402 protein-coding genes, 15 tRNA genes, 1 other RNA gene and 1 pseudogene (2 of these 419 running past the window's edge) are annotated in these 461,373 nt (G+C 65.6%); 269 read left to right on the top strand and 150 right to left on the bottom strand.

Annotation, left to right across the window (positions count from 1 at the left end; all coding sequences use genetic code 11):
- On the bottom strand, nt 1-716 hold the 5' portion of the coding sequence (locus tag D9X30_RS27645; RefSeq protein WP_153945503.1) for a formylglycine-generating enzyme family protein. It extends 574 nt beyond the left edge of the window; only the first 716 of its 1,290 coding nucleotides appear in the window; it begins with the start codon at nt 714-716; its stop codon lies off the left edge, out of view.
- Between the two features lie 225 nt (nt 717-941).
- Between D9X30_RS27645 and D9X30_RS27640 the strand changes: the two genes are divergently transcribed.
- The 9 genes from D9X30_RS27640 to D9X30_RS27600 all read left to right on the top strand — a co-directional run bounded on the left by D9X30_RS27640 (nt 942) and on the right by D9X30_RS27600 (nt 13,715).
- The gene (locus D9X30_RS27640; RefSeq protein WP_153945502.1) at nt 942-1,382 is read left to right on the top strand and encodes a DUF4399 domain-containing protein; all 441 of its coding nucleotides are present in this window, start codon (nt 942-944) and stop codon (nt 1,380-1,382) included.
- A 59-nt stretch (nt 1,383-1,441) separates the two neighbouring features.
- The gene (locus D9X30_RS27635) at nt 1,442-1,933 is read left to right on the top strand and encodes a DUF4399 domain-containing protein (protein WP_153945716.1); all 492 of its coding nucleotides are present in this window, start codon (nt 1,442-1,444) and stop codon (nt 1,931-1,933) included.
- Between the two features lie 366 nt (nt 1,934-2,299).
- Entirely contained in the window at nt 2,300-2,566 is a 267-nt protein-coding gene (locus D9X30_RS27630) for a hypothetical protein (protein ID WP_153945501.1), read from the top strand.
- Between the two features lie 294 nt (nt 2,567-2,860).
- Nucleotides 2,861-4,312 carry an efflux transporter outer membrane subunit gene (locus tag D9X30_RS27625; RefSeq protein WP_153945715.1) on the top strand — a complete coding sequence of 484 codons (1,452 nt, stop codon included), beginning with the start codon at nt 2,861-2,863 and terminating at the stop codon, nt 4,310-4,312.
- Nucleotides 4,313-4,522: 210 nt separating this feature from the next.
- The gene (locus D9X30_RS27620) at nt 4,523-7,159 is read left to right on the top strand and encodes an FHA domain-containing protein (protein ID WP_153945500.1); all 2,637 of its coding nucleotides are present in this window, start codon (nt 4,523-4,525) and stop codon (nt 7,157-7,159) included.
- A complete protein-coding gene (locus D9X30_RS27615) occupies nt 7,156-8,538 on the top strand; it encodes an HlyD family secretion protein (protein ID WP_153945499.1) in 1,383 nt (460 codons plus the stop codon). The genes D9X30_RS27620 and D9X30_RS27615 overlap by 4 nt, the downstream gene beginning before the upstream one ends.
- A gap of 17 nt (nt 8,539-8,555) precedes the next feature.
- Complete coding sequence (locus tag D9X30_RS27610; RefSeq protein ID WP_153945498.1) at nt 8,556-9,308, top strand: peptidylprolyl isomerase; 753 nt, start codon at nt 8,556-8,558, stop codon at nt 9,306-9,308.
- On the top strand, nt 9,289-12,396 hold the full coding sequence (locus tag D9X30_RS27605) for a peptidase domain-containing ABC transporter (RefSeq protein WP_153945497.1): 3,108 nt from the start codon (nt 9,289-9,291) through the stop codon (nt 12,394-12,396). Before D9X30_RS27610 ends, D9X30_RS27605 begins: the two co-directional genes overlap by 20 nt.
- On the top strand, nt 12,393-13,715 hold the full coding sequence (locus D9X30_RS27600; protein WP_153945496.1) for a sigma-54 interaction domain-containing protein: 1,323 nt from the start codon (nt 12,393-12,395) through the stop codon (nt 13,713-13,715). Before D9X30_RS27605 ends, D9X30_RS27600 begins: the two co-directional genes overlap by 4 nt.
- A gap of 127 nt (nt 13,716-13,842) precedes the next feature.
- On the opposite strand, the gene D9X30_RS27595 is transcribed toward D9X30_RS27600, so the two are convergent.
- The 4 genes from D9X30_RS27595 to D9X30_RS27580 all read right to left on the bottom strand — a co-directional run bounded on the left by D9X30_RS27595 (nt 13,843) and on the right by D9X30_RS27580 (nt 18,074).
- Nucleotides 13,843-14,091 carry a hypothetical protein gene (locus tag D9X30_RS27595; RefSeq protein WP_153945495.1) on the bottom strand — a complete coding sequence of 83 codons (249 nt, stop codon included), beginning with the start codon at nt 14,089-14,091 and terminating at the stop codon, nt 13,843-13,845.
- A 9-nt stretch (nt 14,092-14,100) separates the two neighbouring features.
- Nucleotides 14,101-16,815 carry a DUF6531 domain-containing protein gene (locus D9X30_RS27590; RefSeq protein WP_153945494.1) on the bottom strand — a complete coding sequence of 905 codons (2,715 nt, stop codon included), beginning with the start codon at nt 16,813-16,815 and terminating at the stop codon, nt 14,101-14,103.
- 86 nt (nt 16,816-16,901) lie between these two features.
- On the bottom strand, nt 16,902-17,681 hold the full coding sequence (locus D9X30_RS27585) for a PP2C family protein-serine/threonine phosphatase (protein WP_249641101.1): 780 nt from the start codon (nt 17,679-17,681) through the stop codon (nt 16,902-16,904).
- A gap of 102 nt (nt 17,682-17,783) precedes the next feature.
- Nucleotides 17,784-18,074 carry a hypothetical protein gene (locus tag D9X30_RS27580; RefSeq protein ID WP_153945492.1) on the bottom strand — a complete coding sequence of 97 codons (291 nt, stop codon included), beginning with the start codon at nt 18,072-18,074 and terminating at the stop codon, nt 17,784-17,786.
- Between the two features lie 437 nt (nt 18,075-18,511).
- Between D9X30_RS27580 and D9X30_RS27575 the strand changes: the two genes are divergently transcribed.
- The 3 genes from D9X30_RS27575 to D9X30_RS27565 all read left to right on the top strand — a co-directional run bounded on the left by D9X30_RS27575 (nt 18,512) and on the right by D9X30_RS27565 (nt 19,942).
- Nucleotides 18,512-18,979 (top strand): lecithin retinol acyltransferase family protein, encoded by a 468-nt coding sequence (locus D9X30_RS27575; protein ID WP_153945491.1) that lies wholly within the window; start codon nt 18,512-18,514, stop codon nt 18,977-18,979.
- A gap of 274 nt (nt 18,980-19,253) precedes the next feature.
- Nucleotides 19,254-19,328 (top strand) — tRNA-Arg (locus D9X30_RS27570).
- Nucleotides 19,329-19,615: 287 nt separating this feature from the next.
- Complete coding sequence (locus D9X30_RS27565) at nt 19,616-19,942, top strand: hypothetical protein (RefSeq protein WP_153945490.1); 327 nt, start codon at nt 19,616-19,618, stop codon at nt 19,940-19,942.
- 21 nt (nt 19,943-19,963) lie between these two features.
- Here D9X30_RS27565 and D9X30_RS27560 read toward each other — a convergent pair whose 3' ends face one another.
- Nucleotides 19,964-20,293 carry a DMT family transporter gene (locus D9X30_RS27560; protein ID WP_153945489.1) on the bottom strand — a complete coding sequence of 110 codons (330 nt, stop codon included), beginning with the start codon at nt 20,291-20,293 and terminating at the stop codon, nt 19,964-19,966.
- A gap of 364 nt (nt 20,294-20,657) precedes the next feature.
- Between D9X30_RS27560 and D9X30_RS27555 the strand changes: the two genes are divergently transcribed.
- Nucleotides 20,658-21,185 (top strand): hypothetical protein, encoded by a 528-nt coding sequence (locus tag D9X30_RS27555; RefSeq protein ID WP_153945488.1) that lies wholly within the window; start codon nt 20,658-20,660, stop codon nt 21,183-21,185.
- A 45-nt stretch (nt 21,186-21,230) separates the two neighbouring features.
- On the opposite strand, the gene D9X30_RS27550 is transcribed toward D9X30_RS27555, so the two are convergent.
- Both D9X30_RS27550 and D9X30_RS27545 read right to left on the bottom strand, forming a co-directional pair.
- Nucleotides 21,231-22,421 carry a benzoate/H(+) symporter BenE family transporter gene (locus D9X30_RS27550; RefSeq protein ID WP_153945487.1) on the bottom strand — a complete coding sequence of 397 codons (1,191 nt, stop codon included), beginning with the start codon at nt 22,419-22,421 and terminating at the stop codon, nt 21,231-21,233.
- A 169-nt stretch (nt 22,422-22,590) separates the two neighbouring features.
- Nucleotides 22,591-23,526, bottom strand: coding sequence for an amino acid ABC transporter substrate-binding protein (locus D9X30_RS27545; RefSeq protein WP_153945486.1), 936 nt, complete (start codon nt 23,524-23,526; stop codon nt 22,591-22,593).
- A gap of 518 nt (nt 23,527-24,044) precedes the next feature.
- Here D9X30_RS27545 and D9X30_RS27540 point away from each other — a divergent pair.
- Nucleotides 24,045-25,967 carry an ATP-binding cassette domain-containing protein gene (locus tag D9X30_RS27540; protein ID WP_153945485.1) on the top strand — a complete coding sequence of 641 codons (1,923 nt, stop codon included), beginning with the start codon at nt 24,045-24,047 and terminating at the stop codon, nt 25,965-25,967.
- Between the two features lie 164 nt (nt 25,968-26,131).
- On the opposite strand, the gene D9X30_RS29755 is transcribed toward D9X30_RS27540, so the two are convergent.
- Nucleotides 26,132-26,257 (bottom strand): hypothetical protein, encoded by a 126-nt coding sequence (locus D9X30_RS29755; RefSeq protein ID WP_283780978.1) that lies wholly within the window; start codon nt 26,255-26,257, stop codon nt 26,132-26,134.
- A 1-nt stretch (nt 26,258) separates the two neighbouring features.
- Complete coding sequence (locus D9X30_RS27535; RefSeq protein ID WP_153945484.1) at nt 26,259-27,470, bottom strand: MFS transporter; 1,212 nt, start codon at nt 27,468-27,470, stop codon at nt 26,259-26,261.
- Between the two features lie 249 nt (nt 27,471-27,719).
- Here D9X30_RS27535 and D9X30_RS27530 point away from each other — a divergent pair, with 249 nt between their 5' ends.
- The 5 genes from D9X30_RS27530 to D9X30_RS27510 all read left to right on the top strand — a co-directional run bounded on the left by D9X30_RS27530 (nt 27,720) and on the right by D9X30_RS27510 (nt 34,337).
- Nucleotides 27,720-29,714: a DNA topoisomerase IV subunit B gene (locus D9X30_RS27530; protein WP_153945483.1), complete on the top strand. Its 1,995-nt coding sequence runs from the start codon at nt 27,720-27,722 to the stop codon at nt 29,712-29,714.
- Nucleotides 29,715-29,823: 109 nt separating this feature from the next.
- Nucleotides 29,824-30,549: a lytic transglycosylase domain-containing protein gene (locus D9X30_RS27525; RefSeq protein ID WP_228770733.1), complete on the top strand. Its 726-nt coding sequence runs from the start codon at nt 29,824-29,826 to the stop codon at nt 30,547-30,549.
- 129 nt (nt 30,550-30,678) lie between these two features.
- Nucleotides 30,679-33,009, top strand: coding sequence for a DNA topoisomerase IV subunit A (parC, locus tag D9X30_RS27520; RefSeq protein ID WP_153945481.1), 2,331 nt, complete (start codon nt 30,679-30,681; stop codon nt 33,007-33,009).
- Between the two features lie 219 nt (nt 33,010-33,228).
- On the top strand, nt 33,229-33,807 hold the full coding sequence (locus D9X30_RS27515; RefSeq protein WP_153945480.1) for a chromate transporter: 579 nt from the start codon (nt 33,229-33,231) through the stop codon (nt 33,805-33,807).
- The gene (locus D9X30_RS27510; RefSeq protein WP_092594577.1) at nt 33,807-34,337 is read left to right on the top strand and encodes a chromate transporter; all 531 of its coding nucleotides are present in this window, start codon (nt 33,807-33,809) and stop codon (nt 34,335-34,337) included. The genes D9X30_RS27515 and D9X30_RS27510 overlap by 1 nt, the downstream gene beginning before the upstream one ends.
- Before the next feature lie 72 nt (nt 34,338-34,409).
- Here the strand turns inward: D9X30_RS27510 and D9X30_RS27505 are convergent, their stop codons facing one another.
- The 7 genes from D9X30_RS27505 to D9X30_RS27475 form a co-directional block, all read right to left on the bottom strand.
- The gene (locus D9X30_RS27505; protein ID WP_153945714.1) at nt 34,410-35,054 is read right to left on the bottom strand and encodes a glutathione S-transferase family protein; all 645 of its coding nucleotides are present in this window, start codon (nt 35,052-35,054) and stop codon (nt 34,410-34,412) included.
- 38 nt (nt 35,055-35,092) lie between these two features.
- The gene (locus D9X30_RS27500) at nt 35,093-36,280 is read right to left on the bottom strand and encodes an aminotransferase-like domain-containing protein (protein ID WP_153945479.1); all 1,188 of its coding nucleotides are present in this window, start codon (nt 36,278-36,280) and stop codon (nt 35,093-35,095) included.
- A gap of 113 nt (nt 36,281-36,393) precedes the next feature.
- Nucleotides 36,394-36,846: a RidA family protein gene (locus D9X30_RS27495; RefSeq protein ID WP_153945478.1), complete on the bottom strand. Its 453-nt coding sequence runs from the start codon at nt 36,844-36,846 to the stop codon at nt 36,394-36,396.
- A 13-nt stretch (nt 36,847-36,859) separates the two neighbouring features.
- On the bottom strand, nt 36,860-37,831 hold the full coding sequence (locus D9X30_RS27490; protein ID WP_228770716.1) for a DMT family transporter: 972 nt from the start codon (nt 37,829-37,831) through the stop codon (nt 36,860-36,862).
- Between the two features lie 17 nt (nt 37,832-37,848).
- Nucleotides 37,849-38,490, bottom strand: coding sequence for a LysE family translocator (locus tag D9X30_RS27485; protein ID WP_153945476.1), 642 nt, complete (start codon nt 38,488-38,490; stop codon nt 37,849-37,851).
- Nucleotides 38,487-39,203: an alanyl-tRNA editing protein gene (locus D9X30_RS27480; protein ID WP_153945475.1), complete on the bottom strand. Its 717-nt coding sequence runs from the start codon at nt 39,201-39,203 to the stop codon at nt 38,487-38,489. Before D9X30_RS27480 ends, D9X30_RS27485 begins: the two co-directional genes overlap by 4 nt.
- Before the next feature lie 33 nt (nt 39,204-39,236).
- A complete protein-coding gene (locus D9X30_RS27475; RefSeq protein WP_153945474.1) occupies nt 39,237-39,914 on the bottom strand; it encodes a VOC family protein in 678 nt (225 codons plus the stop codon).
- 171 nt (nt 39,915-40,085) lie between these two features.
- On the opposite strand from D9X30_RS27475, the gene D9X30_RS27470 reads away from it, so the two are divergent.
- From D9X30_RS27470 to D9X30_RS27460, 3 genes are all read left to right on the top strand, one after another.
- Complete coding sequence (locus D9X30_RS27470; protein WP_228770732.1) at nt 40,086-41,537, top strand: aminotransferase-like domain-containing protein; 1,452 nt, start codon at nt 40,086-40,088, stop codon at nt 41,535-41,537.
- A 118-nt stretch (nt 41,538-41,655) separates the two neighbouring features.
- Nucleotides 41,656-43,557, top strand: a complete 1,902-nt coding sequence (gene htpG / locus D9X30_RS27465) for a molecular chaperone HtpG (protein ID WP_153945472.1) — start codon at nt 41,656-41,658, stop codon at nt 43,555-43,557.
- A gap of 180 nt (nt 43,558-43,737) precedes the next feature.
- A complete protein-coding gene (locus D9X30_RS27460; RefSeq protein ID WP_153945713.1) occupies nt 43,738-44,232 on the top strand; it encodes a DNA-deoxyinosine glycosylase in 495 nt (164 codons plus the stop codon).
- 12 nt (nt 44,233-44,244) lie between these two features.
- Here D9X30_RS27460 and D9X30_RS27455 read toward each other — a convergent pair whose 3' ends face one another.
- From D9X30_RS27455 to D9X30_RS27445, 3 genes are all read right to left on the bottom strand, one after another.
- A complete protein-coding gene (locus D9X30_RS27455; RefSeq protein WP_153945471.1) occupies nt 44,245-45,330 on the bottom strand; it encodes an SRPBCC domain-containing protein in 1,086 nt (361 codons plus the stop codon).
- The gene (locus tag D9X30_RS27450; protein ID WP_153945470.1) at nt 45,327-45,692 is read right to left on the bottom strand and encodes an ArsR/SmtB family transcription factor; all 366 of its coding nucleotides are present in this window, start codon (nt 45,690-45,692) and stop codon (nt 45,327-45,329) included. Before D9X30_RS27450 ends, D9X30_RS27455 begins: the two co-directional genes overlap by 4 nt.
- 202 nt (nt 45,693-45,894) lie before the next feature.
- Entirely contained in the window at nt 45,895-46,404 is a 510-nt protein-coding gene (locus tag D9X30_RS27445; protein ID WP_153945469.1) for a hypothetical protein, read from the bottom strand.
- Between the two features lie 147 nt (nt 46,405-46,551).
- Between D9X30_RS27445 and D9X30_RS27440 the strand changes: the two genes are divergently transcribed.
- Entirely contained in the window at nt 46,552-47,325 is a 774-nt protein-coding gene (locus D9X30_RS27440) for a tetratricopeptide repeat protein (protein ID WP_153945468.1), read from the top strand.
- A 29-nt stretch (nt 47,326-47,354) separates the two neighbouring features.
- Nucleotides 47,355-48,236 carry a class I SAM-dependent methyltransferase gene (locus D9X30_RS27435; RefSeq protein WP_153945467.1) on the top strand — a complete coding sequence of 294 codons (882 nt, stop codon included), beginning with the start codon at nt 47,355-47,357 and terminating at the stop codon, nt 48,234-48,236.
- 63 nt (nt 48,237-48,299) lie between these two features.
- Here the strand turns inward: D9X30_RS27435 and D9X30_RS27430 are convergent, their stop codons facing one another.
- Complete coding sequence (locus D9X30_RS27430; protein ID WP_153945466.1) at nt 48,300-49,886, bottom strand: ABC transporter substrate-binding protein; 1,587 nt, start codon at nt 49,884-49,886, stop codon at nt 48,300-48,302.
- Between the two features lie 123 nt (nt 49,887-50,009).
- On the opposite strand from D9X30_RS27430, the gene trmB reads away from it, so the two are divergent.
- Complete coding sequence (gene trmB / locus D9X30_RS27425; protein ID WP_153945465.1) at nt 50,010-50,681, top strand: tRNA (guanine(46)-N(7))-methyltransferase TrmB; 672 nt, start codon at nt 50,010-50,012, stop codon at nt 50,679-50,681.
- A 46-nt stretch (nt 50,682-50,727) separates the two neighbouring features.
- On the opposite strand, the gene D9X30_RS27420 is transcribed toward trmB, so the two are convergent.
- The 6 genes from D9X30_RS27420 to D9X30_RS27400 all read right to left on the bottom strand — a co-directional run bounded on the left by D9X30_RS27420 (nt 50,728) and on the right by D9X30_RS27400 (nt 58,171).
- Nucleotides 50,728-51,930, bottom strand: coding sequence for a DUF2863 family protein (locus D9X30_RS27420; protein WP_153945464.1), 1,203 nt, complete (start codon nt 51,928-51,930; stop codon nt 50,728-50,730).
- 86 nt (nt 51,931-52,016) lie between these two features.
- Entirely contained in the window at nt 52,017-52,151 is a 135-nt protein-coding gene (locus tag D9X30_RS29750; protein WP_283780968.1) for a hypothetical protein, read from the bottom strand.
- A 230-nt stretch (nt 52,152-52,381) separates the two neighbouring features.
- Nucleotides 52,382-55,087, bottom strand: coding sequence for an aconitate hydratase AcnA (acnA, locus tag D9X30_RS27415; protein WP_153945463.1), 2,706 nt, complete (start codon nt 55,085-55,087; stop codon nt 52,382-52,384).
- A gap of 201 nt (nt 55,088-55,288) precedes the next feature.
- Complete coding sequence (locus D9X30_RS27410) at nt 55,289-55,840, bottom strand: hypothetical protein (RefSeq protein WP_092594312.1); 552 nt, start codon at nt 55,838-55,840, stop codon at nt 55,289-55,291.
- 237 nt (nt 55,841-56,077) lie between these two features.
- Nucleotides 56,078-57,058 carry an HpcH/HpaI aldolase/citrate lyase family protein gene (locus D9X30_RS27405; protein WP_249641100.1) on the bottom strand — a complete coding sequence of 327 codons (981 nt, stop codon included), beginning with the start codon at nt 57,056-57,058 and terminating at the stop codon, nt 56,078-56,080.
- Nucleotides 57,059-57,187: 129 nt separating this feature from the next.
- Complete coding sequence (locus D9X30_RS27400) at nt 57,188-58,171, bottom strand: malate dehydrogenase (RefSeq protein WP_061959458.1); 984 nt, start codon at nt 58,169-58,171, stop codon at nt 57,188-57,190.
- 413 nt (nt 58,172-58,584) lie between these two features.
- Here D9X30_RS27400 and D9X30_RS27395 point away from each other — a divergent pair, with 413 nt between their 5' ends.
- The 28 genes from D9X30_RS27395 (at nt 58,585) to purF (ending at nt 89,150) form a co-directional block, all read left to right on the top strand.
- On the top strand, nt 58,585-59,430 hold the full coding sequence (locus D9X30_RS27395; RefSeq protein ID WP_153945462.1) for a GntR family transcriptional regulator: 846 nt from the start codon (nt 58,585-58,587) through the stop codon (nt 59,428-59,430).
- 372 nt (nt 59,431-59,802) lie between these two features.
- Entirely contained in the window at nt 59,803-60,213 is a 411-nt protein-coding gene (gene sdhC, locus D9X30_RS27390) for a succinate dehydrogenase, cytochrome b556 subunit (protein ID WP_153945461.1), read from the top strand.
- Between the two features lie 10 nt (nt 60,214-60,223).
- A complete protein-coding gene (gene sdhD, locus D9X30_RS27385; protein ID WP_066733321.1) occupies nt 60,224-60,589 on the top strand; it encodes a succinate dehydrogenase, hydrophobic membrane anchor protein in 366 nt (121 codons plus the stop codon).
- 3 nt (nt 60,590-60,592) lie between these two features.
- Nucleotides 60,593-62,371, top strand: coding sequence for a succinate dehydrogenase flavoprotein subunit (gene sdhA / locus D9X30_RS27380; protein ID WP_092594308.1), 1,779 nt, complete (start codon nt 60,593-60,595; stop codon nt 62,369-62,371).
- 34 nt (nt 62,372-62,405) lie between these two features.
- The gene (locus tag D9X30_RS27375; protein ID WP_092594307.1) at nt 62,406-63,107 is read left to right on the top strand and encodes a succinate dehydrogenase iron-sulfur subunit; all 702 of its coding nucleotides are present in this window, start codon (nt 62,406-62,408) and stop codon (nt 63,105-63,107) included.
- Between the two features lie 142 nt (nt 63,108-63,249).
- Nucleotides 63,250-63,531 carry an FAD assembly factor SdhE gene (locus D9X30_RS27370; RefSeq protein WP_400391615.1) on the top strand — a complete coding sequence of 94 codons (282 nt, stop codon included), beginning with the start codon at nt 63,250-63,252 and terminating at the stop codon, nt 63,529-63,531.
- 42 nt (nt 63,532-63,573) lie between these two features.
- On the top strand, nt 63,574-64,875 hold the full coding sequence (gltA, locus tag D9X30_RS27365; protein ID WP_153945460.1) for a citrate synthase: 1,302 nt from the start codon (nt 63,574-63,576) through the stop codon (nt 64,873-64,875).
- A 590-nt stretch (nt 64,876-65,465) separates the two neighbouring features.
- A complete protein-coding gene (locus tag D9X30_RS27360; RefSeq protein WP_153945459.1) occupies nt 65,466-66,593 on the top strand; it encodes a branched-chain amino acid ABC transporter substrate-binding protein in 1,128 nt (375 codons plus the stop codon).
- A gap of 138 nt (nt 66,594-66,731) precedes the next feature.
- The gene (gene livH / locus D9X30_RS27355) at nt 66,732-67,658 is read left to right on the top strand and encodes a high-affinity branched-chain amino acid ABC transporter permease LivH (protein ID WP_092594303.1); all 927 of its coding nucleotides are present in this window, start codon (nt 66,732-66,734) and stop codon (nt 67,656-67,658) included.
- Between the two features lie 12 nt (nt 67,659-67,670).
- Nucleotides 67,671-68,945 carry a high-affinity branched-chain amino acid ABC transporter permease LivM gene (locus D9X30_RS27350; RefSeq protein ID WP_153945458.1) on the top strand — a complete coding sequence of 425 codons (1,275 nt, stop codon included), beginning with the start codon at nt 67,671-67,673 and terminating at the stop codon, nt 68,943-68,945.
- A complete protein-coding gene (gene livG / locus D9X30_RS27345) occupies nt 68,942-69,709 on the top strand; it encodes a high-affinity branched-chain amino acid ABC transporter ATP-binding protein LivG (protein ID WP_153945457.1) in 768 nt (255 codons plus the stop codon). The genes D9X30_RS27350 and livG overlap by 4 nt, the downstream gene beginning before the upstream one ends.
- Nucleotides 69,709-70,410, top strand: coding sequence for an ABC transporter ATP-binding protein (locus D9X30_RS27340; RefSeq protein WP_066733338.1), 702 nt, complete (start codon nt 69,709-69,711; stop codon nt 70,408-70,410). The genes livG and D9X30_RS27340 overlap by 1 nt, the downstream gene beginning before the upstream one ends.
- Before the next feature lie 403 nt (nt 70,411-70,813).
- On the top strand, nt 70,814-72,223 hold the full coding sequence (gene leuC, locus D9X30_RS27335) for a 3-isopropylmalate dehydratase large subunit (protein WP_153945456.1): 1,410 nt from the start codon (nt 70,814-70,816) through the stop codon (nt 72,221-72,223).
- Nucleotides 72,224-72,273: 50 nt separating this feature from the next.
- Nucleotides 72,274-72,405, top strand: coding sequence for an entericidin A/B family lipoprotein (locus tag D9X30_RS27330; RefSeq protein ID WP_153945455.1), 132 nt, complete (start codon nt 72,274-72,276; stop codon nt 72,403-72,405).
- Between the two features lie 9 nt (nt 72,406-72,414).
- Nucleotides 72,415-73,065 (top strand): 3-isopropylmalate dehydratase small subunit, encoded by a 651-nt coding sequence (leuD, locus tag D9X30_RS27325; protein ID WP_153945454.1) that lies wholly within the window; start codon nt 72,415-72,417, stop codon nt 73,063-73,065.
- A gap of 36 nt (nt 73,066-73,101) precedes the next feature.
- On the top strand, nt 73,102-74,169 hold the full coding sequence (gene leuB, locus D9X30_RS27320) for a 3-isopropylmalate dehydrogenase (RefSeq protein WP_153945453.1): 1,068 nt from the start codon (nt 73,102-73,104) through the stop codon (nt 74,167-74,169).
- 443 nt (nt 74,170-74,612) lie between these two features.
- Nucleotides 74,613-75,749, top strand: a complete 1,137-nt coding sequence (gene asd, locus D9X30_RS27315; RefSeq protein ID WP_153945452.1) for an aspartate-semialdehyde dehydrogenase — start codon at nt 74,613-74,615, stop codon at nt 75,747-75,749.
- 292 nt (nt 75,750-76,041) lie between these two features.
- A complete protein-coding gene (locus tag D9X30_RS27310; RefSeq protein WP_153945451.1) occupies nt 76,042-78,876 on the top strand; it encodes a motility hub landmark protein FimV in 2,835 nt (944 codons plus the stop codon).
- A 143-nt stretch (nt 78,877-79,019) separates the two neighbouring features.
- Nucleotides 79,020-79,850 carry a tRNA pseudouridine(38-40) synthase TruA gene (truA, locus tag D9X30_RS27305; RefSeq protein WP_153945450.1) on the top strand — a complete coding sequence of 277 codons (831 nt, stop codon included), beginning with the start codon at nt 79,020-79,022 and terminating at the stop codon, nt 79,848-79,850.
- Nucleotides 79,840-80,550 (top strand): phosphoribosylanthranilate isomerase, encoded by a 711-nt coding sequence (locus D9X30_RS27300; RefSeq protein WP_153945449.1) that lies wholly within the window; start codon nt 79,840-79,842, stop codon nt 80,548-80,550. The genes truA and D9X30_RS27300 overlap by 11 nt, the downstream gene beginning before the upstream one ends.
- Before the next feature lie 119 nt (nt 80,551-80,669).
- On the top strand, nt 80,670-81,863 hold the full coding sequence (trpB, locus tag D9X30_RS27295; protein WP_153945448.1) for a tryptophan synthase subunit beta: 1,194 nt from the start codon (nt 80,670-80,672) through the stop codon (nt 81,861-81,863).
- On the top strand, nt 81,863-82,810 hold the full coding sequence (locus D9X30_RS27290) for a DNA-methyltransferase (protein WP_153945447.1): 948 nt from the start codon (nt 81,863-81,865) through the stop codon (nt 82,808-82,810). The genes trpB and D9X30_RS27290 overlap by 1 nt, the downstream gene beginning before the upstream one ends.
- Nucleotides 82,811-82,827: 17 nt before the next feature.
- A complete protein-coding gene (gene trpA / locus D9X30_RS27285; RefSeq protein WP_153945446.1) occupies nt 82,828-83,625 on the top strand; it encodes a tryptophan synthase subunit alpha in 798 nt (265 codons plus the stop codon).
- 215 nt (nt 83,626-83,840) lie between these two features.
- A complete protein-coding gene (accD, locus tag D9X30_RS27280; protein WP_153945445.1) occupies nt 83,841-84,713 on the top strand; it encodes an acetyl-CoA carboxylase, carboxyltransferase subunit beta in 873 nt (290 codons plus the stop codon).
- A 78-nt stretch (nt 84,714-84,791) separates the two neighbouring features.
- Complete coding sequence (gene folC, locus D9X30_RS27275) at nt 84,792-86,102, top strand: bifunctional tetrahydrofolate synthase/dihydrofolate synthase (RefSeq protein ID WP_153945444.1); 1,311 nt, start codon at nt 84,792-84,794, stop codon at nt 86,100-86,102.
- 73 nt (nt 86,103-86,175) lie between these two features.
- Nucleotides 86,176-86,907: an SPOR domain-containing protein gene (locus tag D9X30_RS27270; protein ID WP_153945443.1), complete on the top strand. Its 732-nt coding sequence runs from the start codon at nt 86,176-86,178 to the stop codon at nt 86,905-86,907.
- 95 nt (nt 86,908-87,002) lie between these two features.
- A complete protein-coding gene (locus D9X30_RS27265) occupies nt 87,003-87,500 on the top strand; it encodes a CvpA family protein (protein WP_153945442.1) in 498 nt (165 codons plus the stop codon).
- 117 nt (nt 87,501-87,617) lie between these two features.
- A complete protein-coding gene (gene purF / locus D9X30_RS27260; protein WP_153945441.1) occupies nt 87,618-89,150 on the top strand; it encodes an amidophosphoribosyltransferase in 1,533 nt (510 codons plus the stop codon).
- Between the two features lie 138 nt (nt 89,151-89,288).
- Here purF and D9X30_RS27255 read toward each other — a convergent pair whose 3' ends face one another.
- Both D9X30_RS27255 and nodI read right to left on the bottom strand, forming a co-directional pair.
- Nucleotides 89,289-90,143 (bottom strand): ABC transporter permease, encoded by an 855-nt coding sequence (locus D9X30_RS27255; RefSeq protein ID WP_153945711.1) that lies wholly within the window; start codon nt 90,141-90,143, stop codon nt 89,289-89,291.
- A gap of 16 nt (nt 90,144-90,159) precedes the next feature.
- The gene (gene nodI / locus D9X30_RS27250; protein ID WP_400392644.1) at nt 90,160-91,053 is read right to left on the bottom strand and encodes a nodulation factor ABC transporter ATP-binding protein NodI; all 894 of its coding nucleotides are present in this window, start codon (nt 91,051-91,053) and stop codon (nt 90,160-90,162) included.
- A 195-nt stretch (nt 91,054-91,248) separates the two neighbouring features.
- On the opposite strand from nodI, the gene D9X30_RS27245 reads away from it, so the two are divergent.
- Nucleotides 91,249-91,866, top strand: coding sequence for a LysE family translocator (locus D9X30_RS27245; RefSeq protein WP_153945439.1), 618 nt, complete (start codon nt 91,249-91,251; stop codon nt 91,864-91,866).
- 90 nt (nt 91,867-91,956) lie between these two features.
- On the opposite strand, the gene rpsU is transcribed toward D9X30_RS27245, so the two are convergent.
- The 6 genes from rpsU to fdxA form a co-directional block, all read right to left on the bottom strand.
- Entirely contained in the window at nt 91,957-92,169 is a 213-nt protein-coding gene (gene rpsU, locus D9X30_RS27240; protein ID WP_066731027.1) for a 30S ribosomal protein S21, read from the bottom strand.
- Between the two features lie 351 nt (nt 92,170-92,520).
- Nucleotides 92,521-93,135: a LysE family translocator gene (locus D9X30_RS27235; protein ID WP_153945438.1), complete on the bottom strand. Its 615-nt coding sequence runs from the start codon at nt 93,133-93,135 to the stop codon at nt 92,521-92,523.
- 25 nt (nt 93,136-93,160) lie between these two features.
- On the bottom strand, nt 93,161-94,000 hold the full coding sequence (locus tag D9X30_RS27230; RefSeq protein ID WP_249641098.1) for an AraC family transcriptional regulator: 840 nt from the start codon (nt 93,998-94,000) through the stop codon (nt 93,161-93,163).
- Between the two features lie 172 nt (nt 94,001-94,172).
- Nucleotides 94,173-94,248 (bottom strand) — tRNA-Asn (locus D9X30_RS27225).
- Nucleotides 94,249-94,491: 243 nt separating this feature from the next.
- Nucleotides 94,492-95,595, bottom strand: a complete 1,104-nt coding sequence (locus D9X30_RS27220) for an NAD(P)/FAD-dependent oxidoreductase (protein ID WP_092594285.1) — start codon at nt 95,593-95,595, stop codon at nt 94,492-94,494.
- 138 nt (nt 95,596-95,733) lie between these two features.
- Nucleotides 95,734-96,057: a ferredoxin FdxA gene (fdxA, locus tag D9X30_RS27215; RefSeq protein WP_153945437.1), complete on the bottom strand. Its 324-nt coding sequence runs from the start codon at nt 96,055-96,057 to the stop codon at nt 95,734-95,736.
- A 440-nt stretch (nt 96,058-96,497) separates the two neighbouring features.
- Here fdxA and D9X30_RS27210 point away from each other — a divergent pair, with 440 nt between their 5' ends.
- The 6 genes from D9X30_RS27210 to D9X30_RS27185 all read left to right on the top strand — a co-directional run bounded on the left by D9X30_RS27210 (nt 96,498) and on the right by D9X30_RS27185 (nt 103,109).
- Entirely contained in the window at nt 96,498-97,046 is a 549-nt protein-coding gene (locus tag D9X30_RS27210; RefSeq protein ID WP_502799694.1) for a hypothetical protein, read from the top strand.
- Nucleotides 97,047-97,138: 92 nt separating this feature from the next.
- Nucleotides 97,139-98,317: a nicotinate phosphoribosyltransferase gene (gene pncB, locus D9X30_RS27205; protein ID WP_153945436.1), complete on the top strand. Its 1,179-nt coding sequence runs from the start codon at nt 97,139-97,141 to the stop codon at nt 98,315-98,317.
- 69 nt (nt 98,318-98,386) lie between these two features.
- A complete protein-coding gene (locus tag D9X30_RS27200) occupies nt 98,387-99,073 on the top strand; it encodes a LutC/YkgG family protein (protein WP_153945435.1) in 687 nt (228 codons plus the stop codon).
- 206 nt (nt 99,074-99,279) lie between these two features.
- Complete coding sequence (locus tag D9X30_RS27195) at nt 99,280-100,710, top strand: sodium:proton antiporter (protein WP_153945434.1); 1,431 nt, start codon at nt 99,280-99,282, stop codon at nt 100,708-100,710.
- 5 nt (nt 100,711-100,715) lie between these two features.
- Complete coding sequence (locus D9X30_RS27190) at nt 100,716-101,711, top strand: 2-hydroxyacid dehydrogenase (protein WP_153945433.1); 996 nt, start codon at nt 100,716-100,718, stop codon at nt 101,709-101,711.
- Between the two features lie 30 nt (nt 101,712-101,741).
- A complete protein-coding gene (locus D9X30_RS27185; RefSeq protein ID WP_153945432.1) occupies nt 101,742-103,109 on the top strand; it encodes a DNA recombination protein RmuC in 1,368 nt (455 codons plus the stop codon).
- A gap of 35 nt (nt 103,110-103,144) precedes the next feature.
- Here the strand turns inward: D9X30_RS27185 and D9X30_RS27180 are convergent, their stop codons facing one another.
- The 5 genes from D9X30_RS27180 to D9X30_RS27160 form a co-directional block, all read right to left on the bottom strand.
- Nucleotides 103,145-103,426 carry a hypothetical protein gene (locus tag D9X30_RS27180; RefSeq protein WP_092594280.1) on the bottom strand — a complete coding sequence of 94 codons (282 nt, stop codon included), beginning with the start codon at nt 103,424-103,426 and terminating at the stop codon, nt 103,145-103,147.
- 274 nt (nt 103,427-103,700) lie between these two features.
- Nucleotides 103,701-104,987: a molybdopterin molybdotransferase MoeA gene (moeA, locus tag D9X30_RS27175; protein WP_153945431.1), complete on the bottom strand. Its 1,287-nt coding sequence runs from the start codon at nt 104,985-104,987 to the stop codon at nt 103,701-103,703.
- 54 nt (nt 104,988-105,041) lie between these two features.
- The gene (mobA, locus tag D9X30_RS27170; RefSeq protein WP_153945430.1) at nt 105,042-105,653 is read right to left on the bottom strand and encodes a molybdenum cofactor guanylyltransferase MobA; all 612 of its coding nucleotides are present in this window, start codon (nt 105,651-105,653) and stop codon (nt 105,042-105,044) included.
- Nucleotides 105,653-106,777, bottom strand: coding sequence for a GTP 3',8-cyclase MoaA (gene moaA, locus D9X30_RS27165; RefSeq protein WP_153945429.1), 1,125 nt, complete (start codon nt 106,775-106,777; stop codon nt 105,653-105,655). The genes mobA and moaA overlap by 1 nt, the downstream gene beginning before the upstream one ends.
- A 250-nt stretch (nt 106,778-107,027) precedes the next feature.
- On the bottom strand, nt 107,028-110,180 hold the full coding sequence (locus D9X30_RS27160) for an Rne/Rng family ribonuclease (protein ID WP_153945428.1): 3,153 nt from the start codon (nt 110,178-110,180) through the stop codon (nt 107,028-107,030).
- A 988-nt stretch (nt 110,181-111,168) separates the two neighbouring features.
- Here D9X30_RS27160 and D9X30_RS27155 point away from each other — a divergent pair.
- From D9X30_RS27155 to D9X30_RS27140, 4 genes are all read left to right on the top strand, one after another.
- The gene (locus tag D9X30_RS27155) at nt 111,169-112,167 is read left to right on the top strand and encodes an RluA family pseudouridine synthase (protein WP_153945709.1); all 999 of its coding nucleotides are present in this window, start codon (nt 111,169-111,171) and stop codon (nt 112,165-112,167) included.
- A gap of 61 nt (nt 112,168-112,228) precedes the next feature.
- Complete coding sequence (locus D9X30_RS27150) at nt 112,229-112,888, top strand: HAD-IA family hydrolase (protein WP_153945427.1); 660 nt, start codon at nt 112,229-112,231, stop codon at nt 112,886-112,888.
- On the top strand, nt 112,881-113,264 hold the full coding sequence (locus D9X30_RS27145; RefSeq protein WP_153945426.1) for a Rieske (2Fe-2S) protein: 384 nt from the start codon (nt 112,881-112,883) through the stop codon (nt 113,262-113,264). The genes D9X30_RS27150 and D9X30_RS27145 overlap by 8 nt, the downstream gene beginning before the upstream one ends.
- Nucleotides 113,265-113,303: 39 nt before the next feature.
- Entirely contained in the window at nt 113,304-114,464 is a 1,161-nt protein-coding gene (locus D9X30_RS27140) for a S49 family peptidase (protein ID WP_153945425.1), read from the top strand.
- A gap of 116 nt (nt 114,465-114,580) precedes the next feature.
- Here the strand turns inward: D9X30_RS27140 and D9X30_RS27135 are convergent, their stop codons facing one another.
- Both D9X30_RS27135 and D9X30_RS27130 read right to left on the bottom strand, forming a co-directional pair.
- Entirely contained in the window at nt 114,581-115,312 is a 732-nt protein-coding gene (locus tag D9X30_RS27135; protein WP_153945424.1) for an SAM-dependent methyltransferase, read from the bottom strand.
- Between the two features lie 3 nt (nt 115,313-115,315).
- On the bottom strand, nt 115,316-115,915 hold the full coding sequence (locus tag D9X30_RS27130; RefSeq protein WP_153945423.1) for a Maf-like protein: 600 nt from the start codon (nt 115,913-115,915) through the stop codon (nt 115,316-115,318).
- Nucleotides 115,916-116,072: 157 nt separating this feature from the next.
- Here D9X30_RS27130 and D9X30_RS27125 point away from each other — a divergent pair, with 157 nt between their 5' ends.
- The 21 genes from D9X30_RS27125 (at nt 116,073) to nagZ (ending at nt 135,673) form a co-directional block, all read left to right on the top strand.
- Nucleotides 116,073-116,690, top strand: a complete 618-nt coding sequence (locus D9X30_RS27125; RefSeq protein ID WP_153945422.1) for a DUF177 domain-containing protein — start codon at nt 116,073-116,075, stop codon at nt 116,688-116,690.
- Between the two features lie 121 nt (nt 116,691-116,811).
- Complete coding sequence (gene rpmF / locus D9X30_RS27120; protein ID WP_008644820.1) at nt 116,812-116,991, top strand: 50S ribosomal protein L32; 180 nt, start codon at nt 116,812-116,814, stop codon at nt 116,989-116,991.
- 192 nt (nt 116,992-117,183) lie between these two features.
- Nucleotides 117,184-118,263 (top strand): phosphate acyltransferase PlsX, encoded by a 1,080-nt coding sequence (gene plsX / locus D9X30_RS27115; protein ID WP_153945421.1) that lies wholly within the window; start codon nt 117,184-117,186, stop codon nt 118,261-118,263.
- A gap of 91 nt (nt 118,264-118,354) precedes the next feature.
- Nucleotides 118,355-119,335, top strand: coding sequence for a beta-ketoacyl-ACP synthase III (locus D9X30_RS27110; protein ID WP_153945420.1), 981 nt, complete (start codon nt 118,355-118,357; stop codon nt 119,333-119,335).
- Between the two features lie 69 nt (nt 119,336-119,404).
- The gene (gene fabD / locus D9X30_RS27105; RefSeq protein WP_153945419.1) at nt 119,405-120,340 is read left to right on the top strand and encodes an ACP S-malonyltransferase; all 936 of its coding nucleotides are present in this window, start codon (nt 119,405-119,407) and stop codon (nt 120,338-120,340) included.
- Between the two features lie 20 nt (nt 120,341-120,360).
- Nucleotides 120,361-121,110 (top strand): 3-oxoacyl-ACP reductase FabG, encoded by a 750-nt coding sequence (gene fabG, locus D9X30_RS27100; RefSeq protein ID WP_066730987.1) that lies wholly within the window; start codon nt 120,361-120,363, stop codon nt 121,108-121,110.
- A 170-nt stretch (nt 121,111-121,280) separates the two neighbouring features.
- Nucleotides 121,281-121,520, top strand: coding sequence for an acyl carrier protein (acpP, locus tag D9X30_RS27095; RefSeq protein ID WP_008644813.1), 240 nt, complete (start codon nt 121,281-121,283; stop codon nt 121,518-121,520).
- Between the two features lie 206 nt (nt 121,521-121,726).
- Nucleotides 121,727-122,959, top strand: a complete 1,233-nt coding sequence (gene fabF, locus D9X30_RS27090) for a beta-ketoacyl-ACP synthase II (protein ID WP_249641097.1) — start codon at nt 121,727-121,729, stop codon at nt 122,957-122,959.
- A gap of 273 nt (nt 122,960-123,232) precedes the next feature.
- On the top strand, nt 123,233-123,832 hold the full coding sequence (gene rpoE / locus D9X30_RS27085) for an RNA polymerase sigma factor RpoE (protein ID WP_092594264.1): 600 nt from the start codon (nt 123,233-123,235) through the stop codon (nt 123,830-123,832).
- 106 nt (nt 123,833-123,938) lie between these two features.
- Nucleotides 123,939-124,595: a sigma-E factor negative regulatory protein gene (locus D9X30_RS27080; RefSeq protein WP_153945708.1), complete on the top strand. Its 657-nt coding sequence runs from the start codon at nt 123,939-123,941 to the stop codon at nt 124,593-124,595.
- Nucleotides 124,596-124,603: 8 nt separating this feature from the next.
- On the top strand, nt 124,604-125,683 hold the full coding sequence (locus D9X30_RS27075; protein ID WP_153945418.1) for a MucB/RseB C-terminal domain-containing protein: 1,080 nt from the start codon (nt 124,604-124,606) through the stop codon (nt 125,681-125,683).
- A gap of 133 nt (nt 125,684-125,816) precedes the next feature.
- Nucleotides 125,817-127,310 carry a DegQ family serine endoprotease gene (locus D9X30_RS27070; RefSeq protein ID WP_153945417.1) on the top strand — a complete coding sequence of 498 codons (1,494 nt, stop codon included), beginning with the start codon at nt 125,817-125,819 and terminating at the stop codon, nt 127,308-127,310.
- A 277-nt stretch (nt 127,311-127,587) separates the two neighbouring features.
- Nucleotides 127,588-129,381, top strand: coding sequence for a translation elongation factor 4 (gene lepA, locus D9X30_RS27065; protein ID WP_153945416.1), 1,794 nt, complete (start codon nt 127,588-127,590; stop codon nt 129,379-129,381).
- A gap of 63 nt (nt 129,382-129,444) precedes the next feature.
- Complete coding sequence (gene lepB / locus D9X30_RS27060) at nt 129,445-130,344, top strand: signal peptidase I (protein WP_153945415.1); 900 nt, start codon at nt 129,445-129,447, stop codon at nt 130,342-130,344.
- A gap of 51 nt (nt 130,345-130,395) precedes the next feature.
- Nucleotides 130,396-130,788: a DUF4845 domain-containing protein gene (locus D9X30_RS27055; RefSeq protein WP_153945414.1), complete on the top strand. Its 393-nt coding sequence runs from the start codon at nt 130,396-130,398 to the stop codon at nt 130,786-130,788.
- A 4-nt stretch (nt 130,789-130,792) separates the two neighbouring features.
- On the top strand, nt 130,793-131,563 hold the full coding sequence (gene rnc, locus D9X30_RS27050) for a ribonuclease III (RefSeq protein ID WP_092594258.1): 771 nt from the start codon (nt 130,793-130,795) through the stop codon (nt 131,561-131,563).
- Nucleotides 131,560-132,498 carry a GTPase Era gene (gene era, locus D9X30_RS27045; RefSeq protein WP_153945413.1) on the top strand — a complete coding sequence of 313 codons (939 nt, stop codon included), beginning with the start codon at nt 131,560-131,562 and terminating at the stop codon, nt 132,496-132,498. Before rnc ends, era begins: the two co-directional genes overlap by 4 nt.
- 5 nt (nt 132,499-132,503) lie before the next feature.
- Nucleotides 132,504-133,382, top strand: a complete 879-nt coding sequence (gene recO / locus D9X30_RS27040) for a DNA repair protein RecO (RefSeq protein WP_153945412.1) — start codon at nt 132,504-132,506, stop codon at nt 133,380-133,382.
- A 27-nt stretch (nt 133,383-133,409) separates the two neighbouring features.
- Complete coding sequence (pdxJ, locus tag D9X30_RS27035; protein WP_153945411.1) at nt 133,410-134,192, top strand: pyridoxine 5'-phosphate synthase; 783 nt, start codon at nt 133,410-133,412, stop codon at nt 134,190-134,192.
- Entirely contained in the window at nt 134,189-134,617 is a 429-nt protein-coding gene (gene acpS / locus D9X30_RS27030; RefSeq protein WP_249641096.1) for a holo-ACP synthase, read from the top strand. The genes pdxJ and acpS overlap by 4 nt, the downstream gene beginning before the upstream one ends.
- Before the next feature lie 6 nt (nt 134,618-134,623).
- Nucleotides 134,624-135,673 (top strand): beta-N-acetylhexosaminidase, encoded by a 1,050-nt coding sequence (gene nagZ / locus D9X30_RS27025; protein WP_153945410.1) that lies wholly within the window; start codon nt 134,624-134,626, stop codon nt 135,671-135,673.
- Nucleotides 135,674-135,757: 84 nt separating this feature from the next.
- Here nagZ and efp read toward each other — a convergent pair whose 3' ends face one another.
- Together efp and earP are read right to left on the bottom strand one after the other, a co-directional pair.
- Nucleotides 135,758-136,318 carry an elongation factor P gene (efp, locus tag D9X30_RS27020; RefSeq protein ID WP_153945409.1) on the bottom strand — a complete coding sequence of 187 codons (561 nt, stop codon included), beginning with the start codon at nt 136,316-136,318 and terminating at the stop codon, nt 135,758-135,760.
- Nucleotides 136,319-136,452: 134 nt separating this feature from the next.
- The gene (earP, locus tag D9X30_RS27015) at nt 136,453-137,604 is read right to left on the bottom strand and encodes an elongation factor P maturation arginine rhamnosyltransferase EarP (protein ID WP_153945408.1); all 1,152 of its coding nucleotides are present in this window, start codon (nt 137,602-137,604) and stop codon (nt 136,453-136,455) included.
- Nucleotides 137,605-137,782: 178 nt separating this feature from the next.
- Here earP and uvrC point away from each other — a divergent pair, with 178 nt between their 5' ends.
- From uvrC to D9X30_RS26985, 6 genes are all read left to right on the top strand, one after another.
- Entirely contained in the window at nt 137,783-139,861 is a 2,079-nt protein-coding gene (gene uvrC, locus D9X30_RS27010; protein WP_153945707.1) for an excinuclease ABC subunit UvrC, read from the top strand.
- A 137-nt stretch (nt 139,862-139,998) separates the two neighbouring features.
- On the top strand, nt 139,999-140,598 hold the full coding sequence (pgsA, locus tag D9X30_RS27005; protein WP_066730959.1) for a CDP-diacylglycerol--glycerol-3-phosphate 3-phosphatidyltransferase: 600 nt from the start codon (nt 139,999-140,001) through the stop codon (nt 140,596-140,598).
- A 180-nt stretch (nt 140,599-140,778) separates the two neighbouring features.
- A tRNA-Gly gene (locus D9X30_RS27000) sits at nt 140,779-140,854 on the top strand.
- A gap of 90 nt (nt 140,855-140,944) precedes the next feature.
- Nucleotides 140,945-141,020 (top strand) — tRNA-Gly (locus D9X30_RS26995).
- 113 nt (nt 141,021-141,133) lie between these two features.
- Nucleotides 141,134-141,207: transfer RNA gene (locus D9X30_RS26990), tRNA-Cys, on the top strand.
- A 388-nt stretch (nt 141,208-141,595) separates the two neighbouring features.
- Nucleotides 141,596-142,840, top strand: coding sequence for a cation:proton antiporter domain-containing protein (locus D9X30_RS26985; RefSeq protein ID WP_153945407.1), 1,245 nt, complete (start codon nt 141,596-141,598; stop codon nt 142,838-142,840).
- On the opposite strand, the gene D9X30_RS26980 is transcribed toward D9X30_RS26985, so the two are convergent.
- Entirely contained in the window at nt 142,828-143,757 is a 930-nt protein-coding gene (locus D9X30_RS26980) for a LysR family transcriptional regulator (protein ID WP_153945406.1), read from the bottom strand. The genes D9X30_RS26985 and D9X30_RS26980 overlap by 13 nt on opposite strands.
- A 104-nt stretch (nt 143,758-143,861) precedes the next feature.
- Here D9X30_RS26980 and D9X30_RS26975 point away from each other — a divergent pair, with 104 nt between their 5' ends.
- Nucleotides 143,862-144,953, top strand: coding sequence for a YeiH family protein (locus tag D9X30_RS26975; protein WP_153945405.1), 1,092 nt, complete (start codon nt 143,862-143,864; stop codon nt 144,951-144,953).
- 42 nt (nt 144,954-144,995) lie between these two features.
- Here the strand turns inward: D9X30_RS26975 and D9X30_RS26970 are convergent.
- A tRNA-Leu gene (locus tag D9X30_RS26970) sits at nt 144,996-145,082 on the bottom strand.
- Nucleotides 145,083-145,263: 181 nt separating this feature from the next.
- Between D9X30_RS26970 and D9X30_RS26965 the strand changes: the two genes are divergently transcribed.
- The 3 genes from D9X30_RS26965 (at nt 145,264) to D9X30_RS26955 (ending at nt 146,819) form a co-directional block, all read left to right on the top strand.
- Nucleotides 145,264-145,608, top strand: a complete 345-nt coding sequence (locus D9X30_RS26965) for a hypothetical protein (RefSeq protein ID WP_101683109.1) — start codon at nt 145,264-145,266, stop codon at nt 145,606-145,608.
- A 317-nt stretch (nt 145,609-145,925) separates the two neighbouring features.
- Nucleotides 145,926-146,192, top strand: coding sequence for a hypothetical protein (locus D9X30_RS26960; RefSeq protein ID WP_153945404.1), 267 nt, complete (start codon nt 145,926-145,928; stop codon nt 146,190-146,192).
- Nucleotides 146,193-146,411: 219 nt separating this feature from the next.
- Nucleotides 146,412-146,819, top strand: a complete 408-nt coding sequence (locus tag D9X30_RS26955) for a heme-binding protein (protein ID WP_066730950.1) — start codon at nt 146,412-146,414, stop codon at nt 146,817-146,819.
- 246 nt (nt 146,820-147,065) lie between these two features.
- On the opposite strand, the gene D9X30_RS26950 is transcribed toward D9X30_RS26955, so the two are convergent.
- From D9X30_RS26950 to D9X30_RS26935, 4 genes are all read right to left on the bottom strand, one after another.
- A complete protein-coding gene (locus tag D9X30_RS26950; RefSeq protein WP_153945403.1) occupies nt 147,066-147,413 on the bottom strand; it encodes a hemin uptake protein HemP in 348 nt (115 codons plus the stop codon).
- Nucleotides 147,414-147,696: 283 nt separating this feature from the next.
- Nucleotides 147,697-148,110, bottom strand: coding sequence for an ExbD/TolR family protein (locus D9X30_RS26945; protein WP_153945402.1), 414 nt, complete (start codon nt 148,108-148,110; stop codon nt 147,697-147,699).
- A 31-nt stretch (nt 148,111-148,141) separates the two neighbouring features.
- The gene (locus D9X30_RS26940) at nt 148,142-148,873 is read right to left on the bottom strand and encodes a MotA/TolQ/ExbB proton channel family protein (RefSeq protein ID WP_153945401.1); all 732 of its coding nucleotides are present in this window, start codon (nt 148,871-148,873) and stop codon (nt 148,142-148,144) included.
- A gap of 50 nt (nt 148,874-148,923) precedes the next feature.
- A complete protein-coding gene (locus tag D9X30_RS26935; protein WP_153945400.1) occupies nt 148,924-149,580 on the bottom strand; it encodes an energy transducer TonB in 657 nt (218 codons plus the stop codon).
- A gap of 455 nt (nt 149,581-150,035) precedes the next feature.
- Between D9X30_RS26935 and D9X30_RS26930 the strand changes: the two genes are divergently transcribed.
- Nucleotides 150,036-152,351 (top strand): AAA family ATPase, encoded by a 2,316-nt coding sequence (locus D9X30_RS26930; protein WP_153945399.1) that lies wholly within the window; start codon nt 150,036-150,038, stop codon nt 152,349-152,351.
- Here D9X30_RS26930 and murI read toward each other — a convergent pair.
- The 3 genes from murI to D9X30_RS26915 all read right to left on the bottom strand — a co-directional run bounded on the left by murI (nt 152,345) and on the right by D9X30_RS26915 (nt 155,496).
- Nucleotides 152,345-153,169, bottom strand: a complete 825-nt coding sequence (murI, locus tag D9X30_RS26925) for a glutamate racemase (protein WP_249641095.1) — start codon at nt 153,167-153,169, stop codon at nt 152,345-152,347. The two genes, D9X30_RS26930 and murI, sit on opposite strands and share 7 nt — an antisense overlap.
- A gap of 73 nt (nt 153,170-153,242) precedes the next feature.
- The gene (locus D9X30_RS26920) at nt 153,243-154,766 is read right to left on the bottom strand and encodes a fumarate hydratase (RefSeq protein WP_153945398.1); all 1,524 of its coding nucleotides are present in this window, start codon (nt 154,764-154,766) and stop codon (nt 153,243-153,245) included.
- 142 nt (nt 154,767-154,908) lie between these two features.
- Entirely contained in the window at nt 154,909-155,496 is a 588-nt protein-coding gene (locus D9X30_RS26915) for a TIGR00645 family protein (RefSeq protein WP_153945397.1), read from the bottom strand.
- Nucleotides 155,497-155,870: 374 nt separating this feature from the next.
- Between D9X30_RS26915 and acs the strand changes: the two genes are divergently transcribed.
- The 3 genes and pseudogenes from acs to D9X30_RS26900 all read left to right on the top strand — a co-directional run bounded on the left by acs (nt 155,871) and on the right by D9X30_RS26900 (nt 160,211).
- Nucleotides 155,871-157,853, top strand: coding sequence for an acetate--CoA ligase (gene acs / locus D9X30_RS26910; protein WP_153945396.1), 1,983 nt, complete (start codon nt 155,871-155,873; stop codon nt 157,851-157,853).
- Between the two features lie 117 nt (nt 157,854-157,970).
- Nucleotides 157,971-160,021, top strand: a pseudogene (locus D9X30_RS26905) (sodium:solute symporter family protein).
- Nucleotides 160,022-160,120: 99 nt separating this feature from the next.
- A tRNA-Ser gene (locus tag D9X30_RS26900) sits at nt 160,121-160,211 on the top strand.
- A gap of 300 nt (nt 160,212-160,511) precedes the next feature.
- Here D9X30_RS26900 and D9X30_RS26895 read toward each other — a convergent pair.
- The gene (locus tag D9X30_RS26895) at nt 160,512-161,555 is read right to left on the bottom strand and encodes a hypothetical protein (protein ID WP_153945395.1); all 1,044 of its coding nucleotides are present in this window, start codon (nt 161,553-161,555) and stop codon (nt 160,512-160,514) included.
- A 100-nt stretch (nt 161,556-161,655) separates the two neighbouring features.
- On the opposite strand from D9X30_RS26895, the gene D9X30_RS26890 reads away from it, so the two are divergent.
- Nucleotides 161,656-161,811 (top strand): hypothetical protein, encoded by a 156-nt coding sequence (locus D9X30_RS26890; RefSeq protein WP_153945394.1) that lies wholly within the window; start codon nt 161,656-161,658, stop codon nt 161,809-161,811.
- 50 nt (nt 161,812-161,861) lie between these two features.
- Here D9X30_RS26890 and D9X30_RS26885 read toward each other — a convergent pair whose 3' ends face one another.
- From D9X30_RS26885 to bcsB, 13 genes are all read right to left on the bottom strand, one after another.
- Nucleotides 161,862-162,578 (bottom strand): GGDEF domain-containing protein, encoded by a 717-nt coding sequence (locus D9X30_RS26885; RefSeq protein WP_153945704.1) that lies wholly within the window; start codon nt 162,576-162,578, stop codon nt 161,862-161,864.
- A 32-nt stretch (nt 162,579-162,610) separates the two neighbouring features.
- Nucleotides 162,611-163,000 (bottom strand): DUF1987 domain-containing protein, encoded by a 390-nt coding sequence (locus D9X30_RS26880; protein ID WP_153945393.1) that lies wholly within the window; start codon nt 162,998-163,000, stop codon nt 162,611-162,613.
- A gap of 25 nt (nt 163,001-163,025) precedes the next feature.
- Nucleotides 163,026-163,598 (bottom strand): SiaB family protein kinase, encoded by a 573-nt coding sequence (locus tag D9X30_RS26875; protein WP_153945392.1) that lies wholly within the window; start codon nt 163,596-163,598, stop codon nt 163,026-163,028.
- A gap of 30 nt (nt 163,599-163,628) precedes the next feature.
- Entirely contained in the window at nt 163,629-164,876 is a 1,248-nt protein-coding gene (locus tag D9X30_RS26870; protein WP_153945391.1) for a SpoIIE family protein phosphatase, read from the bottom strand.
- Between the two features lie 149 nt (nt 164,877-165,025).
- Nucleotides 165,026-165,274 carry a BcsR/BcsP family cellulose biosynthesis protein gene (gene bcsR, locus D9X30_RS26865; protein WP_153945390.1) on the bottom strand — a complete coding sequence of 83 codons (249 nt, stop codon included), beginning with the start codon at nt 165,272-165,274 and terminating at the stop codon, nt 165,026-165,028.
- Nucleotides 165,271-166,827 (bottom strand): cellulose biosynthesis protein BcsG, encoded by a 1,557-nt coding sequence (gene bcsG / locus D9X30_RS26860; protein ID WP_153945389.1) that lies wholly within the window; start codon nt 166,825-166,827, stop codon nt 165,271-165,273. Before bcsG ends, bcsR begins: the two co-directional genes overlap by 4 nt.
- A 10-nt stretch (nt 166,828-166,837) precedes the next feature.
- Nucleotides 166,838-169,423 (bottom strand): UDP-forming cellulose synthase catalytic subunit, encoded by a 2,586-nt coding sequence (gene bcsA / locus D9X30_RS26855; RefSeq protein ID WP_153945388.1) that lies wholly within the window; start codon nt 169,421-169,423, stop codon nt 166,838-166,840.
- The gene (bcsQ, locus tag D9X30_RS26850; RefSeq protein WP_153945387.1) at nt 169,420-170,202 is read right to left on the bottom strand and encodes a cellulose biosynthesis protein BcsQ; all 783 of its coding nucleotides are present in this window, start codon (nt 170,200-170,202) and stop codon (nt 169,420-169,422) included. The genes bcsA and bcsQ overlap by 4 nt, the downstream gene beginning before the upstream one ends.
- On the bottom strand, nt 170,199-170,396 hold the full coding sequence (locus D9X30_RS26845; RefSeq protein WP_153945386.1) for a hypothetical protein: 198 nt from the start codon (nt 170,394-170,396) through the stop codon (nt 170,199-170,201). The genes bcsQ and D9X30_RS26845 overlap by 4 nt, the downstream gene beginning before the upstream one ends.
- 2 nt (nt 170,397-170,398) lie before the next feature.
- A complete protein-coding gene (gene bcsE / locus D9X30_RS26840) occupies nt 170,399-172,234 on the bottom strand; it encodes a cellulose biosynthesis protein BcsE (RefSeq protein ID WP_228770715.1) in 1,836 nt (611 codons plus the stop codon).
- Nucleotides 172,235-172,242: 8 nt separating this feature from the next.
- Nucleotides 172,243-176,037 (bottom strand): cellulose synthase subunit BcsC-related outer membrane protein, encoded by a 3,795-nt coding sequence (locus D9X30_RS26835; RefSeq protein WP_153945385.1) that lies wholly within the window; start codon nt 176,035-176,037, stop codon nt 172,243-172,245.
- Complete coding sequence (gene bcsZ / locus D9X30_RS26830; RefSeq protein ID WP_153945698.1) at nt 176,019-177,137, bottom strand: cellulose synthase complex periplasmic endoglucanase BcsZ; 1,119 nt, start codon at nt 177,135-177,137, stop codon at nt 176,019-176,021. Before bcsZ ends, D9X30_RS26835 begins: the two co-directional genes overlap by 19 nt.
- Before the next feature lie 61 nt (nt 177,138-177,198).
- Nucleotides 177,199-179,472, bottom strand: coding sequence for a cellulose biosynthesis cyclic di-GMP-binding regulatory protein BcsB (gene bcsB, locus D9X30_RS26825; protein ID WP_228770714.1), 2,274 nt, complete (start codon nt 179,470-179,472; stop codon nt 177,199-177,201).
- A gap of 330 nt (nt 179,473-179,802) precedes the next feature.
- On the opposite strand from bcsB, the gene D9X30_RS26820 reads away from it, so the two are divergent.
- Together D9X30_RS26820 and D9X30_RS26815 are read left to right on the top strand one after the other, a co-directional pair.
- The gene (locus D9X30_RS26820; RefSeq protein WP_153945384.1) at nt 179,803-180,651 is read left to right on the top strand and encodes a D-amino acid aminotransferase; all 849 of its coding nucleotides are present in this window, start codon (nt 179,803-179,805) and stop codon (nt 180,649-180,651) included.
- Nucleotides 180,652-180,722: 71 nt separating this feature from the next.
- Nucleotides 180,723-180,998, top strand: coding sequence for a hypothetical protein (locus D9X30_RS26815; RefSeq protein ID WP_153945383.1), 276 nt, complete (start codon nt 180,723-180,725; stop codon nt 180,996-180,998).
- An 18-nt stretch (nt 180,999-181,016) separates the two neighbouring features.
- On the opposite strand, the gene D9X30_RS26810 is transcribed toward D9X30_RS26815, so the two are convergent.
- The 4 genes from D9X30_RS26810 to yfiR all read right to left on the bottom strand — a co-directional run bounded on the left by D9X30_RS26810 (nt 181,017) and on the right by yfiR (nt 186,143).
- A complete protein-coding gene (locus D9X30_RS26810) occupies nt 181,017-183,563 on the bottom strand; it encodes an EAL domain-containing protein (protein WP_153945382.1) in 2,547 nt (848 codons plus the stop codon).
- A gap of 268 nt (nt 183,564-183,831) precedes the next feature.
- A complete protein-coding gene (gene yfiB / locus D9X30_RS26805; RefSeq protein WP_153945381.1) occupies nt 183,832-184,353 on the bottom strand; it encodes an outer membrane lipoprotein YfiB in 522 nt (173 codons plus the stop codon).
- A gap of 15 nt (nt 184,354-184,368) precedes the next feature.
- Nucleotides 184,369-185,688, bottom strand: coding sequence for a diguanylate cyclase DgcN/YfiN (dgcN, locus tag D9X30_RS26800; protein ID WP_153945380.1), 1,320 nt, complete (start codon nt 185,686-185,688; stop codon nt 184,369-184,371).
- Nucleotides 185,685-186,143 carry a regulatory sequestration protein YfiR gene (yfiR, locus tag D9X30_RS26795; RefSeq protein WP_487523637.1) on the bottom strand — a complete coding sequence of 153 codons (459 nt, stop codon included), beginning with the start codon at nt 186,141-186,143 and terminating at the stop codon, nt 185,685-185,687. Before yfiR ends, dgcN begins: the two co-directional genes overlap by 4 nt.
- A 429-nt stretch (nt 186,144-186,572) precedes the next feature.
- Here yfiR and D9X30_RS26790 point away from each other — a divergent pair, with 429 nt between their 5' ends.
- From D9X30_RS26790 to D9X30_RS26780, 3 genes are all read left to right on the top strand, one after another.
- On the top strand, nt 186,573-186,776 hold the full coding sequence (locus tag D9X30_RS26790; RefSeq protein WP_092594216.1) for a hypothetical protein: 204 nt from the start codon (nt 186,573-186,575) through the stop codon (nt 186,774-186,776).
- A gap of 168 nt (nt 186,777-186,944) precedes the next feature.
- Nucleotides 186,945-187,388, top strand: coding sequence for a YXWGXW repeat-containing protein (locus D9X30_RS26785; RefSeq protein WP_153945379.1), 444 nt, complete (start codon nt 186,945-186,947; stop codon nt 187,386-187,388).
- 106 nt (nt 187,389-187,494) lie between these two features.
- Nucleotides 187,495-187,719, top strand: a complete 225-nt coding sequence (locus D9X30_RS26780; protein WP_153945378.1) for a hypothetical protein — start codon at nt 187,495-187,497, stop codon at nt 187,717-187,719.
- Between the two features lie 58 nt (nt 187,720-187,777).
- Here the strand turns inward: D9X30_RS26780 and D9X30_RS26775 are convergent, their stop codons facing one another.
- From D9X30_RS26775 to glpK, 3 genes are all read right to left on the bottom strand, one after another.
- A complete protein-coding gene (locus D9X30_RS26775) occupies nt 187,778-188,161 on the bottom strand; it encodes a hypothetical protein (protein ID WP_194946436.1) in 384 nt (127 codons plus the stop codon).
- A gap of 110 nt (nt 188,162-188,271) precedes the next feature.
- A complete protein-coding gene (locus D9X30_RS26770) occupies nt 188,272-189,876 on the bottom strand; it encodes a glycerol-3-phosphate dehydrogenase/oxidase (RefSeq protein WP_153945377.1) in 1,605 nt (534 codons plus the stop codon).
- 20 nt (nt 189,877-189,896) lie between these two features.
- Nucleotides 189,897-191,432 (bottom strand): glycerol kinase GlpK, encoded by a 1,536-nt coding sequence (glpK, locus tag D9X30_RS26765; protein WP_228770713.1) that lies wholly within the window; start codon nt 191,430-191,432, stop codon nt 189,897-189,899.
- Nucleotides 191,433-191,465: 33 nt separating this feature from the next.
- Between glpK and D9X30_RS26760 the strand changes: the two genes are divergently transcribed.
- The gene (locus tag D9X30_RS26760) at nt 191,466-192,287 is read left to right on the top strand and encodes an NUDIX hydrolase (RefSeq protein ID WP_153945375.1); all 822 of its coding nucleotides are present in this window, start codon (nt 191,466-191,468) and stop codon (nt 192,285-192,287) included.
- A gap of 47 nt (nt 192,288-192,334) precedes the next feature.
- Entirely contained in the window at nt 192,335-193,201 is an 867-nt protein-coding gene (purU, locus tag D9X30_RS26755; protein ID WP_153945374.1) for a formyltetrahydrofolate deformylase, read from the top strand.
- Between the two features lie 84 nt (nt 193,202-193,285).
- Here the strand turns inward: purU and D9X30_RS26750 are convergent, their stop codons facing one another.
- Nucleotides 193,286-194,056: a DeoR/GlpR family DNA-binding transcription regulator gene (locus tag D9X30_RS26750; RefSeq protein WP_194946428.1), complete on the bottom strand. Its 771-nt coding sequence runs from the start codon at nt 194,054-194,056 to the stop codon at nt 193,286-193,288.
- Nucleotides 194,057-194,214: 158 nt separating this feature from the next.
- Here D9X30_RS26750 and D9X30_RS26745 point away from each other — a divergent pair, with 158 nt between their 5' ends.
- The 8 genes from D9X30_RS26745 to D9X30_RS26710 all read left to right on the top strand — a co-directional run bounded on the left by D9X30_RS26745 (nt 194,215) and on the right by D9X30_RS26710 (nt 201,799).
- Complete coding sequence (locus D9X30_RS26745; RefSeq protein WP_153945372.1) at nt 194,215-195,333, top strand: ABC transporter ATP-binding protein; 1,119 nt, start codon at nt 194,215-194,217, stop codon at nt 195,331-195,333.
- Nucleotide 195,334: 1 nt separating this feature from the next.
- The gene (locus D9X30_RS26740) at nt 195,335-196,435 is read left to right on the top strand and encodes an ABC transporter ATP-binding protein (protein ID WP_153945371.1); all 1,101 of its coding nucleotides are present in this window, start codon (nt 195,335-195,337) and stop codon (nt 196,433-196,435) included.
- Entirely contained in the window at nt 196,432-197,316 is an 885-nt protein-coding gene (locus D9X30_RS26735) for a carbohydrate ABC transporter permease (RefSeq protein WP_153945370.1), read from the top strand. The genes D9X30_RS26740 and D9X30_RS26735 overlap by 4 nt, the downstream gene beginning before the upstream one ends.
- Nucleotides 197,309-198,139: a carbohydrate ABC transporter permease gene (locus D9X30_RS26730; RefSeq protein WP_153945369.1), complete on the top strand. Its 831-nt coding sequence runs from the start codon at nt 197,309-197,311 to the stop codon at nt 198,137-198,139. The genes D9X30_RS26735 and D9X30_RS26730 overlap by 8 nt, the downstream gene beginning before the upstream one ends.
- Nucleotides 198,140-198,149: 10 nt before the next feature.
- Nucleotides 198,150-198,458 (top strand): DUF2160 domain-containing protein, encoded by a 309-nt coding sequence (locus tag D9X30_RS26725; protein WP_153945368.1) that lies wholly within the window; start codon nt 198,150-198,152, stop codon nt 198,456-198,458.
- Nucleotides 198,459-198,598: 140 nt separating this feature from the next.
- Complete coding sequence (locus D9X30_RS26720; RefSeq protein ID WP_249641110.1) at nt 198,599-200,329, top strand: ABC transporter substrate-binding protein; 1,731 nt, start codon at nt 198,599-198,601, stop codon at nt 200,327-200,329.
- 182 nt (nt 200,330-200,511) lie between these two features.
- Nucleotides 200,512-201,258, top strand: a complete 747-nt coding sequence (locus tag D9X30_RS26715; RefSeq protein ID WP_153945366.1) for an AAA family ATPase — start codon at nt 200,512-200,514, stop codon at nt 201,256-201,258.
- Entirely contained in the window at nt 201,182-201,799 is a 618-nt protein-coding gene (locus D9X30_RS26710) for a hypothetical protein (RefSeq protein ID WP_153945365.1), read from the top strand. Before D9X30_RS26715 ends, D9X30_RS26710 begins: the two co-directional genes overlap by 77 nt.
- Here the strand turns inward: D9X30_RS26710 and D9X30_RS26705 are convergent.
- Both D9X30_RS26705 and D9X30_RS26700 read right to left on the bottom strand, forming a co-directional pair.
- Nucleotides 201,748-203,712: a sensor domain-containing diguanylate cyclase gene (locus tag D9X30_RS26705; protein ID WP_153945364.1), complete on the bottom strand. Its 1,965-nt coding sequence runs from the start codon at nt 203,710-203,712 to the stop codon at nt 201,748-201,750. The two genes, D9X30_RS26710 and D9X30_RS26705, sit on opposite strands and share 52 nt — an antisense overlap.
- Before the next feature lie 264 nt (nt 203,713-203,976).
- Nucleotides 203,977-204,837: a LysR family transcriptional regulator gene (locus D9X30_RS26700; protein ID WP_249641094.1), complete on the bottom strand. Its 861-nt coding sequence runs from the start codon at nt 204,835-204,837 to the stop codon at nt 203,977-203,979.
- A gap of 88 nt (nt 204,838-204,925) precedes the next feature.
- On the opposite strand from D9X30_RS26700, the gene D9X30_RS26695 reads away from it, so the two are divergent.
- The gene (locus D9X30_RS26695; protein ID WP_153945363.1) at nt 204,926-205,543 is read left to right on the top strand and encodes a cysteine hydrolase family protein; all 618 of its coding nucleotides are present in this window, start codon (nt 204,926-204,928) and stop codon (nt 205,541-205,543) included.
- A 163-nt stretch (nt 205,544-205,706) separates the two neighbouring features.
- A complete protein-coding gene (gene waaC / locus D9X30_RS26690) occupies nt 205,707-206,723 on the top strand; it encodes a lipopolysaccharide heptosyltransferase I (protein ID WP_153945362.1) in 1,017 nt (338 codons plus the stop codon).
- Here the strand turns inward: waaC and D9X30_RS26685 are convergent.
- From D9X30_RS26685 to D9X30_RS26660, 6 genes are all read right to left on the bottom strand, one after another.
- Nucleotides 206,696-207,373 carry a hypothetical protein gene (locus tag D9X30_RS26685; protein WP_153945690.1) on the bottom strand — a complete coding sequence of 226 codons (678 nt, stop codon included), beginning with the start codon at nt 207,371-207,373 and terminating at the stop codon, nt 206,696-206,698. The genes waaC and D9X30_RS26685 overlap by 28 nt on opposite strands.
- 146 nt (nt 207,374-207,519) lie before the next feature.
- Complete coding sequence (locus D9X30_RS26680; protein WP_249641093.1) at nt 207,520-208,722, bottom strand: c-type cytochrome; 1,203 nt, start codon at nt 208,720-208,722, stop codon at nt 207,520-207,522.
- A gap of 21 nt (nt 208,723-208,743) precedes the next feature.
- On the bottom strand, nt 208,744-209,526 hold the full coding sequence (locus D9X30_RS26675) for an ABC transporter ATP-binding protein (protein WP_153945361.1): 783 nt from the start codon (nt 209,524-209,526) through the stop codon (nt 208,744-208,746).
- On the bottom strand, nt 209,520-210,575 hold the full coding sequence (locus D9X30_RS26670) for an ABC transporter permease (RefSeq protein ID WP_153945360.1): 1,056 nt from the start codon (nt 210,573-210,575) through the stop codon (nt 209,520-209,522). The genes D9X30_RS26675 and D9X30_RS26670 overlap by 7 nt, the downstream gene beginning before the upstream one ends.
- A 15-nt stretch (nt 210,576-210,590) precedes the next feature.
- Nucleotides 210,591-211,604, bottom strand: a complete 1,014-nt coding sequence (locus tag D9X30_RS26665) for an ABC transporter substrate-binding protein (protein ID WP_153945359.1) — start codon at nt 211,602-211,604, stop codon at nt 210,591-210,593.
- Between the two features lie 35 nt (nt 211,605-211,639).
- Nucleotides 211,640-212,731, bottom strand: a complete 1,092-nt coding sequence (locus tag D9X30_RS26660; RefSeq protein ID WP_153945358.1) for an LLM class flavin-dependent oxidoreductase — start codon at nt 212,729-212,731, stop codon at nt 211,640-211,642.
- Between the two features lie 211 nt (nt 212,732-212,942).
- On the opposite strand from D9X30_RS26660, the gene D9X30_RS26655 reads away from it, so the two are divergent.
- The 5 genes from D9X30_RS26655 to D9X30_RS26635 all read left to right on the top strand — a co-directional run bounded on the left by D9X30_RS26655 (nt 212,943) and on the right by D9X30_RS26635 (nt 217,451).
- Nucleotides 212,943-214,151 carry an acyl-CoA dehydrogenase family protein gene (locus D9X30_RS26655; protein WP_153945357.1) on the top strand — a complete coding sequence of 403 codons (1,209 nt, stop codon included), beginning with the start codon at nt 212,943-212,945 and terminating at the stop codon, nt 214,149-214,151.
- Nucleotides 214,152-214,237: 86 nt separating this feature from the next.
- Nucleotides 214,238-214,858, top strand: a complete 621-nt coding sequence (locus D9X30_RS26650; RefSeq protein ID WP_153945356.1) for a cysteine dioxygenase family protein — start codon at nt 214,238-214,240, stop codon at nt 214,856-214,858.
- Nucleotides 214,855-216,456 (top strand): rhodanese-related sulfurtransferase, encoded by a 1,602-nt coding sequence (locus D9X30_RS26645; protein WP_153945355.1) that lies wholly within the window; start codon nt 214,855-214,857, stop codon nt 216,454-216,456. Before D9X30_RS26650 ends, D9X30_RS26645 begins: the two co-directional genes overlap by 4 nt.
- Before the next feature lie 181 nt (nt 216,457-216,637).
- The gene (locus D9X30_RS26640) at nt 216,638-217,252 is read left to right on the top strand and encodes a DUF6932 family protein (protein ID WP_194946427.1); all 615 of its coding nucleotides are present in this window, start codon (nt 216,638-216,640) and stop codon (nt 217,250-217,252) included.
- Nucleotides 217,245-217,451, top strand: coding sequence for a hypothetical protein (locus D9X30_RS26635; protein ID WP_153945354.1), 207 nt, complete (start codon nt 217,245-217,247; stop codon nt 217,449-217,451). Before D9X30_RS26640 ends, D9X30_RS26635 begins: the two co-directional genes overlap by 8 nt.
- A 77-nt stretch (nt 217,452-217,528) precedes the next feature.
- Here D9X30_RS26635 and D9X30_RS26630 read toward each other — a convergent pair whose 3' ends face one another.
- Nucleotides 217,529-217,759, bottom strand: a complete 231-nt coding sequence (locus D9X30_RS26630) for a hypothetical protein (RefSeq protein ID WP_349632243.1) — start codon at nt 217,757-217,759, stop codon at nt 217,529-217,531.
- 304 nt (nt 217,760-218,063) lie between these two features.
- On the opposite strand from D9X30_RS26630, the gene D9X30_RS26625 reads away from it, so the two are divergent.
- The gene (locus tag D9X30_RS26625; RefSeq protein WP_153945687.1) at nt 218,064-218,858 is read left to right on the top strand and encodes an AadA family aminoglycoside 3''-O-nucleotidyltransferase; all 795 of its coding nucleotides are present in this window, start codon (nt 218,064-218,066) and stop codon (nt 218,856-218,858) included.
- A gap of 67 nt (nt 218,859-218,925) precedes the next feature.
- Here the strand turns inward: D9X30_RS26625 and D9X30_RS26620 are convergent.
- From D9X30_RS26620 to D9X30_RS26605, 4 genes are all read right to left on the bottom strand, one after another.
- Nucleotides 218,926-219,000 (bottom strand) — tRNA-Val (locus D9X30_RS26620).
- A 116-nt stretch (nt 219,001-219,116) separates the two neighbouring features.
- Nucleotides 219,117-219,854 carry a DNA polymerase III subunit epsilon gene (gene dnaQ, locus D9X30_RS26615; RefSeq protein WP_153945352.1) on the bottom strand — a complete coding sequence of 246 codons (738 nt, stop codon included), beginning with the start codon at nt 219,852-219,854 and terminating at the stop codon, nt 219,117-219,119.
- 49 nt (nt 219,855-219,903) lie between these two features.
- The gene (rnhA, locus tag D9X30_RS26610) at nt 219,904-220,341 is read right to left on the bottom strand and encodes a ribonuclease HI (RefSeq protein ID WP_153945351.1); all 438 of its coding nucleotides are present in this window, start codon (nt 220,339-220,341) and stop codon (nt 219,904-219,906) included.
- A gap of 23 nt (nt 220,342-220,364) precedes the next feature.
- Nucleotides 220,365-221,165, bottom strand: coding sequence for a class I SAM-dependent methyltransferase (locus D9X30_RS26605; RefSeq protein ID WP_153945350.1), 801 nt, complete (start codon nt 221,163-221,165; stop codon nt 220,365-220,367).
- Nucleotides 221,166-221,175: 10 nt separating this feature from the next.
- On the opposite strand from D9X30_RS26605, the gene gloB reads away from it, so the two are divergent.
- The 15 genes from gloB to D9X30_RS26530 all read left to right on the top strand — a co-directional run bounded on the left by gloB (nt 221,176) and on the right by D9X30_RS26530 (nt 240,912).
- On the top strand, nt 221,176-221,976 hold the full coding sequence (gloB, locus tag D9X30_RS26600) for a hydroxyacylglutathione hydrolase (RefSeq protein WP_153945349.1): 801 nt from the start codon (nt 221,176-221,178) through the stop codon (nt 221,974-221,976).
- Nucleotides 221,977-222,155: 179 nt separating this feature from the next.
- A complete protein-coding gene (locus D9X30_RS26595) occupies nt 222,156-223,868 on the top strand; it encodes a transglycosylase SLT domain-containing protein (RefSeq protein ID WP_153945348.1) in 1,713 nt (570 codons plus the stop codon).
- Nucleotides 223,869-224,142: 274 nt separating this feature from the next.
- The gene (locus tag D9X30_RS26590) at nt 224,143-226,032 is read left to right on the top strand and encodes a propionate--CoA ligase (RefSeq protein ID WP_153945347.1); all 1,890 of its coding nucleotides are present in this window, start codon (nt 224,143-224,145) and stop codon (nt 226,030-226,032) included.
- A 182-nt stretch (nt 226,033-226,214) separates the two neighbouring features.
- Nucleotides 226,215-228,590, top strand: coding sequence for a bifunctional salicylyl-CoA 5-hydroxylase/oxidoreductase (locus D9X30_RS26585; RefSeq protein ID WP_153945346.1), 2,376 nt, complete (start codon nt 226,215-226,217; stop codon nt 228,588-228,590).
- Between the two features lie 2 nt (nt 228,591-228,592).
- Entirely contained in the window at nt 228,593-229,387 is a 795-nt protein-coding gene (locus D9X30_RS26580; protein WP_153945345.1) for an SDR family NAD(P)-dependent oxidoreductase, read from the top strand.
- A 98-nt stretch (nt 229,388-229,485) separates the two neighbouring features.
- Nucleotides 229,486-230,337 carry an enoyl-CoA hydratase family protein gene (locus D9X30_RS26575; protein ID WP_153945344.1) on the top strand — a complete coding sequence of 284 codons (852 nt, stop codon included), beginning with the start codon at nt 229,486-229,488 and terminating at the stop codon, nt 230,335-230,337.
- 9 nt (nt 230,338-230,346) lie between these two features.
- Nucleotides 230,347-231,519 (top strand): acyl-CoA dehydrogenase family protein, encoded by a 1,173-nt coding sequence (locus D9X30_RS26570; RefSeq protein WP_153945343.1) that lies wholly within the window; start codon nt 230,347-230,349, stop codon nt 231,517-231,519.
- A 32-nt stretch (nt 231,520-231,551) separates the two neighbouring features.
- Nucleotides 231,552-233,231, top strand: a complete 1,680-nt coding sequence (locus D9X30_RS26565; RefSeq protein ID WP_153945342.1) for an AMP-binding protein — start codon at nt 231,552-231,554, stop codon at nt 233,229-233,231.
- A gap of 38 nt (nt 233,232-233,269) precedes the next feature.
- Complete coding sequence (locus tag D9X30_RS26560) at nt 233,270-233,695, top strand: acyl-CoA thioesterase (RefSeq protein ID WP_153945341.1); 426 nt, start codon at nt 233,270-233,272, stop codon at nt 233,693-233,695.
- Nucleotides 233,696-233,737: 42 nt separating this feature from the next.
- Nucleotides 233,738-234,151: a RidA family protein gene (locus tag D9X30_RS26555; protein ID WP_153945340.1), complete on the top strand. Its 414-nt coding sequence runs from the start codon at nt 233,738-233,740 to the stop codon at nt 234,149-234,151.
- Nucleotides 234,152-234,479: 328 nt separating this feature from the next.
- Nucleotides 234,480-235,628, top strand: coding sequence for a glutamine-hydrolyzing carbamoyl-phosphate synthase small subunit (gene carA, locus D9X30_RS26550; RefSeq protein ID WP_092594165.1), 1,149 nt, complete (start codon nt 234,480-234,482; stop codon nt 235,626-235,628).
- A gap of 47 nt (nt 235,629-235,675) precedes the next feature.
- A complete protein-coding gene (leuE, locus tag D9X30_RS26545; RefSeq protein WP_153945339.1) occupies nt 235,676-236,353 on the top strand; it encodes a leucine efflux protein LeuE in 678 nt (225 codons plus the stop codon).
- A 68-nt stretch (nt 236,354-236,421) separates the two neighbouring features.
- Nucleotides 236,422-239,670 carry a carbamoyl-phosphate synthase large subunit gene (gene carB, locus D9X30_RS26540; RefSeq protein WP_153945338.1) on the top strand — a complete coding sequence of 1,083 codons (3,249 nt, stop codon included), beginning with the start codon at nt 236,422-236,424 and terminating at the stop codon, nt 239,668-239,670.
- A 246-nt stretch (nt 239,671-239,916) separates the two neighbouring features.
- Nucleotides 239,917-240,393, top strand: coding sequence for a transcription elongation factor GreA (greA, locus tag D9X30_RS26535; protein WP_092594162.1), 477 nt, complete (start codon nt 239,917-239,919; stop codon nt 240,391-240,393).
- Nucleotides 240,394-240,408: 15 nt separating this feature from the next.
- Nucleotides 240,409-240,912 carry a DUF4149 domain-containing protein gene (locus D9X30_RS26530; protein ID WP_249641092.1) on the top strand — a complete coding sequence of 168 codons (504 nt, stop codon included), beginning with the start codon at nt 240,409-240,411 and terminating at the stop codon, nt 240,910-240,912.
- 107 nt (nt 240,913-241,019) lie between these two features.
- On the opposite strand, the gene D9X30_RS26525 is transcribed toward D9X30_RS26530, so the two are convergent.
- Nucleotides 241,020-241,523, bottom strand: coding sequence for a YhbY family RNA-binding protein (locus tag D9X30_RS26525; RefSeq protein ID WP_092594160.1), 504 nt, complete (start codon nt 241,521-241,523; stop codon nt 241,020-241,022).
- A gap of 160 nt (nt 241,524-241,683) precedes the next feature.
- On the opposite strand from D9X30_RS26525, the gene D9X30_RS26520 reads away from it, so the two are divergent.
- The 11 genes from D9X30_RS26520 (at nt 241,684) to phoR (ending at nt 253,968) form a co-directional block, all read left to right on the top strand.
- Nucleotides 241,684-242,355 carry an RlmE family RNA methyltransferase gene (locus D9X30_RS26520; RefSeq protein WP_153945337.1) on the top strand — a complete coding sequence of 224 codons (672 nt, stop codon included), beginning with the start codon at nt 241,684-241,686 and terminating at the stop codon, nt 242,353-242,355.
- 198 nt (nt 242,356-242,553) lie between these two features.
- Nucleotides 242,554-244,455 carry an ATP-dependent zinc metalloprotease FtsH gene (gene ftsH, locus D9X30_RS26515; protein ID WP_092594158.1) on the top strand — a complete coding sequence of 634 codons (1,902 nt, stop codon included), beginning with the start codon at nt 242,554-242,556 and terminating at the stop codon, nt 244,453-244,455.
- A gap of 115 nt (nt 244,456-244,570) precedes the next feature.
- On the top strand, nt 244,571-245,440 hold the full coding sequence (gene folP / locus D9X30_RS26510; protein WP_153945336.1) for a dihydropteroate synthase: 870 nt from the start codon (nt 244,571-244,573) through the stop codon (nt 245,438-245,440).
- Between the two features lie 4 nt (nt 245,441-245,444).
- Nucleotides 245,445-246,791 (top strand): phosphoglucosamine mutase, encoded by a 1,347-nt coding sequence (gene glmM / locus D9X30_RS26505; protein WP_153945335.1) that lies wholly within the window; start codon nt 245,445-245,447, stop codon nt 246,789-246,791.
- A gap of 311 nt (nt 246,792-247,102) precedes the next feature.
- Nucleotides 247,103-248,134 carry a phosphate ABC transporter substrate-binding protein PstS gene (gene pstS / locus D9X30_RS26500; RefSeq protein ID WP_153945334.1) on the top strand — a complete coding sequence of 344 codons (1,032 nt, stop codon included), beginning with the start codon at nt 247,103-247,105 and terminating at the stop codon, nt 248,132-248,134.
- A 130-nt stretch (nt 248,135-248,264) separates the two neighbouring features.
- Nucleotides 248,265-249,230 (top strand): phosphate ABC transporter permease PstC, encoded by a 966-nt coding sequence (gene pstC / locus D9X30_RS26495; RefSeq protein WP_153945333.1) that lies wholly within the window; start codon nt 248,265-248,267, stop codon nt 249,228-249,230.
- Nucleotides 249,227-250,129 carry a phosphate ABC transporter permease PstA gene (gene pstA / locus D9X30_RS26490; protein WP_153945332.1) on the top strand — a complete coding sequence of 301 codons (903 nt, stop codon included), beginning with the start codon at nt 249,227-249,229 and terminating at the stop codon, nt 250,127-250,129. The genes pstC and pstA overlap by 4 nt, the downstream gene beginning before the upstream one ends.
- Nucleotides 250,130-250,183: 54 nt before the next feature.
- The gene (gene pstB / locus D9X30_RS26485; RefSeq protein ID WP_061959259.1) at nt 250,184-250,972 is read left to right on the top strand and encodes a phosphate ABC transporter ATP-binding protein PstB; all 789 of its coding nucleotides are present in this window, start codon (nt 250,184-250,186) and stop codon (nt 250,970-250,972) included.
- A 56-nt stretch (nt 250,973-251,028) separates the two neighbouring features.
- Complete coding sequence (phoU, locus tag D9X30_RS26480) at nt 251,029-251,733, top strand: phosphate signaling complex protein PhoU (RefSeq protein ID WP_153945331.1); 705 nt, start codon at nt 251,029-251,031, stop codon at nt 251,731-251,733.
- 36 nt (nt 251,734-251,769) lie between these two features.
- Complete coding sequence (gene phoB / locus D9X30_RS26475; RefSeq protein WP_066735924.1) at nt 251,770-252,477, top strand: phosphate regulon transcriptional regulator PhoB; 708 nt, start codon at nt 251,770-251,772, stop codon at nt 252,475-252,477.
- A 138-nt stretch (nt 252,478-252,615) separates the two neighbouring features.
- Nucleotides 252,616-253,968: a phosphate regulon sensor histidine kinase PhoR gene (phoR, locus tag D9X30_RS26470; RefSeq protein ID WP_153945330.1), complete on the top strand. Its 1,353-nt coding sequence runs from the start codon at nt 252,616-252,618 to the stop codon at nt 253,966-253,968.
- Nucleotides 253,969-254,049: 81 nt separating this feature from the next.
- Here phoR and ppk1 read toward each other — a convergent pair whose 3' ends face one another.
- A complete protein-coding gene (ppk1, locus tag D9X30_RS26465; protein ID WP_153945329.1) occupies nt 254,050-256,170 on the bottom strand; it encodes a polyphosphate kinase 1 in 2,121 nt (706 codons plus the stop codon).
- Between the two features lie 111 nt (nt 256,171-256,281).
- On the opposite strand from ppk1, the gene ppx reads away from it, so the two are divergent.
- Nucleotides 256,282-257,814 carry an exopolyphosphatase gene (gene ppx / locus D9X30_RS26460; RefSeq protein WP_153945328.1) on the top strand — a complete coding sequence of 511 codons (1,533 nt, stop codon included), beginning with the start codon at nt 256,282-256,284 and terminating at the stop codon, nt 257,812-257,814.
- Nucleotides 257,815-257,940: 126 nt separating this feature from the next.
- Here ppx and D9X30_RS26455 read toward each other — a convergent pair whose 3' ends face one another.
- The 5 genes from D9X30_RS26455 to D9X30_RS26435 all read right to left on the bottom strand — a co-directional run bounded on the left by D9X30_RS26455 (nt 257,941) and on the right by D9X30_RS26435 (nt 260,672).
- Complete coding sequence (locus tag D9X30_RS26455) at nt 257,941-258,792, bottom strand: GNAT family N-acetyltransferase (RefSeq protein ID WP_153945327.1); 852 nt, start codon at nt 258,790-258,792, stop codon at nt 257,941-257,943.
- 234 nt (nt 258,793-259,026) lie between these two features.
- Nucleotides 259,027-259,503 carry a SixA phosphatase family protein gene (locus D9X30_RS26450; protein WP_153945326.1) on the bottom strand — a complete coding sequence of 159 codons (477 nt, stop codon included), beginning with the start codon at nt 259,501-259,503 and terminating at the stop codon, nt 259,027-259,029.
- A gap of 182 nt (nt 259,504-259,685) precedes the next feature.
- Entirely contained in the window at nt 259,686-259,907 is a 222-nt protein-coding gene (gene infA, locus D9X30_RS26445) for a translation initiation factor IF-1 (protein WP_008641674.1), read from the bottom strand.
- 367 nt (nt 259,908-260,274) lie between these two features.
- Nucleotides 260,275-260,553, bottom strand: a complete 279-nt coding sequence (locus tag D9X30_RS26440) for a hypothetical protein (RefSeq protein WP_153945325.1) — start codon at nt 260,551-260,553, stop codon at nt 260,275-260,277.
- A 42-nt stretch (nt 260,554-260,595) separates the two neighbouring features.
- Nucleotides 260,596-260,672 (bottom strand) — tRNA-Pro (locus D9X30_RS26435).
- Between the two features lie 416 nt (nt 260,673-261,088).
- On the opposite strand from D9X30_RS26435, the gene D9X30_RS26430 reads away from it, so the two are divergent.
- From D9X30_RS26430 to D9X30_RS26420, 3 genes are all read left to right on the top strand, one after another.
- Entirely contained in the window at nt 261,089-262,363 is a 1,275-nt protein-coding gene (locus D9X30_RS26430) for a GGDEF domain-containing protein (protein ID WP_502799693.1), read from the top strand.
- A 133-nt stretch (nt 262,364-262,496) separates the two neighbouring features.
- Nucleotides 262,497-263,150, top strand: coding sequence for a class I SAM-dependent methyltransferase (locus D9X30_RS26425; protein ID WP_153945324.1), 654 nt, complete (start codon nt 262,497-262,499; stop codon nt 263,148-263,150).
- Nucleotides 263,151-263,241: 91 nt separating this feature from the next.
- Nucleotides 263,242-263,318, top strand: a tRNA-Arg gene (locus D9X30_RS26420).
- Here the strand turns inward: D9X30_RS26420 and arsB are convergent.
- The 4 genes from arsB to D9X30_RS26400 form a co-directional block, all read right to left on the bottom strand.
- Nucleotides 263,289-264,383: an ACR3 family arsenite efflux transporter gene (gene arsB, locus D9X30_RS26415; RefSeq protein WP_153945323.1), complete on the bottom strand. Its 1,095-nt coding sequence runs from the start codon at nt 264,381-264,383 to the stop codon at nt 263,289-263,291. The two genes, D9X30_RS26420 and arsB, sit on opposite strands and share 30 nt — an antisense overlap.
- Nucleotides 264,380-264,892, bottom strand: coding sequence for an arsenate reductase ArsC (locus tag D9X30_RS26410; RefSeq protein WP_153945322.1), 513 nt, complete (start codon nt 264,890-264,892; stop codon nt 264,380-264,382). Before D9X30_RS26410 ends, arsB begins: the two co-directional genes overlap by 4 nt.
- A gap of 63 nt (nt 264,893-264,955) precedes the next feature.
- Complete coding sequence (locus D9X30_RS26405) at nt 264,956-265,285, bottom strand: ArsR/SmtB family transcription factor (protein WP_153945321.1); 330 nt, start codon at nt 265,283-265,285, stop codon at nt 264,956-264,958.
- A gap of 92 nt (nt 265,286-265,377) precedes the next feature.
- Entirely contained in the window at nt 265,378-266,136 is a 759-nt protein-coding gene (locus D9X30_RS26400) for a sulfite exporter TauE/SafE family protein (protein ID WP_153945320.1), read from the bottom strand.
- Between the two features lie 189 nt (nt 266,137-266,325).
- On the opposite strand from D9X30_RS26400, the gene D9X30_RS26395 reads away from it, so the two are divergent.
- A complete protein-coding gene (locus tag D9X30_RS26395) occupies nt 266,326-266,790 on the top strand; it encodes a MarR family winged helix-turn-helix transcriptional regulator (protein ID WP_153945319.1) in 465 nt (154 codons plus the stop codon).
- Nucleotides 266,791-266,832: 42 nt separating this feature from the next.
- Here the strand turns inward: D9X30_RS26395 and D9X30_RS26390 are convergent, their stop codons facing one another.
- Entirely contained in the window at nt 266,833-267,609 is a 777-nt protein-coding gene (locus tag D9X30_RS26390) for an enoyl-CoA hydratase (protein WP_153945318.1), read from the bottom strand.
- A 162-nt stretch (nt 267,610-267,771) separates the two neighbouring features.
- On the opposite strand from D9X30_RS26390, the gene D9X30_RS26385 reads away from it, so the two are divergent.
- From D9X30_RS26385 to D9X30_RS26370, 4 genes are all read left to right on the top strand, one after another.
- On the top strand, nt 267,772-269,106 hold the full coding sequence (locus D9X30_RS26385) for an aminotransferase-like domain-containing protein (RefSeq protein ID WP_153945680.1): 1,335 nt from the start codon (nt 267,772-267,774) through the stop codon (nt 269,104-269,106).
- A gap of 105 nt (nt 269,107-269,211) precedes the next feature.
- Nucleotides 269,212-269,766, top strand: coding sequence for a type 1 glutamine amidotransferase domain-containing protein (locus D9X30_RS26380; RefSeq protein WP_153945317.1), 555 nt, complete (start codon nt 269,212-269,214; stop codon nt 269,764-269,766).
- Nucleotides 269,767-270,016: 250 nt separating this feature from the next.
- Nucleotides 270,017-270,874, top strand: coding sequence for an SDR family NAD(P)-dependent oxidoreductase (locus D9X30_RS26375; protein ID WP_502799692.1), 858 nt, complete (start codon nt 270,017-270,019; stop codon nt 270,872-270,874).
- 22 nt (nt 270,875-270,896) lie between these two features.
- The gene (locus D9X30_RS26370; protein WP_153945316.1) at nt 270,897-271,160 is read left to right on the top strand and encodes a DUF2795 domain-containing protein; all 264 of its coding nucleotides are present in this window, start codon (nt 270,897-270,899) and stop codon (nt 271,158-271,160) included.
- A 294-nt stretch (nt 271,161-271,454) separates the two neighbouring features.
- On the opposite strand, the gene D9X30_RS26365 is transcribed toward D9X30_RS26370, so the two are convergent.
- Nucleotides 271,455-273,104 (bottom strand): GMC family oxidoreductase, encoded by a 1,650-nt coding sequence (locus tag D9X30_RS26365; protein ID WP_153945315.1) that lies wholly within the window; start codon nt 273,102-273,104, stop codon nt 271,455-271,457.
- A gap of 36 nt (nt 273,105-273,140) precedes the next feature.
- Nucleotides 273,141-275,132, bottom strand: a complete 1,992-nt coding sequence (locus tag D9X30_RS26360; RefSeq protein WP_153945314.1) for an alkyl/aryl-sulfatase — start codon at nt 275,130-275,132, stop codon at nt 273,141-273,143.
- A 101-nt stretch (nt 275,133-275,233) separates the two neighbouring features.
- Between D9X30_RS26360 and D9X30_RS26355 the strand changes: the two genes are divergently transcribed.
- Nucleotides 275,234-276,133, top strand: coding sequence for a LysR family transcriptional regulator (locus D9X30_RS26355; protein WP_153945313.1), 900 nt, complete (start codon nt 275,234-275,236; stop codon nt 276,131-276,133).
- 88 nt (nt 276,134-276,221) lie between these two features.
- Here D9X30_RS26355 and fabI read toward each other — a convergent pair whose 3' ends face one another.
- Nucleotides 276,222-277,004, bottom strand: a complete 783-nt coding sequence (gene fabI / locus D9X30_RS26350; RefSeq protein ID WP_153945312.1) for an enoyl-ACP reductase FabI — start codon at nt 277,002-277,004, stop codon at nt 276,222-276,224.
- A 216-nt stretch (nt 277,005-277,220) separates the two neighbouring features.
- Here fabI and D9X30_RS26345 point away from each other — a divergent pair, with 216 nt between their 5' ends.
- The 5 genes from D9X30_RS26345 to D9X30_RS26325 all read left to right on the top strand — a co-directional run bounded on the left by D9X30_RS26345 (nt 277,221) and on the right by D9X30_RS26325 (nt 283,997).
- Nucleotides 277,221-279,107, top strand: coding sequence for an extracellular solute-binding protein (locus D9X30_RS26345; RefSeq protein WP_153945311.1), 1,887 nt, complete (start codon nt 277,221-277,223; stop codon nt 279,105-279,107).
- Nucleotides 279,108-279,143: 36 nt separating this feature from the next.
- Nucleotides 279,144-280,193, top strand: coding sequence for a microcin C ABC transporter permease YejB (locus D9X30_RS26340; RefSeq protein ID WP_153945310.1), 1,050 nt, complete (start codon nt 279,144-279,146; stop codon nt 280,191-280,193).
- The gene (locus D9X30_RS26335) at nt 280,190-281,308 is read left to right on the top strand and encodes an ABC transporter permease (protein WP_153945309.1); all 1,119 of its coding nucleotides are present in this window, start codon (nt 280,190-280,192) and stop codon (nt 281,306-281,308) included. The genes D9X30_RS26340 and D9X30_RS26335 overlap by 4 nt, the downstream gene beginning before the upstream one ends.
- Nucleotides 281,309-281,385: 77 nt before the next feature.
- Nucleotides 281,386-282,975: an ABC transporter ATP-binding protein gene (locus tag D9X30_RS26330; protein WP_502799697.1), complete on the top strand. Its 1,590-nt coding sequence runs from the start codon at nt 281,386-281,388 to the stop codon at nt 282,973-282,975.
- Nucleotides 282,976-283,322: 347 nt separating this feature from the next.
- Entirely contained in the window at nt 283,323-283,997 is a 675-nt protein-coding gene (locus tag D9X30_RS26325; RefSeq protein ID WP_066734394.1) for a C40 family peptidase, read from the top strand.
- Between the two features lie 182 nt (nt 283,998-284,179).
- Here the strand turns inward: D9X30_RS26325 and D9X30_RS26320 are convergent, their stop codons facing one another.
- Nucleotides 284,180-285,139 carry a patatin-like phospholipase family protein gene (locus tag D9X30_RS26320; RefSeq protein ID WP_153945308.1) on the bottom strand — a complete coding sequence of 320 codons (960 nt, stop codon included), beginning with the start codon at nt 285,137-285,139 and terminating at the stop codon, nt 284,180-284,182.
- Between the two features lie 216 nt (nt 285,140-285,355).
- Between D9X30_RS26320 and gltX the strand changes: the two genes are divergently transcribed.
- The 4 genes from gltX to D9X30_RS26300 all read left to right on the top strand — a co-directional run bounded on the left by gltX (nt 285,356) and on the right by D9X30_RS26300 (nt 287,259).
- Nucleotides 285,356-286,753, top strand: coding sequence for a glutamate--tRNA ligase (gene gltX / locus D9X30_RS26315; RefSeq protein ID WP_153945307.1), 1,398 nt, complete (start codon nt 285,356-285,358; stop codon nt 286,751-286,753).
- A 207-nt stretch (nt 286,754-286,960) separates the two neighbouring features.
- Nucleotides 286,961-287,036: transfer RNA gene (locus D9X30_RS26310), tRNA-Ala, on the top strand.
- A gap of 8 nt (nt 287,037-287,044) precedes the next feature.
- Nucleotides 287,045-287,120: transfer RNA gene (locus tag D9X30_RS26305), tRNA-Glu, on the top strand.
- 62 nt (nt 287,121-287,182) lie between these two features.
- Nucleotides 287,183-287,259, top strand: a tRNA-Asp gene (locus D9X30_RS26300).
- 3 nt (nt 287,260-287,262) lie between these two features.
- On the opposite strand, the gene D9X30_RS26295 is transcribed toward D9X30_RS26300, so the two are convergent.
- The 7 genes from D9X30_RS26295 to trxA all read right to left on the bottom strand — a co-directional run bounded on the left by D9X30_RS26295 (nt 287,263) and on the right by trxA (nt 294,157).
- A complete protein-coding gene (locus D9X30_RS26295; RefSeq protein ID WP_153945306.1) occupies nt 287,263-287,613 on the bottom strand; it encodes a hypothetical protein in 351 nt (116 codons plus the stop codon).
- A complete protein-coding gene (locus D9X30_RS26290) occupies nt 287,613-288,995 on the bottom strand; it encodes an MATE family efflux transporter (RefSeq protein ID WP_153945305.1) in 1,383 nt (460 codons plus the stop codon). The genes D9X30_RS26295 and D9X30_RS26290 overlap by 1 nt, the downstream gene beginning before the upstream one ends.
- An 81-nt stretch (nt 288,996-289,076) precedes the next feature.
- Nucleotides 289,077-290,861, bottom strand: coding sequence for an ArnT family glycosyltransferase (locus D9X30_RS26285; protein WP_153945304.1), 1,785 nt, complete (start codon nt 290,859-290,861; stop codon nt 289,077-289,079).
- 156 nt (nt 290,862-291,017) lie between these two features.
- A complete protein-coding gene (locus D9X30_RS26280) occupies nt 291,018-291,275 on the bottom strand; it encodes a type B 50S ribosomal protein L31 (RefSeq protein WP_061959698.1) in 258 nt (85 codons plus the stop codon).
- A 169-nt stretch (nt 291,276-291,444) separates the two neighbouring features.
- Nucleotides 291,445-292,290, bottom strand: a complete 846-nt coding sequence (locus tag D9X30_RS26275) for a M90 family metallopeptidase (protein ID WP_153945303.1) — start codon at nt 292,288-292,290, stop codon at nt 291,445-291,447.
- A gap of 96 nt (nt 292,291-292,386) precedes the next feature.
- Entirely contained in the window at nt 292,387-293,649 is a 1,263-nt protein-coding gene (gene rho, locus D9X30_RS26270) for a transcription termination factor Rho (RefSeq protein WP_066734373.1), read from the bottom strand.
- A gap of 181 nt (nt 293,650-293,830) precedes the next feature.
- Nucleotides 293,831-294,157: a thioredoxin TrxA gene (gene trxA / locus D9X30_RS26265; RefSeq protein WP_066734371.1), complete on the bottom strand. Its 327-nt coding sequence runs from the start codon at nt 294,155-294,157 to the stop codon at nt 293,831-293,833.
- Nucleotides 294,158-294,620: 463 nt separating this feature from the next.
- Between trxA and D9X30_RS26260 the strand changes: the two genes are divergently transcribed.
- The 3 genes from D9X30_RS26260 to D9X30_RS26250 all read left to right on the top strand — a co-directional run bounded on the left by D9X30_RS26260 (nt 294,621) and on the right by D9X30_RS26250 (nt 301,516).
- Nucleotides 294,621-294,890 (top strand): hypothetical protein, encoded by a 270-nt coding sequence (locus D9X30_RS26260; RefSeq protein ID WP_153945302.1) that lies wholly within the window; start codon nt 294,621-294,623, stop codon nt 294,888-294,890.
- A 66-nt stretch (nt 294,891-294,956) separates the two neighbouring features.
- On the top strand, nt 294,957-297,899 hold the full coding sequence (locus tag D9X30_RS26255; protein ID WP_153945301.1) for a PD-(D/E)XK nuclease family protein: 2,943 nt from the start codon (nt 294,957-294,959) through the stop codon (nt 297,897-297,899).
- Nucleotides 297,896-301,516 (top strand): UvrD-helicase domain-containing protein, encoded by a 3,621-nt coding sequence (locus tag D9X30_RS26250; RefSeq protein ID WP_153945300.1) that lies wholly within the window; start codon nt 297,896-297,898, stop codon nt 301,514-301,516. Before D9X30_RS26255 ends, D9X30_RS26250 begins: the two co-directional genes overlap by 4 nt.
- Before the next feature lie 132 nt (nt 301,517-301,648).
- Here the strand turns inward: D9X30_RS26250 and ffs are convergent.
- Nucleotides 301,649-301,747, bottom strand: an RNA gene (gene ffs / locus D9X30_RS26245) — signal recognition particle sRNA small type.
- A gap of 161 nt (nt 301,748-301,908) precedes the next feature.
- Here ffs and D9X30_RS26240 point away from each other — a divergent pair.
- The 6 genes from D9X30_RS26240 to D9X30_RS26215 all read left to right on the top strand — a co-directional run bounded on the left by D9X30_RS26240 (nt 301,909) and on the right by D9X30_RS26215 (nt 311,016).
- Nucleotides 301,909-304,416, top strand: a complete 2,508-nt coding sequence (locus D9X30_RS26240) for an adenosylcobalamin-dependent ribonucleoside-diphosphate reductase (RefSeq protein WP_153945299.1) — start codon at nt 301,909-301,911, stop codon at nt 304,414-304,416.
- A 331-nt stretch (nt 304,417-304,747) separates the two neighbouring features.
- On the top strand, nt 304,748-306,424 hold the full coding sequence (locus tag D9X30_RS26235) for an L-lactate permease (RefSeq protein ID WP_249641091.1): 1,677 nt from the start codon (nt 304,748-304,750) through the stop codon (nt 306,422-306,424).
- A gap of 128 nt (nt 306,425-306,552) precedes the next feature.
- A complete protein-coding gene (locus tag D9X30_RS26230) occupies nt 306,553-309,051 on the top strand; it encodes a DNA polymerase III subunit gamma/tau (protein WP_153945297.1) in 2,499 nt (832 codons plus the stop codon).
- Nucleotides 309,052-309,129: 78 nt separating this feature from the next.
- Complete coding sequence (locus tag D9X30_RS26225; protein WP_092594129.1) at nt 309,130-309,456, top strand: YbaB/EbfC family nucleoid-associated protein; 327 nt, start codon at nt 309,130-309,132, stop codon at nt 309,454-309,456.
- 37 nt (nt 309,457-309,493) lie between these two features.
- Nucleotides 309,494-310,108, top strand: coding sequence for a recombination mediator RecR (gene recR, locus D9X30_RS26220; RefSeq protein WP_153945296.1), 615 nt, complete (start codon nt 309,494-309,496; stop codon nt 310,106-310,108).
- A gap of 2 nt (nt 310,109-310,110) precedes the next feature.
- Nucleotides 310,111-311,016 carry a LysR family transcriptional regulator gene (locus D9X30_RS26215; RefSeq protein WP_153945295.1) on the top strand — a complete coding sequence of 302 codons (906 nt, stop codon included), beginning with the start codon at nt 310,111-310,113 and terminating at the stop codon, nt 311,014-311,016.
- 16 nt (nt 311,017-311,032) lie between these two features.
- On the opposite strand, the gene D9X30_RS26210 is transcribed toward D9X30_RS26215, so the two are convergent.
- Both D9X30_RS26210 and D9X30_RS26205 read right to left on the bottom strand, forming a co-directional pair.
- A complete protein-coding gene (locus D9X30_RS26210; RefSeq protein WP_153945294.1) occupies nt 311,033-312,367 on the bottom strand; it encodes a GGDEF domain-containing protein in 1,335 nt (444 codons plus the stop codon).
- Between the two features lie 35 nt (nt 312,368-312,402).
- Nucleotides 312,403-313,170: a substrate-binding periplasmic protein gene (locus D9X30_RS26205; RefSeq protein ID WP_194946425.1), complete on the bottom strand. Its 768-nt coding sequence runs from the start codon at nt 313,168-313,170 to the stop codon at nt 312,403-312,405.
- Between the two features lie 264 nt (nt 313,171-313,434).
- Here D9X30_RS26205 and D9X30_RS26200 point away from each other — a divergent pair, with 264 nt between their 5' ends.
- The 6 genes from D9X30_RS26200 to D9X30_RS26175 all read left to right on the top strand — a co-directional run bounded on the left by D9X30_RS26200 (nt 313,435) and on the right by D9X30_RS26175 (nt 319,622).
- The gene (locus tag D9X30_RS26200; RefSeq protein ID WP_194946424.1) at nt 313,435-314,631 is read left to right on the top strand and encodes a CaiB/BaiF CoA transferase family protein; all 1,197 of its coding nucleotides are present in this window, start codon (nt 313,435-313,437) and stop codon (nt 314,629-314,631) included.
- Entirely contained in the window at nt 314,628-315,605 is a 978-nt protein-coding gene (locus D9X30_RS26195; RefSeq protein ID WP_153945292.1) for a hydroxymethylglutaryl-CoA lyase, read from the top strand. Before D9X30_RS26200 ends, D9X30_RS26195 begins: the two co-directional genes overlap by 4 nt.
- A 62-nt stretch (nt 315,606-315,667) precedes the next feature.
- Nucleotides 315,668-316,648 (top strand): Bug family tripartite tricarboxylate transporter substrate binding protein, encoded by a 981-nt coding sequence (locus D9X30_RS26190; RefSeq protein ID WP_153945291.1) that lies wholly within the window; start codon nt 315,668-315,670, stop codon nt 316,646-316,648.
- 204 nt (nt 316,649-316,852) lie between these two features.
- The gene (locus D9X30_RS26185; protein WP_153945290.1) at nt 316,853-317,896 is read left to right on the top strand and encodes an ABC transporter substrate-binding protein; all 1,044 of its coding nucleotides are present in this window, start codon (nt 316,853-316,855) and stop codon (nt 317,894-317,896) included.
- A gap of 94 nt (nt 317,897-317,990) precedes the next feature.
- Nucleotides 317,991-318,803: an ABC transporter ATP-binding protein gene (locus D9X30_RS26180; RefSeq protein WP_153945289.1), complete on the top strand. Its 813-nt coding sequence runs from the start codon at nt 317,991-317,993 to the stop codon at nt 318,801-318,803.
- 27 nt (nt 318,804-318,830) lie between these two features.
- A complete protein-coding gene (locus tag D9X30_RS26175) occupies nt 318,831-319,622 on the top strand; it encodes an ABC transporter permease (protein WP_153945288.1) in 792 nt (263 codons plus the stop codon).
- A 76-nt stretch (nt 319,623-319,698) separates the two neighbouring features.
- Here the strand turns inward: D9X30_RS26175 and D9X30_RS26170 are convergent, their stop codons facing one another.
- The gene (locus tag D9X30_RS26170) at nt 319,699-320,673 is read right to left on the bottom strand and encodes an NADPH:quinone oxidoreductase family protein (RefSeq protein ID WP_153945287.1); all 975 of its coding nucleotides are present in this window, start codon (nt 320,671-320,673) and stop codon (nt 319,699-319,701) included.
- A 249-nt stretch (nt 320,674-320,922) separates the two neighbouring features.
- Here D9X30_RS26170 and surE point away from each other — a divergent pair, with 249 nt between their 5' ends.
- The 5 genes from surE (at nt 320,923) to D9X30_RS26145 (ending at nt 325,604) form a co-directional block, all read left to right on the top strand.
- Nucleotides 320,923-321,675 (top strand): 5'/3'-nucleotidase SurE, encoded by a 753-nt coding sequence (gene surE, locus D9X30_RS26165; protein WP_153945286.1) that lies wholly within the window; start codon nt 320,923-320,925, stop codon nt 321,673-321,675.
- 109 nt (nt 321,676-321,784) lie between these two features.
- Complete coding sequence (locus D9X30_RS26160; protein WP_092594117.1) at nt 321,785-322,687, top strand: protein-L-isoaspartate(D-aspartate) O-methyltransferase; 903 nt, start codon at nt 321,785-321,787, stop codon at nt 322,685-322,687.
- Nucleotides 322,688-322,695: 8 nt separating this feature from the next.
- Nucleotides 322,696-323,583 (top strand): peptidoglycan DD-metalloendopeptidase family protein, encoded by an 888-nt coding sequence (locus D9X30_RS26155; RefSeq protein WP_153945285.1) that lies wholly within the window; start codon nt 322,696-322,698, stop codon nt 323,581-323,583.
- Between the two features lie 6 nt (nt 323,584-323,589).
- Nucleotides 323,590-324,771 (top strand): RNA polymerase sigma factor RpoS, encoded by a 1,182-nt coding sequence (rpoS, locus tag D9X30_RS26150; protein WP_153945284.1) that lies wholly within the window; start codon nt 323,590-323,592, stop codon nt 324,769-324,771.
- A complete protein-coding gene (locus D9X30_RS26145) occupies nt 324,768-325,604 on the top strand; it encodes a 3'-5' exonuclease (RefSeq protein WP_153945283.1) in 837 nt (278 codons plus the stop codon). Before rpoS ends, D9X30_RS26145 begins: the two co-directional genes overlap by 4 nt.
- A gap of 42 nt (nt 325,605-325,646) precedes the next feature.
- Here the strand turns inward: D9X30_RS26145 and D9X30_RS26140 are convergent, their stop codons facing one another.
- The gene (locus D9X30_RS26140; RefSeq protein WP_153945282.1) at nt 325,647-326,501 is read right to left on the bottom strand and encodes an endonuclease/exonuclease/phosphatase family protein; all 855 of its coding nucleotides are present in this window, start codon (nt 326,499-326,501) and stop codon (nt 325,647-325,649) included.
- 123 nt (nt 326,502-326,624) lie between these two features.
- Between D9X30_RS26140 and rlmD the strand changes: the two genes are divergently transcribed.
- Nucleotides 326,625-328,010 carry a 23S rRNA (uracil(1939)-C(5))-methyltransferase RlmD gene (gene rlmD, locus D9X30_RS26135; protein WP_153945672.1) on the top strand — a complete coding sequence of 462 codons (1,386 nt, stop codon included), beginning with the start codon at nt 326,625-326,627 and terminating at the stop codon, nt 328,008-328,010.
- 84 nt (nt 328,011-328,094) lie between these two features.
- On the opposite strand, the gene D9X30_RS26130 is transcribed toward rlmD, so the two are convergent.
- On the bottom strand, nt 328,095-328,802 hold the full coding sequence (locus D9X30_RS26130; RefSeq protein ID WP_153945281.1) for a Bax inhibitor-1/YccA family protein: 708 nt from the start codon (nt 328,800-328,802) through the stop codon (nt 328,095-328,097).
- Nucleotides 328,803-329,140: 338 nt separating this feature from the next.
- On the opposite strand from D9X30_RS26130, the gene ndk reads away from it, so the two are divergent.
- From ndk to D9X30_RS26050, 16 genes are all read left to right on the top strand, one after another.
- Nucleotides 329,141-329,566, top strand: a complete 426-nt coding sequence (gene ndk, locus D9X30_RS26125; RefSeq protein WP_092594111.1) for a nucleoside-diphosphate kinase — start codon at nt 329,141-329,143, stop codon at nt 329,564-329,566.
- Nucleotides 329,567-329,618: 52 nt separating this feature from the next.
- Nucleotides 329,619-330,770 (top strand): dual-specificity RNA methyltransferase RlmN, encoded by a 1,152-nt coding sequence (gene rlmN, locus D9X30_RS26120; protein WP_153945280.1) that lies wholly within the window; start codon nt 329,619-329,621, stop codon nt 330,768-330,770.
- Nucleotides 330,767-331,546 carry a type IV pilus biogenesis/stability protein PilW gene (gene pilW / locus D9X30_RS26115; RefSeq protein WP_153945279.1) on the top strand — a complete coding sequence of 260 codons (780 nt, stop codon included), beginning with the start codon at nt 330,767-330,769 and terminating at the stop codon, nt 331,544-331,546. The genes rlmN and pilW overlap by 4 nt, the downstream gene beginning before the upstream one ends.
- Nucleotides 331,539-332,684: a RodZ domain-containing protein gene (locus D9X30_RS26110; RefSeq protein WP_153945278.1), complete on the top strand. Its 1,146-nt coding sequence runs from the start codon at nt 331,539-331,541 to the stop codon at nt 332,682-332,684. The genes pilW and D9X30_RS26110 overlap by 8 nt, the downstream gene beginning before the upstream one ends.
- A gap of 48 nt (nt 332,685-332,732) precedes the next feature.
- Nucleotides 332,733-334,025, top strand: a complete 1,293-nt coding sequence (gene ispG / locus D9X30_RS26105) for a flavodoxin-dependent (E)-4-hydroxy-3-methylbut-2-enyl-diphosphate synthase (RefSeq protein WP_153945277.1) — start codon at nt 332,733-332,735, stop codon at nt 334,023-334,025.
- A 42-nt stretch (nt 334,026-334,067) separates the two neighbouring features.
- A complete protein-coding gene (gene hisS, locus D9X30_RS26100; RefSeq protein ID WP_153945276.1) occupies nt 334,068-335,420 on the top strand; it encodes a histidine--tRNA ligase in 1,353 nt (450 codons plus the stop codon).
- A gap of 85 nt (nt 335,421-335,505) precedes the next feature.
- Entirely contained in the window at nt 335,506-336,135 is a 630-nt protein-coding gene (locus tag D9X30_RS26095; protein ID WP_066733811.1) for a YfgM family protein, read from the top strand.
- Nucleotides 336,136-336,176: 41 nt separating this feature from the next.
- The gene (gene bamB / locus D9X30_RS26090) at nt 336,177-337,328 is read left to right on the top strand and encodes an outer membrane protein assembly factor BamB (protein ID WP_153945275.1); all 1,152 of its coding nucleotides are present in this window, start codon (nt 336,177-336,179) and stop codon (nt 337,326-337,328) included.
- 268 nt (nt 337,329-337,596) lie between these two features.
- Nucleotides 337,597-338,940, top strand: a complete 1,344-nt coding sequence (gene der, locus D9X30_RS26085) for a ribosome biogenesis GTPase Der (protein WP_092594104.1) — start codon at nt 337,597-337,599, stop codon at nt 338,938-338,940.
- Nucleotides 338,941-339,151: 211 nt separating this feature from the next.
- Nucleotides 339,152-339,391, top strand: coding sequence for an RNA chaperone Hfq (gene hfq, locus D9X30_RS26080; protein ID WP_153945274.1), 240 nt, complete (start codon nt 339,152-339,154; stop codon nt 339,389-339,391).
- Nucleotides 339,392-339,656: 265 nt separating this feature from the next.
- A complete protein-coding gene (gene hflX, locus D9X30_RS26075; RefSeq protein ID WP_153945273.1) occupies nt 339,657-340,913 on the top strand; it encodes a GTPase HflX in 1,257 nt (418 codons plus the stop codon).
- Between the two features lie 107 nt (nt 340,914-341,020).
- On the top strand, nt 341,021-342,361 hold the full coding sequence (hflK, locus tag D9X30_RS26070) for an FtsH protease activity modulator HflK (RefSeq protein WP_153945272.1): 1,341 nt from the start codon (nt 341,021-341,023) through the stop codon (nt 342,359-342,361).
- A gap of 11 nt (nt 342,362-342,372) precedes the next feature.
- Nucleotides 342,373-343,278, top strand: a complete 906-nt coding sequence (gene hflC, locus D9X30_RS26065) for a protease modulator HflC (RefSeq protein WP_153945271.1) — start codon at nt 342,373-342,375, stop codon at nt 343,276-343,278.
- Nucleotides 343,279-343,419: 141 nt separating this feature from the next.
- Nucleotides 343,420-344,571 (top strand): ATP phosphoribosyltransferase regulatory subunit, encoded by a 1,152-nt coding sequence (locus D9X30_RS26060; protein ID WP_153945270.1) that lies wholly within the window; start codon nt 343,420-343,422, stop codon nt 344,569-344,571.
- 189 nt (nt 344,572-344,760) lie between these two features.
- The gene (locus tag D9X30_RS26055) at nt 344,761-346,104 is read left to right on the top strand and encodes an adenylosuccinate synthase (protein WP_153945269.1); all 1,344 of its coding nucleotides are present in this window, start codon (nt 344,761-344,763) and stop codon (nt 346,102-346,104) included.
- 134 nt (nt 346,105-346,238) lie between these two features.
- The gene (locus D9X30_RS26050) at nt 346,239-346,808 is read left to right on the top strand and encodes a phosphoribosyltransferase (protein WP_153945268.1); all 570 of its coding nucleotides are present in this window, start codon (nt 346,239-346,241) and stop codon (nt 346,806-346,808) included.
- Nucleotides 346,809-346,868: 60 nt separating this feature from the next.
- On the opposite strand, the gene D9X30_RS26045 is transcribed toward D9X30_RS26050, so the two are convergent.
- The 3 genes from D9X30_RS26045 to D9X30_RS26035 form a co-directional block, all read right to left on the bottom strand.
- A complete protein-coding gene (locus tag D9X30_RS26045; RefSeq protein ID WP_153945267.1) occupies nt 346,869-347,480 on the bottom strand; it encodes an NAD(P)-dependent oxidoreductase in 612 nt (203 codons plus the stop codon).
- A 63-nt stretch (nt 347,481-347,543) separates the two neighbouring features.
- Nucleotides 347,544-347,978, bottom strand: a complete 435-nt coding sequence (locus D9X30_RS26040; RefSeq protein ID WP_153945266.1) for an Rrf2 family transcriptional regulator — start codon at nt 347,976-347,978, stop codon at nt 347,544-347,546.
- Nucleotides 347,979-348,269: 291 nt separating this feature from the next.
- A tRNA-Leu gene (locus D9X30_RS26035) sits at nt 348,270-348,356 on the bottom strand.
- Between the two features lie 69 nt (nt 348,357-348,425).
- Between D9X30_RS26035 and rnr the strand changes: the two genes are divergently transcribed.
- Genes rnr through D9X30_RS26020 form a run of 3 tightly spaced genes read left to right on the top strand, consistent with a single transcriptional unit; the run spans nt 348,426 to nt 352,575 of the window.
- Entirely contained in the window at nt 348,426-351,047 is a 2,622-nt protein-coding gene (gene rnr / locus D9X30_RS26030) for a ribonuclease R (protein ID WP_153945265.1), read from the top strand.
- Between the two features lie 45 nt (nt 351,048-351,092).
- Nucleotides 351,093-351,830, top strand: coding sequence for a 23S rRNA (guanosine(2251)-2'-O)-methyltransferase RlmB (gene rlmB, locus D9X30_RS26025; protein ID WP_092594522.1), 738 nt, complete (start codon nt 351,093-351,095; stop codon nt 351,828-351,830).
- A gap of 1 nt (nt 351,831) precedes the next feature.
- A complete protein-coding gene (locus tag D9X30_RS26020; RefSeq protein WP_153945264.1) occupies nt 351,832-352,575 on the top strand; it encodes an SIR2 family NAD-dependent protein deacylase in 744 nt (247 codons plus the stop codon).
- A gap of 105 nt (nt 352,576-352,680) precedes the next feature.
- On the opposite strand, the gene tal is transcribed toward D9X30_RS26020, so the two are convergent.
- Nucleotides 352,681-353,637, bottom strand: coding sequence for a transaldolase (gene tal, locus D9X30_RS26015; RefSeq protein ID WP_153945263.1), 957 nt, complete (start codon nt 353,635-353,637; stop codon nt 352,681-352,683).
- 191 nt (nt 353,638-353,828) lie between these two features.
- On the opposite strand from tal, the gene rpiA reads away from it, so the two are divergent.
- Nucleotides 353,829-354,515 carry a ribose-5-phosphate isomerase RpiA gene (rpiA, locus tag D9X30_RS26010; RefSeq protein WP_153945262.1) on the top strand — a complete coding sequence of 229 codons (687 nt, stop codon included), beginning with the start codon at nt 353,829-353,831 and terminating at the stop codon, nt 354,513-354,515.
- An 18-nt stretch (nt 354,516-354,533) separates the two neighbouring features.
- Here rpiA and D9X30_RS26005 read toward each other — a convergent pair whose 3' ends face one another.
- From D9X30_RS26005 to argA, 12 genes are all read right to left on the bottom strand, one after another.
- Nucleotides 354,534-355,199: a response regulator gene (locus tag D9X30_RS26005; protein WP_153945261.1), complete on the bottom strand. Its 666-nt coding sequence runs from the start codon at nt 355,197-355,199 to the stop codon at nt 354,534-354,536.
- Nucleotides 355,200-355,210: 11 nt separating this feature from the next.
- On the bottom strand, nt 355,211-357,295 hold the full coding sequence (locus D9X30_RS26000) for a type IV pili methyl-accepting chemotaxis transducer N-terminal domain-containing protein (protein WP_153945260.1): 2,085 nt from the start codon (nt 357,293-357,295) through the stop codon (nt 355,211-355,213).
- A 350-nt stretch (nt 357,296-357,645) separates the two neighbouring features.
- On the bottom strand, nt 357,646-358,824 hold the full coding sequence (locus tag D9X30_RS25995; protein ID WP_153945259.1) for an NAD(P)H-dependent flavin oxidoreductase: 1,179 nt from the start codon (nt 358,822-358,824) through the stop codon (nt 357,646-357,648).
- Nucleotides 358,825-358,858: 34 nt separating this feature from the next.
- Nucleotides 358,859-359,578 (bottom strand): carbonic anhydrase, encoded by a 720-nt coding sequence (locus D9X30_RS25990; RefSeq protein WP_153945258.1) that lies wholly within the window; start codon nt 359,576-359,578, stop codon nt 358,859-358,861.
- 9 nt (nt 359,579-359,587) lie between these two features.
- Nucleotides 359,588-360,271 (bottom strand): respiratory nitrate reductase subunit gamma, encoded by a 684-nt coding sequence (gene narI, locus D9X30_RS25985; RefSeq protein ID WP_153945257.1) that lies wholly within the window; start codon nt 360,269-360,271, stop codon nt 359,588-359,590.
- A 15-nt stretch (nt 360,272-360,286) separates the two neighbouring features.
- A complete protein-coding gene (gene narJ / locus D9X30_RS25980; protein ID WP_153945256.1) occupies nt 360,287-360,973 on the bottom strand; it encodes a nitrate reductase molybdenum cofactor assembly chaperone in 687 nt (228 codons plus the stop codon).
- An 18-nt stretch (nt 360,974-360,991) separates the two neighbouring features.
- A complete protein-coding gene (gene narH / locus D9X30_RS25975) occupies nt 360,992-362,542 on the bottom strand; it encodes a nitrate reductase subunit beta (RefSeq protein WP_153945255.1) in 1,551 nt (516 codons plus the stop codon).
- Nucleotides 362,539-366,300 (bottom strand): nitrate reductase subunit alpha, encoded by a 3,762-nt coding sequence (locus tag D9X30_RS25970; protein ID WP_153945254.1) that lies wholly within the window; start codon nt 366,298-366,300, stop codon nt 362,539-362,541. The genes narH and D9X30_RS25970 overlap by 4 nt, the downstream gene beginning before the upstream one ends.
- Nucleotides 366,301-366,340: 40 nt before the next feature.
- On the bottom strand, nt 366,341-367,726 hold the full coding sequence (locus D9X30_RS25965) for a NarK family nitrate/nitrite MFS transporter (protein ID WP_153945253.1): 1,386 nt from the start codon (nt 367,724-367,726) through the stop codon (nt 366,341-366,343).
- 34 nt (nt 367,727-367,760) lie between these two features.
- Entirely contained in the window at nt 367,761-369,071 is a 1,311-nt protein-coding gene (locus tag D9X30_RS25960; protein ID WP_153945252.1) for an MFS transporter, read from the bottom strand.
- Between the two features lie 592 nt (nt 369,072-369,663).
- Complete coding sequence (locus D9X30_RS25955) at nt 369,664-369,939, bottom strand: oxidative damage protection protein (RefSeq protein WP_066733742.1); 276 nt, start codon at nt 369,937-369,939, stop codon at nt 369,664-369,666.
- Between the two features lie 109 nt (nt 369,940-370,048).
- Nucleotides 370,049-371,428, bottom strand: coding sequence for an amino-acid N-acetyltransferase (gene argA / locus D9X30_RS25950; protein ID WP_502799696.1), 1,380 nt, complete (start codon nt 371,426-371,428; stop codon nt 370,049-370,051).
- Nucleotides 371,429-371,532: 104 nt separating this feature from the next.
- On the opposite strand from argA, the gene hrpA reads away from it, so the two are divergent.
- From hrpA to D9X30_RS25920, 6 genes are all read left to right on the top strand, one after another.
- The gene (hrpA, locus tag D9X30_RS25945) at nt 371,533-375,666 is read left to right on the top strand and encodes an ATP-dependent RNA helicase HrpA (protein ID WP_153945250.1); all 4,134 of its coding nucleotides are present in this window, start codon (nt 371,533-371,535) and stop codon (nt 375,664-375,666) included.
- 152 nt (nt 375,667-375,818) lie between these two features.
- A complete protein-coding gene (locus D9X30_RS25940; RefSeq protein WP_153945249.1) occupies nt 375,819-376,805 on the top strand; it encodes a YVTN family beta-propeller repeat protein in 987 nt (328 codons plus the stop codon).
- 36 nt (nt 376,806-376,841) lie between these two features.
- Nucleotides 376,842-377,690, top strand: a complete 849-nt coding sequence (locus D9X30_RS25935; protein WP_228770724.1) for a polysaccharide deacetylase family protein — start codon at nt 376,842-376,844, stop codon at nt 377,688-377,690.
- Entirely contained in the window at nt 377,690-378,685 is a 996-nt protein-coding gene (locus tag D9X30_RS25930) for a sterol desaturase family protein (protein ID WP_153945247.1), read from the top strand. The genes D9X30_RS25935 and D9X30_RS25930 overlap by 1 nt, the downstream gene beginning before the upstream one ends.
- A gap of 69 nt (nt 378,686-378,754) precedes the next feature.
- Nucleotides 378,755-379,630 (top strand): EI24 domain-containing protein, encoded by an 876-nt coding sequence (locus D9X30_RS25925; protein WP_153945246.1) that lies wholly within the window; start codon nt 378,755-378,757, stop codon nt 379,628-379,630.
- Between the two features lie 59 nt (nt 379,631-379,689).
- A complete protein-coding gene (locus D9X30_RS25920; RefSeq protein WP_153945245.1) occupies nt 379,690-380,490 on the top strand; it encodes a competence/damage-inducible protein A in 801 nt (266 codons plus the stop codon).
- A 117-nt stretch (nt 380,491-380,607) separates the two neighbouring features.
- Here the strand turns inward: D9X30_RS25920 and D9X30_RS25915 are convergent, their stop codons facing one another.
- Nucleotides 380,608-381,072 carry a rhodanese-like domain-containing protein gene (locus D9X30_RS25915; RefSeq protein WP_153945244.1) on the bottom strand — a complete coding sequence of 155 codons (465 nt, stop codon included), beginning with the start codon at nt 381,070-381,072 and terminating at the stop codon, nt 380,608-380,610.
- Nucleotides 381,073-381,603: 531 nt separating this feature from the next.
- On the opposite strand from D9X30_RS25915, the gene D9X30_RS25910 reads away from it, so the two are divergent.
- The 4 genes from D9X30_RS25910 to ntrC all read left to right on the top strand — a co-directional run bounded on the left by D9X30_RS25910 (nt 381,604) and on the right by ntrC (nt 386,558).
- Nucleotides 381,604-383,019 (top strand): 3-hydroxylaminophenol mutase, encoded by a 1,416-nt coding sequence (locus D9X30_RS25910; protein ID WP_092594071.1) that lies wholly within the window; start codon nt 381,604-381,606, stop codon nt 383,017-383,019.
- 137 nt (nt 383,020-383,156) lie between these two features.
- Nucleotides 383,157-383,729 (top strand): DUF4124 domain-containing protein, encoded by a 573-nt coding sequence (locus D9X30_RS25905; RefSeq protein ID WP_502799691.1) that lies wholly within the window; start codon nt 383,157-383,159, stop codon nt 383,727-383,729.
- Nucleotides 383,730-383,734: 5 nt separating this feature from the next.
- Nucleotides 383,735-384,907, top strand: a complete 1,173-nt coding sequence (gene glnL / locus D9X30_RS25900; protein WP_153945243.1) for a nitrogen regulation protein NR(II) — start codon at nt 383,735-383,737, stop codon at nt 384,905-384,907.
- A gap of 88 nt (nt 384,908-384,995) precedes the next feature.
- Nucleotides 384,996-386,558, top strand: a complete 1,563-nt coding sequence (ntrC, locus tag D9X30_RS25895; RefSeq protein ID WP_153945668.1) for a nitrogen regulation protein NR(I) — start codon at nt 384,996-384,998, stop codon at nt 386,556-386,558.
- Nucleotides 386,559-386,644: 86 nt separating this feature from the next.
- Here the strand turns inward: ntrC and D9X30_RS25890 are convergent, their stop codons facing one another.
- From D9X30_RS25890 to D9X30_RS25880, 3 genes are all read right to left on the bottom strand, one after another.
- The gene (locus tag D9X30_RS25890) at nt 386,645-386,986 is read right to left on the bottom strand and encodes a hypothetical protein (RefSeq protein WP_249641090.1); all 342 of its coding nucleotides are present in this window, start codon (nt 386,984-386,986) and stop codon (nt 386,645-386,647) included.
- Nucleotides 386,987-387,032: 46 nt separating this feature from the next.
- Entirely contained in the window at nt 387,033-388,742 is a 1,710-nt protein-coding gene (locus D9X30_RS25885; protein WP_153945242.1) for a M30 family zinc metallopeptidase, read from the bottom strand.
- Nucleotides 388,743-388,866: 124 nt separating this feature from the next.
- The gene (locus tag D9X30_RS25880) at nt 388,867-389,673 is read right to left on the bottom strand and encodes an HAD-IIB family hydrolase (protein ID WP_153945241.1); all 807 of its coding nucleotides are present in this window, start codon (nt 389,671-389,673) and stop codon (nt 388,867-388,869) included.
- Between the two features lie 204 nt (nt 389,674-389,877).
- On the opposite strand from D9X30_RS25880, the gene ugpB reads away from it, so the two are divergent.
- The 18 genes from ugpB (at nt 389,878) to D9X30_RS25790 (ending at nt 410,616) form a co-directional block, all read left to right on the top strand.
- Nucleotides 389,878-391,188 (top strand): sn-glycerol-3-phosphate ABC transporter substrate-binding protein UgpB, encoded by a 1,311-nt coding sequence (gene ugpB / locus D9X30_RS25875; RefSeq protein ID WP_153945240.1) that lies wholly within the window; start codon nt 389,878-389,880, stop codon nt 391,186-391,188.
- Nucleotides 391,189-391,313: 125 nt separating this feature from the next.
- Nucleotides 391,314-392,195, top strand: coding sequence for a sn-glycerol-3-phosphate ABC transporter permease UgpA (gene ugpA, locus D9X30_RS25870; RefSeq protein WP_153945239.1), 882 nt, complete (start codon nt 391,314-391,316; stop codon nt 392,193-392,195).
- A 14-nt stretch (nt 392,196-392,209) separates the two neighbouring features.
- Nucleotides 392,210-393,058 carry a sn-glycerol-3-phosphate ABC transporter permease UgpE gene (gene ugpE, locus D9X30_RS25865; RefSeq protein WP_092594063.1) on the top strand — a complete coding sequence of 283 codons (849 nt, stop codon included), beginning with the start codon at nt 392,210-392,212 and terminating at the stop codon, nt 393,056-393,058.
- Between the two features lie 8 nt (nt 393,059-393,066).
- Nucleotides 393,067-394,185: a sn-glycerol-3-phosphate import ATP-binding protein UgpC gene (locus D9X30_RS25860; protein WP_153945238.1), complete on the top strand. Its 1,119-nt coding sequence runs from the start codon at nt 393,067-393,069 to the stop codon at nt 394,183-394,185.
- Entirely contained in the window at nt 394,182-394,931 is a 750-nt protein-coding gene (ugpQ, locus tag D9X30_RS25855; protein WP_153945237.1) for a glycerophosphodiester phosphodiesterase, read from the top strand. Before D9X30_RS25860 ends, ugpQ begins: the two co-directional genes overlap by 4 nt.
- A 286-nt stretch (nt 394,932-395,217) precedes the next feature.
- Complete coding sequence (locus D9X30_RS25850; RefSeq protein ID WP_153945236.1) at nt 395,218-398,070, top strand: 2-oxoglutarate dehydrogenase E1 component; 2,853 nt, start codon at nt 395,218-395,220, stop codon at nt 398,068-398,070.
- A 96-nt stretch (nt 398,071-398,166) separates the two neighbouring features.
- A complete protein-coding gene (gene odhB / locus D9X30_RS25845) occupies nt 398,167-399,420 on the top strand; it encodes a 2-oxoglutarate dehydrogenase complex dihydrolipoyllysine-residue succinyltransferase (protein ID WP_153945235.1) in 1,254 nt (417 codons plus the stop codon).
- Between the two features lie 146 nt (nt 399,421-399,566).
- Complete coding sequence (gene lpdA / locus D9X30_RS25840; protein WP_153945234.1) at nt 399,567-400,991, top strand: dihydrolipoyl dehydrogenase; 1,425 nt, start codon at nt 399,567-399,569, stop codon at nt 400,989-400,991.
- 92 nt (nt 400,992-401,083) lie between these two features.
- Nucleotides 401,084-402,181, top strand: coding sequence for a cell division protein ZapE (zapE, locus tag D9X30_RS25835; protein ID WP_153945233.1), 1,098 nt, complete (start codon nt 401,084-401,086; stop codon nt 402,179-402,181).
- A 157-nt stretch (nt 402,182-402,338) separates the two neighbouring features.
- On the top strand, nt 402,339-404,969 hold the full coding sequence (locus D9X30_RS25830) for a heavy metal translocating P-type ATPase (RefSeq protein WP_153945232.1): 2,631 nt from the start codon (nt 402,339-402,341) through the stop codon (nt 404,967-404,969).
- Nucleotides 404,969-405,136 (top strand): cbb3-type cytochrome oxidase assembly protein CcoS, encoded by a 168-nt coding sequence (ccoS, locus tag D9X30_RS25825; protein WP_153945231.1) that lies wholly within the window; start codon nt 404,969-404,971, stop codon nt 405,134-405,136. The genes D9X30_RS25830 and ccoS overlap by 1 nt, the downstream gene beginning before the upstream one ends.
- Before the next feature lie 168 nt (nt 405,137-405,304).
- Nucleotides 405,305-406,753 carry a cytochrome-c oxidase, cbb3-type subunit I gene (gene ccoN, locus D9X30_RS25820; RefSeq protein ID WP_153945230.1) on the top strand — a complete coding sequence of 483 codons (1,449 nt, stop codon included), beginning with the start codon at nt 405,305-405,307 and terminating at the stop codon, nt 406,751-406,753.
- Nucleotides 406,754-406,774: 21 nt separating this feature from the next.
- Nucleotides 406,775-407,470 carry a cytochrome-c oxidase, cbb3-type subunit II gene (ccoO, locus tag D9X30_RS25815; RefSeq protein WP_153945229.1) on the top strand — a complete coding sequence of 232 codons (696 nt, stop codon included), beginning with the start codon at nt 406,775-406,777 and terminating at the stop codon, nt 407,468-407,470.
- Nucleotides 407,471-407,474: 4 nt separating this feature from the next.
- Entirely contained in the window at nt 407,475-407,633 is a 159-nt protein-coding gene (locus D9X30_RS25810) for a cbb3-type cytochrome oxidase subunit 3 (protein WP_153945228.1), read from the top strand.
- Nucleotides 407,634-407,638: 5 nt separating this feature from the next.
- Entirely contained in the window at nt 407,639-408,565 is a 927-nt protein-coding gene (gene ccoP / locus D9X30_RS25805; RefSeq protein WP_153945227.1) for a cytochrome-c oxidase, cbb3-type subunit III, read from the top strand.
- A 61-nt stretch (nt 408,566-408,626) separates the two neighbouring features.
- Nucleotides 408,627-410,117 (top strand): cytochrome c oxidase accessory protein CcoG, encoded by a 1,491-nt coding sequence (ccoG, locus tag D9X30_RS25800; RefSeq protein ID WP_153945226.1) that lies wholly within the window; start codon nt 408,627-408,629, stop codon nt 410,115-410,117.
- Between the two features lie 47 nt (nt 410,118-410,164).
- A complete protein-coding gene (locus D9X30_RS25795) occupies nt 410,165-410,374 on the top strand; it encodes a FixH family protein (protein WP_153945225.1) in 210 nt (69 codons plus the stop codon).
- Nucleotides 410,371-410,616, top strand: coding sequence for a hypothetical protein (locus tag D9X30_RS25790; RefSeq protein ID WP_066733653.1), 246 nt, complete (start codon nt 410,371-410,373; stop codon nt 410,614-410,616). The genes D9X30_RS25795 and D9X30_RS25790 overlap by 4 nt, the downstream gene beginning before the upstream one ends.
- An 83-nt stretch (nt 410,617-410,699) precedes the next feature.
- Here the strand turns inward: D9X30_RS25790 and fnr are convergent, their stop codons facing one another.
- Nucleotides 410,700-411,425 (bottom strand): fumarate/nitrate reduction transcriptional regulator Fnr, encoded by a 726-nt coding sequence (gene fnr / locus D9X30_RS25785; protein WP_153945224.1) that lies wholly within the window; start codon nt 411,423-411,425, stop codon nt 410,700-410,702.
- A gap of 85 nt (nt 411,426-411,510) precedes the next feature.
- On the opposite strand from fnr, the gene D9X30_RS25780 reads away from it, so the two are divergent.
- The 8 genes from D9X30_RS25780 (at nt 411,511) to truB (ending at nt 422,454) form a co-directional block, all read left to right on the top strand.
- The gene (locus D9X30_RS25780) at nt 411,511-412,278 is read left to right on the top strand and encodes a sulfite exporter TauE/SafE family protein (protein WP_502799690.1); all 768 of its coding nucleotides are present in this window, start codon (nt 411,511-411,513) and stop codon (nt 412,276-412,278) included.
- 552 nt (nt 412,279-412,830) lie between these two features.
- Nucleotides 412,831-413,751, top strand: a complete 921-nt coding sequence (gene scpB / locus D9X30_RS25775; RefSeq protein ID WP_153945222.1) for an SMC-Scp complex subunit ScpB — start codon at nt 412,831-412,833, stop codon at nt 413,749-413,751.
- A 28-nt stretch (nt 413,752-413,779) separates the two neighbouring features.
- On the top strand, nt 413,780-415,690 hold the full coding sequence (gene rluB / locus D9X30_RS25770) for a 23S rRNA pseudouridine(2605) synthase RluB (RefSeq protein ID WP_153945221.1): 1,911 nt from the start codon (nt 413,780-413,782) through the stop codon (nt 415,688-415,690).
- Between the two features lie 331 nt (nt 415,691-416,021).
- Nucleotides 416,022-416,510: a ribosome maturation factor RimP gene (gene rimP / locus D9X30_RS25765; RefSeq protein ID WP_029051042.1), complete on the top strand. Its 489-nt coding sequence runs from the start codon at nt 416,022-416,024 to the stop codon at nt 416,508-416,510.
- Nucleotides 416,507-417,982 carry a transcription termination factor NusA gene (nusA, locus tag D9X30_RS25760; protein WP_153945219.1) on the top strand — a complete coding sequence of 492 codons (1,476 nt, stop codon included), beginning with the start codon at nt 416,507-416,509 and terminating at the stop codon, nt 417,980-417,982. Before rimP ends, nusA begins: the two co-directional genes overlap by 4 nt.
- An 84-nt stretch (nt 417,983-418,066) precedes the next feature.
- Nucleotides 418,067-421,003 (top strand): translation initiation factor IF-2, encoded by a 2,937-nt coding sequence (infB, locus tag D9X30_RS25755; protein ID WP_153945218.1) that lies wholly within the window; start codon nt 418,067-418,069, stop codon nt 421,001-421,003.
- Between the two features lie 68 nt (nt 421,004-421,071).
- Complete coding sequence (rbfA, locus tag D9X30_RS25750) at nt 421,072-421,443, top strand: 30S ribosome-binding factor RbfA (protein ID WP_092289589.1); 372 nt, start codon at nt 421,072-421,074, stop codon at nt 421,441-421,443.
- A gap of 72 nt (nt 421,444-421,515) precedes the next feature.
- On the top strand, nt 421,516-422,454 hold the full coding sequence (gene truB, locus D9X30_RS25745; protein WP_153945217.1) for a tRNA pseudouridine(55) synthase TruB: 939 nt from the start codon (nt 421,516-421,518) through the stop codon (nt 422,452-422,454).
- Nucleotides 422,455-422,576: 122 nt separating this feature from the next.
- Here the strand turns inward: truB and D9X30_RS25740 are convergent, their stop codons facing one another.
- From D9X30_RS25740 to D9X30_RS25725, 4 genes are all read right to left on the bottom strand, one after another.
- A complete protein-coding gene (locus D9X30_RS25740; RefSeq protein ID WP_153945216.1) occupies nt 422,577-424,184 on the bottom strand; it encodes a DHA2 family efflux MFS transporter permease subunit in 1,608 nt (535 codons plus the stop codon).
- 38 nt (nt 424,185-424,222) lie between these two features.
- The gene (locus D9X30_RS25735) at nt 424,223-425,470 is read right to left on the bottom strand and encodes an HlyD family secretion protein (protein ID WP_153945215.1); all 1,248 of its coding nucleotides are present in this window, start codon (nt 425,468-425,470) and stop codon (nt 424,223-424,225) included.
- A 70-nt stretch (nt 425,471-425,540) separates the two neighbouring features.
- Nucleotides 425,541-427,067 carry an AdeC/AdeK/OprM family multidrug efflux complex outer membrane factor gene (locus D9X30_RS25730; RefSeq protein WP_153945214.1) on the bottom strand — a complete coding sequence of 509 codons (1,527 nt, stop codon included), beginning with the start codon at nt 427,065-427,067 and terminating at the stop codon, nt 425,541-425,543.
- Nucleotides 427,068-427,154: 87 nt separating this feature from the next.
- Nucleotides 427,155-427,670: a MarR family winged helix-turn-helix transcriptional regulator gene (locus D9X30_RS25725; protein ID WP_153945213.1), complete on the bottom strand. Its 516-nt coding sequence runs from the start codon at nt 427,668-427,670 to the stop codon at nt 427,155-427,157.
- Nucleotides 427,671-427,865: 195 nt separating this feature from the next.
- On the opposite strand from D9X30_RS25725, the gene typA reads away from it, so the two are divergent.
- Nucleotides 427,866-429,686: a translational GTPase TypA gene (gene typA / locus D9X30_RS25720; protein ID WP_153945212.1), complete on the top strand. Its 1,821-nt coding sequence runs from the start codon at nt 427,866-427,868 to the stop codon at nt 429,684-429,686.
- Between the two features lie 79 nt (nt 429,687-429,765).
- Here the strand turns inward: typA and D9X30_RS25715 are convergent, their stop codons facing one another.
- The gene (locus tag D9X30_RS25715) at nt 429,766-430,698 is read right to left on the bottom strand and encodes a sterol desaturase family protein (protein ID WP_153945211.1); all 933 of its coding nucleotides are present in this window, start codon (nt 430,696-430,698) and stop codon (nt 429,766-429,768) included.
- Nucleotides 430,699-430,908: 210 nt separating this feature from the next.
- On the opposite strand from D9X30_RS25715, the gene D9X30_RS25710 reads away from it, so the two are divergent.
- The 6 genes from D9X30_RS25710 (at nt 430,909) to D9X30_RS25685 (ending at nt 437,083) form a co-directional block, all read left to right on the top strand.
- Nucleotides 430,909-432,477 carry a methyl-accepting chemotaxis protein gene (locus tag D9X30_RS25710; RefSeq protein WP_153945210.1) on the top strand — a complete coding sequence of 523 codons (1,569 nt, stop codon included), beginning with the start codon at nt 430,909-430,911 and terminating at the stop codon, nt 432,475-432,477.
- 114 nt (nt 432,478-432,591) lie between these two features.
- The gene (locus tag D9X30_RS25705; protein ID WP_153945209.1) at nt 432,592-433,671 is read left to right on the top strand and encodes an enoyl-CoA hydratase/isomerase family protein; all 1,080 of its coding nucleotides are present in this window, start codon (nt 432,592-432,594) and stop codon (nt 433,669-433,671) included.
- Between the two features lie 159 nt (nt 433,672-433,830).
- The gene (locus D9X30_RS25700) at nt 433,831-434,394 is read left to right on the top strand and encodes an NADPH-dependent FMN reductase (RefSeq protein WP_153945208.1); all 564 of its coding nucleotides are present in this window, start codon (nt 433,831-433,833) and stop codon (nt 434,392-434,394) included.
- 401 nt (nt 434,395-434,795) lie between these two features.
- The gene (gene dusA / locus D9X30_RS25695; RefSeq protein WP_153945207.1) at nt 434,796-435,800 is read left to right on the top strand and encodes a tRNA dihydrouridine(20/20a) synthase DusA; all 1,005 of its coding nucleotides are present in this window, start codon (nt 434,796-434,798) and stop codon (nt 435,798-435,800) included.
- Nucleotides 435,801-436,621: 821 nt separating this feature from the next.
- Nucleotides 436,622-436,882 carry a hypothetical protein gene (locus D9X30_RS25690; protein ID WP_153945206.1) on the top strand — a complete coding sequence of 87 codons (261 nt, stop codon included), beginning with the start codon at nt 436,622-436,624 and terminating at the stop codon, nt 436,880-436,882.
- 125 nt (nt 436,883-437,007) lie between these two features.
- Nucleotides 437,008-437,083, top strand: a tRNA-His gene (locus tag D9X30_RS25685).
- Nucleotides 437,084-437,444: 361 nt separating this feature from the next.
- Here D9X30_RS25685 and D9X30_RS25680 read toward each other — a convergent pair.
- A complete protein-coding gene (locus tag D9X30_RS25680) occupies nt 437,445-437,618 on the bottom strand; it encodes a hypothetical protein (RefSeq protein ID WP_194946421.1) in 174 nt (57 codons plus the stop codon).
- A 153-nt stretch (nt 437,619-437,771) separates the two neighbouring features.
- Entirely contained in the window at nt 437,772-438,428 is a 657-nt protein-coding gene (gene lexA / locus D9X30_RS25675) for a transcriptional repressor LexA (RefSeq protein ID WP_153945205.1), read from the bottom strand.
- A gap of 234 nt (nt 438,429-438,662) precedes the next feature.
- On the opposite strand from lexA, the gene D9X30_RS25670 reads away from it, so the two are divergent.
- The 8 genes from D9X30_RS25670 (at nt 438,663) to D9X30_RS25635 (ending at nt 444,566) form a co-directional block, all read left to right on the top strand.
- Nucleotides 438,663-439,673: an asparaginase gene (locus D9X30_RS25670; RefSeq protein ID WP_228770711.1), complete on the top strand. Its 1,011-nt coding sequence runs from the start codon at nt 438,663-438,665 to the stop codon at nt 439,671-439,673.
- Nucleotides 439,674-439,788: 115 nt separating this feature from the next.
- Nucleotides 439,789-440,163, top strand: a complete 375-nt coding sequence (gene rpsF / locus D9X30_RS25665) for a 30S ribosomal protein S6 (RefSeq protein WP_029051059.1) — start codon at nt 439,789-439,791, stop codon at nt 440,161-440,163.
- Nucleotides 440,164-440,183: 20 nt separating this feature from the next.
- On the top strand, nt 440,184-440,483 hold the full coding sequence (priB, locus tag D9X30_RS25660) for a primosomal replication protein N (RefSeq protein WP_029051060.1): 300 nt from the start codon (nt 440,184-440,186) through the stop codon (nt 440,481-440,483).
- A gap of 3 nt (nt 440,484-440,486) precedes the next feature.
- Nucleotides 440,487-440,765, top strand: a complete 279-nt coding sequence (gene rpsR / locus D9X30_RS25655; RefSeq protein ID WP_006163606.1) for a 30S ribosomal protein S18 — start codon at nt 440,487-440,489, stop codon at nt 440,763-440,765.
- A 30-nt stretch (nt 440,766-440,795) separates the two neighbouring features.
- A complete protein-coding gene (rplI, locus tag D9X30_RS25650; RefSeq protein ID WP_153945203.1) occupies nt 440,796-441,248 on the top strand; it encodes a 50S ribosomal protein L9 in 453 nt (150 codons plus the stop codon).
- Between the two features lie 123 nt (nt 441,249-441,371).
- Nucleotides 441,372-442,763 (top strand): replicative DNA helicase, encoded by a 1,392-nt coding sequence (locus D9X30_RS25645; protein WP_029051062.1) that lies wholly within the window; start codon nt 441,372-441,374, stop codon nt 442,761-442,763.
- A 152-nt stretch (nt 442,764-442,915) separates the two neighbouring features.
- Nucleotides 442,916-443,542: a DUF47 domain-containing protein gene (locus tag D9X30_RS25640; protein ID WP_029051063.1), complete on the top strand. Its 627-nt coding sequence runs from the start codon at nt 442,916-442,918 to the stop codon at nt 443,540-443,542.
- 13 nt (nt 443,543-443,555) lie between these two features.
- Nucleotides 443,556-444,566 (top strand): inorganic phosphate transporter, encoded by a 1,011-nt coding sequence (locus D9X30_RS25635; protein WP_092594047.1) that lies wholly within the window; start codon nt 443,556-443,558, stop codon nt 444,564-444,566.
- A 57-nt stretch (nt 444,567-444,623) separates the two neighbouring features.
- On the opposite strand, the gene D9X30_RS25630 is transcribed toward D9X30_RS25635, so the two are convergent.
- The 5 genes from D9X30_RS25630 to D9X30_RS25610 form a co-directional block, all read right to left on the bottom strand.
- On the bottom strand, nt 444,624-445,301 hold the full coding sequence (locus D9X30_RS25630; protein ID WP_153945202.1) for a C40 family peptidase: 678 nt from the start codon (nt 445,299-445,301) through the stop codon (nt 444,624-444,626).
- Nucleotides 445,302-445,447: 146 nt separating this feature from the next.
- On the bottom strand, nt 445,448-445,978 hold the full coding sequence (locus D9X30_RS25625) for a hypothetical protein (protein WP_194946420.1): 531 nt from the start codon (nt 445,976-445,978) through the stop codon (nt 445,448-445,450).
- Between the two features lie 168 nt (nt 445,979-446,146).
- Complete coding sequence (locus D9X30_RS25620; RefSeq protein ID WP_153945201.1) at nt 446,147-447,844, bottom strand: PhoH family protein; 1,698 nt, start codon at nt 447,842-447,844, stop codon at nt 446,147-446,149.
- Between the two features lie 395 nt (nt 447,845-448,239).
- Nucleotides 448,240-448,701 carry a peroxiredoxin gene (locus tag D9X30_RS25615; RefSeq protein WP_153945200.1) on the bottom strand — a complete coding sequence of 154 codons (462 nt, stop codon included), beginning with the start codon at nt 448,699-448,701 and terminating at the stop codon, nt 448,240-448,242.
- Nucleotides 448,702-448,899: 198 nt separating this feature from the next.
- A complete protein-coding gene (locus tag D9X30_RS25610; RefSeq protein WP_153945199.1) occupies nt 448,900-449,286 on the bottom strand; it encodes an Mth938-like domain-containing protein in 387 nt (128 codons plus the stop codon).
- Between the two features lie 317 nt (nt 449,287-449,603).
- On the opposite strand from D9X30_RS25610, the gene D9X30_RS25605 reads away from it, so the two are divergent.
- The 9 genes from D9X30_RS25605 to clpB all read left to right on the top strand — a co-directional run.
- Entirely contained in the window at nt 449,604-450,833 is a 1,230-nt protein-coding gene (locus D9X30_RS25605) for a pyridoxal phosphate-dependent aminotransferase (RefSeq protein ID WP_249641089.1), read from the top strand.
- Between the two features lie 50 nt (nt 450,834-450,883).
- Nucleotides 450,884-452,194: a homoserine dehydrogenase gene (locus tag D9X30_RS25600; protein WP_153945198.1), complete on the top strand. Its 1,311-nt coding sequence runs from the start codon at nt 450,884-450,886 to the stop codon at nt 452,192-452,194.
- Nucleotides 452,195-452,218: 24 nt separating this feature from the next.
- Nucleotides 452,219-453,664 carry a threonine synthase gene (thrC, locus tag D9X30_RS25595; RefSeq protein WP_153945197.1) on the top strand — a complete coding sequence of 482 codons (1,446 nt, stop codon included), beginning with the start codon at nt 452,219-452,221 and terminating at the stop codon, nt 453,662-453,664.
- Between the two features lie 143 nt (nt 453,665-453,807).
- Nucleotides 453,808-455,043 carry a molybdopterin molybdotransferase MoeA gene (locus D9X30_RS25590; RefSeq protein WP_153945196.1) on the top strand — a complete coding sequence of 412 codons (1,236 nt, stop codon included), beginning with the start codon at nt 453,808-453,810 and terminating at the stop codon, nt 455,041-455,043.
- Nucleotides 455,044-455,053: 10 nt separating this feature from the next.
- On the top strand, nt 455,054-455,311 hold the full coding sequence (gene moaD / locus D9X30_RS25585) for a molybdopterin converting factor subunit 1 (RefSeq protein ID WP_153945195.1): 258 nt from the start codon (nt 455,054-455,056) through the stop codon (nt 455,309-455,311).
- 1 nt (nt 455,312) lies between these two features.
- Nucleotides 455,313-455,810 (top strand): molybdopterin synthase catalytic subunit MoaE, encoded by a 498-nt coding sequence (gene moaE / locus D9X30_RS25580; RefSeq protein ID WP_153945194.1) that lies wholly within the window; start codon nt 455,313-455,315, stop codon nt 455,808-455,810.
- A 36-nt stretch (nt 455,811-455,846) separates the two neighbouring features.
- Nucleotides 455,847-456,227 carry a fluoride efflux transporter CrcB gene (crcB, locus tag D9X30_RS25575; protein ID WP_153945193.1) on the top strand — a complete coding sequence of 127 codons (381 nt, stop codon included), beginning with the start codon at nt 455,847-455,849 and terminating at the stop codon, nt 456,225-456,227.
- A 313-nt stretch (nt 456,228-456,540) separates the two neighbouring features.
- Nucleotides 456,541-458,727: a D-(-)-3-hydroxybutyrate oligomer hydrolase gene (locus D9X30_RS25570; RefSeq protein WP_153945192.1), complete on the top strand. Its 2,187-nt coding sequence runs from the start codon at nt 456,541-456,543 to the stop codon at nt 458,725-458,727.
- A gap of 208 nt (nt 458,728-458,935) precedes the next feature.
- Nucleotides 458,936-461,373, top strand: the 5' portion of a protein-coding gene (clpB, locus tag D9X30_RS25565) for an ATP-dependent chaperone ClpB (protein ID WP_153945191.1). It continues 151 nt past the right edge of the window; the window shows 2,438 of its 2,589 coding nt (coding positions 1-2,438); it begins with the start codon at nt 458,936-458,938; its stop codon lies beyond the right edge, outside the window.

Here is a 461,373-nt window from a genome sequence, read left to right as displayed (position 1 = left end):
TTGCCGATGGCAAACGCGTGGCCCACGTTCACGTGATGCGGCGGTTTCTCGGCGGGGTCGCTGGTGTTGCTGCCCATCGTGAAGGCGCCGGGATTCAGCCCGATCATCAGCGGACACTGCGGACAGTCGCGCGATTCGCCACCCTTGGTCTCGGCCGGCTTTGCCGCGCCGGACGCGGGGGTTTCCTTGCCTTCGGCCGGAAAGGTGACGGTGCCCTGCGCGATGGTGCCGCCGGCGCGTGTGCGGGTCTGGCCCGGGGCAGCGGCCGGCGGCGTGGGGGCAGGGGGCGGCCGGGTGGCGGCAGGCGGCGTGGATTCGGCCTTCGCCTGGGCCTTGGGCTCGGGCTTGGGCGGGGCCGATGACGTTGCCGGTGCCGGTGCTGGTGCCGATGCAGCCTGCGCGGGCGCACTGGCCTTGATGCGATCGAGCCGCGACCTGGCCAGCGCGGCGAAGCGTCCGTTCGGATACTGCTTCAGGTAGGCCTCGTAGTCGGCGGCGTAGTTGCTGTTCTTGATCGAATCCCAGAACGACAGTTCGTACTGTTCATCGCTGTTCTTCGGCAGGATGCCGGCCGTTGCCGATGGCAACAGCGCGTTGCCGGCCTGGACGATCCGGTCCCGCACGCTGCCCGAGGGCGGCCCGTGCGACGCGCCATCGATTCCTGCGCCGGTTTCCAGCAGCGCCAGCAGTGACGCGACGATTGCTTTCCGCCACATATTCACCCCCCCCTCAGAGTCGCCGCGCTGCGCGGTGTGGAGTTGCCGTGACGCGGTACCGGCCGTTTCAAGATAGCACAGCGTTTGTGGCGTGAAAGTTCGCTTTTTGGAGCCGGCCGACCTACGCTGTAGGACACATCGCCGAGCGCATCAAGAACATCGACCAAGAATCCGCTCCCGCGCGGGGTACCGTGTGCAGCGGACTGTTCTCCGGGAGGAGCCGCCATGTCCAGACGATCCCTGCTGCACGCGCTCGCGGCCGCATCCCTGGCCACGTGTCTGGCCAGCTGGATGACGCTGGCGATACCCGTGACGCCGGCCCCCAAGGGCGCCGAGGTCTACATCATCTGGCCCGGCGACGGCGCGGTCATCGATGGCGGCAAGCTCTGGGTGCGCATGGGGCTCAAGGGCATGGGCGTGTGCCCCAAGGGCATCGACCGGCCCAACTGCGGACATCACCATCTGCTGATCGACGTCGACCTGCCGCCGATGGACAAGGAAATCCCGAACGATCGCAACCACCTGCACTTTGGCGCGGGAGAGACCGACGCGCGCATCGAACTGACCCCGGGCAAGCACACGCTGCAACTGCTGCTGGGCGACAGCAAGCATGTGCCGTTCGATCCGCCGATTTACTCGAAGAAGATCACGATCACGGTGCGCTAGGCACACAGGCGCGAACGGGGGGAGCCATGACCCATTTCAGACCGATGCTTCTCGCGGGCATGACGTTGCTGTCCGCCGCTGCCTGGCTGCCGGCGGGCGTGGCAGGTGCTGCCGATGCGTCGGCGCCGGCCGCGCATGCCGGCCATGCCTCGGCACCCGCCGCGGGCGCGGGCGCCACCCCGGCGTCGGGCCCCACGCCGGCCCCCAGGAACGCCTATCTCTATATCGGCTATCCCAACAACAACCAGACGCTGCCGGCCGGCAAGCCGATCAAGGTCTGGTTCGGGCTGCGCAACATGGGCGTGGCGCCCAAGGACGTCAAGTATCCGAACACGGGGCACCATCACCTGCTGATCGACGTCGACCTGCCGCCGCTGGACAAGGAAATTCCGAACGACCGCAACCACCTGCACTTCGGCGCGGGCGAAACGGAAACCACGATCGACCTGCCGCCGGGCAAGCACACGCTGCAACTGCTGATGGGCGACGAGCGGCACATCCCGACCAATCCGCCGGTCTACTCGAAGAAGATCACGATCTATGTGAAATGACCGACACCAGTCTCGGAGCGAAATGGCGGGGCGGTCCGCCTGTCTCCGGCGCGGCGCACAGCGATGTGCGCCGTTTTTTTGCCCGGCCCCAACGGCGGCAAGCTGGCTGTTGCCGCGGCGCCAACATGCTGCGCCGGATTGGTGGGACGCGGCCCAACACAATCCGGGGCGCCGGCAGGCTGCCAGGCCAGGGCCGGTCCGGTGAGGTCGCCCGCCAGCCCTTGTCCTGCAACGATCTCCGGTTTTTTTTTTGGGTCCATGGCACGCGCTGGCACGCTTGCTGCGATATCTGGTCCGAGCGCGACACCAACCCGATGCTCATCACCCAGACCCAACGCAGCACCTTCCTTATCCAGGAGAACCATCATGACCACGCTGACCATCAAGGACCTGTCCTCGACCGAAACCCTCGACGCCAAGGCGCTGAATGCCGTACGCGGCGGTATCGCGGTGTTTGCCCCGCGTACTTCGATCTTCACGCCGGTGAGCCTGTCGTTCGATTCGCACAAGACGATCACGCAATCGAACCAGCAGCTGCAGGACGTGGCCAACTACTTCGGCAACGGCTCGGCCTTCCAGGAACATATGCGCAACAACGTGACGACGAACCAGTACGCCCAGAACAACGCCTGATATTCGTACGGTTCAGGCGGCAGCGGCGCGCAGGCCGGCCAACCGGCCGGCGCCGCAACAGCCGCACGGGGAGCTTGCGCCGGGGACACCTCCGCCCCGGCGCTTTTTTGCCCGTTGCCTGCTTTGTCCGCCGATTGCCTTTGCCCGCCGATTCCACCGGGCATGCATACCGAGGTTGGCGTCTGCCGCATGCCGACCCACAATACAGATCGAACGCCAGGACGCCCTGCCACGGTCCGGTGGCGTTTCAAGCAGGAAGCCATCGTGAACGCATTCGCCCTTGCTCCGCGCCGCATGTCCCAGCTGTCGGGCGTGGCCCTGTCCGTGGCGCTGCTGGCCGGCTGTGCCGATTTCCGGCCCCCCGAGTACCACCGGCCCGAAACGCCGGCCAAGGCGGCCTGGACCCGCAACGAGTCAGTCACCGTATCGCCGGCCGAGACGATCCTGCCGAACTGGTGGCAGGGCTTTGGCGATCCCTACCTGGACCAGCTCGTGGCCAGGGCGCTATCGGGCAACTACGACATCAAGGTGCTGGCCGCCCGCATCCGCGTGGCCAATGCGCAGATTGCCGAGGCCCGCGCGGGGGCGCTGCCGGTGTTCGATATCGGCGCCGGCGTGGACATCAGCAAGACCACCGGGCAGCCCGTGTCGCGCACCTATAACCTCGGTGGCACCGTGAACTGGGACATCGACGTCTGGGGCAAGGTGGAAAAGGGCGTGCAGGCCCAGAGCGCCGAGTTTCGCGCCACCGAGGCCGACTGGCGCGCCGGCTATCTGTCGCTGGTCTCCGATGTGTCGATCACGTACTTCACGATCCTGCTGCTTGACGAGCAGGTGGCGCAGCAGCGCCATACGCTGTCGCGCAACAACGACATCCTGGGCACCTACAAGGCCATGCTGGCCAACGGCCTGCTGCCGCAGATCCGCGTGATGCAGCAGCAGGCCGAAATCAATCGCCTGACCAAGGACCTGCTGGAACTGAAGCGGTCGCGCGACGTGGCCGAAAACGCGCTGGCCACGCTGGTCGGCGTGCCGGCCGGCGAACTCAAGGTGCCGCCCGGCAAGCTGCAGGAGCGCATCAAGGTGCCCGTGGTGCCGGCCGGGTTGCCTTCGCAACTGCTGGCGCGGCGCCCCGATATCGTCGCCGCCGAGTATCGCGTGCTGGCCGCCTACGACCTGGTCGGCCAGGCGCGGCTGGCGCAGTTGCCCAGCATCAGCCTGACCGCGCGCGGCGGCACCGCCAGCTTCGCGCTGTCCGACCTGATGAAGTCCTTCACCTTCGGCTTCATGCCCAGCATCAACCTGCCGATGCTGGACCCCAACGTGCGGGCCCGGGTGAAGACGACCGAGGCCAACGTGGGCGTGGTCGAGAACGAATACGGCCGCACCGTCATGACCGCGTTCGAGGAAGTGGAAAGTGCGCTGGTCAATGTCGATGCGCACAAGAAGCAGCGCGTGGAGCTGCAGCAGCAGGTGAGCCAGCTGCGCGTGGTGGGCGCGCAGATCGACGCCCAGGCGCGCGAGGGCATCGCGTCGCAACTCGACGTTTTCGAGTCCGAGCGTTCGCTGCTGACCGCCGAGCAATCCTTGTTGGGGGCGTACCAACAAATCCTGGCCGATACCGTCACGCTGTACAAGGCACTGGGCGGCGGCTGGCCCGACGTGGATGTGCGCAACAACCGTGTGGACACCGCCGCCGAGGCGGCGCCGCCGGCCGGTGCGGCGGCGTCCAAGGCGGCGCGTTAGCCGCAGCGGCGCACAAACCGTTTCAAGCCTGAAACCCGCATGGCGCTGGCGTTTGCGCAACGCTGCGCCGCAGCGCATTGACTCCCCCCAAGCGTGGCCTACTATGTTCTTACCCGTGACCTGCCGCCCCTTTGCCGACGCATGCCGACCCCGTCGCCGCGTTGGCGCGCGGTTGCGCGCCACAGGCTGCACTGTTGGCTCAGTTGAAACATGACGCGCGACGAAGCTCCCTTCATGGATGTGCCGGTCATGACGCCCCACGCTGGCCAGGCATTCGATGTCCTGCTGATGCCCGTGTCGCGCCCGGAGCTCGGCGAGATCCGCATCGACGAGGACCTGTTCGCGATCGGGCGCGGTGAGGCGCCGTTTGCCGCGTATCCGACCGAAGCCGTGTCGGTGCTGTCCCGGCGGCACGCGCGCATCTTCTCGGAAGACGGCGCAGTGTATGTGGCCGACCTGGGCAGCAAGAACGGCACACGCGTCAACGGGGACAGCGTGGCGCAGCAGCCGGCGCGGCTCAGCGATGGCGACGAGGTCAGCTTCGGTGCGGACCTGGCCTACCGCGTGCGGCTCTATCCGCGTCCGGCAGAGCCAGAGCCGCCCCGCGTGGCGGTCACGCTGACCCCGATGCGCGAGGACCTGGGCCTGCAGCCCGTGGTCATCACCGGCTTCCCCTTCATGGTCAACAAGGCGGACGACACCTTTGCCCGCTATCGCGACCAGTATCCGCACCAGGTGAACTATCTGTCGCGCCGCCATGCACACGTGTACCTGAAGCACGGCGTGCCGTGGATCGAAGACCTGGGCAGCACCAACGGCACCTTCGTCAATGGTGTGCGGCTGCGCGACCAGTCGGTGCGGCTGGAGCCCGACGACGTGGTGGCGTTTGGCGGCAGCCACTTTGTCTACCGCGTGGGGATCGAACGCGAGACCGATGCCGATGCCACGGCCACCCGGACATCGCTGGCAGCGCCCGCCGCGTCCGCCGCATCCGTCCCGTCCAATGCGTCCGACATGCCGCGCCAGGCCGCGCCGTGCGATGTCGATCCCGACAAGACCACCTTCGTGGGCGCGGCCGACTCCTTCCTGGACATCTTCTGCATGGACTATCGCGCCGCGCAGGAGGACGAGGTCAACCCAGAAGCCATGCCGGACGCGGCGGGCCCGGCCCATGCGTCGGCGCCGCGCGGGCGGATGACGATGATGGCGCTGGAGGCCATGCGCAGCTTCGGCATCCGCGACCGCCATCAACTGGAGCGTGCCGCGCGCGTGGCGATCCTGGTCATTGCCGTGCTGGTGATCGGCGGCGGCTATGTCTGGTGGCGCGGCGCGCCCGACAGGTCACTGCAGGCGCTGGTCGACGAAGGCAAGTACGTGCGCGCCGCGGAAGTGGCCGACAAGGTGCTGTCGCGCCACCCCGGCGAGGCACGCTACCAGGCGCTTGGCGCCGAGGCCCTGATGCGCGGCTACGTGCCGCAATGGTCGGCGCGGCTGCAGGCCAGCGACGCCGACGGCGCCAACGCGGTGCTTGGCGAGATGCGGGCTCGCAGCCAGCACAATGCCGACGGCCAGGCGCTGACCGGGCAGCTGGCCTGGGTAGCCGACCTGGAGCGTTACGTGGCCCAGCGCGGCGGCATCGACGGCCCGATCCGCATGTACGCGGACGAAGCGAAGATCCGCGACCTGCTGCGGCGCTGGGAGGACGACACGGCGTCGCACCAGCGGCTGCTCGGGCGCATCGCCAACGACGTGCCGTCGTTCCGCGACACCTACGCGCGCGCGCTGAGCGATCTGCGCCGGCTGCAGAACGACGAATCGGTGCTGCTGGCCGCCATCGACCGGCTCAACGTGGCCATCGCCACGGAACTGGGCCGCGACCAGCCCGAGGCGTTGCAGCCGATGCTGGCCGAATACAAGGACAAGTACCCGCGGCTGGTGGGGCTGGACAGCGTGGAGCGCGACCTGCACCAGTACACGGCGATGATCGAGGCGCTGCGCGTGCGGGCGCCCGGGCCGCTGGTGGCGCTGATGCAGAAGGCCAGCTTTGCCACGCCGCCGTTCCAGGCCGCCTATCAGAAACTCAAGGCCACGCGCCTGCCCGGCGACGACGTGCAGAAGCAGTATCTGGCGGCCAGCAAGGCATGGGAGCAGGGCGACGGCGCGGCTGCGCTGGCCGCGCTGAAGGCCGTCACGGCGGGGCCCTGGGCGGCCGATGTGGCGAAGGATGTTGCCCACAAGGAGCAGGTGCTGGCGCAGTACGGCGCCATCAAGGCCGCACGCGGATCGCCCGGCTATGAAGAACAGCTGCTGGCGTTCTACGAGTCGCTGGACCCGAAGACCGATGGCTACTTCGCCAGCAGCATCGACGCCGATGTGAACAGCATCCGCGACGCAGCGCTGCGGCGCGCCAACCAGCTGCTGAACCGCGCGGCCACGGCATGGCGCCAGTATCGCAACAGCGGCCTGATTGCCGGCGAACAACGGCTGGAATCGGGTATTTCGGCCAAGTTCCGCTCGCAGGCCCGGCTGCTGGCCGATGCCCAGGACGATGCGCGCAAGGGGCTGCGCATCTATGCCCAGCTGAAGATCGAGGATTCGGCGCAGTGGAGCAAGATCCGTGACGACATCCAGGCCGAAGTCGACACCCAGCGCCGGTCGCTCAATGACCTGCGCATGGTGCTGGACCCGGCGGTGCTCAAGGCCAAGCTGGCGCTGGTGGGCGAGGGCAGCAAGGAGGGCGGCAAGGACGAAGGCAAGGACGGCGGGGGCAAGGACGGCAAGGCCGCGCCGGCCGGGACCGCGGCCACCGCCGCCGCCGTGAAGCCCGAAGCGGGGAGTACGCCATGAAGGACGAGAACCGCGACAACAGGCTGCGGCCGCTGACCGAGGCGCTGGAAGACCATAGCGCCGAAGGCATCGCGCTGCTCAGCGCCGAGCCGCGCCGGCTGACGCTGCTGGCCGTGGTGACCACGGGCGTGCTGGTGCTGTGCGCGCTGCTGTGGTCGTTCTTCGGCCACGCCGACGTGATCGTGACTGCGCAGGGCACGCTGGCGCCGGAGTCCGAGGTGCGGCGCTTCTATGCGCCGGTCGATGGGGAGCTGGTCGATCTCTACGTGGCCGAGGGCCAGCCGGTGTCGAAGGACGACGTGGTGGCGCGGCTCAACGCGCGCGGCGCCATCGAGGCGGCGGCCAATGCGCTGCAGGCCCAGCTCAAGCTCGAAGACGCCGAACGCGAGTGGAAGCAGTTTCCCGAGCGCAAGGCCTTGCTGGAGCGCCGCGCGCTGGCGCTGAAGCAGCAGATCGAACTCAATTCGCGCCAGCACGAGAACCGCCTGGCCGAAGGCACGACGCGGCTGGCCGAGCAGCAGCGCGCGCAGTTGGCCGAGGCGCGCAGCAATCTGGAAAACGCGCGCCGCGCACGGGAATTCGCACGCCAGGAGCAGGACCGCTATGCGCGGCTGTTCGCGTTGCCCGCCGGCGGCGGGGTGTCGCAATCGCAGGTCGAGGCCAAGCGCGCGGCCACGCAGGAGGCCGAGAACACCCTGCGCGTGGCGCAGTCGCGGCTGGCCGAACTGGACGCGCGGCTGGCGCAGGAATTCACGCAGGCCAGCGCGCAGCTGGAAGGCAGCGGCCAGGAACTGGCCAGCCTGCGCGTGCAGTACGACGCCGCCGTGCGCGAGATCACCAGCACCGAGGACAAGCTGCGGCTGCAGGTGCAGACGGCCCGGCTGGTGGCCGATGCCGCCGCACGCATCAAGTTCGAGAACATCGACAAGGACAACTTCCTGCTGATCCTGGCGCCGGTGTCGGGCGTGATTACCGATGTGACGTCCACCCAGCGTGGCGACAAGGTGCAGGCCAATACGCCGCTGGGCGGCATCGCGCCCAAGGATGCCCGGCCGATGCTGCGCATCGAGATTGCCGAACGCGACCGTGCCTTCCTGCGCGAGGGGCTGCCGGTCAAGCTCAAGTTCAGCGCGTTTCCGTACCAGCGGTACGGCCTGATCGCGGGCACGCTCGAATACATCTCGCCGGCCACCAAGCCGTCGGGCCCCGACAAGCAGCCGGTGTACGAGGGCCGCGTGCGGCTGGCGCAGGACTACTACAGCGTGGCCAGCAACAAGTATCCGTTGCGCTACGGCATGACCGCCACGGCGGAGATCGTGGTGCGGGAAAGGCGCCTGATCGACCTGGGGCTCGATCCATTCAGGCAGGTCGCGGGTTGAACGTGGAGGAGAGGGCGATGACAGCCATCGTACGCATCGACGAAGAAGTGATCGGCGTCGACGAATTCGTGAGGGTCCTGAAGCTGACCGGCCAGTTCGAAGGCCTGGTGGAGCAACTGGTGCGGGACAAGCTGACCGCCCACGCGGCGCGGCGCCAGGGCCTGAAGCTGACGCCTGAGGAAGTGCAGGAGCGCGCCGACCAGTTCCGCCGCGTGCATGGCCTGCACCGGGCGGCAGACATGAACCACTACCTCGACGCGCTGAACATCACGCTGGACGAGTTCGAGAACTTCATCACCGACAGCCTGTACCAGGAAAAGATGATGGAGCAGGTGTGCACGGACCAGGCGGTGGAGTCGTACTTCCAGCTCAATTCACCGAAGTTCGACAGCATCGAGGTCAGCCATATCGTGGTGGACACCGAGGGCAAGGCGAAGGAACTGGTGTCGTACCTGCAGGACGATCCCGACGCGTTTGCCGAGATGGCGCGCGAGCATTCGATCGCCGATACGCGCGAGCAGGGGGGCGACATCGGCAAGGTGCTGCGCGGATCGCTCAAGGGCGACATCGAGGCCAAGGTGTTCAACGCCGAAGCCGGTGACCTGCTGGGGCCGTTTCCGGCGCCGGACAAGTCGTTCTTCGAGGTCTTCCTGGTGCGCGCCAAGCATCCGGCCCGGCTGGACCCCGACGTGACCGTGGAGATCCGCCGGCTGCTCCGCGAGGAATGGCTGATGGCCAGGGCGCAGGAACATGTCATCGAAGCCCGCTAGCGAGGTGGCGGCGCCGGCCGCTGCCGCCGCCCCCGCGCCGCCCGCCGGACAGTCGCTGGCCGACTTCCTGGCCACGGTGGAGATCCTGTCGCCGTTGTCGCGCGACGAGATCGAGCGGCTGGCCGCCAGCGCCCGCACGCTGCATTTCGGCTTTGGCGACACGGTCTGCAATGCGGGCGAGCCGGCGGACGGCATTTTCATCGTGCGCAGCGGCTCCGTGCGCGTGTTCAACGAGGAGCATGGCAAGGAAATCAGCATGGGCGTGCGCAAGACCGGCGAAGTGTTTGCCGATATTGCGCTGCTGCGCGAGTACCGGCACGAGTCGTCGGTGCGGGCATCGGGCAAGACCGAGCTGATCACGATACCGCGCGCCGTTGCCGAGCCGACGGTGGGCGGCAACCCGGCCGCGCTGGCCTTTATCACCAGCTACGTGGCCATCAGTTCGGCGGGGGGCTTCGTGGCGCGGCTGTTCGACCTGCGCGGCAAGCTCGACAAGCTGGAGCTGGAAGACGCCGTGCGCAGCGTGGGCGTCAAGCGGGTGGCGGCAGGCAAGGAAATCCTGCAGCAGGACGGGCGCGAGGACCGGCGTCTGTATGTGGTGCGCCAGGGCACGGTGCGCATCGTGCGCGAGGAGGACGGCGACACGTTCCAGCTTGCCACGCTGGGACAGGGCGAAATCTTCGGCGAGCGCGCCTGCGTGATGCGCCAGGAGCAGATTGCCTCGGCCATTGCCGAGACCGACACGCGGCTGCTGGTGATCCCGGAGAAGACGGTGCAGTTGATCCTGGAGCGCAACGCGCGGCTGCGCGAGGTGCTGGAAGAGCGCATCCGCACCGTGGATCGGGAATTGCACCGGCAGAAGAAGCTCGCCGAGCGCCGCAAGCGGCCGGTGCTGCTGGACCTGCATTCGAAGCCCGCGCTGGGCGAACGGCTGATCCGTCGCTTCGCGCTGGTCGAGCAGGCCGAGGAGATGGATTGCGGTGCCGCCTGCCTGGCGATGATCTGCCGCCACTATGGCATCCCCATGACGCTGGGCAAGTTGCGCGAACTGGCCAATGTGACCACCGCCGGCGCCACGCTCGACAGCCTGGCGCGGGCGGGCGAATCGCTGGGCTTCACCACGCGCGGCGTGCAATGCACGCGCGATGCGCTGACCGGCTTCGAACTGCCGTTCATCATCCACTGGGAGGGCTACCACTACGTGGTGGTCTACGGCGTGTCGTCGCAGTACGTGTGGGTGGCGGACCCGGCCATCGGCTTCCGCAAGATGAGCGCCGAGGAGTTCGAGCGCGGCTGGAGCGGCACCTGCCTGCTGTTCTCGCCCGGTACGCAGATGAACGAACTGGCGGTGTCGCGCTCGCCGTGGCTGCGCTTCATCGGCTACCTGTCGCCGTACAAGCGCATCCTGGCGCATCTGTTCCTGGCCACGTTCGTGATCCAGGTGCTGGGCGTGGTGCCGCCGCTGATCATCCAGAACATCCTCGACGGCGTGGTGGTGCACCAGAACATCGGGCTGCTTCACCTGCTGATCCTGGGGCTGGTGATCTCGAACGTGTTCACGCAGCTGATGGTCACCATCCGCGCGTACCTGGCGAACTTCATGGTCCGCAACATGGATTTCGCGATGATGTCGCACTTCTTCAAGCACACGCTGTCGCTGCCGCTGTCGTTCTTTGCCAAGCGCAAGACCGGCGACATCTTCGCGCGCTTCCAGGAAAACCAGACCATCCGCGCGTTCCTGACGGAGTCCACGGTCACCACGGCGCTGAACCTGCTGATGGTGTTCATCTACTTCAGCATCATGTTCCTCTACAACGTGAAGCTGACGCTGCTGCTGATTGCGTTCGTGATCCCGATTGCCGCGCTGACCGTGGTGGTCACGCCCAAGGTGAAGGGCTACGCGCGCGAGGTGTTCGCGGCGTCGACCGATGCCAAGGCCTACCTGATGGAAACGCTGGGCGGCGCGGAGACCGTGAAGGGCATGGGGATCGAACGCCCGGTGCGGCTGCGCTGGGAGCGCAAGTACGCCAAGGCGCTGGACAAGCAGTACCAGGCGCAATCGTTCCATATCCTGGTGGGGCTGGTCAGCCAGGTGCTGAACGCGGCCACCACCATCACGATCCTCTGGGTGGGCGCCACGCTGGTGCTGGAGCGCGAGCTGACGATCGGGCAGCTGATCGCGTTCAACGCCTTCATGGGCAGCGTGCTGGCGCCGCTGATGGGGCTGGTGGCGCTGTGGGGCCAGCTCAACGATGCCGGCGTGGCGATGGAGCGGCTCGGCGACGTGCTGGACCTGGACCCGGAGCAGAAGCCGCAGGACGTGATGTCGCGCGTGTCGCTGCCCGACCTGCAGGGCGAGATCCAGTTCGACGGCGTGTACTTCCGCTATGGCGGCGAGGACACCGCCTACGTGCTGGAGAACATCAGCTTCCATATGCGGCCGGGCGAGATGGTTGCCATCGTCGGGCGCAGCGGGTCAGGCAAGACCACGCTGGCCAAGCTGCTGGTGGGCTTCTACAAGCCAACCGACGGCACCATGAAGGTGGACGGCTATGACATGAACGTGATCGACACCGAGTTCTTCCGTGCCCAGGTGGGGTATGTGATGCAGACCAACCTGCTGTTCTCGGGCACGGTGGCCGAGAACATTGCCTGCGGGGACGACAGCCCGGACCGGCGCCGCATCGAGGAAGTGGCCAAGATGGCCGACGCCCACGCGTTCATCTCGAAGCTGCCGCTCGGCTACGAGCAGGTGGTTGGCGAGCGCGGCATCGGGCTGTCGGGCGGGCAGATCCAGCGGCTGTGCATCGCCCGGGCGCTGTATCACGACCCGCGGCTGCTGGTGTTCGACGAGGCCACGTCGGCGCTGGACACGCAGTCGGAGAGCAACATCCTGGCCAATATGCAGGAGATCCTGAAGGGCCGCACGGCCGTGATCATCGCGCACCGGCTCAGCACCATCATGCAGGCCGACAAGATCCTGGTGCTGTACGAAGGCGGCATCGTGGAGCAGGGGCGGCACGAGGAACTGCTGGAACGGCGCGGCATGTACTACCAGTTGGTCCAGAAGCAGTTGAGCGCGGCATGAAGCTATACAACCCCACCCCCGTCACTTCGGCCGTATCGTTCGCCGGCCTGATCGAGCGGATCGAGATCCTGCGCTCCACGCTGCGCTGGTCGTCGCGGCTGGAGCGGCCCGACATCGAGAAGCTGCTCAAGCAGGCCACCACACTGCGCGACGAGGTCATGGGCCTGTCGCACAAGGAACGCTTTGTGGCGGCGGCGTCGGCCACGGGCGAGGCGGGGGCCGACGAGGCAGTGGTCGAGCCGGTGGAGATGTCGTCCCGCGAGCGGCGGCAGGCGCTGATGGAGCGAAGCTTTATCTTCGAGGGCACGTTCGGCGACAACCCCAGGCTGCTCGAATCGCTGGAAATCGCCGAGAAGGCTGCGCCGACCGACCTGCCCGTGCTGATCGACGGCGAAAGCGGCACCGGCAAGGAGCTGATGGCCAAGGTGATCCATGCCAACGGCCTGCGCAACGACAAGCCGTTCATCTCGGTCAACTGCGGCGCGATTCCTGACAGCCTGCTCGAATCGGAACTGTTCGGCCACAAGAAGGGCGCGTTCACCGGCGCGGCCAACGACCGGCGCGGCAAGTTCGAGAGCGCGCATACGGGCACCATCTTCCTGGACGAGATCGGGGAATTGCCGCTGACCGGGCAGGTGAAGCTGCTGCGCGTGCTGGAGGCGCACGAGATCCAGCGGGTGGGCTCGGACGAGGTGATCGCCGTCGATACGCGCATCGTCGCGGCCACCAACAAGGACCTGCGCCGGATGAGCCAGGAGGGCACGTTCCGCGAAGACCTGTTCTACCGGCTCAGCGTGATCCACGTGACGCTGCCGGCCCTGCGCGAACGGCGCGACGAAATCCCGCTGCTGGTGGCCTACTTCGGCGACGAGGCGGCCGGCCAGCTCAAGCGGCGGCCGCTGAAGCTGACGCCCCGGCTGCGCGACTTCCTGCTGCACTACGAGTATCCGGGCAATATCCGCGAACTGCGCAACCTGATGTACCGGCTGTCATGCCTGGCCGGCGACACGGCCGATTTCGCCCATCTGCCCCAGGACATCCGCCCCAGGCCGACCGGGCTGCAGGCCGTGGCAGCCGCGGGCGGCAAGGCAACGGTAACCGACCTGAGCACGGCCACATCGCTCAGCGAGGCCAAGCGCGCCGCCAGCGACGAGGCCGAAAGGGCCTTCCTGGAACGCGGGCTGCAGGAAGTCGGGGGAACCGTGGCCGAATTGGCGCGCCGCTTCGACATGAACCGGTCGCACATCCAGATGCTGCTGAAGAAGCACGGCATCCACTCGAAGGATTTCCGGAACAACCGGCAGGCGGATGGGAAGTAGGGCGGGGCGATCAGACGATCGGCGAGGGAGGGATTTGCGGATGCCGGGCTTTTTCAGTCATTGCCCCCCTCCAGATCCTCCTTCATCGGATGGTATTTTTTCCCCGCTCAGGAAGTCGTCCCGGATTTCATAGATTTTCGTCACCATTGCAGTCTCCCAGATCGTCATCCATCGGGTGATATTTCCCCCAGCCGAAGAAGTCGTTATAGGCTTGGCAAGCCTCGTTGTAGCTGTTGGCTTCGAATGTCTTGAGCAATCGCGGCTTCCCTTCGAAAAGCAAGGCCTCCTTCTCTATCTCGCCCTTTCGGAGTAACGCAATCTGACTACAACCATCGCTCTCGGCGATGGCTTCCCAGATCTCATAGATAGTGCGCATGCCGGTAACCTATGGTATGAATGCCCGTCCGGATAGAACGTCTATGTCGACGCGCTCTGAGCCGCCGGCGTTTCTGATTTTGTCATTGTGAAAGGTCCGTTTTCTTTGACCTATCCCGCCCGCGTTCGCTGAGTCAATCATATATTTGCGCGCTCGATCAATTGCCTGGGTACGGTTGTGATATTGCCTTTTTGTCATTCGGGCTACGACCGCGTCCAACTTCACCAGGCCGGCCACTACAGGCAAGGGATGAGCCTGAGCCCAAGCTTCCGCATCGCCAATCCCTGCGTTTGGATAGTCGACACCCTGTGCGTGAATACGGCCTCGGTGCTCTTCCCGCTTACTTTTTCCGGTACAAATATTGACTATCCGTTGTGTCCAGATAACAAGCCACTCCCAAGGACGCCTGGATCCCGTCCCGTACGCCAGGTTGTCCCAAGGCGATGGCGTGTAGGTGTCTGGCACCGATGTGGCGGCGCCCAGCACGTGCGGCTGGGGTGGCACGGGGACTGCCTGAGCCTGCGCCGGGCTGAACAGCCATGTGAAGATCCTGGTCAGCCACCCGAACCAACGATCAAACGGATTTGCGCCCACATTGTCCGCGGCTGGATCGGTATGATCTACCGCGCCGGGTTCAATGAAGGGATCGCTGCCGACCAAGCTCGAGCCGTTCTCCTGAACATCCACCAGCCGGTGCGCCGCGTCGTACTTGTAGTGGGTCTCACGGCCATGTGGGCCGGTCTGCCGCGTCAATTGGCCAATGGCGTCGTACGCGTACGTTGTGAGATTGGCTCCGTAGTGATACGCCACAGGGCGGGCGCGCGCGTCATAGACGTATTTCAGTCGGATCCCGTTCAGGTCGATGGCCTCAAGCAACCGTCCCGCGCCATCGTACGCCAAGGCGCGGGAGGTGCGGCGGTTGACGTCGGTTGCCGTCGCGAGGTTGCCCTGTGCGTCGTACGAGAAAGTCCACCGGTCCACGATTCGAGTGTCTTCCCGTCCAGTCAGGCTGGTCAGCAAGCCGTTGTGATCGTAGGTCCACGCAACGCTCGCTATGGCGTCAACCCGTGGTGCCCCGTAGCCCATTTCGCCAGTTGCGTCTGCGGTTGCGAACCAGGTATGCAGAATGGGTTGTCCAACGCTGTCGTACTCGATGGTGTCCACGCGATTCGGCCTGGCGATTCGCGTCGGCAAATTCCAGCCGGTATGCCATTCCGTTGAGGTCACTTGTTTATCCGGTAGACCCGGGTTTTCGATACGCTGCGTCTCGCGACCTTGCTGGTCATACGTGTACTGCGTTTCCCGGTCTTCGAAATCTACGGTGCGTGCAACGTTTCCCGTCGCGTCGTACACGATAAATTTCGTACCGCCTGCTTCCGGGGGTGGGCCCTCGATCGACGCGGGGCGCAGTCGATTTCCAATACGAATCTGTCGGTATAACGTGGCTGGAGAGCCGTAGGGGAAAGTCCGTGCAGTCTCCAGTTCGCTGAGATATACCAACGTGACCCGGTCAACGCCGCCCGCCCGCTCGGTGCTCTTGATGCGTCCTTGGGCGTCGTACTCATAGGTGGAATAGCGGACCCCGGCTTCGTCAGTAATGCCGGTCAGCTGATGAGTCCATATCGATCGGTATGGCGAATTCTCGTAATGGTACGTGCGCCGCGTGCCATCGGGATGCACCACGACGGCGAGCATGCCCCATGGGTTGTACTCATATCGCGTCGTGCGGTTCGTTGGATCGGTGATCGAAGCGATACGTCCGGCTGTGTCGTACTGGAAGGTGTAGCTTTGTTTGAAGTGATTTTCCACGCGTGAAAGCTGTCCGCCTTCGCCATAAGTCAGCGTGATAGTTCTGCCGTTGCGTGCCACGATATGTAGCAGGCGACCCCGGGCGTCGTAGGTTTCGAAGGAATGGTCAGTGGCATTGAAGTATCGCCAACCAATACTTCCATTCGTTCCTGATGTCAGCGTTATCGCGTCGCGTCCACTCACCGCGATCCAGCCGGTTTCGGATTTCTGAAAAGTTCGGGCAGAGCCATCACCACGCAGTACCGAGATCGAATCGGGTGACACTCCGGGATTCTGAATCTGCCGGTTCCATTGGTGCGTCCAATTCGGACCGAAGCCGTCGGCCGCCGCGAAACGGACCTCGGACCGGTACGTCCGTTCGAGCGCCGGCACGTGCTCCGTACCCGGAATGTCAAGTTCTTTCTGGGTTTTGACTCCGGTGCCGACGGCGACGGGATTGCCCAGCGGGCAGCTTTCGTCTTCGATGTCGCGAACGGGTGTGCTGCCGGCCCAGAAGAACGGCCCTCCACATCTTTGGTCTTCGGGGCCGATATCGAGCCCGGGCTCGGATGCATCGGGAGCGCAACGAAGGCGCCCACCAACATGAAAGGAGCCTGTAGCGTGGATGCACTGACGGTCAGCGTCGTCGTATCTCCAGAAATCTGAGGCGTAGAGGTGGTTGTTCAGGTTGTCGCAGGCTTCTTGCGGTGTGTCGAAATATACGCCGATCGGGTACGCGGAGTAGTACATGCGCGGTGGCGCGGCATGCGTGAAGGCTGTCGCGATGAGCGTGCATAGCGCCGTTGCGACAATACATGCTCGGGTGACGCGACGTGGCTGACTGGCGGGCAGGTGCATTGCAGGGTTTCCGGGCATCGAGGGGCAAGCGCTGCGCGCCGTGTGTGCGAAACACATGCCGCGGCGCTTGTCGCTCATCTTGCCCACGTGGCGCAATAACACAAACAGACGATTCTCGAATCGCCATGCGAAACGTCCGCAATGTGTGCTGCGTTTGCCTTGCCTCAAACCTCCGGATTCAGCAGCGTCATGTCCGATCCGCCGCCGATGTCCTCGGCGCGGATGACCACTACCGACACGTTGTCGCGGCCGCCATTGTCGAGCGCCTGCTTGACCAATGCATCGGCGGCAGCCGCCGGATCGGCGATGCCCGGGGCCAGCAGGGCAGCGATCTGGTCGTCCTCGACTTCGTTGCTGAGCCCGTCGCTGCAGAGCAGGAACACGTCGCCATCGCCGATCTCCAGCGTCAGCCGTTCCAGATCCAGCGTGGCTGCCGCACCCACGGCGCGCGTGATGGTGTTGTGGGCGGGATGGTGTTTGGCCTCGTCGGCGGTGATCAGCCCGCGCGCCTTGAGCCGTTCCACCTGGCTGTGATCGCGCGACAGCTGTTTCAGGTGGCCGTCGCGGAGCAGGTAGAGCCGGCTGTCCCCGGCCCACAGGCAACTGCAGCGGCGCTCGCAGGCCAGCAGCATCACCACGGTGCTGCCGATCACGCGCACCTTCATCCGCAGCGCTTCCTCGATCAGCAACTGGTTGACGGTCTGCATGGCCAGTCGCGCGCTCTCTGCGGCGCCATCGAGGCTGTCGGGCTCGGGCAGCGCCGATAGCGCCTGGATGATCGCGCGGCTGGCGAAGTCGCCCACCGCGTGGCCGCCCATGCCATCGGCCACGGCCCAGATGCCGCGCTCGGGCATGGCCAGGCAGGCGTCTTCATTGCGTGCCCGCACCCGTCCGACGTCTGTGCAGGCGGCCGAAGTCCAGCGGAATTGCGATACGCAGGTCACGGCATGCTCCAGCGCGGGCCGATACCGGCTTGCGCGTATGGCGCCCCCGGGGCGCCGGGAATTTGGAAGTCACCGCGAAAGCCCTGCCGGATGCTGCAGGGCTCAGACCAGCCGTCCCTTGTTGCGGGCGTCCATGCCGGCATCGACCGTGATATTCGAATTCGGCGCCGTGTTCTGGACGTTCACGTTCTGGAACTGGTTGTTCATCTGATCAGCATAGAAGCTGTAGTTGATCTCGTAAAAGTTCACGACGGGTAACGCGCTGGGGCGCGCCGCCACATAAGGCTGGATCCAGCCGAACACCCACGGCGCGCCGCCGCCCCGCACGGCCGACATGGCCCGGAAATCCAGTGCGCGTTGGGTGTTCAGGTCGCGGATGGTGAGCGTAGCCATGATGGTCTCCTGAGGCTGGCATCGAAAGGGTCTGCCGGTAAGGAGCAAACGGTGTGCCACGGCGCCGTTGTGATGATTGGGGCGCATGCCGTACCCATTGTGCGAGCCATGTGAGGCATTGGCCTGATTGCGCGTTGGGCACGCGCCAACAGCCGGCCGGAACTGGTGGGGCGGCGCCGTCAGCATGCGGCCGCCAGGCGTTGGCCCTGCGCTGACGTCCTGCTGCTCGCGGGCCTCACCCCAATGCCGGTCGCGCGCCAACACAATCCGGCCAACGCTGTTGGGCATACGCCGACGAATTCGCGCGATTCGAATTTGCCGATTCCCCGCCAGCCGTTGTCCCGCCGTCGATACGGTGGTCTGGCACGCTTGATGCGGTTGGGTAGGCACCGACGCAGCCCTGGCTGCCAGCCACCGACACCGAACCGAGACCTGCCATGAACGCCCAAGACCAACAACAAGTCAGCCGCCTGGAAGATGCCTACCTGCCCGGCGCCCATCTCGTGACGGAACGCAATGGCTACGCGCACCATGGCATCTACGTCGGCCAGGGCCGCGTCATCCACTACGCCGGCTTCTGCCACGCGCTGCACGCTGGTCCCGTGGAAGAAACCACGCTCGAACAGTTTGCCGACGGCCACGGCGTGACGGCCAAGTCCGAACCCTGCGCCCGCTACCTGGGCGCCGAAGCCGTGTCGCGCGCCCGCAGCCGCCTGGGCGAGAACCGTTACCACCTGCTGACCAACAACTGCGAGCACTTCTGCACGTGGTGCCTGCTGGGCCAGCCCCGCAGCGAACAGGTGGAAACCTGCCTGCGCAACCCCGGCACCGCAATGGTCATCGTCCTGCAGATGGCGCTGGCCCTGCTGTCGAGCCTCCACCTCGCCAGCCTGCACGCCGCCTGATCCATCGCAAGCACGCCACTGCCAAAGGGGCCCGCCATGTCCGGACTGATCGATTGGGAAAACTGTACCGCCCGCAGCGGCCGCGCCTGCCACCGCGCGTGCGGCCAGCAGCGGGACGCCGCCCAGGCCCGCCGGCCAAGGCGCCACGAAATGCGCCACGAAATGCGCCACGACAGGGATCGCCAACATCCCGCACTGGCGGAGTTTGCTATACTGCGCCCCGTCTTCCGGTCCGCCCGCCCCAGCGCGGCGCAGGCACCGTGCAGACGGTCCGCTCGCCGTAGTTCAATGGATAGAACGAGCGCCTCCTAAGCGCTAGATACAGGTTCGATTCCTGTCGGCGGGACCACCCACCCTGAGCATGAGCGGACCCACTGGGGACCATGACCGGGGGTCACAAGGGTGAGGATACTGGCACCCCGGGCCGCGCTACCAGGCAGTGTGCGCTGGCACCCGTAACGGCGCACGTTGCGCCGTGCCGCCCATCCAGCGACAGGCCACAATGTGGCCTGTTTCTTTGCCGCGCGACCCTGTGCGCGAAGCTGCCGATTTCTGCGGGCCAGTTTCCACAAACGGCTATCATGTAGCCCGCACGCCGCAGCCGCGGTGGCGTTGTCTGTCCAAATCTGTCGATCCATGCCTCTATTCCGGACGTCTCTGCGCTGGTTTTCCGCGCTGGCCGTGATGGCTGCCACCCCCGCGGTGGCGGTGCAGCCTGCGTCCGATCCGGCATTGAACGACACGTCCGGCTGTTCGGCGCTGATCGATATCGTCCAGGAAAGCCTGCGCGGCGAGATCGACGTGGTGTGCCCGAAGGACGGCAACGAAGCGTGCGAGGCCAAGAATGGCCAAATCCGGGCGCTGCTGGACATCGTGGACGAGCGTCGCAAGCGCAAGGCCGACGAGTGCGAGACGCTGGTTCAGGTCAACCGCCTGCTGCGCACGCTGCCGCCAAAGACCTGAGCGCCGGAGGGCGCCCAGCGGCTAGTGGCTCATCTTCGAGAACAACTGGATGACCGCCACCCCGGCGATGATCAGCGCGATGCCAACCACGGCCGCCAGATCGGGTACCTGGCGGTACAGCACCACGGCGATCAGCGTCACCAGGACAATGCCCGCGCCCGACCAGATCGCGTAGGCCACCCCCACCGGCACGGTCTTCATGACCTGCATCAGCAGCCAGAACGCGGCCACATAGCCCGCCACGACCAGCACGCTGGGCCAGAGGCGCGTGAAATTCTCCGCGGCCTTGAGGCTGCTGGTGGCAATCACTTCGGCGACGATGGCCAGGGCAAGTAGCAGATCTCCGTTCATGGCAAGGGGCGGAATGCAGGGAAACAGCGTTTGAGCACGCAAAAGCGACCATTAAGGCGCCTGTGCGCACCATTATGCAAGATGCACTCAAACAGGGGGCTGCAAAACGGTGCCGAAAATGCCCACAATCCAGTCTCCATGCGGGTTTCAGGCGGTTGGATTACCCTCCCTCGCGGTGGTTGTGCCAAAGCCAATACCCGTCTTGAATGCTACGCGTACGCCATAGCCGCCCGGGGGGAAGAAAATCGAGGCGGCCAACCATAAAAGTCGCGGCGACAAAAAAACCAGTGGCCTGACCATGCCGGCACCCAATAATGAGGCGCCGGTGGCGGGACGCGGGTAAACGGGATAAATGGGGAGCAGTATGACAACCGATCTGGATGCGGCCACCGCATGGCCTGTCATCACGCGGCTGGCCGACGTCGAGGGAACGTCCGACCACCGTACCGAAGCGGCCGAGGGCGTGTGGCAAAACACGATCGCCGCTGCCGACCAGGCGCTGGAGGAAGCGGCCCGCATCCAGCGGGGCGTTCAGCACAATCTCAGGCTGCAGCAGGAATCGCGGGCCTTGCGCGAGGAACTGCGCCGCGCGCACGCCGAGATCGACCGCTACCGCGGCATGCACGCGCGCGTGGTGGTCAGCATGCGCCAGCTCGAGGAAGACCACACCAGCGAAATGACGCGGCTGCAGGCCGACAACGAGATGCTGCTGGTCCGGCATCGCGTCTACAAGCTGCTGGCCGAGCACTACGGCACGGCAGCGCTGCGGTTAGCGCCGGCTGTGTTCGCCGAGCATCGCGACCGCGTGCTGGAACACGTGCTGTTCCAGCGGCGCAAGGGCGTGCCGGTGACCGCGATCAGCGCGGCCGAGGTGGCGTTCCTGCTGCTCTGAGCCGGGCCGGCGGCAGCGGCAGGCAGGCCCGGGGCATGCCCCGGATCAGGCGGCCTTCGGCGCGCGCGGCTTGAGCACCAGCAGCGCGAGCATGCCCCCGACCACGCCCCAGAAGGCCGAACCCACGCCGGCCAGGGTCATGCCCGATGCCGTGATCATGAACGTCAGCAGCGCCGATTCGCGCTCGGCTGGCGTCTGCATGGCCACGGTCAGCCCGTTGGCGATCGATCCGAGCAGGGCGAAGGCCGCCACGGCCACCACCAGCGCCTTTGGGAAGGCCGCGAACAGCGCCGCGATGCTGGCGGCCATCACGCCCATCACCAGATAGCCTACGCCGCACACCACGGCTGCCATGTACCGGCGGCGCGGGTCCGCATCGGCCTGCGGGCCGGTGCAGATGGCGGCGGTGATGGCCGCCAGGTTGATGCCATGGGAGCCAAACGGGGCCAGGAGAGCCGATGCGATGCCGGTCGCGGCGATCAGCGGGCTGGCCGGCACGTGGTAGCCGTCGGCGCGCAGCACGGCCAGCCCCGGAATGTTCTGCGACGCCAGCGCGACGATGAACAGCGGCACGGCGATGCTGACGAAGGCCGCCAGCGAGAACGCCGGTGTGGTCCACACCGGCAGCGCCACGGTGAAATGAAACTGCTCGAAGTGCAACTGGCCCATCGCGCCAGCCAGCGCCACGCCCACGGCCAGCACGCCCGGCACCGCATAGCGCGGCCACCAGCGCCGCCCGACCAGGTAGGTGGCAAACATCGCCAGCAACAGCACCGTCTGGTACTGGGCCTGCACGAACACATCCACACTGATGCGGAACAGGATGCCGGCCAGCAGGGCTGACGCGATGCTGGCAGGCAGCGCCTTCATGAGCTTGTCGAACCAGCCGGTCAGACCGGCCGCGGTCATCAGCAGCGCAGCCATCAGAAAGGCGCCGATCGCTTCGGCATAGGGCACGCCGGGCAGGCTGGCAATCAGCAGCGCCGCGCCCGGTGTGGACCAGGCCACCACGACCGGCACACGCATGGCCAGCGACAGCCCCAGCGTGGTCACGCCCATGCCGATCGACAACGCCCAGATCCATGACGAAATCTGCGGGTCGGTCATGTGCGCCGCCTGGCCGGCCTGGATCATCAGCACCAGCGAACTGGTGTAGCCGGTCAGCAGGGCGATCAGCCCGGCCACCAGCGTGGAAACGGAAAGGTCGGACAGCTTCGGGGCGAGGGCGCGGTTCATCGAAGGGGCATGCGAAGGACGGAATGGGCCGGTATCTTCGCACGGCAGCGCCGGGCAGGGTGGTTTTGTCGCCGCTCGCGCGGGCCGTTCAGGCGATCGGGGGCAGGGGGGCGGGGGGCGGCCGATCCGATGATCGGCCTCAGCGGGCCTCAGCGGGCCTCAGCGGGCCTCAGTCGGCCACCTTGTCGCTCGGGAACTTGAACGAATCGCGCAGCAGGTAGCTCATCGGGATATCCAGCGTGATGCCGTTCGGCGGGATCGGCTGCAGGAACCACTTGCGGTACAGCTTCTGGGTTTCCTGGTCGTAGATTGACGTGACCATCGCCTTGTCCACGATCTTCTTGAACTCGGCGTCGTGCTTGGACAGCATGACCGCGTACGGCTCGATCGTCAGCAGGTCGCCGGTCACGGCCAGCGATGCGGGGTTCTTCGCGTTGGCGCGCAGGCCGAACAGCAGCACGTCGTCCATCACGAAGGCGTCGGCCTTGCCCGATTCGACCATGGCAAAGGCCTCGGCATGGTCCTTGGCCTCCACCACCTTCCAGCCCATGGCACCCGCCTCGTCCATCTTGCGGATCATTTCCAGCGGCGTGGTCTTGGTGGTGGACACCACGATCTTGCCGCGCAGGTCGCCCCACTTGCGGATGCCCGAGTCGGTTTTCACCAGCATGCGGCTGCCGGCGATGTAGTGCGGAATGGTGAACGCCACCTGGTCGCGGCGCTCGCGGTTGTTGGTGGTCGATCCGCATTCCAGGTCGGCCTTGCCCTCGACGATGGCCGGGATGCGCGAGGCCGGCGTCACCGGCACCCATTCCACGCGCAACTGCGGCAGCTTGAGCTGCGTGCGCACGGCATCGGCCACCTTCAGGCACAGGTCCACGGCGTAGCCCATCGGCTTGCCGTCCACCACGAACGAAAACGGCACCGAGCTTTCGCGGTGGGCGATGCGGATGGCCCCGGTCTGCTGGATGCGCAGTACCACGGAGTTGGGCATGGCCGCCTGCGCCGCCGGTGCGGCAGGCAGGCAGAGCAACGCGGCTAGGGAAAGTACGACAGGCGCCATGCCTCGTAGCGAGGCACGGCGCGGCAGGCCCGAATTGGTCATGAATGACACCCGTCGAAAATAAAATTTCTAGGAACAACCCCGGCGGCGCGTTGCGCCGCGACTGGCCGGATGGGTCCGGCTCTATGACTGCTGCTGGGTACTGCTGTCGTTGTGCTTGTTCTGCGGTTCCGGAATTTAGGAGAATTCCGATGCTCCGGATTGTTCCACGGGCGCCCATCTCGGCACAACAGCCGCCGTTAGTGCGCGGGCTCAACGTCCCCGGCACGCAACGCTTCGGGACGGGGCAGGTTGACGAGGATTTTCCCTTACGGATTTGTCCGACTTCTGGTGTGCGGCGCCGCTGGCTATGCTTCAGTCGTGCCTTGCGAGCAGGGCACCGAGGAGAGACTCTTGGGGCCCGTTCAGGCGAACGGGCCTTTTCTTTTTGTCCGGCCGCCTGTGCCGGCCGGTCAGGCCCGGCATGGGCGGCAACGGCAGCGCGGGCCGCGTCGTCTACAATTCGGGCCTGCCTTCGCGCCAGACTTCCGGTCGGGCGCCGCTTACCCTTCCTCGCAATCATGGCCCTGTTCTCCATTACCGATGCCCAACTGGCCTTTGGCCACGTGGCGCTGCTCGACCATACCGATTTCTCGCTCGAAGCCGGCGAACGCGTTGGCCTGATCGGCCGCAACGGCACGGGCAAGTCCTCGCTGCTGCGGATCGTGTCGGGCGCGTCCGCGCCCGACGACGGCCTGATTGCGCGCCAGAGCGGCGTGACATCGGCCTATGTTGCGCAAGAACCACAATTCGAGCCCGGCCTGACCGTGTTCGATGCGGTCAGCCAGGGCATGGGCGCCGCCCACGACCTGTTGCTGCGCTATGACGCGGCGCTGGCCAGACTGGAATCGCACCACGACGAGGCCACGCTGGCCGAACTGCACCGCGTGCAGGCCGAACTCGATGCCGCCGATGCCTGGCAATTGCGCACCCGCGTGGAAACCACGCTGGCCAGGCTGGGCCTGGACCCGCATGTACGCGTGGACGCGCTGTCCGGCGGCTTGCAGAAGCGCGTGGCGCTGGCGCAGGGCCTGGTGGCCGAGCCCGATATCCTGCTGCTCGACGAACCGACCAACCACCTCGACGTCGAAGCCATCCGCTGGCTCGAAGACCTGCTGCTGGGCTTCCGCGGCAGCGTGCTGCTGATTACCCACGACCGCGCCTTCCTGGACCGCGTGGCCACGCGCATCGTCGAACTCGATCGGGGCAAGCTGTTGTCGTTCCCCGGCAACTTTGCCGCCTACCAGACCCGCAAGGCCGAACTGCTGGCCAACGAGGCCGTGGAGCAGGCCAAGTTCGACAAGCTGCTGGCGCAGGAGGAAGTGTGGATCCGCAAGGGCGTGGAGGCACGCCGCACGCGCAGCGTGGCGCGGGTGCAGCGGCTGCATGCCATGCGGGACGAACGCGCCCAGCGCCGCGAGGTGCAGGGCAACGTCAGGCTGGAAGTGTCCCAGGGCGACCGCTCGGGCAAGATCGTGGCCGAACTGGTCGATGTGTCGAAGTCGTACGGCAACAAGACGGTGGTGCGCGATTTCTCGGCCACCATCATGCGCGGCGACAAGGTGGGCCTGATCGGCCCGAACGGCGCCGGCAAGACCACGCTGCTGCGGCTGATCCTGGGCGATCTGGCGCCCGACGCCGGCACGGTGCGCAATGGCAGCAACCTGCAAGTGGCGTACTTCGACCAGATGCGTTCCGCGCTGGACCTGGAAAAATCGCTGGCCGACACCATCAGCCCCGGCAGCGACTGGGTGGAAGTCAACGGCCAGCGCAAGCACGTGATGAGTTACCTGGGCGACTTCCTGTTCGCGCCGGAACGCGCGCGGTCGCCGGTCAAGTCGCTGTCCGGCGGCGAGCGCAACCGCCTGTTGCTGGCGCGCCTGTTCGCCCGGCCGGCTAACGTGCTGGTGCTGGACGAACCGACCAACGACCTCGACATCGACACGCTGGAACTGCTGGAAGAACTGCTGCAGGACTACAGCGGCACGGTGTTCCTGGTATCGCACGACCGCGCGTTCCTGGACAACGTGGTCACGTCCACGATCGCCGCCGAAGGCGATGGACTGTGGCGCGAATCGGTGGGCGGCTATTCGGACTGGGAGCAGCAGTCGGCACGCGCCCAGGCGCTGCAGTCCGCCCGGGCCGAGCCCAGGGCCGCCGACGCTCCCAAGGCCAGCACCCGCGAGGCACGGGGTGCCAACCGCACGGTCAAGCTGTCGTACAAGGAACAGCGCGAGCTGGATGGATTGCCGGAGCGGATGTCGAGCCTGGAGGCCGAGCAGAAGACCATCGGCGCGCAACTGGAGGACGGTTCGCTGTACGCCACCGACCCGGCGCGCGCCGCCGCACTGGCCTCGCGCCACGACGAGATCGAGATGGAACTGCTGGAGGCGCTGGAACGCTGGGAAATGCTGGAAAAGAAGACGAAAGGCGAGGCGGTGTAATGCCGCTGGTTTCTCCCCTCTCCCGCACAGCGGGAGAGGGGCCGGGGGAGAGGGCCTCGAGGTTCAAATTGCGACAAGGCAGCAAGCCAAGCCGCCTTACCCGCTCCCCCAACCCGTCTCCCACGATGTGGGAGACGGCAGCCGGTCAACGATACCTCATACCCTCACCCGCACCACGCCAGCACCATGTTGGTCAGGTCGACCATGAACGCCGGGCGCAGGTAGGCCAGGAACCCCAGCGTCAGCACCACCGCCAGGGCCAGGTAGCCCACACCGCGCGCCCAGCGCATCTCAGACTCCAACCGGCTGCGGGCGCGACAGTGCCTGCTCCCGGATCGGCAGGTTGACCAGCGCGGCCAGCACGCCGAGCCCGATCGCCAGCAGCCACACCGTGTTGTAGCTGCCGGTGCGGTCGAACAGGAAGCCGCCCAGCCAGGCGCCCAGGAAGCTGCCGATCTGGTGCGAGAAGAACACCACACCCGACAGCATCGACAGGTACTTCACGCCGAACACCTGCGCGATGATGCCGTTGGTCAGCGGCACGGTGGACAGCCACAGGAAACCCATCAGCGCGGCAAAGATCCAGGTGCTCCAGGCCGTCAGCGGCAGCATCAGGTAACCGGCGATCACGACCGACCGCGCGATATAGATGGCCGACAGCAGGTAGCGTTTGGGCATGCGCTGGCCCATCGCGCCGGCCGTGTAGGTGCCGAATACATTGAACAGGCCGATCAGCGCCAGCGCCACCGTGGCAATCTTCACGTCCACCAGGCCCCGGTCCTTCAGGTAGGGCGCCAGGTGCACGCCAATGAACACCACCTGGAACCCGCACACGAAATAACCGAGCGTCAGCAACTGGAAGTTGCGGTTGCCGAAGGCCTCGCGCGTGGCTTCGCCAATGGTCTGCTGGTGGCCGCCGGTGCCGGCGGCCATGTTGGGCTCGCGCAGCGTCAGGGCCAGCGGCAGCATGAAGCAGGCCAGGAAGGCCAGGATGAACAGCGCGTTCTGCCAGCCCGCGGTCGAAATCAGCGTCTGCTCCACCGGAATCATCAGGAACTGGCCGAACGACCCGGCCGCGGCGGCAATGCCCATGGCCCAGACGCGCTTTTCGGCGCTGGCCACGCGGCCGATCACGCCGTAGACCACGCTATAGGTGGTGCCGGACTGCGCAATGCCGATCAGCACGCCGGCGCCGGTGGCGAACGCGGTGCCGCTGGTGGCCAGCGCCATCACGACCAGGCCGGCCACGTACAGCGCCACGCCGACGATCATGATGCGCACCGCGCCGAACTTGTCGGCCAGCGCGCCCGTGATCGGCTGGCTGGCGCCCCACATCAGGTTCTGCAGCGCCAGCGCAAAGGCGAAGGTCTCGCGGTTCCAGCCGTGCGTCTGCGTGATGGGCAGGTTGAACAGGCCAAAGCCATGCCGGATGCCCATGGAAAGGGTGACGAGCAGGCCGCCGCACACGAGCACGGTGGTCAGGGATAGTTTGCGATCGGTCATGTCGGGCTCGGTATTGTCTCTATTGTTTTGTCTTGTTGTCTTGTGAATCGCCGCCGGCGTGCTGCCGGTGATCGGGTAACGCCGGGGGGCGCCGTGGGGGTCGGCGCCTAGTGTAAGCCGGGCACCGGAATTGTGCCGGACTACGAATTTCTGGGGTTTTTCAAAAAGGATGGCTGCCACGGCCATCCATTACAATGCAGCGCATCCCGGCCGCCGACGGCCGGCAAGTCCAATATCCGTATCGACTCCATGGCGAGCAAAACCAGTCAGTACAGCGAATCTTCCATCCGGGTCCTGAAGGGCCTGGAGCCGGTCAAGCAGCGCCCCGGCATGTACACCCGTACCGACAACCCCCTGCATATCGTGCAGGAGGTGATCGACAACGCGTCAGACGAGGCGCTGGGTGGCCACGGCACAGAGATCCTGGTCACGCTCCACAAGGACGGCAGCATCAGCGTGGAGGACGATGGCCGCGGCATTCCGGTGGGGATTCACCCGGAAGAAGGCGTGCCCGTGGTGGAGATCGTCTTCACGCGCCTGCACGCGGGCGGCAAGTTCGACAAGGGCAAGGGCGGCGCCTACGCGTTCTCGGGCGGCCTGCACGGCGTGGGCGTGTCTGTCACCAACGCGCTGGCCACGCGCCTGGACGTCACCGTCTGGCGCGACGGCCTGCAGTCCACGCTGACCTTCGAGCACGGCGGCGAAGTCACCAGGCCGCTGGCATCGCGCAAGATCGAGCGCGGCGAAAAAAAGAACGGCACGCGCGTCCAGGTGTGGCCGGACGCGAAGTATTTCGATTCGGCTGCCATTCCGATGGCCGAACTGCAGCGCCTGCTACGTTCCAAGGCGGTGCTGCTGCCCGGCGTTAAGGTCACGCTGGTGCTGGAAAAGACCGGCGAGCAGACTGTCTGGCAATACGAGCAGGGACTGAAGGGCTATCTGGTGGAAGCCCTGGCCCAGGGCAGCGGCGCCGAGCTGGTGATCCCGATGTTCGAGGGCGAGCATTTTGCCGACCCGGACAAGAACGCCGGCGAGGAAGGGTTTGCCGAGGGCGAGGGCGCCTCGTGGGTGGTCGCCTGGACCGAGGAAGGCGCGCCGGTGCGCGAGTCGTACGTGAACCTGATTCCCACGCCGGCCGGCGGCACGCATGAGTCCGGCCTGCGCGAAGGCCTGTTCCTGGCCGTGAAGAGCTTCATCGAGATGCACTCGCTGCAGCCCAAGGGCGTCAAGCTGATGAGCGAGGACGTGTTCGCCCGCGCGTCGTTCGTGCTGTCGGCCAAGGTGCTGGACCCGCAATTCCAGGGCCAGATCAAGGAACGGCTGAACAGCCGCGACGCCGTGCGCCTGGTGTCCACCTTCAGCCGCCCGGCGCTGGAGCTGTGGCTGAATCACCATGTCGAATACGGCAAGAAGCTGGCCGAGCTGGTGATCCGCCAGGCCCAGGCCCGCACGCGGGCCGCGCAGAAGGTGGAAAAGAAGAAGGGCTCCGGCGTGGCCGTGCTGCCCGGCAAGCTGACCGATTGCGAATCGACCGACGTCACCCGCAACGAAATCTTCCTGGTGGAGGGCGACTCGGCTGGCGGTTCGGCCAAGATGGGCCGCGACAAGGAATTCCAGGCCATCCTGCCGCTGCGCGGCAAGGTGCTAAACACCTGGGAAACCGAGCGCGACCGCCTGTTCGCCAACAACGAGGTGCACGACATCGCCGTGGCCATCGGCGTGGACCCGCACGGGGTGGACGACGAGCCCGACCTGTCGAACCTGCGCTACGGCAAGATCTGCATCCTGTCCGACGCGGACGTGGACGGCGCCCACATCCAGGTGCTGCTGCTGACGCTGTTCTTCCGCCACTTCCCGAAGCTGATCGACCTGGGCCATGTCTGCGTGGCGCGTCCGCCGCTGTTCCGGGTCGATGCACCGGCTCGCGGCAAGAAGCCCGCGCAGAAGCTCTACGCGCTGGACGAGGGCGAACTGGAGGCCATCCAGGACAAGCTGCTCAAGGACGGCGTCAAGGACGGCGCGTGGCAGATCTCGCGCTTCAAGGGCTTGGGCGAGATGAGCGCCGAGCAGCTCTGGGAAACGACCATGAATCCGGACACCCGCCGGCTGCTGCCGGTGGCGCTGGGCGAATTTGATCTGCCGCAGACCGTCACCATGATGAACATGCTGATGGGCAAGGGCGAGGCGTCGCAGCGCCGGACCTGGCTCGAAGAGAAGGGCAACGAGGTGGTGGCCGACATCTGACGGCGCCAGATCTGGAGGAACGGCGATGCAGGAACGAGCAGGGCAACAGCGGATCAGGCGGATCCAGGCACAGGCGAAGCGCCTGGCCGGCACGCTGGCCGTGCTCGGCATGTTCGGCATCGCCGCGCCGGCCCATGCGGCGCTGTGGGGCTATATCGACGGCGAGGGCGTGGCCCATTTCGCCGATACGAAGCTCGACGACCGCTACAAGCTGTTCATGAAGGACGGCGGCCAGTTCGATTCGGGCAACCTGGGCCACCGGGGCGTGATCACGCTGCCGGACAAGACTGGCCCGTCGCGCGACAAGCTGTTCCAGTACCTGCTCAACCACCCGAACCTGCGCACGGTCGATCCGATCATCGCGCAGGTGGCCGGGGCCCAGAACGTGGACCCGGCGCTGGTCAAGGCCGTGATGGCCGTGGAAAGCGGCTTCAACCCGTCGGCCGTATCGCCCAAGGGCGCCATCGGGCTGATGCAGGTCATTCCCGATACCGGCACGCGCTTCGGCATTGCCGCGGACGGCCGCCGGACGGTGGAGCAGAAGCTGGCCGACCCCAGGCTCAATATCTCGGCGGGCGTGCGTTACCTGCGCTTCCTGATGGAGCTGTTCCCGAACAACCTGGAACTGGTGCTGGCCGCGTACAACGCCGGCGAAGGCGCGGTGCAGCGTTACAACAACCAGATCCCGCCTTACCCCGAGACCCGCCAGTACGTGAGCACGGTGCTGGAGTTCTACCGTCTGTACCAGCCGGCGGCGGGCGGCGTGATCCGTACCGGCGTGGCGGCAGACCGCGTGCGCATGGTGATCGGCGGCGGTCGCCGGCCGATGCCCTGATGCCGTCTGTCCGGTTTCCGGGCGCTATTTCCGGCGGCATCGTCATCCACTTCCTTTAGAATCCCACGCTGACCGCAAACAAGCGGGATGTCCGGCGCCCGCGCCCGGCATGCCGAACCCTTGCCAACCATGGATCAAGCAGATACTACTTTTCGGCCCGAAGAGCCGGCCGATTCGCTGACGCTCGCGCGGTACGCCGAGCGCGCCTACCTGGATTACGCCGTGAGCGTGGTCAAGGGGCGCGCCCTGCCCGAAGTGGCGGACGGCCAGAAGCCCGTGCAGCGCCGCATTCTCTATGCGATGGCGGCCATGGGGCTGCGCGCCGACGCCAAGCCCGTGAAGTCGGCCCGCGTGGTCGGCGAGGTGCTCGGTAAATTCCACCCCCACGGCGACCAGTCGGCCTATGACGCGCTGGTGCGCCTGGCGCAGGATTTCTCGCTGCGCTATCCGCTGATCGACGGCCAGGGCAACTTTGGCTCGCGCGACGGCGACGGCGCGGCAGCCATGCGCTACACCGAAGCCCGCCTGACCCCGATCTCGCGCCTGCTGCTCGACGAGATCGACATGGGCACGGTGGACTTCCTGCCCAACTACGACGGTTCGGAAGAAGAGCCCAAGCTGCTGCCGGCGCGCCTGCCGTTCGTGCTGCTGAACGGCGCATCGGGCATTGCCGTGGGCATGGCCACCGAAATCCCGCCGCACAACCTGCGCGAGGTGGCTGGCGCGGCCGTGGCGATGATCCGCAACCCGAACATCTCGCTGGCCGAACTGCTGGCGATCATGCCGGGCCCCGACTATCCGGGCGGCGGCCAGATCATCTCGCCCGCGTCGGAAATCGCCCAGATCTACGAGAACGGCCGCGGCAGCCTGAAGGTGCGCGCGCGCTGGACCATCGAGGAGATGGCGCGCGGCCAGTGGCAACTGGTGGTGACCGAACTGCCGCCGAACACGTCGGCGCAGAAGGTGCTCGAGGAAATCGAGGAAATCACCAACCCGAAGATCCGCGCCGGCAAGAAGGCGCTGACGCCCGAGCAGACCCAGCTCAAGACCACGATGCTGGCCGTGCTGGACGCCGTGCGCGACGAATCGGGCAAGGACGCGCCGGTGCGCCTGGTGTTCGAGCCCAAGAGCAAGAACACCGACCAGCAGGAATTCATCCAGACGCTGCTGGCGCATACCAGCCTGGAATCGGGCGCGCCGATCAACCTGGTGATGATCGGCACCGACGGGCGTCCGCGCCAGAAGGGCCTGCAGGAAATCCTGCGCGAGTGGATCGAGTTCCGCTTCGCCACCGTTACGCGCCGCACGCGCTTCCAGCTGAACAAGGTGGAAGACCGCATCCATATCCTGGAAGGGCGGATGCTGGTGCTGCTGAACATCGACGAGGTGATCCGCATCATCCGCGAAAGCGACGACCCCAAGCCGGCGCTGATCGAGGCATTCCGCCTGAGCGACCGGCAGGCCGAGGACATCCTGGAAATCCGCCTGCGCCAGCTGGCACGGCTGGAAGCGATCAAGATCGAACAGGAACTGGCGAAACTGCGAGATGAGCAGGCTGAGCTGGACGTGCTGCTGAAGTCCGAGACCATGATGCGTCGCAAGATCATCAAGGAGATCGAACAGGACGCCAGGCAGTACAGCCCCGAGGACAAGGACCCGCGCCGCACGCTGATCCAGGAAGCCACCCGCGCCGCCGCCGAGGTGAAGGTCATCGACGAGCCGGTGACGGTGATCATGTCGGGCAAGGGCTGGGTGCGCACGCGCCAGGGCCACGGCCACGATCCGTCGCAGTTCACGTTCAAGGCGGGCGACAGCCTCTACGCCACGTTCGAGTGCCGCACGGTCGATACCATGCTGGCGTTCGGCAGCAATGGCCGGGTCTACTCGGTGGCCGTCTCCAGCCTGCCGGGCGGGCGGGGCGATGGCGTGCCGGTGACCACGCTGATCGACCTGGCCGCAGGGTCGCAGATCGCCCACACGTTCGCGGGCGGCGCCGAGCAGCGCATGCTGATCGCCACGGCCGGCGGCAATGGCTTTGTCACGAAGGTCGGCGACATGATCAGCCGCCAGAAGGGCGGCAAGGCGTTCATCACGCTCGACGACGGCGACGCCATCCTGCAGCCGGCGCCGGTTGGCGACGAAGCCACGCATGTGGCGTGCTTCTCGGCCAATGGCCGCCTGCTGCTGGTGGGGCTCGACGAGGTCAAGGTGCTGTCGGCCGGCGGCCGCGGCGTGATCCTCATGGAACTGGAACCGAAGGAAGCACTGGAACAGGCCGTGCCGGTGGGCGCGCCTGGCCTGATGATCTCGGGCACCGGCGTGCGCGGCGGCAAGCTGCCGCCGCAGAAGCTGGCCGGCAAGACGCTGCTGCCGTACGTGGGCAAGCGCGCCCGCAAGGGCAAGGCCATTGAGCCGCGCCTGAAGGATGTGAAGCTGGAGCCGGTGAAGGCGCCGGAGTAAGCGGACGCGCAAGGACTATCCCAGTCCGAACCCCGCGGGTTCGCTCCCCTCTCCCGCACGCGGGAGAGGGAGCCGGTCACCGGTCATCCAGCCAGCCATCGCCAACCGCGACCCCCTCTTGCCGTTTCGTGATGCCTCGCGCCAGCCAGGCGGCCACTATCTGCCGTACCATGTCGGCACCCTGCCCATTCCGCACGGCAGGCGATCACCGTCACGGTCATGTCCTCCACGCCCCTGCTTGTCGAGCCGACGCTCGCCCCGCCTCCCAGCGCCCGTACCCTGTTTTTCGAGTTTGCCCGCATGGGGCTGTCCGGCTTCGGTGGCGTGCTGCCGTTCGTGCGGCGCTCGGTGGTGGAGCGCAACCGCTGGCTCAACGATCGTGATTTCGTCGAAATACTCAGTCTGGGACAGGTGCTGCCGGGGCCGAACGTCATCAATCTGGCGTTGATGCTAGGTCTGCGCTTCGCCGGCCTGCGCGGCGCCCTGGCGGCGTTCAGCGGGCTGGTGTTCGTGCCGATGGTGGTGGTGCTGTGCGCGATGGGCCTGTACCTGCGCTACCAGGACGTGCCGCAGGTACGGCAGATGCTGGCCGGCATGACGGCCGTCGCGGCCGGGCTGGTGTTGTCGACGGGCGTGAAGCTGGCGCAGAGCCAGTCGCGTTCGGTGCGCGCCCTCGTCGTGGGCGTGGCGGCGTTCCTGGCCATCGGCTGGCTGCGCTGGCCGCTGCTGCCGGTCATGGCCGTGCTGGTGCCCGTGGCGCTGGTGCTGGAATACCGCGCCATGCGCAAGGGGGCATGATGGCATCGCCCGACATCCTGCGCGACCTGCTGGGCCACTTCGGCATGCTGTCATTGCTGGCCGTGGGCGGCGGCGGCACGGTGATCCCGGACATGCACCGGTATCTGGTGGAGGCCAACCACTGGATGACCGACGAGCAGTTCGCCGCGCTCTACGCCATCTCGCAGGCATCGCCGGGGCCGAACATCCTGTTCGTGGCGCTGTTCGGCTGGCAGGTGGCCGGCGCGGGTGGCGCGTTCGCGTCGATGCTCGGCATTTGCGGCCCGTCCAGCGTGATCGCGCTGGGCTTCGAATACTTCGCCGGACGCGCGCCACACGCGGTCTGGCCGGTGCTGATCAAGCGCGGCCTGTCGGCGCTGACCATCGGCCTGCTGATGTCCACGGGATGGGTGCTGGCCACCAGCGTCGACCATACCTGGACGGCCGTGGCGGTGACGCTGCTGACAGTGGGCTTGATGCTGAAGACGAAGATCCACCCGCTGCTGCTGGTGGCCCTCGGTGCGGGGGCGGGGTTGCTGGGGCTGGTGTAGTGGTATTGCTACCCTCTCCCGCCTGGCGAAAGAGGGAAGCGCATTACCACGGCCACAAGCAGACGCGATGATCTACTTGAGCGGCAGCACCAGGATGCTCAGGGCGGCCGGGCGGGCACGCATGGCGGCAAGCCAGCGTTCCAGGTTGGGCCGTGGCGCATGCGGGACGGGCGTGCCCATCCAGCGATGCGCGGCGCAGGCCAGCGAGATGTCGGCCATCGTGAAACGGTCGCCGCCGATGAACTCCCGGTCTGCCAGCGCGGCGTCCAGCATCTGCGCCAGCGGCTCGGTGCGCTCGCACGACTTGTCGATCACGGCCTGGTCGCGCTGGTCTTCGGGGATGCGGACCATCTGCAGGAAAGCCTGCACCATGGCCGGGCTGAAGGTGGTGGTCTGCCAGTCCATCCAGCGGTCGGCCGATGCGCGCGCCTTGACGTCCGATGGCCACAGCGTGTCTTCGCCATAGCGCGCGCACAGGTAGCGCACGATCGCATTCGACTCCCACAGCACGAACGGCTCGCCGGCCACGTCGGTGTCGCGAAAATCCTCGATCACCGGAATCAGCCGGTTCGGATTCAGGCGGACGTATGCCTCGGCATCAAGTTCGCCCTTGTGGTTGCCGATGTCGATACGTTCGTGGTCCAGGTGCAGCTCGCGCGCGCACCAGACCACCTTCTGCACGTTGATCGACGACAGGCGGCCCCAGATGCGCAGCATGGTTTGCGGCTCTTCCAGATCCATGTCGGCCATCATCCTCAGGCAGCGCGCGGCTGCGGGGCAGCCTTGGCGATGGCTTCGCGGAACAGCTCGCCCAGGATCGACACGCCCTGTTCGATGCGCTCCGGCGGCACCGTCACGAAGGCCAGGCGCAGCGTGTTCATGCGCGGGTTGCCGGCGTAGAACGGCGCGCCCGGCACGTAGGCCACGTTGCGGCGCACGGCTTCTTCGAGGATGGTCATGCTGTTCAGGCCTTCCGGCAGTTCCACCCAGATGAACATGCCGCCTTCGGGGGCATTCCAGGTCACGCCGGCCGGCATGTGGCGCTTGAGCGCGTCCAGCATGCAGGCGCACTGCTTGCCGTAGAGTTCGCGGATGGTCGGGATGTGGGTGTCCAGCAGCCCGTCCTTGACCGTCTCGTAAGCGATGCGCTGCGTGAAGGTCGGCGTGTGCAGGTCAGAGGCCTGCTTGGCCTGGCACAGCTTGAAATGCAGCTCGGGCGGGGCGATCACGAAGCCCAGGCGCATGCCCGGCGCCAGGATCTTCGAGAACGAGCCCATGTAGATCACGCCGTCCGGGTTCATCGACAGCAGCGTCGGCAGCGTGTTGCCGGTGTAGCTCAGTTCACCGTACGGATCGTCTTCCACCAGCAGGATGCCCAGTTCCTGCGCGCGCTTGACCAGCGCCTGGCGGCGCTCCAGCGGCAGGCGTCGGCCCGTGGGGTTCTGGAAGTTCGGCAGCGCGTACAGGAAGCGCGCGTTGGCGGTCAGTTCGGCCGTCAGCGCCTCGGGGATCAGGCCGCGGTCGTCGGACGGGATCGACACGAATTCCGGCTCGAACAGCGAGAACGCCTGCAGCGCGCCCAGGTAGCTGGGCGTTTCCACCAGCACCGGGCTGCCCGGGTCGATCATGATCTTGGCGATCAGGTCCAGCGCCTGCTGCGAACCGGTGGTGATCAGCACGCGCTCGACCCCCACGTTATAGCGCCTGGCCACGAATTCGCGCAGCGGCAGGTAGCCTTCGGTGGCCGCGTACTGCAAGGCAGCCTGGGGGTTATCGGCGAATACACGGGCCACCGCCGCTTCCATGGCCGCTACCGGGAACGACGCCGGCGAGGGCAGGCCGCCGGCGAACGAAATGACTTCCGGACGCTCGGTGACTTTCAGGATTTCGCGGATGGCCGAGCTGGTCAGTTGCTGCGCCCGGCGGGAGATGGCCCATTTCATGATTGATCTCGTGGTGGGGGAATTCAGGCGCCGGGCCCGTGGGCCCGGCCATGTCTCTGGTCGTTCTGGTCAGTCTGGTCGGTCTGGTACGTCAGGTCAGGCAGGGGGCTGCCTCAGATCTCCACGATCATCTCGATCTCGACGCAGGCGCCCAGCGGAATCTGCGCCACGCCAAAGGCGCTGCGGGCGTGCTTGCCTTTCTCGCCGAACACTTCGACCAGGAATTCGGAGCAGCCGTTGGTCACCAGGTGCTGTTCGGTGAATTCCGGCGTGGAGTTCACCAGGCTCATCACCTTGACGACGCGCTTCACCTTGTTCAGGTCGCCGATATGGCCGTGCAGCGTGGCCAGCAGGTCGATGGCGATGCTGCGCGCGGCCTGCTGGCCGGCGGCGGTATCGATATCCTTGCCAAGCTTGCCAGCCCAGGGCTTGCCGTCGCGGCGGGCGATATGGCCCGACAGGAAGACGGTGTTGCCGGTGGTCGCGGCCATCACATAGGCAGCGGCCGGGGCGCCGGCGGTGGGCAGTTCCACGCCGAGTTTGGCAAGGGTGTCGTAGACGGACATGCGGTGACTCCTGTCAGTGAATGCGTCCTGGAAGAACGGGGGGCGTTTCTCCGGCCACGGCGGCCGGTGGCGTGGCGGGTGCGGTGTTGCGCACGGCGGCGCGTCGGCCCAGGGCCACCACGGCGATCACCGCGACTGCAAAAGCGACGGTGGCGGCATCGAGGGGCTCGGCCAGGATCACGGCGCCGCCCGCCAGCGTGAGGAACGGCTGGAGCAATTGTATCTGGCCTACGCGGGCCACGCCGCCTTTTGCAAGCCCGGCGTACCAGAACAGAAATCCGATGAACATCGAGAACACCGACACATAGGCCATGCCGGCCCACGCGCGCGGCGACGCGGCGGCAATGTCGTCCGCGTGCCCAACTGTCAGCCACGCCACCACCGGTACCAGCACCGGCAGCGACACCACCAGCGCCCAGGAAATCGTCTCCAGCCCGCCCAGTTCGCGCGACAGCTTGCCGCCTTCGGCATAGCCGAGTGCGCCCAGCACCACAGCCAGGAACAGGAACCAGTCGGCATGCTGCAGGCCACCCGCGCCTTGCCACAGCGCAAAACCGACCACTAGCGCGCTGCCGGCCAGCGCCGACAGCCAGAAGCCGGCGGACGGGCGCTCGTTGCCGAACCATGCCGCGAACACGGCCGTGGCCAGCGGTAGCAGGCCGATCACGATGGCGCCGTGCGCGGCTGGCACTTCGCGCATGGCCAGCGACGAAAACACCGGAAAGCCGACCACCACGCCCAGCGCGGTCACCGCCAGCCGCAGCCACTGGCGCCCGCGCGGGCGCTTCGACGGAGCCAGCGCGCCGCGCGCCGCCAGCAAGGCCAGGGCCAGCGCGGCCGCGACCACGGCCCGGGCCAGCGCCACGAACGTGGCATCCAGCTCGGCCACGGCCATGCGCGTGAAGGGCAGCGTCTGGCTGAAGATGGCCACGCCGATAAAGCCCAGCAGCATGCCGCCGGTATGAGGGGAGGGGTTCTGGTTCATGGCAATCCGGGGGACCATCAGTGCGGGTGTGCGGCGGCCACGGCCATCCACAGGGCGGTCAGCGCCAGTGCGAGCCCCATCGCACCGTTGAACCAGCGCACGCGGTTGCCCTGCATCAGCCATTGCCGCAGGGACGCGCCCAGCACGCCATAGGCGCCGTTGCTGAAGAAGCCGAACGTGGCAAACAGCGTGCTGACCAGCAGCACGCGCTGGCCCAGCGACGGGGCGTTATCCATATAGGACGCGGCCACGGCCAGCGCCATCATCCACGCCTTGATGTTGGCGAACTGCATGGCGATCGATTGCCAGACGTTCATCGGCTTGAGCACGTTCTTTTCGGCCAGCGACGTGCTGCGCGCGATGCGCAGCGCCAGCCAGAGCAGGTACAGCACGCCCACCACGCGGATGGCCGCCGCCAGCATCGGGCTGGCCAGGATCAGCGCGCCCACGCCGGTGGCGCATAGCGCGATGATGCTGGCGAAGCCCACCGACACGCCGATGCAATGGGGCAACGTGGCGCGCAGGCCGAAATTGGCGCCGGTCACGGCCGCCACGGTGGTGTTCGGGCCGGGCGTGAAGGCGCCCACGGCCAGCAACGTCACCAATGCCAGGAACTGGGCCATCGACAGGCCCGTGAGCCAGGTTTCCACGCCGGTCATGCGAAATTGACGACCACGCGCCGGTTGGTGCGGCTCTTCTTCTCGATCCTGGTCACCACCATCGCGCCAATCTCGCCGGTGTTGGCCACGTGCGTGCCGCCGCAGGGCTGGCGGTCCACGCCGGGGATGTCGACGATGCGGATGGTCGACGTGCCGGCCGGCGGCGCGGCACCGATGGTGCGCACCAGGTCGGGCTGGGCGGCCAGTTGCGCGGGCGTGATGCGGTCGATGTTGACCGGCGTCTTCGCGTCGATCAGCGCGTTGAGCTGTGTGGTCAGCACGGCCTTGTCGAGCGTCGATTCAGGCAGGTCGAAGTCGATGCGTGCCGAATCGGGCGAGATGCTGCAGCCGGTGACCTGCACCGGGATCAGCGACCCCAGCAGGTGCAGGCAGGTATGCAGGCGCATGAGCCGGTGGCGGCGCGCCCAGTCGATCCTGACCTCCACGCGGTCACCCACGGCCAGCGCGGGCGCATCCGGGGCGGGCACATGCAGGATGCGGGTGCGGTCGTCGGCGTAGACCGTATCGGCCAGCGCCACCACACGGCCGTCGGCGGTATGCAGCGTGCCGGTGTCGCCAGCCTGCCCGCCGCTGCGCGCGTAGCACACGGTCTGGTCCAGTTCGATGCCCGCATCGCTCACCGCCACCACGGTGGCCTGGCAGTGATCGAGATACGCGTCGTCGTCGAAACGCTTGGCGGTGGTGGCGGACATCGGGGGCTCCTTGGGTGGGTCTTGTCTTGGGGATCAGCGCAGGGTCTTGACGCCCGCTGGGGTGTCGATGTCGGCCGTCAGCAGCGGCGGCCCATCGGTCTGGTCGATCTCGATCAGGTGCGCGGCGCCAATCCACGCCAGCCCCTGCCGCAGCAGTTCCGCATGCGGATGCTGGCCGCGCAGCCGGCGCAGGGCCAGGTCCTGGCGCGGCAGGCTGACGCCGGGGTGGTTGGCCACGTCCCACTGGATCAGCGTCGGAAACAGGCCATCGCCGGCGCTGGCGGCCTCGCCATGCCACGCGGGCAGGCTGCCGTCGTCGGGCACGGTCAGGCGCCAGTGCAGCGCGCCGCGATCCATCGGGATGGCCGGGGCGATGCGGTCCGGGTACTGCGATTGCCAGCGCGACAGGTCGGCCGGGCGCTCCACGCGGGCCGCCCAGTGCGCCAGGAAAGGACCGTCGCGCAGCCGTTGCTGGATCAGGTCGCTGTCCAGCCCGAACCAGCGCGGGCGATCCGGGGCCGGCGCGGCCGGGTCGATCGCGATCACTTCGAGGTACATCCCGCCAAACAGCCCCAGCACGCGGTTGTGCGTGCCCATGCGCGGATGGGCGCCGCCGCCTTGCGGGGCGATGCCAAGCAGGTTGGCGACATGCTCGGCGCCCGACTCCAGGTCGGGGGCGGCAATCACGAGATGGTCAAGGGCGAGTTTCATCGTTGGTTGATGGTAGTCAAGCTTGTCGGTACAGTACCGATACAGTTCAGCAAATCGTCTTCAGTACAGTTGCGGGAGCGCCACATGGAAGGCAGCCAGAAGAATCGCCAGGGCGGAAATGATAGTGCCTCGAATGTCACTTCGGGCGGTACGCGCCCGTTGCGGCTGGTGATGCCGGCCGCCGGCCATCCCCACCTGCCCGATCCCATACCGTCCGCCCAGATGACGCTGGTGGAGCAACTGACCGAATGGGCGCGGCTGCGCATCGACGAGCGGGTGTTCCGGGCGGGCATGCGGATGCCGTCGATCCGCCAGCTGGCGTCGGAAAAAGGCATCTCGCGCTTTACCGTGGTGGAAGCCTACGAGCGCCTGGTGGCCCTGGGCTACCTGGAATCGCGCCGGGGGTCGGGGTTCTACGTGCGCGACCGCGTGCCGCATCCGGCAGCGGCGCCGCTGGCGTCCCCGTCCATCCGCAATGTGGACGTCACCTGGCTGCTGCGCAGCATGTTCCACTCCGCCGAGAGCCACAAGGCACCGGGCTGGGGGTTCCTGCCCACCGAATGGCTCGATGGCGAGCTGCTGTCCGGCGCCATGCGCAGCCTGGGGCGCCAGCCGGGCGGCCATTTCCTGTCCAGCGGCACGCCGATGGGCTTCCTGCCGCTGCGGCAGCAACTGCGCACCCGGCTGGAGGAACTCGAAATCGGCGTCACGCCGGACCAGATCGTGATGACATCGGGCATCACGCAGGCCTTCGACCTGATCGCGCGTCAGTTCCTGCATCCGGGCGATACCGTGGTGGTGGGCGACCCGGCCTGGTTCGTGATGTTTGCCCGTTTTGCCACGCAGGGCGCCAATGTGATCGGCGTGCCCTACACGGCCGATGGCCCCGACCTGGAGGCGCTGGAGCGTATCGCCCAGGCGCACCAGCCCAAGCTGGTGGTGGTCAATTCGGTCCTGCACAACCCGACGGGCACGTCGCTGTCTGCCGCCCGGGCGTTCCGGCTGCTGCAACTGGCCGAGCAATATGGCTTCACGATCGTCGAGGACGACATCTATTGCGACCTGTGCCCGCCCGGCCATGCAGCCACGCGGCTGGCCAGCCTGGACCAGCTCAGGCGGGTGATCTACCTGGGCAGTTTTTCCAAGACGCTGGCCGCCAACCTGCGTGTGGGCTTTATCGCCGCCAGCCCGGACCTGGCCGTGACCCTGACCGACAGCAAGCTGGTGACGGGCATGGCGACCCCCGAAATCAACGAGCGCGTGGTCTACAAGGTGCTGACCGAGGGGCACTACCGCAAGCACACCGAGCGCGTGCGGGTGCGGCTGGACCGTGCCCGCGACGCGACGCGCGAGCAGCTCGAGCGGCTGGGCCTGCGCATCTTCCCGGGGCAGGTGGCTGGCATGTACCTGTGGGCCGATACCGGCGTGGATACCAATGTCATTGCGACGGCCGGGCACGAGGAAGGCTACCTGTTCGCGCCGGGCAGCCTGTTCTCGCCGTCGCAGATGCCGTCCACCTGGACCCGCTTCAATGTGGCCAGCAGCACCGATCCGGGCATGCTGCGCTTCCTGGCCGGCCAGATGGAGCGTCTGTCGGGCCTGCCGGCGGGCGCCGGCACCTGATCCACCGGGCGGGGGCTTGAAATCGCCCCGTCCCGTCCCTATTTCCTGCGCCATCGACCCGCTCCGGATACACGGGGCCGGGCACCTTGCGCATAGATCCGTTTTCAAGAGGAGAACCATGACCGCACCGCACGAGACGATGAGCTTCCAGGCGGAAGTGAAGCAGTTGCTGCACCTGATGATCCACTCGCTGTACAGCAACAAGGAAATCTTCCTGCGCGAGCTGATATCGAACGCTTCGGACGCCACCGACAAGCTGCGCTTCGAGGCGATTGCGAATCCGGCCCTGCTGGAAAACGACGCCGACCTGGCGATCCGCATCGAAGCCGACCCGGCCGCCCGCACGCTGAAGATCACCGACAACGGCATCGGCATGAGCCGTGACGAGGCGATCCGCAACCTGGGCACCATCGCCCGTTCGGGCACCAAGGAATTCTTCCAGCAACTGTCGGGCGACCAGCAGAAGGACGCCGCGCTGATCGGCCAGTTCGGCGTGGGCTTCTACTCGGCCTTTATCGTCGCGGACAAGGTCACCGTGGAAACGCGCCGCGCCGGCCTGGCTGGCAACGAAGCCGTGCGCTGGGAAAGCGCCGGCGATGGCGAGTTTACGATCGATGCGATCGACCGGGCCGAGCGCGGCACCACGATCACGCTGCATCTGCGCGAAGGCGAGGACGATTTCCTGTCGTCGTACCGCCTGCAACACATCATCCGCAAATATTCGGACCACATCTCGCTGCCGATCCGCATGCCCAAGGAACAGTGGGATGCCGAGGCCCAGCAGCAGAAGCCCACGGGCGAGTGGGAAAGCGTGAACCAGGCCAGCGCGCTGTGGACCCGCAACAAGTCCGATATTTCCGACGAGCAGTACCAGGCGTTCTACCAGCACATTGCGCACGACCACGAGGCGCCGCTGGCCTGGACGCACAACCGCGTGGAAGGCCGCAGCGAGTACACCCAGCTGCTGTACATCCCGGCCCGCGCGCCGTTCGACCTGTGGGACCGCAACCGCAAGGCCGGCCTCAAGCTGTACGTGAAGCGCGTGTTCATCATGGACGACGCCGACCAGCTGCTGCCGTCGTACCTGCGCTGGGTCAAGGGTGTGGTGGATTCGGCCGACCTGCCGCTGAACGTGTCGCGCGAACTGCTGCAGGAAAGCCGCGACGTGAAGGCCATCCGCGAAGGCTGCACCAAGCGCGTGCTGTCGATGCTGGAGGCGCTGGCCGACAGCGAGGACGAAGCCGATCGCGCCAAGTACAAGACGTTCTGGGAGCAGTTCGGCCAGGTGCTCAAGGAGGGCATGGGCGAGGACTACGCCAACGCCGAGCGCATCGCCCGCCTGCTGCGCTTTGCCACGACCCACAACGGCACGGCCGAGCAGTCGGTGTCGCTGGGTGACTACGTGGGCCGCATGAAGGAAGGCCAGGACAAGATCTACTACGTCACGGCCGATACGTGGGCCGCGGCCAAGTCGAGCCCGCATCTGGAAGTGTTCCGCAAGAAGGGCATCGAGGTCGTGCTGCTGACCGAACGCGTGGACGAATGGATGCTGTCGTACCTGCACGAGTTCGACGGCAAGGAACTGGTGTCCGTGGCCCGCGGCGACCTGGATCTGGGCGCGCTGGCTGACGAGGCCGAGAAGGCCGAGCAGGAAAAGGCGGCCACCGAATGGAAGGACGTGGTGGAACGCGCTAAGGCCGTGCTGAAAGGCAAGGCCAAGGACGTGCGCGTGACGCTGCGCCTGACCGATTCGGCGTCGTGCCTGGTGTCCGACGAGGGCGACATGAGCGGCTATCTGCAACGCCTGCTGAAGCAGGCCGGCCAGAAGGCACCCGATGCGCAACCGATCCTGGAACTGAACCCCGAGCACGCGCTGGTGAAGAAGCTGCGCGACCTGCCCGAAGGCGATGGCTTCACCGACCGCGTGTTCGTGCTGTTCGACCAGGCCCTGCTGGCCGAGGGCGGCATGCTCGACGACGCGGCGGCCTATGTGCAGCGGGTGAACCGCCTGCTGGCCTGATCCCTGCGCTGTCGTGGTTATGACGCGCTGGCCCTCTCCCCCGGCCCCTCTCCCGCAGGCGGGCGAGGGGAGCAAACCACCGTGAGCACTTGAGGATGCCTTGGGTGTTCTCCCCTCTCCCGCGAGCGGGAGAGGGGCGGGGGAGAGGGCGGGCCGCTCCATGTCTCACCACGCTGAATGATGACCACCAAACGCTGCTTCCCTCCGGTTGTCGACCCGCACACCCGCGTGCTGGTGCTCGGCAGCCTGCCGGGCGAAGTGTCCCTGGCTCAATCCCAGTACTACGCCCACAAGCAGAACCGTTTCTGGCACCTGATGGGCGACGTGCTGGGCGTGGACCTGGTCAGCCTGGACTACGACAGCCGACTGGCCACGTTACGCCGGCACCGCGTGGGCCTGTGGGACGTGGTGGCCGAAGCGCGCCGCGAAGGCAGCCTCGACAGCAGCATCCGCGATCACCAGGGCAACGACCTGATCGGCCTGATTGCCACCCTGCCGAAGCTGCGGGCGATTGCCTTCAACGGCGGCACGGCGGCAAAGATTGGCGAAAAGGCGCTGGCCGGACATGGCGACCCGCACGCCATCGTCAAACTGCCATCCAGCAGCCCCGCCTACACGCTGGCGTATGCGCAGAAGCTGATTGCGTGGCAGGCGCTGCGCGAGTGGCTGGCCTAGTGCGCCACGCTGTTATTCAAACTTTGGCTGCGTCGCCGCGTAGCTGGGCCGCGCACGCATGACGGCGTGGCCGCGCCGGATATTCGGTCGCGTCTCCAGCAGCGCCTGGCTTTCCGGGAACATCCCCAGATACTCGACGATCGGCGCGAAGAACAGGTCGGCCATCGACAGCGCATTGCCTACCAGGAAATCCCGGCCACCGTACGCCTGTTCCAGCGCATCTAGCTGTTTGGCCATTTCCGGCACGGCGGCGTCGATGATCTGGCGGTCGGGCTGGCCGTTTTCACCCTTCGGAAACACGTATTGCAGCACGTAGCGGCGCACCATCGTGTCGTAGGCGTGGCAGTTGATCAGGCTGATCCATTGCTCGCAGCGTGCGCGGGCGGTGGGGCCGGTCTGCGGAATCAGGTTGATGCCGCCGAAAATGTCGTTGATATAGCTCAGGATGGCCCGGGTTTCGTAGAACTCGATTGGGCCGTCGGCGAAAGCCGGAATGCGGCCGAACGGGTTATGGGCCAGCAACGCCTCGTCGCGCGGCGTGACCGGGTCCAGCTTGTAACGCAGCCCCTTCTCTTCCAGCGCCAGGCGCACGGTGCGCACATAGGTGCTGCGGGCGTCGCCGTAGACGGTCAGTGTGCCGGCGCTGCCCTCCGGGTCCAGGTAATCGACGAGGTTGTTGAACACCGATTGCCAGCCGCTGACATGGGCATCGCGCATCGCCGTATCGGGGAAGCCGCTGTGCCGCATATGCATGTGGGTGCCGCCGTCCCTGTCGGTCAGTGTCACCTCGATCAGCGTGCGCATGCCGGCCGGCAGTTCGGCGCCGCCTTCCCATTCCCACGTATACGCCAGGAAGTTGGCCCGGTCGAGCGTCTGGTACTGGCCGTTGACGATGTGCTGCTCGCCGTCCCGGGCGCCGATCACCAGCCGGTATGCCCCGCCTACCCGGGCATCGGCACGCGCTTCGAGCACGGTCATGCCGCGCGGGCAATGCCAGGTGGCCAGCGCGGCCTGGTCGGTGAAGGCATCGAACACGCGCTCGCGCGGGGCGCGGATCTGACGGGTCATTTCCAGATGAAAGGTCGCGGCTTCGCTCATGACTTGTTCCCCTGCTTCGATGTGACATCGGTGTCGGATTGCGCCTGCTCGACAAAAGCCACCAGCCTGTCGAGGTTGTCTTCCCAGTGCCGCCGGTAGGTCTCCAGCCAGCCGTGCGCATCGCGCAGCGCGCCCGGCCGCAGATGGCAGATGCGCCAGCGCGCATTGACCTCACGCTCGATCAGCCCGGCATCGGCCAGCACGCGCAGATGCCGGGAAATGGCTGGCGCCGACATGTCGAACGGCCGCGCCAGTTCGCTGACAGGCGCCTCGCCTTGCGCCAGCCGCGCCAGAATCGCGCGCCGCGTGGGATCGGCCAGCGCGGCAAACACGGACGAAAGTGGATCGGTAACATTGGGCATGTGGTCATTTAACGCATTGGTTAAATGAAGATCAAGCGGTGTTACAACTCGGTTTGCCGGGAAAGCGGCCCTGCGGCGGGCGGCCGGAACGGCGGGGGAGCGGGGAGGAGCGGGGCGGGAGGCGGAGGGAAAAGCGTCCGGCCGGAAAAACCAGTTCCGGCCGGAACGTCGGGCCTCTCGAAGAGAGAAAAGATGCGGCCGTTCAGGCCGTCGTATTGACGTTGTTGCCGGTGCTGGTGCCCGTGGCCTGCTTGTAGGCCTCCGTCAGCTTGGCCATGGCTTCGGACAGTGCGGCCTGGGTGGCCGTCACGCCGGCTTGCAGCGTGGCCACCGTGGTGGCCTTGGTCTGGTCGTCGGTCGGGGCGGCCTGGGCGGCCTGAATTTGGGCCATCTGGGCGGCCAGTTGCTTCTGCAGGGCTTCGATCTGCTGCTTCAGGGCCTTGATCACGGCCGATTCGCTGTCGTCGCTGCTGCTTTGCGCGTCGGCTGCGCCGGCGGGCTTGCCCGCGCCAGCCGGGCCAGCGATGCGGCCGCCGGCGTTGGACGACGAGGCCGAGCCCGAAGCCGAAGCGCCCTGGGAGGCGCCGGTGGCCTGGCCGTCGCCGGTCTGCGCGGCGGCGTCTTCGGTGGGTTGCGTGAAGCGGCGGGTGTTGGTGACCGTCGCGTCACTGGCCACCATGACCTGAGGGGTAACGCTGCTGATGGTTGTCATTGTTGGAGTCCGATCGAAGAGAGAGCCCACATGCTTCTTCGGCCATTCATCGTGAAAACTTTAGCGATGCGGGCGCGGTCTGATCGGCATCTGTCACAATCGCGGCTGTCCGGCGTATCGGACGCCCCCGCACCTTACTGGATTCCCATGTTGTCTTCCCTCGGTTTCGGCGGTATTGGCGGCATCGGCCTGCATGTCATCGTGGCGATCTTCTTTGCCGTGCATGCCGTCCGCACCCACCAGAACATGTACTGGCTGCTGTTGCTGTTCCTCTTCCCGGGGCTCGGCAGCGTGGTCTATTTCTTTGCGATCTACCTGCCGGGCCTGCGCCAGACCCGCGGTGCGCAGGTGGCCAAGCGCGCCATCGGCCAGATCGTCGACCCGGGCCGCGCCGTGCGCGAGGCGCGCCAGGCGTTCGACCGCGCGCCGACTGTCGACCATCGCATGCGCCTGGGGGCTGCCCTGCTCGATGCAGGCAATCCGGCCGAGGCGCTGGAGCACTACGAAGCCGCGGCCAACGGCCCGTTTGCCTCGGACCCGGCGCTGCTGGAAGGGCTGGCCCGCGCGCAACTGGCCACGGGCCGTCATGCCGAGGCCCAGGTCACGCTGGAAAAGCTGTTCGCGGGCAATCCCCGTGCGCGCGAACAAGCCGATCCGTCGCTGCTCTACGCCAGGGCACTGGCCGCGCAGGGGGCGCCCGGCACGCGCGAAGCCTTCGAGCGGGCGCTGACCAACGCCAGCGACGTGGCCGCGCGCTGCCTGTTCGCCGACTGGCTGGCGCAGCAGCCCGATGCGGCCGACCGTGAGCGCGCGAAGTCGCTGTATTCCGAAATCGTCCATGACGCCCGCCACTGGCCGCGTCATGCCCGCGAACACAATCGCGAATGGCTGCAGCGCGCGCAAGCCGCGCTGGGCCAATGATCCGCGCCCTGGGCGCACTTCTTTCTTCCATGACGCTTCTGAAACGCAAATCGATCGAGGCGGTGGCCTCGCGCCGCCCCGCACGCGGCAACCGTGAGTCCTCGCGCAAGAACCTTTCCAAGGACGCCGAAGAAAAGCGCATGACGCCGCGCTTTGCGCCGGTGACGTTTTCCGAAATGGACGGCGTGCGCTACCTGCATTTCGGTACCGAGTGGGTGCAGGGCGCGATGCGCCTGCGCAAGCCCGAAGCCATCGAACTGGAATACGCGCAGCAGATGATGGCCTGGCTGCTGTTCCAGTCGCCGTCGTCGGCCGATTTCCATGTGGCGCAGCTGGGCCTGGGCGCGGCCGCGCTGACCAAGTTCTGCCATCGCCATTTCGCCAAGGCAAAGGTTACGGCTGTCGAACTGAACCCGGCCGTGATCGTGGCAGGCCGCAGCATGTTCGGCCTGCGCGAGGACGATGCGCGGCTGACCGTGCGCGAGCAGGACGCCTGGGATTACGTGATGGATGCCGCCAATACCGCCGCCATCGACGCGCTGCAGGTGGACCTGTACGACGCCACGGCACGTGGGCCGGTGCTGGACACCACGGCGTTCTATCGTGCCTGCCGCCGTGTGCTGAAGGCGCCCGGCGTGATGACCATCAACCTGTTCGGCGACCACGACAGCTTCCCGAAGAACATCGAGCGCATTTGCGACGCCTTCGACAATCGCGTGCTGGTGTTCCCGGAGGTGCACGACGGCAACATCATCGCGCTGGCGTTCAACGGCCCGGCGATCGATGTGTCGTGGCAAACGCTGGAAGCCCGGGCCGATGTGGTCGAGGCTGCGACCGGGCTGCCGGCCCGCGATTGGGTCAGGAAACTGCGCGCGGCGAATGCGCGGCAGGAAGACCGGCTGGTGATCTGAGGGAAGGCTCCCCGCTCCCGCCGGGCGGGAGCGGGGAGCGCAAACAGTCGGCAGCCAGATCTCTCACTCCTTGTGGAAGAACTGGGCCAGCGACCATTCGTCGGTGCGCGCCTCGTACTTCAGGCCCTTGCGCATGGCCCACATCGCCAGCTGGCTGTGCGACGGGATGATGGCGTGGTCTTCCAGCGCGAATTTCGCGGCCGTGCGGGCGTTCTGCTCGCGGTCCTTGTCACTCGACACCGTGGTCAGCGATTTCTCGATCAACTGATCCAGCTTCGGATTGCTGTACTTGCCCCAGTTCCACGTGCCATAGCCGGTCTTCGGGTTTGGCGTGCCGGTGATCGAGCGTAGCGCGACGTCGGCGGCGGCCGAGCCCCAGCCCAGCATCTCGAACGCAAAATCCCCCTGGCGGGCGCGCGTGAAGTAGGCGGCCACGGGCAGCGTTTCGACCTTGGTCTGGATGCCGATGCGCGTCAGCATGCCGGCGGTGGCCTGCGCCACCTGGGCGTCGTTCAGGTAGCGATTGTTGGTGGCGTGCAGCGTCAGCGCAAAGCCGTCCGGATAGCCGGCCTGGGCCAGCAGCTTCTTCGCGCCTTCCACGTCATAGGCGTCGGGCTTCGTGCCCGGATGGCCGAAGATCTGCGGCGAGACGATCGACGACGCCGGCACCGCCAGGCCTTCCATGATGCGGCTGACGATGGCATCGCGGTTCAGCGCCTTGCTGATCGCGGCGCGCACACGGACATCCTTGAACGGGTTCTTGCCCAGCGGCTTGCCGGCCTTGTCGGTGACGAACGGCGGGTTGTCGCGGGACTGGTCCATCTGCCAGAAGATGGTGCGCCACGACGTGGTCTGCTCGATCTTGAACTTCGGATTTTGCTTAAGTTTGGCGACGTCCGCGGCCGGAATGCTCTCGATGACATCGACATCGCCCGCCAGCAGCGCGGCGGTGCGCGCGCCGTTGTCGGTCAGGATGCGGAAGATGGCGCGGTCGAATTCCGGCTTCGGGCCCCAGTAGTCGGGGTTGCGCTGCATCACGATTTCCTGGCCTCGCGCGAAGCGCACGAACTTGTACGGCCCGGTGCCGATCATGGCCTTGCCCGAGTCGAAATCGGCCTGGCTCAGGTCCGCCGCGATCTTCTTCGGCATGATGGGCACGCTGTTCAGATCGTTGGCCAGATTGGCGTAATTCGGCACATTCATCGTCAGGCGCACCGTCAGCGCGTCGGGCGTGTCGATGCGGGCGATCGGCTTGGTGTAGCTGGTGAACGAGCCCGGGGCGTTGGTCAGCTTCTCCGGGCGTTCCAGCGACGCCTTGACGTCTTCGCTCGTGAACGGCGAACCGTCGTGCCACTTCACGTTGGGACGCAGCTTGATTTCCCAGGTGATGGCGTTGACCGGCTTCCAGGACAACGCCAGGCCGGGAATGTAGCGGGCGTTCTTGTCCATGAACACCAGCGACTCGAAGATGTGGAGCGCAATGGCGTTGTTGGGGCCCGCGTTGTTCCAGTGGGGGTCCATCGACGTGACGTCGGCGGCCAGGCCGATACGCAGGTCTTCCGCGTGAGCGGCGTGGACGGGGATCAGCGTCAGCGCGGCGGCGCTCAGCGCCATCGATAGGGATGCTTGCAGCAGCGTGCGGCGGATCATGAGTGGGCTCCTCGTACGGTGTTGGCCGCTATTGTGCCGTCAAATGTACTTCCATGTCCGACACCTCCGCGACGGGTGCGGCGCGGATGCCGGGCGGGGCAGGGCGCCGGTACAATCGCGCCCATGTTTGCCAATTCCCGCACCATTTCGTCGGCGCAGACCGATATTCACGAGCATCTGGCGGCGCGCGTCCAGCGTCATCTGGCCGAGCCGTTCCGCAAGCCCATCGGCGCACCGAGCCAACAGGCGTTTGATGCGGCCATGGAAGCCTGGCAGCATGCCGGCGGCAAGCCGCTGATCATCGATGCCGGCTGCGGCATCGGCGAGAGCACGCTGCGGCTGGCCACGGCGTTTCCCGACCACTACGTGATCGGCATCGATCAGTCGGAAAAGCGATTAACCGCAGGGAAGGACTGGTGGGATGCCGAGATGCCGGTGAATTATCACTGGGCGCGCGCCGATCTGGTCGATTTCTGGCGCCTGCTGCAGCAGGGCGGGGTGCATGTGGTGCGGCACTATGTGCTGTATCCGAACCCGTGGCCGAAGATTGGCCACCTGGGCCGGCGCTGGCAGGGGCACGCGGTGTTTCCCGCGCTGGCCGCCTGCGGCGACTACCTGGAGTGCCGCAGCAACTGGAAGATCTATATCGACGAATTCGCGGCGGCGCTGACGCTGGTCGGACGTCCGGCACAGACTGAAGCCTGGCAGCCGGAAACCCCGATGACGCCGTTCGAGCGAAAGTATGGTGCGTCCGGGCATGGGCTCTGGCGCTGCACCAGCGTGCGGCCGGCATGAAAAAACCCGCCGTGACTGGCGGGTTTTTTCATGGAAGTGCGATGCCTTAGTGGAACAGCGGCTGCTGGGTCGGGGCATCCTCCGGCAGTTCGGCGTGGACGATTTCGCCGGAACGGTCCGCATAGAGCGGCGTACCGCAATCCTCGCAGTATTCCGGATCGAACAGCGCGGCATGGCGGAAGATGTCTTCGACGCCGGCGTTGCGCAATTCCTCGCAGATCTGCTCGACCGGGTTGCCTTTCTCCTCGGCGTCGATCTCGCCAGACTCCCGGCCGTACACCGGCCAGACAATGCCGTAGATCACGTCCTTCTCGCCGCGCATCGTGAAGCCCACGCGGTATTCCTCGACCACTTCCTCGCCAAAGCCGGCCACCACGGCGGCCAGCTGGCCGGCCGGAATGTCGAGCGTGCCGCACAGGTAGTTGACGGCGGCGCGCACGGTCAGCGGACGGATGCTCTTGTCCGATTCCCGGCACGACAGGAAGAAGGCGTCGGGCAGCAGCAGTTCGAACTCGCAGCCCGGCAGCAGCACGGCCACGGTCGGCTGCACCTGGTTGCGCCATTGCTCCAGGCAGACCGAACGCTCGGCGTGGTGCTCCTTGGCGTCTTCCTGCCAGCGGAACAGCGCGCCTTCGTGCGGTGCCACCACCACGGCCAGCAGGTAGCGCGGATCGGCCAGTATCGGGGCGGTCTCGGGCAGGTCCTTCAGGTCCACCTTGGGCATCGATCCGGCCAGCGCGGCCGACGCCAGCTTGTGCGTCAGCGCGAACGTGTCGCTATGGCTGCGCGGCAGCTGGTCGATGCTGTAGAGGTAAGGCGACAGGGCCACCTTGGTACTGGTGGCCAGCACGTGCGCCTGCAGGTGTACCGCCAGCGTCTGCGCCAGTTCGGGCTTCAGCGCGCCGGACGGGATGGCATAGCGCGTATGGGCCAGGATCGGGGCGGCGATCAGCAGGGCGTCATGCTTGACGCCGTCGATCTCGATCGTTGCCGATTCGGCCAGCGTCTCGGCCTGTTCGGCCAGCACGTCGGACGCGTCGGCATTGTGCTTGAACAGGTGTTCGAGCGCCGCGTCGAGGGCGGTCTGGCTGCCGTTCTTCAGCAGGCGATAGAGCCGCTGGGACAGCCGCCGCTCCCAGTATCCGTCCTCCATGCGGCTGCCCGAGGCGTCCAGGGCCAGTGCATCGGCCACCAGTCGCTCGGCGTCGGGCGAGAGTCGGGTAGAAGACTTGGGGCGAAAACCTGCCATAGATAGAAAGCGTCCGTTTTTTCGTAAAACGGTATTCTACCCGCTGCGTTGACAGCCGCAGTTGTCGCGAACCCTTGTTTGGCCGCTTACTTCTGCGCGGCCGGCGCGTGCGATTCGGTGCTGTGCGATTCGCCGCCCATCGACACGTCGCCGCCGCCCTTGGTCAGCAGGTACAGGGCCGCGCCGGCAATGACGACGAATGCGATCAGGATCTTGACCATCTGTTGTCTCCGAGTCTGTAGGTATAGGTTACGCCGCAAGGCATGCCGACCAGTCTGGCAGCGCAGGCTTGCGCGGAACTTACGCGCCGGGGTGGGGATTACCCCAAAGCCCCGCCCCCTTGCCCACGACTTTCCCCGCGACATCCCCGGAGCTGCCGGACAACAAAAAACCGCCGCCCCGCGTGAGCGGAAGCGGCGGTTCGGGCCGCCGGCGGCGCCGGCAGCGCAGGTTACGCCACCAGCAGTTGACGCAGCACAAACGGCAGGATGCCGCCGTGGTTGTAGTAGTCGACTTCGATCGGCGTATCGATGCGCAGCAGTACCGGCACGCGCTGGGTGTCGCCGTTGGCGCGGTGGATCACCAGCACCACATCCTGCTGCGGCTTCAGTTCACCCTCGATGCCTTCGACGTCGAAGGTCTCGTTGCCGATGATGCCCAGCGACTGCACGCTGTCGCTGCCCTTGAACTGCAGCGGCAGCACGCCCATGCCGACCAGGTTCGACCGGTGGATCCGCTCGAAGCTGCGCGCGATCACGGCCTTCACGCCCAGCAGCTGGGTGCCCTTGGCCGCCCAGTCGCGCGACGAGCCGGTGCCGTATTCCTCGCCGCCGAACACCACGGTGGGCGTGCCTTCGGCGATGTACTTCATCGCGGCGTCGTAGATCGACATCTCGTCGCCGGTCGGCTGGTGCAGCGTGATGCCGCCTTCCACGCGCGACCCGTCGGCCTTCGGCGGAATCATCAGGTTCTTGATGCGCACGTTGGCGAACGTGCCACGCATCATCACCTCATGGTTGCCGCGGCGCGAACCGTAGCTGTTGAAGTCGGCCTTGAGCACACCATGCGACAGCAGGTACTTGCCCGCCGGCGAAGTGTCCTTGATCGAGCCGGCCGGCGAGATATGGTCGGTCGTCACCGAATCGCCAAAAACGCCCAGTGCGCGGGCGCCACGGATCGTCACGGCCTCGTTGCCCGGCTCCAGCGTGAAGTCCTGGAAGAACGGGGGTTCGGCGATGTACGTCGAGGTCGGCCAGTCGTACACCTGGCCCTTGGTGCCCTTGATGTTCGCCCAGAGCTTGCTCGGCTTCTTCACCTGCTCGTAGTTGCCCTTGAACGTCTTGGCGTCCATCGCGTACTTCAGCAGCGCGTGGATTTCTTCCGAGGTCGGCCAGATATCGCCCAGCCAGATGTCGCGGCCATCGCGGCCCTTGCCGACCGGCTCGGTCATCAGGTCGCGCGTGACCGTGCCGGCGATGGCGTAAGCCACCACCAGCGGCGGCGAGGCCAGGAAGTTGGCGCGGATGTTCGGGTGGATGCGGGCTTCGAAGTTGCGGTTGCCCGACAGCACGGCGGCGGCCACGATGTCGTTCTGGACGATGGTCTCGTTCAGGGCCGGCGTCAGGTCGCCCGCGTTGCCGATACAGGTCGTGCAGCCATAGGCGGTCACGCCGAAGCCCAGCTTTTCCAGGTAGGGCAGCAGGCCGGTGGCGGTCAGATATTCGGTCACCACGCGGCTGCCCGGCGCCAGCGACGTCTTGATGTGCGGCGCCACGTTCAGGCCGGCTTCCACGGCCTTCCTGGCCAGCAGGCCGGCGGCCAGCAGCACGCTCGGGTTCGACGTGTTCGTGCACGACGTGATGGCCGCGATCAGCACATCGCCGTTCTTGACCTTGACGCCGTCGGCGTTGACGAATTCGCGGCCCAGGTCGGCGGCATCCTTGTTGAAGCCGTTTTCGGCCACCGGCTTCGAGAACAGCGACGCGAAGGTGCTCTTCACGTTACCAATCTCGATGCGGTCCTGCGGACGCTTCGGGCCGGCCAGCGACGGTGCCACGGTGCCCAGGTCCAGCGTCAGGGTCTTGGTGTAGTCGATGTCGCCGGCGCGCGGCACGCCGAACATTTCCTGGGCGCGGAAGTAGCCTTCGAACGCGGCGATTTCCTCTTCGGTGCGGGCCGTACCCCGGAAGTACTCGATGGTCTTTTCATCGACCGGGAAGAAGCCCATCGTGGCGCCGTATTCGGGGGCCATGTTGCCGATGGTGGCGCGGTCCGGCGTCGACAGGCTGGCCGTGCCTTCGCCGAAGAATTCCACGAACTTGCCTACGACTTTTTCGCGGCGCAGCATCTCGGTGATCGTCAGCACCAGGTCGGTGGCGGTCACGCCTTCGCGCAGGCGGCCCTTCAGTTCCACGCCCACCACGTCGGGCGTCAGGAAGTACACGGGCTGGCCCAGCATGCCGGCTTCGGCCTCGATGCCGCCCACGCCCCAGCCCACCACGCCGATGCCGTTGATCATCGTGGTGTGCGAATCCGTGCCGACGAGCGTGTCCGGATAGTAGACGCCGTCCTTGTTGTGGACGCCACGCGCCAGGTATTCCAGGTTCACCTGGTGGACGATGCCGAAGCCCGGCTGCACCACGCCGAACGTGTCGAACGCCTGCATGCCCCACTTCATGAACTGGTAGCGTTCGTTGTTGCGCTGGAATTCCAGCTGCATGTTCAGGTCCAGCGCCTTTTTCTCGCGGAAGTGGTCGATCTGCACCGAGTGGTCGACCACCAGGTCCACCGGCACCAGCGGCTCGATCTTCTTGGGGTTCTTGCCCATCTTCTCGGCCACGTTGCGCATGGCGGCCAGGTCGGCCAGCAGCGGCACGCCCGTGAAGTCCTGCAGTACCACGCGCGCCACCACGAACGGGATCTCGTCCACGCGCTCGGCGGTGGGCTTCCAGTTGGCGAGCTGCCTGACGTGTTCCTCGGTGACCTTCTTGCCGTCGCAGTTGCGCAGCACCGATTCGAGCACCAGGCGGATCGAGACCGGCAGACGCTCGATCTTCACGCCCAGCGCGCGACCAAGCTGGGGCAGCGAGTAATACTGACCCGAGCCGCCCGTGGCGAGTTTGAATTCCTGGAGGGTGTTATTGAGATTGTGGGGCATTGCCTGACTCCAATCGAGGGATGACGCGGGACTCTGCTTGTGGATGCTTATTCTTCAGACCCCGGTGCGCGGAAGGGTTCCGCCGCCATGCATGCGGCGCGGCCGGCAAGGACCCGGACGCGCACCGTTACAACGATTCAGTGCAGCTGATACCCGCGCGGCGCCAGAGCGGCGCCGCGCAGGGTAAGGCAAGGTGAGACTTTACTGCTTCGGCGCGGCTTGTGCAGCAGGCTGGGCGGCGTCGGCCGGCTGGGCAGCCGGTTGGGCCGGCGCCATCAGCAGCGGCGTGGACACCGGGGCGCGCAGTGCGCCGGCCTGCGTCGGGGCTGCGCCGCCGGCCTGCATGTCGGCGTTCTGGCATTCGTCGGCCAGGCGCTGGCCCAGGTTCTTGTTGAACAGCATGGCCTTGCTCGGGATCACGACCAGATCCAGACCCGAGGCCTGATCGAAGTAGCGATCGGCGCCGGTGACGGTGCTCTGGCGCGGCAGGCGGTAGTTGCGGCCGTCCCAATGCACGGTGATCACTTCATCGCGCTGCATGTTGCCGCTGATCCAGATGGCATGGCCCAGTTCGCACTGCCACTTTTCGCCCGTGGGCTGCACGGCGGCGGGTGCGGCGGCAGCGGCCTTCGTCGACTTCTTGGCGGGCGCCTTCTTGGTGGCGGCCGGCTTCTTGGCCGGTTCCTGGGCCATTGCGGCGCCGGTGGTCAGGGTCAGGGCGCCAATGCAGGCTGCCAGCACGAGTTGTTTCATGTGGGTTCCTTCCGGATTGCTTGGGTAGTCAAAGGGGCTCGTTGTGGTGAACAGTCCGGGGGGCGCCACGCAGTGTCACGCGGCGCCCCGGCAACTTTCCGCCGCTATTCTCTACGATTTGTCTGACGGGGCGAAGCCCGTCGGACATTGGTTACACAATCGCACGCGGATGGTTTGTCATCGGCCACTTGCAGGCGGAAATGAGCAGTTTTCGTGTGTGATCGCGTGGTGTTGCGCTCAATCAAAGAACAGATCGCTCACGGGCGGCGGCAGTCGCGTGCCCGTGGCGTGGGCCCGCTGCAACAGTGACCAGTAGTAGCGGTAGCTGGCGCGGTCGTGCAACTGCCCGTCGTGGCGGATCGGTGCCCAGTTGTTCTCATGCGCGGCCAGCAGGATCTGGCTGGCCGCCCCGATCTCGCGGTCGCTGGGCCGGAACGCAGCCACGATCGGCGCGATCTGGCCGGGGTGAATGCTCCACTTGCGCAGGTAGCCGAATTCGGCGCGGGCACGCAGCGCGTCGTCGCCGGCGCGCTCCGGCTGCTGCACGTCGGTGCTGACGTTGTGCGACGGCACCTTGCCGTGGCGGTGGCAGGCGGCAGAGATCTCCAGCATGGCGCGCCGGATCAGCGGATGTTCGAACTGCCCCGGCGATCGCATCGCGTCGCCCGGAATGGCGCCGTGGTGCGCCGAGACGAAATCCATCAGCCCGAAGCTCAGGCATTCCACCTGGACCAGCGATGCAATGTCGAAGGCCTGTTCCAGTGCTGAATGTGTCTCAATGAGCACATGAATCGGAATGTGGCGGGCGATACCGGCCGCGCGGGCCACCTGGTTCACGTGGTCGGTCACGCGTGCCACTTCGACCACGTCGGTGACCTTGGGCACCACCACATAGGCCAGGCGCGCGCCGGCGGCGCCCACCAGGATATCCACGTCTTCGCGCCAGCCCGGGTGCGCCGGGTCGTGGATGCGCACGCCCACGCGGTTGTGCACGTTCTCCGCGCTATTGACCAGCTGTGCGCAGAGCAGGGCGTGCTCGCGCTCCAGCCCGACGGCGGCGCCGTCCTCGCAATCGAACGTAATGTCGAACACGGGGCCAAGCGCCTGCTGCAGGGCAAGCGATTTGCGCATGAGCTTTTCGCTGCCCGCATAGTGGTCGCAGACCGGCAGCTGCACCGGAATGGCTTCGCCCTGGAACAAGACCTCGGATGGATGCACGTTGATATACGTATGGAGCGGGGGGGTATTGTGAAGACAAAACGGCTGCCCAAATGAAAAACCGGGGTCCGCGCCGATTTTCAGATCGATGCGGACCCCGGTTTCATGAGCGGGAGGCTCTGGAGAAGATCAGCCCAGCAGATGCTGCACGCCGGCACGCTCTTCTTCCAGTTCCTTGAGCGTGATGTTGATCTTTTCCTGGCTGTAGGCGTCGATTTCCAGGCCTTGCACGATTTCGTACTTGCCGTTGGCCGTGGTCACCGGGTAGCCGAACATGACGTCCTTCGGAATGCCGTATTCGCCGTTCGACGGGATGCCCATCGTGACGACCTTGCCGTTCGAGCCCAGCACCCAGTCGTGCACGTGGTCGATGGCGGCGTTGGCGGCCGAGGCAGCCGACGACAGGCCACGGGCCTCGATGATGGCGGCGCCGCGCTTGCCCACGGTCGGCAGGAACACGTCGTTGTTCCACACCGGATCGTTGATCAGGTCCTTGACGCTCTTGCCGTCGACGGTGGCGTAGCGGTAGTCGGCGTACATCGTCGGGCTGTGGTTGCCCCAGACGAACATCTTCTCGATCGACGACACCGGCTTGCCGGTCTTGGCGGCGATTTGCGACAGGGCGCGGTTGTGGTCCAGGCGCAGCATGGCCGTGAAGTTCTCGCGCTTCAGGTTCGGCGCCGACTTCATGGCGATGTAGGCGTTGGTGTTGGCCGGGTTGCCGACCACCAGCACCTTGACGTCACGGCTCGCCACTTCGTCCAGGGCCTTGCCCTGCACCGTGAAGATCTGGGCGTTGGCTTCGAGCAGGTCCTTGCGCTCCATGCCCTTGCTACGGGGACGGGCACCCACCAGCAGGGCGACGTCGGCGTCCTTGAAGGCAACCTTGGGGTCGTCGGTGATGACCACGCCGGCCAGCAGCGGGAACGCGCAGTCTTCCAGCTCCATCACCACGCCCTTGACGGCGGCCTGGGCTTGCGGGAGGTCGAGCAGTTGGAGGATGACCGGCTGGTCTTTGCCGAGCATGTCGCCGTTGGCGATGCGGAACAGCAGGGAATAGCCGATCTGGCCAGCGGCGCCGGTGACTGCGACGCGCATTGGGGCTTTAGCCATGAGTAAGTCTCCAAACGAAAAGAGGGGGTAACCGGTCGGTGGCAACGGGCCATCCAGGGTATGGAGCGGGCCGGCGCATCACCGGAAGCTGGTTCGCGTGTCGCCACGGGGCAGGCGGGCGTCCGCCGGGAGCCCGCGGCCGGCCGTGCGGCCGCGACGTGGAGCGCGCGGGCCGTGGGCAGGCGTCGAGGGCGACAAGGCGTAAGTCTACTACTGCTGTGTGGTGCGCCGCATCCGTAAGGCTTCAAAAGGTGGGCAGGTAGCCCGGAAGAGACCTGGCGGAGGCGGTGGCGCGGACCTGCGCGAGTGTAGGGGGAGCCCTCATTGATGTCAATTCATATGTCTTATATAAGACATAAGACATTTCATAGTGCGCTGGACGCGATTCTCGCTTTTGTGGTTGAATCCGGGCTATGTCTTCCCTGCCTACGTCCCCGCTCGCCGCCGCCGCCAATGGTGCGCCGGAATCTGGCGCCCCACAGAGCGGTGCCGGGACGCAGCCGTCCACGCCCGCATCGGCCAATACGCCGGCCGCGGCGCCGTCCCCAACGTTCAGCCCACTCTACCAGCAGATCAAGGCCCTGATCATGCAGAGCCTGCAGACCGGCGAGTGGAAGCCTGGCGAAATGATCCCGAGCGAGATGGATCTGGCGGCCCGCTACAAGGTCAGCCAGGGCACGGTGCGCAAGGCCATCGACGAGCTCGCCGCGGACAACCTGGTTGCACGCCGCCAGGGCAAGGGCACGTTTGTGACGACCCATCACGAGGATGTGGTCAAGTTCCGCTTCCTCCGCCTGGTACCCGACGAGGGTGAACCCCATTACGGCGCCAGCCGCGTGCTCGAATGCAAGCGGCTGCGCGCGCCGGCCGAAATCGCCCGGCTGCTCGATATTCGCACCGGCGACAGCGTTGTGCAGATCCGCCGCGTGCTGACCTTTTCCAACGAAGCCACGGTGCTGGACGAAATCTGGCTGCTCGGCGCCAACTTCAAGGGCCTCACGGCCGAGAAGCTCAACGAGTGGAAGGGCCCGATGTACGCGCTCTTCGAGGCCGAGTTCGGCACGCGGATGATTCGCGCCACCGAAAAGATCCGGGCCGTTGCTGCCGATAACACGGCTGCCGAGCTGTTGTCCGTGGCACCCGGTTCGCCGCTGCTGTCGGTGGAACGTGTGTCGTTCACCTACGGTGACCGCCCGGTGGAAGTTCGCCGTGGGCTTTATGTCACGACGCGCCACTATTATCAGAACGACCTGAGCTGAAGGGCCATGACCATGGAAAGTCTGTTCCGCACGCTGACTATTGTCACGCGTGTATGGGACGTGCGCCGACCATTGTCATTCGTGAATGCAATGCTCGGACAAAGCGTGTCTGGAGTGGTGCGCACCTTGTTGCGTGCGATTGTCGGGCACGCCGCGCTGGTGCGTGATAGGCGAAAATTATTGGTGCGGCGCGCAACAAAGGCGCTAAAATCACGTGGATTTGCTCCCCTGCATCCATTTGCATCCAGCGGACCCACACGCTTGATGCAATCCGGTGCATTCACGGTAACCGCTGTGTGGCGCCAATGCAATCGGGGGTAATGGCAGTGTCGTTCTTTTGCAGTTTTCTTTTCATCGCAAATGGGGTCTCGCATGGCTGAAGCCGCCAAACAAGCCAGGCCGGAGTTCCGGAACATCGGTATCGCGCAAATCTCGCGCTACCGGTTGCCCTGGGCCGGCAAGGTATCCATCCTGCATCGCGTAAGCGGTGGCTTGATGTTCCTCCTCCTCCCTTTCATTCTGTACCTGTTCGAACAGAGCGTCACCTCCGAACTGAGCTTCGCCAGGTTCTCGGCCCTGCTGTCCAACGGCTTCGTCAAGCTGGTGATCCTGGCCCTGATCTGGGGTTACCTGCATCACTTCTGCGCCGGTATCCGCTTCCTGCTGCTGGACGTTCACGTCGGCGTCTCGAAGCCCGCCTCGGCCACGTCGGCCAAGGCCGTGCTGGTGGTCAGCCTGCTGCTCACCCTGGTTTTCGGGCTGAAGCTTTTCGGCCTGTTCTGAGGAGAGTCACGTGGCAAATAACAATATCGGTCCCAAGCGTCTTGTCGTCGGTGCGCATTACGGCCTGAAAGACTGGCTCGCGCAACGCGTTACCGCAGTCATCATGGTGGTCTTCACCGTGGTGCTCGCCGTGGTGTATCTCGCCTTCGGCAACCCTTCTTACGAAGGCTGGTCGGGTCTCTTCGCCAACCAATGGATGAAGCTCCTGACGTTCCTGACCATCCTGTCGCTGCTGTTCCATGCATGGATCGGCATTCGTGACATCTGGATGGACTATGTGAAGCCGATGGCCGTGCGCCTCGTGCTGCAAGTTCTAACGATTCTGTGGCTCGTCGGTTGCGCGGGCTACGCTGCTCAGATTCTCTGGAGGGTGTAATAAATGGTCGCAGTCAAGACTGGATTGCCGCGTCGTAAATTTGACGTGGTCATCGTCGGGGCGGGCGGCGCCGGGATGCGCGCATCCCTCCAGCTCGCGGAAGCCGGCCTGAGCGTGGCCGTGCTGTCGAAGGTTTTCCCGACCCGCTCGCACACCGTGGCGGCGCAGGGCGGTATCGGTGCCTCGCTTGGCAACATGAGCGAGGACAACTGGCACTATCACTTCTACGACACCATCAAGGGCTCGGACTGGCTGGGTGACCAGGACGCCATCGAGTTCATGTGCCGTGAAGCCCCGAAGGTCGTGTACGAGCTCGAACACTTCGGCATGCCGTTCGACCGTAACGCCGATGGCACGATTTACCAGCGTCCGTTCGGCGGCCACACCGCCAACTACGGCGAGAAGCCCGTGCAGCGCGCTTGCGCCGCCGCCGACCGTACCGGCCACGCGCTGCTGCACACGCTGTATCAGCGCAATGTGCGCGCCAAGACGCATTTCTTCGTCGAATGGATGGCACTGGACCTGATCCGCGACGAAGAAGGCGACGTGCTGGGCGTGACCGCGCTGGAAATGGAAACCGGCGAAGTCTATATCCTCGAAGCCAAGACCACGCTGTTCGCGACCGGCGGTGCCGGCCGGATCTACGCGGCTTCCACCAACGCCTTCATCAATACCGGTGATGGCCTGGGCATGGCGGCGCGTGCCGGCATCCCGCTGGAAGACATGGAATTCTGGCAGTTCCACCCGACCGGCGTGGCCGGCGCGGGCGTGCTGATCACGGAAGGCGTGCGTGGCGAGGGCGGCATCCTGCGTAACAAGGATGGCGAGCGTTTCATGGAACGCTATGCCCCGACGCTGAAGGATCTGGCGCCGCGTGACTTCGTGTCGCGCTCGATGGACCAGGAAATCAAGGAAGGCCGTGGTTGCGGCCCGAACGGCGACTACGTGCTGCTCGACCTGACCCACGTCGGCGCCGAGACCATCATGAAGCGCCTGCCGTCGATCCGCGAAATCGGCATGAAGTTCGCCAACGTCGACGCGATCAAGGAACCGATCCCCGTCGTGCCGACCATCCACTACCAGATGGGTGGTATTCCGACGAATTTCCACGGTCAGGTCGTGGTGCCGAAGAACGGCAACCCGAACGAAGTGGTCAACGGTTTCTACGCGATCGGCGAATGCTCGTGCGTGTCGGTGCACGGCGCCAACCGCCTGGGTACCAACTCGCTGCTCGATCTGGTGGTGTTCGGCCGTGCCGCCGGCAACCACATCGTGGCCAACGCCAGCAAGCAGAAGGAACACAAGCCGCTGCCGGCCGATGCCGCCGACCGCGCCATGGCCCGTCTGGCCAAGCTGCAGGCAACGACCTCGGGCGAATACACCCAGGACGTGGCCAACGACATCCGCCGCAACATGCAGTCGCATGCCGGCGTGTTCCGTACGCAGAAGCTGATGGACGAAGGCGTCGAGCGCATTCTGGAAGTGGCCGAGCGTGCCGACAACATCCACCTGAAGGACAAGTCCAAGGTCTTCAACACCGCGCTGGTGGAAGCCCTGGAAGTGGCCAACCTGGTGGAAGTGGCCAAGGCCACGATGATCTCGGCCGCGGCCCGCAAGGAATCGCGTGGCGCCCACGCCCACAGCGACTTCCCGAACCGCGACGACGACAACTGGCTCAAGCACACGCTGTTCTACAGCGAAGGCAACCGCCTCGACTACAAGCCGGTGAAGATGCAGCCGCTGACGGTGGAATCGGTTCCGCCCAAGGCTCGTACGTTCTGATACCCGCCTCGTAGAGAAAACAGGACCCCCAGAAATGAAGCGTATTTTCGAAGTCTACCGCTACGATCCGGACAAGGACGCCGCCCCCCGCATGCAGACCTACGAGGTCGAGCTGGACGGTCACGAGCGCATGCTGCTGGACGCACTGGTCAAGCTGAAGAAGCTGGACGAAACCATCTCGTTCCGCCGTTCGTGCCGTGAAGGCGTGTGCGGCTCGGACGCGATGAACATCAACGGCAAGAACGGCCTGGCCTGCCTGACGAACATGCGCGAGCTGCCGGACCGCATCGTGCTGCGTCCGCTGCCCGGCCTGCCGGTGGTGCGCGACCTGATCGTCGACATGACGAACTTCTTCAAGCAGTACCACTCGATCAAGCCGTTCCTGATCAACGACGAGCCGCCGCCCGAGAAGGAACGTCTGCAGTCGCCGCAGGAACGCGACGAGCTGGATGGCCTGTACGAGTGCATTCTGTGCGCCAGCTGCTCCACGTCGTGCCCGTCGTTCTGGTGGAACCCGGACAAGTTCGTCGGCCCGGCCGGCCTGCTGCAAGCCTACCGCTTCATCGCGGACAGCCGCGACCAGGCCACCAGCGAGCGTCTGGACAACCTGAACGACCCGTACCGGCTGTTCCGTTGCCACAGCATCATGAACTGCGTCGACGTGTGCCCGAAGGGCCTCAATCCGACCAAGGCGATTGGCAAGATCAAGGAACTGATGGTTCGCCGCGCTGTTTAATTGCCCGGTATAAACTGCCTTCTGCGCCCCCGCCGTTCGCGGTGCAGACAGGCAGTCTGCAGTAATGCAAGTTGATGTAAGCGGCGCGTCAGCCCGATGCGGTATCAAGTCGGGCTGGAGCGCCGGTCAATGAAGGCTGACCATGAGTCATTCCACCACTTTCTCCCATCAGGCCGACCCGCACAAACGTGCCCGTCTTCGCTGGCGCGCCCGCCGCGGCCTCCTGGAGAACGACATCATCGTCGAACGTTTCTTCAACCGTTACGAGGAGAGCCTGTCCGATCAGGACGTGGCTTCGCTGGGCGAGCTGTTCGAGCTTAGCGACAACGAGTTGATGGACCTGCTGCTTGTCCGCAAGGAGCTTGACGGTGAGCTCGACACGCCCCCGATGCAACGGGTACTCAGCCTGCTGCGTTCGGTCTGAGTTTGGTCAACACTATTATTCACAGTATTTGAAGGAACCGACATGACGCCGTCCGATGTGAAAGCCACGCTATCGTTTTCCGATGGTTCCCCCAGCGTTGAGCTGCCGATCTACAAGGGCACCGTTGGCCCGGATGTGATCGACATTCGCAAGCTGTACGGTCAAACCGGCAAGTTCACCTATGACCCGGGGTTCATGTCGACCGCTTCGTGCAACTCGAAGATCACGTACATCGACGGCGACAAGGGCGAGCTGCTGTACCGCGGCTACCCGATCGAGCAACTCGCCGAGAAGTGCGATCACCTCGAAACCTGCTACCTGCTGCTGAAGGGCGAGCTGCCCAACGCCAAGCAGAAGGAAGATTTCGTGAACTCGGTGATGAACCACACGATGGTTCACGAGCAACTGCAGTTCTTCCTGCGCGGTTTCCGCCGCGACGCTCACCCGATGGCCGTGCTGACGGGCCTGGTGGGCGCGATGAGCGCGTTCTACCATGACGCGATGGACATCGACGATCCGCACCAGCGCGAGATCTCGGCCATCCGCCTGATCGCCAAGATGCCGACCCTGGTCGCCATGGCGTACAAGTACAACATCGGCCAGCCGTACATCTATCCGCAGAACGACTTGTCCTACTCGGGCAATTTCATGCGCATGATGTTCGGTACGCCGTGCGCACCGTACACCGTGAACCCGGTGCTGGAGCGCGCGCTGGACCGCATCTTCATCCTGCACGCCGACCACGAGCAGAACGCATCGACCTCGACCGTGCGCCTGGCCGGCTCGTCAGGCACGAACCCGTTCGCAGCCATTGCCGCTGGCGTGGCCTGCCTGTGGGGTCCGGCCCACGGCGGCGCGAACGAAGCCGCGCTGAAGATGCTGGAAGAAATCGGCAGCGTCGACCACATCGGCGAGTTCATCAAGCAGGTTAAGGACAAGAATTCGGGCGTGCGCCTGATGGGCTTTGGCCACCGCGTGTACAAGAACTACGATCCGCGCGCCAAGCTGATGCGCGAAACCTGCCATGAAGTGCTGAACGAACTGGGTCTGCACAACGACCCGCTGTTCAAGCTGGCCATGGAACTGGAAAAGATCGCGCTGGAAGACGAATATTTCGTGAGCCGCAAGCTGTACCCGAACGTGGACTTCTACTCGGGTATCGTGCAGCGCGCGCTGGGCATCCCGACCTCGCTGTTCACCTGCATCTTCGCCCTGGCACGTACGCCGGGCTGGATCTCGCAGTGGGAAGAGATGATCACCGATCCGGAATACAAGATCGGCCGTCCGCGTCAGCTGTTCAACGGCAACGCCGCCCGCAACGTGCCGGACATGGCAAAGCGCTAAGCCGCCTCCCGTGCTGCATGAAACGCCCCGGCCCGCCGGGGCGTTTTTTTTTGGTGCGATGCGCCTTCGCTGCAGGCGGCCGGTTGCGCAAGGTGGCGCAAAGCATGGCATACGCCACAAATGCGACTATGCACAATTGTTGTGAAACAAGATTTTGACGACGATTCCTGCCTTGGCATGGTTGCAACGCCATGCATTAGTTGTCAGATTTTCTCCAAAACCGAATATCTCTACTTCATCAGGGTGCAACTTTCCCCCTATAATGCGGGCTGCTTTGCCGACCGGCAGCCGGGCCACCCTTCCGGCCAGCCGCGTTGGAGAAGCGGGGCAGGCGAAAGGCTTGCGCAATAGAGAACGCATCAACGTTGTCTTTCCGAACTTACGGCGGCCGCGGCATCCCCGAGATGTGCGTACGCCGACACATGCCGGGCCCCGCATTCGCTTCACTGTCTTCATCGCAGGCCCGGTTTCCGCTCATGGGCCGTACGTTCGCCACGTCAGGCGGCGCTTCTTCCTCGCGGGTGTTGTTCGATTGCGCCAGTCATGCCGACTCTGCCCGGAATGACCCATACATAATCGAGGAGCTCCTGATGACGCTGTCCCGTCTCACGTCCACTGCCATGGCCGCCGTGCTTGCCACTGCCGGTCTCGCTGCCTTCACCTCGGCCAACGCCGAAACCGTCAAGATCGCCATCGCCGGCCCCATGAGCGGCTCGGTCGCCCAGTACGGCGACATGGTCAAGGCCGGTGCCCTGACCGCGATCGAACAGATCAACGCGGCGGGCGGCGCCAATGGCAACAAGTTCGAAGCCGTGCTGATGGACGACGCTTGCGAACCGAAGCAGGCCGTGGCCGTGGCCAACAAGATCGTCAGCCAGGGTATCCATTACGTAATCGGTCACGTGTGCTCGGGTTCGACGATTCCGGCCTCGGATATCTACGAAAACGAAGGCATCGTGATGGTGACGCCGTCGGCCACCGCGCCGCAGCTGACCGAAACGAAGAAGCGCAACTTCATCTTCCGCACGATCGGCCGCGATGACCAGCAAGGCCCGGCCGCCGCCCAGTACATCATCGGCAAGGTCAAGCCGAAGAAGGTTGCCGTGCTGCACGACAAGCAGTCGTACGGCCAGGGCATTGCCAGCTCGGTGAAGAAGGACCTGGAAGCGGCCAAGATCCCCGTGGCAGTCTTCGAAGGCGTCAACGCCGGCGATTCCGACTACTCGGCCGTGATCACCAAACTGAAGTCCCAGGGCGTGGATTTCGTGTACTTCGGCGGCTACCACCCGGAAATGGGCCTGCTGCTGCGCCAGGCGCGCGAGCAGGGCGTGAAGGCCACGTTCATGGGCCCCGAAGGTGTGGGCAACAAGGACGTGACGGCGATTGCCGGCGCCGCTTCGGAAGGCATGCTCGTGACGCTGCCGGCCGACTTCTCGGCCGACCCGGCCAACGCCGCGCTGGTGAAGGCCTTTGCCGACAAGAAGCGTGACGCCAACGGTCCGTTCCAGATGCCTGCCTATGCCGCCGTCAAGATCATCGGCGACGCCATCGCCGGCGCCAAGAGCACGGACCCGACGAAGGTGGCCGCTTACATGCACAAGAACGCGTTCACCACGCCGATCGGCAAGGTCGAATACGACGCCAAGGGCGACCTGAAGTCGTTCAAGTTCGTCGTCTACACGTGGCACAAGGACGCCACGAAGACCGCCGCAAACTAAACCCGGCGCCATCCTGGCGAAACGCCCCGCGGCCAACCGGCCTGCGGGGCGTTTTGGTATCGGTTCGATGTCGGGTAGCCGCCACATAAGGGCGGTCGGCATCGCGCATCGGACTCATCCGATCCACAAGGTCCCCGCATGAACGAATTCCTTCCTCAGTTCACCCAGCAGCTGGTCAATGGCCTGACGCTGGGTGCGATCTATGCGCTGATCGCCATCGGCTACACGATGGTCTACGGCATCATCGGCATGATCAACTTTGCCCACGGCGAGATCTACATGATCGGCGCCTACGTGGGTCTGGTGACGCTGACCGCCATTGGCGCGCAAGCCGGATATCCGCTGCCGCTGGTGCTGGGCGCGGCGCTGCTCGTTGCCGTTGTCGTGACTGGCTGCTACGGCTTTGCCGTGGAGCGCGTGGCATACCGCCCCCTGCGTGGCGGCCCGCGCCTGGTGCCGCTGATCTCGGCCATCGGCATGTCCATCTTCCTGCAGAACTATGTCCAGATCGGGCAGGGCGCGCGTGACGTGTCGGTGCCGATCCTGATCTCGGGTGCCATCGAATTCCAGATGGGCGGCGACTTCACGGTGACCGTGCCGTATTCGCGCCTGCTGATCGTTGGCGTGACGCTGGTGCTGATGATCGCGCTGACGCTGTTCATCGGGCATTCGCGCATGGGCCGCGCCTGCCGCGCCTGCGCCGAAGACATGCGCATGGCCAACCTGCTGGGCATCGACACGAACCGCGTGATCTCGTTCACGTTCGTGCTCGGCGCCATGCTGGCCGCCGTGGGCGGCGTGCTGATCGGGCTGACGATCGGCAAGCTCAATCCCTTTATCGGCTTTATCGCCGGCATCAAGGCCTTTACGGCCGCGGTGCTGGGTGGCATCGGCAGCATTCCGGGCGCGATGCTGGGCGGCGTGCTGCTGGGCCTGGCCGAGACGTTCGCGTCGGGCTACATGCCGTCCGAGTACAAGGACGTCGTGGCATTCGGCCTGCTGGTGCTGGTACTGCTGTTCCGTCCCACGGGCCTGCTTGGCAAGCCCGATGTGGAAAAGGTCTGAGGGGAGGGCGACATGACACAAGCGACTTCGATTTCGCGGGCGTCGATCCCGCAAACGTCGGTCTCGGACACGCTGAAGAATGCCGTGACCGCCGCCGTGCTGACGGCTATCCTGACCATCCCCGTGCTGGGCCTGCAGCTCAAGCTCGACGGCTACAAGGTGGTGCTGGAGCCGCACTGGCGTCCGGTGTGGATCGCCGTGGGCCTGGTGTTCCTGTTCCAGCTGTGCAAGCCGTTCCTGCTGCGTGCCCGCAGCGCGGTCAAGCTGCCGTCGGTGCCCGCGATGGGCGCCCGGCAGCAGCGGTCGGCCATCTGGGTCCTGCTGGTGGTGGGCCTGGTGTTCCCGTTCTTCGGCTCGCGCGGCGCGGTGGACGTGGCCACGCTGGCGTTGATCTACGTGATCCTGGGCCTGGGCCTGAACATCGTGGTGGGCTATGCCGGCCTGCTCGATCTGGGCTACGTGGGCTTCTACGCGGTCGGCGGCTATACCTATGCGCTGCTGAACCAGTATTTCGGCCTGACGTTCTGGGAATGCCTGCCGCTGTCGGCCGGCCTGGCGGCCACGTTCGGCTTCATCCTGGGCTTCCCGGTGCTGCGCCTGCGTGGCGATTACCTGGCCATCGTGACGCTGGGCTTCGGTGAAATCATCCGCCTGCTGCTGAACAACCTGACCAGCCTGACCGGCGGACCGGACGGCGTGTCGGGCATCCCGAAGCCGACCGTGTTCGGCATCGAAATGGCACGCAGTGCCAGCGTGGAAGGCGCGAAGACGTTCCATGACCTGATCGGCATCCCGTACGCCGGCCAGCACATGGTGATCTGGCTGTACCTGCTGGCGCTGCTGCTGGTGGGTTTCACGCTGTTCGTCACGAGCCGCCTGATCCGCATGCCGATGGGGCGGGCGTGGGAGGCACTGCGCGAGGACGAGATCGCCTGCCGCTCGCTGGGCCTGAACCCGACGCGCATCAAGCTGTCGGCATTCACGCTGGGCGCATCGTTCGCCGGCCTGGCCGGTGCGTTCTTTGCCGCGCGCCAGGGCCTGGTCAATCCGGAATCGTTCACCTTCATCGAGTCGGCGCTGATCCTGGCCGTGGTGGTGCTGGGCGGCATGGGTTCGCAGCTGGGCGTGATCCTGGCGGCCATCCTGCTGACCATCCTGCCCGAAGTGGCGCGTGACTTTGCCGAATACCGCATGCTGATCTTCGGCCTGGTGATGGTGTTGATGATGATGTGGCGTCCGCAGGGCCTGCTGCCCGCTAGCCGTCCCCACGTGGAGCTGCCGCGATGAGCACTGAAATGCTGAAAGTATCGGGCCTGCAGATGCGCTTTGGCGGTCTGCTGGCCGTGGACGGCATCGAGTTCGATGTGCGCCGCGACGAGGTCTTCGCCATCATCGGCCCGAACGGCGCCGGCAAGACCACCGTGTTCAACTGCGTGGGCGGCTTCTACAAGCCCACCGCCGGCGAGGTGACGCTGGACGGCCATTCGATCGCGCGCAAGCCCAGCCACGTGGTGGCACGCCACGGCCTGGTGCGCACGTTCCAGAACATCCGCCTGTTCAAGCAGCTGACCGTCGTGGAAAACCTGATGGTTGCGCAGCACCTGCAGGTCAAGGCCGGGCTGCTGCGCGGCCTGCTGGCCACGCCGGCCTACCGCCGCGCCGAGCGCGAGGCGCTGGAGCGTGCCGCCGAATGGCTGGAGCGCATGGGCCTGACCAGCGTGGCCAACCGCGAGGCGGGCACGCTGTCGTACGGCCACCAGCGCCGGCTGGAGATCGCGCGGTGCATGATCACCAGGCCGCGCCTGCTGATGCTGGACGAACCGGCGGCCGGTCTGAACCCGCAGGAAAAGATCGAACTGCAGCAGCTGATCGATCGCCTGCGCCGTGAATTCAATATCTCGGTGCTGCTGATCGAGCACGACATGAGCCTGGTAATGGGCGTGTCGGACCGCATCCTGGTGATGGAGCACGGCAAGCCGATCATGATCGGCAAGCCCGAAGCGGTGCGCAACGACCCGCGCGTGATCAAGGCCTACCTGGGAGAGGACTGATGCTGAAGCTGGAAAACGTCCATACCCACTACGGCGCCGTCGAGGCGCTGTCGGGCGTATCGATCGAAGTCAACAAGGGCGAGATCGTCACCCTGATCGGCAGTAACGGCGCCGGCAAGACCACGCTGATGATGACCGTGTGCGGCACGCCGCGCGCGTCCAGCGGCCGCGTGCTGTTCGAAGGCCAGGACATCACCCGCCGTAACACGCACGAGATCATGCGCATGGGCATGGCAATTTCGCCAGAAGGCCGGCGCGTGTTCCCGAGCCTGACCGTGCTCGAAAACCTCAAGATGGGTGGCTTCTTTGCCAGCCGTCATGAAATCGAGGCCGGCATCGAGCACGTGTTCAAGCTGTTCCCGCGCCTGAACCAGCGCGCGAGCCAGCGGGCGGGCACGATGAGCGGCGGCGAGCAGCAGATGCTGGCCATCGGCCGCGCGCTGATGAGCAAGCCCCGCCTGCTGCTGCTGGACGAGCCCACGCTCGGTCTGGCGCCACTGATCATCGCGCAGATCTTCGACATCATCCGCACGATCCGGGAAGAAGGCGTCACGGTGTTCCTGGTGGAGCAGAACGCCAACAAGGCGCTGCAGGTGGCCGACCGCGGCTACGTGCTGGAAACCGGCAAGGTGGTGCTGGCCGATACCGGCGCCAACCTGCTGGCCAACGACCGCATCCGCGCGGCGTACCTGGGCGGCTGAAGTCGCGGCTTCCCTCTCCCGCGTGCGGGAGAGGGGCTGGGGGAGAGGGCAATGCGGCTCTGCTTGCCAGCATGCGGCAGTTTGAACTGCCATGCCTCTCCCCCGACCCCTCTCCCACGTCGTGGGAGAGGGGAGAAACCAAGGCCAGCGCGCGTCCCTTCGCCATCCGCGAAATCCCCCTTTCGCCAATGACCGCCGCCCGGGCGGTCCGGCCTGCCCTTCGGCGGCGGAGCCGCATGGCATAATCGCTTGCGATGTCAAGCAATTACCGGCTGCGCCGGAAAAGCAGCAAAATAGCCTGCTTGCCCGCGAGGCATCCGGAAAACATTCCCCTGCAAACAACGCGCGGATTCGCGCCGTTCGCATCCCCCGGGATACGGACGGACGGTCTGCCCCCCGCATCATGGCCAAGACGCTCTACGACAAACTCTGGGATGACCACACCGTCCACGTCGAGGAAGACGGCACGACGCTGCTCTACATCGACCGTCATCTGCTGCATGAAGTGACCAGCCCGCAGGCCTTCGAAGGCCTGAAGCTGGCGGAGCGCCCGGTGTGGCGCATCAGCGCGAACCTGGCCGTGTCGGACCACAATGTGCCGACCACCGACCGCACCCAGGGGATCGCCGACCCGATCTCGAAGCTCCAGGTCGATACGCTGGATGCCAACTGCGACGCCTACGGCATCACGCAGTTCAAGATGAACGACCACCGCCAGGGCATCGTCCACGTGATCGGGCCGGAGCAGGGCGCCACGCTGCCCGGCATGACCGTGGTCTGCGGCGATTCGCACACCAGCACGCACGGCGCGTTCGGCGCGCTGGCGCACGGCATCGGCACGTCGGAAGTGGAGCACGTGCTGGCCACCCAGACGCTGCTGGGCAAGAAGGCGAAGAACATGCTGATCAAGGTGGAAGGCAAGCTGCCGCGCGGCTGCACCGCCAAGGACATCGTGCTGGCCATCATCGGCAAGATCGGCACGGCCGGCGGCACGGGCTACACGATGGAATTCGCCGGCTCGGCGATCCGTGACCTGACCATGGAAGGCCGCATGACGGTCTGCAACATGGCCATCGAAGCGGGGGCGCGTGCCGGCCTGGTGGCCGTGGACGACGTCACGCTCGAATACGTGAAGAACCGCCCCTTCGCGCCGCAGGGCGTGGAATGGGACCAGGCCGTGGCCTACTGGCGCACGCTGCATTCGGACGCCGGCGCCCACTTCGACAAGGTGGTGGAGCTGCGCGCCGAGGACATCCGTCCGCAGGTCACCTGGGGTACGTCGCCCGAAATGGTCGTCAGCATCGAAGACCGCGTGCCGGACCCCGAGAAGGAAAAGGACTCGAACAAGCGCAACGCCATGGAGCGGGCGCTGGAGTACATGAACCTGCAGCCGAACACGCCGATGGAGTCGATCAATATCGACAAGGTGTTCATTGGTTCGTGCACCAACAGCCGCATCGAGGACATGCGCGCCGCCGCGGCGGTGGTGCAGAAGCTGGGCCGCAAGGTGGCGTCCAACGTGAAGCTGGCGATGGTGGTGCCGGGCTCGGGCCTGGTCAAGGAACAGGCCGAGCGAGAAGGGCTGGACAAGGTCTTCAAGGCCGCCGGCTTCGAATGGCGCGAACCGGGCTGCTCGATGTGCCTGGCGATGAACGCCGACCGCCTGGAACCGGGCGAGCGATGCGCATCCACGTCGAACCGCAACTTCGAAGGCCGTCAGGGCGCCGGTGGCCGTACGCACCTGGTCAGCCCGGCCATGGCCGCGGCGGCCGCGATCGAAGGGCATTTCGTCGACATCCGCAAACTCGGCTGAACGGCCGCGACGGGTCAACGGGTCAACCACGGCTTTCGAATAGAGAAAACATGAAAAAGATCGTGATCACACTGCTGGCATGCCTGGGCATGCTGCAACTGGCTGGCTGCAACACGATGGCCGGCCTTGGCAAGGACACGCAGGCTGCCGGGCAGGCGCTCGAGAACGCTGCCCGGAAGTAAGGACACATCATGGACAAGTTCACCGTACACAGCGGCCTCGCGGTGCCGCTCGATCGCGAAAACGTCGATACCGACGCGATCATCCCGAAGCAGTTCCTGAAGTCGATCAAGCGCACGGGCTTTGGTCCGAACCTGTTCGACGAATGGCGCTACAAGGACGTGGGCCAGCCCGGCCAGGACAACAGCAAGCGTCCGCTGAACCCGGATTTCGTGCTGAACCAGCCGCGCTACCAGGGCGCATCGATCCTGCTGGCGCGCAACAACTTCGGCTGCGGCAGTTCGCGCGAGCACGCACCGTGGGCGCTCACGCAGTACGGCTTCCGCGCGGTCATCGCGCCGAGCTTTGCCGATATCTTCTTCAACAACTGCTACAAGAACGGCCTGCTGCCCGTGGCGCTGACCGACCTGCAGGTCGATCACCTGTTCAACGAGACGCTGGCGTTCCCGGGCTACAAGCTGACCATCGACCTCGACAAGCAGGTGGTGATCACGCCGGGCGGCGACAGCTATTCGTTCGACATCGCCCCGTTCCGCAAGTACTGCATGCTGAACGGTTTCGACGATATCGGCCTGACGCTGCGCCAGAAGGACAAGATCAAGTCCTACGAAGCCGAGCGCCTGACCAAGATGCCCTGGCTGGGCAACCGCGTGGTCGGCTGAGGCGGGCCGGGTTCACCTATCAATCTAGGAAGACAAATGAAGATTGCAGTCCTGCCGGGCGACGGCATCGGTCCCGAGATCATTGCCGAAGCCGTCAAGGTGCTGAACGCCCTTGGCGAGAAGTTTGAAATGGAAACCGCCCCGGTGGGCGGCGCCGGCTACGAGGCCGAAGGGCATCCGCTGCCCGAAAACACGCTGAAGCTGGCCAAGGAAGCCGACGCGATCCTGTTCGGGGCGGTGGGTGACTGGAAGTACGACAGCCTGGAGCGTCCGCTGCGCCCGGAGCAGGCCATCCTGGGCCTGCGCAAGCATCTGCAGCTGTTTGCCAACTTCCGCCCGGCGATCTGCTATCCGGAACTGACCGGCGCGTCGAGCCTGAAGCCCGAACTGGTGGCCGGCCTGGACATCCTGATCGTGCGCGAACTGAACGGCGACATCTACTTCGGCCAGCCGCGCGGCGTGCGGGAGGCGCCGGACGGCCTGTTCAAGGGCGCCCGCGAAGGCTTCGACACGATGCGCTACAGCGAGCCCGAAATCCGCCGCATCGCCCATGTGGCGTTCCAGGCTGCTGCCAAGCGCGGCAAGAAGCTGTGCAGCGTGGACAAGGCCAACGTGCTGGAGACGTTCCAGTTCTGGAAGGACATCGTGATCGATGTCAGCAAGGAATATCCGGACGTGGAGCTGTCGCACATGTACGTGGACAACGCCGCGATGCAGCTGGTGAAGGCGCCGAAGAGCTTCGACGTGATCGTCACGGGCAACATGTTCGGCGACATCCTGTCGGACGAGGCCGCCATGCTGACGGGCTCGATCGGCATGCTGCCGTCGGCTTCGCTCGATGCCAACAACAAGGGCCTGTACGAACCGTCGCACGGTTCGGCACCCGATATCGCCGGCAAGGGCGTGGCCAATCCGCTGGCAACGATCCTGTCCGCCGCGATGATGCTGCGCTACTCGCTGAACCGCGCCGAACAGGCCGACCGCATCGAGAACGCCGTCAAGAAGGTGCTGGCCCAGGGCTACCGTACCGGCGACATCCTGACGCCGGGCTGCAAGCAGGTGGGCACCCGCGAAATGGGTGAGGCAGTGCTGGCTGCGCTGTAAGGCATCCATTGCCCATGGTTTGGCTCCCCTCTCCCGCAAGGCGGGAGAGGGGCCGGGGGGTGGGGGAAAAGCGGTGCAAGATGCGAAATCGCAATTTTTAGCCTCTTGCCCTGTCCCCCGACCCCTCTCCCACACGTGGGAGAGGGGAGAGAACCGCCGGTGAGCAACAAATCACCCCGCATTTCCCCTGCGGCGGCGCCGCAATTTCGTGTAGACTCTCCCGTCATGGCCCGATTCCACCAGTCCCTTCTGACTGCCTCCGCTGCTCGCACCGCTATCCGCGGCACGATCGGCGCGGATTCGCTCGGCCTGACCGCAACGACGATTAAAACCATTACCAAAACGATCCCCTAGATCGTTCGTCGTGCCTGCCCGTCTTCCCCGCGCAGCCACGCCGGGCGAGGAAAATGGCGGGGAAGTTCACATCACATCCGAGGTAAGTCATGATTGTAGGTCTCGTCGGTTGGCGAGGAATGGTCGGCAGCGTCCTGATGCAGCGCATGCAGGAAGAGGGCGATTTCGACCATATCGAGCCCGTTTTCTTCAGCACGTCCAACGCTGGCGGCAAGGCCCCGGCCATGGCCAGGAATGAAACCACGCTGAAAGATGCGAACGACATCGAAGCACTGAAAAAGTGCGACGTCGTGCTCACCGCCCAGGGCGGCGACTACACGAACGATGTGTTCCCGCGCCTGCGCGCCGCCGGCTGGAACGGCTACTGGATCGACGCCGCCTCGTCGCTGCGCATGAAGGACGACGCCATCATCGTCCTGGATCCGGTGAACCTCGGTGTGATCAAGGACGCGCTGGCCAAGGGCGTGAAGAACTTCATCGGCGGCAACTGCACGGTCAGCTGCATGATGATGGGCCTGGGCGGCCTGTTCGAGCACGACCTGATCGAGTGGATGACCTCGATGACGTACCAGGCCGCGTCGGGCGGCGGTGCCCAGCACATGCGCGAGCTGCTGACGCAGTTCGGCACGCTGAACGCCGCGGTCAAGCCGCTGCTGGACAACCCGGCATCGGCCATCCTGGAAATCGACCGCCAGATCCTGTCGACCCAGCACGGCCTGTCGGCTGACGAAACCAAGCAGTTTGGCGTGCCGCTGGCCGGCAACCTGATTCCCTGGATCGACAAGGACCTGGGCAATGGCGTTTCCAAGGAAGAATGGAAGGGCGGCGCCGAGACCAACAAGATCCTGGGTCGTGGCGAAGGCTTCGTCGGTGCCACCGGCGCCACCCCGATCGCCGTGGACGGCCTGTGCGTGCGGATTGGCGCGATGCGCTGCCACTCGCAGGCGCTCACGATCAAGCTGCGCCGCGATGTGCCGCTGGACGAGATCGAAGGCATGCTGGCCGCCAACAACCAGTGGGCCAAGGTCGTGCCGAACACGCGCGAAGCCAGCATGAAGGATCTGACGCCGGCCGCCGTAACGGGCACGCTGACGATTCCGGTTGGCCGCCTGCGCAAGATGCAGATGGGCGGCGAGTACCTGTCCGCCTTCACCGTGGGTGACCAGCTGCTGTGGGGCGCCGCCGAGCCCCTGCGGCGTATGCTGCGCATTCTGATCGAGGGTTGAGCCCCCGGATTGCCTCCCCGCTTTCGTTGCAGGGAGGCAACAGAATCTGTCGCTTTCCCAGCAACGCCGCGCCTCTGCGCGGCGTTGTCGCATCCGGAACGCTTTTTTTCGCAGGCTTGCGTCACAATACAGCCGGCATGCGCTTGGCCACGGGGTCATCGCCACCATGCATCGGGGATGCATGGCAGCGACATTGGGCGCGCAGCAGGGCAGGCGTCGACCTGTCCGTTTCGTCGCCCGCCAGCCAGCCATTTGTTGGGATCGGGTTAATTTCTGCTACTAAAAACCATAAATGGAGCACGAGGTGAGTGTGAGCCTACATCGCCGGAAAGATGCGCCTACTGTCCGTCAGCGCTGGTCAACGCTGGCCATCACGGCTGCCGGTCTGCTGCTTGCGCAGCCTGCCGCGTACGCCGCGGGGTTCGGACAATTAAGGGTTCAATCCAATCTGGGGCAGCCGCTCCAGGCTGAAATCGATATCACCGGCGTGACGCCCGAGGAAGCTGACAGCCTCGCCGTCAAGCTGGCCGCGCCGTCCGCCTATTCACGCGCCGGGCTGACCTATCTGTCGGCCATTTCGACCGTGAAGCTCGACGTGCAGAAGCGTCCGAACGGTACCTATGTGGCCACCGTCCGGTCCAACCAGCCGCTCAGCGAACCGTTCGTCGACATCCTGGTCGACATGAGCTGGTCCAGCGGCAAGATCACGCGCGCCTATACCTTCCTGCTGGATCCGGCTGGCGCCCAGCCGTCGAACCAGGCGTTCTCGCCCACCACGGTGGTGCAGGCGGCCACGCCCGACGTGTCGCCGTCGCCGTCGCCGTCGCCTGCTCCGGCCCCGGTCGCCAATGCGCCTGCCGCTGCGGCCCCCGCGCCGACGGCAGCTCCGGCCCCCGCGCCGGCCCCGGCCCGTCAGCCGCGCCGCGCCGCCGCGCCGGCCGCCGTGGCCGATGGCACGGCCGCCCATGGCAGCTACACGGTGCAGCAAGGCGATACGCTGTATGCCATCGCCGGCGAAGCCTCGCAGGGCGTTGACTCGGTGTCGCTGGAGCAGATGCTGCTCGCGCTCTACCGCAACAACCCGAATGCCTTCATCGGCGGGAACATCAACCGGATCAAGTCCGGGGCCGTGCTGAAGGTGCCGAGCGCCCAGCAGGCCCAGTCGGTGAGCCCGCGCGAAGCGCGCCGCGAAGTGGTGGCGCGTACGCAGGGCTTCGACAGTTACCGCAGCCGCCTGGCCGCGGCCGCCGCCGCCAAGTCGGTGGAAGCGGGCTCGGGCCGCGAGCAGTCGGGCAACGTGACGGCGCGTGTGCAGGACACCACGGTGCCGAACGCGGGTCCGCGTGACGAGCTGAAGCTGTCGAAGGCCGAGAAGGGCGCGCAGGCCAAGGCGGAAGCCGAAGTGGCCAGCCAGCGCAAGCTGAAGGACGCCGAATCGCGCGTCGCCGATCTGGAGAAGAACATCTCCGACATGCAGCGCCTGATGGAGCTGAAGAACTCGGAGATCGCCAAGCTCAACCAGAACAACCAGGGCGCTAAGGCTGCCCCGGGGGCCGCCGCTGCCACCGCTGCGGCATCGGCCGCGCCGGCGGCTGGCAAGGCCGCCGATGCTGCCGCGCCTGCGCCCACCGTGGTGCCGGCCGAGCCGGCCAAGGCTGCGGACGCCCCGAGCACCGCCACGCCGGAACCCGCACCGGCCGCGGCTGCCGCGGCTGCCGCGTCGGCACCGCAAGCTGCCGCTGCGGCGTCCGCCCCGCAAGCCGGTGCTTCTGCACCGGCAGCCGCCGCCTCGGCGCCGGCCGTGGCGAACAAGAAACCGCCGGTCATCCAGCCGGTGCCCCAGCCGTCGTTCCTTGACGAACTGCTCGCCAACCCGATGTTGCTACCGGGCGCTGGTGTGCTGGTTGCGTTGCTTGGCGGATATGCGTACTATCGCCGCCGCCAGAAGCAGAAGGCGAGCGAAAACACCGGGTTCGGTGACAGCATCCTGTCCCAGGAAAGCACGGTCATGGCGGGCGGACACTCGTTGTTCGGCACCGCCGGTGGCCAGAGCGTCGACACGTCGCAGCACAGCGTGTTCGGCGCCGACTTCCGCATCGGCAACAACTCGCCCGAAGCGACGGAGGTCGACCCGATTGCCGAGGCCGAGGTGTACATCGCGTACGGACGCGACGTGCAGGCCGAGGAAATCCTGCGCGAAGCGTTGCAACAGAATCCGGAGCGCCAGGCCATCCGCCTGAAGCTGCTGGAGATTTACAACACTCGTCAGGATGTGGAAGGTTTCCGAGTGATCGCAGAAGAAATGTTCGCCCAGGTAGGCGGACAAGGCGCGGACTGGCAACAGGTCGCGGAAATGGGTCGCAGGCTCGATCCGGGCAATGCGCTGTACCTGTCGGTGACGCCCGACGTGACGGCGGAAGCCGATACGACGACGCCGGTGGCCGACCAGTGGCGCACGCAGGACCCCGCCCAGTCGATGCAGCAGGCACCGCAGGCGCCGGCCATGCCGGACCTGGCGCTGCCGCTGGACGCCTTCCCGGCGCCCGCGCCGGGGGAGCCCATCGTGGCACCGGAGTCGGCCTCGCTGGTATTCGGTAACGATCACCTTGCGGAACCGGTGGCGCGACTGGACGACGTGCTGGACGAAAGCCACGACGCCGGCCTGGATCTGCCGGCAGGCGGGGTGCCGGCGCTCGATACGCCGACGCGCTCGCGTCCGCTGGAGTTCGACATGTCCGGCCTGTCGCTGGACCTGAACGCCGGCAACCCCGGTGCCGCCGTGGCGGCCGAGCCGGCTGCCACGTTCGAGGTGCCGACGCTCACGGAATCGACCGTGCCGCTGCCCGCGCCGACGATGCTCCAGAACGGCAAGCTGGTCGAGCCGATCGACCTGACCCGTGTCACGTCCGAAGGCCATGGCGACGCCACGCATGGCGTGTCGGCCAGCACGCTGTCGGCCACCGGCATGGACGGCAGCCGCGACATGCAGATCAAGCTCGACCTGGCGCGCGCCTACATCGAGATCGGTGACAAGGAAGGTGCCCGCGAACTGCTGCAGGAAGTGGTGGAGCAGTCGGAAGACCCGCTGCAGACCGAAGCCCGCACGCTCCTGCGCGACGTGGCCTGATGCGGGTTGGCCTGCGGGTCTGGACCCAAAGGCCGGTATGATGCAGGGTTTGCGGCACGCCGTTCAGACGGATGCCGCAGCCCGAAGCGATGCGCCGGAAGCGTCCCTTCCGGCGCATTTTGTTTTTGGGCATCGCCACATCCATGAATCGCATCGCCATCGGACTCCACTACGACGGTTCGGCCTTTTCCGGCTGGCAGTCGCAGCCCCACCGCAACACCGTGCAGGACCACCTGGAAGACGCCATCGAGCGTTTTGCCGGAACGCGCCTGCTGACCACGGTGGCGGGGCGGACCGATACCGGCGTGCATGCGCTGGGCCAGGTTATCCACCTCGATACCGAGCTGGACCGTGACAAGTTCTCGTGGGTGCGCGGCGTCAACGCGTTCCTGCCGCCGTCCATCGCGCTGCAATGGGCGGAGCCGGTCGACGACGGGTTCCATGCGCGCTTCCTGGCCTACGAGCGGATGTATTACTACGCGCTCTACACAGGCCCGCACCGCGTGCCGATGATCCACGGCCGCGCCGGCTACCAGATGCTGCCGCCGGGCCAGCGGCTCGATGTCGATGCCATGCGCGCGGCAGCCGCCTGCCTGCTGGGCGAGCATGACTTCTCGGCGTTCCGGGCGGCCGAGTGCCAGGCCAAGTCGCCGGTCAAGACGATGTACGACGTGACGATCCGGGGCGACGGCAACTGGGTGTTCCTGCGTTTCCGCGCCAGCGCGTTCCTGCACCATATGGTGCGCAACCTGATGGGCTGCCTGGTGGCGGTGGGGCGGGGGCGTTACCCGGCCGAGTGGATGGCCGAGGTGCTGGCAGGCCGCAACCGGCAGAAGGCCGCCCCGACTTTCATGCCCGACGGGCTGTACCTGGTCGACGTGAAGTATCCTGAGCCGTACCAGCTACCCGCAGCGGATGCGTCCGCCAGCTTCTTCCACGGAGTATTTGCCGATGGTCCCGACAATGGCGCCTGAATCCGGCCACGTGCCGCCCCGCACCCGCATCAAGATTTGCGGACTGACGCGTCCGGAGGACGTGCGCGCGGCCGTTGACGCCGGCGCCGATGCCATCGGCCTGGTGTTCTACGACAAGAGCCCGCGTTTCCTGGATGTGGCGCGCGCGGCCGAACTGGCCGAACAGGTGCCGCCGTTCGTCACCGTGACCGGCCTGTTCGTCAACGCGGATGCCGAGGAAGTGGCGCATGTCACCGAGCGTGTGCCGCTGACGCTACTCCAGTTCCACGGCGACGAAACGCCGCAGCAATGCACGGAGATCGCACGCCGCTGCCGGCTGCCGTATGTGCGTGCCGCCCGTGTCCAGCCGGGGCTTGATTTGGTAGAATTCGCCGATCAATACCGTGACGCCGCCGGCCTGTTGCTCGACGCCTTCGTGGAAGGCTATGGCGGTGGCGGCCACGTCTTCGACTGGACCCTGATTCCTGCTCAATGGCTTCCGCCCATTCCGACCAGCCCGCCCGCAAGCGACGCTCCTCGCATCGTTTTGAGTGGTGGGTTGAACGCGCAAAACGTCGCTGGTGCGATTGAACGCGTGCGCCCCTATGCCGTGGATGTCAGCAGCGGCGTGGAGGCGTCGAAGGGTGTGAAGGACCACGCCCGCATTGCCGCGTTCGTGCGCGCCGTGCGCAGGGCGGATGCAGGACAGGCCGGCCAGTAACGCCACGCCAGCACTGTTGCGCTGCCATCCCCGATTGCCCCCGGTCGCGCCGATCGCCGATCCCGAATTTGATGCGCTTCGCCACTATTGTGCGCAAAGCGCCACCTGAGAGCCTGGACATGTACGACTTGCCCGATTCCCGAGGCCATTTCGGCCCCTATGGCGGTAGCTTCGTTTCCGAAACGTTGGTCCACGCGCTGGACGAGTTGCGCGACGCCTATGCGCACTACCAGCAGGACGCGAACTTCAACGCCGAATTCCAGCGCGAGCTGAAGCACTTTGTCGGCCGCCCGTCGCCGATCTACCACGCACAGCGTTGGAGCGAGACGCTCGGCGGCGCCCAGCTGTTCTTCAAGCGCGAAGACCTGAACCACACCGGCGCCCACAAGATCAACAACGTGATCGGCCAGGCGCTGCTGGCCAGGCGCATGGGCAAGAAGCGCGTGATTGCCGAGACCGGCGCCGGCCAGCACGGCGTGGCCACGGCGACCATCGCCGCGCGCTTCGGCATGGAGTGCGTGGTGTACATGGGCTTGGAAGACGTGCGCCGCCAGGCGGCCAACGTCTATCGCATGAAGCTGCTGGGCGCCACGGTGGTGCCGGTGGAAAGCGGTTCGAAGACGCTCAAGGACGCGCTCAACGAGGCCATGCGCGACTGGGTGACCAACGTCGAGACCACGTTCTACATCATCGGCACGGTAGCCGGCCCGCACCCGTATCCGATGATGGTGCGCGACTTCCAGTGCGTGATCGGCGAGGAGTCGAAGGTGCAGATGCCCGAACTGACCGGCCGCCAGCCGGACGCCGTGATCGCCTGCGTGGGGGGCGGCTCGAACGCCATGGGTATTTTCTACCCGTACATCGAGCACAAGGACGTGCGGCTGATCGGCGTGGAAGCGGCCGGCGACGGCCTGGACACGGGCCGCCACGCGGCATCGCTGACCGGCGGGTCGCCGGGCGTGCTGCACGGCAATCGTACCTACCTGCTGCAGGACGAGAACGGCCAGATCATCGAGACCCATTCGGTGTCGGCCGGCCTGGACTATCCGGGCGTGGGCCCGGAACACGCGTGGCTCAAGGACATCGGCCGCGCGCAGTATGTGCCGATCACCGATGACGAGGCATTGAAGGCGTTCCACGACTGCTGCCGCATCGAAGGCATCATCCCGGCGCTGGAATCGAGCCATGCCATCGCGTACGCGTGCAAGCTGGCGCCGACGCTGCCCAAGGACAAGCTGCTGCTCGTGAACCTGTCCGGCCGAGGCGACAAGGACATGCACACCGTGGCAGAACGTGCGGGGTTGAAGCTGTAATGCGTGCGCTGCCCCCCGATACCACGCCCCAGGCGGAAGAGGGCGGCGCCGCGGCGCCGTTCGACATCCTCGACACCGAAGCCGTCCGCCTGTACCAGGAAGACGCGCTTGAGGGCATCCAGCGCATCGCGGACGGATCGGTCGACCTGATCGTCGCCGATCCGCCCTATGGCCTGGGCAAGGACTATGGCAACGATTCCGACCTGCTGTCGGGCGACGCCTACCTGGAATGGTCCGAACGCTGGATGGATGCCATCATCCCCAAGCTGGCCCCCAAGGGCACCCTGTACCTGTTCTGCACGTGGCAGTACTCGCCCGAGCTGTTCGTGATGCTCAAGAAGCGGCTGACGATGATCAACGAGATCATCTGGGATCGCCGCGTGCCGAGCATGGGCGGCACCACGCGCAAGTTCTCGTCGGTGCATGACAATATCGGCTTCTTTGCCCGCCAGCGCGACTACTACTTCGACCTCGATCCGGTGCGCATTCCGTACGATGCCGAGACCAAGAAGGCCCGCAGCCGGCCGCGTTTCGAAGGCAAGAAGTGGCTCGAGGTGGGCTACAACCCGAAGGACCTGTGGAGCGTGCCGCGCATCCACCGGCAGGACCCCGAGCGGGCCGATCACCCCACGCAGAAACCGCTGGAGATCGTCGAACGCATGGTGCTGTCGAGCTGCCCGCCGGGCGGCGTGGTGCTGGACCCGTTCACGGGCAGCGGCACCACGGCGGTGGCCTGCGTGCGCCACGGCCGGCGCTTTGTCGGCTTCGAGATGAATCCGCAATATGCCTCGCTGGTGCGCGATCGCGTGAGGGCCGCGCAGCCCGTGTACGCGCCGATCCAGCCCGACAGCGTGGCTGACGGCCTGCCCGCGGGCACCGAAACGACCCCGGCCGCTGCCAACGACGATGCCAATGACGTGGCATCGCCGGTGCAGCGCCTTATCTGATTCCGATGGTCAACGACATGTCCCGTATCCAGAAGACTTTCGCGGCACTGGCCGCGCAGCAGAAGAAGGGCCTGATTCCGTTCATTACCGCCGGCGACCCGGCGCCCGCGCTGACCGTGCCGCTGATGCACGCGCTGGTGGCAGGTGGCGCCGACGTGATCGAGCTTGGCGTGCCGTTTTCCGACCCGATGGCGGACGGACCGGTCATCCAGCGCGCCTCGGAGCGCGCGCTGGCGCAAGGCGTCTCGCTGACGCAGGTGCTGGCCTGGGTCAAGGAATTCCGCCAGACCAACGACACCACGCCCGTGGTGCTGATGGGCTATGCGAACCCGATCGAACGCATGGGCGAGGAAACATTCGCCAGGGCCGCCTCGGCTGCCGGCGTGGACGGCGTGCTCGTGGTGGACTACCCACCGGAGGAGTGCGAGTCGTTTGCCGGCCTGATGCGTGCCAACCAGATGGATCCGATCTTCCTGCTGGCGCCGACGTCCACCGACGACCGCATTGCCGCCGTGGCCAGGGTGGCCAGCGGCTATCTCTATTACGTGTCGCTCAAGGGCGTAACCGGTTCGGCCACGCTGGACCTCGACAGCGTGGCCGCGCGCCTGCCGTTGATCAAACAGCACGCCAACCTGCCGGTGGGCGTGGGCTTTGGCATTCGCGATGCGCAAACGGCGCGCGCGATCGGCAGCGTGGCGGACGCCGTGGTGATCGGCAGCCGCCTGGTGCAGCTGCTCGAAGATGCACCGCGCGACCAGGCCGTGGAAGCCCTGCGTGCATTTATCGCCGACATCCGCCAGGCACTGGACGCCTGAAAAGGTGTCCAAAGCGTGACGATTGCCGGAAACGCGCAGCAAAAAACGTCGCCGATTGCGGCCGTTTGAGACTTAAGCGGCACAATCGGCGCGTTTTGCTTAGGCGAGATGTGCCGGGCGTGGTAAATTCGCGGCCTGATTCCCTGCCGTCCCTGTGTCCGCCCCTGAAAACGGGGCGTTGATGCGCGGGCGGCAGTTATCCGAAAGGAGCTTTCATGAGCTGGTTGGATAAACTCCTGCCTCCCAAGATTCAACAGACCGACCCGTCCACCCGCAAGGGCATTCCGGAAGGGTTGTGGGTCAAGTGCCCGTCGTGCGAGTCGACGCTGTACCGCACCGACGTGGAAGCCAATCTGCACGTCTGCCCGAAGTGCGACCACCACATGCGCATCCGGTCGCGCGAGCGCCTGGACAAGCTGCTGGACGCCGAAGGCCGCTTCGAGATCGGCCAGGAAATCGTGCCGGTGGACGCCCTGAAGTTCAAGGACACGAAAAAGTACCCGGACCGCATCAAGGCCGCCATGGATGACACCGGCGAGACCGACGCGATGGTGGTCATGGGCGGTGCGATCCACACCATTCCGGTGGTCGTGGCCTGCTTCGAGTTCGAGTTCATGGGCGGTTCGATGGGCTCGGTGGTGGGCGAGCGTTTTGCGCGTGGCGCGCAGGCTGCGCTGGAGCAGAAGGTGCCGTTCATCTGCGTGACCGCCACGGGCGGCGCGCGCATGCAGGAAAGCCTGCTGTCGCTGATGCAGATGGCCAAGACCACGGCCATGCTGAACCAGCTGTCGAACGCCAAACTGCCGTTCATCAGCGTGCTGACCGACCCGACCATGGGTGGCGTGTCGGCATCGTTCGCGTTCCTGGGCGATGTGGTGATCGCCGAGCCCAAGGCGCTGATCGGCTTTGCCGGCCCGCGCGTGATCGAGCAGACCGTGCGCGAAAAGCTGCCGGAAGGCTTCCAGCGCGCCGAGTTCCTGCTGCAGAAGGGGGCCATCGACATGATCGTCGACCGTCGCCGCCTGCGTGCGGAAATTGCCCAGCTGCTGGCGCTGCTGCAAAAGCAGCCGGCCGATGCAGTGGCCTGACGCGGTAGCGTGATTTGCAGGACAATGGCGCGGGTATCCACCCGCGCCATTTTGTTTTTAGTCGTGTCGTAACTCAGCATGCCCATCTTCCACACACTCCCCGACTGGCTTCAACACCTGGAAACCGCCCATCCTGTGGGCATCGACATGGGTCTGACGCGCATCACGCGCGTCAAGGAAGCACTGGGGCTGCGCATCGACGCCGTGGTGTTCACCGTGGGCGGCACCAACGGCAAGGGGTCGACCTGCGCGATGCTGGAACGCATCCTGCTGGAGGCCGGCTACAAGGTGGGCCTGCATACGTCGCCGCACCTGATCCGGTTCAACGAGCGCGCCCGCCTGAACGGCGAGCAGGCCACCGACGCGCAGCTGCTGCCGCACTTCGAGGCCGTGGAGCGCGCCCGCACGAGTTTTGCCGATCCGGTCAGCCTGACGTATTTCGAATTCACGACGCTGGCCATCATCCATATGTTTGCGTCGGCCGGGCTCGACGCGATCATCCTCGAAGTGGGCCTGGGCGGCCGGCTCGACGCCGTCAATGTGATCGACACGGACTGCGCGGTCATCACCAGTGTCGATATCGACCACACCCAGTACCTGGGCGATACGCGCGAGAAGATCGCCTACGAGAAGGCCGGCATCTTCCGCCCCAACGTGCCGGCCATCTGCGGCGACCCGATGCCGCCGCAATCGCTGATCGACCATGCCGAGGCCATCGGCGCCGACCTCTGGCTGGTGGGCCGCGATTTCCGCCACCAGGCCGCGGCGGGCCAGGAGCGCCAGCAATGGGACTGGACCGGCCGCGACCGCAAGCTCAATGGCCTGGGGTACCCGGCGCTGCGTGGCGCCAACCAGCTGCTGAATGCGTCGGCGGCGCTGGCGGCGCTGCAGGCCATGCGCCCGCGCCTGCCGGTCAGTGCCCAGGAGGTGCGCAACGGGCTGGCGTTCGTGGAGCTGCCGGGTCGCTTCCAGGTGATGCCGGGGCGTCCGGCCGTGATCCTCGATGTGGCGCATAATCCCCATGCCGCGGCCACGCTCGGCCAGAACATGGAAAACATGGGGTTCTTCCGCTACACCTATGCGGTGTTTGGCGCCATGGCGGACAAGGACATCGCCGGCGTGCTGCGCCACGTGGCCGACAAGGTCGATCACTGGTGCCTGTGCGACCTGCCCACGGAGCGCGCCGCCACGGCCAGTGACCTGCGCGAGGCACTGGACGCCACGGGCTTCCGGGAAGGGCCGGATAACACCGCGGCGTGCTTCTCGAGCCCGGAACTGGCGTATCGCGATGCTGTCGAGCGTGCAACCGAGAATGATAGAATCCTGGTCTTCGGATCGTTCTATACCGTGGCTGGCGTGATGGCATATCGCGCCACGCAGGCCAACTGAATGTCAGTCGGCATGTCTGGCTGAACTCCCGGGCCGGAACGACATCACACCGAACACCACTCTTTGGGCATTTATGGGCCTGCTTTCGCTGTTCTCGTCCCGCAAGGGCACTGACCCGGCACCCGAACGCGGTCGCCGCACGCGTGCGGAAACCGGCGCCGGCATCGGCGCGTCGCGCCGTACGGCCGACGAATACGCGGACGATACCCTCGATCCCGACTTTCCTCAGAAACAACGTGCGCGTCGCCGCCTGATCGGCGCCGTGGTGCTGCTTGCGGCGGCCGTCATCGTGCTGCCGATCGTCTTCGAGCACAAGCCACGGCCCGTGTCCGACGACGTGGCCGTCAGCGTGGCCAACGGCCAGGGCGCGCAGAAGCCCAAGGTCGAGGCGCGCAAGGCACAGGCGCTGCCGCCGTCGGCCAACGCCGGCCGCAACGACGCCGCGCTCGATGCGGGCGAGGAAATCGTCACCGCGCCGGCCGTGGACAAGCCCAAGGCCGAGGCCAAGGCCGACACGAAAGTGGCCGAGGCCAAGCCCGCCGAGGCCAAGCCGGCCGACAAGCCTGCCGCCGCCAATACCAAATACCTGATCCTGATCGGCGCGTTCTCCTCGGAAGAGCGCGCGAAGAACTGGCTGGCCAAGCTCAAGGAGAGCAAGGTGCCGGCGTTCGTTGAAAAGAAGGCGTTGGCCGACGGCGACCGTATCCTGCTGCGCGCGGGACCGTTCGCCAGCCGCGATGCGGCCGATGCGGCCGACAGGAAGGTGCGGGCGATCGGCCTGACCTCGAAGGTGGTGGAGCAGTAACGTCCCGGGCAGCAACGTAGCCGATAACGTCCCGATTACGTACCGATTGCAGGGCGGCAGTTTGCCCCCATCTGACAGGAACCCGCATCGCACGCATGGCTTTTACCTTTTTTGACTATGGCGTGGCCTTCATTCTGGTGGCGTCTGCGCTGATCGGCGTGCTGCGCGGCCTGGTGCGCGAGATGCTGGCGCTGGTGGGCTGGGTCGTGGCGTTCTTGCTGGCGTATCACTTTGGCGGCGTGGCCGCGAAATGGATGCCGGAGTCACTGCCGGGTGGCGAACTGACGCGCAGTGCGCTGGGCTTCCTGGCCGTGTTCTTCGGCACGTGGATCGTGTCGGCGCTGGCCGGGGCCATCCTCGGCCAGTTGCTGGAAACCACCGGCCTGAAGCCGGCGGACCGTGGCCTGGGCCTGGTGTTCGGCCTGGCGCGGGGCGTGCTGATCGTGATGCTGATCGTCGTGCTGGCGGGGCTCACGAAGCTGCCCGAGGAGCCGTTCTGGCGTGACGCGGTGTCGCGCCCGTATGTGATCCAGGCGATGGGGGAGCTGCGCCAATGGCTGCCACCCGACCTGGCCAGGTACGTAAAGACCTGAATCGAAGACGCGAGTGCTTGAACGTTGGGCGCTCGCGGCGCAGTATCAACGCAGTTCCGTCGCGTACATGACGGAACGGCGCCCCCTGAATCAATTTGCCTTTCCTGGGAGTTCGGCATGTGCGGTATCGTCGGCGTGGTTTCCACCAGCCCTGTCAACCAACTCATCTATGACAGCCTGCTGCTGTTGCAACACCGCGGACAGGATGCAGCCGGCATCGCCACGGCCAATGGCAGCACCTTCCACATGCACAAGGCCAACGGCCTGGTGCGCGACGTGTTCCGCACGCGCAACATGCGCGGCCTGCCGGGCACGTCCGGTATCGGCCAGGTGCGTTACCCGACCGCCGGCTCCGCGTCGAGCGAGGAAGAAGCCCAGCCGTTCTACGTGAACGCGCCGTACGGCATCATCCTGGCCCACAACGGCAACCTGACCAATTCGGAACAGCTGCGCGAGGAGATGTTCCGCCGCGACCGTCGCCACATCAACACGCATTCGGATTCCGAAGTGCTGCTGAACGTGCTGGCCGACGAACTGCAGCGCGCCAGCAATGGCAAGTCGCTGGAGCCGGAGACCATCTTCACGGCGGTCAGCGGCATGCATCGCCGCGTGAAGGGCGCCTATGCCATCACGGCGCAGATCTCGGGCTATGGCCTGCTGGCCGTGCGCGACCCGTTCGGCATCCGCCCGCTGTGCATCGGCAGCGTCGATACGCCGACCGGCAAGGAATACCTGATTGCGTCGGAATCCGTGGCGCTCGAAGGCATGGGCTACACCATGGAGCGCGACGTGGCGCCGGGCGAGGCGATCTTCATCGACCTGGACGGCAAGTTCCACAGCAAGCAGTGCGCCGACAATCCGCAACTGACGCCCTGCATTTTCGAATTCGTGTACCTGGCCCGGCCGGACTCCTGCATCGACGGCGTGCCGGTCTACGATGCGCGCCTGCGCATGGGTGACTACCTGGCCGAGAAGATCCGCCGTGAAGTGCCGGCCGGCGAGATCGACGTGGTCATGCCGATTCCCGATTCGAGCCGCCCGGCCGCCATGCAGGTGGCCAACGCGCTCGGCGTGCCGTACCGCGAGGGCTTCTTCAAGAACCGCTATGTGGGCCGCACGTTCATCATGCCGGGCCAGGCAGTGCGCAAGAAGTCGGTCCGCCAGAAGCTCAACGCCATGGGCGTGGAGTTCAAGGACAAGAACGTGCTGATCGTCGACGATTCGATCGTGCGTGGCACCACGTCGTTCGAGATCGTGCAGATGGCCCGCGACGCCGGCGCCAAGAAGGTGATCTTCGCTTCGGCCGCGCCGCCCGTGAAGTTCCCGAACGTGTACGGCATCGACATGCCCACGCGCGCCGAACTGGTGGCCCACGGCCGCACCGACGAGGAAGTGGCGCGCATGATCGGCGCCGATCAGCTCGTGTACCAGGACGTGGAATCGATGAAGCAGGCTGTGCGCGACATCAACCCGAACCTGCGTGACTTCGACGCGTCGTGCTTCGACGGCAAGTACATCACCGGCGATATCGACGAGGCCTACCTGGATCGCCTGGAAACGGCGCGCAGCCAGGCCGACCGCGAAGGCAGCAACGGTGGCGATACCGAGCGTTCGCAACTGCACCTGCAACGATCGGGCGGCAACGAATAACGACAAGCCATCAGATTGCGCAGCCCTGCTGCGCGGTCTGGGTCAGCAAGGCTTCCGTGTGGCCCTCTCCCCCCGGCGGGGGAGGGCGTCTTCGATATCCCCTCGGCGCCCTCCGTGCCCTTAGTGCCCTTAGTGCCCTCAGCGCAGCAGTCGCCTGCGCAGCAGTACCAGGGCCACCACCAGCGCCACGACGGCATAGGCCGACAGCACGGCCAGATGCAGCGCGGCATTTTCCACCGGCCTTCCCAGCATCAACGGACGAATCAGTGCCACCGCATGTGCCAGCGGCAGGACCATCGTCGCCTTCTGCGCGCCCTCGGGCAGCTGTTCCAGCGGGAAGAACACGCCCGACAGCAGCAGCATCGGCGTCATCACCAGCGTCTGGTAGAACATGAAGAAGTCGTAGCTCGGCGCCAGCGCCGTGATGATCATCGCGAGGCTTGCGAACGCAATGCCGGCCAGAATGATCACCGGCAGTGCGGCCAGCGCGCCCGGGAACTGCGCGTAGCCAAGCAGCCCCGCCACGATCATGATCGCGGCGCCCGACAGCACCGCCTTGCTGGCGGCCCATAGCACTTCTCCGAGTACCACATCGCCCAGCGTCAGCGGCGCATGCATGATGGCTTCCCACGTGCGTTGCACGTGCATGCGCGAGAAGGCCGAATACATCGACTCGAAGCTGGCCGACATCATCACGCTGGACGCCGTGGTGCCGGCCGCCAGGAAGGCGATGTACGACACGCCATGCACCTGGCCCACCAGCAGGCCCAGGCCAAGACCCAGGCCGAACAGGTAGATCATCGGATCGGCCAGGTTGCCGATCATCGACGGGATGGCCAGCTTCCTCCAGACCATGTAGTTGCGATACCAGACCATCATCCAGTTGCGTCCGTTGCGTGGCAGCAGGGGCTGGGGATAGTGCTGGGGGGCTGTCGACGCCGCAGATCCTGGCGAAATTGCGATGTCGGGATTGCGGGGGTCCTGTTCGCTCATCTCGGTCATCCGTGTCTCAATCTCTCATCTCGCGGCCGGTCAGCTTGAGGAACACGTCCTCGAGGTTGGCGGGCCGGTGCAGGTAACGTACGCCGCCCTTGCCGTGCAGGGCGGCCAGCAGCGGATCGGGCTGGCGCACGTAGCAGAACAGCGTCTCGCCGCGCATTTCGCAGCGGTCGGCCAATGGCGTCAGCGTGTCGCGCAGCGGTTCGAGCTCGTCGCCGTACACCTCCACCACATCGCAGCCGATTTCGCGATCGATCAGCTCGTGCGGCTTGCCCTCGGCGATCTTGCGCCCGGCATCGATCACGCACAGGTGATTGCAGAGCCGTTCGGCTTCTTCCATAAAGTGCGTGGTCAGGAGAATTGTCTTGCCCGCGGCAAGCAGCGACTTGAGGCGCTCCCAGATCAGATGGCGTGCCTGCGGGTCCAGGCCGGTGGTGGGCTCGTCCATCACGAGCAGGTCGGGATCGTTGATCAGCGCGCGCGCCACGGTCAGGCGTCGGCGCATGCCGCCGGACAGGTCGCGCACCTGCGCATTGGCCTTGTTCTCGAGCCGCGCGAACTCCAGCAGCCGGGGCACCTGTTCGGCAATCCGGGCAGACGACAGCCCGAAGTAGCGGCCGAAGATGCGCAGGTTCTCGATCACCGAGAAGTCGGGGTCGAGATTGTCGAACTGCGGCACCACGCCCACGCGCATGCGGGCCTGCGGGGCGCGCAGCGGGATGGGTTCGCCACACAGCGTCAGCGTGCCCGATTCGGGCGTGGTCAGCCCCAGCAGCATGCGCAGCGTGGTGGTCTTGCCGGCGCCGTTGGGGCCCAGCAGCCCAAAGCACTGCCCGGGCTGGACTTCCAGGTCGAGGTTGTCGACGACGAGCTGGTCGCCGTAGCGTTTGCGCACATTGCGCATCTGGAGGATGGCGGTCAAGGCGAGGTCCTTGCGAGCGATATCCGCCATTATGCCGGCCATCGCGTGACGCATTGTTGGCGCATCGCAGCAAGACAATTCCATTCGCGCAGGCATATCGGCAGGCTGGCGGCGCTGGGCGGACAGGCGTACGCTTGGCGTCTTCAGAACAACAATGACGACGCAACAGGAGAGCCCATGTCCTTCGAACACTGGATCACATTCGTATTGACCAGCGTGGTGGTGCTGATCATTCCCGGTCCGACCATCCTGCTGGTGATTGGCGATGCGCTCGCGCACCGCGGCCGCAGCGCCTATGCCACGGTAGGCGGTGTGGCCGCCGGCGACCTCACCGCCTTCACGCTGTCGATGGCGGGCCTGGGCGCCGTCCTGGCAGCTTCTGCCACGCTGTTCACGGGCCTGAAATGGGCAGGCGCGGCCTATCTGGTCTATCTCGGCGTGCAGGCGCTACGCACGGCTGGCCGGGCGCGCGCGCTCGATGTGGCGGGGCAGTCGGGCAGCGGACGCCAGCGATTTGCCAAGGCCTGGCTGGTGACGGCGCTGAATCCGAAGAGCATCGTGTTCTTCGTGGCCTTCGTGCCGCAGTTCATCGATGCCAAGCTGGCGTTCTGGCCGCAGGCGGTGGTGCTGATTCCCACGTTCGTGGTGCTGGCCACGGCCAACGCCATGGTCTATGCGCTGCTGGCGCGCTCGCTGGCCACGCGGCTGACCTCGCAGCGCGCACAGGCCAATGTGCAGCGCGCGGGCGGCATCACGCTGATCGGTGCCGGCGCGCTGATTGCCACGCGGACCTGAGCGCCGCCATCGCTGTCCCGGCCGCAGCCGGGAACGCGGACGAAAAAAAACCGCCAGCGAACTGGCGGTTTTTCTTTTGGCAAGCCCGAATCAGTAGAGCTTCTTCGGCAGCATTTGCATGCGCAGACGCTTGCGCAGACGGGCCTCGGCAGCCTTCTTCTTGCGCTTGCGCTCGGTCGTCGGCTTTTCGTAGGCGGTGCGGCTCTTCAGTTCCACGATCAGTCCAGTCTGCAGAATGGAGCGACGGAAACGACGCATTGCAACTTCAACGGGCTCGCCCGGTTTCAGAACGATCTTAGTCAATTCAGTCCTTCAGGAATAACCGCCAGAGGCGGTGGGTTCATAGGAGGGAAACGTGTCGCGTCGGGCTCCGGAGCCTTCCGAGACGTTGGTATCGCACGCTGCGGCGAATGCCGTGGTGCGCCCCCTAGAACCTGCTACGGACCGAAATCCATACTGCCTGTGTCAGGGGTGACGGGCCAAATTTTCCTAGCTAGGTAAAAACTTGGCGACTACCTGTTTCCGTGGATATTGCGCAAGAAATACGCCGGTAAGCTTTTACAGGTATACCGGACGGGAGTCAAGCTATTCAGGGCAATCCAAGACTATACCCTAGAAAATGTGCTTGAGAGCGCCTTTTCAATCCATTTTGCGTCAAGGCAACAGACTGCCCCAGGCCGACGCCAGCAACACCAGCGCCATGAGGCGTTCGAACCGCTTCTGCCGGGCGGGCGATCGAAGGAAGCGCGCGGCCCCGGCGCCCAGCACTGCCCACGCCCCCATGCAAGGCAGCGACACGACAAAGAAGATCAGTGACAGCCGCATCACCTGATGCGTCTGGTCGGCACCATGGCCGGCAAAGACGCTGGCGACGGCCAGCGCCATCATCCACGTCTTGGGATTTACCAGCTGCAGGCCGGCGGCGCCTGCGAGCCCGAGCGGCTTGCGGGGTGCCTCGGCGCCGTCCGTTGCAATGGCCGACGCCGGGCTGCGCCAGATCTGCCAGGCCAGCCAGGAGAGCCAAAGCACGCCGGTCCACGCCATGGCGCGCTGCAGGCGCGGATGGGAGGCCAATGCGTCGCCGACGCCGATGCCGACGCTCAGCACCAGTAGCGCAGCGCCGCCGCAGCCGCCAACGATGATCGGTAGCGTAGCCGCCACGCCACGGCGTGCGCTGTGGCTCAGCACGATGACGTTGGTGGGGCCAGGCGTGATCGACGCCACGACGGCAAACATCAGAAAGGGGAGAAAGGGCAGGGTATCGCTCATGCGGCCATTGTTGCGGCCGCGCCGCCTAGGCGTCTGGAAGATTTGAGCAGCGTTTGCGATAGTGGGCCGGCGTCAGGCCATAGGCCCGGCGGAACCATCGGCCCAGATGGCTCTGGTCGGCGAATCCCAGCGCCGTGGCCACGTCGGCGGGCGTGGCGCCGCGTGCCAGCATATGGCGGGCGCGCGCCAGCCGCAGTTGTACAAGGTAGGCGTGTGGCGCAATGCCAAACGCGGCCTTGAAGGCGCGGGTCAGCCGATAGCGGTCCACGCCGCCGGCGGCAGCCAGGTCGTCCAGGCCGATGTCCTGGTCCACGTGGTCATGCAGGTAGTCGCGCGCGCGTTGGGCTGCCAGCGGCAGCCGCGGATCGATGGCGTGTGCCGTGCGCCAGCGCAGATTGGACGTCAGCCGGGCCAGCAAGGCGTCGAGCGCGGACTGCCGGACGATGCGCAGTTCGGGCTGTTGCAGCACCGTGAACGCATGGCCGATGGCTTCGATCAGTTGCGGGTCTTCGCTCAGCGTACGCGCGAAGGCGGGCTGGCAGTGCGCCGGAGCATCGTCGAACAGCGCGCGGAGTTCGCGCGCCATCCACTGGGCATCCAGATACAGCATCGAGTAGGTAAAGCCCTCGGGCGTCACGGCGTAGCCATCGTGGATTTCACCCGGCTCCAGCGTGAAGGCCTTGCCCGGCACGCTGCGCTGAACCTCGCGCCGGCAATGAAACTGCTGGATGCCCTGTTCGGTGTAGCCGACCAGGTAACTGTCATGCCAGTGCGGATCGTACGCATGGCCCTCGAAATGGGCGCGAATCGTCTCGATGCCGGTGTCGGCATCCTGCTTGAGGTCGATCCAGCTCTGGGGGCTCACTGCGGGGTCCTGGTTTGGCGTATGCGGCTGTTCATCATAGCCACATCGGCCAGGGCTTTCTGGAACGTTTGTGCGGGGGAGGGGATTGCCGTTGCGACGGCGCGCGCTGGGGATGCGCGGCGGAAAAAGAAAAAGGCCGATGCTTTCGCATCGGCCTTCCTCTTCTATCGGTTGGCTCCCCGACCTGGGCTCGAACCAGGGACCTACGGATTAACAGTCCGGCGCTCTACCGACTGAGCTATCGGGGAACAGCTGAGAAAGAAATTATAACCAGCTTCTCTTCGTTTCGTCAACAACTTTTTAACGTTTTGTTTTCGTCAGAAGTTGTCGTTGGAACTCTGGTTCGCCTCGAAACCGGCCAGCACCGGGCGTTTCCGCCTTTTGCTGCATTGCCGTATTCAACAGCGAGGCCGCATTATAGCCAGCTTTTTAAATTGTGCAAACAAAAAAATCGCCCGGAGGCGATTTTTTTTGCATTGGCCTTCGACAGGTCAATCGAACACCGGCGATTCGACGCCCAGCACCTTGTGCAGCTTCGGCGAGGTCGTCGTGTATTGCATGTGGATCTTCTTGTCCGGGAAGATGTACGGCGCGGCGCCGAACGCTGCCAGCGCGGCTTCGTGGAAGCCCGACAGGATCAGCTTCTTCTTGCCCGGGTAGGTGTTGATGTCACCCACGGCAAAGATGCCCGGGATGTTCGTCTCGAACTTCTCGGTATCCACCTTGATCTGCTTGCGCTCCAGGTCCAGGCCCCACTCGGCGATCGGGCCAAGCTTCGGCGACAGGCCGAAGAACACCAGCAGGTCGTCCAGCGGCATGCGGCGCGTCACGCCGTCGCCACCGGTCACCTTGATCTCGGTGAGCACGCCGTCCTTCTCTTCATAGCCGCCGATCTGGCCGACCATGAATTGCATTTCCATCTGCTCGCACAGGTCGCGCATCTTGGCCACCGAGGCCGGCGCGGCGCGGAAACCGTCGCGGCGATGGATCAGCACGATCGACTCGGCCTTGCCATGGAGGTCCAGCGCCCAGTCCAGCGCCGAATCGCCACCGCCCACGATCACCAGGTTGCGGCCATGGAAGCGGCTCGGATCCTTCACGCGGTAGAACAGCTGCTTGCCTTCGAACTTGTCGATGCCTTCCACCTTGACCGTACGCGGCTGGAACGAGCCCACGCCGGCGGCAATGAAGATGGTCTTGGTGATGAAGCGGGTTCCGAGCGACGTCTCGACGAAGAAGCGGCCGTCTTCACGGCGCTCGACGACGCTGACTTCCTGGCCCAGGTGGAACGTGGGCGAGAACGGCTCGATCTGCTTGAGCAGGTTGTCGGTCAGTTCCTGGCCCGTGCAGATGGGCACGGCCGGGATGTCGTAGATCGGCTTGTCCGGATACAGCTCCACGCACTGGCCGCCCACTACCTTGAGCGAGTCGATCACGTGCGCCTTGATTTCGAGCAGGCCGAGTTCGAACACCTGGAACAGGCCAACGGGGCCGGCGCCAACGATCAGCGCGTCGATTTCCAGCGGCTGGCCGCCGTTGTTGCCGCCAGCCTGCTGGGTCGCGTCGGCCACGGGATTTGGAATGCTCAAGTCCATATTCGTCCTGATACGTTGTGGGCACGGCAGGTGCCCGGTATTACGGGAAAGCGCGTGGGGACGGCTTTCTGCGACGCCGGGCAGGCAGATCCGGCGTGCCGCCGGCGGGTATCTGCCGCCCGTTGCGTCAGTCTTCTCTTAGCGTTGCAGGTATTGCAGCTTGTCGGTCACGTCCTTCCATTCCTCGGCCTCGGCCAGCGGGGCCTTGGTCTTGGTGATGGACGGCCAGTTGCGGGCCAGCTCGGCGTTCAGGTCAATGAACTGCTGCTGGTCGCCGGGCACATCTTCCTCGGCGTAAATCGCGTTCACCGGGCACTCGGCCACGCACACGGCGCAGTCGATGCATTCGTCGGGATCGATGGCCAGGAAGTTCGGGCCCTCGCGGAAACAATCGACCGGACACACATCAACGCAGTCGGTGTAACGGCAACGGATGCAGGCTTCGGTGACAACGTGAGTCATTTCGGTTCCAGAAAAACGGATCGGTCTTCGATGGGGAGTTTGTCCAAGGCCGGATTCTTGCCGGTCGTTCTTGCGAGTTGTCCGGGTACGCGCCAAACACCGCGCGTGTCAATCGGGATAACTTGGGGCGAGCGAGGGCCGAGGCCTTTCAAAGACCGATATTGTAGCTGAGCCTTCTCGCAAGGATAGTGAGTCTATATAGCCGGGTCAGATAGTTTTCTTATTTCTTTATGTATTTTTGGTGCGAAATCAGCCGCTGAGGCGCCTCTGGCGCAGGTTTGCGGGCGGATCGATCTCCCGTTCGGCGGCCTCCCGGGCCAGTATTTCCCTGTGTTATGCGTGGCTTTTCGGGCCAGCGGGTGCCCCCGCAGGCGCTTTCATTCCGTTTCCGTGCGTTGCACTCAAGTTGATCGAAGGCAATCTTGCGAGGGGATTTGCTTATGGCAGCCAGCCTGATGGGGCGCGGCATGGGGCGTCGGACGGTCTTCCTGACCGGGGCCGCCGTGATTTTTTGCGCCATGGTGGGCATGGAGGCAGCCGCCCAGCCGGCGCCGCCCCGGCAGGGCGAGATGGCCGACAGCGTGGTGTCGCGACTGGTGGCCTGGCGTGCGCGAACCGACCAGCCAGTGACCCTGTCTGCCCTGACCGCCTTCGACTGGGATAGCTTCAGCGTGATCCGGACCCCGGCGGGGATGGCCATGGCGAACTGCAATCGCGAAGGCTTCCTGCCGTGCGACAAGGATCTCCAGCCTTCGCCGGACACCCTGATCCAGGTGCTGCGCTTCGACCGGGCGGGGCAGTCGGTCTACCAGGAGCGCATCATGGCGGCCTCGGCCAATTTCGCCGATCCGCTACCCGCGGCCGTGCCGCGCAGCCAGGCCACGCTGGTCAGCTGCGATGGCGACCAGGGGCAGCGGCTCTGGTGCCTGCAATCGAAGCGGCCGGGCCGCCAGATGGCGCCCGCGCTGCGCGGCCTCGACGGCGGCTGACCCCGCGCCCGCGCCGGTCATCTCCATGCCGCGCGTGACTTTCGGTTAGCATGGTGGCCTGACTTCGCCGCGCCCCAAGCCTTGGCTTCGCTATGATCATCCGTTCCCTGCTCGACACCGACCTGTACAAGTTCACGATGATGCAGGTGGTGCTGCACCACTTTCCGCAGGCCGAGGTCGAATACCGCTTCAAGTGCCGCAACGCCGGGGTCGACCTGACGCCGTATGTCGATGACATCCGCGACCAGATCCGCCAGCTCTGCAAACTGCGTTTTACCGACGACGAACTGCTCTACCTGCGCGGCATGCGCTTTATCAAGAGCGATTTCGTCGATTTCCTGGCGCTGTTCCATCTGAACGAGAAGTACGTGGTCGTGCAGCCGTCCGCCCAGGGCAACGGCGAGATCGACATCACGATCCGCGGGCCGTGGCTGCATACCATCCTGTTCGAGATCCCGCTGCTGGCCATCGTCAACGAGGTGTACTTCCGCCGGACGCAGCCGCAGGCCGATCTGGCCGAAGGACGACGCCGGCTGGAGGCCAAGCTCGCCCTGCTGAAGTCGTCGAAGTACGAGGACTGCGTGATCGCGGATTACGGCACCCGCCGGCGCTTCTCGCGCGACTGGCAGGAAGAGGTGCTGCTGTCGATGCGAGACATCCTGGGGCCGCAACTGGCCGGCACCAGCAACGTTCATTTTGCGCGGATGCACAACATGACGCCGCTGGGCACGATGGCGCATGAATACCTGCAGGCCTGCCAGGCGCTGGGCCCGCGCCTGCGCGATTCGCAGGTCTACGCGCTGGAGAACTGGGCCCGCGAGTATCGCGGCGACCTGGGCATCGCACTGTCGGATACCTACGGATTCGACGCGTTCCTGCGCGACTTCGACCTGTATTTCTGCAAGCTGTTCGATGGCGTGCGGCACGACTCCGGCGACCCGTTCGAATGGGGCGAGCGCATGCTCGCGCACTACGCCGCCAATCGCGTGGACCCGCGCGGCAAGACGCTGATCTTCAGCGATGCGCTGAACATTCCGAAGGTCATCGAGCTCTACGAGCGTTTCCATGGCCGCTGCAAGCTGGCGTTCGGCGTGGGCACGAACCTGACCAACGACCTGGGCTACACGCCGCTGCAGATCGTCATCAAGATGGTTCGCTGCAACGGCCAGCCGGTGGCCAAGCTGTCGGATACGCCCGAGAAGACCATGTGCGACGATCCGGGCTACCTGTCTTACCTGCGGCAGGTGTTCGAAGTTCAGCCAGCCGCTTAGCCGGATTCATCCACCGCCATCGCCGTTTTCTTATAATCGCCGAGCCCCGCAACCGATCAGGCCCATACCATGGAAACGAACGCCGCCCGTGACCGCATCTTCGCCCGCATTCGTGCCGCCCAGGGCAGGGGGGCGGCGGTGACGCAGGGCGAGCGCGATGCCGTGGCCGATTACCTGACGCGTCATCCGCAGGGGCCGCAGCCCGAGGTGGCCGAAGACCGCGCCGCCGCATTCAGCGTGCAGGCGCAGAAGATGGCGTCCACCGTGGACCGCGTGGGCACGTTGGCCGAGGTGCCCGGCGCCGTGCTGCACTATCTGGATGGTCTGAAGCTGACGCGGCGGGCCGTGGCCTGGAACAGCCTGGCCGACCTGCCGTGGGCCGCGCAGGGTCTTGAGGTCGAGTGCCGCCCGCCGGTGCGCGAGCCCCAGGCGGACCGCGAACATGGCGACCTCGTCGGCATTACCGGCTGCTTCGTGGCGATTGCCGAGACCGGCTCACTGATGCTGCTGTCGGGGCCCGATACCTTCGCATCGGCCGCGCTGCTGCCGGAAACCCATATCGCCGTGGTGCCGGTCTCGCGCATCGTCGCCAATCTGGAAGAGGCGTTCGCGCGCATGCGTGCCGAACACGGCCAGCTGCCGCGCGCCACCAATATCATCAGCGGGCCGTCGCGCACGGGCGATATCGAGCAGACCATCGTGCTGGGTGCCCACGGCCCGTATCGGGTGCACGTGATTCTGGTCGATCGGCAATGAACGGCGCGCCCTGCGGCGCCGCATATCGAGGCACTTTCAGACCATTCTCAAAAGGGTTTGCTTTACACTGAGCCCTTCGCCGCGTGCTGCCGTCCCACCGCCCTGGTAACCAATCCGGACGCGTGCGCCTTGTCGTCTGTCTCACACGCGAAGCCGTGCCTCGCACCTGTCCCGGCGTGTGTTGCGATAAAGGAGATTGCTGTCTGATGCGTCGTGTCGTCACGCTGCTTGTTCAATATTTGCTTGCCACGTTGCTGCTGTCGCCAGCCCTGGCATTGGCCGCGGATGTCGATGGCGCCGCGCTGTCGCCCGTCTGGGGCGTGCCGTTCGCCGGTATCCTGCTGTCGATCGCGCTGTTTCCGCTAGTTGCGCCGAAATTCTGGCATCACCACTACGGCAAGATCGCCGCGGCCTGGGCGGCGCTGTTCCTCGTGCCGTTTGCCGCGCAGTTCGGGCTGCACGCGGCCGCGGCCAACGCCGTGCATGCGCTGCTGGCCGAGTACATTCCGTTCATCGTCCTGCTGACCGCGCTTTATGTGGTGGCGGGCGGCATCTGCGTGCGAGGCAACCTGCACGCCACCCCGCGGCTGAACACGGGCATCCTCGCGCTGGGTACGGTGCTGGCCAGCCTGATGGGCACCACGGGCGCCGCGATGCTGCTGATCCGGCCGCTGCTTCGCGCCAATGACAACCGGCGCCACGTGGCCCACGTGGTGGTGTTCTTCATCTTCCTGGTGGCCAATGCCGGCGGTGCGCTGACGCCGCTTGGCGATCCGCCGCTGTTCCTGGGCTTCCTCAAGGGCGTGGAGTTCTCCTGGACGCTGCGCAATATCCTGCCTGAGACGATCTTTATCTGGGTGGTGCTGCTGGCGCTGTTCTACGTCATCGACCGGTACTACTTTCTCAGGCGCGAAGAGGAGCTGCCGCAGGCGCAGGACCCCACGCCGGACTCGGCCGGTATCCGGCTCGAAGGCAGGATTAATTTCCTGCTGCTGGCAGCGGTGGTGGGCCTGGTACTGATGAGCGGGCTCTGGAAGCCAGGCATTGCATTCGACGTGATGGGCACGGAGGTGCCGCTGCCGGCGCTGGTGCGCGACGGGCTGCTCGTGGTGGTGACCCTGGTGTCGCTGGCGGCGACGCCGCATGCCGCGCGCAGCGGCAACGAGTTCAACTGGGAACCGATGCTCGAAGTGGGCAAGCTGTTTGCCGGCATCTTCCTGACGATCATTCCGGTGATCGCCATGCTCAAGGCCGGCACCGATGGCGCCTTTTCCGGCGTGATCCGGGCGGTCAGCGACAGCAACGGGCAGCCGATCGACAGCATGTACTTCTGGGCCACCGGCATCCTGTCGTCGTTCCTGGACAACGCGCCGACCTACCTGGTGTTCTTCAATACCGCCGGCGGCGACGCGGCCACGCTCATGACGCGCGATGCCTCGACGCTGGCCGCCATATCGGCGGGCGCCGTGTTCATGGGCGCCAACACCTATATCGGCAATGCGCCCAACCTGATGGTCAAGGCGATTGCCGAAAGCCGTGGCGTGCGCATGCCGAGCTTTTTCGGCTACATGGCGTGGTCCTGTGCCGTGCTGGTGCCGCTGTTCCTGGTGATGACGTTCCTCTTCTTCCACGTATGACTGCCATGAAGCCCCCTGTCCTTGTCACGCGCGCCATCTTCCCCGACGTGATCGAGCGTCTTTCGCAATATTTCGATGTCGATGCCAACCAGGAGGACGTGGTCCTCGACGCCGCGGCGTTGCGGGCGCGGCTGGCCGGCAAGGCCGGCGTGCTGGCCAATGCGGCGGACAGGATCGATGGCGACCTGATTGCCGCGTTGCCGCAACTGCGGGCGGTCTGCAACATGGCAGTGGGCTACAACAACCTCGACGTGCCGGCGCTGACCGCCGCGGGCATCGTGGCGACGAACACGCCCGATGTGCTGACCGAGACCACTGCCGATTTTGGCTGGGCGCTGCTGATGGCCACCGCGCGCCGCGTGACCGAGAGCGAGCACTACCTGCGCGCCGGCAAGTGGGAACGTTGGAGCTACGACATGCTGGTGGGCATGGACGTGTACGGCAGCACGCTGGGCATCCTGGGCATGGGCCGCATCGGGCAGGGCCTGGCGCGCCGTGCGGCGGGCTTTGGCATGCAGGTGCTGTATCACAACCGCAGCCAGTTGCCGGCCGATGTGGAGCAATCGCTCAATGCGCGCTATGTCAGCAAGGACGAACTGCTGAAGCAGTCGGACCACCTGATCCTGGTGCTGCCGTACAGTGCCCAGAGCCACCATGCGATCGGCGCGGCGGAGCTGGCGCTGATGAAGCCCACGGCCACGCTGATCAATCTGGCGCGCGGCGGCATCGTCGACGACGGTGCGCTGGCCGCCGCGCTGCGCGAGCGCAAGATCTTTGCCGCAGGGCTCGATGTGTTCGAGGGCGAGCCGAGCGTGCATCCCGACCTGCTGACCGTGCCGAACGTCGTGCTGACGCCGCACATTGCCAGCGCGTCGGAAAAGACCCGCCGTGCCATGGCCAATCTGGCGGCTGACAACCTGATCGCCGCCCTGGACGCCGGCCCGCAGGCCGGCAAGCCCCAGACCGTGATCAATCCCGAGGTCATGCCGCGCCGCCGTTGATCGGTGCGGATGGCCAGCTTTTCTATTTCCATGTCGCTGATTCCCTTGCTGACCCTGGCCGCCTCGGTGGCGGCCGTGATCCTGCTGATCGTGCTGTTGATGCGCCAGTCGCGCACCGGCGCCGGCGAACTGTTGCCGATGCTGGGCGACCTGCGCGACGACGTGCGGGAGGACACCGCGCGCGGGCTGGAGCGCCTGGAGCGCGAACTGCGCACCGAACTGGCCGAAACGGCGCGCGGCAGCCGCAACGAGTCGGGGCAGCACATGCTGCGGTTCCAGCAACAGTTGTCGACCCAGTTGACCAGCATCGCCACGGTGCAGCAGCAGCAGCTTGCGCAGATGTCGGAGGCCAACGAGCGGCGGCTGGCGGACGTGCGGGCGACGCTGGAGCAGAAGCTGCGAGATATCGAGGCCAATAACGCCGCGAAACTGGAGGAAATGCGACGCACCGTGGACGAAAAGCTGCATGCCACGCTGGAGCAACGGCTGGGCGAATCGTTCAAGCTGGTGTCGGACCGGCTGGAGCAGGTGCATCGCGGGCTGGGCGAAATGCAGATGCTGGCGCAGGGGGTTGGGGATCTCAAGCGCGTGCTGACCAACGTCAAGACGCGGGGCACCTGGGGCGAGGTGCAGCTGGCCATGCTGCTCGAGCAGATCCTGACGCCGGATCAGTATGGCAAGAACGTGGAGACCGTGCGCAATTCCGGGGCACGGGTGGAGTTTGCGATCCGCCTGCCTGGCCGCGAGGCGGGCGGCAGCCCGGTCTGGCTACCGATCGACGCCAAGTTCCCCAAGGAGCAGTACGAACGGCTGATCGACGCGCAGGAGCGCGGCGACGTGGACGGGGTGACCGCGTCCAGCCGCGAACTGGAAGTGGCGGTGCGCCGCGAGGCGCAGACCATCGCCGAGAAATACCTGGCGCCGCCGGCCACCACCGACTTCGCCATCCTGTTCCTGCCGACCGAAGGCCTCTATGCGGAAGTCTTGCGGCGGCCGGGCCTGACCGACATGCTGCAGCGCGATTTCCGCGTGACCGTGGCCGGCCCCACCACGCTGACGGCGCTGCTCAACAGCCTGCAGATGGGATTCCGGACGCTGGCGCTGGAAAAGCGGTCGAGCGAAGTATGGGAAGTGCTGGGTGCCGTGAAGACGGAATTCGGCAAATTTGGTGAAGTTCTGGCGAAAACGCGCGATACGCTGGTGCGTGCGGCACGCAATATCGAACAGGCGGAAGTCCGTACCCGGCAGATGGAGCGCAAGCTGCGCACCGTGGAGGCGCTGCCGGGCGAGATCGCGGAGCAGCTGCTGGGAACGTCAGGGAGGATCGGCGCGGAGACGGCTCCCGAAATCGCCCCGGCAGACGAGAGCGCGGGGCAGCCAGAGGACCGGCAGACCTAGCGGCCGGAAGGGTCCGGCCCGGGCGAGGCGGTAAATTACTGGCGATCTTCCGGGCTCAGTTCACGGATGTGAACCTCGATGCCACCGAAGCGCGCGGCCACCCAGTTGTAGGCGCGGCAGCCCAGCCAGAGCAGGCCGAAGCCGATCAGTGCGTTAAGGATCAGGGCGGTGAAGACGGCAATACCGGGCAGGTCGCCATAGCGCACGAAGGCGACGAACAGGCCCATGGCCACGATCGGTACCGAAAAGCACAGATAGACCAGCACAAGTGCCCGGGCAGTCTTGACGGGATGGAGGTACGCGATCTCCTGGTGCATGACGACAGACAAGATATTGGGGGATTCGGATTTTCGTGCTGCAAGTGTAGCGATTGGGGCTTGCGACGCCTAGAGCGCCCGGCTGCAGGATGAGTCATTTCAGACGGCAACGGTGCTTTCCGGCAATGTATGCAGCACAAAAACGACACCGTCGGCAGTGACCGGCTTCAGGCCTTGCAAGTGACGCATGAATCGGATGGATCCATGCCGGCGGGCGATGTTCCGCTTGGCGGGACTGCGCCCGATGCGCAGCCCCACAGCCAGGGCGGGCGCGTCAGACCAGGCCGTCGAACAGCATGACCTGCACGGTGTCTCCGGCCGCCACGGGGCCCTGATCATGATCGAGCACGACAAAGCAATTGGCTTCGCTCATCGATCGCAGCACGCCCGAGCCTTGCTGGCCGGTCAGCCGGACCTCCGGGTTGCCGTCGGCGCCCGGCGCCAGGATGCCGCGCTGGAATTCGGTGCGGCCCGGCTTCTTGCGAATCGGCGTGGTGGTGCGCACGCGCACGCGCGGTAGCGGCGCCACATTGGCGCCCATCAGCCGATGCAGGGCGCCGCGCACGAAATGATAGAAGGTGACCATCACGGCCACGGGATTGCCCGGCAGGCCGAACAGCACGGCATCATGGCCGTTCGACGAAATACGCCCGAACGCCATCGGACGCCCCGGACGCATGGCGATTTTCCAGAACGTGACGTCGCCCAGTTTTTCCATGATCTGCTTCGTATAGTCGGCATCGCCGACCGATACGCCGCCTGACGTAATGATGGCGTCGGCATTCTCGCAGGCGCTGCGGAATGCCGCTTCCATGACGTCGGGGTCGTCGCGCACCACGCCCATGTCGATCAGTTCCACATTGAGCCGGCGCAGCATGCCGTGCAGCGTGTAGCGATTCGAGTCGTAGACGCAGCCCGGATCGAGTGTCTCGCCGATCGATCGCAGTTCATCGCCGGTCGAGAAAAACGCCACCCGCAGGCGCCGGCGAACCTTTACCTCGGCCACGCCCAGCGATGCCAGCATGCCCAGATCGGCCGGCGTCAGGATCCGCCCCGCGTGCAATGCGGCCTGGCCGCGCGCCAGGTCTTCACCGCACAGCCGCCGGTTGTCGCCCGCCCGCACGGCGTCGGGCGCAAAGCGCACCAGATTGCCACCGGCCTGGATTTCGACGAATTCCTGTGGAATCACGGTGTCGCAGCCGGCCGGCATGATGGCCCCGGTCATGATGCGAACCGCCTGGCCCGCGTGCGCCTCGCCGGCAAAGGCGTTGCCGGCGTAAGCGGTGCCGATGACCTCCAGCGCGATACTGGCGTCGCCCTGGGTCAGCGCCCGGCTGGAGAACGCGTACCCGTCCATGGCCGAGTTGTCGTGCGCGGGGACGTCGATGGGCGAAATCACGTCAACGGCCAGCACGCGGTCCAGCGCGCTACGAATCGCAAGCTGCTCGATGCCACGGACCGGTTCCACCACATCGGCAATGATGGCGTTGGCCTGGTCCACCGGCAGGGCGGTGGGGTCGTAGTCGGACTGGCAGGAGATGACGGATTGCAGCGAAGGCATGGTCTGGGTCGTGACACGCGCACGCGTCGGCGATATGGGAATTTGGGTGAGAGTCTAGCCGGATCGGCCAGCGGCCTCGTGCTCGCGCAGTTCGTCCAGCGTATTGATGTTTGCAAAGGCCCGGGCGTCGCCGAACACGACCTGTGCCAGCCGCTGGCCCGTGACCCAGCTTTCGATCTTGCGATGGCCGGCATCCACGTAAGCCTGCAGCCCGGCAGCGGCGGTGACCGGCATCAGGCAGAACACGGGCTGCAAGCGGCGGCGGCCGTCGGCGTCCACGGTGACGGGCACGGCGATGTCGGCGTCTTCGTCCTCGATACCCTGGGCCAGGCGCGCCACCAGGTCGGCCGGCAGGAAAGGGGTGTCGCAGGGGGCCGTGACCAGCCATGGCGTCCGGCACTGCGCCAGCCCGGCCAGCATGCCGGCCAGGGGGCCCGCGAAATCGGCGATGGTGTCGGCAATCACCGGCGCACCAAAGGTGGCGTAGCGTTCGGGGTTGCGATTGGCATTGATCAGCAGCGGTCCGGTCTGCGGGGCCAGGCGCCGCAGCGTGTGCTGCACCATCGGCGCTCCCTGGAATGGCTGCAGGCCCTTGTCGGTGCCGCCCATGCGGCTGCCGCGGCCGCCGGCCAGGATCAGGCCCGTGATGTCGTCGCGCGCAATCATCAGCCGCCGATATACGACATTTCGATCTTGCTCTCGGCGCGTGCGGCGCGTACGGCGGGATCGCTGCGCTGCTCGGAATAGTTGTCGGTGCGGGCCTGCCACACCTGCGCGATGGCGTTGCCGATTTCCAGGTCGCTATGCCCGCCGCGCAGCAGCGCACGCAGGTCGTAGCCTTCGGTGGCAAACAGGCACAGATAGAGCCGGCCTTCGGTAGACAGCCGGATCCGGCTGCAATCGCCGCAGAACGCGTGCGTCACGCTGGAAATCACCCCGATTTCACCGCCGCCGTCGCGGTAACGCCACCGCTCGGCGGTCTCGCCCGCGTAGTTGGCCTGCACGGCTTCCAGCGGGAAGGCCTCGTCGATACGGCGCACGACATCGGCCGACGACAGCACCTCGTTCATCTGCCAGTGGTTGCTGGCGCCGACATCCATGAATTCGATAAAGCGGACGATGATGCCGCTGTTGCGGAAGTGACGTGCCATCGGCACGATTTCCTGATCGTTGGTGCCGCGCTTGACCACCATGTTGACCTTGATCGGGGCCAGCCCCACGGCCTGGGCGACCTCGATGCCATGCAGCACGTCGCGCACGGCGAAATCCACGTCGTTCATCTTGCGGAACGTGACATCGTCGATGGCATCCAGGCTGACCGTCACACGGGTCAGGCCGGCATCGCGCAGCGATTGCGCCTTGCGCGCCAGCAGCGACGCATTGGTGGTCAGCGTCAGGTCCAGCGGCTTGCCCGATGCCGTCTCGATGCGCGCCAGCATTTCCACCAGGCGCTCGATGTTCTTGCGCAGCAGCGGCTCGCCACCGGTCAGCCGGATTTTTTCGACGCCCTGCGCCGCGAACAGCCGCGCGACCCGCTCGATTTCCTCGAAGCTCAGCAGCTCGGAGTGGGGCAGGAAGGTGTAGTCCTTGTCGAACACTTCCTTCGGCATGCAGTAGACGCAGCGGAAGTTGCAGCGATCGGTGACGGAGATGCGCAGGTCATGCAGCGGCCGGCCCCGGGTATCGGCCACGAGCCCGGTCGGCGCCAGCAGGCGCGACGGAATGCTCGGCACCATCGATCGGTATCGATGGTCGCGCAGGTCAAGAATCGGAATGACAGTATCGGTCATGGCAGAGTGGGGCCGCGGCGCGCCGGATGCGTGGCGCGCCCGGGTGGCCGTTCTGCCTGCCATTCTAGCCGAGGGCGGCTTCGCGTCGCGCGCAACACTGTCGTGACAACAGCACAGTTGATGGCGGGGCACAGCAGTACAGCTGGCGGCCTTGCGCCATGTCGCGTTGGCGGCACCGCCGCACCAATGAAAAAGGGACGGCGGTTGCCGTCCCTTTCTCCAGCTCAGCTTGCAGCAGCGAGGTTTCGCCTTATTGCTGCTGCTGTTGTTGCTGGGCCTCGCGCTGCTGGCCGCCCGTTTCGACGAGGACCATCGGGCCTTCCGGCAGCGGCGGCAGCGGCTTGCGCTCGCGCGGAACGCGCGGGGCCGGCACGATGCGTGCGGCGGCTTCCTGCGCGGCGGCCAGCTTGGCGCTGTCGGTACGGACCCACTCCAGGCCGGCGGTCGAGAGCATCGACTCCAGGGCCGGCGTGCTCGTGCCGGCCGGCGCCGGGGCGGTCACCACAGGGGCAGCGGCGGCTGGGGCAGGCGCTTCCACGGCAGGAACCGGTGCCGGAATCACTTCCGGGGCCACGGCGACCGGCTCAGGCACCACCGGGGCGGTGGCGACCTGTGCCGGGGTTTGCACGGCCGGGGCTTCGACCGCCGCGGTTTCAATGGCCTGATAAGCCGGGGCGGGCGTCACGACCGGTGCCGGTTGCGGTTCGGCCACGGCGGCGAAGACCGGTTCAGCTGCCGGGGCGACCGGGACGACCGGAGCCACCGGAGCAGCCGGCTCGCGGACCGCTGCCACGGCTTCCACCGGCGCGACGGCCACAGGGGCCTGCACCACAGGTGCCGGGGCAGCCTGTTCGGCAGCGGGCTGGCCCTGGGCCGTCACCGATGCCGACTCTTCTTCCGATTCCGTCACGCCGGCGCTGACTTCGGCCAGGTTGCCTTCATTGACTTCCAGGCTGCCGTCCTCGCGCTCGCGGCGGTAGCGGTTGCGGCCACGACGATTGCGGCGGCGGCGCTCTTCGCCTTCGCCGGCTTCCGTTGCGGCGGCTTCGGCGCCCAGTGCGTCTTCCGGCACATCCACGGTGGCGATGACAGCCGGTGCAGCCTGGGCCGCCTCGAATGCCGACTGCGGTGCCGCGGCTGCAACGTTCAGGGTTTCGTCGATCTCACGGGCCTCGGCGCGCTCGCGCTGGCGTTCGCGTTGACGCTCGCGGCGTTCCTGGTTGCGTTCGCGGCGCGCTTCGGTGCGCTCGCCCTGGGCGACTGCCGGCGTGGCGGGCTGCGCTTCGCGCGGTTGACGATCGCCACGGGGCTGGCGCTCGCCGCGCGGCTCACGCGGTTCGCGCTGCTCGCGCGCTTCGGCGCGTTGTGCCTCGGCGCGTTCCCCGCGTTCGCCACGTTCGGTGCGCTCGGCACGTTCGGTGCGCTCCCCGCGCTCGGCACGTTCGGTGCGCTCCCCGCGCTGGCCGCGACCCTGACGGTCGCCGCGCTCGCCACGTTCGCCGCGCTGTTCGCCACGGCCCTGGCGGCCTTCGCCGCGCTCGCCGCGTTCACCACGCTGGCCGCGTTCGCCACGACCCTGGCGGCCTTCGCCGCGTGCCTGGGCTTCAGCGGCCGGCTTGACCGGCTCGGCCACGGGTGCCGGTGCCGGCTTCACGCCGAACAGACCCTTGAGCCAGGCGACGAAACCGCCGCTGGCCACCGGCTGGGTAGCCGGCACGGGACGTGCAGCCACCGTGGCTTCGGGCTTCGGTGCGCGCTCGGGGCGCGGCACCGATACCGGGGCGGGCGCGTCGGGCGTAATGCCCTTGACGGCCGCTTCCTGGCGCGGACGCGCGTCTTCCTTCTTGCGGCTGCTGTAGCTCGTGTCGGCTTCCAGTTCCTTGGCCGCAGCCTCGGCCATGCGGTAGCTGGCGGTCGAGTCTTCCAGGCGCGGATCGTCGTGACGCAGGCGCTCGAGCTTGTAGTGCGGCGTTTCCAGATGCTTGTTCGGGATCAGCAGCACATTGACCTTGAAGCGCAGTTCGATCAGGTTGATGTCCTGACGCTTCTCGTTCAGCAGGAAAGCGGCCACTTCCACCGGCACCTGGCAGTGGATGGCGGCCGTGTTTTCCTTCATCGCCTCTTCCTGGATGATGCGCAGCACCTGCAGGGCGGACGATTCGGTATCGCGGATATGACCTGTTCCATTGCAGCGCGGGCAGGTGATGTGCGAGCCTTCCGACAACGACGGACGCAGGCGCTGGCGCGACAGCTCCATCAGGCCGAAGCGGCTGATCTTGCCCATCTGCACGCGGGCCCGGTCGTGGCGCAGCGCGTCCTTCAGGCGCGTTTCCACGTCCTTCTGGGCCTTGCCGGACTCCATGTCGATGAAGTCGATGACGATCAGGCCGCCCAGGTCGCGCAGGCGCAACTGGCGGGCGATTTCGTCGGCGGCTTCCAGGTTCGTGCGCAGCGCCGTTTCCTCGATGTCCGCCCCCTTGGTGGCGCGGGCCGAGTTCACGTCAACCGACACGAGGGCTTCGGTATGGTCGATCACGATGGCACCGCCGGACGGCAGCATCACCATGCGCGAGTACGCCGATTCGATCTGGTGCTCGATCTGGAAACGCGAGAAGAGCGGCACGTCGTCGCGGTACTTCTTCACGCGGCTCATGTTGTCGGGCATGACCACGCTCATGAAGGCGCGGGCCTGCTCGTAGATCTCGTCGGTATCGATCAGGATCTCGCCGATATCGGGCTGGAAGTAATCGCGGATGGCGCGGATGACCAGGCTCGATTCCAGATAGATCAGCAGCGGGGCCTTGTTGTCGCCGGCGGCGCCGTCGATGGCCTTCCACAGTTGCAGCAGGTAGTTCAGGTCCCACTGCAGTTCCTCCGCGGCACGGCCGATGCCGGCGGTGCGGGCGATGATGCTCATGCCTTCGGGCACCTGAAGCTGCGCCATGGTCTCGCGCAGTTCCTGGCGGTCTTCGCCCTCGATGCGGCGCGACACGCCGCCGCCACGCGGGTTGTTCGGCATCAGAACCAGGTAGCGGCCGGCCAGCGAGATGAACGTGGTCAGGGCGGCGCCCTTGTTGCCACGCTCTTCCTTTTCGACCTGAACGATCAGTTCCTGGCCTTCGTGCAGCGCGTCCTGGATGCGCGCGTTGCGCACGTCCACGCCGTCCTTGAAGAAGGCGCGGGCCACTTCCTTGAACGGCAGGAAGCCGTGGCGCTCTTCGCCGTAATTGACGAAACAGGCTTCCAGCGACGGCTCGATGCGGGTGATGACACCCTTGTAGATGTTGCCCTTGCGCTGTTCGCGCCCGGCGGTTTCGATGTCGATGTCGATCAGTTTCTGGCCATCGACGATCGCGACGCGCAATTCCTCCTGTTGCGTCGCGTTAAACAGCATGCGTTTCATCGCAATACCTCACTCCAGTGTCGCGGGAGCCCAATGGGTCATGAGTGGGTCATGCCCGCGACGGTCCAGGGAGCACGCGAGGAAAGAGAGCGAGGGCGGGAGAATTGCCGGAGTTGCCGACGCGTTCTGCTATGCGGCCGGCTGGGCGCGGGTGAAAGGAGAGGGTGTCGGCGTCCCGTCATCCGCAAAAAACTTGCGGGCGATCCGCTGCCGGGTCGGGAGAGGGCAAATGGGCCTGCTCCTGATGCAGCGATTTCTGGCGGATGCCGGCGGCCGGGGGCGAGGGCGGCTGTCGGCCGTGCCATCGGCACGGGCAATGCTGCCTATCGCAGCCGGGCCGGGATGGCCAGGACGCGTCAAAGAGCAAGTCATCCGGACGCAGCAGTTGCATGCCATTGCCAAACCGACCTGTCCGCTGGCGGGCGCGCCGCTGGTTCTTCGCGTTCTGCGCTCGGGCGCCGCTGCCGGATCGTCGAACTACGACGACCACCGGCAAGTCGCGGCGGGTACTGCAGGTCGGTTGGCAGGGTGTCACCTGCCGGGCCGGCACCGGTTCCCGGTGCGGGCGGTCTTCTCTCACCGATGCGGATGCCCTTGGCTGGCACCCGCATTGAATTCTTTTCTACCTGAACACTCTGTTTCCACGTGTCGGCCGGCTGGTTGCCGAAGCCGCCTCTGGGCGACTTCCTGCGCGCCGGCGCGGCGCGTGCGTGCTGCTGATTGCCACCATTTGCCTGTCTGGCGCCTTGCGGGGTACGCAACATGCGGGAGACGGGCCGGGCTGGCAGCAACCCGAAGTGTAAAATGCGAGATCTCGCGCGGATACTGGTGGGACTACCCAAGACAACTGCCTGGATGCCCTGCATATTCCGTTCCGGTTTGCCGCAAAAATGGCAGGCATTCCGGTTGGGGTTCGCGCCAAACATCGCTTACACAGGTCGCACATCCCCGGCATTTGGCCGGGTATGGCCGGGAAATTATATTGAAAATGAATGAGTTACGCCATCAAATTGAAACGGAGCCGCGCTCCCGCGCAAGCGGCCTCCAGGTGGCGTATGTCACGATCGACGAGAGCGCCGAAGGCCAGCGCATCGACAACTTCCTGCTGAAGGTTGCGAAGGGGGTGCCCAAGAGCCACATCTACCGGGTTTTGCGCTCGGGCGAGGTGCGCGTCAACAAGGGCCGGATCGATGCAACTTATCGGCTGAAGCTGGGGGATGTCGTCCGTATCCCGCCAATTCGCGTCGCAGAAAAAGCCGCCGAAGGCACTTTCGTGCCGGCCGGCGAGTTTCCGGTCCTGTTCGAGGATACCCATCTGCTGGTGATCGACAAGCCGGCTGGCGTGGCCGTCCACGGCGGGTCCGGCGTGGCGTTCGGCGTGATCGAGCAGTTGCGCCGCGCGCGGCCGGACGCCAAATTCCTGGAACTGGTGCATCGGCTCGATCGCGAAACCTCCGGCATCCTGGTGCTCGCCAAGAAGCGGTCGGCGCTGGTGCACTTGCACGAGCAGATTCGCGGAAGCGACATGGACAAGCGTTACTTCGCCTGCGTGGCCGGGGAATTTCCCAATGCGCGCCAGCACGTGAAGCTGCCTCTATATAAGTACAGCACGCCCGATGGCGAGCGCCGCGTGCGGGTACAGGCCGATGGCCTGGCGTCCCATACCGTCTTCAATCGCGTGAAGGCGTTCGAGAGCTACACGCTGCTGGAGGCAGAACTGAAGACCGGCCGCACGCACCAGATCCGCGTGCATCTGCAGTCCACCGGCTTTCCCATCGTCGGCGACGAGAAGTACGGCGATTTTGCGCTCAACAAGGCACTTTCGCGCAGTGGCGCCAGGCCCGGTCTCAAACGGATGTTCCTGCACGCCCACAGGCTGACGTTCCTGCACCCGAATACTGGTGAGCCGATCACCGTGTCCGCGCCGCTGCCTCCCGAATGTGTCGATTTTTTGCAACAATTGACCCCGATCGGCGCGCCGACGTAATGCCTGGCGCACGCGCCACCTTCCATATCTGCAACACTTTCCGCATCGACCAAGGACCGCAATGGCCAGGCAGCGATTTGACCTGATCGTTTTCGACTGGGATGGAACCCTGATGGATTCCACCCCGACCATCGCCAAGTGCATTCAACTGGCCAGCCGCGACCTGGGCTTGCCGGTGCCCGACGACAGCGCCGCCAGCCACGTGATCGGGCTGGGCCTCAAGGACGCGCTGTCCTACGCCGTGCCAACGCTCGATCCGGCCGACTACCCTCGGCTGGCCGAACGATATCGCTATCACTTCCTCACCCGCGACGCCGATCTGGTGCTGTTCCCGGGCGTGCGCGAGATGCTGGAGGCCCTGCACGCCGAACACTATTTCCTGGGAGTCGCCACCGGCAAGACGCGCGTGGGCCTGGAACGTGCGCTGGCCAGCACTGGCCTGGGCAAGCTGTTCGATGCCACCCGATGCGCGGACGAGACCTTCTCGAAGCCGCACCCGGCCATGCTGCATGAACTCACACGCGAACTGGGCCAGGACATCGGGCGCACGGTCATGATCGGCGATACCACGCACGATCTGCAGATGGCCATCAACGCCGGGGCGCAGGGGCTAGGTGTGTGCTATGGCGCACATCCGGCCGATTCGCTTCGTGCGATGTTGCCGGTCCATTGCGCCACGTCGATTGCCGATCTGCAGCAGTGGCTGCTCGCCCATGCCTGATGACAGCCTGACACCACGCCGTCTGTGCTCGGCGGCCGAGCTGACCGATGGCGGGGCGGGGGTGCGATTCACCGTTCGCGTGGCGTCGCGTGATATCGGCGCGTTTGCCATCCGCTACGACGGCGTGGCCTACGGCTACCTGAACCAGTGCGCCCATGTGCCCATGGAGCTCGACTGGCAGGAAGGACAGTTTTTCGATAGTGCAGGCCTATACTTGATGTGTGCGACACATGGCGCGACATACGCGCCAGACACCGGCCTGTGCGTGGGCGGCCCTTGCCGGGGCGCCGCGCTGGCCAAGCTCCGCATCGAGGAACGTGACGGCGCTGTCTTCTGGCAGCCCGAAGCCCCTTTTTTTGCGCCCGACGCCAGCTGAGCGGAGCCGGGTCTTCGTTTGACGCCTGAGTCCATCTGCATGACAGAACAGCAAAAACCGCCATCATCCGAACAACCGGGTCAACCTGAGCAACGTCGTGACGAGCACGCGCCCGCCAGTGAAACGCTGGAAACGGCGCAGCATGCGGACTATCCGCTGGAACGCGACCTGAAGGCCGGCGACGATGCCGCGCGGCGCGAGGCCGCCGAACGCCGCGCGCGCATGGCTGGCGAGGCGACCGCGCCAGTAGGCGGCGCCAGCGGCGGCTGGGAGCGCGACGTGCTCGAAAAGGTGCTGATGGCCAGCCTCCGCGAGCAACGCGCGGCGCGCCGCTGGAAGATCTTCTTCCGGCTGGTGGGCCTGGGCATCCTGGTGCTGATCCTGTTCGCCGTGATCGATTTCAAGGGCGAGAGCCTGACCAGCACCAGCGGTCGGCATACGGCCATGGTCACGCTGGAGGGCGAGATCGCCGCCGGTACGCCGGCCAGCGCCGAATCGATCAATGCGTCGCTGCAGGCCGCGTTTGCCGACACCACGGCCGCGGGCGTGATCCTGAAGATCAACTCGCCCGGCGGTTCGCCGGTGCAGGCCGGCATCATCAACGACGAGATCCATCGCCTGCGCAAGATCTATCCGGACAAGCCGTTCTACGTGGTGGTGGAGGAAATCTGCGCGTCGGGTGGCTACTACGTGGCGGCGGCGGCCGACAAGATCTACGTCGACAAGGCCAGTATCGTCGGCTCGATCGGCGTGCTGATGGACGGTTTCGGCTTCACGGGCCTGATGGACAAGCTGGGCGTCCAGCGCCGGCTGTACACGTCGGGCGCCAACAAGGGCATGCTCGATCCGTTCTCGCCCGAGGTGCCGCGCCAGAAGGCGTTCGCCGAGTCCATGCTCAAGCAGATCCACCAGCAGTTCATCGACGTGGTCAAGGAAGGCCGGGGCGACCGGCTCAAGAGTGATCCCGACCTGTTCTCGGGCCTGTTCTGGTCGGGCGAGCGCGCTGTGGAACTGGGCCTGGCCGATGGCCTGGGCAGTGCCGACTACGTGGCGCGCGACCTGTTCAAGGCCGAGGACATCGTCGACTACACGGTCAAGGAAAATATCGCCGAGCGTGTGGCCAAGCGGTTTGGCGCGGCCGTGGGTTCCGCGGCGATGAAGATGATGCTGATGAACGCGTCGGCGCCGGCCGTGCGCTGACAGGCTGGGGACTGGCGTGTTTTCGTCCTCTCCCGGATGGGAGGGGGCGGGCAGGCGCCTCCTGCCCCTGTGGCGCCTGCTGGTTAGGCGAAGTACCTATTGGTGGCAGGTGCCAGCTATTGCGCCAGCAGCGAAAAGATCGCCGGACGCTTGTGGAGTTCGAGGCGATCCGGCCGCCAGGCGGAAATCGGCAGCGTGACGATGGTCTCCGTCGGCAGCGTCAGGTCCACGGCGATCGACAGCAGCGTGGTGCCCGAGCAATGCTGGCGCAGCGCGTCGAGCAGCGCGCCGTTGCGGTACGGCGTTTCGATCCACACCTGGGTTTGCTGTGCCTTGCGCGACCGCTGTTCCAGGTCGCGCAGTTTCTTTGCGCGCTCGTCGGCGTCCACGGGCAGGTAGCCATTGAACGCGAAGCTCTGGCCGTTCAGGCCCGAACCCATCACCGCCAGCAGAATCGAACTGGGGCCGACCAGCGGACGCACCGTGATGCCGCGCGTGTGGGCCAGCCGCACCAGATCGGCGCCCGGATCGGCCACGGCCGGCACGCCCGCTTCGGACAGCAGGCCGCCGTCGCGCCCGCCCGCGATGGGGTCGAGCAAGGCTTCGAGCGCACTGGCCTTGGTATTGACGTTCAGTTCGCGGATCTCGATCTGCTGGATGGCGTGCGCCAGTGGTGCGGTCTCCGCCAGCTTCTTCAGAAAGGCGCGTGCCGTCTTGGCGTTCTCGGCCACCAGGTAGTCAAGGCGCGCTGCGATCTGCTGCACGCCGGCGGGAATCACATCCATCACCGGATCGGATTCGTCGCGCTTGCCGAGCGTGTTGGGAATCAGGAATAGTGTGCCGGCCATGGTTCAGGCTCCAAAGAACGGGTAGCCGGCCTGGCGCAGCATGCCGGTCAGTGCCACCAACGGCAGGCCGATCAGCGCGGTGGGGTCGTCCGACTCCACGCGTGACAGCAGGGCGATGCCCAGGCCTTCCGCCTTGGCGCTCCCGGCGCAGTCGTAGGGCATTTCGGCGCGCAGATACGCATCCAATTCTGCATCGCTCAAATTGCGGAACGTGACCAGCGTCCGCACGTCGGCCAGCTGCGCCACGCCGGTACGGCTGTCGAGCAGGCACAGGGCCGAATGGAAAGTGACGGTCCGGCCACGCATCAGCTGCAACTGGGCCAGCGCCTTGTCGTGCGTCCCCGGTTTGCCGATCTGCAGGTCGTCGAGCGTGCAGACCTGGTCGGAGCCGATCACCAGCGCGCCGGGGTGGCGTGCCGCGATCGCCTCGGCCTTCAGGCGCGCCAGGCGCAGTGCCGTGGCGTCGGGGCGCTCGCCGGGCAGCGGCGTTTCATCGATATCGGGCGTGGCCACCTCGAACGGGATACGCAGGCGCGCCAGCAGTTCGCGGCGGTACGGAGAGCTCGACCCGAGGATCAGCGCAGGACGGGAGTCGGAAGACATATAGGAATGGCGCCAGAAAAACGGTGAGGAACGGTTTTCGGCTTGTATACTTTGACCGTTCCGGGAAATACCACGTATAATCGCGCGTTTAGCTGCACGGGCACATGCGTTGCCTGCAACGTGTGGCAAACAAGGCATTTACTGCGATTCAGCCTGTATGAGTCAGCCGACCCAGCCAGCGGCGTCCGCCGTGGCCTTCGATCTGCGTGAAACCGATCTCTTCGTCTTCTGCCGCAAAGGCGGCAATGTGGCGGGAGAGGTGCCGGTGCGCGATTTGCCGCGCATCTTAGCCGAGACGGCTGCCGATGCGCCAGCGTCCGCCGCGGACGAAGTGTTCTCGTACACCTTGAGCGGCTTTGTGCGCGAAGAGGCGGCGGAACCCGGGGCGGCGGTGTCGCAGCGCCTGTTTGTCGACGTGACGGTCAATGGTCGTGTCTGGCTGAACTGCCAGCGTTGCCTGGGGGTCTACCCCGAGCCGATCGCAACGAAGATGCGTTTCGAAGTGGTGGCCAGCGAAGCGGCTGCCGACGAAGCGTCGATGGATGACGACGAGATCGACGTGATCGTCGGCTCGAAGAAGTTTTCGGCGCTGGAACTGATTGAAGATGAAGTGCTGCTGGCATTGCCTTCGGCGCCCAAGCATGAAGTCTGCCCGACGGTACACGAGTCGCTCGTGACCGGCGCAGACGGCGAGGTGGAGCCCGAGGCGCCACCCGCGGAAGAAAAGCGGCCATCGCCCTTTGCGGCGCTGGCCGGCCTGAAGACCAGGCACTGACGCCGCGCGGAGCGCGGCCTGGCAGGTCTTCACGGTAGCAGGTCAAGCATCCGGCCGGGCCCCGGCTACGCCTTGCGCAGGATGCGTGTGTTAATATCGCAAAATTCTCGAAGGAGTCATCATGGCTGTTCAACAGAACAAGAAGTCGCCGTCCAAGCGCGGCATGCACCGTTCGCACGACCATCTGTCGGTCGCCCCTCTGGCCGTTGAGCCGACCACGGGCGAAACCCACCTGCGCCACCACGTCAGCCCGAACGGCTACTACCGTGGTCGCAAGGTCATCAAGACCAAGAACGACTGACCAGGTCGTCTGGCGTGACCCTGTGTCTCGCTCGCGCACGTTGTCAGGTGTAAAACAGGAAAGCGGCAAGCTCGTTGCCGCTTTTTTGTTGGGCGCTCGGCGCCCGCACGACAGCGTATCCGCGCGTCCGGCTGGTTGCGTCCCCGCGAACCGATGCGGCGGGTGCCGGCGCGCTTTCCGTATCAGGAAACAATGACGATCAAGCTCGCTATCGACTGCATGGGCGGCGATCACGGAGTCTCCGTGACGGTGCCGGCAGCGATCAGTTTTCTTTCCCGTCACGACGACGCCGAGATGATCCTCGTCGGCTTGCCCGACGCCATCGGCGCGCAGCTGAAAAAGCTGCATGCAAGCGATCATCCGCGCGTGACCATCGTGCCCGCGACCGAAGTCATCACCATGGATGACCCGGTGGAAGTGGCGCTGCGCAAGAAGAAAGACTCTTCGATGCGTGTTGCCGTGACGCAAGTCAAGGAAGGCAAGGCTGGCGCCTGTATTTCCGCTGGCAATACCGGCGCGTTGATGGCGGTTTCACGCTATGTGCTGAAGACGCTCGAAGGCATCGAGCGGCCGGCCATCGCCACCACGATTCCCAACGAACAGGGCTGGGGCACCACGGTGCTCGACCTCGGTGCCAACGCGGACTGCGAGCCCGAGCACCTGCTGCAGTTCGCGCGCATGGCCGAGGCCATGGTGGCGGTGGTGGATCACAAGGACCACCCGACGGTGGGCCTGCTCAATATCGGCGAGGAAGTGATCAAGGGCAACGAGGTGGTCAAGGCCGCCGGCGAGCTGTTGCGCGCTTCCGAGCTCAACTTCTACGGCAACGTGGAAGGCAACGACATCTTCAAGGGCACGACCGACATCGTCGTTTGCGACGGCTTCGTCGGCAACGTGGCGCTCAAGAGCACCGAGGGCCTGGCCAAGATGATCGGCAGCATGATCAAGGAAGAGTTCACGCGCTCGTGGTTCACCAAGCTGCTGGCCGCCGTGGCGATGCCGGTGCTGTCGCGCCTGGCGCGCCGGCTCGACCCCGCCCGCTACAACGGCGCATCGCTGCTGGGGCTGCGCGGGCTCGTGATCAAGAGCCATGGTTCGGCCGATGCCCATTCTTTTGAGTGGGCGATCAAACGCGGGTATGATGCGGCCAGAAATGGCGTCATCGAGCGCATTGCAAAGGCCTTTGCCAACAAGTCCGGTGCCGCTGGCGCCGCGACCGGCGGCCCGGAGACAGACTCGCCGGACCCACATTCCGATACCCGTGCCGCCTGAGGCCGCGCGCCCGTCACGGGCGGGTAGCCCGACGCTCCGCCCGATGGCCTGGCCTGGGGCGGGCCGGTAAGCACCACGATCCGACATACTCATGACCAAGTACGCAAAAATCATCGGCACGGGGAGCTATCTGCCCCCGCGGCGCGTCACGAATCACGACCTCGCCGTGCAGCTTGCCGAAAAGGGCATCGAGACCAGCGACGAGTGGATCGTCTCGCGCAGCGGCATTTCGGCGCGCCACTGGGCCGAGTCCGACGTCACGTCGAGCGACCTGGCCGTCAAGGCTGCCGAGCAGGCGATTGCCGCCGCCGGTATCGACCGCCAGAACATCGACCTGATCATCGTCGCCACGTCGACCCCCGATTTCGTGTTTCCGAGCACCGCCTGCCTGGTGCAGCAGAAGCTCGGCATCACCAATCACTGCGCGGCGTTCGATCTGCAGGCCGTGTGCTCGGGCTTTGTCTATGCGATGTCGACGGCTGACAAGTTCATCCGCAGCGGCTCGCACAAGAACGTGCTCGTGATCGGTTCCGAAGTGTTCTCGCGCATCCTTGACTTCAATGACCGCACCACCTGCGTGCTGTTCGGCGATGGCGCGGGTGCCGTGGTGCTGAGCGCCTCGGACGAGCCTGGCATCCTGTCGTCGGCCATGCATTCGGACGGCAACCACGTGGACATCCTGTGCGTGCCGGGCAATGTGTCGGGCGGCGCCATCACCGGCAATGCCTTCCTGCACATGGACGGCCAGGCCGTGTTCAAGCTGGCCGTGACCGTGCTGGACAAGGTGGCGCGCGAGGCCATCGCCGCGGCTGAAATGCAGGCCGACGAGATCGACTGGCTGATTCCGCACCAGGCCAATATCCGCATCATGCAAGGCACGGCCAAGAAGCTGGGCCTGCCGGCCGAGCGCATGGTGGCCACGGTGCATGAGCACGGCAACACGTCGGCCGCATCGATTCCGCTGGCGCTGGACGTCGCCGTGCGCGACGGCCGCATCAAGCCCGGCCAGACCGTGCTGATGGAAGGCGTGGGCGGCGGCTTCACCTGGGGTGCGGTGCTGCTGCGCATGTAACATGCGGCCGGTGCGGCGTGCCGCACCGTTCGAAACGTTGAAACGTTGTATAGCTAGACTGGATTTCCGATGAAATTCGCATTCGTTTTTCCCGGACAGGGTTCGCAGTCGGTTGGCATGCTGAACGCGTTTGCCGACAACCCCGTGGTGCGTGCCACGCTCGAGGAAGCCTCGACGGCGCTGGGCCAGGACATCGGCAAGCTGATTGCCGAAGGCCCCGCGGAAGACCTGAACCTGACGACCAACACGCAGCCGGTGATGCTGACGGCGGCGGTTGCCGTGTACCGCGCCTGGCTCGATGCCGGCGGTCCGGCGCCTGCCCTGGTGGCAGGCCACAGCCTTGGTGAATATTCGGCGCTGGTGGCCGCCGGGGTGATCCCGTTCGCGGACGCCGTGCCCCTGGTGCGTTTCCGCGCCCAGGCCATGCAGGAAGCCGTGCCGGTGGGCGAGGGCGGCATGGCTGCCATCCTCGGCCTGTCCGATGACGACGTGCGCGCGGCGTGCGCCGAAGCTGCAGCGGCGGGTGCCGGTGTGGTGGAGGCCGTGAACTTCAACGCCCCGGCACAGGTCGTGATTGCCGGCAACAAGGGCGCCGTGGAAAAGGCCTGCGAAATCGCCAAGGCCAAGGGCGCCAAGCGCGCGCTGCCGCTGCCGGTTTCGGCGCCGTTCCACTCGTCGCTGCTCAAGCCTGCGTCGGACCGCCTGCGCGAGCGCATGGCCGGGCTGGCGTTTTCGGCGCCGGCGATTCCGCTGGTGAACAACGTCGACGTGGCCATCGTCAACGATCCGGCGCAGATCAAGGACGCGCTGGTGCGCCAGGCCGCCGCGCCGGTGCGCTGGGTCGAGTGCGTGCAGAAGATGGCTGCCGAAGGCGTGACCCATGTGATCGAATGCGGTCCGGGTAAAGTTCTGGCCGGCATGACCAAACGCATCGACGGCAACCTCGTCGGTGGTGCAATCTTTGATCCGGCGTCGCTGCAGGAAACGCTGGCGCTGCTGAAATAAGAGCAAGGAACGAACGCAACATGAGCAAGACTCTGGAAAATCAGGTCGCGCTGGTAACCGGTGCCTCGCGCGGCATCGGCCGGGCCATCGCGCTGGAACTCGCACGCCAGGGCGCTACCGTGATCGGTACGGCCACGAGCGAATCGGGCGCGGCCGGCATCAGCGAATACCTGTCGGCCGAAGGGCTGAAGGGCAATGGCGTGGTGCTGAACGTGAACGACGCCGCGCGCTGCGACGCCGTGATCGACGAGATCGTGAAGACCCACGGCGGCCTGGCAGTGCTGGTGAACAACGCCGGCATCACGCAGGACCAACTGGCCATGCGCATGAAGGACGACGACTGGACGGCCGTCATCGACACGAACCTGACGGCGGTGTTCCGCCTGGCGCGTGCCGTGCTGCGCCCGATGATGAAGGCCCGTGGCGGCCGTATCATCAACATCACGTCGGTGGTGGGCTCGACGGGCAACCCGGGCCAGATGAACTACGCGGCGGCCAAGGCCGGTGTGGAAGGCATGACCCGCGCGCTGGCCGCCGAGATCGGCAGCCGCAACGTCACGGTGAACTGCGTCGCGCCGGGCTTCATCGATACGGACATGACGAAGGTGTTGTCGGAAGAGCAGCATGCTGCCCTCAAGACGCGCATTCCGCTGGGCCGTCTGGGTCAGCCGGAAGACATCGCCAATGCCGTGGCATTCCTGGCGGGTCCGCAGGCTGCCTACATCACGGGCACTACGCTGCACGTGAACGGTGGCATGTACATGAACTAAGGATTTGGACGGGCTTCGGTTTCGAGGGAGAAGCCGAAAGAAGCCGGTTGAAGCAGTAGTTTTTCAAACCAATCGGGCGCGAATCTTGCAAAGGTTGGCAGGCGGATTTTTTGTGGTCCAAACCTGCTAAAATGCGCCCACTTTTTGTCGAACATTCCCTGGAGGGTTACATGGACAATATCGAACAACGCGTCAAGAAAATCGTGGCTGAACAGCTTGGCGTGGCCGAGGCAGACATCAAGAACGAATCGTCGTTCGTGAATGATCTCGGTGCGGACTCGCTGGACACGGTGGAACTCGTGATGGCGTTGGAAGATGAATTCGGCATGGAAATTCCGGATGAGGAAGCCGAAAAGATCACGACCGTGCAACAAGCCATCGACTACGCCACCGCGCACGTCAAGGCCTAAGCCGTCGTCATCATATTCCGAGCCACAGAAGGCGCATGGACGGGGCCGTCACGGTCCTGTCATGCCGTTTTCTGTGGCTTTCGTCTGTTCGAAGAAGCTGAACCGGATCGATCCCAAGCAGTGCGTCACATGCCATGGTTTGTCGGCAGGCGCGGCGGGATCCTGAAGTTATCCGATTCCACTTCACGCACTCGTAGGAAAATATAGTGAGCCGTCGTCGCGTCGTCGTCACTGGGCTTGGCCTTGTGTCTCCGGTCGGAAACACGGTTGCCGAAGGCTGGGCCAACCTGGTTGCCGGCAAGTCCGGCATCGCCACCATTACCAAATTCGATCACTCCGCCCTGGCTGTGCATTTCGCCGGCGAAGTGAAGGGCTTCAACGCCGAGGAATACATCCCGGCCAAGGAAGCCCGCAACATGGATACGTTTATCCATTTCGGCATCGCCGCCGGTACCCAGGCGCTGAAGGACAGCGGCCTGGAAATCACCGACGCCAATGCCGAGCGCGTGGGCGTGCTGGTCGGTTCCGGCATCGGCGGCCTGCCCATGATCGAAGACACGCAGATGACGCTGGCCAACCGTGGCCCGCGCCGCATCTCGCCGTTCTTCGTGCCGGGTTCGATCATCAACATGATCTCGGGTCACCTGTCGATCATCCACGGCCTGAAGGGGCCGAACCTGGCCGCCGTGACGGCCTGCACGACCGGCCTGCACAGCATCGGCCTGGCCGCCCGCCTGATCCAGGCTGGCGACGCCGATGTGATGGTTGCCGGCGGTGCCGAATCGACGGTGTCGCCGCTGGGCATCGGCGGTTTTGCCGCGGCCCGCGCGCTGTCGACCCGCAATGATGACCCTGCCGCCGCTTCGCGTCCGTGGGACAAGGACCGCGACGGCTTCGTGCTGGGCGAAGGCGCCGGCGTGATGGTGCTGGAAGAGTACGAATCGGCCAAGGCGCGCGGTGCGCGCATCTACGCCGAACTGGTGGGCTTCGGCATGAGCGGCGACGCGTACCACATGACCGCCCCGAGCACCGATGGCCCGCGCCGCTGCATGGTTGCCGCGCTCAAGGACGCCGGTGTGAACCCGGACGAGGTCAACTACCTCAACGCCCATGGCACGTCGACGCCGCTCGGCGACAAGAACGAATCGGACGCCATCAAGCTGGCCCTCGGCGACGCAGCCTACAAGGTTGCCGTCAACTCGACCAAGTCGATGACCGGCCATTTGCTGGGCGGTGCGGGCGGCCTGGAATCAGTCTTCACCGTGCTGGCGATCCACAACCAGATCTCGCCGCCGACCATCAACATCTTCGACCAGGACCCCGAGTGCGACCTGGACTACGTGGCCAACACGGCACGTGAAATGAAGATCGATGTGGCCGTGAAGAACAACTTCGGCTTTGGCGGCACCAACGGCACGCTGGTTTTCCGCCGTATCTGAGCCGTATGACGCGCCCGTCCGTGGCGCGTCGCCGGGGCGCCGCCAGCAGCACGGCGCCGCCCGGCTTCTTCCGAGTATTCTCCCGATCGTCCCGCCGCAGTGCCGCCGGGTTGCACACGGTGCAACCGGAGTGTGCCGGTCAAGGAACCAAATTGCGTAGCCACGGTCACAGAATGCGCTTTGCGACGCCGGAGGGCGCACGGATCGTAGGTAAAATACAACGCTTGTCGTGACGACAAAACCAAGAGATACACTGCAGCAGGTGAACCATTCGTGAGCGAACGCGAAGCCGATCAGCTTCTAGTTGAACGCGTCCAGCAGGGCGACAAGAAGGCCTTTGAACTGCTGGTGGTCAAGTACCACCGCAAGATCATTCGCCTGATCTCGCGCCTTGTCCGTGACCCCGCAGAAGTGGAGGATGTGGCGCAGGATGCCTTTATCAAGGCATATCGCGCCTTGCCCCAGTTCCGGGGGGAATCCGCCTTCTACACCTGGCTGTATCGGATCGCGGTGAACACCGCCAAGAACTACCTGGCAACCCAGGGGCGCCGTCCGGAAGCGTCCAGCGATATCGATGCCGAAGAGGCTGAAACTTTTGCGGATGGTGAGCAACTAAGGGATATCAATACGCCGGAGTCCATGCTTCACACGCGCCAGGTTGCCGATACGGTGAACCGCGCCATGGAAGCATTGCCGGAAGAATTACGCACCGCCATCACGCTGCGCGAGATCGAAGGCCTCAGTTATGAGGAGATCGCGGAGGCAATGGGGTGTCCGATCGGTACGGTGCGCTCGCGGATTTTCCGGGCGCGCGAAGCGATCGCAGAAAAATTGCGGCCCCTGCTGGGAACGGCAGAGGGCAAGCGATGGTAAGTGAGAATGTCGTGCAGCCAGCGTTGCAGCCTATTCCTGCATCGATAAACGACAAGCGGTAGTGACGGGATTTATCGGTGTTCAATGGAATTTCTTGGGGTTGGAAATGGGTCAGGCTCATAAGCAGTCGGTTCATGTAATGGAAGCAGCGGAGCAGATCTCGATCCTGATGGATGGCGAGCTGCAGGCGCACGAAATCGACGCGGCACTGGATATCGCCAAGGGCGAGACCGGGATGGCCGAATGGTCGATGTATCAACTGATTGGTGACACGCTGCGTTCGGAGGAACTGACGCACGCGGGGTCGACCTCCGATTTTCTTTCCCGCTTCTCCGCGCAACTCGAATCCGAGCCGCACGTGCTGGTGCCGGCCGTGGCCGCCGCGGGCCGGCAGCGCCTGCTGGTGCGTCCGTCGTGGGTGCGCCGCGTCATGCCCGGAACCGCGATTGCCGCCGCCGTTGCGGCCGTCAGCTGGGTGGTCGTGCCGCAGATGCGCGGGCCGGGCGATGCCGGCGCGCCGGATGCCATCGTCGCGCGCGTGGAACAGCAGCCCGGTAGCGCGATGAAGGCGGCTGCCTCGATCGCGCCCGCAGCGGGGGGGATCGTGACCGTGTCTGCCGACAACGCGCAGATGATCCGCGATCCGCGTCTCGACGAGTACCTGCGTGCGCACCGCACGTCTGTAGCAACGGACGCCTTTGTGCCGACCATGCGTACAGTGGCCAATGGTGCCAACTTCTCCCAGGATAATTCGCAGGAATAATGCCGGACATGCATAGAGGACGGTCGCTCGCCGATATCGCGGGCGTACACGGAAAGAAGGGCCTGCGCAGGTCCTTTTTTCTGGCCTTGTGTCTGACCGCTGCCGCAGCCACCGCGCAGCCGTCTGACAGCGCGCTGAGTCGACGCGATGCCACCGCGTGGCTCAACAAGATCCATCGCGCCGCGCAGCGCGAAAACTACGTCGGCACGCTGATCTATCAGCGCGGCAGCGTCATGCATGCCTCGCGTATCCAGCACTACAGCGACCTCGCCAACAACGAGTACGAACGGCTGGAAACGCTCGACGGCAAGCCGCGCGAGGTACTGCGCCAGAACGACGTGGTCCACAGCCTGATCCCGGAAGCGAAGCTCGTCGTGATCGAGAAGCAGGAAGCCAAGGACCGCTTCCCCGCGCTGCTCGCCACGAACAAGAGTGACGTGCTGGATCTCTATGACATGCGCAAGCTGCCCGCCGAACGCGTGGCGGGCGTCGAGTGCGAAGTCTTCGCGCTGGAGCCGCACGATGCGGCACGCTATGCGGTGCGTCTGTGGGCGGACAAGAATTCCGGGTTGCTGATGCGCGCGCAGACGATCGGCGAGGGCGGCAAGGTGCTCGAACAGGTGGCGTTTTCGCAGGTCGACATTGGCGTGCCGACCGACAAGCAGCGCATCCTGAACGCGATCAAGGGTGCGAATTCGTGGAATCACTACGAAGTTAGCTATCAGCCGGCCAATATCGCCGACGAAGGGTGGACGATCAACGCCCCGATCAAGGGCTTCCAGAAGATCCGCGAGGTGCGCCGCCCGCTCGGCGAGCTGCGTGCGCCGACCCAGGGTGCCAAGCCCGCCGGCGTCTTCGAAGTGCTGCAGGTCGTGTACAGCGACGGCCTGACGGGACTGTCGGTGTTTATCGAGCCGGTATCCGAACAACGCGCCCGCCGCGAAGGCGTGGCTTCACTGGGCGCCACCCAGGTGGTGGTGCGACGGGTGTCCGACTACTGGATCACGGTGGTCGGCGAGGTGCCCGCCGCAACCGTGAAGCAGTTCGCGGCCGGCGTGGAATACCGCCCGCCCAAGGCGGTACACTGAGCGAATCTTGGCGTGGCGGCGATGGGGCAGCGGATCCCGCGCCGGACCACCAGGCAGTGCGCTTCGCAGGCGCCCCGGCCTTGGCCTTGCCGCGAAGCATCCGTTTCTCGCAGATACTCCCGGGAGTTCGTCGATGATTTCCAGATCCCCCGCCCTGGCGCGGGCCATGGTCCTCGTGGCCATGCTCGTGCTTGGTCCGGCCGTTTCCGAAGTGGGCCACGCCCAGGCGGCGGCCTCGAATTACAACCTGCCCGACTTTACTGACCTCGTCGAGAAGGCCAGTCCGGCCGTGGTCAATATCCGCACCACCGAACGGGTCAGGTCGCGGGGCGGCAATTCCCCCGAAGACGACGAGATGGCGGAGTTTTTCCGTCGGTTCTTCGGCGTGCCGATGCCCGGCCAGCCGACGCCGCCGCGCCGTGGCCAGCCGCAGACCCCGCCCCAGGGCGAGGAGCAGAGCCGTGGCGTAGGGTCGGGGTTCATCATCAGCCAGGACGGCTACGTGATGACCAACGCTCACGTGGTGGCTGACGCCGAGACGATCTATGTCACGCTGCCCGACAAGCGCGAATTCAAGGCCAAGCTGATCGGGTCCGACAAGCGCACCGACGTGGCGCTGCTCAAGATCGAGGCCACGGGCCTGCCGCGTCTGGCACTGGGCGATTCCGACAAGATTCGCCCCGGCGAATGGGTGTTGGCCATCGGCTCGCCGTTCGGCCTGGACAACAGCGTGACCGCCGGCATCGTATCGGCCAAGGGCCGTGATACGGGCGACTATCTGCCGTTCATCCAGACCGATGTGGCGGTGAACCCCGGCAATTCGGGCGGCCCGCTGATCAACCTGCGCGGCGAGGTCATCGGCATCAACTCGCAGATCTACAGCCGCAGCGGTGGCTACATGGGCATTTCGTTCGCGATTCCGATCGACGAGGCGATGCGCGTGACGGACCAGCTCAAGGCGAACGGCAAGGTCACGCGTGGCCGTATTGCCGTGGCGATCAGCGACGTTTCGAAGGAAGCGGCCGATTCGCTGGGCCTGGGTCGGGCGCGGGGCGCGTTGGTGGGCAGCGTCGAGCCGGGTGGTCCGGCCGAAAAGGCGGGCATCGAGGCCGGCGACATCATCCTGAAGTTCAACGGTCGCGATATCGAGAAGGCTTCAGATCTGCCGCGCATGGTTGGTGATACCAAGCCTGGCACGCGGGTGCCGTTGCAGGTGTGGCGCAAGGGCCAGACCCGCGAGGTGCAGATCATGGTTGCAGAGCTGGAACCCGACAATGCCAAGGTTGCGGCGCGCAAGGGCGACCGGAAGGGCAATAGCGGCGGTGAAGACCAGCCGGCAGCCAAGCCCAATGCGCTGGGACTGGTCGTCAACGACATCCCCGAAGCGCGCCTGCGCGAGCTCAAGGTCAAGTCCGGCGTGGAAGTGGATACGGCGGACGGTCCCGCGGCGCGAGCGGGCATCCGCCCCGGCGACATCATTTTGCGGCTGGGCGACACGGATGTGACGGGGGCGCGTCAGTTCAACGATCTGGTCAAGTCGCTCGACAAGAACCGCATGGCGGCGGTGTTCGTGCGGCGCGGCGATGCTACCCAGGTGCTGACCCTGCGTCCGAGCCAGAGCCGCTAAGCCAATGGCCATCAGCGACGCCTGAAGGCCGGCTGAAGGACAACTGAAGCTCGACTGATCGCGCCGGATGCCCTCCGGCGCGATCGTTTTTTGCCAAGGTGCAGGATCCGGCATGCCGAACTGCCGGGATTCACGGCGCGCAAAGGCATTTCGCGCGACGGAAGTCCTTGAAAATCCGGTAAAATCGCGGATTGGCGCAAAACCGTGCGCCCCACTTTTTGCCGCGCCCGCACCGTCCTGGTATGCCGGGCCGCGCTGGCGTTTTCCAGATCACTAGATGGACCATATTCGTAATTTCTCGATCATTGCCCACATCGACCACGGCAAATCCACCCTGGCCGACCGGATCATTCAGCGCTGCGGCGGGCTGTCGGATCGGGAAATGGAAGCGCAGGTGCTCGATTCGATGGACATCGAGAAAGAGCGCGGCATCACCATCAAGGCCCAGACCGCGGCGCTCAGCTACAAGGCGCGCGACGGCAAGGTCTACAACCTGAACCTGATCGACACCCCGGGACACGTGGACTTCAGCTACGAAGTCAGCCGGTCGCTGTCGGCCTGCGAAGGCGCGCTGCTGGTCGTGGATGCGTCGCAGGGCGTGGAAGCCCAGACCGTGGCCAACTGCTACACCGCCATCGAACTCGGTGTGGAAGTGGTGCCGGTGCTCAACAAGATCGACCTGCCGCAGGCAGATCCGGACAACGCCAAGCAGGAAATCGAGGAAGTCATCGGCATCGACGCCAGCGACGCCACGCCGTGCTCGGCCAAGACCGGGCAGGGCGTGGACGACGTGATCGAGGCGCTGATCGCCAAGGTGCCGCCGCCCAAGGGCGATGCCGACGCGCCGCTGCAGGCCCTGATCATCGATTCGTGGTTCGACAACTACGTCGGCGTCGTGATGCTGGTGCGCGTGGTCAACGGCACGCTGCGTCCCAAGGACAAGGTGCTGCTGATGGCCACGGGCTCGCAGCACCTGGTGGAGCAGGTGGGCGTGTTTTCGCCGAAGTCGGTCCAGCGCGATGCGCTGACTGCCGGCGAGGTGGGCTTTGTGATCGCCGGCATCAAGGAACTGAAGGCCGCCAAGGTGGGCGATACGATCACCACCCTGGCCAAGCGTGCCCCCGAGCCGCTGCCCGGCTTCAAGGAAGTCAAGCCGCAGGTGTTCGCCGGCCTGTATCCGGTGGAAGCCAACCAGTACGAGGCGCTGCGCGAATCGCTGGAAAAGCTGCGCCTGAACGACGCGTCGCTGCAATTCGAGCCGGAAGTGTCGCAGGCGCTGGGCTTCGGCTTCCGCTGCGGCTTCCTGGGCCTGCTGCACATGGAAATCGTGCAGGAGCGCCTGGAACGCGAATTCGACATGGACCTGATCACGACCGCGCCGACCGTGGTCTACCAGGTGCAGCAGCGCGATGGCACGATGGTCACCGTCGAGAATCCGGCCAAGATGCCCGATCCGAGCAAGATCGAGGCAATCCTGGAGCCGATTGTCACGGTGAACCTGTATATGCCCCAGGATTATGTGGGCTCGGTGATCACGCTGTGCACGCAGAAGCGCGGCTCGCAGATCAACATGAGCTATCACGGCAAGCAGGTGCAGCTCACTTATGAAATTCCGATGGCGGAAATCGTCATGGATTTCTTCGACCGCCTGAAGTCGGTGTCGCGCGGTTACGCATCGATGGATTACGAATTCAAGGAATATCGTCCGTCGGACGTGGTCAAGGTGGACATCCTGATCAACGGCGACAAGGTGGACGCGCTGTCGGTGATCGTTCACCGCTCGAATTCGCAATATCGCGGGCGCGAGGTGGCTGCCAAGATGCGCGAGATCATTCCGCGCCAGATGTACGACGTGGCCATTCAGGCAGCGATCGGCGCGAATATCATCGCGCGCGAAAACGTCAAGGCGCTGCGCAAGAACGTGCTGGCCAAGTGCTACGGCGGCGATATCTCGCGGAAAAAGAAGCTGCTCGAAAAGCAGAAGGCGGGCAAGAAGCGCATGAAGCAGGTGGGCACCGTGGAAATCCCCCAGGAGGCATTCCTGGCGATTCTGCAGGTGGACGAAAAGTAAGTACCTGCGCCCTGGCGATAGCAAGCCGGCGATACCAACAAATCGACATCACTCCAAGCCGTCATGAATTTCGCACTGATCCTTTTTGTGCTGGTGGTCATTACGGGCATTGCCTGGGTCGCGGACAAGCTCGTATTCGAGCGTCAACGCCGCAGCGTCACGCAACTGGCGCTGGCGGAATTCGACGCCCAGCGCCAGCACATGCAGGCCGTGCCGGCCGGCACGGAACTGGACCGCTCGCGCGCGAAGCTGGCCGAAGAGAAAATGCGCCAGCCGTGGTGGCTCGAATATTCGGCGAGTTTCTTCCCGGTGATCCTGGCGGTATTCGTACTGCGGTCGTTTGTCGTGGAGCCGTTCAAGATCCCGTCCGGGTCGATGATTCCCACGCTGCTGATCGGCGACTTCATCCTGGTGAACAAGTACGACTACGGTATTCGCCTGCCGGTGGTGAACAAGAAAATCGTCGACGTGGGGGAGCCGCAACGCGGCGATGTCATGGTGTTCCGCTATCCGAAGGACGAGTCGCTTGACTACATCAAGCGCGTGATCGGTGTGCCGGGCGACGTGGTGCGTTACGAAAACAAGAAACTGACCATCAATGGCAAGCCGGCCGAATACAGCGCACTGCCCGACTATCTCGACGAGGAGCGTCTGGCCTATTCGAAGCATTTCACCGAAAAGCTGCCAGGCGGCCCCGAACATGGCATTCTGAACGACACGGACCGGCCGGCCTTTGTTGCCGGCGCCGATCCGGATTTTCCGTTCCGCGAGAACTGCACTTACAATCAGCAGGGGCTGACATGTAAAGTGCCGGAAGGTCACTATTTCGTCATGGGGGATAACCGTGACAACAGCCTGGATTCCCGATACTGGGGCTTCGTACCCGACAAGAATATCGTCGGCAAGGCCTTCATGATCTGGATGAATCTGGGCAATTTCGGGCGCGTAGGGTCGTTCAAATAAGCTGTTCACGGCACTACGCAGCGCAAAACACTCAATATAGAGGGCAGCGCGATGGGTCAGATGGTTTCGGGTAAAAGGGGGAAAGTCCGCGTATTTGTGATTCATAAATCACGCGGATTTTCGTTGGGATCGATGCTTGTGGTGGTGGCGCTGGTGTTGGCAATAGCGTTGCCGGCATTGAAGTCGATTCCCAGCATGCTGGAATATTTCTCGGTGAAGCGGGCGACCAGCTATGCCAAGGACCGATCGAGCAACCGCAAGGACGTAGCGGCCAATTTCGACAAGCAGGCCCAGATCGACAATATCAGTTCGATCCGCGGCGAGGATCTGGACGTGAACGAGGACGAAACCGGGCGTATTCGCTCGATCGGCTTCGAATACCGGACCGAAGTGAAGATCTATGGTCCGTTGAGTTTTTTGATTACCTATTCGGGAACGCAGTAAAGACATGACCCTCGACGCCTTGCAGCAACGTCTCGGCTACCGATTCAGCAAGCCCGAATTGCTGCAGCAGGCGCTCACGCATCGCAGTCATAGCGCACAGCACAACGAACGCCTGGAATTTCTTGGCGATTCGGTGCTGAACTGTGCGGTGGCGGACATGCTGTATGGCATGTTCGGCAAGCTGGACGAAGGCGATCTGTCGCGGGTGCGCGCCAATCTGGTCAAGCAGCAGGCGCTGTACGAGATCGCCCAGATGCTGCAGTTGTCGGACGCGTTGCGCCTGGGCGAAGGCGAGCTCAAGAGCGGCGGATTCCGTCGCCCGTCGATTCTGGCGGACGCGCTCGAGGCCATCGTCGGAGCCGTATTCCTGGATAGCGGGTTCGACGCCGCCCGGGCGTTGATCCGCAAGCTGTATATCCCGATTCTGGAGCAGGTGGACCCGCGCACGCTGGGCAAGGACGCCAAGACGCTGCTCCAGGAGTACCTGCAGGGTCACAAGATTGCCCTGCCGCAGTACAACGTCATTGCCACGCACGGTGCGGCGCACAGCCAGCAATTTGAAGTCGAATGCATCGTGCCTAAACTGGAGGTGCGCGTGTTCGGCACCGGCGCGTCGCGCCGTGCGGCCGAACAGGCGGCGGCCAAGCTCGCGCTGGACGAAGTCCAGAAGCTCGTGCCCCAGTTGCTCAAGCGCAGCCGTGCCGAGCGAACAGGCAAGACGCGCAAGCAGCCGGTGCCACCGGATCCCCAGTTGTCTCTCAGGTTGAAGGAATGACCGATTCTCTCCCTCCGCAGCAGGCTGCGGCGGAACCCTCTGGTGCCACGGCATTTCGCTGCGGCACCGTGGCCATCGTTGGCCGTCCGAACGTGGGCAAATCCACGCTGATGAACGCGCTGGTCGGCCAGAAGATCAGCATCACGTCCCGCAAGGCGCAGACAACGCGGCATCGGATCGTCGGTATTCAGACCACCGATGATGCGCAGTACGTGTTCGCCGATACCCCGGGTTTCCAGACGCGCCATGCCAGCGCCTTGAACCGTTCGCTGAACCGCGCGGTGACTTCGACGTTGTCGTCGGTGGATGTGGTGCTGTTCGTCGTAGAAGCCGGCTATTTCGGCCCCGATGACGAAAAGGTGCTGGCGCTGCTGCCAAAGAACGTGCCGGTGCTGCTGGTGTGCAACAAGCTCGACCGCATCGGCGAAGGCCGGTCGGAAGTGATGATGCCGTTCCTGGAGCAGATGGGACAGCGTTTTCCGTTCACGGAAGTGGTCCCGATGTCCGCCAAGACGCGAGACCACATCGACCGCCTGCTGGCCATCATCCGACCCTATCTGCCGGAAGGCGAGCCAATGTACGACGTGGATGCGATGACCGACCGCAGCGAGCGGTTCCTGGCGTCGGAAATCATCCGCGAGAAGGTGTTCCGCTGGACCGGCGACGAGCTGCCGTACACGAGCACCGTCGTCATCGACAAGTTCGAGACGGAAGGGCGGCTGCGTCGCATTTTCGCCACGATTCTGGTTGAGCGCGACGCGCACAAGGCCATGATCATCGGCAACAAGGGCAGCAAGCTCAAGCAGATCTCCACCGAGGCGCGCCTCGACATGGAAAAGCTGTTCGACGGCAAGGTCTACCTGGAAATGTGGATCAAGGTCAAGAGCGGCTGGGCCGACAACGAAGCCGGATTGCGCGCCTACGGCTACGAGTGAGCAAGATGCCTGACGTGCGCCGCGGCGCGCCGCGTGCGCGCAGTGCCGATCCGATTGCCGAGGAGGCCGCCGAGGTGCTGGAGTCGGGCGCCATTCCCGCGCTGAGCCCGGCGGCGGCCGGGCGCGAAATGATGGACCGCGCGATGCGCATCGTGCCGGCGCGCTCGGAGTTGCGCGTCACCAACGAGGCGGGGTTCGTGCTGCATGCCTATCCCTATCGCGAAACCAGCCTGATCCTCGACGTCTTCACGCGCGATCACGGGCGCATGGCGATGGTCGCCAAGGGCGCCAAGCGCCCGCATTCGGCGTTGCGCGCCGTGCTGCAGCATTTCCACCCCATTTCGTTGTCGTGGACCGGACGCGGCGAGGTCAAGACGCTGACCAAGGCCGAGTACATGGGCGGCATGCTGCCGCTGGCCGGCGATGGGCTGCTGTCGGGCTTCTATTTGAATGAATTGCTATTGCGATTCTGCCCGCGCGAGGATGCGCATCCCGCGCTGTTCAAGCACTACATGATCACGCTGACGCGGCTGGCGCATGGCGAGCCGGCCAGCTTGGTGCTGCGCGGCTTCGAGCGCGTGCTGCTGCAGGAAACCGGCTTCGCGGTGGCGTTCGATCAATGCATCAAGACGGGCGAGCGCGTGCAGCCCGGTCTTGATTACGTCTACCAGCCGGAGCGTGGCGTACGGCGCGCGCATGCCAGCGATCCGTCGACCTGGCCCGTGGTGTCGGGGCAGACGCTGCTGGACATGGCGCAGGACGACTACGGGCGCGCACAAACCGTTACGCAAAGCCGCGCGCTGATGCGGTTCCTGCTGCATTATTATCTACAGGGCGAGCCGCTGAAAACGCGCCAGATCCTGATCGATCTGCAGTACCTTTGATTCCCCATTCCCTCTGAGCAAGCCGGCATGATCTTCCACGCGAATCCCGGGGTCATCGACCTCGGCGTCAACATCGATCACGTTGCCACGCTGCGCAATGCGCGCGGCACTGTCTATCCGGACCCGATCCAGGCCGCGCTGCAGGCCGAGGAAGCCGGCGCCGACCTGATTACGCTGCACCTGCGCGAAGACCGCCGCCATATCCGCGATGCCGACGTGCGTGCACTGCGTCCGAAGCTGGCCACGCGCATGAACCTCGAGTGCGCCATTACTGCCGAAATGCTCGACATCGCGTGCGAGATTAAGCCGCAGGACGTGTGCCTGGTGCCGGAGAAGCGCGAGGAAGTGACCACCGAAGGCGGCCTCGACGTGGCCGGCCATTTCGAGCAGGTCAGCGCGGCGTGCCGCCAGTTGGCCGATGCCGGCATCCGCGTGTCGCTGTTCATCGACGCGGACCCCGACCAGATTGCCGCCGCCGCCGCGTGCAAGGCCCCGGTCATCGAGATCCATACCGGCGCCTATGCCGATGCCCACACGGCCGATGCGCAGGAAGCGGAGTTCCAGCGCGTGGCGCAGGGCGTGACGGCTGGCCGGAAGCACGGCCTGATCGTCAACGCCGGCCACGGCCTGCATTACACGAACGTGCAACGCATCGCGGCACTGCCGGGCATCAAGGAGTTGAACATCGGCCACGCCATCGTGGCGCACGCGGTGTTCGTCGGGTGGCAGAATGCCGTGCGCGAGATGAAGGCCATCATGGTGGCGGCGCGGCTGGGTACCCGTTATCCCGTGCCGGGGCAGCCGGCGTGATCTACGGCGTCGGCACCGACATCATCCAGATTGATCGCGTGCAAGGCGTGATGGATCGCACGCGCGGCCGGTTTGCCGAAAAGGTACTGGGGCCGCGTGAATTGAAGGTCTATCACGCGCGCAAGGTGCGCTCCGAAAAGCGTGGTCTGGCGTTCCTTGCCACGCGCTTTGCCGCCAAGGAAGCCTTCTCGAAGGCCATCGGGCTCGGCATGCGCTGGCCGATGACCTGGCGCGCGATGGAATTGCTGAACCTGCCGTCTGGCGAGCCCACCCCGCAATGCACGGGCGAACTGGCCGAGTGGGTTCGGGAACGCGGCCTGACCATTCGGGTCAGTGTCAGCGATGAACATGAGTATGCGGTCGCCTTCGCGATCGCGGAGCGGACGGGGCAGCCCGGCCCGCTGCCTGAACCAGCCTCGAACTGAACCGATATGAACAATAAAGTGTCCGGCAAGCGTCCGGGTCCCGTGGTGCTCGACGTGGTGGGCAAGCAGCTCAATGCCGAAGACGAGCGCCGCATCGCGCATCCCCTGACCGGTGGCGTGATCCTGTTCGCGCGCAATTTCGAGTCGCGCGCCCAGTTGGTGTCGTTGACGCGTGCGATCCGCAATGTGCGCGACGATGTGCTGATCTGCATCGACCATGAAGGCGGCCGCGTGCAGCGCGCCAAGACCGACGGATTCACGCACCTGCCGGCCATGGCCAGACTGGGCCAGCTGTGGGACCGCGATGTGCTGATGGCCACCAAGGCGGCCATCGCCTCCGGCTATGTGCTGGCGGCCGAGCTGCGCGCCTGCGATATCGACCTGAGCTTCACGCCGGTGCTGGACCTGGACTTCGGCCGCAGCGGCGTGATCGGCGACCGCGCCTTCCATGCCGATCCGCGCGTGGTCACGATGCTGGCCAACCACCTGACGCACGGCCTGCTGCTGGCCGGCATGGCCAACTGCGGCAAGCATTTCCCGGGTCATGGCTACGTGGAGGCCGATTCCCACGTGGCGGTGCCCGTCGACGAGCGCCCGCTCGACGAGATACTGGCGCACGATGCCCGCCCGTATGACTGGATGGGGCCGGCGCTGGCCTCCGTGATGCCGGCACACGTGATCTATTCCAAGGTGGACCCCGCGCCGGCAGGATTTTCGCGCTTCTGGCTTCAGGACGTGCTGCGCACGCAGCTGGGTTTCGAAGGCGTGATTTTCAGCGACGACCTCAGCATGGAGGGCGCCAGCGTTGCGGGTACCATCACGCAGGGCGCCAGGGCCGCGCTCGACGCCGGTTGTGACATGGTCTTGATCTGCAACAACCCGGAAAAGGCCGATCAGCTATTGTCGGAACTCGACACGTCGATTTCGAAGCCGTCGCAACGCCGTATTCGCAAGCTGTTTGGCCGCCGCAAGCCGCTGGACTGGAACAAGCTCCAGCAGGAAGGCGAGTACCGTGCCGCGCTGCGTTTGCTGAAGGACCTGGATCTGGTCAAGTAAGGATGGGGCCGGCCGCCGGCGCGCCACGGACGACAAAAAGGGCAGCCGAAGCTGCCCTTTCTCTATCGCGTGGCGCCGTGAAGCTTAGTTGGCGCGGCTGCGGTATTCGCCGGTACGCGTGTCGATTTCGATCTTGTCGCCGATGTTGCAGAACAGCGGCACTTGCAGTTCGAAGCCGGTGTTGATCTTGGCGCCCTTGAGCACCTTGCCCGACGAAGTGTCGCCCTTGACGGCCGGTTCCGTGTAGATGATCTCGCGGACCAGCGTCGTCGGCATTTCCACCGAGATCGCCTTGTCGTTGTAGAACACCACTTCAACGGCCATGCCGTCTTCGAGGTAGTTCAGCGCGTCACCCATGCTGTCCTTCTCGACTTCGTACTGGTTGAAGTCGGCATCCATGAACACGTACATCGGGTCGGCGAAGTACGAGAACGTGCATTCGCGGCGCTCCAGCACCACCACTTCGAACTTGTCGTCGGCCTTGAAGACCGACTCGCCCGGGGCGTCCGTCAGCAGGTTCTTGTACTTCATCTTGACAACAGCGGCGTTACGGCCCGACTTGTTGTACTCGGCCTTCTGAACCACCATCGGGTCGGAACCGATCATGAACACGTTGCCGACGCGGAGTTCCTGTGCGATTTTCATCTGAACTGTCTTCCTGAAAAAATATGGTCCGGGGCAAGGTAGGAGGGAGCACCCGGAATTCGGTATGGCGAAGGCGCGCAGCCGGCAGTTTGTTCTTGGGCCTTGAAACTTGGCTCGCCATCAAAATCAACCGGCTATTTTACCTGATTTTCGCTAAAGGCCACGAGATTCGCTGCGAGGTCGCCCAAGTGCTGCAACTGCCGCTGCCAGCGGTCCATGCCGGCGGTCAGGGCGGGCAGATGTGCCTGCAGCGCCGCCCAGTCCGGCGCCGTGCCGTACCCGTTCCACGCATGGGAGAAAGCGATCAGCGCGGCGGATGCCTCGGGCGCCACGCCAGCCCGCGCAAAACGGGTCAGCCAGGCATCGAGCTTCATGTGGTGCGCCTGGTCGTCCTGCGGGTAGATGTGCCAGATCATCGGGCGGGCGGCCCAGTGGGCGCGCACGCAGGAATCCTCGCCGCGCACGAAGTTGACGTCGCAAGCCCAGAGCAGTTCGTCGTAGTGTTCCTGACGCACGAACGGGATGCCGTGGACGACAAGATTGCCGCGATGGTGCGTGGTACCCGGCACCGCCGCCGCGCCCAGCCATTGGCCGATCTGTGTCGCGGCCAGCCCCTGGGGCACGAAGCATTCGATCGGCGTGGCACCGTCGCGCCATTGGTCGAGCAGGGCGGGCATGGCCGGATTCTCATAGGCGAACAGGCTGACCTGCAACGCCCCCGGCGTGGGCTGCACGCCGAGCCGGTGCCACAGCGTGGCCTGCGCGGCCGGGCTGGTGCGGAAGGTATCGCGCGAAACACCGATCATCGATTCGCGCAACAGGCCGCCCGTACCCCGCGCAAAGCCCGGGAAGAAGAAGTATTTGGTCAGCGGCAGGCGCGGATGCGGTGACGCCATCGCGTGGTGCTCGCTGACCCAGTCCTCGGCGCTCAGGTATTCCAGATTGATCCAGACCGGCTTGCGCGGCGCGGTGGCCATGGCTGCGAGGAACGACTCGGGCAGATGGCAGGCGAACGCCTCGATCACCACGTCGTGTGGCGCGGGGGCATCGAACGGGGCGTCCGGCTGCGGCGCCCAGCGCCGCACTTCCACACCGGCCAGGCGCTGATGCGTGGCGGCCGGGTCGATTTCCGGTGCCAGCCGGGCAAAGCTGGCCAGGTCGTCCACCCAGAGCCGGACCGCATGGCCGTGCTCCTGTGCCAGCTGGCGCGCCAGCCGCCAGCAAACGCCGATGTCGCCGAAGTTGTCGATGATCGTGCAGAAAATGTCCCAGGAACGGATAGGCATGACGCGATGGGTTTGGCGAAGATACGACGAGGACGCGACGAAGGGCGCGGCGGGGGCGGCCGGCGGCCAGGAAGTCTTCCGGACGAATTGCTCTAAACTTGCGATTCTAGGCCAGCGCCCCGTGTGGGCGCATGGATGGCGCACCGATGGCGCCCCTTATTCGTTCAATCCGCCCGCGATGCCCGAGCAGGAACCCGTCCCCCAGACCGACCCCGTGATACCCGAATCCGAAGCCGCCCCGACCGAGATGCAGGCTCCGGAGCCCCCCGACGTGCCGGACTTCGATCCGCGTCCGATCCTGGCGCGGATGCCGGGGCTGCCGGGCGTCTATCGATATTTCGATGCCGATGGCAACGTGCTCTATGTGGGCAAGGCGCGCGACCTGAAGAAGCGGGTATCGAGCTATTTCAACAAGACGCTGTTGTCGCCGCGTATTGCCATGATGGTGGGCAAGATCGCGCGAATCGAGACGACCGTCGTGCGGACCGAAGCCGAGGCGCTCCTGCTTGAGAACAATCTCATCAAGGCGCTGGCGCCGCGCTACAACATCCTGTTTCGCGACGACAAGTCGTATCCGTTCCTGAAGCTGACCGGCCACAAGTTTCCGCGCATGGCGTATTACCGGGGCGCGACCGACCGCAAGCACCAGTACTTCGGTCCGTTCCCGAGTGCCCATGCCGTGCGCGAGAGCATGCAGATCCTGCAGAAGGTGTTCCAGTTGCGCACCTGCGAGGACACGGTGTTCAACAATCGCACGCGGCCGTGCCTGCTGCATCAGATCCATCGTTGCACCGCGCCCTGTGTGAACGCGATTTCGCAGGAAGACTATGCCCGGGACGTGGGCAACGCCGCGAGCTTCCTCCAGGGCCGCGAGACCGAGGTGCTCGCGGGTCTGCAGCAGAAGATGGAGGCGCACGCGATGCAGTTGCAGTTCGAGCAGGCCGCCGCCGTGCGCGACCAGATTGGCGCGTTGTCGACGGTACTGAAGCGGCAAGCCGTGGAAGAAGTCGGCCAGGCGCGCGATATCGACGTGCTGGCCGTGGCCGTGCAGGGCGGCCGCGCCTGCGTGAACCTGGCCATGGTGCGCGGCGGGCGGCATCTGGGCGACAAGGCCTACTTCCCGGCCCATGCCGATGAAGCGGCAATGATCGTCGAAGAGAGCGACGACACCAGCGAGGCATCGGAACCATCCGAGGCGGCCCCCGGTGAGGCCGCAGCCGGAACCGCGCCTGCGGCCGACGTGGGCCCGTTGTCGGTCGATCGCATTGCCGCGCGCGTGCTGTCCGCCTTCATGATCCAGCACTATCTCGATCAGGCGCCCCCGCCGATCATCGTGGTCAGCCATCTGCCGGCCGACGGCGCGGTGGTCGAGGCGCTGTCGATGCAGGCCGGCCGCAAGGTGGCGCTGGTGCGGCAGCCCCAGGGACAGCGCAAGGTGTGGCTGGAGATGGCCGCGCAGGGCGCCGGCCTGGCGCTGGCCAGACGCCTGGCCGAGCAGGGCAGCCAGGAGGCCCGCACGCGCGCACTGGCCGAGACCATCGGCCTGGACATGGAGGACCTCGCCATGCTGCGCATCGAGTGCTTCGATATCAGCCACACGGCAGGCGAGGCCACGCAGGCGTCGTGCGTGGTGTTTCATCACCATGAGATGCAGAACAGCGAGTACCGGCGCTTCAATATCACCGACATCACGCCCGGTGACGACTACGCTGCCATGCGCCAGGTGCTGACGCGCCGCTACCAGAAGCTGGTCGAGCAGATTCAGGAGGATGGCGGCGATCCGAACGCCGCCGGCGCCGAGGGCGTGCCCCGCATGCCGCGCGTGGTGCTGATCGATGGCGGCAAGGGCCAGGTCGAGGTGGCGCGGCAGGTATTCGAGGAGCTGGGGCTCGATATTGGCCTGCTGGTCGGGGTGGCCAAGGGCGAAGGGCGCAAGGTGGGTCTGGAGACGCTGGTATTTGCCGACGGGCGTCCATCGCTGGAACTGGGGCAGGGTAGCGCGGCCCTAATGCTGGTGGCGCAGATCCGCGACGAGGCCCACCGCTTTGCAATCACCGGCATGCGCGCCAAGCGGGCCAAGGCGCGCACCACGTCGCGGCTCGAAGAGATCGAAGGCGTGGGCGCGCGCCGCCGCCAGAAGCTGCTGACGCGATTTGGCGGCCTGCGCGGCGTGATGGCGGCCAGCATCGACGAGCTTGCCAGCGTGGAAGGCATTTCTCGCACGCTGGCCGAGGAAATCTACCGGCAATTGCACTGAGACCCGTCCCGGGCAGGTATTGGGCGGCTTTCGGCCCGAAATTAGCGGGTTGGGGTCGAAATCGGCGACAATCGCGCAATCCGCCTTGGCGACCACATCGCAGACCAGCCAGATTCTGGCGCACGAACGCACCGCCCATGCCACTGAATATTCCCATCCTGCTGACCTGGCTTCGCGTGGCCATGATCCCGCTTGTCGTCGGGGTCTATTACCTGCCCGAGGCCTGGCTGCCGATGCATACCAAGAACGTGACGGCGGCGTCGTTCTTCATCATCGCGGCGGTCACGGACTGGCTGGACGGTTTTCTGGCGCGGCGCTGGAACCAGACTTCGGCCTTCGGCGCCTTCCTGGACCCGGTGGCCGACAAGCTGATGGTCACCGCGGCGCTGCTGTCGCTGCTGGCCCTGGGCCGCGTGGCCGACCTGATCGCACTGGTCATCATTGGCCGCGAGATCACGATTTCGGCCTTGCGTGAATGGATGGCGCAGATCGGGGCGTCGAAGAGCGTAGCGGTGAACTTCCTGGGCAAGCTGAAAACCACCGTGCAGATGATCGCCATCCCGCTGCTGCTGTTCAACGACACGCTGTTCGGCCTGGATGCATCGTTGCTGGGTACGCTGATGATCTACGTGGCGGCTGTGCTGACGCTGTGGTCGATGATCTATTACATGAAGCTCGCGTGGCCTCAGATACGGGAGCGCAGCGATGCGTTGAGCGGGGCGCGGACACAAAAATGAAATTCCATGCAAAAAGTTGTTGACGAGCCGGTTCTCTCTTTGCAATAATCTCGTTCTCGCTGCTGACGACGCAAACGAAAGCAGCAAGATAAGCGGTACTTAGCGCGAATTGCCGGCATAAAGCTGCGTAGTTAAAAGAAGTTGCGCGATAGTCTGCTTTTCGGTATGATGCAGGGCCCTGCGGGAGTAGCTCAGTTGGTAGAGCGCAACCTTGCCAAGGTTGAGGTCGCGAGTTCGAGACTCGTCTCCCGCTCCAGGTTAATGGCATCCGGTGGCATGGCGATGTTGGTCAGGTCGGCGGAACGGCGGCGCAAGCTGCCACGGCAGTAAAGTTGTACGGTTGTACGCGGGAGTAGCTCAGTTGGTAGAGCGCAACCTTGCCAAGGTTGAGGTCGCGAGTTCGAGACTCGTCTCCCGCTCCAATCCCAAAGGGAAGCAACGCTTCCCTTTTTCTTTAGCGGGGTTGCATCCCCGTCGCGGTGTCGGCAGTCACGACGCTCGCGGCGAATCCGGATACAATCCAGCATCGTCACCTGGCGGGGTGGCAGAGTGGTTATGCAGCGGCCTGCAAAGCCGTGTACGCCGGTTCGATTCCGACCTCCGCCTCCAGTTGCAAGCCGACGGCGCCCATGTGGCGCCGTTGTGTTTTTCAGCGCCGGCATTCGCCGAACTTCCCCAGTTTTTTGCGATTCCTCTCATCTTGAGCGGGGTGGCTCGCGTGTTACATTACGCCATGCCGTACGCATCCGGGACGGCGCCTGGCGTGGCAAGCCACCTCGCGTAGTCGTATTCCGATGCACTCCCTCCCGCCGCGGCGCATGGCGAAATTGCGATGCACCCGCGGTCTGCGGCCGCTCTTCCCGTACCACCAGCAACGATCCAGGTGCTCCCCTGTCCGCGACATGCCGCTGCGCATGATGCGCCGGCGGGATGGCGCGTTGGCGCGACGGTGGTTCATCCAGATTATCGAGACAACCGGAAAAGGAACCCCAGACGCATGCATCACGCCACCCCGCTTATCAGCACCATCGTCGGCGGTATCGTGCTGGCGTTCATTCTGGGAGCCATCGCCAACAGGTTCCGGCTGCCGCCGCTGATCGGCTACCTGTGCGCGGGCATCGTGGTGGGGCCGCACACGCCGGGCTACACGGCCGACCAGGCGCTGGCGCCCGAACTGGCGGAACTGGGCGTGATCCTGCTGATGTTCGGCGTGGGCCTGCATTTTTCGGTCAAGGACCTGATGGCCGTGAAGAAGATCGCAATTCCGGGCGCGATCGTCCAGATCGGCATTGCGACGGCGCTGGGCATGCTGGTCGCCTGGGGGTTCGACTGGCACTGGGGCCAGGGCCTTGTCTATGGGCTGGCGCTGTCGGTGGCCAGTACCGTGGTGCTGCTGCGCGCGCTGCAGGAGCGAGATCTGATCGAATCGCAGCAGGGGCGCATCGCGGTGGGCTGGCTGATCGTGGAAGACCTGGCGATGGTGCTGACGCTGGTGTTGCTGCCGGCCATGGCCGGACTGCTCGGTGGCGGCGCCGAAGGCGAGGCCGCCGGGGCATCGGCGCCTGCCACGATGGATGTGCTGGTCGAAATTTTCTCGACCCTGGGCAAGGTGGCGGCGTTCGTGGCCGTGATGATGGTCATCGGCCGGCGCTTTATCCCGTGGATGCTCGAGCGCATCGTGTGGACGGGCAGCCGGGAGCTGTTCCGCCTGGGCGTGCTGGCCGTGGCGCTCGGCGTGGCGTTTGGCGCCTATTCGCTGTTCGGCGTTTCGTTTGCGCTCGGTGCCTTCTTTGCCGGCATGGTGATGGCCGAATCGGAATTCAGCCATCGGGCGGCAGAAGAATCGCTGCCGCTGCGCGACGCCTTTGCTGTGCTGTTCTTTGTCTCGGTGGGCATGCTGTTCGATCCGATGGTGCTGGTGAACGACCCTTGGGGCGTGCTGGCGACGCTGCTGATCATCCTGGTGGGCAAGTCGCTGGCCGCGCTAGGCATCGTGCGTGCGTTCGGCCACGATACGCGCGTCGGCTTGACGATTGCCGTAAGCCTGGCGCAGATCGGAGAGTTCTCGTTCATTCTGGCCAGCCTGGGTGTCTATCTCAATATCCTGCCCGAGCGTGGCCAGGCGCTGATCCTTGCGGGCGCGCTGCTGTCGATCCTGCTCAATCCCGTCATGTTCCATCTGCTTGACCGCTACACGGCGCGCGCGGACGGCGACAGGCAGCGCGATCCTCAGCCGGCCTGAGGGGATGGGAGCACGGGCGCGGCCCCACGCAGGTATTCGGTGAAGGCCAGCAGGCCCTGCGTCGGAAACTTGTCCTGATGGACGACCAGCTGCAGCGGCCGGATCACGCGCGGCAGGCCGCTGCGCAGCGCCACCAGCAGACCACGCTCGATTTCGTCGCGAACGACGTGAAGGGACAGGCAACTCACCCCGAAGCCGCTCATGACGGCGCGCTTGATGGCTTCCGCGTTGCCAAGCTCCAGCGCGAAACGTAGCGCGCCGAGTTCCGGCACCAGACGGGCTTCGATGATTTCGCGGGTGCCTGAGCCGGGCTCGCGCACGATCCAGTCGGCTTCGCGCAGCATGTCGTGCAGGTCGTCCGGGCGGTCGGCGGCCGTCGCCAGTGGATGCGACGGGCCGGCCACCACCACCATCTCATCGTCGCACCAGTGCATGCTGCGCAGATCGCGCTCGTGGCTGGTGCCTTCGATCAGCCCGATATCGACTTCGAACTTCACCAGCGCCTGCAGCACGTCATGGGTGTTGCCGATACGCAGGTCAAGGGCGCAAGGGCCGGTCTGGGCGTTGCGAAAGCCCGCCAGCAGCGCCGGCAGAATATAGCTGCCGATGGTGTTGCTGGCCGCGATGCGCAGTTGCACGCCCCCTTCGGACGCAAATCGCTCCAGTTCATGGGCCTGATCCAGCAGCGACAGCGCGCGCGGAAAGAACTGGCGTCCGGCTTCGTTGATGGCGAGCCGACGTGCCACGCGGTCGAAAAGTGCGCCATTGAGCGCGCGTTCGAGTTCGGCCAGCGACGCGCTGACGGCCGATTGCGACATCGCCAGCGAATCAGAAGCCGCAATCGTGCTGCCGTGCTGGGCGACGGCAACAAACACCTGCAACTGGCGCAGGGTCAGGCGGAGCGGGCGCTGTTCCATGTTCTATCGATATATCCGGTTACGCATAACGATATTACCCGTTTTACTGGTTAGCAACCGGTGCGTACGCTGCAAGGCATTGCACAAGACCTTTGTTTGCTGCCATGTCTACGGCTCCTGCCCCTCATTCGATTTCCGTTGCCATCGCCCCGTCCACGCTGACGCTGTGGCGCAAGCGCATCCTGACGCTGCCGCCGCTGGGCGCGATTGCCTGGCTTGCCCAGGTGCTGGCCGATCATCCGGCCATCTCGCAATATGGCTTGTCGGCCCTGACGCTGGCGATGTTCGCCGGCATGATCGCGGCCAACACCATGCCCAGGCACTGGCTGACGCCGCTGGCTCCGGGCATGCAGTTCGCGCGTCATCACATGCTTCGTCTGGGGGTGGCGCTGTATGGCCTGCGCCTGACGTTTGGTGCCATCGCGGCGCTGGGCGTCGGTGGCATCGTCGTGCCGCTGCTGATGCTGGTGGCCACGCTGCTGTTCGGTACGTGGGTGGGCTCGTCGTTCTTCGGCCTGAGCCGGCGCGAAGCGATCCTGGTGAGCGCGGGCAGTGCGGTCTGTGGGGCCGCAGCGGCCATCGCCGTGTCTTCGGTGGTGCGCACTGACGATCGTCAGACGGCTGTCGCCGTGGCGACCGTGGTGCTGTTCGGTACGGCCGGCATGCTGCTGTACCCGTGGATGTACGAACTGGCCACGCAACACTGGCACCTGGCGGTGAGCGAGCGCGCCTTCGGCATCTTCACCGGTGCCACGCTGCACGAAGTGGCGCAGGTAATCGCGTCGGGCAAGATGGTCAGCGATGCCACGGCCGATGCCGCCGTGGTGGCAAAGATGGTCCGCGTGCTGGCGCTGGGGCCGCTGCTGCTGGTCATGGCTCTGTGGCCGCGCACGAGCTGGTCGCAGGAATCGGGTGCCGCGCGCAACCTGAAGGGCCTGCTGCGCTCGGTGCCCTGGTTTGCGGTCGGCTTTGTCGCGGTGATGGCGCTGAACTCGGCGGCACTCGTGCCCGGCGAATGGAAGCCTGCGCTGACGGCCCTGGACAACTGGCTGCTGGCCTGCGCGATGCTCGCCATTGGCCTGCATACGCGGATTGGCGACCTGCTACGCGCTGGCCGCAAGCCGCTGGCACTGGCTGGCCTGCTGTTTATCTTCCTGATGGTGGTGGGCGCCGGTCTTTGCGCGGTGCTGGTGTGAACGGCAAGGGGCGCCGAGCACCTGGATGAGAGCTGGAGAGGCTGGTGCGGCCGACGGGACTCGAACCCGTAAGCCCGGAAAGGCGGCAGATTTTAAGTCTGCTGAGTCTACCAATTTCTCCACGGCCGCACGGCAAGCCCGGTATTGTCGTGGCTTAGCCCACAGGAAGCAAGCTGGACACGTCACGCCCGAGATGTGATCCCGCTGTTACCGGCGGTAACAATGTCTCTACCACCGTTTCACCTGCAAGTTCGTGACCTCGTACAATAGCGAGTATCGGGATTCGTCCTAACTCATAGAGAGCACGATCATGAAACGTTGGTTGTTCGCAGCATTCGGTGTGGCCGCCGCGCTGGCGTCGGGCGCTGCAATGGCGCGTGTGAACGTCGACGTGGCGATCGGTGTTCCGGGCGTTGTCGTGGGTGGTCCCGCCTACTATCCGCCGGCCCCGGCCTACTACGCGCCGCCTCCGCCGGTGGTTGTGGCGCCGGCCCCTGTCTATTACGGCCCGCCGCCTGTCGTGGTGCGTCCGGCCCCGGTCTACTATGGCGCGCCGCGCTATTACGGCTATGGTGGCCCGCGTTATTACTATGGCCCGGGCTGGCATGGCCGCGGCTACTACGGTGGCGGTCATGGCCACGGACATCACCACTGATCCGTGTGCCTTGCCCAAGCCATTGAAAGCTGTTTGTCAGGAAAAGCCCCGATTCGGGGCTTTTTCTATTGCCGAGGCGATCTATGGAGTTCATCTGGGCAGATTTTTCCGGAACGCTTTGGTGGAAGATTGCGCGTGTAGGTTCCCGACGATTTTCGTCGCTCAAAGTTTTTGATGCGTACGGTCAAGCCATCTGGATATTCGGCTAGGGGTTTTCCCCTAAACTGGCTCACGTGACGCCGCTCCCACAGCAACGCTCCCAGGGATCACATGCTGATGGCGCGGCGCCCGTCGTCAAACAGAACAAGGGGATTCACATGGCACTCAGGAAACGTCTGGCGGCAGCTGCCGCGATTGGCGCGCTGGCCGCGCTCTCGACATCGGTTTTCGCCGCACCGGTCAAATACGACATCTACAGCGGCGGCCAACGGGCGGTGGATACGCGTGACGTCTATACCGATGGCGCGCGGATCAGCAATCGGGACGTGTACACGGACGGTGCGCGCGTGACCGGATCGCGCGATGTGTATTCGGACGGCGCGCGGGTGACCGACCGCCGCGACGCGTTCAGCGACGGCGCCTGATCGCCGCCGCGCAGACACCCGGACAAGCAGGGCCCGCGATATGGGGAAGATATCGCGGGCCTTTTCGTTTGTCCGCGTCGGGTGCGGAGCGGCGGCAACCTGACCGTCAAGCCTTGCGAAGGTGAAGCAGTTTTGCTTTCGAGACGGCGTGGATGACGTCATGTCGTGCGGGAGGGCCGCGATATACTGCAGCCTCAACCCTGAACGATGGAGAGAGGTATGCAGCAAAAGACCGTACTGACGGCTGACGACGTGAAGAAGGTGCTGGTCGCCGCCGAGGCCGAAGCCACGGCAAACAACTGGGCTGTCACGATTGTGGTCGTCGACGACGGCGGTCATCCGCTCGGCTCGATTCGCCTGGACGGCGTGGCGCCGATCTCGGCCTACATCGCCACGGAAAAGGCGCGTACGGCGTCGCTGGGCCGCCGCGAATCGAAGATCTACGAAGACATGATCAACAACGGCCGCTACTCGTTCATGACCGCCCCCGTGCTGCAAGGCATGCTGGAAGGCGGCGTGCCCATCGTGGTGAACAACCAGGTGGTGGGTGCCGTCGGCGTGTCCGGTGTGAAGTCGACCGAAGACGCGCAGATTGCGCGCGCCGGCATCGCCGCCCTGGGCATCTGACGCCTGGTAGCTCCCCGGCGGCGCTGCGCTGACCGGAAGCAAAAAGCCCCGCAGGCGCAATGCCTGCGGGGCGGTATAAAAAGATGGCATGGCTGGCATCGGCCGTTCAGGCAAAGGGTCTGGAATGTTTGCCTGGCAGGAAAGTCCGATCGTCTGGCTACTGCCCAACACCCGTTGGACGGGTGGTCCCCACAAAAGTCTTTACAGAGAAATCCGGCTGCCGTGCTGCTGGTGTCTGCCTGCCCGTTATTTGGTCAGGATCAGCTTGCCGTAGCGGGTGACGCGCAGCGTATAAACGTCGCCGTTGTGCAGGATCGGCAGCGTCGTGGCGCCTTGCATGATCGCCTCGAGTGGCACGGCAGGGGTGTCGGTATTGTTGGCAGGCGTCTGGCGCATCAGCGCCTCCAGGCGGGCGGGCAGGGCGGCAACCGCCGACTTGACCGACTCGAGCGCCGACGAGGCTGTCGACGAAGCGCCTGAGGACGGGGCGGCCGTGTCGCGGCGCGACTGCGGGGCGACCTCCACGCGGCGCAGGGACAGGCGGCGGCGCGTGACTTCACGCGGTTGCGACAGCGGCAGGCTCAGGGTGCTCATGGTCTTCTCCGTTCGAAGTTCCGGTGTTCCGTCTGAAAGACGGACGGTGGATGTCACTCGATCCGCACGCTGCGAATCACGATGAAAAGATCTTAAATGAGAACCGTTATCATTACAAGCGTCTTCGCATGAAGTTACATCTGTGACGCAATCGTTGCTGTGATGGATGGTGCTGGACCGCCCGGGGGCGCGGGTTGCGCTTGGCGCCCCCATGCAAAAGGGCACCCGAAGGTGCCCTTTGCGGCGAAAACGAAGCGGCTCCTGAGCGCCGGCAAAAGCGGGATCAGTGCTTCGGTTCGGTGATAAAGCCGATCTTGCCCAGCCCGCCGTGCTGCGCGGCGGCCATGACTTCGGCCACGCGCTCGTAGCGCACGTCGCGGTCCGCGCGCAGGTGCAGCTCGGGCTGCGGCTGCAGTTGCGCGGCGCTCGCAATGCGCTGTTCCAACTGCGCCTGATCCACTTCTTCCTGGTTCCAGAACACCTTGCCTTGCGCATCGACGGACACGTTGATGCTTTGCGGCTTGGCGTCGTTGGGCTGGTTGGTCGCACGCGGCAAGTCGATCTTTACCGCATGGTTGATGACGGGAATCGTGATGATGAAGATGATCAGGAGCACCAGCATGACGTCCACCAGCGGAGTCATGTTGATCTCGCTCATCACCTCGTCATCGTCGCCGTCGAGGGTGCCGAATGCCATGATGCTTTCCTTCAGGCGCTAGAAATCGCGCTCAGTTCTTGACGGCCAGGCGCATCGACGCATCGTCGGTAGCGCGGTTGGCGGAGGTCGGACGCACACGGGCGCCGGTCACGAAGTAGGCGTGCAGGTCATGCGCAAAACGGTTCAGCTTGCTGATCACGCCCTTGTTGCCACGGCTCAGGGCGTTGTAGCCCAGCACGGCGGGGATGGCCACGGCCAGGCCGAAGGCCGTCATGATCAGGGCCTCGCCCACGGGGCCGGCGACCTTGTCGATGGTCGGCACGCCCGAGGCGCCAATGCCGATCAGCGCGTGATAAATTCCCCACACGGTGCCGAACAGTCCCACGAACGGTGCCGTGGAGCCCACCGAGGCCAGCACGGCCAGGCCCGACTGCATGCGGGCAACCGCTTCGTCGATCGCGCTCTTGAGCGAGCGGGTCAGCCAGTCGGAGATGTCCAGCGCGTCATGCAGTTGCGGCTGGCTCGCGCGATGGTGCTGGGCGGCTTCCTTGCCGGTAACGGCCAGCGTGCGGAACGGGTTGGCGTCGCTGGCACCCAGGGTGTCGAGCGCGTGGTCGAAGTCGTCCGAATGCCAGAAGCGTTTTTCCGCGCCCTGCGCCATCTTCTTGAGGCGAACCAGATCCCACGCCTTGGTGAGAATCACGATCCACGACAGCAGCGACATGATCAGCAGAATGATGGCGGTCGCGCGCATGACGAAATCGCCTTGCGACCAGAGGTGGGAGAGTCCGAGGTCCTGCATGGTGGTTCCTGAAAGTGTCAGTGTTTAGGGTATCGGAAAATTCCGGGAAATTAGTTCAGTTCGAATTTGATCGGTTGCTGCGCGGTGGCGGCCATGGCGCGCCCGTTCTCCATGTACGGCTTGCAGCGGATCGCCTTGGCGGCGGTCAGCGCGGCTTCGTCCAGGCGGTCGGACCCGCTGGTCTTCGACACCACGGCCTTCACGACCTTGCCGGTCTCGTCGAAATTCAACCGGATCACGGCCTCGCCGGTCTCGCCCATGCGCTGCGACTGGCGCGGATACACCGGCGCGGGTTGCGAGCACGCCATTTCGCCGATGCCGACCGCACGCGGTGCGGCATTGGTGGCAGCCGGCGGCGGCGCGGGCGGCTCAGGCGCCGGCGGTGCAGGCGGCGCGGGCGGCGCTTCGATGGCGTTCGGCGTCGGCGGCAGATTGGCGACCGGGGTTGGCGTCGGCTGCGGCTTGGGCGGCGTCGGACGCGGTGTTACCACTTTGACCTGTTTTGGCGGCGTAGGTTGTGCCTTGGGAGGTTCGGGGGCGGGCGGCTCGGGCTTCGGCTGCTCCATCGGGATGATGCGGGCGATGATCTCCGGGGCCATGACGGCCTCCGTCATCTTGCGGGCCAGCCCGCTCTGGATCAAATACAGCAGCCCGACATGGAACAGCAGGACCGCAACGGTGATCTTTAAAAATCGTTGATCGAACATGAGAGGAACGACTGGTGTCCGCCTGGCGGCACAATCACTTGCGGTAGAACAGGATCAGCGAGATTCCACATCCAACCAGCAGGCTCATTAGCAATTCCATGATGATAACGCTCCAAAGAAACACAGCTGTCTAGTAACCGGTTACAGGGGGAGCGCCACTCTTGGGTAGCGTATCAGCGAGATAGTATAAACGATAATGATTCTTATTTGTTGCGCATTGTGCAATGCGTGACGATATTCTGCGGCCGCTTCATTGCGGACGCCGCAGCAATGCCGGGCAGCATGTCGATCTGGCGTTACGTGGGGCAGGTCGCGCCCGCGGCATGCCGCCGATGCCCCACCCGCGGAAATCCGCGCTACGATTATTAGAAATCCCCAGTTAGCGGCAGACACGGCACAGGCCAGGCGTTCCCCGCGGTCCGGACGCCCCGCGCCCCGTGCGAAGGGAACCAGCCATGGATTTCACCCGTTTTGCTGAAGACGACCGCACGATGGACGACCGCAGCACGTTGTTGCGCGCGTCGTCCGGCACGGTGGGCACTTCGGCGCTCGACTGGATGTGCGCCCAGTTTGCGCTGCGCGTGGTCTGCGCGCTTGGGCCGCGTTTCAATCTGCGCAGCAATATCAATGACGTGCTGACCGTCAGCGCGCAGGAAATGGTGTGGCCGTACGGCGTGGTGCTGCGCGTGCAACGCTTCCTGTCCGCGCGTTGCGCCGACATGCCTGCGTGGAAAGGCGCCTCGCGCCTGTCGCCCGAGGAATTCCTGGAGCGCCACGGCCAGTGGAACAGTGCTTTCGACGAAAGCGCGCTGTTTTACTATCTGGACGAATACGTCAAGCATCACGCCAAGGACATGTTCGCGGTCTTTGCCGCGTCGTCGGCCGCGATTGCGTCGCGGCTCGATGGCGAGCGCGTGCTGCTGGTGCGCAATATCGACATGCTCAGCCACGTGCTGAACCTGCCGGACCACGAGCGCAAGCTGCTGCTCTACGCGGCGCTGGCCAAGTACAAGCGCGACCTGCGCGCGGTAATGGTCGACTGCAAGGTGGCCCACAGCCAGGAAGCGTTCCAGATCCTTGGTGGCCTGACCGCGGCCAGTCCGGCCGATATTGCGTCGTCGCTGCGACCGGGGTCACGCCTGGAGACGCTGAACCTGATCGAACAGCCGCTGCCGGAAAACAGCGTGACCGATCTTGGCGATCTGATGCGCCTGTCCGACCGCCTGCTGCACGTGCTGCTGGGCAACTACGCGAGCGAGGCCGAGATGATGGCGGTCTTCACGCGGCCCGCGGCGCCGCCCACGCTGGGCACCACCGACTATCCGCACGTCGAGACCGATGCCCGCTATCTGACCGCCTTGCTCGGCAATGCCACGCGCCAGAATGCGAGCGGCGTCAACGTGCTGATCTATGGCCCGCCTGGCACGGGCAAGACCGAATTCGCACGGCTGGTGGCGCGCGAGGCCGGGTGTGAACTCTACGAGGTGGACTGCTTCGACCGCGATGGCAACAGCCTGTCGGGCAAGGATCGATACCGGTCGTTGCAGGTGTCGCAGGCCTTTCTGAGGGGGCGTCCGCGCACGGCACTGCTGTTCGACGAGGTCGAGGATGTGTTTCCGGGCAGTGCGCGCGAACTGATGAGCCTGTTCGGCCAGGAGGACACGCGCGCGTCCGTCAACGGCAAGGCGTGGGTCAACCAGACGCTGGAGCAGAACCCGGTGCCGGTGATCTGGATTTCCAATTCAATCCGGCAGATCGACCCTGCCTATCTGCGGCGCTTCCAGTTCCATCTCGAATTAAAGATTCCGCCACCCCAGGTACGCGAGAACATTATTCGCAAGCACCTTGGCAACCTGGCGGTCAGCGACGCCTTCGTGGCGACCCTGGCGGCGCGCAAGACGCTGACGCCGGCGCAGGTGCAGTCGGCCGCACGGTTCGTCGAGCTGGCGCGGCCCGATGTCGATGAACCGGTCGAGGCGTTGATCCTGCGCCAGCTCGAGCATGCCGACCGCGCGATGGGCCTGCGTCCCGAAGCCGAGGCGCGCCCGGTGGTGACGCACTACCGGCTGGACAACCTGAACCTGGAAACGCGCTACGCCGTGGAGAAGATCGTGCAGGCGCTGGGGGCGCGCCGGCGCGGCACGCTGTGCTTCTACGGGCCGCCCGGTACCGGCAAGACGGCGCTGGCCGAGCACATCGCAGCGGCGCTGGACCTGCCGCTGATGATCCGGCGTGCCTCGGACCTGATGAGCAAGTATGTAGGCGAGACCGAGCAGCAGATCGCCGCCATGTTTGCGCGCGCCGAGGAAGACGGCGCGGTGTTGCTGCTCGATGAGGCCGACAGCTTCATGCAGAGCCGCCAGCAGGCGGTGCGCAACTACGAGGTGTCCGAGGTCAACGAGATGTTGCAGGGCATGGAGCGCTTCAACGGTATCTTCGTCTGCACCACGAACCTGTTCGACCGCATCGACGAGGCCGCCCTGCGGCGCTTCTCGTTCAAGATCCGCTTTCTGCCGCTCAAGCCCGCGCAGCGCGAGGCGATGTTCGTCGACGAGGCGCTCGATGGCGATGCCGCGCGCATGACCGATGCCATCCGCCGCGATCTCGACAGCATGGATTGCCTGACGCCTGGCGATTTCGCGACGGTGAAGCGCCAGTCAGTGGTGCTGGGCGAGGCGCTGACGGCCGACGAATTCCTGGCCCAGCTGCGCCAGGAGCATGCCGTGAAGCCCGAGGTGCGGCATCACAAGCCGGTAGGCTTCATTCAGTAGCCCGAGGGGTCGATGGCGGGCGCCGGTTCGATGGCCACGGTCTCGGCGCGGGCTTCCACGTTGAGCAGCGCCCACGCCATTTCGCGCAAGTGCGCGGCGTCCTTGGTCGACAGGTAGCGTATGGCCGGCGTCGCGTCGGGGCAGGCCGCCAGGCCGAACTCGGCCAGCTTGCGGGCCAGCTGGCGCGCGATGGCCGTGCCGGTGTCGATCAGCGCCAGGCGGTTGCCCACCATCTCGCGAATCGTTTCCGACAGGAAAGGGTAGTGCGTGCAGCCCAGTACCAGGGTGTCGGCGCCGGCATCGAGCATGGGCCGCAGGTACGAGTCGAGCTTCTCGCGAATCGCCGGGCCCGATACGTCGCCCTGTTCGATCAGCGAGACCAGCCCATGGCCGGCCGCGCACAGGTACTGGCTGTCGTGCGCCAGCGACGTCAGCAGGCGGTTGAACTTGGCGCTCTTGAGCGTATTGGCGGTGGCCAGTACGCCCACCACCTTGCTTTGGCTCAGCGACGCCGCGGGTTTGAGCCCCGGTTCCACGCCGATGATCGGCACGTCCAGGCGCTCGCGCAGCGTCTGCACGGCATGCATGGTCGCCGTGTTGCAGGCGATCACCAGCGCCTTGCAGCCCTGTGCCACCAGCCATTCGCAGACCTGCAGCGTGCGGGCTTCGACAAATCGTTCGGGCTTGTCGCCGTACGGCGCGTAGCGCGAATCGGCGAAGTAGATCAACGACTCGTGCGGCAGCATGGCGCGGACTTCGCGCAGGACGGACAAGCCGCCCAGGCCGGAATCGAAGATGCCGATGGGGGAGGGGTTCACGCCTTTGACTCGGGAATGAAAAAAGCCGGACAGCAATTGTCCGGCTTTGCACCGCAATTGACCAGTCTGGCGATCAGGCCGCTGCGACCGGAATCTTGCCGATCTTGGCCTGCCACTCGGCGGGGCCGGTCTTGTGGACCGACGTGCCCGAGCTGTCCACGGCCACCGTCACCGGCATGTCCTTGACGTCGAACTCGTAGATCGCTTCCATGCCCAGGTCTTCGAAGGCCAGCACCTTCGCGCCGCGAATCGCCTTCGACACCAGGTAGGCGGCTCCGCCCACAGCCATCAGGTAGGCCGACTTGTGCTTCTGGATCGATTCGATCGCCACCGGGCCGCGCTCGGCCTTGCCGATCATGGCGATCAGGCCGGTCTGCGACAGCATGGTCTCGGTGAACTTGTCCATGCGGGTGGCCGTCGTCGGGCCGGCCGGGCCAACCACTTCGTCGCGCACCGGGTCCACGGGGCCCACGTAGTAGATCACGCGGTTCGTGAAGTCCAGCGGCAGCTTCTCGCCCTTGGCCAGCATGTCGGCGATGCGCTTGTGCGCGGCGTCGCGGCCGGTCAGCATCTTGCCGTTCAGCAGCAGCGTCTGGCCCGGCTTCCACGAAGCCACTTCTTCCGGCGTCAGCGTGTTCAGGTCGACGCGCTTCGACGTTTCGGTGTTCGGCGCCCACTCCACCTGCGGCCAGGCCGACAGGTCGGGGGCTTCCAGCCTGGCCGGGCCGCTGCCGTCCAGCGTGAAGTGCACGTGGCGGGTGGCCGCGCAGTTCGGGATCATGGCCACCGGCTTCGATGCCGCGTGCGTCGGCGATGCCATGATCTTGACGTCCAGCACGGTGGCCAGGCCGCCCAGGCCCTGTGCGCCGATGCCCAGCGCGTTGACTTTCTCGTACAGCTCGACGCGCATTTCCTCGATCCAGTCCTTCGGGCCGCGGGCGATGATGTCCTGGATGTCGATGGATTCCATCAGCGATTCCTTGGCCATCACCATCGCCTTCTCGGCAGTGCCGCCGATGCCGATGCCGAGCATGCCCGGCGGGCACCAGCCGGCGCCCATCGTCGGCACGGTCTTCAGCACCCAGTCCACGATCGAGTCGGACGGGTTCAGCATGACGAACTTCGACTTGTTTTCCGAGCCACCGCCCTTGGCGGCCACCTGGATGTCGACGGTATTGCCCGGCACCACTTCATAGTGGATCACGGCCGGGGTGTTGTCCTTGGTGTTCTTGCGGGCGCCTTCGGGCGGGCTGACGATCGACGCACGCAGCACGTTGTCCGGGTGCGTGTAACCGCGGCGCACGCCTTCGTTGATCATCTCGGTCAGGCCCATGGTGGCGCCATCCCAGCGAACGTCCATCCCCACCTTGACAAAGATCGTCACGATGCCGGTGTCCTGGCACAGCGGGCGCTTGCCTTCGGCGCACATGCGGCTGTTGGTCAGGATCTGGGCAATCGCGTCCTTGGCGGCCGGACTCTGTTCCAGCTCATAGGCGCGGCCCAGGCTGGTGATGTAGTCCATCGGGTGGTAGTAGCTGATGTACTGCAGCGAGTCGGCGACGCTCTGGATGAGGTCTTCTTGCTTGATGACTGTCATTTTGTGGGGGAGGGCAGCGGTGAAACACAGCCCGGGATGATACACCGTGGCGGCGACGGCTGTCCGGGTTGCATACAGCCGTCGACACCTTTGGTCGGGTATTGCCGTGAGGCGAATGAGTCACCTCGGCGCGGGGCGCTGTCTAGTGTGCCTGTTGCGGCGCACCATCGGTGCCGGCGGCGCCATGGCCGGCGGCCGGGTGCGGATGCGACACCATGCGGTCCACCCAGGCCATGGCCAGCGCGGATGCCAGGAACGCGATGTGGATGATCACCTGCCACATGATCGTGTGTGTGCTGCGCTGCTCGGCATCGATAAAGGTCTTCAGCAGGTGGATCGACGAGATGCCGATCAGCGCCATGGACAGCTTGACCTTCAATACGCCGGCGTTGACGTGGTCCAGCCATTCGGGCTCGTCGGGATGATTGTCGATGCCCAGGCGCGAGACGAAGGTCTCGTAGCCGCCCACGATCACCATGATCAGCAGGTTCGAGATCATCACCACGTCGATCAGGCCCAGCACGACGAGCATGATCTTGGTTTCGTCATAGGTGGTGACGTGTGCCAGCAGATGCCAGACCTCGGCCAGGAAGTGGTAGACGTAGACGCCCTGCGCGACGATCAGGCCCAGGTAGAGCGGCAGCTGCAGCCAGCGCGAGGCAAAGATGATGCGGGGGATGGGACGAAGCGGACGAAGCGGAGCGGGGTGTAGCGGGGTGTGTTGATCCATGGCGATGCCGGAAGAAGATGTCAATGTCAGCAGACAATCGAAACGGGGGTCGATTGTACCGTGCAGCCCATGACGCCTGACAGCGCGGCCGGGTAACGATTCGTTAGTGCCTCGGGGCGGCCATGGCCAGGGCGGGACGCAAGACCTGCAAGCCGATGGAAAGGCTAGGCGCGGCGTTCAGGTATTTGGGGCCGGCCCCATATAGCTGTGCTAACTTAGTAGAGCCGACTGCACTTGTGCCCCCAAGTCTCCCGTGCCGTGCCTTGCCAGAGCTGCTGCATCGCAGCATCGCCCGCAGTGGAAAGTCAGGTTTAAGTAAGGCGCCGGGCGTACCTTGCACCCAAAGCAGTCAAAGCCAAACCAGGAGACAACCCATGTCCGCCATCGAGTCGGTAATGCAGGAGCATCGCGTTTTCAATCCCCCGGAGTCGTTCGCGAAGAACGCCGCGATTCCGAGCATGGAGGCGTACAACGCCCTGTGCGCCGAGGCGGAGCGCGACTACGAAGGCTTCTGGGCGCGCCACGCCCGCGAACTGCTGCACTGGCACAAGCCGTTCACCAAGGTGCTGGACGAAAGCAATGCGCCGTTCTACAAGTGGTTCGAGGATGGCCAGCTCAATGCGTCGTACAACTGCCTCGAGCGCAATATCGAGAAGGGCAATGGCGACAAGACCGCCATCGTCTTCGAAGCGGACGACGGCGCCGTCGCGCGCGTCAGCTACAAGGAACTGCTGGCGAAGGTCAGCCGCTTCGCCAACGGCCTGAAGGCGCTGGGCATCAAGAAGGGTGACCGCGTGGTCATCTACATGCCGATGTCGGTGGAAGGCGTGGTGGCCATGCAGGCCTGCGCGCGCATCGGCGCCACGCATTCGGTGGTGTTCGGCGGTTTCTCGGCCAAGTCGCTGCAGGAACGCCTGGTGGACGTGGGCGCCGTGGCGCTGATCACCGCCGACGAACAGATGCGCGGCGGCAAGGCGCTGCCGCTCAAGGCGATTGCCGACGAGGCGCTGGCGCTGGGCGGCTGCGAAGCGGTCAAGCATGTGGTGGTCTATCGCCGCACCGGCGGCAAGGTGGCCTGGACCGAAGGCCGCGACCGCTATATGGAAGACGTGTCGGCCGGCCAGCCCGACCACTGCGAAGCCGAGCCGGTCAGCGCCGAGCATCCGCTGTTCGTGCTCTATACGTCGGGCTCCACCGGCAAGCCCAAGGGCGTGCAGCACAGCACCGGCGGCTACCTGCTGTGGGCGCTGATGACGATGCGCTGGACGTTCGACGTCAAGCCCGAAGACATGTTCTGGTGTACCGCCGATATCGGCTGGGTCACCGGCCATACCTATATTGCCTACGGGCCCCTGGCCGCGGGCGCCACGCAGGTCGTGTTCGAAGGCGTGCCGACCTTCCCGAACGCCGGGCGTTTCTGGGAGATGATCCAGCGCCACAAGGTCAGCATCTTCTACACGGCGCCCACCGCGATCCGTTCGCTGATCAAGGCGGCCGAGGCCGACGAGAAGATCCACCCGACGCAGTACGACCTGTCGAGCCTGCGCCTGCTCGGCACCGTTGGCGAGCCGATCAATCCCGAGGCGTGGATGTGGTACTACAAGAACATCGGCCAGGAACGCTGCCCGATCGTGGACACGTTCTGGCAGACCGAAACCGGCGGCCACGTGATCACGCCGCTGCCGGGGGCCACGCCGCTGGTGCCGGGTTCGTGCACGCTGCCGCTGCCGGGCATCATGGCGGCCATCGTCGATGAAACGGGCCAGGACGTGCCGAACGGCAGCGGTGGCATCCTGGTGATCAAGCGCCCGTGGCCGTCGATGATCCGCACGATCTGGGGCGATCCGGAACGCTTCAAGAAGAGCTACTTCCCCGAGGAACTGGGCGGCACGCTGTACCTGGCCGGCGACGGCTCGATCCGCGACAAGGACACCGGCTATTTCACGATCATGGGCCGCATCGACGACGTGCTGAACGTGTCGGGGCACCGCATGGGCACGATGGAGATCGAATCGGCGCTGGTGTCGAACCCGATCGTGGCCGAGGCCGCCGTGGTGGGCCGCCCCGACGACACCACGGGCGAGGCCATCTGCGCGTTCGTGGTGCTCAAGCGGTCGCGTCCGACCGGCGACGAAGCCACGAAGATCGCCGCCGAACTGCGCAACTGGGTGGGCAAGGAAATCGGCCCGATCGCCAAGCCGAAAGACATCCGCTTTGGCGACAACCTGCCCAAGACGCGCTCCGGCAAGATCATGCGACGCCTGCTGCGGTCGTTGGCCAAGGGCGAAGAAATCACGCAGGACACCTCGACGCTGGAAAACCCGGCCATCCTGGACCAACTGAAGCAGGCGCAGTAACGTCACCGGTTCATGCACGCTATTCGGCTGCGTGACCCACGTTGTGCCCGCCCCGGCGACGCCCGGGGCGGGCACAATGCTTTTTTCCCACACTGATTCCCACTTATCGTTGCGCTGATGCCAGACACCCAGTCGCGCTTTCGCCGCCGGCTGATGCTGTACTACGGCCTGTTCACGCTCGGCCTGTTCGGCTTCGTCGGCATGATGGGCCTGCTCGAGCATTCGAACGCCGATGCGCTCTGGCTGGGCTACGTGTTCCTGTTCGTCACGATCGCAATCTATGCGTGCATCGGACTGATCTGCCGCACCTCGGATCTCAACGAATACTATGTGGCCGCCGGCGCGTGCCGGCCATGTTCAACGGCATGGCCATCGCGGCGGACTGGATGAGCGCCGCCTCGTTCATCGGCCTGGCCGGCATCATTTTCGCGTCGGGCTACGAGGGGCTGGCCTATGTGATGGGCTGGACCGGCGGCTACTGCCTGGTGGCATTCCTGCTGGCGCCGTATCTCCGCAAATATGGCGGATATACGATTCCCGATTTTCTGGCGGCGCGCTATGGCAATGGCAAGCCGGGCGGCAATATCCCCGTGCGGGCGATTGCCGTACTGGCCGCATCGCTATGTTCGTTCGTCTACCTGGTGGCCCAGATCCAGGGCGTGGGGCTGATCGTCACGCGCTTTATCGGCGTGGAATTCGCGGTGGGCGTGTTCTTCGGCCTGGCCGGCATCCTGGTATGTTCGTTCCTGGGCGGCATGCGCGCCGTGACGTGGACGCAGGTGGCCCAGTACATCATGCTGATCGTGGCCTTCCTGCTGGCGGTGTCGCTGATTGCCTGGAAGCATCACCACCAGGTGTTGCCGCAGGTCAGCTATGGCGGCCTGCTGCAGCAGATCGACGCTGCGGAGAAGCAGCTCGATCACGATCCCGCGGAACAGCAGGTGCGCGAGATTTTCCGCCAGCAGGCCATCGACCTGCAGGATCGCATTGCCCGGCTGCCGATGTCATTCAACGAGGAGCGGCAACTGCTCGATGCACGCCTGCTGGAGCTACGCGCCCGCAATGCGCCGCTGCGCGAGATCAAGACGGTGGAGCGCGAACGGCAGGCGTTTCCAGGCGATGCCGCGGCGGCCCTGCAGCAGTGGACGCAGCAGCGGGAAGAAGCCCTGGCGCGCAGCCAGCCTTCCACGCCATCGACCGAGCCGTATCCCGCGGCGTCGGAGCAGGAACGCAAGACGCGCCGGCTCAATTTCGTGCTGCTGGTGTTTTGCCTGATGGTCGGCACGGCCAGCCTGCCCCATATCCTGACGCGGCTCTACACGACGCCATCGGTCAAGGAAAGCCGCAATTCCGTGGCGTGGGCCGTGTTCTGTATCGCGCTGCTCTATGTGTCGGCGCCGACGCTGGCGGCGCTGGTCAAGGTCGAGTTTTTCCAGCACCTGGTGGGCACGCCGTACGCGGAACTGCCACAGTGGGTGGTGCAATGGCGCAAGGTCGATCCGCCGGTATTCGGCATCCGCGACATGAATGGCGACGGCATCGTGCAATGGGCCGAGATACTGATCCAGCCCGACATGATCGTGCTGGCCGCGCCGGAAATCGCCGGCCTGCCCTATGTGATTTCCGGCCTGGTCGCCGCCGGCGCACTGGCCGCGGCACTGTCGACGGCGGACGGATTGCTGCTGACCATCGCCAACGCGCTGTCCCACGATGTCTACTACCACATGATCGACCGCCAGGCGACGCACCAGCGCCGCGTGACCACGGCCAAGGTGGTGTTGCTGGGCGTGGCGCTGTTTGCGTCATACGTCACATCGCTGCGGCCCGGCAATATCCTGTTCCTGGTCGGCGCGGCTTTCTCGCTCGCGGCATCGAGCTTCTTCCCGGTGCTGGTGCTGGCCATCTTCTGGCGCCGTACCACGGCCGCCGGTGCCGTCGCCGGCATGGCGACCGGCCTTGCCGTGGCGGTGTACTACATCTTCGTGAACTACCCGTTCTTCACCCGCATGACCGGCATTTTCGGCAACCGATGGTTCGGCGTGGACCCGATCGCGTCCGGAGCATTCGGCGTCCCGGCCGGCTTCGCGGCCGCCATACTGGTCAGCCTGATCACGCCCAGGAACGCGCCGGTGATCGATCGGCTGGTGAATTATTTGAGGAAGGGGTAGGGGCCATGTCACGCCTGGAGGCGTCCAGCGGGTTTTGGCATCGTCCGGCGTATCGCTGCTGGACACCCGCGCCTGCTCTGCTATAATCGCGGACTTCCCGGAGAGATGGATGAGTGGTTTAAGTCGCACGCCTGGAAAGCGTGTATAGGTTAATAGCCTATCGGGGGTTCGAATCCCCCTCTCTCCGCCAGAATTCTGATGCCCGCGCCAGCGGGCATCGTCATTTCCGGAGAGAAGCAAGCCAATGGTTTGGCTTGCGTGGGGGAGTCGAAGGGATTCGCTTGCAAGCGAATCCGCGGCCTGCGCGTGTGTAGGCGAATCCCCCTCTCTCCGCCAGAATTCTGATGCCCGCGCCAGCGGGCATCGTCATTTCCGCTCCTGCGCTGCCGCTGAGCGCCGCATCCGGACGGGGCGTCCTCTCCCAGTATTCGCCCAAAAAAATGCCCGCTGCGCGGGGGCGAGCGGGCCGGGTGAAATGTCATGGGGTCAATCATGACTGAGACCGATTGTCTTTTAATGTATCTCCGGCGTCTTCCCTACGGTGGAGGGGCGTGTGAGTGCTAACGTCCGACGATGCGGCTGGTTTCCCGGTGTGACCGGATGACAGATTTGTCATGTTCGTGGGGCTGGGCGGCGTTGCAGGCGGCGTCGCGGGCGGCGTCACTTGCCGGGCAACCGCCGCCGACGCGCCGCGGCCCGACTCTAACGCGCTGATGATGACTGAGTTCATCGCAGACATCGCGCCCGCCACGCCCAGGACGGTCGTGCAGGCCGCGATCCAGATATTCCATCGCAGCAGTTTCGATTCCCTGCGGATTTCCACGACGTCCTCGCGTATCGCCATCGTCTGGGCCGTGAATTGCTCCTTCATGTCGTCTATGCGCTTGTCCATGCTGCGCAAATTGACGGCCATCATTTCGCGGAAGTTATTTAGCTCGATGGCGAGCCGCTGCTCCAGGCTTCGGGACTGCGCGGCGAAGCGTTCATCCATGCCCATCAACAGCGCGTCGGTCCGCCGGTTGGATTCTTCAATGCGCCTCTCGGCTTCCCTTCTGTCCCGTTCGCTTTGTTCTTTGCACTGCTTTTCATATTCTTCTTTCCGCTTCTCGCGTTCCTTCCTGAGCCGCTCGTCCTGCTCCTCGCGTTCCTTCCTGAGCCGCTCGTCATGTTCCTCGCGTTCCTTCCTGCGTTGCGCGTCCTGTTCTTCGCGTTCCTTCCTGCGCTGCTGCTTTTGTTCTTGGCGTTCCTTCCTGCGCTGCGCGTGTTGTTCTTCGCGTTCCTTCCTGCGCTGCTCGTCTTGTTCTTGCAACGCCTTCCTGCGCTGCTCGTCTCGCTCTTGCCACTCCTTCCTGAGCCGCTCGTCGCGTGCTTCGCACTCCTTTCTGTACCGTTCGTCGCTTTTGGCGAACATACGATTCATGCGTTCGTCGAGCCGTCGAACGTTGGCATCAAATTCGCCGCGCAGGATCCCACCGTCGCGGACGTTGCGGTGTCTTTTCGAGCGTGAGCGGTGTCTTTGCTGTTTGGGCGTCATGCCTGAGACCTCCGGTTGAAAAATGTTCAACCTCGACTGTCGGCCATCGCGCGGGCAATCGCTATAAGACAGTTCGCAAAGTGGGGCGAGGACGCCTACCATGCAAGAACGTCCATTCAAGGAGGTTCGCATGTCGAAGGAAAGCCGGGGTTTTGCCATGCCGACGTTGATTGCCTTTGCCGTGGCTGGCATGGCGTTCACCGCATCGCTGGTGCTGGCGTACTACGCCACGCACCCGGAGCGGATCAGGCAATAGGAATCAGGCAGGCTGCGGCGGGCGCCGGGCCGCCGGGTCGGCGGATCGGCTCAGGCCGTGATGGCGCAGGCCACGCGGTTGCGCCCGCTGCGTTTGGCTTCGTACAGGGCCTCGTCGGCGCGGCCGTAGGCGTGCTCGAATGTGCGGCCCTGGGCTGACCAGCTCACGCCGAAGCTGGCCGTCACCTGGCGGTGGACGGGTGACGGAAATGCGTGGCCGGCGATGGCGCAGCGCATCTGCTCGGCCAGCTCCAGCGCATCGTCCATCGAGACATCGGGCAGCAGCGCGGCAAATTCCTCGCCCCCCACGCGGCCGATCGCGCCTTCGGCACGGACCGTGTCCTTCAGGCAGGCCGTGACGCCGCAGATCACCGTGTCGCCGGCGGGATGGCCGAAATCGTCGTTGAGCCGCTTGAAGTGGTCGATGTCCAGCACGATCAGTGCCAGGCTGCCGCGCGCCAGCGCGGCGGTGGCCCGGTCGATCACGGCGCCGCGGTTCAGGGCGCCGGTCAGCGTATCGTGCGTGGCGCGATACTCCAGTTCCTGGGCCAGTTCCTGCAGCCGGTGGTTCAGCCGGTTCATTTCCAGCTCCTCGCGATCGCTGCGGCGGATCAGGCGGCGCGTCTCGCGCATCAGCCGTTCGTAATAGCTGATCAGCTGGCCCAGCGTATGGCGATAGGCGTCCTCCCCGGCGTCCACGTCGCAGAACACGGCCTTGGCATGGGCCAGGGCGCTGTTCTCCGATTCGAACAGGTCGGGTTCCGACATGGCTGCGGCGGGGGGCATGTCGCGCGGCGCGTTCAACTGCTGGTGGTCACTTCGTCGATGAAGTCGATGGCGGGGAAGTCGTCGTGCAGTTCCTGGCCGAACTCCAGGATGGTGTCGTCGTCTTCGTCGTGGAACCAGTGCAGCGTCACGTGGTTGCCGCGCTCGGCCGCCTCGTTGAGGGCATCGAACATGCTGAACAGCATCTTGGTGCTCGAGCTGTTGAAGTACGTCAGGGCCACGTTCACGGTCACGTCCGCATCGTCGCAGTCGGCCAGGTACTTGCGCAGGCGGCTGATCGCCTCGCCGTAGAACACGGCGGCATTCTCGGGGTAGGACTCGCCCTTGAGCGAGAGCGTGTGCCGCGCGAAGTCGAAGCTCACTTCGGGCGAGCTTGGCGTGGCGGCGATGAACAGGTTTTCCATGGCGGTTCGGTGCGATCGGTCGGGGTCAGATGGTGGCGACGAGCTGGAACATCGTCGAGACCGGGTCCGTGTCGATCGGCTGAAAGTTGTACTCCAGGGGTGCGCTCGCGTCGCGCGCCATCGTCAGGATGCCAAGCCCGGCACCCTTGCTGCCTTCGGGGGTTTCGGCGCGCAGCGTTTCCTTGTAGGCACGCTTGATTTCTTCGAGGGTCATGGTCCGTACCTTGTCCAGCGTGCCGCGCAGTTGCTCGACGCGGGCGGACGATACCGGATTCGAACACATCAGGCGGTAGTGTTCGTCCACCATGCTGATGCAGACCGAACCGTGGCGCAGCTGCCCGTCCGGCTGCGACGGCGACGTCAGCGAGTCGGACGAATAGTGGACGATGTTCTGCGCCATCTCCACGAACGACGAGAACAGCTTGCGCCGCGTGGTGCCGTCCACGCCGCTCACGGTAAGCTGCAGTCGCACCGCATCGGACATGGCGGCGATGATGTTCTGCGAAAAATAGCCGACGTAGTAGAAAATCACGTTGCGTTCCCGAGCCATCTGGAAGAACGGCTCATATTCCTTGTCAATCGATTGTGCGGCGGTCATGGGCAAGCGGTTGGGTGCGCAGGTCGGTTGTCATTGCGCACGGAAGCAGAAGAATGTCAGGTCGTCGCGGCGGCGTTGTTCGCCTTGCCACGCGCGATGCGCGTCCAGTACGGCGTCGCTGATCCGTGCGGCCGAGGCGTCGCGCTGTGCGCAGATCGCCTCGCGCATGCGGCGCTTGCCGAAAGCAATTTCCCTGGGGCCGCCGATCTGGTCGATCAGCCCGTCGGTGGTCACGAAGACCAGCGTGCCCGTCTGCGTCTGCACGGCGCTGTTGTGCCAGACGTAGTCCATGGCCGTGCCCACGTAACCCACGCCCATGCGGGCGCCGTTGATCATGGCCCCCTCCGCGTCGCCGGGCTGCAGCACGAACAGCGCCGACTTCGCGCCCGCAAATGTCAGTTGCCGCGTGGCGTTGTCGAACCAGAAGAATGCGGCATCCAGGCCATCGTCCGATTCGGATGCGTCAGGCGTCTGCCGTGGTTCCCGACCGGTCTGCGCCAGCATCTGCTTGATGCCGCGGTTCACGGCCATCAGCAGCGCGCCGGGGTCGCGTGGCCCCAGTTGCTCCAGGGCCTGGCTCAGCAGCGACGACGCGATCAGCGTCATGAAGGCACCCGGCACGCCGTGGCCCGTGCAGTCGGCCAGCGCGGCAAACCAGCCGTCCCTGAAGGCGGCAAAGTGGTAGAAGTCGCCGCCCACCACGTCGCGCGGTTCCCAGACCAGCGCGGCATCGGCCAGCGTGGCGGCCAGGGTCTCGCGCGACGTGCGCAGCATGGCCCGCTGGATGGTGCTGGCGTAGTCGATGCTGTGCATGATCTGGCGGTTGCGCTCGGCCTGCATGTCGGCCACCACACGCATCAGCTGCAGGCCGTGGCCCAGGCCCAGGTACTGGCCGGCGCGGGCCACGATGAAGCCGTCGGCCAGCGCCTTTTCGCCGTATTCCACCGTGCGGAACGTCAGGGCCTCGATGCTCATCTCGGCGTCGACGACGAGAGGCTCCTTGTCCATGAATGCGATACAGCTCTTGCGGTTGTAGAGCTCGCGGTGGTACGGCTTGCTCATCTGCGACAGGAAGATCGACCGGTTGATCAGGCCGATGGGCCGGCCTTGCTCGGTGACGGGCAGGCAGGCCAGTTCCCGGTGCAGCGCAAAGACTTCCAGCACGTCCTGGTTCGTATGGTCAGTGGTGACCGAGGGCGTGGACACGGCCAGATCCTCCGCGCACGGCTGCCGGAAGCGCGGTCGCGCAGCAGGAGAATCCACCAGAAAACCGGACATGACGGAGCGAGCGGGGAATTGGAAAATGGCCCCGAGTCTAGGCGGCCATTATGTCGAATCCGTGACGAAAAGCCTTTCAAATCAAGGCTTAAGGCCCTACTCGCGAGGGGTGGCGGCATTAGCGGTTTTAAATGGCGCCCAATGCAGTATCAAGTGCCGTCGTTTCGCGATGCGCAAAGCGAGGGGGAGGCGGCGCGGCGAGGCAGCGACGACAGCCCCAACACCCGCGCCAGCAGCGGCCAGCGTTGCGCGGCTTCGGCCGTTTCCACCTCGCCTTGCTGGTCGAAGTAGTGGCGGGCGTCAAAGCCGTCCACCTTCTGGGCCAGCGCGTCGATGTCGTTGTAGGCGATGGCCGCCTTGCGCGACGTGATGGATCTGGTAATCGGACGCGCGCTCATTTCTGCTCCACCCAGACACCGTCGGGCGTATGCACCACGTAGCCGTCGGTGCGCTTCATCGTGATCGTTCCTTCGTTCTCGCCGACCATCTGGGTTTGCGGCAGGTCGTCGGAATAGTGCGACAGCGCCGGCGCGCCCTGCCGGAACGGGCTATCCGCCACGAGATTGAACACCAGTTGCGACAGCCCCAGAAAGCTCATCGGCGCGTCGATGGTCACCGGCTGGGGTGTGTCGGTGCCGGGCAGGCCCACCAGCTTGACGCCGACCGGCACGTGGATGATGTTGGGCGTGGGAATCTCGCGCAGGCCAGAGATCTGGTTCCTGTCGCCGCGCAGCGCCGCGCCATGCTCGGGCACGAACACCACCACGGCCTTGCGGCCCGATTTGGCGATGGTGTCGATGATCCTGTCCACGTCGTCCAGCAGCGCCTTGAGCCGCAGCGGATACGACTCCAGGCTGGTCAGCCGCTTGCCCGGCAGCCGGTTGCCGTCGTGCAGCGTCACGGTGTTGTAATACAGCGCCACCGGCTTCTTGTCCCGCGTCAGGCGCTGCCTGTACCAGTGGTCGAACGTGTCGAAGTCGCCCAGAACCGGCGAATCGTCGAACGCGCGCATGGCCACCGGCACACCGTCGGTGGCTTCCGGCTGCACGCCCGGCATGCCGATCTCCTTGTCGACAAAGCCGCGGAAATTGTCGAAGCGGCCGTCGTGGTTCATCAGTACGTGAGGCGTAAAGCCGGCCTGCGCCAGATCCGCAAAGATGTGGCATTCGGCGGGGGCGGGGTCGTACAGGTTCTTGTGCGGCGCCTGGCCGCACGCGCCGCGCAGCACGCGGATGGCCGCCGGGCCGCTGTAGCTGGCCGCCGAACTGAAGTTCTTGAACAGGTAGTCGAAGCGCGACAGCAGCGGGTGGTTCAGGCTCCTGGCCGCATCGAGGTCGTCCCACGACAGCGAACAGATATGCAGCACGATGACGTCGAACTGCGCGTCGGGGCTGGCCGTCAGCGGCGACACCGTGGCCGTGCGCTGCGCCTCCTGCTCGCGGAATGCGGTCAGGATGGCGTCGTAGTTGCTGGTGGCGTTGATATCCGCGCGCGGGCTGTTGGCCGCCTGCGCCACGGCCGCGCCCCGGCCCGGCAGCGTCACGCCCGGGCCGTACCAGAACGGCATCGCGAACAGGGCGATCAGCACGAACGTGGTGGTGCGCAGCCAGCGGTTGAGCAGCAGGAAGATCACCAGGGCCAGCAGCACGGCCACCACCATCTGGATCGTCACCAGCCGCTGCAGCAGTTCCATCAGATAGGCGGGCGTGAAGGCGCGGATGTTCGCGAACTGCGAGATCACGCGCTCGAACGGCGGCAGGGTCGATTCGCGCCATGCCAGCGCCGCCCCCACCGCGATGGCCAGCACCTGCCGGATCACCCGCAGCGGGCGCGACTCCATCGGCATGACCAGCAGCAGCGCGAACAGGAGGTTCAGCAGCCATATCGGCTTCATCTGCCCGGTGTGGAACAGGTAGAGCTTGGCGAGGAAGTAGAGGTTCCAGAGTCCCATGTTGTCTCGATCAGGGCTGGCGCGAACGGCGTCGCGCCATGACCAGGTCCACGGCATCGACCAGGGCGTCATAGAGCCGCAGCAGGCCCTGGTAGCCCATCTCCATGACTTCCTTGAGGCTGCGCAGCGGCGCGTCCACGCGCTCGTCGTCCAGCCAGTCGACCCATGCATCGGCACGGCCGAACGTGCACTGGATCAGTTGCGTCTCGCGCGCCATCGTCAGGTCTTCCATCCGCACGCCCAGATGCCGGTTCACGTTGCGTGTGACCACGGCCGGAAAATGATAGGTGCGGGGGCCACGCGACAGGCACACGCCCACCCGCGAACCTTCCTGCAGCGGCACGTCGATGGGCAGCACCACGCCCAGCCCGCCAATCGAATAGTTCTCGGTCTTGCAGGCCAGCGTGCGGCCATCGGGCAGCAGCAGCGTGGCGGGCACGCGCATCGGAATGCGGTGCGACACACGCACCTGGCGCGCCTCGCGCGCCACGCCAATGGCCGCGCCCAGCATCATCAGGTTGAACAGGGCCCAGGCCATGTTCATCAGCACCGTGGCGGGTTCCTCGGTGCCCCGGAACAGCAGCCGGGCAATGCCCGCACCCAGGCCGATCACGTTCACGGCCAGCAGGAACAGATACGGCTTGGAGATCGTCCAGTCCAGGTAGTCGTCGGCAATCTGGCCGCCCTTGGCCGTCACGTTGAACTTGCCCGCGCGCGGGTTGATGAAGGCCACCGTGGTGGGCAGCACGATGTACCACGCCAGCACCGACTCGTAGACCTCGGCCCAGAACGAATGCCGGAAGCGCCCCTGCAGGCGGGAGTTGGTGATGTTGGCGATCAGCAGGTACGGCAGCACGTAGGCCGTGATCAGCAGCGCCGACGTATTGATCACGTGCAGCCCGAAGTACAGGTAGGCAATCGGCATGGTCAGGAAGATCAGCCGGGGGATGCCGTAGAAGAAATGCAGCATCGCGTTGCTGTAGCACAGCCGCTGGAAGAACTTCAGGCCACGGCCCAGCATCGGGTTGTCCAGCCGGAAGATCTGCGCCATGCCGCGCGCCCAGCGGATGCGCTGGCCGATATGGCCCGACAGGCTTTCGGTGGCCAGCCCCGCCGCCTGCACGGTGCGCAGGTAGGCGCTGTTGTAGCCGCGCCGGTGCAGCTTCAGCGCCGTGTGCGCGTCTTCGGTCACGGTCTCCACGGCAATGCCGCCGATCTCCAGCAGCGGGCCGCGCTTGATCACCGCGCACGACCCGCAAAAGAACGTGGCGTTCCAGAAATCGTTGCCGTCCTGGATCAGGCCATAGAACAGGCTGCCTTCGTTGGGCACGCGGCGGAACGTGTCGAAGTTGCGCTCGAACGGATCGGGCGAGAAGAAGTGATGGGGCGTCTGCACCAGCGCGCAGTTCGGATCGGACAGGAACTCGCCCATGGTCATCTGCAGGAACGAGCGCGTGGGGATGTGATCGCAGTCGAAGATGGCGATGTAGTCGCCGTCGGTCTTCGGCAGTGCCGCGTTGATGTTGCCGGCCTTGGCGTGGTGGTTGTCGGTGCGCGTCAGGTAACCGACGCCGGCGGCCTCGGCAAAGGCGCGGATCTGTGGCCGGCGGCCATCGTCGAGGATGAAGACGCGCAGCTTGTCCGCTGGCCAGTCCATGCTGCGTGCGGCGTAGACGGTCGGCTGGATCACGCTCAGCGACTCGTTGTAGGTCGGGATGAAGACATCCACGGTCGGCCACTGGCCGGGGTCGGCCGGCAGGGCCTTCGGCTTGCGGTGCAGCGGCCAGGCCGTCTGCAGATAGCCGAGCGCCAGCACGATCCACGTATAGATTTCGGCTGCGTACAGCACGTAGCCGACTGCGGCCTCGATGGCGCTGGCAAACTGCAGCGTCTGGGTGGATCGCCACCAGATGTAGCGGCCCGCCATCAGCGTGGAGATGGCGATCATCGTGATGGTGGCCAGATGCCCCGGTACGCGCCGCACCACGCTCAGCACGAGCCAGACCACGGCGAACAGCAGAACCTGGTCCTCGAAGCGCAGCGGCGTGGTGCTGACGGCGAGCGCGGCGATGGCGGCCAGCACCAGCGACACCGGCAGCACGAACGGAATGCGGCCCACGCGCGCCGACACGGCCTCCGTGACATAGGCCACGCGATTCCAGTCGGGGCGCGGCAGGTGCGTCAGCACCTTGTGCCGCAGCCGCGACGCGGCATGCCACAGCGGTTCCAGCACGCGATCCATCCATCGACGCAGCCAGCCGGTGCGTTCGGGCTCGACGGCGGCGCGCTGCTTGCGCGGGTCGGCGGCAAGGCGCACGCGCGGCCTGGGCGGGCGAACGAAAAGGCGCCACACCCAGGTGCCGGCGGATGGGCGTTTGCCGATGCCGAGCCGCGCCACCGAACGCCGGTAGATCAGCGTGGCCCACTCCGCAGGAATGTCGGGCTTGCCGGGACGCGGCGGGCGGAAGAACAGGCGCAGCAGCCAGTCGCCGGCATGGGGCAACGGATGGGTACCGGTGCCCACGCCGAGTTCGCGCGCCAGCCGCTGGCGGGCCGACGCCATCCACTGTCGAAGCCGTGGCAGGCGCGTGTTCATGCGGGGCTCCTGGCCGGCGTGTTCGATTCGATCCACGCCGACAGCCAAGATGCCAGCCCATTCAGGTCGTGCGCGGCCTGCGAATGGGGCGTGCTGCGGCTGAAGCACTCGCTGCGCGCCAGGGCTTCGGGCACGCTGCTGTCTTCATGCACGTGGTAGGGCAGCATGGCCTGGCCCAGCGTGGCCTGCAGCATGGCGACGATATCGACATGCAACTGCCGCGCCGGCTGGAGCCGCGTTGCCACGTAGTGCGCGGTCTTGCCGCGCGCCTCCAGGCTGTCCGTCAGGCGGCGCAGCGTCAGGCAGGTTTCCGGCTGGGCCGGCACCAGTACCAGCACCAGGTCGGCGGCGTCGATGGCCTGGTTGGCATACGCCGACGGCCACGGCGCGGTGTCGATCAAGATGGCGCTGCCGGGCGGCAAGTCCACCTGTTCGATCTGGCGCGCCAGCCAGTTGGCGGCCAACCGCTCGATTGCGCCCAGCTCCGCGCTGTCGCCCCATGGCACGAACAGCACGCCGTCGTCGCTGCGTTGTCCGCTGGCTGCCCAGGCCGAGGCCGAGGCATCGTGCAGGTGCGCGCCGATGCCGTCGGCCGGGATATCGCGCATGCCGAAGTGGAAACCCAGCACGTTGCGCGGATCGCACTCCACGGCCAGCACCGGATGCTTGCGCCAGGTCAGCAGCGACGCCAGTTCGGCGGTCAGCGTGCTGCGGCCCGCGCCGCCGGTGGTGGAGACGATGGCGATGGTGGCGGCATCCGTCCGGGTTCGCGTGCTCATCGGCGTCCTCCGCCGGACTGGCGCTTGCCGCGGATCACCAGCGCATCGAGTTGCGGCGGCAGCCGAACGGCCCGCCGCGGACGTGGCGCGCTCCAGCGCGGCAGCCAGCGCAGCAGGTCCAAACGCCAGGTCACCCAGGCCAGCGGCGCGGCCAGGATCAGTCCCCAGATGAAATAGCCGAGAAAGGTAGCCATGGTCAGTCCTGACGTTTGAGGGGCACCGGATGGTGTTCCGGCAGCGCACGCGGGGCGGCGCCCGGGCCGGCGCGCCGAGGCGCCATCAAGGGCAGCGTGACCGGTGCGGCTTCCCTCGCAGGGGCGATGGAGAGGGCCGTGGCGCCCGGCGCTGCAGGGTCCGCGGGCACCGGCTGCGCCAGCGCGCCGGGCGATGCGTCTTCCGCCTGGCCTCGCGGCATCGGTTGCGCCGGCAGCCAGGTGCTGTAGTCGGGCGGAGGCAGTGCCGCAATCTCGGCCTCGAACCGGGCCAGCTCGGCGGCAATCGATTCGTTGTCGCCGCTGCGCAGGTCGCCCTGGAACAGATCGGCCATCGGGCGCTTGAACACGCGCTGGCAGACCGCGTCCACATCGTCCATGCGGCAGGCAAAGAAGAAGGCATAGACGCTGTCGCTGCCGGCCGTGCACAGGTCGCCGGCCCGGCTCATCTGGCAGGCGCGCAGCGCGTCGATATGCGCCACCTCGGGCAGCAGCGGCAACTCCAGCAGCACGTGCGGCAGCCGGATCATGCGGCTGCGCTCGACGGCGTCGCGCACCAGCGCGATAAACGTTGACGCGGTGACGTAGCCGCTGGCCGTGGTGGTCAGCACGGCGGACAGGGCGTTGTGATAGTCGGCCAGGATTGGCCGCGAGAACACCTGGCCTTGCAGCCCGTCGATCATGGCCTGCATGCGTGCGAACGGCGTGCGCTGCGCCACCACGGCGTTGGCGCCCAGGTTCAGCATCAGCAGCTCATAGTGCTGGCGCATGGCTTCGCGGTCCTCCCGGATCACGATCTTGAGGGCGCGTCCGGCGCTGCGGCGCAGCCGGTGCACCTGGCCGACCAGATTCTCCAGGTCGCGCATGCCGGCGTAGTGCAGGACCACCGTGGCCGCCACCGATTTGCTGGCGGTGGCCACGGCGGCCTCGTTGCTGTCCACCACGCGCCAGTCCTCGGGGATATACCGCTCGCGCAGCACCGCCTCGCGGCTGACGATCACCCGTTGCTCGTCGGGCGCCAGCATGCCGGCTTTTTCTATCGCGTCGCTATAGGTGTCCGATGCCACCAGCAGGCGATGCTCGTTGGGCGCGAAGCGCAGGCGCAGCACCTCGCCGGCCACCACCGCCTGGTTGTCGCGCCAGAACGCCACTTCCCACGTGTACTGGCCTTGCTGCTGCGACAGCTGCACCGCGCCGGCAAAGCGGCCATGAAAGCCGTGCAGGTCTGGCGCCGGCTGGCCTTCGGCCGCGGCCGGCGGCGCGATCACCAGCAGCAGCGCGCAGCGTTCGTCGGCGCACCATTCGCAAAGCCGCACGCCTTCATGGGCCAGTGCGGCGGCGTCGTGCCAGTTGAAGAACGCTTCTGCGCCTTCGATCAGGAAGGTCGTGCCGCGCGCGCCGCACTGCTCGACGAGGGCGTCCAGGGCTTCGATCAGCGCGTCGATGCCGGTACGGCCGGCGGCCGGTCGCAGCGCGCACAGGTTGGCCCGCGCGTGGAGCGCGCGGTTCACCTCGATATCGAGCCCATGCTCGCGCAGCGCACCGGCGATGTTGCCGGCGTCGCGGGTGGACAGCACGCAGGCGGGGCCGCGCAGCGCCGCGGCGGCGGTCTGCCAGAACAGCGCATCGCGTGCCGGGGACGGCCGCGCGTAGACCACGTGCGCGCGGCCCGGCGCCAGCGTGGCCAGGGCAGGGGCCAGGCCTTCGATGGCCAGCGTTGCCCGGGCGTGCAGCCGCGCGGTCAGCGGCGTGCGCGGCGGCGCGGTGCGCGGTGGGGCGGAGGTGCGTACGGCGTCATTCATTGCGGGTCCCTGGCTCATGGTGCCGCTCAATAGGCCGAATATGGCCGCACCGGCGTTGGCGGGAATGGTACCGGCAGCTGTCGCTTGTCGAACAGGTAGCGCAGCCAGGCCATGGCGCGATTCGGCGCATAGTCGCGCGAGCGGTCGATCGAGAAGCCGGCGCCCACCACCCAGTGCGGCGCCACCGTGTATTCGATCGTCGCGCCGAGCGTGTAGCTGAACCCGCCGCCCGATCCCCCGCCATAGGTGGCGTTGCCGCTCAGCGCCTGCAGGTCGGGCCGCGTCGGGAAGAACGGGGCCGCATCCTCATAGGTCCATGACCAGCCGGCGGACCCCAGCAGGCGCCACGACCACCTGGCGTAGCGGCCGGTCCAGTCCAGCGGCACGCCGACCGACACATAACGCTGGGGGCTGTAGTAGCCACCGTGGCCAAACGTGTAGAACCGCTGGTTCTCCGAGTAGTGCCACCAGTTGAGGACCAGGCCGCTGGTCACGCGCTGGTCCCGCTTCGTGTAGACGGGCACATCGAAGCCTGTCCGCAGCGTCACTTCACGGTTGGTCTTGACGTTGTCACCAGTGTAGAGGCCGGCACCGACGTCGGCAAACAGCCCCAGGCGGCCCACGTCGCGCGCGTAGCGCAGGTGGACGCCATTGCGCACGATGCCGCCCCAATGCTCGCCGGTGACCGGATCGCGCGCGCCGGCGTACGAGATCAGCGAACTGGTCTGCGCGCGGCGCGAGACATCGACGCTCACCGACTGCACGCCCAGGTCGGCCCGGTACCGGAAGCCGCCGACCACCGTGCTTTCGAGAAAGCCGAGCGGCGTGGTGCCGATATCGGCGCGCCAGCTGTTGTAGGCACCGTCGTATTCGTAGCCGGCCGCCAGCGCCACGCCCTTGTCGGTCTGTCCGATATTGCCCAGCCCGGCATTGCCGAGCGCGGGAATCTTGCCGAACGCCAGGCTGCTGGCCGGCGCGCCGCCGCGCAGCGTGCCGGCATCGAGCAGCACGGTGTCCGCATGAAAGAACGCGTGGCCCGCGTACCCGTGCGGAACACGCACGTAGAGCGGAATCTCGGTGGCATGCAGCCGCGAGATGCCGTCGTCGCCCGATTTGTTCGATTGCATGACGGCTGTCGCCACTTCGCCCTGGCGACGCGCCTCCAGCCCGGCCAGCGCGCGCTGGGCCGGCGTGCCTTCGGGGCCGGGCAGCACACTTTCGCGTTGCTCCAGCGGCAGCGCGGCGCGATAGATGCCGGCGGCCGCGTCGAACTCGCCGCGCGACTGGGCGATGCGGCCGCGCTGCACGGTGATGTCCGCGCGGCCCGGGTAGCGCGCGTCCAGATCGTCCACCACCTGCGCGGCTTCGTCCTCGTGGCGCATCGCGGTGAAGCGGCGCGCGATCGACAGCCGCGTGTCGATGTCGTCTTCCGGGGCTTCGGCCAGCGCCGTACGCACGATGTCGAGCGCCTGGGCCGTCTGGCCCATCCCTTCGTACTGCCGGGCCAGCGTGAGCTGGGCGCCGGCGTCGTGCGGGTGCGTGGCCAGCACCTGGCGTGCGGCATCGGCCGCGCCCTTGTAATCGCCACCGGCCTGGCGCAGGTCCGCCAGTTCCAGCAGCCAGCGGCGGTCGGCCTGCTGTGCGGCCGGCAACGCGTACAGCACCTGCTGCGCGCGCCGCAGGTCGCCGGCTTCGATCTGGCGATCGGTCTCGCGCAGCGCCAGCCGCAACGACTGGTCGGCAAAGTCGGCACGCTGTTCGGCCGTGATGCCGGGCAGGGCGGTCGATTCGGCGATCCATTGGCGCAGGGCGTCGTCCCGGTCGGCAGCCGCCAGCAGTTCGCCATAGCGCAGGCGGATATCGAGATTGGGCGGCTCCGGATGGGCAGCCAGCCAGTCGCTGACCAGGCGCAAGCCCTTGTCGGCATCGCCCAGCGCGATCCATTCGCGGCCGATCGAAGCCAGCATATGCGGATCGTCCCGGGCTTCCACGGCAGCCTGGTCGAGCAGCCCGCGCGCCTCGTCGTCGCGCCCTTCGGCCACGCGCTGGCGCGCCTCGCGCAGCATCTGCTGGGCGGCCAGGTTGTGGGCCAGGTTGCGCATGCCTTCCGAGCGGCTGGCCTCGGGCACGGCAGTCAGCGTCGCGGCCGCCGCGTCGATGTCATCGACACTGTTCAGATAGAGCGCGCTGGCATAGTGCATCTCGTTGCCGGGAGCGGCGCGCAGGCCGTCGTCCATGACGCTGCGGCCCAGCGCGGGCAGGCCCAGGTCGCGATAGACGCGCGCCAGCGTAAAGCGCATCCATGGGTCGTCGGGCCGCAGGCGGATGGCCGCCTCCAGGTCGCGGATGGCGGGACTGCGCTGCTGCCGGGCCAGCGCCTGATCCGCGCGCACCGACAGCAGGTCCGCCCGCATGGCGCGCAGTTCGGCTTCCGAGCCCTTCATGCGCGATGCCTGGCTGGCGATCAGCGGCGCCACTTCGGCATCGCGGCCTTCCTTCTGCAGGATGCCCACCAACGTGCGCAGCGCGCCAACGTCCGGTTTGGGCCGCGCCAGCATCTGGCGCAGCAACGTTTCCGACTCGCGGTTCTTGTTCTGCGCGACCAGGGCTTCGGCCAGGATGCTCTGCGCGTCCTCGTTGTTCGGCTGCTGGGCCAGTGCCTGGCGCGCCAGCTGCTCGGCCTCGGCGGGCTTGCCTTGCCGGTTCGCCTCGCGCGCCTTGGCCACCGTGCCCCAGAACGTGGCCGTGGCAATCAGGCTGCGCCATTTGTTGGCGGGATCGATCTGGTTGGCGCGCGTGAACAGTTCGCGGGCCTCGTCGTGGCGGCCCTCGCGCAGGCGCACCAGTCCCAGGCCGCCCACCACTTCGGCATCGTTGCGGCGCTTCTGGTAGGCCTGCTGCAGCGCGATGTCGGCCTCCTTCAACTGGCCACGCTCCAGTTGCGCCAGCCCGCGCTGCCTGGCCCGGTAGGCCGGGTCGGCCTCGAGCCGCTTCTGCGCCGCCACCTTCCTGCCCAGCGCGGCCAGCGTGTCCTGCGCGGCCTTGTCGTCGGGCGCCTCCTTCAGGTATCGCTCGAACCAGACGTAGTAGGCAGGGTCCTCATTGACGCGGTACAGCGTACGCCGCCAGATATCGAGCGCCGTGGCACGGTCGCCTCCGGGGCGTTGCGTCACCTCGTACAGCAGCGCCATTCCTTCCTGGCGCGTGGCCTCCCGATCGGTCAGCAGGTCGCCCAGCGCAAGCTTCAGCTGCATGTCGTTCGGGGTGGCGCGCGAGCGCTGGCGCAGTTCGGCGATGGCCCGCGTGCGTCCGGCCGGCGTGCCGGCCAGAATGCGATAGTAGTCGCGCGCCAGGCTGCCGGCCGGGGCGCCGCGCGGGAACAGCTTCTGCAGCCGCTGCACCGCCTCGTCGTCCTGGCCACTGCGCGACAGCAGCCGGACATTCGCCATTTCGCGCTTGTCGCGCGTGGCAATGCGGTAGGCGTCGTCAAGCTCCTGCGTCTCCGGGCTGTCGGGCGCCACGGTGCGCAGCTTCCTGAGCAGTTTCTCGGCCTCCGCCGGCCGGTTCGAGCGGATCTCGATCAGGCCCAGCAGCTTCAAGGCCTCGGGCTGGTTCGGGTCGATCAGCAGGGCCTTGTCCAGGATGCCGCGCGCCATGTCGGCTCGGTTCCTGGCTTCCCACATCCTCGCCGATGCCAGCAGTTGCGCCATCTGGGGCGAGGGCGCGGCGCGCGTGGCGGGGACGGGGTCTGCGGCAAGGGCAGGCATGGCGGAACTGGCCAGCAACAGCGCCAGCGTGGAGGCTAGCGCGTTGCGGGGCATGTGGTTTTCCAGGCCGGCACCAGCGTGCCGTCCGCGTCGAAGCGGAAATGTCCGTCGAGATGGCCCAGGCCGAACAGCACCAGCACCTGGCTGTAGTAGCCGAACGAGGGCTGCGCGGCCAGCGTGCGGGCGCGGCTGGCCTGGGCGCGGGCGGCATCGCCCATCCCCAGCGCGGCCAGGTACGGCGCCACGGCGGCGGAGAAGCCCGCGTTGCCGGCATTGGGGCCGAAGGTGCCGGCCTGCGTGTCGACGTGCTCGGGCGGATGGCCGTGGGCCACCACGTAGTCGGCCATCGGGCGGAAAGCGTGCAGGACCGACGTCCGCGACGGATCGCGCGCAGCGGTCATGCCGGCCCACAGATAGACGCGGATCGCGTTATACGAGCCGTCTGCCCTGGTCTCGGCATCGGGCTGGAAGCCGTGGCCCTTGCGGTACAGGACCCAGTCCGGCGAAAAGCCCTTTGGCGCCGTATCGACGATCAGCCGCGCCGAGGTGTCGGCCATCGTTTTCCAGGCGCCGTCCTCGGTGCCCAGCACGGCCGCCAGCCGGCGCATCACGGGCAGCGGCACATAGCTCGGATTGAGCCGCCAGATATCGGGCGCGGGATGAAAGCCGGTCGGGCCGGGCAGCAGCGTGCGGCCCATGCCCGGCAGGACGGCCGTTTCCTCGCGCAGCACGCGCCGCGCTACCAGTGTGCCCAGCGCGGTATAGCGCCGCTCGTTCCAGAGCCGGCCGGCTTCCAGTAGCGTGTAGGCGATCCACAGGTCGGCATCCGACGCGGGATTCGGGTCGATCACGCCCCATGTGCCGGCCTGTTCGCCGTGGGTGCGCTTGCCCCAGATCCATGCTGGCAGGTGGGCCGTCAGGTCGCCCTGGGCGAGGTTGTTCTCGGTCCAGGCCAGCAGCTTGTCGAAGGTGGCGCGGTCGTTGGCCACCAGCGCGAAGAACAGCCCGTAGGATTGTCCTTCGGACACCGTGGCCTGCTGGCTGGTGCTGGCATCGATCACGCGGCCATCCTGGCTGATGGTGTCGCGCCGAAAGGCGTCCCAGTCGGTCCACTGGCACTGGGCCGCCACGGCGGACATGGCCGCGCCGCCCATCGCCAAGGCGATGGCGCAGCGTAGGGAGGCGCGCCGCAGCCAGGCCCGTGCCCGCCGCACGTCAGCCCCCGTTGCGGCGTGCCGCCAGCCGGCTCAGCGCCCAGAACAAGGTCAGCGCCACCAGCAGCCCGGCCAGGATGCCGGCAATCGCCAGCAGGGCGGGGTGCGCCGACATCTGCATCCACAGGCGCGCGTACCAGGGCAGGTTGCCGACGTAGTAGGTATCGCCCAGGCGCAGGCCTTCCAGGTCGCGCTGGCGGATCACGGTCAGGTCGCCGCGGATCTGCGCCACCTTGCCAGGGTCTTCCAGCACGTCGAGCACATCGCGCACGCGGTCGTCGGTGGAGGCGGTCAGCGCCACCACGCTGCGGCGTTCCGCATAGGGCGACTCAAAGCCGATCAGCGCGGCCAGCGGCCCGTCGGCGGTCAGGATCGCGCGCCCGGCCGGCGAGATGTTCTCGGTGTCCACGCCGCTCAGCCAGTTCGACCAGGCGTGCGCGCGCTGGTCGCGCAGCGCAATCTCGGTCTTGCCGCGCTCGATCAGCAGCGGCAGCGACTTGCCCCATTGCTGCAGCACCTGCGCGGCGCTGCCGGTGCCGATGATGACCAGATCGCGATCCTTGACCGAATCGATGGCCTTGGCCGGCGTCACGGTCACGCGCAGCGCCGGCAGGCCGGTCCACTTGCCCATGTGGCCCAGCACGGTCAGCAGGGCCTCCTGGTCGATGGCGCCCGGCGCGTCGGGGATCACCACGGCGGTATCGGCCAGGTCGGCCATGCGCGTGAACGGGTAGCCGCTGTTGGCGAAGAACGCCAGGTTCGGCAACTGCGCGTAGTGCAGGAATCCGCTGAAGTCGATCGACGAGTCCGGGTCCACCGCGGCGCGCGCCACGTTGGCGGCGCTGGACGAGCACAGCCCGGTCTTCTGGGAGTCGATGTGGAAGCGGAACTGCATCTGGTTGTTGCTGCCCACGCGGAACGCGGGAATCAGGATCTCGTTGCTGACGCTGGCGCTGCCGCCCGACAGCAGCGGCACGCTGACGAGGTTTTCGTCGGTCTGCACGGTGAGCGGCTTGAGCCGGTACGACCGCACGAGCTGGTCGTTCACGTCGATGCTGAGCACCGAGTCGTTGTAGGTGGAAGGCGCCGTGTAGCGGTACTTCATGTTCATCGGCACCGCGCGGTCATTCCAGCCGAACAGGTCGGCGGGCACCTTCAGGTTCACGCGGATCGCATCGGGGCTGGCGCCAGACACCTGCAGCTGCTGCGGGTCGGTCACCAGTTCCTTGAACATGACCGGACGATCCACAGGCGCCCAGGCCGGCGCGTCATAGGGCCGGCGCGGCTTGCCCAGGTCCACGGTCTTCACCAGGGCACTGGCGCCGGCCATGCCGGCCTTGCCCAGCACCACCGCATTGGCCGCCACTTCCAGTTCCTGCGGCGTGCGGCCGGCCAGCACCAGCAGCTTGCGGGCCGGGTTGGCGGGGTTGGGCAGCACGCTCACGGTGGGGCCTTCGATCCTGTCGATACGGACGCCGTCAGGCTGGGCGTTGGGCAGTACCAGGGCGATGGCGTGGGCATCGGCCGGGGCGGCGCGCGCCACCGGGAAGCGCAACTCGCGGTAGCTCGCCAGCGCCCCGAGCCACGATGCCACCACCCCCGCGGCGCGCAGCGTCACCGGATCGGCATTGGCGGGCAGCACGAACGGCACGGTGACGCGACGGTTGTCGCGGCGGTCGAAGAAGGGCGCCGGCAACAGCGCAAGGTTGTCGGGCAGCGTGACGGTGGACTTGGTCAGCGTCAGCGTGCTGGTGGGGCTGATGTCGGTCCACAGGCTGGAGTGGTACGGATCTTCGCAATGATCGAGCGTGTAGTGCGCGATCATCTGCACGTTGATGCGGTTGAAGTCGGTGAAAAAGCGCGGATCGAGATCGATTTCGCGCGAAATCTGCTGGCCTGCATGCTGCGGGTCGAGCGGCAGCGTGGCCACCACTTCGTCATTGAGCCGGATCTTCAGGTGAGACAGCGGATAGACCAGCGACGGCGAATACGTGAAGACGAGCTTCAGTTTGGCCGCCGTCACCACCTCGTCGAGCCGGACGCCGACGTTGACGGTGCGGTCGGGATCGACCCCGCGCAGCGCAATCGTGTAGTTGGCGCCCATCTGGGCAAAGGTCAGGGTCTGAGTCTTTCCGGGAGGCGCCGCCGCCACATCCGGCGTCGCCGAAGCCACCGGTGCCGGCGTAGCCGAAGCGGCCGATGCTGCAGCCTGGGCGGCAGCTTCCTGGGGAAGCACGGCCGGAAGGAAGGCCGCCAGGAAGGCCATTGGCATCATGGCCCTTCGCATGCAGCCACGAAGCCGGCCAGACACGATTTCCGTCATATCGGGGCGCCCTCTATGAATGTCGCGCAGCAATGACTGCGTTCTGGGAATACTGCGTGGCGAATATAGCACGCCACTTTCGGCTGGCAGCAACGGTTTGCAGGAAGGCGCAGGTGAATTAAGAAAGATTCACTTCATACGGCTGACCGCCTCTAAAAACTTTTAATGGCTTGGCGCCGGGCCGGAAGGCTTGGCCGTACGACATGCCGAAATTGCATAAAGGCAGCGTCGGCCATATGGAAAAATGCCGTACCTCCTCCTTTCCGTGCCAAGAGAACCACCATGTCCGAAGCCGTCGTCCTGCTCAACGGGGATCTTCTCCCACTGTCCGAAGCCCGCATTCCCGTACTCGACCGTGGCTTCATCTTCGGCGATGGCATCTATGAAGTGATTCCGATGTACAACGGCAAGCCGTTCCGGGGCGCGCAGCACCTGGCGCGCCTGGCGCGCAGCCTGGCCGCGATCGGCATTCCGAACCCGCATACCGAATCGGAATGGCTGGCACAGATCGACCGCGTGGTGCAGGCCAATGGCATGTCCGACCAGATGATCTACATGCAGGTCACGCGCGGCGTGGCCCGGCGGGCGCATGCCTTCCCGAAGGAAGTCACCCCGACCGTGCTGATCATGACCAACCCGATGGCGCTGCCGCCGGCGGCGTCGGTGGCGCAGGGCGTGGCGTGCGTGACGATGGAAGACCGCCGCTGGCTCAACTGCCAGATCAAGTCCACGTCGCTGCTGGGCAACGTGCTGGCCGCCCAGGTGGCCGCCGAGGCGGGTGTGACCGAGGCCATCCAGTTCCGCGACGGCATGCTGACCGAGGCATCGGCGTCCAACGTCTGGGTCGTGAAGCAGGGCCGCGTGGCCGCGCCGCCCAAGGACAACCTGATCCTGGAAGGCATCCGCTACGGCCTGATGGAGGAGTTGTGCGCCGCGATGGACATCTCGTTCGAAGCCCGCCGTATCACGCGCGAGGAGGTGTTCGGCGCCGATGAAGTGATGATCTCGTCGGCCAGCAAGGAACTGCTGCCGGTGGTGACGATCGACGGCACCACCATCGGCACCGGCAAGCCGGGCCCGGTGTTCGAGCGGCTGTATGCGGCGTACCAGGCTGCCAAGGCGGCGCTGTAATCACATCCGCGCCGCGCCGGAGGTGCGTGCTAGCATGGCCGCTGCGGGAGACCACCGATAGGAGGCTGCTCATGGCCAAGCGCGCACGCAGCCGGCGTGTCATCAAGGAAGAGGTGAGCCGGCGGATCCAGAACATCGACGAGATCGCGGACGACGGTGCAAGGGTGCGGGTGCCGGACCCGGAGCCGCACGCGCGCGATACGCGTGGGCGCAACTGGGACATGGCGCGCTTTGGCAATGCGCGGGGCTACGAGGCGTCGATCCGCGCAGTGGTCGATGAAGTACGCGACGAATTCGATCTCATCGACGATCCGGCCAGCTCGGTGCCCAATCCTTTCGGCGACTGAAGCGTCCCGGCGGCCCCGTCAGGACGCCAGCCCCGTGGCAACCGGCAAGGGCTGCCAGCCCTCGATGGCCTTGGCCGGCAACGGCTGGGCGAACAGGAATCCCTGCCCGACGTGGCACCCCTGGTCCTGCAGGAACTGGCGCTGATATGCGCTGGTCACCCCTTCGGCCACCACATTGAGCTGCCGCGCCCGGCCGATGCGGATCACGGCCTCCACCAGTGTGCGCGTGGCCTCGCTGGTTTCCAGATCCAGCAGGAAGCTGCGATCGAGCTTGATTTCCTCCACCGGCAGGCGCGTGAGCTGGCTCAGGCTTGAAAACCCCGTTCCGAAATCGTCGATCGACAGCCGTACGCCCAGCCTGCGCAGCGCGGCGATGGTGGCTTCCGCTTGGGGCGTCTGTTCCAGAAAGACACCTTCCGTGATTTCGATGGTCAGGGCGCCGGGCGGCAAGCCGTTTGTTCCCAGCGCCTGGGCCACCACATCGGCCAGGCCGGGGTCGCGAATGCAGATCGGCGACAGGTTGACCGATACCGCCGGCACGGCTGCACCCGCGTCGTGCCACTGTGCCAGCTGGGCGCAGGCCTCGCGCACGGCCCAGTAGCCGAGCGCCACGATCAGTCCTGATTCCTCGGCCAGTGGCACGAAGACCGACGGCGATACATCGCCGCGGCGCGGGTGCGGCCAGCGGGCCAGCGCCTCCACGGCCCAGAGGCGGCCGGTCCCCAGGTGAATCTGCGGCTGGTAGTGCATGCGCAGCCGGCCATCGGCGATGGCTTCGCGCAGTTCGCCTTCCAGCGTGCGCCGGTCGCCCAGTCGGCGGGCCAGTGCCGTGTCGTAGAGGCAGACCTGGTTGCCGGGGTCCCGCAGGCGCTGGCGTTTGGCCTGGTACACGGCCAGGTCGGCATGATGCAGCAGCGTCTCGCGGTCGCGGGCCTGCTCGGTCAGCAGGCTGATGCCGATGCTGGCCGATGGCGACAGGCTGAGCCCATGGCCGATGCCGACCGGGGCGCCCAGCGCCTGCAGCAGTTGGCGGGCGGCGGCCAGCGCGGCATCGCGCGCGTGGCCCGGCAGCAGCACCGCGAATTCGTCGCCGGACAGGCGGCCCACCATCGCATCGGCATGGTGATCGTGTGCCACATGCTGCAGCCGCGTGGCCACCTCGATCAGGAAGCGGTCTCCCGCCACATGGCCCTGGACGTCGTTGACGCGCTTGAAGTCGTTGAGATCGATGAACAGCAGCGCCAGCGGCGTGCCGTCGGCGTTGGCGCGCGCCACGGCGTCGTCGGTGCGCGCCAGCAGCAACTGGCGGTTGGGCAGGCCGGTCAGGGCATCGTAGTAGGTCAGCCGGTGGATGCGTTCCTGCGCCAGGTCCCGCGACAGCGCCAGCGCACACAGGTCCGCGGCCACCGCCGCCAGGTTCTCGTGGAAGGCATCGGGCAGGCGCGGCGCCGTAAAGCACAGGCCGAAAGTGCCCAGCACCCGGCCGTCGGCGGCCCGTACCGGCGTGGACCAGCTTGCGGCCAGGCCGGCGGCCTGCGCCACGCCGCGCAGCGTTTCCCAGCGCGGATCACGTGAGATGTCGTCGACGGCCACGGGCTTGCCCAGGAAGGCCGCCGCGCCGCACGAGCCCGCTTGCAGGCCGATCGGCATGTTGTCGAAGGCGGCCATGGCATCGGCGTCGGCGGACGGCATGGCCACGGGCTTCAGGCGTCCGTCGGACACCCGCATCACCGCGGCGATGGCGCCCGGCGCCATGCGCTCCACCCGGCGGCACAGGTCGGCCATGATGTCGGCGGTGGGCAGGTCGCGCGCCAATGCCTCGAGCGTGCGGTGCTGGATCGATTCGCGCACCTTGGTGGCGGTGATGTCCGTGAGCACGCTGACCGTGTTCGTCATGGCTGCGGACGGCGGCGGGGCCATGATCGGACTCACGGCCACCGACAGCCAGCGCGGCTGGCCGGCCTTGTCGGCCACCAGCGACTCGTGCTGGAGCGGCTTGCCCTGGGCCAGCGGGGCCAGCAGGGCGTCGATCACGTCGGCGCGCGCGTTGAGCGGCTTCAGCAGTTCATGCCAGGGCCGGCCCACCGCCTGGTGCCGGGCGTAACCCAGCAGCCGCGCGAAGCCACCATTGACGTGGCAGATGATGCCGCGCCCGTCGGTGATCATGACCGGGTTCTCGGCGTGATCGAGGCACAGCGACAACATGCGCAGGCCGGCCGGGCTAAGCGTTTCGCCCCGTTCGTCATGGTGATCGCACAGAAAGGCGGCGAACTGCACGTCCGGGCCGGCATCGCCATCCAGCGGCGCGAAGATCGTCGTATGGATCCATACATGACGCACTGTGCCGTCGGGCCGGGAGATGGCGATCTGGCGCGCGGACTCGGGCTTGCCAGTGTCCGGCACGCTCAGCGGGCCGAGCGCCAGGGTGCTGGCGCATCGTCCGAGCACGGTCGATCGCTGGAGACCCCACAATGCCTCGGCTGCGGCATTGAACAGGGTGACCTGGTTGCGCGCGTTGACGGCGACCACGGCATCGATCGCCTGTTCCAGCGCCTGGGTACGCATGCTGTCTATTTCTCGTTATCTTGGGGAATTCGTGGCGCGCTACCGGCAAGCTCCCTCGATTGCCGTCCATCCGCGCGCACCCCGGGAGTGTAAGGCCGATCCCTACTGCCGAAGGGCAGGGTTTGCCCGGTTTTTTGTAGAAATTGCAGCCGCACCGATCTGTCGGGATGCGTCCGTCTCTCGCCCACTGGGCCGGCGCCGACGGCGCGGCGGGGGAGGCCGGAATTAGAGGGTTTCCTCGGAGGCTCCCTCTGGAACGCCGGCTGCATCAGTCCACCGACACGATGATGGCGACCCGCCGGTTCTCGGCGCGTCCGGCGGCCGTGCGGTTGTCGGCGATCGGATGCCCCTTGCCCATGCCACGGATTTCCAGGCGGTCGCGCGGAAAGCCGCAGCCCGCCAGTACGCGGGCCACGGCCTCGGCACGCCGGCGGGAGAGCAGCAGGTTGTATTCGACGGTGCCGGCGTCGTCGGTATGCCCGTCGATGCGCAGCGATTCGATACCGGCGTCGTGCAGCATGTGGCCCATGCGCTGCAGCGCGGCCTGGCGCTCGGGCGCGATCACGTCATCGTCGAAGCGGAACAGCACCTTGTGGGGCAGCCCCAGTTCCCAGCCACTGTCGGTCAGCGTGAATCCCTGGTTTTTCAGGACGGCCACCTGCGCGGGGGTGAGCTTGCCCGGCGGGGGCAGGGTGGCGCAGCCCGGAAGTGCCAGGTACGCCGCCACCGCCAGCGCCGCCGCTGCGGCGTGGCGCAGGTGCAGGCGGCGGGCGGCGTGGAAGTCCGGCATACCGGGTCGGGTCGGCTAGACGCGGGATTCCGGTGGGGCGGCCTCGGCACTGCGCCAGGTGGCGCCAGACTGGCGCTTGGCGCCGTACATCGCGGCGTCGGCCGCGTGCAGCAGGGCCGTGCCGTTGCGGGCGTGGAGCGGATACACGGCCACGCCGATGCTCAGCGGCGCGACGATCGAGCCGCCGTCGGGCAGCCCCATCGGGCTGGTCATGGCGTCCAGGATGCCTTCGGCGATATCGACGGCATCGTCGGGCTGGCGCAGCCCCGCAATCAGCACCGCGAATTCGTCGCCGCCCAGGCGGGCCACGCAGTCGCTGTCGCGCAGGCAGGCGCGGATGCGCTGGGCGATGCCGACCAGCACCGCGTCGCCGGCGGCGTGGCCATGGCGGTCGTTGATGCCCTTGAAGTCGTCACTGTCCAGATAGAGCACGGCGGCGTACTGGTTGCGGGCCGCCGCGGCGCGGACGGCCAGGTCAAGCGCCTCGGCAAACGCGGCGCGGTTGAGCAATCCTGTCAGGCTGTCATGTGTCGCGCGGTGCGCCAGCGAACGGTTCTCGTGCTGCAGCTGCTTCTGCCAGGCCTCCAGTTCGTCGAGCAGCACATTGAAGTCCTCGGACAGCGCGTTCAGTTCCTCGATGCGGGCCGGCGGCATGCGCTGGCCGAACGCGCGTTCGGAACGCACGGCGTGGGCCACGCGCATCAGGTTGCGTAGCGGATCGACGATATTGGCCAGCATCCGGCTGGACATATAGTGCGCGCCCACGGCCGTCAGCAGCAGGCAGGCCACCAGCCCGAGCACCCCCTGCAGCAGGAAATGCAGCAGGGCGATGGGGTCACCGGTGACGCGCACGCTGCCGACCTGCTGCGATTCGTGAATGACGGGCTGGTTCACCGGGCCCGATGTCAGCAGGTCGCCCGCCATCGCGCGCAGCGCCGGCAAGCGGTCCTGGCCGGGGCGCTGCCACGTCGCCAGCGGCTGGTCATCGCGATCGAAGACGGCGACGGCGGCCAGGTCTTCGGCGGCGGCGATGGCCGACAGCGTGTCGGCGGCCGCCGCCTCATCGCGGAACACCACCGGCGCCTCGACCGTGTAGGCAATTGATCGCGCCACCAGCCGCAGGTTGTGATCGGCATAGGCGCGCAGCGCGGTCAGGCCCAGGAACGTCAGCGAAATGCCGACCGTGAGCACGGCGATCAGCGCCACGCCCATGTGGATGCGGCGCAGCGCGCCATACAGCGTCGGCCGCGCGTGGGCGCCCGGGGCGGGGCGGGCGCGCTGGGCCGGCAGGCCAGGCGGAGGTCGAACGGAGGCGCGGCGGCCGGGCAGGTTCATGATGCCGGTGCCTTGCGGCGCCCCAGTTGCAGGACGCCCGGATGCACATGGATGCCGCTGCGCGCGATGGCGTCGAGATTGATGCGGAACGACACCTGGTGTTCGCGGATGCTCAGGCAGAACATGCTGCCGCCCTCACACTCGAAATCCTCTTCGGTCATCACCAGCACGGGTTTGCCGACGAAATAGGCGGTCAGCGCCCGGCGGCGGGCATCGTTCATGGCCCCCAGGTACAGGGCGTCGCACTGGGATGCCAGCGATTCCGGCAGCCCGTCTACCCGGCGGGTCTCGACGAGCCGGCCGGTGGACAGCGTGCCGCCTTCCATCAGCTTGCCCGCAAAGCGTGCCGAACCATCGACGCACAGCCGCACGGTTTCGCGCTCGCCCGGCCAGCGTGCGTAGCTGAGCAGGCTCATGACCACGCGGGCGACGGCATCGGGGCGCGATACGGGCATGGCCGGCGCGGAAGGACCGGAGGGACCGGACGGTGCCATCGCCGGCACGGCGGCGGATGCGGGGGCCGGCGGCGCCGACGCCCGGGCGGGTATCGGCCGATATGCAACCACCAGCAACGCCAGCATCGCCAGGAGCGCCGGCGGGGCCAGGCGGACACGGCGGCGCACGGCGCGCGAACAGGAAGATGGGCGTAACGCGGAGCGCGGCAATTGGGCTGCGGGCGAAAGTACGGTCGGGCCGGTGGAACTGGCGGGTGAGAGACTCCATGTAGGTTTCGGCGGGATCTGCAAAAACTGTAGCCACAAACGCCTGCGTCCGCATCCGGGCCAGATGCCCTAGGCCGGCCGGCGGAATGGATGTGCTAGAGTTTTTGGCAACGCGCGCGCCTGCCAGCGTCTTGTCCTGTCGTGTTCCAACGGAGATACATCATGACGAGTGAATCCAGACCGCAGTTGAAGGCTTTTGTGCAGACCGCGCCCCAGGCCGGGCGCTACGTATGGGTCATCGCGCTGGTGGACTTCGGCGCGCAGCAGATCCGGCGCACCATGGTGTCGGACGACACCTTCACCACGGCCGACGCCGCCCGCGTGGCCGGCGAGGCCGAACTGAAAGCCATGGCCGCCGACCACTGAAGTCCGGCGGCCGCATCCCTCCCGCTGCCGATACCCTGGCGCCCCGATCGCCGGGGCGGTAACGCCCAGACACGCTTTCTTACATCACACCGGGTGCGCGGTGGGTAAACTGCCGTTCGTTCGTTTACATTTGTCTATGGCATTTTTCCTAAAAGAAGAGGGATCACCTTGAATCGCCATGCTTTCCTGCGCGCCGCCGCCGGCGCCGCGCTGCTCTGGTCGGCTGCGGCCTTCACGCCCGCTGCGCTGGCCCAGGTCAATATCAATATCGGGATCGGCACCCCGCCGCCGGCGCCGATCTACGAAGCCGTGCCGGCACCCCGGGCGGGCTATGTCTGGGCGCCCGGCTACTGGGACTGGGACGACCACTATCGCAAGCACGCATGGAAGCAGGGGCACTGGGTGGCCGCCCGACCGGGCTATATCTATGAGCAGCCGCGCTGGGTGCGAGCCAGCAACGGCTGGGTGATGCAGCCCGAGCGTTGGAATCGCGGGCCGGACTACGATCGTTATCACGGCCACGATCGCGATGACTACGACGGTGACCGCCCCCGTGGCGGCCCACGCGGCTACCACTGCCCGCCCGGCCACGCCAAGAAGGGCGAGTGCTAGCGTACCGACTACCGCGCCCGATACCGGCAATCTCACGATGCGGTGCCGGGCGGCGGTGAGCCCATGCTAGGATTTCCGGGCTCAGCCGATCTTCCGGAGACTCGACATGGCCAAGCAGGTCTTTACGCGATCGCAGTATCTAGACATTCTCAATGACAGTCTGCGCCGGCATCCTGGCTTCCAGCCCGGCATGGCCTTTGTGTTCCTGCCGCCGGGCGCCGCTGCCAGCCAGGCATCGGGCGTGGGCTGCACGGGGCCCTTGGAGGCATTGCCCGTGTATTGCGAGATCGAGCGCGTGGCGTCCGGCCTGATCGAGGTAAAGGACAGCTAGGCCGCCAGGGCGGCCCGGCAAGAAAAAAGCACCCGCGGGTGCTTTTTTCGTATTGGCTTCAGCCTTCGTCTTCCTCGTCGTCGAGGAATTCGCGCCGCAGCATCCAGTTCTTGATGGCTTCGTCGCAGACCTTCTTGAGCCGGCTCTTCTCGGGCAGCTTGTCGAACATCTGGAAGTTGACCAGCGCCATGCCGGCATCGGTAATGTAGAACAGGCGGTCCGGCTCGTCGTAATGGACAAGCCGTCCGTCGATACCCGACTCCTCGCTGTCGGCGGGCATGTCCTCCAGCTCCACGACGCGGCACGAGAAGCGCGGATTGTGGGTGTGGGTCAGGTATTCGAATTCGTCGTGACTGACTTCACCGCCCTTGCTGGCGGTGATGGCGAAGCCCCAGATGAACCGGGGCATCGGCAGATCGGACAGATCATCGATCTCGTCCATGTCATCCATGTCGTCCATGGTGTTCTCCCTGATGCAATAGCCGGCATTATCGCCGAAGTCTCGCACCAAGGCAGCCCATTTGCTGCCTGCCAGGGACAATTGCCGGCGATTCAGCCGAGCATGTAGCCGCGGGCCAGCGCGCCGAAGTCCTCCAGCTCCCTGGCCTGCCAGGCGGCATCGTGACCCAGTTCCTCGGCCAGGATCTGCGCCACGCGCGGCGCGCCGGCCAGCGCGGCCCCCGCATCCAGGAACAGCGCGCGATTGCGCCGGCCCAGCACGTCTTCGACCCTGCGGGCCAGTTCGTGGCGCGCCGCGAAGCGGACGTGGGCCTCGGTCAGGCCCGATGCCGCCACGACCATGGTGTCCGCGCCCGGCAGCGCCCGCACCAGCGGCAGGTCCGCGCCATAGTACCGGTCGGGCGAGCCCGAGTTGGCGGGCGGCAGGTCGGACGGCATGCCCACCGCGCCATGCAGTGGCAGATCGGCGGTGCGGCAGGGGGCGGCGCGCAGCATCTGGCGCTGGATCGCGGTCTCGATCACGTCCTCGGCCATCTTGCGATAGGTGGTCCACTTGCCGCCGGTGACCGTGATCAGGCCGGCCCGGGACACCACGATCGTATGTTCGCGCGACAGCGACGCCGTGGACGATTCTCCCGTGGCCTTGACCAGCGGCCGCAGCCCGGCCCAGACGCTGGTGACATCTTCCCGCGACGGATCGCGCGCCAGATAGCGGGCGGCGGTTTCCAGGATGAAGTCGATGTCGTCGCCCGTGGCGCGCGGCTCCAGCGGCAGGTCCTTGCGCGGGGTGTCGGTGGTGCCGACGATCACGTGCCCGTTCCAGGGCACCAGGAACAGCACCCGGCCATCGTCGGTCTTGGGGATCAGGATGGCGCGGTCGCCGGGCAGGAAGCTGCGCGGAATGGTCAGGTGCACGCCCTGGCTGGGCGCCACCATCGTGCGGGCCTGGTCGTCTTCCATCTGCCGGACCGCATCGACCCACACGCCGGTGGCGTTGATCACGCAGTCGGCGCACAGGTGGAACGTGCCGGCGCCGAGCGCATCCTCGGCGGTGACGCCGGTGATCACGCCGTTGCGCTGCGTCAGGCCCGACACGCGCATGTAGTTCACGGCCGTGCCGCCCACGTCGAACAGCGTGCGCATCAGCGCCATGGCCAGGCGCGCATCGTCGAACTGGCCATCGAAATACAGGTTGCCGCCGCGCAGCGGGCGGCCGCCCACGTGCTCGGCCAGGGTGGGCGCGGCTTCCAGTGTTTCGCGGTGGCTCAGCCAGCGGCTGCCCGACAGGTTCAGCCCGCCGGCCAGCATGTCGTAGACCTTCAGGCCGATGCCGTAGAACGGCTGGTCGAACATCTGGTAGGCCGGTACGACGAATCCGAGCGGCCACACCACGTGCGGTGCGTTGCGGGCCAGCAGGCCGCGTTCGTGCAGCGCCTCGCGCACCAGGCTGATATTGCCCTGGGCCAGATAGCGCACGCCGCCGTGCACGAGCTTGGTGGCCTTGCTCGAGGTGCCCTTGGCAAAATCGGCCGCTTCGAGCAGCAGCGTGCGGTAGCCGCGCGCGGCGGCGTCGAGCGCGGTGCCCAGGCCCGTGGCGCCCCCGCCGATGACGATGACGTCCCAGCGGGCCGTGCGCGACAGCGTATCGAGCAGTTCGGGGCGGGTGGGCGGCTGGACCGCAGGTACGGAAATTGGCATGGCTTGTTCGGCAGTCGGATTCAGTGTGCGGCGGCAGTGTCGTCACGGGCCCAGTCGCGGGCCCGGTCCACGGCGCGATGCCAGCGGGCGATGCGGTGGGCGCGCTCGTCGGCCGACAGCTTCGGCTCGAAACGCTGTTCCACCTGCCACTGGCGCGTGATTTCCTCGGGATCGGTCCAGTAGCCGGTGGCCAGTCCGGCCAGGTAGGCGGCGCCCAGCGCGGTGGTCTCGGTCACGCGGGGCCGCACGACGGGCGTGCCAAGCAGGTCGGCCTGCATCTGCATCAGCAGGTCGCTGCGCGATGCGCCACCGTCGACCCGCAGTTCGGCCAGCGAGATGCCGGCGTCCTTCTGCATGGCGTCGAGCACGTCCACGCTCTGCAGGGCAATCGACTCCAGCGCGGCGCGCGCGATATGCGGGCCGCCGGTGCCGCGGGTGATGCCCACCATCGTGCCCCGCGCGAAGGGGTCCCAGTGCGGCGCGCCCAGGCCGGCGAACGCCGGTACCAGCACCACGCCGCCAGTGTCTTCGCACTGGCGCGCCAGCGGGTCCACCTCGGGGGCGCTGTGGATCAGCCGGAGCCCGTCGCGCAGCCACTGGATCGTGGCGCCGCCCATGAACACGCCGCCTTCCAGGCAGTACTGGGTGTCCCGGCCGATCTGCCAGCCGATGGTGGTAATCAGGCGGTTGCGCGACGTCACGGGCTTGTCGCCCGTATTCATCAGGATGAAGCAGCCCGTGCCGTAGGTGTTCTTGGCCATGCCCGGGCGCAGGCAGGCCTGGCCGAACGTGGCCGCCTGCTGGTCGCCGGCGATCCCGGCGATGGGCACCTCCACGCCAAACAGGCGCGTCGCGGTGCGCGCCACCTCGCCGCTGGACGGCGCCACGTCGGGCAGCAGGCTGCGCGGGATATCGAGGATGCCCAGCAGTTCGTCGTCCCAGCGGAAATCGTGGATGTTGAACAGCAGCGTGCGCGACGCGTTGGACACATCGGTCACATGCCGCTGGCCGTCGGTCAGTTGCCAGATCAGCCAGCTGTCCACCGTGCCAAACGCCAGTTCGCCCCGCTCTGCACGTTCGCGCGCGCCGTCGTAGTTGTCCAGCATCCAGCGCAGCTTGGTGCCCGAGAAGTAGGCGTCGATGATCAGGCCGGTCTTCTGCTGGAAGGTATCGCCATGGCCGGCCGCCTGCAGGTCCTCGCACATCGGCGCGGTGCGGCGGTCCTGCCAGACCAGCGCGCGGCCTACGGGCTCGCCGGTCTTGCGGTCCCACAGCACCGTGGTCTCGCGCTGGTTGGTGATGCCGATGGCGCGCAGTTGCGAGCCGCTGACATTGGCGTCGCCCAGCACCTCGTGGGCCACGGCCAGTTGCGACTGCCAGATTTCGTAGGGGTCGTGCTCGACGTGCCCGGGATGCGGATAATATTGCCGGAATTCGCGCTGGGCGATCCGCACCACATTGCCGGCGTGATCGAACAGGATGGCGCGCGAGCTGCTGGTGCCCTGGTCCAGGGCCAGAACGTACTGCGGCGCTTGCGTGGAATGCGTGGGTGTCATGCGGTCCATCCGTAACGGTGAATGTGTTTGCCCATGTCCGATATCGTTAGCGTTGTCATTGCCGGCGTTGCCGCGCGCAGCCCCTTCGATCCCGCCGCGCACCTGCGGCTGCAGGTGGATGGCGTGCAGGTGGGCTGGCTGCCCCGGCGCCATGCCGGCATCCTTCGCGCGATGGGCGATGTGCTGGGGCCGGAGCAGGGGGAGGGCGCCGTGACGCTGCTGCCCGGCTGCGCCACGGTGGCGGCGCGCACCGCGGCGCTGGCCACGCTGGCCCGGCAACTGGCCGATGCGGGCCACGTGCGCGGCTGGCGCAACGAGCTGTTTGCCGTCACGCCGGCGCTCGACGCGGCGCCGTTCGCGGTGATCGAGCGGGCTGCGGCCCGTTTCCTCGGGCTCCTGACCTTTGCGTCGCACATGAATGGCATCGTGGCCGGGCAGCGGGCGCTGTGGATTTCGCGTCGCAGCCCGTCCAAGGCGGTCGACCCCGGCATGTGGGACAACCTCGTGGCCGGCGGCATGCCGGCGGGCAGTGACCCGCTGGAGACGCTGGTGCGCGAATGCGACGAGGAATCGGGCATTCCGCCCGCGCTGGCCGCCCAGGCCGAGGCCCATGGCGTGATCGATGTGCTGCGCGAAATCCCCGAAGGCGTGCAGTGGGAACGCGTGTATGGATATGACCTGGTGCTGCCGCCGGACTTCGTGCCGCATAACCGCGATGGCGAAGTGGCCGAGCATCGCCATATCGACCCGGAGGCATTGCTTGCTATCATGGCGGCCCGTGCCATGACCGTCGATGCCACGCTGGTGACGCTGGATGCCCTCCGCAGACGCGGCTGGGCTGCCGTCCGGCCCTGAACACCACGCATCGCGGCCCAGGCTTGCCTAACCCCGATTTGCCCAAGATGAGCACCACCGGATTTATTCTGACGCTTTCCTGCCCGGACCAGCCGGGCATCGTGCATGCCGTTTCCGGCCTGCTGTTCCAGCACGGCTGCAATATTGTCGATTCTGACCAGTACGGCGATGCGTTCACCGGCCGGTTCTTCATGCGCGTGCATTTCAACACGTCCGCCGGCGGCCCGGATCTGGCCGCGCTGCGGTCCGCCTTCGCGCCCGTGGGCGACCAGTTCGGCATGCAGTGGGAAGTGTTCGACGCCACCGTGAAGCCGCGCGTGATGATCATGGTGTCGAAGATCGGCCACTGCCTGAACGACCTGCTGTTCCGTGCCAAGGTGGGTGGCCTGCCGGTCGAGATTGCCGCGATCGTGTCGAACCATCGCGACTTCTATCAGCTGGCCGCGTCGTACGACGTGCCGTTCTTCCACCTGCCGCTGATGAACGCGTCGGCCGAGCAGAAGGCTGCGCAGGAAGCGCGCGTCTTTGAAGTGGTGCGCGACCAGAACATCGACCTCGTGGTGCTGGCGCGCTACATGCAGGTGCTGTCGGACGACCTGTGCCGCAAGCTGCAAGGCCGCGCCATCAACATCCACCACTCGTTCCTGCCCAGCTTCAAGGGGGCCAAGCCTTACTACCAGGCGCATGATCGCGGCGTGAAGCTGATCGGCGCGACCGCGCACTACGTGACGGCCGACCTGGACGAAGGCCCGATCATCGAGCAGGAAATCGAGCGCGTGGATCACAGCATGGACCCCGAGCAGCTGACCGCCGTCGGCCGCGACGTCGAATGCGTGGCCCTGGCCCGTGCGGTCAAGTGGCACGCCGAGCATCGTATTTTGCTGAACGGCCACAAGACGGTCGTCTTCAAGTAAAAAACTCGGAAAACCGCGATGGTTTTCTCCCCTCTCCCGCCTGCGGGAGAGGGGTGCCACGGGCGCAACGGGCGCAATGCCCGGTCATTCCTGATCCGCGACCACACATTTCACTCCGCTTTCCGCCAGCATCGTGTCGAACGGCGCGCGTAGCGGCTCGTCCGTAAACAGCCGGTCGATGCTTGTCAGGGGCGCCAGCTCCACCATGGCGCGGCGGTTGAACTTGCTGGCATCGGCGGCCAGCCATATCTCGCGCGAATGTTCCATGATCGTGCGCGCCACCTTCACTTCCCGAAAATCGTAGTCGCGCAGCGTGCCGTCCGTCTCGATGCCCGAGATGCCGATCAGGCCGATATCCACCTTGAACTGGCGGATGAATTCCACCGTGGCCTCGCCGATGATGCCGCGGTCGCGCGAGCGCAGCACCCCGCCTGCCACGATGACCTCGCAATCGGGGTTGTCGGCCAGGATATGGGCCACGTGCAGGTTGTTGGTGATGACGCGCAGACCGCGGTGATGGATCAACGCGCGTGCCACTTCTTCCACCGTCGTGCCGATGTTCAGGATCAGCGAACAACCCTCGGGCACCGCCGCGGCCACGGCCCGCGCGATGCGCACCTTGCCCTCGGCGTTGAGCGCCTGCCGCTGCCGGTAGGCAATGTTCTCGGTGGTCGATCCCTCCATGCGCACCCCGCCATGAAAGCGGGCCAGCATGCCGTTTTCGGCCAGCAGGTTCACGTCGCGCCGCACGGTCTGCAAGGTCACGCCGAACTTGCGCGCGAGTTCGTCGATGGAGGCAAAGCCCTGGCTGCGGACTTCCTCGAGAAGAGCGGTCTGGCGGGGATTAAGCGTCATGCCCGGCATTCTAGTTCAAACAGAAACGAAAACAAATGACGCACCGCAGTATTGTTTTATGTTCGTTTTTGAGCTAAAACGAGCGGGTTGACATGAAAAGTGCGCCTTGGCCGCGGTTTTCGGAGTGGCTGAGCAAGCACAGGAACATTGGAGACTGGATGCAGCTGAGCCTGGAAGGCATTGCGCAGCAAGTGGGATCGCAAGCCTATCTTTACCCGATGACGCTGGCCCCCGTGCCAGGCGCCGTCACCATCCTGCTGGGGACCACCCAGGCTGGCAAGACGTCGCTGATGCGGGTCATGGCCGGGCTCGACAAGCCCACGGCCGGCCGTGTGCGCGTGGACGGCGTGGACGTGACCGGCGTGCCGGTGCGCGAACGCAACGTGTCGATGGTGTACCAGCAGTTCATCAACTACCCGTCGCTGACCGTTTTCGACAACATTGCGTCGCCGCTGCGGCTGCGCCGCGACAGCCGCGAGGCGATCGACGCCCGCGTGCGCAGCCTGGCAGGCCGCCTGCATATCGAACATCTGCTGGACCGCTATCCGTCGGAACTGTCCGGCGGCCAGCAGCAGCGCGTGGCCCTGGCGCGTGCCCTGGCCAAGAATGCGCCGCTGATGCTGCTGGACGAGCCGCTGGTCAACCTGGACTACAAGCTGCGCGAGGAATTGCGCGAAGAGCTGACCCACCTGTTCGCGCAAGGCGACGCCACCGWGATCTACRCCACCACGGAGCCTGCCGAGGCGCTGCTGCTGGGCGGTCACACCGCCGTGCTCGATGCCGGCGAACTGTTGCAATACGGCCCGACTCCCGAAGTTTTCCACTATCCGGCCTCGCTGCGCGTGGCGCGCGCATTCAGCGACCCGCCGATGAACCTGGTGGAAGGCATGCTGGAGGGCGGCCGCGTGACGCTGCCGGGCGGGATCGTGATCCCGCTGCCCGATGTAAATGCCCCGGGCGGCCCGGTGACGGTGGGCGTACGCGCCGCCGCGCTGCGCCTGAAGGCGGTGCCGGGGGCGGTGGAAGTGCCGGGCAAGGTAGCCCTGGCCGAGCTGTCGGGCTCCGATACCTTCGTGCACATCGACACGGCCGCCGGCAACCTGGTGGCGCAGTTTGCCGGCGTGCTGGACCTGCAGCTCGGGGCGCCGCTGTCGCTCCATGTCGAACCGGCCCAGCTCTATCTGTTCAACGCCGCCGGCGACCGCATCCACGCGCCGCGCCGCCCGGGTGCCCTGGCCGATGTGGTCAGCACGCCCGTTACCGAGTCGGGGGCCTGACATGGCGCGCATCGATCTCGAACTCGCCCACTCGTACGTGGCCAACCCGCAAAAGGACGAAGACTACGCGCTGCTGCCGCTGAACTTCACGTTCGAGGACGGCGGCGCCTATGCGCTGCTGGGTCCGTCCGGCTGTGGCAAGACCACGCTGCTGAACTGCATCTCGGGGCTGCTGCGTCCGTCGCAGGGCACCATCCGCTTCGACGGCAACGACGTGACCGACGCGTCGCCGCAGGCCCGGAACATCGCGCAGGTGTTCCAGTTCCCGGTGATCTACGACACGATGACGGTCGGCGAGAACCTCGCCTTCCCGCTGCGCAACCGGGGGGTGCCCGCCGCGCAGGTCAGGGAGCGGGTCGGCAAAGTGGCCGAAATGCTAGACCTGTCGGCCTCGCTCGACCGCCGCGCCAGCGGGCTGGCCGCCGATGCCAAGCAGAAGATCTCGCTGGGGCGCGGGCTGGTGCGTCAGGACGTGTCGGCCATCCTGTTCGACGAGCCGCTGACCGTGATCGATCCGCATCTGAAATGGCAGCTGCGGCGCAAGCTCAAGGAAATCCACCATGAATTCCGGCTGACGCTGATCTACGTGACGCACGACCAGACCGAGGCGCTGACCTTTGCCGACCAGGTGGTGGTGATGTCGCGCGGCAAGGCCGTGCAGGTAGGATCGGCCGACGCGCTGTTCGAGCGGCCCGCGCACACCTTCGTGGGGCACTTCATCGGCTCGCCGGGCATGAACTTCCTGCCGGGGCAGTGGCGCGACGGTGCGGTGGAAGTGGCAGGGCGCCGCTACCTGCCCGCGCTGCCGCCGCAGACGCTGTCGGCATTGCAGGCCGCCGGCAGCTTCAAGATCGGCGTGCGGCCCGAGTACCTGCAACTGGCACCGGAGGGCGATCCGCAGGCCATGCCGGTGCGGGTGGCGCGTGCACAGGACATCGGCACCTACTGGCTGATGACCTCGACGGTCGATCATGGCGAAGCTGCCACGATCCGGGCCCGCCTGGGCACCGAGGCCGCCGCGCTGCGTCCCGGCGATACCGCGTGGCTGTCGGTGTTCAACCGCCACACCTGCTTCTACATCAACGAGGAACTGGTCCCATGAAGCCCGTCAACCAGAAAGCCTGGCTGCTGGTCCTGCCCGTGGTGATCTGCGTGGCATTCTCGGCCATCCTGCCGTTGATGACCATCGTCAACTACTCGGTGCAGGACATCATCTCGCCCGAACGCCGCGTGTTCGTGGGTACGGAGTGGTTCGCCACGGTGCTGCGCGACGCCGAGCTGCACGATGCGCTGCTGCGCCAGCTTGGCTTTTCGCTGGCGGTGCTGTGCGTGGAGATCCCGCTCGGCATCCTGCTGGCGCTGGCCATGCCGGCCAAGGGCTGGCAGGCGTCGGCCGTGCTGGTCATCATCGCGCTGTCGCTGCTGATTCCGTGGAACGTGGTGGGCACGATCTGGCAGATCTTCGGCCGGACCGACATCGGCCTGCTGGGGGCGGCGCTCGAGGGCATGGGATTCGACTATAACTACACCGGCAGTGCGCTGGATGCCTGGGTGACGGTGCTGGTGATGGACGTCTGGCACTGGACGCCGCTGGTGGCGCTGCTGTGCTACGCGGGCCTGCGCGCGATTCCCGATGCCTACTACCAGGCGGCGCAGATCGACGGGGCGTCGCGTTTCGCGGTGTTCCGCTTCATCCAGCTGCCCAAGCTGCGCGGCGTGCTGATGATCGCCGTCCTGCTGCGTTTCATGGACAGCTTCATGATCTACACCGAACCGTTCGTGCTGACCGGCGGCGGGCCCGGCAACGCCACCACATTCCTGTCGCAGTACCTGACGCAGAAGGCCGTGGGGCAGTTCGACCTGGGCCCGGCCGCCGCGTTTTCGATCGTCTACTTCCTGATCATCCTGCTGACCTGTTTCGTGCTCTATAACTGGATGCAGCGCGCCGGCACGGCCGGCTCCGAGGAGGTCCCCAATGGCTGATCGCAAGCTTCCCGGCCAGCGTCCGGGCTGGTGGCGTCCGGTCTTCCTGACGCTGTACCTGCTGTTCGCCATCGTCCCGATCTACTGGATGGTGAACATGTCGTTCAAGACCAACGAGGAGATCGTGTCGTCGCTGTCGCTGTGGCCGGCGGCGGTCACGCTGGAACACTATGTGACGATCTTCACCGATGCGTCGTGGTATTCCGGCTATATCAATTCGCTGATCTACGTGCTGCTGAATACGGTGATCTCGATCTCCGTGGCGCTGCCGGCGGCCTATGCGTTCTCGCGCTACCAGTTCATCGGCGACAAGCACGTGTTCTTCTGGCTGCTGACCAACCGCATGACCCCGCCGGCAGTGTTCCTGCTGCCATTTTTTCAGCTTTATACGACGATCGGGCTGATGGACACCCACCTGGGCGTGGCGCTGGCCCACCTGGTGTTCAACGTGCCGCTGGCGGTGTGGATCCTGGAAGGCTTCATGTCCGGCGTGCCGCGCGAGATCGACGAGACCGCCTATGTGGATGGCTATTCGTTCCCGCGCTTCTTCCTGACGATCTTCCTGCCGCTGATCAAGGCCGGCGTGGGCGTGGCCGCGTTCTTCTGCTTCATGTTCAGCTGGGTGGAACTGCTGCTGGCGCGCACGCTGACATCGGTCAATGCCAAGCCGATCGTGGCGACGATGACGCGCACGGTATCGGCGTCGGGCATGGATTGGGGCGTGCTGGCCGCGGCCGGCGTGCTGACCATCGTGCCGGGCGCCATCGTGATCTGGTTCGTGCGGCACTACATCGCGAAGGGGTTCGCGATGGGCCGCGTGTAAGGAGTCGGCGATGCTGAGCTGGATGGTATGGACGACCCCGGTGGCGGTATTTTTTACCCTGGTGGTGGTGATGCTGATCGGCATGACGATCTGGGAGGTGCGCGCGCCCACCGTGGAGCGCAAGGGATTCCTGCCGATCGCCACCACCCGGGGCGACCGCCTGTTTATCGGGCTGATGTGCGCGGCGTGGATCAACCTGGCCTGGGTAGGCCTGGGCGAGAAGATGCAAGGCTGGTTCCAGCTGGCGGAAGCGCCGTCGGTGTGGATCAGCGCGGCCATTTCGGCCGTGGTGCTGGTGATCGTCATGCGCCGGGGGTAAAGGCGCCAGGAAGATGGCCGCAGGGGTTTCGACTGGTATTGCTGTGCATGGGCTGCGAGATCTTGTCCCCTTCCCCGGGGCCGCAACCCTGTGACAGAACCGGGGAAGGGTACCTGAGGAGACAACGAATGAAAGAGCGCGTGAAGTTGGGGATGTCGGCCCTGGCCTTTGCGGCCGCACTGACATGCGGGCATGCCGCCTGGGCCGACGAGGCCGCGGCAAAGAAGTGGATCGACAGCGAATTCCAGCCGTCGTCGCTGGCCAAGGACAAGCAGCAGGCCGAAATGAAGTGGTTCATCGACGCCGCCGCCAAGCTCAAGGCCAAGGGCGTGACGCAGATCAATGTGGTGTCCGAGACGATCACCACCCACGAATACGAATCGAAGACGCTGGCCAAGGCCTTCGAGGAAATCACCGGCATCAAGGTCAACCATGACCTGATCCAGGAAGGCGACGTCGTCGAGAAGCTGCAGACGTCGATGCAGTCCGGCAAGTCGATCTACGACGGCTGGATTTCGGATTCCGACCTGATCGGCACGCACTACCGGTACGGCGCCATCCTGCCGCTGTCCGACTACATGAACGGCGCCGGCAAGGAGTTCACCAACCCCGGCATCGACGTCAAGGACTTCATCGGCACCAAGTTCACCACGGCGCCGGACGGCAAGCTCTACCAGCTGCCCGACCAGCAGTTTGCCAACCTGTACTGGTTCCGCGCCGACTGGTTCGCGCGCAAGGACCTGCAGGACAAGTTCAAGGCCAAGTACGGCTATGACCTGGGCGTGCCGACCAACTGGTCGGCCTACGAGGACATCGCCAACTTCTTCACCAACGACGTGAAGGAGCTGGATGGCAAGAAGGTCTTCGGCCACATGGATTACGGCAAGAAGGACCCGTCGCTGGGCTGGCGTTTTACCGATGCCTGGCTGTCGATGGCCGGTTCGGCCGACAAGGGCCTGCCCAACGGCATGCCCGTGGACGAGTGGGGCATCCGCGTGGCCGACGACAAGTGCACGCCGGTGGGCGCGTCGGTGTCGCGCGGCGGTGCCACCAACAGCCCGGCGGCCGTCTACGCGCTGACCAAGTACATCGACTGGATGAAGAAGTACGCCCCGCCGCAGGCCATGGGCATGACGTTCTCCGAGGCCGGCCCGGTGCCGGCCCAGGGCCAGGTGGCCCAGCAGATCTTCTGGTACACGGCCTTCACCGCCGACATGACCAAGAAGGGCCTGCCGGTGGTCAATGCCGACGGATCGCCGAAGTGGCGCATGGCGCCCTCGCCATACGGCCCGTACTGGAAGCAGGGCATGCAGAACGGCTACCAGGACGTGGGCTCGTGGACGTTCTTCAAGAACACCGACCCGAACCGCCTGGCCGCGGCGTGGCTCTACGCCCAGTTCGTGACTTCCAAGACGGTGTCGCTGAAGAAGTCGCTGACGGGCCTGACCTTCATCCGCGACAGCGACATCCACCACGAGTACCTGACCAAGAACGCGGCCAAGTACGGTGGCCTGATCGAGTTCTACCGCAGCCCGGCCCGCGTGGCCTGGACGCCGACCGGCAACAACGTGCCCGACTATCCGAAGCTGGCCCAGCTCTGGTGGAAGAACGTGGCCACGGCGGTAACGGGCGAGAAGACGCCGCAAGCCGCCATGGACAACCTGGCCGAGGAAATGGACCAGGTGATGGGACGGCTGCAGCGCGCTGGCATGGCCCAGTGCGCGCCGAAGCTGAATCCGAAGAGCGATCCGTCGAAGTGGCTGTCGTCGGAGCACGCGCCGTGGAAGAAGCTCGATAACGAAAAGCCCAAGGGCGAAACCATCGCATACGACAAGCTGCTGCAGGCGTGGAAGGAAGGGCGAGTCCGCTGATCCTTCGCTGAACGGGGTGTTCAGCCTGCAGTGTGAAGCGGTGGCGCGTGTTGCGTCACCGCTTCATTTTTTTGTGGATCTGTTAAGGATTGGAATATTGCTGTTGCAGTCGGGGTTGAGGGGTGGACTGTGGAGCTGGGCTGCCTAGAATCGCTCGCGGGTCTTGATGAACGAGGAGCGATATGGATTTGTCGGATCATTTCGAACGCCCCAGGCTTGCCGCGGATATCGCGCGGAAGCTGGTGCATGGGCCGGCCAGCAAGGTCATCGCGCTGATCGGATCGCGTGGCATCGGCAAGAGCACGTTCCTTCGGCAGGAGGTGGCGCCTGCCATCCGCAGGCTTGGCGCCCTGGTGGTGATGGTGGATCTGTGGGGCGAGACAGACAAGGACCCGGCGGACGTGGTAATCGCTGGGGTCCAGAAGGCGCTGGATGCCAACGAGCGCATCGCCGCCAGATTCGCGCAGGCGGTGGGGCTGAAGGGGGTCGGTTTCGGCAGCCTGTCGCTGGCCTTCGGTCACGGCGAGATACCCGAGAAGCGCGGAGGGCTGTGGGTCTACCGCTCGATGGAGGCGTTGTCGGCCAGGACGCGTCGTCCGATCATCCTGATCATCGACGAAGCGCAGCAGATGCTGGCAACCGAGCGTGGGGACAGCATGCTGTACACGCTGAAAGCCACCCGGGACCTGCTCAACAACGACCGGGGACTGTATGGCGTACGGACCGTGTTCACGGGCTCCGACCGCACGAAGCTGCTGATGATGCTGGGCGGACGGCACACGATGTACAGCGCGTCGCAGTTTGCGTTTCCGGAACTCGGCGCCGACTTCCTGCAGTGGGTACGGCGCAAATATGAACTGCCGCCTGCCGCCTGCCGCCGACGATGCGCTGCTCGAGCGGATGTTCCAGCGGGCGGAAAGTCGTCCTGAAGTACTGATGGACGCCGCGTTGCGGGTGGCGCTCTACGGCCAGTTCGAGGGGGCGGGCGTCAGGTACGCATTCGAACGGGCCGTTGACCTCCGCCTGGCCAAGGTTCACCAGCCTTTCCTGAAAGCCATGGATCCGCTGGACCCGATCGACGATGCGGTCCTGCGCGTGGTGGCCGCCACGCCGTCCACGATTGCCGGGTTCGACACCCGGACGATGGGGCTGTACCGGACGGTCGTGCAGGAACTGGACCCTGACTGGAGCCGGGCGCCGGAGCGGCGCGATATCGAACAGTCCCTGAAGCGGCTGACTGCCCTGAAACTGATGTGGGGCTCGGTACTGGGTATCCATATGCTCGCGGACCCGACGCTGGCAGGTGCCATGCGGCGGGCGGGGCTGCTCGATATCGTGCCCGCGATGCCGGGCGGGAGACGGTCGGACGGCGACGAGGACCTGGACCCGTTCATCGTGCCGACGTCCGGGGCCGGGCTTCAGACGTCCGAGGATGCGTCCTCCGGCCACCTGGCCCCCGTCGACGCATAGCAGGCCTTGCCATGCCGCTTGGCATCGTACAGCGCCATGTCGGCGCGCATGAACAGTTCGCTGACCGACGTGCCCTGGTCCGGCCGATGCATCGCGCTGCCTACGCTGGCCGTGGAGACCAGCCGGCGCCCGTCGATATCGAACGGCCGCATCGCTGCATGCACCACCGTCTGGGCAATCCGTTCGACCGTATTGGGATGGCCTACGTTGTCGAGCACGATGGCGAATTCGTCGCCGCCGATCCGCGCCACGGCGTCGCCGGCCCGCACGCAGGCGCGCAGGCGTTCCGCGAAGGCAACCAGCAACTGGTCGCCGATGGGGTGCCCGTAGTTGTCGTTGACGGCCTTGAAGTCGTCAAGGTCTACCAGCAGCAGCGCGGTGCGGTAGCCACCCGCATCGGCGCGGGCCATGGTTTCCTGCAGGCGACGGTCGAAGCCCTTGCGGTTGAGCAGGCCGGTCAGGTGATCGGACAGCGTCTGGGCTTCCAGCGAGCGCAGCTTCTGGCGTTCGCCGGTGATGTCACGGGCGAACATGTGCAGTCCGGTGACGGCGTCCTTCGTATCGTTCCAGGCGGGCTGGAAAGTCATTTCCCAGGCCCGGCCCTCGGCGTCCTCGCGGCTGTAGGTGACGGGCTCGCCCGCGCAGGCCTGCTCCAGGTACGGCTTGTGGGCGACGTACTCGGGCGTGCCCCAGAGCTCGCGCAGCGAGAGGCCCGTGATCTGGCTGGCGGGCAAGCCGAAATGGCGTGCGTAGGCCTGGTTGACGAACACGAACCGCTCGCCGGCGTCGACGAAGGCCACCAGGTCCGGAACATGGTTGGCGATGGCCTCCAGGCGCTTCTCGCTGGCCGCTGCCTTGCTGTTGGCGGCCTTGAGCGCGGCTTCCCGCTCGATCAGCTGGGTCATGACCTCCGAGAACGCCCCGGCCAGTTCGCCGATTTCGTCGTCGCGGCGCACGGGCAGTTCCGCCATGGCGGCGGGCTGTTCGCAAAGACGTCGCACGGTCCGATGCAGGCGCTCCAGCGGCGCCAGCAGGTGCCGGATCACGGCCCACATCAGAATCGCGGCCGCCAGCAACGTCACGATGCCCAGGATGACGGCCCGCTGGCGCACTTCGACCAGCGGTGCGTAGGCTTCGGCGGCAGGCAGGACCGAGATGACTTCCCAGCCATTCGACTCCAGCAGGAAGCGGGCGACCACAGGCTGCTCCGGCCAGATCGACTCCAGTGTCGATTCGGGGGCTTCGGCGCCGCAGGATTCGCCAACCGCCTGCGCAGGGGTCAGGACCTTTGCCGCATCAGGGTGCATCGCATAGCGCGGATTCGGCCCGGCCGACACCAGGCAATAGAAGCCGGTGACACCTACGCGGTGATGCGCCAGGTCGCCCAGGAAGTTCTCTGCCGACAGGTTCAGCACGCCGCCCACCACACCCCGCAACTGGCCATGGCTGTCGTGCAACGGCACGGCCAGGATGACGCCGGGGGCGCTCGAGTGCTTGCCTTGCAGCAGGTCGGAGACGGCAAAGTCCGCGCCGTTGACGATGGCCTTGAAGTAATCCCGATCGCCAACGGTCATCTTGACGCCATCGGGCACGGCGGTGCTGAAGACAAGCGTGCCATCGGTGGAGGCCAGGAAGGTGGCATTGAAGTGCTGGGGCATGTCGACCGTATCGATGGCCATCTGGCGCAGTTGACCGGCGGGACGATCGAGGATGGGCGCGAGCGTGCGCGCGAGCCGCCGCAATACGATAGCGCGCGACTCGAGCTTTTCGTCGAGTTGATCGGCGACCAGCTTGACCAGCGTGTCCTGCTGGGCCTGAACGACTTCTTTCAGGCGCGTGTATGCGTAGATCTGAGAAAACCCGACCCGCACCACGAATACCAGCGTAACAACCGTCGCGGCCGCGATTGCCATTCGATACTTCAATGAGTGCCGCATGAATCTCTTTTTGTTCTGCGCACTGACCCGTTTTCCGGCTGCCTGGGCTTCAATGCAGCGACCCTGCCCATTTCCCTGAACGCACCTTGACGATGCGGCCTTGGCAACCCGGTCAGAGCGTAGCAGAACTGCTGTTTTTTTCGGTAATAGCAGCGATGGAAACACGTGCGGCTTCCCACATGGGGTGGCGGATGCGCCGCTTCAGGGTGGCGGCGCGACAACGGGATGGCCGCATCAGGTTCACGGGCAGGTAGCCAGTGCCTCCGCGAGCCAGTCGATGAGGGGGCGGAATCGCGATGCCCCCCGGAACTCTGGCGGATAGGCGAGCCAGATTTCGCGGGAGACCTCCGGGACATTGCGTACGAGCGCCAGGCCGGGCTCGCCGGCAGCCAGGTAGTGGGGCAGCAATGCCACGCCGAGGCCTGCGCGCACGCCTTCGCGCACAGCCGCGAAGCTGTTGGACTGGAATGAGAAGCGCCGTCCCTGCTCCTGTGGCCAGTCGACTTCGGGCAGTGAGAAGCCTTCGTCGAGCAGTCCGCACAGCGGTGTGTCGCGCGACTCCGCCGCGGCGGCGGACATGACGGCCGGCGCATAGAGCCCGAACTGGATCGTGCCGGCGCGCTGCGCGATCAGCGAGTCTTCCTGCGGCCGAGCCAGGCGTACCGCAATATGCGCACGACGCCGGGCCAGGCTGGTGACGCGGTTATCCACTTCGAGCCGCACTTCCACGTCGGGATTGCGCGCGTAGAAGGCGGGCAGGCGCGGCGTCAGGAAATGGCTGCCGAGCGAGGCGGTCGCGGCAACCCGCACCACCCCCGACACGCCCGCGCTTGCGCCTTCGATCTCGCGCAGCAGCCGGTCGGCGGATTGCTCCATCTCGCGCGCGGCGGCCAGCGCGTTGCGTCCGGCGGCAGTGAGTACGAACGTCCCGTCCGTGCGCGTGGCCACGGGTTTGCCGAGCGCGGTTTCGAGTCGCCGGATGCGCCGGATGGCGGTGGCGTGCGTGATATCGAGTTCACGCGCGCACGCCGAATAGCTGCCGACCCGCATCAGCGTGGACAGGGTCAGCAGGTCATCCCAGGTGATTGTGCTTTTTTGCACAGTATGTGTGATCTCGTGGCTAATTGGCGTACAGCTTACCGGCCTCTACGATGCCTGCATAGCCACTTTTCACTGTACGGAGACCGTCATGACCGCAACGCCTGCCGCCAAGCCCTTCACCCTGCTCGATGCCGCCGGTGCCAGCCGCCAGCCGTCCGCGTGGTCGGACGCCGTGCTGGTGCTGGTCGATCACCAGCGCGAATACGTCGATGGGAAGCTGCCGCTGACCGGCATGCCGGCAGCCGTGGCCGAGTGCGCCGCGCTGCTATCGCAGGCGCGCCAGCACGGCACGCCGGTCATTCACGTGGTTCACCACGGCAAGCCTGGCGGTGCGTTCGACCCGACCGGCCCGTTCGCGGCCATCATCGAGGGCCTTACCCCCGCCGAAGGCGAGCAGACGGTCATCAAGAACCTGCCAAACAGCTTTGCGGGCACCGATCTGGCCGCGCTGCTTGGCGCGCTCGGCCGCAAGGAACTGATCGTGGCGGGCTTTCAGACCCATATGTGCATCAGCGCGACCGTGCGGTCGGCGCTGGATCATGGCTATCGCGTCACGCTGGTCGCAGCGGGCTGTGCCACGCGCGATCTGCCCGATCCGCTTGGTGGCGACCCATTGCGCGCCGCCGAACTGCACCGCGTGACACTGGCCGCGCTGAACGACAGGTTTGCCACGATCGTGGCGGATGCTTCGGCGTTGGCGCACTGACGTCGATCGACCGCCATGCGGCTGGCTGGTGGCGGCTGGCGAATTTGTGATGTGTGCAATTCATTACATTTGCGTCACGCGCTGGTGCTGGCGGTCTGGGGCATACTAGCGCCTTTCCAACGCGGCAGATCCGGCCGCGTTCGCTCAAACAAGCCGCCCCCGCATGAAGCGCATCCTGCTTATCAAGATCACCTCGCTTGGCGACATGGTGCATACCCTGCCGCTGTTGTACGACCTGCGCCGTGCCTATCCGGACGCCAAAATCGACTGGATTGCCGACGCGTCGTGCGCGGATATTCCCAGTTGGGCGGTCGGCATCGACCGTGTCATCGCGCCGCCTCTGCGCCAGTTCAAGAAGAATGGCCGCAAATGGCGCGACCTGCGCGGCATCATCGGCGCACTGATGTCGCTGCGCCGCGAACGCTATGACGTGGCCATCGACGTCCACGGCGTTTACAAGAGTGCCATCGCCGCCAGGCTGGCACGGACCAGGCGGCGCCTCGGCTATGCCGCGGAGTTTCTCGGCGAAGCAAAGGCCGTGTTCGCCTACACCGAGATTTTTGGTCCGCACGGCGATGCCAACTGCCGCCAGAAGATGCGCATGGTGGTGGCCAACGCGCTGGGGTACGACATCGAGCCGCACGAAACAGCCGAACTTCGGGTGCCGGCACCGGCCACGCCGCTGAACGCCGATGGCGTGCCACGCGCGCTGTTGTTCCACGCGACGTCGCTCGACATCAAGAAGTGGCCGCAGGCCAATTGGATCGAGATCGGGCACCAGCTGGCGCGGCGCGGCTACCGCGTGCAGCTGCCATGGGGCTCGCAGAAGGAGCAGCAGGAAGCCCAGGCGCTGGCCGCAGCCATCCCCGGCGCCGAGGTGCTGCCGCGCATGTCGATCACCGAGTGCGCGCAGCGCGTCGATGCCGCCGCTCTGGTCGTCGGCATGGACACCGGCTTCGTGCATCTGGCCGATGCGCTGGGCAAGCCGACCGTCATGCTGTTCACCGCGACGTCGCGTCCGCATTTTGGCGTGAACAAGCCTGGACAGTCGGTGTCGGTTGGCGATAACGGCGCCCCACCCTCGGTGGACGAGGTGCTGCGCGCCATCGATCACGTCACGCATGCAAGCCCGGCACCTGCGGGCGTGCCGGTTCACGCGGCCGGCAGCGCATCGGCGTAACGCCAGTACTCGAAGTCCACGATCGTCGTATTGCCGTTGGCGGTCACCACGTCGAGCATGAATGGCTGCCGGCGGATCAGCATGGAGGCCAGGTAACGCGACGCCCGGGTCAGTCCTGGCGGCGGGGTCACGGATTCGCCGTGACGCATTGCCAGCCGCAGGATATGCACCGGCACGAATCGCTGCGGATCGTCCATGCGCGCCAGGGCCGCGCCCCGGTAAAGCAGCGATGACTGCGCCAGGCGGGCAAAGCGGGTGCGCAACTGGGCCAGCGTGGCTGTGGCCAGTGTGGCGCCGGTGCCGGTCAGGCCCACGGCGGTCACGCCGCGCACGTTTGCGCGCCAGAGCCCGCCCACCACCATCAGCGGGTCGCGCTTTTCGGGCGGCGGCAGGTTCGACAGGTCTTCCGCTACCGAAAACATGTCGCCATTGAGATCGTAGAGATGGCTGCGCAGCCCAAAACGGCGGTGGTAGCCGATGATGCAGTCGAGGTCATCGTCGAGGATGGGGCGTGCGTCGCGCGGCAGATAGCGAGGCCTGACTTCGAACAGGCCGGCCGACACGGCATAGCGGCCCGTCCAGGTCTTCAGCGCGGCAGCGTCGGTTTCGGCGCCGGTCTCGGCATTGGCGGGTGTCAGTTCCAGCGACATCGTCTTCAAGGCTTGGCGTTGGGGAGAGCTCTCAACGCTACTTGCCGTGCCGCTCGACGTCGTTAGGACATTTCTAATTGTGGGTGCGGATTTTTCTCGTCCTGGCGGCGAGTTGACGCAACGCAAATGCCCCCATGGCGAGGGCTTCAGTGAATGAATCCCCCTTGCACAAGGCGCACCGGCTCCGCGTCGATGCGCAGCAGCAGCGCGGTCAGGCCATCGGGCGGCGGGCGCTGGCCGGCACCCCGGCCGCCCGGCGCGCCCTGCGCCGGCTGTCCCGCCGTGCAAACGAGGCTGGCGTCGCTCCAGCCATTGCCCCCGGGGGCAGCCTGCGCGCGCAGCCAGCCGTCGCGATCGGCCAGCCATGTGGTGCCGGGCAACCGTGCTGGATCGACCCCCGCGATCCGCGCGAACACGGGCCAGGCCTGCGCGGACGCGGCCACGCAACCGGCGCGGAAATCCGGAATCGTGGCTGGCGGAAGGCCATCGGGCGTGACCAGCAACGTGAGAAAGCGTGGATCGTCGAACGGTAACGTGGCAGGCGCGCCGTCGAACGCCACGACACGCACGCGCTGGCGTCCGCGCCAGTCGTCCAGCGCACGTGGCGGCGCCGCGCCGCAGCGCACCGTCACATCGGGCAGTCGCAGCGGCACCGGCCAACTGCCTTGCGTAGCGCCGCCGGTGCCGGCGGCCAGCGTCTTCAGGTAATCGATCACCGCCCATGCCTGGGCATCGTCAAGCTGGTCGCCGAAGGCCGGCATCGTCGTGTGCCCATCGCCGTCGCGCATGCCGGCCACGATGTGCCAGAACAGTTCGCCTTCGGCGCGCCGGCCCAGCAGCGGACTCAGGAAGGTCGGCGGCCAGCGTGACAGCGTGGCCGCCTGCGGACCTTCGCCCCGGCCATCGGTGCCGTGGCACGCCACGCAATGCTGCGCGTAGACCTGCGCGCCAGTGGCGATGGCATCCACGGCGAATCGGGTCGGGCTCTGGTGAAAGCTGGTCGGGGCCGCAGGCGTGACGAGCAGCACCGGCGAAGGCCAGGGCGCCGCCACCAGCGCCAGCGCGCCGATGCCCAGCCACACCATGCGCCGCCGGCGCCAGCCCAGCGCCACGACCAGGCAGGTCAGCGCCAGCACGATGGCCAGCACCGACAGGCCAAGCTGGCGCGCCAGCCCCAGGTCGATCAGCAGGGTTTCCCCGGCAATGCGGTGCGACCACGGCCACGCAGGCTGGCCGTGCAGATTGCCAGACCAGCCCAGCGCGTGCCAGAGTTGCCACAGCGCGAGCTGGACTTCCTGCACCACGCGCAGCAGCGCATCGAGCCACGCCGGCGGTGGCGGGGCGCTCACGTGGCGCCCCGGACGGCGGACTTACCAGCTGGCATCGAGACCCAGATGGCGCAGGGCTTCGTGCCGAAGCTCGGTCAGCCGCGGATCGCCGCGATGGCGGGGATAGGGCAGGTCGACGTGGATCTCGGCCGTGATGCGCGCCGGCCGCTGGCTGAACACGATCACGCGTTGCGCCAGGAACAGCGCCTCTTCCACATCGTGCGTGACGAGCAGGGCGGAAAAGCCCGCGCGTTGCCACAGTTCGACCAGGTCGCTCTGCATCGCCAGGCGCGTCAGCGAATCGAGCTTGCCAAGCGGTTCGTCGAGGACAAGCAGCCGGGGGTCGTTGACCAGCGCGCGGGCCAGTGCCACGCGCTGGGCCATGCCGCCCGACAACTGATGCGGAAACGCGCGGGCGAAGGCTTCGAGCCCCACGCGCTTGAGGGCCGCATCGACGCGATGGCCTTCGCGGCGCAGCAGGCCGCGCGCCTGCAGGCCCAGCGCCACATTGTCGCGCACGCGGCGCCAAGGGTAGAGCGTGGGGTCCTGGAAGACGACGATGCGCGAGGGGTCGGGGCGGTCGATCGGCGTATCGTCCTGCAGGATCTGCCCCTGCGACGGACTGTCCAGGCCCGCCACCAGCCGCAGCAGCGTGGACTTGCCGCAGCCGCTGGGGCCGAGCAGCGCGACGAACTCGCCGGGCGCCACCTTCAGGTTGACGCTGTCGAGCACCGGCAGCTGCGTGTCGCCATCGCCAAAGGCATGGCTGACGGCGCGGATATCGATGCGGGCGCCACGCGAGGCGTCGGATGCGGCCACTACCATTTGACGGTTCCTTTCTGCCACGACAGCGCGCGGTCGCGCACGGCAAACAGCAATGTGATGACGCCCGAGAACAGCAGGGCCATGACGATCAGCGCCGCGTACATGTTCACGTACGAGGCCCAGCCCTGCGCCCAGGTCAGATACCAGCCCAGCCCCGACTTCACGCCCATCATCTCGGCCGTGACCAGCACCGAGAACGACGCGCCGAGCCCCATGAACAGCCCCACGAAGACCTGGGGCAGCGCCGCCGGGATGGCCACGCGCAGCACCAGGAACGCCTCTGACGCGCCCATCGTGCGGGCCACGTCGTAGTAGCTCTTGTTGACGCTGGCCACGCCGGACCAGGTCAGCACCGCCACCGGAAAGGCCGTGGCCAGCGCGATCAGGAAGACGGCCGCCGAATAGCTCGACGGGAAGAAATAGAACGTCAGCGGCAGCAGCGCGGTGGAGGGCAACGGCCCCAGCACACGCAGCACCGGATGCACCCAGTAGCCGATGCGGCGCGACCATCCGATCGACACGCCGATCAGGAAGCCCACCACACCGCCGTAGGCCACGCCGAAGCCCAGCAGCTTCAGCGTGTTCAGCGCGCTGTCGCCCAGCCGGCGCCAGTCGTCGATGTAGACCTCGATCAGCGCCTGGGGTGGCGCAAAGAAGGGCGTGGGCAGCAGCGCCGTCTTCGCGGTCAGGATTTCCCAGCCCGCCAGGACCAGCGGCAGGGCCACCAGCCACGGGCCGGCATGGCGTATCGCCTGGCGCAGGCGGCGCAGCGGACCTGCGTAGCCGCCCCCGACGGCCACCGCCAGCAGCGCGGCGGCCGCCACGAGTACCGCGATGCCGAGTTCGTCGGTATAGGCCCAGTCCGAAAAGCCGGCCACCTTGTTCGGCCAGCGCCAGGTGAGCGCGCCGAAGGCGCCCCATGCCAGCGCGGCGACGATGCCGGTGGGCCAGACGCCGGCCGGCGTGCCGGTCGATTTGGCCGATGTGGCCGGTTTGGCCGATCCGTCCAGCGACAGCGGGGCGTCAAGCGTTTGTTGCGGCGTAGCCATGTGGGCGCTCCCGGGTTAGCCGAGGACGTTGGCGTAGACGTGCTGCGCCAGCTTCTTCGTGTCGGTCGATTTCTTGAGCACGCCTATGCGCTGGAAATCGCCGGCATAGAACGCGATTTCCTCCTGCAGATCCACGCCGGTCGGGTGATGGGTGTAGGTCAGGGACGCATAGAGCTTGCGCAGGTCGTCGGTGCTGATCTTGGGCGAGTATTTGGCAAAGACCTTGGCCGCCTCGTTGGGGTTCTCGTTGACGTAGTCGGTGGCCTGCACGATCGACCGGGCCAGCGCGGACGCGGCCGGCCGGTCGTTGCGGACCAGTTCGCCACGGGCGCCGATCACGCAGCAGACCTTGCGCGCATACTCGCCGGTCAGGTTGGTGGCCAGTTCCACATAGGCGCCGTTGGTGCGCTTTTCGAGCAGGTAGAGGTTGGGATCGCCGTCGGCAATCGCCTGGATCTCGCCCTTGTCCACGGCCACGCCAAGCAGGTCGGCCGGGTACTGGCGCCAGGTGATGTCACGGTCCGGGTCGATGCCGTTCTTGGCCAGCAGGATCGTGAAGAAGTGCTTGCCCGGCGCGGCCAGGTCGCTGACGCCCACGGTCTTGCCCTTGAGCGCCTGCAGGTTCGTCACGCTGGCGGCCTTGGCGCCTACCAGCCGCACGCAGCCGCCATGCGAGCTGCCGATGATCTTGACGTCGAAGCCGGCTTCAAGCGGCTTGAGCCAGCGGTGGATCATGCCCACGGCGGCGTCGGCCTTGCCGGTGGCGATCGATTCCAGCAGCTGGTCGGTGGACCCGCTGTAGTTGATCAGGTCCACCTGCAGCCCGTTCTTCTCGAAGAAGCCCTTTTCCTGGGCCACCACGATCGGTGTCAGGCAAAACGAATTCTGGTTCCACGCAAACGTCAGCTTGCGCGGTGCGGACCACGCCTGGCGGCCCAGGATCAGGGCCGGCGCGGCGATGGCTGCGGTGCCGGCGAGCCGCAGGACGCTGCGGCGGCGTGCATCTGGCTGGAAGGTGTTCTGGCTCATGTTTCCCGCTCCCCGTTGTTGTTGGTGTGGGTGGTTCAGGCGGCGCGGCGGCGCTGTTCGGCGTCGCGCTGTGCTACCAGCTCGCGCACGCGCGGAATCAGCTCGCGGCCGTAGTCGACGGCGTCTTCGAGCGGATCGAAGCCGCGGATCAGGAACGTGGTCACGCCCAGGTCGTAGTAGGCCAGCAGGGCATCGGCCACCTGTTCCGGCGTGCCGACCAGCCCGGTGGAATTCGAACGGCCGCCCGTTTCGCGTGCGATGGCCGTCCACAGACGCTGGTCAACGCGATCGCCTTGTTCGGCCGCCGCCAGCAGCCGGCGCGCGCCTTCGCTCTGTTGCGGCCCGCCCCGGCTGTAGCCGGCCTGCACGCGCAACGCGCGGGTGCGTTCGAGGATGTCGTCGGCGCGCTGCCAGGCTTTTTCCTCGGTATCGGCCAGCACCGGCCGGAACGACACCGAGAAGTTGATCTCGCGGCCGTGTCTGGCCGCTTCGGCACGCACGCGCGTGGTCAGTTCGCGCACCTGGTCGAGCGATTCGCCCCACAGCGCATAGACGTCGGCGTGCTTGCCGGCGACGGCAATGGCCGCCTCTGACGCGCCGCCGAAGTAGATCGGCACATGCGGCTGCTGCGCCGGCTTGACTTCGGAGAAGCCGCGCGCGAAGCGGTAGAACGTGCCGTCGTGGTCGAACGGCTGCGACTCCGTCCAGATACGCCGCAGGATGCCCAGATATTCGTCCGTGCGGGCGTAACGCTGGTCGTGGTCGAGGTAGTCGCCATCGCGCTTCTGTTCGTCGTCCGACCCGCCTGAGATGAAGTGCACGCCGAGCCGGCCGCCGCTGAACTGGTCCAGCGTGGCGATCTGGCGCGCGGCCAGCGTGGGCGAAGTGAAGCCCGGCCGGTGGGCCAGCATGAAGTGGATGCGCTCGGTGACGGCGGCCGCGTACGAGATGGTCAGCGTGGCGGACGGGCCGGTGGAGTGGTGCGGCACCAGGATGCGGTCGAAGCCGGCCTGCTCGTGGGCCTGTGCGAAGGCGCGCACATAGTCGCGGTCGATCACGGGGCCGGTGGGCGGGTGGATTTCCGATTGCTTCTGGCTCTGGATCATGCCGATGAAGTTGACGCTCATGCGTGATGCTCCTGGTTTGCCTGGATGGGGTAACGGGTATGGACGAGAACGTACGCCGGCGCGGCGGCAGACCCAACGAATAAAAACGCCGCTCCATATGCAGCAAAAACCGCCGGTCGATATGCGATATGCGTCGTTATCAAGGCCGGGCATGCGGCGGTACGCTATGTGGCGCCTGATCCTGTTCCCCCCGACGCCCGAAGGAAACCGCATGTCTTCGTCATCCCTGCATCGCCTGCCGACCCCGGCGGCACGGCTGGACGACGTGCTGGCCGAACTGGCCGCGCGCTTCGCCACCACCGCTGCCGCCCACGACGCCGATGGCACGTTCCCGCACGACAATTTCGCGCAGCTGCACGGCTACGGCCTGATCGCACAGGTAGTGCCGGCCGCGCACGGCGGTGCTGGCGCGGGACTGGCCCAGGCGCGGCGCATCATCGCGGCTGTAGCAGGCGGCGACGCGGCCACGGCGCTGGTGCTGACGATGACCTACCTGCAGCATCGCGCTATCGGTCGCGCCGATTCGCGCTGGCCCGACGCGGTGCGCCAGCAGGTATTCCGCAGTGCCGTGGAGCAGGGCGGCCTGATCAACTCGCTGCGCGTGGAGCCGGAGCTTGGGTCGCCGGCACGCGGCGGCCTGCCTGGCACGGTGGCCACACGCGTGGGCGACCGCTGGCGGGTGCGCGGCCACAAGCTGTACACCACCGGCATCCCGGCCCTGCGCTGGCTGGCCGTATGGGCGCGTACGCACGAGCCCGAGCCGCGCGTCGGCATCTTTCTGGTGCCCAGGCCGGACGCCGGGACGCCCGGCATCCGGGTGATCGAAAGCTGGGACCATCTGGGGCTGCGTGCGTCGGGCAGCCACGAGACCGTGTTCGAGGATGTCTGGATCCCGCTGGAAAACGCCGTGGACATCCGCCCGCCCGCGGCGTGGGCGCCGGCGGGCGGCAGCCAGGCGGATATCGACGCCAACGCTGACCAGCAGGCGTGGATGGTGACCCTGCTGGGCAGCCTCTACGACGCCGTGGCGCGTGCCGGCTTCGACTGGGTCCGCCAGTTCGTGCGCGAGCGGGCGCCGGGCAGCCTGGGCAAGCCGCTGGCCACCTTGCCGCGCGTGCAGGAGTCGATTGGCGAGATCGCCGCGCTGCTGCGCGTGAACCAGGTCTTGCTCGACGACATTGCCGCGCGCTGCGATGCTGGCGCGCCGCCGCTGCCGGCCGACAGCGGGCTGCTCAAGTACACCGTCACATCGAACGCGATTCGTGCCGTGGAACTGGCGCTGCAACTGTCGGGCAATCACGGCCTGAGCCGGCACAACCCGCTGCAACGCCACTATCGCGACGTGCTCTGCAGCCGCATCCACACGCCGCAGAACGACGCCATCCTGACCGCCGCCGGTCGCGCGGCGCTGGGTATCTGACCCGGGCGCAGACGACTGCCCGCCGTGCTATGGTTGTGTGCGATGTGCCGCAGCCTCGACGGCACACGTGAATCTGGAGACAAGCCATGGCCGAGACGCTACCCGGCGCGCACGCGCTGGCGCCGCTGCGCGACTTCATCACCGCCTTTTCCGCCTTGCTGGACCAGCAGCCGGACGAGCCGCGCATCCTGGACGAAGGCGGCGCGCTGCTGGCAAAGCTGGTGGCGCGCGACGACTGGCTGCCCGAGGCCTATGCGCAGCCCCATCCCGAGTTCTATCAGCAGATGCTGCTGCACTGCGATTCCGCCGAGCGGTTCTCGATCGTCAGCTTCGTCTGGGGGCCGGGTCAGCGCACGCCGATCCACGACCATACGGTGTGGGGCCTGATCGGCATGCTGCGCGGCGCCGAGTATGCGCAGCCCTACGCGATACACGGTGACGGCGTGCCCCGGCCGGAAGGCGAGGCCGTGCGGCTGGAGCCGGGCCAGGTGGAGGCGGTGTCGCCCACGGTTGGCGATATCCACCGCGTTCACAATGCCTTCGACGACCGTGTATCGATCAGCATCCACGTCTACGGCGCCAATATCGGCGCGGTAAGGCGCCATGTCTATCCGGAAGCCGGCGGCAGCAAGACCTTTATCTCCGGCTACTCCAATACCACCTTGCCCAATCCCTGGGACCGCTCGAAGGAATCCGTCGCACCATGACCGCAGCCAGCCATCCGTTTCCCGTCACGACCAGCCAGGCAGTGCGCCAGGCGTTGCTGGACCGCGCCGAGATTGCGCTGGTGGATGTGCGCGAGGAAGACCCGTTCGCGCAGCAGCATCCGCTATGGGCGGCCAACTTCCCGCTGTCGAAGCTCGAACTCGAAGCCTGGACGCGCATCCCGCGGCGCGATACCCGTATCGTGATCTACGGCCAGCATGATGGCGAAGACCTGGCGCCGCGTGCCGCAAGCGTGCTGCGCAGGCTTGGCTATACCGATGTGTCGCTGCTCGACGGCGGCCTGGAAGCATGGATCGCCGGTGGCGGCGAAGTGTTCCGCGACGTCAACGTGCCGAGCAAGTCGTTTGGCGAACTGGTCGAGGCGAAACGGCACACGCCTTCGCTGAGCGCCACGGAGGTGCAGGCGCTGATCGACCGCAAGGCCGATGTGGTGATCGTCGACGCGCGCCGCTTCGACGAGTACCAGACCATGAACATTCCCACGTCGACCAGCGTGCCCGGCGCGGAACTGGTGCTACGTGTGCGCGAACTGGCGCCCGACCCCGCCACGCAAGTCGTCGTCAACTGCGCGGGCCGGACCCGCAGCATCATCGGCACGCAGTCGCTGATCAATGCCGGCATTCCGAACCCTGTGGCCGCGCTGCGCAATGGAACGATCGGCTGGACCCTGGCCGGGCAGACGTTGTCGCACGGGGCCAGCCGGCGCGCACCGGCGCAGGTGGGCGCGGCCAACCTGGAACAGGCCCGCGCAGGCGCCCGCGCCATTGCGGACAGGGCGGGCGTCAAGCGCATCGCGCATGATGCGCTGGCATCGCTGGAGACCCCGGGCCGCACCGTGTACCGCTTCGACGTGCGCACGCCCGAGGAATACGCCGACGGCCATCCGCCAGGCTTCGCCAATGCGCCGGGCGGCCAGCTGGTGCAGGAAACCGATCACAACGCACCGGTGCGTGGCGCGCGCATCGTGCTGGCGGACGATGACGATGTGCGCGCCAACATGAGCGCGTCGTGGCTGGCCCAGATGGGGTGGGAGGTCTATGTGGTGGAGCCGGTCGGCGATGCCCTGCGCAGCGAGCGCGGCACCCCGGCGGCGAATCGTCCCGCAGCACCGGAAGTGCCCACGATCACGCCGGCAACGCTGTCCAGCTGGCTGGAAACCGGCGACGTGGCCGTCATTGACGTGACGGCCAGCGCCAACTACGTCAAGCGTCATATCCCCGGTGCGTGGTTCGCGATCCGGGCGCAGCTGGCCCAGGCGCTGCGCGCTATCCCGCCGGCCCGTCGCTATGTGCTGACCTGCGGGTCAAGCCTGCTGGCGCGGTTTGCGGCCGTGGACCTGCAGGCGCTGACCACGTCGGAGGTGTTTGTGCTGGAAGGCGGCAACGCGGCGTGGTTCGACGCGGGCCTGCCAGCCGAGCAGGGCGAAACCCGTCTGGCCGTGCCGCGCACGGATCGCTATCGCCGCCCGTACGAGGGCACCGACAACGCAGCGGCTGCCATGCAGGCGTACCTCGATTGGGAATTCGGCCTGATCGCACAACTCGATCGCGACGGCACGCATTTCTTTGAGGTGGCTTGAGCTAACCGAATTGCGCCAAGGCAAGACCCCTGCGCAACGCAGTGGGCCATCCCCAAATGCAACAGCAATGTTCCATTTGGGCACAGAAGTTTACGCCAATGCGTGTGAAGATCCCCCATCGATAACGCGGCCCGCCTTTCTTGCCTGAAGGGCAGGCGCCGCACAAACTGGGGGTCAATTCATGAATGCTGTACCGATACCAGCGTGGAATGATGCGCGGGTGCTTCCGCCGGTGACCGGGCCCCACCCGGGCAGTATGGAGCGGTCGCCTTACCACGTATCACTGGTTGCCCTGGTGGAGCGGTTTGCCACGTCATCGCATCGCTGCAGGCTTTTGCAAGGATTGCTGGCGTTCAGAAAGGCGCTGCACGAAGCCGGCATCTGCAACGGCTTCCAATGGATCGACGGAAGTTTTTCAGAGGACATCGAATCGCTGGAATGGCGTCCGCCGCGCGACATCGACGTTGTGACGTTCCTGGAAGACCACGCTGAGGTTCACGGAAAGCTACCGGGACATCTTCTTGATCAGCAGTTCGTGAAGAGGCACTTCATGGTCGACGGGTATTGGGTGGATTCGTCCATATCCATGCGGGATCTGATCTGCCTGTCTACGTATTGGTATAGCCTCTGGTCACATCGTCGGAGCTTGCAGTGGAAGGGCTTTCTGGAGATCGACCTTGATCCCGCGCTGGATGAGTCGGCAGGTGTCTGTCTTGCGGCAGCCATGCGTCGGCTGGCACAGCATGCCGGATCCCTCAACATCGAACTGTGCAACGAAGGACTGGCCAATGTCTGAATACCAGATCGACCGGCTGCATGCGGACCGGAATTTTCTCATGAGGATGATCACGACGCTGCCGGACGGGATCACGCGATCCAGTCTTGAGTATCGACTCAGGCAAGTGCTTGAGGAACTGGCGATGGCCGAAGCGAAGGTGCCGTCGCCGCGCTCACAAATCCCGTGTCCGCGGAATGATCGCGGCGTGTCCGTGTAGCACGCCGTCAGCATCGAACATCTGCCACAGCGGTCACTGTAACGGGGAAGCAAGGACGACAAACCTCCGGCTGGGGATCAGGCAGCCCCGGAGGCGCTGCCGAACGCCGCGAACACGCGCGCCTGCACGGCCTCCATGACCTTCAGTTGCTGCGGATTGGCCGCATCGCTGGCGGTCACGCCGGTGGCGTCCTTGGGCTTGGCGCCGAGCGGATAGAACACAAAGCTCGACCCGAAATCCTTGCCAGCTTCCTTTTTCAGGCTCCGGTTCAGGGCCTTGAGGTACTTTTTCTTCGAGGTCTTCGACATTGGCATGTTTCCTGGCGCTCCTGTCTAGTGATGGACCTGATTCCCGCCTGTGCCTGGACGGCCTTGCGCTCCGTCGGCGTCCGGCCTGCGTTGGCGGCGCATGGCGGATAGCGTCTATGAGTGACTCATTAATAACTTTATCGGGAGTCGGCGTGAGGCTATGGTAGGCGGGCGATCTCGCTCGAATCAAATACTGATTCCCATTGTCTCAAATATTTATCCGAGGCGCGCGTGACGCCTTGGGTTCGATGGCCGTATGCTTGCCGGGTGAAATCTGACCAGAAAGAGTCTGTCGATGACCGAGATGGCACGCACGATCGTTCCCGTGGATATTACAGAGCAGACCTTGCTGGCATGCGCGGTGATCGCGCGACACCTTGGCGGCACGCTGATGGGCGTCCACCTGTTCGGATCGGCCGTCGAAGGCGGATTGAAGCCGTGCAGCGATATCGATCTGCTGGTGATCGTGCGGACGCGGCTTGAAGAATCGGCCAGGCGCGCATTGATGCGCGATCTCTTGACGATTTCTGTCCCGCCGGGCAGCGAAGGGCGATGGCGCCCGCTGGAAGTCACCGTGGTGGCGTGCGATGACGTCGTGCCCTGGCGCTACCCGGCCAGGCGCGAACTCCAGTTCGGCGAATGGCTACGCACCGATTTGCAGGCCGGCATTGTCGAATCGCCAGTTCTTGATCACGACCTGGCCATCCTGCTGACGAAGGCGCGCCAGCACAGCGTGGCACTGGTGGGTCCCTCGGCCGAGACGCTGCTCGATGCCGTCCCCGTGCAAGATTTCCACCGCGCGCTGCGCGATACCGCAGCGCAATGGAATGCCGACGCCGATTGGAAGGACGACGAACGCAACGTCGTGCTGGCCCTGGCCCGCATCTGGTACAGCGCGACCACCGGAAAGATCGCCCCCAAGGACGTGGCCGCGACGTGGGCGCTGGAGCGGCTGCCCGAGGCATTCCGCCCAGTCATGATCGCGGCGAGGGCAGGATATCTGGAGGATGGGCCGCCGTCGGCCCTCGCCGATGCACGGCAGGTGGAAGCGTTCATCCGCTTCGCACGGACCGCCATTGATGAAATGCTGGTGATGTAACTGACGGCGCCAATGCCGGGCGCCAAAACAAAAAGCCCAGCATCGCTGCTGGGCTTTTTGACGAATCTGGTGGGTGGTACAGGGATTGAACCTGTGACCCCTGCCGTGTGAAGGCAGTGCTCTACCGCTGAGCTAACCACCCCTTGCTGCTTCGTCGCCGTTGTTGCTAGCGTCGTGCAGTGGAGAAACGAGATTATGCCGATGGGCCAGTATCTTGTAAAGCCCTTTTTTGAACTTTCTTTAAAAAAGTGGTGAGGGCTACTGCACGGTGGCCTCGGCGGGCACTTCGGCCGGGACTTCGATCTTCCAGACGGTCTTGCCGCCGCTGGCCTTGTCCAGTTCCTTGAGCACGCTCAGGTGGGCCGACAGTTCGGTCTCGGTGGCCAGCAGCACCGGCAGGGTCAGGGCCGACAGGTCGGCCGTAGCGCGGGTTTCGCCCTGGGCGGCGCCGGCGTCGAGCATGTCGATGACCAGCGAATTCTGGCCGCGCGTCATGGCCAGGTAGACCTCGGCCAGCAGTTCGGCATCGAGCAACGCGCCGTGCAGCGTGCGGTGCGCGTTGCTGACGCCCAGGCGATCGCACAGGGCATCCAGCGAATTGCGCTTGCCGGGGAACATCTGGCGGGCTTCGCGCAGGGTGTCGATCACATTGGCCACGTGGTCGCGGAACGGTGGCAGTTTGTGGAGCTTGAACTCCATCTCCAGGAAGCCCATGTCGAACGCGGCGTTGTGGATGATCAGTTCGGCGTCGCGCACGAACTCCCGGATCTCGTGCATGACGTCAGCAAACTTCGGCTTGTCGGCCAGGAATTCGGCGGTCAGGCCGTGGATGGCCACGGCGTCTTCGGGGACGTCGCGTTCCGGGTTGATATAGAAGTGCAGGTTGCGGCCGGTCAGGCGGCGGTTGACCAGTTCCACGCAGCCAATTTCGATCAGGCGATCGCCGGTGGCGTGGTTCAGGCCGGTGGTTTCGGTATCGAGAACGATCTGTCGCATGGGGCAGGATTGTAATCGCCCGGCACGGCTGGGCGACGGATTGCGGGGGTCAGGCGCTGATCGATTCCACGCCGCGATTGGCCAGGCGGTCCGCCCGTTCGTTGCCGGGATGGCCGGCATGGCCGCGCACCCAGTGCCATTCAATCACGTGCGGCTGGCGGGCTTCGTCCAGGATCTGCCAAAGGTCGGCGTTCTTGACCGGCTTCTTGTCGGCCGTCATCCAGCCGCGTTTTTTCCAGCCGGTGATCCATTCGCTGATGCCCTTCTGGACGTACTGCGAATCGGTATAGATATTGATGACGCAGGGCCGCTTGAGCGCGCGCAGCGCCTCGATCACGGCCATCAGTTCCATGCGGTTGTTGGTGGTGGGGTTCTCGCCGCCGAACAGCTCTTTCTCGTGGCCGCCGGATACCAGCACGGCACCCCAGCCGCCAGGGCCGGGATTGCCCTTGCAGGCGCCGTCGGAATAAATCGTGACTTCTTGCATGGATAAATGGAGGATGGCCCGGCTCAGGCGTCGGGCGTGGTCTTTTGATGTTTGCCGTGCGTGCCCGTGGGGGTGGCCACCGGGGCCGCCACAGGCGCCAGGGTGGGCTTGGCGGTCTTCCACGCCGGGCCCACCAGGCGGACGTTCTTGACCCGCTTGACCGCGGAGATCATATAGACCGAGCCGAAGATCGGCCACCAGCGGTCGCCCGCCTTTTCCATGAAGGTGGCGCGCTGCAGCCAGCGGTCAGTGCGATACGGCGGACAGTAGCAGCCAAAGCGGCCGCGGATGATCTCGAAGCCCAGCAGCTTGAGCCAGTCCTTGATCCGCACGAAGCCGATGGTCTGCGCGTCGCTGGGCAGGAAGGGCGTGGCGCCCAGGCGGTTCAGGCCCTGGCGCGCACCCCACAGGCTCATCGGGTTGAAGCAGGTCACCACCACGCGGCCCTCGGGCATCAGCACGCGCGATACCTCGCGCAGCACTTCGTGCGGGTCCTCGGAAAACTCCAGGATATGGGGCAGGGTGACCAGGTCGATGCTCTGCGTATCGAACGGCAACTCGTCGAATCGGCACAGCAGCTGGCGCGCGTCGGGGTGCGTCTCGCGCGGCCCGTGGGGGCCGGCGCGGCCATCGAGCGCCAGCGCCGAGAACGGCATGCGGTTCTCGCGCAGCGTGTCGATCTGGGGCAGCCCCAGCTGCACCGCGTGGTAGCCGAAGATGTCCGTTACCGTCCGGTCATACTGCTGCGACTCCCACCGGAGCATGTACTGCCCGGGTGGCGACGCCAGCCATTCTTCCCAATCTATAATCGGTCGGTTGGACATAGGAGCACACATGTTGAAAGTGGAGCCGATCCCCGCCTTTCAGGACAACTATATCTGGGCCATCCACGACGGCGAAAGTGCCGCGGTGGTGGATCCAGGCGAAGCCCAGCCGGTGGAGCGATTTCTGGCGCAACGCGGACTGGCACTGGGCGCTATTGTAATCACCCATCACCATGGCGATCATCAGGGCGGCGTGGCTGACTTGCTGGAACGTCATCCGGCCGGCCCCGACGGGACCCCGATCCCGGTGATCGGGCCTGCCGGCGAACGCATCGGACATCGCACCCAGGCCGTGCGCGAGGGCGATACGGTGACGCTGGCCCACCCGGCCGCAACCTTCCGCGTGCTGGATGTCCCCGGCCATACCGCCGGCCACGTGGCCTATGTCGGCGACCTGCCCGGCGCGGGCCGTGTCGTCTTCTGCGGCGACACCCTGTTTGCCAGCGGGTGCGGGCGGCTGTTCGAGGGGTCACCGGCGCAGATGCTGGCGTCGCTGGACAAGCTGGCCGCCTTGCCCGGCGATACCCGGGTGTACTGCGCCCACGAATACACGCGCAGCAATGTCCGCTTTGCGCAGGCCGTGGAGCCGGGCAATGCCGATCTGTCGGCATGGTCGGCGCGGGTGGATGCGCTGCGTCAGGCCGAGACCCCGACCGTGCCCACCACGGTAGCCCATGAGCGTGCGGTCAATCCGTTCCTGCGTTCGCGAGAGCCGGCGGTGCGCCGGGCCGTGCAGGCACAGGGCGGCGACGTCAGCAACGATGCCGCGGCGTTCGGCGCGCTGCGGGGATGGAAGGACAATTTCCGATAATACATTCCAGACGTTTGCGGGCGGGCGCAGGGGTGTGCCGGACCCGCCCGGACGGCCCCGGCCTGCATTTCAGGTATCGCAAGATGTCCAAATTGCATCTTCGGGAAAATCTCATTGACGCCAACCGGCCTTTTCCATAGGATCAGGCGAAATTTTTGGCGTCACTTTCAGAGAACTTAATGCGATTTGGTCGATTTCTGGCGGTAGTTGCGTGTGCCGCGCTGCTTGCAGCCTGCGCCAGCACACCCACTCCGCCTGCCGGCGAGATGGCCGGCACGCCGACCGCCCTGGAATCCGGTCCGCCCAAGGACCCGCTCAACACGCTGAACAGCACCGGCCGCGCCGGTTCGCTTGCCAGCTCCAACGTCGCCAAGGTAGACCAGTCCAGCGTGGACTGGCTGCGCGGCCCGTCGTCCGATATCTGGGGCCGCATCCGCAAGGGCTTTGCGATGCCGGACCTGGAAGGCACGCTGGTCGATGACCGCACGCAGTGGTACGCCGCCCGGCCCGACTACATGGAGCGGATGGTGGGCCGGTCGAGCCGCTACCTCTACCACATCGTGGAAGAGCTCGAGCGCCGCAACATGCCGACGGAGCTGGCGTTGCTGCCCTTCGTCGAAAGCGCGTTCAATCCCCAGGCGGAATCCACGGCCAAGGCGGCCGGGATGTGGCAATTCATCCCCAGCACGGGCAAGACGTACAACCTCAAGCAGAACATGTTCCGCGACGAGCGGCGCGATGTGCTGGCGTCCACCGACGCGGCGCTCGACTACCTGTCGCGGCTCTATGACATGTTCGGCGACTGGCATCTGGCGCTGGCCGCGTACAACTGGGGCGAGGGTGCCGTGTCGCGGGCCATCGCGCGCAACCAGGCGCGCGGGCTGCCCACGGACTACGCCAGCCTGACCATGCCGAACGAGACGCGGTACTACGTGCCGAAGCTGCAGGCGGTAAAGAACATCATCGCCAACCCGGCCGCGTATGGGGTCAAGCTGCCCGACATTCCCGATCATCCGTACTTCGTGACGGTGACCACGTCGCGCGATATCGATGTGGCGCTGGCGGCCAAGCTGGCCAACATGCCGCTGGACGAGTTCAAGGCGCTCAATCCTTCGTTCAACCGCCCGGTGATCCTTGGGGCGGCCAACCCGCAGATCCTGCTGCCGTTCGATAACGCCGAACGGTTCCAGTACAACCTCAATACCTATCGTGGCGGCCTGTCCACCTGGACGGCCATTTCGGTGGACAGCCGCGAGCGCGTGGAATCGCTAGCGGCGCGGCTCAACGTCGATGCCGACACGCTGCGCGAGATCAACCGCATCCCCAAGGGCATGCGGCTGAAGGCGGGGTCGACGGTGATGATTCCGCGTACCGATCGCCACGATCAGGACATCAGCGCGTCGCTGGTGGACACCGCGATGCTGGCCGTAGAGCCTGATGTGCCCGATGCGCGCCGTGTGGTGGTCAAGGCGGGCCGCAAGGACACGGTGTCGTCGGTGGCTCATCGCTACGGGGTGTCCGTGCGGCAGGTGCAGTCGTGGAACAAGCTGTCGGGCAGCAAGCTGGTGGCCGGCCAGAGCCTGGTGCTGATGGTCCGCCCGAACTCGCCGGCAGCAGCACGCGCCGAGCGCGGCGACGATGGCGACGATACGCCGGTCCGTGGCAAGGCTGCGCACGGCAGGACCGTTGCGGCGAAATCGGAAAAAACCGAGAAGGTCGAAAAGGCATCGGTTTCCAGATCGGCGAAAGCTGAAAAGGCCGAGCCGCGCAAGCGCGTGGTGGTGGAAGCCGCACCGCACAAGGGCGCCAGCAAGTCGGCCAGCAAGCCAGCACCGGCCGCACCCGCCAAGCCGACGCCGTCGGCGAAGTCCGCCAAGGGTCACGCTCGCTGATTGGCGATATCCGACCTGTCTGATCCGTCCCCCCGCGCCGCGCTACGTCGCAGGCCGCGGGGGGATCGGCACCCCCGGTGAGGCCAAACGTCTGCGCCGCCGCGCCGTCATGGTAGATTCTTCAAGAAAGATGGCCGGTATCCGTGCCCAAGGGGACGGCGCCGCAAGTCGCTGCGCGATGCTGCGGACAGGCCCCGCGCGATAGCCCATCCCACGCGGGCCCGGCCGGGCCATCCGCACCGCATTACGACAAACGACAAGCGGAGGAGACATCATGACGGCAAGCCGTGCCCTGCACGCGCGTTCCCTGTCCGACAAGGCCGGATTCTGGGCCGAACAGGCCGCGCGCATCGATTGGGAAACCCCGTTCGAGCGCGTGCTCGACGACAGCCATCCGCCATTCGCGCGCTGGTTCGTTGGCGGGCGGACCAATCTCTGCCACAACGCCATCGATCGCCACCTGGCCGAGCGGGCCGACCAGCGCGCGCTGGTCTATGTGTCCACCGAGACCGATTCCGAGCGCGTCTACACCTATCGCCAGCTGCACGACGAGGTGAGCCGGATGGCCGCCACGCTGCAGGCGCTGGGCGTGCAGCGCGGAGACCGGGTGCTGGTCTACATGCCGATGATCCCCGAAGCGATGTTCGCGATGCTGGCCTGTGCCCGCATCGGGGCCGTCCATTCGGTGGTGTTCGGCGGGTTTGCCTCGGTCAGCCTGGCCGCGCGTATCGACGATGCGAAGCCCAAGGTGATCGTCAGTGCCGATGCGGGGTCGCGTGCCGGCAAGGTGGTGCCGTACAAGCCGCTGCTGGACGAGGCGATCCGGCTGGCCGGCCATCATCCGGACAAGGTGCTGCTGGTGGACCGCAAGCTGGCCGACATGCCGCGCACGGCCGGCCGTGACGAGGACTACGCCGCGTGGCGCGACAGGATGGCGGGCCGGCAGGTGCCGTGCGTATGGCTGGAATCGAGCGAGCCATCGTATGTGCTGTACACCTCGGGCACCACGGGCAAGCCCAAGGGCGTGCAGCGCGATACCGGCGGCTATGCGGTGGCGCTGGCCACGTCGATGGAATCCATCTTCTGCGGCAAGCCTGGCGACACGATGTTCACGGCTTCCGACGTGGGCTGGGTGGTGGGGCACAGCTATATCGTCTATGCGCCGCTGCTGGCCGGCATGACGACGGTGATGTACGAAGGCACGCCGATCCGTCCCGACGGCGGCATTCTCTGGAAGATCGTCGAGCGGCATGGTGTGAACATCATGTTCAGCGCGCCAACTGCCATCCGGGTGCTCAAGAAGCAGGACCCGGCGCTGCTGCGCCAGTACGACCTGTCCACCCTGCGGCTGCTGTTCCTGGCGGGCGAGCCGCTGGACGAGCCCACGGCGCGCTGGATCCAGGACGGCATCGGCAAGCCGGTGGTCGATAACTACTGGCAGACCGAATCGGGCTGGCCGATCATCGCGATCCAGCGCGGCGTCGAGGCGTTGCCGGCCAAGCTGGGCTCTCCCGGCGTGCCGGCCTATGGCTATGACCTGCGTATCGTCGACGAGAGCACCGGCGAGGAATGTCTGCCAAACCAGAAGGGCGTGGTGGCCATCGACTATCCGCTGCCGCCCGGCTGCATGACCACGGTCTGGGGCGACGACGACCGCTTTGTACGCACCTACTGGTCGGCGGTGCCGAACCGGCAGTGCTATTCGACATTCGACTGGGGCGTGCGCGATGACGATGGCTACATCTTCATCCTCGGGCGCACCGACGATGTGATCAACGTGGCCGGGCATCGGCTGGGCACGCGCGAAATCGAGGAAAGCCTGTCTTCCCACCCGGGCGTGGCCGAGGTGGCCGTGGTGGGTGTGCAGGACGCGCTGAAAGGGCAGGTGGCGCTGGGCTTCTGTATCGCCCGCGATGCCAGCCGCACCGGCACCGATGACGACCGCCTGATCTTTGAAGGCGAACTGATGAAGACCGTCGAGCAGCAACTGGGCGCGGTGGCGCGACCGGCGCGCGTGTTCTTTGTCAATGCGCTGCCGAAGACCCGCTCGGGCAAGTTGCTGCGCCGGGCCATCCAGGCCGTCGCGGAAGGGCGCGATCCGGGCGACCTGACAACGATCGAGGACCCGACGGCGCTCGATCAGGTAAAAGACGCCCTGGGCTGAGGGATGTGACGAAGGCTACCCTTCTGCGAGCGCAGAAGAGGGGCCTTGTCCGTCCTCCGATGCATCCTGAAATTCTGCTTGCCAGCCATCGTCAGGCGCCCTAATATTTTAAGCATAAAATATTTAACCCTGATGTAGAGCGCCATGGGCCCCGATGCCGGCGGCGTGCAGGAGACTGACAGATGCGAGTGCTCTGTATTGGTGGCGGCCCGGCTGGGCTGTACTTCGGGCTGCTGATGAAGCTGCAGGACCCGGCCAACGAGGTGGTGGTGGTCGAGCGCAACCGGCCGTACGACACGTTCGGCTGGGGCGTGGTGTTTTCCGACGCCACGCTCGAAAACCTGAAGCAGGCCGATCCGGTCAGCGCGGCCGAAATCAACGCGGCGTTCAATCACTGGGACGATATCGACATCCATATCGGCGGGCGCACGATCCGCTCGGGCGGGCACGGGTTCATCGGCATCGGCCGCAAACGCCTGCTCAACATCCTGCAGGCCCGCTGCGAGGCGCTGGGCGTGAAGCTGGTGTTCGAGACCGACGCCACTGACGACCAGGCGCTGGCCCGGCAGTACAACGCCGACCTGGTGATTGCGTCCGATGGCATCAACAGCCGCATCCGCACCCGCTACGCCGAGACCTTCGCGCCCGATATCGACACGCGCCAGTGCCGCTTTGTCTGGCTGGGCACCCACAAGCTGTTCGACGCGTTCACGTTTGCGTTCGAGAAGACCGAGCATGGCTGGTTCCAGGCCCATGCCTACCGCTTCGATGACGATACGTCGACGTTCATCGTCGAAGCCCCGGAGCCCGTGTGGCGCGCCGCCGGCATCGAACAGATGAGCCAGGAAGAGGGCGTGGCATTCTGCGAACGGCTCTTCGCCCGCCATCTGGACGGCCACCGGCTCATCAGCAATGCCACGCACCTGCGCGGCTCGGCCAACTGGATCCGCTTCCCGCGCGTGATCTGCCACCGCTGGGTGCACTGGAACACGCTGGCCGACGGCCGCCGCGTGCCGGTGGTGCTGATGGGCGATGCCGCGCACACCGCGCATTTTTCGATCGGCTCAGGCACCAAGCTGGCGCTGGAAGACGCGATTGACCTGGCCAACGAGATCGGCGCGCAGCGCGCCGCCGGCGTGGATGGGGTGCCCGAGGCGCTGACGCGCTACGAGGCCACGCGCAGCGTGGAGGTGCTGAAGATCCAGAACGCCGCGCGCAATTCCACCGAATGGTTCGAGAATGTCGAACGCTACGCGGGCATGGCGCCCGAGCAGTTCGCCTATTCGCTGCTGACGCGTTCGCAGCGGATTTCGCACGAGAACCTGCGCGTGCGCGATGCCGGCTACGTCGCTGGGTTCGAGCAATGGCTGGCCGCCCAGGCCGGCGTGCCACAGGAAACGCTGAAGCTGCGCGCCGCCGCCGGCGACGCGAGCCTGCCGCCGATGTTCACGCCGTTCACGGTGCGCGGCGTCACGCTGAAGAACCGCGTGGTGGTGAGCCCGATGGCGATGTATTCGTCGGTGGACGGCGTGCCGGGCGACTTTCATCTGGTGCATCTGGGCGCGCGCGCCATGGGCGGCGCCGGCATGGTGGTGGCCGAGATGACCTGCGTGTCGCCCGATGCGCGTATCACACCGGGCTGCCCAGGGCTGTGGAACGACGCCCAGCGCGATGCCTGGAAGGGCATCGTCGATTTCGTACACGCCAACAGCGACGCCCGCATTGCCATGCAGCTGGGTCATGCCGGCCGCAAGGGCTCGACGCAGCTGGGCTGGGAGAAGATGGACCACCCGCTGGCCGAGGGCAACTGGCCGCTGGAATCGGCATCGGCGCTGCCCTACCTGCCGGGCGTGTCGCAGGTGCCGCGCGAGATGACCCGCGCCGACATGGATCGCGTGCGCGACGACTTCGTGGCCAATGCCCGCCGCGCGGCGGAGGCCGGCTTCGACTGGCTGGAACTGCACTGCGCGCACGGTTATCTGCTGTCGAGCTTCATCTCGCCGCTGACCAATGTACGTACCGATGACTTCGGCGGCTCGCTGGCCAACCGGCTGCGCTTTCCGCTGGAGGTCTTTGCCGCGGTGCGCGCTGTCTGGCCGCAGGACAAGCCGATGTCGGTGCGGATCTCTGCGCACGACTGGGTCGAAGGCGGTATCACGGCCGACGATGCCGTGGAAATCGCGCGCGCCTTCAAGGCGGCCGGCGCCGACATGATCGATTGTTCGTCCGGCCAGGTCAGCCCCGACCAGGCGCCAGTCTATGGCCGGATGTACCAGACGCCGTTCGCCGACCGCATCCGCAACGAAGCCGGCATCCCGACGATTGCCGTCGGCGCCATCTTCGAGGCCGACCACGTGGACAGCATCGTGGCGGCGGGCCGCGCCGACCTGTGCGCGATTGCCCGCCCGCACCTGGCCGATCCGGCCTGGACGCTGCACGAAGCCGCGCGGCTGGGCTTCCGCGACGTCACCTGGCCCAGGCAATACGTGGCCGGCAAGCGGCAGCTCGAAACCAACCTGGCGCGGGCGGCTTCGTACGCGCAGCAACCGGGGAAGTGATCATGGCGATGGCGTTGCAGGGCCACCATGCGCTGGTTACCGGCGGCGGACGCGGCATTGGCGCGGCGATTGCCCGCCGGCTGCTGGAAGAGGGCGCGAGCGTGACGCTGGTGGGCCGCGACTGCACGGTGCTGGACGCCGCCATGCAGGCGCTTGAGCCGCTGGCCGTGGATGGCGCGGCGCTGGGTGCGGCGGCGGCCGACATCACCGATGCCGACGAGGTGGCCGGTGCCTTTGCCCAGGCCGCCAGCGAACGCGGTCCGATCACGGTGCTGATCAACAACGCGGGCCAGGCCCACAGCGCACCGTTCGCCAGGACCGACCTGGCGCTGTGGCGGCGCATGCTCGATGTGAACCTGACCGGCACCTTCCTGTGTACGCAAGCGGCGCTGCCCGCGATGCTGGAGCAGGGCTGGGGCCGCATCGTCAACGTGGCGAGCACGGCCGGGCTGATTGGCTACGGCTACGTCAGCGCCTACTGCGCGGCCAAGCACGGGGTGATCGGCCTGACCCGCGCGCTGGCACTGGAACTGGCCCCGAAGGGCATCACCGTGAACGCGGTGTGCCCGGGCTATACCGAGACCGACATCGTGCGCGATGCGGTGGCCAATATCGTCGGCAAGACGGGCCGCACGGAAGAACAGGCGCGCGCCGAGCTGGCCGCGCGCAATCCGCAGCGCCGGCTGGTGCAGCCCGACGAGGTGGCCGATGCCGTGGCGTGGCTGTGCCGTCCATCGGCATCCGCCATCACCGGGCAGGCCGTGCCGGTGGCGGGCGGCGAGGTGATGGCGGGGTGAAGTACCTGGGTCTTGCACCCCGCGCCCAGGTCGCGGGAGACGGGAGACAGGAGACAACCAAACCAAATGCAGGTCACGAATTCAAAGCGAGACAAACGATGAGCGATGTAGCACTGGACATGCGCCACCACAAGCGCGCCTTTGCCGACTACCAGCCGAAGCACTTCCTGTGGTCGGTGTCGGCCGACGGCAAGGTGGCCACGATCACGCTGAACCGGCCGGAGCGCAAGAACCCGCTGACGTTCGATTCGTACGCCGAGCTGCGCGACCTGTTCCGCGCGCTGAGCTATGCCACGGACATCAAGGCCGTGGTGATGACCGGCGCGGGCGGCAACTATTGCTCGGGCGGTGACGTGCACGAGATCATCGGGCCGCTGACGCGCATGTCGATGCCCGAACTGCTCGACTTCACGCGCATGACGGGCGACCTGATCAAGGCCATGCGCGCCTGCCCGCAGCCCGTGATCAGTGCGATCGACGGCATCTGCGCCGGCGCTGGCGCCATGATGGCGCTGGCATCCGATATGCGGCTGGGCACGGCGCAGGCCAAAACGGCCTTCCTGTTCGTCCGCGTGGGCCTGGCCGGGGCGGACATGGGCGCCTGCACGCTGCTGCCGCGGATGATCGGGCAGGGCCGGGCCAGCGAACTGCTCTACACGGGCCGCGCGATGACGGCCGACGAAGGCCTGCAGTGGGGCTTTTTCAATGCGCTGCATGCCCCGGACACCGTGCTGGCCGAGGCGCAGGCGCTGGCCGCCCAGATCGCGGCGGGCCCCACCTTCGCGCATGGCGTGACCAAGAAGCTGCTGCACCAGGAGTGGAATATGGGCGTGGACGAGGCCATCGAGGCCGAGGCCGAAGCCCAGGCCATCTGCATGCAGACGCGCGACTTCCGGCGTGCCTACGATGCATTCGTGGCGAAGCAGAAGCCCATCTTCGAAGGCGATTGAGGAGCCGGCATGAGCGACAAGACCTATCTCGACCTGCCGTTCTTCGACGACACGCATCGGCAGCTGGAACGCGAGCTGGACGGCTGGTGCGGCCAGCACCTGCGCGATATCGACCATCACGACGCCGATGCCGCATGCCGGGGGCTGGTGCGCCAGCTGGGCCAGGCGGGCTGGCTGCGCTACTGCGTGCCGGCGGCCTTCGGCGGTGCGCTGCCGGCGCTGGATTCCCGCGCGCTGTGCCTGCTGCGCGAAACGCTGGCGCGTCACGACGGCCTGGCCGACTTCGCCTTCGCCATGCAGGGGCTGGGCTCCGGTGCGATCACGCTGGCCGGCAGCGACGCCGTGCGCGAACGCTACCTGCCGCGCGTGGCCCGGGGCGAGGCGATTGCGGCCTTTGCGCTGTCGGAGCCCGAGGCCGGCTCCGATGTGGCGGCGATGCAGTGCAGCGCGCGCCTGTCCGACGACGGCAGCCACTACGTACTGGAAGGCGCCAAGACCTGGATTTCGAACGGCGGCATCGCCGACTTCTACTGCGTGTTCGCCCGCACCGGCGAAGCGCCCGGCGCGCGCGGCATCACGGCCTTCGTGGTCGATGCCGACGCGCCGGGCCTGTCGATTGCCGAACGGATCGACGTCATCGCGCCGCATCCGCTGGCCACGCTGCGCTTCGACAACTGCCGCGTACCGGTCGGCAACCGGCTGGGCGAGGCGGGGCAGGGCTTCAAGGTGGCGATGATGACGCTGGACATCTTCCGCGCGTCGGTGGCGGCGGCCGCGCTGGGCTTCGGCCGCGCCGCGCTGGACGATGCACTGGCGCGCGCCACGTCGCGGCCGATGTTCGGCGGCGTGCTGGCCGACCTGCAGCTGACGCAGGCCGCGATTGGCGAGATGGCCACGGCCATCGACTCCGCCGCGCTGCTGACCTACCGTGCCGCCTGGCTGCGTGACGTACGCCAGCAGCGCACCACGCGCGAGGCGGCCATGGCCAAGATGGTGGCCACCGAGCACGCACAGCAGGTGATCGACCGCGCCGTGCAGATCTTTGGCGGCCTGGGCGTCAAGGTGGGCACGCGTGTGGAACGCCTGTACCGCGAGATCCGCTCGCTGCGCATTTACGAAGGCGCCACCGAGGTGCAGAAGCTGATCATCGCGCGCGAGACCCTGGCTGCGCGCCCGGCCTGACGCATCGCATCCGAATCGAACAGGAGACAAGCATGGCCGCCCCCACCATCGTCCCGAATGCCGCCACGGCGCACGTCGACACCTTCGCCCGCGATCGCCTGCCGCCGCCGGATACCTGGCCGGTATTCCAGTTCAACGACGACACGTGCTACCCGGCGCGGCTCAACGCGGCCGTGGAGCTGGTGGATCGCCATGTGTCCGACGGCAATGGCCAGCGCGTGGCGGTGCGCCATGAGCGCAACGGGCGCATCGAAACAGTGACTTACGCGCAACTGTCGGCGCTGGTCAGCCGCCTCGCCCATGTGCTGGTGGAGGATATGAAGCTGGTGCCGGGCAACCGGGTGCTGCTGCGCGGGCCGAACAACCTGATGATGGCGGCCAGCTGGCTGGCCACTGTCAAGGCGGGCCTGATCGCAGTGCCGACGATGCCACTGCTGCGCGCCAAGGAACTGCGCCAGATCATCGACAAGGCGCAGGTCACGGCCGCGCTGTGCGACGCCCGCCTGCGCGACGAACTCGACGCCAACCAGCGCGCCGACGGCGAGCACTTCTGCCCGACGCTGACCACGGTACGGTACTTCAACGGCACCGGCCCGGGGTCGCTGGAAGCCGCGATGGACGGCAAGCCGGATACGTTTGCCGCCTGCGACACCGCCACCGACGACATCTGCCTGATCGCCTTCACGAGCGGCACCACGGGACAGCCCAAGGGCACCGTGCATTTCCACCGCGACGTGCTGGCGATGTGCGACCTGTTCCCGCGCCACGTGCTGAAGCCCACGCCGGACGACGTGTTCTGCGGCACGCCGCCGATCGCGTTCACGTTCGGGCTGGGCGGCATGCTGTGTTTCCCGCTGCGCATCGGCGCCAGCACGGCGCTGGCCGAAAAGCTCACGCCCGAGACGCTGCTCAAGCTGATCCAGGACTACCGTGCCACCGTGGTGTTCACGGCGCCCACCTTCTACCGGCAGATGGCCACGCTGGCCGGGAATTTCGATATTGGCAGCCTGAAGAAGAGCGTGTCGGCCGGCGAGGCGTTGCCCGACGCCACGCGCCAGGCCTGGAAGGCTGCCACCGGCATCGAGATGATCGACGGGCTGGGCGGGACCGAGATGATGCATATCTTCGTGTCCAGCGCCGGGGCCGATGTGCGGCCCGGCGCCGTGGGCCGCGTGGTGCCCGGCTACGAGGCGCGCATCGTGGACGACAACATGCAGCCGCTGCCGCCCGGCACCGTGGGCAAGCTCGCAGTGCGCGGCCCCACCGGCTGCCGCTATCTCGACGACCCGCGCCAGGAAGTCTATGTGCGCGAAGGGTGGAACCTGCCCGGCGACACCTTCATGGCCGACGAGGATGGCTACTACTTCTACCAGGCCCGCTCGGACGACATGATCATCTCGGCCGGCTACAACATCGCCGGCCCCGAGGTGGAAGGCACGCTGATGAAGCACGCGTTCGTGGCCGAATGCGGCGTGGTGGGCGCGGCCGATGCCGAGCGCGGCCAGGTGGTGACGGCCTACGTGGTGCTGCGCCCGGGCGTGGCGGCCGACGCGGCCACGTGTGCCGCCCTGCAGGACTACTGCAAGCGCGAGATCGCGCCGTACAAGTATCCGCGCCGCATCGAGTTCGTGGCCGCGCTGCCGCGCACCGAGACGGGCAAGCTGCAACGCTTCCGGCTGCGGCAAATGGCCAACGAGGGCGGACAGCCGTGAGCGAACCATCACAAGGGAGCCGTCATGAGGGAGCCGTCATGAGCGAGGTATTCCGCAACCACGTGCGCATCCGCTTCAAGCATTGCGACGCCGCCGGCATCGTGTTCTATCCGCGCTACTTCGAGATGCTGAACGACTTGATCGAAGACTGGTTCGCCGAGGCGCTGGACTGGCCGTTCGACGCCATGCACGGGGCGGCGCACGCGGGCATTCCGACGGCCGAACTGCAGTGCCGCTTCGAGGCGCCAAGCCGCCTGGGCGAACTGCTCACGCGCGAACTGCGCGTGACACACATCGGCCGCAGCAGCTTTGCCGTGCAGATCCGCTTTGCCGGCCCGGACGGCGACACGCGCATGGCCATCACCCAGCGCCTGGTCTGCGTGGACACGCGCCAGATGGCCCCGCAGCCGCTGCCTGACCCCGTGCGCACCGCGATGGGGCGCTTCCTGGCGCCTGCCGCGTGAGGCAGAACAAACCAGACGATGGCAACACCGAGAGGACCCAACATGCTGAAGACATTGCAACCGCCCGACTGGGCAGCGCCGAAGGGCTACGCCAACGGCATCCTGGCCGACATGCAGGTGGGCAGCCGCCTGATATTCGTGGGCGGCCAGATTGGCTGGAACGGCCAGTGCGAATTCGAAACCGACGACTTCGCGCTGCAGGTGGCGCAGGCGCTGCGCAATATCGTGGCGGTGCTGGAGCAGGGCGGGGCGCGGCCCGAGCACATCGCCCGCATGACCTGGTACGTGAAGGACAAGGCCGAATACGTGGGCGCCTACAAGGCCATCGGCCAGCACTATCGCGATATCGTGGGCCGGCATTTTCCGGCCATGACGGCCGTCGAAGTGGCCGACCTGGTGGAGCCGCGGGCCAAGGTGGAAATCGAAGTCACGGCGGTGGTGCCGCCGGCGGCGTAATCCCAAGCGGTGCCGGCGGAGCGCGGCGGTGCGGCCGCATGTCATGCCGATGACAGCCAAGCCGCCCGCCGCGTCTGTCCATCGTAAGTTGTTGAATACTTGAGAAATTGGGTGCGGCGGGATATAATTCGAAAGTTTCGCTTTCAGAACCCTTCACCCTAGCGCCTACCGTATTCCACCTTCCGCCGCCCCGCTTGCGCGCGTTTTTCATGCACTGCAAAAATGTGATGAAAAAGCCATGCGCCAGCCGGTCCCTTCGTTGGGCCGCCTACGGGGCACGAGGCGTTGAGCAGGTCGGTCACGGGGTGAGTCCAGCAGGAGCCTACCCGTGTTACCGTCTTTTCCGTCCGCCATCCTCGCGCTTGCAGACGGCACGGTCTTTCGTGGCTATTCCATCGGCGCTTCCGGCCATACGATCGGCGAAGTGGTGTTCAACACCGCCATCACCGGTTATCAGGAAATCCTCACCGACCCCAGCTATTCCCGGCAGATCGTCACGCTGACGTATCCGCATATCGGCAATTACGGCGTCAATCCTGAGGATGTAGAAGCCACGAAAGTCCATGCCGCCGGCCTGATCATCAAGGATCTGCCGCTTCTGGCCTCCAATTTCCGCAAGGAACACACGCTCGCCCACTACCTGAAGCAGGAAAAGGTCGTGGCGATTGCCGGTATCGACACCCGCAAGCTGACCCGTATCCTCCGCGAGAAGGGCGCCCAGAACGGCTGCATCCTGGCGGGCGAGGATAACGTGCAGAAGGCCATCGACCTGGCGCGCTCGTTCCCGGGCCTGTCGGGCATGGACCTGGCCAAGGTGGTGTCGGTCAAGGAACCGTACGAGTGGACCCAGACCGAATGGAAGCTGGGCGAAGGTTATGGCAAGCAGGACAAGCCGCAGTTCCACGTGGTGGCCTATGACTACGGCGTCAAGTTCAACATCCTTCGCATGCTGGCCGAGCGCGGCTGCAAGGTGACGGTGCTGCCGGCGCAGGCCAGCGCGGCCGACGCCCTGGCGCTGAATCCTGACGGCATCTTCCTGTCGAACGGCCCCGGCGACCCCGAGCCGTGCGACTACGCCATCGCCGCCACGCGCGAGTTCATCGCCCGCGGCATCCCCACGTTCGGCATCTGCCTGGGTCACCAGATCATGGCGCTGGCCGTGGGCGCGAAGACGCTCAAGATGAGCACGGGTCACCATGGCGCCAACCATCCGGTCAAGGATCACGACGATGGTCGTGTGGTGATTACGTCTCAGAACCATGGCTTTGCCGTGGATGCGGCGACGCTGCCGGCCAATGCGCGTGTCACGCACACGTCGCTGTTCGACGGCACGCTGCAGGGCTTCGCACTGACCGACAAGCCTGCTTTCTGCTTCCAGGGTCACCCCGAAGCGTCGCCGGGTCCGCATGACATCGCGTACCTGTTCGACCGCTTCACGAAGCTGATGCAGGACGCCCGCGCCAAGGCGGCCGCCTGACGCGGCGCGTTGGATGCAACGAGAGACCTGAACGGAATCCACCTGCCATGACCGCTTTCATGCACGCCAGCTTCGGCATCACCGATTTCTGGACCTATGTGCTCGGCACGATCTTCATCGTGCTCCTGCCCGGGCCGAACTCGATGTATGTGCTGTCGGTGGCCGCCCAGCGCGGCGTGCGTGCCGGCTACAAGGGTGCGTGCGGCGTGTTCCTCGGCGATGCCATCCTGATGGTGCTGTCGGCCGCGGGCGTGGCTTCGCTGCTCAAGGCCAGCCCGGCGCTGTTCCACGTGATCAAGTACGTGGGCGCCGGCTACCTGGGGTGGATCGGCTTCCAGATGTTGCGCGGCGCAGTGCGCAACTGGGCCAGGCCGGCCGACCCCGCTGCCGCGCAGGCGGCGGCCGTGCCGGTGGACAAGTCTTCGAACCCGTTCACCAAGGCGCTGGTCATCAGCCTGCTGAACCCGAAGGCCATCCTGTTCTTCATCTCGTTCTTCATCCAGTTCGTGGATCCGCAGTTCGCGTATCCGGCGCTGTCGTTCGTGGCGCTGGGCCTGGTCTGCCAGATCTGCAGTCTTGCGTACCTGACGACGATCATCTTCGTGGGCGCGCGGCTGGCCGATGTGTTCCGCCGCCGCCGGCGGCTGTCCGCGGGCATGTCGAGCGGCGTCGGCGCGATGTTCATCGGCTTCGGTGCCAAGCTGGCCACGGCCACCCTGGGCTGACGATCCAAAACCTGATATCCGGTACGGCCCGCGGGAACTTGCGGACCGGCCAACAAAGAGAGCGTGCAATGCCAAAGCGCACAGACATCAAGAGCATCCTAATCATCGGCGCAGGCCCGATCATCATCGGCCAGGCGTGCGAATTCGACTACTCCGGCGCACAGGCCTGCAAGGCGCTGCGCGAAGAGGGCTTCAAGGTCATCCTGGTCAACTCGAACCCGGCGACCATCATGACGGACCCGAACACGGCCGACGTGACGTACATCGAGCCCATCACCTGGGAAGTGGTCGAGCGCATCATCGAGAAGGAGCGCCCGGACGCCATCCTGCCGACCATGGGCGGCCAGACCGCGCTGAACTGCGCACTGGACCTGCATCGCCATGGCGTGCTGGACAAGTACAAGGTGGAGCTGATCGGCGCATCGCCGGAAGCCATCGACAAGGCCGAAGACCGCCAGAAGTTCAAGGACGCGATGACCAAGATCGGTCTCGGTTCGGCCAAGTCGGGCATCGCCCACTCGATGGACGAGGCCGTGGCCGTGCAGTCGCGCATCGCCCAGGAAACCGGTTCCACCGGCTACCCGATCGTGATCCGCCCGTCGTTCACGCTGGGCGGCACCGGCGGCGGCATCGCCTACAACCGCGAAGAGTTCGAAGAGATCTGCAAGCGCGGCCTGGACCTGTCGCCCACGCGCGAGCTGCTGATCGAGGAATCGCTGCTCGGCTGGAAGGAATACGAGATGGAAGTGGTCCGCGACAAGGCGGACAACTGCATCATCATCTGCTCGATCGAAAACCTGGACCCGATGGGCATCCACACCGGTGACTCGATCACCGTGGCCCCGGCCCAGACGCTGACCGACAAGGAATACCAGATCCTGCGTAACGCGTCGCTGGCCGTGCTGCGCGAGATCGGCGTCGACACCGGCGGTTCAAACGTGCAATTCTCGATCAATCCGGCGGACGGCCGGATGATCGTGATCGAGATGAACCCGCGTGTGTCGCGTTCGTCGGCACTGGCCTCGAAGGCCACGGGCTTCCCGATCGCCAAGGTCGCGGCCAAGCTGGCCGTGGGCTACACGCTGGACGAGCTCAAGAACGAAATCACCGGCGGCCAGACCCCGGCGTCGTTCGAGCCGTCGATCGACTACGTGGTCACGAAGGTGCCGCGTTTCGCGTTCGAGAAGTTCCCGGCCGCCGACAGCCACCTGACCACGCAGATGAAGTCGGTCGGTGAAGTGATGGCCATGGGCCGTACGTTCCAGGAATCGTTCCAGAAGGCGCTGCGCGGCCTGGAAGTGGGCGTGGACGGCCTGGACGAGAAGTCCACCGACCGCGACGAAGTGGTCGAGGAAATCGGCGAAGCCGGCCCGGACCGTATCTGGTACGTGGGCGACGCGTTCCGCCTGGGCATGTCGCTGGAAGAAGTGCACGCCGAGACCGATATCGATCCGTGGTTCCTGGCCCAGATCGAAGATATCGTCAAGACCGAAGGCCTGGTGCGCAACCGCAAGCTGGAAAGCCTGTCGGCCGCCGAACTGCGCTTCCTGAAGCAGAAGGGCTTCTCGGACCGCCGCCTGGCCCGCCTGCTGAAGACCGACGCCAAGGCCGTGCGCGAGGCGCGCGTGGCGCAGAACGTGCGCCCGGTCTACAAGCGCGTGGACACCTGCGCGGCCGAGTTCGCCACCAACACGGCTTACATGTACGGCACGTATGAAGCCGAGCATGGCGAGTGCGAGGCGGACCCGACCGCCAACAGGAAGATCATGGTGCTGGGCGGGGGGCCGAACCGGATCGGCCAGGGTATCGAATTCGACTACTGCTGCGTGCACGCCGCGCTGGCGCTGCGCGAAGACGGGTACGAGACCATCATGGTCAACTGCAACCCGGAAACCGTGTCGACCGACTATGACACGTCGGACCGCCTGTACTTCGAGCCGCTGACGCTGGAAGACGTGCTGGAAATCGTCGACAAGGAAAAGCCGGTCGGCGTGATCGTCCAGTACGGCGGCCAGACCCCGCTGAAGCTCGCGCTGGACCTGGAAGCCAACGGCGTGCCCATCATCGGCACGAGCCCGGACATGATCGACGCCGCGGAAGACCGCGAGCGTTTCCAGAAGCTGCTGCAGGACCTGGGCCTGCGCCAGCCGCCGAACCGCACGGCTCGCGCCGAGGACGAAGCCTTGCGCCTGGCCGAGGAAATCGGCTATCCGCTGGTGGTGCGCCCGTCGTACGTGCTGGGCGGCCGCGCGATGGAAATCGTGCATGAGCCGCGCGACCTGGAACGCTACATGCGCGAGGCCGTGAAGGTCTCGAACGATTCGCCGGTGCTGCTGGACCGCTTCCTGAACGACGCGATCGAGTGCGACGTCGACGCCCTGTGCGACGGCCAGCGCGTGTTTATCGGCGGCGTGATGGAGCACATCGAGCAGGCTGGCGTGCACTCGGGCGATTCGGCCTGCTCGTTGCCGCCGTACTCGCTGTCGCAGGCAACGGTCGACGAACTGAAGCGCCAGACCGCCGCCATGGCGAAGGCGCTGAACGTGGTCGGCCTGATGAACGTGCAGTTCGCGATCCAGCAGAAGAACGGCGAAGACATCGTCTACGTGCTGGAAGTGAACCCGCGTGCGTCGCGTACGGTGCCGTACGTGTCGAAGGCCACCGGCCTGTCGCTGGCCAAGATCGCCGCGCGCTGCATGGCGGGCCAGTCGCTGGATTCGCAGGGTATCGGCGCCGAAGTGGTGCCGCCGTACTTCAGCGTCAAGGAAGCCGTGTTCCCGTTCAACAAGTTCCCGGGCGTGGATCCGGTCCTCGGACCTGAAATGCGTTCCACCGGCGAAGTGATGGGCGTGGGCAAGGTGTTCGGCGAAGCCCTGTTCAAGAGCCAGCTGGCGGCCGGTTCGCGCCTGCCCGAAAAGGGCACCGTGCTGATTACGGTGAAGGACAGCGACAAGCCGCGCGCCGTCACCGTGGCCCGCATGCTGCACGACCTGGGTTACCCGATCGTTGCCACGCGCGGCACGGCTTCGGCCATCGAGGCCGCCGGCATTCCGGTCCGCGTGGTCAACAAGGTCAAGGACGGCCGTCCGCACATCGTGGACATGATCAAGAACGGCGAACTGGCCCTGGTCTTCACGACCGTGGACGAGACGCGCACGGCCATCGCCGATTCGCGCTCGATCCGGATCGCCGCGCTGGCCAACCGCGTGCCGTACTACACCACCATCGCCGGCGCCAACGCCGCCGTGGAAGGCCTGAAGCACATGCAAAGCCTGGAGGTCTACGACCTGCAGGGCCTGCACAAGCAACTGGCCTGATCCAGGCCCGTCAGTGCCGCCAATGCTGCGGTGCGGGGGGAATACCCCGTGCCGCGGCGCTGCCGCCGGGTTGAAACCGGCGGCAGTTCTGGCCTAAACTACGTCGAATTCGCTGATCGATCCGCACCCCGGTGCCGGTTCGATCCCATCTGAAAGCCGCGGTCGAGCGGAAGTGCTGACCGGCAGAATCGCTGCCGGAGCATGGTTCCAGCTCCGCTGCGGCTCATTTTTTTGTTGAACGAGACAATGAGCACCATTCCGATTACCAAGCGTGGCGCTGAACTCCTGAAGGAAGAGCTGCAGCGCCTCAAGGCCGTCGAACGTCCCGCGGTGATCAACGCCATCTCCGAGGCGCGTGCCCAGGGCGACCTGTCGGAAAACGCCGAATACGACGCCGCCAAGGAAAAGCAGGCCTTTATCGAAGGCCGTATCCAGGAGGTGGAGGCCAAGCTGTCCGCCGCCCAGGTTATCGACCCGACCCAGCTCGACACCGACGGCCGCATCGTCTTCGGCGCCACCGTGGACCTGGAAGACCTGGAATCGGGCAAGGCCGTGAGCTACCAGATCGTGGGCGACGACGAAGCCGACCTGGACAGCGGCAAGATTTCGGTCAGTTCCCCGATTGCACGCGCCCTGATCGGCAAGTTCGAGGGCGATGTCGCCACCGTGCTGGCCCCGGGTGGTGAACGCGAATACGAAGTCATCACCGTCCGTTACATCTGACGCGGCGGGGCACGGGTGTTCTCGTCTTCGTACTCGAATCTGCCGCCGCTGCCGCACCGCATCTTCCTGCTGCTGACCGTGGTCTGGGCGGGCAGCTTGTGGACGGTGGGCTACATGGTGGCACCGACGCTGTTCGCCGTACTGCCCAGCCGCGAGACGGCGGGCATGATTGCCGGGCACCTGTTCCGCTATGAGGCGATCCTGGGGGTCACCGTCGGCGTGCTGCAACTGGTGCTGTGCAATGTGCTGATCCGCCGGGGCGCCGCGCGTTACCGGGCGCTGCGCTGGATTGTGCTGGCCATGCTGGTGTGCGTGCTGGCGGGCTATTTCGGCCTGCAGCCGTTCATGGAAGGGCTCAAGGTCAAGGCGCAGGCGATGAACCTGGGCGTGTCCGATTCGCCGTACAAGAGCCAGTTCGGCATGCTGCACGGCGTGTCGAGCGTGTTCTACCTGCTGCAGAGCCTGCTGGCGCTGGTGCTGGTGTGGCGTGCCAGTGCGCCACGCGGGGCGGGAGAGTAAGGCAGCGAGAACGTCCCGGGGAGTTTCGGGAAATGAAAAAGGCGGCCATGGCCGCCTTTTGCTGTGTCAGGGAACCGATTGACCCGTGGCCAATCTGATTCTGCCGGTCAGCCCAGCGACTTCTTTTTCTGGCTGGTGGGCCGTGCGCGGGCTCGCTTGACGTTCCCGGCCTGCGTCACACGTTCATTGCCCAGCACCTTGACGGCGGTGCGAGGCGCGCGGCGCTGGGTCGAGCCGGTGGCCTTGCGGACCATGACGGTACGCGGCGCGGCGCCGGTACCGAGCCGACGGCGGGCAGCGCCCATGTCGTCCGGCTGGTTTTCCTTGAGGCGCGCGGGGCCGGGACGCCAGATGACGAGCAGCTTGCCGATATGCTGGATCGGCGCGGCGTCCAGTTCGTCGCAAATGGCGTCATAAATGGCGATGCGAGTGTCGCGTTCGTCACCGAATACCCGGATCTTGATCAGGTCGTGTGCCGCGAGACTGCGGTCGATTTCGGCCAGGACGGCGGGGGTCAGGCCTTCCGCGCCGATCATGACCACGGGATTGAGGCCATGGGCGCGCGAGCGCAGTTCGGAACGTTGGGCGGAGATCAGTTGTAGAGCGGGCATTGGAGCAGCAAATTTCGGATTGGCGCGTATTATCCGTCAACCCTGCAAAAAAAGGTCGCCGGCAGGCGGCAAAGATCACCAAATCGGGAGAAATACTGCGTCTCGGCCATGGATTGTGGCCGTGCAGCCGGATTTTCCCGCCAGAAGGCAAGTCTCAGTCATGGCCAAGGGCAAGAACAAGTTCAACCAGTCGTGGCTCCACGACCACATCAACGATCCCTATGTGAAGCTGGCGCAGCGGGAGGGCTATCGCGCCCGTGCGGCCTACAAGCTCAAGGAGATCGACGACCAGGACAAGCTGATCCAGCCCGGCTCGGTCATTGTCGACCTGGGCGCCGCGCCCGGCAGCTGGAGCCAGTATGCCCGCAACAAGCTGGCGGCGTCGCCCCGTGCACGGGACGGCAAGCCGGACGGCGCCGTGGTGGCAATCGACATCCTGCCGATGGAGCCCGTGGCCGATGTGACCTTCATCCAGGGCGATTTCCGGGAGGAGGAAGTGTTCCGGGAACTCGAAAAGGTGGTGCTCGAGGCGTCCGGCGGGTCGAGAATCGACCTTGTTATCTCGGACATGGCCCCCAATTTGTCCGGTGTGGCGTCGGCGGATTCCGCGCGGATCGAGTATTTGTGTGATCTGGCGCTGGAATTTGCGCAGGCTCACCTGAAGCCCGAGGGGTCGTTGCTGGTCAAGTGTTTTCACGGGTCCGGCTACAGCCAGATCGTTGAGAAGTTCAAGCGTCAGTTCAAGGTTGTCGCCAAGCGCAAGCCCAAGGCGTCGCGCGACAAGTCTTCAGAAACCTTTATTCTTGGGCGTTACCTGAAATCAGTGGACTGACAGGATGCATGACGGTGTGCGGCCACCCCCACGAAAGCAGGGGTATCCGGGTTTGTGCCGGGCATTGTCCCGCTTGCCCGGATTGGACGGCTCGGGCACTATCAGGCTCATAGAATCAGATTTCCCTGTGGGGACGGGCGCTGCATTACAATGCAATGCAGCTATCCGTTGGCAAGGCAATTGCAAAGGAGTTCGGCCTTGAATAACAACCTGTTTCAAAAGGCGGCAATCTGGCTCGTGATCGCGCTGGTATTGTTCACCGTCTTCAAGCAGTTCGACAAACCACGTGCCCAGGACGGTGTCACCTATTCGCAGTTCATGGATGACGCCAAGAACGGCAAGGTGTCGCGCGTGGACGTGCAGGGCCGTAACCTGGTGGTCTCCCCGAAGGAAGGCGCCAAGTACACCATCATCTCGCCGGGTGATATCTGGATGGTCGGCGACCTGATGAAGTACGGCGTCCAGGTGACCGGCAAGGCCGATGACGAGCCGAACGTACTGGTCCAGGCGTTGTACTACCTGGGACCGACGTTGCTGATCATCGTCTTCTGGTTCTACATGATGCGGCAGATGCAGGGCGGCGGGAAAGGCGGTGCCTTCTCGTTCGGCAAGTCCCGTGCGCGGCTGATCGACGAGAACCAGAACGCGGTGACCTTCGCCGATGTGGCCGGTTGCGACGAGTCCAAGGAGGAAGTGGTCGAACTGGTCGACTTCCTGAAGGACCCGCAGAAATTCCAGAAGCTGGGCGGCCGCATTCCGCGGGGCGTGCTGCTGGTTGGCCCTCCTGGTACCGGCAAGACGCTGCTGGCGCGTGCCATCGCCGGTGAAGCCAAAGTGCCGTTCTTCAGCATCTCGGGTTCCGACTTCGTCGAAATGTTCGTCGGCGTGGGTGCTGCCCGCGTGCGCGACATGTTCGAGAACGCCAAGAAGCAGGCCCCCTGCATCGTGTTCATCGACGAAATCGACGCGGTCGGCCGCCATCGTGGCGCCGGCATGGGCGGCGGTAACGACGAGCGCGAGCAGACGCTGAACCAGATGCTGGTCGAGATGGACGGCTTCGAAGCCAACTCGGGTGTGATCGTGATCGCCGCGACCAACCGCGCCGACGTGCTGGACAAGGCACTGCTGCGTCCGGGACGTTTCGACCGTCAGGTCTACGTGGGGCTGCCGGATATCCGCGGCCGCGAGCAGATCCTGAAGGTGCATATGCGCAAGGTGCCGATTGGCAACGACGTGGATGCATCGGTCATCGCACGGGGTACGCCGGGCTTTTCGGGTGCCGACCTGGCCAACCTGGTCAATGAGGCTGCGCTGTTCGCCGCCCGCCGCAACAAGCGCGTGGTGGACATGCAGGACTTCGAGGACGCCAAGGACAAGATCTACATGGGTCCGGAGCGCAAGTCGACGGTCATGCGCGAAGAAGAACGCAAGGCCACGGCTTACCACGAGTCCGGCCATGCGGTGGTTGCCAAGCTGCTGCCGAAGGCCGACCCGGTCCACAAGGTCACCATCATGCCGCGTGGCTGGGCGCTGGGCGTGACCTGGCAACTGCCGGAGCACGACAAGTATTCGAAGTACAAGGACAACATGCTTGAGGAAATTGCGATTCTGTTCGGCGGACGTGCTGCCGAAGAGGTCTTCCTCAACGCCATGAGTACCGGTGCCTCGAACGACTTCGAACGCGCCACCAAGATCGCCCGCGACATGGTGACCCGCTTCGGCATGAGCGATTCTCTGGGTGCCATGGTCTACGTGGATACCGAGCAGGACGGCATGTTCGGCAAGCTGTCGTCGAAGACCGTATCGGAAGCCACGCAGCAGAAGGTCGATCTGGAAATCCGCACCATCATCGACGAGCAATACGCGCTGGCCAAGCGCCTGCTCGAAGAGAACCGCGACAAGGTCGAAGCCATGACCAACGCGCTGATGGAGTGGGAAACGATCGACGCCGATCAGGTGAACGACATCATGGCCGGCAAGCCGCCGCGCCCGCCGCGTGGCCTGCAGGGTCCGAGCGGTGGCGGCAGCACGCCTCCGGGTGGTTCGCCCGTAGCCCCGACCAATGCGCCTGCCACGGCGCGCGTCGACGATACGGTGTAATTGGGCTGCACCGCCGCGTAACAGACCGTTTGCAACGGTTCCAAACGCGGCGGATTCTGATAGCCTCCGAAGCCGGTGCCTGGTGCGCCGGCTTTTTGTTTTTCAGGTGGACATCTTGCCGACCGAGTTCTTCCAGTGCGGGCGTTTTCGATTCGCCCGCAATCGCCGCCCCCTGGTGATGGGCATCCTCAACGTGACCCCGGATTCCTTCTCGGATGGTGGCCAGCACGCCTCGCGCGACGCGGCGCTGCGCCATGCCGAGCAGATGATTGCCGAGGGTGTCGATCTGATCGACATCGGCGGGGAATCGAGCCGGCCGGGATCGGCGGCATTGCCCCTGGATCAGGAGCTCGACCGCGTCATGCCGATCGTCGAGGCGCTGGCCGGTTGCGGCAAACCGTTGTCCATCGACACGTACAAGCCCGAGGTGATGCGGGCCGCACTGGCGGGCGGAGCCGATTTGATCAACGATATCTGGGGCTTCCGCATGCCTGGCGCCGTCGAGGCGGTGTCGGCGGGGCAGGCGGCCCTGTGCGTGATGCACATGCAACGCGATCCCCAGACCATGCAGGAAGACCCGCAGTACGCCGACGTGGTGGCGGAAGTGGCGGATTTCCTGCGCGAGCGGGTGTCAACCCTGCGTGCGGCGGGCGTGGACGATTCGCGTATGTCGCTCGATCCGGGATTTGGATTTGGCAAGACGCCGGATCATAATCTGCGCCTGCTCGGGCAAATGCCAAGGCTGGCGATCGACGGGCTGCCGATTCTGGCCGGGCTGTCGCGCAAATCGACGCTGGGCGTCATCGTCGGCGGCAAGCCGCCGCAGGGCCGGGTGGCGGCCAGCATTGCCGCGGCGGTCTGCGCCGCAGAGAAAGGCGCATATATCGTGCGCGTGCATGACGTAGAACAAACCGTGGACGCCCTCAAGGTCTGGTGGGCGATCCGCCATGAGTCAGTTGTCCCGCAGGGGCAGCAAGGAGAATGATCAAATGACACGCAAGTATTTCGGGACGGATGGCGTACGAGGCAGGGTGGGCGAGGTGCCGATCACGCCTGATGTGGTGATGCGGCTGGGCTATGCCGCCGGCAAGGTGCTGGCGCTGGGGCAAAAGACGTCGCAAGGCCGGCCGACCGTGCTGATCGGCAAGGACACGCGGGTCTCGGGCTACATGCTGGAAGCCGCGCTGGAGGCCGGTTTCACGGCCGCGGGCGTCAACGTGCGCCTGACGGGCCCGTTGCCGACGCCTGCCATCGCCTACCTGACGCGCGCGCTGCGCCTGGCGGCCGGGGTGGTGATTTCGGCCAGCCACAATCCCTACTACGACAACGGTATCAAGTTCTTTTCGGCCTCGGGCGACAAGCTGCCCGATGAGGTGGAGGCGAAGATCGAGTCGTTGCTGGAAGAGCCGATGATGTGCGTGCGCTCGGAGGATCTGGGCCGCGCCAAGCGTATCGACGATGCTGCCGGCCGCTATATCGAGTTCTGCAAGAGCACGTTCCCCTATGAGCAGGATCTGCACGGGCTGCGCGTCGTGGTGGACTGCGCGCATGGCGCGGCTTACCACATCGCACCGCATGTGTTCCATGAACTCGGCGCCGAGGTGATTCCGATTGGCAATCAGCCGGATGGACGCAACATCAACGCCGGCTATGGTGCGACCGCGCCCGAAAAGCTCGTGGAAGCGGTGCGCGCCCATCGCGCCGACGTCGGCCTGGCGTTCGACGGCGACGCTGACCGCCTGCAGGTGGTGGACGCGCAGGGCCGGCTCTACAACGGCGACGAGCTGCTGTACCTGATCGTGCGCGACCGTCAGGCGTCCGGCCAGAAGGTAGAGGGCGCGGTGGGTACGCTGATGACCAACATGGCCGTGGAACTGGCGCTCAAACGGCTGGGCGTCGATTTCGTTCGGGCCAAGGTCGGCGACCGCTACGTGCTGGAGGAACTGAAAAAGCGCGGCTGGCAACTCGGCGGCGAGGGGTCCGGCCATCTTTTGTGCCTGGATCGACACACTACGGGCGACGGCATCGTGTCGGCGCTGCAGGTACTGGCCGCGCTGCGCCGTAGCGGCAAGACGCTGGCGGAACTGCTGGATGGCGTGCATCTGTTCCCGCAAACGCTGATCAACGTCCGTGTCGAGAAGGGCTTCGACTGGCAGAGTCACGCCGGCCTGAAGGCGGCGCGCGACCAGATCGAGCCTGAACTGGAAGGCCGCGGCCGCGTGCTGATTCGCGCTTCGGGCACTGAGCCTGTGGTGCGGGTGATGGTGGAGGCCGAACAGGTGGAGACCGCCGAGCGCGCCGCACAGACGCTGGCCGACGCATTGCGCGCCGCCTGATTCTCCCGCGGGGTCCGGCGACCCCCTTGTATCTCATCGACGCCACGGTCATCGGTCCGTGGCGTTTGCTTTTCCTCATTTTATGCAATTAACCGACAAGGGAATCGCCGTGACGTGATGCAAACGTGACCGGCATGGGAGTGGCGATTAAAGCACGGCGAGAAGGCGGTTTCGTGACGGGTGGGGAATATCGGCCCGTTGGCGCGGTCTTTGAAGAAGATTCCGGGATGTCATGGAACTGTCATACAAGCAGCATACAGTTCGCCTTGTCAAAAATTTGTCATTCCCAACCAATGTTCTCTGGAGGACATATGAAGCTGGTCAAGACTGCCGTGGCAGGCATCGTGTCGATTGTGGTGGCGGGTACTGCGTTCGCGGCGGAAATTACCGGTGCAGGCGCTTCTTTCCCGGCGCCCGTGTATTCCAAGTGGGCTGACGCCTACCAAAAAGCGACGGGTAACAAGGTTAACTATCAATCCATCGGTTCGTCGGGCGGCATCAAGCAGATCAACGCCAAGACGGTCGATTTCGGCGCTTCGGATGCTCCCCTGAAGGACGACGAACTGGCCAAGGGCAACCTGATCCAGTTCCCGACCGTGATCGGCGGTGTGGTGCCCGTGATCAACCTGCAAGGCGTGAAGCCGGGCGAGCTGACCATTACCGGCGACGTGCTGGCCAACATCTACCTGGGCAAGATCAAGAAGTGGGACGATCCCGCGATCAAGGCCCTGAACCCGAAGGCCAAGCTGCCGAGCCAGGACATCCTGCCGGTGCGCCGCGCTGACGGCTCGGGTACGACGTTCATCTTCACGAACTACCTGTCGAAGGTCAGCAATGACTGGAAGAACTCCGTAGGCGAGGGTACGACCGTGAACTGGCCGGGTGGCGGCACGGGCGGCAAGGGCAACGAAGGCGTGGCCGCCTTCGTGCAGCGTCTGAATGGCGCGATCGGCTACGTCGAGTACGCCTATGCCAAGCAGAACAAGATGACGTACCTGACGATGAAGAACGCGGCAGGCGAAGTGGTGCAGCCGAGCGACGATGCCTTCAAGGCCGCCGCTGCCGGTGCCGACTGGAACAAGACGTTCTACCAGATCCTGACGAACCAGCCGGGCAAGGGCGCATGGCCGATCGCTGGCGCGACGTTCATCCTGGTCCACAAGAACCAGGAAAAGCCGGCTCAGGGCCAGGAAGTGCTGAAGTTCTTCGACTGGGCCTACAAGAGCGGCGGTGCCATGGCTTCGGACCTGGACTATGTGCCGCTGCCGGACGCCGTTGCCAACCAGATCCGCGCGACCTGGAAGCAGAGCATCAAGGACGGTTCGGGCAAGGCCCTGTACTAAGCTGTTGCTGTACTGAAGTACGGCCCGGCACGCAGGCGCTGACCGCCCCAGGGCGGAACAGGCCCGGCGTGACGGGGCCGCGGTGGCCCTGGCGCCACCGCGGCACATGTTCCACCTACCGATTTCCATCATGGCGACTACGTCCGATCTTCCAGCCGTCCGGCCTCCCAGCCGCCTTGGCGACATCCTGTTCGGTGGCCTGACCCGCGGCGCCGCCATCGTCACCTTGCTGCTGCTTGGCGGCATCATCGTGTCGCTCGCCATCAGCGCATGGCCCTCGATCAAGCAGTTCGGCCTGTCGTTCCTGTGGACCGCCGAATGGGACCCGCCCGCCGACGTGTACGGCGCGCTCGTGCCGATCTACGGCACGCTGGTGACCTCGCTGATCGCTCTCATCATCGCCGTGCCGGTCAGCTTCGGCATCGCCCTGTTTCTCACCGAGCTGTCGCCCGTGTGGCTGCGCCGGCCGCTCGGCACCGCCATCGAGCTGCTCGCCGCAGTGCCGTCCATCGTCTACGGCATGTGGGGCCTGCTCGTGTTTGCGCCGATCTTCGGCGAGTATTTCCAGAAGCCGCTCGCCAATACGGTGGGGCAGGTGCCGGTGATCGGCAAGCTGTTCCAGGGCGCCCCGCTGGGGATCGGCCTGCTGTGCGCGGGCGTGATCCTGGCGATCATGATCATCCCTTACATTGCCTCGGTGATGCGCGACGTGTTCGAAGTCACGCCGGTGCTGCTCAAGGAGTCCGCCTACGGCATCGGCTGCACCACGTGGGAAGTGATGTGGCGCGTGGTGCTGCCCTATACGCGTGCCGGTGTGATCGGCGGCGTCATGCTGGGCCTGGGCCGCGCGCTGGGCGAAACCATGGCCGTGACGTTCGTGATCGGCAACACCAACCTGCTCGACAGCGCGTCGCTGTTCTCGCCGGGCAACAGCATCACCTCTGCGCTGGCGAACGAATTCGCCGAAGCCGGTGCCGGCCTGCACACTGCCGCGCTGATGGAACTGGGCCTGATCCTCTTCTTCATCACGTTCGTGGTGCTGGCCCTGTCCAAGATCCTGCTGCTGCGTCTTGCAAAGAATGAGGGTGGCAAATGAACCAAGTCAGTCAAGCCGTGTCCACGTCGTCGATTCCCGCCGTCCGCCCCGATTCCGAAGCGGTCCGCACCCGGCTCCAGGGTGCCCGCCGTCGCACCAACGCCCTTGCCCTGACGGCTTCGCTGGGCGCCATGGGTTTCGGGCTGTTCTGGCTCGCGTGGATTCTCTGGACCACCATCTCGCTGGGCGTGGGCGGCCTGTCGCTCGACCTGTTCACGCAGATGACACCGGCCCCGAACACCGCCGGCGGTGGCCTGGCCAACGCCATCTTCGGCAGCTTCGTGCTGGTGGGCGTGGCGACGCTGGTCGGTACGCCCCTGGGCATCCTGGCTGGCATCTACCTGGCCGAGTATGGCCAGAAATCGCCCCTGGCCTCGTTCACCCGCTTCATCAACGACATCCTGCTGTCGGCGCCGTCGATCGTGATCGGCCTGTTCGTCTACGCACTGGTGGTGACCCGCATGGGCCACTTCTCGGGCTGGGCTGGCGTGTGTGCGCTGGCACTGCTGCAGATCCCGATCGTGGTCCGCACCACCGAGAACATGCTGAACCTGGTGCCGAACGCGCTGCGTGAAGCGGCGGTGGCGCTGGGCACGCCGAAGTGGAAGATGGTGATGTCGATCACGGTCAAGTCGTCGTACGCGGGCATCGTGACCGGCGTGCTGCTGGCCGTGGCCCGTATTGCCGGCGAAACTGCGCCGCTGCTGTTCACCGCGCTGTCCAATCAGTTCTGGAGCGCCGACCTGAACAAGCCGATGGCCAACCTGCCCGTGACGATTTTCCGCTTCGCCATGAGCCCGTTCACCGAATGGCAGCAACTGGCCTGGGCCGGCGTGTTCCTGATTACCGTCGGGGTGCTGGCGCTGAACATCGTGGCACGCGTCCTGTTCAAGAAATAACTGGCGCCACGCATCACGCCTGACCTGACTACCGAATTCAAGCGAGACATCAGCATGACCTCTACCGTCATCGATATTCCCGACACCGTGCGCGCCAAGATCGACGTGCGGAACCTGAACTTCTACTACAACCAGTTCCACGCGCTGAAGAACATCAACATGTCGATCCCGGACCGCAAGGTCACGGCGTTCATCGGCCCGTCGGGCTGCGGCAAGTCGACGCTGCTGCGCACATTCAACAAGATGTTCGCGCTGTACCCGGAGCAGCGCGCCGAGGGCGAGATCAACATGGACGGCGAGAACCTGCTGACGAGCAAGCAGGACATTTCGCTGCTGCGCGCCAAGGTGGGCATGGTGTTCCAGAAGCCGACGCCGTTCCCGATGTCGATCTATGACAATATCGCCTTTGGGGTGCGCCTGTTCGAAAAGCTGTCGCGCTCGGAAATGGACGACCGTGTGGAGTGGGCGCTGTCGAAGGCCGCGCTGTGGAACGAGGCCAAGGACAAGCTGCACCAGTCGGGCTACGGCCTGTCGGGCGGCCAGCAGCAGCGCCTGTGCATCGCGCGCGGCATTGCCATCCGCCCCGAAGTACTGCTGCTCGACGAGCCGTGCTCGGCGCTCGACCCGATTTCCACGGGCCGTATCGAGGAACTGATCGCCGAACTGAAGGACGAGTACACGGTGGTGATCGTCACCCACAACATGCAGCAGGCCGCGCGCTGCTCGGACTATACCGCCTACATGTACCTGGGCGAGCTGATCGAGTTCGGCGAGACCGAGAAGATCTTCATCAAGCCGCACCGCAAGGAAACCGAAGACTACATTACCGGCCGCTTCGGTTGATCCGCAACGGCATTGCAGGACAATCCAGCATACGGACAAGCGGCCAGGAGAACACCATGACTGACAAGCACCTGTCGACCCAGTTCGACGCCGACCTCAACGCGATCAACACCAAGCTGCTGCAGATGGGCGGACTGGTGGAGTCGCAGATCGAACTGGCCATGCGCGCGCTGGCCGACTTCGACGGTGACCTGGCCGACCAGGTCATGGCCCGCGAGCAGCAGTTGAATGCGCTCGAAGTGGAGATCGATGCGGACTGCGGCAACATCATCGCGCGCCGCCAGCCCACCGCCCGCGACCTGCGCCTGGTGATGGCGATCTCCAAGACGATCACCAACCTCGAACGCGCCGGCGACGAGGCCGAGAAGATCGCCAAGCGGACCAAGCACATCATGGAAGATGCGGCCGCGCACAACATCAACTACGCCGAAGTGAAGCTGTCCGGCGAGATGGCCATCAACCTGCTGCGCCAGGCGCTGGACGCGTTCGCGCGCCTGGACACCGTGGCGGCGGCCCGCATCGTCAAGGACGACAAGGCCATCGACGAGGAATTCCGCGCCTTCGTGCGCAAGCTGATCACCTACATGATGGAAGACCCGCGCACGATCTCGGTGGCGCTGGACTTCCTGTTCATCGCCAAGGCCGTCGAGCGGATCGGCGACCACGCGAAGAACATTGCAGAATTCATCATCTACATCGTGAAGGGCACGGACGTACGCCATGTCTCACGCGAAGACATGGAGCGCGAAGCGTTGAGCTGAATGACGCGCCAGCACTGATAAGCGGAGAACTATTACATGCCGAGCAGTATTCTCGTTGTCGAAGACGAACCGGCGATTGCTGAACTGATCGCCGTCAATCTCCAGCACGCGGGGCACTATCCGATTCGTGCGTACAACGCCGAGCAGGCGTTGTCGCTGATGAGCGATGTCCTGCCGGACCTCGTGTTGCTGGACTGGATGCTCCCGGGCAAGTCGGGTGCCACCTTCGCCAAGGAACTGCGGACCAACGACCGCACCAAGCAGATCCCGATCATCATGCTCACCGCCCGTAGCGAAGAGCAGGACAAGGTCATGGGCCTGGAAGCCGGTGCGGACGACTATGTGACCAAGCCCTTTTCGCCGAAGGAACTGCTGGCCCGCATCAAGGCCGTGCTGCGCCGCCGCGCGCCGCAGCTGACCGACGACGTGGTGGCCATCAATGGCCTGCGTCTCGATCCGGCTACGCATCGGGTGACCGGTCAGGACGACAGCGGCCCAATCAAGCTGGACCTGGGTCCCACGGAGTTCCGTCTGCTTCACTTCCTGATGACGCATCCCGAGCGTGTGCACAGCCGGTCACAATTACTGGATCAGGTCTGGGGCGACCACGTGTTCGTGGAAGAGCGTACCGTGGACGTGCATATCAAGCGTCTGCGTGCCGCGCTGACCCCGGGGGGGTACAGCAACATGATCGAGACGGTCCGGGGCAGCGGCTATCGCCTGGCGCGGTCGCCCAGCCACTGACCGGAACGGGCCGGCGGCGGAGCAGCGGGGGCCGCGCCGGCCGATGTCGGATAATGCCGGCTCAATGCCACGCTGCGATGCCTTGTTGTGGCAGACTTTGTCGCAGTGCGAACGCACTGAATCTCTTCTACTCCGCGCATGAATGTCATCTGGGCCCGCTCCGCGGCCATCCTTGCCGGTCTCGTGCTGATAGCCGCGGGGCTGTATGCCGTAGCCGGCGCCGTGCCCGGCCTGCTTTTCCTTTCCATTTCGCTGTTCCTGCTGCTTGCGTACTACCTGTTCCAGATCAACCGTCTGTGGCGGGTGCTGGACGCGCCGGCCTACGGCGAGATCCCCAGCGCACTCGGGCTGTGGGGCGAGGTGTATTACCGCCTGCACCGGCTGGTCAAGCGATGGCGCACCCAGGTGCTGCAGGTGGAACAGCAGCACACCCGGTTTATCCAGGCCATCCAGGCGTCGCCCTATGGCGTGCTGATGCTTGACGATGCCGACCAGATCGAATGGTGCAACGGCGTGGCCGAGCAGCACTTCGGGCTGAACGCGCGGCGCGACGTGCGCCAGCGCATTACGCACCTGATTCGCCGGCCCGAGTTTGTCCACTACCTGACGCGCGAACGCTATGACGAACCGCTGGTGATGCGCGACATGGGGGAACACAAGCGCGGTATCACGTCGGTGCAGATCCTTCCGTATGGCGAGAACCGCAAGCTCGTATTGACGCAGGACATTACCAAGGTTGAAAGCACCGAGGCCATGCGCCGCGACTTCGTGGCCAATGTCTCGCACGAACTGAAAACGCCGCTGACGGTGCTGACGGGCTTCCTCGAGACCGTGCGCGACCTGCCGGTCTCCGAGGAAGACCGCAAACGCTACATCGATCTGATGCTGGTGCAGTCGATGCGGATGCAGCACATCGTCGAGGACCTGCTTGCGCTGGCCAAGCTGGAATCCGACGCGCAGCCGCCGTCGCACGACCGTGTCAACGTGGCCGCGCTGGCCGCCCACATGGTGCACGACGCCGAGGCGTTGTCCCAGGGCCGGCACGACATCGAGACCGATATCGATACCGCCGTGGTGCTGCGCGGTGCGGAAGGCGAGCTGCTGTCGGCACTGGGCAACCTGGTGTCGAACGCGGTGCGCTACACGCCCGACGGCGGACGCATCGCCATCCGCATGACCTTTACCGACGGGCACTCGGTGTTCTCGGTCAGCGACACGGGCCTGGGCATCGCGCCCGAGCATATTCCCCGCCTGACCGAGCGGTTCTACCGGGTGGATCGCAGCCGGTCGCGCGATACGGGCGGTACCGGTCTGGGGCTGGCCATCGTCAAGCACGTGCTGTCGCGCCACCATGCCGATCTGCGTGTGACCAGCGAAGTGGGGCGCGGTAGTACGTTCCGCATCGTGTTCCCCGTGGACCGCAGCGGCTACGAGCCGGACGCCGCGCAACCGCTGTCCCGGCTGAGCGACGCCTCGCGCCACGCTGCCTGAGCCCGGACACGCCCGGCGCCATGAAAACAGGCCGCTGCCCGGTGCGGGAGCGGCCTGTTTCATTCCGAAACCCGGCGGCGATCAGGTGCCGAACTTCAGCAGCAGTTCCTGTTGGCTGACGCGCTGGAGCTTGGCGCGCGACGGCTTTCGTACGTAATCGCCATTGGGCTCCATGATCCAGGCCGATGCGTTGTCGTGCAGATGCACCTGCAAGCCTTCCTTGATCACGCGGGCCTTGAGCGTACGATCCAGGATCGGGAAGGCCACCTCGACGCGTCGGAACAGGTTGCGGTCCATCCAGTCGGCGCTGGACAGGTACAGCACATCGTCGCCGGCCGCGTGGAAGTAATAGACGCGGTGATGCTCCAGGAAGCGGCCGACGATCGAGCGTACCGAAATGTTCTCCGACAGCCCCGGCACGCCGGCGCGCAGCGCGCAGACGCCGCGCACGATCAGGTCGATCTTCACGCCCGCGCGCGACGCCTTGTAAAGCTCGTCGATGATGGTCGGCTCCAGCAGCGCGTTCATCTTGGCGATGATGCGAGCCCGCTTGCCGGCGCGCGCGTTGCGGGCCTCGGCGCGGATATGCTCCACGAGGTTGCTGTGCATCGTGAACGGCGACTGCCACAGGTGATTGAGCCGGATGGTGCCGGCCGTGCCGGTCAGCAGCTGGAACACGTGGTGAACGTCCTCGCAGACCTGCTCGTTGGCGGTGAGCAGCCCAAAGTCGGTGTACAGGCGGGCGGTGCGCGGGTGATAGTTGCCAGTGCCCAGGTGGGCGTAGCGCCGCAGCACCGCGTTCTTGGCCTTCGGGCCCGCCGGCTCGCGCCGCACGATCAGCAGCATCTTGGCGTGGCATTTGTGTCCCACCACGCCGTACACCACATGGGCACCGGCCGATTCCAGCCGTTCGGCCCAGTTGATGTTGGTTTCCTCATCGAAGCGCGCCAGCAGTTCCACCACCACGGTCACTTCCTTGCCGTTGCGGGCCGCCGTCATCAGCGCCTCCATCACCGCCGATTCGTTGCCGGTGCGATAGACAGTCTGCTTGATCGCCACCACGTTTGGATCGCTGGCGGCCGCCTGCATCAGGTCCAGCACCGACGAGAAGCTCTCGTAAGGGTGATGCAGCAGCACGTCCCGCTGGCGGATCACGTCGAACATGCTCGTGCCGGGCGGGAAGGCCTTGACCACGGCGGGCACGTGCGGCGGGTATTTCAGGGCAGGGCGGTCCACCAGATCGGGAATCTGCATCAGCCGCACCAGGTTCACCGGGCCCCCCACGCGGTACAGGTCCTGTTCGGTCAGGCCCGATTCCAGCAGCAGGCGCCGCGACAGCGCCGGCGGCGTGTCGGACGATACCTCCAGGCGGACCATGTCGCCAAAGTGACGTGCAGGCAATTCGCCCTGCAACGCTTCGCGCAGGTCGGTGATTTCGTCCTCGGACACGAAGAGGTCGGAATTGCGGGTGACCCGGAACTGGTAGCAGCCCTGCACCTCGATGGCCGGGAACAGTTCGTGGACAAACGCCTGCATGAACGACGACAGCATCACAAAGCCGTACGGATAACCCGACAGCTTCTCCGGCATGCGCACCACGCGGGGCAGCGCGCGCGGGGCCTGCACGATGGCCAGGTCGGCATCGCGGCCGAAGGCGTCCTTGCCGGACAGCTCGATCACGAAGTTCAGGCTCTTGTTGAGCACGCGCGGGAACGGATGGGCGGGGTCCAGCGCTATGGGCGTCAGCACCGGGCCCAGCTCGCGCGTGAAGAAGTCCCGCGCCCAGGCGCGCTGCGCGTCCGTCCACGTGCCGGTCAGGTGAAAAAACACCCCTTCTTTTTCCAGCGCGGGGAAAATGACGTTCTGCAGCATGTCATACTGCGATGCCACGAGCCGCTGGGTGCGCTCCGTGACAAGCTGGTAGGCCTGCTGGATCGAGAGGCCATCGGGCGTCAGGCCCGATGCGTTGTCCCGCATCTGCTCCTTCAGGCCGGCCATCCGGATTTCAAAGAACTCGTCCAGGTTGCTGGACACGATACAGATGAACTTCAGCCGTTCCAGCAGCGGGACATTGGGGTCGGCGGCCTGCGCAAGCACGCGCGCGTTGAAATCCAGAATGCCCAGCTCGCGGTTCCAGAGCGAGCCAGGCGGCGTCGTCGACATGTCTATGACCTTATTTTGGCGATGAGGCGACTTTTTCATAGATCCGTGTCATTTTGATGACACTTTGATTTTGTCATGATGCAGACATGACAGGGACATAATCTTTCGGGTTTTGGCCCGCCACGGCCGATCCCGCGTAACACTGACGCAATGACACAGAATCCCCGCTTGCTGGCCGCCGTCGACATGGGCTCCAACAGCTTCCGCCTGATGATCGGGCGGGTGGATGAAACGCCCACGGCCTCCGGCCCCGCCAGCCAGATCTTCCAGGTCGATGCGCTGCGCGAGCCGGTCAGGCTGGCCGCCGGCCTGACGCCGGACAAGTATCTGGACCAGCCGGCCCGCCGCCGGGGTGTTGACGCGCTGCGCCGCTTTGGCGACCGCCTGCGCGACTTCGCACCCGAGCAGGTGCGCGCGGTTGCCACCAATACGCTGCGCGTGGCCAGGAATGCTTCGGATTTCCTGATCGAGGCCGAGGCTGCCCTGGGATTCCCGATCGAAGTGATCGCCGGCCGGGAGGAAGCGCGCCTGATCTACCTGGGCGCGTCGCATGATGCGCCGGCTTGCCAGGGCAACCGGCTGGTCGTGGATATCGGCGGCGGTTCCACCGAATTCATCATTGGCAGCGGCTATCAGTCCAAGCTGATGGAAAGCCTGTACATCGGCTGCGTATCGCATAGCCGCCAGTTCTTTCCGAGCGGCAACGTCGACGAATACGCGTTCAAGCAGGCCGAACTGGCCGCGCGCCGCGAGATCCAGGTACTGGTGCGCCAGTACAAGGCAGCCGGCTGGCAGCAGGCGGTAGGGTCGTCGGGTACTGCGCGCGCCCTGGCGGAACTGATCGAGCTCAACGGGATGAACGACAGCGCGTCCGAGCACGGCATTACGCGTGAAGGGCTGGAGCGCCTGAAACGGGCGCTGGTCAAGGCCGAGAACACGAACCGGGTGAAGCTGACCGGCCTGAAGGCCGACCGGATTCCGGTGCTGCCTGGCGGCCTGTCGATCATGCTAGGCGTGTTTGCCGAACTCGATATCGACCGCATGGACGTCACGGACGGCGCGCTGCGACTGGGTGTGCTGTACGACCTGCTGGGCCGCAGCCATCATGAGGACATGCGGACCGTAACGGTGGACCAGTTCATGCGCCGCTATGCCGTGGACCGCCCGCAGGCCATCCGGGTGGGGCAGGCGGCCCGCGATCTGCTGGCGCAGTTTCCCGAGCCGCGCAACGAGCGCCGCGAGGACAACCTTGCGTTGCTGGGCTGGGCAGCCAGCCTGCACGAGATCGGCATGACGATCTCGCACAGTGGCTATCACAAGCATTCGGCCTATATCGCCACGCACGCCGACATGCCCGGTTTCTCGAAGACCGACCAGGCGCGCCTGGCCACGCTGCTACTCGGCCACGCGGGCAAGCTCGGCAAGCTGTCCGGCAGCGGCAAGTTCCTGGACTGGCGCATGCTGTTCAGCCTGCGGCTGGCGTTTGTACTATGCCGCCGGCGTGGCGACATGAAGCTGCCGCACATCCAGGTCAGGCAGCGTTCAGACGAACTCGACGAGGGCTTCGAGGTGCGGCTGCCGAAATCGTGGATCGATGCCAATCCGCTGGTGGAATACAGTCTGACGCAGGAAGCCGACGAGTGGGAGCGCGTGGGCAAGCGTTACAAGGTCGTCTACATCTGAGACGGCGGGGCAACCCGGCCAACCGGCGACGAAACAGGAACGGCGACTCCGATGAGTCGCCGTTCCTGTTTCCGGTACCGGATCGATCAGCCGTTTCGTCCGGTAAGAGGGGCTGCCGATCAGCGGTCAGGCCGATTGCATGCCCAGGAAGTGCCGGGCATAGCGCGGGTTCATGTCGCGCACGCGCAGCAGGGTCAGGAAATCTGCGACATTGAAATCGGGGTCCCAGGCGGGCAGGCCGCAGATCCTGGCGCCCAGGCGCAGATAGCCCTTGATCAGCGCGGGCGGCTCCACGTCAAGCGTCTGGTTCAGGTCGTCCACCGGCAGCGGCACGCGCGGAAAGGCGTGATATTCGATCGGTGCCAGCGACTTTTCGGCGAACTGCCGATAGAGGCTGGCCGCGTAGTGGCCGCCGTCGCTCATCGGTACGCTGGCGCAGCCCAGCATCGATTCGAGGTTGTAACGCTGCAGGTATTCGCCCAGGCCGCCCCACAGGGCCATGATCACGCTGCCCGAGCGGTAGTCGCGGTGCACGCACGAACGGCCCAGTTCCAGCATTTTCGGGCGCAGGTGCGCCAGGCGGACTAGATCGAATTCGGATTCCGCATAGAGGCAGCCGATGCGCTTGGCCTGGTGCGGCGGCAGCACGCGGTAGGTGCCCACCACCTTGAGCGTTTCCTGGTCGCGTACGATCAGGTGGTCGCAGTAGGCGTCGAACATGTCCACGTCGGTCTCGGTGGCCGACGGTTGCAGGCGCGCGCCCATTTCCTCGGCGAACACCTTGTAGCGCAGGCGCTGCGCCTCGGCTACTTCGTCCTGGTGACGTGCCCACGCCACGCTGAAAGCAGGCGCCGGAGCTTGAATCTGGGTTTGGAGTTGTGCTGGCTGACGAGGAAGACGCCTCCGCGCCGACTGGCCGTTGAGGCCAGTGGGCAAGGAGTCGAAAAGCGGCTGGGTAGGCGTCGGTAAGTCTCGCATCAGTGTGTCCTTTCGGTGACGAAACGGCTTCGAAACAATGTAGAGAGGCCGGGTGACAGCGCCGTGAACCGATGATGACGCTTCCGTGACTGACACATCGTTGTCGCCGGCACAAGCCTTAACGATAGGACAGGCTTCCGCTAGAGCACATCGGCGATCGTCCAAATGAACAAACAGATGCCAAATTTGTGACAGCGAAATCTCATTTTTCGCCGTCATTGTCTTAAAAATGGTTCAGAGGAGGTCGGGCTGAATCACCGCGCGGAGTACGACCTGCGCTTCGTTTTCGCGTGTGCGTCCGGCTAGCCACCAGATGCCGCTTTTCTTCACGCTCCAGGGCAGTTCCTGGCCGGCCAGCAGCAGGCTGGCCAGTTGTCCGATCCACGGCTGGTGGCCAACCACGACGGTGTGGTCGCTGCCCTGAGGCCAGTCGATCGCGGCCAGCACGGCGCCCACATCGGCGCCCGGCGCCAGATCATCGAGGATTTCGGCCTTGCCCGACAGGGCCGCCGCGGTTTCCCGCGTACGCAGGGCCGGGCTGCAGACCACGCGGTAGTCGGCGGGCAGGTGGGCGCGCAGCCAGTTGGCGGACGTTTCGGCCTGCTTGCGGCCGCGGCGGGTCAGGGGGCGCTGGAGATCGGCGCTGCGGGAGATGCTCAGGGCATCGGGCAGATCTTCGGCCTCGGCATGGCGCCACAGGATCAGATTCATATTCGGCAGGGGCTTTGTCGAGCCTTGAGTATGGTGACGCGCGGGGCGTGCCGCAAGTGCGCGACCGGGCCGCCAAAAACAAAACGGGCCATCCAGTGGGCAAAGCCCACGGATAGCCCGTCAGTGTCGGGAGCAGCGATGTCAGCCGCGTGACAGCGGCGCATCGGCTGCGCGCCGCGAACTCAGGACTTGTGGCGGAAGTTGATGCGGCCCTTGGTCAGGTCGTAGGGCGACATTTCCAGGGTGACGCGGTCGCCGGCCAGGATGCGGATGCGGTGCTTTTGCATCTTGCCCGAAGCGTATGCCCAGATTTCCACGCCGTTTTCCAGCGTCACGCGATAACGGTTGTCGGGCAGGGCTTCCGACACCACGCCGCCAAATTCAATGAGTTCTTCCTTAGCCAATCTGTTTTCCTTTGTGGCAGCCACGAAGGCTGCGTTAAGTTGGTGAGTATCCTGTGGGCGCCCGGTCGCGCGCATCCACGTCATGCCGCCATGGCGGCCGCCGCGCGATACGTCGTCGGGAAGCAAGCTGACGGGCTTGGCAAACCATGGAAGCCAGGCGGGTCAGAGAATCGAGTAGGGGCGCGGATGACCCTGACGATTGCCTTGCCACTTGCGGTTGCGCGGGCGTCTGGCGCAACCGTGTACATCACGGGGACAGCGGGCAAGGTGTTTCCGGGGCCGGCAACGCATCCGCCCTGTCATATCCGAATCAACAATATGAGGGCGGGCCGGCGGTATTCCAGTGCGCCAGGCGGCGCTTTCCCGGTTAACAGGGCATGCTCAGATACCCCGAACTGACGCGCGATTGTAGCACGATCGCACCATCTTCGCAGGCGCAGCATCCGCTACGGCGCTGTTGCGCCAACGCCATGCACAGGCGGCTGGTGCCATTGTGCAGCGCGGCGCGGCGCCGCCGGTACACGGTCCGAATGCGATCCATTCGCCACATGGACGAGATGCGCGGCAGGGGGCCGTGATCCTTGCCCTGCGGCACAAATTTGGCCAGAACGAACACGAAAAAAGAAAAAGGGCTCACGTCTTTCAACGTAAGCCCTTGATCCCTTGTACCTAAAACTACTTGCAAATATGGTCGGAGCGATAGGATTCGAACCTACGACCCTCTGATCCCAAATCAGATGCGCTACCAGGCTGCGCTACGCTCCGGAGCCGGCGATTCTATCGCGACACGTGCGGCCAGGTCAAATGTGGCGTGCGAAGGATGGCAACGGTCGGAAGTGGCGGGCACGTACCCCGCTTCAGGTGGGATCGTATTTGGCTTGACTTGATGCGTCGCGCTGACATAATCCGCACACCGCATCGGTCCGACCCGGCGCTTCACGCCTGGCAATGCTGTGCCCACCCGGACCTGGTCCCACTATCACAACTATGGCACGCCAGCCCCGCTAGCGACGCGGACGCGCTGCGCCGTGCCTGATCCATACTTCGCCCGCGATGCCCCGCATCGACGTGACGCGGAGGTGCCGGACTTGCGGAAACAAAACAGGACGGCTGCTCGCAGGCCGCAAACAGAAGGCAGTCCGGTGCCACGCGGGGCACCGGCGATGTCTTTGTGAACGGGAATGAAGATGTTTCAGTCGCAGGTGGTAGTGCTGATCGCGGCCTTGTTCGTGCTGCAGATGGCGATCGTCTGTGCCGTATTGCGGCGCTCTGCCGGTATGGAGCGCAGCGGGCTCACCTCGTGGGCGATCGGCGATCTGGTAGTGACCCTGGCCGCGGTATTGCTGGCCGCCCATGGCTACCGTCCCGAATGGCCGCTGGCCGCCTTGCCCGAGCTGGCCCTGACGGCCGGGCTGTCGATGATGGTCCACGGCACGCGTCATTTTGTCGGCAAGCCGGGGCGGGCCCTTGTGCTGGCCCTGCTGAACCTGCCCGGCGCCATCGTGTTCGGGTTGCATGCGGCCGGGGGACTGATGGGGGGCGCGCCCGGTCTGTTGTCGGCCGGGATGCTGGTGTCGCGGTCTGTCGTGGCAGGGCTGATGCTCGCCTCGTCGTTGATCCAGATGCTGCTGTTGCTGGAAATGATCCGCGTGGTCGTGCCGCGTTTGCCCGCGAAGCGCGGCACGGGTCGCCTGGCCATCCTGTCGCTGACGCTCGTGGCGCTGGCCTGCACCGTGTTTGCAGGCGCGCAGGCATGGGCGCCGCTGTCGACGCTGGTCGACGGCCACCCGCTGGCCACGCCGGACGAGCGCGACAACATCACCCTCTGTTTTGTGTTCGGCGTGGTGGGGCTGTCGGTCAGCTTCGCGCTGATGGCGCATGACCGCCTGCGGCGCATCATCGAACGCCGCGCGCGCCATGACGACCTGACCGACGTGCTGTCGCGCGGCGCGTTCTGGGAAGAGCTGGAACTCGAATGCAAGCGGGCCGAGCGCCAGCGCACCGCGTTCACCGTGGCCTTCATCGACCTCGATCACTTCAAGGCCATCAACGACCTCTACGGGCATCTGGCGGGCGACAGCGTCCTGCGCCATTTTGCGGGCCTGCTGCGCAAGGCCGCACCGGCGCGGGCCGTGCTGGGCCGGCTGGGCGGCGAGGAATTCGCGATTGTCATGCCCGACACCACGCTGGAAACCGGCCGCGCCATCAGCGTCCGGCTGAGCGCGATGGTGCGTTCGGCGCCATGCCCGTCCGAACCCGATGCCATCGCCTATACGGTCAGCATCGGCATGGCCGAGCGCCAGGCCGGCGAGAATGCCGACGCGGTCATGCGGCGCGCCGACCGCGCGCTCTACGATGCCAAGCAGATGGGCCGCAACTGCGTGTCCTCGCACGACACGGCCGAGGGTGTTGGCATGCCGCGCCGTCCTCGCGTGCGCGAGCGCGAGTCGTCCTGAGCACGGCCTGCCTATCGCTGTTTCGCCAGCCTTGGCCTGGGCCGACTTCGGTTTCGTCGAAATCTGATTCAAGGCGCGGCTCGCCGATGCTATAGATGCGCAGGTCACTGCAACGCGCCTTGCGCCAACATCCATGGACATCATCAGGCCGGAACACGCTGCCCAGCAGGCCAGGCAGATTCACCAGAACATTCCCGGCGCGACGTCGATCTCGATCCTGCGCCGCGTGCATGATTCCCGCTATGCCACGCGGTACTTCGTCGGCAATGGCCTCGACATAGGCGGCGGCATCGATTCCATCGCGCTGTTCGGCGACATGTTCCCGGCGATGAAGCATGTCTTCGTCTTCGACATGCAGCATGGCGACGCCCAGTACCTGGAACGGGTGGAGGACGAATCGTTCGACTTCGTCTATTCGTCGCACTGCCTGGAGCATATGGTCGATCCGGCGGTGGCCATCCGGCACTGGATCCGGGTCGTGAAGCCGGGAGGGCACCTGGTGATCCAGGTGCCGGACGAAGACCTGTACGAGCAGGGGCACTGGCCCTCGCGGTTCAACAACGATCACAAGCACACGTTCACGATGTACAAGGCGCAGTCGTGGTCGCCGGTGTCCATCAATGTCATCGACTTTGTCCGGGCCGTATGCGACCAGGTATCGCCAATCTCGATGTTTCGCGTCGACATCGGCGTGCGGCAAAGCCTGCTGAACCGCGATTTCGATCAAACGCGCACACCTACCGCGGAGTGTGCCATCGAGTTCATCCTGCAGAAGCATCCCAGGTAGGCGGGCGCGTTCCCCTCGCGCAACCGGTGCGGTAGAATGCACGCCTTGCCGCAACGGCAAGGCCGTCCAAGGCCCAGCAAGCCACGGCCATCCGCCCTTAGCTCAGTTGGATAGAGCACTCGCCTTCTAAGCGAGCGGTCAGAGGTTCGAATCCTCTAGGGCGGGCCACTGATTCGATTCATACCAGTGCTGTGAGCGATTGACCACGCCAACCACAAACAGCATCACGGGAACCTCGATCAACACGCCGACGACGGTGGCCAGCGCCGCCCCGGACTGGAATCCGAACAGGCTGATGGCGGTGGCCACGGCCAGCTCGAAGAAGTTGCTCGCGCCGATCAGCGCCGATGGGCCCGCCACGCAATGGGCCACGCCGAGCTTGCGGTTCAGCAGGTAGGCCAGGCCGGCGTTCAGCAAGACCTGAATCAAAATCGGCACGGCCAGCAGCAGGATGATCAGCGGCTGCTCGACGATGGCATTTCCTTGGAATCCAAACAGCAGCACCAGCGTCGCGAGCAGGGCGGTGATCGAGTAGGGGCCGAGCGCGCCAACGACGCGCTTGTAGGTGGCGTCGCCGCGCGCCAGCAACGCCTTGCGGATGGCCTGTGCGATCAGCACCGGCACCACAATGTAGAGCGCGACCGACGTGATGAGCGTGTCCCACGGCACGGTAATCGACGACAGGCCTAGCAGCAGCGCGACAACAGGCGCGAAGGCCACGACCATGATCGCGTCGTTGAGCGCTACTTGCGACAGGGTGAAGTACGGGTCGCCTTTGCAGAGCTGCGACCAGACAAACACCATCGCCGTGCAAGGCGCCGCCGCCAGCAGGATCAGGCCGGCGATATAGTTGTCGAGTTGATCCACTGGCAGCCAGCCAGCGAACAGGTGACGGATGAAGATCCAGCCCAGCAGCGCCATGGAGAACGGTTTGATCAGCCAGTTCACAAAGAGCGTGACGCCGATGCCGCGCCAGTGTCCCGCGACCTGGCCCATGGCACCGAAATCGATCTTGATCAGCATCGGGATGATCATGATCCAGATCAGCACGCCGACCGGCAGGTTCACCTTTGCAATCGCCATGGCACCTATCGCGTGAAAAAAGCCGGGCAACCATTGGCCAAGCAGGATGCCGGCCACAATGCAAAGCGCTACCCAGACGGTCAGGTAGCGTTCGAAGACGCCGATGGCGGTGGCTTGCGCGGCCCCTGCTGACCGTTGCGCTGTGTTCATTGCCCCGCCTCGGCAGGCGGCTCGCCGATGGCGCGTATCTCCTTCTGGATAGCGTTGCGGTCCAGCACGTGCAGCGGCAGGTTCACGAATTGGCTGACGCGGTTCAGGATCTGACGGAAGACCTGGTCAAAGACCTTGCGCTTCTCGTCGTCCGAGCCCTGGATGGCGGCGGGGTCCATAAAGCCCCAATGCGCCGTGATGGGCGTGCCCGGCCAGATCGGGCAGACCTCGCCCGCGGCCTGGTCGCAGACGGTGATGACGAAATCCATCCGCGGTGCATCGGGCAGGGCGAATTCGTCCCAGCTCTTGCTACGCAGGCCCGAGGTGTCGTAGCCAATCGACTGGCACCGCTCGATGGCAAAGGCATTGACAGCGCCCGCCGGATGGCTGCCGGCGCTGTAGGCGTGAAAGCGTCCCTTGCCGAGCACGTTGAACAGTGCTTCGGCCATTACGCTGCGGGCGGAGTTACCGGTGCACAGCACCAGTACGTTGAAAGTCGTGTCGGGCATGGTGCCTGTTGGGCGGGTGAGCGATGTTCGGGCGAGCGGGTGCGTCCTCGCCCGCTTTATGGGTCAGGTCTCAGTTGCGACGGAACAATAGGACACCGGGGAGCACGGATTGCCGCCACAGCAGTTTTCCGTGAGATAGCCGAGCAGGGCATTCATGGTCTCGAAGCGCGCCATGTAGATGATCGACCGACCCTCTTGGCGGCTGGCCAGCAGACCGGCGCGGTGCAGTTCCTTGAGGTGGAACGACAGTGAGGAGGCCGGCATCTCCATTCGCTCGGCAATGCGGCCCGCGGGCAGGCCTTCGGGGCCGGCCTGCACGAGTAGACGAAACACGGCCAGGCGGACGGCGTGGGCCAGCGCAGAAAGGGCCTCGAGAGCGTTATCGGTTTCCATGATTCGAATATAGTCGAATCATGGAAATTTCGCAACTACGGCCATCCCGGCAAGCGTGCTTCTGTGACAAACACCAGCCGAGTGCCAGCCTGCTAGGAAAGGTAGCCGGCCGCGCCATCCCACAGCAGCTTCATGGCCGTGATGACCAGCAGTCCGTAGCAGGCCCGGTACATCTGGCGTTGATCGAGCCGCGCGTGCAGGCGCCAGCCTAGCCAGACACCCGCAGGGACGGCAAGCAGGCAGATCGCCATCAATGTCCAGACGGCGCCAGCCGGCCTTGCCAGCGCCAGCCACGGCACTGCCTTGAGGACGTTGCCCACCGTAAAGAACATGCTGGTGGTTCCTGCGTAGACCTGCTTGCTCAGGCCCAACGGCAGCAGGTAGATCGCCAGAGGCGGCCCGCCGGAGTGGGCAACCATGGTGGTGATCCCCGACGTCAGGCCCGCCGCCACGGCCTTGGGGGAGGAGCGGGGCTGCACTGCGACGTCGCCGCCCCGCAACAGCCAAAGCCCGACAAAGCTCAACGTGACCACAGCCATGACGATGGAGATGGCGCGATGGTCCAGTACCCTGAACAGGAAGTAGCCGACCCCGATGCCTGCCACCAGCCCGGGCACCAGCAACACCAGGTCGGGCCTGGACCACGTCGATGGCTTCCAGTAGCGCAGGCTGAACAGATCCATCGCAATGAACAGCGGCGCCAGCAGGCCGCCGGCCGAGACGGGGTCCATTACCAGCGACAACAGTGGAATGCCGACGATGGCAAATCCTCCACCAAAAGCGCCCTTCATGAAGCAGATCAGGAAAACCCCGGCAAAGGTCACGAGGATGGTGGTGGTATTGAGTTCCATGATGGCTTCGGCATTGAGGCGGGTCGTCTGGCGATCATCGTAGGACGCGTATCCAATACAATCAAATCATTGTCATGGATACAATTTCCGTGACCCCACCGAAAGCTGCCCAGGGCTGCCCAGGTTGCGGATGGCGCCCGTGATATGATTCGCGCGCGAACTAAATCGATCAACGCTGCCGGGCCCAGCATGAAACATCGTCTTGTGTATCTCCTGAACGTTGGACAGCGACGGCTGCAACGCTGGTCGCAGGCGCGTGCCGCCCGCGGTGGCGTCACGGCCGCGCAATCGGGGCTGCTGTTCTTTCTGGGCACGCACAACGGCGCGCTGATGAGCGAAGCCGCGGCCGCGCTGGACCTGGGCGCGCCGGGAATGAGCGGCCTGGCCGACCGGACGGAAAGAGCGGGCCTGATCGAACGTCGCGCGGACGAGATGGACGGCCGCGCATCGCGGCTGTGGCTCACGGACGCAGGGCGCGCCGCGCGGCAGCGTGCCAAGGCGGGCATGACGGATCTCAACGCCAGGCTGACCGAGGGCTTTACCGAAGCCGAGATCGATGTGGTGGCGCGGTGGCTGACCAGCCTGCAGACCAAGTTTCCGGTTGCCGGCGATGCGCGCGACGATCGCGACGATCGCGACGAGGGCCACGACTAGGCGGCGCCTGGCCTGGTCCGCGGCTGGGCAGCACGATGCAGCCTATTGCTGGCTGACTTTCGAGAAGTCCGGCTTGCGTTTTTCGGCAAAGGCTGCAAATGCTTCGCGGGCTTCCGCGCTCGTCAGCCGCTCCTGGAACTTCGCGCTCTCGGTATCCATCTGCGTCACCAGCATCGCGGCCTGGCGCATCAGGGCTTTCGTCGCGCTCAGCGACCCGGCAGGCTTGGCGGCAATACGTTCTGCGATCTGCCGCGCCTCGGTACGGAGCTGGTCATTGGCGCACACCTTGTTGGCGATGCCCCAGGCGAGCGCGGTCTGCGCGTCGAGCGGATCGCCCATGGCAAACATCTCGAAGGCCCTCGCGTGGCCGATGCGCAGCGGCACCAGATAGCTGGAGGCCGCTTCCGGCACCAGGGCAAGGTTGACGAACGGCGTGATCAGTTGCGCGTCCTGTGCCAGCAGCACGTAGTCGCAATGCAGCAGCATTGTGGTGCCCACACCCACCGCCTTGCCATGAACGGCGGCAACGATGGGCACCGTCGCCTTCGCCAGCGCATGCAGAAAGCGGTGGACATGCCGTTCGCTGGGGCCCTTGCCCACGGCGATCGCCGCGAACTCGCCCACATCGTTCCCCGCAGTGAACATGTCGCCATCCCCTTGTACCAGCACCACGCGCACGTTTCCGTCATGCTCGGCGCCCTCGATGGCGTCGGCCAGGGTGCCGTACATCTCGTTGGTCAGGGCGTTCTTCTTGTCCGGGCGGGCAAGCGTGATGGTCAGTACACCATGGGTCAGGTCAACTTGAATGGCCGCGGTCATGCTGGTCTCCGTTGTTTAAGTTCGCATGCGAAGTATATAGATGATTCGTATGCGAAGTAAACCGTCGGCGATGCCATGCGAAGCGGGCAGCACGGCGGGTTGCAATCAGCGATACGGGGCCATAATCAGCACATTCCCATCATTGTCATGCGACCGCTCGCCATGCCTCGACACCGCTACAAGCAACTGGTCGACCAATTCGCCGCAGATATCCAGGACGGTCGGCTGCGTCCCGGCACCCGGTTGCCGACACACCGTGAGCTTGCCGCCCGCGAAGGCCTGGCGCTTGTGACGGCGACCCGCGTCTATGCGGAACTGCACGCCATGGGGCTGGTAAGCGGCGAGACCGGACGGGGCACGTTCGTCAAGGAAGTGCTTCCGCGTGGACACGGCATCGATCTCCAGCCATGGAGCGACGACACCGTCGACCTGAGCTTCAACAATCCGTCGATACCAGGCCAGGGCGACCTGCTCCGGACGGCGCTGCGCGAACTGGCCGGCACGGGCGATCTCGAGGCGTTGCTCCGATACCATCCGCATGGTGGCCGGATGCGTGACCGCGAGACGATGGCCCGGCATCTTGCCGGACGCGGATTGTCCGCCCGCGCGGAGAACACGGTGCTGGTAAGCGGCGCACAGCACGGCCTGACCGTCACGGCGATGGCGTTGCTGGAACCTGGCGACGTGGTCGCGGTTGACGCGCTGACGTACCCGGGATTCAAGCTCACCGCAGAAGCGTGTCGGCTGGAACTGGTGGCGATTCCCGCGGGCACCAAGGGTCCGGACCTGGACGAACTGGCGGGACTGTGCCGGCAGCGCCGGGTGCGCGCCGTGTACACAATGCCGACGCTGCACAATCCGCTGGGCTGGGTCATGAGCGCGCGCGGGCGGCGCGATCTGGTTGCCATCGCGCGGCGCCATGGTCTGATCCTGATCGAAGACGCTGCATACGCGTTCCTGGAAGCCGACGCGCCGCAGCCATTGGCCGCATTGGCGCCCGAATTGACCGTGTACGTATCGAGTCTCTCCAAGAGCGTGGCAACGGGGCTGCGTGTCGGCCCGGTCTGCGCGCCGCCAGCCTGGATTCCAAAGTTCGAGCGCACGATCCGCGCAACCACCTGGCATACGCCAACCATGATGACCGCCATTGCCTGTGGCTGGATCGAAGACGGGACGGTCGCGCGCCTGGAGGCGCAGAAGCGAAATGACACCGCCTTACGCCAAGGTGTCGTGACCGAAGTGCTCGGGCATCTGCATCCCGTCCGGCACCGTGCGTCCTATTTCGTCTGGCTGCCGTTACCGGAAGACGCACGAGCCGATGCCATCGCCAAGACGCTGCTCGCGCAGCGCATATCCGTATCCACCGCGCTTGCCTACGCTGCTTCGAAACAGGTGCCGCATGCGATCCGGCTCGCACTGGGCTCCGTCCCCGTTGACATGCTGCGGCAGGCACTGCAGACCGTCGCCAGGGTCGTGGACGATCACGCGTACCGGTAGCCTTCTGCTAGCCGGGCGGCGCAGGGCGTGCGGCGTGGGCGCGCGGCTGGCATGGCCAGTGCTTGGCATGCTCCATCCCGAAACGGACGAACCAGGAGGACAAGCATGGCTGACAGAACGCTTGATGGCCTGAAAGTGGCCATTCTCGTGACCGACGGATTCGAGCAGGTGGAACTTGAGGAGCCTCGCAAGGCGCTGGACGCCGCGGGCGCCACAACCCAGGTCGTTTCCCCCAAGGACCGCGAGGTGAAAGGCTGGAAGTTCAAGGAGTGGGGCGACGCAACGCCGGTGGACAGGCCATTGGCGCAGGTGCGCGCCGACGACTTCGACGCGCTGCTCTTGCCCGGTGGTGTGATCAACCCCGACGCGCTGCGCATGGATGCGTCTGCCGTGTCGTTCGTCAAGTCATTTGTCGATGCGGGCAAGCCTGTGGCTGCCATTTGCCATGGGCCGTGGACGTTGATCGAGGCGGGCGCGGTCAAGGGGCGCAGGATGACGTCGTGGCCGTCGCTGAAAACCGATCTGGTCAACGCGGGCGCCAACTGGGTCGACGAGCAGGCGGTGGTGGACGGCAACTTGGTCACCAGCCGCAACCCCGACGACATTCCGGCGTTCAGCCGGGCAGCCATTGAGATGTTCGCAAGTGCACGTCGTAAATAGTCCAAAAGCGCGCCACCCGGCAACGCAGTCGATGCGCGCTGCCCATCGACCATGACGCAAAGGTGACGGCTGTCCAGACGAACGGCGCTGATGGCAGCAGTTCGGAGAAAGTAAAAAACGAATCACGCGAGCATCGCCTGCAAGAACGGCACGTACTTCGCCACTTCTGACCGTTGGCCCGTGGCGGGGTCTTCCGCTGGTACGACATTTGCACGCTGCTGGCTAGATATGTTCCGACAGGGAGGCGGCCGTGAACTCGTCAAACAGCGATGTGGATTATGCCGAACTGGGGTTGCAGGATATTCCTGACACGCGCCCCCTGGCCATTGTCACCGGGGCATCGACCGGCATCGGCTTTCACCTGGCGGATTGTTGCGCGGCCAGCGGCATGGATCTGATCGTCGTGGCCGACGAACCCGAGATTGCCGATGCAGCCGCCCGCCTGCGCGAACATGGCGCGGCGGTGGAGTCGCTGGTTGCCGATCTCTCCACGCGGGCAGGCGTGGACGAACTACTATCCAGCGTGCGCGGCCGGCGCATCGACGTGCTGTGTGCCAATGCCGGCAGGGGTCTGGGCCATGCCTTTGTCGACCAGGATTTTGCCGATATTGCGCGGGTGCTCGAAACGAACGTGGTGGGTACCTTGTACCTGCTGCATAGCGTGGCGCGGCATATGCGCGAGAACCGCGCCGGCCGCATCCTGATCACGGGATCGATTGCGGGCCTGATGCCGGGCACCTACCAGGCCGTCTACAACGGCACGAAGGCGTTCCTGGATTCGTTTGCCTTTGCGCTGCGCCACGAACTGGCCGATAGCCGCGTCAGCGTGACGTGCCTGATGCCGGGCGCCACCGAGACCGAGTTCTTCCGCCGCGCCGACATGCTCGATACGCGCATGGGCGAGGCGAAGAAGGATGACCCCGCAGATGTGGCGCGGCAGGGATTCGAGGCCATGATGCGCGGCGAGGCCGAAGTGGTTACCGGGTGGCAGAACAAGCTCCGGGCGGCCATCGCATCGATCACCCCGTCGGATCTGCTTGCCGAACAGCATCGCAAGATGGCCGAGCCGCTCGACAAGGAGCGCAAGGCCGAAGGCGCGGTGCGCTGAGCCCTTTCACAGGAGCAAAACCATGGCCGACAGCCAGTCGCAACCCGCTTCCGGTGCTTCCGGTGCTTCCGGTACTTCCGGCAGCGTCGATCCGATCGAACTGCAAAAGGCACTCAAGGGGCTGGACTATCCCGCCACACGGGGCGCGCTGATCTCTGCCGCGCGCGACAACCGGGCGGACGACCGCATCATCAACGCGCTGATGCGCATACCGGAACAGCACTACGAAAGCCCCACCAAGGTTTCCGAAGCGGTGGCCGCTCACCGGGACGACCCTGCACGTTGAGCATCGCGGCGAGGCGGGCGGACACCCTTGTCGCCGCTTGGCGCATGTCGTCCACGGCATGCCGGACTCGCGTTGTGCGTTGCACCGGGCCGTTCCCGATTGGGCCTTCCGTGCATGGGCTTCGCAAAAGGCGGACGCATTTCTTGCCAGTGGCGGTAGTGCCTACACCGACAATGTGCATCGCGCCGACTCCGTTGCCGGCGATTGCTTTGGCAGGCAGTGCGCCGATGTGGAGAAACGGTGACATCGGGGCAGGCTGTCGCAGCCTGCCCCGCCTGCTGCCTGATGTGGCGCTCAGGCCGCCATCCGCAGCAGATCGGCGGCGCGCTCGGCAATCATGATGGTGGGCGCGTTGGTGTTGCCGCCGATCAACGTGGGCATGACCGAGGCGTCCACCACGCGCAGGCCTTCCACGCCGTGAACACGCAGTTGCGGGTCCACCACGGCCATCGCATCGACGCCCATCTTGCAGGTGCCCACCGGGTGGTAGATGGTGTCGGCGTGGGCGCGCACGAAATCGCGGATGGCCGCATCGTCGCCTTCGCCGGGCCCGAGCAGGGCGGTCAGCGGGTCGCTGCCGCCCGCTTCGGCCAGCGCGGACTGCGCGAAGATCCGCCGCATCAGCTTCACGCCGGCCACCATGCCGTCCAGGTCGGACGCGGCAGACAGGAAGCGGGGGTCGATGCGCGGGGCATCGCGCATGTCCGCCGATGCCAGTTCCACCGTGCCACGGCTTTCCGGGCGCAGCACGCAGGCGTGGCAGGAATAGCCATGGCCGGGCCGGCCCTTGCGCAGTACGTTGGAATTGCCCAGCAGCGCCGGCGCGAAATGCAGCTGCAGGTCGGGGGCGGCCAGGCCCGGTCGCGTCCGCACGAACGCGCCGGCCTCGGCCACGGGCGATGCCAGCATGCCGGTGCGCCGCCAGCGGTAGCGCATGACCTCGCCCGCCATGCGCGCCACGCCGCGCAGCGAGTAGCCGTAGAGATGCCACGACGTGACCGGCTTGCCGATGATGACGTCGAGATGGTCTTGCAGGTTCTGGCCCACGCCGGGCAGGTCGTGCACCACGGCCACGCCCACGCTGCGCAGGTGGGCGGCCGGGCCCACGCCCGACGCCATCAGCAGCTGTGGCGAATGGAACGCGCCGCCGCTGACGATGACCTCGCGCCGCGCGCGCAACGTCTGGGTCTGGCCGTCGCGCACCACCTCCACGCCCACGGCGCGCTTGCCTTCGAACACGATGCGCAGCGCCTGCGTGCCGGTCATCACGTTTAGGTTCTGGCGGCCGCCGTTGTGGCCGGCGTCGGCGCGGTTGCCGCGATGCAGGTAGGCGCGCGCCGCGTTCCAGCGTTCGCCATTGAACTGCGTGGCCTGGTACAGCCCCACGCCTTCCTGCTCGGCACCGTTGAAGTCCTGGTTCAGTGGCAGCCCCGCCTGCGCCGCCGCCTGCACGAAGCGGCGCGAAAACGGATTCGGCGTGCGCAGGTCACTGACATGCAGGGGGCCGCTGCCGCCGTGCCAGGCGTCGTCGCGGCCGGCATTGCGCTGGTTGCATTCGCTGCGGCGGAAGTAGGGCAGCACGGCGTCGTAGCCCCAGCCCTCGCAGCCCAGTTCGGCCCAGCGGTCGTAGTCGCTACGGTGGCCGCGCACGTAGAGCATGGCGTTGATCGACGAACTGCCGCCCAGTCCGCGCCCGCGCGGCTGGTACGACTGGCGGCCGTTCAGGCCCGGCTGCGGCACGGTCCGGAAGCCGTAGTTGCGCGGCCCCGGGTGGGGCACCGTCCTGGCGATGGCCAGCGGCGTCCAGACGCTGGGGTGATGGTCGTCAGGCCCCGATTCGAGCAGCGCCACGGTCACGCCCGGCTGGTCCGCCAGCCGTCCGGCCAGCGCACAGCCGGCCGAGCCGGCGCCCACGATGATGTAGTCGAAGCTGGTATCGCCCATGAATGGTGTCTCCTCGGCGTTGTTCTTGTGGGGGGCTTATTTCTGGAAGCCGTGCGGCGTCACGATATTGAAGTTCGGGTCGAACGTGTCGAGCATGCCGAACAGGCCTGCCACGGCCTGCGGATTGCCGTCTATCCGGACCGCGCCCGACTGCATGGCCTGCGGCAGCGTCAGCTGTTTCAGGCTGATCTGGTCCAGCGTGGCCTTGGTCAGCGAAACCGTGGCGTTGGGCTGCGCGTGCTGGGCCTCTGCCACGTAGGTCAGCGCGCTGTTGCGCAGCGTCATGGCATAGCGTTGCTTGAGGTCGGTGAATTGCCAGTTCAGCGTCAGGGTCTTGCCGGCTGCCTTGTCGGCGTTCAGGCGGACCGCCAGGAAATCGAAGAAGTTCGGCACGCTCAGCGCGCGGACCAGGTCCGACGAACTGGTACCCGTGGTGGACGGCCTGGCCACGCCATCGCGCAATTCCTGGGCGCCGGTCAGATAGATATTGCGCCAGGTGGCGTTCTCGCTCTGGTAGCCCAGCTGCTCCAGCGCGTCGGCCTGCAGCGCGCGGGCGGCGGCGTTGGACGGATCGGCGAATACCAGTTCGTTGCCGATCTGGCTGACCCAGCGGTACTCGCCCCGCGCGTAGGCGTCGCGCAGGCGGGCCAGCACGGCGTCGGGGCCGCCCATCCATTCGATGGTCTTCCGGGCGGCCTGCTCGGGCGGCAGCGGATTCAGGTGGGCCGGGTTGCCGTCATAGAAGCCCAGATATCGCTGGTACACCGCGCGAACATTGTGGCTGACCGACCCGTAGTAGTCGCGCGCATACCATTTGCTGGCCAGCGGCTGCGGCAGGGTTTTTAGCTGATCGGCGATGTCCAGCGGCGTGTAGCCCTGGTTCATCAGGCGCAGCGCCTGGTCGTTCAGGTAGGCGTACATGTCGCGCTGGTCAGATAGCATTTCGACGATGCGCTCGCGGCCCCAGGTGGGCCAGTGATGCTGGCCGATCAGGATGTCGGTGCGCTCGCCGTAGCGCAGTAGCGCCTGGCCCAGGAAGTACGACCAGCCCTTGGCATCGCGCACCTGCGCGCCGCGCAGCGTCAGCACGTTGTGCTGGGTGCGCACGGCGTTCTCGGCCATGCACAGCGTGCGGAACTGCGGCAGGTAGACATTCATCTCCGCCGGCGCCTCGGTGCCGGGCGTCAGCTGGAATTCGAAGTCCACGCCATCGATGCGCCGGGACTCGATCGGCCTGGTGATCGACGACGTGGGCGCCAGCAGCGTCATGGTGCCGCGTGCCGTGGCCTTGCCCAGGCCGGTATCGACCTGGCCTGTGGCGCTTTTCGGCAGCTGCGTGCCATACATGTACTGCGCGCGGCGGCTCATGGCGCTACCGGCCAGCACGTTCTCGCTGACCGCTTCGTCCATGAAGCCGCTTGGCGCCAGGATCTCCACCTTGCCGCTCTTGACATCGGCTTCGTTGACGATGCCGCGCACGCCGCCGAAGTGGTCGACGTGGCTATGGGTGTAGATCACCGCCACCACCGGCTTGCGGGGGCGGTGGGCATAGTACAGGTCCAGCGCGGCGCGGGCGGTCTCGGCGGTCAGCAGCGTGTCGATCACGATCAGACCGGTATCGCCTTCGATGATGTTCATGTTGGCGATGTCCGCGCCGCGCAGCTGGTACACGCGGTCGGTGACCTTGAACAGCCCCGCTTCGTTGTTCAGCTGCGCCAGTCGCCACAGGCTGGGATTGACGGTTTTTGGCGCGTCCGCCGCCGATTCGAACGCGTAGGCGTTGAAATCCCACGCCACCTTGCCGTCCGCGGTCTTGATGGCGGACTCCGGAAAGCGCGCCACCAGCCCGCGCCGGGCGTCCTCGAAATCGGCGCGGTCCGAGAACGGCAGGCGGCGCAGCCATTCGGCATTCGATTGCTCGGTCAGCGGCGTGGCGGCGTTCGGGCCAGCTGGGGCGGCCGAAGCGGCCGGCGCGGCGGGCAGCGCCAGAACGGCTGCGGCCAGCATGGCGGTGCGGGCAAGACGCATGGGAAATCGACTCCTCGGTTGGGCAAGGCATCCATTGAAAGCGCGCCGCACCTATAATTCAATTGCAAATTTCGTATCGCAGCAATGCGAATGGTGCATATATGAATCTGAAACGGCTCGAACACCTGGTGGCGGTGGCGGAGGAAGGCTCGCTGGCTGCGGCGGCACGGCGCGTGCATCTGAGCCAGCCCGCGCTGACGCGCAGCATTCAGGCGCTGGAGGAAGAGGCCGGCGCCGTGCTGTTCGACCGGGGCGCGCGTGGCGTGACGCTGACCACCGTTGGCCGCATGGTGACCGAGCGCGCGCGGCGCATCCTGTTCGAGTCGGGCTGCCTGGCGCGCGACCTGGCGTTGGTGCGGCAGCACGAGATCGGCAGCGTGCAGATCGGGCTGGGGGCGTTTCCGGCGGCCATCCTGCTGCCGGAACTGCTGTGCCAATTGCACCGGCAATGGCCAAAGCTGCGCATCACGACCGAAGTCAGCCATCCCGCCGCGTTGCTGGACGCCTTGCACGGCGAGCAGGTGGATTTCGTGGTGGTCGAGCACAGCACCGTGCCCACGGCCGCGGAGCTGGAAGTCATACGACTGCCCGCCGGCCCCGGCGGGGTCTATGCCCGGGCCGGGCATCCGCTGGCGGCAGGACCCGTGAGCCTGGCCACGCTGCGCGAATCGGCACTGGTATCGGTGGTCTTCCCGCCGGAAACCCACGAACGGCTGCGCAAGCTGCTGCGCTGCAAGCCGGGCGAGGCATTGCCGTTCCAGGTGGAAAGCAACGATTTCCGCGCGCTGACGCACCTGGTGCGGCACGCCGATGCGCTGCTGCTGGCGCCCGCGCGGGCCGTGCGCGAGGAACTTGTCGAAGCCGGCCGGCTCGTCGCGCTGGAGATCCCGGAGTTGCCCGAGATCACGATGCAGTTTGCGATCGTCCGGCTCGCGCAGCGGACGCTGTCGCCGGCGGCCGAGCGCGCCGTGGCCGTGATCGAGGCCATCGCGCGGACGTGAAAACGGGGCGGCGGCAAACAAAAAAGCGCCCCGGGGAGCGCTTTCTCGTTGCGGCGGACCAACGTGCCGCCTGCCGGGATCTGGCTGCTTACTCTTCGACGGCCGTGCCGACGATGTTGTAGCCGCCGTCGACGTAGGTGATCTCGCCGGTCACGCCGCTGGACAGGTCCGACAGCAGGAAGGCGGCGACGTTGCCGACTTCCTCGATCGTCACGTTGCGGCGCATCGGGGCCACGTCCTCGAAATGCTTGAGCAGCTTGCCGAAGTCCTTGATGCCAGACGCGGCCAGCGTCTTGATCGGGCCCGCGGAGATGCCGTTGGCACGGATGCCCTTCGGGCCCACGGCCGATGCCAGGTAGCGCACGCTGGCTTCCAGCGATGCCTTGGCCAGGCCCATCGTGTTGTAGTTCGGCACGACGCGCTCGGCGCCCAGGTACGTCAGCGTCAGCAGCGACGCCTTGTCGTTCAGCAGCGGCAGAGCGGCCTTGGCCAGTGCCGGGAAGCTGTAGGCGGAGATGTCATGCGCGATGCGGAAACCCTCGCGCGACAGGCCCTCGAGGAAGTCGCCGGCGATGGCTTCGCGCGGTGCAAAACCGATCGAATGCACCAGACCGTCGAATTTTTCCCAACGCTGCCCCAAAGCGGCGAACGTGGCGGCGATCTGTTCATCGCTGCCGACGTCGCATTCGAAGATCATGTCCGAGCCGAATTCCTTGGCGAAGTCCGTGATGCGGTCCTTGAAACGCTCGCCCACGTAGGTGAAGGCCAGCTCCGCGCCTTCGCGCTTGCAGGCCGACGCAATGCCGTAGGCGATGGAACGGTTCGAAAGCAAGCCCGTGATCAGGATCCGCTTACCTGCCAGAAATCCCATAAATTCTCCAGATTGTTTGTGGGGGGACGGGCATGCTTCATGCACTGGCCCGTGTCCGGTGCATGGCGGAGAGTCAAATCCCCGCTGTTTGTTGCGCCGCGTAGAGGGAATGTCCGGATGGTTGGGCGCCACCCGAACGCATGTAAAATTGTCGCACAACTTCGCCCGGCCACAAGCCGCCGGGCCGTCTCGGGCATTGTGGAGGTCTGCAACCGGATGCTGATTCATGCACGTTGGCCGCGTCTGGCGGCAGGGCAGTGCTTCCGTCGACGCGCGGTAGTGCATTGGGCGCTGGCACTGTCGATCGTGCTGGGCTGGGGTTTTCCCGCATTGGGCTATGGCGCGCACGGCTTTGCGCTCCACGGCGATCTCAAGTATCCGCCCGATTTTGGCCAGTTCGACTATGTCAACGCCGATGCGCCCCAGGGCGGCACGCTGACGCTGGCCAATCCAGACCGCCGCACCAGCTTCGACAAGTTCAATCCGTTCACGCTGAAGGGCACGGCCGCACCGGGCCTGACCTCGCTGATGTTCGAGACGCTGCTGATCAGCAGCGCCGACGAGACCGCCAGCGCCTACGGCCTGCTGGCCGACGACGTGACGGTGGCCCCCGACCAGCTGTCGGTCACCTTCCGTATCCGCCCCGAGGCCCGCTTCGTCAATGGCGATCCGGTGCTGGCCGCCGACGTGAAGTATTCCTACGACATGCTGATGAGCAAGTCCGCCAGCCCGGGCTACCGCAGCATGTGTACCGACGTGAAGGCCGTGGTGGTGACCGGCGAACGCTCGATCCGCTTTGACTTCAAGCAGCGCAACGCCGAATTGCCGCTGATCGTTGGCCAGTTGCCCGTGTTCTCGAAGAAATGGACGGCCAAGGTGCCGTTCGAGAAGCTGACCTTCGAGGATCCGATCACCAGCGGCCCGTACAAGATCGAACGCTACGACGCCGGTCGCGGCATCGTATTCCAGCGAGATCCGAACTACTGGGGCAAGAACCTGAACGTACGGCGCGGCACGTTCAACTTCAACCGCGTGGTCTACCGGCTGTACAAGGACGAGACCGCCAAGCTGGAGGCGTTCAAGGCGGGCGAGTTCGACGCCATCGTCGAATACCGGTCGAAAAACTGGGCCAAGAGCTATGTCGGCACCAAGTTCCGGGACGGCAGCCTGATCAAGACCGAATTTCCGCACCGCAACGGCGCCGGCATGCAGGGCTTCGTCATGAATATGCGCAAGCCGATGTTCCAGGACGTCCGCGTGCGCCAGGCCCTGATCCTGGCGCTGGATTTCGAATGGCTGAATCGCCAGTTGTTCTATGGGGCCTACAAGCGGCTCGACAGCTGGTTCTCCAATAGTGAACTGGCCGCCAGCGCCACCTTCGACGGTCGGCCCGGGGCTGGCGAGCTGAAGCTGCTGGAGCCGCTGCGCGCCCAGTTGCCGGCGGAAGTGTTCGGCCCCGACGTGGTGCAGCCCAGCACCGATGCGCCCCGGTCGCTGCGGGACAACCTGCGCGACGCGCGACGCCTGCTGGCCCAGGCCGGCTGGACCTACGAGGATGGCGCGCTGCGCAACGCCAAGGGCGAGCCGATGGTGTTCGAATTCCTCGATGACGGCGGCGCCATGAGCCGCGTCATCACGGCCTACGTGCGCAACCTGGAAAAGCTCGGCATCGAGGTGCACCAGCGCACCACCGACTTTGCCCTGTACCAGAAGCGGCTGGAGGATTTCGACTTCGACATGGTGTCGATCCGCTTCCCGGATTCGCAGAGCCCCGGCAACGAGCTGCGCGACCGTTTTTCGGCCGAAGCCGCCGGCATGCCCGGATCGGACAACCTGTTCGGCCTGAAGTCGCCGGCCGTGGACAAGCTGGTGGACGCCGTGCTGCACGCCGAAACCCGCGACGAACTGATCACGGCGGGCCGCGCCCTGGACCGCGTGCTGATGCACGGCTATTACATCGTGCCGAACTGGTACAGTGCTTTCCATCGTGTGTCGTACCGCAAGGAACTGGCGTATCCCACGCGCCTGCCGTACTTCTACACCGCGGAGGGCTGGATTCTTTCAAGCTGGTGGCGCAAGGACCTGGCGCCGAAGACCCAGTAACCCAGTCTTCCAGTCATCCCCCCAATCGGACGGCCAATGCTTGCCTATCTGCTGAAGCGCATCCTGCTGATGATCCCGACGCTGGTCGGGGTGGTGACGCTTACCTTTGTCGTGATCCAGTTCGTGCCCGGCGGCCCGGTCGAGCAGATGATGCTGGAGATGAAGGGCCGGGGCGGCGGCGGGGAAGCCAGCGGCGGCGGGGCGGAATACCGTGGCCGGCGCGGCGTGGACCCCGACAAGATCAAGGAAATCCAGGCCCTCTACGGCTTCGACAAGCCGCCGCTGGAACGCTATTTCATGATGCTCAAGCGGTTTGCCCAGTTCGACCTGGGCCAGAGCTACTTCCAGCACCGCAGTGTCTGGGAGCTGGTCAAGTCGAAGATGCCCGTGTCGATCAGCCTGGGGCTCTGGACATTCTTTCTGACTTATCTGATATCGGTGCCGCTCGGCATCTCGAAGGCGATCCGGGCGGGCAGCCGGTTCGACGTCATCAGCAGCATGGTGGTGCTGGTGGGCTATGCCATCCCGGGTTTCGTGCTGGGCGTGCTGCTGCTGGTGCTATTCGGCGGCGGCACCTTCGTGCAGTGGTTCCCGCTGCGCGGGCTGACGTCCGACGACTGGGACCAGCTGTCGCTGATGGGCAAGGTCATGGACTATTTGTGGCACCTGGTGCTCCCGATCACGGCCTCGGTGGTGGGCAGCTTTGCCGTGGTGACGATGCTGACCAAGAACGCCTTCCTGGAAGAAATCCGCAAGCAGTACGTGCTGACGGCCCGCGCCAAGGGTTTGTCGGAGCGCCGGGTGCTGTGGAAGCATGTGTTCCGCAATGCGCTGATTCCGCTGGTCACGGGCTTCCCGGCCGCCTTCATCGGCGCGTTCTTCACGGGTTCGCTGCTGATCGAGACGCTGTTCTCGCTCGACGGCCTGGGCCTGCTGTCCTATGAGGCCGTGCTGCGCCGCGACTATCCGGTGGTGCTGGGCACGCTGTACCTGTTTACGCTGATTGGGCTGGTGACGCGCCTGATTTCGGACGTTTGCTACGTCATGGTGGATCCGCGCATCCATTTCGAGGGGATGCACCGATGAAAGCTGCCGCCAAGAACGGCCTGCCGCATTCGCTGTCGCCGCGCCAGCGCGCCTGGCAGCGATTTCGCCGCAACCGGCTGGGCTACTGGAGCCTGGTGCTGTTCGTGATCATCTTTGTCGTCAGCATGGGCGCCGAACTGCTCTCGAGCGACCGGCCGCTGGTGGTGCGCTACAAGGGCGAGTACTACTTCCCGATCGTCAAGGCGTATCCCGAGACCACGTTTGATGGCGATTTTCCGACGCGGGCCGACTACCTGGACCCGTTCATCCGGGACCGGATCACGTCGAACGGCAACTTCGCCCTCTATCCGCTGAATCGCTATTCCTACGATTCGATCAACTATTTCGCCAAGGAGCCGAACCCGGCGCCGCCGTCGGCCGACAACTGGCTCGGTACCGACGACCGCGGCCGCGACGTGCTGGCGCGCCTGCTGTACGGCTTCCGGGTGTCGGTGCTGTTCGGCATGGCCCTGACGGTGATCGGCGTGCTGATCGGTACGCTGACCGGGGCGCTGATGGGCTTCTTCGGCGGCCGCTTCGACCTGTTCTCGCAGCGCGCCATCGAAATCTGGAGCTCGATGCCCGAGCTTTACCTGCTGATCATCTTCGCGTCGATCTTCGAGCCGAGCCTGGCGCTGCTGATCATCCTGCTGTCGCTGTTCGGCTGGATGGGCCTGTCCGACTACGTGCGCGCCGAGTTCTACCGCAACCGGTCGCTGGACTACGTCAAGGCCGCCCGGGCGCTGGGCCTGTCGAACGTGCAGATCATGTGGCGCCATATCCTGCCGAACAGCCTGACGCCGGTGATCACGTTCCTGCCGTTCCGCATGAGCGCGGCCATCCTGGCGCTGACCAGCCTCGATTTCCTGGGCCTGGGCGTGCCGCCGACCACGCCGAGCCTGGGCGAACTACTGGCCCAGGGCAAGGCCAACCTCGATGCCTGGTGGATTTCGCTATCGACGTTTGCCGTGCTGGTGATCACGCTGCTGCTGCTCACGTTCATGGGCGACGCCCTGCGTGATGCATTCGACACTCGCTTGGGTCTGGCCCAGTTGCGCGGCCGGGTGGAGCCGAAGGTGCCGGCCGGCGGCGCGGCGGCGGAGGCGACGTCATGAACTCGGCAAATCCCGCCATGGCGGTGAATCCGGTATTTCCGGACCCGGCTGACATTCCGGCGCCCGGCACCAAGCTGATGTGCGTGGATCGCCTGTCCGTGACCTTTGGCGAAGGCGAGCACGCCACGCGCGCCGTGCGCGATGTCAGCTTCGACCTGCGTGCTGGGGAACGCTATGCGCTGGTGGGCGAGTCCGGCTCGGGCAAGACCGTGACGGCGCTGGCCATGCTTCGGCTGGTGGAAGATGCGCGCTACCAGGGCGCCATCCGCTTCGAGGGCAAGGACCTGCTGCAGGTATCCGATCGCGAGATGCGCGGCATCCGCGGGTCCGAGATCGCGATGATCTTCCAGGAGCCGATGACGGCACTGAACCCGCTCTATACGATCGGCAACCAGATCGTGGAGACACTGGCGCTGCATGAGGGCCTGGACCGCCGCGCCGCACGCGACCGCGCCATCGCGCTGCTGGAGCGCACCGGCATCAGCGACGCGGCCAACCGCTTCAACAGCTTTCCGCACCAGTTGTCCGGCGGGCAGCGCCAGCGCGCGATGATCGCCATGGCGCTGGCCTGTCGCCCCAAGCTGCTGCTGGCCGACGAGCCGACCACGGCGCTCGACGTCACGATCCGCGCCCAGATCCTGGACCTGCTGCGCAGCCTGCAGGCCGAATTCGGCATGGCGGTGATGCTGATCACGCACGACCTGAACATGGTGCGCGCGTTCGCGCAGCGGGTCGGCGTGATGGAAAAGGGCGTGCTGGTCGAAACCGGCGAGACTGCCGAGGTCTTTGCCAACCCGCATCATCCGTACACCCGCAAGCTGATCGACAGCCGGCCCCGGCGCGAAGTGCTGCCGCTGGTGCCGCTGGCGCCGGTACTGCTGGAAACCGACGCGCTGTGTGTGACCTATCAAAAGAAGCGGGCCGGTATTGCCGGCTGGTTCGGCAAGGAGGCGTTTGCGGCGGTCAAGGACGTCACGCTGCAGTTGCGCGAGGGCGAGACCGTGGGCATCGTCGGCGAATCGGGGTCGGGAAAGACCACGCTGGCGCACGCGGTGCTGGCGCTGCAGCGCAAGAGCAGCGGCGCCATCCAGTTCCTGGGCCGCAGCTTCGACGCATGCTCGCAGAAGGAACGCAGCGGGCTGCGCAAGCGCATGCAGGTGGTGTTCCAGGACCCGTTCGGCTCGCTGTCTCCCCGCATGACGATCGAGCAGATCGTGGGCGAGGGGCTGGCGCTGCATCAGCCCGGGCTGACGAAGGAAGTCATGCGCGAACGCGTCATCGAGGCCCTGCGCGAGGTGGGGCTGGACCGCACGGCGCTGGGCCGTTATCCGCACGAATTCTCGGGAGGCCAGCGCCAGCGCATTGCCATTGCGCGCGTGCTGATCCTGAAGCCGCAGGTGCTGGTGCTGGATGAGCCGACTTCTGCACTTGATGTGTCGATCCAGCAGCAGGTGCTGGCGCTGCTGTCACAGCTGCAACACAAGTACAACCTCAGCTATCTGTTCATCAGCCACGATCTGGCGGTGATTCGTGCGATGGCGCACCGAGTCATCGTCATGAAAAACGGTGAAGTGGTGGAGTCAGGCGAGACGGAGACCGTACTCGGCGCGCCGCAGCATCCGTATACCAGAAAGCTGATGGCTGCCGCGCAGCTGGGTGCAGTCTGAATGATGTGCAGCGCAGTACGCCTTGTCACGCCGAAGTAACACGGAATCTTTATAGCGTTTCCGAGAAACAGAATACGTTTTTTACGCTAATTCATTGATTTGGCGGCGCTTTGCGGGAAAGTTGTAACCATCTTTGACACGTCAAGGGTGCGTCCTTTACTATCCCGCGATGAGTTTTGTCGGGGGTGGTTCGTCCGCCGCATGCAGGCCTTGGGGAAGGTCGAAGTTGCACGCGGCAGGTGCAGTCGCGCTGGCGTACTTCTTGCGTACGTTCCGCCCTGATGTTTTCACGCTGTCCGGCTTTGTCTGACTTGCCGGTCAGTTTTGTCCGATCATCAGGAGAGCCAATGCAAACGGTACTTCATTCCCTGGCGCGCGCCGCTATCGGAATTGCCATTGCCTGCGGTGCGACTGTGTCGAATGGAGTGCTGGCGGATACGGTGTTCAAGGACCCCGACGCCCGGATCGAGGCCCGCGTTGACGCGGATGCGCATCCGGAAGGCAAGCGTGGCTTGCTGTCGTCGGTGATGAACTCCACCAGCAACGTCGCCAGCAAGGCTGGCGACCTGGTCATGAACGCGCTGGGCCTGATTGGCGTGCGTTATCGCTTCGGCGGTAACAGCCCCGAATCGGGTCTGGACTGCAGCGGGTTTGTCCGCTACGTGTTCAACGACACCTTCGGCTTCATGTTGCCGCGCCGTTCCGTCGAAATGAGCCAGGTAGGCACCACCGTGGCGGTTAACGAGCTGCGTCCGGGCGATCTCGTGTTCTTCAACACGATGCGCCATACGTTCTCGCACGTTGGCATCTATATCGGCGACAACAAGTTCGTGCACGCGCCGTCCACCGGCAGCAAGATTCGCGTTGACGACATGCGTGCGTCGTACTGGGTCACGCGTTACAACGGCGCCCGTCGCATCGACGATTCGGCCCGTGGCTCGGTCGAAAATACGGGCAGCATGATCGAGACGCTCAAGCGTTTCGATCCAAATGCCCAGGGCCGTACGATGTTCGGTGGTTGACGCATCGTTCGCGCAAGCAACAAGGACTGCCTCGGCAGTCCTTTTTTGTTGCCCGTTTCCGCCATGTCTTAAGACAAATACCCCACCAAAGGGTGACATCCTCTGTCATCGTCGGTGACGGTTTCTGTCAGATATGGCGATCCATGTGACAGGACATGTGACAACCGACGGGCGGCACCTTCCTATTGAACGGCGATTGCGCCCGCCTGCGCGGGCCGCAGTCGCGCCGCCGCCAGCTTCTCGCGCAGTGCGCCGATCACCGCCGACGTGGCCTGCTCGCCGGCCAGGATCGCCCGGTTGCGCGAGGTAAAGTCGCTGCCGCCCATGTCGGGCAGGTCGGGGCGGATGACGATGTCGGCGCGGGACAGCGCCATGCGGTTGATCGACTGGCCCATGATGGCGGTGGTCTGCAACAGCACGCCGCTCTGGCCGTTGTTCTTCTGGCTGGACGGATCGGCGGAGATATTCACGGCGATCACGAAGTCGGCACCCATCTCGCGCGCCGCGTCCACCGGCACCGGTTCGACCAGGCCGCCATCGACGTAATCGTGGCCGGCAATCGACACCGGCTGGAACACACCGGGCACGCTGCTGGACGCGCGCACGGCCTGGCCCGTATTGCCGCGCCGGAACACGATGCGCTCGCCGGTCTTCAGGTCGGTGGCCACGATGCCCAGCGGCAGCTTCATGGCCTCGATGGGCCGGTTCTTGACCAGCCGGTTCACGTAGTTCTGCAGCGCCTCGCCCTTGAGCCAGCCGCCAAACTTGGTGCCGAAGGGCAGGGCCCAGTCGGCGATGGCCGCTTCGTCCATCGTCAGTGCCAGCTTGTTGAGCTGGAAGCCGTCCATGCCGGTGGCATAGAGCGCCGCCACCACCGAACCCGCGCTGGTGCCCGTGACGATATCGGCGTGAATGCCCTGGGCTTCCAGCGCCTTGATGACGCCGATATGGGCAAAGCCGCGTGCGGCGCCGCCACCCAGGGCCAGGCCAATCCGGATTGGCCGCGGCGGCGTGGCCACGGGGGGCACGGCGGCCGTTGTGGGCGTTGTGGGTGGGGTGGTCGGCGTGGTCGGCTTGGGGCCGAACGCGCAGCCCGCCAGCAGCATGGCCGCCGAGGCGCCAAGAAAATGTCGTCGTTGCATCGAGGGTGGAAAACGCTTGCGGAAGTGATGTGCCGGGCATCGGCAGGCGCGCATCGCGTCACCGGATGTGCGCGGCCTGGATTCAGACCGGTGGCAAGCATAAATGATTCCGTGGTCAGTCCGGAATCAGGCAGGGCGTATAATGCAGCGTTCAGAAGTTCAGCGAAATCCGGCCTGCGCGCATCCGTGCGTGGGCTTTTTTGTTTCTCCCCGACCATGACACAACGCGTCCGCACCCGCTTCGCGCCGAGCCCTACCGGCTTTATCCACCTAGGCAACATCCGCTCCGCGCTCTACCCGTGGGCGTTTGCCCGCCGCATGAAGGGCGATTTCATCCTGCGCATCGAGGATACCGACGTCGAGCGGTCTTCCGAGGAAGCGGTGAATGTGATCCTGGAAAGCATGGCCTGGCTGGACCTCGATATCGACGAGGGCCCGTTCTACCAGATGCAGCGCATGGACCGGTATCGTCAGGTTGTGCGCGAGATGCTGGACAACGGCATGGCCTACCACTGCTACATGAGCACCGAGGAACTGGACGCGCTGCGCGAAGCCCAGCGCGCCGCCGGCGAAAAGCCGCGCTACAACGGTTTCTGGCGTCCGGAGCCGGGCAAGGTCCTGCCCGAGCCGCCGGCCGGCGTGCAGCCCGTGGTGCGCTTCAAGAATCCGCTAGGCGGCAGCGTGGTGTGGGACGACGCCGTGAAGGGTCGCATCGAGATCTCGAACGAAGAGCTCGATGACCTGGTGATCGCCCGCCCCGACGGCACGCCGACGTACAACTTCTGCGTGGTGATCGACGACCTCGACATGAAGATCACGCACGTGATCCGTGGCGACGACCACGTCAACAACACGCCCCGCCAGATCAACATCATCCGCGCGCTGGGTGGCAAAGAGCCGGTGTACGCCCACCTGCCGACCGTGCTGAACGAGCAGGGCGAGAAGATGAGCAAGCGCCACGGCGCGATGCCGGTGACCGGCTACCGCGACGAGGGTTACCTGCCCGAGGCGGTGCTGAACTACCTGGCGCGGCTGGGCTGGTCGCACGGCGATGCAGAGATCTTCACGCGCGAACAGTTCGTGGAGTGGTTTGACCTGGATCACCTGGGCAAGTCGCCGGCGCAGTACAACCCCGAAAAGCTGGCCTGGCTGAACAACCATTACATCAAGACTGGCGACAATGCGCGCCTGGCCGACCTGACGCGTCCGTTCATCGAGGCGCTGGGCGGTAAGGTGGAAGGCGTGGATCTGGTGGGCGTGGTGGCGCTGGTCAAGGACCGTGCGAACACGCTGAAGGAAGTGGCGCAGACGGCGATGCTGTTCTATCGCGGCGAGCCGCAGGCCGACGCGGCGCTGAAGGCGGAGCACCTGACCGACGAGATCCGGCCGGCGCTGCAGGCGCTGGCGACGCAACTTGCCGCGTTGCCCGAGTGGAAGCGCGAGGCCATCAACGCCACGTTCAAGGCCGTGCTGGCCGAGTTCGGGCTGAAGATGCCGAAGTTGGCCATGCCGGTACGCCTGTTGGTGGCAGGGCAGCTGCAGACGCCGAGCATCGATGCCGTTCTGGAGCTGTTCGGTCGCGATACGGTGCTGCGTCGTCTGGGCGCCGCATAAAAATGTGCAGAAATGTCTCGGCAGGGGCTTGCGCTCGGGCTGAGACTTCAGCATAATCTCCTTCTCCCTGCTGCGCGACGCAAGTCAAGCAGCCCGGTTGAAAAGCCGGAAAAAGGGGCTTGCAAAATATGGTGATTGATTTATAATCGCCGCTTCGCCGGAAAGCAGTAAATCTGGCGGCAAGCAGTAGTAAATGGCAGTAACTATGGGGCTATAGCTCAGCTGGGAGAGCGCTTGCATGGCATGCAAGAGGTCAGCGGTTCGATCCCGCTTAGCTCCACCAAAGTTTCTGTCCCCTTCGTCTAGAGGCCTAGGACATCACCCTTTCACGGTGAGTACAGGGGTTCGAATCCCCTAGGGGACGCCAAACAGCCGGGCGTAATCAAATGCCTAGCGGTTAGCCGGGATTCCCGGATAACAGCAGAAAACGGAGCGGTAGTTCAGTTGGTTAGAATACCGGCCTGTCACGCCGGGGGTCGCGGGTTCGAGCCCCGTCCGCTCCGCCAATTTTAAAAAAGCCTGCGCAAGCAGGCTTTTTTTTGCCCATAAGGAGCGGAGGGAGCTGCCTGCGCAGCTCCCGGCGGGGCGAGAAGGGATTCGCGTGCAAGCGAATCCGCGGCCTGCGGGATGTAGGCGAGCCCCGTCCGCTCCGCCAATTTTAAAAAAGCCTGCGCAAGCAGGCTTTTTTTTCGCCCATAAGGAGCGGAGGGAGCTGCCTGCCCTGCTCCCGGCGCGGCGAGAAGGGATTCGCGTGCAAGCGAATCCGCGGCCTGCGGGATGTAGGCGAGCCCCGTCCGCTCCGCCAATTTTAAATAAGCCTGCGCAAGCAGGCTTTTTTTTCGTCCCAACCGCGGAGCCATCACGCCACCTTCGCCGTCTCCCTTGCGCCGACTGCCTTTACCTGGCTCACCTGCCTGAAGTAGCGCACCAGCAGCGTCCCGGCGATGGCCAGGCTGATGCTGTTCGCCATCCAGAATCCGGCTGCGCCACGGGTGAAGGCCGGCATGGCATCGATCAGGCCGAAGCCCAGCACGTAGCCGCCGCCGAGGCCGACACCCCATAGCGAGCCCGCATAGATCAGCGTTGGAATCAATGCGATCTTGTACGCGCGAAGGATGAACGCGCTCATCACCTGGATGGCGTCGAAGGCCTGGTAGAAGGCCACGAAGAGCATCAGCGGCAGTGCCTTGGCAACCACGGCCGGGTCCTTGGCGTAGGCGTGCAGCAGCGGCTCGCGGAATAGCCACAGCAGCGCGCCAGTGAACAGTGCCAGGCCGGCGCCAAAACGGATGCCCCGCCAGCCAATGCGTCGGGCGCCGCACATGTCGCGGGCGCCGATGGCTTGCGCCACCAGCGTGGACGTGGCAATCGACAGCGACAGCGGCATCATGTATGCCACCGCGCTCAGGTTGGCGATGATCTGATGACCGGCCAGCGTTTCGGTGCCGAGCCGCGTAATGAAGATCGACATCAGCGTGAACGAGGTAATCTCGATCAGGTAGGTCAGGCCCATCGGCACCCCGAGCCGCAGCAACGGGCGGATACGGTCCCATCGAGGCCATTCCCAGCGCGCAAAAATGGCCAGCGGCTGGTAGGCAGCCCCAAGCCGCAGGATGGCCAGCCCCGACAGGCACCACGTCCAGCTGATCAGCGTGGAGGCCAGCGCGCACCCAGGCCCGCCCAACGCCGGAACGCCAAAACCGCCGTGGATGAACCACGCATTGAGCGGCACCTTGAGTATCAGGCCGGCAAGCTGCAGCACCGTGACCATGATCGGCCGCGACAGCGCATTGTTCAGCGCCATGTAAATACGGAACGCCAGCCCTGCGGGCAGGCCGAACGCCACGATATGCAGGTAGCGCGACGCCTTGTCCACCAGCTCGGGCGGCGCCTGGGCGAACGTCAGCAGCGGACCGGGGAACAGCAACAGCAGCATCCCGGGAATCGCCAGCGCCAGTCCCAGCCACGCGGCCTGGCGGACTTCGACGCCAATCTCGGCGGTGCGTCCAGCGCCGTAGAGCTGGCCGGCGACCGGCGCAAGCGCCTGCAGCACGCCCATCAGGCTGATATAGACGGTGACGTAAATCGATCCGCCCAGCCCGACCGCGGCCAGATCGGCGGCCGAGGCCTGACCGGCCATGATGGTGTCCGTGACACCGAAGGCGATGACAGCCAGTTGCCCGACCAGTACCGGGGCGGCAAGGTGAACGATGCGACGAAGGTCCTGCAGCGCGCTGCTCATCGTGAAAGGTTGGTTGGGGGCGCACCCGGCGCGGGGCCGGGCCAGTTCGCAGGCGGCTGGCCGCCCGCGCGTGGGAAGGGATTACTGCCGTGGCAGACGGCGTCGCGCCGGGGCCTGCGCCGACTTGGCTTGCGATGTATCGACCAGTCGATACAGCCGGAACCGCTCGTCACGGTCCGCCGGGCGCCGGCCTTCCCAGATCAGGCGCCATTCGAAGTGCGAGACATTGCTTGGCGCGCCGTAGTCCACGGCATCGTGGCGCAGCAGCACGTCGCAGCCGTCGCCCGGGCCGCCGAAGCGGATATTGCCGAAGTACGCAAACGACGCAAGCTGCGCATCGCCCATGCGGATCGGCTGCACGCACTCGTACGTGGACGGCAGCGCCAGCGCGGCGGCTTTTGCCACGTCGCGGTAGGTCTTGCCGTAGTTGATCGACGGCAGCCACAGCGTCATGGCCATGACCCACATCAGCGTGGTGCCGGCGGCCGAGATCACCACCGGGCGCCAGATCTGCTTGGGCGCGCGTGACAGCCGCCAGCGCACGACCAGCACCCAGGCGACCGTGGCGGCCAGTGCGATGACAACGGCGCTGATCGTGAACGTGTGCTCGAAGCCGGGAATCTGCCGGAACACGTTGTTGGCCACCTTGGGCGGCCAGCCCGTGGTCTTGGCGATCCACATGAACCACACCGTGCCGCCGAAGATCGTGAAGAAGAGCAGGGCGAACCAGTCCACCGCGTTGATCGCCGCGCGCGGCAGCGTGGGCAGCGCGAACGCAGCCAGGATGGCCATCGGCGGCAGCAGCAGGATGAACTGCACGTCGCCCGGGCTGCGTTGCAGCACCAGCAGCAGGAACAGCATCCCCAGGATGGCCAGTGGCAGCGCCATGTGAGGCGCACGCCGCATGCCGCGCCACGACAGCCACGCAAAGGCCGCGATCGGCCAGACCGGCCAGGCGAACAACAGGAAGTTGCGCGCGATAAAACCGGCGGTGGGCAGCGTCGGCAGGCCGTAAGTGCGGCGATCATAGCGCGCCCACTCACGGATATAGGTCACGCCGTCTTCGGCGTCGGCCGCGCCCAGGTAGACCACGACCATCCAGACGGCAACCAGCGCCAGCGCGACGGGCACGCCGATGGTCAGCAACCGCTTCGACGGCACTGGCTGCGAGACGGCCCCGGCGACCAGCGCCGCTGCCAGCAGCGCCGCGGCCAGAATCGGGCCGCTGGCCATGCACAGCGCGGCCAGCCCCACGCCGAACCAGAGACTGCCTTGAACCGGCTTGTCCAGGCTGCGCACCATGCCGTACAGCATGAACGCGATAAAGCAGACCTGTCCAACCTGCGCGGTGGTCTCGTGGCCGCGCACGGCCAGGCCCACGCAGGCCAGGAAAATCAGCAGCGCCCCGTCGGCCAGCGCGCGGCCATAGGACCGTGCGTCGGGCTGGCCGCCGAAGGCGAAGGCAAACGGCTGGACTTCGTCGCGGCGGCCCAGCAGGTAGGTCGAATACCAGATAAAGGCGCAGGTGGCGAAATAGAACAGCGCCGTGGCCAGGCGGGACGCGTCGGGAGCACCGAGCCAGCCGCCAAACAGCCGGATCATCAGGCCGCCCACCCAGTACACCAGCGGGCCGTCCTCGCTGAACGGGCGGCCCACGATATTGGGCATCAGCCAGTCCTGCAGGTTGCCCGAGCCGAGTTGCCACATCACGCCGAATCCCGCGGCGTCCTCGTTCTTCCACGGGTCGCGGCCGAACAGGCCGGTCAGTCCGTAGATGATGCAGATCGCCAGCAGCAGATAGCGCGGCAGCGCGCCGGTGGCGGCGGCGGTCAGGTGGACGGGAGAGGTCTTGGTGGCTTGGGACATCGGCGGAAAATCGGGGTAGCCCTGGTTGAGCGTGCGCGAAACGCTATTGTGGGCCACAAATGCAAAGAGGCAGCCGATGCTGCCTCTTTGTCAGGTTGCGCGTGCCAGGAGCATCTGTCCTGTTGCGCGCCGCAGTCGCTTGGTAGCGTCGGCCAATTACTTCTTGGCGGCCAGCTTGCTGCCGAACTTCTGGCGGAACTTCTCGACGCGGCCAGCCGTGTCCATGATCTTCTGTTGGCCGGTGTAGAACGGATGCGATTCCGACGACACTTCGATCTTGGCCAGCGGGTAGGTCTTGCCTTCGTGTTCGATCGTGTCCTTGGTCTGGATCGTCGAGCGGGTCACGAACTTGAAGTCGTTCGACACGTCGTGGAACAGGACTTCGCGATAATTCGGGTGAATGCCTTCTTTCATGGTGCTTCCTTTCAGGTTGGGTAGCCAGTCCGCTCCGTGGTGCCGCAGCCTGCTTGCGACGAGCGAACCACTTGCCGATAACGGGCAAACCGGGATTATGGCAGAAAAACAAGAGCCTGGGCAATATCCGGGCCACGATTTCCGGTGTGCCGCTGCGATTGTTGGTGATCTATGTAGCACTCGAAGCGGGGTCCTGCCGGTAGAACTGGCCGAGCACCGCATAGAGCGCCGGCCAGTGTTCGCGCAGGCCCTTCGGATCGACGAAAAATGACTCGGACGCCACGGCAAAAAACTCGCTCGGCGCCTCGCAGCCATACGGGTCGATGACGCGCAGCCGGGGTGGCAGGCGTGCCGGGTGGTCCCAGCTGGCATCCGGCACCGCCTCGCAGGCGTCGGCGAACGCATCGTACTGCGTGAGCAGGGACTCGGCCCACTGTTCCGCATCGATGCCGGGATGCAGCACGCGCGAGAACGGCGGCACGCCATCGGGTTCGCCGTCGAGCATGTCCAGCTTGTGGGCGAACTCGTGGATGACCACGTTATATGAGTCCGATCCATTGTCGACGCCCGATCCGGGCATGTTGACGTCCTGCCAGGACAGGATCACCGGGCCGTGCTCCCAGGCTTCGCCGCTGGCTTCCTCTTCCACGCCATGCACCAGGCCGATATCGTCTTCGACGGTCTTGCGGATCAGAAACTCGCCCGGATACAGCACGATGCCGTGCCAGCCGCGATACCACTCGATGCCAAGCTTCAGGATCGGCACGCAGGCCTGGACGGCCACGCCCACCACCATCTCGTCGGTCAGCTCCAGCTCGTGGGCGGTCGAATATTCCTTGCTGGCGATGAACAGCGTGGCCAGTTCGCGCAGCGCGGCCAGGTCGTCGGTGCCATAGCGTTGGACGAACGGCAGGGCGGCCACGGTGCGGGTCCAGAGGTCATCCGGGATGGCGTAGTGCGCGAGCTTGCGTTCGCGCGAGCGGGCGCGCAGGTAGCTGGACAGTTTGCCGAACATGTCGAAGGCGTGAATGCGGGGTCGGAGCGGAATCGGAAAAGAAAAAAGGCGCACCCGAAGGGTACGCCTTTTCATGCCGGAGGCAACTGGCCGATATCAGCCGCCGCGACGCATCATGTCGAAGAACTCTGCGTTGTTCTTCGTCGGTTTCATCTTGTCCAGGATGAATTCCATCGCCTGGACTTCGTCCATGTCCGAAATGAACTTGCGCAGGATCCAGATCTTCTGGAGGATTTCCGGCTTGATCAGCAGTTCCTCGCGGCGCGTGCCGGACTTGTTCAGGTTGATGGCGGGGTAGACGCGCTTTTCCGCCAGGCGGCGTTCCAGGTGCACTTCCATGTTGCCGGTGCCCTTGAATTCTTCGTAGATCACGTCGTCCATGCGGCTGCCGGTTTCGATCAGCGCGGTGGCGATGATGGTCAGCGAACCACCTTCTTCCAGGTTACGCGCGGCACCGAAGAAACGCTTCGGGCGCTGCAGCGCGTTGGCGTCCACACCGCCGGTCAGCACCTTGCCCGAGGCCGGCACCACCGTGTTGTAGGCGCGGGCCAGACGCGTGATCGAGTCCAGCAGGATCACCACGTCGCGCTTCAGTTCCACCAGGCGCTTGGCCTTCTCGATGACCATTTCGGCCACCTGCACGTGACGGATGGCCGGCTCGTCGAACGTCGACGCCACCACCTCGCCGCGCACCGAGCGCTGCATTTCGGTCACTTCTTCGGGGCGCTCGTCGATCAGCAGCACGAAGAGGTCGGCTTCCGGATGGTTGTTGGCAATCGCATGGGCGATGTGCTGCAGCATCACGGTCTTGCCGGATTTCGGCGACGCCACCAGCAGCGCGCGCTGGCCACGGCCGATCGGGGCGATCATGTCGATGATGCGGCCGGTGATGTTCTCTTCGGCGCGGATGTCGCGTTCGAGCGTGAGCGGCCGGTTCGGATGCAGCGGCGTCAGGTTCTCGAACATGATGCGGTTCTTCACCGCTTCGGGCGGCTGCCCGTTGACCTTGTCCACCTTGACCAGTGCAAAGTACCGCTCGCCGTCCTTCGGCGTACGCACTTCGCCTTCGATCGAGTCACCGGTGTGGAGGTTGAAGCGGCGGATCTGCGACGGGCTGATGTAGATGTCATCCGTGCTGGCCAGGTACGACGTTTCCGGCGAGCGCAGGAAACCGAAGCCATCGGGCAGAACTTCCAGCGTGCCGTCTCCGTAGATGGTTTCGCCCATCTTGGCGCGCTTCTTCAGGATCGCAAACATCAGTTCCTGTTTGCGCATCCGTTGTGCGTTGTCGATCTCGAGCGTAGCCGCCATTTCGAGAAGCGCAGACACGTGAAGCGATTTGAGTTCTGTCAGGTGCATAGACAAGGGGTACAGAAGGGCCCGGACGGGCAAGACCTAAGGAGGGGGAAGGAATGAGCGAACGCTCGGGGAAGTTGTTGGGTCGCATCTTAGCACAATCCGGCCGGCGCGCCAGAACTGGCGCCCGCGAGGCCGGATCATGCCAGGCCGGGGCTCGAGGCCCCCGCCGGAGGTCGGTGGCTTAGACCTGTGCGTCCAGGAACGAGGTCAGCTGCGACTTCGACAGCGCGCCAACCTTCTGGGCCACGACTTCACCGTTCTTGAACAGGATCAGCGTCGGGATGCCGCGAATGCCGAACTTGGCCGGCACCTGCTGGTTTTCGTCCACGTTGATCTTGGCGATCTGCACGCGGTCGCCGTAGTCCTTCGCGACTTCGTCCAGGATCGGGGCAATCATCTTGCAGGGCCCGCACCACTCAGCCCAGAAGTCCAGCAGCACGGGCTTGTCGGACTTGAGCACATCGGTGTCGAACGATGCGTCGCTCACATACTTGATTTGGTCGCTCATGGCGGGGAACCTCAGGTTTTGCTCAGTTTATGTTGAAGGCGGGCAACTGCCGTGGGGCTGAACCGTTACCTTACACGAGATCGTGCAGGGACGCCGGACGGCACTGCGTGGCGACACGCGCCGCCATTGACGCCGATATGTTACCAGCTTGCCGGATTTCAAGCCCCGGCCTCACCCGCCCCGCGCCGCGCGCCACAGGGCGTTCGCGCCGGTCACGGGCACATTGTGCCGCGCCCCGGCTTCCGTTGCCGATGATAGTTTCAATCGGCGCGAGAGACCCGCTCAATCGGCATCCCTCATTGGAGGTGTTTGTGGCGGGCAGCGCCCGGCCGGCTGGGGATTTCCCGTAGAACAAGGCGCGGGGCATGATCTAGAATGCACTTGGACGGACCGCATCCGCGCTGCGCGTAGAATGGCAGGCCGGATGCGCAAACCGTGCCCCTTCCGACATAGGCCATCGATCATGACGCCCGATCCTCGCAAGCCCGATACCGATACCCCCGATGCGGACCAGTTGAGCGAAGCACTGGCACACCTGAACAGCGCCGTCGAAACCGACAGCATCGCCACCGGCGCCGCCAAGGGGCTGGTGTACAGCGTGATGGAAACCCTCGGCACGCTGATTGGCGACCCCGACCTGCCCGAGCATGCGCGCTCCGGCTACGAGGGATTGCTGGAAACCGCCCGCGAACTGCGTGCGCGCCTGGAAGGTGGCGGGCGGGGCGGCAACTGACTTTCGCGTGCGTCCGGGGCGCCCGGGTCGCCCCGCATCGCTGATACGTTTCGGTCCCTACCATTCATGACCCGGCTTTCGTTTCCTCCAGGCCCGTCGTTTCTCGAACAGGCTGCCACGGCGACGTGGTACTTCCTTGACCACTGCGGCCCCGCCGCGTCGGCCGCGCACGTGGTCGTGCCGACGGCCGCGCAGATTCCCGGCGTGCGCCAGGCGCTCGATGCCGCGGCACGCGCGGCCGGGCAGCCGCGCCTGCTGCCGCGCGTGCTGACGCTGGGCCACTGGCTGCTGGACCTGCCTCCCGATCTCGATGCCGAACCGGCACCCGCGCGCAGCCACGCCGCGCGCCTGCTGGCCGTGCAGCAGGCCATTCGCGCGCAGGACTGGCTGCGCACCGCCTTCGGCGCCCAGACCGAGGGCGCCGCCTGGGGGCTGGCGCAGACGCTGCTGTCGATCAGCGACGAACTGAGCGCGCGATGGCTCGAGGACGCCGCCATTCGCGAGGATGACGACGTGGATGGCGACGACCGCGCCGCGCTGCTGCAAGGTGCGCTGCAGCGTACCTACGCCCATCTGTCCGAGCGGTTTCTTGGCCAGGAGGCCCAGATCGTGCTGGCCTTCTGGCAGATGCTGTCGGGCCCGGACGACCCCTTGCCGGCCCGTCGCCGTGCCTTGCAGCGTCTGGCGCAGCAGGTGGCCGGGCCGGTGGTGTGGATCGGCCCGACACCGCCCGAGCCCATCGAGGCCAGCTTCCTGCAGCAGGCCGGCGAAGCGGTGCCGACGCTGGAAGTGGGCTACGACTGGACCGGCGGCGAAGCGGCAGCCGACGCCGACTGGTACCAGACGCTGCTGGCGTTGTGGCCCGAGGCGCGCCGTGCCGAACCGGCGCAGCCGGACGGGGACGACGGCGAGGCTGGCGCGGATCGTGGTGCCGGCAGGCTGCCCACGGATGCCGCGCTGCCCGCGCTGCCCCGGACGCTGCCCGCGGCGCGCCCGCGCGTGCGGGTCATCGGCAGTGCCCGTTTCGAGGACGAGGCCGCGGCCGCGGCGGCCCAGCTCGTGCAATGGCTGAACGAGGGCCGCAAGCATGTGGCCCTGGTGGCGCACGATCGCGTGGTGGCGCGCCGCACGCGCGCGCTGCTGAAGCGGGCCGGTGCGCCGGTACGCGATGAAACGGGCTGGAAGCTGTCCACCACGCGCGCCGCTGCCGCGCTGATGCGCTGGTTCGACGTGCTCGTGCGCGACGGCGATACCGCCGCCTTGCTGGACCTGCTGAAGTCACCGTTCTGCCTGCCCGACGCCGCCCACCGTGGCGCGGCCATCGCGCTGCTGGAGCGGCAGATCCGGCGCGACGTGATTACCGGCGGCTGGACCCGGCTGCGCCACCTGTTCGCGGAGCGCGACGGGACGGTGGTGGCCGATGCCGAGGCCATGCAGGCCAGCGACGCGACGCTGCACGTGCGCGCCGCCGCGCGCGGCCTGATCGCCACGCTGGCCGATGAAGCCGGCCAGTGGCCGCGCGGCCATGCCCAGCAGCCGCTGTCGGTCTGGCTGGGGCGGCTCGATGCCACGCTCGATGCGCTGGCGATGCGTCCCGCGCTGGCCGCCGACGATGCCGGCCAGCAATTGCTCGATGCGCTGGCGCGGCTGGCGGAACTGGCCCACGACGAAACCGGCAGCCATGCCACGCTGAACCAGCAGGAATTCCGCGCCATGCTGGCCGCGCTGCTCGAAACGGTGGCCTACAAGGAACCGCTGGCGCAGAGCCAGTCGCGCATCACGATCCTGCCGCTCAACGGCGCGCGGATGCGCCGCTTCGACGGCGTGGTGGTCGTGGGATGCGATGACGCCCAGTTGCCGTCCAGCGCGGCCGAGCTGATGTTCTTCTCGAACCAGATGCGGCGCGAACTGGGCCTGGAAGATCGCGAGGCGCGCTTCGCGCAGCAGGCGCGCGACCTGGCCGAAGTGCTGCTCAACAACGACGACGTGGTGCTGACCTGGCAACGCTACGGCAGCCGCGGCGAGCCGCATCACGTGTCGGGCTGGATCGAGCGGCTGTCCGCCTGCTGCGCGCGCGCCGGGGCGCCGATCGAGGCCAGCGCCGCGCCGCAGCTGCTCGACACTTTCGCGCAGCCCGGCCATATGCCCGCGCCGGTCGCGCCGGAACGCGTGCCGGCCCGCTGGAGCGCGGCGGCGTACAACATGCTGCGCCGGTGTCCTTATCAGTTTTTCGCGGGACGCATGCTGGGCCTGGCCGGGCTCGAATCGCTCAACGACGACCTCGAAAAGCGCGATATCGGCAACCTGCTGCACCACGTGCTGCTGCAGTACCACCAGGAAGTCCACGACACCGGCGAGCGCGACGACGCCCGGCGGCTGGCCCGCCTGCAGCAGATCTCCGACACCGTGTTCGGCAAGCAGATCGCGGAGGACGGCAACGCGATCAGCTACTACCGCCGCTGGTGCGAGGTACTGCCGTCGTACGTGGCGTGGCAGGCCGCCCGCGAGGAAATGGGCTGGCACTGGCGCGGCGGCGAACTGGACGCCGGCGTCGATGTGGCGATGCCCGACGGCGTGCCGCTGCGGCTGGCCGGCCGGATCGACCGCCTCGACAAGGGTCCGGACGGCGCGCACGCGGTGCTCGACTACAAGACGCAGCCCGCCAGCCGCCTGCGCCGCAAAGTGGGCGATGCCGAGGAAGACTGCCAGCTGGCGTTCTACGGCCTGCTGCGCGCCGATGCCGTGGCCGGCAGCTGGGTGGCGCTGGAAGGCGTGAAGCAGGGCGGCCGCGACAGCGCCCCCGGCGCGCAGCGCGAAGTCGATCTGCCCGAATTCCAGGCCGCCGTGACGTGGCTGGAGCGTCAGCTGCGGCATGACGTCGGCCGTCTGCGGCAGGGCGCGAAGCTGCCCGCATTCGGCGATGCCGCCGCCTGTACCTATTGCGAAGCGCGCGGCCTGTGCCGCAAGGGCTTCTGGGAATCCACCGCCTTGCCGGATCTTCGCTCATGAACGCCAGTCAGGACATCCACCCCTATCTGCGCGATGGCCAGCCCGTGGGCGAGGCCGATTTCACACGCGCCGCGTGCGACCCGGCACGCTCGGTCGTGGTCGAGGCCTGCGCGGGCAGCGGCAAGACCTGGCTGCTGGTGGCGCGGCTGGTGCGCCTGCTGCTGGCCGGCGCCGCACCGCACGAGATCCTGGCCATCACGTTCACACGCAAGGCCGCCGAGGAGATGCGCGAACGCTTGCTGGAAGTGCTGTCGCAACTGGCCAGCGGGTCGGACGACGCCGTGCTGGCCCAGCTGGAAATGCGCGGCCTGTCCCCCGATGCCGCGCGCGCCGCGCTGCCGCGCGCCCGCCTGCTGCATGCGCAGGTGCTGGCATCGCCGGGCCGCATGGCCATCGACACCTTCCACGGCTGGTTCGGCACGCTGCTGCGTGGCGCGCCGCTGTCGTCGGGCATCGTGCCCGGTGCGTCGCTGCGCGAGGACGCCCTGCGCATGAAGCGCGAGGCCTGGGCGCCGTTCTGGCGCGCGCTGGCCCATCCGCAGCATGCCGATCTGCGCGAAGCCTATGAACAGCTGGTCGATGCGGTGGGCGACTTCCAGGCGCGCAGCCTGCTCGATCGCATGTTCCACGCGCGCAACGAGTGGTGGGCGTTCCGGGATGCCGGCGATCCGGCGCGGCGGCTCGCCCAGGATCTTGGCGATGACGCCACGGCCGACGTGCTGGTGGAGGCGCTGGCCGACGACGACTGGCTCGAGGAATGCGCGCAGCTTGCGCTGACCCTGGGCCGGGCCGGCAAAACCGAGCAGACCCACGCGTCGCGGCTGGTGGACGGCCTGCGCGCGGTCCGGGCCTGGCGCGATGCCGGCGCCGCGCCCGGCGACGCCGCCGCACAGGCCTTCGGCCAGTTGCGCGCCGCGTTTTTCACCGACGCCGGCAAGCCGCGCTCGATGAAGGCCACCGCCGCGCTGGTCAAGATCTGCGGCGGCGAAGGCGGTGCCGAAGACCTGATCGCCCGTGTGGCCGACCATTGCGCGCGGCTCGACGAGATCGCGGCCCGCCGCTGCGAGGCCGCCGTGCTGGCCATCAACCTGGCGCTCTACCGGCTCGGTGACGCATTGCTGGAACGCTACCAGCGATACAAGGGCGAGCAGCGCGCGATGGATTTCGCCGACCTCGAATGGCTGGCCGCGCGGCTGATGGCCGACGAGGAAACCGCCACCTATCTGCAGGTGCGGCTCGATGCGCGCTATCGCCACCTGCTGCTGGACGAATTCCAGGACACCAACCCGCTGCAGTGGCGCATCCTGCAGGGCTGGCTGGCCGGCTACCAGGGCCTGGGCGACAAGCCGACCGTGTTCCTGGTGGGGGACCCCAAGCAGTCGATCTATCGCTTCCGCCGTGCCGATGCGCGCCTGTTCGATGCCGCACGCGACATGCTGCAAGCCGAGTTTCGCGCCACGGTGCTGCGTACCAACCGCACGCGGCGCAATCGTCCCGAAGTGCTGGACTGGGTCAATGCGGTGTTCGATCATGCCCGCGCCGACGGACGGTATCCGCTCTACGAGACCCAGACCACCGCGCTGAAGGAACCCGGAGGCCCGGTCTGGCTGCTGCCGCTGGTCGAGGCGGAAGACGCCGCAGGGGCGGGCGCCGACGACGATCGGCCTGCCGGTGACCGCCATCGCGACACGCTGACGCAGCCGCGTGTGCAGCAGGGCGATTCACTGCGCTTCGAGGAAGGCCGGCGCGTGGCCGCGTGGCTGCACTATCTGCGCGAGCACGTGCCCGTGCGCGAGGGCGACGTGTCGCGGCCCGCCACCTGGCGCGACATGCACCTGCTGGTGCGCCGCAAGACCTATCTGCCCGACTACGAGCGCGCGCTGCGCGAAGCCGGTATCCCGTGCCTGAGCCCGCGCCGCGGCGGCCTGCTGACGACGCTGGAGGCGCTCGATATTTCGGCACTGCTGGCATTCCTGATGACGCCGGAGTCCGATCTCGACCTGGCGCATGTGCTGAAGAGCCCGATCGTTGGCGCCACCGACGACGACCTGATCCTGCTGGCGTCGATCGAAGGCGAAGGCGGCTGGTGGTCGCGCATCGCCAACGGGCTGCCCGAGCATGTGTCGGACGCGCTGCGCGCCGGCGTCGCCCGCTTGCGCGGCTGGCTGGCGCTGGCGCCGCACGAGCCCGTGCACGACCTGATCGACCATATCTACCACCACGGCGAGGTGCGCCGCCGCTACGCGGAGGCCGCGCCGTCCGCCATCCGCGAACAGGTGCTGGCCAACCTGGACGCCTTCCTGAAGCTGTCGCTCGACCTGGACGGCGGCCGCTACCCGAGCCTGCCGAAGTTCATCGACGAACTGCAGGAGATCCGGCGCGGCGACGAGGATGAGAGCCCGGACGAGGGCGGCATGGGCGAGGGCGTGGAAGACACCGAGGCCGAGCCCGACGACGCCGGCGACAGCCAGCTCGATGCGGTGCATATCCTGACCGTGCATGCGGCCAAGGGCCTGGAGGCGCCATTCGTGGTGCTGCTCGACGCCAACCACAGCGATCCGGCCGCCGACCGTGGCGGCATCCTGGTGGACTGGCCGCCGGCATCGTCCGCGCCGCGGCATTTCTCGGCCTACGGCAAGCGCAGCGAGCGCGGCCTGGCACGGGCGCCGATGTTCGAGGCCGAAGCCGCCCTGGCCGAGCGCGAGAACTGGAACCTGCTCTACGTGGCCATGACGCGCGCGCAGCAGGGTCTGCTGGTCAGTGGCGTCAAGGGCCGCGCCAGCAAGGCCGCCAGGGAGGAAGCCAACGGCGCCGAGATCGCCGGCAGCTGGTATGTGCGGCTGGCCGGGGCAGCCGTCGGCGACGAGGTGAGCGCCTATCCGGAGACCGGAATCGCGGCCGCCGACACCCTCGGCGCGGCCAGCGAGCGCGTGCGCTACACCGATTTCCGGCTGCGCTATCGCGGCGCGGACGACGTGGCGGCCGGGGAAGGCGCAGGAGGGACCGCTGAAGCGGTAGCCGAAGCCGGCTTCGAGGACGAGGCCGAAGCCACGGTGTTCGACGCCGAGGCTGCCGCGCATGGCGAACTGGTGCATGCGCTGCTGGAACGGCTGACGCGCTACCCGGAGGCCTTCGCCGGCGTGCCGGACGCCGCCACCGTGATGCGCTGGTTCCCGCTGGCCGGAGCGGGCGCGCCCCTGGCACGAGACCGCTGGCAGCGGCAGGCCGAGGCGGCGGTGGCCGACCTGCGCGCCATGCTGGCGGCGCCGGCGCTGCGCCCGCTGCTGTTCGCGCCCGACGCGGTGTCGGCGCGCAACGAGGTGGAGCTCTACGATGGCCGGGGCCGCCTGCTGCGGATCGACCGGCTGGTGGAGTTCGACGACCGCGTGGTCATCATCGACTACAAGCAGCGCCTGCTGCCGCAGGAACACGCCGCCTATGGCGCGCAGCTGGCGCGCTATGTGGCGGCAGTGCAGCCGGTCTTCCCGGGCAAGCGGATCGAAGCCGGCGTGGCCACGGCCGCCGGGGAATGGATCGATGCCGAAGTGCTGCGCGCTTCGACGCCCTCACGGACGTCTGCGCCAATCGCCACGACGCAGCAGGGGTCGTTGTTCTGATCCGCAAAAGAGGCGCAGAATAGGTGCTGGATTGCCGTGCGATGGCGGGTCTGCCGCGATCGGGCAGGAAGGCACTATTTTGTGGGATTTTCGCGAAGAACTTCGCGGGAAGACAGAAAAAGCAGGAAGAAGGGGGACGAGCCTGACCCTCGGCACTGGTGGAAAACGGCTGTGGCTGCTTCGTTCCCGACCTGACCAGGTTGACCGCGCCACCATGCGAGGAGGCCCGTCCGACCGGCATTGTAACCCAACCTGGCGCAACGTTTCCAATTTCGTTGTTCTACGAGGGTTGTTCGACCGGAGTTTGATCTGATACCGGGGTGTCGCCCGGCCATGCTGGCAGCATGGCGGACGGCATTTTCTGCCGACTTTTCATCCAGACAGGTTGGGGCATGAACGCAAACGACCAGATCCTCCGCGGCGCACTCGTGCCGCAAGACATCTCCATCGAAGTTCTTCAGGAAAAATACGCCAAGGGCGAGGAGCGCAGCATCGACGATGTGCGCCGTCGCGTGGCGCGCGCGCTGGCCGAAGTCGAGCCGGCCGATCACCGTGACACCTGGGCCGCGCGATTTCTCTGGGCGCTGGAAAACGGCTTCGTGCCGGCCGGGCGCATCAATTCCGCCGCCGGTACGGGCATCCAGGCCACGCTGATCAACTGCTTCGTGCAGCCCGTGGGCGATTCGGTGTCCGAGTCCCGGGACGGCAAGCCCAGTATCTATACGGCCGTGGCGCAGGCCGCCGAGACCATGCGGCGCGGCGGCGGCGTGGGCTATGACTTCTCGTCGATCCGGCCCGGCGGCGCGCTGGTGCGCGCCACGCATTCGCGCGCCTCGGGGCCGGTGTCGTTCATGAAGGTGTTCGATGCGTCGTGCGCCACGGTGGAGTCGGCCGGGGCGCGGCGCGGGGCGCAGATGGGCGTGCTGCGCTGCGACCATCCCGACATCGAGAGCTTCATCCACGCCAAGGATCGTGGCGACCTGACCAACTTCAATATCTCGATCGGCGTGACCGACGCCTTCATGCAGGCCGTGGAGGCCGACGAGGAGATCGAACTCGTGCACGAGGCCGAGCCGGGCATGGACGTGATCGCGGCCGGCGCCTACCGGCGCGACGACGGCCAGTGGGTATATCGCCGGGTGCCGGCGCGCCGGCTGTGGGACCAGGTCATGCAGGCCACCTACGACCACGCCGAGCCCGGCATCCTGTTCCTGTCGCGCATCAATGCGGACAACAACCTGTATTACTGCGAGACGATCGAAGCCACCAACCCGTGCGCGGAGCAGCCGCTGCCGTCGTATGGCTGCTGCTGCCTGGGATCGATCAACCTGACGCGCTTCGTGCGCCAGCCCTTTACCGACGAGGCCAGCTTCGACTTCGCCGCGTTTGCCGAAGTCGTGCGGGTGTCCACGCGCATGCTCGACAACGTGCTGGACGTCACGTTCTGGCCGCTGCCCGAGCAACAGGCCGAGGCGCAGGCCAAGCGCCGCATCGGGCTGGGCTTCCTGGGTCTGGGCAGCGCGCTGGTGATGCTGGGGCTGCGCTACGACACCGACGCGGCGCGCGCGCTGGCGGGGCGGATATCCGAAGCGATGCGCGACCACGCGTACCTGGCATCGGTGGAACTGGCCGACGAGAAGGGCGCCTTCCCGCTGTTCGATGCCGACGCCTACCTGCGCGGCGGCTTTGTCAGCCGGCTGCCGGACGCCGTGCAGACGGCCATTCGCAAGCACGGGCTGCGCAACTCGCACCTGCTGTCGATTGCGCCGACCGGCACCATCACGTTGGCCTTCGCGGACAACGCGTCGAATGGCATCGAACCTGCGTTCTCGTGGACGTACAACCGCCGCAAACGCATGCCCGACGACAGCTATCGCACCTTCGAGGTGGCCGACCATGCATGGCGGCTCTACCGCCATATGGGCGGCGACATGGATCACCTGCCGGACAGCTTCGTCACCGCGCTGCAGATGTCGGCGCTGGACCATATGCGGATGCTGGAAGCCGTGCAGCCGTATATCGACACCAGCATCAGCAAGACCGTGAACGTACCGGAGGACTATCCGTACGAAGCCTTCCGCAACCTGTACCTGGAAGCCTGGAAGGCCGGCCTGAAGGGGCTGGCCACCTACCGGCCCAACCAGGTGCTGGGCGCCGTGCTGTCGGTAGCGCCGTCCTCCGACGCGCCTGCGGTGGCAGCCACGACGCCGGGTGCACTGCAGAATGGCGACGATCCGCTCACCCGGCCGTTCGGCAGCCGTCCGCTGGGCGATCTGGAAGGCGTGACGTCCAAGGTCGAATACCTGACCTACGAAGGCCACAAGACCGTCTACCTGACCGTGAATTTCATGCGCGTCACGGGGACGGTGGACGGCCAGCCGGTCACGATCGAACGGCCCATCGAGTTCTTCATGCCGGCCGGCCAGCGTACCGAGGGGCAGCAGTGGATCACGTCCACGATGCGGCTGCTGTCGATGGTGGCGCGCTCGGGCGGCCCGATCGCCAAGGCGCTGGCCGACATGCGCAACGTGGTCTGGGACAAGGGCACCGTGCGCTATGGATCGGTGGTGCGGCAGGATGGCACCGAGGTACCGCGCTTCCATGACTCCGAGGTGGCGGCGCTGAGCTACGCGCTGCAGCGCATCCTGATCAAGCGCGGCTTCCTGGACGACGAGGGCGGCCAGGTGCCCGTGACGGCGCTGGCCGCCCGGCTGGCCCGGCGCGACGGCGGCGAGGCGGCGGTCGCACTTGCCCGGCCGACGACGCCGGCCCAGGCCGCGACGGCCGTGACCGGCATCGGCACCGGCAAGCCATGCCCCGAGTGTGGCGCGCATGCGTTGCACAAGGTCGACGGCTGCGCCAAGTGCGCCAACTGCGGCTACGTGGGCGAATGCGGCTGATCCGGCACTTACCGTAGTGGGCTGCCCGCAGTACATCGCCGTGCATCGGCGGGGCCGCCTCCATCACATTACCTATATCGAACGATCGTTTTAAGGAGTACGCTGCGCGCGAGGATGTGAGGTGCGCCAGACTGCCCCCGCACAAACCCTGATCCCTGAATCCGGCTCATCGGGTCGATGACCGGATTTTGGGCGGTGAGCCGGAACCCGTCCTTACAATCCCCTTTCTGTCCGGCGGGCGGCGCTTGCGTCGCCCGGCGGGGCACATGTCGTCCGGTTGTCCAGGCCCGTCAGAGGCAGGCAGCCGTATCAACCAGAGGAGGATTCAATCGTGTGGAGTCAAGTCTATGACCCGCTAGGCAGCATGGCGCTTTCGACCATCGCTGCAGGGGTTCCGGTCGCCGTGCTGCTTGCCGCGCTGGCGTTCTTTCATATGCAGGCGCACCTGGCGGCCGGCCTGGCGCTGGTGGTGGGCATCGTCGTGGCGTCGTTCGTGTTCGGCATGCCGGCGGCCATGGCCGGCAAGGCGGCGGGGCTCGGCATCGTGTCCGGCTTGTTCCCGATTGGCTGGATCGTCCTCAATATCATCTTCCTGCACCGGCTCACCACGATAAACGGGTCATTCAAGGTGTTGCAGAACTCGATCTCCGGCGTGACCGAGGATCGCCGCCTGCAACTGCTGCTGGTGGCCTTCAGCTTTGGCGCATTCTTCGAGGGCGCCGCCGGCTTCGGCACGCCGGTGGCCGTGACCGGTGCCATCCTGATCGGCCTGGGCTTCTCGCCGCTGGCCGCTTCGGGCCTGGCGCTGATCGCCAACACCGCGCCGGTGGCCTTTGGCGCGCTGGGTGCGCCGATCATCGGCCTGTCGTCGGTGACGGGCATCGACCAGGTGCAGCTGTCCGCGATGATCGGCCGCCAGCTGCCGTTCTTCTCGGTGCTGGTGCCGTTCTGGCTGATCTGGGCGTTCGCGGGCTTCCGCGGCATGCTGGCGATCTGGCCGGCCATCCTGGTGGCGGGCGTCAGCTTCGCCGTGCCGCAGTTCCTGGTGTCGAACTTCCACGGCCCGTGGCTGGTGGACGTGATCTCGGCGCTGATCTCGATGGGCTGCCTGACCGGCTTCCTGAAGATCTGGCAACCGAAGGAAATCTGGACGTCCACGCGCATCCTGGGCCGCCACGACGACTCCAAGGTCGATCATCCCGAGGCACTGGAAGCCGACGCGCGCGCCAGCGCCGCATCGGTGGGCATCTCGGTGGCCAAGGCCTGGATGCCGTGGGTGATCCTGACCGTGTTCGTGTTCGTCTGGGGCGTTCCCGAGTTCAAGAAGCTGATGGATGGCATCTGGCAGTGGAAATTCCCGATCCCGGGCCTGGACAAGGCCGTCATCAAGGGCCCCCCGGTGGTGCCGAAGGAAGTCGCCGAAGGCGCCGTGTTCAACTTCAACGTGCTGTCGATGGCCGGCACCGGCATCCTGGTGTCGGCGGTGGTGGGCGGCCTGCTGATGGGCTATTCGATCCCGCGCCTGTTCAAGGAATACTGGGAAACCATCAAGCTCGTGCGCTATTCGCTGCTGACGATCTGCGCGATGTTCGGCATTGGCTACCTGACCCGCTACTCGGGCCTGGACGCCACGCTGGGCCTGGCGTTTGCCCAGACCGGCGTGCTGTACCCGCTGTTCGGCACGATGCTGGGCTGGCTGGGGGTGGCGCTGACCGGGTCCGACACGGCATCGAACGTGCTGTTCGGCGGCCTGCAGAAGACCACGGCCGAGCAGCTGGGCCTGTCGCCGACGCTGATGGCGGCCGCCAACAGCTCCGGCGGCGTGATGGGCAAGATGATCGACGCGCAATCGATCGTGGTGGCGTCCACCGCCACCAAGTGGTACGGCCACGAGGGCGAGATCCTGCGCTACGTGTTCTTCCACTCGATCTCGCTGGCCATCCTGGTCGGCCTGTTCGTGACGCTGCAGGCGTATGTGCATCCATTCACGCAGATGGTGATTCACTGACGGCCGGCCAGCCCGATGTGACACGAAGCCCCGCCCCACGGCGGGGCTTTTTCGTGGGCGCCGGCCGGCCAGGGTTTGCCGGGCCGGCTGCCGATTGCCGAGGCCCGCCTTTTGCTACAATCGCCGCCATGAGTTATCAAGTTCTAGCGCGCAAATGGCGCCCACGGGATTTCACCACGCTGGTCGGCCAGGAGCACGTGGTGCGCGCGCTCACGCATGCGCTGGAACAGCAGCGGCTGCATCACGCCTACCTGTTCACCGGCACGCGCGGTGTCGGCAAGACCACGTTGTCCCGGATCCTGGCCAAGGCGCTCAATTGCACGGGCCCTGACGGCAGCGGCGGCATCACCGCCCAGCCCTGCGGACAGTGCAAGGCCTGCCTGGAGATCGATAGCGGTCGGTTCGTCGACTATATCGAGATGGACGCGGCGTCGAACCGTGGCGTGGACGAGATGGCGCAGCTGCTCGACAAGGCGGTCTATGCACCGACGGTCGGCCGCTTCAAGGTCTACATGATCGACGAAGTGCACATGCTGACCAACCACGCCTTCAACGCGATGCTGAAGACGCTGGAAGAGCCGCCCGGGCACGTCAAGTTCATCCTGGCCACGACCGATCCGCAGAAGATCCCCGTCACCGTCCTGTCACGCTGCCTGCAGTTCAACCTGAAGCAGATGCCGCCGGGGCATATCGTGTCGCACCTGGACCATATCCTGGGCCAGGAAGGCATCCACCACGACGGCAGCGCGCTGCGCCTGCTGGCTCAGGCTGCCCATGGGTCGATGCGCGACGCGCTGTCGCTGACCGACCAGGCCATCGCGTACAGCGCCGGCCAGGTGTCCGAGGAAGCCGTGCGCGGCATGCTCGGGGCGATCGACCAGAGCTTCCTGGTGCAGTTGCTCGATGCGCTGGCCGCCGAGGATGGCGCCGCGATGCTGGGCATTGCCGATTCGATGGCCGACCGCAGCCTGTCATTTGCCGGCGCGCTGCAGGACCTGGGCTCGCTGCTGCACAAGATCGCGCTGGCCCAGGCCGTGCCGGCATCGGTGCAGGACGAATGGCCCGAAGCCGAGGACGTGCGCCGCCTGGCCGGCCAGTTCGACGCGCAGGAAATCCAGCTGTTCTACCAGATCGCCAACCTTGGCCGCAGCGAGCTTGCGCTGGCGCCGGACGAATATGCCGGCTTCACGATGACGCTGTTGCGCATGCTGGCCTTCCGGCCGTCGGCCACGCCTGCCACGCCGGTGGGCGGGCAGGGCGGTGGCGGCCAGGCCGTGGCGCGGCCGCGTCCGGCCAGCCCGCCGGCCGCCGCGCCGCGTGCCATGCCGGCTGCGCCGGTGGCGCAGGCTCCCGACGCCGCGCCGGTGAAGGCCGCCGCACCGCAAGCGCCCGTGGCTCGGGCGCTTGCACCGAACGCCGAAACGCCGGTTGCCGATGTGGCAAAGGCAGTCGTTCCGCCCGTGCCCGAGCCGATAGCGGCACCGGTTGCAACGCCCATGGCAGCCGCGCCGGCGAGTGCCGAAGTCCCCGCATCCCCAGGCATTGCCGAAGCACCTGCCGCGCCTGCCAGCGGCCGCACCGCCATGTCTCCGGCTCGTGCCGCGCTGGAAGCCGCGCGACAGGCGTCGGCGGGCAAGGGTGCCTCGCGTCCGGCCGGCGCCAGCGCGCCGCCGATGGCTGGCGCCGCAGCCGCGTCCAGTCAGCGCCCGGCGGCCCAGCCGTTGCGTCCGCCCTCGGCTTCGCGCCCGGCGACCACGGCCGCACCCGCACCCGCACCCGCGCAACCGGCCCAGCCCACTGCGGCCGCACCGGCTGCGCCCGCCGCGCCCACCGTGCCTGTGACAGTCGCCCCGCAGGCCCCGGCCGCGTCGGAGTCCACGCGCGAGCGCCCGGCGCCTGCTGCCGCCAGGCCTGCCGGGCCGGCGCGGCCTGCTGCCGATGTGCCGCCGTGGGAAGCCGCCGGTGGCAGCGATGTGCCGCCGTGGGAAGCCATGCCGGCCGACATGCCGGTGATCGGCCCCTACGATAGCGATCCGGGCTTCGACCCTAACTTTGGCGGGTACGACAACGGGTTCGAATCGGAAAGCTTCGACCGCGCGCCCCGTGGCGCCGGACGTGCTGCCCCGGGCCAGTCCACCCAGCCTCAGGCCCGCAAGCCGGCGCCCGAGCCCGAGCGCGAGCCGGCGGTTGCGCTGGCACCGGCCGTGCCGCCGGTGGCGCCGAGCGCGTCCGACGACGGTACGCCGCCGGTCTTCACGGGCGACTGGCCGGCGCTGGCCGCCAGCCTGCCGCTCAAGGGCCTGGCGCAGCAGCTGGCGCATCAGAGCGAGCTGCACCGCGTGGTGGGCCGGACGTTGCATCTGCGCGTGCCGGTGGCGGCCATTGGCGAGGCCAATGTGGCCGAGCGCCTGCAAACGGCGCTCAATGAACACTTTGGCGTCGAGGTCCGCGTGCATTGCGAGATCGGCGCCGTCACCCATACCGCGGCGGCCGTCGAAGCCGCGGCGCGTGCCGAGCGCCAGCGCGAGGCCGAGGCCGAGATTGACCGGGACCCGTTCGTACAGGGCTTGCTGCGCGAATTCGGCGGGCAGATCGTGCCCGGCTCCGTGCAGCCGCGCGCTGCCTGATTTCGAGAGGCGGCCCGCCTGGATCGACACCATGCGGCGCCGTCCCACCCCATACACACATATCGAAGGAGTGATGCCATGATGAAAGGCCAACTGGCGGGGCTGATGAAGCAAGCCCAGCAGATGCAGGACAACATGAAGAAGATGCAGGAGCAGCTGGCCCAGATCGAGGTCGAGGGCCAGTCCGGCGCCGGTCTCGTGAAGGTGCTCATGACCTGCAAGAACGACGTGAAGCGCGTGACGATCGATCCGAGCCTGCTGGCCGACGACAAGGACCTGCTCGAAGACCTGGTCGCCGCCGCGTTCAACGACGCCGTGCGCAAGGCCGAGGCCACCACGCAGGAAAAAATGGGCTCGATGACCTCGGGCCTGCCGCTGCCCCCGGGCTTCAAGCTGCCGTTCTGATCGGCGTCCCCATGCGCGCAATGTTCCTGGCGGTGCCATGAAGGCGGCGCCGCCCACTTCGCTGCAGGCGCTGATCGAGGCGCTCAAGGTGCTGCCCGGCGTGGGGCCGAAATCGGCCCAGCGCATGGCGTATCACCTGCTGCAGCATGATCGCGACGGCGCGCGCAAACTGGGCGACGCGCTGCGTGGCGCCGCCGATGGCATCCGCCATTGCGAACGCTGCAATACGTTCACCGAGCAGGACATCTGCGAGACCTGCCGCGACCCCGCCCGCGACGCCGCGCTGCTCTGCGTGGTGGAAACGCCCGCCGACCAGGTCATGATCGAGCAGACCCTGACCTATCGCGGGCAGTACTTCGTGCTGATGGGGCGGCTGTCGCCGCTCGACGGCATCGGCCCGAAGGAAATTCATCTCGATCGCCTGCTGGCGCGTGCCACCGACCCCGAGTACGGCGGTCCGGCCACCGAGGTGATTGTCGCCACCAACTTCACCAGCGAAGGCGAGGCCACCGCGCACTACATCGGCGAAATGCTGAAGGCGCGCGGGCTCAAGGTGTCGCGCCTGGCGCGCGGCGTGCCGGTGGGGGGCGAACTCGAATACGTCGACGCGGGCACCATTGCCCGCGCCGTGATGGACCGGCGCACGCTCTGACCATGAACCTGGCGCGCTTCGATCTCGTGACGCTGGGCCTGTTCGTGGCCGTGGCCCGGCAGGGCAGCATCTCGGCCGGCGCGCGCCAGTCGCATCTGGCCGTGGCGGCCGCCAGCAAGCGGATTTCCGACCTGGAAACCGCCGTCGGCGCACCGCTGTTCTTCCGCCATGCGGCGGGCGTGCAGCTGACCGAGGCGGGGCAGGCCTGCTTTCACCACGCGCTGACCATCCTGCAGGACGTGGAGCGCATGGCCGGCGTGATGTCCGACTATGCGTCGGGCGTGCGCGGCCAGGTGCGCGTTTGCGCCAACACGTCGGCCATTACGCAGTTCCTGCCCGACGACCTGGCGCAGTTCATGCGCCAGCATCCCACCATCCGCATCGAGCTCGAAGAGCACAACAGCAGCGATATCGTGGCCGCGCTGATGGAAAACCGGGCGGACGTCGGCATCTTTGCCGACCGCACGCCTTGCACCGGCCTGGTCACGGTCGAATACCGGCAGGACGAACTGGTCATCATCACGCCGCCTGGCCATCCGCTGGCCCAGGACGGTCCGGTGCATTACGCCGATGCGCTCGAGTACGACTTCGTCAGCCTGCCCCAGGTGACGTCGCTGGCCGCGCGGCTGCTGGAAGAGAGCAGCCGGCTGGAACGCCAGTTTCGCCTGCGCATCCAGGTGCGCAGCTTCGACGCGATGTGCCGCATGGTGATGGCGGGCCTGGGGGTGGGTGTGCTGCCGCGCATCGCCGCCGAGCCGCATGTGAAGTCGATGGGGCTGTCGCTGGTGGGGTTGCGCGATGCCTGGGCGCGCCGGTCGTTGCTGATCGGCATGCGCGACCCAGCCGGCCTGACCGTGTCGGCCAGGCTGCTGATTGCCCACCTGTGCGGGGACCGCGCCCCGTTCTGAGCAGCGCCGCGCCGGGCTATGGGGTGGTCAAGCCCTCGTCGGCATACTCCACGCGGTCCCGTCCGTTGTTCTTGCCGCGATAGAGCGCCTGGTCGGCTCGCGAGATCATCCCGTGGATGGTGTCGCCGGGCTGCACGCTGGCCACGCCCAGGCTGGCGGTCATGTCTCCGGTTACCGAGAACGCCCGCTCGGACACCGTGCGGCGCAGCCGTTCGGCAAACTGCACGGCGACCTCGGGCGTGGCGTCGGGGCAGATGATCAGGAATTCCTCGCCGCCCCAGCGGCCCACGGTATCGGCATCGCGCGTGATTTCCAGGATGCGCTCGGCCATTTCCACCAGCACCCGGTCGCCGATCTGGTGGCCGTGGTTGTCGTTGATGGCCTTGAAGCGGTCTACGTCGATCAGGATGATCGAAAACAGGCTGCCGTCGCGGCGGTGGCGTTCCAGCTCGCTGATCAGCACCGCGTCCAGATGGCGCCGGTTGAACACGCCGGTCAGCTGGTCGGTCTTGGACAGCGCCTCGAGCTGCAGATTCTTCTCGACCAGTTCGGCCTGGGTGGCCTGGATCTGCGCAAAGGCCTCGTGGCTGCGCTGGATGGCGGCCCGCACCGTCAGTTCGGCCTCGGTCCGTTCGGCGATGATCAGCTTGAGCTTGCGCAACACCTGGTTGAACCCGTCGATGACGCTGTCGAACTCGGTACGGCCCAGCCGCGACAGTTCGTCGAGCTCGTCGCCGTGGCTCGACGCCAGCTGGAACAGCGCGCGCTGCAGGTGTTCCAGCGGGCGGAATACCATGCGCAGCCCAAAGGTCAGCAGCAGCACCAGCACCACGTCGATGGCGGCCACTTCGGTAATGCCCTGGATCATCGCCGCACGCAGCGCCCGGTGCATCGGCTGGCGCGAGAACCGGATCACGGCCGTGCCGATCGACTGCTCGCGGCGCGCGGCATCGATATTGGCCGGCGGGTAGATCCGCACCTCGCTCAGCACGTCGTGCGGTCCGGCCACGGTGCAAGGGGCGGTGCCCGGCGCGGCAGGGCGGCCGGCCATGGCATAGGATTCGTTGCCGTCGGGCGAGAACACGCAGGCCTCGGAGACTTCCGGGTGCACCAGCGTGGCTTCCAGGCGGGAGCGCAGGATGCCGACATTGAGCGCCCAGGCAGGTTCGGCCAGGCTCTGGCCCAGGCCATCCATGATTTCCGCGCGGGTCCGCTCGAAGCGGCGCGCGAGTTCCTGCTGCAACTGCCACTGGCGATGCGCGGCAAAGGCCCCCAGCGTTGTCGTGGTGACAACGATGAACAGCACGATCATTCTGTTCCGGATCGACTGAACCGGGGGCAGCAGTGGCATGAAGGGCTCGTTCCTGGAGGATTCAGGGAGGGATTCTATTCATCCACTGCCTTGTTGAACAGCGCGCGGAAGCGGGCCAGCTCCGGATGCGACGCCTCGTACTGCTTGCTGAAGCCGATATGCACGGTCTCTGTCTTGATGTTCAGCACGCGCCTGGACTTGTAGCGCATGCGTTCGGGCAGGCCGCGCGCCTCCAGCGTGACCAGTGCCTCGTTCAGGACCACGCTGGGATTGACCACGCAGTCGATCTCTCCTACCAGCATCTTCTTGACCAGGTCCTGGAACTCGTGGCCCTCGACAACCTCGATCCGGCCTTCCCGGGCGAACTGGAAGAAGCGCGGCCCCGGGGCCAGGTAGCCACGCTGGTTGCCGAACTTCAGGCCGGCGAAATCGTCGGGATAGGTGCGGAAGGTACGGCCTTCCACGGCATCGCGATTGCAGTGGACGGCCACGTCCTCGGCGTAGAACGCCTTCGAATGGTTCAGGTAGGGCCGTTCCTTCGGACGGTAGTAGACGCCCAGGATGCCGGCGCTGTTGCCGGACTTGGCCTCCTCGACCACGCGCGCCCATGAGGCGAAGCGGATTTCGACCCGGTATTCGGGCGGCAGCCGTTTCAGCACGCGCTGCACGCTGTCGATGTAGGCGCCCCGCGGCACGCCGTTTTCCTCGTAGGACAGCGGCCGCTGGGCGGCTTCGGAATACAGCACGATGGTCGTCGTGGCGGGCGTCTGCGCCGGCGCGGACGTGGCCATCCAGCCGGTGCAGGCGGCGCAGAGAATCCGGCAGAAGCGGAAAAATCGCATGGTGACGAAGCCGCGGAGGGTGGGTGGCGGGCGCGCAGCGTGCCGGAACGGTGCCGGAACTGCGCCCGGGAGGTGTCCCGGATAACGGCAACTCCGGACCGGAAGTTGACCCATCCCCTCGTCAGGGTTAGCCCCAATCTTTCGCATTCCGAGATAGCCCGCTTTCCGGAATGCCGATTCCGCGTCACCCCGAAGCTGCGGCACACTCCGTCGAAACAAAGCCAAATCCCCCGCACGGGTCAGTTTCACGGAGACATTTCCAGCATGGCGCAACAGATTCTCAATGGCATCAAGGTCCTCGAACTGGGCCAGTTGATCGCCGGCCCATTTGCCGCCAAGACCCTTGCCGATTTTGGGGCGCACGTGGTCAAGGTGGAACCGCCCGGCCAGGGCGATCCGCTACGAAAGTGGCGCATGCTTCACGAAGATACGTCGGTCTGGTGGGAAGCCCAGTCCCGCAACAAGCAGTCGGTCGCCATCGACCTGCGCCAGCGCGAAGGGCAGGACCTCGTGCGCCAGCTGGCCGCCGAGGCCGACGTGCTGATCGAGAACTTCCGTCCGGGCACCATGGAAAAGTGGGGCATGGGCTGGGATGTGCTGCACGCGGCCAACCCCAGGCTGATCATGCTGCGCGTGTCGGGCTACGGCCAGACCGGCCCGAAGCGCGACGAGCCCGGCTTTGCCGCCGTGGCCGAGGCCATGAGCGGGCTGCGCTACCTGACGGGCGAACCGGGCCGGCCGCCCGTGCGCGCCGGCCTGTCGCTGGGCGACACCATTGCCGGGCTGCATGGCGCGCTGGGCGTGCTGCTGGCGCTGTACGAGCGCGACGCGCGCGGCGGCAAGGGCCAGGTCATCGACGTGGCGCTTTATGAGTCGCTGTTCAATCTCAGCGAAAGCCTGCTGCCCGAGTATTCGGCATTTGGCGCGGTGCGCCAGCCGGCGGGCGGGGCGCTGCCGGGCATCGCGCCGTCCAATGCCTATCCGTGCGGCTGCGGCGAATACGTGCTGATCGCCGCCAATGGCGACGCGATCTTCAAGCGGCTGATGGCCGCGATGGGGCGCGACGACCTGGGTGAGGACCCGGACCTGGCGCGCAACGACGGCCGCGTCAAGCGGGTGGACGAAATCGACGCCGCGATTGCCGCCTGGACCCGCACGCAGACGGTGGCCTCGGCGCTGGAAGTGCTGCGCGCCGCCGACGTGCCGTCCGGTCGCATCTATACGGTCAAGGACATCGCCGAAGACCCGCATTACCGCGCCCGCGAAGTCATCGAGACGGTGACGTCGGCCAAGGGCCTCACCGTGGAGGTGCCGGGCGTCTTCCCGAAGCTGTCGAGCAATCCCGGTGCCATCCATGACCGGGCGCCCACGCTGGGCGAGCATACCGACAACGTGCTGGCGCAGGCCGGCTTCGACGCGGCGGCCATTGCCGACCTGCGCGCCCGTGGAGTGATCGCATGAGTCAACCATTCGCCCAGTCCTACCCGCTGGCAGGGCCGGCGCGCATCGAAATCAACGACGTGGCGCCGCGCGACGGGCTGCAGATCGAGCCGTTCGTGGTGCCCACCGAAGGCAAGGTCGCCTTCGTCAACGCGCTGGCCCATTGCGGGTTTGCGCGCATCGAGGCGACCTCGTTCACGTCGGCCCGGGCCATTCCCGCACTGGCCGATGCCGAGGCCGTGATGCACCAGATCGAGCGCGTGCCAGGCGTGCGCTACACGGTGCTGGTGCCGAACCTGCGCGGCCTGGAGCGCGCGCTGTCGTGCCGTCCGGACGAAGTGAACCTGGTGATGTCGTCCAGCGAGACGCATAACCGCGCCAACCTGCGCATGACGCGCGAACAGTCGAAGGCCCAGTTGCTGGCGATGATCGACGAGGCCGGCAAGGCCGGCGTGCCGGTGAACGTCTCGCTGTCCACGGTGTTTGGCTGCCCGTTCGAGGGCGAGGTCAGCGACGCCGACGTGATGGCGCTGGCGCGCACGTTTGCCGACGCCGGCGCGGCCGGCATCACGCTGTGCGACACCACGGGCATGGCCTATCCGACCCAGGTGGCCGCGCTGTGCGAGACGTTCCAGCGCGCGCTGCCGCAGACCGGCCTGACGATCCACCTGCACAACACGCGCGGCATGGGCCTGGCCAATGCCATCGCGGCCTGGCAGACCGGCGTGACGCGCTTCGACGCGGCGGCCGGCGGCCTGGGCGGCTGCCCGTACGCGCCGGGCGCCAGCGGGAACGTCAGCACCGAGGAACTGGTGCATATGTTCGCGGCGATGGGCGTCGATACCGGCGTCGACCTCGACGCGCTGCTGAACGTGGTGGGCGGGGTGTCGGAACTGGTGCAGCGCGACGTGCCCAGCCAGCTGCTGCGCGCCGGCCCGCGCCTGCGCACGCACCAGCCGCCCGCGTGGATGGCGGAGTTCTTCGCCAACGCGTAACGGATCGGCGCCAGAACAACAAGGATTTCGGGTCCCCCAAACAAGACATACGGAGACAAAGCATGAAACGCAACCTCATCGGCGCTTGCGCCGCGCTGGCCGCTGCCGGCCTGACTTTCGGCACCGCCGTCCAGGCACAGGACGGCACCTATCCCAATCGCCCGGTCATGCTGGTGGTGTCGGCGGCCGCCGGCGGCACCACCGACCTGGCTGCGCGCCTGATCTCGGAGCCGCTGTCCAAGGCGCTGGGCCAGTCGGTGGTGGTCGACAACAAGCCGGGCGGCAACGGCACCATCGCCGCGCAGGCCGTGCAGCGCGCCAAGGCTGACGGCTACACGCTGCTGGTGCAGTACTCGGGCTACCACGTGATCACGCCGCTGCTGACCAAAACGTCGTGGGACCCGGTCAAGGATTTCCAGCCCGTGGCCAACCTGCTGTCGGCGCCGCAGGTGCTGGTTGTGCGCCCCAGCCTGCCGGTGAAGTCGCTCAAGGAACTGGTGAGCTACGCCAAGGCCAATCCGAACAAGCTCAACTACGCGTCGTCGGGTAACGGGTCGCTGCAGCACGTGTCCACCGAACTGCTGAACCAGATGGCCGGCATCCAGATCACGCACGTGCCGTACAAGGGTACCGGCCCGGCCATGACCGACCTGCTGGGCGGCAACGTCGACATGACGATCACCACGCCGCCGCCGCTGATGGGCCATATCGCCGCCGGCAAGCTGCGCCCGCTGGTGGTGACGAGCAAGTCGCGCCTGGAAAGCCTCAAGGACGTACCGTCGGCCCCGGAAGCGGGCTACCCCGACCTGGACGTCTCGTCGTGGTTCGCCATGTACGCGCCGGCCGGCACGCCCAAGGCCGTGGTGGACAAGCTGACCACCGAGATCGAGAAGATCATGAAGACCGAGGCATTCCGCAAGAAGGCCGAGGAACTGGGCGCCGAGGCGAAGTACATGAACCCGCAACAGCTCGACCAGTACCAGAAGGCCGAACTGCAGCGTTGGGCCAAGGTGATCAAGTCCGCCAACATCCACGCGGAATAAGCCGCCGGGCAGGGCAGGCAAGCGGCTGGCAAGCGCGCGGCTGCCTCATTGTGCCGACATTAGGTGTTGATCCCGATGCAGACACTGGCTGTGTCCGGTAGCATCGCCGGGAGCCGCTTGGGCGGCGTCCCGGCTTTCGTGCGTCGGCACGCGGCGCGCCCTCATCCAAACAGAAGCAGGAATCGGAAAAGGCAGGAGACCCCCATGTACAACAAACCTTTCTGGAAGCAGTTGCTGATTGCACTGGCACTGTTCCTGGCCGGCTGGTTCACGTTGGGCAGCGCCTTTGCGCAGGGCAAGCCCGAGAAGCAGAAGGTGACCATCGCCGTGGGTGGCAAGAACCTGTTCTACTACCTGCCGCTGACGATTGCCGAGCGGCTGGGCTATTTCAAGGAAGAAGGGCTCGACGTGGAGATCGTCGACTTCGCCGGTGGCGCCAAGGCGCTGCAGGCCGTGGTGGGCGGCAGCGCCGACGTGGTGTCGGGAGCCTACGAGCACACCATCAACCTGCAGGCCAAGGGCCAGCACTACCAGGAATTCGTGCTGCAGGGGCGCGCCCCGCAGATCGTGCTGGTGACGTCGAACAAGACCATGCCCAACTTCAAGTCGATTGCCGACCTGAAAGGCAAGAAGATCGGCGTGACCGCCCCGGGTTCGTCGACCAACATGATGGCCAACTTCGTGCTGGCCAAGGCCGGGCTGAAGCCGTCGGACGTGTCGTTCATCGGCGTGGGCGCCAGCGCCGGCGCGGTGGCCGCGATGCGCTCGGGGCAGATCGACGCCATGGCCAACCTGGACCCGGTGATCTCGATGCTGACGCAGAAGAACGAGGTCAGGATCGCCTCGGACACCCGTACGCTCAAGGAAACGCAGTCGGTGTTCGGCGGCAACATGCCGTCGGGCTGCCTGTATGCGTCGACGAAGTTCATCGAGCAGAACCCCAACACGACCCAGGCGCTGACCAACGCCATGGTGCGCGCGCTGAAGTGGCTGCAGGCGGCCGGCCCGTCGGACATCGTCAAGACCGTGCCGGAGAGCTACCTGCTGGGCGACCGCGCGCTGTACCTGGCGGCCTGGGACAAGGTGAAGGAAGCGATCTCGCCGGACGGCCTGATGCCGGCCGATGGCCCGAAGACCGCGCTGAACACGCTGCAGCAGTTCGATCCCGACCTGAAGGGCAAGGCGATCAAGCTGGATGGCACTTTTACGAATTCGTTCGTGCAGAAGGCCAACGCCAAGTACAAGTAAGCATTGCGCCCCGTCCGGGGCGTCTTTCGTCGCCCGCCGCGCCCGCCCTGCATGGGCGCCCGGCGGGCGAAACGTTTCTCAGAGTCATGCCGTCATGAGCACGCCTGCACTTTCCCTTGAAAACGTGACATGCACCTTCGTCTCGCGCGAAGACCGCTCGCAGCGGTATACCGCTGTGCGCGATGTCACGATGTCCATCCAGCCTGGCGAATTCCTTTCCGTGGTGGGGCCTACCGGCTGCGGCAAGTCCACGCTGCTGAATGTATCGGCCGGCCTGCTGGAGCCGTCCAGCGGCACCGTGCGGGTCTTCGGCGAGCCGTTGCACGGCATCAACACCCGCGCCGGCTACATGTTCCAGGCGGAAGCCCTGATGCCGTGGCGCAGCGCGCTGGACAACGTGATCGCCGGCCTGGAATTCCGTGGCGTGCCGCGCGCCGACGCCGTGGCGCAGGGCGAGGAATGGCTGCGCCGCGTGGGCCTGGGCGGGTTTGGCGACCGTTATCCGCACCAGTTGTCGGGCGGCATGCGCAAGCGCGTGAGCCTGGCGCAAACGCTGGTGATGGACCCGGACATCATCCTGATGGACGAGCCGTTCTCGGCGCTGGACATCCAGACCCGCCAGCTGATGGAAAACGAAGTGCTGGACCTGTGGGCCGCCAAGCGCAAGGCCGTGCTGTTCATCACCCACGACCTGGACGAGGCGATTGCGATGAGCGACCGCGTGGTGGTGCTGTCGGCCGGCCCGGGCACCCATCCAATTGGCGAATTTACGATCGACCTGCCGCGTCCGCGCGATGTGGCCGAGATCCGCAACCATCCGCGCTTCGTGGAGCTGCACGCCGCCATCTGGGACGTGCTGCGCGAGGAAGTGCTCAAGGGCTACGCGCAGCAGCGCAAGGTGGCCTGATTTACCGGACCGGACAATAACAAGATCATGGCTTTTCGTGCTGATTCCAAAGGCATGCTGCGCGTCTGGCAGCTGCTGCTCCTGGTGGTGATCCTGGTCGTGTGGCACGTCGCCACGCGCGCGCAGGAGGTGGCGTTCTTCTTCGGCGAACCATTGATGGTGGCGCAGCGGATCTGGAACTGGTTCGTCGTCGAACGCGATATCTATATCCATCTGGGCGTGACCCTGCTGGAAACCGTGCTGGCCTTCGGCATCGGCACCGTGGCCGGGCTGGGCGTGGGCCTGTGGCTGGCGCTGAGCCCGTTCACGTCAGCCGTGCTCGATCCCTACGTGAAGGCCGCCAACTCGATGCCGCGCGTGATCCTGGCCCCGATCTTCGCGGTCTGGTTCGGCCTCGGCATCTGGTCGAAGGTGGCGCTGGCCGTCACGCTGGTGTTCTTCATCGTGTTCTTCAACGTCTACCAGGGCGTGAAGGAAGTGAGCCCGGTGGTGCTGGCCAACGCGCGCATGCTGGGCGCCAACAAGCAGCAGCTGCTGCGCCATGTGTACCTGCCCAGCGCCACGAGCTGGGTGTTCTCGTCGCTGCATACCTCGGTGGGCCTGGCGTTCGTGGGGGCGGTGGTGGGCGAATATCTGGGCTCGGCGCGCGGCGTCGGCTACCTGATCCTGCAGGCCGAGGGCACGTTCGACATCAACACGGTGTTTGCCGGCATCGTGGTCCTGACGGCCTTTGCGCTGGTGCTGGACTGGATGGTGACGGCGGGCGAAAAGCGCCTGATGAAGTGGCAGCCGCAGAGCGGCGAGACGGAGAAACTCTGATAGTTCGTTGAGGGTTTTCTTCCCTCTCCCGCGTGCGGGAGAGGGGAGCAAAACACGTTGAAGGGGTGGCGCGCCTTTACGGCGTAATGACGATCTTCCCCGTCACCTTGCGCGCTTCCATGTCCTTGAGCGCTTGCGGGGCCTGTTCCAGCGGATACCGTGCCGAGATATGCGGACGGATCTTGCCTTCCTTCATCCAGCCGAGCATCTGGGCCATGTTGGCCTGGTTGGCCTTCGGCTCGCGCCGCGCGAAGTCGCCCCAGAATACGCCTACCAGCGACGCGCCCTTGAGCAGCGCCAGGTTCAGCGGAATCTTCGGAATTTCGCCATTGGCGAAGCCCACCACCAGATAGCGGCCCCGCCAGCCAATCGAACGGAAGGCCGGTTCCGCGTAGACGCCGCCCACCGGGTCGTAGATCACGTCCGGACCCTTGCCGTCGGTCAGCGCCTTGATGCGCTCGCGCAGGTCTTCGGTGGTGTAGTTGATCAAGGCGTCGGCGCCGTGTTCCTTGCAGACCGCCAGCTTTTCGTCGGTGGACGCCGCGGCGATCACGCGGGCGCCAATGGCCTTGCCGATTTCGATAGCCGCGAGGCCCACGCCGCCGGCTGCGCCCAGCACCAGCATGGTTTCGCCGGCCTTCAGTTCGCCACGGTCCACCACGGCGTGGTGCGACGTGCCGTAGGTCAGCGTGAACGCGGCAGCCACGTCGAAGTCGATGCCGGGCGGCATCGGCACCACGGCCTTGGCCGGCGCGCGGGCCTGGGTGGCAAACGCGCCGTTGCCCAGATAGGCAATCACCTTGTCACCGGGTTTCACATGCGTGACACCGGCGCCGACGGCATTGACCACCCCGGCCAGCTCCGAGCCGGGCGAAAACGGCAACTCGGGCTTGGCCTGGTATTTGTTCTGGATGATGAGCACATCCGGGAAGTTCACGCCGGCGGCCTTGACGTCGATGACGACTTCGCCGTCGCCGGGCACGAGGTCGGGCAGGGTTTCCAGCGCCAGCGAATCGGGCGGGCCCCAGGCTTTGCACAGTACGGCTTTCATTGTGTCTCCCATGTGTGATGTGGTCTTGCCGGTGCCGTGCCCGGCAGGAACGCCGGGGCGGCCGGGCACGACGCCGGGCAAGTGTAGCGCAAGAAAAGCACGATCGTTCTGCAGGAAAAAATCGCTGCATGTCGCCTATTCGGGCGCCGCATGGCGGCCGGCTGCCGGGGGCGCCGGCGCTGCATCTGTCCCGTTTCCGGTGCATCCGCGGTGCCGCCAGCGGCCTTTCGCTCAGGTACAATCGCGGCCATGCATATCCTTCTCGCCAACGATGACGGTTACCTTGCGCCGGGGCTCGCCGTCCTGCACGCAGCACTCGCGCCCCTGGCGCGCGTGACCGTGATCGCTCCGGAACAGAATCACAGCGGCGCGTCGAATTCTCTGACGCTGCAGCGCCCGCTTTCGGTGTACGAGGCGAAGGAAGGCGTGCAAAAGGGGTTCCGCTATATCAATGGTACGCCGACGGACTGCGTGCACGTGGCGCTGACCGGCCTGATGGAGGATCGGCCAGATCTGGTGGTGTCTGGCATCAACCAGGGCCAGAACATGGGCGAGGACGTGCTGTACTCCGGCACGGTTGCCGCAGCCATCGAGGGCTACCTGTTCGGCATCCCGTCGATCGCGTTCTCGCAGGTGCACCATGGCTGGGAGCATCTCGATGCGGCGGCGCGCGTGGCGCGCGAGATCGTCGAGAACGTGATCGCGCGTCCGCCGCGCGAACCGTTCCTGCTCAACGTCAATATTCCGAACCTGCCGTTCGAGCATATCCGCGGGCACCGCGCCACGCGCCTTGGCAAGCGCCATCCGTCGCAGCCGGTGATCCAGCAGGTGAATCCGCGCGGCGACCCCATTTACTGGATTGGCCCGGCCGGCGACGCGCGCGATGCCAGCGAGGGCACCGATTTCCATGCCACGGCCAATGGCTTCGTCTCGCTCACGCCGCTGCAGCTGGACCTGACGCATCGCGGCCAGCTCGAACAGATCGAACAGTGGCTGGGGTGAGCGTGTCATCGCCGCGCGCCCCTCAGGCGTTTTTTCGCGGTCGCCGCGCCGGTATGCTGCGCGACGGCATCGTTTTTGTCCTTCCCTTGGTTCCAGCGCCGTATCCGAAATGAGTTCCACGCCGCGCCGCCCCCGCTTTCCGCTGCCGCTGGATGCGGTAGTCGAACGCAAGCCAGCGCCCGCGCGCACTGCCGGCATGCCGGCGGTGGGCAAGCGCGCGGCCGCACCGGCGCCTGCCACCGTCAAGCCCCGCAAGCCTGCCGCCCCGCCTGCCGCACCGCCCCCGCCGGGCAGTGCCGTGGAGGCGCGCGCGTCGGCGGCCACGGCTGGCGGCGGCGGCATGGCGTCGGACCGGGCCCGTGCCGCGCTGGCCGCGCGCCTGCGCGCCGGCGGCATCCGCGACGAGCGCGTGCTGGGCGCCATCGCCACGGTGCCGCGCCATCTGTTCATGGAGCCGGGGCTGGCCTCGCAGGCCTATGAGGACGCGGCGCTGCCGATCGGGCATCAGCAGACCATTTCCAAGCCTTCGGTCGTGTCGCGCATGATCGAGCTGCTGCGCGAGGGGCTGACCCCCGATCAGCCGCTGGCGCGCGTGCTCGAAATCGGCACCGGCTGCGGCTACCAGGCCGCCGTGCTGAGCCTGTGCGCGCAGGAAGTGTTCTCCATCGAGCGAATCCGTCCGCTACACGAACAAGCCAAGGCCAACCTGCGGCCGCTGCGCGTGCCGAATATCCGCCTGCATTACGGCGACGGCATGCTGGGCCTGCCGCAGGCCGCGCCGTTCTCGTCGATCATCCTTGCCGCGGCCGGCATGGAGGTGCCGCAGGCCCTGCTGGAACAACTGGCCATCGGCGGGCGTCTGATTGCGCCGGTGGTGACACCTGGCAACGGCGCGCCGGGTCAGACGGTGACGCAGCAACTGCTGCTGATCGAGCGCCTCAATCGGCATCGATTTCACAGGACTGCGCTTGAAGCCGTTTTCTTTGTGCCCTTAAAATCGGGCACCATCTGAGTCGAACTATGCACAACATCGTGAATCAGAAGAATTCCACACGAGTCGGACAACATCTGAGCATCCTGGCCTGCGCGGCGGTACTGGCCGCCTGCGCCAATTCGCCGATGCCGGCACCCGTGGTGGACCGGACGTCCGGCGGCACCGCCCAGACGGCCGCGCCGCTGGAGCCGGCGCCTGCCGGATACTATCGGGTCAAGCGCGGCGATACCCTTTACCGAATCGCACTGGAAAATGGCCAGTCGTATCGCGACGTGGCGGCCTGGAACAATATGGCCAACGCGAACCAGATCGAGGTCGGCCAGCTGCTGCGCGTGGTGCCGCCGAGTGCCGACGTGAACGCCGCCCCGGGCGTGGCCACCGTGCCGGTGGCGCCGGGCACGGTGCAGTCGCAGCCGATCGACGCCACGCGCCCGGTGGGCACGCCGATGAGCGCATCTTCCGCCCCGGCGGCCACGCCCGCAGCGGCCGCCCCGGCCGCGGCCGCCGGCGCCAGCGCCAGCGCGGCAGCTGGCGCGTCGGCCCCGGCAGGCGACGTCCGCCTGGCCTGGCCGGCGAGCGGACAATTGATTGGTAAATTTGACGACAAAGGTAACAAAGGCATCGATATTGCTGGCAAGAAAGGCGATCCGGTGCTGGCTGCCGACGAGGGTAGGGTGATTCACGTAGGCCCCTTGCGCGGCTACGGGAATCTTGTCATCATCAAACACAACGACACGTATCTCACCGCCTACGGTCATAACGACAAGGTGCTGGTGGCAGAGCAGTCAACGGTCCGCAAGGGCCAGAAGATTGCCGAAATGGGTAACAGTGATACTGACAGGGTCAAGCTGCACTTCGAGGTTCGCAAGAACGGAAAACCGGTCGATCCGATGCGGTATCTACCGCCACAGTGAGGTTTCATGCCACGCCAGAAAACTGTTTCATCCGGAGTTGTCAGCAGGACCCGTCGTCCCAAGCAGCCGGAAGGACAGGCTGGTGTGGCAACCCGAGCCGCTGAAGGCGATGCCGAAGTATTCGAGGTCGAACTCGAACCCGCATCCGACATGGTGCCGGTGGCCGACGAGCCCATCGCGCCGGTGTCGCGCGGCAGCCTGCGCACCAATGGCGATCGGAATACCGAGCGCAACGCCGATCTGAGCGCCGACGACGCCGAGGACGAAGACGAGGAAGAAGACGAAGAGGAAGAGGCCGGCACCGAAGCCGCGCCGGAACCCGACGACTTCCGCACCGTCCTGCATACGGAACTGGCTGCCGACACGGTCCAGCACTACCTCAATCGCATCAGTATCAAGCCGCTGCTCTCGGCCCCGGAGGAACTGCATTTCTCCACGCTGGCCAAGGGCGGCGATTTTTCGGCCCGGCAGGTCATGATCGAGCGCAACCTGCGTCTCGTGGTGAGCATTGCCAAGGGCTACCTGAATCGCGGCGTGCCGCTGCTCGACCTGATCGAGGAAGGCAATCTCGGCCTGATGCACGCGATCGAGAAATTCGATCCTTCGCGCGGTTTCCGCTTTTCGACGTATGCCACCTGGTGGATCCGCCAGAGCATCGAGCGCGCGATCATGAACCAGGCCCGCACCGTGCGTTTGCCGGTGCATGTGATTCGCGAGCTCAACCAAGTCCTGCGCGCCAAGCGCCATCTTGAAAAAGGTGGCACCGATGGCCGCGACGCCAGCCTCGAGGACATCGCCCACCTGCTCGGCAAGACGCCGGACGAGGTGCAGGACGTGCTGGCACTCAATGAACATACCACCTCGCTGGATACGCCGTTCGATCTTGACCCGGGTTCGAGCCTGCTCGATTTCCTGTCGGACGAACATAACGCCGCGCCCGATCAGGAAGTGGCCCACCGCGAGCTGGAAAACCTGATGAAGCTCTGGCTGGCACGCCTGTCGGAGAAGCATCGCTATGTGGTGGAGCGCCGGTTCGGGCTCAACCACATCGAGCCGGCCACGCTCGAGGAGCTGGCCGAGGAAATGGGTCTGACGCGCGAGCGCGTGCGCCAGATCCAGCAGGAGGCGCTGGTCAAGCTCAAACGGCATTTCGCTTCGCAAGGTGTACGCAAGGACGCCGTTTTATGACCCCTGTGCTGGTATTCGACATCGAGACGATTCCCGATGTCGACGGCCTGCGCCGTTTGCATGACCATCCCGCATCGATGAGCGACGCCGAAGTCGCCGAGCATGCGTTTGCCGCCCGCCGGGAGAAGACCGGCTCCGATTTCCTGCCGCACTATCTGCAGCGCGTGGCCGCCATTTCGTGCGTGCTGCGCCGTACGCAGCGCGATGGTTCGGCGGTATTCCATGTCGGGTCGCTGGGCACGCTCGAGGATGGGGAAGCCACGCTGATCCAGAAGTTCTACGAACTGATTGCGCGCTACAGCCCGCAGCTGGTGTCGTGGAACGGGGGCGGTTTCGACCTGCCGGTGCTGCACTATCGCGGCCTGGTCCACGGTGTGGCCGCGCCACGCTACTGGGAGATGGGCGAGGGCCGCGACGACGACAGCCGCGATTTCAAGTGGAACAACTACATCAGCCGCTATCACATGCGGCACCTGGACCTGATGGACCTGCTGGCGATGTACCAGCCGCGGGCCAGCGCGCCGCTCGATGACCTGGCCAAGCTGTGCGGCTTTCCGGGCAAGATGGGCATGGACGGCAGCATGGTCTGGCAGGCGTTCCAGCAGGGCAAGCTGAACGAGATCCGCGACTATTGCGAGACCGATGTCGTCAACACGTACCTGATGTACTGCCGCTTCCAGCTGATGCGCGGCGGCCTGTCACCGCGCGAGTTCGACATGGAAGTGGCGCTGATCCAGGAATCGCTGGCCGAGCTGCCGGGCGCGCAGTGGATGGCGTACCTGCGCGCGTTCAAGCTGCAGCCGATGGCGCCCGAGGCCGAGGAAGACGACTGACGACTGCCGCGGCCACAGGCGGCGTCCGGGCAGCACTGGCCCTCAGCGGTTCAGGCTCAGGTGGATCGGCTGGTGGTCCGAGGCGTCGGTCTTGCCATTGACCTCGCAACGCGTCACGTTGGCCAGCAGGTCTTCCGTCACAAACATGAAATCGCAGGCGAACGGTGGCTCCGGCCACTGCACCTTGTCGTACAGCGCGCAGGTCGGCGCGTGCGACTGCCCTGGATGCATGTGGCACCAGGCATCTTTCCAGTTTACGGTGGCATCGGGGTAGGGCTCGATCATGCGCTGGTAGGCCACGTCATCGGGCTTGCTGTTGAAGTCGCCGCAGAGGATGGCCTCGGTCGGGCGTGGTTCGGGCGTGAACGGGCCGGGCTTTTTTTCCGACTTGCCGGGGCGCCGCGCGTGCTCGCAGGCCTCTACGTGCCACTGGCGCAGGGCGTCCGCCTGCGCGGCGCGCTGCAGCTTCGAGTAGAACTCCAGGTGGGTGCAAATGACCCGAATCGGCCTGGCCCCGGCCTCCACGGTAACTTCCAGCGCGACGCGCGGCATCGATGCCACGTCGGGATCGGCCGGCCAGGGCAGGGCATGGCGGAAGATCTCGCGCACCGGCAGCCGCGTGGCCACGACATTGCCGAACTGCCGCGGCGTGCCGTCGCCATGGGTGCGGTCCACGCCCGGCGCGAAGATGACGCGATACCCGGGCAGCAGCGCGGTCAGTTCGGCCACCTGGTCGCGCTGCGGCTGGCCTGCCATGTCCGAAAAGCCGCGGGTGACTTCCTGCAGGCAGATGACGTCGGGATCGGTCATGTCGCGGATCGTGGAAACGATGCGGGCCAGGTCGACCTTGCCGTCGGCACCGCGTCCCCACTGGATGTTCCACGAAATCAGTTCCATCGTTTCCTCTTTCGTCGTTCGGACTTTCGTGACGGCGCGATGACTGGACTACAATCGCGCTTTCGCAAAACAATACGTCAGGTCCCTCCGGTGTCTCAAGCCGTCGAATCTTCCAAGCCCGAAATGGCGGGCAAGCCGGGTGCCGCGCCCGCCGCATCCGCGCCCCCCAGCGATTCCGTGGTCACTATTCATAGCCTCGACATGGAGGCGCGTGGCGTCGGCCGCCTGGAGAATAACGAGGACGGCACACCCGGCAAGGTGATCTTCGTCGAGGGGGCGCTGCCCGGCGAAACCGTGTCGTACAAGAGCTACCGCCGCAAGCCCAGCTACGAGCAGGCGCATCTGGTGGAGGTCAAGCAGCCGTCCGTGATGCGCGTGGAGCCGGGCTGCCAGCACTTTGGCGTGTGCGGCGGCTGCTCGATGCAGCACCTGGACGCCCGGGCGCAACTGGCGATCAAGCAGCGGGTGCTGGAAGACAATCTCTGGCACCTGTCGAAAGTGAAGCCCGACGTGGTGTTCCGCCCGATCGCCGGCCCGGACTGGGGCTATCGTTACCGGGCCCGCCTGACCGTGCGCTACGTGGCCAAGAAGGGCGGAGTGCTGGTGGGATTCCACGAGCGCAAGAGCAGCTATGTGGCGGACATGACGCGCTGCGAGATCCTGCCGCCGAATGTTTCCGCGATGCTCGTGCCGTTGCGCGAACTGGTAACGGGGCTGTCGATCCGTGACCGCATGCCCCAGATCGAACTGGCCGTTGGCGCCGAAGTGACGGCGCTGGTGCTGCGCATCCTGGAGCCGCTGACCGATGCCGACAAGGACCTGCTGCGCGCGTTTGCCGACAAGCACCACGTGCAGTTCTGGCTGCAGCCCAAGGGCCCGGATACGGTCTATCCGTTCTATCCGGCCGAGCAGGAGCTGGCCTACACGCTGCCCGAATTCGGCATCCGCATGCCGTTCAAGCCCACCGACTTCACGCAGGTCAATCACCAGATCAACCGCGTCCTGATCGGCCGCGCGCTGCGCCTGCTCGATGCGCAGCCCACCGACCGGCTGCTCGACCTGTTCTGCGGCATCGGCAACTTCACGCTGCCGCTGGCCACGCAAGGTGCGTCGGTCATGGGTATCGAGGGCAGTGAAGCCCTGACCACGCGGGCGCTGGCCAACGCCGGGTACAACGGACTGGCCGACAAGACGTCGTTCGCCTGCCGCAACCTCTTCGAGGTCACTGCCGAGGATATCGCCGCGCTGGGCCGCTTCGACCGCTGGCTGGTGGATCCGCCGCGCGAAGGTGCGCTGGCCGTCTGCAAGGCGCTGGGGGAACTGCATCAGGCCGGCAGCGACGTGCTGCCCAGGCGCATCGTCTACGTATCGTGCAGCCCGGCCACGCTGGCGCGTGATGCCGGCCTGCTGGTGCACGAGGCCGGTTATCGCCTGGCGGGTGCAGGCGTGGTGAACATGTTCCCGCATACGTCGCACGTGGAGTCGATCGCCGTGTTCGAGCGCGACTGACGCGAGGGAAGGGCGCGGCCGAAGCCGGCGGCGCACAAAAAAATAGCCGCCCTCGGGCGGCTATTTTCATGATGGCGGGCCGGCTCAGTCGCGGTTGCCGCCAAAGATACCCAGCAGCGCCAGCAGGTTCACGAAGACGTTGTACACGTCCAGGTAGATGGCCAGCGTGGCGGTGATGTAGTTGGTCTCGCCGCCATTCACCACGCGCTGCACGTCGATCAGGATGAAGATCGAGAAGATCGCGATGGCGATGACCGACAGCGTGATCATCAGGGCCGGCATCTGCAACCAGATGTTGGCAATGCTGGCCAGGATCAGCAGCACGACGCCGACGAACAGGAACTTGGCCAGGCCCGAGAAATCGCGCTTGCTGACCGTGGCGATCGTGGCCATGACGCCAAATACCGCCGCAGTGCCGCCGAACGCGTACATGATCAGCGCCGGGCCGTTCGAGTACGACAGCGTCAGGCTGAGAATGCGCGCCAGCATCAGGCCCATGAAGAACGTGAAGGCCAGCAGCAGGACCACGCCCATGCTGCTGTTCTTGGTCTTCTCGATCGCGAACATGAAACCGAAAGCGACGGCCAGGAACAGCAGGGCCGACATGCCGGGGCTGCCGGCGACCAGGCCGGCGAATCCGGCAGCCACGCCGATCCATGCGCCCAGCACGGTCGGGATCATCGAGATGGCCAGCAGCCAGTAGGTATTGCGTAGGACCCGGTTGCGGACGGCAACGTCGGTGACGCCCGCAGCACTATTGCCGAATCCGTAAGTATTCAGCTTGTCGTTCATCGTGACTCCTGTCTTCAGTTCTATGTGAGGCGCCGGAGCAACCCGACGGCACAGCGCCAATGTGGCATCGCGCCTGCGGATTTGCAAGGGCCTTTGTCCACACAATCACCCTTGTCATTAGTTGTTTTCCGAAAACGCAAACATTTGACGAAGCGTTTGCGGTGCCGTTCCCACATTTCACGAATGTAATGTGATTCATGAATAACAATTCTTGCGGTAACAGCGCACACCGCAAGGATCGTCGAGACCATTGGCGCGCGTGCTCGAATCCGCCATGCGGTCGTGCTAGAATTGCACGTTTAATCCATTTGTAACCCCTTCATTTTTCGGAGTTTTTCATGGCGATCGAACGCACCCTGTCGATTATCAAGCCGGATGCCGTGGCCAAGAACGTTATCGGCCAGATCTACGCCCGTTTCGAGGCCGCTGGCCTGAAGATCGTTGCTGCCAAGATGGTTCACCTGTCGCGCGGTGAAGCCGAGCAGTTCTACGCCGTGCACAAGGCACGCCCGTTCTTCAAGGACCTGGTGGACTTCATGGTGTCGGGCCCGGTCATGATCCAGGCTCTGGAAGGCGAGAACGCCATCGCCAAGCACCGCGACCTGATGGGCGCCACCGACCCGAAGAAGGCGGAAAAGGGCACGATCCGCGCCGATTTCGCCGACAGCATCGACGCCAACGCCGTGCACGGCTCGGACGCCGCTGAAACGGCTGCCGTGGAAGTGGCTTTCTTCTTCCCGGGCATGAACGTTTACAGCCGCTGATTGTCTTCTGACACTCACGACTGAACCTGTAGTCAAGCTGGAAACTGCCGTCATGAACGATCTCGTCAACCTGCTCGACCTCGACGCGGACGCGCTCACCGCCTATTGCGGCGAGCTCGGCGAGAAGCCGTTCCGTGCGCGGCAGCTGCAACGCTGGATCCACCAGTTCGGTGCCAGCCGCTTCGACGCCATGTCGGATCTCGCCAAGTCGCTGCGCGAAAAGCTCGCGACGCGGGCCGAGATCCGGTCGCCTGCCATCATCACCGACAACCTGTCGGCTGACGGCACGCGCAAATGGCTGCTCGATGTCGGCGCCGGCAACGCGGTGGAGACGGTCTACATCCCCGAGGACACGCGCGGTACGCTGTGCGTGTCGTCGCAGGCGGGATGCGCCGTCAACTGCCGGTTCTGTTCCACCGGCAAGCAGGGTTTTTCGCGCAACCTGACGACCGGCGAAATCATTGGCCAGCTGTGGATGGCCGAATTCGCCATGCGTGCCCAGCTGGGCCGGGGTCCGAAGGACGACCGTGTCATCTCCAACGTGGTGATGATGGGCATGGGCGAGCCGCTGCTGAATTACGATGCCGTCGTGCCGGCCATGCGGCTGATGCTCGACGACAATGCATACGGGCTGTCGCGCCGCCGCGTGACGCTGTCCACGTCCGGCGTGGTGCCGATGATGGACCGCCTGTCCAGGGATCTGCCCGTGGCGCTGGCCGTGTCGCTGCACGCGTCGAACGATGCGCTGCGGGACGTGCTTGTGCCGCTGAACCGCAAGTATCCGCTGGCCGATCTGATGGCGGCCTGCCGCCGCTACCTGGAATTCGCGCCGCGCGATTTCATTACTTTCGAATACTGCATGCTCGACGGCGTCAACGACACCGTCGAACATGCGCGGGAATTGCTGAAGCTTGTGGCCGACGTGCCCTGCAAGTTCAACCTGATCCCGTTCAACCCGTTCCCGGAATCGGGCCTGAAGCGATCGAACAACGATCAGATTCGCCGCTTCGCCCAGGTGTTGATGGACGCGGGCATCGTGACGACGATCCGCAAGACCCGGGGCGACGACATCGACGCCGCCTGCGGGCAACTGGCCGGCGAGGTCATGGATCGTACCCGTCTGGCCGAGCGCGGCAAGTTCGGCAAGATCACGCCACTGGTTCCGGTGGGTGCCGGAACCGCTCGGGAGGTCCGTCCTGCATGACCCGTCTGCTTGTCGCTGCCCTGTCAGGGCTGTTGATGCTGTCTGCCTGCACGCTGCCCACCGGGCCCCAGCAGGACATCAAGACCGCTTCCGACCAGACCGCCGCTGACAAGCGTGCGTCGCTCCGGCTGCGCCTGGCCACGCAGTATCTTGAGGCGCGCCAGTATCCGGTGGCGCTCGACGAGGTCAAGCAGGCCATTAGTATCGATCCGTCGAACGCCGACGCCTATCACGTGCGTGCCCTGGCCTACATGGGCATGAACGAGAACGCGCTGGCCGAGGACAGCTTCCGCACTGCGCTTAACATGCGGGCGAACGATCCCGATGTGCTGAACAACTATGGCTGGTTCCTGTGCCAGACCAACCGCTACGCCGAGGGCAAGGCCACGCTGCAACGCGCGGTGCAGACCCCGTCGATGAACGGTCCGGTCAAGCCGCTGACGAACCTCGGCATTTGCGAGATGCGCCACGGCAATATGGCCGAGGCCGAAAAAAATCTGCAAACGGCCTACGGATATGACCGTAACGATCCGTCAGTGCTCATGAATCTCGCGCAATTGTATTTCCAGCGCGGGGACATGGGACAAGCCCGGCAGTTTGCCGGCCGCGTCAACGCGAGCCGCTTTGCCAGCGCGCAATCCCTCTGGCTGGGTGCGCGCATTGCCCACCGCCAGGGCGATACCCAGACGCAGGGCGCGATGATCGCGGAACTGCGTAACCGTTTCCCCGATTCGCGCGAGCTGACCGCATACGAGAGAGGAGCTTGGGATGAATGAAGAAGAGCGCGCCGGTAGCCAGGCAGCAACGCACGTTGCCGGCGGCGCGACAGACTCCGACCGCGAGGCAGTGGCCCGCGAGATCGGGGCGCAACTGAAAGAGGGTCGCGAGGCGCAACGCCTGTCGCTGGAGGATGTCGGGGCACGCCTGAAGGTGGCGCCCAACAAGCTCATGGCGATCGAGGCAGGCGACGTGTCGAGCCTGATGGACGTGACGTTTGCCAAGGGCGTGATGCGCGCCTACGCGCGCACGCTCCAGATCGATATCGACGCGCTGCTTGGCCAGTATCACGCGCGGGCGCAGGCCACGCCGGTGACTGGCATCACGCGCCGCCATGAAGGCGCGTTGAACCAGGCGTTCGACGACCGCAAGCGTTTTGGCAGCAAGAGCACCGGCGGCGCCGGGGGGCGCTGGATCTGGCTGGTTTGCGTGCTGGCACTGGTGGCAGTGGGCGTTTATTTCGGCTATGACCACGCCAAGGCATGGTTCGATGCACACAGCAAGGCCGCGGCGGAAGCCCCGGCAAGCGACAAGCCGGCCGAGAAGGTCTCGGAGGAAGGCAGCGCACAGAGCAACGGCGACGGCACCGTGACCGCGGCCTTGCCGCCGGTAATGGCGGGCAACGATTCGCCGGCACCGTCCGAGGCGGCCCCCGCCGACGCGACGGCCAAGGCAGAACCGGCTGCGCCGGCAACCAAGGCTGCCCCGGCCCCCGCGACCGCGGCGCCCGCCCAGACCCCGGTTGCCACCACGACGGCTGGCATGCCGCTGGCAACGGGCGGCGCCGTGAACCTGCCTCAGGACGCGCCGGCGAAGCCGGCAGCGCCGGCCGCTGCGGCCCCGGCCGTCGCCGCGCCTGCTGCCGCCGCAGCGCCCGCTTCGACGGCGTCCGGCGATGGCGCGGTGCAGATCCGCTTTGCCTCCGACACCTGGTACGAGGTCCGTGATCGCACCGGCAAGGTGATCCTGGGTGGCACGGCCAAGGGCGGCGACGCCGTGGCCGGCAGCGGTGCGGGTGGCCCGTACAAGGTCATTCTCGGCAACGTAAAGGGCGTGGAGTCGCTGGCGCACAATGGCTCGCCGGTGAACTTCAAGTCTGCCGACCGGAACAATGTGGCGCGCCTGACCCTGCAGTAATGCGGCCGGGCAGCGCAATCAGTCATGCCATTTGAAGGTGGTAACGCAATGCACCAGAATGCTTCCCACCCGGTGATTCCGGGTCCGCTGCCGCGCCGCGTGTCGCGCCAGGCCAGCGTCGTGTGGGGCGACAATATCGTGACGATCGGCGGCGGCGCGCCCGTGCGCATCCAGTCGATGACCAATACGGACACCGTCGATGCGATCGGCACTGCCATCCAGATCAAGGATCTGGCGCGTGCAGGCTCCGAGATCGTCCGGATTACCGTCAATACGCCGGAAGCCGCGGCGGCCGTGCCGGCCGTCCGCGAGCAGTTGGACCGCATGGGCGTGAACGTGCCGCTGGTGGGCGACTTCCACTACAACGGCCATACGCTGCTGCACGACTATCCCGAGTGCGCGCAGGCGCTGTCGAAGTATCGGATCAACCCCGGCAACGTGGGCAAGGGCGCCAAGCGCGACAAGCAGTTCGCCGAGATGATCGAGATGGCGTGCCGCTACAACAAGCCGGTGCGCATCGGCGTGAACTGGGGCAGCCTGGACCAGGACCTGCTCGCCCGGATCATGGATGAGAACGCCAAGCGCGCCGAGCCGTGGCCGGCGCAGAGCGTGATGGTCGAGGCCCTGATCACGTCGGCGATCGAGTCGGCGCAGAAGGCCGAGGAAATCGGCCTGGCCGGCAACCAGATCATCCTGTCGTGCAAGGTGTCGCAGGTGCAGGAGCTGGTGGCGGTGTACCGCGAGCTGGCGCGCCGCTGCGAGTATGCGCTGCATCTGGGCCTGACCGAGGCCGGCATGGGCAGCAAGGGCATCGTGGCCTCGACGGCGGCGCTGTCGGTGCTGCTGCAGGAAGGCATCGGCGACACGATTCGTATTTCGCTGACGCCGGAACCGGGCGCGCCGCGCGAGAAGGAAGTCTACGTCGGCCAGGAAATCCTGCAGACGATGGGCCTGCGCAACTTCACCCCGATGGTGATTGCGTGCCCGGGTTGCGGTCGTACCACGAGCACGACGTTCCAGGAGCTGGCGGCCAGCATCCAGGGTTATCTGCGCGAGCAGATGCCGGTCTGGAAGAACGAGTTCCCGGGCGTGGAAGAGATGGACGTGGCCGTGATGGGTTGCATCGTGAACGGCCCCGGCGAGAGCAAGCACGCCAATATCGGCATTTCGCTGCCCGGCTCGGGCGAATCGCCGGCGGCGCCGGTGTTCGTCGACGGCGTGAAGGTCAAGACGCTGCGCGGCGAGAACATCGCCCAGGAATTCCAGGCGATCGTGGACGAGTACGTCCGCTCGCACTACGGCCCGAATGCCACGCAGGCAAAACAGGGCGCGGTGGCCTGAGCGCAGGGGCGCCAGGTCAGCATCGGTATCACGAAGAGAACAATGAGCGAAGACAAGACGAAGGCCGACAAGGCACTGCAGGGCGTGAAGGGCATGAACGACATGCTGCCCGCCGACGCCCCGCTGTGGGAAATGTTTGAAAGCGCCGCGCGCAGCATGCTGCGTGCCTATGGCTATCAGCAGATCCGTACGCCGATCGTCGAGCATACGCAGCTCTTCGTGCGCGGCATCGGCGAGGTGACCGACATCGTCGAGAAGGAAATGTATTCCTTCACCGACGCCCTGAACGGCGAGAACCTGACGCTGCGTCCGGAAGGCACCGCGGCGGCCGTGCGTGCCACCATCGAGCACAATCTGCTGTACGACGGCCCGAAGCGCCTGTGGTACACCGGCCCGATGTTCCGTCACGAGAAGCCGCAGCGTGGCCGTTATCGCCAGTTCCACCAGCTTGGCGCCGAGGCGCTGGGCTTTGCCGGCCCGGATGTGGATGCGGAAATCATCCTGATGTGCCAGCGCCTGTGGGACGACCTGGGCCTGGTCGGCGTCCGCCTGGAGCTGAATTCGCTAGGCCAGGCACACGAGCGTGCCGCGCACCGCGAGGAACTGATCAAGTACCTGGAAGGCTTCAAGGACATCCTCGACGAGGATGGCAAGCGTCGCCTGTATACCAATCCGCTGCGCGTGCTGGATACCAAGAATCCGGCGCTGCAGGAAATGGCGGCCAACGCGCCGAAGCTGAACGATTTCCTGGGCGAGGAATCGCTGGCGCACTTCGAGGGCGTTCAGCGGATCTTGAAGGCGAACAATATCCCCTTCAAGATCAATCCGCGCCTGGTGCGTGGTCTGGACTACTACAACCTGACCGTGTTCGAGTGGATCACCGACAAGCTCGGCGCCCAGGGCACGATCGCCGGCGGTGGCCGCTACGATCCGCTGATCCAGCAGATGGGTGGCAAGCCCGCGCCGGCCTGCGGCTGGGCGATGGGTATCGAGCGCATCATCGAACTGCTGCGCGAGGAAAAGCTGGTGCCGGAGTCGCAGGGCTGCGACGTGTACATGGTCCACCAGGGCCAGGCCGCGAGCGAGCAGGCGATGATTGCGGGCGAGCGGCTGCGCGACGCGGGCCTGGACGTGGTCTTCCATGCCACACCTGACGGCAAGAGCGGCAGCTTCAAGTCGCAGATGAAGCGCGCCGACGCAAGTGGCGCATCCTTTGCCGTTATCATTGGCGAGGACGAAATCGCCGCCGGCACGGTGCAGGTCAAGCAGCTGCGCGGCGGCAATGCAGCCGAAGGCGGCCCGCAGACCAGCGTGCCGGCCGAGAACGTTGTCGACTTCATCATCGACAGGATGGTCGACGAAATCGAATCGGACGACGGGGACGACGAGCAATAAGCACGCCGTCGGTCGCGCCGCACGGCCGCTGTCCTGTCAGGAAGCGGCCGTGTCAATTTCAACCAACGCGGGTAACTGCCTCGACATGGCTTACGATCTAGAAGAACAGGAACAGCTTGAGAGCCTCAAGGCCTGGTGGAAACAGTACGGCAATGCCGTCACCTGGGCGCTGATTGTCGCCTTGCTGGCGTTCGCGGGCTGGTCCGGCTGGAACTACTGGCAGCGCAAGCAGGCCGGCGACGCGGCGGTGCTGTACGAGCAGGTGACCAAGGCTGCCGAGGCGCGCGACGCCGAGCGCGTCAAGCGCGCGGCTACCGATCTGGAAGACAAGTTCGGCCGCACCGCCTATGGCCCGATGAGCGCGCTGACGGCAGCCAAGGTGCTGTACGACGCGGGCGACCTGGCCGGCGCCAAGACGCAGCTGCAGTGGGCCATCGACCATGGTGGCGACGACTACGCGCCGCTGGCGCGCGTGCGTCTGGCCGGCGTGCTGCTGGACGAGAAGGCCTACGACCAGGGCCTGGCGCTGCTCAAGGATGCGCCTGCGCAGTACGAGGCACTGTTCGCCGATCGCCGTGGCGATCTGCTGGCCGCCCAGGACAAGCGCGACGAGGCACGCACCGCCTACCGCCGCGCGCTGGAAAAGCTCGGCGCGAGCGAAGGCGGCATGCGCCAGATCATCCAGTTCAAGCTCGACGCGCTGGGCACCGCGTGAGCGGACCGCGGACCCTTTCAAAAAATACAGGATCGCATCCTATGACGTCATTGCTTCGCACAGCCGCAACCCGTACGCTCGTGGCCGGCACCTGCCTGGGCCTGCTGGCGGGCTGCTCGCTGTTCAGCAAGGAAAACAAGCACCCGCCCACCGAACTGAAGCCGATTTCGGCCACGCTGTCGGTCAAGCAGGCCTGGAAGGCCGACGTGGGCAAGAGCGGCCCGTACGTCATGGCCCCTGTGGCAGCTGGCGATGTGGTGTTCGTGTCGGGCAAGAGCGGCGCGGTGATGGCGATCAACGCCACCAGCGGCCAGACGCTCTGGAAGGCCAAGACCGATCTCGACCTGACTTCGGGTCCGGGTTCGGACGGCGACACGACCGCCGTGGCCGCAGAGAAGGGCGCGATCTACGCGTTCGACAAGAGCGGCAAGCAGATCTGGAAGAAGCAGGTCAACGGCGAGGTCCTGTCGGCACCGCTGGTCGGCAACGGCCTGGTCGTGGTGCGTACTACCGACACCCGCATCATCGGACTGGATGCCGGCACCGGCGACCGCCGCTGGATCTACCAACGTTCGCAGTCGCCGCTGAACCTGCGTGCCGCGATGGGCATGGTGTATGCCGGTGACGGCATCGTCACGGGTTTCCCGGGTGGCAAGCTTGGCGTGCTGGCTCCGGGCAATGGCGTGCTGCGCTGGGAAAGCACGGTGTCGTATCCGAAGGGCGTGTCCGAGATCGAGCGCCTGAACGATGTGACGGGCATGCCGGCGGTGATGGGCCGCCAGGTCTGCGCCACCACGTTCCAGGGCCGCATCGCCTGCCTGGAACTGGCCAATGGCCAGCCGCAATGGGGCAAGGACTTCTCGTCGCCGATGGGCCTGACGCAGGACGACAACTCGCTGTTCGCCAGCGACGAGACGTCGGCGGTGTTCTCGTTCGATCGCCAGAACGGCAACGAGCGCTGGAAGAATATGGACCTGCGCTACCGCAGCCTGGGCGCCCCGGCGTCCATCGGCCGTTCGGTGGTCGTGGGCGACTATGAAGGTTTTGTCCACTTCCTGTCGCGCGAGGATGGCACCATCCTGGCGCGCATGAAGACGGACGGCAGTGCGATCAGCGCGGCACCGGTGATCGCCGGCCAGACGCTGGTGGTGCAGACCCGTGACGGCGACGTCTACGGCTTCGTACCGAACTGATCGGCTGATTGCCAGGGGCGCCAGCGATGGCGCCAGAATAAAAGCGTGCCCGCGCACGCAAGGCCGCCCATGCCCCTGTCGCATGGGCGGCGCCAATCCGGTAGCATGATCCCTGGTCGTGCCAACATAGCGGACTGGAACAGCGGTTCCATATCCGCCCCGACAGGAAAAGCGGCCAGCCGTGGACACATCACGGGGGTTGTCGGATCAACATGACTCCGGAATTGCTGGGGGACGGCGCGTGCCGGCCCCTGTTTCCGTTTATTGAATGAAACCAGTTATCGCACTCGTCGGCCGTCCCAATGTGGGCAAGTCGACGCTATTCAATCGCATGACCCGCTCGCGCGACGCTCTCGTCGCCGATCTGCCGGGCCTGACACGGGACCGCCACTACGGCGAGGGCCGTATCGGCGATCGTCCGTTCATCGTGATCGACACCGGCGGCTTCGAGCCCGTTGCCAAGGACGGCATCGTGGCCGAAATGGCCAAGCAGACGCGCCAGGCCGTGGTGGAAGCGGACGTCGTGATCTTCCTGGTGGACGGTCGCCTGGGGCTTGCGCCACAGGATCGCGTGATCGCCGACTACCTGCGCAAGACGGGTCGGCGCATCATGCTGGCCGTCAACAAGGCCGAGGGCATGAGGTACACCTCGGTGGCGGCCGATTTCTACGAGCTGGGCATGGGCGATCCGTACGCGATCTCGTCCACGCACGGCGACGGCGTGAGCGAACTCGTCGACGAGGCGCTGGAGCTTGCCGTGCAGGAGCGTCCGGAACTGGCCGACCAGGACGACGCCGGCCAGCGCGGCACCAAGATCGCCATCGTGGGCCGGCCGAACGTGGGCAAGTCCACGCTGGTCAACACGCTGATCGGCGAAGAGCGCGTGATCGCGTTCGATATGCCGGGTACCACGCGCGACGCGATCTATGTGGAGTTCGAGCGCGGTGGCAAGCCCTACACGCTGATCGACACGGCGGGCCTGCGCAAGCGCGGCAAGGTGTTCGAGGCGATCGAGAAATTCTCGGTGGTCAAGACGCTGCAGTCGATTGCCGATGCCAACGTGGTGGTGCTGCTGCTCGATGCCCAGCAGGACATTTCCGAGCAGGACGCGCATATCGCCGGCTTTATCGTGGAATCGGGCCGCGCACTGGTGGTGGGCGTGAACAAGTGGGATGGCCTCGACGGCCACGCCCGCGACCGCGTGAAGCACGACCTCGAGCGCAAGCTCCAGTTCCTGAGTTTCGCCAACGTCCATTACGTGTCGGCCAAGGAACGTACCGGAATTGGTGCATTGCTGCGCTCGGTGGACGATGCGTACGCCGCCGCGATGGTCAAGCTGCCCACGCCGCAACTCACGCGAGTGCTGCAGGAAGCGGTGGAATTCCAGCAACCGAAGCGCGCGGGGGTGTCGCGCCCCAAGATGCGCTACGCGCACCAGGGTGGTTCCAATCCCCCGATCGTGGTCATCCACGGCAACGGACTGCAGAACGTGACGGACGCGTACAAGCGTTATCTGGAAAACCGCTTCCGGACGGCGTTCAAGCTCAAGGGCACGCCATTGCGCATCGAATTCCGTACGAACAAAAACCCTTACGCCGAATCGAAGGATTGAGCCCAAAAGGTGCCGTTCCTCGTCCGAAGTTTCGTTTGCGTTCGTTTGGAACTGCGGCTAAATTCACGAGTAGCAGGGGTAGCCCTGCTGCGTTGATGCCAGCTTGGTACCGTTTTGATCTTTTTTCTGGCGCGTTTTTGCGCCAACTGACTTGAACCGGGGACTTTCGTCCCCATGATCCATCACTAAATCTATAATTTTGGAGTGTGCCATGAGCAACAAAGGGCAATTGCTACAAGACCCGTTCCTGAACGCGCTGCGCAAAGAGCACGTGCCGGTTTCCATCTACCTCGTCAATGGCATCAAGCTGCAAGGCAATATCGAGTCGTTCGACCAATATGTCGTGCTGTTGCGTAACACCGTGACGCAAATGGTGTACAAGCATGCGATTTCTACCGTCGTGCCGGCGCGCGCGGTGAATTTCCGTGTGGATGATTCTTCCGAGGCCTGATTTTTCCTCGTTTGTGGGCGGCCGCATCCGCATGCGGCCGTCACGCTGCACGTTCCCGCCCCAGCTGTTCTCCGGCCTGCGCCGCCGGCGCTGCCCTGACCGGTCGGCATCTTCCGAATCCGGTTCCCGATCCAGCCTGCATCCGTCACCGAGCCCCATGGCGCTGGTGTGCGACAGCTTGCCGCAGCGCGGCCTGCCATTGTCTTGACAATCGGTTCCAACCCCGTTTTCCAACCTATTTTTCCGGCGCTTCGCGTCCACCCGCTTGCAACCCAGAGCTACCTCCCAGACCGATCCTTCGCGCGCGATCCTTGTCGGCGTGGATTTCGGCAAGCATGACTTCCAGGAAAGCCTTTCCGAACTGGCGCTGCTGACCTCCACGGCCGGCTCGGTGCCCGTACATACCCTGACCGGCAAGCGATCGCGCCCCGATCCGGCGCTGTTCATCGGTTCGGGCAAGGCGGAGGAGCTCAAGGAGGCGGCGGACGCCCTGGATGCCGATGTGGTCGTCTTCAACCACGCACTGAGCCCGGCCCAGCAACGTAACCTGGAGCGATTCCTGGGGCGTCACGTGATCGACCGTACTGGCCTGATCCTGGATATCTTCGGCCAGCGTGCGCAAAGCCACGTGGGCAAGGTGCAGGTGGAACTGGCCCAGGTGCAATACCAGGCGTCGCGCCTGGTGCGGGCGTGGAGCCACCTTGAGCGCCAGAAGGGCGGTATCGGCATGCGCGGCGGCCCTGGCGAGCGACAGCTCGAACTGGATCGCCGGATGCTCGATGACCGCGCCAAGCGGCTCAAGACCGATCTGGCGCGCCTGCAGCGCCAGCACCATACGCAGCGCCGCGCCCGCGCCCGTAACGATACGCTCAGCATTTCGCTGGTCGGCTATACCAACGCAGGAAAGTCGACGCTGTTCAATGCGCTGACCAAGGCGCGGGCGTATGCGGCCGATCAGCTGTTCGCCACGCTCGACACCACGTCGCGCCGGCTGTTTCTGGATGGAATCGGCAATGTGGTGCTGTCCGATACGGTCGGCTTCATCCGCGACTTGCCGACGCAACTGGTCGCGGCGTTCCGCGCCACGCTGGACGAAACGGTCCATGCCGACCTGCTGCTGCACGTGGTGGACGCGTCGAGCCCCGTGCGCCATGAGCAGATCGAGCAGGTGAACCGCGTACTGGCGGAAATCAACGCCCTGGACATCGCGCAGATCGTGGTGATGAACAAGATCGATGCGGCGCCGGAACTGCTGGAGCAGGGCCCTCGCATCGAGCGCAACGAAGACGGCGTGCCGACGCGCGTGTTCATTTCGGCGCGCGACGGGCTCGGTCTCGATGCCTTGCGGGAAGCCGTGGTGGAAGTTGCCCAGTGGCTGGCTTCGCGGCCGGACGAGCCGGCGCCCTTCGATCCGCGGCTGGCGGGCATTGCGCCCCCGGCGGCTGACGATGACTGGGACGCCGAGGACCCCAGCGAGGGCGCCAAAAGCAGCCCGGACCGGGGTGCGGACCACCCAGACTGATAGCCGTTCGCTGCGAATGGCGTGCCGATTGGGGGAATTTGAGCAAAAGTGATCAAGATGGCTGCTAGAATCCCCCTGTTCCAAACTTTCCCGGACCCGTGCCCTACATGCCCCTGTTCCCTCGGAATCCTGACTCGCACTTCGTGCCAGGCAGCCGCGCCGCGCGGCTTGCTCGCTGGCCGCGCCTGCGCGCCATCTTCTCGTTGAACGACCCGCGCTGGGGTCGTAACGGACAGGACGATGAAGACAACAAGGACAAAGGTCGCCAGCAGAACCAGCGTCCGCAGGACGGCCCGCCCGATCTGGACGAGCTGTGGCGTGACTTCAACCGCCGCCTGAACGGGCTGCTGGGCCGCAAGGAGAATGGCGGTGGGGGGCAGGGCAATGGTTTTGGCTCGCGTCCGCCGGGCAAGGGCTCGAACGTCGGTGTCGGCGTGATCGTCGCGGCCGTGGTCGGCATCTGGCTGGCCAGCGGCTTCTTCATGGTGCAGGAAGGCCAGACCGCCGTGATCCTGCAGTTCGGCAAGTTCAAGTACACCACGGGCCCCGGTATCAACTGGCGCGCACCGTGGCCGATCCAGTCGGCCGAGGTGGTGAACCTGTCGGCGGTGCGCTCGGTGGAAGTCGGCCGCGCCACGTCGATCAAGGACAGCAACCTCAAGGACTCGTCGATGCTGACGCAGGACGAGAACATTATCGACGTCCGCTTCACGGTGCAGTACGCCATCCAGGACGCCAGCGAATTCCTGTTCTACAACAAGACCGATCGCGGTGGCGATGAAGAACTGGTGACGCAGGCCGCCGAGACGTCGGTGCGCGAGATCGTGGGCCGCAACAAGATGGACGCGGTGCTCTACGAGAATCGCGAGCAGATCGCCCAGGGCCTGGCGAAGTCGATCCAGTCGATTCTGACCGCTTACAAGACCGGTATCCGCGTGATCTCCGTCAACGTGCAGAGCGTGCAGCCGCCCGAGCAGGTGCAGGCCGCGTTCGATGACGTGAACAAGGCCAGTCAGGATCGCGAGCGCGCGATCAGCGAGGGCCAGGCTTACGCCAATGACATCCTGCCGCGTGCCCGGGGCACCGCGGCGCGCCTGAAGGAAGAGTCGGAAGCCTACCGTGCCCGTGTGGTGGCACAGGCCGAGGGTGACGCCGCGCGCTTCCGCTCGGTGCAGACCGAATATGCCAAGGCGCCGCAAGTGACGCGCGACCGTATCTATCTGGAGACCATGCAGCAGATTTACAGCAACGCGAACAAGATCCTCGTCGACGCCAAGGCGGGCAACAACCTGCTGTACCTGCCGCTGGACAAGCTGATGTCGCAGTTGCCGCAAGCTGCGGCGCCTGCATCGGCGCCAGGCGCGAGCACGCCGGCCACGACCGACACGCCCACGCCGGACATCCGTTCGCGTGAGTCGATGCGCAACCGCGACCGCGACGTTCGCTAAGGAGACCCGTCATGAACCGACTGATTTCCTTCGCCATCGGCCTGTTTATCCTGCTGGCTGTCGTGTCGTCGATGCTGTTCGTGGTCGATCAGCGTCAATATGCCGTGGTCTTTGCCTTCGGCGAGATCAAGCAGGTGGTGCGCGAGCCCGGCCTGCATTTCAAGCTGCCGCCGCCGCTGCAGAACGTGGTCTTCATGGACCGCCGCCTGCAGACGATCGACGTGGCGGCCAGCGAGCGTTTCCTGACCGCCGAGAAGAAGTCGATGGTGGTGGACTGGTTCGTCAAATGGCGAATTACCGATCCCCGGAAGTTCTTCGTGGCATTCGCGGGCAACGTCCGCGGCGCCCAGGACCGCATGACACAGCGTATCGACGCCGTGGCGCGCGAGGAGTTCGGCAAGCGCACCGTGGCCGACGTGGTGGCGGGCGAGCGTGACAAGGTCATGCAGAATATCCGCCTGGGCATGGCCGAGTATGCGCAGTCCGTGGGTGTCGAAATCCTCGATGTGCGCCTGAAGCGCGTGGACCTGCTGCCCGCGATCAGCGAGTCGGTCTATCGTCGCATGGAAGCCGAGCGCAAGCGCGTGGCCAATGAACTGCGTTCGACGGGCGCCGCCGAAGGTGAGAAAATCCGTGCCGATGCCGACCGTCAGCGCGAGGTGGTGCTGGCCGAGGCGTATCGTGACGCCCAGATTGTCAAGGGCGAGGGCGATGCCAAGGCGTCGCAGCTCTACGCCGATGCCTTCGGCAAGGACCCGAACTTCGCGCAGTTCTGGCGCAGCATGGAAGCCTACCGCAACACGTTCCGCGACAAGGGTAACGTGATGGTGCTGGAGCCGAATTCGGACTTCTTCCGCTACATGCGGTCGGCGGGCGGCAACGCGGCGCCGGCTTCCGGCAGCGGCGGCAAGAAGTAGCGCGCACGGCGCGCACCGGGCATCCTGCTGCAAGCGGGGGCCCTGAAACGCAACATTCGACAGAACCCCGGTCCGCCGGGGTTTTGTCCGGCTGGAGGGGCTTGCGCTCCGCCGGCCCGGATTTTGATAGAAGAGACCCCCATGTCCAACCGCTGGCTCCTGCCCGAAAACATTGCCGACGTCCTGCCGTCGGAGGCACGCAAGATCGAAGAACTGCGTCGCCGCATGCTGGACTTGTTCCGCACCTATGGCTACGAGCTGGTCATGCCCCCGATGCTTGAGTACCTGGAGTCGCTGCTGACGGGTACCGGCCATGACCTCGACCTGCGTACGCTGAAACTGGTGGACCAGTTGTCGGGCCGTACGATGGGGCTGCGTGCCGACATTACGCCGCAGGTGGCACGTATCGACGCGCACCTGCTGAACCGCCCGGGCGTGACGCGCCTGTGCTACGCCGGCAACGTGCTGCATGCGCGCCCGGCAGGTTTCCACGCCACGCGCGAGCCGATCCAGATCGGCGCCGAGATCTACGGCCATGCCGGCCTGGAAGCCGACGTCGAAATTCAGGAACTGATGCTGGCCGCGTTGCAGGCTGCCGGTCTGGCCGATATCCGGCTGGATCTGTGCCACGCGGGCATTCTCGAGGCATTGCTGTCGGCGCTGCCGTCGGTGCGCAACATCGAAGATGCACTGTTTGCGGCACTCGAAACCAAGGATGTGCCGGCCCTGCGCGAGCTGACCGAAGGGCTGCCCGAGACCGAGCGCAAGGCGCTGCTGGCGCTGCCGACGCTGTATGGCGGCGTGGAAGTGATCGAACGGGCGCGTACTACGCTGCCGGCCAGCCCCGCCATCGGGCGCGCGCTCGACGAACTGGCCGCATTGGCCGGTCACGTGCGGGGTGCCAGCGTGAACATCGACCTGTCGGATTTGCGCGGTTACCACTATCACAGTGGCGTGATGTTCACCGCCTATGTGTCGGGACTGCCGAACTACGTGGCGCGCGGCGGCCGCTACGACAAGGTGGGTGAGGCGTTCGGGCGTGCACGACCCGCGACCGGCTTCTCGCTCGATCTGCGCGAGGTGGCGGCCCTGTCGCCGGTGGAAGTCCGTGCGCTGGCCATTTTTGCCCCGTGGGACGCCGATCCCGCCCTGCGCGCCACCATTGCCACGCTGCGTGCGGCCGGCGAGATCGTGATCCAGTCGCTGCCGGGTCATACGCACGAGCTTGACGAGTTCAACTGCGACCGCCAGCTGCAGCGCCAGGGCGATGCGTGGGTCGTAGTGCCGCGTTGATTCGCTGATTTGGGTGCCGGCCGTTTCGTGCCGGCGCTTTTCCACCTGCTCTCAAATGACGTTTGCTGCCCGTGGTGGCCTATGATCGCCCGGAATGGATGGCAAACGTCTGTGACGCGGACTCGTGAAAACCCGGAACCGTCGAACAACGAGAGTAGAATACGTTTTTAACCTTCTGACCAATTCAACATGTCCGCATCCGCAGTAGGCCAGGGACGCAATGTCGTCGTGATCGGAACCCAGTGGGGTGACGAAGGCAAAGGGAAAATCGTCGATTGGCTTACCGATCATGCAAAAGGCGTGGTGCGGTTCCAGGGCGGCCACAACGCTGGCCACACGCTCATCATCGGCGGCAAGAAGACCATTCTGCGACTGATCCCGTCGGGGATCATGCGCGAAAGCACCGTCTGCTATATCGGCAACGGTGTGGTGCTGTCTCCCGAGGCGCTGTTCCGTGAAATCGAAGAGCTCGAAGGCGCTGGCCTGCAGGTGCAGAACCGCCTGCGCATCTCTGAAGCCACCACGCTGATCCTGCCGTACCACGTTGCCATCGACAAGGCGCGCGAGGCTCGCCGTGGCGCAGCCAAGATCGGCACGACCGGTCGCGGCATCGGCCCGGCCTACGAAGACAAGGTGGCGCGCCGCGCGCTGCGCGTGCAGGACCTGTTCGACCCGAAGCATTTCGCCGAGCGTCTGCGCGAGAACGTCGAATTCCACAACTTCATGCTGACCCAGTACCTGGGCGCCGAAGCGGTGGACTACCAGCAGATCCTGGACGAGATGCTGGCCTACGCCCCGCGTCTGAAGCCGATGGTGGCCGATGTGTCGGCCGAGTTGTACGCGGTGAACGCGGCCGGCGGCAACCTGATGTTCGAAGGTGCGCAAGGCACGCTGCTGGACGTCGACCACGGCACGTACCCCTTTGTGACGTCGAGCAACTGCGTGGCCGGTGCGGCCGCCGCCGGTGCCGGCGTGGGCCCGGGCCGTCTGAACTACATCCTGGGCATCACCAAGGCTTATTGCACGCGCGTGGGTGCAGGTCCGTTCCCGAGCGAACTGTATGACAACGACAACCCGACCCGTCAGGACGCCGTGGGTGTGCGCCTGGCCAACGTCGGCAAGGAATTCGGCTCGGTGACCGGCCGTCCGCGCCGCACGGGCTGGCTCGATGCCGCCGCGCTGAAGCGGTCGGTGCAGATCAATGGCGTGTCGGGGCTGTGCATGACCAAGCTCGACGTGCTCGACGGTCTGGAAACGATCAACCTGTGCGTGGGCTATGAGCTCGACGGCAAGCAGGTGGACATCCTGCCGCGCGGCTCGGACGCCGTGGCGAACTGCAAGCCGATCTACGAGGAATACCCTGGCTGGAACGAGTCGACCTTCGGCGTGAAGACCTGGGACGCGCTGCCGGAACAGGCGCGCGTGTACCTGAAGCGCGTCGAGGAAGTGGTGGGCATTCCGATCGACATGATCTCGACCGGTCCGGACCGCGACGAGACGATCCTGCTGCGCCATCCGTACCAGGTCGCCTGACGCGACGGCAGTATCCGTGAGCATGACCGTGGCGCCATGAGCGTCGCGGCCTCACAAAAGCCATTCGGCCCGCGACATGCGGGCCGATGCTTTATCCACTGGCCAATGATCCGGCCAATTGAAGAAAATACGCCATGAACCTGCCAACCAATGACGAGGAGAACCTGTGGGTCTCCTGGGATGAGTATCACCGCCTGGTCGCACGCCTGGCGCTGAATGTGCATGAGTCGGGCTGGAAGTTCGACAAGATCCTGTGCCTGGCCCGTGGCGGCCTGCGCGTGGGCGACCAGATGTCCCGCATTTTCGATGTGCCGCTGGCCATCCTGGCCACGAGTTCGTACCGCGAAGCCGCTGGCACGCAGCAAGGCGACCTGGACATCGCGCAATACATCACGATGACCCGTGGCGAGCTGTCGGGCAAGATCCTGCTCGTGGATGACCTGGTCGATTCCGGCGTCACGCTGGAACGCGTGGGCCGTCATCTGAAGGAGCGCTATCCCGCGGTCACCGACGTGCGCTCGGCCGTGCTCTGGTACAAGGCCTGCTCGAAGGTGGAGCCCGACTATCACGTGACGTTCCTGCCGTCGAATCCGTGGATCCATCAGCCGTTCGAGGAATACGACACGCTGCGCCCGCACAATCTGGCTGCCTGGCTCAAGCGCGGCAAGCGCGCCAGCCTGCTGGAAGACGATAGCGCCGCGTAAGCGTATCGTTTGTTCCCCACACCCGCACGCGGGTGTGGGGCGTCCATCACGGGTCGGCGATCAGTACCCGACCGTGAACCGTTCCCGCACATGCTTCGGCTGCTCGATTTCGTCGAGCATGGCGATGGCATAGTCTTCCATCGAGATCCAGCTCTTGCCGTCGGCGGCGGTAAGCAGATCGTCGTTCCCCAGACGGAATTTCCCGGTTCGCTCACCCGGCGTGAACAGCGCCGAGGGCGAGAGGAAGGTCCACGCCAGTGCCGTTTCGCCACGCAGGGCATTGAGGAAGTCGCGGCCCGCCAAAGCCTCGGCCTTGTAGGCGTCGGGGAAATTTGGCGTATCGACGAGTTGCACGCCGGGCGCCACGAAAAGGCTGCCTGCGCCGCCTACCACCAGCAGCCGCTCGACGCCAGCGGCCTTGACCGCGGCCACGATCTGCGCAGCGCTGGTCTGCAGGAAGCGCACCGTGCTGATCACGACATCGCTGCCGCGCAGCGCATGGGCCAGGTCCGATGTCTCGGCCACGTCCACGTCACGTGCCGTCACGCCTTCCCGGGCGGGGAGTTTCGACGCCTGGCGGGCCACGGCGGTCACGGTGTGGCCACGGCGCAGGGCTTCATCGGTCAAGCGGCTGCCCACGTTACCCGTGGCGCCAATGATGGCGATCTTCATGATGGATTCCTTCAGGCTAAGGTTTATGTGAAACCACTTTGGTTACATATCGAGGTAAAAAAATCAGCGCCTGCGGCGCCGGGCAGCATGCTCGACCTCGTTGAGCATGCTGGCAATCGTGATTTCCGCGAGCGATGCATCCATGGCGGCCTGCGCGCGATCGGCCACGGTCTGCAGGGCGCCGGTGATCTCGCGGCCCACCATGCAGGCCGGATTTGGCGCGCTCTGGTGCAGCGTGATCAGCGCCGTCGTCTCGGTGGCGCGGAAGACGTCGAGCAGGGTGATGTCCGACGCGGGCCGCGCCAGCATTGCACCGCCGGTGCTGCCCATCGTCGTGGTCACGAACCCGGCTTCGGTCAGCGTGCCAATCATCCGGCGGATCAGCGCGGGGTTGGTACCCACGCTGCCGGCGATCATCGACGACGGCACCGGCCCCTCGGCTTGCGCCAGCAGGGTGAGAATGTGGACGGCGACGGCAAACCGGCTGCTGGTGCTCATGCGGAAATCTCGATGTGAAACCATCATAGTTACAGATCGGCCAACCGTCAACAACGCAGTTGATTGGCGGGGCTGCTGTATTTTTCGCGATGGAAGTTGCGAAGATGGCGAGATAATGCCGGAATCGGCACTGAAACTGATACACTCATCCACGGCTCAAAGTCAGAAAAGAGCCATGGACGCGGCAACACGGCCAACAAGGCTAACGAGGCAAGAGGGAGGGAATTTGAAGGATTCAGCAGCAGAAAACAAAAAACCCGCAACTCACGTTGCGGGTTCCTTGCTGAATCTTGGTGCCCAGGAGAGGACTCGAACCTCCACAGTGTTGCCACCGCTAGGACCTGAACCTAGTGCGTCTACCAATTCCGCCACCTGGGCAGGTGTCGAAACAACCGAAGCGGCCATTATAGCGACCGTCAAACGTTTGTCAAATAGTTTCGAGAAAAATTGAATCAGAACAACTATCCGATCCCCAGCCGGGAAGAAATCCTCGGCGTACTGAGAACTTCGGGGTCGCCCCTGTCGGCCGGCGATATCGCCAAGGCCCTGGCCGTCACGCGCAAGGAGCATGACGGCTTTCAGAAACGGCTTGCCGCGATGGAACGCGACGGCCAGATCGAACTGAACCGCAAGGGCCGCTACGAGCTGGCCCATCAGCCGAATTTCGTCGTCGGCCGCGTACAGGGCCATCGCGATGGCTTTGGCTTCCTGATTCGCGACGATGGCGAGGACGATATCTTCCTGCCCGAGCGCGAACTGCAGAAGGCGATGCACAACGACCGTGCCCAGGTGCGCGTGGTGGGCTACGACCGCCGCGGACGTCCGGAAGGGCAGATCGTCGAGATCGTCGAGCGCGCCAACCGTTTCGTGATCGGCCGTCTGCTGTCCGAAAACGGCGTGCTGGTGGTGGCGCCCGAAGACAAGCGCATCGGCCAGGACATCCTGATCCCGCCCAAGTCGCAAGGCAAGGCGCGCGTGGGCCAGGTGGTCAGCGTCGAGCTGATGGAGTGGCCGGACCGCTACGTGCAGCCCGTGGGCCGCGTGGTGGAAGTGCTGGGCGACATCGACGATCCTGGCATGGAAATCGAGATCGCCGTGCGCAAGTACGGCGTGCCGCACGAGTTCTCAGCGGCTGCCGCCAAGGAAGCGCAGGCGCTGCCTGACGAAGTGCGCCAGGCCGACCTCGACCATCGCATCGACCTGCGCGACGTGCCGCTGGTGACGATCGACGGCGAAGATGCGCGCGACTTTGACGATGCCGTCTACTGCGAGCCGGTCAAGATCGGCCGCGCCAAGGGCTGGCGCCTGATCGTGGCCATTGCCGACGTGTCGCACTACGTGCGCCCCGGCACGCCGCTGGACGCCGATGCGCTCGACCGCGCCACGTCGGTGTACTTCCCGCGCCGGGTGATCCCGATGCTGCCGGAAAAGCTGTCCAACGGCCTGTGCTCGCTGAATCCGAACGTCGACCGCCTGTGCATGGTCTGCGATGCCGTGATCACGGCCAAGGGCGAGCTGAAGGGCTACCAGTTCTATCCGGCCGTGATGCACTCGGCGGCGCGGCTGACCTATAACGAGGTCTGGGCCGTCCTGTCGAACACCAAGGGCCCCGAGGCGCACAAGCGTGCCGGGCTGGTGCCGCACCTGCAGAACCTCTACGAACTGTTCCAGGTCCTGCTCAAGGCGCGCCGCGAGCGCGGGGCGATCGACTTCGACACGACCGAGACGTATATCGTCTGCAACGCGCAGGGCAAGATCGAACAGATCCTGCCGCGCACCCGCAACGATGCGCACCGGCTGATCGAGGAATGCATGCTGACGGCCAACGTCTGCGCGGCCGACTTCCTCGAACGCTTCAAGCACCCGGCGCTGTACCGGATCCACGCGGGCCCGAGCGAGGAGAAGCTCAAGAACCTGCGTGAATTCCTGAGGACGGCGGGTCTGTCCCTGGGCGGCGGCGACAAGCCGCAGGCTTCGGATTACGCCGAGGTGATGGACAAGATCAAGTCGCGTCCCGATGCGCCGATGCTGCAGACGATGTTGCTGCGCTCGATGCAGCAGGCCGTCTACAGCCCCGACAACATCGGCCACTTCGGTCTGGCCTACGAGGCCTACGCGCACTTCACGAGCCCGATCCGGCGCTATCCCGATCTGCTCGTGCATCGCTCGATCAAGGCCATCCTGGCGCATACCAAGTACCGGCCGGCCTTTATCCCGGGCACCGAGCTGAACACGCAGATCTCGCCCAAGGCGCGCCGCATGCAGGCCGCCGACGCCGAGAAGCGTGCCGAGAACGCCGCAGCCCGCGCCAAGCGCGACGAGGGCATCTGGGATGAACTGGGCCTGCACTGCTCGGCCAACGAACGCCGCGCCGACGAGGCCTCGCGCGACGTGGAAGCCTGGCTGAAGTGCTATTTCATGCGCGACAAGCTCGGCAGCGATTTCGCTGGGACGATCAGCGCGGTCACGTCGTTCGGCATCTTCGTGCAGCTCGACGAGCTCTACGTGGAAGGGCTGGTGCACGTCACCGAGCTGGGCAGCGACTACTTCCAGTACGACGAGGCCCGCAACGAACTGCGCGGCGAACGGACTGGCATCCGCTACCGGCTGACCGATCGCGTGCGCGTGCAGGTCTCGCGCGTGGACCTCGATGCGCGCAAGATCGATTTCCGCCTGGTGCAGGAACCGTCGGCCAAGACGCTGCGCGGACGTGCCGGCGTCCCCGAGCAGCCGCGCGTGCCTGCCGCCCATGCGGTGCCGGCGCGCAAGAAGGGCCGGCAACTGGCGGCCTTGCTCGGCGGGACCTCGAAGCCCGAGGAATCGTTCGACGAAACGCTGGACCGCGTGATCGAAGAGCAGCCTGTGTTCGAAGCCGTGATCACGCCGGTCAAGCCGCGTGAGGCGAATGTCGGACATGCGCCGCATTCGGGCCGCAAGGCGCCGGCGGGCAAGCCGGCCAAGCGGGCCGCCAAGCCCAAGCCGCCGCACCTGCAAACGGCCAAGAAGTCCGCGGCCAAGCGGGCGCCGAAGCCAGCCGGCAAAACGAGCCGCGCCGCGCGCAAGCGGTAAGCAAATCGGCGTTGTGGTGAGGCCATGGCGGGTACAATGCGCGCCATGGCCAAACACAAACTCCTGATCGGCTTTCACGCCGTCAACGCACGCCTGCGCCAGAATGCGCAGAGCGTTTCCGACATCTACATCGAAGCGAACCGCAAGGACCGCCGCATGCTGGACTTCGTCCGGCTGGCGGAAGGCCTTGGCGTGACGCTGCATCCGGTGGATGCCGACCGCCTGCGCGGCATGGCCGGCACCGACCGCCACCAGGGCGTGGTGGCGCGCGCCGAGGATGTCTCGCTCGCCCTCAATCTCGACGAACTGCTGGACGGCATCGAAGGTACGCCGCTGCTGCTGGTGCTGGACGGCGTGACCGATCCGCACAACCTCGGCGCATGCCTGCGCGTGGCCGATGGTGCCGGTGCCCATGCGGTCATCGCGCCGAAGGACCGCAGCGTCGGTCTCAATACCACCGTGGCGAAGGTGGCCAGTGGCGCCGCCGAAACCATTCCCTATATCACCGTGACCAACCTGGCGCGCACGCTGCGCGAACTGCAGGAGCGTGGCATCTGGGTGATCGGCACGGCAGACGGCACGGACAAGTCGCTCTACGACATGGACCTGAAGGGCCCGACCGCCATCGTGATGGGGGCCGAAGGCGAGGGCATGCGCCGCCTGACGCGCGAAACCTGCGACGAACTGGTGGCCATTCCGATGGCCGGCGGCGTGGAAAGCCTCAATGTTTCGGTAGCCAGCGGCGTGTGCCTGTACGAGGCCGTGCGCCAGCGCCGGGGCTGACATGATCGTCGATGCCGCCGCGCTCGAGCAGGCACGCCAGTGGATCGACGCCGCGCAAAACATCTTCGTGCTGACCGGCGCGGGCATCTCGGCGGAATCCGGCGTGCCGACCTTCCGCGATGCCCTGACCGGGCTCTGGGCGCGCTTCGATCCCGAGGAGCTGGCGACGGAGGAAGCCTTTCGGCGCCAGCCGGCGCTGGTGTGGCAGTGGTACGAGCACCGGCGCGAACTGGTGTCGGCCGCCCGGCCGAATCCCGCCCACTACGCGCTGGCGGCGCTGGCCGGACAGAAATCGTTGACGCTGGTCACGCAGAATATCGACGGCCTGCATCAGCAGGCTGGCAGCGAACACGTGGTGGAATTGCACGGCAACCTGTTCGCCAACAAATGGCTGGACGGCTGCGGCCGCTGCGACACGGTGCCGCCGGTGGCGGGCGAGCCGCCGCATTGCGCGCTGTGCGGGGCGATGATGCGCCCCGGCGTGGTGTGGTTTGGCGAGGATCTGCCGCGCGTGGCGCGCTTTCGCGCCGATCACGCGGCGCAGAACTGCGACCTCTGCCTGGTCGTCGGCACCTCGGGAATGGTTTATCCGGCGGCCGCGCTGCCGGGCCTGGCGAAGGAACACGGGGCCCGGGTGCTGATGGTCAATCCGCAACCGTCGGCCCTGGATGCCACGGCAGACCTGGTGCTGTCCGCGCCGGCAGGGCAGTGTCTGCCAATGCTCTGGCCGCAAGGCGCGGCCTGACCGCCTGACCGCCTTATTCCGGTGATCCCGGTGATCCCGGTGCTCGCCTTGCCCGCCAATGCAGGCTTGGCAGGCGGGGCAGGCGAGTCTGGAAGGCGGGCGCGCTCAGCCCGCCAGTTCCGCCACGAGCTTTTCGAGCTTCACCGCGTCCGCCGCGAACAGGCGGATGCCTTCCGACAACTTCTCGGTGGCCATCGCGTCCTCGTTCAGCTGCCAGCGGAACGCTGGCTCGTCGGCGGCGATGCGTGCGATGTTGCCGGCCTGGGCCTGCTCGACCGACAGCTTGCGCTCCACCGGGGCCTGGCTGCCCGCCAGCTGTTCGAGCAGTTCCGGGCTGATGGTCAGCAGGTCGGAGCCCGCCAATGCCAGGATCTGGCCCGTGCCGCGGAAGCTGGCACCCATCACCTCGGTGTCATAGCCGAACTTCTTGTAGTAATCGTAGATCTGGCGCACCGAGCGCACGCCGGGGTCGTTGTCGCCCGCGTTGGCGTCGGCGTCCCACTTGTCGCCCGCCTGCTTCTTGTACCAGTCAAGAATGCGCCCGACGAACGGCGAGATCAGTTGCGCGCCGGCTTCGGCGCAGGCCACGGCCTGTACCAGCGAGAACAGCAGCGTCATGTTGCAGCGGATGCCCTCGCGCTGCAGGACGGCGGCGGCCTGGATGCCTTCCCAGGTCGAGGCGATCTTGATCAGCACGCGCTCGCGGGCCACGCCGCGCTGCTCGTACAGGCCGATCAGGTGCCGCGCCTTGTCGACGGTGGCCTGCGTGTCGAACGACAGGCGCGCGTCGACTTCGGTCGATACCCGGCCCGGCACGATGGCCAGGATCTCGCAGCCGAAGGCGATCAGCAACTGGTCCATGACAGCCTCGACGCCCGCGCTGCCGTGATGGTCGCGCGTGGCCTGCTCCAGCAGCGGCCGGTACTCTGGCTTCTGCACGGCCTTGAGGATCAGCGACGGATTGGTGGTCGCGTCCTGCGGCGTGTACTGCTTCATCAGCTGGAAGTCGCCGGTATCGGCCACTACCGTGGTGAACTGCTTCAGTTGTTCGAGCGCGTTCATGATCTGGTTCCGTCTGAAAGAAGTCTGGGGCGGAGGTCGCCGGGAATGGGCCATTGTAACGGCGCGGAGTGATGCGGCAAGGTGATGTGGCCCGCAGAGGCAACCCGGGGGCGGTCCCAGGGCGGCAATCGCCGGGCGGGGGCTGCGATCCGCTACACTACGCCCTTCCCAACGCAATTCTGGCTGTTGTCATGACTCAGGATGAACTCAAGGCGCAGGTCGCGCAAGCCGCCGCCGACTATGTGAAGCAGGAAGTGCCCCAAGGTGCCGTTCTCGGCGTGGGCACGGGCTCCACCGCCAATCTCTTCATCGACGCCGTCGCGGCGTTCAAGGAACGCTTCAGCGGCGCCGTTTCCAGCTCGGAAGCGTCCACGCGCCGTCTGCAGCAGCATGGCTTCACCGTGCTGGACCTCAACGAGGTTGACACCATCCCCGTCTATGTTGACGGCGCCGACGAGATCGACGCCTCGGGCGCGATGATCAAGGGCGGTGGCGGCGCGCTGACGCGCGAGAAGATCGTGGCGTCGGTGGCCGAGCGCTTCGTCTGCATCGCCGATGGCAGCAAGCTGGTGCCGGTCATGGGCACCTTCCCGCTGCCGGTCGAGGTGATCCCGATGGCACGCGCCGCGGTCGCCCGCCAGCTGGCCGCGCTCGGGGGCCATCCGCGCCTGCGCATGACCAAGGAAGGTGGCATCTACAAGACCGACAACGGCAATGTGATCCTCGATGTGGCCGGCCTGAAGATCGACGACCCCAAAGCCCTGGAGCAGCGCATCAACCATCTGCCCGGCGTGGTGACGGTGGGCCTGTTCGCGCTGCGCGGCGCCAACGTGCTGCTGCTGGGCACCGAGCAGGGCGTGCAGCGCACCGACTACTGAGCCGGGTCGCGCCGGCGGTCAGCCCGCGAGCCCATGCTCGACGGCGTAGACCGCCACCTGCACGCGGCTGGCGAGGTTGAGCTTCTTCAGGATGTTCTGCACGTGAATCTTCACGGTGCTTTCCGCCACGCCAAGCTCGCGCGCGATTTCCTTGTTGCTTTCGCCGCGTACCAGTCCCTGCACGATGTCTCGCTCGCGCACGGTGAGCGGGGCGCTCCGCTGGCTACCCTCATGGCCGCGTGCCGCGCCGGACGCGATGTTCGGCGCGCGAAACTGCTGCACCAGCTTCGCCGTCATGCCTTCCGAGATCACCGGTTCGCCGGCCGCCGCCCGCCGGATGGCGCTGGTCAGGGCTTCGGTCTCGATGTTCTTGAGCAGATAGCCGCGCGCGCCGCTGCGCAGGGCGGTTGCCAGCTCGTCCGCCTCTTCCGACACGGTCAGTACGACCACGGCGCTGTCGGGCAGGTCTTCCACCAGCAGATGCAGGGCTTCGAGCCCGGACAGCCCGGGCATGTTCAGATCCAGCAGAATCACGTCGGGCCGATGCTGCTTGGCGCGCTTGATGCCCTCCACACCGTCGGCGGCTTCGTCGACGATCTCGAAATCCGCTTGCCGCTGCAGCAGGGCGCGAATGCCCGAGCGGAACAGCGTATGGTCGTCGATCAACAGGATGCGGATGGTCATGATGATGGGCCTCAGGCAGGTATGCTGGCCGGTGTGGTGGCCGGTGCAGCGTCCGGCAGGTCGGCGGTTGGGGCGGGGCGTCCGTCGGACGCAACGTCGCGCGGCAGGGTCAGTTCGATCCGTACGCCAAGCCCTGGGCGCGCGTCGATAGCCAGCTGCGCGCCAAGCCTGGCCGCGCGCTCGCGCATGATGTGCAGGCCGATGTGGCTGGTGTCTTGTTCGTCCAGCCGGCCGGCGTCGAATCCGTCGCCATCGTCCTGCACCACCAGCCGGAACAGCCGGTCGTGCCGGATCGAGATCGTCACGTGTTCGGCCATGGCGTGCTTGCGCACGTTCGACAATGCTTCCTGCAGGATGAACAGCACCTGCAGCTGGTCTTCGGGCTGCAGCGGCAGGCCCTTGTCGTCGATGGTCAGCGTGGCTTCGGTGCGGCATTGGCGCCGGAAGCGCGCCACAGTCTCTTCCACGGCGGGCCGCAGGCCACCGGTGGTCAGGCGCGACCGGAAGTTGTGCAGCAGCTCGCGCACGTCCTGGTAGCTCTCTTCCACACCATGGCGCAGCAGCGGGATGATTTCCTGCACCTCGCCATCGGCGCGCCGGTCCACGGCATCTTCCAGCAACTGCACCTGCAGATTCAGAAAATTCAGCCCCTGCGCGATGCTGTCGTGCAGCCCCTGGGCCACGAGGTGGCGTTCCTCCACGACGGCCAGCTGGCGCGCGCTGGCCGACAGGCGGATGTGTTCCAGCGCAGTGGCCAGATGCTGGGCCATCGTTTCCAGCAATTGCCGGTCCGATGGCGGCAGTTCGCGCGCCACCCGGAAGTGCAGCGTCAGCGTGCCGACCGGCCCGCGCAGAGTGTCCAGCCGGAACGCGGCCATCGACAGGAAGCCTTCACGGCGGCAAGGCGAGGGCAGCGCCGGGGGCATAGGGACCTGCGCCGGGGACATGGACCGGCGCAGGTCTGCCACCGTAACAATGCCGGCTTGCGTGGCATGCCCGCAGTGGCACGCATCGATGTCCGCGCAGTGATCGTTGTCGGCCAACGTCATCGACAAGCCTGCCGATGCCAGCCGATGGAGCTTGCCCTGGCGGGCGTCGTACACGCGCACGGACCCGCCATCGGCGCCGAACTGCGGCATCACGCGCGCCAGGAAACCCTGCGCCAGCGTTTGGGAATCGCCGGCCTGGTTCAGGAAGGCGGCCATGTCGTAGAGCGCCTCGAGGTCGCGATTCTGGCGGGCCAGTTCCGCCGTCTTGCTGGTCACCCGCGCGGCCAGGTCCTGGTAGAGATCCTGCAATTCGGCAGCCATCCGGTTGAAGCCCGAGGTCAGCGTGCCGAATTCGTCGCGGGTTTCCACCGGCAGGCGCAGCGAAAATTCGCGGGCGGCCATGCGGCGCAGGCCGTCCTGCAGACGCAGCACGGGCAGGATGATCCAGAGGTAGAGCAGATAGATGACGGCCACGGTGCCCACGCAGGCCATGACGGCCAGGCCGACTTGCGACAGGCGCAGCATGTCGGTCTTGCGTGCGCTGTTGTTCTCGATCTGACGGACCAGCCGGTCAGCCCGATTGACAAATCCCGGCAGCGCCCGGACGTACTGGCTGGCGTTGCCGGCCAGCGCCAGCGGCTTGAGCTGCTGCGACCAGTCGGCCAGCACGGCGTCAAGCTGTGCGTGGATGGCCGGTTCGTCGGGCAGGAACAGCGGGCGGGCCGGATTGCCCTTGCGCAACTGGGCCAGCGTGTTGTCGAGCGTGGTGATCTGCTCGGCAAGGCTGTTGGGTTTGCCCGATGCCGACAACGACAGCTCGATGGCGACACGATTGGCGCGCATGCGCAGGCTGCCGGCGTCATTGATGGCGGCGCCCGCGCCTTCGAGCTTCCAGGACAGGTAGAGCGTGCCGGCGATCATCGTCAGCACGGCCAGCAGCGACACCAGCGATAGCAGGATGATGCGCGTGGACAAGCGGTAGCGCGGCGGCGTAAGCCGGACGGTGTCCGGGACGTGGCCGGTCTCCGGCAGCGGATGCGGCGTGGCGGCAGCCGAAGCAGAGGCTGCCGTAGGGTCTAGGGGCGTTGGAGTCGTGGGGCCTGGCATGGGATCGGGTTGGCACAAGGGGCGGGCGGGGGGCGTGCGCAACTTGGATCCGATTTTCGGCGTGATGGGGCAGGTGATTTCTGCGCTAGATCAAGACATGTGTAATCCGTGGGCCGATTGTGGCGTGGACGTCAATGTGGTTGATCGACCGCCGGCTGGCGCCAGCCGGCGGCCTGCTGTTAGCGGCCGCCACCGCCTGGCTGGGCGCTCAGTTGCTGGTGGCGTTGCGCTGCATGTTCCGCATGCGCAAGCAGGGCGGCTGGCCGCCCCGCGTACCGCGAGATTGCATGGAATGGGAGGGAGGGGAGGCGAAGGAAAGGGAAGGGAAAAAAGGGAAAGGCCGTTTGCCGTCACACCGCAGCAGCGGTGATGGGCGCCCGGGCCAGCGCGGCGGGCTTTTCGCCAGTCAGCAGGTAGTGCATCAGGTCGGCCACGGGGCGGATGGTTTCGTCAAATGGCAGCTTGCCCTTGCCACGGAAGAACAGGCCGCGTTCCACATCGCCGCGCACGGCTTGCGCAAGTTTCAGGTCGATGCAGAACTGGCCGATCTTGGCCACGCCATCCCGCAGTCCGCATGCCTGCAGGCAGTCGAAGCCCTCCAGGCAGTCTCGCGGCTTTGCGCGACGCTGCAGCCGGCTTTCGCTCGACAGATAGCGCGATAGCCACGGTGTCAGCACGGCTCGCGCCGGAAGCCCGGCCACGCTGGTGAATTCGCGCAGGGTGTCAGGCGTGGCGGTGGCCAGCACCTGCTTGAAGTCCGGATGGGCATCGCATTCCTCGGTCACGGCGAATGCGGTGCCCAGTTGCACGGCCGACGCGCCTTCGCCCAGCCAGTGGCGCACCTTCTCGTGGGAATTGATGCCGCCAGCCAGGATCAGCGGGATGCTGTCCCAGGCCAGCCCCAGTGTCTGGAACAGTTCGCGGCATTCGCTCAGCACGCGGGCGAACGAAAATCGTTCGTTGCCAAGATCCTCGATGGTGGCGGCGACAAGATGGCCGCCGGCGTGCGCCGGATGCTCGATCACGATGGCGTCGGGCAGGCGGCCCTTTTTCATCCACCGGCGCAGGACCAGGCCAATGCCACGCGTTTCGGACAGGATCGGGATCAGGGCGACCTTCGGATGGTCGGCGGCCAGTTCGGGCAGATCCAGCGGCAGCCCGGCGCCCATGACTATGGCGTCGGCGCCGCTCTCGCATGCTTGCCGCACCAGCTGGGCGTGGGAGCCCACGGCCTTCATGACGTTGACGGCGATCAGGCCGCGGCCCGCCGACAGTGCGCGCGCGGACCGGATTTCGCGATCGAGCGCCACACGGTTCGCCGCCTCGATCTTCTCCTTGTCATGGGTTCCGCGCGTCTGGGCCATCAGGTCTTCGTGGTGGTGTCGCAGGTCGATGCTGGCAATGGTGCCGACGCCGTTGTTGGCGGCCACGGTGCCCGCCAGTCGATGGGCGGAGATGCCGATGCCCATGCCGCCCTGAACGAGCGGCAGCAGTCGCCTTCCAGCGAGTTTCAGCCAGTGTTCTGTCATGAGTCCATTCCGGATAGTGTTTTGCTGTTTTGCATCAGGGGCAAACGGCGGTGACTGTGTTACGGACATCGCGTACGGGGGCGTCGGGCAGCGGGCAAACCAGTGGCAGGAAGCCGTCGGCGCGGTCGGAATAAGCGAGTAGCGCGCCGGCGGCAATATCGAAATACCAGCCATGCAATGTCAGTTCGCCACGCTCGCACGCGGCGCGCACGAACGGGAACGACCCGAGGTTGCGCAGCGACACCAGGATCGATGCCTGTTCACAGGCATGCTGACGTTGCTCGGCGCTTGCGTCTGGCATGGTCTGCTCCACCATCTGGCGGGCGGGTGCCGCAATGCGCACCCAGGGACCAATGAAATCCTGGCCGGCACGCGCCGGTGCCGTGTCGCCCTCAGCCTCGGGCCGCGCCAACAATGCGCGAATTCCGCCGCATCCGCTATGACCCATGACAATAATTCTGGCGACGCGCAGTTGCTCTACCGCAAATTGGATGGCAGCCGATACCCCGTGGAGCCGTCCAGTCTCCCTTTCGCTACATGGCGGCACCAGATTTGCCACATTTCTGACAGTGAAGAGATCGCCCGGAGCGCTGCCCAGCAGCAGTCCGGGGTCCACGCGCGAATCGCTGCATCCAATCAGCAAGGTCTGCGGATGCTGTCCGGCGCGCAGCGCATCGAACAGCGCCGGCGCATCCTCGAAGTAATGCTGCTGGAAACGTTCGAACCCTTTCAGGAGGCGCTCGATCGTATGCATGGCGATGCCTTACCGGCTGCGCACCAGCTGCCAGGCGCGCCCGAGATAGCCCACCGACGCAAAGCCGCTCCACACATGCACCAGCCGGGTAAACGGGAAGATCGCGAACAGCGAGATCCCCATGAACAGATGCGCCTTGAAGACCAGCGGTGCGTCGGCCACGTAGCTTGCGGCATCCCCGCGCAGCGTGACGATGTGCTGGGCCCAGGTCATCAGCTGCACCATCATGTGGCCGTCCATGTGGCTGGCCGACGCGAAGATGGTGGACAGACCCAGCAGCAGCGTGACCAGCAGCCAGAGCAGCAGCAACTTGTCACCCGTACGGGTGACGGCCGACACGCGGGCGTTGGTCAGGCGCCGGTGCAGCAGGATCAGCAGCCCGGCCAGGCACATGGTGCCCATGACGCCGCCGGCCGTCATGGCCACGGCCTGCTTGAGGCTGTGCGAGACACCCAGCGCGTCCCACACCGCCACCGGCGTGAGCAGCCCCGCCATATGGCCGAAGAACAGGCCGAGGATGCCGACATGGAACAGGATGTTGCCCGTGCGCAGGTTGCCGCGGTACAGCATCTGCGAGCTGTCCGATTTCCATGTGTACTGCTCGCGCTCGAAGCGGGCCAGGCTGCCGAACAGAAAGATGGCGGCGGCGATATACGGGTAGATCCCGAACAGGAATTGATGGACCAGAGTCATGGTGAGGGTGCTCGGTTAGCTGGGGTTGGAGGCTGACGGCATGCCGCGCGCGGCGGCCGCGGCGTCCCGCTTGTAGAAGCGCACCGTCTCGACGTCGGGCTTGCGGGCCAGTAGCGGCTCCACGCCGTCCGCGCCGGGGCCGAATGTCTCCATTGCCTCGTCCATGTCACGCACGGGCGGTTCTTCCTGCGGCTGCGGCTGCACGTCCGTCAGCGTGCGCAGCGTCCGGAATGCGGCGGCATAGGGGCTCTCGCTGCGGGCCAGGCGGTCGCCGATGGCGGCCAGCACGTGGATGGCGTCGCCCAGCAGCTGCCCGGCACGTTCTGGCTTGCCGTCCGTGGCCAGGGCGCCCAGGTATTCCAGAAACAGCGGGACATAGTCCGGCAGTTCGGCGGTGGTCAGGTCGAAGCCGTCGCGCCGGTATTCCTGCAGCAGGTCCACCATCGCCTGGCCGCGATCGCGGCTTTCGCCGTGCACATGCTCGAACAGGTGCAGCGAGTGGGCCGGATTGCGGTCGAACGTGGCCACATAGTTTTCCTGCAGCCGGATCAGCGGTTCGCGGCGCAGCATTTCGGTCAGCGGCGCCAGCATGTCGCGCGCCTGCGGCCATTCGGCCAGGGCCAGGTCGATGTCGGCCATCCCGTCGACCAGTGCCTGGTCCGGATAGCTGAGCATGGCGCTCAGCACTCGATGAATAGTCATGGCGTTCTCCGGATTTGGTCAGGTGGCCAGCGCCTTGCGCGAGCGCGGCAGGTCGGCATAGGCCACTTCGGGCTGCGGCTTCTTGCGGCCGAACAGCGTGCCGTCCGATGTGCCGCCCGAGCAGCCGTTGCCGAAGCTGAAGCCGCAGCTGCCTTTTTCGTCGAAGCTGTCCTCGGACATTTCCTTGTGCGACGACGGCACCACGAAGCGGTCCTCGTAGTTGGCGATGGCCATGGTCTGGTACATGTCCTCGACCTGCGCAGGCGTCAGGCCCACCTGTTCGAGCACGGCCATGTCCTCGATGCCATCCACGTGCTGGCCGCGCTTGTAGGCGCGCATGGCCAGCATCTTTTCGAGCGCGCCAAGCACCGGGATGACATCGCCGGCGGTCAGCAGGTTGGCCAGGTACTTCACCGGGATGCGCAGGCTCTTGACATCGGGGATCACGCCGTTCATGCCCATGAAGCCGGCTTCGGCCGCAGACTGGATCGGGGACAGCGGCGGGATGTACCAGACCATCGGCAGCGTGCGGTATTCCGGGTGCAGCGGGAAGGCCACCTTCCATTCGACGGCCATCCTGTAGACCGGCGACTTGCGCGCGGCATCGATCCAGCGCTGCGCAATGCCCTGGCGCAGCGCCTCGGCCTGCACGGCCGGATCATTCGGGTCCAGGAAAATGTCGAGCTGCGACTGGTACAGGTCGCGCTCATCGGCCACCGAGGCGGCCTGTTCGATGCGGTCGGCGTCGTACAGCATCACGCCCAGATAGCGGATGCGGCCCACGCAGGTTTCGGCGCAGACCGTCGGCTGGCCGGCCTCGATGCGCGGATAGCAGAACACGCACTTCTCGGCCTTGCCGCTCTGCCAGTTGAAATAGATCTTCTTGTAGGGGCAGCCGGAGATGCACATGCGCCAGCCGCGGCACTTGTCCTGGTCCACCAGCACGATGCCGTCTTCCTCGCGCTTGTAGACCGACCCCGAGGGGCACGATGCCACGCAGGTCGGGTTCAGGCAGTGTTCGCACAGGCGCGGCAGGTACATCATGAACGTGTTCTCGAAGGTCGAGTACATGTCCTTCTGGATTTCGTCGAACAGCTTGTCGCGGCTGCGCGAGTCGAATTCGCCGCCCAGGTCGTCCTCCCAGTTCGGGCCCCATTCGATCTTCTCCATCCTCTGGCCGGTAATGGCCGAGACGGGGCGTGCCGTCGGCGGGGTCTCCACCAGCGGGGCCTTCTGCAGGTGTTCGTAGTCGTACGTGAACGGCTCGTAGTATTCGTCGATCTGCGGCAGGTTCGGGTTGGCGAACATGTTCGACAGGATCTTTCCCTTGCCACCCTGGCGCGGGGTCAGGCTGCCGTCGGCATTGCGCTTCCAGCCGCCGTTCCACTTGTCCTGGTTTTCCCACTCCTTGGGGAAGCCGATGCCGGGCTTGGTCTCGACGTTGTTGAACCAGGCGTATTCAACGCCTTCGCGGCTGGTCCAGACGTTCTTGCAGGTCACGGAGCAGGTATGGCAGCCGATGCACTTGTCGAGGTTCAGCACCATGGCCACTTGCGCGCGGATCTTCATTGCCATGCTCCTTCAGTCTTTTCTGCCTTGTTTTGGGGGGAGGGTGCTTCCTTGCGCGGACCTTCCAGCCAGTCCACCTTATTCATCTTGCGAAGGATCACGAATTCGTCGCGATTGCTGCCAACCGTGCCGTAGTAGTTGAAGCCATAGGCCAGCTGGGCGTAGCCGCCGATCATGTGCGTGGGCTTGGTCACGGCGCGCGTGACCGAGTTATGGATGCCGCCGCGCATGCCGCTGGTTTCCGCACCCGGCACATTGACGATTTTTTCCTGTGCGTGATACATCAGGCACATGCCCTGGGGCACCCGCTGCGACACCACCACCCGGGCGGTCAGCGTGCCGTTGACGTTGAACACTTCCACCCAGTCGTTGTCGCGGATGCCGTTGGCCTTGGCCTCGGCTTCCGAGATCCAGACGTGCGGACCGCCGCGCGACAGCGTGAGCATGCGCAGGTTGTCCGAGTAGGTGGAGTGGATGCCCCATTTCTGGTGCGGCGTGATCCAGTTCAGCACCAGTTCCGGATTGCCGTTCGGCTTGCGGCCCAGCATCGGACTCACCGTCTTGGTGTCGATGGCCGGCTTGTAGACGCATGCGCCTTCGCCGAAGTCCAGCATCCAGCGGTGGTCCTGGTAAAACTGCTGGCGGCCGGTCAGCGTGCGCCATGGAATCAGTTCCTGGACGTTGGTGTAGCCGGCGTTGTAGCTGACTTCCTCCGATTCCAGGCCAGACCACGTCGGGGCGGAAATGATCTTGCGCGGCTGGGCCTGCACGTCGCGGAAGCGGATCTTGTCGTGCTCGCGGCCTGCGGCCAGGTGCGTATGGTCGCGCCCGGTGATCTTCGACAGCGCGTCCCAGGCCTTCACGGCCACGTGGCCGTTGGTTTCCGGGGCAAAGGTCAGGATCATCTCGGCGGCGTCGATGGCCGTTTCCAGCCTCGGACGGCCGTGGCTGACGCCCGGCTCGGTCACGGTCTTGCTCAGGTGGCCGATCTCGTGGACCTCGTGCTTCGTATCCCAGTTGATGCCCTTGCCGCCGTTGCCCAGCTTGTCCAGCAGCGGCCCGACCGACGTGAACTTCTTGTAGATGTCGGCGTAGTTGCGTTCGACCACCGTCATCGACGGAGCGGTCTTGCCCGGGATCAGGTCGCACTCGCCATGCTTCCAGTCCTTCGGCTCGAACGGCTGGCCCAGTTCGCCCGGGGTGTCGTGCAGCAGCGGCGTGCAGACCAGATCCTCGCGCGTGCCCAGGTACGGGCCGGCAATCTCGCTGAACTTTTTGGCGATGGCCTTGTAGATTTCCCAGTCGGTCTTGCTTTCCCACAGCGGCTGCACGGCTTCGGACAGCGGGTGGATGAACGGGTGCATGTCCGACGTGTTCAGGTCGTCCTTTTCGTACCAGGTGGCCGTGGGCAGCACGATGTCGCCGTACAGGCAGGTGGTGCTCATGCGGAAGTCGAGCACGGTCAGCAGGTCGAGCTTGCCCTCCGCGGCCGGGCGCACCTTGACCTCGCCCGGCTTGATCGCGTCGTTCTCGTCGCCGAACACCGCGTTTTGCGTGCCAAGCAGGTACTTGAGGAAGTATTCGTGGCCCTTGCCCGAGCTGCCCAGGATATTCGAGCGCCATACGAACATGTTGCGTGGGAAGTTGGCCGGGTTGTCGGGGTCGTCGCAGGCAAACTGCAGCGCACCGGACTTGAGCTGTTCGACGGTGTGTGCGACCGGATCCTTGCCGGCCGCGCGGGCGTCGGCCACCACGTCCAGCGGGTTGCGGCCGAGCTGCGGCGCCGACGGCAGCCAGCCCATGCGCTCGGACTTGGCGTTCAGGTCCAGCAGCGACAGGTTGTGGTACCGCCTGTGGTCGGCGGTCGGCGCCAGGATCTCGTCCACGCCAAGCTTCTCGTGGCGCCACTGGCTCGTGTGGTTGTAGAAGAACGATGTGCCGTTCATCTGGCGCGGCGGGCGCGACCAGTCGGAGCCGAAGGCCAGCGGCGCCCAGCCGAATTGCGGACGCAGCTTTTCCTGGCCGACGTAGTGGGCCCAGCCGCCACCGCTCTGGCCCACGCAACCGCACATCATCAGCAGGTTGATGATGCCGCGGTAGATCATGTCGTTGTGGTACCAGTGGTTCAGCGCCGCGCCGACGATCACCATGCTCTTGCCATGTGTGCGATCCGCGTTGTCGGCGAACTCGCGGGCCACCTGGATCACCAGGTGGCGCGGCACGGTGGTGTGCTTTTCCTGCCAGGCCGGCGTGTAGGGCACGTCGTCGTCGAACGACGTGGCCACGTTGGGGCCGCCCAGGCCCTGGTCGACGCCGTAGTTGGCCATCTGCAGGTCGTAGACGGTGGCCACACGCGCCACGGTGCCATCGGCCAGTGTCAGCCGGCGCACCGGCACGCGACGGCGCAGCAGCGCGTCGTGCTCGCCGCCAAAGTAGGGGAAGCCCACCTCGGCCACTTCGTCCTCGACACCAATCAGCGACAGGCGAGGGTCGATGTCCCGGCCGCTGCCGCCATCCTTCATTTCCAGGTTCCAGCGTCCCACCCTGGCGCCGTCGTCATGGGCGGCCTCGCCCCAGCGGAAGCCGATCGAGCCGTTGGGCGCCACGATCCCGCCGCTGGCCTGGTCGATCACCAGCGTTTTCCATTCCGGATGGTTGGCCTGGTCCAGGTTGCCGTCCAGGTGGGAGGCACGCAGGAAGTGGTCGGGCACCAGCGTGCCGTCCTGGTCGCGCAGCAGCACCAGCATCGGCATGTCGGTGTACTGCTTCACGTAATCGCGGAAATACGATGACTTGCCGGTGGCGTGGAATTCCTTGAGCACCACGTGGCCCATGGCCATCGCCAGCGCGGCATCGGTGCCTTGCTTTGGCGCCAGCCAGATGTCGCCGAACTTCACCATTTCGCCGAAATCCGATGACACGGCGACGGTCTTGGTGCCCTTGTAGCGGACTTCGGTATAGAAGTGCGCGTCAGGGGTACGCGTCTGCGGCACGTTCGAGCCCCAGACCATCAGGTAGGTGCTGTTGTACCAGTCGGCCGATTCGGGCACGTCGGTCTGCTCGCCCCAGATCTGCGGGCTGGCGGGCGGCAGGTCGCAATACCAGTCATAGAACGACAGGCAGGCTCCGCCGAGCAGGCTCAGGTAGCGCGCCCCGGCCGCGTACGAAACCATCGACATGGCCGGAATTGGCGAAAATCCGATGACCCGATCCGGGCCGTATTGCTTGACCGTGAAGGCGTTGGCGGCGGCGATCATCTCCGTGGCCGTATCCCAGTCCGCCCGCACAAAGCCGCCCTGGCCGCGCACGCTCTTGTAGCGCGCGGCCTTCCCGGGGTCCTGGCTGATCGATGCCCACGCGGCGATCGGGTCCATGGTCTTGCGCGCCTCGCGCCACATCTCCATCAGGCGGCCTCGGATCATCGGATACTTCACGCGCTGCGCCGAATAGACGTACCAGCTGTACGACGCGCCGCGCGGGCAGCCACGGGGTTCGTGGTTGGGCAGGTCGGGACGGGTGCGCGGGTAGTCGGTCTGCTGGGTTTCCCAGGTGATCAGGCCGTTCTTGACGTACACCTTCCACGAACACGAGCCCGTGCAGTTCACGCCGTGCGTCGATCGCACGATCTTGTCGTGCTGCCAACGGCTGCGGTAGCTGTTTTCCCACGTGCGGTCTTCGTTGACCACCGCACCATGCCCGTCCGCGTACGTGGACTTCACGCGCGACAGGAACTTCAGTCGATCCAGAAAATGAGACATTTCTTATGTTCTCCGCTTGCTTTTTGTGGGTGATGCCGCCTCAGCAGGGCATGGGGGCGTTCCGGCGTGCGTAGTACCACCAGGTCACCAGTACACAACTCAGATAGAAGGCGATGAAGCCGTAGAGCGCGGCATCGGGCGAGCCCGTCAGTTCCAGCGACGTGCCGAAGCTCTTCGGAATAAAGAAACCGCCATAGGCACCGATCGCGCCCGAGAAGCCCAGCACGGCGGCCGATTCCTTGCCGGCGTCCTGCTGGGCCTGCTTCTGCGCGGCGTCGCCCTTGCCGGCGGCGTCGCGCTGGCGCTCGGTCAGGAAGATCACCGGGATCATGCGGAACGTGGAGCCGTTGCCGATGCCGGTCAGGGCGAACAGCACGATGAACGCGGCCAGGAAGGCCTGGAAGTTGCCCGCCTGTCCGTCATGGGGCAGAGCGGACAGCACGGCGCAGACGGCCGCGATCATGCCGATGAAGGTCCAGAGCGTGACCCGCGCACCGCCAAGCTTGTCAGAGATCCAGCCGCCCACCGGGCGGGTCAGGGCGCCGACCAGCGGGCCCAGGAAGGCATAGGCCGTGGGGTTGATGCCTGGAAATTGTGATTTGGTCAGCAGCGCCAGTCCGGCCGAGAAGCCGATGAACGAGCCGAACGTGCCGATATAGAGCCAGCACATCAGCCAGTTGTGCTGGCGCCGGAAGATCACGGCCTGTTCCGCGAACGACGCGCGCGCATCGGCAATGTCGTTCATGCCGAACCACGCGGCCACCGATGCCGCCACGATGAACGGCACCCAGATAAAGCCCGCGTTCTGCAGCCAGAGGCTTTGCGTGGCGCCGCCGGCCTGGTAGTTCTGCGGTTCGCCGCCGAGCGCGCCGAACACGGCCACCGACACCACCAGCGGCGTGACGAACTGCACCACGGACACGCCGAGGTTGCCGATGCCGGCGTTGAGCCCGGTGGCCAGCCCCTTCTTCGCCTTCGGGAAGAAGAAGCTGATATTGGCCATCGACGAACTGAAGTTGGCGCCGCCCAGCCCGCACAGCAGGGCCAGCACCAGCAGCATCGGGTAGCTGGTCGAAGGGTCGCGCAGCGCAAAGCCCATGCCCAGCGCCGGAATCAGCAGCAGCGCGGTGGAGATTGCCGTGAAGCGGCGGCCGCCGAACACCGGCACCAGGAACGAATAGAAGATGCGCAGCGTGGCACCGGACAGGGCGGGCAGCGCGGTCAGCCAGAACAGCTGGTTCTTGGTGAACTGGAAGCCGGCGCGGTCAAGGTTGACGGCCACCACGCTCCACAGCATCCAGATCACGAAGGCCAGCATCAGGGCGGGAATCGAGATCCAGAGATTACGGTAGGCGATGCGTTCGCCGCGGTCGCGCCAGAACGCGGCGTTCTCGGGCTCCCAGCGGGTCAGTACGGTACTGGTCATGGTGTGCGAAATAGGAATGTGGGGAAATCGCGGATCAGGCAGTCTGCGTGGACGGGTCCAGGGCGGCGGATGCCCCGGACAGGCCCCGCGCACGCAACTGCTCCGCGCGGTGGCTGTAGTGCATCCAGACCAGGCTCACGCAGACCGTGCCGTACATCAGCATGAAGCAGCTGCTGCGGATGCCGGTCAGGTCGGCCAGCGCGCCGAACAGGATCGGCAGGATGAAGCCGCCCAGGCCGCCGGCCAGGCCCACTACGCCCGACACCGCGCCGATGTTGTGCGTGAAGTCGTTGGAGATGAACTTGAAGACCGAGGCCTTGCCGATGGCGAAGGCGATGCCGACCACGAACATCAGGATCGTGAACAGCGTGGGCGTCAGGGCGATCTGGAAGCTCTGCGGGCCGGTGACCGTGTGGATCACGAAGTCGGTCTTCGGGTAGCTCAGCAGGAAGAAGCCCACCCAGCTGATCCACATCACCCACCACGTGGTGCGATGGGCGCCGTAGCGGTCAGAGATCCAGCCGCCGATCGCGCGCAGCACGCCGCCGGGCAGCGAGAAGCAGGCAGCCAGGAAGGCGGCGGTCTTGATGTCGAAGCCGTATTCGCCGATGTAGTACTTGGTCATCCACAGCGACAGGCCCACGTAGCCCCCGAACACCACCGAGTAGTACTGCGAGTAGCGCCACACGCGCGGGTCGCGCATCACGGCCAGCTGGGCGCGAAAGCTCGTGGCCGATGTGGAACGGTGGGCCGGGTTGCTGCGCGAAAACAGGAAAAATACGATGGCCGTGACCAGCATCGCCACCGAGTAGACCTTGGGCACGATTTCCCACGTGCCGGCGGCCAGGATCAACGCCGGGGCCACGAACTTGGTCAGCGCGGCGCCCGAGTTGCCGGCCCCGAAGATGCCCATCGCCAGCCCCTGGCGCGAGCGCGGGAACCAGCGGGCCACGTACGGCGTACCCACCGAGAACGAGCCGCCGGCCAGCCCGACGAACAGCCCCAGCACCAGCAACTGCCACAGCGTGTGGACATAGGAAATCAGCCAGATCGGGATCACCGTCAGCAGCATCAGGACGAAGAACACCACGCGGCCGCCGTAGCGGTCGGTCCAGATGCCCAGCGGTACGCGGATCAGCGAGCCACTGAGCACCGGGGCGGCGGCCAGCAGGCCGAATTCCGTGTCGTTGAGGCCGAGTTCGTTCTTGAGCGGGATGCCGAGCACCGCGAACATCATCCAGACGGCAAAGCAGATGGTGAACGCGAACGTGCTGGACCAGAGCGTGGTCCAGGCGCCTGGCGGTACGGTTTCCGAGGGTTGGGAGCAGTGGGGTGCGGTGGGCATGGCCGGGTTCCGGAGTCACTTTGAGGAGTGATGCCAGAGTAGGCCTGCGGGTCTGCGCGGAACATTCGCCGGCCGTACAGCCGGAAGCGGGCGGGGCTATGCCGTGCGTACTAGTTCTTTCGGCGTATGCCCGCCGGAAAGCCGCGTGGGGCAGCGGTTACAGCAGGCCTGGTGCCAGTGGCCTGCATGGCGGCAACCAGGCTCGCTGCGACAGGTCCATGATTTAGATCAAATCGGATGCATCAAGCAGAAACGGGTGCCCGGCGCCCGCCCTGCCATGGCCTCGGACGGCTAGCGCACGAGCCTGGCGGCGCCGTGGCTGCCGCACCAGCGTCCCGCGCGGCGGCGGCGCGGCCTGCGTACCGTGTTGGCGGGCTGGCTTTCTCCGTACGGGTCTTCCGAGAACGGCACCGTGCGCAGGCGTCAGCGCAGGATAGGCGGCAAGGTACCGGGCTGAGAATGGATTTGCCGCACGGCACGTCCGGCCCCGAGGGGTCCGGCGCGGCGTGCGGCAATGGCATCCCTGGTGCTGACGGTCAGGCAGAGGCAGGCGGGGCGGCGGGCGGGCCCGGTGTGCGCGGGCGCCGTACGGTTACGCCGAAGGCGGCGGCACGTAGCCGGCGGCCTGGTCGGCGCCTTCGCCGAAGAAGTACTTCTCGGTCTGCTTGAGCAGGTACTGGCGCGCGCGGACGTCGGCCATGTTCAGACGGTTCTCGTTGATCAGCATGGTCTGGTGCTTGAGCCAGCCAGCCCAGGCTTCCTTCGACACGCTCTGCCAGATCTTCTTGCCGAGGTCGCCCGGCAGCGGCGGGAAGTCGAGGCCTTCGGCTTCCTTGTTCAGTTTGACGCAATGGACCATGCGGGCCATGAGGGACTCCTTTTTCGTGTGGCCGCTATTGTAGCCAAGCCGGGCCGCCGGGGCCGGGCCGGTCGCCCATGCCCCTGCGGCGGCTGTTGTCTTTGCGGACGTTGCGGGGTTACAGCTTCTTCATCAGCACCATCGACTTGCGCTGCCAGTTGTAGAGCTTGCGCTTGTCTTCCGGCAGGTCGTCCACGGTGGCGTGCACGAAACCGCGCTTGAGGAACCAGTGCTCGGTGCGCGTGGTGAGCACGAACAGGCGGTCCAGGCCCAGCGAGCGGGCGCGGCGTTCGATGCGCTTGAGCAGGCGCTCGCCGTCGCCGGTGCCCTGGGCCTCGGCCGATACGGTCAGGCAGGCCATCTCGCCCATGTTCTCGCGTGGGAACGCATACAGCGCGGCACAGCCGAACAGCACATTGTCGTGCTCGATCACCGAGAACTTGTCGATGTCGCGCTCGATCAGGTGACGCCCGCGTGGCACCAGCGTGCCGTCGGCCTCCAGCGGCGCGATCAGCTGCAGGATGCCGCCCACGTCGTCGAGGGTGGCTTCGCGCAGGCTTTCCAGGTCGGTATCGGACACCATCGTGCCCACGCCATCATGCAGGAACAGCTCCAGCAGCACGGAGCCGTCCATGTCGAACGGGACCAGGTGGGCGCGGGGCACGCCGCCCTTGAGCGCCTTGACCAGATGCTCCAGGTAGTAGGCCACGTCGGGCGGCAGGTGGTTGTTCTGCAGCCGCTCCACGGCGGTGCGCAGCGACATTTCCTTCATCAGCTTGCCCACGGCGTCGGGCACGCCCGGCACCTCGGTGATGAAGATCAGCTTGTCGGCCTTGAGCGCGCTGGCCGTGGCGCTGGCCACGTCTTCCATCGACAGGTTGAACGCCTGGCCTGTCGGCGAGAAGCCCAGCGGCGACAGCAGCACGATCTTGCCGTGCGACAGCGACATGCGCATCGACTCGTCGTCGATCTTGCGCACCAGCCCCGTGTGCTGGTAATCCACGCCGTTGACGATGCCGACCGGCCGTGCCGTGATGAAGTTGCCGGACACAACCGACAGCTGGGCGCCGGCCATCGGGGTATTGGGCAGGCCCTGGCTGAAGGCCGCCTCGATGTCCAGACGCAGTTCGCCGGCCGCTTCCTTGGCGCATTCGAGCGCGGCGTTGTCGGTAATCCGCACGCCATCGGCAAACTGCGACTGCACGTTGCGCAGGCCCAGCTGCTCTTCCACCTGGGGGCGCGAGCCGAAGACCAGCACCACGTGCATGCCCATGGCGTGCAGCAGCGCCACGTCGTTGACCAGTGCGTTGAGCACGCCGGCCTTGACCAGTTCGCCGCTGAAGGCGATCACGAAGGTCTTGCCGCGGAACGTGTGGATGTACGGGGCGACGGCGCGCAGCCAGTCGACGAACTGCTGCTGGTCGGGGCCGCTGGCCTCGGCCAGATCGGCGCCGGCCGACGCTGACGGGATGGGCGTGGCGGGCTCGGCAGTGGTCATCGGGACAGTCGACGGATCGGCGGGCGAGGGCGGGTCGGCAGGATCTGGGTCCTGCTGCGGGGAGTCGGTTCTGGCGTTCATGCGGCGGATTATAATCCCGGCCAATGTCAGCACAACGCCCCGCCAAGCCTGCCCCGGCCAACCCCGCCGAGGCTACCTCCGCCCAGGCCAGCCAGAACCCCGCTCCGCGCGACGCGGGCGCTGGTGCTCGCCCCCCGAAACAGGCGCAGCAACGGCCGCCACAACAGCGGCCACAACAACCGTCACAACCGTCGCAGAAGCCGGCTCAGCCGCGTCAGCCCCGTCCGCCGCGCCAGGGCGGCGCCCCGCGACCGGCGCGCCCCGAGGCCGGGCAGCAGGCTGCCCGCCCGGAAGGCGGCCAGCGCCCGCCGCGCCCGGAAGGCAGCCAGCGTCCGCCGCGCCCGCCCCAGCCGGTGCGGCTGGCCAATCCGCTGCCCGAGATCACGTTCCCGGAGGCCCTGCCGGTGTCGGCGCGCCGCGACGAGATCGCGCAGGCGCTGCTGGCCAACCAGGTGGTGATCGTTTCCGGCGAAACCGGCTCGGGCAAGACCACGCAACTGCCCAAGATCGCGCTGTCGGTCGGGCGTGGCCCGGCCCGCGAGGGCAAGCCCGGCGGCGGCCTGATCGGCCACACGCAGCCGCGGCGGATTGCCGCCACGTCCACGGCCAAGCGCATCGCGCAGGAACTGGGCACGCCGGTAGGCGAGCACGTGGGCTACCAGGTGCGCTTCAACGACACCATGTCGGCGGGTGCGTCGGTCAAGCTGATGACCGACGGCATCCTGCTGGCCGAGACGCAGAACGACCCGCTGCTGCGCGCCTACGACACGATCATCATCGACGAGGCGCACGAGCGCAGCCTCAATATCGACTTCCTGATCGGCTACCTGCGCCAGATCCTGCCCAGGCGGCCGGACCTGAAGGTGATCATCACGTCGGCCACCATCGATGCGAAGCGATTTGCCGAGCATTTCGCGCGCGAGGGCAAGCCGGCGCCCGTGATCGAGGTCAGCGGCCGCCTGTATCCGGTGGAAATCCGTTACCGCCCGATCCAGGAAGACAAGCCGGCACCGGGCCAGGCGGCCGCGCCGCGCTCGGAAAAGGCGAAGGAACGCGACCTCTACGACGGCATCGTCGATGCCGTGGACGAACTGTGCCGGCTGGGCCCGGGAGACGTGCTGGTCTTCCTGCCCGGCGAGCGCGAGATCCGCGAGGCCGCCGAGGCGCTGCGCAAGCATCATCCGCCGCATACCGAGATCCTGCCGCTGTTTGCGCGGCTGTCCGTGCAGGAGCAGGAGCGCGTGTTCCGGCCGTCGAACGCCCGGCGCATCGTGCTGGCCACCAACGTGGCAGAAACGTCGCTCACGGTGCCCGGCATCCGCTATGTGGTGGATACGGGCCTGGCGCGCGTGAAACGGTATTCGTACCGCAACAAGGTGGAACAGCTGCAGATCGAGTCGATCTCGCAGGCGGCCGCCAACCAGCGCGCCGGCCGTTGCGGCCGGGTGGCCGACGGCGTCTGCATCCGGCTGTACGAGGAAAGCGACTTCGTGGGCCGGCCGCGCTTTACCGATCCGGAAATCCTGCGCTCGTCGCTGGCGGCGGTCATCCTGCGCATGAAGGCGCTGCGCCTGACCGATATCGAGGCCTTTCCGTTCATCGAGCCGCCGCTGGGCCGCGCCGTGGCCGACGGCTACCAGCTGCTGCAGGAACTGGGCGCGCTCGACGAAGGCAACCAGCTCACCAGCACCGGCCGCCAACTGGCGAAACTGCCACTCGATCCGCGCGTGGCCCGCATGATCCTGGCCGCCCGCGACCACCACTGCCTGAAGGAAGTGCTGATCATCGCCAGCGCGCTGTCGGTGCAGGACCCGCGCGAGCGGCCGCAGGAAGCCCAGGAAGCGGCCGACCAGGCGCATCGGAAGTTCATGGACGAAAAGTCCGAGTTCCTGGGGTGGGTCAAGCTGTGGAAGTGGTTCGAGGAAGCCGTCGCCCACAAGAAGACCAACCGCCAGCTGCAGGACCAGTGCCGCAGCAACTTCCTGTCGCACGTGCGCCTGCGCGAATGGCGCGATGTGCATTCGCAGCTGCACACCACGGTCAGCGAGCAGGGTTGGCGCCTGAACGAGTCCGAGCCCACCTTCGAGCAGCTGCACAAGGCGCTGCTGACGGGCTTGCTGGGCAACGTGGGCCTGAAGCTCGACGAGGCCGACGGCAAGGGCCGCGAGTACCTGGGCGCGCGCGGCATCAAGTTCCACCTGTGGCCGGGATCGCTGATCGCGCGCAAGGTGGGCCGCTGGATCATCGCCGCCGAACTGGTCGAAACCAGCCGGCTGTATGGCCGCACGCTGGCCCGCGTGGAGCCCGAATGGGTCGAACAGGTGGGCAAGCACCTGCTCAAGGTCAGCTGGAGCGAGCCGCACTGGGAGAAAAAGGCGGGCCAGGTGCTGGCGCTGGAACGCGGCACGCTGTACGGCCTGCCGGTCTATCAGCATCGGCGGGTGGATTTCGGCCCGATGAACCCGGTCGAGGCGCGCGAGCTGTTTATCCGTAGCGCGCTGGTGGAAGGCGAGTTTGACACCCGGCTGCCGTTTTTCGCCCACAACCAGCGGCTGGTGCGCGAGATCGAGAACCTGGAGCACAAGTCGCGCCGGCAGGACGTGCTGGTGGACGATGCGCTGATCTACGCGTTCTACGACAAGGCCATTCCGGCGGACATCCACAACCAGGTGGCCTTCGAGAAGTGGTACCAGGCCGAATCGGCCAGGGACCGCAAGCTGCTGTACCTGAACCGCGACGAACTGATGCGGCACGAGGCGGCCGGCATCACCACCGACCTGTTCCCGAAGATCCTGCCGGTCGCCGGCATCGACATGGGTTTGTCGTACCACTTCGAGCCCGGCAGCCACCGCGACGGCGTGACGCTGACCGTGCCGCTGTACGCGCTGAACCAGGTCAGGCCCGAGCGCGCCGAATGGCTGGTCCCGGGCATGATCAAGGAAAAGGTGCATCTGCTGCTGAAGTCGCTGCCGCAGAAGCTGCGCCGCCATTGCGTGCCGCTGCCCGATTACGCGGCCGGGTTTGTCGACCGCCAGCCGTTCGGCGAGGGCGACCTGCTCGACGTGCTGATCGCCGACGTGCGCGAGCAGACCGGGACGATGATCCGGCGCGCCGACTTCAAGCTGGAAACGCTGCCGGCGCACCACACGATGAACTTCAAGGTCATCGACGAGCACGGTCGCCAGCTGGACATGGGCCGCAACCTGGCCCAGCTGCGCGCCGAACTGGGCGGGCAGGCGCAGCAGTCGTTCCAGAGCATCGCCGCGCGCGATGTGCCGGCCGTCGAGGCCGGGCAGTACGAGAACCTCACCTCATGGTCGTTTGGCGAGTTGCCCGAACTGCTGGAAATCCGCAAGGGCAACCAGACGCTGTTCGGCTACCCGGCGCTGGTGGACCGTGGCGACCACTGCGACGTGGAAGTGTTCGACGATCCCCAGGAGGCGGCGCGCATCCACCACGCGGGCCTGCGGCGGTTGTTCGCGCTGCAGTTGCGCGAGCAGGTCAAGTTCATCGAGAAGAACATTCCGAACCTGCAGCAGATGGCCATGCAGTACATGACGCTGGGCACGCAGGAGGAATTGCGCAACCAGATCGTGCTGATGGCGCTGGAGCGCGCCTGCCTGCAGGCGCCGCTGCCGCGCAACGAGGCCGAGTTCAACGCCCGCAAGGACGAGGGCCGGGCGCGGTTGTCGCTGCTGGCGCAGGAAATCGCACGGCTGGTCGGCACGATCCTGGCCGAATTTGCATCGCTGCCGCGCAAGCTGTTGCAGGCCAAGCCGTTCGGTTCGGCCTACCAGGACCTGGAAGCCCAGCTCGGCCGGTTGATGAACAAGTCATTTGTGATCGATACGCCATACACGCAGCTGGTCCACTATCCGCGCTACCTGAAGGGCATGGCGATGCGGGTGGACAAGCTCAAGGGCGACCCGGGCCGCGACAGCCAGCGTATCCAGGAGATGGCGCCGCTGGTCCAGCAATGGCAGCGCGCCGAAAAGCAGTTGCGCAGCCAGGGCAGGGGTGCGGCCGACGCGCGGCTGGACGAATTCCGATGGATGCTGGAAGAACTGCGTGTGGCGCTGTTTGCCCAGGAACTGCGCACGCCACAGCCCATCTCGGTCAAGCGGCTGCAGAAGGTCTGGGAGTCGATCCAGCGATGACCGGGAAAACCGGGGCGCATCGGGCGTTCGCGATGGAAAGTGCCGCTCACATGTATCCAAATGTAAGTTACGCTTAAGAATCGGTTCTCCTCGTCATCGCAACCGTCAGACGAAACGTTAGAATGCGCGATTCGTGTAGAAATGGCGGTCTTATGCTTGCATTGCGTCGTGTTGTGGCGGGGGTGTTGTCGATAGGCGCCCTGGCTTTGGCAATGGTCTCCGCGTCCGCCCGGGCAGAGGTGGTGACGATCCTGAACTCCGGTGACGCCAGCGTCACGCTGATCGACAAGGACACCCAGAAGGTTCTGGAAACGTTCCCGATCGGCAAGGAGCCGCATCACCTGATTGCCACGCCCGACGAGAAATCGCTGATCGTGGCCAACGCGGTCGGCAATGACCTCGTCTTCCTGGACCCGGTCACCGGCAAGGTGCAGCAGCGCGTGCCGGGCATCGACGATCCGTACCAGGTGGGCTTCTCGCCGGACCAGAAGTGGTTCATCGCCACCGGCAACCGGCTGGATCGGGTGGACGTCTACCGCTGGGACGGCCATCAGCTCAAGATCGCCAGGCAGTTCCCGCTGGCCAAGACGCCCAGCCATATCGCCTTCACCGCCGACAGCAAGATCGCCTTCATCACGCTGCAGGATTCCAACCAGATTGCGGCCATCGACCTGACCACGCTCAACGTGATGTGGGTCATGGAGGCGGGCTCGGCGCCGGCCGGCGTCTGGGTCACGCCTGACCAGAAGTACCTGCTGGTGGGCATGACCGGTGCCGACTACGTGGCCGTGATCGACTGGCGCACGCGCACCGTGGTCAAGCAGATCCAGACCGGCAAGGGCGCGCACAACTTCCGCGCCGTGGGCGACAAGCGCCATCTGTTCCTGACCAACCGCGTGCAGGGATCGATCAGCATCATCGACCAGCAGACGCTGTCGAAGGTGGGCGATATCACGGGACTGCTGCCCGGCCCGGACGACATGGAACTGACCGCCGACGGCAAGACGCTGTGGGTGACGTTCCGCTGGGCGCGCTCGGTGGGCCTGATCGACGTGGCCAGCCGCAAGATGGTGAAGACGATCCGCGTGGGCAAGTCGCCGCATGGCATCTATTTCAAGACCCGCGCGCCGCTGTATTGATATTGACCCGACAAGTCTGAGGACAACATGCGCCGGATGATTTCGCGCATTGCCGCGCTGGTGCTGGCACCGGTGGCGGCTTCGGTGGCCGGCGTGGCGCTGGCCGCCGGGGCGGGACAGGAGGCTGGCGCGTGCCGCGCCGGCACGCTGTACCTGACCTTCGACACCGGCAGCATGAGCCAGGCCGAGCTGATTGCCCGCACGCTGCGCCGCCACCATATTCGCGCCACCTTCTTCCTGGCCAGCGAACCGACCATCAACAAGGACAATTCGCTGGACCCGGCGTGGGCGCCGTACTGGAAATCGCTGGCCGCCGACGGCCACGCCTTCGGCACCCATACGTTCGACCATGTGTACCTGCGCAGCGTCAAGGGCGGCAAGGTCACCATGCGTCCGCAGTTCGGCGCGCAAGCCGGCCGCGATGTGGTCATGGACGAGGCCTCGTTCTGTACCGAACTGCGACGCAGTGCGCAGGCGTTCCAGTCGATGACGGGCCAGCCGATGGTGCCGCTGTGGCGCGCCCCCGGCGGCCGCACCGCGCCGCAGACGCTGGCGTGGGCCGAGCAGTGCGGCTTCCGGCACGTGGGGTGGGCGCCGGCCGGGTTCCTGGGCGACGAGCTGTCGTCGGAGACATTTCCGAACCAGGCGCTGCTGGAAAAGGCACTGCGTGGCTTGCGCGATGGCGATATTACGATGGCCCACCTGGGTATCTGGTCGCGCAAGGACCCGTGGGCGCCGGCCGTCCTCGATCCGCTGCTGACGGGGCTGGAGCAAAAGGGATTCTGCTTTGCCACCTTGCGCGAACATCCGCTATACAAGAACTGGATCGCGCAGCACGGCGCGGTGGAAGCCGGCGCGCAACCAATTTCCGGGTCGAAACGGTAATGTGGGACGCCTTCACTAACTGGCTCAATCTCTGGGTCGGCCAGATCGAGGCCACGGTCTTCCAGGACGTCATCCTGCCCGTGGTCTACAACCTCGGTTTTGGCGGCTATGCGGAGGACGCCTTTACCGGCACCGAATGGCTGCTGGTGGGCGTGGTGCAGATCGCCGTCATGGTGCTGATCCTGGGGCCGCTCGAAAAGCTGCGTCCGGTGGAGGCCGTGACCGACCGGCGCGCCATCCGGACCGACATGTTCTATACGGTGATCCACCGCCTGGGGCTGTTCCGGCTGGCCATGTTCTTCCTGCTGGCGCCGCTGATGGACAGCCTGGAAGGCCAACTGCGCCTGCTGGGCTGGCAGCGCATCAACGTGGAAGACTGGTGGCCGGGCGTGACGTCGGTGCCGCTGGTCAGCTTCTTCGTCTACCTGCTGCTGTTCGACCTGCTCGACTACTGGTATCACCGGCTATCACACACCTACCGGTGGTGGTGGAGCCTGCATGCGGTGCATCACAGCCAGCAGCAGATGACACTGTGGAGCGACAACCGCAACCACCTGCTCGACGACATCCTGCGCGACGCCGTGTTCGCCACGGCCGCGCTGGCCGTCGGCGTGGAGCCGTCGCAGTACGTGCTGCTGGTGGCGCTGTCGCAACTGCTGCAGAGCCTGCAGCACGCCAACCTGAAGCTGCACTTCGGCTGGCTGGGCGAGCGGCTGCTGATCTCGCCGCGCTTTCATCGCACGCATCATGCCGTCGGGCTGGGCCACGAGCGTGCCGGCAGCGATGGCAGGCCGGTGCGGCTGGGCGGCTGCAATTACGGCGTGATCTTCCCGTGGTGGGACATGCTGTTCCGCACCGCCGTCTTCACCGACGTCTACTATCCCACCGGCATTCGCGACCAGCTGCCGCCGCCCACGGGGCGCGGGCGCAACTATGGTGGCGGCTTCCTGTCCCAGCAATGGCTGGGCATCAAGCGGCTTTTGCGTCTGGGGTGATGGGAACGCCCCCTGGGCTGTGCTAGGCTCTGGTGGCTTTCCTGAACACTCTTTTTCGCAGATCGCTGCATGAACGATATTCTTCGCGCGTTTGGGCGCGCCGTGGTCAGCCAGCTGCATCCGCGCATGCTGATGCTGACCGTCATCCCGTTTGTCCTGGCCACGGCCCTGTGGGGCGGCCTGATCTGGTGGGGCTGGGACCCGATCATGGGCACCGCCCGCGCGCTGCTGGAAGGTTCGGTCTTCACGAGCTGGATCTATTCCATGCTGGACTGGCTCGGCCTGCAGTCGCTGCGCACCGTGGTGGCGCCGCTCTTCGTGCTGACGCTGGCGATTCCGCTGGTCATTGCGTCGATGCTGATCTTCATCAGCCTGTTCTCGGTGCCTGCCGTGGTGAAGCACCTGGAGCGCGCCTATCCGGACCTGCAGAAGGCCCACGGCGGCAGCATTGCCGGCAGCGTGTTCCAGGCGCTGGGCAATACGGTGGTCTTCCTGCTGCTGGTGCTGGTCACGCTGCCGCTGTGGCTGATTCCGCCGTTTTTTGCGCTGATCCCGCCGGTGCTGTGGGGCTGGCTGACCTACCGCGTCATGACCTACGACGCGCTGTCCGAGCACGCCACGGCCGAGGAGCGCAAGACGCTGATGAAGCGCCACCGCATTCCGCTGCTGACGATCGGCGTGGTGGTCGGCCTGCTGGGCTCGGCCCCGACCTTGCTGTGGGTATGGTCGGCTGTCATCATCTTCCTGTTTCCGGTCGTGCTGGCCGGCACGCTCTGGCTGTACGTGCTGATCTTCATCTTCTCGGCGCTGTGGTTCGGCCACTTCTGCCTGCGCGCGCTGGCGGACCTGCGTGCCGAACGGGCCGCTGCGGCACCGCCGCCACCGCCGCCGGGCGACGTGATCGACCTGGCGCCGTCCGACGTGCGCCAGATCGGGCAGTCGTGATGGCAGACGCCACGGCAGCGTGAGCTTTCCATCCTGAGTCTTCAACCAAGAGGGGCATCATGGGTTTCGGTTTGATTGTCATCGGCGACGAGATCCTTTCCGGACGGCGCGAGGACAAGCACATGCGGCGCGCCATCGAACTGCTCGGCGAGCGCGGACTGGCGCTGGACTGGGCCGAGTACGTGGGCGACGAACGGGGGCGCATTACGGCCACGTTGCGGCGGACGTTCGCAGGTCCCGATGTCGTGTTCTGCACGGGCGGCATCGGCGCCACACCGGACGACCATACGCGCCAGTGCGCGGCGGCGGCACTGGGCGTGGACCTGGCACTGCACCCGGAGGCGCGCGAGCAGATCGCGCTGCGCATCGCGGAGACCGCCAACGGCGATCCGGTCAAGGCCGACCTGAATGCGCCCGAGAACCAGCATCGGTTCAAGATGGGCGAATTCCCGGTGGGCGCGCGCATCATCCCGAACAGCTACAACCGGATTCCGGGCTTCTCGGTGGCCGATCACCACTTCATGCCCGGCTTCCCGGTGATGGCCTGGCCGATGATGGAGTGGGTGCTCGACCACTACTACACGCACCTGTTCCACCTGGACGCCGAGCAGTCGCGGGCGTTCTACGTGTTCGAGGCACCGGAATCGACGCTGACGCCGCTGATGGAGCAGGTGGAAGCATCGTTCCCGGGCATCCGCGTGTTCAGCCTGCCGTCGGTGGGCGACGTGACCCGAGGCGACCGCCTTGGGCGGCGGCATATCGACCTGGGGGTGAAGGGGCCAGCCGACCTGGTGCCGCCTGCCTACGCGATGCTGCTCGAAGGTGTCCGCGCGATGGGGTTCGAGATCGTCGAGCAGTAGGGCGGGGCGTCAGCTTGACTGGCCGAAAAAAAAGCGCATCGCGGTGGTGATGCGCTTTTTTGTTTGCCGCGTTGGTCCGCGTGGGGCCGCGCGGGGCGTTGGCCGGCGTTGCCGGACTCAGGCGCCGTGCCACGGCAGGCCGCGGAAGCACCAGCCTTCCACGGTCTTGCGGTGGTGTTCCTCGTCGCGCGGGCCCTCGAAGCCTTCCAGCACATCCATCGCCAGCGTGTAGCCGGCCTCGGTCGCCACGCGCGCGGCATGCTTCGAGCGCGCCGCGCTGCGGCACAGGAACAGCACCGGGGCATCCTGCGGCACGCGCGCCTTCAGTTCGGCCACGAAATTGGGGTTCTGGGTGCCGCCCGGGTAGGTCGACCATTCGACATGCGCGAACTGTTCGTCGGGCAGCGCCACGCCGCCCACCCAGTCCAGTTCGGCCTGGGTGCGTACATCGACCAGCACGGCCTTCGGGTCGGCCTGCAGCAGCGCGTAGGCTTCCTGCGGGGAAAGGGCGCCGTAGTAGGGCAGCTGGCCCTGTTGCTGACGTGCGTGGGCGGCCTGGAGGAGGGTGTCTCGGGTAGTCATTCTGTGTGCCGGAGTCAATAAGAAAGCGATCAAAACTGGCGCGCTCGGACGGCTTGCGGGTGCGATCGCAAGAAAGCCCAATCTTTGCTGGGAGCCAGCCCGAATCGGCGCTATTCTAGCGCCCGGCCGTTGCGAGCGGCCCGAAAAATGGTGGCACACCGGATGCGCCGTTTTGGTGCTGAACTGGTGCATTTCTCACGGTTTGGCACTGTAACGGTGCCATGACTTGAATGATGCACCATAATGGTGTGTCATGGGTGGCGGGTCCGGCGAGCCGCGGCGGCAAAGCCAGGCGGGCTCAGGCCGGCAGCCGGGATTGCATGCAATCCGCATCCCCCGTCGCGGTGCGGCCTGACAGGCAGATGCACGTTTTTCGGGAAGTCTGTGCGATTGGCGCCCCGTTGGGGGCAGGCGTTGGCATGCTTTCTGCTAACATCCCTCGTCCCTTTTGGGGTGGCCAGATCGGCAGGTCCGGAGGTCGCACCAACAATGGCTTTCTCAGACACAGCCTCGAATTTCCAGGAGATAGGCATGGCGCAGAGCGTTGCAGATGTGATGAAGCTCGTGAAGGAAAACGACGTCAAGTTCGTCGATTTCCGCTTCACGGATACCAAGGGCAAGGAACAGCACGTGTCGGTGCCGACGTCGCACTTCGACGAGGACAAGTTCGAAAGCGGCCACGCCTTTGACGGTTCGTCCATCGCGGGCTGGAAGGGTATCGAAGCCTCGGACATGCTGCTGATGCCGGATTCGGGTACCGCCTACATCGACCCGTTCTATGAAGAACCGACCCTGGTCCTGACCTGCGACGTGATCGAACCGTCGGACGGCAAGGGCTACGACCGCGACCCGCGCTCGATCGCCAAGCGCGCCGAGGCCTACCTGAAGAGCACCGGCCTGGGCGACACCGCCTTCTTCGGTCCGGAACCCGAGTTCTTCATTTTCGACGGCGTGACCTGGAACATCGACATGCAGGGCTGCTCGGTGAAGATCCAGTCGGAAGAAGCACCGTGGTCGTCGGGCAAGGAATTCGAGCACGGCAACAGCGGCCACCGTCCGGGCAAGAAGGGCGGCTACTTCCCGGTTGCCCCGATCGACACGTTCCAGGACATGCGTTCGGAAATGTGCCTGATTCTGGAATCGCTGGGCATTCCGGTCGAAGTGCATCACCACGAAGTGGCTGGCCAGGGCCAGAACGAAATCGGCACCAAGTTCAGCACGCTGGTGCAGCGCGCCGACTGGACGCAGCTGCAGAAGTACGTGATCCAGAACGTTGCGCACACCTATGGCAAGACCGCCACGTTCATGCCGAAGCCGGTCGTGGGCGACAACGGTTCGGGCATGCACGTTCACCAGTCCGTGTGGAAGGACGGCCAGAACCTGTTCGCAGGCAACGGCTACGCCGGCCTGTCGGAATTCGCGCTGTACTACATCGGCGGCATCATCAAGCACGCCCGCGCCCTGAACGCCATCACCAACCCGGGCACGAACTCGTACAAGCGCCTGGTGCCGGGCTTCGAAGCCCCGGTGAAGCTGGCCTATTCGGCCCGCAACCGTTCGGCCTCGATCCGTATTCCGTACGTGGCGAACCCGAAGGGCCGCCGTATCGAAACGCGTTTCCCGGATCCGCTGATGAACCCGTACCTGGGCTTCTCGGCACTGCTGATGGCCGGCCTGGACGGCGTGATGAACAAGATCCACCCGGGCGAAGCTGCCGACAAGAACCTGTACGACCTGCCGCCGGAAGAAGACGCAAAGATCCCGACCGTCTGCTCGAGCCTCGACCAGTCGCTGGAGTACCTGGACAACGACCGTGAGTTCCTGACCCGCGGCGGTGTGTTCTCGAACTCGATGATCGATGCGTACATCGAACTCAAGATGGAAGAAGTCACGCGTTTCCGCATGACGACTCACCCGATCGAGTTCGACATGTACTACTCGCTGTAAAGCGATAAGTGGGTTGCCAGGTTGTGACCGGGCAACACTTGCACCAGGAAGGGGCGGCTTCGGCTGTCCCTTTTTGTTTTGCGGCGACGTTGCTCGCTAGAATGGGGCTCCTTTTCCCAACCTTCATGTCGATGTTCATGAACGCCATTTCGAACAAGGGTTTCAGCATGGCCGGCGGCGCGCTGCCGCACCAAATGCGTGTGGGTTTCCCCATTCTGGTGACGATGGCCGCCGTGGCGCTGGCCGTCTGGGCGGCGCCGGCCGCGGCGCAGTCGTCGGACGTGTACATGTGCAAGGGTCCCAACGGCGTGCCCGAGTACCGCAACGGCAGCGGCGGCGGCAAGGACTGCAAGAAGCTCAACCTGCCCGACGTGATGACGGTGCCCGGCACGCGTACCGGCGGCGGTGGCGCCACGGCGGCCGCCAGGCCGGCCGCCACGTCGCCGGCGGCATTCCCGCGCGTGGACAGTGCCACGCAGAAGACCCGCGATGGCGAACGCCGCACGGTGCTGGAGCAGGAACTGCAGTCCGAGGAGGCCAGGCTGGCCGGGCTGCGCGCCGAGTACAACAACGGTGAGCCGGAACGCCAGGGCGGCGAGCGTAATTATCAAAAGTATCTGGATCGCACGGCACGGCTGCGCGATGACGTTGCGCGTAGCGAAGCCAATGTGGCTTCGCTTCGGCGGGAACTGTCGAATTTGAAGGATTGAAACCGATGCGTCGCCTGATTCGCGGAGTTTCGCGCAAGGTTACCGGGGCCGACCGCAAGCCGGACGTGGCCGGTTCAGAGGCCCCGGACGTGCGTGATGCCGATATCCTGCCATTGGGCGATTTCGCATTGCATCCCGGCCTGGACGTGGTGGCCAACCCGGTGCTGCTGGTGCGCCAGCCGGGGCTGCGGGTGGTCTACGCCAATCCGGCCGCCGAAGCCAGCTTTGCCATGTCGCGCAAGGCCATGGTGGAGCTGACGCTGCCCGACCTGTTCGGCGCGTCGGAAGAGCTCGACACCATGATCGACTCCGTCATGGCTCGGCAGGTGGACGTGCGCCGCCAGGACCTGGTGCTGCGCCCGCCGCTGCAGGAACCGCTGCACGCCCACGTGGTGGTGGGCGGCATCGAGGGCAATTCCAGCACGGCGCTGGTCGAGATCCTGCTCAACGAGCAGAAGGTGCGCAGCGACCGCGAGGAACGCCTGATCGACCTGACATCGGCCAACAAGGAACTGATCCGCAATCTGGCGCACGAGATCAAGAACCCGCTGGGCGGTATCCGCGGGGCGGCGCAGCTGCTGGAATTCGAGCTGCCCGAGCGTGCGCTGCGCGAGTACACGCAGGTCATCATCAAGGAATCGGACCGCCTGCAGACGCTGGTGGACCGCCTGCTGGAGCCCCATCGTCACCCGCACATCGTCTCCGAACTCAATATCCACGAGGTGCTGGAGCGGGTGCGCTCGGTGGTGCTGGCCGAATTCCCGAACGGGCTCGATATCGTGCGCGACTACGATGCCAGCCTGCCGGAGCTGCGCGGCGACATGGAGCAGTTGATCCAGGCCGTGCTGAACATCGTCCACAACGCGGCGCAGGCGCTGCACGAGCGCATCGCCCAGGGCGACGCGCAGATCGTCCTGCGGACCCGGGTGGCCCGCCAGGTCACGATTGCCAAGCGTTTGTACAAGCTGGCATTGGACTTGCATGTGATTGACAACGGCCCGGGCATCCCCGAGGACATTCGCGAACGCATCTTCTATCCGCTGGTGTCGGGGAGGGATGGCGGTAGCGGTCTCGGTCTCACACTCGCTCAAACCTTCGTGCAGCAGCACGAGGGCTTGATCGAATGCGAGAGCCGGCCGGGCTGTACCGACTTCCGTATCCTGCTGCCGCTGCACTGACCGCCGATCCAGACATCGACGCGTCCCCCGCGGCGATCCAGCGGGTCATACGGGAGACCACATGACACCGAGCAGACAAGCGACGCACATGAAGCCGATCTGGATAGTCGACGACGATCAATCAATCCGCTGGGTCCTGGAAAAGGCCCTTGCCCGTGAAAGCCTGCTCTCCCGCAGTTTTACCAATGTGCGCGACGTGCTCGCGGCGTTGGAAGAGGACGAGCCGCAAGTCCTGATTTCCGATATCCGCATGCCTGGCGGGTCCGGACTGGACCTGCTGCAGGCGATCAAGGCGCGCCACCCCGGGCTGCCGGTCATCGTGATGACCGCGTACTCGGACCTGGACAGCGCCGTGGCCGCCTTCCAGGGCGGCGCGTTCGAATACCTGGCCAAGCCGTTCGATGTCGACAAGGCTGTCGAGCTGATCCGCCGCGCGCTGGAGGAAAGCCTGCGCGAGGAGGAAATGGACGATCGGCTAGTCGATGCGCCCGAGATCCTGGGCCAGGCGCCGGCCATGCAGGACGTGTTCCGCGCCATCGGCCGCCTGTCGCAATCGAACGTGACCGTGATGATTACCGGCGAATCCGGTACCGGGAAGGAACTGGTGGCGCGTGCGTTGCACAAGCACAGCCCGCGCGCCAACGGCCCGTTCATCGCGCTGAACACGGCGGCGATTCCGAAGGACCTGCTGGAATCGGAACTGTTCGGCCATGAGCGCGGTGCGTTCACGGGCGCGCAGACCATGCGGCGCGGCCGCTTCGAGCAGGCCGAGGGCGGTACGCTGTTCCTCGATGAAATCGGCGATATGCCATTCGATCTGCAGACGCGGCTGCTGCGCGTGCTGTCGGACGGCAATTTCTATCGCGTGGGCGGCCACAATCCGCTGCGCGCCAATGTGCGGGTGATCGCCGCCACCCACCAGAACCTGGAAACGCGGGTCAAGGAAGGGCTGTTCCGCGAGGACTTGTTCCACCGGCTGAACGTGATCCGGCTGCGCCTGCCGCCGCTGCGCGAGCGGCCCGAGGACATCACGCTGCTGGCGCGGCATTTCCTGCAGAAGAGCGCCAAGGAACTGGGCGTCGAGCCCAAGCGCATGTCGGACGAGGCGCTGACCTACGTCAGCACGCTGCCGTTCCCGGGCAACGTGCGCCAGCTTGAGAACCTGTGCAACTGGCTGACCGTGATGGCCCCGGCGCAGACCATCGAGGTCAAGGACCTGCCGCGCGAGATGATCGACGCCGGGCATGGCGAAAGCCTGTCGGCGTCGCGTCCGCCGGCGCCCGACATGCGGCCTGCCGGCGATTACGAGGCCGTGGACACGTCCGACTACGGCATGGGCGCACCGGGCGGGGATGGCGACACCCTGGTGGCGACGCGTCCGCCCATGGTGACGGCATCGTCGGCCATGGCGCCGGCCTATGCCGCGCCGGCCGTCACGCAGAGCTGGGAAAGTCTGCTGGCCGGCGAGGCAAAGTCGATGCTGGAATCCGGCCAGCCGGAAGTCATGGACGCGCTGACGCGCCGGTTTGAAAAGGCCGTACTGGAAGCCGCGCTCGGCGTCACGCGCGGCCGCCGCGTGGAAGCCGCGACCCGGCTCGGAATTGGCCGGAATACGATTACGCGGAAACTCCAGGAGCTGGGATTCGACTGAACCCCGATCGCAATGCCGCGCAACGCGCAAACGTGAAGGGAGGCTCGGTCGGGCCTCCCTTTTTCACTGGCAATCGTGGGAATCGCTTACGGACTGACCGGCTCGGGCATCTCATCCACCCGGAACGCGGGAAGCCATACGTCGGGCCCCGGCGCCACCAGAATCCTGCCGCGCGCCGACACCCGCTTCCCGGCCAGCGCGCGCGCCTTCCGGACCGTCATGCCGCGCAATTCCCAGAAGTCGAACGCGTCCGTTTCCAGCATGATCGTCGGGAACGGGTCGTTACCCCGGATCTGGATCTTTCCGACCAGCGTCTGCGGCGGCTCGACGGGCGGGTCGGTGGCACATGCCGTGATGGCCAGTGCGGCGAGTAATGCGAGGATCGCGCCGAGGATTGAGCCGAGGATTGCGCCGAAGCATGCTTTCACGCTGGGTCTCCGGAAGTGCAGGGTGACGGCGCACCCCGCCAACGCCTTATTGGACCACGACAGACAGCGATGTGCCCGCAGGAACCTCGACTGTCTCGCTGTACGTCCCGGTCACGGCACTGCGGACGATCGGCAGGCTGCCGTAGGGCTGCAGCAGAAGCGGCACCGACTGTGTCAGCGTTCGGATCGGCAGGAAGTCCTGGGGATTGATCGACGGCAACCTGAAGTCACCGTCCACTCGTACCGGGAAGCCAAAGCCGGCAGGGCTCGGCGTTTTCATCAGCGCGCCCGCGGTCGCGGCAAACGCGCGTAGCTGTTCGCCGAAGCCGGAAGTGTCCTTGACCGAGCGGATGGCCGAATCCAGAACCTGGACCGAATTGGTGCTGCTGAAATCGTTCAGCAGGGCTTTATAGAAGTCGAGTCCGAGCTGCCGGGTCAGAAATCCGCCAAGCGATCCGGAAACGGCATAGCTGTTGCAGGACGCCGATGCAATCCTGAAGTCGATCAGGCTGCAGTTGTAGGAACCGGCCCGGTAGCCGACGTAGTCGGGAAAGCGCATGTCGCGGATCGTGTTGTAGTCCGGGCTGACGGAATCGCTGACGAGATCCTCCAGCATCATGGCTGAAGCTTCCTCCAGCCACTGTTCAAATATGTACGCGGGGCCCTTGACCACGCCTCGGCGGTAGAAGCTCTGCAGGTGCATCGCTTCATGAATCATCGTCGAGACCATTTCCGTCAGGGCCTCGGGGCCGCCCAGATAGAGCGCCTCGGCATCCATGTACAGCAATACCGACTCGTTGCTGTAAGGATTGGTGGCCGGATGCCGGGCGATGGCATTCCGTCCATAGAAATACCCGAGCATGCCGGTCGGACGCTCATCGTTGTTGAAATTCAGGATCACGATGTCGATCGGCTGCCCGGTGGCGGGAATCAACTCGGAATAGTCGTGCGGCCCCCAAAGTGGGCCACCGACCGAGGTGAGCGTGTCGTAGAGTCGTCCGGCGGGTGTGAAACTGTCTGCAAGCAGCGCCACGATTTCAGGGCTCACCCTGTCTGGCGTATTTTCCGATTCCTCCACCCAGAAATTGACGGTGGTGCCATCGCCGGTGGCGCGCTGGAGCACCAGCGTGGCCGAACGCGCGGTATCGTCGGCGTGGTACCAGGTTCTGGTAGTGTTCACGACCGCAGGGGCGTGGCTCTGTCGTGCCGAGAAGACCGACATGTTGCTGCGCTGGCCGGCGAGTGCCGCCCAGCCTTCGCGATTGAATTCCGCAATGCGTTGCCGGACGGCCTGCCCGCCATCCTCCTTCCATCGCAGTGCGTTCGCCGCGACCGGGGACGCCTGCGGCGTCGTCAGCGAAATCGTTGGCATGATCTTCGGCACGGCGGTCTGGTTGGTGAAGACCAGCGTGACGTCCTGCCCGCTCAGGCCGTCGATCCGGACCGGGATCCTGGCCGGGGTGGCAGAGGCGTTGATGGCTTGCCACACGCCCACGCCGCTGCCCGCATAGGTGTTCGCACTGACTGTGCCGCAGTTGCTGCAGGCCGGCGACACCGTGCTGGGCGGCTCCGGCAGCGGCGCGGGTGGCGGTGTTTCGGGCGCGGGTGCAGGGGCCGGCGAGGGCGCCGCGACCGTCGTGGGTGGCGCGGACGGTTCGCCCTCGCCACCACCGCCACAGCCGCCGAGCGTGGCGGCAGCCAGCAGTGCTGCGGATACTGACTTCGAATGCGCAAGGATGCGCGACGTGTTTGTCATGACGATTCCCCCTCGAATGTCGGTTGGCCAAGCCGGGCGCCATCGCGGCGCAGCGGTGCTTATACCGGCGTGGATGGCGGGTTCGCCGTCCACACGAGGGGAAATCGAGATTACTTGACGGCGATCATGCCAACTGTTTCAGCTTTAAGACCCTTTCGGCCATTTCCGTAAATCCTTCGCCGCCGGACGCATCGGTGATGTAGGCCGGCTTCACTGGCAGTTTGTCCAGAATGTCGCGCACGTTGGCGACGCCCACCGACAGCGGGAAATGCCCGAACATCGCCACGTCATTGGCCGAATCGCCAATGAACAGCCATTCGTCGCGCCTTGCGTCGATGTCGTCCCCGAGTAATTCCTCTACACAGAGCCGGCTCATCGACAGCTTGTCGTGATGGCCGAACCAGCCATTGACGTGGATCGAACTGACCGTGGCCGTCATGCCGGCGCCGCGCATGATGGCCACGATGCGGTCCACGGCGGCCTGCGGCAGCGGCGATACGTCCTCTGCGTGGTCGATGGCCAGGTCGGCCGCGTGCCAGGCCTGATCCGAGGCCTGCGCGCAGCCGGGGACTTCGCGCAGGATTTCCTGGCCCAGTGCATGGATGCGGAACAGGTTCGCCTCGCGGGTGGCGGCGTCGTCCAGGAAACGCGTGATGAGTTTGTTGTCAACAAGATGCGAATAGAACGCACCGTTTTCGCCGATGATGGCGTCCACCGGCCATAGGCGGGTCAGGATTTCCGCCCACGCGATGCAGCGCCCCGTGACCGGAATCACGTGCAGTCCGGCCCGTTTGAGGCGGTCGAGCGCGACGTAGGTGGAGGCGGGCAGGCGGCCGTCGGTGGTCAGGGTGCCGTCGATGTCGGTCAGGATGCCGCGGACACGGCGCAGCGCGCTGTCGGGCAGGGCGGAAAAGGAGGTCGGTACGGTCATGGCGGGGCATTGTAGCCGTGGCGAACCGCGCCCGGCGTGGCAATTGTCTGTCGTCAATATGCTGCAACATTCTCTTGCGCAAGGGCGGGTTTGCCCGGTGTTCGATGACAACGGAGCGGCGTAACATGCCTGTCACAAAAAATGCATACAGTCGGTCGCTTTTTCAAAAAAACTGTCGCACCGAACGGCCTCAGGAGAAATACCATGTCCTTCCCGCGCTTCGCAGTGAAATTCGCCGCAGTGGCCAGCCTGGCCCTTGCCGGCACGGCCCACGCAGCCGTAGAGATCCAGTGGTGGCACGCCATGCAGGGCGCGCTGAACGACAAGGTGAACGAGATCGCCAACAAGTTCAACGCCAGCCAGTCCGACTACAAGATCGTGCCCGTGAACAAGGGCAACTATGACGAAACGATGGCCGCCGGCATTGCAGCGTTCCGCGCGGGCGGCGCCCCGGCCATCCTGCAGGTGTTCGAGGTGGGCACCGCCACGATGATGAGCGCCAAGGGCGCCATCAAGCCGGTGTCCGTCGTCATGAAGGAATCGGGCGAGAAGTTCGACCAGAAGGCCTATATCCCGGCCGTGGCGGGTTACTACACTTCGTCGAAGGGCGAGATGCTGTCGTTCCCGTTCAACAGCTCGACCACCGTCTTCTACTACAACAAGGACGCCTTCAAGAAGGCCGGCCTGTCGGCGCCGCCGAAGACCTGGCCCGAGGTCATGCAGTATTCGGCCAAGCTCAAGGCGGCCGGCAGCAGCTGCGCGTACACGACCGACTGGCAGAGCTGGGTGCACCTGGAGAGCTTCTCGGCCTGGCATAACACGCTGTTCGCGTCCAAGAACAACGGCTTTGGCGGCACCGACGCCCGCCTGGTGTTCAACAGCCCGCTGCACGTGAAGCACATCACGAACCTGCAGGAAATGGTCAAGAAGGGCTATTTCAGCTATGGCGGCCGCAAGTCGGAGTCGCAGGCCAAGTTCTATAACGGCGAATGCGCGATGTTCACCGGCTCGTCGGCGTCGCTGGCCAACATTCGTAAAAACGCCAAGTTCCAGTTCGGCGTGTCGCAGCTGCCGTACTACGCGGACGTGCAGGGGGCTCCGCAGAACACGATCATCGGCGGTGCGTCGCTGTGGGTGATGGGCGGCAAGAAGGCCGAAGAATACAAGGGCGTGGCCAAGTTCTTCACGTTCCTGTCGCAGCCCGAGATCCAATCGGACTGGCACCAGGCCACCGGCTACCTGCCGGTGACGATGGCCGCCTATGAGCTGACCAAGAAATCGGGTTATTACGACAAGAACCCGGGTGCCGACGTATCGGTCGAGCAGATGGTCGTGAAGACCACCGAGAAGTCGCGCGGCGTGCGCCTGGGCAACCTGGTGCAGATCCGCACGATCGTCGACGAGGAACTGGAATCGGTGTGGGCCGGCAAGAAGGATCCGAAGGCGGCGCTGGACGCGGCCGTGGCACGCGGTAACGAACAGCTGGAACGCTTCCAGAAGACCGCCCGGGAGTAAGCCCGGCCGGTGCAGCGCCCGAGCGGGCGGCGGCACAACCGTCGCCCGCTTGACGTTTGTTCAGTCGTTCAGTCGTTCAGTCGTTTGGTCGTTTGGTCGTTTAGTCTCAGGGCGGACTCCATCCCATGGAAAAACGCGTCGTATTCCGGTCGCCGTGGCTGCCGTATCTGCTGGTGCTGCCGCAGATCGTCATCACGCTGGTCTTCTTCTTCCTGCCCGCCGGGCAGGCGCTGTGGCAGTCGATGCTGCAGCAGGATGCCTTCGGCATCAATCTCGATTTTGTCGGCGCCGACAACTTCGTCACGCTCTGGAACGATCCGAACTACATCGAATCGTTCCAGGTGACGGCCGTCTTCGCCATCGGCGTGACGGTGGTGGGCCTGTCGGTGGCGCTCCTGCTGGCGTACTTTGCCGACCGCGTGGTGCGCGCCGCCACCGGCTACAAGACGCTGCTGATCTGGCCGTACGCCGTGGCGCCGGCCGTGGCGGGCGTGCTCTGGATGTTCATGTTCAACCCGACGCTGGGCGTGGTGTCGTACGCGCTGCGCAAGATCGGCGTGGACTGGAACTACCTGCTGGACAGCAACCAGGCGCTGGCGCTGGTGGTGCTGGCGGCCGCGTGGAAGCAGATCAGCTACAACTTCCTGTTTTTCCTGGCCGGGCTGCAGAGCATTCCCAAGTCGCTGATCGAAGCGGCGGCCATCGATGGCGCCGGGCCGTGGAAGCGGTTCTGGTCGATCGTGTTCCCGCTGCTGTCGCCGACCACGTTCTTCCTGCTGGTGATCAATGTGGTCTATGCGTTCTTCGACACCTTCGCGATCATCGACGCGGTGACGCACGGCGGCCCGTTCAACTCCACGAACACGCTCGTGTACAAGGTGTTCCACGATGGCTTCCGTGGCATGGACATCGGCGGTTCGGCCGCGCAGTCGGTGGTGCTGATGGTGATCGTGATCGCGCTGACCGTGGTGCAGTTCCGCTTCGTGGAACGCAAGGTCCAGTACTGACAGGAGGATAGGCAATGGTAGAGCGTCGTCCTGTACTGGACTTCATTACTCACGTGGTGCTGATCCTGGGCATCGTCGTGGTGGCATTCCCCGTGTACCTGACCTTCGTGGCGTCGACGCTGACGGCCGAGCAGGTGCTGGATGCCCCCATGACGCTGATCCCGGGCAGCCACCTGATCGAAAACTATCGCACGGTGCTGTTCCAGGGCGTGGGCGAGTCGGCATCGCCGGTGTCCACGATGATGAAGAACAGCCTGATCATGGCGCTGGGCATCGCGCTGGGCAAGATCGCGATCTCCATCATCTCGGCCTTCGCGGTGGTCTATTTCCGCTTTCCGCTGCGCAAGGTCTTCTTCTGGATGATCTTCATCACGCTGATGCTGCCGGTGGAAGTGCGGATTCTGCCCACCTACAAGGTGGTGTCGGATCTGGGCCTGCTGGACAGCTACTTCGGGCTGACGATTCCGATCATCGCGTCGGCCACGGCCACGTTCCTGTTCCGTCAGTTCTTCCTGACCATTCCGGACGAACTGGCCGAGGCGGCCCGCATCGACGGCGCCGGCCCGCTGCGCTTCTTCTGGGATGTGGTGCTGCCGCTGTCGCGCACCAGCATCGCGGCGCTGTTCGTGATCCAGTTCATCTACGGGTGGAACCAGTACCTGTGGCCGCTGCTGATCACCACGCAGAAATCGATGACGCCCGTGGTGGTGGGCGTCACGCAGATGATCTCGCGTTCGGGCGATGCGGCCACCGACTGGAATCTGGTGATGGCCACGGTGATGCTGGCGATGATTCCGCCGGCCGTGGTGGTCGTGCTGATGCAACGCTGGTTCGTCAAGGGCCTGGTGGAAACGGAAAAATAAGGTCAGACATGGCAAAGCTGTCTCTTCGAAACGTACAGAAGACCTACGCCGGCGGCACCCAGGTGGTGCATGGCATCGATATGGAAATCGCCGACGGCGAGTTCATCGTGATCGTCGGCCCGTCCGGCTGCGGCAAGTCCACGCTGCTGCGCATGGTGGCGGGGCTGGAAACGATCACCGGCGGCGCGGTGCATATTGGCGACAAGGTCGTGAACGACCTGGAACCGGCCGAACGCGACATCGCGATGGTGTTCCAGAACTACGCGCTGTATCCGCACATGAGCGTCTACGACAACATGGCGTACGGCCTCAAGATCCGCGGCATGTCGAAGGCCGAGATCGAGCAGCGGGTGACGCACGCGGCCGGCATCCTCGAACTGGCCCCGCTGCTTGAACGCAAGCCGCGCGCGCTGTCGGGCGGCCAGCGCCAGCGCGTGGCCATGGGGCGCGCCATCGTGCGTGAGCCGGCGGTGTTCCTGTTCGATGAGCCGCTGTCGAACCTCGACGCCAAGCTGCGCGTGCAGATGCGGCTGGAACTGAAGGACCTGCATCGCCGCCTGAAGACCACCAGCCTGTACGTGACCCACGACCAGGTGGAGGCCATGACGCTGGCCGACCGCATGATGGTGCTCAATGGCGGACGGGTCGAGCAGATCGGCACGCCGCTGGAAGTCTATTCGCGCCCGGCCAGCACGTTCGTGGCCAGCTTTATCGGCTCGCCGCCGATGAACCTGGTGCCGGTGGCGCGCAATGGCGCGGGGCAGGGTACCGCTGGCGGCGACGCGCAGATGCGCGTGCTGCCCAAGGAAGGGCAGGGCGCGGCGGCCACGCTGGGTCATCTGCCGATGGGACTGCACCTGCCCGAGCAGGCGCTGATGGGGCTGCGCCCCGAACACATCGAGCCGTGCGCGACGCACGAGGCGATTGCCGAGGTCGATGTGCGCGTGGTGGAGGCGCTGGGCGCCGACTCGTTCGCGTATGGCACGCTCGGCGGCCAGCCGATCGTGGTGCGGCTGGACAGCCATATGCCGGTGCGTGCCGGCGACAAGCTGCCGATCACGGCATCGGCCGACCACCTGCATTTCTTCGACATGCAGCACGGCAAGCGGATCGAGGCGCTGGCATGAGCGATATCCGGACGAACTGGCCATATCCGCGTCATATCGCCCACCGTGGCGCCGGCAAGCTGGCGCCCGAGAACACGCTGGCGGCGTTTCGCCACGGCGCGTCGTTTGGCTACCGGATGTTCGAGTTCGACGTGAAGCTGTCCGGCGACGGCAAGCCCGTGCTGATGCACGATGCCACGCTGGACCGCACGACGTCCGGCCACGGGCGCGTCGATGCGCTGACGCTCGGCGAGATTGCCTTGCTGGACGCCGGAAGCTGGCACAGCCCAACTTTTGCCGGCGAGCCCGTACCCACGCTGGCGGCCATCGCGCGCTACACGCAGGCCAACGGCTTCCTGGTCAATATCGAGATCAAGCCGGTGCCGGGTGCCGAATATCGCACAGGTGCCGCGGTGGCGCTCGACGCACTTTCGCTGTGGAACGGCGCCGCGGTACCCCCTCTGCTATCGTCGTTTTCCGAGGTCGCACTCGAAGCGGCGCGCCTGGCGGCGCCGGGCCTGCCGCGTGCATTGCTGCTGGACAAGCTGCCGGCCGACTGGCTCGACCGGCTGCGGCGTCTGGACTGCGTGGCGCTCGATTCGAATCATCGCGAACTCGACGCCAAGGTCATTGCCGACGCCCATGCGGCCGGCTTCAAGGTCCTGTGCTACACGGTCAACGACCGTTCCCGCGCGCAGGCTCTGCTGTCATGGGGGCTCGATGGTCTGATTACCGATGCGGTTGACCAGATCGAACCGCAACCGTAACGTTCCTGGACACACTGTCTCGATTTTGCATCACGAAAAGTCCCCACTGTCTGGGGGATTACATGCTATGCTCTGCGAGTGAAGACTTAGGTCCTTCCCGCACAACTTGCCCTTTCGGGTCTGGCGGCGAGACCGAGACAGACGGCACCCCCGGGTGCCGTTCGTTCAAGGTGGTAACCGCAGGACCCCCAAGAGTTGTTTGCAATCCGCTAACCGGTCAGGCCGTGTCGCGGAAGGTTGATGAACCCGCTTAACTCCGGCATACCCGGAGAATAGTGAGCGCCCCATGATGCAGCAGTATCAAAGCAATTCGTACCTCTTCGGCGGCAACGCCCCCTATGTGGAAGAGCTGTACGAGGCCTATCTCCAGAATCCCAGCTCGGTTCCCGACAACTGGCGCGCGTATTTCGACGCGATGCAGAATGTCCCGGCTGTGGATGGTTCCAACGCCCGCGATATCCCCCACGCACCGATCGTCGCCTCGTTTGCCGAGCGCGCCAAGGCGGGCCCCATCAAGACCATCGTTGCCTCGGCCGACTCCGACATGGGTCGCAAGCGCGTCGCTGCCACGCAGCTGATCGCCGCCTACCGCAACATCGGTTCGCACTGGGCCGACCTCGATCCGCTCAAGCGCCAGGAGCGTCCGCCCCTGCCTGACCTGGATCCGGCGTTCTACGGTTTTTCCGAGGCCGACCTCGACATCGTCTTCAATGCCAGCAACACGTATTTCGGCAAGGAGTCGATGAGCCTGCGCGAGCTGCTCAACAACCTCCGTGAGACCTACTGCGGCACCATCGGCGCCGAGTTCATGTACGTGAGCGACCAGGCGCAGAAGCGCTGGTGGCAGGAGCGCCTGGAAACCACGCGTTCCAAGCCCGTGTTCACGCTGGAGAAGAAGAAGCACATCCTTGACCGCCTGACCGCGGCCGAAGGCCTGGAGCGATTCCTCCACACCAAGTACGTCGGCCAGAAGCGTTTCTCGCTGGAAGGTGGCGAGAGCTTCATCGCCGCCATGGACGAACTGATCCAGCACGCCGGTACCAAGGGCGTGCAGGAAATCGTGATCGGCATGGCCCACCGCGGCCGTCTGAACGTGCTGGTCAATACGCTGGGCAAGATGCCGGCCGACCTGTTCGCCGAATTCGAAGGCAAGCACGTCGACGACCTGCCGGCCGGTGACGTGAAGTACCACAAGGGCTTCTCGAGCGATGTCTCGACCGAAGGCGGCCCGGTTCACCTGTCGCTCGCGTTCAACCCGTCGCACCTGGAAATCGTCAACCCGGTGGTGGAAGGCTCGTCCAAGGCCCGCCAGGAACGCCGTGGCGACGCCGGCCACAAGGAAGTGCTGCCGGTGCAGGTGCACGGCGACGCCGCCTTTGCCGGCCAGGGCGTGGTGATGGAAACGCTGAACCTCGCGCAGACCCGCGGCTACGGCACGGGCGGCACGATGCACATCGTCATCAACAACCAGATCGGCTTCACGACGTCTGACCCCCGCGATGCGCGTTCGACGCTGTATTGCACGGACGTGGTCAAGATGATCGAGGCCCCGGTGCTGCACGTGAACGGCGACGATCCCGAAGCCGTGGTGTACGCCATGCAGCTGGCCGTTGACTTCCGCATGGAATTCAACAAGGACGTCGTGGTTGACATCATCTGCTTCCGCAAGCTGGGTCACAACGAGCAGGACACCCCTGCCATGACGCAGCCGCTGATGTACAAGAAAATCGGCCAGCACCCGGGTACGCGCAAGCTGTACGCCGACAAGCTGGTGGCCCAGAACCTGACCGCTGCCGACTTCGGCGACGAGCTGGTCAAGGGCTACCGTGCCGCCATGGACGCTGGCAAGCACACGGTGGACCCTGTCCTGTCGAACTTCAAGAACAAGTTCGCCGTGGACTGGATGCCGTTCCTGAACCGCAAGTGGACCGATGCCGCCGACACCGCCGTGCCGATGACGGAACTGAAGCGTCTGGCCGAGCGCATCACCACGATTCCGGAACAGCTCAAGCTGCACCCGCTGGTGGACAAGGTCATCAAGGACCGTGCCAACATGGGCAAGGGCGAGCAGATGCTGGACTGGGGCATGGGTGAACACCTGGCCTTCGCCTCGCTGGTCGCTTCGGGCTACCCGGTGCGTATCACCGGCCAGGATGCCGGCCGCGGTACCTTCACGCACCGTCACGCCGTGCTGCACGACCAGGCTCGCGAACGCTGGGATGCCGGTTCGTACGTGCCGCTGCAGAACGTGTCGGACAACCAGGCACCGTTCACGGTGATCGACTCGGTGCTGTCGGAAGAGGCCGTGCTCGGCTTCGAATACGGCTACTCGACCGCCGAACCGAACGCGCTGGTGATCTGGGAAGCCCAGTTCGGCGACTTCGTCAACGGCGCCCAGGTGGTGATCGACCAGTTCATCTCGTCGGGTGAAGTGAAGTGGGGCCGCGCCTCGGGCCTGACGATGATGCTTCCGCACGGCTACGAAGGCCAGGGTCCGGAACACAGCTCGGCCCGTATCGAGCGTTTCCTGCAGCTCTGCGCAGACCACAACATGCAGGTGGTCCAGCCGACCACGCCGGCCCAGATCTTCCACCTGCTGCGCCGCCAGATGATCCGTCTGTTCCGCAAGCCGCTGGTGATCATGACGCCGAAGTCGCTGCTGCGCAGCAAGGACGCCGTGTCGCCGCTGTCCGATCTGGCCAAGGGCCATTTCGAGACCGTGATCCCCGATCACGAGGAACTGAACGCCAGCAAGGTCAAGCGCGTGATCATGTGCTCGGGCAAGGTCTACTACGACCTGGTCAACACCCGCAAGGAACGCGAGGCGACCGACACGGCGATCATCCGCCTGGAGCAGCTGTATCCGTTCCCGCACAAGGCCGTGGCCGCGGAACTCAAGAAATACCCCGGCGCGACCGAAATCGTGTGGTGCCAGGACGAACCGCAGAACCAGGGCGCCTGGTTCTTCGTCCAGCACTACATCATGGAAAACATGACGGAAGGCCAGAAGCTCGGTTATGCCGGTCGTCCCGCCTCGGCTTCGCCGGCGGTGGGCTACTACGCAAAGCACAACGAGCAACAGAAGGCGCTGCTGGAAGCCGCGTTCTCCAAGCTCAAGGGCTTTGTTCTGACCAAGTAATTCGTTGGTACCCCGCGGCGGCGCTCAGGGATGCGCGCCGCGGGACTACCTGCCTGAAACGAAACACACACGCATACATCGAGGATTTAACAAACCATGGCTATTGTTGACGTCAAGGTTCCGCAACTGTCTGAATCGGTCGCCGAAGCGACCATGCTGAACTGGAAGAAGAAGCCGGGCGAAGCCGTTGCTCAGGACGAAATCCTGATCGAAATCGAAACGGACAAGGTTGTGCTGGAAGTGCCGGCCCCGTCGGCTGGCGTGCTGTCGCAGATCGTCAAGAACGACGGTGACACCGTTGTTGCCGACGAAATCATCGCCAAGATCGACACGGCAGCCACTGCTGGCGCCGCCGCTCCGGCCGCTGCCGCCCCGGCTCCCGCTGCCGCCGCACCGGCTCCGGCCGCTGCCCCGGCTGCCGCGCCCGCTGCTGCTGGCGCCGTCGCCATGCCGTCGGCTGCCAAGCTGATGGCCGAAGGCGGCCTGTCGGCCTCGCAAGTGGCCGGCACCGGCAAGGACGGCCGTATCACCAAGGGTGATGTGCTGGCCGCAGGTTCGGCTCCGGCCGCCAAGGCTGCACCGGCTCCGGCCGCTGCCAAGCCGGCCCTGCCGCAAGTGTCGGCCCAGGTCGACTTCGCCGCGCTGGGCGACCGCCCGGAAGAGCGCGTGCCGATGAGCCGCCTGCGCGCCCGTATCGCCGAGCGCCTGGTGCAGTCGCAATCGACCAACGCCATCCTGACCACGTTCAACGAAGTGAACATGAAGCCGGTCATGGATCTGCGTAACAAGTACAAGGATCGCTTCGAGAAGGAACACGGCGTGAAGCTGGGCTTCATGTCGTTCTTCGTGAAGGCCGCCGTCCACGCGCTGAAGAAGTACCCGATCATCAACGCTTCGGTGGATGGCAACGACATCGTCTACCACGGCTACTTCGACATCGGTATCGCCGTTGGCTCGCCGCGTGGCCTGGTGGTGCCGATCCTGCGCAACGCCGACCAGATGAGCCTGGCCGATATCGAGAAGAAGATTGCCGAGTTCGGTGCCAAGGCCCGTGACGGCAAGCTGTCGCTGGACGACCTGACCGGCGGTACGTTCTCGATCTCGAACGGCGGTACGTTCGGTTCGATGCTGTCGACCCCGATCATCAACCCGCCGCAATCGGCCATCCTGGGCGTTCACGCCACCAAGGACCGCGCCGTGGTGGAAGACGGTCAGATCGTGATCCGTCCGATGAACTACCTGGCCATGTCCTATGACCACCGTATCATCGACGGCCGCGAAGCCGTCCTGGGTCTGGTGGCCATGAAGGAAGCGCTGGAAGATCCGGCCCGCCTGCTGCTGGACCTGTAATCGGTCCTGTCCCCAGACAGACACTCCGTCTTTCGTTTGTCGTCGTCCCCGCGCCACGGTGCGGGGACCCGGCGAGCGCATCTGCACGATGCCGCCGGATGCCTGCCTTATTGGCGCGGGCATGACGTGCCAAAGAGATATTTCCCATGAGCAAACAATTCGACGTGCTGGTGATCGGCGCCGGCCCCGGCGGCTACATCGCCGCCATTCGTGCTGCCCAGCTGGGCCTGAACGTGGCCTGCCTGGAAGGCAACGCCTATGACGATCCCAAGGGCGAAGCCCGCCTGGGCGGCACCTGCCTGAACGTGGGCTGCATCCCGTCCAAGGCGCTGCTGGCTTCCTCGGAAGAGTTCGAGAACGCCTCGCACCACCTAGCTGACCACGGCATCACCGTGGGTGACGTCAAGGTCGACGTGGCCAAGATGCTCAAGCGCAAGGACGACATCGTCGGCAAGATGACCAAGGGCATCGAGTTCCTGTTCCGCAAGAACAAGGTCACGCTGTTCAAGGGCTACGGCAAGTTCGCAGGCAAGGCCGCCGAAGGCTTCCAGGTCGAAGTGAACGGCGAAACGCTGACCGCCAAGCAGGTCATCATCGCCACGGGCTCGAAGGCCCGCCATCTGCCGGGTATCCCCGTCGACAACAAGTTGATCAGTGACAACGAAGGCGCGCTGAAGTTTGAGACGGTGCCGAAGAAGCTGGGCGTGATTGGCGCCGGCGTGATCGGCCTGGAGCTCGGTTCGGTCTGGCGCCGCCTGGGTGCCGACGTGACCGTGCTGGAAGCGTTGCCCGCGTTCCTGGGCGCCGCCGACGAAGGCGTGGCCAAGGAAGCCCAGAAGCTGCTGACCAAGCAGGGCCTGAAGTTCAACCTGGGCGTCAAGGTCAATGAAGTCAAGGCCGGCAAGGACAACGTCACCGTTGCCTATACCGACAAGGACGGCAAGGACCAGACGCTCGAAGTCGATCGCCTGATCGTATCGGTCGGCCGCGTGCCGAACACCGACAACCTGGGCCTGGAAGCGGTTGGCCTGGGCGTGGATCAGCGTGGCTTCATCGAAGTCGACGACCACTGCCAGACCAAGGTGCCGGGCATCTGGGCAATCGGCGACGTGGTGCGTGGCCCGATGCTGGCCCACAAGGCGGAAGACGAAGGCGTGGCCGTGGCCGAGCGCATCGTCGGCCAGAAGCCGCACATCGACTTCAACACGGTGCCGTGGGTGATCTACACGTTCCCGGAAATCGCGTGGGTCGGCAAGACCGAGCAACAGCTCAAGGCAGAAGGCCGCGAGTACAAGTCGGGCCAGTTCCCGTTCATGGCCAACGGCCGTGCACTGGGCATGGGCGCGGCCGACGGCTTCGTCAAGATGCTGGCCGACGCCAAGACCGACGAGATCCTGGGCGTGCACATCGTGGCAGCCAATGCGTCGGACCTGATTGCCGAAGCCGTGGTGGCCATGGAGTTCAAGGCGGCAAGCGAAGACATCGGTCGTGTCTGCCACCCGCACCCGTCGATGTCGGAAGTCATGCGCGAAGCCGCGCTGGCCGTCGACAAGCGTCAGCTGAACATGTAATTCCCGTTCACCTCCTGGTGAACACCGGCGCGCCGCGATTCCTGCGGCGCGCCGTTTTCGCTTGAAGCACCCCGGCATTTCCGAGCCCCGACATGAACGTCACCGAGTTTTACGAACACGAACTCAAGCAGCGCGGCTACCAGTCCGACGAGGCGCAATTGCGCGCCGTGGCCCGGCTGCAGCAGTGCTACGACGAGTGGGTGGCGTACAAGAGCCGCCGCAACAACGCGCTGAAGAAGCTGCTGGTACACCCGGATGTGCCCAAGGGCGTGTACCTGTGGGGCGGGGTAGGGCGCGGCAAGTCGTTCCTGATGGACAGCTTCTATTCCTGCGTGCCCGTGGTGCGCAAGACCCGGCTGCATTTCCACGAATTCATGCGCGAGGTGCATCGCGAGCTCGAGGAGCTGCGGGGCCGTGCCGATCCGCTCGACGAGCTGGCCAGGCGCATCGCGCGCCGTTTCCGGCTGATCTGCTTCGACGAGTTTCACGTCAGCGACGTGGCGGATGCCATGATCCTGCACCGCCTGCTGCAGCAGTTGTTCGACAACGGCGTGCAGTTCGTGATGACCTCGAACTATCGCCCGGACCTGCTGTACCCGGACGGCCTGCATCGTGACCGCGTGCTGCCGGCCATCCACTTGCTGCAGACGAAGCTCGACGTGCTCAACGTCGACGCCGGCATCGATTACCGGAAGCGGGCGCTGGAACAGGTGCAGGCGTACCACACGCCGCTGGGCCGCGAGGCAAGCGCCGCACTGCGCGACGCGTTCGTGTCGATCGCGGGGACTGCCGATGAATCGCCGATCCTCCATATCGAGCATCGCGAGATCAAGGCGCTGCGCAAGGCCAACGGCGTGGTCTGGTTCGATTTCGCCACGCTGTGCGGCGGACCGCGTTCGCAGAACGACTATCTGGAAATTGCCTCGCAATTCCACACCGTGATTCTCTCGGACGTGCCGAAGATGACGCCGCGGATGTCGTCGGAGGCGCGCCGCTTCACCTGGCTGATCGACGTGTTCTACGACCACAAGGTCAAGCTGCTGATTTCGGCCGAAGTGCCGGCCGACGAGCTGTACACGGAAGGGCAAATGGCCAACGAGTTCCACCGGACCGTGTCGCGGATCATCGAGATGCAGTCGCGGGAATACCTGGAGTCGGAACGCCGGGTGATGGACACTTCGCTGACCTGACCGCCTGAAGTCCAGGCACGTCAAGGCATCCGGCAAGCCTCCGTTGTTTGCCGGACACCTTGGGGGGCGATTCTGAGGTCGTTTCCCCAAGTTTGATTTGTATCAAGGTAGGGCGCGCGCAAGGTACCTAGTATCCACTGGGTAATAAAAGCGCGCCATGTCGTCTCCAACTACCGCCCCCCTCGCGCCAGGTCTGGTATCTGCCGCCGTTCCGGCCAGTACCTTTGCCGACCATCCGGACGCCCGTTCTCCCGGGCGGGCATTGGCGTCTTCTGCGTCAATAGCCTCAGACTCCACCGATTGTTTCCACTGCGGCCAGCCGCTGAAGGCCGCCGCGCCCTTTGTCGCCCAGATTGACGGCCAATCGCGCAGCTTTTGCTGTGGCGGCTGCCAGACCCTGGCGCAGACGCTGCACGCGGCCGGTTTCGGTCATCTCTATGGCGATGTCACGCGCTTTGCGCGGCCAATCGACGCCGAAGCGCGGCGCGAGGCCGAGCCGGTCTGGGCGGCCTACGACAGCCCGGAACTGCGCGGCCAGTTCGTGCGGCCGGCGGGAGAGGGCCGTTCCGAGGTGACGTTGGCTCCGGAAAACATCCGCTGTGCTGCCTGCGCCTGGCTGATCGAACAGCATCTGGGGCAGCTCGACGGGGTGGAATCGGTGGTGGCCAACGTGGCGACGCGCCGCGTGATTGTGCGCTGGCGCGACGCCTCGCAAGGCGTGGCCAACCTGCTGTCCAGCCTGGCCGATATCGGCTATGCGGCCTGGCCGTTCGAGGTGTCGCGCTCCGACCAGCGGGACCGCCGCGAACGCCGCAGCCTGCTGATGCGGATGGCGGTGGCCATGCTCGGCATGATGCAGGTGATGATGTACGCGTGGCCGCTCTACACGCATGAGGCCACGATCGATCCCGGCCAGCTGCAGCTGATGCGCTGGGCCAGCTTCGCGCTGACCGTTCCGGTCGTTCTCTATTCCGCGTGGCCGATCTTTGCCGGCGCCTGGCGGTCGCTGCGCCACCGCCACATGGGCATGGACGTGCCGGTCGCGATTGGCGTGGCGGCCGGGTTCCTGGCCAGCGCCGTGGCCACCGTGCGCGGCGTGGGCGAAGTCTATTTCGATTCCGTGACGATGTTCGTCGCGTTCCTGTTGCTGGCGCGCTACCTGGAACTGCGCGTGCGTCAGGCATCGCGCAGCGGCGCGGAAATGCTGGCGCGGCAGTTGCCGGCCACCTGCGAGCGGCTGGCGCAGGCCGGCGGGGCGGGCGAGCGCATCCCGGTCGCCAGATTGCAGCCGGGCGACCGTATCCGCGTCAAGGCCGGCGAGATCGTGCCGGCCGATGGGGTGGTGCTGGCCGGCGCGAGCGAGCTTGATGAATCGATGCTGACGGGCGAGGCGCGTCCGGTGAAGCGCGCGACGGGCGACGCGGTGCTGGCGGGCTGCTTCAATGCCGCCAGCCCGCTGGAGATACGTATCGAGCGGATTGGCGCGCAAACGCGCCTGGCGGAGATCGTCGCCGTGCTCGACCGTGCGCTGGCGGACAAGCCCAGGCTGGCGCAAGTGGCCGACCGCGTGGCCGGCTGGTTCGTCGGCACGCTGCTGATCATGGCCGTGGCGACCGGGGCGGCCTGGGCGCTATGGATCGATCCGTCGCGCGCGTTGCTGGTGACGGTGGCGGTGCTGGTCGTCAGTTGCCCTTGTGCGCTGTCGCTGGCCACGCCAGCCGTGCTGGCGGCCGCGGGGGCGGCGCTGTCGCGGCGCGGGATGCTGCTGACACGCGCGCATGCGCTCGAAGCATTGGCCCGGGTGACCGACGTGGTGCTCGACAAGACCGGCACGCTGACCGAAGGGCGCTTTGCGCTGGTGTCCACGCAGACGTTCGGAGCGCCCGATGCGCAGGCCTGCCGACGCGTCGCGGCCGCCATGGAACGCGGTGGCGAGCATCCGATTGCACGGGCGTTCGCTGAGTCCTGCGACGACGCGGGCAGCGGTCAACCCGTCGTGAGCGAACTGCGCAATGTGCCGGGGCAGGGGCTCGAAGCGTCGGTCGACGGCTGCCGGCTTCGCCTGGGGCGCCGCGAGTACGTGGCCGCCCTCTCATCGAGCGCAGAGGCCGATGAATGCGGGCACGAGAGCCATCCGGGCGCCACGCAGGTGTGGCTGGGCGACGCCACCGGCCTGCTCGCCTGCTTCCTGCTCGCCGATGTCGAACGCGGCCAGACCCGTGCATTGTTGCGCGCGCTGGATTCGCTGGGCGTGCGCTGCCACCTGGTGTCGGGCGATGGCACGGCGGCCGTGCGCTGGTGGGCCGGCCGTTTCGGCATGGATACCGCCCTGGGCGCCGTGACGCCAGAAGGCAAGCGCGAGTACGTGGCTGCACTGCAGCAGCGCGGCGCGGTGGTGCTGGCGGTGGGCGACGGCATCAACGATGCCCCGGTGCTGGCGCAGGCGCAGGTATCGATCGCCATCGGCAGCGGCGCACCGCTGGCGCAGGCGGGGGCCGATGCGGTGCTGACGCACGGCGGGGTGGCGGAAATCGCCACCGCCGTTGCCGCCGCCCGCCGCGCGCGCCGCGTGGTGCGGCAGAACCTGGGCTGGGCCTTTGCCTACAACGTGGTGGCCATCCCGCTGGCCGCGACGGGCCACGTCACGGCCTGGATGGCCGGAATCGGCATGTCGGTGTCATCGCTGCTGGTGGTGGCCAATGCGTGGCGGCTGCTGCGCGTCAAGGCGGCGGCGCCTGAAGCGCCGGAAGCGCCGGAAGCCCCGGAAGCGCGGGAAGGGAAAGCCTGATGGAAACGCTATATCTGCTGGTGCCGATGAGCCTGGTGCTGGTGGCATTGATCGCCGGGGTCTTGTGGTGGGCGCTGCATGCGGGTCAGTACGACGACCTGGACCGGCCCGCCGAAGCGATCCTGCTCGATAACGACAAGCCGCAGGGGCCCGAACACGCCCGGTAGGGCGAATCGGCCGATGCGTCCTGGTGCAAGACCGGTGCACAGACATTACCCGGCGAAAACAGTTCGTGCGTGGTGCGTAAGGATTGATTGAAGTCAACGCGACGAGCGCGCTGTTTTTCTAAAGTCACACAGTCAATAGGTTTATTCTTACTTAGCTTGGGGGTCTGAATGGCTGTCACCACCGCGTCTCCACGCGTCGACACCTTCAACTACGGTGTAGTGCGGCAGTTTGCCGTCATGACCGTTGTCTGGGGCATCGTCGGCATGGCCGTAGGCGTTCTGCTTGCGGCGCAACTGATCTGGCCGGATCTGAATTTCAATACGCCGTGGCTGTCGTTCGGCCGACTGCGACCGTTGCACACCAATGCGGTGATCTTCGCCTTTGGCGGCAGCGCACTGTTTGCCACGTCGTATTACGTGGTGCAGCGCACCTGCCAGGCGCGCCTGTTCTGCGGGCCGCTCGCGGCATTCACGTTCTGGGGCTGGCAGATCGTCATCGTCGCCGCCGCGATCACGCTGCCGATGGGCATCACGAGCTCGAAGGAGTATGCCGAGCTCGAATGGCCGATCGACATCCTGATCACGCTGGTCTGGGTGGCCTATGCCATCGTCTTTTTTGGCACGATTGTCAAGCGCAAGACCCGGCACATCTACGTGGCCAACTGGTTCTTCGGCGCCTACATCCTGACCATCGCCATCCTGCATATCGTCAACAACATCGAGATGCCGGCGTCGATGTGGAAGTCGTATTCCGCCTATGCGGGCGTGCAGGACGCCATGATTCAGTGGTGGTACGGCCATAACGCGGTGGGCTTCTTCCTGACCACCAGCTTCCTGGGAATGATGTACTACTTCATCCCGAAGCAGGCCGAGCGGCCGATCTATTCGTATCGCCTGTCGATCGTCCACTTCTGGGCGCTCAACTTCACCTACATGTGGGCTGGCCCGCACCATCTGCAATACACCGCGCTGCCCGACTGGGCACAGTCGCTGGGCATGGTGTTCTCGCTGATCCTGCTCGCGCCGTCGTGGGGCGGCATGATCAACGGCATCATGACCATGTCCGGCGCCTGGCACAAGCTGCGTACCGACCCGATCCTCAAGTTCCTGGTAGTGGCGCTGTCGTTCTACGGCATGGCCACGTTCGAGGGCTCGATGATGTCGATCAAGACCGTGAATGCGCTGTCGCACTACACGGACTGGACGATCGGCCACGTCCATTCGGGCGCGCTGGGCTGGGTCGCGATGATCTCGATTGGCTCGCTCTACTACCTGATCCCGCGCCTGTTCGGCGAAAAGCAGATGTACAGCACGCGTCTGATCGAGTTGCACTTCTGGGTGGCCACGATCGGCGTGGTGCTCTATATCGCCTCGATGTGGATCGCCGGTGTGATGGAAGGCCTGATGTGGCGCGCCACGCAGCCGGACGGCACGCTGACCTACGCGTTCGTGGAAGCGGTCAAGGCCAAGTATCCGTTCTACCTGATCCGACTGGCCGGCGGCCTGTGCTTCCTGGGTGGCATGTTCATCATGGCCTACAACGTGTTCCGCACCATCGCCGGCAAGCCGGCCGTGGACGCGCCGATTCCGGCCAGCCTGCCGGCTTCCGCCCACTGACCAGAGCCGAGGACGCAAAGAATGTCTCAGAATCAAGGATTTTTCAGGCACGAGACGCTGGAAAAGAACGTCGGCTGGCTGATCATCGCGACAATCATCGTGGTCAGCATTGCCGGTCTGGTGCAGATCGTGCCGCTGTTTTTCCAGCACTCCACCACCCAGCCTGATCCGGGCATCACGCCGTATTCGCCGTTGCGGCTGATGGGGCGTGACATCTATATCCGTGAAGGCTGCGTGGGGTGCCATTCGCAGCAGGTGCGCACGCTGCAGGCCGAAACCGAGCGTTATGGCCATTTCTCCACGGCGGGGGAGTCAGTGTATGACCACCCGTTCCTGTGGGGTTCGAAGCGTACGGGCCCCGACCTGGCCCGCGTGGGTGGCCGGTATTCCGACGACTGGCAGCGCATCCACCTGCGCAATCCGCGCGACGTGGTGCCCGAATCGGTGATGCCGTCGTATCCGTGGCTCGAAAAGACGCCGCTGCCGACCGATTCGGTCCAGGCCCGCATGCGCGCGCTGCAGCGTCTGGGCGTGCCCTATACCGATGCCGACATCGCTGGCGCACCGGAAGAGCTGGTGGGCAAGACCGAAGAGGACGCCATGGTCGCGTACCTGCAGGGTCTGGGCCTGAACCGTCGCAATGTCCGTCTGGATACGGCCCCCGCGCCCGCCGCGGCAGCCCCTGCGGCCGAGACGGCCGCACCCGCCAAGGAGTAATGCCATGGTGATCGTGACTTCCATTGCCACTGTCCTGTCGATGTTGACGTTCCTGGCCATCTGCTGGTGGGCGTGGTCGGCGGGCCGCAAGGCTGCCAACGAGGAATCGGCGATGCTGCCGTTTGCCTTGCCGGACGAACATAACAATCCAAGCCGGAACTAGTAACCATGAGCGATTTCATTTCCGATTTCTGGGGCTACTACATCACGGCCATCGCGCTCATTGGTATCGTCTGGTGCGTATGGCTGCTGTTTTCGCAACGGAAGATGCCGAAGGGCATCAGTACCACCGACGACACTGGCCATGTCTGGGACGGCGACCTGCGCGAGCTGAACCATCCGCTGCCGCGCTGGTGGATGTGGATGTTCCTGCTGGCCTGCGTGTTCAGCGTGGCATACCTGGTGCTCTATCCGGGCCTCGGCACCTACGCCGGCGTGCTGAAGTTCTCGACGCAAGGCGAACTTGCCGCGCATCGGGAGGCGGCCGAGAAGATGCAGCACGAGATCTATGCCAAGTACCTGAAGATGGACGTCAAGCAGGTGGCGGCGGACCCCGATGCGCGCGAAATCGGCCAGCGCCTGTTTCTGAACTACTGCGCTCAGTGCCATGGCTCGGACGCGCGCGGCAGCCGCGGCTTCCCGAACCTGACCGACAACGACTGGCTGTATGGCGGTGATCCCGACACGATCCAGCAGACGATCGCGAAGGGCCGCAACGGCGTGATGCCGCCGTTTGCCGGCACGATCGATGCCAAGCTGGCCGGCGATACGGCGCAGTATGTGCGGTCGCTGTCGGGGCTGACCTACGACCCGATCCGGGCGTCGCGCGGCGAAAGCACGTTCAAGTCCACCTGCGCGGCCTGTCATGGCGCGAGCGGCAAGGGCAACCAGGCGCTTGGCGCGCCCAACCTGTCCGACAACGTGTGGCTGTATGGCAGTTCGGAAGGCGTGATCGTCGAGGCCATCCTCAAGGGGCACAACGGCCATATGCCGGCCCATGAGGAAATCCTGACACCCGAACGGATTCGCATGCTGACGGCATACGTCTGGGGCCTGTCGAACAGCAACGCGAACGCCGCATCCACAGGGCAATGACAAACCGTCCCCCGGGGTCCGGAGGCCACGCTGTCCGGACCGGGGGCATGAGGGCTGAACAATGAGCGCGCCCCTGGAATCTCCCCCCACTACACGCGAATCAAGCGAGGCCGCCTGGCGGCCCGCACCGCCGCCAAAACCGGCGGCCGACGCCACCGAAGAGGCCCTGTACGAAGTACGGCGCAAGATCTACCCGCGCTCGGTCACAGGGGCTTTTTCGAGCTGGCGGGTCTGGCTGGTCATCCTCACGCAACTGGTGTACTACGGCACGCCGTGGCTGCAATGGAACGACCGGCAGGCCGTCCTGTTCGATCTCGGCGCCCGCAAGTTCTACATCTTCGGCCTTGTGCTGTGGCCGCAGGACGTGATCTACCTGGCGGTGCTGCTGGTCATCTCGGCGCTGGCACTGTTCCTGTTCACGGCCATCGCCGGACGGTTGTTCTGCGGGTACGCGTGCCCCCAGACGGTCTATACCGAGATCTTCATGTGGATCGAGCGCCGGGTGGAGGGCGACCGCATCGCCCGCATCCGGCTGGACGGCGATCCGTGGAGTCTGCGCAAGATTCGTCTCAAGGCGACCAAGCACGCGCTGTGGATCCTGATCGCGCTGTGGACGGGCTTTACGTTCATCGGCTATTTCGCACCGATCCGCGAACTGGGCGGCGAGGTCCTGCACTGGACCCTGGGCCCGTGGCAGGCGTTCTGGATGCTGTTCTATGCGTTTGCCACGTGGGGCAACGCCGGGTTCATGCGCGAGCAGGTGTGCAAGTACATGTGTCCGTACGCGCGCTTCCAGAGCGTGATGGTGGACCGCGACACCTACGTCGTGACCTACGACGTGGGCCGTGGCGAACCGCGCGGCAGCCGGTCGCGCAAGGCGGACCACCACGCGGCTGGCCTGGGCGACTGCGTGAATTGCAGCATCTGCGTACAGGTGTGTCCGACCGGGATCGATATCCGCGACGGCCTGCAGTACGAGTGCATTGGCTGCGGCGCGTGCATCGACGCCTGCGACCAGGTCATGGACAAGATGGAGTATCCGCGCGGGTTGATCCGGTACACATCGGAAAACGCGATGCGCAAGAAGCTGTCGGCATCGGACGCCCGCAAGCGGCTGATGCGTCCGCGCACGATCGTCTACACGGCGATCTGGCTCGCGTTGACGGTGGGCTTTGTCGCATCGCTGGCCATGCGCGCGCCGCTCAAGGTCGACATCATTCGCGATCGTGGCGCGCTCGGGCGCGAAGTGGAAGGGCGCTGGATCGAGAACGTGTACCGGCTGCAGCTGATCAATGCCACAGAGGCGCCGATGAAGTTTCACGTGCAGGCGCAGAGCGACGCGTTGAAGGGCATGGTCGTGGAGTACGACCATGGCGCGGAATCGCTGTCGCCCACGTCGAACCGGCTGCTGCCGATCCGGATTCGTGTGCCGATCGACGATGCGAAGCAGGGTACGCACAAGATCGAGGTGACGGTCACCGCCGAGACCGAAACCGATCGGAAAGTGGATATCCGGCAAAGCACGAGTTTCATCGTGCCTCGCAATCTGTGATGCTGTCACGGATGGTGAGCCGGGACGAATGCCAATAGGAGAGCGCAATGACCCAACACCCCGCAAAGCCCTGGTACAGGGAGCCATGGCCCTGGATTTTGATGAGTGGTCCGCTGCTGGCGATGGTCGCTTGCGGTATCACGATCTGGCTGGCAAACACCCATGCCGATGTGCCGGTGACCGATGCCACGCGCCACGGACTGGTGGTCGAGAAGGCCGGTGCCGACCGCGCTGAACCCGCTGCGAGGCGCCCATGAGACTGCGCTGGCTGATGTGGGTGCTATGGCCGGCGTTTCTGATGGGCGGTGCGGCCACGGCGGTGGTGTTCTCGGTGGTGGATCCCGGAGACTTGAACTTCTTCGGACATCCGGTAGAGGCTTCCCGGCAGGCGATTTACACCGTTGGTTTCCTGGTCGCGTGGCTATTTTGCGCGTTGTCCAGCGGGCTGACGCTGTACACGATGCCGGTGAAGCTCAGCGACACCGATGAACTCGAATAGCAATGCAGAACAGGCGCTGCAAACAGAAAGGCCGCGCTGGATGGTTCCGGCGCGGCCTTTGTCGTGACGTGTGGCCATGGCTTTCAGCAGGACCGGCTGTACACCTGCTTGATGCCTGCCATATCGACGAGCTTCACATGTCGCTGGCGAATCTGGATCAGGCCTGCTTCGGCAAAGCGCGAGAACAGGCGGCTGACGGTCTCGAGTTTCAGGCCCAGGTAGCTGCCGATTTCCTCGCGGCTCATGCGCAGCACGAACTCGGTGGACGAATAACCGCGTGCCGACAGACGCTCGGACATGTTGACGAGAAACGCAGCCAGACGTTCTTCGGCGCGCATCGATCCGAGCGTGATCAGCATGACCTGGTCCTGCGAGATTTCCTTGCTCATCAGGCGCAGGAACTGGCCTTGCAGCGAGGGCAGGATGCTCGACAGCGATTGCAGGTCGTCGTAGCGTACGACGCAGACTTCGGCGTCTTCCAGCGCGGTGGCGTCGGAGGCGTGCTGCATCTCGCTGAGGCCATCGAGGCCGATGACTTCACCGGGCAGGTGGAAGCCCGTGATCTGTGTGCGCCCGTCTTCCATCGTGACGTGCGTCTTCAGTGTGCCGAAGCGAATGGCGTAGACCGCATTGAGCGGTTCGCCCATGCGGTAAAGCGTTTCGCCCTTGTGAACACGCACGCGTTCCTGCACGAGCGTGTCCATCTTCGCCAGGTCTTGTTGCGACATGCCCACGGGCAGGCAAAGCTGGCCCATGGCACACGTTGAGCAACGGGGCGACATCTCGGTGACGGGAATGGAAGTCAACAATTGAAGTGCTCGTTATGAATGCGCTTGCAGCGAGGGCGCGATGCAGGCATTTTACAGCGTCATGTGACGCAGAAGCGAGGAACAGTTGCCTTTTGGTGTGCTTTTAAGCGTTTTTCTGATGGCCCTGCTCGGTGGCATGCATTGCGCGGCCATGTGTGGAGGAATTGCTATTGCTGCGGAGCAGAAACAGCACCGTGATGTGGCAATTGTCATACACCGTACCGCGCGTCAGTGGTGGACAGCGCTGTGCATCATGCATGCGGGCCGCATCACGACATACATGCTGCTGGGTGCGGTGATGGGTGCTGTCGGTGCGACCGCGTGGCGGCAAGAGTATCTGCCATTGCAGCGATGGCTTTATGCAGCGGGCAGCATGATGCTGGTACTCACCGGTATGTGGCTGTTGCGTGGGCGCGTGATGCGTTCCGACTGGATCGAGCGGCTTGCCTCGCTGGCCGCCGTGCACGTGGTGCAGCGTGCGCGGGCCATGACCGCCCGACTGCCGGTGCAGCTACGCGGCGAGCGTCGCGCAACGCCGCTGTTGCGCCGATACGGGATGGGTCTGGCCTGGGGGCTGGTGCCTTGCGGAATGATCTATGGCGCATTGGCGCTGGCACTGCTGGCGGGCAACGCGGTGTCGGGCGCGCTGGTGATGGGCGCGTTCGGACTGGGCACGCTGCCAAACCTGCTGGTGATCTCCGGGCTGTCGGGGTACCTGCGGCAACTCTCGCGCAAACCTGCGGTGCGGGTCGCGTCGGGGCTGGTGGTGATCGGCTTCGGCGTGCTCGGCGTGGCCCGTTCGATCTGGCTCCCTGACACGCTGGCCCAACACGGCTTTTGCGTGGTGTTCTGAATCGGCACAAGGGCGGGTTGCGGGCGGGGCCGGGAATGCCATACAATCGACGGAACCACGGTATCGCGCCGCACCATTGCTCGGGGCGCCGCTGGGGCCGCATTCCTGATCTGGGGAGCGTGCCCAGGGTTTTCGGTCACTCCGGTGCGCCGAGAACGTCTCAACAGTCCATCCGGTTCAAAAGATCTGGTTAAAAGACCGGCTGCGGTTGGGAAGATGGCGCCGGTCAGGGCAGGGTTGCCTGAGCCGATACCGTTTTGTTTCTTGCCGTCTTGGCCATCTGGTGGCCCTGGCGAATGTCCGCCCCGAAGGGAGAAGGCGCGACGCAAGAGGTCCGTTGACTGGTGAAACTGGCCAGCGCCGGACGATCTCCTGCCGGATCGACCCGGCAATTCGATGCAAAAGAACGAGGTGCGCACGGCTGCGCTGCATTAGGCAGGCGAGCTGGCTGCGCGATGAAATGGCGGCGGCTTCGGCCTCGCTGTATCTGCAATCTCCAGTGCTCCGGGATTCGTCCGGGGGCAGGTGCAAAGACAGGCTGCACGCAATCACATGAATACCCAAGAGGCGAAGATCGTCCTCGAGACCGCGCTGATCTGTGCGCAGGAGCCGCTGCGCGTTGGCGATCTGCGACGGTTGTTTGCCGACGACGTCGGTGCCGACACGATCCGGGTGCTGCTCGAGGAACTGCGGCAGGACTGGCAGCCGCGCGGGGTCGAACTCGTGGCGCTGGCCAGCGGCTGGCGGTTCCAGAGCCGCCCCGAGATGCGGGAATTTCTCGACCGGCTGAATCCGGAAAAGCCCCCCAAGTACTCGCGTGCGGTCATGGAGACCCTGGCGATCATCGCGTATCGCCAGCCTGTCACCCGTGGCGATATCGAGGAAATCCGGGGCGTGACGGTCAGCACGGACGTGATCAAGAAACTCGAGGATCGCAGTTGGATCGAAGTCATCGGCCATAGGGACGTGCCCGGTCGTCCCGCCCTGTACGCGACGACCAAGGCATTCCTGGACGACCTTGGCCTGCGTTCGCTGGACGAACTGCCCCCGCTGGAGGATGCCCAGGCGCAGGCGCAAGCCGCGCTCCTGGAGCAGCAGGCCATCGATTTTGAAGAAATCGCCACGGCTAACCCACCTGCCGGCGACGAGGAAGCGTTTGCCGAACCGGCAGCCGCCTTGGCCGTCGAGGCCGCCGGGCCCGATGCGGGCGCCGGGCCTGTCGAGGCGGGACAGCAGCATGAAGCGGGGCCTGCCGCCCCCAGCGAGGAAGTCGCCGACGGCGACGCCTCCGAAGACGATATCAGCGCCGCCCGGATGCCTGACAACGACGGGCAGGAAGACGCGCCGGTGGCTCATGCCAACGGCTTCCACATGGACACCGGGGCGCCCGAAGCGGCGCCCGCCGACCCTGCGGACCGGAATGGCGATACGCCGTTCTCGACCGAGGACGACGACGAGCGTGTGTCCAACTGAACAACATGCAACATCGATAGTGAATACTTTGTCTGATTCCGCTGAGCAAGACGTCCGCCAGCCGGACGTGCCGGGTGACACCGGCGCCCCCGATACGGGAAATGACGCCGACGGCGCGCCGCGCCGGAAGGGGCTCCGCCGCGGTTTGCGCAATCTGGTGGCTTCGCGCCGCCAGGCCGCGCAGGATCGGGACGCGGGTCGCGCCGATGGCGACGCGCCGGCGCCGGCCGAGGCAGGCGACACCGCCCAGCCCGCCGCGCCGCGTAGCCGTGGTCGCCGCAAGCCGGCGCCTGCGGCCGAAGCCGGTGCGCCAGAGGCGCGGCAGGCAGACGGCGGCGAGACGCAGGCCCAGCCAGGTCAGCGCAAGCGCCGCCAGCAGCCGCAGCGCAAGGCCGCACTGGTCGACGGCGACAACAAGCCGGCGGCCGAGCAGGCTGGCAAGCGCAATCGCAATGGCCAGCGCAAGAATCAGGCGGGTCCCGGCAAGCAGGGTGCCCGTGGCGAACAGCGTCAGGGCGACAAGTCGGCGAAGCCGGCTGGCAAGACCGGTGGCGCCAAGGCTGCCGCCGGTGCCGAGGACCTGTTCCGCTTCGTGATCTCCGAGCAGTTCGACGAGGAAGACACCGTTGTGCCGCGCACCAAGGCCAAGCCGGTGCGCGAACTGACGTCGGATGACGATGCGCCGAAGCTGCACAAGGTGCTGGCCGAAGGCGGCCTGGGCTCGCGCCGCGAGATGGAAGAGCTGATCCTGCAGGGCCGGGTGTCCGTCAACGGTCTGCCCGCGCATATCGGCCAGCGCATCCTGCCGGCCGACCAGGTCCGCGTGAATGGCAAGCTGATTCATCGCAAGGTGACGACCAAGCCGCCGCGTGTGCTGCTGTATCACAAGCCGTCCGGCGAGATCGTCAGCCAGTCGGACCCGGAAGGCCGTCCGACCGTGTTCGACAGCCTGCCGCGCATCAAGAACGGCAAGTGGGTGGCGGTTGGCCGCCTGGACTTCAACACTGAAGGCCTGCTGATCTTTACCACGTCCGGCGATATCGCCAACCGCTTCATGCATCCGCGCTACGGCGTGGAGCGCGAATACGCGGTACGTACGCTGGGCGAACTGGCGGAAGCTGATCGACAGGCGCTGTTGCATGGCATTCAGCTCGACGACGGCGAGGCCAACTTCCTGCGCATCGCCGACGGCGGTGGCGAGGGTGTGAACCAGTGGTATCACGTGGCGCTGACCGAAGGCCGGAACCGCGAAGTGCGCCGGATGTTCGAAGCCGTCGGCCTGACCGTGTCGCGCCTGATCCGTACCCGCTACGGCCAGTTCCTGCTGCCGCGTGGTCTCAAGCGCGGCCGCTGGCAGGAGTTGGAAGCCACGGACGTGCGCAACCTGATGGCCAACATCGGTCTGAAGGCGCCGGCCAAGGCCGAGCAGAGCGGCGGCAAGGGTGGCGTGACAAAGCTGGGCGGCCGCAAGGCGCGTACCGAAGCCGCCATTGCCGGCATGCCGATGCACACGGGCATGGACGGCCTGCCGCGCTTTGAAAAGGCAGGCGGCAACCGCGGCGGCGGCAACGCCGGGCGCGGCCAGCCTGATCCGATGCAGACCTCGATGGGCTACATCCCGTCTGGCCCGGCACCGCTGACGTCGCACACGACGAAGTTCAGTGGCGGCCTGGGTGGCGCAGGCGCCCTGCGCGGTACGGGCGGCACAGGCGGCATGCGTGGCGCCGCGGGCGGCAAGGGTGCTGGCGGCGGGCGTGGCGGACGCGGCGGCATGGGCGGCAACGCCGGAAATGCGGGAAACGCAGGCGGCAATCGCCAGCGCCGGGGCGGCGGTGACGTCAACGGCAATGTGATGCCGAAGGCCGCCAAGGGCGGCGGCGGTGGTGGTGGCGGCGGCAATCGCCGGCCGCGCGGCGGTGGCCGGGGCGGTCAACGCTGATACAGAGGGGGCCGATGCCGGAAAAGTCCGGCGTTCGGCCGCGTTCCGGCGCGGATCCCAGCAGGCTTTTGCCTTTTAGTCATAATCCGCGTATAATCCAAGTCTATTCAAAAGTATCATCCTCGGCGAGGATGGGCGAATGATGGGCATTGCGCCCATTTTTTTTTGGTTCGCCCGTTTGTGCTTGCGGCTGGATTGCGTCACATGACGCGCCTGGTTTCGTGGGGATGATGGGCAGGCAGGGCTTACAGGCCGTTTCGGAACCTCGATTTCAGAACGTTGTGTTGTCCGGTGTCTGCCAAGGTATTGAAAGCCACTACTCGGGAATACAGTGCATCTGGCAGATTTGATCGAAACCACCCTTAACGGCATGGGCTACGAGTTGGTTGAGCTTGAGCGTGCCCCGGCCGGACTTCTGCGTGTCTATATCGATCAGCCTGAAACCGGCATCGTCATTGAGGATTGCGAGAAGGTCAGCCGCCAGCTCACGCACGTGCTGATGGTCGAAAACGTCGACTACGAGCGCCTCGAAGTGTCGTCGCCGGGCCTGGACCGTCCGCTCAAGAAGCTGGCCGATTTTGTCCGCTTCGCCGGTGAGGAAGCCAGGGTCACGCTGCGCCTGCCGGTCAACGGCCAGAAGAACTTCGTCGGCATCCTGCGCGAACCCGCAGGCGAGGCCGGGGCCGAGAAGATCGGCCTGGAATTCGAGGGCAAGGACGGCGCTGCACTGCTGGAATTCGCCATATCCGATGTCGACAAGGCCCGTCTGGTGCCTGTGATCGACTTCAAGGGAAATCAAAGAAAAGGGAACAAGCAATGAGCCGCGAAGTTCTGTTGCTCGTCGATGCGCTAGCGCGCGAGAAGAACGTTGACAAGGATGTGGTCTTTGGTGCACTGGAGGCCGCGTTGGCCTCGGCCACCAAGAAGCGTTTCGAGGAAGACGTGGATATCCGCGTGCATATCGACCGTGAATCCGGTGAGCACGAAACGTTCCGCCGCTGGCTTGTCGTCCCCGACGAACAGGGTCTGCAGGAACCCGACAAGCAGATCCTGCTGTTCGAAGCCCGCGACCAGAACGCCGACATCCAGCTGGACGATTTCATCGAAGAGCAGATCGAGTCGGTTGAGTTTGGCCGTATCGGCGCCCAGGCCGCCAAGCAGGTGATCCTGCAGCGTATCCGCGACGCCGAGCGCGAACAGATCCTGAACGACTACCTGGATCGCGGCGAAAAGATCATGACCGGCACGGTCAAGCGCGCCGACAAGAAGGGTCTGATCGTCGAATCCGGCCGCGTGGAAGCGTTGCTGGCCCGCGACCAGATCATTCCGAAGGAAAACCTGCGCACCGGCGACCGTGTGCGTGCGTACATCCTGAACGTGGACCGCGCCGCGCGTGGCCCGCAGATCGAACTGTCGCGCACCGCGCCCGAGTTCCTGATCAAGCTCTTCGAGAACGAAGTGCCGGAAATGGAACAGGGCCTGCTGGAAATCAAGGCCGCAGCCCGCGACCCGGGCGTGCGCGCCAAGATCGCCGTGGTGGCGCATGACAAGCGCATCGATCCGATCGGCACCTGCGTGGGCGTGCGTGGCACGCGCGTCACGGCGGTGCGCAACGAGATTGGCGGCGAGGCCGTGGACATCGTACTGTGGTCTGAAGACCCGGCGCAGTTCGTGATCGGCGCGCTGGCGCCGGCACAGGTGCAGTCGATCGTGGTCGACGAAGAGAAGCACAGCATGGATGTGGTGGTCGACGAGGAAAACCTCGCCGTCTCCATCGGCCGCAGCGGTCAGAACGTACGCCTGGCGTCGGAGCTGACCGGCTGGCAGATCAACATCATGACGCAGGAAGAATCGGCGCAGAAGCAGGCCGAGGAAAGCGAAGTGGTGCGCAAGCTGTTCATGGCCAAGCTGGACGTGGACGAGGAAGTGGCGGACATCCTGATCGAGGAAGGCTTCTCCACGCTGGAAGAAGTGGCCTACGTGCCCATCAGCGAAATGATGGAAATCGAGGCCTTCGACGAAGACACCGTCAACGAGCTGCGCAACCGCGCCCGCGATGCGCTGCTGACGATGGAACTGGCCCGGGAAGAAAAGGTGGAAGAGGTGTCGCAGGATCTGCGTTCGCTCGACGGCCTGACCCCCGAGCTGATCGGCAAACTGGCCGAAGGCAACATCCATACGCGTGACGACCTGGCCGAACTGGCCGTGGACGAGCTGGTCGAGATGGCCGGCGTTGGCGAGGATGAAGCCAAGGCGCTGATCATGAAAGCACGGGAACATTGGTTTAACTGAGGGACACGTCCGGATTCAACACCCGGACGCGCTTTCCGCACACGAATTGTCCCGACGTAGAAACCGAGCATTGAAAGGGTTTGAATGGCAAGCACAACAGTTGCCCAACTGGCCGCAGAACTGAGCCGCAGCCCTGCTGCACTGCTGGAACAATTGCAGGCAGCTGGGGTGGGCAAGGCGACGCCTGAAGACATCATTACCGAATCGGACAAGACCCGGCTGCTGGATTACCTGAAGCGGTCGCACGGTCAGGCCGATGACAGCGCACGCAAGAAAATCACGTTGACCAAGCGCGAAACGTCCGAAATCCGTCAATCCGACTCCACCGGCAAGACCCGCACCGTGCAGGTCGAGGTGCGCAAGAAGCGCGTGCTGATCAAGCGCGACGACGTCGAATCGCACGACGACGGTGCCGACGCCCAGGCGGCCGAGGCGGCTGCCGAGCTGGCCCGTCGCGACGAGGAACAGCGCCGCGAGCAGGCCGAGGCCCTGGCACGCCAGGAAGCCGAAGCCCAGGCAGCCCGCGAGGCCGCCGAGCGCGAGGAAGCCGACCGCCGCGCCAGGCAGGAAGCCCTGGAGGCCGAACAGCGCCGCCAGGCTGAACTGCTGGCCCAGAAGGCTGCCGAGGAAGCCGCTGCCGCCCAGGCAGCCTCCGACGCCGCCGAGGAAACCGCACGCAAGAAGGCTGAAGAAGACAAGGCCCGTCTGGCCACCGAACGCGCCCAGGCGCAGAAGAACGCCGACGACGCCAAGGCTGCTGCCGACAAGGCCCGCGCCGAGCAGGACAGCGCCAAGGCGGCTGCCGACAAGGCACGTGCCGAGCAGGACGCCGCCGCGCGCCGTCGCCGCGAAGCCGCCGAAGCCGAGGCCCGCGCCATCCAACAGATGCTGAATGCGCCGCCGCGCGTGCTGAAGGCGCCGTCGGAGCGCAAGGCCGAGGAAAAGAAGGCCGAGCAGACCGGCACGCTGCACAAGCCGGTGAAGCCGGCTGGCACCGAAGTCAAGAAGGACGAGAAGAAGACCGCCGCCGCGCCGGCCGCCACGACGACCACTGCCACCGCTGACAAGAAGGGTGGCAAGGGCAAGGGCGGCGGCAGCTGGCAGGACGACAGCCGTGGCAAGGGCAAGGGCGGTGGCCTGAAGACCCGTGGCGATTCGTCGGGCGGTACCGGCGGCTGGCGCAGCGGCCCGCGTGGCCGTGGCGGCAAGCAGCACGGTGACGATGGCCGCAGCAACTTCCAGGCGCCGACCGAGCCGGTGGTGCGCGAAGTGCACGTGCCCGAGACCGTCTCGGTGGCCGATCTGGCCCACAAGATGGCCGTCAAGGCATCCGAGGTCATCAAGCAGATGATGAAGCTCGGCCAGATGGTGACGATCAACCAGGTGCTGGACCAGGAAACCGCCATGATCGTGGTGGAAGAAATGGGCCACAAGGCATATGCCGCCAAGCTGGACGATCCGGAAGCCCTGCTGCTGGTGACGGAAGGCGAAGAGCAGACCGATGCCGAGCTGCTGCCGCGTCCGCCGGTCGTGACCGTGATGGGTCACGTCGACCACGGCAAGACCTCGCTGCTGGATTACATCCGCCGCACCAAGGTTGCCGCGGGCGAAGCCGGCGGCATTACGCAGCACATTGGCGCGTATCACGTCGAAACCGACCGTGGCGTGATCACGTTCCTGGACACCCCGGGTCACGAGGCCTTCACGGCCATGCGTGCCCGTGGCGCCAAGGCGACCGACATCGTCATCCTGGTGGTGGCGGCCGACGACGGCGTGATGCCGCAGACCAAGGAAGCGATTGCGCACGCCAAGGCTGCCGGCGTGCCGATCGTCGTGGCGATCACCAAGGTCGACAAGCCCGAAGCCAACCCGGACCGCGTCAAGCAGGAACTGGTGGCGGAACAGGTGGTGCCGGAAGAGTACGGCGGCGATTCGCCGTTCGTGCCGGTGTCGGCCAAGACTGGCCAGGGCATCGAGGATCTGCTCGAGAACGTGCTGCTGCAGGCCGAAGTGCTGGAACTGCGCGCCCCGGTGGACGCCCCGGCCAAGGGTCTGGTGGTGGAAGCCCAGCTCGACAAGGGCAAGGGCCCGATCGCGACGATCCTGGTGAGCAGCGGAACGCTCAAGCGCGGCGATGTCGTGCTGGCCGGCAGTGCCTATGGCCGCGTGCGCGCCATGCTGGACGAAAACGGCAAGCCGGCCAAGGAAGCTGGCCCGTCGATCCCGGTGGAAATCCAGGGTCTGTCGGAAGTGCCTGCCGCCGGTGAGGAAGTGCTGGTGCTGCCGGACGAGCGCAAGGCGCGTGAAATCGCCCTGTTCCGTCAAGGCAAGTTCCGCGACGTGAAGCTGGCCAAGCAGCAGGCGGCCAAGCTGGAAACGATGCTCGAGCAGATGGCCGAAGGCGAAGTCCAGACGCTGCCGCTGATCGTGAAGGCCGACGTGCAGGGTTCGCAGGAAGCACTGGTGCAGTCGCTGCAGAAGCTGTCGACCGCCGAAGTGCGCGTGCAGATCGTGCACGGTGGCGTGGGTGGCATCTCGGAATCGGACGTCAACCTGGCCACGGCTTCGAAGGCGGTGATCATCGGCTTCAATGTGCGTGCCGACGCTGGTGCGCGCAAGCTGGCCGAGCACAATGGCATCGACATCCGCTACTACAACATCATTTACGATGCTGTGGACGAGATCAAGGCGGCCATGTCGGGCATGCTGGCGCCGGAGAAGCGCGAGACCACGATCGGTCAGGTGGAAGTCCGCCAGGTCTTCCGCGTGCCGAAGGTTGGCGCCGTGGCCGGCTGTATGGTCACCGACGGCCTGGTCAAGCGTACGTCGCTGGTCCGTGTGCTGCGCAACAACGTGGTGATCCACGACGGCGAACTGGACTCGCTCAAGCGGTTCAAGGACGACGTCAAGGAAGTCAAGCAGGGCTTCGAGTGCGGTCTGTCGATCAAGAACTTCAACGATGTTCAGGAAGGCGACCAGCTCGAGGTGTACGAAATCACCGAGGTGGCGCGTACGCTGTAAGGCGATACGCAAAGACGGCAGGCTCCGGCCTGCCGTTTTCACATCATCGGTAAAGCAAAAAGTTTTGCATGGCCAAGAAAGGCAATATCTCCTCCCGTAATTTGCGCCTGTCCGACCAGATCCAGAAGGAACTGGCCGAGATGATCCAGCGCGAGCTCCGCGATCCGCGCCTGGGGCTGGTCACGCTGCAGTCGGTGGCGCTGACACCCGACTACGCGCACGCCAAGGTCTACTTCACGGTGCTCGGCGCCGAGCCCGAGGTGGCGGCCGGCATCCTCCGGGAAAAGGCTGGCTACCTGCATTCGCTGCTGTTCAAGCGCCTGCATATCCATACCGTCCCGACGCTGCATTTCCATCACGATACGTCGGTGGAGCATGCCATCGAGATGTCGAAGCTGATCAACGAAGCCAATTCGACGCGCGCCAAGGACGACGAATAAGGCATCGGCGTTTTTTGCCGTTTTCTCGCGAGCCGGCTTCCGGGCCGGCGCCGCAAACCTCTTCCCCCCGCAATGACCGATTCCCAAGCCAACCGTCCGCCCCGGCTGCCGCGCCGTGACGTGCATGGCGTGCTGCTGCTCGACAAGCCGCTGGGCCTGTCGTCCAACGATGCGCTGGTGCGCGCCAAGCGCCTGCTGCGCGCGAACAAGGCCGGCCATACCGGTACGCTCGATCCGCTGGCCACGGGCCTCTTGCCGTTGTGCTTTGGCGAGGCCACCAAGTTTTCGCAGGATCTGCTCGATGCCGACAAGACCTACGAAGCCGCCGTGCGCCTGGGGGCGACCACGACCACCGGCGATGCAGAGGGCGATATCGTCAGCAAACGTCCGGTCACGTGCGACCGTGCGGCGCTCGATGCGGCAATCGTGCGCTTCACGGGCGAGATCGAACAGGTGCCGCCGATGTACTCGGCGCTGAAGCGGAACGGCAAGCCGCTCTACGAATATGCGAGGGCGGGGCAGACCGTGGAGCGCGCGGCACGCCGGGTGATCATCCGCGCGATCACGCTTCTCGAAGTCGATCTGGAAAATAGCCGTTTTACGATGCGCGTGACCTGCAGCAAGGGGACGTACATTCGCACGCTGGCCGAAGATATCGGCGAGGCGCTCGGTTGCGGCGCGCATCTGACCGGGCTGCGGCGCACGGGCGTGGGCGACCTGACGCTGGAAGGCGCAGTGACGCTGGAACAGATCGACGCACAGCCTGACGATGTGCGGCCGACGCTGCTGGCGCCGGTAGACGCGCTGCTGCAGCGTTGCCCGCCGGTCCATCTGGATGCGGTGTCGGCTGGACGCTTCCTGCAGGGGCAACGTATCGCCCACCGTGACCTGCCCGAAGGCCAGGCGCCGGAAGCGGGCACGCTGGCGCGCGTCTATGCCGAAGGCAAGCTGCTGGGCGTCGCGCGGATGAAGGAAGGGGCGCTGCGGCCCGAGCGGCTCGTAAAACTCTGAGTTTTACCGGCTCCGAAGGCAAGCATCCCAACGAAGAAGGGCATCGACCAGCATCGATGCCCTTTTTTCATGCCTCGGGGTGCATGTCACATGCCACATGTCACATGCCGCAAGCCGGCCGGTCAGTGCGCCCCGGCCGCGTCGGCGCCGCCGCCGCCCTTGGCGCGCCTGGTCAGCCAGACAAAGCCGATCAGCGCGAAGAACAGCACGCCCGAGATCCAGAAGATGTCGTTGGCGCCCAGCATCGATGCCTGCAGCGAGATGTTCCGCTCGATCAGCCCGATGGCCTGCATCTTCGACATGCCCATTTCCATCAGGTGATCGAGCTGGGCCTGGTACGTCGGGTTGTACGGGGTGATCTGTTCGACCAGCTGCGCATGATGCAGCGCCGAGCGGTTTTCCCAGACCGTGGTCGAGATCGACGCCCCGATGGCACCGAACGTGATCCGCACGAAGTTCGACAGGCCCGAGGCTGCCGGAATCTTCTCGGGCGGCTGGCCCGACAGGATGATCGACGTCAGCGGGATGAAGAACATCGCCATGGCCGCGCCCTGGATCAGCGTGGGGATCACCAGCGCCCGTGTGTCCACGCCCGTGGTGAAGCCGGCCCGCATGAAGCTCACCGCACCGAACGTGATGAACGCCGTGGTGGCCACCCAGCGTGCGTCGATCTTCGGCAGCACCCGGCCGATGATCGGCGACAGGATGATGGCGAAAATACCCACCGGCGCGGTCACCAGGCCGGCATCGGTGGCGGTGTAGCCGACGATGGTCTGCAGCCACAGCGGCAGGATCACGAGATTGCCGAAGAACAGGCCGTAGGCCACCGAGATCGCCACCACGCCGGCCGCGAAGTTGCGGCCCTTGAACAGGTGGATGTCGACGATCGGATGCTTCTCGTAGAGCTCCCAGGCCAGGAAGAACAGGAAGCCGACCACGGCGGTCACGCCCAGCGCCACGATGACGCCCGAATGGAACCAGTCGAGTTCCTTGCCCTTGTCCAGCATCAGCTGCATCGAGCCGACCCAGATCACCAGCAGCGCCAGGCCGATGCGGTCGATCGGCAGCATCTTGGTGGGCGTTTCGCGCTCTCGGTAGATCGACCACGTGACCCAGGCGGTGACGATGCCGATCGGCACATTGATGTAGAAGATCCACGGCCAGGTCATGTTGTCCGAGATCCATCCGCCCAGCAGCGGCCCCATGATGGGCGCCACCAGCGTGGTCATGCCCCATAGCGCCAGGGCCATCGAACTCTTGGCGGGTGGATAGCTGGCCAGCAGCAGGGCCTGCGACAGCGGAATCATCGGGCCGGCCACGGCGCCCTGCAGCACGCGGGCGGCCAGCAGCGTTTCCAGGTTCGGCGCCACGCCACACAGCCACGACGAGATCACGAACAGCAGGATCGACAGCACGAACAGCCGCACCGCGCCAAAGCGCGTGGTCAGCCAGCCGGTCAGCGGCACCGAGATTGCGTTGGCGACCGCGAACGACGTGATGACCCAGGTGCCCTGGTTCGGCGACACGCCAAGGTCGCCCGAGATGGCCGGGATCGACACGTTGGCGATCGACGAATCGAGCACGTTCATGAACGTGGCCAGCGACAGCGCGATGGTGCCCAGAATCAGCTTGCCGCCGGTCAGCGGCGGATGCGCGGCGGGGCGGGCGGGCGCCGGCTTCGGGGCCGGTGCCGCGCCGCTGTCCGGCGTCGCGGTGGTGGAATTTGCCATGGGCAGTCAGCCAGTCAAACAGGTCGGATCGGATCGATTCAGGTACGGGCGGGCTTGGCCGCCGCACGCGCCGCAGCCGCGCTGGCCGCGCTTGCGGCACCCGCCGCGCCCGGCGCCGGCGGGCGGCCGCCGTTGTTGACCGCGATGATGCGGGCGATCAGCGCGTCGGCGTCCTGCGCCACCTTGTCGTACACATCGGTCTGCAGCGGCCGGGCGGACTTGGCGCTGACCAGCGACGCGCCTTCTTCCTTGCGCACGTCGACCGTGACGTTCATCGACAGGCCCACGCGCAGCGGGTGGTCCTTCAGTTGCTGCGCGTCCAGCGCGATCCGCACCGGCAGGCGCTGCACCACCTTGATCCAGTTGCCGGTGGCGTTCTGCGCCGGCAGCAGCGAGAACGCGGCGCCGGTGCCGGCCGAAAAGCCTTCCACATGGCCCGTGTACTTGACCTTCGAGCCATAGACGTCGGCTTCCAGTTCCACCGGCTGGCCGATCCGCATATGCGTGATCTGCACTTCCTTGAAGTTGGCATCGACCCAGACCTGATCCAGCGGCACCACGGCCATCAGCGGCGTGCCGGCCGCCACGCGCTGGCCCACCTGCACCGAACGCTTGGCCACGTAGCCCGTCACGGGCGCCGGCATCGTCGAGCGCGCGAACGCCAGATAGGCCGAGCGCAGGTTGGCGGCGGCGCGCTGCACGTTCGGGTGCTTTTCCACAGTGGTCTGGTCGGTCAGCACCTGGTTCGAGGCCAATTGCTCGCGAGCGGCCACCAGCGCCGACTCGGCCGCCTTCAGCGCGGTCTGGGCGTGGGCGATTTCCTCGCTCGACACGGCGCCCGAACCGGCAATGGCCTGGCGGCGGCGCAAGTCGTCGCGGGCCTTGGCCACATCGGCTTCGCGCAGCGCCACCTGTGCGGACAGCGAACCATTGTTGACGTACAGCGTGCGCACCTCGCGCACGGCCTGGGCCAGCTGGGCTTCGGCCTGCTCCATCGCCACCTGGGTGTCGGCGCGATCGAGCTGGATCAGCGGCTGGCCGGCGGTCACCAGCTGCGTATCGTCGGCGGCAATCGACACCACGGTGCCGCCCACCAGCGGCGTGACCTGCACGACGTTGCCGGCGACGTAGGCGTCGTCGGTGTTCTCGAAATGGCGGGCGTAAAGGCCCCAGTACAGGCCATAGCCGATGCCGGCCACCACGACCGCGGCGGTCAGGGAAACGAGCAGGCGCTTGCGCTTGCCGTTGTTGTCGCCCGCGGGGGCTGCTTGCTGGTTGGTGCTCATGATGGGATCTCTCGAATCTCTGCGATGTGTCGTCTTGTCTGGTTTCGGCCGTTTCCGTCAGCCGGTGCCCTCAACCCTGCGTGCCGGGGGCCGCGCTTGCAGGCTTGCCGGATGCGCCATGGCTGGCGCTCTCGGCTTCCTGGTAGCCACCGCCAAGCGCCTTCATCAGGCTCATCTGCAGGTCGAGCCGGCGTGCCTGCAGGTCGGTGGCCAGCCGGCGCTGTTGCAATACGTTGCTTTCGGCATTGAGCACCGTCAGCTGCGTGCCCAGGCCGGCCTTGTAGCGCGTGGTGGACAGTGCGTAGGCGTGCTCGGCCAGGTTCAGCGCCTCGCGCTGCGTCTCGATCTGCTGGTCCACGCTGCGGATGCTGGTCACGGTGTCGGCGGTCTCGCGCAGCGCGTCGACCAGCGTCTGGTTGTAGCTGGCCGCCGCGATGTCGTACTGCGCGTACTTGCCCTTCAGGTTGGCGCGCAGGCGGCCGCCCTGGAAGATCGGCAGCGTTACCGACGGCCCCACGCCGAACGTGCGGCTCATGCTCATCAGCAGGTTCGACGGATCGAGCGAGGCCACCCCGGCAAAGGCGGTCAGCTTCACATCGGGCAGGAACTCCTTCTTCGCCACGGTGATGTCCTTGGACGACGCCTCCACGCGCCAGCGCGCGGCCACGATGTCCGGGCGGCGGCCAATCAGGCCGATGGTCAGGTCGTCGGGCAGTTGCGGCGTGGCGTTGGCCAGCAGCGTGGGCCGCGTGATCTGCAGGCCGCGGTCGGGCCCCTTGCCCAGCAGCGCGGCGATCTGGTTGCGCGCCAGCGCGATTTCCTCATCCACACGCTGCAGGTCGGTCTGGGCGGCGGCCACGGTGCCGCGCGCCTGGGTGGTTTCCACCTGGGTGTCGAGGCCGGCGGCCAGGCGCTGGCGCGACAGGTCGGTCAGGTCGCGGCGCTGGGCGATGGCGCGTTCGGCCACGTCGCGCTGCGCGTACAGCGCGGCCAGGCGGTTGTAGCCGCGGGCCACCGACGTGGTCAGCATTAGGCGCGCTGCCTGGGTCTCGGCTTCCATCGCACGGTCATCGGACAGCGCGGCTTCCAGCGCATCGCGGTTCTTGCCCCAGAAATCGAGGTCCCACGACAGGCCCAGCTGCAGGCGCGACTGGTTCTGCCATGACCCGGCCAGCGGCGTGCCCGTAAACAGGTCGGTCTCCGAGAAACGCTGGCGCACCAGGCTGCCTTCAAAGTCCACGCCGGGGTAGAGCGCCGAACGCGTGGCATCGGCCATCGCGCGCGAGGCTTCCAGGCGGCCAAAGGCCACCTGCAGGTTCGGATTGCCCTGGATGGCTTCGTCCACCAGCGCACGCAGTTGCGGATCGTGGAACTGGTCGACCCAGTCCTGCGACGGCCACTGGCCGTGTTCGCTGGCAAAGGTCTGCGGCGAGGCCAGCGTGCCGGCGTCGGTCATGGCCTGCGTGCTGTGCGAATTGCCCAGCGCGGCGCAACCGGCCAGCACGGCAGCGGCCAGCACGGTCAGCGCGAGCGTGCCCGTGCGGCGAAGCTGGCCCGCGCGGCTGGCACGGCAGGAAAGAGAATGAGCGGTGGTCATAGGGTGTGAACTGTGACGCGGTCTGGCGATTTCAGGAATGGCGTGTCTGACGATTGGAATTCTTCTTCGGTGTCGTGGGCGGCCCGCCTATCCTGTGTTGCGCTCGAAGGGACAGCCCGCCGGGTCGGGGCCGCCGTGGTTGGCGAGGATCCGCAGCAACATGCCGCGCAGCGCCTCGATCTCGTCATGGGTGAAGCCCTCGAAATGGCGGCGCATGACATTGCAGAAGACGGCCGGCAGCTTTTCGACCATGGCGTTGCCGGCCGGGGTGATCGACAGGTCCACCACACGGCGGTCGTCGTCGCGGCGCGTGCGCGCGATCAGGCCGCGCTTTTCCATGCGGCTCAGCAGGCGCGTGACCGATCCGGCATCGGTGTTCAGGTTGCGGGCCAGGTCAGTCACCGTGGTGGCCTCGCCCTTGGCCAGCATCATCAGGCAACTGGCCTGGGCGTGGGTCATGTCCAGGCTGCTGACCTCCTGCTCCACGCCCTGCGACAGCGTATTCTTGGCGCGCCCCAGCAGGTAGCCGACGCTCTTGCCGATTTCATAGTCGGCCGGGTCGAACAGGTCTTCGGGCGGGGATAGGGGTGTCGGGTACGTCATCTCTTGTCACTGCAATCTTTGCCTGGGCAAATATAAGCATGTCGCAAGTGATGTTCAAGCACTGAAATTCGTTATTGCGAAATACGCAATGACGCGTCTTGATCTATGCTGAACAGCAATAGAGTGTTCTGCGCTGCAACATGCTAGAATGTCGGGTTAATTTTTTCCGATAGCTCCGCCTTCAGGGGACGCCGAATGACCCGCGCCATCCGTAATATCGCCATCATCGCTCACGTCGATCATGGCAAGACCACCCTGGTCGACCAACTCCTGCGCCAGGCAGGCACCTTCCGCGACAACCAGCAAATCGCCGAACGGGTGATGGACTCGAACGACCTGGAAAAGGAACGCGGGATTACCATCCTCGCGAAGAACTGTGCCGTCGAGTACAACGGCACGCACATCAACATTGTCGATACCCCGGGCCACGCCGACTTCGGCGGTGAAGTGGAACGCGTGCTGTCGATGGTCGACGGCGTGCTGCTGCTGGTGGACGCCGTGGAAGGCCCGATGCCGCAAACGCGTTTCGTGACGCGCAAGGCACTGGCCCTGGGCCTGAAGCCCATCGTGGTGATCAACAAGATCGACCGCCCGGGCGCCCGCCCGGACTGGGTGATCAACCAGACCTTCGACCTGTTCGACAAGCTGGGCGCCAACGACGACCAACTCGATTTCTCGGTGATCTACGCCTCGGGCCTGAACGGCTACGCCGGCCTGACCGAGGACGTGCGCGACGGCGACATGAAGCCGCTGTTCGAGACCGTGCTGGACAAGGTGCCGGTGCGTAACGACGACCCGAACGGCCCGCTGCAGATGCAGATCATCTCGCTGGACTATTCGAGCTACGTCGGCAAGATCGGCGTGGGCCGCATTTCGCGTGGCCGCGCCAAGCCGCTGCAGGACGTGGTGGTCAAGTTCGGTCCGGAAGGCAACCCGATCAAGGGCCGTATCAACCAGGTGCTGAAGTTCAGCGGCCTGGAGCGCGAAATCGTGGCCGAGGCGGAAGCCGGCGACATCGTGCTGATCAACGGTATCGAGGAACTGGGCATCGGCTGCACGGTGTGCGCCCCGGAAGCCCCGGACGCGCTGCCCATGCTGAAGGTGGACGAGCCGACGCTGACGATGAATTTCTGCGTCAACACGTCGCCGCTGGCCGGCCGTGAAGGCAAGTTCGTGACCAGCCGCCAGCTGCGCGAACGTCTGGACCGCGAACTGAAGTCGAACGTGGCGCTGCGCGTGGCCGATACCGGCGACGACACCATCTTCGAAGTGTCGGGCCGTGGCGAACTGCACCTGACCATCCTGCTGGAAAACATGCGCCGCGAAGGCTACGAGCTGGCCGTGTCGCGTCCGCGCGTGGTGTTCAAGGACATCGGCGGCGTCAAGCACGAGCCGTACGAACTGCTGACCGTGGACGTCGAAGACGGCCACCAGGGTTCGGTCATGGAAGAGCTGGGCCGCCGCAAGGGCGAACTGCTCGACATGGCGTCGGACGGCAAGGGCCGTACCCGCCTGGAATACCGCATTCCGGCGCGTGGCCTGATCGGCTTCCAGGGTGAATTCCTGACGCTGACCCGTGGTACGGGCCTGATCAGCCACATCTTCGACGACTACGCACCGGTGCGCGAAGGCGGCCTGGGCGAGCGCCACAACGGTGTGCTGATCTCGCAGGACGACGGCGACGCCGTGGCCTACGCGCTGTGGAAGCTGCAGGATCGCGGCCGCATGTTCGTGAAGCCGGGCGATGCGCTGTACGAAGGCATGATCATCGGCATCCACAGCCGCGACAACGACCTGGTCGTGAACCCGATCAAGGGCAAGCAGCTGACCAACGTGCGCGCGTCGGGTACCGACGAAGCGGTGCGCCTGGTGCCGCCGATCCAGATGTCGCTGGAATACGCGGTGGAATTCATCGCCGACGACGAACTGGTGGAAATCACGCCGAAGAGCATCCGTCTGCGCAAGCGTCACCTGAAGGAGCACGAGCGCAAGCGTGCTTCGCGCGACGCGAACTGATTTCCGGTGTCCGGCCTGCTGGCCGGCTGGTAGCAAAAAACCGCGCCCTGGTGGCGCGGTTTTTTTTTCGTCGCCCGACTTAGGTTTGCTCCCCTCTCCCGCTCGCGGGAGAGGGGCCTGGGGAGAGGGCAAGCATATCAACCTCCGAAGCCGCAGCCCGCGGTCCTCGCCACTCCGGCGGCTTCCACAAATACCGCAGATCACGCTCGCGCCACACATCGGCAAACATGTCGCGCCATTCGTGAAACGTCAGCGTCAGCGGGTTATAGGTACGGACCTGGCGCGTGATGCCGTATTGCGGCGCCTCCTGCTCGGGCACGAAGGTGCCGAACATGCGATCCCAGACCGTCAGCACCCCGGCGTAGTTGCGGTCGATGTACTGCGGATTCTTCGCATGATGTACGCGGTGCACGCTTGGCGTATTGACCATCTTCTCAACGATCGGCCATCGTTGTCCGAGCCGCGTGTGGACGAAGAACTGGAACGCCAGGTTCAGGCCCACTGCCAGGATGACCCAATCTGGAGAAAATCCGATAAAAGCCAGCGGAATCCAGAACATCCACATGCCCGAGATCGGATAGGTCAGGCTTTGCCGGAACGCCGTGGAGAAGTTCATGCCTTCCGACGAGTGATGGGCCACGTGCGACGCCCACATCCATCGCACCCGATGGCTGGCGCGGTGGAACCAGTAATAAAGAAAGTCCTGCAGCAGCAACAGCAGTGCAAACGACCACCACGTCTGTGGCACGGCGCGCAGGCCGTGGGCGTAGCACCACGTGTAGACCGTGCGGATCATCAACCACAGAAAGAAGGCGTCCGATGCCTGGTGCATCAGCGCCAGCGTGGCGTTCGACAGCGTGTCGCGCCAACTGTAGACCGAGCGGTCGCGCTTGGACCAGTACCAGGCCTCCCAGCCAATCGTCAGCACGAAGACTGGCGCGAAGGCCATCAGGATCAGGCCGGGGTCAAAACCCTGGGCGGCGGGAGCGGCCGATGTCGTAGGAGATGTCATGGCGCAAGTGTGCATATTTCCGCCAGATTCGCACCGAGGATTTCCTCCATACGCACGTCAAGTGGCGCCCGCATAACGTTTTGCCATCCATCACGAAAATGAAGGACTGACTATCACCGGCAGGCAATCAAGTCGGCCCTCACAATGCCGTCATTGGGGCGACGGCCATGGAGGAGTGGCCGATATTCAAGTCACGGAGAGAACTGCCCCATGTTTCGCAACACTACGATTGGAACCCGTTTGTGGCTTCTGACAATTGTCACAAACTTGTTGCTGTTGATTGTCGGTGCCGTTGGTTGGATCGGCATGTCGCGTAGTAACGACGCCACGCGCCAGATCTACCAGCAGCAATTGTCGGCCGCCACGTATCTGGCCGAGGCGCGCTCGAATCAACTACTTGTGCGTGTGCTGCTGGACCAGGCGGCCTTTGCCACCGAAGCGGCCGACGCCAAGGCCCGCGCCGCCACGGCCCAGGACTTCGCGCGGCTGTCCGACGCCGCCTGGCAGTCGTATCTGGCCATTCCGCGAACCGACGAGCAGACACGCGCCACCGAGAATGTGTCAGAGAAACGCCGCGCGCTGTTCCAGGAGGGCGTGGCGCCGATGATCGCCGCCCTCAACGCAGGCAACCGCGATGCGATGATGAAGGCGGTCATGGAGACGATTCCGAAACTCGATATCCAGTTCACCGCCGTCAATACGGAACTTGGGCGCCTGCAGGTGGAAAGCGCCAAGGCTGTCTACGAGAATTCCCAGCATCGCTATGACCGGCTGCTGACCGTTTCCATCGCGGTCCTGGTGCTCGGCCTGGCGTTCAGCACCGTGGTGGCCTGGCGCCTGCGTGCGTCGATCGTCCATCCGCTGGATATCGCCATTGGCCGTTTTGCGCGGATGGCGGACGGCGATCTTAGTATTTCGGCGATGCGCGATGGCGCAGCAATCGCCGACGAGCATGCAAGAAGCGAGACCAGCCGCATGCTCGGCATGCTGGGGCGCATGCAGGGTCGCCTGGCCGAGATGGTGGGCGAAGTGCGCAGCGGCGCCGATTCGATTGCGGCGGCGAGCCAGCAGATCGCCAGCGGGAATGCCAACCTGTCGCAGCGTACCGAGCAGCAGGCCGCGTCGCTTCAGGAGACCGCTTCGAGCATGGAGGAGTTGACCAGCACCGTGCGCCACAACGCGGATAGCGCCCGCGAGGCCAGCACACTGGCGGTGGATGCGCGCCGGCTGGCAGAGACCGGCAGCCAGGCCGTATCGCGGGTGCAGAGCACGATGCAGCAGATCGACACCGGCGCCAACAAGGTGGTGGACATCATCGATGTGATCGAGAAGATCGCCTTCCAGACCAATATCCTGGCGCTCAATGCGGCCGTCGAAGCCGCGCGGGCCGGCGAGCACGGCCGTGGCTTCGCGGTGGTGGCCGGCGACGTGCGCGATCTGTCGCAGCGGTGCGCGGCGGCGTCGAAGGAAATCCGCACGCTGATCGGCGCCTCGGTGTCGAATGTGCGCGAAGGCACATCGCTGGTGGACGACGCGGAGCGCGCCATGCAGGACATCGTCAATGCGGTGCGCCGCGTGAGCGACATCGTCGGCGGCATCAGCGCGGCGTCGGACGAGCAGTCGCGGGGCATCGAACAGGTGAACGTGGCCGTCTCGCACATGGACGGCATGACGCAGCAGAACGCGGCGCTGGTGGAGGAAGCCGCCGCCGCGGCCGGGTCGCTCGAAGACCAGGCGCAACGGCTGACAGGGCTGATGTCGGCCTTCCGGCTGGCGTGATCGCCGGGGCTACAGTGGCTCGACAGACGCTGAGCCGATTCTGAAACGGCGTCGTCATCGAATCCGGGCAAGGCAGGTGGCGTAAAATTGCCGCCTACTGGAACGGAGACGGATATGACGGAGTTTGTATCGACGGCGGTGCAGGGCGGTGTGGCCTATCTGACGCTGACCCGCCCGCAGGCCCTGAATGCGCTGTCGCTCGACATGATTCGCGCGATCACGCAGGCACTGCAGCAGTGGGAGGCCGATGCCGCCGTGCACGCGGTGGTGGTGGCCGGCGCGGGCGGCAAGGCGTTCTGCGCCGGCGGCGATATCCGCTGGTTCCATCAGGCGTACTACGCCAACGACCCGATGCTCGACCAGTTCTTTGTCGAGGAGTACGCGCTCAACCATCTGATCCACCGCTACCGCAAGCCCTATATCGCCCTGATGGACGGCGTGGTGATGGGCGGCGGCATGGGCATCTCGCAGGGCGCGCGGCTGCGCATCGTCACTGACCGTACCAGGATGGCGATGCCGGAGACGAATATCGGCCTGTTCCCCGATGTGGGCGGCGGCTGGTTCCTGGCGCGTACGCCGGGCCATATCGGCGAGTACCTGGGTCTGACCGGCACGGTGATTCACGCCGCCGACGCCCTGTACGCGAAGCTGGCCGATGCGTATCTGCCGTCCAATGTAATGGCGGAACTGGCGGCATCGCTGCAGGCGCATGCGTTTGACAGCGGCGACGCCGTGCTGGCTCATATCGCCACCTTCACGGGTCAGCACGCGGCAGCGTGCGTGCCGCACGCCAGCCCGCTGGCGCAGCATGCCGGCATGATCGACACGCTGTTTGCCGGCGCCACGGCGCAGGAGATTCTGAGCGCGGTCAGCGACACGGCCGGCGACTGGGCGGCCCAGACCGCCGCCACGCTGCGCAGCCGGTCACCGCTGATGCTTTGCGTCACGCTGGAACAGATCCGCCGTGCGCGCACGATGACGCTGGAAGACGAACTGCGCATGGAGCTAGACATGATGTACGACGTGTTCCGTCATGGCGACGGCATCGAGGGCATCCGCGCGCTGGTCATCGACAAGGACCATCAGCCGAAGTGGAATCCGGCCCGCCTTGACGAAGTGACGCCGGGCCGCGTGCGCGCGTTCTTCGACAGCAAGTGGCGGCGCGAGGAACATCCGCTGGCTTCGCTGGGGTAGTCGCTCGGCCCGCTGCGCCATTCGCATCGGCACGGCAGTTGCGCGCAGTGGCCGGCGGCGGCGATGCAAGTCAAGTACAGTGTGGGGCAGGGCTGGCCCTGCTGCCGGAGCCGGCCTGTGATCCACTTCGACCGTGTGTGAACAGTGAAAGGAACCGTAATGAGCAATCCTCGTGATGTCGCCGTACTGGTGGGAAGCCTGCGCAAGGAATCCCTGAACCTGAAACTGGCCAAGGCCTTGGCCGCGATTGCGCCGCCGCAGCTCAAGCTCGATATCGTCGAGATTCGACAGTTGTCCCACTACAACCAGGACGACGACGCCAATCCGCCATCGGAATGGGTGGCCTTCCGCGACCGTATCCGCCGGGCCGATGCCGTCCTGTTCGTTACCCCTGAATACAACCGCTCGGTGCCGGGCGTGCTGAAAAATGCCATCGACGTGGGATCGCGCCCGTACGGGGAAAGCGCCTGGGACGGCAAGCCGGGTGGCGTGATCAGCGCGTCGCCGGGCAATATCGGCGGCTTTGGCGCCAACCATCATCTGCGCCAGTCGCTGGTGTTCCTGAATATTCCGGTGCTGCAACAGCCCGAAGCCTATATCAGCGGCGTGGACAAGCTGTTCGATGAGCAGGGCGGCATCAGCAACGACTCGACCCGGGGCTTCCTGAGCAAGTACCTGACGACCTTCGCGGCCTGGATCGACCGCAACGCCGCGGCGCGCTGACACTCGGCCGCCGACTACGCCGGCCCGATTCAAACGTCGGTAAGCCCCGTCCTACAAGGCGAAGCGGGGGAGACCCGACACCGGCAGTGAACCCTGCTTTCTATAGTGAAGCCATGTTCAAACACATAGACAAGGAGGAAACACCATGCCCTACATTCTCGCCTGGCTGCTCGGCGTACCGGCCTTCGTTCTGATCCTGATCTGGCTCTTCATGCACTGAGTGCATGCCGCCCAACATGAGAAACGGCGCCTTCCGGCGCCGTTTTTGCTGGCCGCGTGCCGCGCACGCGATGTGAGCGATCCGGGGCGCTGCTCAGGATCGTCATCTCGCGTATACTTGCGGGTCTTCCTCAGTCCCTCGGCCCAAAACCGAACCCGGACGCTCCCTCGACGCCATACCCATGACTGCAAATCCGCGCCGCATCTCGGTTGCCCCGATGATGGACTGGACTGATCGCCACTGCCGCACGTTCCATCGCGCGCTGAGCCAGCACACCTGGCTTTATACCGAGATGGTCACCACGGGCGCGCTGCTGCATGGCGATGTGGCGCGGCACCTGGATTTCGACGCGGCCGAGCAACCCGTGGCACTGCAGCTGGGCGGTAGTGAACCTGCCGATCTCGCGCAGGCGGCGAAGCTGGGTGAGCAGTGGGGCTATAAGGAAATCAACCTCAATTGCGGGTGCCCCTCGGAGCGCGTGCAGCGCGGAGCGTTCGGCGCGTGCCTGATGGCAGAGCCCCAGCTGGTTGCCGATTGCGTCAAGGCGATGCGGGATGTGGTGTCGGTGCCCGTGACGGTGAAGCATCGCATTGGTATCGATACGATCGAGCACTATGACTTTGTTCGCGACTTCGTTGGCATTATTGCCGAGGCGGGTTGCGAAACCTTTATCGTCCACGCCCGTAATGCCATTCTGAAAGGCCTTAGCCCGAAAGAAAATCGAGAAATTCCGCCGTTGCGGTACGAAGTTGCATACCAGCTGAAGAAAGAATTTCCGCAGCTGGAAATCCTGATTAACGGCGGGATTGTCTCTTATGGCGAAATGGAAGAGCATTTGCGCCACGTGGATGGGGTAATGATCGGCCGTCAGGCTTACCACGATCCCTATATCCTCGCTGAAATGGACAGCCGTTTCTACGGCGTTGACTCGCCGATTCCGACGCGCGAAGACGCCGAAATGGCCATGCAAGCCTATATCGGACAGCTGGTGGAGCGGGGCGGCTATATGGGCGCTGCCACCCGGCATATGCTGGGCCTCCACCGCGGGGTCTATGGCGGACGCGGCTGGCGCCGGGTGCTGTCGGATGCGCGGCGCATGAACGCTGCCCGCACCCGGGCCGATGTGGACGCGCTGTTCGAAGAAGCGCGTTCGCATCTGCGTCCAGACCTCCTCGAGGCGGCCTGAGCGACTCACGAACGTGAAGATCGTATGCGGGCCGGACTGGAAGAAAAACTCTAAATTCGAACGACCGTGCTATGCAGATGCCGCAAATGTATGCCCCAAGGGCGTTTGCGGCGGTTGAGGTGACTGGAAACCCGCGTGGGCAAAGGGATTCCCCTAATTCGCCAGTCCTGTGGCATGTTCTTACACTGTGCCTGCCCTCGAATACAGGGCTTTCTTCAACTGATTTTTGAGCCCGCCGTGTGCGGGCTTTTTTTCTGCCCCGTCTCGTTGTTACCACAGCAACCGTGGGTTTGCCCGGATGGTGTGCCGTGGGTTCGGGGTCTACATTGAATGTGCCTTCAGGGCATTGAGATCGCTAATTTAAGAGTCCGCTTGCGAGCGGGCTCTTTTTTTTCGTGGGTCATGCCATGCACGAATCGGGCATAAAACCGCGGCCGTACCGGAACACCGAAAAAAAAGCAGGCGATGCTCGTCGGGAGTGATCGCCTGTCGGGAATGTCGAGGGGGTCAATGTCCCTCGGGGAAGAGTATCCAACAGCATTATTTGCGACAGAACCCTGCCGTGGTGGGGCAAGACCCCCGCTGTTAAAGGCAGACTGATGGTTCCACTTGCGTATTGTTAAGACATGCCCTGTCGAGCGGCGCGTAGGTCATGTTACGATGCGCTGAAAAATGCCGCGACATTAGCCGGCATGGCGTGGGAGTCGTATCTTCACGGATGCGGCGCCAAGTGGGGGAAAAGCAGTTGGGCTGGCCGGTTCGAGCGGTGTGACGGGGAATGTCGAAGCCAGTGAATCGGAAGCGAGCCCTGAGGAAACGAAATGGAAGCGGAAGAACCATTCGGTGAAGTCTTCGAGGACTACCGGGTGATCTGGGTAGCCGAGCAACTGCAGGACGGCAAATGGACGGCGCGCTATTGCTGGCACCCAGGCACATCAATCGACGCCGGCAAGGCGTTGCAGCGCGATGTCCTGAATGGCAAGTCGAAGCGCTTGCTTGGACTTTTTCCGAGCGAGGCAGAGACCATCGCCGCGATCAAGGAAGCAGTGCTGCTGGAAGCCAAGTGGGTGGGCCCCCGATGAAGTCCGGAAGCCATCAGACAGCGAATCCGAAATTTTTTTGTGCGGGATACTAGCCATCTGCCGAGAATGCTTGTATAGTCTTGTTCTTCGCTGATCGACACAACGGTCAGCGAAAAATCTCTACGGTGGCTGTAGCTCAGTTGGTAGAGTCCAGGATTGTGATTCCTGTCGTCGTGGGTTCGAGTCCCATCAGCCACCCCAAGAATTCCCTTACGAAACAGCCGCTTACTCAAGCGGCTGTTTTGCTTTGCGCGCATCCGATCCCATCATTCCTTCCGCCTGGTGCCACCGACCTGACCGCATCATGGTTGCGATCGCATACGCCAAGACGAAGCCCGTCGATGGGTAAAAAAAAACCGGACGCTGGCGGGGTCGACAAGGTCCGGTTCTGCGCATGACGCGAATGCGCAGTGATGCCGTTGCGCGCCAGTGAGTTAATCAGGCTTTTAGTGAAATAACGCCTTTCTTCCACGTGCTGAGGCCGCAACGCCACTCTTGCCAAAGCGATTTCTCGCAGTCGCGAAGCGGTTGCGCGCTAACCCGCGTGGCAGGCGGCCAGATTTCAGTCGAGCAGTTTCGTGGTCGGTTCTGCCAGTTCCAGCATGCGGCAGATGGCTGCCATGTTGCCGACCATCGTGCGACGTTGCGCGCCCTGGTAGACGCGGACGCCCTTGATTTGCCGGAACGGGACCGGCTTGACCGGGCGGCGGGAAGCGATGGGATTCGATTGCAGCATGGCAACACCTCGTAATTTGCGACAGCAGTGGTCCGCGCCCGTCGTCCAGCAAGGACGGGGCGGCATGGGCAAAGCAAAGCGGGTGACCAGGGCAGACGGCCGTGCTGCCTAAGTCTCGGGAGCCGGAGTCGCTGTCAGGCGCCTCCGATCACGCTAGAAGCCTGATGATCGGATCAGGCCGACAGCGATACCTTCAAGGGAGAACTCGTCGCGACCCGAATGGAGCACGATGTTCTGGAAATCCGGGTTTTCTGCGATCAGTTCGATCGTGTCGCCGCGTTTCTTCAGGCGCTTGACCGTGACGTCCTCGCCCAGGCGGGCCACGACGATCTTGCCGTTGGCTGCCTCGCTGGCTTTTTTCACGGCCAGCAGGTCGCCATCCAGAATGCCGGCGTCGCGCATGCTCAGGCCGCGTACGCGCAGCAGGTAGTCCGGACGCTCGTCGAAGACCGATGCATCCACCTGGTACTGACGGTCGATATGCTCTGCGGCAAGGATCGGGCTGCCCGCAGCGACGCGACCGACCAGCGGCAGCGTCAACTGCAGCACGCCTGCCATTGGCAGCGAAAACTGGTCGGAACGTTCCGAATCGCTGCGTGCCACCTTGAGCCGGATGCCGCGCGATGCGCCGGGCGTCAGTTCGATGACGCCCTTGCGTGCCAGCGCCCGCAGATGTTCCTCGGCCGAATTGGGCGAGGAAAAACCAAACTCGGCGGCGATCTCTGCGCGCGTGGGCGGGAAGCCCGTGTTGCGGATCGTGTCGCGGATCAGATCGAAAATCTGCTGCTGCCGGGGTGTCAGGGTCGCCATGGTTCGCCGGTCTCTCGTGCCGAAGCACTGTATGTTTAAACAGTATGCTGTGATTTTATACAGTATCGTGTGAAGTGCAAGCACAATTTGCGCAGTGGGCTCTACATGGGCGCGGGGCGGCACCGGTGGCTTCGCGGGTTTGCCAAGGGGGCGCCGGGGCGGGGTGGCAGTTACAATCGTCGGCCAGATCCCGGGCCGCGCCCGCCCGGACAGAACCTCAGTCAGCCTATTTTCATGTCAGCTTCTTCGTCATCGTTGCCCCGTGTCGTCGTGCTCGCCACCGGCGGCACCATTGCCGGATCGTCCGGCGACCCCGCCAGCAGTGCCCAGTACCAGGCGGCTACCGTGCCGGTGTCGCAACTGGTCCAGGCCGTGCCCGCGCTGGCCGATGTGGCGCGCGTGGAGGCCGAGCAGGTCGCGCAGGTCGACAGCAAGGACATGACGTTTGGTCTCTGGCAACAGCTGGCGGCACGGGTGACGTACTGGTCCGGCCAAGCGGACGTGGCCGGCATCGTGATCACGCACGGCACCGATACGCTTGAAGAAACGGCGATGTTTTTGCACCTGACGCAGCCGTTTTCCGTGCCGGTGATCATCACTGCGGCGATGCGCCCGGCAACGTCGCTGTCGGCGGACGGCCCGCTGAACCTGCTCGATGCCGTGCGCGTCGCGGCCCATCCTGACGCGCGGGGCCTGGGTGTGCTGGTGGTGCTGAACCAGCAGATCCACGCCGGGCGCGACGTGACCAAGGCGCATACGTCCGCCGTCGATGCCTTTGTCTCGCCGAATGCCGGTCCGATCGGCTACGTGCAGGACGCCTATATTCGATTCACGCGTGCGCCGTCCAGGCGGGAGGCGCCGTGTTTGCCGGTGCCGTCCGCCTGGCCGATGGTGGAAATCGTGGTCAGCCATGCCCAGCCGGGCAGGGTGGCCGTCGATGCACTGGTGTCGGCCGGTGTGAAGGGGCTGGTCGTAGCCGCCACCGGCAATGGCTCCGTGCACGAAACCCTGGTGGCGGCGCTGGCCGATGCGGCGGCGGCTGGTGTGGCAGTGGTGCGCAGTTCACGTACTGGCGCTGGCCATGTGTCGATTCCGGCGCGGCCGGCGGCGGGGGCTGGCCTGTTTGCGTCGGCGGCCGACCTCAATCCTTACAAGGCGCGCGTGCTGCTGCTGGTGGCGCTGGCAGCCGACCCCGCGCTCGGCGTCGATGCCGGGCGCCTGCAGTCGCTTTTTGCCGCCTGCTGAGCCGCCTGCACCGCGTGCCTTGCGGATCCCGGGGTTTCCGGGCTATACTCGCGGGCTATTCAACCTTGCCGCACCGGACGTGACGCCCGGGTGGCTCATCCCAAAAGGAGCGTCAATGCGTCATTACGAAATCGTATTTATCGTCCATCCGGACCAAAGCGAACAAGTGCCGGCGATGATCGAGCGTTACAAGCAGCTCGTCACGTCGCAAAATGGCCAGATCCATCGCGTGGAAGACTGGGGTCGTCGTCAGATGGCCTACATGATCCAGAAGCTGGCCAAGGCTCACTACGTTTGCCTGAACATCGAATGCGGCAAGGACACGCTGGCTGAACTCGAGCACGCGTTCAAGTTCAATGACGCCGTGCTGCGTCACCTGATCGTCCAGACCAAGAAGGCTGAAACCGCGCCGTCGCCGATGATGAAGGAAGTGCAGCGCGAAGAAGCCCGCAAGGCCGCGCAAACGACCACGGAAGGCCAGGCCGCCTGAGTGCGGACTGCTGTGTCGCGGTGAACCAGCTTCGGCTGACCGCCACGCTCGCCGAGCGAGATACGCTGCGCTATACGCCAGCCGGCATCCCTGTCGTCAACTGCATCCTGCAGCATGCCGGCGAGGTGATGGAAGCGGAAACGCCCCGGCAGGTGGAATTCGCAGTGGTGGCCATGGGCATCGGCCCGATTGGCCAGCGGCTCGAGCGCATGCCGCTCGGCACGCTGCTCGACTGCGAAGGCTTTCTGGCCCGCAAGCACCGCAACAGCAAGACACTGGTCTTTCACATCACTCGATGTAAAGCATTCGAAAAGGATTGAATCATGGCATTCGTCAAACGTGACAACAAGAACAAGAAGCGCTTCCAGCAACAGAACCCGCTGTTCAAGCGCAAGCGCTTCTGCCGCTTCACCGTGGCTGGCGTCGAACAGATCGACTACAAGGATCTGGACACGCTGAAGGACTTCATCGGCGACAACGGCAAGATCACGCCGGCTCGTCTGACCGGTACCAAGGCGCACTATCAGCGTCAGCTGGATACGGCCATCAAGCGCGCCCGCTTCCTGGCGCTGATGCCGTACACCGACCTGCACAAGAACTGATAGTCCCGGGACCGCAAGGAGAAATACACGATGCAAGTCATTCTGCTGGAAAAAGTCATCAACCTGGGCAACCTGGGCGACATCGTTCGCGTGAAGGACGGTTACGCACGTAACTTCCTGATCCCGACCAAGCGCGCTCGCCGTGCTACGCAAACCGCCATCGCCGAATTCGAAGTGAAGCGCGCCGAGCTGGAAAAGGCCGCTGCCGCCAAGCTGGCTGCTTCGCAAGCCGAAGGCGAGAAGCTGAACGGTCTGACCGTCCAGATCACGCAGAAGTCGGGCGTGGACGGCCGTCTGTTCGGTTCGGTGACCAACGCCGACATCGCCCAAGCCCTGGAAGGCCAAGGTTTCAAGGTCGAGAAGTCGCAAGTGCGCCTGCCGAACGGCCCGCTGAAGATGGTTGGCGACTACACCGTTGGCGTGTCGCTGCACACCGACGTGCTGGTCGACATCACCGTTTCGGTGCTGGGCGAGCACGTCTAAGCTGTACGCGTCCACGATGGGCCGGTCCGGACCGGCGCGTCGGATGCACAAAAAAGGCAGGAGCCACGCTCCTGCCTTTTTTTGTTTTTTGCGTGGCGCCCGGCGCCGTTATAATTCCCTCCCATGAACGCGCCCGCCGCAGATCCCCAACTAGACAACCTCAAGGTTCCTCCGCACTCGATCGAGGCCGAACAATCGGTGCTTGGCGGGTTGCTGCTGGATAACGCCGCCTGGGACCGCATCGCCGACTTCCTGTCCGAAGCCGATTTCTATCGGTTTGACCATCGGGTGATCTTTCAGAGCATCGCCCGCCTGATCTCCGCCACCAAGCCGGCGGACGTAATCACGGTCTTCGAAATGCTTCAGGTGGCCGGCAAGGCCGAGGAAGTGGGCGGGCTGGCCTATCTGAATTCGCTGGCGCAGAATACGCCGAGCGCGGCCAATATCCGTCGCTACGCCGAAATCGTTCGCGAACGCTCGGTGCTGCGCAAGCTTGTGACGGTTGCCGACGACATCGCTTCCGCGGCTTTCGCACCCAAGGGGCGCGAGGTGCGCGAACTGCTCGACGAGGCCGAATCCAAGGTTTTTGCGATTGCGGAAGAAGGCTCGCGTGGCCAGAAGGGCTTTCAGGAGATCCAGCCGCTGCTGACGCAGGTGGTGGAGCGGATCGACGAGCTCTATCACCGCGACAGCACCACGGACGTCACCGGCGTGCCCACCGGCTTCATCGACCTGGACCGCATGACCAGCGGTATGCAGCCGGGCGACCTGATTATCGTCGCCGGTCGCCCCTCGATGGGTAAAACCGCGTTTTCGCTGAATATTGGCGAGCATGTGGCGGTAGAGCAGGGCTTGCCCGTGGCCGTGTTCTCGATGGAAATGGCAGGCGTGCAGCTGGCCATGCGTATGCTGGGCTCGGTGGGTCGCCTAGACCAGCACCGCCTGCGTACCGGCCGCCTGCTGGACGAGGACTGGCCGCGGCTGACGCATTCGATCCAGCGCATGAACGATGCGCAGCTGTTCATCGACGAGACGCCTGCGCTGAATCCAATGGAATTGCGGGCCCGCTCGCGCCGGCTGGCGCGCCAGTGCGGCCAGCTGGGCCTGATCATCATCGATTACCTGCAGCTGATGTCGGGATCGGGCGGCGGGGAAAACCGGGCCACGGAGATTTCCGAAATTTCCCGGTCGTTGAAGGGGTTGGCCAAGGAGCTCAACTGCCCGGTCATCGCGCTGTCGCAGCTGAACCGAAGCCTGGAGCAACGTCCGAACAAGCGCCCCGTCATGTCCGACCTGCGCGAATCGGGCGCCATCGAACAGGATGCGGACGTGATCCTGTTCATCTATCGCGACGAGGTCTATAACCCTGACTCGCAGGACAAGGGTACTTCCGAAATTATCATCGGCAAGCAGCGTAACGGGCCGATCGGCACCGTTAGGCTCACGTTCCTGGGTCAATTCACGAAGTTCGACAACTTCAGCGGCGGCCCGGCGTTCTTCGACAACGACACCTGATTGTCTGGGGGTTACACCGCTGGACGGTGCAACCCTGTAAAATATTGCGCTTTGATGACAGCCGCCCACGAGGCGGCTGTCGTGCGATTGCTCTGCCTCCCATTTGCAACACACAACCGAGCGTGCCGTGAGGTACGCCACAAGGACATTTCATGTTCGGCCGTTTCATGCCCACCGAGGGCAAGTTCTTCGAATACTTCAACCAGCACGCCGATTGCGCCGTTACCGCCGCGCACGAGCTGGAAGCGTTGGTCAATGACCTGCCCAACGCCGAAGGCCATGCCCGCCGCGTGCAGGCTACCGAAAAGAAGGCAGACCGTATCACGCACGACACGATCGACCTGCTGCACAAGACCTTCATCACGCCGCTGGACCGTGACGAGATCCACAAGCTCATCACGACCATGGATGACATCCTGGACCTGATGGAGGACGTGGCCGAGACGATCTCGCTGTACGACGTCACGCACCTGACCGACGAAGCCCGCCGGCTGGCCACGATCTGCGTACAGTGCTGCGAAGCCGTCAAGATCGCCGTGGGACTGCTCGAAGACATGGGCAACGCCAGCACGATCCTGAAGACGGCCCAGCAGATCGACCAGCTCGAATCGGAAGCCGACCGCGTCATGCGCTCGGCCATGTCGAAGCTGTTCCGCGACGAGACCGACGTCAAGCGTCTGATCAAGCTGAAGGCGATCTACGAGCAGCTGGAGTCCATCACCGACAAGTGCGAGGACGTGGCGAACATCATCGAAGGCATCGTCCTGGAAAACGCCTGAGGCTCCCACTGGCATGCAAACAGTACAAATGAGCTTGTGGGTCATCGGGTTGCTGGTGGCGCTGGCATTGCTGTTCGACTTCATGAACGGCTTTCACGACGCGGCCAATTCGATTGCCACGGTGGTCTCCACGGGCGTGCTGAAGCCGCACCATGCCGTGGCCATGGCGGCCATGTGCAACGTGGTGGCGATCTTCATCTTCCACCTGAAGGTGGCGGCGACGGTGGGTACGGGCACGATTGACGTGCATATCGTCGATCACTACGTGATATTCGGCGCGCTGGTCGGCGCTATAGCCTGGAACGTGATTACCTGGCTGTACGGTATTCCGTCGTCGTCGTCGCACGCGCTGATCGGCGGCCTGGTGGGCGCTGCCGTGGCCAAGGGCGGCACGGGCGTGCTGGTGGGCAACGGCCTGCTGAAGACGGTGGCCTTCATCCTGATCTCGCCGCTGCTGGGCTTTATCCTGGGCTCGCTGATGATGGTGATCGTGGGCTGGACGTTTTTCCGGACGCCGCCGTCGCGCGTGGACCGCTGGTTCCGTCGGCTGCAGCTGGTTTCGGCGTCGCTCTACAGCCTGGGACACGGCGGCAACGACGCGCAAAAGACCATCGGCATTATCTGGATGCTGCTGATCGCCAGCGGCCACGTGGCCGTCGGCGGCGCGGAGCCGCCGATGTGGGTCATCGTGAGCTGCTACGTGGCCATTGGCATGGGCACGCTGTTCGGCGGCTGGCGGATCGTGCGGACCATGGGCCAGAAGATCACCAAGCTGAAGCCCGTGGGCGGCTTCTGCGCGGAAACAGGCGGCGCGATTACGCTGTTCATCGCTTCGGCGCTGGGCGTGCCGGTGTCGACGACGCATACCATCACCGGCGCCATCGTCGGCGTTGGCTCGGCGCAGAAGATGTCGGCCGTGCGCTGGGGCGTGGCGGGCAATATCGTATGGGCATGGGTGCTGACGATTCCGGCATCGGCGTTCATGTCGGCCATCGCCTGGTGGATCGGCAAGCAGATCCTGTAAGCCTTGCCGGACGTATCGGCAGATGAAAAAAGCCAGGCATTGCGCCTGGCTTTTTTACTATTGATTCGCGAATGCCGCGATCGGGTCGTCTTCCGGCGGTGGGGCTGAGGGTGCGGCGGGCGCCGGCATGGGCGAGGTCGGGGCGGGCGTGATCGATGGTGCAGGGGCCGGCGCCGGCGCAGGCGTTATCGGAAGATTGCTGGCCGCCACGACGCGCCGCGCGCCGTTGTAGCGCGAGGCCCAGTAGGCCTTGCCCATGTCTTCGAGCCGGACGGTGCCGCCGGTGGCCGGCGCGTGCACGAACCGGTTCTGTCCGACATAGATGCCGACATGCGAGTTGGCGCGGCCGGTGGTATTGAAGAAGACCAGGTCGCCCGATGCCACGTCGCTACGGTCGAGTGATACGCCGCGCTGGCCCATTTGCTCGGTGGTGCGCGGCAGGTTGACGCTGGCGGCGCGCTGCACCACGTAGCGGACCAGGCCGCTGCAGTCGAATCCGGAATCGGGGGTGTTGCCGCCGTAGCGGTAGGGCGTGCCGACCAGCGACATCGCCTGGATCGAGATTTCTTCCAGACCGGCGCTCGGGTCGATCATGGGCTTGCCCGGCGTCCGGGGCAGCGAAGACGTATGGCGGGCAGGGGGGCCGCCGGCGCAGGCGGCCAGCAACAGGGCGCTGGCACACAGTGCAGTCAGGGCGAGCCGGGACGCACTCCGCGATGACGGAGCCGGGGACATCGTCACACGCGCCGGGCGTGGTAAGGGCGGCAATAAAAGCGGGCGCTGCGGCATCCTTCTTGTGGTTCGGTTGCCGGGTCAGGCGTCCGCCCCACCGTACAGGGTGGGTGCCAGCGAAAACTTCCAGGTGGAACTACCAGGTAGCACTACCAGCGCAACTGCGCGTTACGCGTACCGGTACTGATCTTGATGGACTTTGGCTGACCCTTGTAACTGGCCTCGATATTGTAGCTGCCTTCTGGCGCACGTATGAGGCAGCGCGGGCCGCCCGCACGGAAATCGGCCACATTCTGGCCGTCGCGTGTCAGTTTTACGTCAACATCGGCCAGGTATTCGCCATTGGCACCCCGGGTGAACAGGATACCCATGTTGAAGTTCTTCTCCTGTTCGGCCAGCCTGGCCCGTTCGTCCTCGGCAATGCCGCCGCAGACATAGCTGACCGGGCCCATGGTGCGGATCACCATTTCATTACCTACCGGGGCGCTCGCTGCCGGGGCGCTGCCTGCCGGCGTGCTGGCGTCCGCGGCCTTGGCCGGCTGCAGGGCGGCCGCCACGATGACCGTGGCGCCAATCAGCGCAGCCACGGCAAGGCGCTTGCGCCGGGCGGCGCGCGCATTATGGGAAAACAGGGTCCTACTGGTGGACAGGTATCTGCTGAAAGACTGTTGCCTGTTCATCGACGCCTCCGTATCGACATGAACACCCGGTCATCATAGCCGGGTCGTGCGGTGCTGGCTGTCGGCCAAACGCCGACGCTGTGGGTTGCACCACACTACGCGATGCGGCCACGGCCGGCCATGGAACAGGCCGGCCGTGGAAGTGCCAGGTTTGCAGTGACTGACGCGTTACAGCACGTCCGCCGCGTGGTCGGCCAGGCGCGAACGCTCGCCGCGGGCCAGCGTCACATGGCCGCTATGGCTCCAGCCCTTGAAGCGGTCCACCACGTAGGTCAGGCCGGACGAGCCTTCGGTCAGGTACGGCGTGTCGATCTGCGCGATATTGCCCAGGCAGATGATCTTGGTGCCGGGGCCCGCCCGGGTAACCAGGGTCTTCATCTGCTTCGGCGTCAGGTTCTGCGCTTCATCGATGATCACGAACTTGTTGACGAAGGTACGGCCGCGCATGAAGTTCATGCTCTTGACCTTGATACGCGAGCGGATCAGTTCCTGCGTGGCCGCGCGGCCCCATTCGCCGGCGCTGTCGTCGCTCTTCTGCAGCACTTCGAGGTTGTCGTCGAAGGCACCCATCCACGGCTGCATCTTCTCTTCCTCGGTGCCCGGCAGGAAGCCGATGTCCTCGCCCACGGGCACGGTGGCGCGCGTGACGATGATCTCGTTGTAAAGCTTCTGGTCCAGCACCTGTTCCAGGCCGGCTGCCAGCGCCAGCAACGTCTTGCCGGTACCGGCCTGGCCCAGCAGCGTCACGAAATCGACGTCGGGGCTCATCAGCAGGTTCAGCGCAAAGTTCTGCTCGCGGTTGCGGGCCACCACGCTCCACACGTTGTTCTTGTTGTGGGTGTAGTCCCTGAGCGTCTGCAGCAGGGCAGTCTTGCCGTTGATCTCCTTGACCTGGGCGTACAGTGGCAGGCTGCCGTCCATCGGCTCCAGATAGACGAACTGGTTGACCAGGAACGACGGCACCAGCGGGCCGGTCAGGCGATAGAACATCGTGCCGGACTTCGGGTCCTGCCAGCTTTCCACGCCCTTGCCGTGCTTGGCCCAGAAGTCGTTGGGCAGCTGCATCACGCCCGAGTACAGCAGGTCCTTGTCTTCCAGGACCTGGTCGTTGAAGTAGTCCTCGGCGGGCAGGCCCAGCGCGCGGGCCTTGATGCGCATGTTGATGTCTTTCGACACCAGCACCACCTGGCGCTCCGGATACTGCTGCTGCAGCGCGCTGACCACGGCCAGGATCTGGTTGTCGGCCTTGCCCTGCGGCAGGCCTTCGGGCAGCTTGATGTCGTTCAGGCGGGTCTGGAAGAACAGCTTGCCGGCCGCGTCGCGGTTGCCGAGTGTGGCCAGCGGCAGGCCTTCGTCGAGCACGCCGTCGGTGCCGCCCACGAGCTGGTCCAGCGTGCGGCTGACCATGCGCGCGTTGCGCGCAACTTCGCTCATGCCCTTCTTGTGGTTGTCCAGCTCCTCGAGCGTCATCATCGGCAGATAGATGTCGTGTTCCTCGAAGCGGAACAGCGAGCTCGGGTCGTGCATCAGCACGTTGGTGTCGAGCACGAACAGCTTGCTGGGGCCCGCGGCCTTGCGCGTGCGGCGCGTGGGGCCGGCGGCCGGCTTGACCAGGCTGACGGACGGCGATGCCGGCGGGGTGGCGACCGGCGCCGGGGCGTCGGCGGTCTTGGCCCGGGTTGTGCTGCCGGCGCGTGCGCGGGTGGCGGGCGCCTCGGTGTCGCCGGTCTCGAGCAGTGCCACACGCTCGAGGACCGGCACGGGTTTCTTACCCTGCGCGGCTTTGGCCTTGGGCAGTGTCACCGGAGCGAACTCGCTCGGGTCCAGCAGTTGGGCAGGCTTGGCGGGCATGGTAGGCAGCGGCATGCTTGGCTTTCCTTTCAGGGGAGCAAACGGGGGCGAAAAAGCTGGCTTACAGCCGGGCGTACAACCAGGAAACGGCGGAAATCGGGAAAACCGGAGTGGCGGGACGCAACGCGTCCCGGAAGGAAACCAACCAGCAAACAAAAAAGCCGCCAGTCCTGGAATACAGGGGTGGCGGCTTGTCTGCGGTCCCGCGACGCGGCAGGTCCGCTACCAGCCCTGGGACTGTGCCTGTCGGGCCGGGACGTTACTGCAGCGTGGCAACTGTGATCGGAACGCATTGAGGCCAAATCTACCCGAAGGTTTTGGCTTTTGCAATCGGTCAGACTCTCGTCGCGGTTGCGCAACTGTCATCGGGCCGCGCAACGCGCGGGTTGCCTCGCCGAGGATGTTCCGGTTCACATCCCCTTGACGATTTCCAGCACCTCGTCCACGTGGTTCGGCACCTTGATGCCCCGCATTTCGTGCCGGAGCACGCCCTTGGCGTCGAGGATGAAGGTGCTGCGCTCGATGCCGCGCACTTCCTTGCCATACATCTTTTTCATCTTGATGACATCGAAGATGCCGCAGATGGCTTCGTCCGCGTCGGAGATCAGCTCGAAGGGCAGTTCCAGCTTGGCCTTGAAGTTCTCGTGCGACTTCAGGCTGTCGCGCGAAATGCCGAAGACCGTCACGCCGGCGGCCTCGAAGGCGTCATGCTGGTCGCGGAAATTCATGGCCTCGGTGGTGCAGCCCGGCGTGTTGTCCTTCGGGTAGAAGTACAGCACCGTGGTCTTGCCGCGCTGGTCGGCAAGACGGAAATCCCCGCCGGTAGCGGGGGCCTGGAAGTCGGGAACGGCCTTGTTGAGACTGACGGTCATGCTGGTGGCTCTCCTGGATGGCAGTGCATCATCGGTGACGGCAGCGGCCGATTATTGGTGGTGTTCGCCCGGACCTGCGCCATGGCGGGTGCAGATTGGGGCAGTTGGCCGGACTTCAAGCGTGGCGGCGTCGCAACCCGGCAAAAAAAGCCGCGCATGGATGGCCGCGCCCGCCGCGCGCTGCCTGGGCGCGCCGCATCAGCCCAGTGCAGCGGGCTCCACCAGCAGCACAGCCGCGACCTTGCGGCCCTCGGCCATCAGGATATTGTAGGTGCGGCATGCAGCCTGCAGGTCCATGGCGTCCACGCCGATATGCAGGCGCGCCAGCGCCGCCGTCAGGCGCGGATGCGGAAAGCGCAACCGGTTGCCGGTGCCCAGCAGAACGACTTCCGGCTTCTTTTCCAGCAGCGCCTCGAAGTGGGTGGGTTCCAGGTCTTCGAAGCGGCCCACCGGCCAGGGCGCGACATCACCCTCGGGCATGACCAGCACCGACTGGTCGTGTCGCACCGCATTGATTTCGACATAGCCGGGGCCGTAGCCGGTCACGGTATTCAGGTTCTGGGGTTGGTCGGCGTGGAGTTTCAAGGAGGGGGCCTCATGCCGCCCGGGGTGTCCGGAGGCCGCTCCCTGGGGTGGGACGGGCGGCCGGATCGGCCACGGAAGGGGCGGGCGGCGGGTTGGTGGCAGGATCGTGCGCGCGGTGAGCCAAAAGGCTCGCTGCAATGCAAGAATCCATGCCGAAGTCTGTCATAATCCGATATCTTATAGCTTTTGCCTCCCGGTCTGCCACGCCCGACTGCTGCCCAGCGACGCGCGCCGCCAGACGTCCAGGACAATCCAGAAGATTCCCAAGACCGCTGCCGCCGAGACCGGCAGCTTGCCCTGACATCGCCGAAACCGCCGTGAAACCCATCCAGAAATCGAACAAGCTCCAGAACGTTTGCTATGACATCCGCGGCCCGGTGCTGGAAAAGGCCAAGCAGATGGAGGAAGAGGGGCACAAGATCATCAAGCTGAACATCGGCAACCTGGCCGTGTTCGGGTTCGATGCGCCGGAGGAAATCCAGCAGGACATGATGCGCAACCTGCCGAATTCGGCAGGTTATTCCGATTCCAAGGGCATTTTCGCCGCCCGCAAGGCGATCATGCACTACACCCAGGAAAAGAAGATCCAGGGCGTGGAACTGGACGACATCTACGTGGGCAACGGCGCGTCCGAGCTGATCGTGATGTCGATGAACGCGTTGCTCAACAGTGGCGACGAAGTGCTGGTGCCGGCGCCCGACTATCCGCTCTGGACGGCCGCGGTGAGCCTGTCGGGCGGCACGCCCGTCCACTATGTGTGCGACGAGGCCAACGAGTGGATGCCCGATCTGGACGACATCCGCCGCAAGATCACGCCGAACACGCGGGCCATCGTCGTCATCAACCCGAACAACCCGACCGGCGCGCTGTATTCGGACGAACTGCTGCAATCGATCGTCACCATCGCGCGTGAGCACGGGCTGATCATCTTCGCCGACGAAATCTACGACAAGGTCCTGTACGACGGCCACGCGCACACGTCGATCGGCTCGCTGTCCACCGACGTGCTGACCGTGACCTTCAACGGCCTGTCGAAGAACTACCGCTCGTGCGGCTACCGTGCCGGCTGGATGGTGGTGTCAGGTGACAAGCGCCCGGCGCAGGACTATATCGAAGGCCTGAACATGCTGTCGTCGATGCGCCTGTGCGCCAATGTGCCGGGCCAGTGGGCGATCCAGACCGCGCTGGGCGGCTATCAGAGCATCAACGACCTGGTCGCCGAAGGCGGGCGCCTGCGCCGGCAGCGCGACCTGGCCCACGAACTGATCACGCAGATCCCCGGTATTACCTGCGTCAAGCCCAAGGCGGCGCTGTACCTGTTCCCGAAGCTCGACCTGTCGATGTATCCGATCCAGGACGACCAGGAATTCATCTACGAGCTGCTGCAGGAATCGAAGGTGCTGCTGGTGCAGGGCACGGGCTTCAACTGGGACGCGCCGGACCATTTCCGGATCGTGTTCCTGCCACACGAGGAAGACCTGCGCGAGGCGGTCAGCCGCGTGGCGCGCTTCCTTGAGAACTATCGCAAACGTCACGGCACGGCCTGAGCCGCCGGGGCGCCCCCTTTTCGTATCAAGCAACCCAGAGTCAGACGTCCATGAATCCCATCAAAGTCGGCCTTCTCGGCATCGGTACCGTCGGTAGCGGCACGTTCAACGTGCTCAAGCGCAATCAGGAGGAAATTCGCCGCCGTGCTGGCCGCGGCATCGAGATTGCGGTGGTGGCCGACCTCAACACCGAACGCGCCCGGGAACTGACCGGGGGTACCGTGGACGTGGTCAGCGACGCCCACGACGTGGTGACGCGCCCCGACATCGACATCGTGGTCGAGCTGATCGGCGGCTATGGCATCGCGCGCGAGCTGGTGCTGAAGGCCATCGAGCACGGCAAGCACGTGGTTACCGCCAACAAGGCGCTGCTGGCCGTGCATGGCAACGAGATCTTCGAGGCCGCCCGCAAGAAGGGCGTGATCGTGGCGTTCGAGGCGGCCGTGGCCGGCGGCATCCCCATCATCAAGGCGCTGCGCGAAGGCCTGACGGCCAACCGCATCCAGTGGATTGCCGGCATCATCAACGGCACCACGAACTTCATCCTGTCCGAGATGCGCGACAAGGGTCTGGATTTCGACACCGTGCTCAAGGAAGCGCAGCAGCTGGGCTATGCCGAGGCCGATCCGACCTTCGACATCGAAGGCATCGACGCCGCGCACAAGGTGACGCTGATGAGCGCCATCGCGTTCGGCATGCCGGTGCAGTTCGACCGCGCCCACGTGGAAGGCATCACCCGGCTGGCCGCCATCGACATCAAGTACGCCGAGGAGCTGGGCTACCGCATCAAGCTGCTGGGTATCACGCGCCGCCGAGAAGACGGCGTGGAACTGCGCGTGCATCCGACGCTGGTGCCGGCCTCGCGCCTGATCGCCAATGTGGAAGGCGCGATGAACGCCGTGCTGGTGCAGGGCGACGCCGTGGGTGCCACGCTGTATTACGGCAAGGGCGCCGGCGCCGAGCCGACCGCGTCGGCCGTGATTGCCGACCTGGTGGACGTGACCCGCCTGCACACGGCCGATCCGAACCATCGCGTGCCGCACCTGGCGTTCCAGCCCGACGAACTGTCGAGCGTGCCGGTGCTGCCGATCGACGAAGTCACCAGCTCGTACTACCTGCGCATGCGCGTGGCCGACCAGACCGGCGTGCTGGCGGAAATCACCCGCATCCTGGCCGAAGCCGGCATCAGCATCGACGCGATGCTGCAGAAGGAATCGCGCGAGGGCGAGCCGCAGACCGACATCATCATCCTGACGCACCTGACGCGCGAAAAGCACGTCAATGCCGCCATCCGCAGCATCGAAGGCCTGCAGACCGTGCTGTCGCCGGTCACGCGCCTGCGCATGGAAGAACTGAACTAAGACGCCGAAACTGGACGAATTGCCATGAGATACCAGTCGACGCGCGGCCATGACATGCCGCAATCGTTCTCCGAGATCCTGCTCGGAGGCCTGGCGCCGGACGGCGGCCTGTACCTGCCGAAGCAGTATCCCCAAGTCACCGCCGATGAACTCGAAGCGTGGCGCAAGCTGCCGTACGCCGACCTGGCGTTCGAGGTGCTGTCGCGCTTCTGCGATGACATCCCGGCCGACGACCTGCGCGCGCTGACGCGCAAGACGTACAAGGCCGAGGTGTACTGCAACGCGCGCCCGGGCGACAACACCGCCGACATCACCCCGCTGCGCACGCTGGGCGAGGAAGGCGGCACCAGGCTGCAACTGCTGGGCCTGTCCAACGGCCCGACACTGGCCTTCAAGGACATGGCCATGCAGCTGCTGGGCAACCTGTTCGAGTACGCGCTCAAGCGCGCCGGGCTGAAGCTCAACATCCTGGGTGCCACGTCGGGCGACACCGGCAGCGCGGCCGAGTACGCGATGCGCGGCAAGGAAGGCATCCGCGTGTTCATGCTGAGCCCGCACCGCAAGATGAGCGCGTTCCAGACCGCGCAGATGTTCAGCCTGCAGGACCCGAACATCTTCAATATCGCCATCGAAGGCGTGTTCGACGACGCGCAGGACATCGTCAAGGCTGTGTCGAACGACCACGCGTTCAAGGCGCGCCAGTGCATCGGTACCGTGAACTCGATCAACTGGGCGCGTGTGGTGGCCCAGGTGGTGTACTACTTCAAGGGCTGGCTGCTGGCCACCGATGGCCCGGGCCAGAAGGTGTCGTTCTGCGTGCCGTCGGGCAACTTCGGCAACGTCTGCGCCGGCCATATCGCACGCATGATGGGCCTGCCGATCGACAGGCTGGTGGTGGCCACCAACGAAAACGACGTGCTGGACGAGTTCTTCCGCACCGGCACGTACCGCGTGCGCACGTCGGCGCAGACGTACCACACGTCGAGCCCGAGCATGGACATCTCGAAGGCGTCGAATTTCGAACGCTTCATCTTCGACCTGCTGGGCCAGGACGCCGGCAAGCTGGCCGCGCTGTTCCGCGACGTGGACGCCAAGGGCGGCTTCGACCTGTCCGGCACGCCGGAATTCGACCGCATCCGCCAGTTCGGCTTCGTCTCGGGCCGCAGCACGCACGATGACCGGCTGGCCACCATCCGCGACGTCAAGCAGCGTTACGACGTGACGATCGACACCCATACCGCCGATGGCGTGAAGGTGGCGCGCGAGCACCTGTCGGCCGGCGTGCCGATGGTGGTGCTGGAAACCGCGCTGCCGGCCAAGTTTGCCGACACGATCCGCGAGGCGCTGGGCCACGAGCCCGAGCGTCCGGCCGCGTTCGACGGCATCGAGTCGTTGCCGCAGCGGTTCGAGGTCATGCCGGCCGACGCGGACACCGTCAAGGCGTATATCGTGCAGCACACGGGGCTGTAATAAAGGGTATTGCCACAGACCCCTGTGGTTCCGGCGCCAACTCGCTACAATCGGGTTTGCCGGGCCCCGCTGCCACGGCCCCCGGACGTTACCCCCGGGGGCTGTTTTGCTTTCTGGGGCCAACCCAGATCCCCAAGACCCCCATGACCCAACCCGCAGCGCGCCCCCCGATGCTGACGATGGCCCAGGCGCTGGAAGCCCTGATGGCCGGCGTTCGTCCCATCACCGAAACGCAAACCGTCGATACGCTCGATGCCAACGGCCGCGTGCTGGCGGCGCCCGTGACCAGTCCGCTGCGTGTGCCGCCCGCCGACAACACGTCGATGGACGGCTACGCGATGCGGGCGGCCGACGTGCCGGCCGAAGGCACGCGCCTGCCGGTGTCGCAGCGCATTCCGGCCGGTCATGTCGGGTCCGAACTGGCGCCGGGCACGGCCGCGCGCATTTTCACCGGCGGCCTGATTCCGCCGGGCGCCGATGCCGTGGTCATGCAGGAGCAATGCCAGGCCGACGGCGATGCGGTGATCGTGAACCATGTGCCGGCGTCGGGCGAGTGGATCCGCCGCGCGGGCGAGGACATCGAGGCCGGCAGCCAGATCCTGCCCGTGGGCGCACGGCTGTCGCCGCAGGCGCTGGGGCTGGCTGCCTCGGTCGGTCAGGCGCGGCTCGATGTGATCCGCCGCGTGCGCGTGGCCGTGTTCTTTACCGGCGACGAACTGGCGATGCCGGGCGAGCCGCTCAAGCCGGGCGCCATCTACAACTCCAACCGGTTCACCTTGCGCGGCCTGCTGGAAAACCTGGGCTGCGAGATCGCCGACTTCGGCATCGTGCCCGATACCCTGGCCGCCACGCGCGACACGCTGCGGCGCGCGGCCGAAGGCAACGACCTGATCATCACGTCGGGCGGGGTGTCGGTGGGCGAGGAGGACCATATCCGTCCGGCCGTGACGGCGGAAGGGCGCCTGGATCTCTGGCAGATCGCGATCAAGCCCGGCAAGCCGCTGGCGTTCGGCCAGGTGGCCAACGGCACCGACCAGCCGACCTTCTTTATCGGCCTGCCCGGCAATCCGGTGTCGAGCTTCGTCACGTTCCTGCTGTTCGTGCGGCCATTCCTGCTGCGCCTGCAGGGCGTCGCGGACGTGACGCCGCGCCGCATTGCCATGCGCGCCGACTTCGATCTGCCGAAAGGCGACCGCCGCAACGAATTCCTGCGCGCGCGCCTGAACGATGCGGGCGGGCTCGATCTGTTCCCGAACCAGAGTTCGGGCGTGCTGACGTCCACGGTCTGGGGCGACGGCCTGATCGACAATCCGCCCAACCAGTCCATTGCGCGCGGCGACACCGTGCAGTTCATCCCGTTTGCCAGCCTGCTGGCCTAGGTTTCATGCGATGCAAGTTGAACTTCGTTATTTCGCCAGTGTGCGCGAGCAGGTAGGCCAGGCCGCCGAACGCGCCGAGGTGCCCGCCGACGTCCGTACCGTCGGCGATCTGCGCGGCTGGCTGCGCGCGCGCGGCGGTGCCTGGGCCGAGACGCTGGCCGAAGGCCGCGCGCTGCGCATGGCGGTGGACCATGCCGTGGCCCGCGCCGACACCCCGCTGGCCGATGGCTGCGAGGTGGCGTTCTTCCCGCCCGTGACCGGAGGCTGAGATGACGGTCCGGGTGCAACACGAAGATTTCGATCTCGGTGCCGAAGTGGCCGCGCTGCGCGCCTGCAACCCGGGCGTGGGTGCCGTGGCCAGCTTTGTCGGCACGGTGCGCGATGTCAGCGATGGCACCCGCGTCAGCACGATGGAACTGGAGCACTACCCGGGCATGACCGAGAAGGCGCTGGCCCGGATCGAGGCCGCCGCGTGCCAGCGATGGGCGCTGCTGGGCGTGACGATCGTGCACCGGGTGGGGCTGTTGCAGCCGCTGGACCAGATCGTGCTGGTCGCGGTGGCGTCCGCGCATCGCGGTAACGCCTTTGCCGCGTGCGAGTTCATCATGGATTACCTGAAATCCGAGGCGCCGTTTTGGAAGAAGGAAGACACGCCGGAGGGCGCGCGCTGGGTCGACGCACGGGTGTCGGACGATGCGGCATTGCGCCGCTGGGGTATCGAATCGTTCAACGCCGACGCGGCGGGCGCGCAGGACAACAACAAATAAGTTCGAAAGCATTCGAACGGACGAAAGGTCGAATCGATGGGTCCGATGGGGTTTGTGGCGGTCGGCGTGGGCGCCGCGGTGGGGGCATGGCTGCGCTGGGGGTTTTCCGTGATGTGGAATGCCATCAATCCGGCGCTGCCGTATGGCACGCTGGCTTCGAACCTGGTCGGTGGCTACCTGATTGGCCTGGCCGTGGCGTTCTTCGACACCCATCCGTCGCTGCCGCCGGAATGGCGCCTGCTCGCCGTCACCGGCTTCCTCGGCGGCCTGACCACGTTTTCGACGTTTTCCAGCGAGGTGATCGGCAATCTGCTGGCTGGCGACTATCGCTGGGCGCTGGCGCACCTGGCCACCCACCTGGGCGGTTCGCTGCTGCTGACCGCGCTGGGCATCTGGACGTACCGCACGCTGTCATGAGCCGTCGGACCGGGCGGGGGTTCCCGCACGAATCCCCCGTTCTGGGGCATAGGTAACATTCCCGATACTTTTGCTGCTGCCGGTCCGTCCGGGACCGGCTACTATTCCCCGCATGGGCATTGAGGTGTGCAACGCACCTCGCGTGGTTTGCCTGTCTGCTTTCACCATCATTAGAAAGTGCAGCTACGGTCGCTTGCCGGCCCGCCGTGGCCTTCAAGAATCCGGCGATCCGTCGGTGGCCATCAGTTTTCGCCCCAAGCAGTCCTTGTCTTATCGCGGCTTACCGTTCCGTTCATAACAAGGAGACATCCCCATGCAGCATCGCCATGCCTCGTCCGCAAGCCCGCAACTGCGGCGCCGGTTCCAGCAAACCGCCGTCGCCGCGGCCGCTGCCACCCTGTTGATCTCGGCCTGTGGAGGCGGGGACTCGTCCAGTACGCCAGGTGGCGGGGGCAGCACTACGCAGAATCCAAACAATCGGCCGACGTTCATTGTCGGGACGATTTCGATCAAATCCTACGACGGCACGTCGGACGATCTGCTGACGGCAGGGCTGGGCAAGGACGGGCTGGCGGCCGCTGCAGCCCCGGCATTTGCCGATCCCACGGCGCCCACGGCCGCGGAATTGCGCCGCAATGCCATCTTTGTCAACTACCGCGCCATCGTGGACGTGCAGGCGGCCGGCGGCTACGGCTCGCTGTATGGGCCGAACGTCGACGCCCAAGGCAATGTCACAACCAGCCAGGGCAAGGTGCCGGGCACCGAATACCTGGCCTTTGCCGATGACGGTACTGGCACGAAAAACGTAACGATGCTGGTGCAAGTGCCGGATTCGTTCGATAAAAGTAACCCATGCGTCATTTCCGCGACGTCGTCCGGCTCACGCGGGGTGTACGGTGGCATCGCGGTCGGCGAGTGGGGTCTGAAGCGCGGCTGTGCGGTGGCTTATACCGACAAGGGCACGGGCGCGGCACCGCACGACCTGGATACCGACACCGTGCCGCTGATCGACGGCACGCGCGCCGACCGGCGCGGCGCGGGCAAGGCGGCCCAGTTTGCGGCCCAGCCGGGCGCGCAGTCGCTGGCGGATTTCACCACGGCCAACCCCCACCGACTGGCGTTCAAGCACGCCCATTCGCAGCAGAACCCCGAAGCCGACTGGGGCAAGAACACGCTGCAGGCCATCCAGTTTGCCCTGTTCGCCATCAATGACCGCTTTGGCACGATGGGCTCGGACGGCGTGCGGCAGGCCACCTTTACGAAGAACAACGTGCTGGTCATCGCGTCGGCCATCTCGAATGGTGGCGGGGCGGCAGTGGCAGCGGCCGAGCAGGACACCGACGGACTGATCGACGGCGTGGCCGTGGGCGAGCCAAACGTGGAAATGCCGCCAAGCCCGGTCATTACCGTGCGGCGCGGCGGTACGCAGGTGGCGGCGTCCGGCAAGCATCTTTATGACTACACGACGACGGCGAACCTGTTCCAGTTGTGTGCGGCGCAGGTGCCGGGGCTGGCGAATGCACCGCGGGTTTCCCTCTCTTCGACGCTGCCAGCATTGCCGGCACAGACTATCAACCGCTGTACTTCACTGGTTGCGGCCGGAAAGTTGGCGGGAGCATCGACCGCGGACCAGGCCAATGCCGCGCTCAGCGCTATGCACACGGCTGGATGGGAACCGGAATCGGATGAACTGCATACCAGCCTGTCACTGCTGGAAGTCGCGAGTTCGATTTCGCTTACTTACGCAAACGCCTACTCGCGGGCGAGCGTTACGGACCGGCTGTGCAGCTACAGCTTTGCCTCGCCGGCGCCGACGACGCTGGTACCCGCCGCGATCCCGGCCATTTCGCTGGCCGGACTGTTCTCCACGGGCAATGGCATACCGCCGACCACGAGCGTAACGATCATGAACGACGACTCGCCGGGCGGTGCCATGCGCGACTTCCTGTCGAAATCGAAATTGAGTGGGGTGGCCGACGCCAATCTCGAAGGCGCCCTGTGTCTGCGCAAACTCCTCGACGACCGGAACACTGCTCTGATGACCGGTATTGGTCAGACGTACCGGAACGGCAACCTGCGCGGCAAGCCGGCGATGATCGTGCATGGCCGCAGCGATGCGCTGTTGCCGGTCAATCACACTTCGCGGCCCTATCTTGGGCTGAACAAGTCGGTGGAGGGCAATGCCAGCAAGCTGTCCTATATCGAAGTGACGAATGGGCAGCACTTCGATGGGTTCATCGACTCAGTGGCAGGTTACGGCGCGCGATTCATTCCGATGCACGTCTACGTGAATCGGGCCTTGGATGCCGTCTACGCCAACCTGAAGAACGGCACCGCGCTGCCCCCATCGCAGGTCGTGCGCACCACACCTCGCGGTGGCGGCTTGACGGAAATTGTCGCCCCGCAGATCCTGCCCTCCAACGTACCGCCGATCGCCGCCAACCCGGCCGCCGGCGATACGATCTCGGTCAGCGGTACGACGGTCGACGTGCCGAACTAGCCACGCGCATCGCGCGGAAAGCGACGTAGCCCGCCATGCACTTGCAGTCTGTACAAGTTGTGTGGCGGGTGTCTTGAAATGTCAATGCAAAGCCCTATCTTTCCGGAGTACCGTGTCCGGCAGGGCATCCGCGAACGGCAGCCGCTGTGCTGCAACGCCGCCGCCCCGCAGCAGGACACACTCATCGACTAGAGAGAGAGGGCGCCTGATGCGAATTGACAAACTCACTACCCGGTTCCAGGAAGCGTTGGCCGAAGCGCAAAGCCTGGCCCTGGGGCACGACAACCAATATATCGAACCCCAGCATCTGCTGCGTGCGCTGCTGGCCCAGGAAGACGGCTCGGCCCGTACGCTGCTGTCGCGTGCCGGCGTGAACGTGAACGGCCTGCAGACCGCGCTGGATGCGGCCATCGGCCGTCTGCCGCAGGTGCAGGGCACCAACGAGGTCCAGGTTGGCCGTGACCTCAACAACCTGCTGAACGCCACCGAAAAGGAGGCGATCAAGCGCAACGACCAGTTCATCGCCAGCGAGCTGTTCCTGCTGGCCGTGTCCGACGACAAGGGCGACACCGGCCGCATTGCGCGTGAGAACGGGCTGTCGCGCAAGTCGCTGGAGGCGGCCATCACGGCCGTGCGCGGCGGCGAGAACGTGAACAGCGCCGACGCCGAATCGCAGCGCGAGGCACTCAAGAAGTACACGGTGGACCTGACCGAGCGGGCCCGCGCGGGCAAGCTCGACCCGGTGATCGGCCGCGACGACGAAATCCGTCGCGCGATCCAGATCCTGCAGCGTCGCACCAAGAACAACCCGGTGCTGATCGGCGAGCCGGGCGTGGGCAAGACCGCGATCGTCGAAGGGCTGGCGCAGCGGATCGTCAACGGCGAAGTGCCCGAGACGCTCAAGAACAAGCGCGTGCTGGTGCTGGACATGGCCGGCCTGCTGGCGGGCGCCAAGTACCGCGGCGAGTTCGAGGAACGGCTGAAGGCCGTGCTGAGCGACGTGGCCAAGGACGAAGGCCAGACCATCGTCTTCATCGACGAAATCCATACGATGGTGGGCGCGGGCAAGGCCGAGGGCGCGATCGACGCGGGCAACATGCTCAAGCCGGCGCTGGCGCGCGGCGAACTGCACTGCATCGGCGCCACCACGCTGAACGAGTACCGCAAGTACATCGAGAAGGACGCCGCGCTGGAGCGCCGCTTCCAGAAGGTGCTGGTCGACGAGCCGAGCGTGGAATCGACCATCGCCATCCTGCGCGGCCTGCAGGAAAAGTACGAGCTGCACCATGGCGTGGAGATTACCGACCCGGCGATCGTGGCGGCGGCGGAGCTGTCGCACCGCTACATCACTGACCGCTTCCTGCCGGACAAGGCCATCGACCTGATCGACGAGGCGGCCGCGCGCATCAAGATGGAAATCGACTCGAAGCCCGAGGCGATGGACAAGCTCGAACGCCGCACGATCCAGCTCAAGATCGAGCGCGAGGCGGTGAAGAAGGAAACCGACGAGGCATCGCGCAAGCGGCTGGAACTGATCGAGCAGGAAATCACGCGGCTGGAGAAGGAATACGCGGACCTGGACGAAATCTGGCGCGCCGAGAAGGGCGCCGCCCAGGGTGCGGCCGCGCTGAAGGAAGAGATCGAGAAGATCAAGCTCGACATCTCGCGCCTGCAGCGTGAAGGCAAGCTGGACAAGGTGGCCGAGCTCCAGTACGGCAAGCTGCCGGCACTCGAAGGCAAGCTGCAGGCGGCGAACAAGGCCGAGGCGGCCGAGCAGAAGCAGCCCAACAAGCTGCTGCGCACGCAGGTCGGGGCCGAGGAAATCGCCGAGGTCGTGAGCCGCGCCACGGGTATCCCCGTCGCCAAGATGATGCAGGGCGAGCGCGAGAAGCTGCTCAAGATGGAAGATAAGCTGCACCAGCGCGTGGTGGGGCAGGACGAGGCCGTGCGGCTGGTGTCCGATGCCATCCGCCGCTCGCGCGCCGGGCTGTCGGACGAGAACAGGCCGTACGGTTCGTTCCTGTTCCTGGGGCCGACCGGGGTGGGCAAGACCGAGCTGTGCAAGGCCCTGGCCGAGTTCATGTTCGATTCGGAAGAGCACCTGATCCGCATCGACATGAGCGAATTCATGGAAAAGCACAGCGTGAGCCGGCTGATCGGCGCGCCGCCGGGATACGTGGGCTATGACGAGGGCGGCTACCTGACCGAGGCCGTGCGCCGCAAGCCGTACGCGGTGATCCTGCTCGACGAGGTCGAGAAGGCGCACCCGGACGTATTCAACGTGCTGCTGCAGGTGCTGGACGACGGCCGCCTGACCGACGGGCAGGGCCGTACCGTGGACTTCAAGAACACGGTGATCGTGATGACGTCGAACCTGGGTTCGCACATCATCCAGGCCATGTCCGGCGAGCCGCAGGAAGCGGTGAAGGGTGCGGTCTGGCAGGAGGTGCGCACGCATTTCCGGCCCGAGTTCCTGAACCGGATCGACGAGGTGGTGGTGTTCCACGCGCTGGACCAGAAGAACATCGAGTCCATCGCCCGGATCCAGCTCCAGCGCCTGCAGTCGCGCCTGGCTCGCATGGACATGACGCTGGATATCAGCGAGCGTGCGCTGGAGAAGATCGCCAGCGCGGGCTACGACCCGGT

The sequence above is a fragment of the Cupriavidus sp. U2 genome, from assembly GCF_009663685.2.
GTDB lineage: Bacteria > Pseudomonadota > Gammaproteobacteria > Burkholderiales > Burkholderiaceae > Cupriavidus > Cupriavidus necator_C.
This window is presented reverse-complemented; position numbering and strand designations above follow the sequence as displayed.

Coding starts and splice junctions, on each gene's coding strand:
- D9X30_RS27055 (WP_153945414.1), top strand. CDS start 130,396: ATGGGTCAGATGGTTTCGGGTAAAAGGGGGAAAGTCCGCGTATTTGTG.
- D9X30_RS25640 (WP_029051063.1), top strand. CDS start 442,916: ATGTTCGGCCGTTTCATGCCCACCGAGGGCAAGTTCTTCGAATACTTC.
- D9X30_RS27310 (WP_153945451.1), top strand. CDS start 76,042: ATGGAGCACGAGGTGAGTGTGAGCCTACATCGCCGGAAAGATGCGCCT.
- parC (WP_153945481.1), top strand. CDS start 30,679: ATGGATCAAGCAGATACTACTTTTCGGCCCGAAGAGCCGGCCGATTCG.
- leuD (WP_153945454.1), top strand. CDS start 72,415: ATGGACAAGTTCACCGTACACAGCGGCCTCGCGGTGCCGCTCGATCGC.
- nagZ (WP_153945410.1), top strand. CDS start 134,624: ATGAACAATAAAGTGTCCGGCAAGCGTCCGGGTCCCGTGGTGCTCGAC.
- D9X30_RS25645 (WP_029051062.1), top strand. CDS start 441,372: ATGAACGCGCCCGCCGCAGATCCCCAACTAGACAACCTCAAGGTTCCT.
- D9X30_RS25670 (WP_228770711.1), top strand. CDS start 438,663: ATGTCAGCTTCTTCGTCATCGTTGCCCCGTGTCGTCGTGCTCGCCACC.
- pdxJ (WP_153945411.1), top strand. CDS start 133,410: ATGATCTTCCACGCGAATCCCGGGGTCATCGACCTCGGCGTCAACATC.
- D9X30_RS26280 (WP_061959698.1), bottom strand. CDS start 291,275: ATGAAAGAAGGCATTCACCCGAATTATCGCGAAGTCCTGTTCCACGAC.
- D9X30_RS26410 (WP_153945322.1), bottom strand. CDS start 264,892: ATGCCCGACACGACTTTCAACGTACTGGTGCTGTGCACCGGTAACTCC.
- moaE (WP_153945194.1), top strand. CDS start 455,313: ATGACGGTCCGGGTGCAACACGAAGATTTCGATCTCGGTGCCGAAGTG.
- trmB (WP_153945465.1), top strand. CDS start 50,010: ATGTTTGCCAATTCCCGCACCATTTCGTCGGCGCAGACCGATATTCAC.
- D9X30_RS26370 (WP_153945316.1), top strand. CDS start 270,897: ATGGCCGACAGCCAGTCGCAACCCGCTTCCGGTGCTTCCGGTGCTTCC.
- D9X30_RS26190 (WP_153945291.1), top strand. CDS start 315,668: ATGAAACGCAACCTCATCGGCGCTTGCGCCGCGCTGGCCGCTGCCGGC.
- truA (WP_153945450.1), top strand. CDS start 79,020: ATGAATCGCATCGCCATCGGACTCCACTACGACGGTTCGGCCTTTTCC.
- D9X30_RS26555 (WP_153945340.1), top strand. CDS start 233,738: ATGCTGAAGACATTGCAACCGCCCGACTGGGCAGCGCCGAAGGGCTAC.
- D9X30_RS26590 (WP_153945347.1), top strand. CDS start 224,143: ATGACGGCAAGCCGTGCCCTGCACGCGCGTTCCCTGTCCGACAAGGCC.
- bcsA (WP_153945388.1), bottom strand. CDS start 169,423: ATGAACACGCGCCTGCCACGGCTTCGACAGTGGATGGCGTCGGCCCGC.
- D9X30_RS26175 (WP_153945288.1), top strand. CDS start 318,831: ATGGCTTTTCGTGCTGATTCCAAAGGCATGCTGCGCGTCTGGCAGCTG.
- D9X30_RS25830 (WP_153945232.1), top strand. CDS start 402,339: ATGTCGTCTCCAACTACCGCCCCCCTCGCGCCAGGTCTGGTATCTGCC.
- rplI (WP_153945203.1), top strand. CDS start 440,796: ATGCAAGTCATTCTGCTGGAAAAAGTCATCAACCTGGGCAACCTGGGC.
- D9X30_RS26110 (WP_153945278.1), top strand. CDS start 331,539: ATGAATGAAGAAGAGCGCGCCGGTAGCCAGGCAGCAACGCACGTTGCC.
- D9X30_RS26260 (WP_153945302.1), top strand. CDS start 294,621: ATGACGCCCGATCCTCGCAAGCCCGATACCGATACCCCCGATGCGGAC.
- D9X30_RS25710 (WP_153945210.1), top strand. CDS start 430,909: ATGTTTCGCAACACTACGATTGGAACCCGTTTGTGGCTTCTGACAATT.
- ccoP (WP_153945227.1), top strand. CDS start 407,639: ATGAGCGATTTCATTTCCGATTTCTGGGGCTACTACATCACGGCCATC.
- trpA (WP_153945446.1), top strand. CDS start 82,828: ATGTCCCGTATCCAGAAGACTTTCGCGGCACTGGCCGCGCAGCAGAAG.
- D9X30_RS25700 (WP_153945208.1), top strand. CDS start 433,831: ATGAGCAATCCTCGTGATGTCGCCGTACTGGTGGGAAGCCTGCGCAAG.
- D9X30_RS26040 (WP_153945266.1), bottom strand. CDS start 347,978: ATGAGCACCAGCAGCCGGTTTGCCGTCGCCGTCCACATTCTCACCCTG.
- D9X30_RS26365 (WP_153945315.1), bottom strand. CDS start 273,104: ATGGGCGATACCAGCTTCGACTACATCATCGTGGGCGCCGGCTCGGCC.
- D9X30_RS27625 (WP_153945715.1), top strand. CDS start 2,861: ATGTCCCAGCTGTCGGGCGTGGCCCTGTCCGTGGCGCTGCTGGCCGGC.
- D9X30_RS27210 (WP_502799694.1), top strand. CDS start 96,498: ATGGCAGCCAGCCTGATGGGGCGCGGCATGGGGCGTCGGACGGTCTTC.
- D9X30_RS27190 (WP_153945433.1), top strand. CDS start 100,716: ATGAAGCCCCCTGTCCTTGTCACGCGCGCCATCTTCCCCGACGTGATC.
- D9X30_RS26820 (WP_153945384.1), top strand. CDS start 179,803: ATGTCCGAAGCCGTCGTCCTGCTCAACGGGGATCTTCTCCCACTGTCC.
- D9X30_RS26730 (WP_153945369.1), top strand. CDS start 197,309: ATGGCTGATCGCAAGCTTCCCGGCCAGCGTCCGGGCTGGTGGCGTCCG.
- nusA (WP_153945219.1), top strand. CDS start 416,507: ATGAGCCGCGAAGTTCTGTTGCTCGTCGATGCGCTAGCGCGCGAGAAG.
- D9X30_RS26060 (WP_153945270.1), top strand. CDS start 343,420: ATGTCCAACCGCTGGCTCCTGCCCGAAAACATTGCCGACGTCCTGCCG.
- D9X30_RS27540 (WP_153945485.1), top strand. CDS start 24,045: ATGGCCCTGTTCTCCATTACCGATGCCCAACTGGCCTTTGGCCACGTG.
- D9X30_RS27270 (WP_153945443.1), top strand. CDS start 86,176: ATGGGCCTGCTTTCGCTGTTCTCGTCCCGCAAGGGCACTGACCCGGCA.
- D9X30_RS25715 (WP_153945211.1), bottom strand. CDS start 430,698: ATGACATCTCCTACGACATCGGCCGCTCCCGCCGCCCAGGGTTTTGAC.
- D9X30_RS27600 (WP_153945496.1), top strand. CDS start 12,393: ATGAAGCTATACAACCCCACCCCCGTCACTTCGGCCGTATCGTTCGCC.
- D9X30_RS27150 (WP_153945427.1), top strand. CDS start 112,229: ATGGCCAGGCAGCGATTTGACCTGATCGTTTTCGACTGGGATGGAACC.
- bcsE (WP_228770715.1), bottom strand. CDS start 172,234: ATGAGCCAGGGACCCGCAATGAATGACGCCGTACGCACCTCCGCCCCA.
- D9X30_RS27580 (WP_153945492.1), bottom strand. CDS start 18,074: ATGGCTACGCTCACCATCCGCGACCTGAACACCCAACGCGCACTGGAT.
- rnhA (WP_153945351.1), bottom strand. CDS start 220,341: ATGCAAGAAGTCACGATTTATTCCGACGGCGCCTGCAAGGGCAATCCC.
- rlmN (WP_153945280.1), top strand. CDS start 329,619: ATGAACGATCTCGTCAACCTGCTCGACCTCGACGCGGACGCGCTCACC.
- D9X30_RS26295 (WP_153945306.1), bottom strand. CDS start 287,613: ATGGCTCCGCGGTTGGGACGAAAAAAAAGCCTGCTTGCGCAGGCTTAT.
- D9X30_RS27180 (WP_092594280.1), bottom strand. CDS start 103,426: ATGCACCAGGAGATCGCGTACCTCCATCCCGTCAAGACTGCCCGGGCA.
- D9X30_RS27145 (WP_153945426.1), top strand. CDS start 112,881: ATGCCTGATGACAGCCTGACACCACGCCGTCTGTGCTCGGCGGCCGAG.
- D9X30_RS26810 (WP_153945382.1), bottom strand. CDS start 183,563: ATGCGTACCCAGGCGCTGGAACAGGCGATCGATGCCGTGGTCGCCGTC.
- D9X30_RS26210 (WP_153945294.1), bottom strand. CDS start 312,367: ATGCCACTGCTGCCCCCGGTTCAGTCGATCCGGAACAGAATGATCGTG.
- D9X30_RS27070 (WP_153945417.1), top strand. CDS start 125,817: ATGATTTCCAGATCCCCCGCCCTGGCGCGGGCCATGGTCCTCGTGGCC.
- D9X30_RS26950 (WP_153945403.1), bottom strand. CDS start 147,413: ATGAGCACCCTGAGCCTGCCGCTGTCGCAACCGCGTGAAGTCACGCGC.
- D9X30_RS25735 (WP_153945215.1), bottom strand. CDS start 425,470: ATGAGCACCAACCAGCAAGCAGCCCCCGCGGGCGACAACAACGGCAAG.
- D9X30_RS26650 (WP_153945356.1), top strand. CDS start 214,238: ATGGCCGAGACGCTACCCGGCGCGCACGCGCTGGCGCCGCTGCGCGAC.
- rpiA (WP_153945262.1), top strand. CDS start 353,829: ATGACTCAGGATGAACTCAAGGCGCAGGTCGCGCAAGCCGCCGCCGAC.
- D9X30_RS27500 (WP_153945479.1), bottom strand. CDS start 36,280: ATGAAATGGGCCATCTCCCGCCGGGCGCAGCAACTGACCAGCTCGGCC.
- scpB (WP_153945222.1), top strand. CDS start 412,831: ATGAATACCCAAGAGGCGAAGATCGTCCTCGAGACCGCGCTGATCTGT.
- D9X30_RS26920 (WP_153945398.1), bottom strand. CDS start 154,766: ATGACAGTCATCAAGCAAGAAGACCTCATCCAGAGCGTCGCCGACTCG.
- D9X30_RS25725 (WP_153945213.1), bottom strand. CDS start 427,670: ATGACGTACCCGACACCCCTATCCCCGCCCGAAGACCTGTTCGACCCG.
- D9X30_RS26685 (WP_153945690.1), bottom strand. CDS start 207,373: ATGTCGCTGGAACTGACACCCGCCAATGCCGAGACCGGCGCCGAAACC.
- D9X30_RS26715 (WP_153945366.1), top strand. CDS start 200,512: ATGGATTTGTCGGATCATTTCGAACGCCCCAGGCTTGCCGCGGATATC.
- D9X30_RS27640 (WP_153945502.1), top strand. CDS start 942: ATGTCCAGACGATCCCTGCTGCACGCGCTCGCGGCCGCATCCCTGGCC.
- D9X30_RS26930 (WP_153945399.1), top strand. CDS start 150,036: ATGGATTTCACCCGTTTTGCTGAAGACGACCGCACGATGGACGACCGC.
- D9X30_RS26605 (WP_153945350.1), bottom strand. CDS start 221,165: ATGTCCAACCGACCGATTATAGATTGGGAAGAATGGCTGGCGTCGCCA.
- D9X30_RS26640 (WP_194946427.1), top strand. CDS start 216,638: ATGAATGCTGTACCGATACCAGCGTGGAATGATGCGCGGGTGCTTCCG.
- D9X30_RS26915 (WP_153945397.1), bottom strand. CDS start 155,496: ATGGATCAACACACCCCGCTACACCCCGCTCCGCTTCGTCCGCTTCGT.
- rho (WP_066734373.1), bottom strand. CDS start 293,649: ATGCACCTGACAGAACTCAAATCGCTTCACGTGTCTGCGCTTCTCGAA.
- D9X30_RS26330 (WP_502799697.1), top strand. CDS start 281,386: ATGTGCGTGGATCGCCTGTCCGTGACCTTTGGCGAAGGCGAGCACGCC.
- sdhC (WP_153945461.1), top strand. CDS start 59,803: ATGGCTGAAGCCGCCAAACAAGCCAGGCCGGAGTTCCGGAACATCGGT.
- D9X30_RS26045 (WP_153945267.1), bottom strand. CDS start 347,480: ATGAAGATCGCCATCATTGGCGCCACGGGTAACGTGGGCAGCCGCTTG.
- D9X30_RS27615 (WP_153945499.1), top strand. CDS start 7,156: ATGAAGGACGAGAACCGCGACAACAGGCTGCGGCCGCTGACCGAGGCG.
- D9X30_RS25615 (WP_153945200.1), bottom strand. CDS start 448,701: ATGACCGTCAGTCTCAACAAGGCCGTTCCCGACTTCCAGGCCCCCGCT.
- D9X30_RS27350 (WP_153945458.1), top strand. CDS start 67,671: ATGACACAAGCGACTTCGATTTCGCGGGCGTCGATCCCGCAAACGTCG.
- fabG (WP_066730987.1), top strand. CDS start 120,361: ATGAGCAAGACTCTGGAAAATCAGGTCGCGCTGGTAACCGGTGCCTCG.
- D9X30_RS26405 (WP_153945321.1), bottom strand. CDS start 265,285: ATGGAAACCGATAACGCTCTCGAGGCCCTTTCTGCGCTGGCCCACGCC.
- arsB (WP_153945323.1), bottom strand. CDS start 264,383: ATGAACACAGCGCAACGGTCAGCAGGGGCCGCGCAAGCCACCGCCATC.
- lepB (WP_153945415.1), top strand. CDS start 129,445: ATGAATTTCGCACTGATCCTTTTTGTGCTGGTGGTCATTACGGGCATT.
- D9X30_RS26020 (WP_153945264.1), top strand. CDS start 351,832: ATGATCGTCGATGCCGCCGCGCTCGAGCAGGCACGCCAGTGGATCGAC.
- D9X30_RS26985 (WP_153945407.1), top strand. CDS start 141,596: ATGCATCACGCCACCCCGCTTATCAGCACCATCGTCGGCGGTATCGTG.
- bamB (WP_153945275.1), top strand. CDS start 336,177: ATGACGTCATTGCTTCGCACAGCCGCAACCCGTACGCTCGTGGCCGGC.
- D9X30_RS29755 (WP_283780978.1), bottom strand. CDS start 26,257: ATGCGCTGGGCGCGCGGTGTGGGCTACCTGGCCCTGGCGGTGGTGCTG.
- D9X30_RS26670 (WP_153945360.1), bottom strand. CDS start 210,575: ATGGCTACGCCGCAACAAACGCTTGACGCCCCGCTGTCGCTGGACGGA.
- D9X30_RS27140 (WP_153945425.1), top strand. CDS start 113,304: ATGACAGAACAGCAAAAACCGCCATCATCCGAACAACCGGGTCAACCT.
- D9X30_RS27555 (WP_153945488.1), top strand. CDS start 20,658: ATGACAACCGATCTGGATGCGGCCACCGCATGGCCTGTCATCACGCGG.
- rpoS (WP_153945284.1), top strand. CDS start 323,590: ATGCCACGCCAGAAAACTGTTTCATCCGGAGTTGTCAGCAGGACCCGT.
- D9X30_RS27125 (WP_153945422.1), top strand. CDS start 116,073: ATGAGTCAGCCGACCCAGCCAGCGGCGTCCGCCGTGGCCTTCGATCTG.
- pstC (WP_153945333.1), top strand. CDS start 248,265: ATGGCGACTACGTCCGATCTTCCAGCCGTCCGGCCTCCCAGCCGCCTT.
- D9X30_RS27480 (WP_153945475.1), bottom strand. CDS start 39,203: ATGTCCGCCACCACCGCCAAGCGTTTCGACGACGACGCGTATCTCGAT.
- D9X30_RS26635 (WP_153945354.1), top strand. CDS start 217,245: ATGTCTGAATACCAGATCGACCGGCTGCATGCGGACCGGAATTTTCTC.
- moaD (WP_153945195.1), top strand. CDS start 455,054: ATGCAAGTTGAACTTCGTTATTTCGCCAGTGTGCGCGAGCAGGTAGGC.
- D9X30_RS26340 (WP_153945310.1), top strand. CDS start 279,144: ATGCTTGCCTATCTGCTGAAGCGCATCCTGCTGATGATCCCGACGCTG.
- D9X30_RS25635 (WP_092594047.1), top strand. CDS start 443,556: ATGCAAACAGTACAAATGAGCTTGTGGGTCATCGGGTTGCTGGTGGCG.
- D9X30_RS26780 (WP_153945378.1), top strand. CDS start 187,495: ATGGCCAAGCAGGTCTTTACGCGATCGCAGTATCTAGACATTCTCAAT.
- hfq (WP_153945274.1), top strand. CDS start 339,152: ATGAGCAACAAAGGGCAATTGCTACAAGACCCGTTCCTGAACGCGCTG.
- D9X30_RS26345 (WP_153945311.1), top strand. CDS start 277,221: ATGCTGATTCATGCACGTTGGCCGCGTCTGGCGGCAGGGCAGTGCTTC.
- D9X30_RS26525 (WP_092594160.1), bottom strand. CDS start 241,523: ATGCCCGCTCTACAACTGATCTCCGCCCAACGTTCCGAACTGCGCTCG.
- glnL (WP_153945243.1), top strand. CDS start 383,735: ATGCGTCGCCTGATTCGCGGAGTTTCGCGCAAGGTTACCGGGGCCGAC.
- livG (WP_153945457.1), top strand. CDS start 68,942: ATGAGCACTGAAATGCTGAAAGTATCGGGCCTGCAGATGCGCTTTGGC.
- rbfA (WP_092289589.1), top strand. CDS start 421,072: ATGGCCAAGAAAGGCAATATCTCCTCCCGTAATTTGCGCCTGTCCGAC.
- D9X30_RS26980 (WP_153945406.1), bottom strand. CDS start 143,757: ATGGAACAGCGCCCGCTCCGCCTGACCCTGCGCCAGTTGCAGGTGTTT.
- greA (WP_092594162.1), top strand. CDS start 239,917: ATGAGCACCATTCCGATTACCAAGCGTGGCGCTGAACTCCTGAAGGAA.
- lexA (WP_153945205.1), bottom strand. CDS start 438,428: ATGGCGACCCTGACACCCCGGCAGCAGCAGATTTTCGATCTGATCCGC.
- phoR (WP_153945330.1), top strand. CDS start 252,616: ATGAATGTCATCTGGGCCCGCTCCGCGGCCATCCTTGCCGGTCTCGTG.
- recR (WP_153945296.1), top strand. CDS start 309,494: ATGAAGGCGGCGCCGCCCACTTCGCTGCAGGCGCTGATCGAGGCGCTC.
- D9X30_RS26225 (WP_092594129.1), top strand. CDS start 309,130: ATGATGAAAGGCCAACTGGCGGGGCTGATGAAGCAAGCCCAGCAGATG.
- D9X30_RS26285 (WP_153945304.1), bottom strand. CDS start 290,861: ATGTCCCAAGCCACCAAGACCTCTCCCGTCCACCTGACCGCCGCCGCC.
- D9X30_RS27155 (WP_153945709.1), top strand. CDS start 111,169: ATGAATGAGTTACGCCATCAAATTGAAACGGAGCCGCGCTCCCGCGCA.
- D9X30_RS27590 (WP_153945494.1), bottom strand. CDS start 16,815: ATGAGCGACAAGCGCCGCGGCATGTGTTTCGCACACACGGCGCGCAGC.
- D9X30_RS26675 (WP_153945361.1), bottom strand. CDS start 209,526: ATGGTAGTGGCCGCATCCGACGCCTCGCGTGGCGCCCGCATCGATATC.
- D9X30_RS29750 (WP_283780968.1), bottom strand. CDS start 52,151: ATGGTCAAGATCCTGATCGCATTCGTCGTCATTGCCGGCGCGGCCCTG.
- D9X30_RS27605 (WP_153945497.1), top strand. CDS start 9,289: ATGTCATCGAAGCCCGCTAGCGAGGTGGCGGCGCCGGCCGCTGCCGCC.
- D9X30_RS25905 (WP_502799691.1), top strand. CDS start 383,157: ATGAACGCCATTTCGAACAAGGGTTTCAGCATGGCCGGCGGCGCGCTG.
- D9X30_RS25925 (WP_153945246.1), top strand. CDS start 378,755: ATGAACGATATTCTTCGCGCGTTTGGGCGCGCCGTGGTCAGCCAGCTG.
- yfiB (WP_153945381.1), bottom strand. CDS start 184,353: ATGCCGGACTTCCACGCCGCCCGCCGCCTGCACCTGCGCCACGCCGCA.
- acnA (WP_153945463.1), bottom strand. CDS start 55,087: ATGCCCCACAATCTCAATAACACCCTCCAGGAATTCAAACTCGCCACG.
- D9X30_RS27450 (WP_153945470.1), bottom strand. CDS start 45,692: ATGCCCAATGTTACCGATCCACTTTCGTCCGTGTTTGCCGCGCTGGCC.
- ccoS (WP_153945231.1), top strand. CDS start 404,969: ATGGAAACGCTATATCTGCTGGTGCCGATGAGCCTGGTGCTGGTGGCA.
- D9X30_RS27460 (WP_153945713.1), top strand. CDS start 43,738: ATGACCACCAAACGCTGCTTCCCTCCGGTTGTCGACCCGCACACCCGC.
- narI (WP_153945257.1), bottom strand. CDS start 360,271: ATGACTCTGGTCCATCAATTCCTGTTCGGGATCTACCCGTATATCGCC.
- D9X30_RS27430 (WP_153945466.1), bottom strand. CDS start 49,886: ATGATCCGCCGCACGCTGCTGCAAGCATCCCTATCGATGGCGCTGAGC.
- D9X30_RS27525 (WP_228770733.1), top strand. CDS start 29,824: ATGTTCGGCATCGCCGCGCCGGCCCATGCGGCGCTGTGGGGCTATATC.
- D9X30_RS26940 (WP_153945401.1), bottom strand. CDS start 148,873: ATGCAGGACCTCGGACTCTCCCACCTCTGGTCGCAAGGCGATTTCGTC.
- D9X30_RS26380 (WP_153945317.1), top strand. CDS start 269,212: ATGGCTGACAGAACGCTTGATGGCCTGAAAGTGGCCATTCTCGTGACC.
- pgsA (WP_066730959.1), top strand. CDS start 139,999: ATGCCACTGAATATTCCCATCCTGCTGACCTGGCTTCGCGTGGCCATG.
- D9X30_RS26580 (WP_153945345.1), top strand. CDS start 228,593: ATGGCGATGGCGTTGCAGGGCCACCATGCGCTGGTTACCGGCGGCGGA.
- D9X30_RS25630 (WP_153945202.1), bottom strand. CDS start 445,301: ATGTCCCCGGCTCCGTCATCGCGGAGTGCGTCCCGGCTCGCCCTGACT.
- D9X30_RS27300 (WP_153945449.1), top strand. CDS start 79,840: ATGGCGCCTGAATCCGGCCACGTGCCGCCCCGCACCCGCATCAAGATT.
- D9X30_RS26145 (WP_153945283.1), top strand. CDS start 324,768: ATGACCCCTGTGCTGGTATTCGACATCGAGACGATTCCCGATGTCGAC.
- D9X30_RS26965 (WP_101683109.1), top strand. CDS start 145,264: ATGAAACGTTGGTTGTTCGCAGCATTCGGTGTGGCCGCCGCGCTGGCG.
- D9X30_RS25910 (WP_092594071.1), top strand. CDS start 381,604: ATGGCGCAGAGCGTTGCAGATGTGATGAAGCTCGTGAAGGAAAACGAC.
- D9X30_RS27075 (WP_153945418.1), top strand. CDS start 124,604: ATGCATAGAGGACGGTCGCTCGCCGATATCGCGGGCGTACACGGAAAG.
- crcB (WP_153945193.1), top strand. CDS start 455,847: ATGGGTCCGATGGGGTTTGTGGCGGTCGGCGTGGGCGCCGCGGTGGGG.
- acs (WP_153945396.1), top strand. CDS start 155,871: ATGTCCGCCATCGAGTCGGTAATGCAGGAGCATCGCGTTTTCAATCCC.
- D9X30_RS27340 (WP_066733338.1), top strand. CDS start 69,709: ATGCTGAAGCTGGAAAACGTCCATACCCACTACGGCGCCGTCGAGGCG.
- D9X30_RS26955 (WP_066730950.1), top strand. CDS start 146,412: ATGCAGCAAAAGACCGTACTGACGGCTGACGACGTGAAGAAGGTGCTG.
- D9X30_RS27610 (WP_153945498.1), top strand. CDS start 8,556: ATGACAGCCATCGTACGCATCGACGAAGAAGTGATCGGCGTCGACGAA.
- D9X30_RS27630 (WP_153945501.1), top strand. CDS start 2,300: ATGACCACGCTGACCATCAAGGACCTGTCCTCGACCGAAACCCTCGAC.
- D9X30_RS26200 (WP_194946424.1), top strand. CDS start 313,435: ATGGCGCAACAGATTCTCAATGGCATCAAGGTCCTCGAACTGGGCCAG.
- D9X30_RS26575 (WP_153945344.1), top strand. CDS start 229,486: ATGAGCGATGTAGCACTGGACATGCGCCACCACAAGCGCGCCTTTGCC.
- leuC (WP_153945456.1), top strand. CDS start 70,814: ATGGCCAAGACGCTCTACGACAAACTCTGGGATGACCACACCGTCCAC.
- D9X30_RS26565 (WP_153945342.1), top strand. CDS start 231,552: ATGGCCGCCCCCACCATCGTCCCGAATGCCGCCACGGCGCACGTCGAC.
- D9X30_RS26130 (WP_153945281.1), bottom strand. CDS start 328,802: ATGAACGACAAGCTGAATACTTACGGATTCGGCAATAGTGCTGCGGGC.
- D9X30_RS26560 (WP_153945341.1), top strand. CDS start 233,270: ATGAGCGAGGTATTCCGCAACCACGTGCGCATCCGCTTCAAGCATTGC.
- era (WP_153945413.1), top strand. CDS start 131,560: ATGACCGATTCTCTCCCTCCGCAGCAGGCTGCGGCGGAACCCTCTGGT.
- D9X30_RS27595 (WP_153945495.1), bottom strand. CDS start 14,091: ATGCGCACTATCTATGAGATCTGGGAAGCCATCGCCGAGAGCGATGGT.
- D9X30_RS26360 (WP_153945314.1), bottom strand. CDS start 275,132: ATGCGTCTTGCCCGCACCGCCATGCTGGCCGCAGCCGTTCTGGCGCTG.
- D9X30_RS27535 (WP_153945484.1), bottom strand. CDS start 27,470: ATGACCGATCGCAAACTATCCCTGACCACCGTGCTCGTGTGCGGCGGC.
- D9X30_RS26595 (WP_153945348.1), top strand. CDS start 222,156: ATGCGATTTGGTCGATTTCTGGCGGTAGTTGCGTGTGCCGCGCTGCTT.
- D9X30_RS26395 (WP_153945319.1), top strand. CDS start 266,326: ATGAAACATCGTCTTGTGTATCTCCTGAACGTTGGACAGCGACGGCTG.
- lpdA (WP_153945234.1), top strand. CDS start 399,567: ATGAGCAAACAATTCGACGTGCTGGTGATCGGCGCCGGCCCCGGCGGC.
- D9X30_RS26390 (WP_153945318.1), bottom strand. CDS start 267,609: ATGACCGCGGCCATTCAAGTTGACCTGACCCATGGTGTACTGACCATC.
- zapE (WP_153945233.1), top strand. CDS start 401,084: ATGAACGTCACCGAGTTTTACGAACACGAACTCAAGCAGCGCGGCTAC.
- D9X30_RS27080 (WP_153945708.1), top strand. CDS start 123,939: ATGGGTCAGGCTCATAAGCAGTCGGTTCATGTAATGGAAGCAGCGGAG.
- sdhA (WP_092594308.1), top strand. CDS start 60,593: ATGGTCGCAGTCAAGACTGGATTGCCGCGTCGTAAATTTGACGTGGTC.
- leuB (WP_153945453.1), top strand. CDS start 73,102: ATGAAGATTGCAGTCCTGCCGGGCGACGGCATCGGTCCCGAGATCATT.
- purF (WP_153945441.1), top strand. CDS start 87,618: ATGTGCGGTATCGTCGGCGTGGTTTCCACCAGCCCTGTCAACCAACTC.
- pncB (WP_153945436.1), top strand. CDS start 97,139: ATGATCATCCGTTCCCTGCTCGACACCGACCTGTACAAGTTCACGATG.
- D9X30_RS25730 (WP_153945214.1), bottom strand. CDS start 427,067: ATGACCACCGCTCATTCTCTTTCCTGCCGTGCCAGCCGCGCGGGCCAG.
- D9X30_RS27435 (WP_153945467.1), top strand. CDS start 47,355: ATGACGCTTCTGAAACGCAAATCGATCGAGGCGGTGGCCTCGCGCCGC.
- D9X30_RS25790 (WP_066733653.1), top strand. CDS start 410,371: ATGAGACTGCGCTGGCTGATGTGGGTGCTATGGCCGGCGTTTCTGATG.
- ugpB (WP_153945240.1), top strand. CDS start 389,878: ATGTCCTTCCCGCGCTTCGCAGTGAAATTCGCCGCAGTGGCCAGCCTG.
- D9X30_RS27550 (WP_153945487.1), bottom strand. CDS start 22,421: ATGAACCGCGCCCTCGCCCCGAAGCTGTCCGACCTTTCCGTTTCCACG.
- bcsQ (WP_153945387.1), bottom strand. CDS start 170,202: ATGAGCACGCGAACCCGGACGGATGCCGCCACCATCGCCATCGTCTCC.
- fabI (WP_153945312.1), bottom strand. CDS start 277,004: ATGGGATTTCTGGCAGGTAAGCGGATCCTGATCACGGGCTTGCTTTCG.
- rnc (WP_092594258.1), top strand. CDS start 130,793: ATGACCCTCGACGCCTTGCAGCAACGTCTCGGCTACCGATTCAGCAAG.
- D9X30_RS26050 (WP_153945268.1), top strand. CDS start 346,239: ATGAACCTGCCAACCAATGACGAGGAGAACCTGTGGGTCTCCTGGGAT.
- bcsG (WP_153945389.1), bottom strand. CDS start 166,827: ATGGGACTCTGGAACCTCTACTTCCTCGCCAAGCTCTACCTGTTCCAC.
- ppx (WP_153945328.1), top strand. CDS start 256,282: ATGACACAGAATCCCCGCTTGCTGGCCGCCGTCGACATGGGCTCCAAC.
- dusA (WP_153945207.1), top strand. CDS start 434,796: ATGACTGCAAATCCGCGCCGCATCTCGGTTGCCCCGATGATGGACTGG.
- D9X30_RS25620 (WP_153945201.1), bottom strand. CDS start 447,844: ATGCCGCTGCCTACCATGCCCGCCAAGCCTGCCCAACTGCTGGACCCG.
- D9X30_RS27130 (WP_153945423.1), bottom strand. CDS start 115,915: ATGTCTTCCGACTCCCGTCCTGCGCTGATCCTCGGGTCGAGCTCTCCG.
- D9X30_RS26215 (WP_153945295.1), top strand. CDS start 310,111: ATGAACCTGGCGCGCTTCGATCTCGTGACGCTGGGCCTGTTCGTGGCC.
- purU (WP_153945374.1), top strand. CDS start 192,335: ATGAGCACCACCGGATTTATTCTGACGCTTTCCTGCCCGGACCAGCCG.
- D9X30_RS27545 (WP_153945486.1), bottom strand. CDS start 23,526: ATGACCAATTCGGGCCTGCCGCGCCGTGCCTCGCTACGAGGCATGGCG.
- D9X30_RS26645 (WP_153945355.1), top strand. CDS start 214,855: ATGACCGCAGCCAGCCATCCGTTTCCCGTCACGACCAGCCAGGCAGTG.
- D9X30_RS26760 (WP_153945375.1), top strand. CDS start 191,466: ATGTCCGATATCGTTAGCGTTGTCATTGCCGGCGTTGCCGCGCGCAGC.
- fdxA (WP_153945437.1), bottom strand. CDS start 96,057: ATGACTCACGTTGTCACCGAAGCCTGCATCCGTTGCCGTTACACCGAC.
- phoB (WP_066735924.1), top strand. CDS start 251,770: ATGCCGAGCAGTATTCTCGTTGTCGAAGACGAACCGGCGATTGCTGAA.
- D9X30_RS26735 (WP_153945370.1), top strand. CDS start 196,432: ATGAAGCCCGTCAACCAGAAAGCCTGGCTGCTGGTCCTGCCCGTGGTG.
- D9X30_RS25885 (WP_153945242.1), bottom strand. CDS start 388,742: ATGACAAACACGTCGCGCATCCTTGCGCATTCGAAGTCAGTATCCGCA.
- D9X30_RS27395 (WP_153945462.1), top strand. CDS start 58,585: ATGTCTTCCCTGCCTACGTCCCCGCTCGCCGCCGCCGCCAATGGTGCG.
- D9X30_RS27565 (WP_153945490.1), top strand. CDS start 19,616: ATGCCTCTATTCCGGACGTCTCTGCGCTGGTTTTCCGCGCTGGCCGTG.
- D9X30_RS26885 (WP_153945704.1), bottom strand. CDS start 162,578: ATGTCGGAACCCGACCTGTTCGAATCGGAGAACAGCGCCCTGGCCCAT.
- pstS (WP_153945334.1), top strand. CDS start 247,103: ATGAAGCTGGTCAAGACTGCCGTGGCAGGCATCGTGTCGATTGTGGTG.
- carB (WP_153945338.1), top strand. CDS start 236,422: ATGCCAAAGCGCACAGACATCAAGAGCATCCTAATCATCGGCGCAGGC.
- ispG (WP_153945277.1), top strand. CDS start 332,733: ATGCACCAGAATGCTTCCCACCCGGTGATTCCGGGTCCGCTGCCGCGC.
- rpsF (WP_029051059.1), top strand. CDS start 439,789: ATGCGTCATTACGAAATCGTATTTATCGTCCATCCGGACCAAAGCGAA.
- D9X30_RS25940 (WP_153945249.1), top strand. CDS start 375,819: ATGCTTGCATTGCGTCGTGTTGTGGCGGGGGTGTTGTCGATAGGCGCC.
- D9X30_RS26625 (WP_153945687.1), top strand. CDS start 218,064: ATGGCACGCACGATCGTTCCCGTGGATATTACAGAGCAGACCTTGCTG.
- D9X30_RS26255 (WP_153945301.1), top strand. CDS start 294,957: ATGACCCGGCTTTCGTTTCCTCCAGGCCCGTCGTTTCTCGAACAGGCT.
- argA (WP_502799696.1), bottom strand. CDS start 371,428: ATGACCACTGCCGAGCCCGCCACGCCCATCCCGTCAGCGTCGGCCGGC.
- D9X30_RS26430 (WP_502799693.1), top strand. CDS start 261,089: ATGAAGATGTTTCAGTCGCAGGTGGTAGTGCTGATCGCGGCCTTGTTC.
- D9X30_RS27370 (WP_400391615.1), top strand. CDS start 63,250: ATGAGTCATTCCACCACTTTCTCCCATCAGGCCGACCCGCACAAACGT.
- phoU (WP_153945331.1), top strand. CDS start 251,029: ATGACTGACAAGCACCTGTCGACCCAGTTCGACGCCGACCTCAACGCG.
- dgcN (WP_153945380.1), bottom strand. CDS start 185,688: ATGAACCTGCCCGGCCGCCGCGCCTCCGTTCGACCTCCGCCTGGCCTG.
- D9X30_RS26655 (WP_153945357.1), top strand. CDS start 212,943: ATGTCTTCGTCATCCCTGCATCGCCTGCCGACCCCGGCGGCACGGCTG.
- D9X30_RS25930 (WP_153945247.1), top strand. CDS start 377,690: ATGTGGGACGCCTTCACTAACTGGCTCAATCTCTGGGTCGGCCAGATC.
- moaA (WP_153945429.1), bottom strand. CDS start 106,777: ATGACCGATACTGTCATTCCGATTCTTGACCTGCGCGACCATCGATAC.
- D9X30_RS25590 (WP_153945196.1), top strand. CDS start 453,808: ATGACCCAACCCGCAGCGCGCCCCCCGATGCTGACGATGGCCCAGGCG.
- D9X30_RS27455 (WP_153945471.1), bottom strand. CDS start 45,330: ATGAGCGAAGCCGCGACCTTTCATCTGGAAATGACCCGTCAGATCCGC.
- D9X30_RS27410 (WP_092594312.1), bottom strand. CDS start 55,840: ATGAAACAACTCGTGCTGGCAGCCTGCATTGGCGCCCTGACCCTGACC.
- D9X30_RS27360 (WP_153945459.1), top strand. CDS start 65,466: ATGACGCTGTCCCGTCTCACGTCCACTGCCATGGCCGCCGTGCTTGCC.
- D9X30_RS26695 (WP_153945363.1), top strand. CDS start 204,926: ATGACCGCAACGCCTGCCGCCAAGCCCTTCACCCTGCTCGATGCCGCC.
- accD (WP_153945445.1), top strand. CDS start 83,841: ATGAGCTGGTTGGATAAACTCCTGCCTCCCAAGATTCAACAGACCGAC.
- D9X30_RS26845 (WP_153945386.1), bottom strand. CDS start 170,396: ATGGCTACCTTTCTCGGCTATTTCATCTGGGGACTGATCCTGGCCGCG.
- pstA (WP_153945332.1), top strand. CDS start 249,227: ATGAACCAAGTCAGTCAAGCCGTGTCCACGTCGTCGATTCCCGCCGTC.
- trpB (WP_153945448.1), top strand. CDS start 80,670: ATGTACGACTTGCCCGATTCCCGAGGCCATTTCGGCCCCTATGGCGGT.
- ppk1 (WP_153945329.1), bottom strand. CDS start 256,170: ATGAAAAAGTCGCCTCATCGCCAAAATAAGGTCATAGACATGTCGACG.
- D9X30_RS26875 (WP_153945392.1), bottom strand. CDS start 163,598: ATGACCGCCGCACAATCGATTGACAAGGAATATGAGCCGTTCTTCCAG.
- D9X30_RS26710 (WP_153945365.1), top strand. CDS start 201,182: ATGAACTGCCGCCTGCCGCCTGCCGCCGACGATGCGCTGCTCGAGCGG.
- fabD (WP_153945419.1), top strand. CDS start 119,405: ATGAAATTCGCATTCGTTTTTCCCGGACAGGGTTCGCAGTCGGTTGGC.
- D9X30_RS25810 (WP_153945228.1), top strand. CDS start 407,475: ATGGTGATCGTGACTTCCATTGCCACTGTCCTGTCGATGTTGACGTTC.
- D9X30_RS27185 (WP_153945432.1), top strand. CDS start 101,742: ATGTCGCTGATTCCCTTGCTGACCCTGGCCGCCTCGGTGGCGGCCGTG.
- efp (WP_153945409.1), bottom strand. CDS start 136,318: ATGAAAATCGCACAGGAACTCCGCGTCGGCAACGTGTTCATGATCGGT.
- D9X30_RS26705 (WP_153945364.1), bottom strand. CDS start 203,712: ATGGCAATCGCGGCCGCGACGGTTGTTACGCTGGTATTCGTGGTGCGG.
- D9X30_RS26660 (WP_153945358.1), bottom strand. CDS start 212,731: ATGAGCGTCAACTTCATCGGCATGATCCAGAGCCAGAAGCAATCGGAA.
- rpsR (WP_006163606.1), top strand. CDS start 440,487: ATGGCATTCGTCAAACGTGACAACAAGAACAAGAAGCGCTTCCAGCAA.
- D9X30_RS26275 (WP_153945303.1), bottom strand. CDS start 292,290: ATGTTCGGCAAACTGTCCAGCTACCTGCGCGCCCGCTCGCGCGAACGC.
- D9X30_RS27110 (WP_153945420.1), top strand. CDS start 118,355: ATGACCAAGTACGCAAAAATCATCGGCACGGGGAGCTATCTGCCCCCG.
- D9X30_RS27135 (WP_153945424.1), bottom strand. CDS start 115,312: ATGGCCGGCACACTATTCCTGATTCCCAACACGCTCGGCAAGCGCGAC.
- rpmF (WP_008644820.1), top strand. CDS start 116,812: ATGGCTGTTCAACAGAACAAGAAGTCGCCGTCCAAGCGCGGCATGCAC.
- D9X30_RS25935 (WP_228770724.1), top strand. CDS start 376,842: ATGATTTCGCGCATTGCCGCGCTGGTGCTGGCACCGGTGGCGGCTTCG.
- D9X30_RS26870 (WP_153945391.1), bottom strand. CDS start 164,876: ATGTCCGGTTTTCTGGTGGATTCTCCTGCTGCGCGACCGCGCTTCCGG.
- D9X30_RS26960 (WP_153945404.1), top strand. CDS start 145,926: ATGGCACTCAGGAAACGTCTGGCGGCAGCTGCCGCGATTGGCGCGCTG.
- D9X30_RS26975 (WP_153945405.1), top strand. CDS start 143,862: ATGTCTACGGCTCCTGCCCCTCATTCGATTTCCGTTGCCATCGCCCCG.
- earP (WP_153945408.1), bottom strand. CDS start 137,604: ATGCCTATCCGTTCCTGGGACATTTTCTGCACGATCATCGACAACTTC.
- asd (WP_153945452.1), top strand. CDS start 74,613: ATGATTGTAGGTCTCGTCGGTTGGCGAGGAATGGTCGGCAGCGTCCTG.
- D9X30_RS27505 (WP_153945714.1), bottom strand. CDS start 35,054: ATGCTGCGCATCTGGGGCCGCCTGTCGTCGATCAACGTGCAGAAGGTG.
- D9X30_RS26835 (WP_153945385.1), bottom strand. CDS start 176,037: ATGCCCCGCAACGCGCTAGCCTCCACGCTGGCGCTGTTGCTGGCCAGT.
- D9X30_RS25860 (WP_153945238.1), top strand. CDS start 393,067: ATGGCAAAGCTGTCTCTTCGAAACGTACAGAAGACCTACGCCGGCGGC.
- bcsR (WP_153945390.1), bottom strand. CDS start 165,274: ATGAGCGCGCGTCCGATTACCAGATCCATCACGTCGCGCAAGGCGGCC.
- ntrC (WP_153945668.1), top strand. CDS start 384,996: ATGAAGCCGATCTGGATAGTCGACGACGATCAATCAATCCGCTGGGTC.
- D9X30_RS27265 (WP_153945442.1), top strand. CDS start 87,003: ATGGCTTTTACCTTTTTTGACTATGGCGTGGCCTTCATTCTGGTGGCG.
- D9X30_RS25995 (WP_153945259.1), bottom strand. CDS start 358,824: ATGACAGAACACTGGCTGAAACTCGCTGGAAGGCGACTGCTGCCGCTC.
- D9X30_RS26170 (WP_153945287.1), bottom strand. CDS start 320,673: ATGAAAGCCGTACTGTGCAAAGCCTGGGGCCCGCCCGATTCGCTGGCG.
- D9X30_RS27330 (WP_153945455.1), top strand. CDS start 72,274: ATGAAAAAGATCGTGATCACACTGCTGGCATGCCTGGGCATGCTGCAA.
- D9X30_RS26425 (WP_153945324.1), top strand. CDS start 262,497: ATGGACATCATCAGGCCGGAACACGCTGCCCAGCAGGCCAGGCAGATT.
- nodI (WP_400392644.1), bottom strand. CDS start 91,053: ATGCGCAATGTGCGCAAACGCTACGGCGACCAGCTCGTCGTCGACAAC.
- D9X30_RS26450 (WP_153945326.1), bottom strand. CDS start 259,503: ATGAATCTGATCCTGTGGCGCCATGCCGAGGCCGAAGATCTGCCCGAT.
- D9X30_RS26195 (WP_153945292.1), top strand. CDS start 314,628: ATGAGTCAACCATTCGCCCAGTCCTACCCGCTGGCAGGGCCGGCGCGC.
- D9X30_RS26250 (WP_153945300.1), top strand. CDS start 297,896: ATGAACGCCAGTCAGGACATCCACCCCTATCTGCGCGATGGCCAGCCC.
- D9X30_RS27485 (WP_153945476.1), bottom strand. CDS start 38,490: ATGACCGGCGTGGAAACCTGGCTCACGGGCCTGTCGATGGCCCAGTTC.
- gltX (WP_153945307.1), top strand. CDS start 285,356: ATGACACAACGCGTCCGCACCCGCTTCGCGCCGAGCCCTACCGGCTTT.
- truB (WP_153945217.1), top strand. CDS start 421,516: ATGACCGATTCCCAAGCCAACCGTCCGCCCCGGCTGCCGCGCCGTGAC.
- leuE (WP_153945339.1), top strand. CDS start 235,676: ATGACCGCTTTCATGCACGCCAGCTTCGGCATCACCGATTTCTGGACC.
- D9X30_RS27490 (WP_228770716.1), bottom strand. CDS start 37,831: ATGAACCAGAACCCCTCCCCTCATACCGGCGGCATGCTGCTGGGCTTT.
- D9X30_RS26750 (WP_194946428.1), bottom strand. CDS start 194,056: ATGACGCTTAATCCCCGCCAGACCGCTCTTCTCGAGGAAGTCCGCAGC.
- typA (WP_153945212.1), top strand. CDS start 427,866: ATGACCCGCGCCATCCGTAATATCGCCATCATCGCTCACGTCGATCAT.
- D9X30_RS26945 (WP_153945402.1), bottom strand. CDS start 148,110: ATGGCATTCGGCACCCTCGACGGCGACGATGACGAGGTGATGAGCGAG.
- D9X30_RS25625 (WP_194946420.1), bottom strand. CDS start 445,978: ATGAACAGGCAACAGTCTTTCAGCAGATACCTGTCCACCAGTAGGACC.
- D9X30_RS27375 (WP_092594307.1), top strand. CDS start 62,406: ATGAAGCGTATTTTCGAAGTCTACCGCTACGATCCGGACAAGGACGCC.
- D9X30_RS25960 (WP_153945252.1), bottom strand. CDS start 369,071: ATGCCCACCGCACCCCACTGCTCCCAACCCTCGGAAACCGTACCGCCA.
- moeA (WP_153945431.1), bottom strand. CDS start 104,987: ATGCCTTCGCTGCAATCCGTCATCTCCTGCCAGTCCGACTACGACCCC.
- D9X30_RS26890 (WP_153945394.1), top strand. CDS start 161,656: ATGCAAGAACGTCCATTCAAGGAGGTTCGCATGTCGAAGGAAAGCCGG.
- D9X30_RS25570 (WP_153945192.1), top strand. CDS start 456,541: ATGCAGCATCGCCATGCCTCGTCCGCAAGCCCGCAACTGCGGCGCCGG.
- D9X30_RS25965 (WP_153945253.1), bottom strand. CDS start 367,726: ATGACCAGTACCGTACTGACCCGCTGGGAGCCCGAGAACGCCGCGTTC.
- D9X30_RS25795 (WP_153945225.1), top strand. CDS start 410,165: ATGACCCAACACCCCGCAAAGCCCTGGTACAGGGAGCCATGGCCCTGG.
- D9X30_RS27235 (WP_153945438.1), bottom strand. CDS start 93,135: ATGAGCGATACCCTGCCCTTTCTCCCCTTTCTGATGTTTGCCGTCGTG.
- plsX (WP_153945421.1), top strand. CDS start 117,184: ATGACGATCAAGCTCGCTATCGACTGCATGGGCGGCGATCACGGAGTC.
- gloB (WP_153945349.1), top strand. CDS start 221,176: ATGTTGAAAGTGGAGCCGATCCCCGCCTTTCAGGACAACTATATCTGG.
- D9X30_RS26585 (WP_153945346.1), top strand. CDS start 226,215: ATGCGAGTGCTCTGTATTGGTGGCGGCCCGGCTGGGCTGTACTTCGGG.
- D9X30_RS27245 (WP_153945439.1), top strand. CDS start 91,249: ATGTCCTTCGAACACTGGATCACATTCGTATTGACCAGCGTGGTGGTG.
- D9X30_RS25990 (WP_153945258.1), bottom strand. CDS start 359,578: ATGCATACGATCGAGCGCCTCCTGAAAGGGTTCGAACGTTTCCAGCAG.
- dnaQ (WP_153945352.1), bottom strand. CDS start 219,854: ATGCGACAGATCGTTCTCGATACCGAAACCACCGGCCTGAACCACGCC.
- pilW (WP_153945279.1), top strand. CDS start 330,767: ATGACCCGTCTGCTTGTCGCTGCCCTGTCAGGGCTGTTGATGCTGTCT.
- gltA (WP_153945460.1), top strand. CDS start 63,574: ATGACGCCGTCCGATGTGAAAGCCACGCTATCGTTTTCCGATGGTTCC.
- yfiR (WP_487523637.1), bottom strand. CDS start 186,143: ATGCCCGTATCGCGCCCCGATGCCGTCGCCCGCGTGGTCATGAGCCTG.
- D9X30_RS27495 (WP_153945478.1), bottom strand. CDS start 36,846: ATGTCCGTCTACGACACCCTTGCCAAACTCGGCGTGGAACTGCCCACC.
- D9X30_RS27470 (WP_228770732.1), top strand. CDS start 40,086: ATGCCGGCCGCCGGCCATCCCCACCTGCCCGATCCCATACCGTCCGCC.
- infB (WP_153945218.1), top strand. CDS start 418,067: ATGGCAAGCACAACAGTTGCCCAACTGGCCGCAGAACTGAGCCGCAGC.
- D9X30_RS26325 (WP_066734394.1), top strand. CDS start 283,323: ATGCAAACGGTACTTCATTCCCTGGCGCGCGCCGCTATCGGAATTGCC.
- odhB (WP_153945235.1), top strand. CDS start 398,167: ATGGCTATTGTTGACGTCAAGGTTCCGCAACTGTCTGAATCGGTCGCC.
- ugpQ (WP_153945237.1), top strand. CDS start 394,182: ATGAGCGATATCCGGACGAACTGGCCATATCCGCGTCATATCGCCCAC.
- D9X30_RS26005 (WP_153945261.1), bottom strand. CDS start 355,199: ATGACCATCCGCATCCTGTTGATCGACGACCATACGCTGTTCCGCTCG.
- rlmB (WP_092594522.1), top strand. CDS start 351,093: ATGGCCAAACACAAACTCCTGATCGGCTTTCACGCCGTCAACGCACGC.
- D9X30_RS27160 (WP_153945428.1), bottom strand. CDS start 110,180: ATGAAACGCATGCTGTTTAACGCGACGCAACAGGAGGAATTGCGCGTC.
- trxA (WP_066734371.1), bottom strand. CDS start 294,157: ATGAGCGACCAAATCAAGTATGTGAGCGACGCATCGTTCGACACCGAT.
- D9X30_RS25680 (WP_194946421.1), bottom strand. CDS start 437,618: ATGCTGCAATCGAATCCCATCGCTTCCCGCCGCCCGGTCAAGCCGGTC.
- glpK (WP_228770713.1), bottom strand. CDS start 191,432: ATGACACCCACGCATTCCACGCAAGCGCCGCAGTACGTTCTGGCCCTG.
- D9X30_RS25705 (WP_153945209.1), top strand. CDS start 432,592: ATGACGGAGTTTGTATCGACGGCGGTGCAGGGCGGTGTGGCCTATCTG.
- D9X30_RS26055 (WP_153945269.1), top strand. CDS start 344,761: ATGTCCGCATCCGCAGTAGGCCAGGGACGCAATGTCGTCGTGATCGGA.
- D9X30_RS26000 (WP_153945260.1), bottom strand. CDS start 357,295: ATGCCAGGCCCCACGACTCCAACGCCCCTAGACCCTACGGCAGCCTCT.
- D9X30_RS26095 (WP_066733811.1), top strand. CDS start 335,506: ATGGCTTACGATCTAGAAGAACAGGAACAGCTTGAGAGCCTCAAGGCC.
- D9X30_RS26815 (WP_153945383.1), top strand. CDS start 180,723: ATGGCCAAGCGCGCACGCAGCCGGCGTGTCATCAAGGAAGAGGTGAGC.
- D9X30_RS27515 (WP_153945480.1), top strand. CDS start 33,229: ATGTCCTCCACGCCCCTGCTTGTCGAGCCGACGCTCGCCCCGCCTCCC.
- D9X30_RS26895 (WP_153945395.1), bottom strand. CDS start 161,555: ATGACGCCCAAACAGCAAAGACACCGCTCACGCTCGAAAAGACACCGC.
- D9X30_RS26455 (WP_153945327.1), bottom strand. CDS start 258,792: ATGCGAGACTTACCGACGCCTACCCAGCCGCTTTTCGACTCCTTGCCC.
- recO (WP_153945412.1), top strand. CDS start 132,504: ATGCCTGACGTGCGCCGCGGCGCGCCGCGTGCGCGCAGTGCCGATCCG.
- D9X30_RS27255 (WP_153945711.1), bottom strand. CDS start 90,143: ATGAGCGAACAGGACCCCCGCAATCCCGACATCGCAATTTCGCCAGGA.
- D9X30_RS25970 (WP_153945254.1), bottom strand. CDS start 366,300: ATGTCTCATTTTCTGGATCGACTGAAGTTCCTGTCGCGCGTGAAGTCC.
- waaC (WP_153945362.1), top strand. CDS start 205,707: ATGAAGCGCATCCTGCTTATCAAGATCACCTCGCTTGGCGACATGGTG.
- D9X30_RS26290 (WP_153945305.1), bottom strand. CDS start 288,995: ATGAGCAGCGCGCTGCAGGACCTTCGTCGCATCGTTCACCTTGCCGCC.
- D9X30_RS26770 (WP_153945377.1), bottom strand. CDS start 189,876: ATGCCAATTTCCGTACCTGCGGTCCAGCCGCCCACCCGCCCCGAACTG.
- D9X30_RS26725 (WP_153945368.1), top strand. CDS start 198,150: ATGCTGAGCTGGATGGTATGGACGACCCCGGTGGCGGTATTTTTTACC.
- D9X30_RS25740 (WP_153945216.1), bottom strand. CDS start 424,184: ATGGCAAATTCCACCACCGCGACGCCGGACAGCGGCGCGGCACCGGCC.
- hflC (WP_153945271.1), top strand. CDS start 342,373: ATGAACCGACTGATTTCCTTCGCCATCGGCCTGTTTATCCTGCTGGCT.
- hrpA (WP_153945250.1), top strand. CDS start 371,533: ATGTCAGCACAACGCCCCGCCAAGCCTGCCCCGGCCAACCCCGCCGAG.
- D9X30_RS26160 (WP_092594117.1), top strand. CDS start 321,785: ATGAGTTCCACGCCGCGCCGCCCCCGCTTTCCGCTGCCGCTGGATGCG.
- D9X30_RS26665 (WP_153945359.1), bottom strand. CDS start 211,604: ATGAGCCAGAACACCTTCCAGCCAGATGCACGCCGCCGCAGCGTCCTG.
- D9X30_RS26180 (WP_153945289.1), top strand. CDS start 317,991: ATGAGCACGCCTGCACTTTCCCTTGAAAACGTGACATGCACCTTCGTC.
- ndk (WP_092594111.1), top strand. CDS start 329,141: ATGGCGATCGAACGCACCCTGTCGATTATCAAGCCGGATGCCGTGGCC.
- D9X30_RS26385 (WP_153945680.1), top strand. CDS start 267,772: ATGCCTCGACACCGCTACAAGCAACTGGTCGACCAATTCGCCGCAGAT.
- D9X30_RS26335 (WP_153945309.1), top strand. CDS start 280,190: ATGAAAGCTGCCGCCAAGAACGGCCTGCCGCATTCGCTGTCGCCGCGC.
- D9X30_RS26205 (WP_194946425.1), bottom strand. CDS start 313,170: ATGCGATTTTTCCGCTTCTGCCGGATTCTCTGCGCCGCCTGCACCGGC.
- D9X30_RS26520 (WP_153945337.1), top strand. CDS start 241,684: ATGGCCAAGGGCAAGAACAAGTTCAACCAGTCGTGGCTCCACGACCAC.
- lepA (WP_153945416.1), top strand. CDS start 127,588: ATGGACCATATTCGTAATTTCTCGATCATTGCCCACATCGACCACGGC.
- D9X30_RS25920 (WP_153945245.1), top strand. CDS start 379,690: ATGGGTTTCGGTTTGATTGTCATCGGCGACGAGATCCTTTCCGGACGG.
- folC (WP_153945444.1), top strand. CDS start 84,792: ATGCCCATCTTCCACACACTCCCCGACTGGCTTCAACACCTGGAAACC.
- bcsZ (WP_153945698.1), bottom strand. CDS start 177,137: ATGGGCGGCGCGGCCATGTCCGCCGTGGCGGCCCAGTGCCAGTGGACC.
- D9X30_RS27420 (WP_153945464.1), bottom strand. CDS start 51,930: ATGGCAGGTTTTCGCCCCAAGTCTTCTACCCGACTCTCGCCCGACGCC.
- narH (WP_153945255.1), bottom strand. CDS start 362,542: ATGAAGATCCGCGCGCAAGTGGCCATGGTGCTGAACCTCGACAAGTGC.
- rlmD (WP_153945672.1), top strand. CDS start 326,625: ATGGCGGGCAAGCCGGGTGCCGCGCCCGCCGCATCCGCGCCCCCCAGC.
- D9X30_RS27510 (WP_092594577.1), top strand. CDS start 33,807: ATGGCATCGCCCGACATCCTGCGCGACCTGCTGGGCCACTTCGGCATG.
- bcsB (WP_228770714.1), bottom strand. CDS start 179,472: ATGATGCCAATGGCCTTCCTGGCGGCCTTCCTTCCGGCCGTGCTTCCC.
- D9X30_RS26400 (WP_153945320.1), bottom strand. CDS start 266,136: ATGGAACTCAATACCACCACCATCCTCGTGACCTTTGCCGGGGTTTTC.
- D9X30_RS27400 (WP_061959458.1), bottom strand. CDS start 58,171: ATGGCTAAAGCCCCAATGCGCGTCGCAGTCACCGGCGCCGCTGGCCAG.
- hisS (WP_153945276.1), top strand. CDS start 334,068: ATGAGCGAAGACAAGACGAAGGCCGACAAGGCACTGCAGGGCGTGAAG.
- D9X30_RS27475 (WP_153945474.1), bottom strand. CDS start 39,914: ATGAAACTCGCCCTTGACCATCTCGTGATTGCCGCCCCCGACCTGGAG.
- D9X30_RS26240 (WP_153945299.1), top strand. CDS start 301,909: ATGAACGCAAACGACCAGATCCTCCGCGGCGCACTCGTGCCGCAAGAC.
- D9X30_RS27445 (WP_153945469.1), bottom strand. CDS start 46,404: ATGACAACCATCAGCAGCGTTACCCCTCAGGTCATGGTGGCCAGTGAC.
- D9X30_RS25880 (WP_153945241.1), bottom strand. CDS start 389,673: ATGACCGTACCGACCTCCTTTTCCGCCCTGCCCGACAGCGCGCTGCGC.
- D9X30_RS26230 (WP_153945297.1), top strand. CDS start 306,553: ATGAGTTATCAAGTTCTAGCGCGCAAATGGCGCCCACGGGATTTCACC.
- D9X30_RS27200 (WP_153945435.1), top strand. CDS start 98,387: ATGGAAACGAACGCCGCCCGTGACCGCATCTTCGCCCGCATTCGTGCC.
- livH (WP_092594303.1), top strand. CDS start 66,732: ATGAACGAATTCCTTCCTCAGTTCACCCAGCAGCTGGTCAATGGCCTG.
- D9X30_RS27290 (WP_153945447.1), top strand. CDS start 81,863: ATGCGTGCGCTGCCCCCCGATACCACGCCCCAGGCGGAAGAGGGCGGC.
- D9X30_RS26355 (WP_153945313.1), top strand. CDS start 275,234: ATGAATCTGAAACGGCTCGAACACCTGGTGGCGGTGGCGGAGGAAGGC.
- ccoN (WP_153945230.1), top strand. CDS start 405,305: ATGGCTGTCACCACCGCGTCTCCACGCGTCGACACCTTCAACTACGGT.
- ccoO (WP_153945229.1), top strand. CDS start 406,775: ATGTCTCAGAATCAAGGATTTTTCAGGCACGAGACGCTGGAAAAGAAC.
- der (WP_092594104.1), top strand. CDS start 337,597: ATGAAACCAGTTATCGCACTCGTCGGCCGTCCCAATGTGGGCAAGTCG.
- D9X30_RS26935 (WP_153945400.1), bottom strand. CDS start 149,580: ATGTTCGATCAACGATTTTTAAAGATCACCGTTGCGGTCCTGCTGTTC.
- hflK (WP_153945272.1), top strand. CDS start 341,021: ATGCCCCTGTTCCCTCGGAATCCTGACTCGCACTTCGTGCCAGGCAGC.
- D9X30_RS25955 (WP_066733742.1), bottom strand. CDS start 369,939: ATGGCCCGCATGGTCCATTGCGTCAAACTGAACAAGGAAGCCGAAGGC.
- D9X30_RS25600 (WP_153945198.1), top strand. CDS start 450,884: ATGAATCCCATCAAAGTCGGCCTTCTCGGCATCGGTACCGTCGGTAGC.
- D9X30_RS27635 (WP_153945716.1), top strand. CDS start 1,442: ATGACGTTGCTGTCCGCCGCTGCCTGGCTGCCGGCGGGCGTGGCAGGT.
- ugpA (WP_153945239.1), top strand. CDS start 391,314: ATGGAAAAACGCGTCGTATTCCGGTCGCCGTGGCTGCCGTATCTGCTG.
- pstB (WP_061959259.1), top strand. CDS start 250,184: ATGACCTCTACCGTCATCGATATTCCCGACACCGTGCGCGCCAAGATC.
- uvrC (WP_153945707.1), top strand. CDS start 137,783: ATGCCCGAGCAGGAACCCGTCCCCCAGACCGACCCCGTGATACCCGAA.
- D9X30_RS26775 (WP_194946436.1), bottom strand. CDS start 188,161: ATGGACGAGATCGATGATCTGTCCGATCTGCCGATGCCCCGGTTCATC.
- narJ (WP_153945256.1), bottom strand. CDS start 360,973: ATGACTATTCATCGAGTGCTGAGCGCCATGCTCAGCTATCCGGACCAG.
- glmM (WP_153945335.1), top strand. CDS start 245,445: ATGACACGCAAGTATTTCGGGACGGATGGCGTACGAGGCAGGGTGGGC.
- D9X30_RS25690 (WP_153945206.1), top strand. CDS start 436,622: ATGGAAGCGGAAGAACCATTCGGTGAAGTCTTCGAGGACTACCGGGTG.
- D9X30_RS27220 (WP_092594285.1), bottom strand. CDS start 95,595: ATGGACTTGAGCATTCCAAATCCCGTGGCCGACGCGACCCAGCAGGCT.
- ugpE (WP_092594063.1), top strand. CDS start 392,210: ATGGTAGAGCGTCGTCCTGTACTGGACTTCATTACTCACGTGGTGCTG.
- thrC (WP_153945197.1), top strand. CDS start 452,219: ATGAGATACCAGTCGACGCGCGGCCATGACATGCCGCAATCGTTCTCC.
- mobA (WP_153945430.1), bottom strand. CDS start 105,653: ATGATTGCGCGCGACGACATCACGGGCCTGATCCTGGCCGGCGGCCGC.
- D9X30_RS27620 (WP_153945500.1), top strand. CDS start 4,523: ATGACGCGCGACGAAGCTCCCTTCATGGATGTGCCGGTCATGACGCCC.
- D9X30_RS26570 (WP_153945343.1), top strand. CDS start 230,347: ATGAGCGACAAGACCTATCTCGACCTGCCGTTCTTCGACGACACGCAT.
- htpG (WP_153945472.1), top strand. CDS start 41,656: ATGACCGCACCGCACGAGACGATGAGCTTCCAGGCGGAAGTGAAGCAG.
- D9X30_RS27195 (WP_153945434.1), top strand. CDS start 99,280: ATGCGTCGTGTCGTCACGCTGCTTGTTCAATATTTGCTTGCCACGTTG.
- D9X30_RS26140 (WP_153945282.1), bottom strand. CDS start 326,501: ATGGAACTGATTTCGTGGAACATCCAGTGGGGACGCGGTGCCGACGGC.
- D9X30_RS26155 (WP_153945285.1), top strand. CDS start 322,696: ATGCACAACATCGTGAATCAGAAGAATTCCACACGAGTCGGACAACAT.
- D9X30_RS26630 (WP_349632243.1), bottom strand. CDS start 217,759: ATGTCGAAGACCTCGAAGAAAAAGTACCTCAAGGCCCTGAACCGGAGC.
- D9X30_RS26740 (WP_153945371.1), top strand. CDS start 195,335: ATGGCGCGCATCGATCTCGAACTCGCCCACTCGTACGTGGCCAACCCG.
- surE (WP_153945286.1), top strand. CDS start 320,923: ATGCATATCCTTCTCGCCAACGATGACGGTTACCTTGCGCCGGGGCTC.
- acpP (WP_008644813.1), top strand. CDS start 121,281: ATGGACAATATCGAACAACGCGTCAAGAAAATCGTGGCTGAACAGCTT.
- D9X30_RS27575 (WP_153945491.1), top strand. CDS start 18,512: ATGAACGCCCAAGACCAACAACAAGTCAGCCGCCTGGAAGATGCCTAC.
- D9X30_RS27530 (WP_153945483.1), top strand. CDS start 27,720: ATGGCGAGCAAAACCAGTCAGTACAGCGAATCTTCCATCCGGGTCCTG.
- tal (WP_153945263.1), bottom strand. CDS start 353,637: ATGAACGCGCTCGAACAACTGAAGCAGTTCACCACGGTAGTGGCCGAT.
- D9X30_RS25915 (WP_153945244.1), bottom strand. CDS start 381,072: ATGACTACCCGAGACACCCTCCTCCAGGCCGCCCACGCACGTCAGCAA.
- D9X30_RS26880 (WP_153945393.1), bottom strand. CDS start 163,000: ATGGAAAACCTGTTCATCGCCGCCACGCCAAGCTCGCCCGAAGTGAGC.
- D9X30_RS26320 (WP_153945308.1), bottom strand. CDS start 285,139: ATGCAACGACGACATTTTCTTGGCGCCTCGGCGGCCATGCTGCTGGCG.
- D9X30_RS26790 (WP_092594216.1), top strand. CDS start 186,573: ATGACGAGTGAATCCAGACCGCAGTTGAAGGCTTTTGTGCAGACCGCG.
- D9X30_RS25850 (WP_153945236.1), top strand. CDS start 395,218: ATGATGCAGCAGTATCAAAGCAATTCGTACCTCTTCGGCGGCAACGCC.
- ccoG (WP_153945226.1), top strand. CDS start 408,627: ATGAGCGCGCCCCTGGAATCTCCCCCCACTACACGCGAATCAAGCGAG.
- D9X30_RS26185 (WP_153945290.1), top strand. CDS start 316,853: ATGTACAACAAACCTTTCTGGAAGCAGTTGCTGATTGCACTGGCACTG.
- D9X30_RS27560 (WP_153945489.1), bottom strand. CDS start 20,293: ATGAACGGAGATCTGCTACTTGCCCTGGCCATCGTCGCCGAAGTGATT.
- D9X30_RS27440 (WP_153945468.1), top strand. CDS start 46,552: ATGTTGTCTTCCCTCGGTTTCGGCGGTATTGGCGGCATCGGCCTGCAT.